At 71.4% G+C, this 461373-nt stretch carries 382 protein-coding genes, 1 tRNA gene and 13 pseudogenes (1 of these 396 only partly in view); 200 read left to right on the top strand and 196 right to left on the bottom strand.

Features of this window, described 5'->3' with window-relative positions; all coding sequences use genetic code 11:
- The 7 genes from mftD to IG84_RS0109815 all read left to right on the top strand — a co-directional run.
- On the top strand, positions 1-928 hold the 3' portion of the coding sequence (gene mftD / locus IG84_RS0109845) for a pre-mycofactocin synthase MftD (protein ID WP_031053954.1). Its footprint begins 242 nt before the window's first position; the window shows 928 of its 1170 coding nt (coding positions 243-1170); the start codon falls outside the window, past its left edge; it ends in the stop codon at positions 926-928.
- A gap of 30 nt (positions 929-958) precedes the next feature.
- Positions 959-1693: a mycofactocin biosynthesis peptidyl-dipeptidase MftE gene (gene mftE / locus IG84_RS0109840; protein ID WP_037799669.1), complete on the top strand. Its 735-nt coding sequence runs from the start codon at positions 959-961 to the stop codon at positions 1691-1693.
- Positions 1690-2487 (top strand): mycofactocin-coupled SDR family oxidoreductase, encoded by a 798-nt coding sequence (locus tag IG84_RS0109835; protein ID WP_031053950.1) that lies wholly within the window; start codon positions 1690-1692, stop codon positions 2485-2487. The genes mftE and IG84_RS0109835 overlap by 4 nt, the downstream gene beginning before the upstream one ends.
- A complete protein-coding gene (gene mftF / locus IG84_RS0109830; RefSeq protein ID WP_078648720.1) occupies positions 2484-4001 on the top strand; it encodes a mycofactocin biosynthesis glycosyltransferase MftF in 1518 nt (505 codons plus the stop codon). The genes IG84_RS0109835 and mftF overlap by 4 nt, the downstream gene beginning before the upstream one ends.
- Positions 4002-4123: 122 nt before the next feature.
- On the top strand, positions 4124-6055 hold the full coding sequence (acs, locus tag IG84_RS0109825; protein WP_031053946.1) for an acetate--CoA ligase: 1932 nt from the start codon (positions 4124-4126) through the stop codon (positions 6053-6055).
- A 53-nt stretch (positions 6056-6108) separates the two neighbouring features.
- Positions 6109-6699 carry an adenylate kinase gene (locus IG84_RS0109820; RefSeq protein WP_031053945.1) on the top strand — a complete coding sequence of 197 codons (591 nt, stop codon included), beginning with the start codon at positions 6109-6111 and terminating at the stop codon, positions 6697-6699.
- Between the two features lie 183 nt (positions 6700-6882).
- Positions 6883-7410: an ATP-binding protein gene (locus IG84_RS0109815; RefSeq protein ID WP_078648719.1), complete on the top strand. Its 528-nt coding sequence runs from the start codon at positions 6883-6885 to the stop codon at positions 7408-7410.
- A 12-nt stretch (positions 7411-7422) separates the two neighbouring features.
- On the opposite strand, the gene IG84_RS0109810 is transcribed toward IG84_RS0109815, so the two are convergent.
- Both IG84_RS0109810 and IG84_RS0109805 read right to left on the bottom strand, forming a co-directional pair.
- Positions 7423-8121: a UdgX family uracil-DNA binding protein gene (locus IG84_RS0109810; RefSeq protein ID WP_078648718.1), complete on the bottom strand. Its 699-nt coding sequence runs from the start codon at positions 8119-8121 to the stop codon at positions 7423-7425.
- A 159-nt stretch (positions 8122-8280) separates the two neighbouring features.
- Positions 8281-9489 carry a cytochrome P450 gene (locus tag IG84_RS0109805; RefSeq protein ID WP_031053940.1) on the bottom strand — a complete coding sequence of 403 codons (1209 nt, stop codon included), beginning with the start codon at positions 9487-9489 and terminating at the stop codon, positions 8281-8283.
- A gap of 193 nt (positions 9490-9682) precedes the next feature.
- Here IG84_RS0109805 and IG84_RS0109800 point away from each other — a divergent pair, with 193 nt between their 5' ends.
- Positions 9683-10357, top strand: a complete 675-nt coding sequence (locus IG84_RS0109800; protein WP_031053939.1) for a GbsR/MarR family transcriptional regulator — start codon at positions 9683-9685, stop codon at positions 10355-10357.
- 273 nt (positions 10358-10630) lie between these two features.
- A pseudogene (locus tag IG84_RS37820) lies at positions 10631-11482 on the top strand (IS5 family transposase).
- 201 nt (positions 11483-11683) lie between these two features.
- Here IG84_RS37820 and IG84_RS0109790 read toward each other — a convergent pair.
- Positions 11684-12520: a helix-turn-helix domain-containing protein gene (locus IG84_RS0109790; RefSeq protein ID WP_031053938.1), complete on the bottom strand. Its 837-nt coding sequence runs from the start codon at positions 12518-12520 to the stop codon at positions 11684-11686.
- Positions 12521-12643: 123 nt separating this feature from the next.
- On the opposite strand from IG84_RS0109790, the gene IG84_RS0109785 reads away from it, so the two are divergent.
- The gene (locus IG84_RS0109785; RefSeq protein ID WP_031053935.1) at positions 12644-13498 is read left to right on the top strand and encodes an oxidoreductase; all 855 of its coding nucleotides are present in this window, start codon (positions 12644-12646) and stop codon (positions 13496-13498) included.
- A gap of 808 nt (positions 13499-14306) precedes the next feature.
- Positions 14307-14636, top strand: a complete 330-nt coding sequence (locus tag IG84_RS0109775) for a helix-turn-helix transcriptional regulator (RefSeq protein WP_051861562.1) — start codon at positions 14307-14309, stop codon at positions 14634-14636.
- Between the two features lie 12 nt (positions 14637-14648).
- On the opposite strand, the gene IG84_RS0109770 is transcribed toward IG84_RS0109775, so the two are convergent.
- Entirely contained in the window at positions 14649-15392 is a 744-nt protein-coding gene (locus tag IG84_RS0109770) for a GAF and ANTAR domain-containing protein (RefSeq protein ID WP_063761770.1), read from the bottom strand.
- 417 nt (positions 15393-15809) lie between these two features.
- Here IG84_RS0109770 and IG84_RS0109765 point away from each other — a divergent pair, with 417 nt between their 5' ends.
- Entirely contained in the window at positions 15810-17975 is a 2166-nt protein-coding gene (locus tag IG84_RS0109765) for an ATP-binding protein (protein ID WP_051861561.1), read from the top strand.
- 517 nt (positions 17976-18492) lie between these two features.
- A complete protein-coding gene (locus tag IG84_RS0109755) occupies positions 18493-19941 on the top strand; it encodes an MFS transporter (protein ID WP_169749868.1) in 1449 nt (482 codons plus the stop codon).
- 404 nt (positions 19942-20345) lie between these two features.
- Here IG84_RS0109755 and IG84_RS0109750 read toward each other — a convergent pair whose 3' ends face one another.
- From IG84_RS0109750 to IG84_RS0109730, 5 genes are all read right to left on the bottom strand, one after another.
- Complete coding sequence (locus IG84_RS0109750) at positions 20346-20813, bottom strand: hypothetical protein (protein WP_031053922.1); 468 nt, start codon at positions 20811-20813, stop codon at positions 20346-20348.
- Between the two features lie 59 nt (positions 20814-20872).
- Positions 20873-22660, bottom strand: coding sequence for a beta-glucuronidase (gene uidA / locus IG84_RS0109745; protein WP_031053920.1), 1788 nt, complete (start codon positions 22658-22660; stop codon positions 20873-20875).
- Positions 22661-23020: 360 nt separating this feature from the next.
- Positions 23021-23887, bottom strand: a complete 867-nt coding sequence (locus IG84_RS0109740; RefSeq protein WP_051861577.1) for a carbohydrate ABC transporter permease — start codon at positions 23885-23887, stop codon at positions 23021-23023.
- Between the two features lie 10 nt (positions 23888-23897).
- Positions 23898-24749 (bottom strand): carbohydrate ABC transporter permease, encoded by an 852-nt coding sequence (locus tag IG84_RS0109735; RefSeq protein ID WP_342668416.1) that lies wholly within the window; start codon positions 24747-24749, stop codon positions 23898-23900.
- A 95-nt stretch (positions 24750-24844) separates the two neighbouring features.
- The gene (locus IG84_RS0109730) at positions 24845-26137 is read right to left on the bottom strand and encodes a sugar ABC transporter substrate-binding protein (protein WP_031053914.1); all 1293 of its coding nucleotides are present in this window, start codon (positions 26135-26137) and stop codon (positions 24845-24847) included.
- Positions 26138-26373: 236 nt separating this feature from the next.
- Here IG84_RS0109730 and IG84_RS0109725 point away from each other — a divergent pair, with 236 nt between their 5' ends.
- Together IG84_RS0109725 and IG84_RS42775 are read left to right on the top strand one after the other, a co-directional pair.
- A complete protein-coding gene (locus IG84_RS0109725) occupies positions 26374-27030 on the top strand; it encodes a TetR/AcrR family transcriptional regulator (protein ID WP_051861559.1) in 657 nt (218 codons plus the stop codon).
- 157 nt (positions 27031-27187) lie between these two features.
- Positions 27188-27283: pseudogene (locus IG84_RS42775) on the top strand (alcohol dehydrogenase); the annotation flags it as partial.
- Positions 27284-27689: 406 nt separating this feature from the next.
- Here IG84_RS42775 and IG84_RS0109720 read toward each other — a convergent pair.
- The 3 genes from IG84_RS0109720 to IG84_RS0109710 are packed head-to-tail and all read right to left on the bottom strand — an operon-like array spanning position 27690 to position 30727.
- Positions 27690-28505 carry an IclR family transcriptional regulator gene (locus IG84_RS0109720; protein WP_031053910.1) on the bottom strand — a complete coding sequence of 272 codons (816 nt, stop codon included), beginning with the start codon at positions 28503-28505 and terminating at the stop codon, positions 27690-27692.
- A gap of 50 nt (positions 28506-28555) precedes the next feature.
- Positions 28556-29497 carry a hydroxymethylglutaryl-CoA lyase gene (locus tag IG84_RS0109715; protein WP_031053907.1) on the bottom strand — a complete coding sequence of 314 codons (942 nt, stop codon included), beginning with the start codon at positions 29495-29497 and terminating at the stop codon, positions 28556-28558.
- Entirely contained in the window at positions 29498-30727 is a 1230-nt protein-coding gene (locus tag IG84_RS0109710) for a CaiB/BaiF CoA transferase family protein (RefSeq protein WP_031053904.1), read from the bottom strand. It lies immediately after the preceding gene.
- Between the two features lie 142 nt (positions 30728-30869).
- On the opposite strand from IG84_RS0109710, the gene IG84_RS0109705 reads away from it, so the two are divergent.
- From IG84_RS0109705 to IG84_RS42120, 3 genes are all read left to right on the top strand, one after another.
- Positions 30870-32474: a GntP family permease gene (locus IG84_RS0109705; RefSeq protein WP_245659284.1), complete on the top strand. Its 1605-nt coding sequence runs from the start codon at positions 30870-30872 to the stop codon at positions 32472-32474.
- 420 nt (positions 32475-32894) lie between these two features.
- On the top strand, positions 32895-33104 hold the full coding sequence (locus IG84_RS40525; RefSeq protein ID WP_107053842.1) for a hypothetical protein: 210 nt from the start codon (positions 32895-32897) through the stop codon (positions 33102-33104).
- On the top strand, positions 33080-33649 hold the full coding sequence (locus IG84_RS42120; RefSeq protein WP_245659283.1) for a hypothetical protein: 570 nt from the start codon (positions 33080-33082) through the stop codon (positions 33647-33649). The genes IG84_RS40525 and IG84_RS42120 overlap by 25 nt, the downstream gene beginning before the upstream one ends.
- 45 nt (positions 33650-33694) lie before the next feature.
- Here IG84_RS42120 and IG84_RS38795 read toward each other — a convergent pair whose 3' ends face one another.
- Positions 33695-33931, bottom strand: coding sequence for a hypothetical protein (locus IG84_RS38795; protein ID WP_051861558.1), 237 nt, complete (start codon positions 33929-33931; stop codon positions 33695-33697).
- Positions 33932-35471: 1540 nt separating this feature from the next.
- Between IG84_RS38795 and IG84_RS0109685 the strand changes: the two genes are divergently transcribed.
- Entirely contained in the window at positions 35472-36173 is a 702-nt protein-coding gene (locus IG84_RS0109685) for a TetR/AcrR family transcriptional regulator (RefSeq protein WP_031053899.1), read from the top strand.
- Between the two features lie 10 nt (positions 36174-36183).
- Here the strand turns inward: IG84_RS0109685 and IG84_RS0109680 are convergent, their stop codons facing one another.
- Positions 36184-37617: an LVIVD repeat-containing protein gene (locus IG84_RS0109680; protein ID WP_037799665.1), complete on the bottom strand. Its 1434-nt coding sequence runs from the start codon at positions 37615-37617 to the stop codon at positions 36184-36186.
- 235 nt (positions 37618-37852) lie between these two features.
- Between IG84_RS0109680 and IG84_RS0109675 the strand changes: the two genes are divergently transcribed.
- Together IG84_RS0109675 and IG84_RS0109670 are read left to right on the top strand one after the other, a co-directional pair.
- Complete coding sequence (locus IG84_RS0109675) at positions 37853-38587, top strand: DUF305 domain-containing protein (protein WP_078648716.1); 735 nt, start codon at positions 37853-37855, stop codon at positions 38585-38587.
- Positions 38588-38795: 208 nt separating this feature from the next.
- Positions 38796-40160: an FAD-dependent oxidoreductase gene (locus IG84_RS0109670; protein ID WP_031053891.1), complete on the top strand. Its 1365-nt coding sequence runs from the start codon at positions 38796-38798 to the stop codon at positions 40158-40160.
- A 78-nt stretch (positions 40161-40238) separates the two neighbouring features.
- Here IG84_RS0109670 and IG84_RS0109665 read toward each other — a convergent pair whose 3' ends face one another.
- Together IG84_RS0109665 and IG84_RS0109660 are read right to left on the bottom strand one after the other, a co-directional pair.
- Positions 40239-40910 (bottom strand): response regulator, encoded by a 672-nt coding sequence (locus IG84_RS0109665; protein WP_037799663.1) that lies wholly within the window; start codon positions 40908-40910, stop codon positions 40239-40241.
- 179 nt (positions 40911-41089) lie between these two features.
- Complete coding sequence (locus IG84_RS0109660) at positions 41090-41494, bottom strand: ArsR/SmtB family transcription factor (RefSeq protein ID WP_031053886.1); 405 nt, start codon at positions 41492-41494, stop codon at positions 41090-41092.
- Positions 41495-41918: 424 nt separating this feature from the next.
- Between IG84_RS0109660 and IG84_RS0109655 the strand changes: the two genes are divergently transcribed.
- From IG84_RS0109655 to IG84_RS0109610, 11 genes and pseudogenes are all read left to right on the top strand, one after another.
- Positions 41919-42953 carry a 2,5-dihydroxypyridine 5,6-dioxygenase NicX family protein gene (locus tag IG84_RS0109655; RefSeq protein ID WP_031053885.1) on the top strand — a complete coding sequence of 345 codons (1035 nt, stop codon included), beginning with the start codon at positions 41919-41921 and terminating at the stop codon, positions 42951-42953.
- A gap of 51 nt (positions 42954-43004) precedes the next feature.
- Complete coding sequence (locus IG84_RS0109650; RefSeq protein WP_031053882.1) at positions 43005-44273, top strand: FAD-dependent monooxygenase; 1269 nt, start codon at positions 43005-43007, stop codon at positions 44271-44273.
- Between the two features lie 28 nt (positions 44274-44301).
- A complete protein-coding gene (locus IG84_RS0109645) occupies positions 44302-45678 on the top strand; it encodes an MFS transporter (protein WP_031053880.1) in 1377 nt (458 codons plus the stop codon).
- A gap of 27 nt (positions 45679-45705) precedes the next feature.
- Positions 45706-46554 carry an FAD binding domain-containing protein gene (locus IG84_RS0109640; RefSeq protein WP_031053877.1) on the top strand — a complete coding sequence of 283 codons (849 nt, stop codon included), beginning with the start codon at positions 45706-45708 and terminating at the stop codon, positions 46552-46554.
- The gene (locus IG84_RS0109635) at positions 46551-48929 is read left to right on the top strand and encodes a xanthine dehydrogenase family protein molybdopterin-binding subunit (RefSeq protein WP_031053875.1); all 2379 of its coding nucleotides are present in this window, start codon (positions 46551-46553) and stop codon (positions 48927-48929) included. Before IG84_RS0109640 ends, IG84_RS0109635 begins: the two co-directional genes overlap by 4 nt.
- Complete coding sequence (locus IG84_RS0109630) at positions 48926-49426, top strand: (2Fe-2S)-binding protein (RefSeq protein ID WP_031053873.1); 501 nt, start codon at positions 48926-48928, stop codon at positions 49424-49426. The genes IG84_RS0109635 and IG84_RS0109630 overlap by 4 nt, the downstream gene beginning before the upstream one ends.
- Positions 49426-50088 carry an SRPBCC family protein gene (locus tag IG84_RS0109625; protein WP_031053871.1) on the top strand — a complete coding sequence of 221 codons (663 nt, stop codon included), beginning with the start codon at positions 49426-49428 and terminating at the stop codon, positions 50086-50088. The genes IG84_RS0109630 and IG84_RS0109625 overlap by 1 nt, the downstream gene beginning before the upstream one ends.
- Positions 50085-50732: pseudogene (locus IG84_RS41795) on the top strand (isochorismatase family protein); the annotation flags it as partial. The gene IG84_RS0109625 and the pseudogene IG84_RS41795, both read left to right, overlap by 4 nt.
- On the top strand, positions 50733-51590 hold the full coding sequence (locus tag IG84_RS41790) for an alpha/beta fold hydrolase (protein WP_031053870.1): 858 nt from the start codon (positions 50733-50735) through the stop codon (positions 51588-51590). It begins immediately after the preceding pseudogene.
- Between the two features lie 49 nt (positions 51591-51639).
- The gene (locus IG84_RS0109615; protein ID WP_031053867.1) at positions 51640-52128 is read left to right on the top strand and encodes a MarR family winged helix-turn-helix transcriptional regulator; all 489 of its coding nucleotides are present in this window, start codon (positions 51640-51642) and stop codon (positions 52126-52128) included.
- A 17-nt stretch (positions 52129-52145) separates the two neighbouring features.
- Complete coding sequence (locus tag IG84_RS0109610; RefSeq protein WP_031053865.1) at positions 52146-52895, top strand: maleate cis-trans isomerase family protein; 750 nt, start codon at positions 52146-52148, stop codon at positions 52893-52895.
- 27 nt (positions 52896-52922) lie between these two features.
- Here the strand turns inward: IG84_RS0109610 and IG84_RS0109605 are convergent, their stop codons facing one another.
- From IG84_RS0109605 to IG84_RS0109585, 5 genes are all read right to left on the bottom strand, one after another.
- Positions 52923-53459 carry a VanZ family protein gene (locus tag IG84_RS0109605; RefSeq protein WP_245659281.1) on the bottom strand — a complete coding sequence of 179 codons (537 nt, stop codon included), beginning with the start codon at positions 53457-53459 and terminating at the stop codon, positions 52923-52925.
- Positions 53460-53513: 54 nt separating this feature from the next.
- A complete protein-coding gene (locus IG84_RS0109600) occupies positions 53514-54788 on the bottom strand; it encodes a cation:proton antiporter (RefSeq protein WP_078648714.1) in 1275 nt (424 codons plus the stop codon).
- Between the two features lie 2 nt (positions 54789-54790).
- Positions 54791-55261: a cation:proton antiporter regulatory subunit gene (locus tag IG84_RS0109595; RefSeq protein ID WP_030261727.1), complete on the bottom strand. Its 471-nt coding sequence runs from the start codon at positions 55259-55261 to the stop codon at positions 54791-54793.
- A 183-nt stretch (positions 55262-55444) separates the two neighbouring features.
- Entirely contained in the window at positions 55445-55903 is a 459-nt protein-coding gene (locus IG84_RS0109590; protein WP_037799660.1) for an SRPBCC domain-containing protein, read from the bottom strand.
- Between the two features lie 156 nt (positions 55904-56059).
- Positions 56060-56371, bottom strand: coding sequence for a hypothetical protein (locus IG84_RS0109585; protein ID WP_031053852.1), 312 nt, complete (start codon positions 56369-56371; stop codon positions 56060-56062).
- Between the two features lie 457 nt (positions 56372-56828).
- On the opposite strand from IG84_RS0109585, the gene IG84_RS0109580 reads away from it, so the two are divergent.
- The 16 genes from IG84_RS0109580 to IG84_RS0109505 all read left to right on the top strand — a co-directional run bounded on the left by IG84_RS0109580 (position 56829) and on the right by IG84_RS0109505 (position 78286).
- The gene (locus tag IG84_RS0109580) at positions 56829-58130 is read left to right on the top strand and encodes a GNAT family N-acetyltransferase (RefSeq protein WP_078648713.1); all 1302 of its coding nucleotides are present in this window, start codon (positions 56829-56831) and stop codon (positions 58128-58130) included.
- A gap of 52 nt (positions 58131-58182) precedes the next feature.
- Positions 58183-59418 carry a DegT/DnrJ/EryC1/StrS family aminotransferase gene (locus IG84_RS0109575; RefSeq protein WP_031053848.1) on the top strand — a complete coding sequence of 412 codons (1236 nt, stop codon included), beginning with the start codon at positions 58183-58185 and terminating at the stop codon, positions 59416-59418.
- An 80-nt stretch (positions 59419-59498) separates the two neighbouring features.
- Positions 59499-60491, top strand: a complete 993-nt coding sequence (locus IG84_RS0109570; protein WP_051861555.1) for a glycosyltransferase family 2 protein — start codon at positions 59499-59501, stop codon at positions 60489-60491.
- Positions 60488-61891: an NAD(P)/FAD-dependent oxidoreductase gene (locus IG84_RS0109565; protein WP_051861554.1), complete on the top strand. Its 1404-nt coding sequence runs from the start codon at positions 60488-60490 to the stop codon at positions 61889-61891. Before IG84_RS0109570 ends, IG84_RS0109565 begins: the two co-directional genes overlap by 4 nt.
- Positions 61888-63309, top strand: coding sequence for an aspartate aminotransferase family protein (locus tag IG84_RS0109560; protein ID WP_031053831.1), 1422 nt, complete (start codon positions 61888-61890; stop codon positions 63307-63309). The genes IG84_RS0109565 and IG84_RS0109560 overlap by 4 nt, the downstream gene beginning before the upstream one ends.
- On the top strand, positions 63306-63746 hold the full coding sequence (locus IG84_RS40520; RefSeq protein ID WP_031053830.1) for a hypothetical protein: 441 nt from the start codon (positions 63306-63308) through the stop codon (positions 63744-63746). The genes IG84_RS0109560 and IG84_RS40520 overlap by 4 nt, the downstream gene beginning before the upstream one ends.
- Positions 63743-65236 (top strand): GMC family oxidoreductase N-terminal domain-containing protein, encoded by a 1494-nt coding sequence (locus tag IG84_RS0109550; protein ID WP_031053828.1) that lies wholly within the window; start codon positions 63743-63745, stop codon positions 65234-65236. Before IG84_RS40520 ends, IG84_RS0109550 begins: the two co-directional genes overlap by 4 nt.
- Positions 65233-66783 carry an FAD-dependent oxidoreductase gene (locus IG84_RS0109545; protein ID WP_051861553.1) on the top strand — a complete coding sequence of 517 codons (1551 nt, stop codon included), beginning with the start codon at positions 65233-65235 and terminating at the stop codon, positions 66781-66783. Before IG84_RS0109550 ends, IG84_RS0109545 begins: the two co-directional genes overlap by 4 nt.
- Positions 66780-67790 carry an iron-containing redox enzyme family protein gene (locus IG84_RS0109540; RefSeq protein ID WP_078648711.1) on the top strand — a complete coding sequence of 337 codons (1011 nt, stop codon included), beginning with the start codon at positions 66780-66782 and terminating at the stop codon, positions 67788-67790. The genes IG84_RS0109545 and IG84_RS0109540 overlap by 4 nt, the downstream gene beginning before the upstream one ends.
- Before the next feature lie 199 nt (positions 67791-67989).
- A complete protein-coding gene (locus IG84_RS0109535; protein ID WP_051861551.1) occupies positions 67990-69036 on the top strand; it encodes a LacI family DNA-binding transcriptional regulator in 1047 nt (348 codons plus the stop codon).
- A gap of 80 nt (positions 69037-69116) precedes the next feature.
- Positions 69117-72080, top strand: a complete 2964-nt coding sequence (locus IG84_RS0109530) for a glycoside hydrolase family 3 protein (protein WP_031053816.1) — start codon at positions 69117-69119, stop codon at positions 72078-72080.
- Between the two features lie 126 nt (positions 72081-72206).
- Entirely contained in the window at positions 72207-73433 is a 1227-nt protein-coding gene (locus IG84_RS0109525; protein WP_031053813.1) for an ABC transporter substrate-binding protein, read from the top strand.
- Positions 73434-73443: 10 nt separating this feature from the next.
- On the top strand, positions 73444-74343 hold the full coding sequence (locus IG84_RS0109520) for a carbohydrate ABC transporter permease (protein WP_037799653.1): 900 nt from the start codon (positions 73444-73446) through the stop codon (positions 74341-74343).
- A gap of 98 nt (positions 74344-74441) precedes the next feature.
- Positions 74442-75170: a carbohydrate ABC transporter permease gene (locus tag IG84_RS0109515; protein WP_078648725.1), complete on the top strand. Its 729-nt coding sequence runs from the start codon at positions 74442-74444 to the stop codon at positions 75168-75170.
- 35 nt (positions 75171-75205) lie between these two features.
- Positions 75206-77500 carry an alpha-xylosidase gene (gene yicI, locus IG84_RS0109510; RefSeq protein ID WP_031053806.1) on the top strand — a complete coding sequence of 765 codons (2295 nt, stop codon included), beginning with the start codon at positions 75206-75208 and terminating at the stop codon, positions 77498-77500.
- 72 nt (positions 77501-77572) lie between these two features.
- Positions 77573-78286: a GH12 family glycosyl hydrolase domain-containing protein gene (locus IG84_RS0109505; RefSeq protein ID WP_031053805.1), complete on the top strand. Its 714-nt coding sequence runs from the start codon at positions 77573-77575 to the stop codon at positions 78284-78286.
- Positions 78287-78307: 21 nt separating this feature from the next.
- Here the strand turns inward: IG84_RS0109505 and IG84_RS0109500 are convergent, their stop codons facing one another.
- Together IG84_RS0109500 and IG84_RS0109495 are read right to left on the bottom strand one after the other, a co-directional pair.
- Positions 78308-79636 carry a sensor histidine kinase gene (locus IG84_RS0109500; protein ID WP_031053804.1) on the bottom strand — a complete coding sequence of 443 codons (1329 nt, stop codon included), beginning with the start codon at positions 79634-79636 and terminating at the stop codon, positions 78308-78310.
- 24 nt (positions 79637-79660) lie between these two features.
- Positions 79661-80032, bottom strand: coding sequence for a MerR family transcriptional regulator (locus IG84_RS0109495; RefSeq protein WP_031053802.1), 372 nt, complete (start codon positions 80030-80032; stop codon positions 79661-79663).
- A 68-nt stretch (positions 80033-80100) separates the two neighbouring features.
- On the opposite strand from IG84_RS0109495, the gene IG84_RS0109490 reads away from it, so the two are divergent.
- The gene (locus IG84_RS0109490; protein ID WP_031053801.1) at positions 80101-81210 is read left to right on the top strand and encodes an alkene reductase; all 1110 of its coding nucleotides are present in this window, start codon (positions 80101-80103) and stop codon (positions 81208-81210) included.
- A gap of 98 nt (positions 81211-81308) precedes the next feature.
- Here the strand turns inward: IG84_RS0109490 and IG84_RS0109485 are convergent, their stop codons facing one another.
- The gene (locus IG84_RS0109485; RefSeq protein ID WP_031053800.1) at positions 81309-82409 is read right to left on the bottom strand and encodes an NADH:flavin oxidoreductase/NADH oxidase; all 1101 of its coding nucleotides are present in this window, start codon (positions 82407-82409) and stop codon (positions 81309-81311) included.
- A 591-nt stretch (positions 82410-83000) separates the two neighbouring features.
- Between IG84_RS0109485 and IG84_RS38780 the strand changes: the two genes are divergently transcribed.
- The 7 genes and pseudogenes from IG84_RS38780 to IG84_RS39695 all read left to right on the top strand — a co-directional run.
- Positions 83001-83762 (top strand): hypothetical protein, encoded by a 762-nt coding sequence (locus IG84_RS38780; RefSeq protein ID WP_157848850.1) that lies wholly within the window; start codon positions 83001-83003, stop codon positions 83760-83762.
- A gap of 2 nt (positions 83763-83764) precedes the next feature.
- Positions 83765-84325, top strand: a complete 561-nt coding sequence (locus IG84_RS0109475; RefSeq protein ID WP_078648710.1) for a phage holin family protein — start codon at positions 83765-83767, stop codon at positions 84323-84325.
- Entirely contained in the window at positions 84301-84969 is a 669-nt protein-coding gene (locus IG84_RS0109470; RefSeq protein WP_031053797.1) for a DUF3618 domain-containing protein, read from the top strand. Before IG84_RS0109475 ends, IG84_RS0109470 begins: the two co-directional genes overlap by 25 nt.
- 773 nt (positions 84970-85742) lie before the next feature.
- Positions 85743-86186, top strand: a pseudogene (locus tag IG84_RS42770) (ArsR/SmtB family transcription factor); the annotation flags it as partial.
- A 141-nt stretch (positions 86187-86327) separates the two neighbouring features.
- Positions 86328-86783, top strand: a complete 456-nt coding sequence (locus IG84_RS41530; RefSeq protein ID WP_031053796.1) for a tellurite resistance TerB family protein — start codon at positions 86328-86330, stop codon at positions 86781-86783.
- A gap of 140 nt (positions 86784-86923) precedes the next feature.
- Positions 86924-89140: an RNA polymerase recycling motor ATPase HelR gene (gene helR, locus IG84_RS0109460; protein WP_031053795.1), complete on the top strand. Its 2217-nt coding sequence runs from the start codon at positions 86924-86926 to the stop codon at positions 89138-89140.
- A 118-nt stretch (positions 89141-89258) separates the two neighbouring features.
- Positions 89259-89476, top strand: a pseudogene (locus tag IG84_RS39695) (RNA polymerase sigma factor); the annotation flags it as partial.
- A gap of 60 nt (positions 89477-89536) precedes the next feature.
- On the opposite strand, the pseudogene IG84_RS42110 reads toward IG84_RS39695, so the two are convergent.
- A pseudogene (locus IG84_RS42110) lies at positions 89537-89593 on the bottom strand (hypothetical protein); the annotation flags it as partial.
- A gap of 151 nt (positions 89594-89744) precedes the next feature.
- On the opposite strand from IG84_RS42110, the gene IG84_RS0109440 reads away from it, so the two are divergent.
- On the top strand, positions 89745-90869 hold the full coding sequence (locus IG84_RS0109440; protein ID WP_031053791.1) for an aminotransferase: 1125 nt from the start codon (positions 89745-89747) through the stop codon (positions 90867-90869).
- 98 nt (positions 90870-90967) lie between these two features.
- The gene (locus IG84_RS0109435) at positions 90968-91321 is read left to right on the top strand and encodes a beta/alpha barrel domain-containing protein (protein WP_031053788.1); all 354 of its coding nucleotides are present in this window, start codon (positions 90968-90970) and stop codon (positions 91319-91321) included.
- Here the strand turns inward: IG84_RS0109435 and IG84_RS0109430 are convergent.
- Positions 91290-91931: a TetR/AcrR family transcriptional regulator gene (locus tag IG84_RS0109430; RefSeq protein ID WP_037799649.1), complete on the bottom strand. Its 642-nt coding sequence runs from the start codon at positions 91929-91931 to the stop codon at positions 91290-91292. The genes IG84_RS0109435 and IG84_RS0109430 overlap by 32 nt on opposite strands.
- A 124-nt stretch (positions 91932-92055) precedes the next feature.
- On the opposite strand from IG84_RS0109430, the gene IG84_RS0109425 reads away from it, so the two are divergent.
- Positions 92056-92970 (top strand): alpha/beta fold hydrolase, encoded by a 915-nt coding sequence (locus tag IG84_RS0109425; protein WP_078648708.1) that lies wholly within the window; start codon positions 92056-92058, stop codon positions 92968-92970.
- 61 nt (positions 92971-93031) lie between these two features.
- A tRNA-Met gene (locus IG84_RS0109420) sits at positions 93032-93105 on the top strand.
- 24 nt (positions 93106-93129) lie between these two features.
- Here the strand turns inward: IG84_RS0109420 and IG84_RS0109415 are convergent.
- A complete protein-coding gene (locus tag IG84_RS0109415; protein WP_031053782.1) occupies positions 93130-94359 on the bottom strand; it encodes an ROK family transcriptional regulator in 1230 nt (409 codons plus the stop codon).
- A gap of 141 nt (positions 94360-94500) precedes the next feature.
- Here IG84_RS0109415 and IG84_RS0109410 point away from each other — a divergent pair, with 141 nt between their 5' ends.
- From IG84_RS0109410 to IG84_RS0109395, 4 genes and pseudogenes are all read left to right on the top strand, one after another.
- Positions 94501-95817 (top strand): ABC transporter substrate-binding protein, encoded by a 1317-nt coding sequence (locus IG84_RS0109410; protein WP_031053780.1) that lies wholly within the window; start codon positions 94501-94503, stop codon positions 95815-95817.
- Between the two features lie 16 nt (positions 95818-95833).
- Positions 95834-96742: pseudogene (locus IG84_RS0109405) on the top strand (carbohydrate ABC transporter permease); the annotation flags it as partial.
- The gene (locus IG84_RS0109400; protein WP_031053775.1) at positions 96735-97598 is read left to right on the top strand and encodes a carbohydrate ABC transporter permease; all 864 of its coding nucleotides are present in this window, start codon (positions 96735-96737) and stop codon (positions 97596-97598) included. The pseudogene IG84_RS0109405 and the gene IG84_RS0109400, both read left to right, overlap by 8 nt.
- A 20-nt stretch (positions 97599-97618) precedes the next feature.
- Positions 97619-98971: a GH1 family beta-glucosidase gene (locus IG84_RS0109395; protein WP_031053773.1), complete on the top strand. Its 1353-nt coding sequence runs from the start codon at positions 97619-97621 to the stop codon at positions 98969-98971.
- A gap of 55 nt (positions 98972-99026) precedes the next feature.
- Here the strand turns inward: IG84_RS0109395 and IG84_RS0109390 are convergent, their stop codons facing one another.
- Both IG84_RS0109390 and IG84_RS0109385 read right to left on the bottom strand, forming a co-directional pair.
- Complete coding sequence (locus IG84_RS0109390; protein WP_031053772.1) at positions 99027-100358, bottom strand: formimidoylglutamate deiminase; 1332 nt, start codon at positions 100356-100358, stop codon at positions 99027-99029.
- A gap of 200 nt (positions 100359-100558) precedes the next feature.
- Positions 100559-101611: a LacI family DNA-binding transcriptional regulator gene (locus IG84_RS0109385; RefSeq protein WP_031053769.1), complete on the bottom strand. Its 1053-nt coding sequence runs from the start codon at positions 101609-101611 to the stop codon at positions 100559-100561.
- 219 nt (positions 101612-101830) lie between these two features.
- Here IG84_RS0109385 and IG84_RS0109380 point away from each other — a divergent pair, with 219 nt between their 5' ends.
- The 6 genes from IG84_RS0109380 to IG84_RS0109355 are packed head-to-tail and all read left to right on the top strand — an operon-like array spanning position 101831 to position 111288.
- Entirely contained in the window at positions 101831-103141 is a 1311-nt protein-coding gene (locus IG84_RS0109380; protein WP_031053766.1) for an ABC transporter substrate-binding protein, read from the top strand.
- A 3-nt stretch (positions 103142-103144) separates the two neighbouring features.
- Entirely contained in the window at positions 103145-104023 is an 879-nt protein-coding gene (locus tag IG84_RS0109375; RefSeq protein WP_031053765.1) for a carbohydrate ABC transporter permease, read from the top strand.
- Positions 104020-104850 (top strand): carbohydrate ABC transporter permease, encoded by an 831-nt coding sequence (locus tag IG84_RS0109370; RefSeq protein WP_031053762.1) that lies wholly within the window; start codon positions 104020-104022, stop codon positions 104848-104850. Before IG84_RS0109375 ends, IG84_RS0109370 begins: the two co-directional genes overlap by 4 nt.
- A 41-nt stretch (positions 104851-104891) precedes the next feature.
- Positions 104892-106112, top strand: coding sequence for a glycoside hydrolase 5 family protein (locus tag IG84_RS0109365; protein WP_031053760.1), 1221 nt, complete (start codon positions 104892-104894; stop codon positions 106110-106112).
- A 14-nt stretch (positions 106113-106126) separates the two neighbouring features.
- Entirely contained in the window at positions 106127-109171 is a 3045-nt protein-coding gene (locus IG84_RS0109360; protein WP_031053757.1) for an alpha-mannosidase, read from the top strand.
- 2 nt (positions 109172-109173) lie between these two features.
- Positions 109174-111288, top strand: coding sequence for an endo-beta-N-acetylglucosaminidase (locus IG84_RS0109355; RefSeq protein WP_157848849.1), 2115 nt, complete (start codon positions 109174-109176; stop codon positions 111286-111288).
- A gap of 3 nt (positions 111289-111291) precedes the next feature.
- Here the strand turns inward: IG84_RS0109355 and IG84_RS0109350 are convergent, their stop codons facing one another.
- On the bottom strand, positions 111292-112089 hold the full coding sequence (locus IG84_RS0109350; protein ID WP_031053753.1) for a GNAT family N-acetyltransferase: 798 nt from the start codon (positions 112087-112089) through the stop codon (positions 111292-111294).
- Between the two features lie 225 nt (positions 112090-112314).
- On the opposite strand from IG84_RS0109350, the gene IG84_RS0109345 reads away from it, so the two are divergent.
- From IG84_RS0109345 to IG84_RS0109295, 11 genes are all read left to right on the top strand, one after another.
- A complete protein-coding gene (locus IG84_RS0109345; RefSeq protein WP_037799646.1) occupies positions 112315-113322 on the top strand; it encodes a FecCD family ABC transporter permease in 1008 nt (335 codons plus the stop codon).
- Positions 113323-113402: 80 nt separating this feature from the next.
- On the top strand, positions 113403-114383 hold the full coding sequence (locus IG84_RS0109340) for a FecCD family ABC transporter permease (protein WP_245659292.1): 981 nt from the start codon (positions 113403-113405) through the stop codon (positions 114381-114383).
- Positions 114380-115222, top strand: a complete 843-nt coding sequence (locus IG84_RS0109335) for an ABC transporter ATP-binding protein (RefSeq protein ID WP_051861547.1) — start codon at positions 114380-114382, stop codon at positions 115220-115222. The genes IG84_RS0109340 and IG84_RS0109335 overlap by 4 nt, the downstream gene beginning before the upstream one ends.
- A gap of 67 nt (positions 115223-115289) precedes the next feature.
- Positions 115290-116300, top strand: a complete 1011-nt coding sequence (locus IG84_RS0109330; RefSeq protein ID WP_031053742.1) for an ABC transporter substrate-binding protein — start codon at positions 115290-115292, stop codon at positions 116298-116300.
- A gap of 87 nt (positions 116301-116387) precedes the next feature.
- A complete protein-coding gene (locus tag IG84_RS0109325; protein WP_031053740.1) occupies positions 116388-117578 on the top strand; it encodes an ATP-grasp domain-containing protein in 1191 nt (396 codons plus the stop codon).
- Positions 117575-119401 carry an IucA/IucC family protein gene (locus tag IG84_RS0109320; RefSeq protein WP_031053738.1) on the top strand — a complete coding sequence of 609 codons (1827 nt, stop codon included), beginning with the start codon at positions 117575-117577 and terminating at the stop codon, positions 119399-119401. Before IG84_RS0109325 ends, IG84_RS0109320 begins: the two co-directional genes overlap by 4 nt.
- Entirely contained in the window at positions 119398-120651 is a 1254-nt protein-coding gene (locus IG84_RS0109315) for an MFS transporter (RefSeq protein WP_031053736.1), read from the top strand. The genes IG84_RS0109320 and IG84_RS0109315 overlap by 4 nt, the downstream gene beginning before the upstream one ends.
- Entirely contained in the window at positions 120651-122429 is a 1779-nt protein-coding gene (locus tag IG84_RS0109310) for an IucA/IucC family protein (protein ID WP_031053733.1), read from the top strand. The genes IG84_RS0109315 and IG84_RS0109310 overlap by 1 nt, the downstream gene beginning before the upstream one ends.
- Positions 122426-123649 carry a type III PLP-dependent enzyme gene (locus IG84_RS0109305; RefSeq protein WP_031053732.1) on the top strand — a complete coding sequence of 408 codons (1224 nt, stop codon included), beginning with the start codon at positions 122426-122428 and terminating at the stop codon, positions 123647-123649. Before IG84_RS0109310 ends, IG84_RS0109305 begins: the two co-directional genes overlap by 4 nt.
- Before the next feature lies 1 nt (position 123650).
- Positions 123651-124409, top strand: coding sequence for an HpcH/HpaI aldolase family protein (locus tag IG84_RS0109300; RefSeq protein ID WP_031053730.1), 759 nt, complete (start codon positions 123651-123653; stop codon positions 124407-124409).
- A gap of 147 nt (positions 124410-124556) precedes the next feature.
- A complete protein-coding gene (locus IG84_RS0109295; RefSeq protein WP_031053727.1) occupies positions 124557-125009 on the top strand; it encodes a DUF7144 family membrane protein in 453 nt (150 codons plus the stop codon).
- Positions 125010-125064: 55 nt separating this feature from the next.
- Here the strand turns inward: IG84_RS0109295 and IG84_RS0109290 are convergent, their stop codons facing one another.
- The 17 genes from IG84_RS0109290 to IG84_RS0109210 form a co-directional block, all read right to left on the bottom strand.
- A complete protein-coding gene (locus tag IG84_RS0109290; RefSeq protein ID WP_051861546.1) occupies positions 125065-126303 on the bottom strand; it encodes an MFS transporter in 1239 nt (412 codons plus the stop codon).
- 81 nt (positions 126304-126384) lie between these two features.
- Positions 126385-128100, bottom strand: coding sequence for a 3-hydroxyacyl-CoA dehydrogenase NAD-binding domain-containing protein (locus IG84_RS0109285; protein WP_031053722.1), 1716 nt, complete (start codon positions 128098-128100; stop codon positions 126385-126387).
- A 56-nt stretch (positions 128101-128156) separates the two neighbouring features.
- A complete protein-coding gene (locus IG84_RS0109280) occupies positions 128157-129383 on the bottom strand; it encodes a beta-ketoacyl-[acyl-carrier-protein] synthase family protein (protein WP_031053719.1) in 1227 nt (408 codons plus the stop codon).
- Positions 129380-129634, bottom strand: a complete 255-nt coding sequence (locus tag IG84_RS0109275; protein WP_031053717.1) for an acyl carrier protein — start codon at positions 129632-129634, stop codon at positions 129380-129382. Before IG84_RS0109275 ends, IG84_RS0109280 begins: the two co-directional genes overlap by 4 nt.
- Before the next feature lie 66 nt (positions 129635-129700).
- The gene (locus IG84_RS0109270; protein WP_031053714.1) at positions 129701-130777 is read right to left on the bottom strand and encodes a beta-ketoacyl-ACP synthase III; all 1077 of its coding nucleotides are present in this window, start codon (positions 130775-130777) and stop codon (positions 129701-129703) included.
- The gene (locus tag IG84_RS0109265; protein WP_281179330.1) at positions 130774-131856 is read right to left on the bottom strand and encodes an AfsA-related hotdog domain-containing protein; all 1083 of its coding nucleotides are present in this window, start codon (positions 131854-131856) and stop codon (positions 130774-130776) included. Before IG84_RS0109265 ends, IG84_RS0109270 begins: the two co-directional genes overlap by 4 nt.
- Before the next feature lie 152 nt (positions 131857-132008).
- Positions 132009-132797 carry a thioesterase II family protein gene (locus IG84_RS0109260; protein WP_051861545.1) on the bottom strand — a complete coding sequence of 263 codons (789 nt, stop codon included), beginning with the start codon at positions 132795-132797 and terminating at the stop codon, positions 132009-132011.
- Positions 132794-133657 carry an ACP S-malonyltransferase gene (gene fabD / locus IG84_RS0109255; protein ID WP_031053706.1) on the bottom strand — a complete coding sequence of 288 codons (864 nt, stop codon included), beginning with the start codon at positions 133655-133657 and terminating at the stop codon, positions 132794-132796. The genes IG84_RS0109260 and fabD overlap by 4 nt, the downstream gene beginning before the upstream one ends.
- Positions 133654-134235, bottom strand: a complete 582-nt coding sequence (locus IG84_RS0109250; RefSeq protein ID WP_078648704.1) for a flavin reductase family protein — start codon at positions 134233-134235, stop codon at positions 133654-133656. The genes fabD and IG84_RS0109250 overlap by 4 nt, the downstream gene beginning before the upstream one ends.
- Positions 134232-135281 (bottom strand): MupA/Atu3671 family FMN-dependent luciferase-like monooxygenase, encoded by a 1050-nt coding sequence (locus tag IG84_RS0109245; protein WP_031053701.1) that lies wholly within the window; start codon positions 135279-135281, stop codon positions 134232-134234. The genes IG84_RS0109250 and IG84_RS0109245 overlap by 4 nt, the downstream gene beginning before the upstream one ends.
- Positions 135282-135317: 36 nt before the next feature.
- Entirely contained in the window at positions 135318-136586 is a 1269-nt protein-coding gene (locus IG84_RS0109240) for an MFS transporter (RefSeq protein WP_037799644.1), read from the bottom strand.
- Position 136587: 1 nt separating this feature from the next.
- On the bottom strand, positions 136588-138156 hold the full coding sequence (locus IG84_RS0109235; RefSeq protein ID WP_031053698.1) for an amino acid adenylation domain-containing protein: 1569 nt from the start codon (positions 138154-138156) through the stop codon (positions 136588-136590).
- On the bottom strand, positions 138153-141569 hold the full coding sequence (locus IG84_RS0109230; RefSeq protein ID WP_031053696.1) for a beta-ketoacyl synthase N-terminal-like domain-containing protein: 3417 nt from the start codon (positions 141567-141569) through the stop codon (positions 138153-138155). Before IG84_RS0109230 ends, IG84_RS0109235 begins: the two co-directional genes overlap by 4 nt.
- On the bottom strand, positions 141566-145087 hold the full coding sequence (locus tag IG84_RS38775; protein WP_051861543.1) for a non-ribosomal peptide synthetase: 3522 nt from the start codon (positions 145085-145087) through the stop codon (positions 141566-141568). Before IG84_RS38775 ends, IG84_RS0109230 begins: the two co-directional genes overlap by 4 nt.
- A complete protein-coding gene (locus tag IG84_RS0109220) occupies positions 145084-146550 on the bottom strand; it encodes a condensation domain-containing protein (RefSeq protein ID WP_051861542.1) in 1467 nt (488 codons plus the stop codon). Before IG84_RS0109220 ends, IG84_RS38775 begins: the two co-directional genes overlap by 4 nt.
- Positions 146550-148412 (bottom strand): non-ribosomal peptide synthetase, encoded by a 1863-nt coding sequence (locus tag IG84_RS0109215; protein ID WP_078648703.1) that lies wholly within the window; start codon positions 148410-148412, stop codon positions 146550-146552. Before IG84_RS0109215 ends, IG84_RS0109220 begins: the two co-directional genes overlap by 1 nt.
- A gap of 345 nt (positions 148413-148757) precedes the next feature.
- On the bottom strand, positions 148758-149498 hold the full coding sequence (locus tag IG84_RS0109210) for an SDR family NAD(P)-dependent oxidoreductase (protein ID WP_031053688.1): 741 nt from the start codon (positions 149496-149498) through the stop codon (positions 148758-148760).
- A gap of 326 nt (positions 149499-149824) precedes the next feature.
- On the opposite strand from IG84_RS0109210, the gene IG84_RS0109205 reads away from it, so the two are divergent.
- The 3 genes from IG84_RS0109205 to IG84_RS0109195 are packed head-to-tail and all read left to right on the top strand — an operon-like array spanning position 149825 to position 152272.
- Complete coding sequence (locus tag IG84_RS0109205) at positions 149825-151309, top strand: sodium:solute symporter family protein (protein WP_157848848.1); 1485 nt, start codon at positions 149825-149827, stop codon at positions 151307-151309.
- 25 nt (positions 151310-151334) lie between these two features.
- Complete coding sequence (locus IG84_RS0109200; RefSeq protein ID WP_078648700.1) at positions 151335-151970, top strand: RNA polymerase sigma factor; 636 nt, start codon at positions 151335-151337, stop codon at positions 151968-151970.
- Positions 151967-152272, top strand: a complete 306-nt coding sequence (locus tag IG84_RS0109195; RefSeq protein WP_030263283.1) for a hypothetical protein — start codon at positions 151967-151969, stop codon at positions 152270-152272. The genes IG84_RS0109200 and IG84_RS0109195 overlap by 4 nt, the downstream gene beginning before the upstream one ends.
- A gap of 34 nt (positions 152273-152306) precedes the next feature.
- Here IG84_RS0109195 and IG84_RS0109190 read toward each other — a convergent pair whose 3' ends face one another.
- From IG84_RS0109190 to IG84_RS0109180, 3 genes are all read right to left on the bottom strand, one after another.
- Entirely contained in the window at positions 152307-154082 is a 1776-nt protein-coding gene (locus tag IG84_RS0109190; RefSeq protein ID WP_031053681.1) for an FAD-dependent oxidoreductase, read from the bottom strand.
- 4 nt (positions 154083-154086) lie between these two features.
- Positions 154087-156033, bottom strand: coding sequence for a maleylacetate reductase and hydroxyquinol 1,2-dioxygenase domain-containing protein (locus tag IG84_RS0109185; RefSeq protein WP_031053678.1), 1947 nt, complete (start codon positions 156031-156033; stop codon positions 154087-154089).
- 100 nt (positions 156034-156133) lie between these two features.
- On the bottom strand, positions 156134-157060 hold the full coding sequence (locus IG84_RS0109180) for a helix-turn-helix transcriptional regulator (protein WP_245659280.1): 927 nt from the start codon (positions 157058-157060) through the stop codon (positions 156134-156136).
- 332 nt (positions 157061-157392) lie between these two features.
- On the opposite strand from IG84_RS0109180, the gene IG84_RS0109175 reads away from it, so the two are divergent.
- Complete coding sequence (locus tag IG84_RS0109175) at positions 157393-157854, top strand: GNAT family N-acetyltransferase (RefSeq protein WP_157848847.1); 462 nt, start codon at positions 157393-157395, stop codon at positions 157852-157854.
- Here IG84_RS0109175 and IG84_RS0109170 read toward each other — a convergent pair.
- From IG84_RS0109170 to IG84_RS0109155, 4 genes are all read right to left on the bottom strand, one after another.
- Positions 157787-160573 (bottom strand): molybdopterin-dependent oxidoreductase, encoded by a 2787-nt coding sequence (locus tag IG84_RS0109170; RefSeq protein WP_037799641.1) that lies wholly within the window; start codon positions 160571-160573, stop codon positions 157787-157789. The two genes, IG84_RS0109175 and IG84_RS0109170, sit on opposite strands and share 68 nt — an antisense overlap.
- Entirely contained in the window at positions 160570-161397 is an 828-nt protein-coding gene (locus tag IG84_RS0109165; protein WP_031053667.1) for an FAD binding domain-containing protein, read from the bottom strand. Before IG84_RS0109165 ends, IG84_RS0109170 begins: the two co-directional genes overlap by 4 nt.
- Positions 161398-161491: 94 nt before the next feature.
- Positions 161492-162409 (bottom strand): bifunctional helix-turn-helix transcriptional regulator/GNAT family N-acetyltransferase, encoded by a 918-nt coding sequence (locus tag IG84_RS0109160; protein ID WP_031053664.1) that lies wholly within the window; start codon positions 162407-162409, stop codon positions 161492-161494.
- Positions 162410-162482: 73 nt separating this feature from the next.
- Positions 162483-163070 (bottom strand): Rv1733c family protein, encoded by a 588-nt coding sequence (locus IG84_RS0109155; RefSeq protein WP_031053661.1) that lies wholly within the window; start codon positions 163068-163070, stop codon positions 162483-162485.
- A gap of 254 nt (positions 163071-163324) precedes the next feature.
- Here IG84_RS0109155 and IG84_RS0109150 point away from each other — a divergent pair, with 254 nt between their 5' ends.
- From IG84_RS0109150 to hypE, 14 genes are all read left to right on the top strand, one after another.
- Positions 163325-164152 carry a GvpL/GvpF family gas vesicle protein gene (locus tag IG84_RS0109150; protein ID WP_063761775.1) on the top strand — a complete coding sequence of 276 codons (828 nt, stop codon included), beginning with the start codon at positions 163325-163327 and terminating at the stop codon, positions 164150-164152.
- A gap of 303 nt (positions 164153-164455) precedes the next feature.
- Positions 164456-166621: a PP2C family protein-serine/threonine phosphatase gene (locus IG84_RS0109145; protein WP_051861539.1), complete on the top strand. Its 2166-nt coding sequence runs from the start codon at positions 164456-164458 to the stop codon at positions 166619-166621.
- A 1-nt stretch (position 166622) separates the two neighbouring features.
- Entirely contained in the window at positions 166623-167441 is an 819-nt protein-coding gene (locus tag IG84_RS0109140; RefSeq protein ID WP_063761767.1) for a D-sedoheptulose-7-phosphate isomerase, read from the top strand.
- Positions 167434-168129, top strand: coding sequence for a D-sedoheptulose-7-phosphate isomerase (locus IG84_RS0109135; protein WP_031053652.1), 696 nt, complete (start codon positions 167434-167436; stop codon positions 168127-168129). The genes IG84_RS0109140 and IG84_RS0109135 overlap by 8 nt, the downstream gene beginning before the upstream one ends.
- Positions 168126-169235 carry an NADH-quinone oxidoreductase subunit B family protein gene (locus tag IG84_RS0109130; RefSeq protein WP_051861538.1) on the top strand — a complete coding sequence of 370 codons (1110 nt, stop codon included), beginning with the start codon at positions 168126-168128 and terminating at the stop codon, positions 169233-169235. The genes IG84_RS0109135 and IG84_RS0109130 overlap by 4 nt, the downstream gene beginning before the upstream one ends.
- Positions 169225-170994 carry a nickel-dependent hydrogenase large subunit gene (locus IG84_RS0109125; protein ID WP_031053647.1) on the top strand — a complete coding sequence of 590 codons (1770 nt, stop codon included), beginning with the start codon at positions 169225-169227 and terminating at the stop codon, positions 170992-170994. Before IG84_RS0109130 ends, IG84_RS0109125 begins: the two co-directional genes overlap by 11 nt.
- A 15-nt stretch (positions 170995-171009) precedes the next feature.
- On the top strand, positions 171010-171543 hold the full coding sequence (locus IG84_RS0109120; protein WP_051861537.1) for a NifU family protein: 534 nt from the start codon (positions 171010-171012) through the stop codon (positions 171541-171543).
- The gene (locus IG84_RS0109115) at positions 171540-172187 is read left to right on the top strand and encodes a DUF5947 family protein (protein WP_037799639.1); all 648 of its coding nucleotides are present in this window, start codon (positions 171540-171542) and stop codon (positions 172185-172187) included. Before IG84_RS0109120 ends, IG84_RS0109115 begins: the two co-directional genes overlap by 4 nt.
- On the top strand, positions 172180-172809 hold the full coding sequence (locus IG84_RS40515; RefSeq protein ID WP_031053639.1) for a DUF6084 family protein: 630 nt from the start codon (positions 172180-172182) through the stop codon (positions 172807-172809). Before IG84_RS0109115 ends, IG84_RS40515 begins: the two co-directional genes overlap by 8 nt.
- Positions 172803-173996 carry a hypothetical protein gene (locus tag IG84_RS0109105; RefSeq protein WP_107053839.1) on the top strand — a complete coding sequence of 398 codons (1194 nt, stop codon included), beginning with the start codon at positions 172803-172805 and terminating at the stop codon, positions 173994-173996. Before IG84_RS40515 ends, IG84_RS0109105 begins: the two co-directional genes overlap by 7 nt.
- Complete coding sequence (locus IG84_RS39250; RefSeq protein WP_063761766.1) at positions 173996-174778, top strand: hydrogenase maturation protease; 783 nt, start codon at positions 173996-173998, stop codon at positions 174776-174778. Before IG84_RS0109105 ends, IG84_RS39250 begins: the two co-directional genes overlap by 1 nt.
- Positions 174756-175028 (top strand): HypC/HybG/HupF family hydrogenase formation chaperone, encoded by a 273-nt coding sequence (locus IG84_RS0109095; protein WP_031053632.1) that lies wholly within the window; start codon positions 174756-174758, stop codon positions 175026-175028. Before IG84_RS39250 ends, IG84_RS0109095 begins: the two co-directional genes overlap by 23 nt.
- Positions 175028-176155, top strand: coding sequence for a hydrogenase formation protein HypD (hypD, locus tag IG84_RS0109090; protein ID WP_031053629.1), 1128 nt, complete (start codon positions 175028-175030; stop codon positions 176153-176155). The genes IG84_RS0109095 and hypD overlap by 1 nt, the downstream gene beginning before the upstream one ends.
- Positions 176152-177231, top strand: coding sequence for a hydrogenase expression/formation protein HypE (hypE, locus tag IG84_RS0109085; RefSeq protein ID WP_031053627.1), 1080 nt, complete (start codon positions 176152-176154; stop codon positions 177229-177231). Before hypD ends, hypE begins: the two co-directional genes overlap by 4 nt.
- Before the next feature lie 11 nt (positions 177232-177242).
- Here hypE and hypF read toward each other — a convergent pair whose 3' ends face one another.
- Both hypF and IG84_RS0109075 read right to left on the bottom strand, forming a co-directional pair.
- Positions 177243-179573 carry a carbamoyltransferase HypF gene (gene hypF, locus IG84_RS0109080; protein WP_031053625.1) on the bottom strand — a complete coding sequence of 777 codons (2331 nt, stop codon included), beginning with the start codon at positions 179571-179573 and terminating at the stop codon, positions 177243-177245.
- 81 nt (positions 179574-179654) lie between these two features.
- Positions 179655-180488 carry a DeoR/GlpR family DNA-binding transcription regulator gene (locus tag IG84_RS0109075; protein ID WP_031053623.1) on the bottom strand — a complete coding sequence of 278 codons (834 nt, stop codon included), beginning with the start codon at positions 180486-180488 and terminating at the stop codon, positions 179655-179657.
- Between the two features lie 284 nt (positions 180489-180772).
- Between IG84_RS0109075 and IG84_RS0109070 the strand changes: the two genes are divergently transcribed.
- From IG84_RS0109070 to IG84_RS0109050, 5 genes are read left to right on the top strand one after another with little or no spacing between them, the layout of a single operon-like run.
- A complete protein-coding gene (locus tag IG84_RS0109070; protein WP_051861536.1) occupies positions 180773-182128 on the top strand; it encodes an MFS transporter in 1356 nt (451 codons plus the stop codon).
- On the top strand, positions 182128-183630 hold the full coding sequence (locus tag IG84_RS0109065; RefSeq protein ID WP_031053618.1) for an FGGY-family carbohydrate kinase: 1503 nt from the start codon (positions 182128-182130) through the stop codon (positions 183628-183630). Before IG84_RS0109070 ends, IG84_RS0109065 begins: the two co-directional genes overlap by 1 nt.
- Before the next feature lies 1 nt (position 183631).
- Positions 183632-185140, top strand: a complete 1509-nt coding sequence (locus IG84_RS0109060) for an FGGY-family carbohydrate kinase (protein WP_031053615.1) — start codon at positions 183632-183634, stop codon at positions 185138-185140.
- The gene (locus IG84_RS0109055) at positions 185137-185763 is read left to right on the top strand and encodes a histidine phosphatase family protein (protein WP_031053613.1); all 627 of its coding nucleotides are present in this window, start codon (positions 185137-185139) and stop codon (positions 185761-185763) included. Before IG84_RS0109060 ends, IG84_RS0109055 begins: the two co-directional genes overlap by 4 nt.
- A gap of 31 nt (positions 185764-185794) precedes the next feature.
- A complete protein-coding gene (locus IG84_RS0109050) occupies positions 185795-186829 on the top strand; it encodes a 2-hydroxyacid dehydrogenase (protein WP_031053611.1) in 1035 nt (344 codons plus the stop codon).
- Positions 186830-186940: 111 nt separating this feature from the next.
- On the opposite strand, the gene IG84_RS0109045 is transcribed toward IG84_RS0109050, so the two are convergent.
- A complete protein-coding gene (locus IG84_RS0109045; RefSeq protein WP_031053610.1) occupies positions 186941-187255 on the bottom strand; it encodes a chaplin in 315 nt (104 codons plus the stop codon).
- Positions 187256-187653: 398 nt separating this feature from the next.
- Between IG84_RS0109045 and IG84_RS0109040 the strand changes: the two are divergent.
- Together IG84_RS0109040 and glxA are read left to right on the top strand one after the other, a co-directional pair.
- Positions 187654-189429 (top strand): annotated as a pseudogene (locus IG84_RS0109040) (glycosyltransferase family 2 protein); the annotation flags it as partial.
- Positions 189430-189990: 561 nt separating this feature from the next.
- Complete coding sequence (glxA, locus tag IG84_RS0109035) at positions 189991-191916, top strand: radical copper oxidase GlxA (protein ID WP_031053606.1); 1926 nt, start codon at positions 189991-189993, stop codon at positions 191914-191916.
- Here the strand turns inward: glxA and IG84_RS0109030 are convergent.
- The 6 genes from IG84_RS0109030 to glyA form a co-directional block, all read right to left on the bottom strand.
- Positions 191864-193072: a glycoside hydrolase family 6 protein gene (locus IG84_RS0109030; RefSeq protein WP_063761765.1), complete on the bottom strand. Its 1209-nt coding sequence runs from the start codon at positions 193070-193072 to the stop codon at positions 191864-191866. The genes glxA and IG84_RS0109030 overlap by 53 nt on opposite strands.
- Positions 193073-193239: 167 nt before the next feature.
- Positions 193240-193869 (bottom strand): sarcosine oxidase subunit gamma, encoded by a 630-nt coding sequence (locus IG84_RS0109025; protein ID WP_031053601.1) that lies wholly within the window; start codon positions 193867-193869, stop codon positions 193240-193242.
- Positions 193862-196744, bottom strand: a complete 2883-nt coding sequence (locus IG84_RS0109020) for a sarcosine oxidase subunit alpha family protein (protein ID WP_031053598.1) — start codon at positions 196742-196744, stop codon at positions 193862-193864. The genes IG84_RS0109025 and IG84_RS0109020 overlap by 8 nt, the downstream gene beginning before the upstream one ends.
- Positions 196741-197037, bottom strand: a complete 297-nt coding sequence (locus IG84_RS0109015; protein WP_031053595.1) for a sarcosine oxidase subunit delta — start codon at positions 197035-197037, stop codon at positions 196741-196743. Before IG84_RS0109015 ends, IG84_RS0109020 begins: the two co-directional genes overlap by 4 nt.
- A 12-nt stretch (positions 197038-197049) precedes the next feature.
- A complete protein-coding gene (locus IG84_RS0109010) occupies positions 197050-198270 on the bottom strand; it encodes a sarcosine oxidase subunit beta family protein (protein WP_031053593.1) in 1221 nt (406 codons plus the stop codon).
- Entirely contained in the window at positions 198267-199577 is a 1311-nt protein-coding gene (glyA, locus tag IG84_RS0109005; RefSeq protein WP_031053592.1) for a serine hydroxymethyltransferase, read from the bottom strand. Before glyA ends, IG84_RS0109010 begins: the two co-directional genes overlap by 4 nt.
- 94 nt (positions 199578-199671) lie before the next feature.
- On the opposite strand from glyA, the gene IG84_RS0109000 reads away from it, so the two are divergent.
- The 4 genes from IG84_RS0109000 (at position 199672) to IG84_RS0108985 (ending at position 203295) form a co-directional block, all read left to right on the top strand.
- On the top strand, positions 199672-200343 hold the full coding sequence (locus IG84_RS0109000) for a GntR family transcriptional regulator (protein ID WP_051861535.1): 672 nt from the start codon (positions 199672-199674) through the stop codon (positions 200341-200343).
- Between the two features lie 188 nt (positions 200344-200531).
- The gene (locus IG84_RS0108995; RefSeq protein ID WP_031053590.1) at positions 200532-201761 is read left to right on the top strand and encodes an aminopeptidase P family protein; all 1230 of its coding nucleotides are present in this window, start codon (positions 200532-200534) and stop codon (positions 201759-201761) included.
- 34 nt (positions 201762-201795) lie between these two features.
- Positions 201796-202617, top strand: coding sequence for an IclR family transcriptional regulator (locus IG84_RS0108990; RefSeq protein ID WP_031053588.1), 822 nt, complete (start codon positions 201796-201798; stop codon positions 202615-202617).
- 195 nt (positions 202618-202812) lie between these two features.
- Entirely contained in the window at positions 202813-203295 is a 483-nt protein-coding gene (locus IG84_RS0108985; RefSeq protein ID WP_245659278.1) for a flavin reductase family protein, read from the top strand.
- Between the two features lie 19 nt (positions 203296-203314).
- Here the strand turns inward: IG84_RS0108985 and IG84_RS0108980 are convergent, their stop codons facing one another.
- Positions 203315-205468 (bottom strand): SpoIIE family protein phosphatase, encoded by a 2154-nt coding sequence (locus IG84_RS0108980; protein WP_078648724.1) that lies wholly within the window; start codon positions 205466-205468, stop codon positions 203315-203317.
- A gap of 191 nt (positions 205469-205659) precedes the next feature.
- Between IG84_RS0108980 and IG84_RS0108975 the strand changes: the two genes are divergently transcribed.
- Positions 205660-206523: a serine/threonine protein kinase gene (locus IG84_RS0108975; RefSeq protein ID WP_051861533.1), complete on the top strand. Its 864-nt coding sequence runs from the start codon at positions 205660-205662 to the stop codon at positions 206521-206523.
- Positions 206524-206620: 97 nt separating this feature from the next.
- Here the strand turns inward: IG84_RS0108975 and IG84_RS0108970 are convergent, their stop codons facing one another.
- Positions 206621-206965 carry an STAS domain-containing protein gene (locus IG84_RS0108970; protein WP_245659277.1) on the bottom strand — a complete coding sequence of 115 codons (345 nt, stop codon included), beginning with the start codon at positions 206963-206965 and terminating at the stop codon, positions 206621-206623.
- A gap of 734 nt (positions 206966-207699) precedes the next feature.
- Between IG84_RS0108970 and IG84_RS0108965 the strand changes: the two genes are divergently transcribed.
- Positions 207700-209058, top strand: coding sequence for an NAD(P)/FAD-dependent oxidoreductase (locus IG84_RS0108965; protein ID WP_031053580.1), 1359 nt, complete (start codon positions 207700-207702; stop codon positions 209056-209058).
- A gap of 28 nt (positions 209059-209086) precedes the next feature.
- Here IG84_RS0108965 and IG84_RS0108960 read toward each other — a convergent pair whose 3' ends face one another.
- Complete coding sequence (locus IG84_RS0108960; RefSeq protein ID WP_031053578.1) at positions 209087-209464, bottom strand: ArsR/SmtB family transcription factor; 378 nt, start codon at positions 209462-209464, stop codon at positions 209087-209089.
- 172 nt (positions 209465-209636) lie between these two features.
- Here IG84_RS0108960 and IG84_RS0108955 point away from each other — a divergent pair, with 172 nt between their 5' ends.
- The 4 genes from IG84_RS0108955 to lnt all read left to right on the top strand — a co-directional run bounded on the left by IG84_RS0108955 (position 209637) and on the right by lnt (position 215951).
- A complete protein-coding gene (locus IG84_RS0108955) occupies positions 209637-211607 on the top strand; it encodes a heavy metal translocating P-type ATPase (RefSeq protein ID WP_031053576.1) in 1971 nt (656 codons plus the stop codon).
- Positions 211608-211734: 127 nt separating this feature from the next.
- Complete coding sequence (locus IG84_RS0108950) at positions 211735-213651, top strand: ABC transporter ATP-binding protein (protein ID WP_031053574.1); 1917 nt, start codon at positions 211735-211737, stop codon at positions 213649-213651.
- A gap of 83 nt (positions 213652-213734) precedes the next feature.
- On the top strand, positions 213735-214226 hold the full coding sequence (locus IG84_RS0108945; RefSeq protein ID WP_031053570.1) for a nuclear transport factor 2 family protein: 492 nt from the start codon (positions 213735-213737) through the stop codon (positions 214224-214226).
- Positions 214227-214334: 108 nt separating this feature from the next.
- Positions 214335-215951, top strand: coding sequence for an apolipoprotein N-acyltransferase (gene lnt / locus IG84_RS0108940; protein WP_051861532.1), 1617 nt, complete (start codon positions 214335-214337; stop codon positions 215949-215951).
- Here lnt and IG84_RS0108935 read toward each other — a convergent pair.
- Together IG84_RS0108935 and IG84_RS0108930 are read right to left on the bottom strand one after the other, a co-directional pair.
- A complete protein-coding gene (locus tag IG84_RS0108935) occupies positions 215923-216828 on the bottom strand; it encodes a Gfo/Idh/MocA family protein (protein WP_031053566.1) in 906 nt (301 codons plus the stop codon). The genes lnt and IG84_RS0108935 overlap by 29 nt on opposite strands.
- 131 nt (positions 216829-216959) lie before the next feature.
- Complete coding sequence (locus tag IG84_RS0108930) at positions 216960-218207, bottom strand: FAD-dependent monooxygenase (protein WP_031053563.1); 1248 nt, start codon at positions 218205-218207, stop codon at positions 216960-216962.
- A 98-nt stretch (positions 218208-218305) separates the two neighbouring features.
- On the opposite strand from IG84_RS0108930, the gene IG84_RS0108925 reads away from it, so the two are divergent.
- Together IG84_RS0108925 and IG84_RS0108920 are read left to right on the top strand one after the other, a co-directional pair.
- The gene (locus tag IG84_RS0108925) at positions 218306-218944 is read left to right on the top strand and encodes a TetR/AcrR family transcriptional regulator (protein ID WP_031053560.1); all 639 of its coding nucleotides are present in this window, start codon (positions 218306-218308) and stop codon (positions 218942-218944) included.
- A gap of 117 nt (positions 218945-219061) precedes the next feature.
- On the top strand, positions 219062-219577 hold the full coding sequence (locus IG84_RS0108920) for a DinB family protein (RefSeq protein ID WP_031053556.1): 516 nt from the start codon (positions 219062-219064) through the stop codon (positions 219575-219577).
- Between the two features lie 252 nt (positions 219578-219829).
- On the opposite strand, the gene IG84_RS0108915 is transcribed toward IG84_RS0108920, so the two are convergent.
- From IG84_RS0108915 to IG84_RS37800, 10 genes and pseudogenes are all read right to left on the bottom strand, one after another.
- Positions 219830-220315, bottom strand: coding sequence for a hypothetical protein (locus IG84_RS0108915; protein WP_031053554.1), 486 nt, complete (start codon positions 220313-220315; stop codon positions 219830-219832).
- A gap of 355 nt (positions 220316-220670) precedes the next feature.
- Positions 220671-221348: a uracil-DNA glycosylase gene (locus IG84_RS0108910; protein WP_031053552.1), complete on the bottom strand. Its 678-nt coding sequence runs from the start codon at positions 221346-221348 to the stop codon at positions 220671-220673.
- A gap of 248 nt (positions 221349-221596) precedes the next feature.
- Positions 221597-222349 carry an SDR family oxidoreductase gene (locus IG84_RS0108905; RefSeq protein WP_031053549.1) on the bottom strand — a complete coding sequence of 251 codons (753 nt, stop codon included), beginning with the start codon at positions 222347-222349 and terminating at the stop codon, positions 221597-221599.
- Between the two features lie 45 nt (positions 222350-222394).
- Positions 222395-223156 (bottom strand): 3-oxoacyl-ACP reductase FabG, encoded by a 762-nt coding sequence (gene fabG / locus IG84_RS0108900; protein ID WP_031053545.1) that lies wholly within the window; start codon positions 223154-223156, stop codon positions 222395-222397.
- Between the two features lie 305 nt (positions 223157-223461).
- Positions 223462-223857, bottom strand: a complete 396-nt coding sequence (locus IG84_RS0108895; RefSeq protein WP_031053543.1) for a DUF3037 domain-containing protein — start codon at positions 223855-223857, stop codon at positions 223462-223464.
- Positions 223854-224678 (bottom strand): HipA family kinase, encoded by an 825-nt coding sequence (locus IG84_RS0108890; protein WP_031053540.1) that lies wholly within the window; start codon positions 224676-224678, stop codon positions 223854-223856. Before IG84_RS0108890 ends, IG84_RS0108895 begins: the two co-directional genes overlap by 4 nt.
- Positions 224679-225257: 579 nt before the next feature.
- Positions 225258-225416: pseudogene (locus tag IG84_RS42900) on the bottom strand (IS30 family transposase); the annotation flags it as partial.
- Positions 225417-225704: 288 nt separating this feature from the next.
- On the bottom strand, positions 225705-226607 hold the full coding sequence (locus IG84_RS0108880) for a dioxygenase family protein (RefSeq protein ID WP_031053535.1): 903 nt from the start codon (positions 226605-226607) through the stop codon (positions 225705-225707).
- Positions 226604-226954: a dehydroquinate synthase/iron-containing alcohol dehydrogenase family protein gene (locus tag IG84_RS0108875; RefSeq protein WP_031053533.1), complete on the bottom strand. Its 351-nt coding sequence runs from the start codon at positions 226952-226954 to the stop codon at positions 226604-226606. The genes IG84_RS0108880 and IG84_RS0108875 overlap by 4 nt, the downstream gene beginning before the upstream one ends.
- Positions 226955-227092: 138 nt before the next feature.
- The gene (locus IG84_RS37800; RefSeq protein WP_051861531.1) at positions 227093-227950 is read right to left on the bottom strand and encodes an IclR family transcriptional regulator; all 858 of its coding nucleotides are present in this window, start codon (positions 227948-227950) and stop codon (positions 227093-227095) included.
- A 172-nt stretch (positions 227951-228122) separates the two neighbouring features.
- Here IG84_RS37800 and IG84_RS0108865 point away from each other — a divergent pair, with 172 nt between their 5' ends.
- On the top strand, positions 228123-228719 hold the full coding sequence (locus IG84_RS0108865) for a nuclear transport factor 2 family protein (RefSeq protein WP_051861530.1): 597 nt from the start codon (positions 228123-228125) through the stop codon (positions 228717-228719).
- Between the two features lie 16 nt (positions 228720-228735).
- Here the strand turns inward: IG84_RS0108865 and IG84_RS0108860 are convergent, their stop codons facing one another.
- Complete coding sequence (locus IG84_RS0108860) at positions 228736-229986, bottom strand: amidase (RefSeq protein WP_037799636.1); 1251 nt, start codon at positions 229984-229986, stop codon at positions 228736-228738.
- On the bottom strand, positions 229983-230351 hold the full coding sequence (locus tag IG84_RS0108855; RefSeq protein ID WP_245659276.1) for a hypothetical protein: 369 nt from the start codon (positions 230349-230351) through the stop codon (positions 229983-229985). The genes IG84_RS0108860 and IG84_RS0108855 overlap by 4 nt, the downstream gene beginning before the upstream one ends.
- A 111-nt stretch (positions 230352-230462) precedes the next feature.
- On the opposite strand from IG84_RS0108855, the gene IG84_RS0108850 reads away from it, so the two are divergent.
- From IG84_RS0108850 to IG84_RS0108825, 6 genes are read left to right on the top strand one after another with little or no spacing between them, the layout of a single operon-like run.
- On the top strand, positions 230463-231665 hold the full coding sequence (locus tag IG84_RS0108850; RefSeq protein WP_063761763.1) for an acyl-CoA dehydrogenase family protein: 1203 nt from the start codon (positions 230463-230465) through the stop codon (positions 231663-231665).
- Positions 231662-232960, top strand: coding sequence for an aromatic ring-hydroxylating oxygenase subunit alpha (locus tag IG84_RS0108845; RefSeq protein ID WP_031053517.1), 1299 nt, complete (start codon positions 231662-231664; stop codon positions 232958-232960). Before IG84_RS0108850 ends, IG84_RS0108845 begins: the two co-directional genes overlap by 4 nt.
- On the top strand, positions 232953-233483 hold the full coding sequence (locus IG84_RS0108840) for an aromatic-ring-hydroxylating dioxygenase subunit beta (protein WP_051861529.1): 531 nt from the start codon (positions 232953-232955) through the stop codon (positions 233481-233483). Before IG84_RS0108845 ends, IG84_RS0108840 begins: the two co-directional genes overlap by 8 nt.
- Positions 233480-234433 carry a PDR/VanB family oxidoreductase gene (locus IG84_RS0108835; RefSeq protein ID WP_031053513.1) on the top strand — a complete coding sequence of 318 codons (954 nt, stop codon included), beginning with the start codon at positions 233480-233482 and terminating at the stop codon, positions 234431-234433. Before IG84_RS0108840 ends, IG84_RS0108835 begins: the two co-directional genes overlap by 4 nt.
- Positions 234434-234486: 53 nt before the next feature.
- The gene (locus tag IG84_RS38770) at positions 234487-235728 is read left to right on the top strand and encodes a flavin reductase family protein (RefSeq protein ID WP_051861528.1); all 1242 of its coding nucleotides are present in this window, start codon (positions 234487-234489) and stop codon (positions 235726-235728) included.
- Between the two features lie 19 nt (positions 235729-235747).
- Entirely contained in the window at positions 235748-237145 is a 1398-nt protein-coding gene (locus IG84_RS0108825; RefSeq protein ID WP_063761762.1) for an MFS transporter, read from the top strand.
- A gap of 77 nt (positions 237146-237222) precedes the next feature.
- Here the strand turns inward: IG84_RS0108825 and IG84_RS0108820 are convergent, their stop codons facing one another.
- Positions 237223-237636 (bottom strand): winged helix-turn-helix transcriptional regulator, encoded by a 414-nt coding sequence (locus IG84_RS0108820; protein WP_037799634.1) that lies wholly within the window; start codon positions 237634-237636, stop codon positions 237223-237225.
- Positions 237637-237783: 147 nt separating this feature from the next.
- Between IG84_RS0108820 and IG84_RS0108815 the strand changes: the two genes are divergently transcribed.
- Both IG84_RS0108815 and IG84_RS0108810 read left to right on the top strand, forming a co-directional pair.
- The gene (locus tag IG84_RS0108815) at positions 237784-238680 is read left to right on the top strand and encodes an NADP-dependent oxidoreductase (protein ID WP_031053503.1); all 897 of its coding nucleotides are present in this window, start codon (positions 237784-237786) and stop codon (positions 238678-238680) included.
- A 154-nt stretch (positions 238681-238834) separates the two neighbouring features.
- The gene (locus IG84_RS0108810; RefSeq protein ID WP_031053501.1) at positions 238835-239803 is read left to right on the top strand and encodes a quinone oxidoreductase family protein; all 969 of its coding nucleotides are present in this window, start codon (positions 238835-238837) and stop codon (positions 239801-239803) included.
- A 332-nt stretch (positions 239804-240135) separates the two neighbouring features.
- Here the strand turns inward: IG84_RS0108810 and IG84_RS0108800 are convergent, their stop codons facing one another.
- Positions 240136-241089, bottom strand: a complete 954-nt coding sequence (locus IG84_RS0108800; RefSeq protein WP_031053497.1) for a LysR family transcriptional regulator — start codon at positions 241087-241089, stop codon at positions 240136-240138.
- Between the two features lie 167 nt (positions 241090-241256).
- On the opposite strand from IG84_RS0108800, the gene IG84_RS0108795 reads away from it, so the two are divergent.
- From IG84_RS0108795 to IG84_RS0108785, 3 genes are all read left to right on the top strand, one after another.
- Positions 241257-242378, top strand: coding sequence for a PrpF domain-containing protein (locus IG84_RS0108795; protein WP_031053495.1), 1122 nt, complete (start codon positions 241257-241259; stop codon positions 242376-242378).
- Between the two features lie 123 nt (positions 242379-242501).
- On the top strand, positions 242502-243755 hold the full coding sequence (locus tag IG84_RS0108790) for an SLC13 family permease (protein WP_245659275.1): 1254 nt from the start codon (positions 242502-242504) through the stop codon (positions 243753-243755).
- Between the two features lie 302 nt (positions 243756-244057).
- Positions 244058-244837 carry an aminotransferase class IV family protein gene (locus IG84_RS0108785; protein WP_031053488.1) on the top strand — a complete coding sequence of 260 codons (780 nt, stop codon included), beginning with the start codon at positions 244058-244060 and terminating at the stop codon, positions 244835-244837.
- A 36-nt stretch (positions 244838-244873) separates the two neighbouring features.
- Here IG84_RS0108785 and IG84_RS0108780 read toward each other — a convergent pair whose 3' ends face one another.
- From IG84_RS0108780 to IG84_RS0108770, 3 genes are all read right to left on the bottom strand, one after another.
- On the bottom strand, positions 244874-246118 hold the full coding sequence (locus IG84_RS0108780; protein WP_051861527.1) for an FAD-dependent monooxygenase: 1245 nt from the start codon (positions 246116-246118) through the stop codon (positions 244874-244876).
- Positions 246115-247770 (bottom strand): (2,3-dihydroxybenzoyl)adenylate synthase, encoded by a 1656-nt coding sequence (locus IG84_RS0108775; protein WP_031053482.1) that lies wholly within the window; start codon positions 247768-247770, stop codon positions 246115-246117. Before IG84_RS0108775 ends, IG84_RS0108780 begins: the two co-directional genes overlap by 4 nt.
- A 71-nt stretch (positions 247771-247841) precedes the next feature.
- Positions 247842-248486 carry a pyridoxamine 5'-phosphate oxidase family protein gene (locus IG84_RS0108770; RefSeq protein ID WP_078648696.1) on the bottom strand — a complete coding sequence of 215 codons (645 nt, stop codon included), beginning with the start codon at positions 248484-248486 and terminating at the stop codon, positions 247842-247844.
- Positions 248487-248657: 171 nt separating this feature from the next.
- On the opposite strand from IG84_RS0108770, the gene IG84_RS0108765 reads away from it, so the two are divergent.
- From IG84_RS0108765 to IG84_RS0108755, 3 genes are all read left to right on the top strand, one after another.
- A complete protein-coding gene (locus tag IG84_RS0108765) occupies positions 248658-249362 on the top strand; it encodes a methyltransferase domain-containing protein (RefSeq protein WP_031053478.1) in 705 nt (234 codons plus the stop codon).
- A gap of 36 nt (positions 249363-249398) precedes the next feature.
- Positions 249399-250871 carry an AMP-binding protein gene (locus tag IG84_RS0108760; RefSeq protein WP_031053475.1) on the top strand — a complete coding sequence of 491 codons (1473 nt, stop codon included), beginning with the start codon at positions 249399-249401 and terminating at the stop codon, positions 250869-250871.
- 99 nt (positions 250872-250970) lie between these two features.
- Positions 250971-251585 carry a TetR/AcrR family transcriptional regulator gene (locus IG84_RS0108755; protein WP_051861525.1) on the top strand — a complete coding sequence of 205 codons (615 nt, stop codon included), beginning with the start codon at positions 250971-250973 and terminating at the stop codon, positions 251583-251585.
- A gap of 56 nt (positions 251586-251641) precedes the next feature.
- On the opposite strand, the gene pabB is transcribed toward IG84_RS0108755, so the two are convergent.
- Genes pabB through IG84_RS0108725 form a run of 6 tightly spaced genes read right to left on the bottom strand, consistent with a single transcriptional unit; the run spans position 251642 to position 263586 of the window.
- Positions 251642-253765: an aminodeoxychorismate synthase component I gene (gene pabB / locus IG84_RS0108750; protein WP_031053470.1), complete on the bottom strand. Its 2124-nt coding sequence runs from the start codon at positions 253763-253765 to the stop codon at positions 251642-251644.
- A gap of 40 nt (positions 253766-253805) precedes the next feature.
- Positions 253806-254984: a 3-deoxy-7-phosphoheptulonate synthase gene (locus IG84_RS0108745; protein ID WP_031053468.1), complete on the bottom strand. Its 1179-nt coding sequence runs from the start codon at positions 254982-254984 to the stop codon at positions 253806-253808.
- A 6-nt stretch (positions 254985-254990) separates the two neighbouring features.
- Entirely contained in the window at positions 254991-256079 is a 1089-nt protein-coding gene (locus tag IG84_RS0108740; protein ID WP_031053464.1) for a class I SAM-dependent methyltransferase, read from the bottom strand.
- Entirely contained in the window at positions 256076-256885 is an 810-nt protein-coding gene (locus tag IG84_RS0108735; RefSeq protein ID WP_211266439.1) for a thioesterase II family protein, read from the bottom strand. Before IG84_RS0108735 ends, IG84_RS0108740 begins: the two co-directional genes overlap by 4 nt.
- Positions 256878-258032, bottom strand: a complete 1155-nt coding sequence (locus IG84_RS0108730) for a Gfo/Idh/MocA family oxidoreductase (RefSeq protein WP_031053458.1) — start codon at positions 258030-258032, stop codon at positions 256878-256880. The genes IG84_RS0108735 and IG84_RS0108730 overlap by 8 nt, the downstream gene beginning before the upstream one ends.
- A 52-nt stretch (positions 258033-258084) precedes the next feature.
- The gene (locus tag IG84_RS0108725) at positions 258085-263586 is read right to left on the bottom strand and encodes a non-ribosomal peptide synthetase (RefSeq protein ID WP_031053456.1); all 5502 of its coding nucleotides are present in this window, start codon (positions 263584-263586) and stop codon (positions 258085-258087) included.
- 258 nt (positions 263587-263844) lie between these two features.
- Here IG84_RS0108725 and IG84_RS0108720 point away from each other — a divergent pair, with 258 nt between their 5' ends.
- Positions 263845-265407 (top strand): MFS transporter, encoded by a 1563-nt coding sequence (locus IG84_RS0108720; protein ID WP_157848845.1) that lies wholly within the window; start codon positions 263845-263847, stop codon positions 265405-265407.
- A gap of 69 nt (positions 265408-265476) precedes the next feature.
- On the opposite strand, the gene IG84_RS0108715 is transcribed toward IG84_RS0108720, so the two are convergent.
- Genes IG84_RS0108715 through IG84_RS42095 form a run of 4 tightly spaced genes read right to left on the bottom strand, consistent with a single transcriptional unit; the run spans position 265477 to position 272321 of the window.
- Positions 265477-265908 carry an ester cyclase gene (locus IG84_RS0108715; protein WP_031053451.1) on the bottom strand — a complete coding sequence of 144 codons (432 nt, stop codon included), beginning with the start codon at positions 265906-265908 and terminating at the stop codon, positions 265477-265479.
- 59 nt (positions 265909-265967) lie between these two features.
- A complete protein-coding gene (locus tag IG84_RS42105) occupies positions 265968-266354 on the bottom strand; it encodes a phosphopantetheine-binding protein (RefSeq protein WP_037799630.1) in 387 nt (128 codons plus the stop codon).
- Positions 266351-269194: an AMP-binding protein gene (locus IG84_RS42100; RefSeq protein WP_245659289.1), complete on the bottom strand. Its 2844-nt coding sequence runs from the start codon at positions 269192-269194 to the stop codon at positions 266351-266353. The genes IG84_RS42105 and IG84_RS42100 overlap by 4 nt, the downstream gene beginning before the upstream one ends.
- Positions 269076-272321: an AMP-binding protein gene (locus tag IG84_RS42095; RefSeq protein ID WP_245659274.1), complete on the bottom strand. Its 3246-nt coding sequence runs from the start codon at positions 272319-272321 to the stop codon at positions 269076-269078. Before IG84_RS42095 ends, IG84_RS42100 begins: the two co-directional genes overlap by 119 nt.
- A gap of 445 nt (positions 272322-272766) precedes the next feature.
- Between IG84_RS42095 and IG84_RS0108705 the strand changes: the two genes are divergently transcribed.
- Entirely contained in the window at positions 272767-274407 is a 1641-nt protein-coding gene (locus IG84_RS0108705) for a carboxylesterase/lipase family protein (RefSeq protein WP_157848844.1), read from the top strand.
- Here IG84_RS0108705 and IG84_RS37785 read toward each other — a convergent pair.
- From IG84_RS37785 to IG84_RS0108695, 3 genes and pseudogenes are all read right to left on the bottom strand, one after another.
- Positions 274404-275108, bottom strand: a complete 705-nt coding sequence (locus tag IG84_RS37785) for an AbgT family transporter (RefSeq protein WP_051861522.1) — start codon at positions 275106-275108, stop codon at positions 274404-274406. The two genes, IG84_RS0108705 and IG84_RS37785, sit on opposite strands and share 4 nt — an antisense overlap.
- Positions 275109-275173: 65 nt before the next feature.
- Positions 275174-275407: pseudogene (locus IG84_RS42090) on the bottom strand (AbgT family transporter); the annotation flags it as partial.
- On the bottom strand, positions 275404-276687 hold the full coding sequence (locus IG84_RS0108695) for a metal-dependent hydrolase family protein (protein ID WP_051861521.1): 1284 nt from the start codon (positions 276685-276687) through the stop codon (positions 275404-275406). The gene IG84_RS0108695 and the pseudogene IG84_RS42090, both read right to left, overlap by 4 nt.
- Before the next feature lie 183 nt (positions 276688-276870).
- Between IG84_RS0108695 and IG84_RS0108690 the strand changes: the two genes are divergently transcribed.
- Positions 276871-277860 carry an Lrp/AsnC family transcriptional regulator gene (locus IG84_RS0108690; RefSeq protein ID WP_245659273.1) on the top strand — a complete coding sequence of 330 codons (990 nt, stop codon included), beginning with the start codon at positions 276871-276873 and terminating at the stop codon, positions 277858-277860.
- A 59-nt stretch (positions 277861-277919) separates the two neighbouring features.
- Here the strand turns inward: IG84_RS0108690 and IG84_RS0108685 are convergent, their stop codons facing one another.
- From IG84_RS0108685 to IG84_RS0108650, 8 genes are all read right to left on the bottom strand, one after another.
- Positions 277920-278732 (bottom strand): alpha/beta fold hydrolase, encoded by an 813-nt coding sequence (locus IG84_RS0108685; protein WP_031053441.1) that lies wholly within the window; start codon positions 278730-278732, stop codon positions 277920-277922.
- The gene (gene fdxA / locus IG84_RS0108680; protein WP_031053439.1) at positions 278729-279058 is read right to left on the bottom strand and encodes a ferredoxin; all 330 of its coding nucleotides are present in this window, start codon (positions 279056-279058) and stop codon (positions 278729-278731) included. Before fdxA ends, IG84_RS0108685 begins: the two co-directional genes overlap by 4 nt.
- 3 nt (positions 279059-279061) lie before the next feature.
- Entirely contained in the window at positions 279062-280087 is a 1026-nt protein-coding gene (locus tag IG84_RS0108675; protein WP_051861520.1) for an NAD(P)/FAD-dependent oxidoreductase, read from the bottom strand.
- 156 nt (positions 280088-280243) lie between these two features.
- On the bottom strand, positions 280244-280969 hold the full coding sequence (locus IG84_RS0108670) for an IclR family transcriptional regulator (protein ID WP_245659272.1): 726 nt from the start codon (positions 280967-280969) through the stop codon (positions 280244-280246).
- Between the two features lie 135 nt (positions 280970-281104).
- Entirely contained in the window at positions 281105-282055 is a 951-nt protein-coding gene (locus tag IG84_RS0108665; protein ID WP_031053434.1) for a DODA-type extradiol aromatic ring-opening family dioxygenase, read from the bottom strand.
- On the bottom strand, positions 282052-283398 hold the full coding sequence (locus IG84_RS0108660) for a M20 family metallopeptidase (RefSeq protein WP_031053432.1): 1347 nt from the start codon (positions 283396-283398) through the stop codon (positions 282052-282054). The genes IG84_RS0108665 and IG84_RS0108660 overlap by 4 nt, the downstream gene beginning before the upstream one ends.
- Complete coding sequence (locus IG84_RS42585; RefSeq protein ID WP_258052565.1) at positions 283395-283517, bottom strand: hypothetical protein; 123 nt, start codon at positions 283515-283517, stop codon at positions 283395-283397. The genes IG84_RS0108660 and IG84_RS42585 overlap by 4 nt, the downstream gene beginning before the upstream one ends.
- Positions 283514-284758: an aromatic ring-hydroxylating oxygenase subunit alpha gene (locus tag IG84_RS0108650; protein WP_031053430.1), complete on the bottom strand. Its 1245-nt coding sequence runs from the start codon at positions 284756-284758 to the stop codon at positions 283514-283516. Before IG84_RS0108650 ends, IG84_RS42585 begins: the two co-directional genes overlap by 4 nt.
- A gap of 259 nt (positions 284759-285017) precedes the next feature.
- Here IG84_RS0108650 and IG84_RS0108645 point away from each other — a divergent pair, with 259 nt between their 5' ends.
- Positions 285018-286523 (top strand): crotonobetainyl-CoA--carnitine CoA-transferase, encoded by a 1506-nt coding sequence (locus tag IG84_RS0108645; RefSeq protein ID WP_031053428.1) that lies wholly within the window; start codon positions 285018-285020, stop codon positions 286521-286523.
- A gap of 86 nt (positions 286524-286609) precedes the next feature.
- On the opposite strand, the gene IG84_RS0108640 is transcribed toward IG84_RS0108645, so the two are convergent.
- The 7 genes from IG84_RS0108640 to IG84_RS0108610 form a co-directional block, all read right to left on the bottom strand.
- Positions 286610-287557 carry a quinone oxidoreductase family protein gene (locus IG84_RS0108640; RefSeq protein ID WP_031053426.1) on the bottom strand — a complete coding sequence of 316 codons (948 nt, stop codon included), beginning with the start codon at positions 287555-287557 and terminating at the stop codon, positions 286610-286612.
- Positions 287557-288411, bottom strand: coding sequence for an alpha/beta fold hydrolase (locus IG84_RS0108635; protein WP_031053424.1), 855 nt, complete (start codon positions 288409-288411; stop codon positions 287557-287559). The genes IG84_RS0108640 and IG84_RS0108635 overlap by 1 nt, the downstream gene beginning before the upstream one ends.
- Before the next feature lie 75 nt (positions 288412-288486).
- Positions 288487-289344 carry an alpha/beta fold hydrolase gene (locus IG84_RS0108630; protein WP_031053420.1) on the bottom strand — a complete coding sequence of 286 codons (858 nt, stop codon included), beginning with the start codon at positions 289342-289344 and terminating at the stop codon, positions 288487-288489.
- 124 nt (positions 289345-289468) lie between these two features.
- A complete protein-coding gene (locus IG84_RS0108625; RefSeq protein WP_031053417.1) occupies positions 289469-290221 on the bottom strand; it encodes an SDR family NAD(P)-dependent oxidoreductase in 753 nt (250 codons plus the stop codon).
- Positions 290218-291516 carry an MFS transporter gene (locus IG84_RS0108620; RefSeq protein ID WP_031053415.1) on the bottom strand — a complete coding sequence of 433 codons (1299 nt, stop codon included), beginning with the start codon at positions 291514-291516 and terminating at the stop codon, positions 290218-290220. Before IG84_RS0108620 ends, IG84_RS0108625 begins: the two co-directional genes overlap by 4 nt.
- Positions 291517-291655: 139 nt before the next feature.
- Positions 291656-292429, bottom strand: coding sequence for an enoyl-CoA hydratase/isomerase family protein (locus IG84_RS0108615; RefSeq protein WP_031053413.1), 774 nt, complete (start codon positions 292427-292429; stop codon positions 291656-291658).
- Positions 292430-292581: 152 nt separating this feature from the next.
- Positions 292582-294909, bottom strand: a complete 2328-nt coding sequence (locus IG84_RS0108610) for a CaiB/BaiF CoA-transferase family protein (RefSeq protein ID WP_157848843.1) — start codon at positions 294907-294909, stop codon at positions 292582-292584.
- A 316-nt stretch (positions 294910-295225) separates the two neighbouring features.
- Here IG84_RS0108610 and IG84_RS0108605 point away from each other — a divergent pair, with 316 nt between their 5' ends.
- Positions 295226-296026, top strand: a complete 801-nt coding sequence (locus tag IG84_RS0108605) for an IclR family transcriptional regulator (protein ID WP_051861519.1) — start codon at positions 295226-295228, stop codon at positions 296024-296026.
- A 165-nt stretch (positions 296027-296191) separates the two neighbouring features.
- Here IG84_RS0108605 and IG84_RS0108600 read toward each other — a convergent pair whose 3' ends face one another.
- The 6 genes from IG84_RS0108600 to IG84_RS0108575 all read right to left on the bottom strand — a co-directional run bounded on the left by IG84_RS0108600 (position 296192) and on the right by IG84_RS0108575 (position 303070).
- A complete protein-coding gene (locus IG84_RS0108600) occupies positions 296192-297223 on the bottom strand; it encodes an endo-1,4-beta-xylanase (protein ID WP_031053404.1) in 1032 nt (343 codons plus the stop codon).
- A 65-nt stretch (positions 297224-297288) separates the two neighbouring features.
- Positions 297289-298197 (bottom strand): alpha/beta hydrolase family protein, encoded by a 909-nt coding sequence (locus tag IG84_RS0108595; protein WP_031053402.1) that lies wholly within the window; start codon positions 298195-298197, stop codon positions 297289-297291.
- A 33-nt stretch (positions 298198-298230) separates the two neighbouring features.
- Positions 298231-299325, bottom strand: coding sequence for a glycoside hydrolase family 62 protein (locus IG84_RS0108590; protein WP_245659271.1), 1095 nt, complete (start codon positions 299323-299325; stop codon positions 298231-298233).
- 640 nt (positions 299326-299965) lie between these two features.
- On the bottom strand, positions 299966-300571 hold the full coding sequence (locus IG84_RS0108585) for an MBL fold metallo-hydrolase (protein WP_031053398.1): 606 nt from the start codon (positions 300569-300571) through the stop codon (positions 299966-299968).
- 185 nt (positions 300572-300756) lie between these two features.
- Positions 300757-302055 (bottom strand): MFS transporter, encoded by a 1299-nt coding sequence (locus tag IG84_RS0108580; protein WP_031053395.1) that lies wholly within the window; start codon positions 302053-302055, stop codon positions 300757-300759.
- Between the two features lie 235 nt (positions 302056-302290).
- Positions 302291-303070 carry an MBL fold metallo-hydrolase gene (locus IG84_RS0108575; protein WP_031053393.1) on the bottom strand — a complete coding sequence of 260 codons (780 nt, stop codon included), beginning with the start codon at positions 303068-303070 and terminating at the stop codon, positions 302291-302293.
- Between the two features lie 89 nt (positions 303071-303159).
- Between IG84_RS0108575 and IG84_RS0108570 the strand changes: the two genes are divergently transcribed.
- Complete coding sequence (locus IG84_RS0108570; RefSeq protein ID WP_031053391.1) at positions 303160-303759, top strand: CGNR zinc finger domain-containing protein; 600 nt, start codon at positions 303160-303162, stop codon at positions 303757-303759.
- A gap of 235 nt (positions 303760-303994) precedes the next feature.
- Here IG84_RS0108570 and IG84_RS0108565 read toward each other — a convergent pair whose 3' ends face one another.
- Entirely contained in the window at positions 303995-304894 is a 900-nt protein-coding gene (locus IG84_RS0108565; protein WP_031053388.1) for an arginase family protein, read from the bottom strand.
- A gap of 318 nt (positions 304895-305212) precedes the next feature.
- Here IG84_RS0108565 and IG84_RS0108560 point away from each other — a divergent pair, with 318 nt between their 5' ends.
- From IG84_RS0108560 to IG84_RS0108540, 5 genes are all read left to right on the top strand, one after another.
- Entirely contained in the window at positions 305213-307309 is a 2097-nt protein-coding gene (locus IG84_RS0108560) for a bifunctional polysaccharide deacetylase/glycosyltransferase family 2 protein (RefSeq protein ID WP_031053386.1), read from the top strand.
- A gap of 139 nt (positions 307310-307448) precedes the next feature.
- Complete coding sequence (locus IG84_RS0108555; RefSeq protein ID WP_031053383.1) at positions 307449-308675, top strand: LCP family protein; 1227 nt, start codon at positions 307449-307451, stop codon at positions 308673-308675.
- 342 nt (positions 308676-309017) lie between these two features.
- Positions 309018-310253, top strand: a complete 1236-nt coding sequence (locus IG84_RS0108550) for a trans-sulfuration enzyme family protein (RefSeq protein ID WP_031053380.1) — start codon at positions 309018-309020, stop codon at positions 310251-310253.
- A 54-nt stretch (positions 310254-310307) separates the two neighbouring features.
- The gene (locus IG84_RS0108545; RefSeq protein WP_051861518.1) at positions 310308-310793 is read left to right on the top strand and encodes an HAD hydrolase-like protein; all 486 of its coding nucleotides are present in this window, start codon (positions 310308-310310) and stop codon (positions 310791-310793) included.
- 77 nt (positions 310794-310870) lie between these two features.
- A complete protein-coding gene (locus IG84_RS0108540) occupies positions 310871-311335 on the top strand; it encodes an Lrp/AsnC family transcriptional regulator (protein ID WP_031053375.1) in 465 nt (154 codons plus the stop codon).
- Between the two features lie 202 nt (positions 311336-311537).
- Here the strand turns inward: IG84_RS0108540 and IG84_RS0108535 are convergent, their stop codons facing one another.
- The 7 genes from IG84_RS0108535 to IG84_RS0108505 all read right to left on the bottom strand — a co-directional run bounded on the left by IG84_RS0108535 (position 311538) and on the right by IG84_RS0108505 (position 317545).
- The gene (locus IG84_RS0108535) at positions 311538-312968 is read right to left on the bottom strand and encodes an aldehyde dehydrogenase family protein (protein WP_031053373.1); all 1431 of its coding nucleotides are present in this window, start codon (positions 312966-312968) and stop codon (positions 311538-311540) included.
- Positions 312961-314052, bottom strand: a complete 1092-nt coding sequence (locus IG84_RS0108530; RefSeq protein WP_031053369.1) for a homoserine dehydrogenase — start codon at positions 314050-314052, stop codon at positions 312961-312963. The genes IG84_RS0108535 and IG84_RS0108530 overlap by 8 nt, the downstream gene beginning before the upstream one ends.
- 265 nt (positions 314053-314317) lie before the next feature.
- The gene (locus tag IG84_RS0108525) at positions 314318-314635 is read right to left on the bottom strand and encodes a DMT family transporter (protein ID WP_031053366.1); all 318 of its coding nucleotides are present in this window, start codon (positions 314633-314635) and stop codon (positions 314318-314320) included.
- Between the two features lie 36 nt (positions 314636-314671).
- On the bottom strand, positions 314672-315082 hold the full coding sequence (locus IG84_RS0108520; protein WP_051861517.1) for a DMT family transporter: 411 nt from the start codon (positions 315080-315082) through the stop codon (positions 314672-314674).
- Positions 315083-315219: 137 nt separating this feature from the next.
- Positions 315220-315927, bottom strand: coding sequence for a B3/B4 domain-containing protein (locus tag IG84_RS0108515; protein WP_031053358.1), 708 nt, complete (start codon positions 315925-315927; stop codon positions 315220-315222).
- A 74-nt stretch (positions 315928-316001) separates the two neighbouring features.
- Positions 316002-316649: an FMN-binding negative transcriptional regulator gene (locus tag IG84_RS0108510; RefSeq protein ID WP_031053356.1), complete on the bottom strand. Its 648-nt coding sequence runs from the start codon at positions 316647-316649 to the stop codon at positions 316002-316004.
- 59 nt (positions 316650-316708) lie between these two features.
- Complete coding sequence (locus IG84_RS0108505) at positions 316709-317545, bottom strand: EamA family transporter (protein ID WP_031053353.1); 837 nt, start codon at positions 317543-317545, stop codon at positions 316709-316711.
- Positions 317546-317658: 113 nt separating this feature from the next.
- Between IG84_RS0108505 and IG84_RS0108500 the strand changes: the two genes are divergently transcribed.
- Positions 317659-318243, top strand: coding sequence for a helix-turn-helix domain-containing protein (locus IG84_RS0108500; RefSeq protein WP_031053350.1), 585 nt, complete (start codon positions 317659-317661; stop codon positions 318241-318243).
- A gap of 226 nt (positions 318244-318469) precedes the next feature.
- Here IG84_RS0108500 and IG84_RS0108495 read toward each other — a convergent pair whose 3' ends face one another.
- The 3 genes from IG84_RS0108495 to IG84_RS0108485 all read right to left on the bottom strand — a co-directional run bounded on the left by IG84_RS0108495 (position 318470) and on the right by IG84_RS0108485 (position 321639).
- On the bottom strand, positions 318470-319390 hold the full coding sequence (locus IG84_RS0108495; protein ID WP_031053348.1) for an HpcH/HpaI aldolase/citrate lyase family protein: 921 nt from the start codon (positions 319388-319390) through the stop codon (positions 318470-318472).
- Positions 319380-320597: a CaiB/BaiF CoA transferase family protein gene (locus tag IG84_RS0108490; RefSeq protein WP_031053346.1), complete on the bottom strand. Its 1218-nt coding sequence runs from the start codon at positions 320595-320597 to the stop codon at positions 319380-319382. Before IG84_RS0108490 ends, IG84_RS0108495 begins: the two co-directional genes overlap by 11 nt.
- Positions 320598-320718: 121 nt before the next feature.
- Positions 320719-321639 carry a LysR family transcriptional regulator gene (locus tag IG84_RS0108485; protein ID WP_031053344.1) on the bottom strand — a complete coding sequence of 307 codons (921 nt, stop codon included), beginning with the start codon at positions 321637-321639 and terminating at the stop codon, positions 320719-320721.
- 166 nt (positions 321640-321805) lie between these two features.
- Here IG84_RS0108485 and IG84_RS0108480 point away from each other — a divergent pair, with 166 nt between their 5' ends.
- The 3 genes from IG84_RS0108480 (at position 321806) to IG84_RS0108470 (ending at position 325907) form a co-directional block, all read left to right on the top strand.
- Positions 321806-323164: a CitMHS family transporter gene (locus IG84_RS0108480; RefSeq protein WP_031053341.1), complete on the top strand. Its 1359-nt coding sequence runs from the start codon at positions 321806-321808 to the stop codon at positions 323162-323164.
- Between the two features lie 29 nt (positions 323165-323193).
- Positions 323194-324783 carry a CocE/NonD family hydrolase gene (locus IG84_RS0108475; RefSeq protein ID WP_078648687.1) on the top strand — a complete coding sequence of 530 codons (1590 nt, stop codon included), beginning with the start codon at positions 323194-323196 and terminating at the stop codon, positions 324781-324783.
- A 116-nt stretch (positions 324784-324899) separates the two neighbouring features.
- Positions 324900-325907 (top strand): hypothetical protein, encoded by a 1008-nt coding sequence (locus tag IG84_RS0108470; RefSeq protein ID WP_051861516.1) that lies wholly within the window; start codon positions 324900-324902, stop codon positions 325905-325907.
- A gap of 22 nt (positions 325908-325929) precedes the next feature.
- Here the strand turns inward: IG84_RS0108470 and IG84_RS0108465 are convergent, their stop codons facing one another.
- Positions 325930-326475, bottom strand: a complete 546-nt coding sequence (locus IG84_RS0108465) for a GrpB family protein (RefSeq protein ID WP_382467388.1) — start codon at positions 326473-326475, stop codon at positions 325930-325932.
- Positions 326476-326714: 239 nt separating this feature from the next.
- Here IG84_RS0108465 and IG84_RS0108460 point away from each other — a divergent pair, with 239 nt between their 5' ends.
- On the top strand, positions 326715-327263 hold the full coding sequence (locus IG84_RS0108460) for a DUF1062 domain-containing protein (RefSeq protein WP_031053330.1): 549 nt from the start codon (positions 326715-326717) through the stop codon (positions 327261-327263).
- 147 nt (positions 327264-327410) lie between these two features.
- Here the strand turns inward: IG84_RS0108460 and IG84_RS0108455 are convergent, their stop codons facing one another.
- The gene (locus IG84_RS0108455; RefSeq protein WP_031053328.1) at positions 327411-328016 is read right to left on the bottom strand and encodes a class I SAM-dependent methyltransferase; all 606 of its coding nucleotides are present in this window, start codon (positions 328014-328016) and stop codon (positions 327411-327413) included.
- Positions 328017-328175: 159 nt separating this feature from the next.
- On the opposite strand from IG84_RS0108455, the gene IG84_RS0108450 reads away from it, so the two are divergent.
- Positions 328176-328394: an EF-hand domain-containing protein gene (locus tag IG84_RS0108450; protein ID WP_031053325.1), complete on the top strand. Its 219-nt coding sequence runs from the start codon at positions 328176-328178 to the stop codon at positions 328392-328394.
- 289 nt (positions 328395-328683) lie between these two features.
- On the opposite strand, the gene IG84_RS0108445 is transcribed toward IG84_RS0108450, so the two are convergent.
- Positions 328684-328935 (bottom strand): hypothetical protein, encoded by a 252-nt coding sequence (locus tag IG84_RS0108445; protein WP_031053322.1) that lies wholly within the window; start codon positions 328933-328935, stop codon positions 328684-328686.
- A 280-nt stretch (positions 328936-329215) separates the two neighbouring features.
- On the opposite strand from IG84_RS0108445, the gene IG84_RS0108440 reads away from it, so the two are divergent.
- The 6 genes from IG84_RS0108440 to IG84_RS0108415 are packed head-to-tail and all read left to right on the top strand — an operon-like array spanning position 329216 to position 336171.
- Positions 329216-329998, top strand: coding sequence for a GntR family transcriptional regulator (locus IG84_RS0108440; RefSeq protein WP_031053319.1), 783 nt, complete (start codon positions 329216-329218; stop codon positions 329996-329998).
- Positions 329999-330055: 57 nt separating this feature from the next.
- Positions 330056-330283 carry a 4Fe-4S dicluster domain-containing protein gene (locus IG84_RS0108435; RefSeq protein WP_031053317.1) on the top strand — a complete coding sequence of 76 codons (228 nt, stop codon included), beginning with the start codon at positions 330056-330058 and terminating at the stop codon, positions 330281-330283.
- 14 nt (positions 330284-330297) lie between these two features.
- Complete coding sequence (locus IG84_RS0108430) at positions 330298-331713, top strand: ABC transporter substrate-binding protein (RefSeq protein ID WP_037799620.1); 1416 nt, start codon at positions 330298-330300, stop codon at positions 331711-331713.
- Entirely contained in the window at positions 331710-332555 is an 846-nt protein-coding gene (locus IG84_RS0108425) for an ABC transporter permease (RefSeq protein WP_051861515.1), read from the top strand. Before IG84_RS0108430 ends, IG84_RS0108425 begins: the two co-directional genes overlap by 4 nt.
- Positions 332552-333370, top strand: a complete 819-nt coding sequence (locus IG84_RS0108420; protein ID WP_031053308.1) for an ABC transporter ATP-binding protein — start codon at positions 332552-332554, stop codon at positions 333368-333370. The genes IG84_RS0108425 and IG84_RS0108420 overlap by 4 nt, the downstream gene beginning before the upstream one ends.
- Before the next feature lie 35 nt (positions 333371-333405).
- The gene (locus IG84_RS0108415) at positions 333406-336171 is read left to right on the top strand and encodes a fumarate reductase/succinate dehydrogenase flavoprotein subunit (RefSeq protein ID WP_031053305.1); all 2766 of its coding nucleotides are present in this window, start codon (positions 333406-333408) and stop codon (positions 336169-336171) included.
- Positions 336172-336257: 86 nt separating this feature from the next.
- On the opposite strand, the gene IG84_RS0108410 is transcribed toward IG84_RS0108415, so the two are convergent.
- Positions 336258-337154, bottom strand: coding sequence for a geranyl diphosphate 2-C-methyltransferase (locus IG84_RS0108410; RefSeq protein WP_051861514.1), 897 nt, complete (start codon positions 337152-337154; stop codon positions 336258-336260).
- A 5-nt stretch (positions 337155-337159) separates the two neighbouring features.
- Positions 337160-338436: pseudogene (locus IG84_RS0108405) on the bottom strand (family 2 encapsulin nanocompartment cargo protein terpene cyclase).
- 923 nt (positions 338437-339359) lie between these two features.
- On the opposite strand from IG84_RS0108405, the gene IG84_RS42580 reads away from it, so the two are divergent.
- A complete protein-coding gene (locus IG84_RS42580) occupies positions 339360-339482 on the top strand; it encodes a hypothetical protein (RefSeq protein ID WP_281179328.1) in 123 nt (40 codons plus the stop codon).
- A gap of 101 nt (positions 339483-339583) precedes the next feature.
- Here IG84_RS42580 and IG84_RS0108400 read toward each other — a convergent pair whose 3' ends face one another.
- Positions 339584-340510, bottom strand: coding sequence for a beta/alpha barrel domain-containing protein (locus tag IG84_RS0108400; protein ID WP_051861513.1), 927 nt, complete (start codon positions 340508-340510; stop codon positions 339584-339586).
- Positions 340511-340512: 2 nt separating this feature from the next.
- Entirely contained in the window at positions 340513-341790 is a 1278-nt protein-coding gene (locus IG84_RS0108395; protein ID WP_078648686.1) for a CaiB/BaiF CoA transferase family protein, read from the bottom strand.
- A 69-nt stretch (positions 341791-341859) separates the two neighbouring features.
- Here IG84_RS0108395 and IG84_RS0108390 point away from each other — a divergent pair, with 69 nt between their 5' ends.
- Together IG84_RS0108390 and IG84_RS0108385 are read left to right on the top strand one after the other, a co-directional pair.
- Positions 341860-342498, top strand: a complete 639-nt coding sequence (locus tag IG84_RS0108390) for an IclR family transcriptional regulator (protein WP_037799617.1) — start codon at positions 341860-341862, stop codon at positions 342496-342498.
- Between the two features lie 319 nt (positions 342499-342817).
- The gene (locus tag IG84_RS0108385) at positions 342818-344200 is read left to right on the top strand and encodes an SLC13 family permease (protein ID WP_031053286.1); all 1383 of its coding nucleotides are present in this window, start codon (positions 342818-342820) and stop codon (positions 344198-344200) included.
- 132 nt (positions 344201-344332) lie between these two features.
- Here IG84_RS0108385 and IG84_RS0108380 read toward each other — a convergent pair whose 3' ends face one another.
- Positions 344333-345181, bottom strand: a complete 849-nt coding sequence (locus IG84_RS0108380) for an endonuclease/exonuclease/phosphatase family protein (RefSeq protein ID WP_078648685.1) — start codon at positions 345179-345181, stop codon at positions 344333-344335.
- A 229-nt stretch (positions 345182-345410) separates the two neighbouring features.
- Here IG84_RS0108380 and IG84_RS0108375 point away from each other — a divergent pair, with 229 nt between their 5' ends.
- Positions 345411-346217, top strand: a complete 807-nt coding sequence (locus IG84_RS0108375) for an IclR family transcriptional regulator (protein ID WP_078648684.1) — start codon at positions 345411-345413, stop codon at positions 346215-346217.
- 109 nt (positions 346218-346326) lie between these two features.
- Here IG84_RS0108375 and IG84_RS0108370 read toward each other — a convergent pair whose 3' ends face one another.
- Positions 346327-346689: a bifunctional 3-phenylpropionate/cinnamic acid dioxygenase ferredoxin subunit gene (locus tag IG84_RS0108370; RefSeq protein ID WP_031053280.1), complete on the bottom strand. Its 363-nt coding sequence runs from the start codon at positions 346687-346689 to the stop codon at positions 346327-346329.
- Positions 346690-347193: 504 nt separating this feature from the next.
- On the opposite strand from IG84_RS0108370, the gene IG84_RS0108365 reads away from it, so the two are divergent.
- The 3 genes from IG84_RS0108365 (at position 347194) to IG84_RS0108355 (ending at position 353217) form a co-directional block, all read left to right on the top strand.
- Positions 347194-348606 carry an MFS transporter gene (locus IG84_RS0108365; protein WP_051861512.1) on the top strand — a complete coding sequence of 471 codons (1413 nt, stop codon included), beginning with the start codon at positions 347194-347196 and terminating at the stop codon, positions 348604-348606.
- A 236-nt stretch (positions 348607-348842) separates the two neighbouring features.
- Positions 348843-351638: a SpoIIE family protein phosphatase gene (locus IG84_RS0108360; protein WP_382467387.1), complete on the top strand. Its 2796-nt coding sequence runs from the start codon at positions 348843-348845 to the stop codon at positions 351636-351638.
- Positions 351639-351834: 196 nt separating this feature from the next.
- Complete coding sequence (locus IG84_RS0108355; RefSeq protein WP_031053275.1) at positions 351835-353217, top strand: L-serine ammonia-lyase; 1383 nt, start codon at positions 351835-351837, stop codon at positions 353215-353217.
- A 113-nt stretch (positions 353218-353330) separates the two neighbouring features.
- On the opposite strand, the gene IG84_RS0108350 is transcribed toward IG84_RS0108355, so the two are convergent.
- Positions 353331-354098 carry a MerR family transcriptional regulator gene (locus IG84_RS0108350; RefSeq protein WP_031053272.1) on the bottom strand — a complete coding sequence of 256 codons (768 nt, stop codon included), beginning with the start codon at positions 354096-354098 and terminating at the stop codon, positions 353331-353333.
- 132 nt (positions 354099-354230) lie between these two features.
- On the opposite strand from IG84_RS0108350, the gene IG84_RS0108345 reads away from it, so the two are divergent.
- Positions 354231-354923, top strand: coding sequence for an alpha/beta fold hydrolase (locus IG84_RS0108345; RefSeq protein WP_342668412.1), 693 nt, complete (start codon positions 354231-354233; stop codon positions 354921-354923).
- Between the two features lie 96 nt (positions 354924-355019).
- On the opposite strand, the gene IG84_RS0108340 is transcribed toward IG84_RS0108345, so the two are convergent.
- From IG84_RS0108340 to IG84_RS0108320, 5 genes are all read right to left on the bottom strand, one after another.
- A complete protein-coding gene (locus tag IG84_RS0108340; protein WP_051861510.1) occupies positions 355020-355505 on the bottom strand; it encodes a YflT domain-containing protein in 486 nt (161 codons plus the stop codon).
- 216 nt (positions 355506-355721) lie between these two features.
- Positions 355722-356192, bottom strand: coding sequence for an Hsp20/alpha crystallin family protein (locus IG84_RS0108335; RefSeq protein ID WP_031053264.1), 471 nt, complete (start codon positions 356190-356192; stop codon positions 355722-355724).
- Between the two features lie 317 nt (positions 356193-356509).
- Positions 356510-357631, bottom strand: a complete 1122-nt coding sequence (locus IG84_RS0108330) for an aromatic ring-hydroxylating oxygenase subunit alpha (protein WP_031053262.1) — start codon at positions 357629-357631, stop codon at positions 356510-356512.
- 50 nt (positions 357632-357681) lie between these two features.
- Positions 357682-358548: a bifunctional methylenetetrahydrofolate dehydrogenase/methenyltetrahydrofolate cyclohydrolase gene (locus tag IG84_RS0108325; RefSeq protein WP_031053259.1), complete on the bottom strand. Its 867-nt coding sequence runs from the start codon at positions 358546-358548 to the stop codon at positions 357682-357684.
- A gap of 49 nt (positions 358549-358597) precedes the next feature.
- On the bottom strand, positions 358598-361051 hold the full coding sequence (locus IG84_RS0108320) for a GcvT family protein (protein ID WP_031053256.1): 2454 nt from the start codon (positions 361049-361051) through the stop codon (positions 358598-358600).
- A gap of 275 nt (positions 361052-361326) precedes the next feature.
- On the opposite strand from IG84_RS0108320, the gene purU reads away from it, so the two are divergent.
- Positions 361327-362199, top strand: a complete 873-nt coding sequence (gene purU / locus IG84_RS0108315) for a formyltetrahydrofolate deformylase (protein ID WP_031053253.1) — start codon at positions 361327-361329, stop codon at positions 362197-362199.
- A 96-nt stretch (positions 362200-362295) separates the two neighbouring features.
- Positions 362296-363087 (top strand): IclR family transcriptional regulator, encoded by a 792-nt coding sequence (locus IG84_RS0108310; RefSeq protein ID WP_051861509.1) that lies wholly within the window; start codon positions 362296-362298, stop codon positions 363085-363087.
- A 93-nt stretch (positions 363088-363180) separates the two neighbouring features.
- Here IG84_RS0108310 and folP read toward each other — a convergent pair whose 3' ends face one another.
- The 4 genes from folP to IG84_RS0108290 all read right to left on the bottom strand — a co-directional run bounded on the left by folP (position 363181) and on the right by IG84_RS0108290 (position 367372).
- Positions 363181-364110, bottom strand: a complete 930-nt coding sequence (folP, locus tag IG84_RS0108305; RefSeq protein ID WP_051861508.1) for a dihydropteroate synthase — start codon at positions 364108-364110, stop codon at positions 363181-363183.
- A complete protein-coding gene (locus IG84_RS0108300; RefSeq protein WP_031053247.1) occupies positions 364107-365354 on the bottom strand; it encodes an NAD(P)/FAD-dependent oxidoreductase in 1248 nt (415 codons plus the stop codon). The genes folP and IG84_RS0108300 overlap by 4 nt, the downstream gene beginning before the upstream one ends.
- Entirely contained in the window at positions 365351-365716 is a 366-nt protein-coding gene (locus IG84_RS0108295) for a bifunctional 3-phenylpropionate/cinnamic acid dioxygenase ferredoxin subunit (protein ID WP_031053244.1), read from the bottom strand. The genes IG84_RS0108300 and IG84_RS0108295 overlap by 4 nt, the downstream gene beginning before the upstream one ends.
- 291 nt (positions 365717-366007) lie before the next feature.
- Entirely contained in the window at positions 366008-367372 is a 1365-nt protein-coding gene (locus tag IG84_RS0108290) for an FAD-dependent oxidoreductase (protein ID WP_031053241.1), read from the bottom strand.
- Positions 367373-367466: 94 nt separating this feature from the next.
- On the opposite strand from IG84_RS0108290, the gene IG84_RS0108285 reads away from it, so the two are divergent.
- The gene (locus IG84_RS0108285; protein ID WP_031053238.1) at positions 367467-367829 is read left to right on the top strand and encodes an ArsR/SmtB family transcription factor; all 363 of its coding nucleotides are present in this window, start codon (positions 367467-367469) and stop codon (positions 367827-367829) included.
- 9 nt (positions 367830-367838) lie between these two features.
- Here the strand turns inward: IG84_RS0108285 and arsB are convergent, their stop codons facing one another.
- Together arsB and IG84_RS0108275 are read right to left on the bottom strand one after the other, a co-directional pair.
- Positions 367839-368933 (bottom strand): ACR3 family arsenite efflux transporter, encoded by a 1095-nt coding sequence (arsB, locus tag IG84_RS0108280; protein WP_031053237.1) that lies wholly within the window; start codon positions 368931-368933, stop codon positions 367839-367841.
- Positions 368933-369244: an ArsR/SmtB family transcription factor gene (locus IG84_RS0108275; RefSeq protein WP_031053235.1), complete on the bottom strand. Its 312-nt coding sequence runs from the start codon at positions 369242-369244 to the stop codon at positions 368933-368935. Before IG84_RS0108275 ends, arsB begins: the two co-directional genes overlap by 1 nt.
- 61 nt (positions 369245-369305) lie before the next feature.
- Between IG84_RS0108275 and IG84_RS0108270 the strand changes: the two genes are divergently transcribed.
- Positions 369306-369719 carry an arsenate reductase ArsC gene (locus IG84_RS0108270; RefSeq protein WP_031053233.1) on the top strand — a complete coding sequence of 138 codons (414 nt, stop codon included), beginning with the start codon at positions 369306-369308 and terminating at the stop codon, positions 369717-369719.
- 24 nt (positions 369720-369743) lie between these two features.
- On the opposite strand, the gene IG84_RS0108265 is transcribed toward IG84_RS0108270, so the two are convergent.
- The 6 genes from IG84_RS0108265 to IG84_RS0108240 form a co-directional block, all read right to left on the bottom strand.
- Positions 369744-371264: a SulP family inorganic anion transporter gene (locus IG84_RS0108265; RefSeq protein ID WP_031053224.1), complete on the bottom strand. Its 1521-nt coding sequence runs from the start codon at positions 371262-371264 to the stop codon at positions 369744-369746.
- Positions 371265-371414: 150 nt separating this feature from the next.
- The gene (locus IG84_RS0108260) at positions 371415-373460 is read right to left on the bottom strand and encodes an RICIN domain-containing protein (RefSeq protein WP_031053222.1); all 2046 of its coding nucleotides are present in this window, start codon (positions 373458-373460) and stop codon (positions 371415-371417) included.
- Positions 373461-373501: 41 nt separating this feature from the next.
- On the bottom strand, positions 373502-375559 hold the full coding sequence (locus tag IG84_RS0108255) for a beta-galactosidase (protein WP_031053220.1): 2058 nt from the start codon (positions 375557-375559) through the stop codon (positions 373502-373504).
- Positions 375560-375616: 57 nt separating this feature from the next.
- Positions 375617-376957 (bottom strand): ABC transporter substrate-binding protein, encoded by a 1341-nt coding sequence (locus IG84_RS0108250; protein WP_031053217.1) that lies wholly within the window; start codon positions 376955-376957, stop codon positions 375617-375619.
- A gap of 60 nt (positions 376958-377017) precedes the next feature.
- The gene (locus IG84_RS0108245; protein WP_031053214.1) at positions 377018-377950 is read right to left on the bottom strand and encodes a carbohydrate ABC transporter permease; all 933 of its coding nucleotides are present in this window, start codon (positions 377948-377950) and stop codon (positions 377018-377020) included.
- Between the two features lie 6 nt (positions 377951-377956).
- The gene (locus tag IG84_RS0108240; RefSeq protein ID WP_031053213.1) at positions 377957-378892 is read right to left on the bottom strand and encodes a carbohydrate ABC transporter permease; all 936 of its coding nucleotides are present in this window, start codon (positions 378890-378892) and stop codon (positions 377957-377959) included.
- Positions 378893-379176: 284 nt separating this feature from the next.
- Between IG84_RS0108240 and IG84_RS0108235 the strand changes: the two genes are divergently transcribed.
- From IG84_RS0108235 to fdhD, 5 genes and pseudogenes are all read left to right on the top strand, one after another.
- Entirely contained in the window at positions 379177-380169 is a 993-nt protein-coding gene (locus tag IG84_RS0108235) for a LacI family DNA-binding transcriptional regulator (protein ID WP_031053210.1), read from the top strand.
- A 37-nt stretch (positions 380170-380206) separates the two neighbouring features.
- Positions 380207-381289, top strand: a pseudogene (locus tag IG84_RS0108230) (family 43 glycosylhydrolase); the annotation flags it as partial.
- Between the two features lie 123 nt (positions 381290-381412).
- Positions 381413-382342, top strand: a complete 930-nt coding sequence (locus IG84_RS0108225) for a LysR family transcriptional regulator (RefSeq protein ID WP_031053205.1) — start codon at positions 381413-381415, stop codon at positions 382340-382342.
- A 68-nt stretch (positions 382343-382410) separates the two neighbouring features.
- A complete protein-coding gene (locus IG84_RS0108220) occupies positions 382411-384720 on the top strand; it encodes an FdhF/YdeP family oxidoreductase (RefSeq protein WP_031053203.1) in 2310 nt (769 codons plus the stop codon).
- The gene (gene fdhD / locus IG84_RS0108215) at positions 384708-385544 is read left to right on the top strand and encodes a formate dehydrogenase accessory sulfurtransferase FdhD (RefSeq protein WP_031053201.1); all 837 of its coding nucleotides are present in this window, start codon (positions 384708-384710) and stop codon (positions 385542-385544) included. The genes IG84_RS0108220 and fdhD overlap by 13 nt, the downstream gene beginning before the upstream one ends.
- Positions 385545-385642: 98 nt before the next feature.
- Here fdhD and IG84_RS0108210 read toward each other — a convergent pair whose 3' ends face one another.
- Positions 385643-386440: an NAD(P)-binding domain-containing protein gene (locus IG84_RS0108210; protein WP_051861507.1), complete on the bottom strand. Its 798-nt coding sequence runs from the start codon at positions 386438-386440 to the stop codon at positions 385643-385645.
- A 134-nt stretch (positions 386441-386574) separates the two neighbouring features.
- On the bottom strand, positions 386575-387396 hold the full coding sequence (locus tag IG84_RS0108205; protein WP_037799611.1) for a DMT family transporter: 822 nt from the start codon (positions 387394-387396) through the stop codon (positions 386575-386577).
- Between the two features lie 148 nt (positions 387397-387544).
- On the opposite strand from IG84_RS0108205, the gene IG84_RS0108200 reads away from it, so the two are divergent.
- Entirely contained in the window at positions 387545-388993 is a 1449-nt protein-coding gene (locus tag IG84_RS0108200) for an aminotransferase-like domain-containing protein (RefSeq protein WP_031053195.1), read from the top strand.
- A gap of 22 nt (positions 388994-389015) precedes the next feature.
- Here IG84_RS0108200 and IG84_RS0108195 read toward each other — a convergent pair whose 3' ends face one another.
- Complete coding sequence (locus tag IG84_RS0108195) at positions 389016-389468, bottom strand: MarR family winged helix-turn-helix transcriptional regulator (protein ID WP_031053192.1); 453 nt, start codon at positions 389466-389468, stop codon at positions 389016-389018.
- A gap of 108 nt (positions 389469-389576) precedes the next feature.
- Between IG84_RS0108195 and IG84_RS0108190 the strand changes: the two genes are divergently transcribed.
- Complete coding sequence (locus IG84_RS0108190; RefSeq protein WP_031053190.1) at positions 389577-391064, top strand: UbiD family decarboxylase; 1488 nt, start codon at positions 389577-389579, stop codon at positions 391062-391064.
- Here IG84_RS0108190 and IG84_RS0108185 read toward each other — a convergent pair.
- The gene (locus IG84_RS0108185; protein WP_037799608.1) at positions 391052-392278 is read right to left on the bottom strand and encodes an amidohydrolase; all 1227 of its coding nucleotides are present in this window, start codon (positions 392276-392278) and stop codon (positions 391052-391054) included. The genes IG84_RS0108190 and IG84_RS0108185 overlap by 13 nt on opposite strands.
- 229 nt (positions 392279-392507) lie before the next feature.
- Between IG84_RS0108185 and IG84_RS38760 the strand changes: the two genes are divergently transcribed.
- Both IG84_RS38760 and IG84_RS0108175 read left to right on the top strand, forming a co-directional pair.
- Positions 392508-393116: a TetR/AcrR family transcriptional regulator gene (locus IG84_RS38760; RefSeq protein WP_051861506.1), complete on the top strand. Its 609-nt coding sequence runs from the start codon at positions 392508-392510 to the stop codon at positions 393114-393116.
- A gap of 78 nt (positions 393117-393194) precedes the next feature.
- Positions 393195-394637, top strand: a complete 1443-nt coding sequence (locus IG84_RS0108175) for an MFS transporter (protein ID WP_051861505.1) — start codon at positions 393195-393197, stop codon at positions 394635-394637.
- A gap of 2 nt (positions 394638-394639) precedes the next feature.
- On the opposite strand, the gene IG84_RS0108170 is transcribed toward IG84_RS0108175, so the two are convergent.
- Positions 394640-396091, bottom strand: a complete 1452-nt coding sequence (locus IG84_RS0108170) for a purine-cytosine permease family protein (protein WP_031053180.1) — start codon at positions 396089-396091, stop codon at positions 394640-394642.
- Positions 396092-396161: 70 nt separating this feature from the next.
- Here IG84_RS0108170 and IG84_RS0108165 point away from each other — a divergent pair, with 70 nt between their 5' ends.
- Both IG84_RS0108165 and IG84_RS0108160 read left to right on the top strand, forming a co-directional pair.
- Positions 396162-396815, top strand: coding sequence for a TetR/AcrR family transcriptional regulator (locus IG84_RS0108165; RefSeq protein WP_031053178.1), 654 nt, complete (start codon positions 396162-396164; stop codon positions 396813-396815).
- 21 nt (positions 396816-396836) lie between these two features.
- Positions 396837-398462: an amidohydrolase gene (locus tag IG84_RS0108160; RefSeq protein ID WP_031053175.1), complete on the top strand. Its 1626-nt coding sequence runs from the start codon at positions 396837-396839 to the stop codon at positions 398460-398462.
- A gap of 83 nt (positions 398463-398545) precedes the next feature.
- Here the strand turns inward: IG84_RS0108160 and IG84_RS0108155 are convergent, their stop codons facing one another.
- A complete protein-coding gene (locus tag IG84_RS0108155; protein WP_030263737.1) occupies positions 398546-399259 on the bottom strand; it encodes a GntR family transcriptional regulator in 714 nt (237 codons plus the stop codon).
- Between the two features lie 199 nt (positions 399260-399458).
- Between IG84_RS0108155 and manD the strand changes: the two genes are divergently transcribed.
- The 5 genes from manD (at position 399459) to IG84_RS0108130 (ending at position 405248) form a co-directional block, all read left to right on the top strand.
- Entirely contained in the window at positions 399459-400667 is a 1209-nt protein-coding gene (gene manD / locus IG84_RS0108150; RefSeq protein WP_031053173.1) for a D-mannonate dehydratase ManD, read from the top strand.
- Positions 400668-400672: 5 nt separating this feature from the next.
- Entirely contained in the window at positions 400673-402163 is a 1491-nt protein-coding gene (locus tag IG84_RS0108145; protein ID WP_051861565.1) for a mannitol dehydrogenase family protein, read from the top strand.
- Positions 402164-402238: 75 nt separating this feature from the next.
- A complete protein-coding gene (locus tag IG84_RS0108140) occupies positions 402239-403636 on the top strand; it encodes an MFS transporter (protein ID WP_031053170.1) in 1398 nt (465 codons plus the stop codon).
- Positions 403633-404679, top strand: a complete 1047-nt coding sequence (locus IG84_RS0108135; protein WP_031053168.1) for an L-idonate 5-dehydrogenase — start codon at positions 403633-403635, stop codon at positions 404677-404679. Before IG84_RS0108140 ends, IG84_RS0108135 begins: the two co-directional genes overlap by 4 nt.
- 71 nt (positions 404680-404750) lie before the next feature.
- Positions 404751-405248, top strand: a complete 498-nt coding sequence (locus IG84_RS0108130) for an ATP-binding protein (protein ID WP_031053166.1) — start codon at positions 404751-404753, stop codon at positions 405246-405248.
- Between the two features lie 33 nt (positions 405249-405281).
- Here IG84_RS0108130 and IG84_RS0108125 read toward each other — a convergent pair whose 3' ends face one another.
- Both IG84_RS0108125 and IG84_RS0108120 read right to left on the bottom strand, forming a co-directional pair.
- Positions 405282-406169 (bottom strand): alpha/beta hydrolase, encoded by an 888-nt coding sequence (locus tag IG84_RS0108125; RefSeq protein WP_037799687.1) that lies wholly within the window; start codon positions 406167-406169, stop codon positions 405282-405284.
- The gene (locus IG84_RS0108120) at positions 406166-406723 is read right to left on the bottom strand and encodes a quercetin 2,3-dioxygenase (RefSeq protein ID WP_031053163.1); all 558 of its coding nucleotides are present in this window, start codon (positions 406721-406723) and stop codon (positions 406166-406168) included. Before IG84_RS0108120 ends, IG84_RS0108125 begins: the two co-directional genes overlap by 4 nt.
- Positions 406724-406795: 72 nt before the next feature.
- Between IG84_RS0108120 and IG84_RS0108115 the strand changes: the two genes are divergently transcribed.
- The gene (locus IG84_RS0108115) at positions 406796-407230 is read left to right on the top strand and encodes a MarR family winged helix-turn-helix transcriptional regulator (protein WP_031053161.1); all 435 of its coding nucleotides are present in this window, start codon (positions 406796-406798) and stop codon (positions 407228-407230) included.
- A gap of 263 nt (positions 407231-407493) precedes the next feature.
- Here the strand turns inward: IG84_RS0108115 and IG84_RS0108110 are convergent, their stop codons facing one another.
- The 17 genes from IG84_RS0108110 to IG84_RS0108030 form a co-directional block, all read right to left on the bottom strand.
- Complete coding sequence (locus tag IG84_RS0108110; RefSeq protein ID WP_342668411.1) at positions 407494-409701, bottom strand: helix-turn-helix transcriptional regulator; 2208 nt, start codon at positions 409699-409701, stop codon at positions 407494-407496.
- Positions 409702-409769: 68 nt separating this feature from the next.
- Entirely contained in the window at positions 409770-410702 is a 933-nt protein-coding gene (gene bdeA, locus IG84_RS0108105; protein WP_037799604.1) for a bis(hydroxyethyl) terephthalate hydrolase, read from the bottom strand.
- 110 nt (positions 410703-410812) lie between these two features.
- Positions 410813-412105, bottom strand: coding sequence for a pectate lyase family protein (locus tag IG84_RS0108100; protein ID WP_031053154.1), 1293 nt, complete (start codon positions 412103-412105; stop codon positions 410813-410815).
- Positions 412102-412908 (bottom strand): rhamnogalacturonan acetylesterase, encoded by an 807-nt coding sequence (locus tag IG84_RS0108095; RefSeq protein ID WP_031053152.1) that lies wholly within the window; start codon positions 412906-412908, stop codon positions 412102-412104. The genes IG84_RS0108100 and IG84_RS0108095 overlap by 4 nt, the downstream gene beginning before the upstream one ends.
- Positions 412905-414257 (bottom strand): ABC transporter substrate-binding protein, encoded by a 1353-nt coding sequence (locus IG84_RS0108090; protein ID WP_031053149.1) that lies wholly within the window; start codon positions 414255-414257, stop codon positions 412905-412907. The genes IG84_RS0108095 and IG84_RS0108090 overlap by 4 nt, the downstream gene beginning before the upstream one ends.
- Before the next feature lie 33 nt (positions 414258-414290).
- Entirely contained in the window at positions 414291-416273 is a 1983-nt protein-coding gene (locus tag IG84_RS0108085) for a pectinesterase family protein (RefSeq protein WP_031053148.1), read from the bottom strand.
- Between the two features lie 37 nt (positions 416274-416310).
- On the bottom strand, positions 416311-417966 hold the full coding sequence (locus tag IG84_RS0108080) for a glycoside hydrolase family 43 protein (RefSeq protein ID WP_051861503.1): 1656 nt from the start codon (positions 417964-417966) through the stop codon (positions 416311-416313).
- Positions 417963-418817, bottom strand: a complete 855-nt coding sequence (locus tag IG84_RS0108075) for a DUF6807 domain-containing protein (RefSeq protein WP_031053142.1) — start codon at positions 418815-418817, stop codon at positions 417963-417965. The genes IG84_RS0108080 and IG84_RS0108075 overlap by 4 nt, the downstream gene beginning before the upstream one ends.
- Positions 418814-419989, bottom strand: a complete 1176-nt coding sequence (locus IG84_RS0108070; protein WP_031053139.1) for a Gfo/Idh/MocA family protein — start codon at positions 419987-419989, stop codon at positions 418814-418816. The genes IG84_RS0108075 and IG84_RS0108070 overlap by 4 nt, the downstream gene beginning before the upstream one ends.
- A complete protein-coding gene (locus IG84_RS0108065) occupies positions 419986-420834 on the bottom strand; it encodes a carbohydrate ABC transporter permease (RefSeq protein WP_245659270.1) in 849 nt (282 codons plus the stop codon). The genes IG84_RS0108070 and IG84_RS0108065 overlap by 4 nt, the downstream gene beginning before the upstream one ends.
- Positions 420831-421769: a carbohydrate ABC transporter permease gene (locus IG84_RS0108060; RefSeq protein WP_031053134.1), complete on the bottom strand. Its 939-nt coding sequence runs from the start codon at positions 421767-421769 to the stop codon at positions 420831-420833. Before IG84_RS0108060 ends, IG84_RS0108065 begins: the two co-directional genes overlap by 4 nt.
- A gap of 97 nt (positions 421770-421866) precedes the next feature.
- On the bottom strand, positions 421867-423585 hold the full coding sequence (gene araD / locus IG84_RS0108055; RefSeq protein ID WP_031053132.1) for an L-arabinonate dehydratase: 1719 nt from the start codon (positions 423583-423585) through the stop codon (positions 421867-421869).
- Complete coding sequence (locus tag IG84_RS0108050; RefSeq protein WP_031053129.1) at positions 423582-424493, bottom strand: dihydrodipicolinate synthase family protein; 912 nt, start codon at positions 424491-424493, stop codon at positions 423582-423584. The genes araD and IG84_RS0108050 overlap by 4 nt, the downstream gene beginning before the upstream one ends.
- The gene (locus IG84_RS0108045) at positions 424490-425173 is read right to left on the bottom strand and encodes a GntR family transcriptional regulator (protein WP_031053127.1); all 684 of its coding nucleotides are present in this window, start codon (positions 425171-425173) and stop codon (positions 424490-424492) included. Before IG84_RS0108045 ends, IG84_RS0108050 begins: the two co-directional genes overlap by 4 nt.
- Positions 425174-425346: 173 nt before the next feature.
- A complete protein-coding gene (locus tag IG84_RS0108040; RefSeq protein WP_031053125.1) occupies positions 425347-426180 on the bottom strand; it encodes a pectate lyase in 834 nt (277 codons plus the stop codon).
- Between the two features lie 72 nt (positions 426181-426252).
- Positions 426253-426954 carry a hypothetical protein gene (locus tag IG84_RS0108035; RefSeq protein WP_031053123.1) on the bottom strand — a complete coding sequence of 234 codons (702 nt, stop codon included), beginning with the start codon at positions 426952-426954 and terminating at the stop codon, positions 426253-426255.
- The gene (locus IG84_RS0108030) at positions 426951-427502 is read right to left on the bottom strand and encodes a SigE family RNA polymerase sigma factor (RefSeq protein WP_245659269.1); all 552 of its coding nucleotides are present in this window, start codon (positions 427500-427502) and stop codon (positions 426951-426953) included. The genes IG84_RS0108035 and IG84_RS0108030 overlap by 4 nt, the downstream gene beginning before the upstream one ends.
- A gap of 153 nt (positions 427503-427655) precedes the next feature.
- On the opposite strand from IG84_RS0108030, the gene IG84_RS0108025 reads away from it, so the two are divergent.
- Positions 427656-429542 carry a rhamnogalacturonan lyase gene (locus IG84_RS0108025; RefSeq protein ID WP_031053118.1) on the top strand — a complete coding sequence of 629 codons (1887 nt, stop codon included), beginning with the start codon at positions 427656-427658 and terminating at the stop codon, positions 429540-429542.
- Positions 429543-429559: 17 nt separating this feature from the next.
- Here the strand turns inward: IG84_RS0108025 and arfA are convergent, their stop codons facing one another.
- The 7 genes from arfA to IG84_RS0107990 are packed head-to-tail and all read right to left on the bottom strand — an operon-like array spanning position 429560 to position 438628.
- The gene (arfA, locus tag IG84_RS0108020; protein WP_031053115.1) at positions 429560-431089 is read right to left on the bottom strand and encodes an arabinosylfuranosidase ArfA; all 1530 of its coding nucleotides are present in this window, start codon (positions 431087-431089) and stop codon (positions 429560-429562) included.
- 32 nt (positions 431090-431121) lie between these two features.
- A complete protein-coding gene (locus tag IG84_RS0108015) occupies positions 431122-432162 on the bottom strand; it encodes a rhamnogalacturonan acetylesterase (RefSeq protein ID WP_031053112.1) in 1041 nt (346 codons plus the stop codon).
- Positions 432159-434903, bottom strand: coding sequence for an exo-rhamnogalacturonan lyase family protein (locus IG84_RS0108010; protein WP_031053111.1), 2745 nt, complete (start codon positions 434901-434903; stop codon positions 432159-432161). Before IG84_RS0108010 ends, IG84_RS0108015 begins: the two co-directional genes overlap by 4 nt.
- 19 nt (positions 434904-434922) lie before the next feature.
- Positions 434923-435525 (bottom strand): hypothetical protein, encoded by a 603-nt coding sequence (locus IG84_RS0108005; protein ID WP_051861502.1) that lies wholly within the window; start codon positions 435523-435525, stop codon positions 434923-434925.
- Positions 435526-435527: 2 nt separating this feature from the next.
- A complete protein-coding gene (locus IG84_RS0108000; RefSeq protein ID WP_245659268.1) occupies positions 435528-436379 on the bottom strand; it encodes a carbohydrate ABC transporter permease in 852 nt (283 codons plus the stop codon).
- The gene (locus tag IG84_RS0107995) at positions 436376-437332 is read right to left on the bottom strand and encodes a carbohydrate ABC transporter permease (protein WP_031053102.1); all 957 of its coding nucleotides are present in this window, start codon (positions 437330-437332) and stop codon (positions 436376-436378) included. The genes IG84_RS0108000 and IG84_RS0107995 overlap by 4 nt, the downstream gene beginning before the upstream one ends.
- 12 nt (positions 437333-437344) lie before the next feature.
- Positions 437345-438628, bottom strand: a complete 1284-nt coding sequence (locus IG84_RS0107990) for an extracellular solute-binding protein (RefSeq protein WP_031053101.1) — start codon at positions 438626-438628, stop codon at positions 437345-437347.
- Between the two features lie 197 nt (positions 438629-438825).
- On the opposite strand from IG84_RS0107990, the gene IG84_RS0107985 reads away from it, so the two are divergent.
- From IG84_RS0107985 to IG84_RS0107970, 4 genes are all read left to right on the top strand, one after another.
- Positions 438826-441009, top strand: coding sequence for a S9 family peptidase (locus tag IG84_RS0107985; RefSeq protein ID WP_051861501.1), 2184 nt, complete (start codon positions 438826-438828; stop codon positions 441007-441009).
- Between the two features lie 33 nt (positions 441010-441042).
- A complete protein-coding gene (locus IG84_RS0107980) occupies positions 441043-441945 on the top strand; it encodes a LysR family transcriptional regulator (protein ID WP_031053098.1) in 903 nt (300 codons plus the stop codon).
- Positions 441946-442114: 169 nt separating this feature from the next.
- Positions 442115-443806, top strand: a complete 1692-nt coding sequence (locus IG84_RS0107975; RefSeq protein ID WP_031053095.1) for an acyl-CoA dehydrogenase family protein — start codon at positions 442115-442117, stop codon at positions 443804-443806.
- A 126-nt stretch (positions 443807-443932) separates the two neighbouring features.
- Entirely contained in the window at positions 443933-444457 is a 525-nt protein-coding gene (locus IG84_RS0107970) for a Rieske (2Fe-2S) protein (RefSeq protein ID WP_031053093.1), read from the top strand.
- Positions 444458-444470: 13 nt separating this feature from the next.
- Here IG84_RS0107970 and IG84_RS0107965 read toward each other — a convergent pair whose 3' ends face one another.
- Positions 444471-445133, bottom strand: coding sequence for a cysteine hydrolase family protein (locus tag IG84_RS0107965; RefSeq protein WP_031053090.1), 663 nt, complete (start codon positions 445131-445133; stop codon positions 444471-444473).
- Positions 445134-445277: 144 nt separating this feature from the next.
- On the opposite strand from IG84_RS0107965, the gene IG84_RS0107960 reads away from it, so the two are divergent.
- The gene (locus IG84_RS0107960) at positions 445278-445748 is read left to right on the top strand and encodes a pyridoxamine 5'-phosphate oxidase family protein (RefSeq protein ID WP_031053087.1); all 471 of its coding nucleotides are present in this window, start codon (positions 445278-445280) and stop codon (positions 445746-445748) included.
- A 46-nt stretch (positions 445749-445794) separates the two neighbouring features.
- On the opposite strand, the gene IG84_RS0107955 is transcribed toward IG84_RS0107960, so the two are convergent.
- The gene (locus IG84_RS0107955; protein ID WP_051861500.1) at positions 445795-446550 is read right to left on the bottom strand and encodes a FadR/GntR family transcriptional regulator; all 756 of its coding nucleotides are present in this window, start codon (positions 446548-446550) and stop codon (positions 445795-445797) included.
- Between the two features lie 209 nt (positions 446551-446759).
- Between IG84_RS0107955 and IG84_RS0107950 the strand changes: the two genes are divergently transcribed.
- The 3 genes from IG84_RS0107950 to IG84_RS0107940 all read left to right on the top strand — a co-directional run bounded on the left by IG84_RS0107950 (position 446760) and on the right by IG84_RS0107940 (position 451504).
- Positions 446760-448067: an SLC13 family permease gene (locus IG84_RS0107950; protein WP_031053083.1), complete on the top strand. Its 1308-nt coding sequence runs from the start codon at positions 446760-446762 to the stop codon at positions 448065-448067.
- A gap of 127 nt (positions 448068-448194) precedes the next feature.
- Positions 448195-449697 (top strand): acyl-CoA synthetase, encoded by a 1503-nt coding sequence (locus IG84_RS0107945; protein ID WP_031053081.1) that lies wholly within the window; start codon positions 448195-448197, stop codon positions 449695-449697.
- Positions 449698-450208: 511 nt separating this feature from the next.
- Positions 450209-451504, top strand: a complete 1296-nt coding sequence (locus IG84_RS0107940) for a carboxyl transferase domain-containing protein (RefSeq protein ID WP_037799598.1) — start codon at positions 450209-450211, stop codon at positions 451502-451504.
- A 290-nt stretch (positions 451505-451794) separates the two neighbouring features.
- Here the strand turns inward: IG84_RS0107940 and IG84_RS0107935 are convergent, their stop codons facing one another.
- Positions 451795-452700, bottom strand: coding sequence for a LysR family transcriptional regulator (locus IG84_RS0107935; protein ID WP_031053076.1), 906 nt, complete (start codon positions 452698-452700; stop codon positions 451795-451797).
- A 75-nt stretch (positions 452701-452775) separates the two neighbouring features.
- Between IG84_RS0107935 and IG84_RS0107930 the strand changes: the two genes are divergently transcribed.
- Both IG84_RS0107930 and IG84_RS37780 read left to right on the top strand, forming a co-directional pair.
- Positions 452776-453813: a DMT family transporter gene (locus tag IG84_RS0107930; RefSeq protein WP_031053074.1), complete on the top strand. Its 1038-nt coding sequence runs from the start codon at positions 452776-452778 to the stop codon at positions 453811-453813.
- 54 nt (positions 453814-453867) lie between these two features.
- On the top strand, positions 453868-454287 hold the full coding sequence (locus IG84_RS37780) for a DUF4180 domain-containing protein (protein ID WP_031053071.1): 420 nt from the start codon (positions 453868-453870) through the stop codon (positions 454285-454287).
- A gap of 194 nt (positions 454288-454481) precedes the next feature.
- On the opposite strand, the gene IG84_RS0107920 is transcribed toward IG84_RS37780, so the two are convergent.
- Positions 454482-455813: an aminotransferase class I/II-fold pyridoxal phosphate-dependent enzyme gene (locus IG84_RS0107920; RefSeq protein WP_031053068.1), complete on the bottom strand. Its 1332-nt coding sequence runs from the start codon at positions 455811-455813 to the stop codon at positions 454482-454484.
- Between the two features lie 37 nt (positions 455814-455850).
- Here IG84_RS0107920 and IG84_RS0107915 point away from each other — a divergent pair, with 37 nt between their 5' ends.
- Both IG84_RS0107915 and IG84_RS0107910 read left to right on the top strand, forming a co-directional pair.
- The gene (locus tag IG84_RS0107915; protein ID WP_051861499.1) at positions 455851-456588 is read left to right on the top strand and encodes a pyridoxamine 5'-phosphate oxidase family protein; all 738 of its coding nucleotides are present in this window, start codon (positions 455851-455853) and stop codon (positions 456586-456588) included.
- Positions 456582-457040 (top strand): annotated as a pseudogene (locus tag IG84_RS0107910) (FMN-binding negative transcriptional regulator); the annotation flags it as partial. The gene IG84_RS0107915 and the pseudogene IG84_RS0107910, both read left to right, overlap by 7 nt.
- A gap of 46 nt (positions 457041-457086) precedes the next feature.
- Here IG84_RS0107910 and IG84_RS0107905 read toward each other — a convergent pair.
- Complete coding sequence (locus IG84_RS0107905; RefSeq protein WP_078648679.1) at positions 457087-458109, bottom strand: EamA family transporter; 1023 nt, start codon at positions 458107-458109, stop codon at positions 457087-457089.
- A gap of 129 nt (positions 458110-458238) precedes the next feature.
- Positions 458239-458787 (bottom strand): Clp protease N-terminal domain-containing protein, encoded by a 549-nt coding sequence (locus IG84_RS0107900; RefSeq protein ID WP_037799595.1) that lies wholly within the window; start codon positions 458785-458787, stop codon positions 458239-458241.
- 335 nt (positions 458788-459122) lie between these two features.
- Between IG84_RS0107900 and IG84_RS0107895 the strand changes: the two genes are divergently transcribed.
- Positions 459123-459551 (top strand): type II toxin-antitoxin system Rv0910 family toxin, encoded by a 429-nt coding sequence (locus IG84_RS0107895; protein ID WP_031053057.1) that lies wholly within the window; start codon positions 459123-459125, stop codon positions 459549-459551.
- Positions 459552-459635: 84 nt separating this feature from the next.
- Here the strand turns inward: IG84_RS0107895 and IG84_RS37775 are convergent, their stop codons facing one another.
- The gene (locus IG84_RS37775; RefSeq protein ID WP_031053055.1) at positions 459636-460229 is read right to left on the bottom strand and encodes a PadR family transcriptional regulator; all 594 of its coding nucleotides are present in this window, start codon (positions 460227-460229) and stop codon (positions 459636-459638) included.
- Between the two features lie 257 nt (positions 460230-460486).
- Here IG84_RS37775 and IG84_RS0107885 point away from each other — a divergent pair, with 257 nt between their 5' ends.
- Complete coding sequence (locus IG84_RS0107885) at positions 460487-461320, top strand: PhzF family phenazine biosynthesis protein (RefSeq protein WP_031053052.1); 834 nt, start codon at positions 460487-460489, stop codon at positions 461318-461320.
- The last annotated feature ends 53 nt before the right edge of the window (positions 461321-461373 follow it).

The raw sequence follows: 461373 nt of genomic DNA, 5'->3' as shown, positions 1-461373 counted from the left end.
CGTACAGGCCGTACACCCCGACGGGGAGGTGGCCGTGGCCCGCGCGGCGGCGGCCCGCGGCACGGCGATGGGCCTGAGCTCCTTCGCCAGCAAGCCGCTGGCGGACGTCGTCGAGGCCAATCCGCAGACGTTCTTCCAGGTGTACTGGATGGGCACCCGGGACGTCATGCTGCAGCGGATGGAGCGGGCCCGCGCGGCCGGGGCCAAGGGGCTGATCGTCACCCTCGACTGGTCCTTCTCACACGGCCGGGACTGGGGCAGCCCCAAGATCCCCGAGCGGCTGGACCTCAAGGCGATGCTCCGCTTCGCCCCCGAGACGCTGTCCCGCCCGCGCTGGCTGCTCGACTTCCTCAAGAGCGGCAGCATCCCGGACCTGACCGCGCCGAACATCGCCGAGCCCGGCAGCCCGGCACCGACCTTCTTCGGGGCCTACGGCGAGTGGATGCAGACGCCGCCCCCGTCGTGGGAGGACGTCGCCTGGCTGCGCGAGCAGTGGGGCGGCCCGTTCCTGCTCAAGGGGATCTGCCGGGTGGACGACGCCAAGCGGGCCGTGGACGCGGGCGTGACCGCGATCTCCGTGTCCAACCACGGTGGCAACAACCTGGACGCCACCCCGGCACCGATCCGCGTCCTGCCGTCCATCGCCGAGGCCGTGGGCCACCAGGTCGAGGTGCTGCTCGACGGCGGAATCCGCCGCGGCAGCGACGTGGTCAAGGCGGTCGCGCTCGGCGCCAGGGCGGTGATGATCGGGCGCGCCTACCTGTGGGGCCTGGCCGCGGGCGGCCAGACCGGGGTGGAGAACGTGCTCGACGTCCTGCGCGGCGGCATCGACTCGGCGCTGCTCGGGCTGGGGCGCTCCAGCATCCATGAACTGAGCGCCGACGATGTGGTGATCCCGCGGGGCTTCACCCGCTCGCTGGGCGTCTGAGATGCGACCGCGGTACCGGGAGAACACGCCATGAGTACCCCTCTCGCGGACCTGGCCTGGCCGGAGCTCACCGAGCGCCGCCCCCTGGTCCTGCTGCCCCTCGGCTCCTGCGAGCAGCACGGTCCGCACCTCCCGCTGGACACCGATGCCGCGGTGGCCTCGGCGGTCGCCGAGCGGGCCGCCGCCCGGCTGCTCGGCGAGCTGGACCTCGTGATCGCACCGGTACAGTCCTACGGGGCCAGCGGCGAGCACGAGGGCTTCGCCGGCACGGTGTCCATCGGGCACGTCGCGCTGCGGATGCTGGTCACTGAGATCGGCCGCTCGATGCTGCGCTGGGCGGGCCGCCTGCTGGTGGTCAACGGGCACGGTGGCAATCTGACGAGCCTGGCCGACGCGGTGACCGGGCTGCGCGGCGAGAGCCGGGACGTGGCCTGGTGGCCGTGCGTCCCGCGCGGCTCCGACGCGCACGCGGGCCGCACCGAGACGTCGATGATGCTGCGGCTGCGGCCCGAGGCCGTACGCGGGGAGCGGGCCGTCGCCGGGCCGACCGAGCCGATCCATCTGCTGATGGAGCGGCTGGTACGCGACTCCGTGCGCGGCGTCAGCCCCTCCGGCGTCCTCGGCGACCCCGAAGGGGCCAGTGCGAGCGAGGGGGAACGGCTGCTGGAGCGGATGGCGGCCGGCCTCGCCGACGCCATCCGCGGCTGGCAGGTGTCCGACCGGGGCCGGCTCGGCGCGGGCCTCGCGCACGGAGTCCCGCGATGACGGGCCCGGTGACCGGCCGGCGGGTCGCCGTCGTGACCGGCGCCGCCCGGGGCATCGGGGCCGCGACCGTGACGCGGCTGGCGGAGGACGGCTGGGCGGTGGTCGCGGTGGACCGCTGCGCGGACGATCCCGACGTGCCGTACCCACTGGCCCGGCCCGGCCAACTGGAGGCGCTGGAGCGGGAGTTCCCGTTGGTGCGGGCCGTGCACGCGGACGTGCGGGACGCGGCCGCGCTGCGGGCCGCCGTGGAGCTCGCCGAGACGGAGTTCGGCGGGCTGGACGCGGCCGTGGCCGGTGCGGCCGTGCTGCTCGGCGGGGGCCCGGTGTGGGAGCACTCCGACGCGCACTGGCGCACCCTGCTGGACGTGGACGTGCTGGGCGTCGCGCATCTCACCCGCGCGGCCGTCCCGGCCCTGCTCCGCCGGCCGCGGCCGCGCACCGGCCGGTTCGTCGCGCTCGCCTCGGCCGCCGCACACCGCGGACTGTGGGGCCTGGGCTCGTACTGCGCGGCCAAGCACGCCGTGCTCGGGCTGGTCCGCTCCCTCGCCTGCGACCTGCAGGGCACCGGCGTCAACGCGGTCGCCGTATCGCCGGGGTCCACCCGCACGGACATGCTGCGGGCCACCGCCGACCTGTACGGCCTGGCGGATACGGAGGAGCTGGCCGAACACCAGCTTCTGCAAAGGCTGTTGGAACCCGAGGAGGTCGCCTCCGTCGTCGCCTTCGCGTGCTCGGAAGCGGCCGCCTCGGTCACCGGAACCGTGCTGCACGCCGATGGGGGGTTCGCCGGATGACGACCGCACCGGATCTTCCGCCGCCACCTGGTACCGGACTGCCGTACGGCTTCGGTGTCGAGCTCGACGGGCAGGTGCACCGGTCGCGCGACGGCCGGCTGCTGCTCGGCGGCTCGCCGCCGCGGCTGCTGCGGATGACCGCCAAGGCGGCCCTTCTGCTGGACGGCGGCCGGTTCACCGTCACCGACCGGACCACCGCGGCGCTCGCCCGGCGGCTGCTGGACGCCGGAGCGGCGCATCCGCGCCCGCCCGCGCACCCGCCGGGCCGGGCCACGGTCGTCATCCCCGTGCGGGACCGGGCCGACCTGCTGGACCGGCTGCTGGCCGCCCTGCGCGCCGACCCGCAGACCGAGGACCTGCCGTTGCTGGTGGTGGACGACGGCTCGCGGAACCCGGCCCCCGTGGCCGAGGCGGCCCGCAAGCATGGCGCCCGGCTGCTCGTCCACCCGCACAACCGCGGCCCGGCGGCCGCCCGCAACACCGGACTGCGGCATGCCCATACCCCCTACGTGGCGTTCTGCGACTCCGATGTGCGGCCCGAGGCGGGCTGGCTGGCACCGCTGCTGGCGCAGTTCGCCGACCCGGCGGTGGCGCTCGCCGCGCCCCGGATCGTCGCGGTTCCCGTGCCCGGCCCCGGCCGCCTGGACCGGTACGAGGAGGTCCGCTCCCCCCTGGACATGGGCGCGCGCGAGGGCCCCGTCGTCCCGCTGTCCGCGCTCGCGTACGTGCCCAGCGCCACCATCGTCGTCCGCAGGTCCGCCGTCGGCAGCGGCTTCGCCCCCACGATGCGGGTCGCCGAGGACGTGGACCTGTGCCACCGGCTGCACGCCGCCGGGTGGCGGCTGCGCTACGTACCGCAGTCCCGGGTCGGCCACCGGCACCGCACCGACCTGCGGAGCTGGCTCGCCCAGCGCGCCGGGTACGGCACCGGCGCGGCGGACCTGGCGCTGCGCCACCCCGGCCAGGTGCCGCCGCTGTACAGCGCCCCCTGGTCGCTGGCCGCCTGCGCACTGCTGCTGCGCGGCGGCCCCGCCCCGACCGCCGCGGCAGCGGCACTGACCGCGGCATCCGCCGTACGCCTCACGCGGCGGATGCCCGATGCCGACGCCCCCGTCCGCGCGGGGACGCTCCTCTCGCTCGCCGCGCTGCGCGGCACCGCGGAACAACTGCTGCGCTGCGCGACCCGGCATCACTGGCCGCTCGCCGTGGCCGCCGCGGCATGCAGCAGCCGTGCCCGGTACGTGCTGCTCGCGGCCGCCGTCGCCGAAGGGCTCGCCGACCACCGGCGGTCCGGCGCGGCGCTGGACCCGCTCACGTACACGGCGATCCGGCGGCTGGACGATCTCGCGTACGGGTGGGGGGTGTGGCAGGGCGCCTGGCGCCGCCGCACCACCGCACCGCTGGTACCGCGCATCGCCCGGTCGCGGCCGGCGAAGGGCCGCCGCGGCGCCGCCCGGACACCCTTCGCCGAATCCGCGCACCAACCTCACACCAACCTTGCCCGGCAACAGTGACGACGTCGCGGGCGGGCGCAGCCGCACAGCAGCACCGCTCGCACCGCACTTGTGGCGTCATACCTGTTGCCTCACCCCTCACCCCTCACCCATCACCACGCTCATCCACCGGAGGCCCCCGCATGACCCGGCGAACGGACCGACACACTGCTGCCGAGGACCAGATCCCGGCCCCCGCCCCGGCAGACGACCGGGGCGGGTTCTGGGCGGAACAGGCCGCCCGGCTGCACTGGGACACTCCGTGGACGCGGGTGCTGGACTGGTCGGACGCACCGTTCGCGAAGTGGTTCGCCGACGGCCGGCTCAACGTGGCGTACAACTGCGTGGACCGGCACGTCGAGGCGGGCCACGGCGACCAGGTCGCCTTCCACTGGGAGGGCGAGCCGGGCGACACCCGGAACATCACCTACGCCGACCTGCAGCGCGAGGTGAGCAGGACCGCCAACGCGCTGCTCTCCCTCGGCCTGGCCACCGGCGACCGGGTCGCGATCCAGCTGCCGATGATCCCCGAAGCGGTGTTCGCGATGCTGGCCTGCGCCCGGCTCGGCCTGCCGCACAGCGTCGTCTTCGGCGGCTTCTCCCCCGCCGCGCTGCAGTCCCGCATCGAGGACGCCGAGGCGAAGCTGCTGATCACCGCGGACGGCCAGTACCGCAGGGGCCAGGCGGTGGCCATGAAGGACGGCACCGACGAGGCGGTCGCGCACACGCCGAGCATCGAGCACGTCCTGGTCGTCCGCCGTACGGGCTCGGCGGTGGCCTGGACCGAGGGCCGGGACCTGTGGTGGCACGACCTGGTGGATGCCCAGGCCGATACGCACACCCCCGAGGCATTCGACGCCGAGCACCCGCTCTTCATCCTCTACACCTCGGGCACCACCGGAAAGCCCAAGGGCATCCTGCACACCTCCGGCGGCTATCTCACCCAGGCCGCGTACTCCCACCGCGCGGCCTTCGACCACCGGGCCGGGCAGGACGTGTACTGGTGCACCGCCGACATCGGCTGGATCACCGGGCACTCGTACATCGTGTACGGGCCGCTGGCCAACCGCGCCACCTCGGTCATGTACGAGGGCACGCCCAACACCCCGCACGAGGGACGCCACTTCGAGATCATCCAGAAGTACGGCGTCTCGATCTACTACACCGCGCCCACCCTCATCCGCACCTTCATGAAGTGGGGCGAGGACATCCCGGCGCGCTACGACCTCTCCTCGCTGCGGGTGCTGGGCAGCGTCGGTGAGCCGATCAACCCGCAGGCGTGGCTGTGGTACCGGGAGCACCTCGGCGGCAACCGTACGCCGGTCGTCGACACGTGGTGGCAGACCGAGACCGGCGCGATCATGATCGCCCCGCTGCCCGGCACCGGCCTGGCCCCCAAGCCCGGTTCGGCCCAGACCCCACTCCCCGGCATCTCCGCCAAGGTCGTCGACGACCAGGGCGTCGAGGTCGGCAAGGGCGAGTCCGGCTACCTGGTGCTGGACCGCCCCTGGCCGGCGATGCTGCGCGGTGTCTGGGGGGACACGGAGCGTTACCGCGAGACGTACTGGTCCCGGTTCGCTCAGCAGGGTTACTACTTCGCCGGGGACGGCGCGCGGTACGACGAGGACGGCGACATCTGGCTGCTGGGCCGGGTCGACGACGTCATGAACGTCTCCGGGCACCGGATCTCCACCGCCGAGGTGGAATCGGCGCTGGTCTCCCACCCGAGCGTGGCGGAGGCCGCGGTGGTCGGCGCGACGGACGCCACCACCGGGCAGGCCATCGTCGCGTTCGTCATCCTGCGCGGGAGCGCCGCGGACGGCTCGGCCGAGGCCGCGGACACGATCACCGCGCTGCGGAACCACGTGGCGCAGGAGATCGGCCCGATCGCCAAGCCCCGGCAGGTCATGGTCGTGCCGGAACTTCCCAAGACCCGTTCGGGCAAGATCATGCGCCGGCTGCTGCGGGACGTGGCGGAGCAGCGGGAGATCGGGGACGTCACCACGCTCGCCGACGCGTCCGTCATGAGCCTGATCAACAACGGCCTCGGCGGCCCCGCCGCGAAGAGCGACTGACTCCCCTCCAGCCCCCACTCCCTCACGCAACAACCAGAAAGGCACCCTCCCCGATGCGACTCGTCCTCATCGGCCCGCCGGGCGCGGGCAAGGGCACCCAGGCAGCCATCCTCGGCACCGCCCTGGGCGTCCCCCACATCTCGACCGGCGACCTGTTCCGGGAACACGTCGGCGGCCGGACCCCGCTCGGCCGCCGGGCCGCGGAGTATCTGGACGCGGGCGCCCTGGTCCCCGACGACGTGACCAACGCGATGGTCCGGGACCGGCTGACCGCCCCCGACACCGCCAAGGGGTTCCTGCTGGACGGCTTCCCGCGGACGACGGCACAGGCCGATGTCCTGGCGGAGGTGCTCGCGGCCGAGGGGCAGCAGCTCGACGCGGTGGTGGAGTTCGACGTACCGGAGGACGTGCTGCTCGAGCGGCTGCTGGCCCGTGGCCGTACGGACGACACCGAGCACGTCATCCGCCGCCGCCAGGAGGTCTACCGCAGCCAGACCGCACCCCTGCTCGCCTACTACGAGGACCTTCTCCTGACCATCCGCGCCACCGGCCCCGTCGAGGACATCGCCGAGCAGGTCCTCGACGCCCTCGACGCCGTACGGGAACGCCGAGAGGCGTGGTCCGGCGAGCGGCGGGCCTCCTGACGGCCACCGGCGACCACCTGCCCCCTCCGAAAGGAGGGGGCGCTTTCATCCCCTTGCCCAGCTACGGCGCGCGAAGCGGATGCGTAGCGTCATTAGTGAAGCAGTGAAGCAGTGAAGTACTGAAGCAGTCACCAGGCGGTTCGCACACGCCACCCCCCCCTCCTGCACACTCCGGGGTCGATCATGAGCACCACAACCCTCCGCGAGACGAAGCAACCGCCCGCCGCGCCCCGCACGGCACAGCGGCCGGTTCCCCGGCCGGTCATCTCCCCCGCCCGGACGGCGCCGCCCGTAGCTCCCCACGGCTACCGGACCGGCCCCGATCACCAGGCCGTCCTGTCGCTGCCGGCAGAGGTGCGCTGGGTTCCGGCGGCACGTCACTGCGTCGCGGCCATCCTGGCCCAGTGGCGGTTCCCGTCCGCCGACCGCGAGTCCGCCGAGCTCGTCGTCGACGAACTCACCGCGAACGCCGCTCAGTACGGCCGTCGCGACATGACCGTCCACCTGTCCCTGTCCTCCGGGGTCCTGCGGATCTCGGTGACGGACTCCGGTGTCCCGGTCGGGCCGCGGCCGCCCCGGGACGCCGCCCCCGACGAACACGGCCGGGGCCTCGCCATCGTCGAACTCCTCGCCAGTGAGGTGCGGATGATCCAGGGCCCTCTCGGCCGACAGGTCAGCGTCGTCCTCCGCGCGGCCACCACGGGAACGTGAGCGACAAAGGCGCTAAGACTTACCGGACAGCGCGCCGGCCACGACACGCAGGTCCGACACCAGGCCGGCAAACGCCGCCTCGCGGTCATCGGACCGCAGAATCGCCGACGGGTGGAGTGTGGCGACGACGAACCCACCACCCCTCTCCCCCTTCTCAGCGTTCTCTTCCTTCTGAGGGAAGGGAATGAGCGTGCCCCGGTCCTTCGTCACCCGGAACGACGGCCCCAGCAGCGCCTTGCCGGCGGTCGCCCCGAGCGCCACCACCACCTCCGGGTCGACCAGGCGCAGCTCGGCATGGAGCCAGGGACGACAAGCCGTCATCTCCCGCAGGCTCGGTGCCTTGTGGATCCGGCGCTTGCCCCGCGACGCAGGGGTGAACTTGAAGTGCTTCACCGCGTTGGTGACGTACGCCTGATCAACGTCGATGGCGGCGTCCTGCAACGCCTTCCGCAAGAGGCCGCCGGCCGGCCCGACGAACGGCTCCCCCTGGCGGTCCTCCTGATCACCCGGCTGCTCGCCGACGAGCATGACGCGTGCCGAAGGGCTGCCCGCTCCGAAGACGGTCTGGGTGGCGTCCTGGAAGAGCGGGCAGCCCCGGCAATCCGCCGCGGAACGCCGATGCGCCGCAAGCCCACCGCGCTGCGGCAGAAACGGTGTGGCGTCGTACTGCTCCCCGGCGGAGTCCTTACCGCTTCCGGTCATCGGCGTCATCTCCTGAGTCGCTCTGCCACTTGCTCTGCCACTTGTCCTGCCGCGCTACCTCACTACTCCGGAACTCCCACCCATCTTCGCCGCCTTCCGCCGCCATCGCAGCCGGACACGCCCGCATCCAATGGACGGCTCGCGGCCACACTCCTCACGGTCTCGCGGTCACACGTCCCAGGTGACCGGAAGGCTCTTCACCCCGTAGATGTCCGCGGTCTCCGGGCGCAGGCCGACCTCTTCGGCCGGTACGGCCAGGCGCAGCGTGGGGAAGCGCGTGACCAGGGCGGAGAACGCGACCCGCATTTCGACGCGGGCCAGTTGCTGGCCCAGGCACTGGTGGATGCCGTGGCCGAAGGCCAGATGCCCGCCGTCCTGCCGCTTCAGGTCGAGCACGTGCGGGTCGGTGAAGCGCTCGGGATCGCGGTTGGCGGTGTGGTACGAGAGGATGACGGGCGCGCCGGCCTTGATGGTCTGGCCGCCCAGCTCGACGTCCTCCAGCGCGGTCCTCATGAACGTCTTGGCGACGCTCAGATACCGCAGCAGCTCCTCCACGGCCTGGTCGGTGAGCCCGGGATCGGCGCGCAGCGCGGCCAGTTGCGCCGGGTTCTGCAGCAGCGCGAAGGTGCCCAGCGCGAGCATGTTGGCGGTGGTGTCGAGCCCGGCCGCCAGCAGGATCAGACTGATCCCTCTGAGTTCCTCATCGGTCAGGTCGCTGTCGGTGAGGTCGCTCAGTACGTCGTCGGTGGGGTGCGCGCGCTTGGCGGCCACCAGCTCCGCGAGGTAGTTCTGGGTCGCGGTGTAGGCCGCTATCAGGTCCTCGTCGCTGGTCTCCCCGTTCATGAAGGACTCGACGTTCGCCTGGAAGGAGCCCCGGTCCTGGTACGGCACCCCCAGCAGCTCGCAAATGACGATGGCGGGGATGGGCTTGGCGAACGCCGTCACCAGGTCGGCCGGCGGTCCGGTCTTCTCCATGGCGTCCAGGCAGTCGGCGGTGATCTGCTCGACGCGCTCGGTGAGCAGTCGCATCCGCCGTACGGTGAACTTGCCCATCAGCGGCTTGCGATAGCGCCGGTGCTCCGGGTCGTCCATGAGGAGGAACTCGCCGGGCGACGCCGGAGGGACCTCGATGTCGCCGTAGTCGATGGTCGGGTGGTAGCGCATGAGCTCCTTGCGCGAGCTGAACCGCGAGTCGGCCAGCACCGATCTGACCAGGTCGTATCCGGTGATCAGCCAGCCGGCCTTGCCGCCGGGGAAGGTGTAGTGGCTGATGGGGCCGTGCCGGCGGGCGTCCGTCAGCTCTGCCGGCGGGTCGAAGGGGCAGCCGGACTGACGCGCCGTCGGCAGCGTTGTGACGGTGTGGACGGATTCACCCATGACCATTCCTCATCTCGCGACAGTACGCGTTTAACACACCCCGAAAGCTACGTTGCATTCACCGCTCCGTCAATAAATCAATAACCAACTCCCCAAGTTTTCCCAGGTACATGGCGGCAAATCGATGCAATGACCCTGACCTCGAATGCAACACCGCGTTGCAATGAATGACGGCAAAGGCAATACTGACGGCATGCCAGGAGGACGATTGACCCAGCAGGACCGCCAGCGCATCGCGGCCGGACTCGCCGACGGCCTCTCCTACGCCGAGATCGCCAGACGGCTCGACCGGACGACCTCGACGATCAGCCGGGAGGTCGCACGCAACGGCGGCCCCAGCAGCTACCGGCCCCAGCAGGCGCACCACGCGACGGTCCAACGGGCGCGGCGAGGCACACCGGCACCCCCGCGCGAGGCCGGTGCGCCGAGCAGCGCGGCGGAAGAGGAGATCATCGAGCTGGCGGTCAGGTCGGGGATGCCGAGGATGACGGCGCGCGTACACGTCGACCTATTGCTCTCCGAGGACGGCAGACGCACCGCAGCCGAGCTGACCCGCAGGCTGAATGTCAGCCCGGCCTCCGTCTCCCTGGCCGTGAACTTCCTGGTCCAGCACGGCTATGTCCGGCGCGAGCGCGACCCGCAACGGCGCCGCGACATCTACGTGATCGACGACGACGCCTGGTACCACTCGATCGTGGTCAGCTCACAGCAGACCCTCGCGTCGGCGCGCGCCGCGATGGCAGCAGCGGAAACCTTCGGGCCCGACACCCCCGTCGGACAACGGCTGACCAGAGCAGGCACATTCCTGGAACGAGTCATCCTGGACATGAGAGACTCCGCCGACCGCTGGCGCTCCCTGCTGGCCTGACGAGTCCCAAACATGCAAAAACCTGCTTCGGGCGATCCCCCGCAACGCCCTACAATGACGCGTATATGCAGGTCAGAACAGCTTCTCCAGTCCGCAGGTCAGCAAAGTGTCAGCATTGGACGGAGAAGTTTCATCTTGGCCGGCAAGACGCTCGCCCACGGCATGGGCACGTTCCGCAAGAAGTGCAAGTGCGCTAAGAGAGCATCTGATCTAGGTAGTTGGTGTTCTGGGATGGTTTTGTGACTTGTGGCGTTGACGGTCGTTGCGCGGTGTGTGAGTGCTCGTCGTTCGTACCGCAGTGATGTGTCCGATGCCCGCTGGGCTTTGATCGAGCCGGTCTTCACGGCCTGGCGGGCGAGACGGACCGGGCCGGGGGCGGCAGCCCGGGTGCACGATCTGCGGGAGATCGTCAATGCGATCCTGTAGGTCAACCGCACCGGCATCCCATGGGAGTACCTGCCGCACGACTTCCCGCCGTACAAGACGGTCTACGACTACTACGCGAAGTGGGAAGCTGACGGGACCACCCGGCAGGTCCACGACCTGTTACGCGACAGGACCCGGCGGGCTCACGGCCGCAAAACGGAGCCGACCGCGGGCGTGGTGAACGCCCAAAGCGTCAAGACCTCGGCAAACGTCGCCGAGGCCAGTCAGGGCATCGACGCCGGCAAGAAGATCAAAGGACGCAAGCGACACCTGATCACTGACGCGCTCGGTCTGGTGCTGGCTGTCCTTGTCACCGCCACGAATGTGCACGACACCAGCGGTGGCAAGCTCCTGCTCGACCAGCTGGCCGCGGCCCATCCCAGCGTGACGAAGGTCTGGGCCGACGGCGGTTACCAGAGCAGCATTCTCCACCACGGCGCCCGGCTGGGCATCGATGTCGAGGTCGCGCGGCGGCCACGTGCGAAGGGGTTTGAACCGCTTCCGAAGCGGTGGGTGATCGAGCGAACCTTTGGCTGGCTGATGCAGCACCGGCGCCTGGCACGGAACTACGAAGCCCTACCGCAGCGATCCCAGGCGATGGTCCACTGGGCGATGGCTAACAAAATGTCTCGCGAACTGACCGGAGAATCCACACCAACGTGGCGAACCGAAACGGACATCCCACTCACATCCGCGTGAACATTGATCAGATGCCCTCTAACAGCGTCGCGCTGATGCCCAGCACGGCGCCGATGAGAGTGCTGATCTGTGTCCCCCCAATTCACGGGGCGCACCATAGGTCCGTCATAGCCTCTGCGACACCCCGCCTATCGCGCCAGGGGCCATGGTCGTTGGGTGTGGTGCCTCGTCCGAGCCACGAGACGTGCTGCCGAACCCAGATCACCGTGGCGAGTCCGGTGACTGCATGCTCCGGGCAAGCTCGTCCAGCTTCCGTTCATCAGGGCTGGTCGGCGCGCCGAAATACACGTACAGAACGTGCCCCTCGGAGCCCGCCAGCGCGAACGTCTCGAAGTCGAGCCGGAGCACTCCGGCTCCGTCGACCGCGATCCGTTTCTGTCCCATGACCCGGTCGTACACGTCGTGGGAGTCCCAGAGCGCCCGGAAGGTTCCGCTCTGAGCACGCATGTCGGCTACAAGCGCGTCGACTTCCGGGCGACGTGCTGCCGCGGTGGCCCTCAGGCCGGCGACAGCCTGAAGGGTGATGTCTTTCCAGTCGGGGTAGACCTGGCGTGCCCGGGGGTCAAGAAAGGTGAATTCGATCAGATTGCGGCCCGCGTTCCAGGCTGGATTGACCCGCGCGGCCAGGTCCGTGCCCGCCAGGACGTCACGGCGGGGACTCACGACGAATGCCGGCAGGTCACGCCAGCGGTGCAGGAGATACTCCACCCCTGACCGTACGGTCCGGCTGGTTGCCATATCGGGTTGAGCGGGAGTCAGAGAAGGGGCGGCAAGAGACCACAGGTAGGCGCGTTCCGTGTCGTCGAGGCCCAGGGTGCGGGCCAGGGCTTCCAGGATCTCCCGGGAAGGGTTGCGGTCACGCCCCTGCTCAAGCCGTGTGTAGTACGACGGACTGATGCCCGCCAGAAGCGCCAGCTCCTCTCGGCGCAGTCCCCTGACCCGACGCCGGGTGTGGTCGACGATACCGGCGGAAGCGGCGTCGACCTTTTCCCGGCGACTGCGCAGGAAGGAACCGAGCGGAGTGTCATCACGAGCCATGAAATGCGACTTTACCGCTGGGAACGGCTCATCGTGCGTCCGGCATGAACGGGAAGCTGTCCCTGCGAGAGCCACCCTTGAGGGGGTGTGGCACCGGGCCGCATCTGTCGGTTGCATGGAGACATGTTCAACAGCACCGACGAAACTTCCGTATGGCTGATCACTGGCTGCTCCAGCGGCCTGGGCCGCGCCCTCGCCGAGCACGTTCTCGGCCGCGGTGACCGAGTCGCGGTCACCGCCCGTGACCGAGCCGCCGTCACCGACCTCGCCGACCGGTACCGCAACCGAGCGCTGGCCCTGAGCCTGGACGTCACCGACCCGGACTCGGTCGCTGCCGCGGTCACCTCCTGCGAGGAGCACTTCGGGCGCATCGATGTGCTGGTCAACAACGCCGGCTACGGGTACCTCGCGGCCGTCGAGGAAGGCGAAGACGCAGCCGTGCGGGCCATCTTCGACACCAACGTGCACGGCGTGGTGACCGTTCTCAAGGCCGTTCTGCCCGGCATGCGAGCCCGCCGCTCGGGACGCATCGTCAACGTTTCCTCATTCGGCGGGCTCGCCGCGTTCGCGGCCACGGGCTACTACCACGCCACCAAGTTCGCTCTGGAGGGACTTTCCGAGTCACTGGCAGCCGAGCTCGCCCCGCTGGGAATCGGGGTGACGATCGTGGAGCCGGGTGGTCTGCGCACCGAGTGGGCGGGACGGTCCATGCAACTGTCCCCCTTGCGGCTGGAGGACTACGAAGAAACCGCAGGCAAGCGCCGCGCCTCCACACTCGCAGCCTCCGGCCGCCAGCCCGGCGACCCGGCAAAGGCCGCCGCGGCAATCGCAGAAACGGTGTATGCCGACCGGCCGCCCCTGCGCCTGCTTCTCGGTTCGGACGCCCTGGCAGGTGCACGGGCTCGCCTTGAGCGCCTGCACCAGGAGATCGATGCCAATGAATCTCTCACCAGGAGCGCAGACCTGGAGGGACAGTGAACCCCGCAGGTGCCTTCGTCGTGGTCGGCGCCGGGCCGGGACTCGGTGCCACTACCGCCCGGCGCTTCGGTCGTGAAGGGCATCCGGTCGGTCTGGTCGCCGCAACCACACGGCACTGGAGACGATCGCCGCCGACCTGACCACAGCACAGTGAGGCGCTGATCACCTGGGTGGCGATCACGTTGATGACCCACCGTCGGACCCGCCCGGCCCGCCAGGCTCTTTCCCGTGCTCCGCGGCTCGGCGCCGGGCGTCCAGCCATGCGAAGCCTGCCCGGATCTGCGCAGACCGCAGGCACCGGGCCGAGCAGACCATGACCAGTCTCTTGCCGTCGCGCCCAGGGTGGCGCGCACAGATCGCTGAGGAGTCCGGCAGGACGGACAGCAACGGATCGCCGCCCTCCCACAGCCCTGGCTCCCTCACGCGGCCGCACTCGTCGCACGCCTCCAGCAGCGGCCCCTCATCGTCCTCGCCGTCCACTGCGCCGTTTTCCGGTCCATCCCAGCCCATGTCAGCGCTCCCGCGGTGATCCGGGACAATGACCCTCGCCCCGCTCCATCCCGCAGACCTACCCCGTCCGGCGATCCCTACGGAGGTTCCCAAACGGCTCACACAACCCGCGCGCCACGAGCACCGGTTTTGTCTCGCGTTCACCGGGCATGCGCGAGCCGTACGGGAGTCCGCAGCCCCTCCATGCGGGGCGCTGGATGGTGAGAAGGCAGCTGCCCGGCGCCGGCCGAGGAGCAGGTGCCAGGACACACCGTCCCAGCCGGCGTCCCCGGTGGGCGGTATCGAAGGGGCAGGGGTCATGGTGGAGTGGCACGTCGGAGGGTGGAGTTTCCTCACCAAACATGCCCACGTACTCCTGGCCATCGCGCGCGACCCCGCCGCGCGCCTCTGTGATATCGCGGCGGCGTGTCAGATCGCCGAGCGCACTGCCCAGACCGTGGTCTGCGACCTCGAAGCGGCCGGTTACCTCCGCCGGGAGCGGATCGGTCGACGCACCCACTACGCCCTCCGCCCGGAGGGCACCTTCCGCCATCCGGCAGAGGCCGGCCTGCCCATCCAGGCGCTGCTGGAAGCCTTCATCCCCTCACCACAGCGGACAGTGAAGCCACCTCGCCTGTCGACGAGGTGAGAAACAGACGAGTCAGAGAGTTTTCCCGTCGTGCGGCCGGCCCTCCTCCGTACTGGGCGGGAAAGGGAGGGCGACGGTGCCCTCGACGACTTCACGGGCCAGATCCGCGATGCGCATCTGATGATGACGAGCGTGGCAGCGCAGGCGCTGGAAAGCGGTGTCGGGGTCGATGGCGTGGTGGGAGGTGAGATAGCCCTTGGCCTGCTCGATGACGGTGCGGGTGTCCAGGGCTCCTTGGAGCTGTGCGCTCAGGGTGCGGTGGTGGTCCAGGGTGGTCTGCTGAAGCAAGGAGATGGCGGTGGCATCCGCCAGGGCCCGGGCCAGATGGCGGTCGGCCTCGGACAGGGCGCCGGGGACGCGGCGGAAGAGGTTCAGTACCCCGATGGTCTCCTTCCGCAGCAGGATCGGGCTGGCATGCACGGACAGGTAGCCGGCACCGCGGGCGCGGACGCTGAACTCCGGCCAGCGGCGGGAGGTGGTCAGGTCCGTGTGGTCGACGGGAACGGCGTCGTGGTACGCGGTGAAGCAGGGGCCTTCGCGGGCGTCGAGCTCGAAGAGCTCCACCAGACGGACCTGTTCGGAGGTGGTGGCCACCAGGCGCAGCGGTCCGGTGCCCGGCAGCGCCAGCATCACCCCGGCGTCGCCGATGTCGAGCAGGTCCATGCAGTGTTCGGCGACGCGGTAGAGGAAGTCAGCGGGGTCGAAGTCGGCGACCAGGGTGTCGGCCAGATCGATCAGCGCGGCGGCCACCCGCATCTCACGCGGGGGCGGAGACTCGCCGGGGGGGCGGGTCTGCGGCGGGCAGGGGCGGGAGGGGCATCACGGCCTCCGATCGGCGGTGTCAGCGACCGGACCGGAAGCATCATGCACGGGGACTGGGTGGAGACCACCCGGAAACAACCAGCACTGACCTGCCACCAGACTACGCCCGAAAACATGGTCCTTTCAGCACCGGCCCAACGCCCGCGCCAATCCGCCCACAGGGCGCGTTGCGGAAGATCGCAACCAGGTACTGAGTTACCTGGACATCTGACCTGCTGTGTCCCTGAATGGCTGCTCCAGGACCCGCGGCCGAACCTGCCGACCACAACTGCGGCTGCAGTACCAGTACTGTTTTTCTGACCGATAAGTGCCTTGCAGGAGTGGGTGATTGAGGTGGGGATGCAGCAGGGAATGGGGAACCTGCCCGCGCAGGCCACCCGGACAGTGGGGCGCGAACCGGAACTGGCGCAGCTGCGGAGGCTGGTGGCAAGAGCCCGGCTGGTGACCGTGACCGGGGTGGGCGGGGTCGGCAAGACTCGGCTGGCCCTGCAGGCCGCGGCCGATCTGCAGCCATGGTTCCGGGACGGGGCATGGCTGGTGGAGCTGTCTCCGCTGCGGAAGGGCAGCGTACTGCCGTTCGCCATCGCGGAGGCGCTGTCGGTGGCCGACCAGGCCCTGTGCCCCATGATCGATGTGGTGGCGGATCACCTGGCCGGCCGGGAGGTGCTGCTGATCTTGGACACCTGTGAACACCTCCCTGAAGCCTGCGCGTTGGTGGCCGAGACGCTGCTACGGGCCGCCCCGGGTCTGCGGATCGTGGCCACCAGCCGCCGCCCGCTCGACATGATGGTGGAGGAGGTGTTCACCCTGGAGCCGCTGCCGGTCCCCAAGGCGGGCGCCCCCGCCCCGGGCGAGGACGCGGGGGACGCGGGGGATGCGGTGGCGCTGTTGGCGGACCGGGCCGCGGCGGCCGTGCCCGGCTTCGCGGTCACCGAGGCCAACTGGCCACAGGCAGCGGCCTTGTGCCGGCGGCTGGAAGGGCTTCCGCTGGCGATCGAGCTGGCCGCCGCCCGGCTCGGCGAGCTGCCGCTGACCGAGCTGACCCGGCGGCTGGAGGACCGGTTCACGGTGCTCAAGACCACCGAGGAGCCGACGCACGAGGCAGACGCTCCCGCGAGCTCTCGGCTTCCCTCCATCAGGGAAGTACCCCCTTGGCATCGGGCGCTGCGCACCGCGATCGGCTGGAGCCATCAACTGTGCACCCCCGCCGAGCGGTTGCTGTGGGCTCGCCTGTCGGTATTCGCCGGGTCTTTCGACCCCGCGGTGGCGATGCAGGTGTGCGCCGATGAGCATCTGCCCGCCGAGCAGATCCCGAAGCTGCTCGGCAAGCTGGTGCACGAGTCCCTCCTCATCTGGCAGCCGACCGCGGCCGGGGAGCGGTACCGGATGCTCGATACCATCCGCGAATACGGCGCCCACTGGCTGCGCCTCCTGGGCGAGCGGCGCCGGCTGCACCGCCGCCACCGAGACTTCTACCTGGCGCTGGCCCGCGCGGGCGACACGGCCTGGTTCGGTCCTGACGAGTTCGCCTGGTTCGACCGGGTCTGCAGCGAGCACGACAACCTGCGCGCCGCCCTGGAGTTCTGTCTGACCGAGCCTGAGGGACATACAGCGCTGGATCTGGCCGGGGCGCTGTGGTTCCTGTGGTATCCCTGCGGGTTTCTCAAAGAGGGCCAGCACTATCTGGAGCGAGCCCTGGCGCTGGACACCGCGCCCAGCCGGGCCCGCAACAAGGCCCTGTGGGCCTGCGCCCTCACCGCCCTGCTGCAAGGCGACACCTGCACCGGCACGGCCCTGGCCCAGGAGTGCACCGCAGTGGCCGAACAGCTCGGTGACAGCGACGCGTTGACCCTCGCCCTGGTCACCACTCATAGCGCGGCGTGGATACGCGGCGACCTGGACGAGGTGGTGTCCACCATGGAGTCCCTGCGTCCCCATCGGCGCCCCGGCGAACTCACCCTCGCCACGCAGTGTGTGCACGTCGGCCTCGCCAAGGTGCAGGCCGCCCGGGGGCGGTTCGAGGACGCCGTCGCCGAACTGGAGGAGCTGCGCGCCCTGTGCGCCCGGCGCGGCGAGCGGTGGGCGCGGGCCACCGCCGACTGGCATCAGGCACGCATCGAGCTGGCCCGCGGCAACCCGCAGGCCGCCCACGCCTGCGCCCGGACCTCCCTGGAGGTCAACCACCGGCTGCACGACCGTCCGGGCGTGGCGATCTGTCTCGACCTGCTCGCCCGGGCCGCGGCTGCCCGCGGGCACGCCGAGCGCGCCGCCCACCTGCTCGGTCTGGCCCAGCAGGTCTGGGACATCCTCGGCCGGATACAGTTCGGCGTTCCGGAGCACATCGCCGTGCGCCATGCCTGCGAACAGCAACTCCGCCACGCCCTCGGGAACCACGCCTTCGAGACAGCGTTCCGCACCGGGTACGAGACCGACCCGGACACCGGCATCGCCCACATTCTGAGCACGCCGAGCGCCTCTCGCCCGGGCACCTCACAGGACCTACCCGGCTGGGACTGACCCCTTTGCGACGACAGGTTCCGTCGATTGCCGCTGAAACAGGCGAGGTGGCGAGAGAACCGGTCGTATGTGGGATGCGCCGCGGTTGTTTCCACTCGGTTGCCGCCAGTCGGTGAGGCGAGCGCTGGGCGGCTGCTATGTGTGAACGGTTCTGCCATGCCTCCGGAATGGAGAGAGGAGAGGCGGATGGGTTTTGTCTCCTCCGCCAGATGGCTCTGGCTGATCGGCGCTGTCGGCCCGGGCGTCGTTGCCGCCGCTGTCGCCACGGGCAGCCGTACCAACCTGATCGGTGTGCTGATGACGTGACCACTGCTGGCATCCACTCAGCTGGACAGTCGCCTGACCGCCGCCTCGGTGCATGCGACCTGGGCGGCACACCGACTTCGCTACCGACGACGATGTCACCCTCGTCCTGACCGAACCCGAACCCTGCGTACTGCTCCAGGAAGAGGGGGCGGGCCGCCGTACGAACCGGCCGCGCACCACCCGGGTCACGACCACGCCCCAGGGGCGGACCGTGCGTACCGTTGACGGCCCTGACAGCAGGAAAGGCAGGATGATGGCTTCCGTCAATCCTGACGAGCATCGATTGCAGCCGTTCCCGCTGGTGCTCACCGCGCTCATCGCCGCCGAAGCGACCAGTGCCTTCGAGGCGGCGATGCTCACTTCAGCAGTGCCGAAGCTGATCGCCGATTTCCACCTCAAGACGACCGATGCCGGCTGGGCCCTCACCGGATTCACGCTGATGGTCGCCGCATCTGCCGTGATCGGCGGCAAACTCGGCGACCTCTTCGGCCGTAAGAAGGTCCTCAGCATCATCCTGTTGCTGTCCATTCTCGGCTCGGTGGTCAGCGTCGGATTCGGAACCTTTCCGGCGATCATCGCTGGACGCACCATTCAGGGCGCTTCCGGTGCCGTACTGCCGCTTGTGATGGGCATCTCACGCGAGGCGGTGGAGCCCCGGCGGGTTCCGATGACGGTAGCGGTCGTGGCGGGGACGGCGACCCTGGCCGGAGGGGTCGGATACTTCGTTTCGGGCGTGCTGATCCAATTCGCCACGTGGCAGGCGATCTTCGTTGCAGCGGCGGCCCTGGCCGCGTTCGCGGCCGTGCTGTGCCACTTCTGCCTGAGCCCGTCGCCCGTGTCCCACGTCAAGGGCGGGAAGATCGACGTGGTCGGTGCTGCCCTGTTCATTCCTGCCCTGACGCTGCTCCTCTACGGCGTAACTGCCTCGCAGACCGGTGAATGGACCAGTCCCGTGGTGCTCGGGACCACCGTCGCGGGGGCTCTCTTCTGTCTGTTCTGGGTGTGGTGGGAGCTGCGCGTGCCGGAACCGATGCTGAACCTCCGCCTGCTCACCGTCCCTAAGTACGCGCTGACGATGGGCATCGTCGCCTTCTTCGGGTTCGGCGCAATCGGCGGAATGCAACTGGTGCAACCGCTGCTGTTCCAGTCGCCCGATGGTGCGCCCGTGGGGCTGGGTATGAGACCGTCGCTGTTCGGGACGATGGCACTCGGCCTGTCCATCCTCGGTTTTCTTTTCGCGCCGGTCTCCGGTGTGGTAGCCCGGCGGGTCGGCGCGAAGCGCTCCATGCTCCTCGGCATGGCGCTCCTGACGGTCGCCATACCCAGCCATTTCCTCCTTCGGGAAAGCCTTCCGCTCATGGTCGTCGTGCTCGCGCTGACCGCCGTCGGCGTCACCTTCGCGTTGACCGCGATTCCCAATCTGCTCGCCGAGGTCCTGCCTAAAGAAAACATGAGCGCAGGCATGGGATTCTCCACGGTGATTCGGAGTCTTTTCCAGGCCGTGAGCCTCTCGATATTCGCGTTGGTCCTGTCGAGTTCCGTGGTTCCTGGCACACAGCATCCGCAGACCGGGGCGTACGGTCTCGTGATCGGGACGGCCACGGTCGGGGTCCTCATCGGGCTCGTGCTGGCCTTCCTGGTACGTGGCGGCCGGCCCTGACCTACCAGGCCAGGATCGCTTCTCGGGGTCGAAACGTCAGAACTGGGGACCACGAAGAACAGCGATACATCGCCTTGCGAGGGCCGCTCGAGGAAATGACGCAAGCCGAGGCCGGCTCGGCGGGGATGAATCCGCCAGACCTGTACGCCGCAGCGATCAGCTGGTGGTCTACGGCCGTCGCCCCCTGCGGTCTCGATCAGCTCATGGCCGGACTCCCCACTGACGGTGTGGACTTCTCTCGTGCGTTCCGACGGGCCTGTCGCTTCGGTGAAGAAGTCCCGCAGGACCGCGCGCAGCTGCCGCTGCTCATCGGTTTCGGACAACAGCTGAAGGTAGGTCCACCTCAGGGTTACGGCGGAACATGGGACCTCCATAGGTCAGCCAGCCTTGCCCGGCTACTGGGCCTACTTCTGCTGGGCCTGCTTCTGCTGGGCGTACTTCGCGGAAGCGGCGTTGATCTCCGCCATGGTGCTGGTCTTCCACTCGTTGTCACGGGCCCACGCGTTGTGCTCGCGGACGGGCTGCAACTGGCCCCGGAACTCCGGGATGACGTACTCGGCCCAGAGCTCGACAGCACGCTTCTGCCGGTCGAAGGTGGTGAAGTCGGTCAGCGTCATCACGGAACTGCCGAAACCACCGGTCTGGTCCGCCAGCTTCCGGATGAGCTCGATGGCCGTGTCCGGCGTCCCGATCAGGACCGCCCCGGACGCGATGGCGTCGTCGATCATTCCCTCGACGTCCGGCTTCTCCGAAGCGGGCAGCGGCGAGACGTGGGCGAGGTAGTTCCAGATCTCCTCGAAACCGTGGGCGCAGTCCCTGCGCGCCTGCTCCTCGGTCTCGGCGATGTGTGTGATGGCGGAGAGGCGCCTCATCCTTAGTGAACTGCGCGTAGTAGCGGGCCCGGCCACTGAGAGTGTGATCGGCCTCGCTCTCAGTCAGCCTTACGCCAGCGGGTGCGCAGGCTGAAGGCGGCGCTCTTCGGGCGGCGCTCACGCGTGAAGACCCCCTTCTTGTTCCCGTCGACGCGGAAGACGCCGGGCGCGGTGGCGAAGTCGGCGAAGTGCCATACCTGTTCTCCCACTACTGCGTCGATTCGGTCGAACACCCGGTGATACACCTCGAGCAGCTCCGTCTGGTACTCCTCGGTCCACGGGCTGGGCACAGCGCTGCGCAGACCGGGGTAGGTGTCGGCGCCGTACTCGGTGATGACGATGGGTTTGTCGTACTGCTCCACCCACTGCCGCAGTTCGGCTTCCAGCTCAGTCTCGGCCGCCGCCAGGTCATCGGGGCCGAAGTACCAGCCGTAGTAACGGTTGAGCAGTACGACGTCGAACAGGTCGGTGACCGCACACTGGTCCGGTGATCCCATCAGCGCGTTGACATAGGCAACGGGCCGGGTGGAGTCCAGGCGGCGGGCTTCGGCCGCCAGGGGGGCGAAATAGTCGCGCGCCTCCGGTTGGACGTTGTCGGGCTCGTTGGCGATGGACCAGAGGACGACGCTGGGGTGGTTCTTGTCCCGCGCGACGAGTTCCCGGATCGCCTGCAGGTGGGTGCGCTGAGCTGTTTCCCCGATGGTGTGCTGAGAGAACGTGGACACCTGCTTGCCGGACTTGAAGACACCTCCGGCGATGTTGAGATTCAGGCCGACCGCCGCAGTCTCGTCGATCACGACCACACCGTGCCGGTCGGCGTAGTCGAGGACCTCTTCCGCGTAGGGGTAGTGCGAGGTCCTGAACGAGTTCGCACCGGTCCACTCCATCAGCGCGAAGTCATGCACCATCAGCACGTCGTCATGGCCTCTGCCGCGCACCGCGGCGTCCTCGTGCTTGCCGAATCCTTTGAAATAGAAGGGGGTTCCGTTGATCAGGAACTGCTTGCCCCGCACCTCCACCGTGCGCACGCCGACGGGCTGGCGATAGCCGTCGATGACATAGCCCGAGGTGTCCGACAGCGTGGCCTCGAGTTCGTAGAGGTAGCCGTCGCCCGGTGCCCAGGGGTGCACGTCGGGCACCCGTAGTGTGCCGACCGCACCGATGGCGGCGGCCACCTCGGTGCCCGAGGCGTCGCGCAGCGACACATGGACCGAGTTCGCCTCCCCGGAGCAGTCCACTCGGTAGCCCACCACGCCGGTCATGCCCTCGAAGCTCGTGACCACGGTGATGTCGCTGATATGCGTGCGGGGCGTGGTGTAGAGCCAGACCGGCCGGTGCAGGCCCGCGTAGTTGAAGAAGTCATGGAAGTACCGCTGCGCTCGGCGGCCGTCGGGGCGTTCCTCGACACGGCCCGGCGGTATCGAACCCCACGTCAGTTCGTTGTTGACCACGGCGGTGACACGGTTCTCGGCTCCGGGCCGCAGGTGTGCGGTGACGTCGGCCTCGAACGGGGTGTAGCCGCCTTCGTGTGCCGCGACCTCGGTGTCGTTGACCCAGACGGTGGCGCGGTGTGTGGCTGCGTCGAACCGCAGGACGATCCGTTCGCCTGCCCATCGGGCCGGCACCCACATGCTCGTCTGGTACCACGCGTCGCCGACGTGGTCGCGGACTGTCACATCAGGGAAGATGTCGTTATAGCTGGCCGGTACCGGGATGTCCACGGCAGCAGCGAGCGGTGAACGCCACCAGCCTTCGGTGCGGCCGACTCCCTCCGGGTCGAGTCGGAGCCTCCACAGGCCGCCCAGTGAGCGGCGTTCACGGGTGGGGCCGTCCTGCGGGCGAAGCATCGTCGGTTCTCCTGTTCCTCGCGTGATGGTCACGCGGTGGTCGATGAGTAGAGAGCAAGCCTCGGAGTGCGCCATGCCAGTCCCGGATGGCAACGGGTCGTTGCGCGGGCCGTCGCCCGCGTTGGTCAGGCTCAGGCGACCGCGGGTGCCGTCGACTCGCGGGATCGGCGGAGCGTGATCGCGGCAGTCCGCTTTCGATCAGCTGGAAGCCGTCCACGTTGGCTTCGCGCAGCTCATCAGGTTCGGCTCGTCCGGGGTCCTCGTGCGGGTGGAAGGGACCGCGCTTGACTCCAACCGTCAGGCCGTGGCCGGATCGACGTGTGAACCGGCAGCAGCCAGTCGATGCTGATGGCACCCCGGCTATTTGATGCCGGTGTTGGCGATTCCCTGGATGAAGTGTTTCTGGAGGACCAGGAAGAGCAGGATGATCGGCGTGACGACGGTTACCGCGCCGGCCAGCAGCAGGCCGTAGTTGGTGCCGTTGGCTCCCACTGAGAACAACGCGAGCGCAACCGGCAGCGTGTAATGCTCCTCGGTCTGCGCGACCACGAGTGGCCACAGGAAGTTGTTCCACTGCGCGAGGAACGTCAAGATCGCCAGTGTCGCCAGAGCAGGTCGGCAGAGCGGAAGGATCACGCTGAGAAAGGTCCGGACTTCACCCGCGCCGTCGAGCCGGGCCGCCTCGACGAGGGAATCCGGGATGTCGTGGACGAACTGGCGCATGAGGAATACGCCGAGCGGCGTCACGAGGAACGGCAGGATAAGCCCCAGGTAGGAGTTGCTCAGGCCCATGTTGCTGACCAGGACGAAGAGCGGTACGAACGTGGTGACGCCCGGGATGATCAACATCGTGAGGACGAGGCTGAACAGGACGCGTTTCCCAGCGAACTCGATCTTCGCCAACGCATACCCTGCCATGGAGCAGAAAAGCAGATTCCCCATGACGCAGGCCATGGCAACCAGCGAACTGTTGAAGAAGTACAGTCCGAAGTTCTGCTTCGAAAGCAACCGGTCGAAGTTGACAAGGGTCGGAGAGTCGGGGAGCCACGTACTAGGATGAGCGACTATTTCACCAGTCGGCTTGACCGACCCGAGGAACATCCACGCGAACGGAGCCAGCGTCGCGAGGAGGCCAAGGATCAAGGTGCCGTAAAGCAAAGTACGGGCGGTCCGGGTGCTTCGGGGTGCGCCGGCGGCTCGGTCGGCCGGAACCGTCCTTGCGGTCATGGTAGCCATGTCAGACTTTCGCTCGGAAGATTCGGAATTGAACGAAGCTGAGCAGCGCGATCGCGGTCACCAGCACGTAGGAGGCGGCGGAGGCCAAACCGTAATTGCCGAATCCGAATTGCCGGTACGCGTAATAGCTGATCGATACCGTGCTGTCCAGGGGGCCACCACTCGTCATCACGAACGGTTCTTCGAAGAACTGAAGGTAACTGATGCTCAGAAGTATCGCGACGATCAGGGTGGTCGGCCTGAGAAGTGGCAGAGTGATACTCCGGAAAGCGCGCCATCGTGTAGCGCCGTCCATGCGTGCCGCCTCGTGCAGTTCGGCAGGCACCGATTGCAGTCCCGCCAGGAAGATCACCATGGGAATGCCGAAGTGGCGCCACACTGCCATCAGGATGAGCGCGGGCATCGACCAGTGCGGATCGTTCAGCCAGTCGGGGCCGTGGATTCCTATGGCGGCAAGGGCGGAATTGATCATCCCGTCCGGCTTGTAGAGGTACCTCCACACCACCGCGACTGCCACAATGCTCGTCACCACGGGGGCGAAGTACCCGACCCGGAAGAGTGCTTTCGCGCGCCGTATCCCTGAGTTGAGTGCGACGGCGAGGGCGAGGGCGATCACCATCGTCAGAGGAATTCCCACGGCGACGAAATAGAGTGTGTTGAGGACCGCGCGGACGAACGTCGGATCCGCGAACAGGGCGCTGTAGTTGTCGAGACCCACGAAGTTGACGCTGAATGGTGTCCGCACGTCCCGGCTGGTGATGTCGGTTACGCTCATCGACAGCGAGGAGAAGACCGGCCAGACACCGAAGGTGGCGAACAGCGCGACGAACGGTGAGCAGAAGCCCCAAGCCATCAGTGTGCGTCGAAGGCTTGACATGGCCCTTGGCGGTGCCGTTCGCCGCGGGCCGACGGCGCGGTCCGGCGATGCTTTCACAGAGGCGGGCGAAGTCATCGCTGGTCTCCGGTTCCGATCGTCGACGCCTTGGCCTGGATCCGGTGCAGAGCCTCTTCTGGTGAAGAGACGCCCTTGGCGACCTTCTCGATCTCGGCATCGAATACCGCGGTGACTTGCTTCCACCTCGCGGCAGTCGGGCCCGGCTGCGCGGTCTTGAGCTGAGACCGGAAAACGGCCAGGGCAGGATCGGTCGCGATCTTTCCTGCGTTCCAGGCCGACTGCACGGCGGGAAGGTCGCCGGACAGTTCATACCACGCCGTCTGGCTGTCGGGCCGGGCCATCCACCGGATGAACTTCCAGGCCCCCTCACGGTTCTCGGCGTTCTGGAACACTGCCCATTGCCCGCTGCCGACGTAGCTGGCATTGGAAGCCGGCCCCGCCGGGAGCGGTGCGATCCCCACCTTGTCATCGACGAAGGACGCGCCACCGGCGGACTTCAGCAGCCCTTGCTCCCACGGGCCCGAGATGAGTGCGGCAGTGGAGCCGGCAACAAACTCCGGCTCGATCTCGCCGAGGCTCACCGGGCCATTCGGGCTCACGGTCTTCGAAGCGAAGAACGACTGGTAAAACCTCAGCCCCGTGAGCGCCTCAGGGGTATCGAAGGTGAACTCGCTCTTGTTCTCGTTCATGAGCCGGGCTCCGGCCTGCCACATGAAGGGCAGGACGCTCTGCCAGCTCTGGGCGGCCCCGGTGGGCAACGAGAGGCCCCACTTGGCGCCTTCCTTCTGGAGAGCCTTGAGGAACGGGCGGTAGTCGTCCCAGGTCTTGGGCGGAGACATTCCGGCGGCCCGTGCCATGTCCTTCCGGTAGAAGAGGCAGCGGGTCTCCACGTACCAGGGGACGCCGTACCGAGCCCCCTCGAACGCACTGCTTTGGACGGCGCCTGGATAGAAGGCCGAGTCGTCGACCAGCTTCGGCGGGACTTGCTCCAGCCCTCCCGTGGTCGCGAACGTCGCAAGATCGGCGGAACCCACCAAAGTCGCGTCCGGGGTGTCACCGGACGCGATCGCCGTTTCGACCTTCTTGCCGTAGTCCTGCCACGGAACCGCCGTGACCTTCACCCTCGCGTCAGGGTTCGCCTTCTCGAACCGGGCAGCCAGCTTGGGCAGGAGCTCACCCTCCGTGCCCATCGCCCACACAGCGATGTCGCCGGTGGCAGGTGAGCTGTCGATGGGGGCACCTGCCGACCCCTGACCCTGCTTGCTGTCGGTTCGGCCGCAACCCGTCAGAAGCAGCGCGGCGGCCAAACCGACAACGAGTGTCCTCACGGCCTGTGGTCTGAACATCCTTGTCCGATCCTCTCCACCCGATGAATGCGTGAGCGGCTCTTCCGCACGTCTGGTAGGTGAGCGAGAAGGTACAGCGAAAACCGAACAGGTGCCACAGTTTCGACAGATTGAAGTTGGGCCCGCCGCCGCTGCTGTCGCCGGCTCCGCGCACAGCCGATCGGCGCGACGGGAGCGCCCTGGGGAGGCGGCGAAGGGCGGCGTGACCGGCACCTTGCCGCCATAGGGTTGATGCCATGACCGAAGAGATTCGCCCAGTCGCCCGGCGGGGGCCCTACGCCAAGAGCGCGCGGCGACGAGCCGAGATCATCAGCTCCGCCACATCCGTCTTCTCAGCGTGCGGCTACCGAGGCGGGTCCCTGCGAGAGATCGCGAAACAACTCGATCTCAGCCTGACCAGCGTGGTGCACCACTTCCCCAGCAAAAGCGCGCTCCTGGTGGCCGTCCTTGAGAACGCCGACTCCGCAAGCATCGACTCCTTCGAATCGGACAGCCGGGGAGAGGGCGTCGCGTACGCCGTCCTGCAGTACGTTCGCCGCAACCTGGAGCGGCAAGAGATGCTGCGGCTGCTCGCCCTCATGGCTGCGGAATCCTCAGCTCCGGACCACCCCGCGCATCAGTGGTTCCGTGACAGGTACGAGAGGGTCATCGCCACCGCCGCGATGGTCATTCGGCGGGACCAGGAGAAGGGCCGCATCTCCAACAGCAGGGATCCCCAAGAGATCGCGGGGTCCCTTATCGCACTGTGGGACGGACTCCAACTCCAGTGGCTCATAGACCCGCGACGCGACCTCGTCGCCGGGATGACAGCCGCGATGGAAGACCTCCTGGGTACCGAAGTTCCCGCAACGCGTTGTCCGCGGCCGGAGCGGCCGTCCTCCCCTCCTGGCTGAGCGGTCTGGACGGTGGGCCGTGCCCGGACGACACCCCTGTAACGCTCGCCGTCACGAGCCGGTGGGCACCCCTCCGGCCGAACCGCAGGTGTCAGTGTTTCCGCCGGCAGAAGCCGATCACCGGTGGGCTGATGATGATCGGGTTTCCGAAGAAGTCCTCCCCACGCCCGACCGCGTGCTGGAAGTTCCCGCGCGGGCCTTCGCGGGCGAGGGCAAGTCACTCCTCGGCTCCTACATGGGCAACGCGGTTCCGGGGTTGTCCTAGTCACGCGGCCAGCGCGAGGTTATGCATGGGGGCGACCGCTCGGATGGCATGCCGGAGGCCGATGCCGCGCTGGCGGCAGTCGCGGCGGATCTTGTAGTGCAGGGCCGTTCTTCTTGCAGTCCCCAGCCCTGCCTTCGCCCCGGCGTACAACGGCGCGGTCGGGGCGAAGGCATCCCAGTACTCGGCGGGTGTCAGCAGCCGTGGAAGTCCAGAGCCGGGCGGGGGTTGCCCGCCCGTAGCGCTGCGGCGGCGGACTCCAGGCCGGTGCGGGCGTCCTGCGTTGCGAACAGCGGTACTGACAGGTCGAAGAGATCCCGGTCCGCCGACGCGATCCCGCCGAGGGCCCAGCTGTGCAGCAGGGCCTTGTGCGCGGCGTGGGCCTGAGTGGGACCGGTCAGCGCTCGGTGGCTGAGTCGGTGGCCAGGGGAGCCCGACGGATGCCGGGGCGGTAGCCGAGGCGGCGGGAGGCTTCTTCGGCTGCCTCGATGACCTGAGGCGCGAGGCGGCTCACGTCGGCGGGGGTCAGGCGCTGCGTCGGCGCTCCGATGCCCAGGGCCGCCACCAGTTCGCCGGTGCTTCCGAAGACCGGAGCGCTGATCGAGGCCGCGCCGACGTCGCGTTCTTCGAACGACGCCGAATAGCCGACCCTGCGGACCTCCTCCAGCTGCTGGTCCAGCAGGTCGATGTCGACCACGGTGCGGGACGTGTGCGGGGTGAGCCCGTGGCCGACCGCAGCCCGGCGTGCCGTGGGGTCGAACGCCATGAAGACCTTGCCGGCCGAGCCCGCGTGCAGGGACATCACCATGCCCACCATAAACAGCCGCATGACCGCATGGTGGGTCTCGGCGAGCCCCACCACTGTACGGAAGGGACCATCTCGTACATAGAGGCAGGCCGACTCGCCCGTCCGGTCGCGCAGTTGCTGGAGCGCCGGTCGGGTGAGCTGCACCATGTCCAGGCCGAAGGTGCCCGGGGCCGCCCACCGCACCAGGCCGAGACCGATGCGGTACGTGTCGCCGTTGCGGTCCAGGAAGCCCTCGCGCAGCAGATTGTTCACCAGCCGCTGGCAGGTGCTGGCGGGGAGACCGGTGGCCCGGGTGATCTGCTGGAGGCTCAGCTCGGGCTGTTCGATGGTGAAGCACTCCAGGATCTGGCGGATCTTCTGCAACACCAGAAGTTGCGGCGTCCCCGCCTTGTCGCTCGTGCTCATCACCCGTGTCTCCCCGCCGGACTCAGCTGCCTACGCGGACATACCGTACGTCAGCCGGTGGTGACCGCTGTACGCAGGGCCACCGGCGTCGCCGGCACGGCGGACAGCGCGGAGTCGAGCTTACGTCCCAGCAACGCGTGGAGTTCCTCCCGGAGAGCGACGAGTTTCTCTGCATCGATCCCGGTGCTGATCCCCGCGTGGTGACAGAGGTTGACGAGATCGTCGGTGGCGATGTTCCCCGCCGCGCCGGGGGCGAACGGGCAGCCGCCGATCCCGCCCAACGAGGCGTCGAAGCGGCGGACGCCCAGCTGAAGTGCTTCCCAGGCGTTCGCCGAGGCCATGCCGTAGGTGTTGTGCAGATGCAGCCCCAGTGGCAAATCCGGCAACGCCGTGCGCACGGCGGAGACCGTTCGCCGGATGTGCCAAGGGCTGGCCGCGCCGATCGTGTCGGCGAGATGGAGCACCCGGATGCCCAACGCGCTCAACTGCCGGGCCAGACCCACCACCGTGTCGGGACTGGTCTCGCCATCGAACGGACAGACGAAAGCCGTGGCGATGCATGCCTCAATCCGCACCTGAGCCTCGGTCAGCAGCGCCGCGGCAGGACGCAGCCGGGCCAGGGCCGCCTGACTGGGCACTCCGGCGTTGGCCTGGCTGTGGCCGTCGCTCGCCGAGACGATAAGGCGGACGTTGCGGGCGCCGGCCGCCAGCGCCCGGCGCGCTCCCCGCTCGTTGAAGACCAAGGTGTGCAGCGCCGCCGACTCTCCGGGCCGCAGTTCGGAGACCAGTTGATCGGTGTCCGCCATCTGCGGGACCTTCCCCGGGTGAACGAACGAGCCGATCTCCAGCGAGGTCAGCCCGGCGTCCAGCAGCCCATAGGCCAGCCGGATCTTATCGGCGGTCGGAATGACCACCGGCTCAATCTGAAACCCATCACGGAGCAGAACATCCGTGATCAGAACATGATCGACCGTGCCCGCTGTGTCACTCACTTACACCACTCCCAGGTCCCGCAGTTCCCCACGGCGTATGTCGTCGATCCCCAGCTCGGCCAGTACGGCATCGGTGTGCTCGCCCAGCTCCGGGCCGAGCCACCGGGTGCGCCCGGGGGCCTCGGTGAACTTGGGCACGATGCCGGGGAAGGCCACCTCCCGCTCCTGACCCGGCGTGATGGTTACCCGGTGCCGCTCCAGCATGCCGCGGGCCGCATAGTGCGGATCCTTGGTGATCTCGGCTGCCGTAAAGATCGGACCGGAAGGAATCTGGCCCTCTTCCAGCCGCTGCAGCACTTCCTCGTGCGGCAGCTCCTCGGTCCAGGCCGAAAGGGCGGCGTCCAGCTTCCCGGCGTGCCGCACCCGGCCCGCGTTGTCGGCCAGCTCCGGGTCCTCGGCCAGCTCCGGGCGACCGATCACCCGCATCAGCCGCTTGAAGATCGAGTCCCCGTTGCCGCTGATGACGACGTAACGGCCGTCGCCGCACAGATAGGTGTTGGACGGCGCGATCCCCGGCAGTGAGCTGCCAGTGCGCTCCCGCTCGACCTGGAAGGCGTCGTAGTCGGGGGTCAGGGACTCCATCAGGGAGTAGACCGCCTCATACAGCGCGACATCCACCACCTCTCCCTGACCGGTGACGCCACGGCGGTGTAGCGCGGTCAGAGCGCCGATGACCGCATACAGGCCAGCAACGGAGTCGGCGAGGCTGATGCCGACCCGGGTGGGCGGCCGGTCGGGATAGCCGGTGAGATGCCTCAGCCCGCCGGTGGCCTCCGCCACGCCGCCGAAGCCGGGGCGGTCTCGGTAGGGACCGCTCTGCCCGTAGCCCGAGATGCGGGCCAGGATCACGCCCCGGTTCACCTCGCGCATCTGCTCGATTCCGAGTCCCCAGCGTTCCAAGGTCCCGGGCCGGAAATTCTCCAGCACCACATCGGAGCGCCGGATCAGGTCGAGGGCGACCGCACGGCCCTCGGATTGTTTCAGATCCAGCGTGATGGACCGCTTGTTCCGGTTCATCACGCGGAACAGCAGCGAGGTATCGCCCTCGTGGAGCCGCCACCGGCGCAGCTCATCGCCGCCCAGGGGGCGCTCCACCTTGATGACATCGGCCCCGAAGTCCGCCATCAGGCGGCCGGCCGAGGGTGCTGCGATGAAGTTGCCCAGCTCCAGCACCCGCAGACCGGCCAGCGGCCCGGGTGCCTCGCTTCTGCTCTGACTCAGTTCAGACATCAGCAAGCCTCTCGCTCGATATCCACATCGTGAGTTGCGAACTCAAGATGCGGGATTCCGCTGCGCGGGTCAACCCCCGTCCGTACTACGGTCACCAGCAAAGTCGCTAAGTAAGACTGTCAGATTCGCCAGGCCTGGAGTATTGACCCGCCTGACGGCCGCCTTCATCATGAGTGGCCATCCCACTAAATGGTTGCAGGCTGATTTCAGGCACAGCTGGCGACGCGTGTCCGAGCCGTCGCCTTCACCGCCGTCGCATCGAAGGAACGAGTGGATGTCAGACATCACAGTCCTGATCAACACAGCGGTAGCGATCGTCGCCATCGTGGTGCTGATCGTTCGCTTCCGCGTGAACCCAGTGATCTCCCTGACACTGGGTTCGCTCTACCTGGGGCTAGTGACCCAGCTCGGCTTCGGCAAGACGGTCAAAACGATCACAGGCGGCTTCGGCGACATCATGGCCGAGGTCGGCCTGCTCATCGCCTTCGGCGTGCTGATGGGCTCGATACTCCAAGAGATGGGCGCCATCGAGCAGTTGGTCAAACATCTGCTCCGGCTGTTCGGCCCCAAGCGCCTGCCCTATTCGATGTCGCTGACCATCGGCACCCTGCTGCAGTCGATTTACCTGGACGTGCTGCTGGTGATCTCCGCTCCGCTGGCACGCTCCGCCTCCCGCCGGATCGGCCCGCTGGGCACGCCCCGCATGGCCGCCGCCATGGCCATCGGACTCGAGTGCGGCATCGTCCTCATGGTGCCGGGCGTCGGCGCGCTCGCCCTGGCGGCTCTGCTGCACGTCCCGCTCGGCACGATGCTGCTCTGGGGCCTGGCGCTGACCATCCCGACGATCCTCATCTCGGTGACGATCATGACCTTCCTGTTCCGGCGGGGCTTCTGGAACAGCGCCACCGACGAGAGCGACGACGCGCAGAGCGTCGAGACGGCGGAGACCACGGAGCCCGTGAAGGCCGCCGCAGCTGTGGGGGCCGCGCAGGCGGCCGGGACGGTGCCGAAGACGCCGGCATGGCGGGACGCCGCACCGGCGAGCGGGCCGACGGCTACCAATTCCGGCGGATCCCAGGATGGAGCGGGCGGTGAGGCAGGCGGTCCTCGCCTGCTCGTGCGCTTCGCCCCGCTCATCGTCGCCCTGCTGATGATCGCCACCGGCGCGATCGCCGAGGCTGCGGGCTGGAAGAATGAGGTGCTGACGTTTGCCTCGGACCCGGTAGTCGCCCTGCTCACCGGGCTCATCGGCACCGTCTTCATCGGCCGTGTCGTCGTGGGCCAAAAGCGGGTGGAGAAGGCGATCGCCAGTGGCTTCAAGGAGAGCGGTCAGATCCTCATCCTGACCGCGGTCGGCGGCTCGCTGGCGGCGGTAGTAGCGGCCGGCGGCCTGGGCGACATCCTGCGCGGATACTTCACCGCCCACACCTTCTCGCCGCTGCTGATGGTCTGGGCGATCGCCGCGGTCCTGCACATCGCCGTCGGCTCGGTCACCATCTCGGCCATCACGGCGGCCGGCATTCTCGGGCCGATCGCGCCCGGGCTCGGCATCGACCCGGTGCTGATCGCGCTGGCCGCAGGGGCGGGCTCACTGTTCGCCGTGCACGTAACCAGCAACACTTTCTGGCTGCTGCAGTCGCTGATGGGGCAGACCACCCGTGGCACTCTCAAGACCTGCACCGTCAGCGTCTCGGTGGCCTCAGTCGTGGCCATCCTCCTGCTCCTGCCCATGAGCATGCTGTTCTGAAGTACCGGCCTCCGAACTCACGCGAGAAACCGACAGGAAGGCACCACAGCCCCTCGCTCCGCATGGCCGAAGGCAGAATCCCCGAACTCGGCAACGACATCGCTTCCCCGCCGCCGGCGTGAGGAAGGGCCCTGCACCCGTCGGTTGCAGGGCCCTTCCTCAGCACCCCTGCCAGTCGAATACGGGGCGAAGTTCATACGAGCAATTGCGGATCATTGAGGCCCATGCGACGTGAAGTTCGCAGGTCACGGGTCTGGTGTGAGGAGCGGGCAGGGTACTCATGTTGGTCGTTGGCCGGTGTCCATGGTGAAGATCGTCTGGCCTGTCGGCCGGAGGCGTTGTCGGTTTCGGCTGCGCCGCCCGCCGTGCCGCTCTTACGAACCGTCATCGGGCCGGTTCGCCTGGAGATCGTGAGAGGGCGTGGGAATGCAGGAACTGGAGCGGATCACGGCTCGCCGGAGTGAACTGGACACGCTCACCGAGGGGTTGGCCAAGCAGCTGCATGAGGTCCAGGCCGAGCGGGAGGAACCGATAGTCGCCGAGCGGGTCCTGAGCCGGCTGGCCGAGCAGGACCGGCCGAGGCCGTTGCACCGATTCCCGCCCGGGTGGCGGGCCGGGCAGTACTTCTGATCCCGCACCGCAGCGAGACTGGCGACGAGGCCGCCCTGCCCGGCAACTACCGTAAGATCCTGGCGATCGTGCGGGACTTCGACGGCCCGGTGCAGGTCAGGGCGGTCGGCGAACGGCTGGGCCTGGACACTTCGGTGCGCGGCAAACTGGAGCCGCTGCGGGCGAAGATGACCAAGCTCGCCGACCGAAAGATCATCCAGGTGCGGCTCGACCTCCCAGTATTCCGTGAACGCGACGCGGCCGCCATGAGCATCCGCGCGCTCAACGCCCTCTTGGACTCTCATGGCCTGTCCATGAAGCCGGGGGAACAGCAGCGTTTTTCCGAAGCGTACTTCCGTCACCTGCAGGACAGGCTGAAAACGCCACGGGCTATCAAGCGATACTTCGGGCAAGCCGACGCCACCCTCGGTTCTCTCGTCCACAACGTGGACCTCGTCGACTTCCTGCTTGTCACCTTCCTGCGCACCAGCGAACCCGGCGTCTACCGGATGCTGGCACGCCACCGCGCCGAGCTGACGGGCACCAGCTTCCATCCGACCGCATGACGCGACACCCAGCCCGACCAGCGGGTCGAGCAGTGGCGGGCCCGCCTACGCGATGCCGGCGTAGCCGAGGAACACATCGAAGGCATGCTCAGCCTCCTGTCCCTGATGTTCGTTCCCATCCGCCAGGCACTTGGCCATGGTGGAGACGTGAAAGCTGTCGCGGAGCGGCGGGGCATCGGCAGCGACGACTACTTCGACCGGTACATCGTCTTCGGTGTTCCGAACGATGACCTCTCCGAAGCCGTCTTCGACCGAGCACTGGCCCAGCTGGGAGGCCGGCACACCGCACGAGGAAGCGGCCGAGTTGCTGCTCCGGCTTCGGGCAGATACTCACCGGATCACGCGCAGGATCCAGCACCGTCGCACAGGCGGCATTCCGGTTCCCGCCGCCGCGCTCCTCCAGGCCATGGCTGACTGCTGCGGACACCTGACCGCCGATCCGCAGGTCATGGGGCTGGTGTCAGCCGAGTGGAGCCTACGGTTTCTGGCCCAGGATCTCCTCGCATCCCGGCCCACGAGCGGCCCCAAATGCTGGCCTCGATGGCCGCTACCCCCGACGGCGCGATCCTGGCGCCCGGGTTTTCCACCGCGTTACCAACTCGGACGACGCCGACTCCGAGGGAGCGCAGGCCGCCGAAAGCTGGGTCGGGCAGGCCCTCGATGGCCTCGTAAGCCGATTTACCCAACACCTGGCGCCGGCGGTAGCACGGCCCGCCGATGACCTCACCGAATTGGAGAGCACCCTGATCTGGGTATGGCACCACACCGCTCCCGACAGCGTCTCTGCCTGGCTGCGTCAACGGCTGGAGGACAAGTGGGCCCTCCTCCCCCTCCTGGCCGCTCTCATCAGCCCGGCGGATCTTCCTTCCTCCTCACTTATCGACGACGACACCCTGGCTAGGCTCACCGCGATGTTCGGGTCCGACGGTCTCTGCGCCTGTCTCCACTCCCCTATACCTACCGATCAGCACCAGGCCAACATCCTCCAAGCACTCCGGAGCCGCCTGACCAGCCATGAAAATCCAGAGAACGACGCCCCTTCCTGATCACTGCCTGATCACTGCGGAGATCCGCTACCAGCAGTGCCTGAATGAGTCTTCTCGCCTGCTAGCAGACCAGGCAATTTGCTCACCGCCCCCCGGAAACTCCCCGATCGGCCAGACGAGCTCTCAACGACATGATCACGAGCCAGGCGCTACTAATGATCACGGCCAGCCAAGGCGCCAAGTCAGCTGCCAGCCATCAGCTCCCAGCCAGCCACAGCAGGTTCCTCGGCCGATCTCGGATGAACGCGAAGCGGTAGAGCGCGAACCGTCGGGTGCAGCGCGATTCGGCGCCAGGCAGTGGACCCCGCACGGCCGGAGGAAATACCCGGCAGTACTGGGGCCCGCCCGGCACCAAACCCGCTGGCCGGTCGGACGCCGGACCCCCGCCTCACCAACCCACCCACCCGCACGGACAACGCAGCGGCAGTGCAGCCGCCCCCTCGACCGGTGCTCGGGCTGGGCCCTGGCAGGGGCGGCTCACGGCTTCACCAAACCTGACAGGTAGTCAGCAGAGGCAGCTTGGGTCAGCATTGGTCCGCCCAGAGACGGTCAGAGATGGCCACACCTGCAACTTGAGTTCTACACGGCACAGTGGACCTGACCAGCAAAAACGCTGGTCAGAGACCTCCGGACCGGAGATGCTTGGACCTGCTTCGGGCGATCCCCCGCGTCGCCCGAAGCAGGCGGCTTGACCGGATACTGGCCCGGGGTGGGGCCGGCGTCCGGCGGCTCGCTGAGTATATTGGCCAAGAGCCAGTCAACGCAGGAGTTACAGCATGTCCCCCCGCAGCGCATCGGTCAACGAAGAATTGCGGCGGCGTTCCCGGGAACGGCTGCTGCAGGCGACGGTCGAGCTGGTGGACGAGCGGGGGTATGAAGCGACGACGCTGGGGGACATCGCGGAGCGGGCCGGGTCGGCGCGTGGCCTGATCTCGTACTACTTCCCCGGTAAGCGGCAGTTGCTGCAATCCGCTGTGCACCGGCTGATGCATCTGTCCCTGGAGGCCGGGCTGAGCCGGGAGCCGTATCCGGACGGGCCGGACGCCGGGCGGGAGTTGCTGGCCCGGGCGATCGACGCCGTCCTCGGGCTGGCCCGGGACCGGCCGAAGCTGATGCGGACGCACATGGCGGGCATCCTGACCGCCGAGGGGTTCATCCAGTGCCCCGAGCAGCAGCGGCTCGCGCAACTGCTGCGGGACACGGTCGTGGCGTACGGCTCGGCCGACCCCGACACCGACTATCCGCTGCTGCGCGCGCTCCTCATGGGCGCTGTGGTCGCCGTACTGCTGCCGGGCGCGCCGATGCCGGTCACCCGGCTGCGGGGTGAGCTGTTCCAGCGGTACGGGCTGGACTGGGAGCTCGGCGCCCCGCCGGACGGTGATGATGAGGATGAGCGAGAACCGTCCGGTGGGATGCTGTCGGCAGGGCAGGAACAGGCCGGGCAGCGGCCCGCCCTGGTGACGCCCGGCCAGCAGTAGGCGGAAGCCGTCAGCGGTAGTCGGGCTGGGTCTGGACGTTCAGTTCCGACAGGTGGACCGAGCGCGCGCTGTCCGTGCGGGGGTCGCTGATCTTCAGGACGTCGAAGCCCTTGGCGATGTCGTTGGAGTAGATGTGGCCGTTGTAGTAGTACGCGGACCAGGAGCCGCCGGTGTCGAGGGTGTCGGCGGAGAGCGGGCCGCGCTCGAAGTAGCCGATCTCCTTGGGCGCGGTGGAGTCGGTGAAGTCCCAGATGGAGACGCCGCCCTGGTACCACGCCTGCACCATGATGTCGCGGCCCTTGACCGGGATGAGCGAGCCGTTGTGCGCGACGCAGTTCTCGGTGTCGGCCTGGTGGCGCGGGATCTTGTAGTAGCCGCGGAAGACCAGCTTGCGGTGGTCGCCCTTGCCGGTGATGTCGTAGATGCCGTCCGCGCCGCGCGTCGGGCCGGTCTTCTCGTTGCAGGTCGGGGCCACGCCGCCGCCCAGTTCGTCGGTGAAGACGACCTTCTTGCCGCTCTCGTTGAACGTGGCGGAGTGCCAGAAGGCGAAGTTCACGTTGTCCTGGACCCGGTCGATGACCTTCGGTGCGGCGGGGTCCTTGATGTCGAGCAGGATGCCGTCACCCATGCACGCGCCGGCCGCCAGCTTCAGCTTCGGGAAGGTGGTGAGGTCGTGGCAGCCCGTGGTCTTGGAGACGCCGGGGTTGGCGGGGCCGCCCGGGTTGCCGCCGTCGGGGAAGAGCACGGGGAAGTCGACGACCGCGGCCTTCTCGGGCGCCGAGCGCGGCACCTTGATCACGGAGATGCCGTCGTGCGGCGGTTGGCAGTCGGGGAACGTCTCGCTGGGTGAGTAGGAGGAGACGTAGACGTAGACGTTCTTGCGGTCCGGGGCCAGGGTGTGGGTGTGCGAGCCGCAGGCGGTCTCGACGGCGGCGACGTACTGGGGATTCTTCTTGTCGCTGATGTCGAAGACCTTCATGCCCTCCCAGGAGGACTTCTCGGTCGCGGGCTGCGTGGTGCTGCTGCAGGAGTCGTCGCTGCGCGAGGAGTCGGTGGAGAGGAACAGCAGGTCCCCGGAGACCGAGACGTCGTTCTGGGAGCCGGGGCAGAGGACCTGGCTCACGGTGCGGGGTGCGCTGGGCCGGGAGATGTCGTAGATCGCGAAGCCGTCGTAGTTGCCCGCGAACGCGTACTTCCCCTGGAAGGCGAGGTCCGAATTGGTGCTCTTCAGCGCCGTCTTGGGGAGGTTGGCGAGGTGCTGGACGTTGTCGCTGTGGACGATCTCGTCCACGCCGGGGATCTCGCCGTTCTCCATGGCCGCCTTGGTGTCGGCGCGCTGACCGCTGCTCACTTCCCGGTGTACGGACGGGGTGTCGCCCGGGTCCGGGGTGGCGGCGGCCGGTCCGGCCGCGAAAAGCGAGGCGATCAGGCCGCATGCGGCCACGGCCGCGCGGAGGTGCCCGCGGCGCGTGAGGGACCGGCGTGCGAGTGACCGGCCTGCGAGTGGTCTTCGTACCGTTGGTGCCGTGGGTCTGTGCGTCGACGACGTCACAGCGTCCTCCCTTGAGTCCGTCCGGGGTGGTGAACGGTTGTCCTGAGCCCGGGTCTGGGCCTGGGCCTGGGTTTGACCCTGGGTAGTATCGCGCCGCTCATGTACATCTCAATAGGGGGCAATGAAGATGTCATGCGTGGGCAACGAACGGGCTGGTCTAGGACGGGAGTTCGCGGTGAAGCGTGTCGGGCGTGCCAGGAGAACCGCCGCCGGGGTCGTCGCGGCCGTCGCCGTCGCGGTCCTCGGACTGAGCGGTTGCGAGGCGGGCGGCGGGCGGGACGACGCGGCCGCCGGTGACGCCGGGCAGCAGGTCATCGCGCCCGGGAAGCCCGGCGAACCGGCCCGTACGCTCTCCCCCGACGAGGCACGCAAGGAAATCGGCGACGACTCGCCGAACTCCGCCGACTTCTCGTACGTCCAGATGATGATCGAGCACCACGGGCAGGCCCTGGTGATGACCGAACTCGCGGACAAACACGCCGAGTCGGCGACGGTACGGCGGATCGCCGACCGGATCGACGCCGCCCAGCGGCCCGAGATCGACGCGATGAAGGGCTGGCTGACGAAGCACGGCGGGCCGCGCGCACAGCATGGGCACGAGGGCCATGGTGATCAAGGGGCGGAGTACGCCGCCATGCCCGGTATGGCGACCGACGCCCAGCTCGGCCGGCTGCGCGCGGCCCGTGGCGAGCGCTTCGACGCGCTCTTCCTGAAGCTGATGATCACCCACCACCAGGGCGCGGTGACCATGGCGACGGAGGTGCTCTCCGACGGCAACAACGTCCGTGTGGAGGAGATGGCCACCGACGTCATCGCCCAGCAGACGGCCGAGATCGACCGGATGCGGAAGGCGGCGCCGTAGGAAGTGCCGGAGAGTGCGTCGCAGGGAATGCCGTAGGGCGTGCCGTACGACGTGTCGTCCTGTGCGGCGGGCGGGGCGGCGCAGGGCGCGTGTTTCGGATCGTTCCCGTGGCGTTTTGCGCCACCCCAGGGGGCACATCCGCGCGGCACACTCCCCTCTACCGCACAGTGGTGCGATCCTGGAGACATCCCGCGGAAGGGGCCTCCCAGTGCTTCGTGTCGCAGTGATCGGATCGGGACCGAGCGGGGTCTACACCGCTCAGGCCCTCGTCCAGCAACAGGCCGTCCCGGACGTCGAGGTATACGTCCTGGACCGGCTGCCATGCCCGTACGGACTCGTGCGGTACGGCGTGGCGCCCGACCACGAGAAGATCAAGAGCCTGCAGCACACGCTGCGCACCGTGCTGGAACATCCACGGGTCCATTTCCTGGGCCACGTGGACGTCGGCACGGGCGGGCTCGACCACGCCGGGCTGCGCCGCATCTTCCACGCGGTGGTGTACTGCGTGGGCGCCGCCACCGACCGGCGGCTCGGCATCCCGGGCGAGGAGCTGCCGGGCAGCCGCTCCGCCACGGAGTTCGTGTCCTGGTACAGCGCGCATCCGGACGCGGCGGCGGCCGGCGGCTTCGCGCTCGGCAGGTCGTCCGCCGTGGTCATCGGCGTGGGCAATGTCGCCGTCGACGTGGCGCGGATCCTCGCCCGCGCGGCCGGTGACCTGGTGCCGACGGACGTGCCGCAGCCCGCCCTCGAAGCGCTCGCCGGCAGCGGTGTGCGCGATGTCTGGATGGTGGGGCGGCGCGGCCCCACGCAGGCGAAGTTCACCACGAAGGAGCTGCGGGAGCTGGGCGCGCTGCCCGGCGCCGATGTGGTGGTACGCCCCGATGAGCTGGCGATGGACCCGGCGTGCGGCGCGGACCCCGGCGCGCTGCCGGCCGTGGTGCGCCGCAATGTCGATGTGCTGCGGGAGTGGTCCCAGCGGCCCGTGTCGCCGCCCGACGGCCCGCGGCGCCGCATCCACCTGCGGTTCTACCTGCGCCCCGCCGAGCTGATCGGCGACGCGCGGGACGGTGTGCGGGCCGTGCGGTTCGAGCGGACGGCGCCGGACGGGCAGGGCGGGGTGCGCGGCACCGGGCAGTACGAGGACATCGAGGCGGGGCTGGTGCTGCGCTCGGTGGGGTACCGGGGTGTGGCGCAGCCGGGGCTGCCGTTCGACGCGGAGACGGGGACGGTGCCGAACGCGGAGGGGCGGGTGCTGCGGGACGGCACGACGTGCCCGGGCGAGTACGTCGCCGGGTGGATCAAGCGCGGGCCGACCGGGGTGATCGGTACGAACCGGCCGTGCGCGAAGCAGACCGTCGGCTCGCTGCTCGAGGACGCGCCGGGGCTGGCCGGGCGCGAGCTGCCGGAGGACCCGGTGGCGGCGCTGCGGCGGGCCGGGCAGCGGCCGGTGCCGTGGCCGGGCTGGCTGGGGATCGAGGCGGCGGAGGCGGCGCTGGGCCAGGAGCTGGGGCGTACGACGGTCAAGATCCCGGACTGGGAAGGGCTGCTGGAGGCGGCGCAGTCGGGGCAGTGACCGGGCGATGGGACGGAGGCCGGGCCGGTCGGTGACCGGCCGGCGCCGGGCCCACGAGGAGCACCGGCGCAAGGGCGCTCACCGCCGCTCGGCGCCGTGCAAGTGGGCCGGCGTGACCAGTCCGGCCCGGTCGGCGATCACCGCTGCCTGTACGCGGTTGAGTCCGCCCAGCTTCGCGAGCAGCGCGCTGACGTGGTCCTTGACCGTGCCGTGCGCCAGGTGCAGGCGCAGCGCTATCTCGCCGTTCGAGTGGCCCTCGCCGACCAACGCGAGCACCTGGCGTTCGCGGTCGGTGAGGCCGCTGACGCTGCGCGCCGCGGCCGCGTCCGGCTTGCCGCCGAGGTAGCCGCCGATGACTGCCGGGGTGACGCCGGGCGCGAGCACCCGTCCGCCGTCGACCAGTACCCGTACGGCGTGCACCAGTTGCTCGGGGGCCGTGTCCTTCAGGAGGAACCCCGCCGCCCCCTCGTGGAGTGCCGCGCCGAGGTACTCCTCGCCGTCGAAGGTGGTCAGCATGGCGGTCTTCGGGGGCTGCGGCAGGTCGCGCAGCCCGCGCAGGATGGTCAGCCCGTCCACGTCCGGCATCCGGATGTCCAGCAGCAGCACGTCCGGGCGGTGGGCCAGCAGCGTGGCCCGCGCCGCGGCGCCGCCGCAGTCCGCGACCACCTCGATGTCGGGCGCCGAGCCGAGGATCAGCCGCAGCCCGGAACGCACCAGCTCCTCGTCGTCCACGACCACGACCCGAATCACCCGAGCACCTCGTCCCCGCTGCCGGCCGCCGGCCCCAAGGCCCACGCGGCGCTTCCCGCGATCGAGGTTACGGCAGGTAAGGGGCGCCCGGACGGGACCTGAAGACGAGATCGCGGGCTGCCCGCCCCCGCCGGTCGGCGGGGGCCCGGGAGGAGTTCCGGGCCCCCAGGAACGACTGGTCAGGACCGGCTGGTCGCACCTGTCGCGGCCGCGCCGGCGCCGGCGCCGAGACCGGCCGCCGCCTGCCGCCGGGCCGCGGTGAGGACGGTGTCCAGCAGGCCCGGGAAGAGGTCCTCCAGGTCATCCCTGCGCAGCGCGTTCATCTTGGCCGTGCCGCGGTACGCCTGTGTGATCACGCCGTGCTCGCGCAGCACCCGGAAGTGGTGGGTGAGCGTCGACTTGCTGACGGGCGCGTCGAAGACCGAGCAGGAGCATTCCCCTTCGGCCTCGTCCAGCACCAGCACGATCCCGAGGCGGACGGGGTCGGCGAGCGCGTGCAGCACGTCCTCCAGCCGGATGGCGTCGCGGCTCGGGTGCCCCAGCACGCGCGGGGCGCCCCCGGACGGCGTCGAGGTGGCGGGCATGACGGCTCCTGTCGGTCGGCGCACGAGGGCCGGGCGGAACGAATGTACGAGACCTATCGTACTTCGCGGCCGCCCGCCCCGCCAGGGCATACGCCACCCATGCCGTCAAGGGAAGCCACCCGGACGCCGCACCCTCCTCCGGATGCGGCGTGTTTCCGTCGTCGTTCCGGCACGGAAGAACCGGGTGAACTCGCGCCGCACCCCTTGCCAAGGCGAGATCGTACGTGTTCGGATTATCTCCATCGGGACGCGCCGACCGGCGCGTCACCGCAGATCAGAGCATGATCAGAGCATGTTCGGCGGGCTCATCACGCATGCCTGCGCACGCCTTGCGCAGGCATCTGCCCGCCCCGCACGACGCACTCCACGGGCTCCCGAGCGAGCCCACGTCCCGTACGTTCCCCCGTACGTCCTTGGAGGACCCGTGTTCGATCTTTCCTCCGTCGACCTGCTCGACGCCTTCACCCGCGAACTGCGCCTGTGCAAGCTCCGCAGCGACGAGCACGTCGTCGTCCTCGCCGAGCCGGGCAGCCGCGGCGACTACGTGGCGGCCGCCTTCGGCGCCGCCAAGGCGTGCGGCGCCCACGTCATCGCCGCCACCGTGCCCGGCGGCACCCCGGCCCCCATGCCCAGCACGCACACCGGCGCGGGCCCGGGCCTCACCTCCGTACTGAACGACACCACCGCCCAGGACCTGCTGAAATCCGCCGATCTGGTCGTCGACCTGACCCGCGAGGGGTTCATCCACGCGCCCGTGCAGCAGGAGATCCTCAAGGCCGGCACGCGCATCATCTTCGTCTGCGACGCCCCCGACGTCCTCGTACGGAACCTCCCCGAGGAGGCGGACAAGGACGCCGTACTGGAAGGCGTCGAGCTGCTGAAGCGGTCGTCCGTCATGCGGGTCGGCTCCGCCGCGGGCACCGACCTGACCGTGCAGCTCAGCGGCTCGAAGCCGGAGTTCCAGTGCGGCTTCGCTGACGATCCGGGGCGCTGGGACCACTGGCCCAGCACGATGGTGCTGTGCTGGCCGGAGATCTCCGACGGGCGGATCGTGCTCGGCGAGGGAGACATCCTGCTGCCGTTCAAGGAGTACGTACGGGAGCCGGTCACGCTGGAGATCGCCGCGGGACACATCGAGAAGGTGAGCGGGGGCGCCGAGGCGAAGCTGCTGGACACCTTCTTCGAGGACGCGGACGACAAGTGGGGGCGCAGCCTCTCCCACATGGGGTGGGGTCTGATGCGTACGGCGGACTGGTTCGCCACCGCGATGTACGGCAAGGACGAGCTGATGGGCATGGACGCCCGCGCCTTCGCCGGCAATTTCCTGTGGTCCACCGGACCGCACCCGGTGCTGGGCCGCGAGTCCTATGCCCACCTCGACATCGCCATGCGCGGCTGCACCGTGTCCGTCGACGGTACCGATGTCGTGGTCGACGGCAGGCTCACCGACGACGGCTGACGGGCCCGAGTCCGCGTACCCCCGACTCGCCTTGATCGCCTTGGAGGAGAAGTGGTGCCCAGTCAGTCCTACGAAGTCACCGTCGTCGGCGGCGGTCTGGGCGGCATGACCGCCGCCCTGGCCCTGCGCCATCAGGGCCTGCGGGTCACCGTCCTTGAGCAGGCGCCGCAGCTCGGCGAGGTCGGCGCGGGCATCCAGACCGCGCCCAACGCCAGCCGGATCCTCCTCGGGCTCGGCCTGCGCCGGCAGTTGGAGGCCATCCACACCGAGCCGCTGGACCAGGTCAGGCGGCGCTGGCAGGACGGCAGCGTCATCGGCCTCACCTCGCTCGGGCAGCACTGCAAGGACCGGTACAACGCCCCGTACTGGCACTACCACCGGGCCGACCTGCACCGCGTGCTTATGGAAGCCTGCCTCGACCCGGCGGGCCCCGGTCCGGCCGTGGAGGTCCACACCTCCAGCCGGGTCGCGGAGCTGGACCGGTCCGACCCCGCGCGCCCGGTGGCCGTCACCGACGACGGCCGCCGGTACGCCGGGGACGTGCTGATCGGCGCCGATGGCATCCGCAGCCGGGTGCGCGATCTGATGGGCGCGGCGGACACGCTGGAGTTCTCCGGCGAGATGGCGTTCCGGGCGCTGATCCCCGGCGACCTGATCGCGGCCGACCCCGCCACCCGCTGGCTGGTCGACCGGTACCAGAGCACCATCTGGTACGGCCCGGACCGGCATCTGGTCCATTACATGATCCGGCGCGGGGAGTTCCTCAACATCGTCGCGTGCGTGCCCTGCACGGACGAGGTCGCGGAGAAGTGGACCGTCGCCGCGACCACGCAGGATCTCGTGGACGCGTTCCCCGGCTGGGACGACCGGGTGCCCGCGATGCTCTCCAAGGCCAAGGAGGACGTGAGCTGCTTCGCGCTGTACCACCGGCGGCGGGACCCGGTCTGGATGGACGGCCGTGTCGCGCTGCTGGGCGACGCCTGCCACGCCATGCTTCCGTACCAGGCGCAGGGCGCCTCGCAGGCGATGGAGGACGCGGCGGTGCTGGCGGAGGAGCTGGGCGGGGTGAACACCGGCGACATCGAGGCGGCGCTGCGCCGCTACGTCGGCCGGCGGGCCAAGCACGCCGGGATGGTGCAGGACGCCTCGCTGCAGAACAAGACCTTCTACCACTTCCCCGACGGGCCGGAGCAGCGCGCCCGGGACGAGAAGCTCCGGCGCTTCGAGGGCGAGTCCGACCTGTCCTACGAGTGGCTGTGGGGCGGCACCCCGCTCCACGACCCCGACGCCGTCGCCTTCTCCTACCAGTTCGCCCGCTGACCCGACCCGGCTGTCCCTTGGAGCGACCATGAAGACAGGCGATCAGATCGTCCAGGACCTCCCCTGGAGATGGGGGGTACAGGGCCGGATCTTCCTCATCGGCGGCCTCGGCTACCTCTTCGACGCGTACGACATCGCGCTCAACGGCTTCCTGATGCCGCTGGTCGGCGCGCACTTCGACCTCTCGCTCGGCGCCCGCGGCCTGGTGGCCACCGCCAACCTCGTCGGCATGGCCGTCGGCGCGGTGGCCTGGGGCGCGGTCGCCGACCGCATCGGCCGCAAGAAGGCGTTCAGCGTCACCCTGCTGATCTTCGCGGTGTTCTCGGTGCTCGGCGCGCTCGCCCCGGCCTACCCGGTCTTCCTGGCGCTGCGCTTCCTGGCCGGCGTCGGGCTCGGCGGCTGCATCCCCGTGGACTACGCGCTGGTGGGTGAGTTCTCACCGCGGAAGTACCGCGGGCGGGTGCTGACCGCGCTGGACGCGTGGTGGCCGGTGGGCGTGACGCTGTGCGGCCTGGTGTCGACCGCGATGCTGCCGCTGGACGGCAACTGGCGGTGGATGCTCGCCACGATGAGCCTGCCGGCGCTGCTGCTCTTCTGGGTGCGCCGCGGCGTACCCGAGTCGCCGGTCTACCTCTCGCGGAAGGGCCGCGAGGCGGAGGCGCGGGCCGTCATCGACGACCTGGTGGCCCGCACCGGCGCGCCCGCCGAGCCGTACGTCATCCCCGCGCCGGTGGCCGAGGAGCGGACGCGGGGCCCGCGGGCCGCGGTCGAACAGCTCGTCGGACTCTGGCGGTTCAGCCCGCGGATCACCTCCGCCGCCTGGCTGCTCTTCGCGACCGTCATGCTCGTGTACTACGCGGCGCTGAGCTGGCTGCCGTCGATCCTCAAGGAGGAAGGGCTCGGCGACACCGCGGCGTTCATGAACACCACGCTGATGAGCGGCGTCGGCATCGTGGGCGTGCTGGTCTCCACCGCGCTGGTGGACCTGGTCGGCCGCAAGTGGCTGATCGGCGTCTCGGCGCCGGTCGCGTCCCTGGCGCTGGTGGTCTTCGCGCTGGTGCTGAAGATGCCGACCGGCTCCGTCGTGGCCATCGGCGCCTTCGGCTTCCTGATGCAGCTCACCATCCCCGCGATGTACGCGTACGTCGCCGAGCTGTACCCGACGCGGCTGCGGGCGAGCGGCTTCGGCTGGGCCTCGTCCGTCAGCCGGGTGCTCACGGGATTCGCGCCGATGCTGTTCGGTTCGGTGCTGTGGCCGGTGCTCGGACTGCCGCTGACCTTTGCCGTACTCGCCCTGGCGGTACTGCTCGCGGTCGGCTGGATGGCGGTCGCGGCGCCCGAGACGAAGGGGCAGGCGCTGGACGCCCCGTTCGAGGAACAACCCGTACCGGAGCCGACGAACTAGCCCGTCCGTCTCGCTGAGAGGAGGACCATGAAACCCGCCCCCTTCCGCTACCACCGGGCACGCAGTACCGAGGACGCCACCCGGCTGCTGGCCGAGCTGGGAGCCGACGCCAAGGTCATCGCCGGTGGCCAGAGCCTGGTCGCGATGATGAACTACCGGCTGGCCCGCCCGGCCCACCTGGTCGACATCGGCGGCCTGCGCGCCCTCGACCACCTGCACAGGGACGCCGACGGCGGTCTGCACATCGGGGCGCTGACCACGCACCACACGGTGGAGACCGCCCCGCCGGGCGTCCTGGAGCCGGGGTTCGGCGTGCTGCGCCGGGCCATGCGCTGGATCGGCCATCTGCCGATCCGGACCCGCGGCACGGTCGGCGGCAGCCTCGCGCACGCCGACGCCACCGCCGAGTGGTGCCTGCTGGCCGTCGCGCTCGGTGCCGAGCTGGTGGCCGAGGGGCCGCACGGCCGCCGCCGGATCCGCGCCGAGGACTTCTTCTTCGGCTACTACACGACCGCGCTGGACCCCGGCGAACTCCTCGTCGAGGCCGTCTTCCCGCGGCCCGCCCCGCACGCCGCGCTCACCGAATTCGCCGAGCGCCACGGGGACTTCGCGATCGTGGCGGCCGCCATCGACCTCGATGCCGAGGACGGCTCGGTACGCGGCGGGCGGGTGGCGCTGGGCGGCGTGGCACCGGCGACGGTACGGGTTCCCGAGGCGGAGGCCGTGCTGGCGGGCGGGGGCACCTTCGCCGAGTGCGCGGCCGCCGCGGCCGACGCGAGCGATCCGCCGGGCGACGCCAACGGCAGCCCGGAGTACCGCCGCCACCTCATCCGCACCCTTGTCCGGCGCGCCTGCGAGGAGGCGATGTCACCGTGACACCCCGTAGTACGGAGGACCGGCTGGTCGGCCGGTCGGTCGCCCGCCGCGAGGACCCGCGGCTGCTCACCGGCCGCGGCCGGTTCGTCGACGACATCGCGCTGCCGGGCATGCTGCACGCGCAGTTCGTCCGCAGCACCGTCGCACACGCCGAGGTCACCGCCGTCGACCTGAGCGCTGTGCGTCAAGTGCCGGGCGTGGTCGCGGCGTTCACCGCCGCGGACCTGGGCCTCGGTGACATCACGGCCCGGCTGGACCGCCCGCTCACAGAATTCGTGCCCACGGCCATGCCGGTCCTGGCCCGAGACCGGGTGCGGTACGTCGGCGAGCCGCTCGCCATCGTCGTCGCGCGGGACGCGTACGCCGCCGAGGACGGTCTGGAGGCGGCCAAGGTGAGCTATGCGCCCCTCGCCCCCGTGACCTGCGAGGACGAGGCGCTCGCTGAAGGCGCCCCGCTCCTGCACGACGCGGCGCCGCGCAACACCCTCGTGGACGTCTCCCTCTTCGCCTCCGAGGGCATCGACGCGGTCTTCGCGGCCGCGCCGTGCGTGGTGCACGTCGACTCCCGCACGGGGCGGCAGAACGCGCTGCCGCTGGAGACCCGCGGCACGGTGGCGCACTGGGACGACCGCGAGGAGCAGCTCGTACTGGAGACCTGTACGCAGGTCCCGCACCAGGTGCGCACGGTCGCCGCGCGCTGCCTCGGCCTGGACGAACGGGCCGTACGGGTGCGGGTGCCGGACATGGGCGGTGGCTTCGGCCTGAAGTGCGTCGTCGGCCGGGAAGAGATCGCTGCCGCTGCCGCAGCACTCCGGCTGCGCCGCCCGGTCAAGTGGATCGAGGACCGCAAGGACGCGCTGACCGCCTCCTTCCTCGCCCGCGAGCAGCACTACGACGTACGGGCCGCGTTCGACGCCGAGGGCCGCATCCTCGGGCTGGACGCCGACGTGGTGTGCGACATGGGCGCGTACTCCTGCTACCCCTTCACCGCGGGCATCGAGCCGCTGATGGCGTCGGCCGAGATGCCGGGCGTGTACAAGGTGCCCGCCTACCGGGTGCGCGGCCGGGCCATCACCACCAACAAGGCGCCCACCGCCCCGTACCGGGGCGTCAGCCGCCCGCAGTACGTCATGGTCGTCGAGCGGCTCTTCGAGCGGGCCGCACGCGAACTGGGCCTGGACCCCGTCGAGATCCGCCGCCGCAACGTCATCACCGACTTCCCGTACACGGGCGTCAATGGCATCACCTACGACCCGGGCTCCTACCGCGAGGCGCTGGACCTGTGCGAGCGGACCGTGCGGGAGGAGGGCTGGTACGAGAAGCAGGCGGCGGCCGCGGCGGAGGGGCGCCACCTCGGCATCGGCTACTCCTGCTTCAGCGAACGCACCGGCTACGGCTCCACCGCCTTCGCGCAGCGCAAGATGGAGGTGGTCCCCGGCTTCGACCTCTCCGAGGTCCGGATGGACACCAGCGGCGCGGTCACGGTCACCACCGGCACGATGAGCCACGGCCAGAGCCACGAGACGACCATGGCGCAGATCGTCGCCGACGAACTGGGCCTGCCGCTCGCGAAGGTGAAGCTGCACCAGGGCGACACCGACCGGATCACCTACGGCTGGGGCACCTTCGCCAGCCGGTCGATCACGGTCGGCGGCAGCGCCGTGCGGCTGGCCGCCGCCGAGCTGGGGAAGAAGCTCCGCCGGATCGCCGCGGCCCGCTGGGGCGTGGCACCGGAGGAGACGGAGTGCGGCGAGGGGTGCGTACGCCGCCGCGACGAGCCTGCCGTCTCCCTCTCGTACGAGCAACTGGCCGAGATCGCGTACCTCAAGGCGCATCTGCTGCCGAAGGACATCGCGCCGGGGCTGACCGGCACCGCCGCGTTCGACGTCTTCAACGACGGCACGTTCTCCAACGCCACCCACGCCTGCGTGGTGGAGCTGCACGAAGGCACCGGACAGGTGGAGATCCTGCGGTACCTCTGCGTCGAGGACTGCGGCGTGGCCATCAATCCGCAGGTGGTGGAGGGGCAGTGCCGGGGCGGCATCGCGCAGGGCATCGCGGGCGCACTGTTCGAGCAGGTGACGTACGACGCGCAGGGCGAGCCGTCCGCGACCGGCTTCATGGACTACAAGGTGCCCACCGCGCACGAGATCCCGGATGTTGCGATCCACCATCTGGAGACGCCGTGCGCGTTCACCGAGACCGGCGCGAAGGGCGCCGGCGAGGGCGGCACGATCGGCGCCCCGGCAGCCGTACTGAACGCCGTCAACGACGCCCTGCGCACCACCGGCGTCGAGCTGGACCACACCCCGATCACGCCGGAGGCAGTACACAACGCACTGCGGCGGCAGCGGACCCTGGAGCACACCCGATGACAGATCTGCAGTTGATGACTCTTGATGTCAACGGTGAGGAGCACGAGGTAGTCGCCGAGTCCCGCCGCACCCTCGTCGACGTGCTCCGCCACGACCTGCGGCTGACCGGCACACACGTCGGCTGCGAGCACGGCATCTGCGGGGCCTGCACGGTGCTGGTCGACGACCGTCCCGTACGGGCCTGCCTGATGTTCGCGGCACAGGCGGAGGGGACACGGATCCGTACTGTCGAGTCCCTTTCACAGGGCACTGGCGAGTGCGAACTCAGTGATCTGCAACGGGCGTTCAGTGAACACCACGGGCTGCAGTGCGGCTTCTGCACACCCGGGTTCCTGATGCTCGCCGAGGGGTTCCTCGCCGAGCGGCCGGACGCGAGCAAGGAGGAGATCCGCGAGGTGGTCGCCGCCAACCTGTGCCGGTGCACCGGCTACCAGACCATCGTCGAGGCCATCGACGACTGTGCGGCGGCCCGCCGGCGCGCCGGGAAGGAGAACTGATGCAGCTCACCCACACGGTTCCCGTGAAGGCCCCACCGGACAAGGTGTTCGCGCTGCTCAACGACGTCGAGCGGGTCGCTTCCTGTATGCCGGGCGGAAGGCTCACCGGGCAGGACGGGGACGCCTGGCAGGGCCGGGTGACGGTCCGGGTCGGCCCGGTCACGGCGGCGTACGCGGGGACCGTACGGTTCCTGGAGGCCGATGCCGGGGAGCGGCGGCTGCGGGTGCAGGCGCGCGGCGCCGACACGCACGGCAGCGGCGACGCCGAGGCCGAGGTGACGCTGGTGGTCGCGGAGGCGCCGGAGGGCGCGCTGCTGCGGCTGGACACGGACCTGGTCATCCGCGGGAAGATCGCGCAGTTCGGGAAGGGCGCGATCGGGGCGGTCTCGGACCGGATCCTGCAGCAGTTCGCGCAGAATCTGGGGAGCCTGCTGGATCAGGAGCGGGTGCCGACTGTCGCGGGTGTGCAGGCTGCACCGGCGCAGGCGGCGCCAGCGGCACCGGCGGCCCCCGAGCTCGACGGCCTCTCGATGATCGGCGGACCGGCCCTGGCCAAGTACGGCCCCGTGGCCGCCGCCTTCGCCTTCGGATTGTTCGAGGGCTGGCTGCTCGGCCGGATGGCCGGGCTGCGGCGCGAGCTGAAGGCGGTGCGGCGGGCATGAGCACGAGCCAGTACGGAACGGCCACCGACGCCACGTACGACCGGGCCGGCTTCGGCGCGCCCGTGCGCCGCGGCAGCCGCCCCGCGATCGTGGTCGTCGACCTCACCCGCGGCTTCACCGAGGACGCCTTCCCCTCCGGGACCGATCTGAGCGAAGTGGTCGCCTCCACACGGGAGTTGATCGAGGCCGGCCGGGCCGCCGGGGTCCCGGTCGTCTTCACCGCCATCGCGTACTCCCCCGCCGAGGCGGCCGGCGACGGCATCACCTGGCTGCAGAAGGCACAGGGCATGCGTGCCCTCCTCGAAGGCAGCGAGGCGGTCGCCCTCGACCCCCGGCTGCCGCGCCGCACCGAGGACCATCTGATCGTGAAGAAGGGCGCTTCGGCGTTCTTCGGCACCTCGCTCGCCGCGACGCTGGCCGGCCTGGGCTGTGACACGGTCCTGGTGTGCGGCGCGACGACCAGCGGCTGTGTGCGGGCGACCGCGGTGGACGCGGTGCAGTCCGGTTTCCCGGTGCTCGTGCCGCGGGAGTGCGTGGGTGACCGCGCGCCCGGGCCGCACGAGGCGAACCTCTTCGACATCCAGGCGAAGTACGGCGACGTCATCGCGCTCGCCGAAGCGGTCGACTATCTCAAGGAACTCCCCATGCCGCAGCACGAACAGGACCGGCGGTCGATCAGCCAGGCCGCGTCGGCGGACCTCGCCGGCATTCCCGCCACCAGCCGCTGGGTACGCTCCGGCGCCGCCCGGCTGCACGTACTCGACTACGGCGGCCCCGGCGTCCCCGTGGTGATCCTGCCCGGTATCACCAGCCCGGCCGTCACCATGGACTTCGTCGCCCGTGAACTCACCGACCTGGTACGGCCGTTGGTGGTTGATGTCCGCGGGCGCGGGCTGTCGGACGGCGGCGGGCGGTACACGCTGGAGGAGTACGCCGAGGACACCGAGGCCGTGGTCACCGGGCTCGGGCTGGAGCGCCCGGTGCTCTTCGGGCACTCGATGGGCGCGCGGATCGCGGCGGCCACCACGGTACGAGGCAAGGTGCCGCTCGGCGGTACGGTGCTCGCCGACCCGCCGCTGAGCGGGCCCGGCCGGGGCCCGTATCCGACGACCCTGGACGCGTTCCTCGGGCAGCTCGACCAGGCCGTGCGCGGCACCGACGCCGACGAGGTGGCCGCCTCGTGGCCGCGCTGGCCGCGCCGGGAGCAGGAGTTGCGGGCCCGCTGGCTGAGCAGTTGCGAGCGGGAGGCGATCGTGGCCACGCACCGCGGCTTCGAGACGGAGGACTTCTTCGACTGGTGGCCTTCCGTGCCGGGGCCGACGGCGCTGCTGTACGGGGCCGACAGCCCGGTGGTCACGGCCGAGGGGGCGGCCGAGGCCGCTGCCGCGCTGCCCTCCGCCGCCTTCGCCGAGATCCCGGACGCCGGCCACATGATCTTCTGGGACAACCCGCCGGCGGCGCTGGCCGCGCTGCGCACGGCACTCACCGCCATGCTGCCGTGACCTGCTGGTCCGCCGTCATCCCGGCTATCCGCCGTGGTTGAGTTGGCCCATGGCTGACAACACCGAATCCGTAGCACTTTCGTCCGAGCCCCCGAAGGTGCCCACGGCCCTCACCGCCGCACCCGGCTACCAGGTACGCCGCCTCTATCAGGCGTATCTCGCGGTCTGGGTACGGGCCGTGGACCCCACGCTCACCGGACCGCAGTTCGCGGTGCTGACCGCCGTGGGCGCAGCACCGGGCCGCGACCAGAGATCGATGGCCTCGGCCGTGGCCCTGGACACCTCCACGATGGCGGACGTGGCCCGGCGGCTGGAGAACCGCGGGCTGCTCGTCCGCCGCACCGCCGCCGCCGACGGCCGCCGCAAGCTGCTGTACCTGACCGAGGAGGGCGAGCGGACCCTCCGCGACGCCAACGACCGGGCGCGCGCCCTGGACGAACGGCTCCTCGGTCCGTACGACGCCGAGCAGCGCGCGGACCTCATGCACCTGCTGACATCCCTGGCCGACCACTGGGAGGGCCTGGCCAAGGAGTCCTGACCCCACCGGAGAGACCCGTGACGGACCACCACATCGGCATGATCGTGCCGAGCTCCAACCTGACGATGGAGACCGAGCTGCCGCGCATGCTGCGGGACCGGGAGCGGGCGCGGCCCGGCGACCGCTTCGTCTTCCACAGCAGCCGGATGCGCATGCAGCACGTCACGCCCGAGCAGCTCCGCGGCATGAACGCGCAGACCGAGCGGGCCGCGCTCGAACTCGCCGACGCCCGTCCCGACGTCGTGGCCACCGCCTGCCTGGTGGCGATCATGGCGCAGGGCCCGGGCCACCACTGCACGGCCGAGGCGGAGATCACGAAGGCGCTGCGCGGCCAGGGCGCACAGGCGCCGGTGGTCTCCAGCGCCGGTGCGCTGCTCGACGGCATCGCGGCGCTGGGCGCCCGCCGGGTCGCGATCCTCACTCCGTACATGAAGGACCTGACCCGGCTGGTCGTCGACTACATCGAGGACGCGGGCGTGGAGGTGGTCGACGCGCTCAGCCTGGAGGTACCCGACAATCTCGCGGTCGCCCGGCTCGACCCGGAGGATCTGCGCGACCACTGGCGGAAGCTGGACCTCGGCCGGGCCGACGCGCTGGTCCTCTCCGCGTGCGTGCAGATGCCGTCGCTGCCGGCGATCCAGCCGGTCGAGGACGAGGCGGGGCTGCCGGTACTTTCCGCGGCCACCGCCACCACGTACCGCATCCTCACCGAACTGGGCCTGGATCCCGTCGTACCGGGTGCGGGGCGGCTGCTCGCCGGGGGCTGAGGGCTATACCGCACTGGCGCGCCGCTGTCACCAGTGGCGGCGCCTGGGATGAACGGCGCGGCCGAGGCGGCGGCCGAGCAGGACGTAGCCGAGGAGCGCGCCCGTGGTGTTGAGGATGACGTCGTCGATGTCGAAGGCGCGCCCGGTGACCAGGGCCCCTTGCACCAGCTCGACCAGCAGCATGACCAGCGCGGTCACCACGACCACCCGCAGCAGCCCGCGCGCCCTGGGCGCCACGACCGGCAGCAGCAGCCCGAAGGGCAGACCCAGCAGGATGTTCCCGCCGAGCTGCTTGACAGTGTCGATGAACGCGGGCTGCCCGAGGTAGTCGCGCAGAGTGTCGCCGGGCCGCAGATTGGTGTGCGTGAGCGCCTCGGAGGCGGCCGACGGCTGGAGGGTCAACTGCGCCAGTACGGCTCCGAAGGCCACCATGACGGCGAACGCCAGCAGCATCACCAACGCCTGCACGGGCGGCGGGAGTGGTGCCCCGCCGCCCGTCGCCGGCCGGCCGCGCTTCTTCTTCCTGGCATTGCTGCGCCGGAGTGACAGCGGTGACCGCGCCATGGAGCCCCCTCGCTTCAGGTGGACCTGCTGCAGTTGGTCTGTACGACGCTTCGGTTACCCGTGTGGCGGCAGAGCATGTGCGTCCTCACGGGGCGCGGGGGTCTCTTCGGGTGCTTCGGACGGGGTTTCCGGGGCGGGCGTGGCGGGTCTGCGGGAGGTGATGCCGAAGAGCGGCAGCAGGGCGGTCCGGGCGCGGTTGACGGCCGGTGCCGCCCAGCGCGCGGTCAGCGGGCCGAGGATGACCATGATCAGGACGTATGCGGTGGCGATCGGGCCGATCCGCGGTTCGACGGCCGTGGTGAGCCCGGCGATGACGATGGAGAACTCGCCGCGTGCGACGAGCGCGCCGCCCGCGCGCAGCCGCCCGTTCGGCCCGATGCCGGCGCGCCGGGCCGCGTACCAGCCCGTGAGAATCTTGGTCACGGTGGTGACGGCCGCGAGCAGCAGCGCCGGGAGCAGTACCGGCGGGATGGCGGTCGGGTCGGTGGACAGGCCGAAGAAGACGAAGAAGATCGCGGCGAAGAGGTCGCGCAGCGGCGTGAGGAGCTTGCGCGCGCCCTCGGCGACCTCGCCGGACAGCGCGATGCCGACGAGGAACGCGCCGACCGCCGCGGAGACCTGGAGCTGCTGGGCGATGCCCGCGACGAGCACGGTCAGCCCGAGGACGACCAGGAGCAGCATCTCGGGGTTGTCCGAGGAGACCCAGCGGCTGATCAGCCGGCCGTGCCGGAGCGCGAGGTAGAGCACGAGGCCGACGGCGCCGAGCGCGATGAGCAGCGTGACGCTGCCGCCCGCGAGTCCGACGCCGGCCAGCAGCGCGGTCAGCAGCGGCAGATAGACCGCCATGGAGAGGTCTTCGAGGACGAGGACGCCGAGGATGACGGGGGTCTCGCGGTTGCCGAGCCGGCCGAGGTCGGTGAGGACCTTGGCGATGACGCCGGAGGAGGAGATCCAGGTGACGCCGGCCAGCGCGACGGCGGCGACCGGGCCCCAGCCCAGCAGCAGCGCGGCGGCCGCTCCCGGTACGGCGTTCAGCAGGAAGTCGACGGCACCGGAGGGGTATTGGGTCCTGAGGCTGGTCACCAGCTCGGAGGCGCTGTATTCGAGGCCGAGCAGGAGCAGCAGCAGGATGACGCCGATCTCGGCGCCGACGCCGACGAACTCCTCGCTGGCGTTGAGCGGCAGCAGTCCGCCGTGTCCGAAGGCGAGCCCGGCGAGGAGGTAGAGGGGTATGGGCGAGAGGCCGACCCGGCCGGCCAGCCGCCCGAGGAGGCCGAGGGCGAGGATGACGGCGCCGAACTCCACGAGCAGTGCGGTGGTCTCATGCATAGTCAGCCTCCGGCGATGATCGCGGCGAGGGCGTCGACGCCCTCACGGGTGCCGACCGCGACGAGGGTGTCGCCGATGGCGAAACGGAAGTCGGGGCCCGGGGACGGGTGCGCGCTCGTGCGGCGCAGCACCGCGACGATGGACGCGCCGGTACGGGTGCGGGCCCCGGTGTCGCCGAGCAGCCGGCCGCCGTACGGGGAGCGGCTGCCTATCTGGATGTGCTCGGTGACCAGGTCGATGCCGTCGGTGCGGACGGCGTCCAGCGGCGCCGGATCGATGAGGTGCGCGAGGGCGGTTGCCTCCTCCCGTTCCAAGGGGACCGAGGACTGGCAGGTATCGGGGTCATCGGCGGCGTAGAAGCCGATGAAGCGGCGTCCGTCGTGGTGCACCACCACGGAGAGGTGCTGTCCGGCGTGCGTGGTGAAGTCGTACCGCGTGCCGACGCCCGGCAGCGAAGTGCGTCGCGTCCCCATCGTGTCCTCCCCGGATGCCGCGCCGGGCAGCGCCGTGGCGCGGACCGGACGCGATCTCCTTTACCTGATCATTACCCTTTACCCCATCATTACAGATGCTTGGTGGGTACACCGGGGGTGCCGCGCCAGGGGCGGGAACTCAGAGGGCAGGCTTCAAGAGGACGGCATCCAGGAGTCAGGCGTTCAGGAGGACGGCATGTGCCAGGGCTCTTCGGGGAGCGGGCTGCCGGTCTCCAGGAGGGTCTTGAGGTTGGAGAGGACCGCCGCCCAGCCGCCGGCCGCGGCCGCGCGCTCGGCCTCGTCGGCCAGGTTCTCGTGGGTCACGGTGAGCCGGACGATGCCGCCGTACGCCTCGATGCCGAAGGTGACCGTGGACGGGCCGCCGGGTGGCTCCTCGCCCGGCTCGGCCCACGTGGTGACCAGCCGCCGCGGCGGGGCGCTCTCGACGACCAGCCCGACGACGTCGGCGAGGCCCGAGCCGTCCGTGCGCCGGTGCTCCCAGGGGGAGCCGGTCCGCCAGTCCGAGACGTTGCTGTGGCCCCAGTACGCGGCCGTCAGGTCGGGGTCGGTCAGCGCGTACCAGACCTTCTCCGGGGTGCTCTCGATGTAGGTGACGTAGGCAAAGGCCGGTCTCTCGGTCATGGCGTCCTCGGCTCGTCGTTGCGCGGCGCGCCGAGCGTATCCGCTGGACTTGCCGTACGCGCGGAACGAGCAGCCGTCGGAGAGCTGCGCGGCCCCACCCCACCCGGCCGGACTACCCCGCGACCGACGGCCGCTCTTCGGATGTGTCTCGCGCGATCAGACCTCGGCCGCGATCCAGGCGATGTGCCAGCCGTTCTTGGCGGCGTACTCGGGGTCGATCGCCTGCCGGTCCACACGCCGCACATAAATGCGGAAACCGGTCGGGGTGGCGGCATAGACGGTGTTGCCGCCGGTGGTCATCCACATGCGGTCGTCACCGGTGAGGGCCGCGATATACGCGGGCGTCGTGGTGAATTTCCCCTCCGAGGTGTCGACGTCGAGGTACACGCCGTCACCGTTGCGGTCGGGGTAGGCGACCCACCCCTCGCCGGGCACCGTCCTGCCGGAAACGAGCTTGCCGTTGGTCATATCGGCTCCCGTCACGTCATGTCCAGATCAGCCGATCCGTCTCGGCCGCTGCACAGAGTCTGCGGGGATTTCCCGGCCGGTCGCGGCGGTTCCGGAGAGAATGGCCGGATGCGAAACGCGTGGTACCGGGCTTTCGCCGGATGGCCGGAAAGGGCGTTGACCGGCAACGACGGGCGGCCGCCCCGCCGAATCCCGGGCGGCTGCGGGGGTTGACAGTTCATGGCCTTCTCCACAGTGTGGAGGACAGCCTCTGGCGGCCCCGACTCGATTCATCGGCGCGTGTAGGAGATCGCGATCCGGGCCTCGCGACGGTCCTTTCCGCAAGGCGGCATCCGCCCCCCTCTGGAAATGACCTCGACTGCGGGCAGTACGGCCTGCCCGTCATACGCGCCGACTGAATCCCTTTTCTGTTGTGCTGCCCACTCGGGCCTCAGCCGGAATCGGTCGGAGGTGTCCTATGCATTCTCCCTCACCCTTCTCTTCGAAATCGCGGTCACCGGAACCACTTTCCTCGAAACCGCCGTCACCGGATTACGACTTCCGCGCTCCTGACGACTGGTCCGATTTCACCGAGGTGGTGGGACTCGCCTACGGCGGATACGACCATTCACCGGAACATCGCGCGACCGTCGCCGAGTTGCTGGAGCCCAAGCGCTCGCTGCTCGCGTGCGCCGCGGGCCGGCCCTGCGCCACGCTGGCCGGCTACTCCCTGGACATGACGCTGCCCGGCACCGGCCCGCGCCCCGTCTTCGGCATCGGCTACGTGGCCGTCTCCCCCGCGCACCGCCGCCGCGGCCTGATGCGCGACATGATCCTGCGGGTCCTCTCCGACCTGCACACCACGCGGGCCGAGCCGGTCGCGGTCCTCAACGCCACCGAGCCGGCCCTCTACGGCCGCTTCGGCTTCGGCGCTGCCAGCCAGGCCGTCAGCCTCACCATCCCGGTGGAGGCCCGCGCGCTGGCCGAGGGTCCGGCGGACGACGGTCCGCCGCTCACCCTGGAGGTCACCTCGCCCGCCGAGGCCGAGGCGGCCATCGCCAGGGTCTGCCGCGCCTGCCTGGCCGAGCGCCCCGGAATGCTGCGCCGCGAGGGCGCCTGGCTGCGCCAAGCCCTCGCCGACCCGCCCGCCGACCGGCACGGCGCCGGACGCCTGCTGTGCATGCTCGCGACGGACGGCGCGGGCGTACGCGGCTACGCCCTCTACCGGCTCACCGCCGGCTGGACCCACTCCTACCCCCGGTACACCGTCTCCGTACAGGAGTTGAGCGCCTGCGACCCGGCCGCCTACGCCTTCCTGTGGCGGGCGCTGCTGGACGTGGACCTCGGCGGCACGGTCACCGCCGACGCGCGCCCGGTCGACGATCCGGTACTGGCCCTGCTCGCGGACCCGCGCAGCGCGGCGCCGACCGTGCGCGACCAGCTCTACGCCAGGGCCGTCGACGTCGACCGCGCGCTGTCCGGCCGCGGCTACGCCACCGAGGCCGAGGTCGTCCTGGAGGTGACGGACCCGCTCTGTCCGTGGAACGAGGGCCGGTGGCGGCTCATCACGGGCACCACGGGAGCCGACTGCGTCCGGACCCGCGCGAACGCTGATCTGGCGCTCACCGCGCGGGAGTTGGGAGCCATCCTGCTCGGCGGCGGCTCCCTCGTACAGCTCGCACGGGCCGGGCGGGTGGCGGAGCTGCGCCCCGGCGCGGTGCAGGCCGCCGCTGCCGCCTTCCGGCACGACCCGGCACCGTACTGCCCCGTCGTGTTCTGACCACCCGCCCGCGACCAGCGGTCCGCCATCCGCGATCTTGAGGAGTCCGCCCATGCCCGGTCCCGGCTACGCCTTCTTCGGGGACGAGGAACGCGCCAACGTCCAACAGGTGCTGAACACGTGGTCCCGCACCACCGCGGCGCACTCCTACCCCCTCGGAGACCTCACCCAGACCCGGCTGTTCGAGGAGGAGGCCGCGCGCCGCCTGGCGAGCCCGTACTGCCTGTCCGTCAACAGCGGCACGTCGGCGCTGCTCACGGCGCTGGCGGCGCTGGACATCGGCCCGGGCGACGAGGTCATCGTCCCCGGGTACCTCTACGTCGCCTCTGTCGCCGCCATCGTCCACTGCGGGGCCACGCCCGTCGTGGCGGAGATCGACGAGACGCTGACCCTGGATCCGGCCGACGTCCGGGCCCGCATCACGCCGCGCACGAAGGCGTTGATGCCCCTCCACATGCTGGGCGCGCCCTGTGACATGGCCGCGCTGCTGGGGATCGCGGAAGAGCACGGACTGCTGGTGCTGGAGGACGCGGCGCAGGCGTGCGGCGGGACGTACCGCGGCCGGCCGCTGGGCAGCTTCGGGCGGGCCGGTGCTTTCTCGCTCAATATGTTCAAGGTGGTCACGGCCTGCGACGGCGGGTTCCTGCTGGCCGCCGACGAGCGCACCTTCCAGCGTGCGTACGGCTTCCACGACCACGGCTGGTTCCCGTACCGCGCGGAGGAGGGGCCCGGCGACCGGATGCTGGGGCTGAACCTGCGGATGACCGAGCTGACGGCGGCGGTCGCCCGCGCCCAGCTGGACCGGCTGGACACCGTCCTCGCCCGCACTCGGGCGCAGCGGGACGCGCTGGCCGCCCTCATCCCGCCGCGGGACGGCGTCGTCCGCCGTCCGTCGCACGACCCCGCCGGGGACTGCGCGACCGTTCTGGTCCACCTCTTCGAGGAGCGGGCCGCGGCCGAGGCCGTGGCGAAGCGGCTGGGCACGAAGACGCTGCTGCACTCGCCCAAGCACTACTACGGCGGACTGCCGGAGCTGCGTGCCCTGGCCGCCGGCGACACCGGGCCCTGCCCGTCCCGGCGCCCGGAAGCGGCCTGGCGGCGCCAGGACTTCCGCCCCGGCGCCCTCCCCCGTACCGACGACGTCCTGGGCCGCGCGGTGGCCCTCACAGTGGGCACCTCGGACACCTATCTGGGCGCCGATGCCGGAATCACCGTGTTCAGCGGGCCGGACGAGATCGCCGCGGCCGCCGAGCGCTTCCGGGCCACGGCCGACGAGGTACTGGGCTGAACGAGGTACTGGGCTGACGCAGTACGGGTCCCGGCCGGCCCTCGAACCGGCCGGGGCCGCGCCCGACGTGAGGAGACGACATGCCCTCGACCCCGCTGATCAGCGTGGTGGTGCCGTGCTACGACGAGGAGGCGGTGCTGGAGCGGACGCACCGGCGGCTCACCGCCGTGCTGCGCCGCCTCCCGGACTGCGCGCACGAGGTGGTCTACGTCGATGACGGCAGCCGGGACGGCACCTGGCGCACGCTGGCCTCCGTCACCGGCGGCGACCCGGCGGTCCGGCTCCTCCGACTGACCCGGAACTTCGGCCACCAGCAGGCGATTCTGGCCGGGCTGCGGGCCGCGGCCGGGGATGCGGTGGTCACCATGGACGCCGACCTGCAGGACCCGCCCGAGCTGATCCCGGAGCTGGTCGAGCGGTGGCGGGCCGGCTGGTCGGTGGTGTCGGCGCGGCGCACCTCGCGCGCCGGGGAGAGCCGTTTCAAGGTGGTCACCGCGCATGTCTACTACCGGCTGCTGGCCGCGCTCGCCGACCAGCCGGTGGCCCTGGACACCGGCGACTTCCGGCTGCTGGACCGGTCCGTCGTCCGCCTGCTCGCCGAACTCCCCGAAGGAGAACCGTACTTGCGCGGGTCGGTGTGCTGGGCGGGGTTCCCGGAGACGAGCGTGGCGTACGAGCGGCTGCCGCGCCCGGCGGGACGGTCGAAGTACTCGCTGCGGAAGATGGCCGACCTCTCGCGGCGCGGCCTGGTGTCCTGCTCGCCCGCGCCCGCCCGGGCGCCGGCCGTCATCGGCCTCACCTGGCTGGGCGGCGCGGCGATGACCGTCGCCGTGCGCCGCCACCGACTGCCGCTGGCCGCCTGGACGTTCGGCTGCGAGGCGGTGCTGCTGGGCCTGCTCGGCGAGTATCTGCGGCTGGTCCACCGCGAGCTGCGCGGCCGGCCGCCGTACGTCCTGCTGGAACGGCACCCGCCGCAGCCCGGAGGGCAGCCTGCCGGTCCCGTACCGGCCCCGGACGGCACCGTACGACCGCTGGCCGTGGCCCGCGGCGCGCAGGACCGGGCGGCGCAATGAGCACGGCGTCAGCCTGGCCCGCGGATGGCGGCGACTGGGACGTCATCGTCGTGGGCGCCGGCTTCACCGGGCTCGCGGCGGCACACGAGCTGGGCCGGGCGGGGCTGCGCTGTCTGGTCCTGGAGGCGGACGACCGGGTGGGCGGCCTCGCGGGCACGTTTCCGGTCGGCGGGCGGCAGTTGGAGCGCTTCTACCACCACTGGTTCGCCTCCGACACGGACATCTTCCGGCTCTGTGCGGAGCTGGGCTGCGGCCATCTCGTAGAGCGGCACGCGGGCCGTACCGGCTTCTATCACGCGGGCGGCATCCACCGGCTGTCCACGCCGCTGGACGTGGCGCGGTTCGCGCCGCTGCCACTCGCCGACCGGCTCCGGCTCGGCCGGTCGGTGCTGCGGGCCGGGCGGGTCCGACACTGGCGAGAGCTGGAGGCGCTGACGGCCGAGGAGTGGCTGGTGGGGCTGGGCGGCCGCCGGGTGTACGACCGGGTCTGGCGGCCGCTGCTGGAGGGGAAGTTCGGGGAGTACGCGCCGGAGGTCGGCGCGACCTGGATGTGGACCAAGCTGCATCTGCGCGGCGGCAGCCGCAGCCGCGCGGGCCACGAGGTGCTGTACTACCTGCGCGGCGGCTGCGGCGCGCTGCTGGCGGCCTGGCTGCCGGAGCTGGCCCGGCTGGGGGTCCGCATCCGCACATCCTGCCCGGTCACGGACGTACTGGCCGGACCGCACGGGGTGACCGGCGTACGGGCGGGCGGCACACGGTACACAGCGCGGCGGGTGCTGGTGACCACCGCGCCGGGGCCCGCCGCTGCGCTCCTCGCGGACGCGGACCATCCCGCCGTACCCGGCCTGCGGCGGCAGCTCACCGCGATCCCGTACCTGGCCAACATCTGCCTGGTGCTGGAGAACGACCGGCCGCTGTCGGACACCTACTGGCTCAACGTCACCGACCCCGGCTTCCCCTACGTCGGCGTCATCGAGCACACCAACCTCGACCCGGCATGGCACTACGGGGGACGGCACGTGGTCTACCTGTCGACGTACCTGCCGGTGGACGCCGGGCTGTACCGGATGCCGGACGACCAGGTCTACCGCTACAGCCTGCTCCATCTGCGCCGGATGTTCCCCGCCTTCCGGGAGGAGTGGGTGCGCGGGTGTCACGTGTGGCGCGCCGAGCACGCCCAGCCGGTGATCACCCGGTACTACTCGCGGACCGTCCCCGCCACCGAGAGCCCCCTGCCGGGCCTCTACCTGGCCGGCATGGCCCAGGTCTTCCCCGAGGACCGGGGCACCAACTACGCCCTCCGGGGCGGGCAGCGGGCCGGCCGGCTGATCGCCGACCGCATCCGGGCCGCGGCCCGGCCCGCGCACCCCGCCCCGCTCACCACGGGAGCGGCCACATGACCGACCTCTTCACCGCCGAGGACTGCCTGCACATGACGCCACGTCAGGTGCACGGCCTGTACCGCCGTTACATCAGCCGCAGCCAGGTGTCGCTGATCGGCTCGTTCGGCTTCGGGCACGACCTGGCCGAACGCGCCGAGGGCTGCTGGATCACCCTGCGCGACGGACGCCGGATCCTGGACTTCACCGGCGGCATCGGCGTGCTGAACCACGGGCACAACCACCCGCGCATCCTCGCCGCGCGCCGCCGCTTCGCCGAACGCCAGGCGATGGAGGTGCACAAGAACTTCCTCTCCCCCTACGTCGCCGCGCTCGGCCACAACCTCGCGCAACTGCTCCCCGGCGACCTCAACATCAGCTACTTCCCGAACTCCGGCGCCGAGGCGGTCGAGGGCGCGGTGAAGCTGGCGTACAAGTACCACCGCGGCCGCCGCGGCACCGTGCTCCACTCCGACATCGCCTTCCACGGCAAGCTGCTCGGCGCGGGCAGCCTCACCGCGTCCCCGGAGGTGGACTTCCCGTTCCCCGGCCTGCCCGGCACCGACTCCTTCGCCTACGACGACCTGCCCTCCTTCGTCCTCGCCCTGGAACGGCACACCACAGGAGAGGGCGGCAGCGATGTGTACGCGGTGGTGCTGGAGCCGTTCAGCGCCTCGGGGCTGCGCGAGTGCTCCGAGGAGTTCCTGCGCGAGGTGCGGCGGCTGTGCACCGAGCGGGACATCGTGCTCGTCTTCGACGAGGTCTACACCGGCTGGGGCCGGACCGGGACGCTCTTCCACTTCATGCGGTATCCGGGGCTGGTCCCGGACGTGCTGACCACCTCCAAGTCCTTCGGCGGCGGCAAGGCGTCGATCTCCGGTTACATCGCCCGCGAGGCGCTGTTCCGCGCCGCGTACGACAACCTCGCCGACGCGACGCTGCACAGCACCACGTACTACGGCTTCGGTGAGGAGACCGTCACGGCGCTGGAGGCGGTGGCCATCGCGGTCGAGGACGACTATCCGGGCCGGGCCGCGCGGATCGGCGAGCAGCTCGCCGCCGGCCTGGCCCCGATCGCCGCCCGGCACCCGGGTCTGGTCGCGGGCACGGCCGGGCGGGGCGCGCTGCACGGCGTGTTCCTGCGGGCCGGCCATCCGGCGCTGGACCGGGTGCTGCGGCTGCTGCCCGGCTCCTTCGCGCGGGACCCGCGGCTGCGGCTCAAGCTGATCACCGCTGCCGTGATCGCGGCCCTGTACCGGGACCACGACGTGCTGGCGTTCTACGGCTCCAACCACGGCCTGCCGCTGATCGTCGCGCCACCGCTGGTGGCCGGGGACAAGGAGGTCGAGGTGTTCCTGGAGGCGCTGGACGCCGTACTGGACCAGGGCGCGCCCCGGTTGCTGGCGGCCTTCGCCAAGGACAAGGCGGTACGGCGATGAGGGCCGCGGGCGCGCTGGAGCGGGCGCTGTCGGCGAGCGGGCTGCCCGCGGTGTGGGCCGCGCGCCATCCGGTACTGCGGGATCGTGCGGTGAGGGAGCGCGCCCTCGCCCATGTGACCGGCAGTCTGCGGGTCCAGCCACGCCCGTACCGGATCGCGGCCGGGCTCGCCCTCCGTCTGCTGCCGCTCGCGTTCCTACTGGTCACCGGCCGGTGGGCGACCCTGGCCGGGCCGGCGGCGCTGGCGAACGGGAGCGCGCGGCTGGCGCGGCTGCCGGGGGTCGCGCTGCTGCTGCGGTCGGCCGAGGCGCTGGCGCTGTACGGCGGGCTGGACGGCGGCCCGGACCGTCTGGTGGCGGGCGCGGGGGCGCCGCCTCCCGACTCGCCGCCCAAGTCGCCACCTGTACCGCCCTCCGTACCGACGGGAGCGCCGTCATGAGCGGCCGCCGCGCGCCACGCGCCGTCGACTGCGAGACGCTGGTGATCGGCTCCGGAGCGGGCGGGGCCGTCGCCGCGCTGGAGCTGGCCAGGGCGGGCCGCCACCCCCGCGTACTGGAGGAGGGGCCGCGGGTCTCCCCCGCCGAACTCGCCGCCACCGCACCGGCCGACAGCCTGCGCCGCCTGTACCGCAACGCGGGGCTCACCCCGGTCTACGGCAGCCCCGTCATCCCGTACGGCGAGGGCCGCTGCGTGGGCGGCACCACCGTGGTCAACGGCGGACTGCTGTGGGAGCCGCCGGCCGGGCTGCTGGACCGCTGGGCGGACGGCCTCGGCACCGACGGCTACCGCGCCCGCCACCTGGCCGGGCACCTGAGCGAGATCTCCCGGCGGCTGGAGGTGGAGGCGCAGCGGCACGGCGCGGGCAACGAGGACTCCCGGCTGCTGGCCACCGCGGCCGACGGACTGGGCTGGGGCTGGACGCTCGCCCGGCGCGCCGCACCGGGGTGTGCGCACCGCAACCGCTGCCCCACCGGCTGCCCCTCCGGCGCCAAGCGGACGATGGCGACGACGTATCTGCCGGAGGCCGAGCGGTACGGCGCGCGGATCGAACCGGGCGTACGGGCCGTACGGCTGGAACACGACGGCAGTACGGTGCGCGCCGTACGGGCCGTGGGGCCGGACGGTGCGCCGGTGCGGTACCGGCCCCGTACGGTCTTCCTCGCCGCCGGAGCCGTCGGCAGCGCCGCGCTCCTCCAGCGCAGCGGCATCCACCGCAGGACGGCGGGGCGCGCCATGGCCTTCCACGTCAATCTGCGGCTGCCGGTCCGCTTCGGCTCCGCGCTGCACGCCGAGCGGGGCACCATCTTCACCGCCCAGCTCAGCGAGTTCGGCGGGCTGGGCGTCCACGTCATGGCCGCCAACCTCACGCCCGGGTCGCTGGCGGCGGCGCTCGCGCGCCAGGGGCCCGCGGTGATCGACGCGGCGCTGGCCGGCCTGGAGCGGATGGCGGTCTTCACCGTGCAGGTCCGGATGACGGGCCGGATACGCGTCGGCCGGTTCCCCGGCGCGGGCACCGTGCTGCGCCACCGCCTCACCCCGTACGACGTGGACCTGCTGCGCTTCGCGCTGGTGCGCGCCGCGCGGCTGCTGTTCCGGGCCGGTGCCGTCGAGCTGTATCCGCCGGCGCCCGGGGTGCTGGGCTCGCCGCGCGCCGCCGAGGAGTTCGCCCGCCGGTCCGACCCGCGCGGCTGGGACCTGGTCTCCGTGCACGCCATGGCGTCCTGCCCGATGGGGCCGCCCGAGCGGGGCGGGGTGTGCGACACGGACGGCCGCCCGTACGGCTTCCGCAATCTGTACGTCTGCGACGCCGCGGTGCTGCCGGGTCCGACCGGCATCAGCCCACAGGGAACGATCATGGCGTTCGCGCACGAGATCGCCGCCCGGCACCTCACGGCCCCGGCAGCGGGCCCGGTAAGGAGGCACCGATGACGACCGGCCCACATCCGGACGTCCAGGGATTGTTGCGGCCCTCCGGCCCCGAGGTGGACTGCGACGTCGCGGTCATCGGCGCCGGCATGGGCGGCGCCACCCTGGCGTACGCGCTGCGCGACTCCGGCGCCCGCGTCCTCGTCGTCGAGCGCGGCGACTTCCTGCCCCGGGAAGCGGCGAACTGGTCGCCGCACGCGGTCTTCACCCAGCGGCGGTACCGCAACGCCGAGCACTGGTACGACGCCGGCACCGGGCGGCGCTTCCAGCCCGGCGTGCACTACTACGTCGGCGGCAACACCAAGGTCTTCGGGGCGACCCTGCCGCGGTTCCGGGAGGCGGACTTCGGGCCGGTGCGGCACGCCGAGGGCCTCTCGCGGGCCTGGCCCTTCTCGTACGCGGAGCTGGAGCCGTACTACGCCGAGGCCGAGCGGATCTACCGGGTGCACGGCACGGCCGGCCAGGACCCCACCGAACCCTGGCGCTCGGGCGGCTTCCCGTACCCGGCCGTGCCGCACGAACCGGCGATCGCCGCGCTGGCCGACGCGCTGCGGGCACAGGGCCTGGCCCCCTTCGACCTGCCCACCGGGATCGACCTGCGCCCGGACGGGTCGTGCGTGCGCTGCGCCACCTGCGACGGCTTCCCGTGTCTGCTGGGCGCCAAGAGCGACGCGGAGGTGTGCGCGCTGCGGCCCGCGCTGGCCTCGGGGAACGTGTCCCTGCTGACCCGCACCACCGTGACCGGACTGCGGACCGATCCGCCGGGGCGGCGGGTGACCGTCGCCGCCGCCCGGCACGACGGCACGGAGCTGCGCATCCGCGCCGACCGGTACGTGCTGGCCTGCGGCGCGGTCAACACGGCGGCGCTGCTGCTGCGTTCGCGCACCGGGCGGCCCGAGGGCCTGGCGAACTCCTCCGGGCAGGTCGGCCGCAACTACATGGTGCACAACAGCACCTTCCTCGTCGCCGTCGACCCCCGCCGCCCGAGCCGGACCGTCTTCCAGAAAACGCTCGGCCTGAACGACTGGTACCTGGCGAACGGCGCGCACGGCCCGCTGGGCAACGTCCAGACCCTCGGCAAGCTCGTGCCCGCCACCGCGCGCGGCCTCCGGCCCCATCTCCCCACCCCGGTACTGGAGTTCCTCACCGGACACAGCGTCGACCTCTACCTCACGAGCGAGGACCTGCCGGCCCCGGACAACCGCGTCACGGTCGGCCCGCGCGGCGCGATCCGGGTGGGATGGCGGCCGGTCAACCTCGCGCCGCACCGCGAACTGGTGCGCAGGACCGCCCGGATGATGCGCCGCGCCGGCTACCCCCTCGTCTCCGCACGGCGCATGGGCATCGACGTCACCTCGCACCAGTGCGGTACGGCGGTCGCCGGCACCGACCCGGCCACCAGCGTCGTCGACCCGACGTGCAAGGCACACGACCTGACCAACCTCTGGATCGCCGACAGCTCGTGGTTCCCGTCGTCGGCGGCCGTCAACCCCGGCCTGACCATCGCCGCCAACGCGCTCCGCATCGCGGAGAAGGGAGGCTTCCGATGAGCGCCCCGCCCCTGCAGGACCTGTACTGGCCGCCGGTGCGGCCCTTCGAAGGGCTGGCCCCCGAGCTGGCCCGCTTCCTGAGCGCTCCGGCCGACGCCCAGGCGGAGAGGCTGGCCCGGCTCCGTACCGACCCCGAGGCGCACGGCCGATTCCTGCACGAACACCTGGCCACCCTCACCTCCCGGTCTCTCGGTTACCGCGACGGACCGGCCACCCTCACCCGCGACGACGACCTGGAGATCGCGCTGTTCGCCGCGCGGACCCGGCTGGAACGCGAACTCTTCGACGCCTGGGCCACACCCGCGCCGGTACCCGAACTCCACACGCAGGAGGCGGCGGCCGACCACCTGGACGCGCTGGCCGCCGACAACTCCGGCGTCAGCCACCCGCTCTTCCACTACCTGGCGCGGGACGCGACCCGCGACCGCATCGAGTACTTCGTGCGCTGCGAGCTGATCCGCAACGAGGTCGTGGACGACGAGGTCGCGCTCCTCGTGGTCGGGCTCCAGGGCAAGCAGAAGGCGGTCGCCGCCGCCAACCTCTGGGACGAGTGCGGCCGCGGCCGGCTGGAGAACTTCCACACGTACTGGCTCCGCCGCCAGCTCGGCTCGGCCGACGGCTGGGAGGAGCTGGCCCGTTACCGCCGCGAGCACCCCTGGTACGCCAAGATCACCTCCAACCTGTTCACGGCGCTGCTCACCCGCCCGTCCCGCACCCAGGCCGCGTACGGCTGCTTCTTCGTCTTCGAGAGCTGGGTCGAACCGCACTTCCGGCTGCTCCTGGAGGGCATGGACCGGGTGGGTCTGCACGACGAGGACATGCGCCTCTACTTCACCGCGCACACCCGCATCGACCCGCGGCACAGCCAGGAACTCTCCGACGGACTGCGCGCCCAGCGCCCCCGTCTGTCACCCGCCGAGCTCTGCCAGGTGCTGCGCGGCGCCCACCTGGCCGTCGACGCGGGAACCCGCCAGTACGACCGCCTGCTGCGCCACCTGGAGAGGTGACGGGGCCCGGAAGCGGGGTGAGAGCCTGCTGATATCCGGCCGGGCCCCGCAAGCCCACGAAACTTTCCGTTCACACCATTGACTCTCCCCACCCCCCTCCCTACTGTTCCGCCGAATCGCTTCGACGGCAGTTGTCGAAACGGTTCGACGCAGCGGGCCGGCGCATCGGCCCGGCGGGCGCGGTATCGAGGAGAGCGCGATGGTCAAGATCACTGATGTGGCGCGGAGCGCCGGCGTCTCGCCGAGCACGGTGTCCTACGTCCTCAGTGGCAAGCGCTCCATCTCCGCCGCGACCCGGCAGCGCGTCGAGGCGAGCATCCGCGAGCTCGGCTACCGCCCGCACGCCGGGGCGCGGGCCCTGGCGAGCAGCCGGTCCAATGTGGTGGCGCTCGTGATGCCGTTGCGCAGCGGCGTCCACGTGCCCGTGCAGATGCAGTTCGCGGCGTCCGTGGTCACCACGGCCCGCGCGCACGACCACGACGTGCTGCTGCTCACCCAGGAGGAGGGCGAGGACGGGCTGCGGAGGGTGGCGGACAGCGCGCTGGTGGACGCGCTCGTCGTGATGGACGTACAACTGCACGACGCGCGCATTCCGCTGCTTCGCTCCCTCGGCCTGCCCTCCGTGCTCATCGGTTTCCCCGCCGAGGCCGCGGGACTGACCTGCATCGACCTGGACTTCACGGCGACCGGCGCGGAGTGCGTCAGCCACCTGGCGCGGCTCGGCCACCGCTGTGTGGCGCTGCTGGGGTCGCCGCCGGAGGTGTACGCGCGCGACACCGGCTACGCCCGGCGGACGGCGGCGGGCTTCACGGCCGCGGCGCGCCGGTACGGCATGACCTCGACCGTGCTCCCGTGCGCACCCGGCGCACCGGCCGCGCGCGAGACGGTCGACCGGCTGTTGCGCGAGCATCCGGACCTGACCGGCGTGGTCGTACACAACGAGCCGGCGCTCGGGCCGCTGCTGGAGGCGTTCCAACGGGCCGGGCTGCGGGTGCCGGAGGACCTGTCGGTCGTCGCCCTGTGCCCGGACGAGCTGGCCGAGGGGGCCGACGTGCCCCTCACCTCCGTTGCCCTGCCCGCCGCCGAGGTGGGCGAGCGGTCGGTGGATCTGCTCATGGCGAAGCTGGCCGGCCGGGAGGTCCCGGACGCCACGCTGCTGCCCCCGCAGCTCACCGAGCGGGCCAGCACGGCACCACGCGCACACGTGAACCGACTGCCCACATCGACTGATTGCGGGGCCCGGTAACCGGCCCCCGCATCACTGACACCACGTACCACCGGCACCACGCACCCCGTTATCGAAGCGCTTCGACTCGAAGGAGTCCCGTGACGCCACAGGGCCCATCCCGACGTGCCGTGCTCGCCCTCGGATTGGCGGCCGCTCCGCTGGCCGTCGGCCTGGAGCTGACAGGAGCCGCTCCCGCCGCCGCGCGTCCGCGCACCGCACACCCCTTCCGCGACCCCGCTCTCCCCCTGAAGGACCGCATCGACGACCTGCTGCGCCGGCTGACCCGGGCCGAGAAGATCACCCTGCTGCACCAGCATCAGCCGGCCGTCCCACGGCTCGGCATACGCCCGTTCCGCACCGGCACCGAGGCCCTGCACGGTGTCGCCTGGCTCGGCCCGGCCACCGTCTTCCCGCAGGCCGTCGGCCTGGCCAGTACCTGGCACCCCGCCCTGATCAGACGCGTGGGCGCGGCCGTCGGAGACGAGGCGCGCGGCTTCCAGCACGAGCGGCCCGAGGGCTGGGGCCTGAACCTGTGGGCGCCGGTGGTGAACCTGCTGCGGGACCCGCGCTGGGGCCGCAACGAGGAGGGGTACTCCGAGGACCCCCACCTGACCGGCGTCATCTCCACCGCCTACGGCGCGGGCCTGCAGGGCGACGATCCGGTGCACCTGAAGACGGCGCCCACCATCAAGCACTACCTGGCGAACAACAACGAGACCCGCCGTACCACCTCCGACTCGGTCCTCCGCCCCCGCGTCCTGAAGGAGTACGACGAGGCGGCCTTCCGGCCGGCGCTGAGTGCCGACGCGGTCACCGGCGTGATGTCCTCGTACAACCTGGTCAACGGCCGTCCCGCCACCGTCCATCCGGGTCTGAACGACACCGTGCGCAGGTGGGCGAAGAAGGACCTCTTCAACGTCACGGACGCGGACGCCCCCAACAACCTGCTCCCCGGCGCCCAGGACTACTACCCCACCCGCGCCGAAGGGGACGCCGCCGCCCTCAAGGCAGGCATCGACAGCTTCACCGCCGACAGCGCCGAGCCCGGCAAGACCGTCAAGGCGCTCACCACGGCCCTGGAGAAGGGGCTGATCGACGAGGCCGACATCGACACAGCGGTGCGGCACCTGCTCGGCATTCGTTTCCGGCTCGGCGAGTTCGACCCCGACGGCGGCCCGTACGCGCAGATCAGCAGGTCGGTCATCGACAGTCCCGCACACCGCGCGCTGGCCCGCGAGACCGCCGACGAGGCGATCGTCCTGCTCAAGAACGACGACGCGGCCCTGCCACTGGACGCGAAGACGCTCAAGAAGGTCGCCGTCGTCGGCCCGCTGGCCGACACCCTCTACACCGACTGGTACTCAGGCACCTTGCCGTACGCCATCACTCCACTGAAGGGCGTCACGGAGCGGCTGGGCTCCGCCGGAACCGTCACCACCAGCGAAGGTGTGGACCGTGTTGCGTTCCGCAACAAGGCCACCGGCGCGTACCTCACGGCGGGCAGCGGTGCGAACGGCGCGGTCCTCACCGAGAAGGGCGGAAGTGCGGACGCCACCGGGCAGTTCGACGTCTTCGAGTGGGGCCAGGGCGTCGTGACACTGCGCAGCGTGGCCAACGGCAAGTACGTGGGCTACGACGGGAAGGCATTCCGCAACGACCAGGAACAGCCGAACGGCTGGTACGTCCAGCAGCAGTTCGTCCTGGAGGAGCGGGACGACGGCAGCCGGCTGATCCGCTACGCCGGGTACGAGACCGCCGCCGACTGGTTCGGCGACAAGACGTACCTCACGGCGGACGCCGCCGGGACGCTGCGGCTGACCACCGAGGACGATGCCGCGCGGTACGAGGCGGAGGTGGTGCGCGGCGGCGTCGAGCACGCCGTCGAGGCGGTACGGGGCGCGGACGCGGCGGTCGTCGTGGTCGGCAGCATGCCGTGCATCAACGGCCGCGAGGACCACGACCGTACGGACATGGCCCTGGCCGCGGGACAGGACGCGCTGGTCAAGGCCGTCCGCACGGCCAACCCGCGCACGATCGTCGTCCTGGAGACCAGCTATCCCGTCACCACCACCTGGGAGCGCGTGCCGGCGGTCCTGTGGACCACGCACGCGGGCCAGGAGACCGGGCACGCCGTCGCCGACGTCCTGTTCGGCGACCACAACCCGGCCGGGCGGCTCACCCAGACCTGGTACCGCTCGGCGGACGACCTGCCGGACCTGCTCGACTACGACATCATCGCCTCGGACCGCACCTACCTCTACTTCCGCGGCGATCCGCTGTACCCCTTCGGGCACGGCCTGTCCTACACCTCGTTCCGCTACGGCCGGCCCGAGCTGTCCGCGCACACGGTGGACGCGGACGGTACCGTCACCGTTTCCGTACGGGTGACCAACACCGGCGACCGGGCCGGCGACGAGGTCGTGCAGCTCTACACCCACCAGCGCACCTCGCGCGACAAGCAGCCGCTCAGGCAACTCCGCGGCTTCGCCCGCGTCCACCTCGAGGCGGGCCGGAGCACGACCGTACGGCTGCCGCTGCGCGCCGCCGATCTCGCGCACTGGGACGTCACCCGCGGCCGGTGGGCCGTGGAGAGCAGCGTCCACGACGTGCTGGTGGGCGCGTCGTCACGGGACATCCGGGGGCGCGCGGCGCTGCGCGTGGACGGCGAGCGGATTCCGGCCCGGGACCTGAGCGGGACCACGCGCGCAGCCGACTTCGACGACTACCGGGGCGTGCGGATCGTCGACGAGAGCAGGGTGCGCGGGGAGGCGGTCGGTGCCACGGAACGCGGCGACTGGATCGTCTTCCGGGACGCCGAACTCGGCTCCGGGGCACGGGAGTTCACCGCACGCGTCGCGAAGGAGGGCGGCGGCAGCGGGACCGTACAGGTGCGGCTCGGCTCGCCGGACGGGCCGCTCGCCGGGACGGCCGAGGTGCGCGGCACCGGCGACCGGTACACCTACGCCACCGTGACCGCCCCGCTGCGCGGCGCCCGCGGCCGGCACGACGTCCATCTCGTCTTCTCGGACGCGATGCGGCTGAGCACCTTCTCCCTGCGCTGACGCAGCCCCTTCCGGCGCCCGGCACCTTACCGCACCGCCCCGGCGCCCGGCGCCGTACCGCACTTCCCCCGGCGCCCGGCGCCGTACCGCACCTCCCCTGAGCCGCCTCCGAACGGAGAACCGCCCATGCACTCCCGTGCAGCCAGACCGGTGCTCGCCGCGATCACCGCGGGGGCGACGGCCGCGCTCGGCCTCACCGGCTGCGCCGCCGCCCCCGACCCCGGCACGGTCACCGTCCTCAACTCGGCCACCGACACCGCCGAACACACCAAGAACCAGCGGTTCTTCGACCGCTGCGCCCGGCCGCTGGGCCTGCGCGTGGAGCAGATCAGTGTGCCCGCCGACCAGGTGTCCTCCAAGGCGTTGCGAATGGCCTCGTCCCACTCGCTCACCGACATCCTGGAGCTCGACGGGTCCGAGCTGCCGCAGTTCGCCCGGACCGGCGGGCTGCGGCGGTTGAGCGACCTCGGCGTCGACGCCTCCGGGTTCTCCCGCAGCGCCGTCTCCCTGGGGTCGTACCGGGGCGCCCGCTACGGCGTGGCCCGGGCCGCCAACTCCCTTGCCCTGTATTACGACCGCGACCTGCTGGCGAAGGCCGACGTGACCCCGCCGCGCACCTGGGACGAGCTGCGCGCCGCGGCGAAGAGGCTGACCGGCGGCGGTACGTACGGCCTGGCCTTCAGCGCCAGTCCGGACGCCGACGGGGTCTACCAGTTCCTGCCCTTCTTCTGGTCGGCGGGCGGTGACGAGTCCCGCCTCGACGACGGTGCGGGCGAGGCGGCACTGGAGCTGTGGAAGGAACTGGTCGCGGACCGTTCCGTCTCCAAGGCCGTCGTCAACTGGAACCAGCAGGACGTCAACGACCAGTTCGTCGCGGGGCGGGCCGCCATGATGGTCAACGGGCCGTGGCAGGTACCGGTGCTCGCCGCGCAGAAGAAGGTGGACTGGGCGGTCGCCAAGATCCCCGTCCCCGAGGCGGGCGGCAGGGCCGTCTCCCCCATCGGCGGCACCGTCATGACGGTACCGAAGAGCGACGACCCCGGCCGCGAGCGGAACGCCGCGAAGATCCTCGACTGCCTCAACACGCCGAAGAACCAATTGGATTGGGGGCAGGCGACCAACAATGTGCCGACGCGCACCGCCGCGGCCCGCTCGTACGCGGAGCGCAATCCCGAGCTCGCTCCGTTCGCCGAGCTGGTCTCCACGGCCCGCTCCCGCACCGCCCGGGTCGGCACCCGCTGGCCCGCCGTGGGCGACGCGCTCTCGGGCGCCTTCCAGTCCGTACTGACCGGCCGGAGCAGCCCCGGGCAGGCGCTGCAACGGGCCCAGCAGCAGGCCACGGCGGGGAAGTGAGGAACCGGTCATGAGCACACTCGCACGGCGTCCCCAGCTCCTCCGCTGGCTCTTCGTCGCCCCCGCCCTCCTCTACATGGCCGCGTTCTTCGGCTATCCGCTCCTCCGCAACGTGCTGATGAGCTTTCAGCACTACACGCCCACCACGTACTTCACCGGCGAGGCTCCCTTCAACGGGCTCGCCAACTGGCGGGCCGTGTTCGCCGATCCGCTCTTCACCGAAGCCCTGTGGCACACGGCGCTGTTCACGGCCGGCTCGCTGCTCGGACAGTTCACCATCGGGCTGGCCCTGGCCGTCTTCTTCTCCCGGCGTTTCCGCCTCTCCGGGGTCGTCCGGGCCGTCCTGCTGCTGCCCTGGCTGGTGCCCATGGTGGTGTCCGCCGTCGTCTGGCGGCGCATCCTCGACCAGGAGCACGGGGTACTGAACACGGCGCTGCAGGCCCTCGGGCTGAGCGACGGCGGGGTGCCCTGGCTGAGCAGCCCGAGCGTGGCGCTGCTCTCGGCCGTGCTGGTCAACATCTGGATCGGCATCCCGTTCAACATGGTCATCCTCTACGGCGGCCTGCAGGAGATACCCCGCGAGCTGCACGAGGCGGCGGCGCTGGACGGTGCGAGCCCCTGGCGGGCCTTCCGCAGCGTCACCCTGCCGATGCTGCGGCCGGTGATCACCGTGGTACTCGTCCTCGGCTTCATGTCCACGGTCAAGATTCTCGACCTGATCCTGGCCCTCACCGCGGGCGGCCCGGCCGACGCCACCCAGACCCTGGGCACCGTCACCTACCAACTGTCCTTCCTCCGCCTCGACTTCGGCCAGGGCGCCGTCGTCGGCAACGCCCTCGTCCTCATCAGCGCGGTCTTCGCCGTGCTGTATCTCCGCGCCAACCGCGCCGACTTCGGCCAGGGGAAGTGATCGTCGTGGACCCTTCGCGTCTCCGCAGACTACGCAGCGCCTGGAACACCGCGGCGGCACTGCTGATCCTCACCGTGCTGCTCTTCCCGGTCTACTGGATGCTGAACACCGCGCTCCAGCCCGCTTCGGGCATCGCGGTGTCCTGGTTCCCGACGGCTCCCAGCCTGGACAGCTTCCGGCTGGCGCTGGCGAGCCAGGGCCGTGCGATGCTCACCAGCCTCGCCGTCGCGCTCGGTGCCGTCGCCGTCTGCCTCGCGCTGGCCGCGCCCGCCGCGTACGGCCTGGCGCAGTCCGCGCTGCGTGGTGGCCGCAGCGTCGTCTTCACCACGCTCATCACCCAGATGGTGCCGGGCATCGTCATCGCCAACGCCCTGTACAGCGCGTATGCAGAGCTGGGCCTGGTCAACTCCTACCTCGGACTGATCCTGGCCGATGCCTCGCTCGGGCTGCCGTTCTCCATCGTGCTGCTGCGTGCCTTCATGGTGTCCATCCCCGGCGAGGTCGTCGAGGCGGCGCTGGTCGACGGCGCGAACCGGTTCACCGCCTTCGTCCGCATCGTGCTCCCGATGAGCCGCAACGCCCTCATCACGGCCGGGCTGTTCACCTTCCTCTTCGCCTGGTCGGACTTCATGTTCGCGCTGACCCTCAACACCACCGACGACGTCAAGCCCGTCACGCTCGGCATCTACCAGTTCGTCGGCGCCCACGTCAGCGACTGGGGCGCGGTCATGGCGACGGCCGTGCTGTCCGCCGTTCCCGCGGCGGTCCTGCTGGTCGTCGCCCAGAAGTACATCGCCGCCGGGATCGCCGGCGGTTCCGTCAAGTAGCCACCGTGCGCCCATAGTTCGAAAGGCAGGCTCCGATGAAGTTCACTGACGGCTACTGGCTGATGCGGGACGGCGTCGACGCGTCGTACGCCACCGAGATCGTCGACACCCGCGTCGAGGAGGACCGCTTCACCCTCTACGCCGCCGCGCGCCGGCTCCGGCACCGGGGCGACACCCTCAACAGCCCCCTGCTGACCGTCACCTGCTTCTCCCCCGCCGAGGGTGTGATCGGCGTCCGCGCCACCCACCACGCCGGGGCGGCCGACCACGGACCCCACTTCGCCCTGCGCACCGGCCCGGAGGGCGCGCCCTCCAAGGTCCACCGCGACGGCTCCCTCCTGGAACTGTCCAGCGGCGCGCTGTCGTTGCGGGTCGACACGGCCGCTCCGTACCGGCTGGACTTCACCGCCGACGGCCGTACGCTCACCTCCGCCGAGTCACGCGGCACCGGCTTCGCCACCACCCCCGACGGCGCCCACCACTCCCTCGCACAGCTCTCCCTCGGCGTCGGCGAGCTGGTGTACGGGCTCGGCGAACGCTTCACCCCCTTCACCCGCAACGGCCAGAGCGTCGACATCTGGCAGGCCGATGGCGGCACCGCCAGCGAGCAGGCTTACAAGAACGTCCCGTTCCACCTCACCAACCGCGGCTACGGCGTCTTCGTCAACCATCCGGGACAGGTCTCCTACGAGGTGGGCTCCGAGGCGGTCGGCCAGGTCCAGTTCAGCGTCGAGGACCAGACGCTGGAGTACTACCTCGTGTACGGCCCCTCGCCCAAGGAGATCCTGGACCGTTACACCGCGCTGACCGGCCGCCCGGCGCTGCCGCCCGCCTGGTCGTTCGGGCTGTGGCTGTCCACCTCCTTCACCACCTCCTACGACGAGGACACCGTTACCCGCTTCGTACGCGGCATGGCGGACCGCGAAATCCCCCTCGGCGTCTTTCACTTCGACTGCTTCTGGATGCGTGCTTACCAGTGGTGCGACTTCACCTGGGACCCGGAGGTCTTCCCCGACCCGGAAGGCATGCTGCGGCGCCTCAAGGAGGAGCACGGGCTGAAGATCTGCGTGTGGATCAACCCGTACATCGCCCAGAAGTCCCCTCTCTTCGACGAGGCCGCCCGGCTCGGATACCTGGTGCGCAGGCCGGACGGCAGCGTGTGGCAGTGGGACATGTGGCAGGCGGGCATGGGCCTGGTCGACTTCACGCACCCGGAGGCGCGGCAGTGGTACGCGGACAAGCTGCGCGGCCTGCTCGGGCAGGGCGTCGACTGCTTCAAGACCGACTTCGGCGAGCGCATCCCCACCGACGTCGTCTGGCACGACGGCTCGGACCCCGCGCGCATGCACAACTACTACACCGACCTCTACAACCGCACGGTCTTCGAGACGCTCACCGCCGAGCGCGGCGCGGACGAGGCGGTCCTCTTCGCCCGCTCGGCGACCGCCGGCGGCCAGCAGTTCCCCGTCCACTGGGGCGGCGACTGCGAGTCCACCTTCGGCGCGATGGCCGAGTCACTGCGCGGCGGCCTCTCGCTCGGACTGTCCGGCTTCGGCTTCTGGAGCCATGACATCGGCGGCTTCGAAGGCACGCCGAGCCCCGAAGTCTTCAAGCGCTGGGTGCAGTTCGGGCTGCTGTCCTCGCACAGCCGGCTGCACGGCAGTACCTCCTACCGCGTGCCGTGGGACTACGACGAGGAGGCCGTCGCCGTCACCCGCGACTTCACCCGGCTCAAGCACCGCCTGATGCCGTACCTCTTCCACGCCGCCCGGCAGGCCGCCGCGCACGGCACACCGGTCATGCGCGCGATGCTGCTGGAGTTCCCCGGCGACCCGGCCTGCCACGCCCTGGACCGTCAGTACATGCTCGGCGACGACCTGCTGGTGGCGCCCGTCTTCACCGCCGACGGCACCATCGAGTACTACGTACCGGACGGGGAATGGACCCACCTGCTCTCCGGCGAGCGGGTGCGCGGACCGGGCTGGCGGCGGGAGCGGTACGGCTTCGACAGCCTGCCGCTGCTGGCCCGGCCCGGCTCGGTGATCCCCTTCGGCAGCACGGCCGACCGCGCCGTGTACGACTGGCGGGACGACGTGACCCTGCGGGTGCACCGGCTCCGCGACGGCGACTCGGTGACCACCCGGGTCCCGGCGCCGGACGGCGCACCCGACGCGGTCTTCCGCACCCGCCGGGAGGGCCCGCGCGTCACCGTCGAGGCCACCGGGGCGCCCGGCCGCTGGCACGTGCTCCTCCCTGACACGGACACGCTGCTGACGGCCGCCCCCGGCACCCCGGAGCTGTCGGCTCTCCTCGACGGGCAAGAGGGCTGACCGGGGCGGCAACCTTCCCCCACTTCCCGGCGACCATCAGACGCCGTTCCCCCCACACTGAAGGGAATTCCCATGACACGACGCACCCGGCGGCCCGGCATACGGCTCCCGCTGACCGTCACGGCGGCCTTCGCCGCCCTGCTCGGCTTCGCCGCCGCACCGGCCCAGGCCGCCACGTGGTCCTCGTCCGAGCCCTTCGGCTCGTACACCACCCCCGACGGCTACACGCTCTACAACAACATCTGGGGCTCGGGCGCCGGCTCGCAGACGATCCGGGCCGAGTCCGCGTCGGACTGGGACGTGACGGCCGACCATCCCAACACCCCGGGCATCAAGTCCTATCCCAACGCGAAAAAGGTCATCGGCAAGCCCATCAGCGGCATCACCTCGCTGACCAGCACGTACGACGTGACCGTGCCGGCGTCCGGCGCGTACAACACCTCGTACGACATCTGGGACAGCGACTACGACCACGAGGTCATGCTCTGGGTCAACCAGACCGGCGCCGTCGGCCCGATCGGCACCGAACAGGCCACCGTCACCCTCGGCGGCAGCACCTGGAAGGTCTACAAGGGCGACAACGGGGCGAATGAGGTGTACTCGTTCCTGCGCACCTCCGACTCCTCCGCCGGCACCGTCGACATCCTGCCGGTCCTGAAGTGGGTCCAGGAAAAGGGCTGGTGGGGCGATGAAACCATCGGCGACGTCCAGTTCGGTTACGAGATCACCTCGGCACCGGGCGGACTGCGCTTCGCCACCAACCGCTTCAGCGTCTCCGGGAGCTAGCGGTTCGGCCTGACCCCGGCCTCACCGGCGAGGCGGTGCGGGGAGCGTGGCCAGGACCCGGAAACCGCCGTCGGCCAGCGGGCCCGTCTCGATGTCACCACCGGCCAGGCGTACCCGTTCGCCCAGGCCGATGAGCCCATGGCCGCCGCTGGGGAGCAGGGGGCCGCTGCCGTCGGGGGCCCCCTCCGCCGGGCCGTTGGTGACACTCACCCGCAGCGTCCGCGGCTCGTACCCGACACGGATGTCCGTCGTCGCACCGGGCGCGTGCTTGTGCACGTTGGTCAGTGCTTCCTGTACGACACGGTAGGCGGCCCGCTCGACCGGCTCGGCGAGCGGCCGGGGCTCGCCTTCGGTGTGCAGGGTGACGGGCAGCCCGGCGGCCCGGGAGCTGTCGGCGAGCGCGGCGATGCGCTCGCCGGCGGCGCCGTCGGCCGCGGTCACCTCGGCCTGCTCAGCGTGCTCCGCCTGCTCGGCCTGCTTCGTTGTGTTCCCGCCCTCCGGGCTACCCCTGAGCAGGCCCAGCATCTCGCGCAGCTCCGTGAGCGCCTGCCGCCCGGCCGTCTGGATGATCGCCGCGGCCTCGGCCGTCACCTTCGGGTCGTGCGCCACGGTGGCCAGCGCGTTCGCGTGCACCACGATCAGACTCACCTGGTGCGAGACGACATCGTGCATCTCCCCGGCGATCCGCTGCCGCTCCTCGGCGCGCGCCGCCTCGGCCAGGAGCCGCTGCTCCCGCTCCGCCCGCTCGGCCCGTTCCACCAGCCCCGCGAGCACGGCCCGCCGTTCGCCCATGTACAGGCCGAGGAGCAGCGGTACGAGCATGGCGAGGACGAAGTTCACCAGGAACCCGCCGAGCAGGCTCCGCGGATGCGACCAGATGTCGGCGTCGCCCCAGGGGATGACGTACAGCAGGCCCGCTCCCGCCGCCGCCCACACCGTCCTGCGGCTGTGCGGCCCCCGGTAGGCGCCCTCGGCGTAGTACGCGCACGGCAGGGCGAAGATCGAGATGTGCAGCGCCTCCACGACGAACGCCACCGCGAGCACCACCTCGGGCACCCGGCGCCGCAGCAGCAGCGGCACCGCGCTCGCACCGGCGAGCAGCAGATTCGCCCATGGCGCCGCCGGGCCGAGATACGGATTCTTGGTGCTGTTCCACACCGACAGCGCCAGCACGGCCACCGTCACCACCACGTCCGCGACAACCGGCGCCCGCAACGGCTGCCGCCCGGAACCCCCCGTCGCCGCCGCCGAGTGGCCCTCCGGCACCACCACCCAGGACCGAACGGACCGTCCGGACCGGATGGACCGAACAAGGTAACGGACGCGCTGGCTGCGACTGCTGATACTCACCCGGCGAGGATAGGCGCCACCCGGTCAACGACCGCCCTCGTCCACCGCCGCCGCCTCGATCACCTCGTCCAACACCTCACGCGAGCGGACCAGGTCGGCGATCATCCGGTCGATGCGCCCCCGCTCCGTCGTGAGGTCGGCGACCAGCCGCGGCGTGGCGATCTCGGACGGCCCCCCGTCGGTGTCCCTCATGCAGGGCAGCAACTGTCCGATCTTCGCGCTGCACAGCCCGGCGGCGAAGAGCTCCTGGATGCGGATGACACGGTCGACGGCGCTGCCGGGAAACTCGCGGTGCCCGCCGGCGGTACGTTCGGCCGTCAGCAGACCCTGCTTCTCGTAGTACCGCAGCGAGCGCTCGCTCACTCCCGTGCGCCGGGCCAGCTCACCGATCCGCATCGCACACCTCACACCCCGGACCACGAGGACTTGAACCTGACACTGATGTCAACTTCTACCTTACCGTCATGACGGACACAACAACGCGCACAACAGCCGCCTCCCGCCTCTTCACCCCCGCCCGGCTCGGCCCCCTCCACCTGCCGAATCGCCTGGTCATGGCGCCGCTGACCCGTAACCGCGCCACCGCAGACGGTGTCCCCACCCCGATGATGGCCACGTACTACGCGCAGCGCGCCTCCGCCGGGCTGATCATCGCCGAGGCGTCCACGCCGAATGCCGTCGGGCAGACGTACCCGAACATCACCGCGATCCACAACGCGGCCCACGTGGCCGGCTGGCGGCAGGTCACCGACGCCGTGCACGCCGCGGGCGGCCGGATGTTCCTGCAGCTCCAGCACGGTGGCCGGGTCGGCCATCCCGACAACAGCGGCCTTGTGCCCCTCGCGCCCTCTCCGATCCCCCTCCCCGAGACGATCCACACGCCCAGCGGCCGCCGGCCCGCGGTCGTTCCCCGCGAGATGACCAGCGACGACATCCGTACCACCGTCGCCGACTTCGCCGCCGCCGCACGCAACGCCCTCGCCGCGGGCTTCGCCGGGGTCGAGGTGCACAGCGCCAACGGCCATCTCCTCCACCAGTTCCTGGCCAAGAACACCAACCACCGCACCGACGCGTACGGCGGCACTGTGGCCGGCCGTATCCGCTTCGTGGCCGAGGTGGTACGGGCCGTCGCCGACGCGATCGGCCCCGACCGGGTGGGCCTGCGCATCTCTCCCGGCAACACGGTCAACGGCATCCAGGAGGACGACACCGACGACATCTACCCGGCACTCATCGCCGCACTGGCCGACAGCGGCCTGGCGTATCTGCACGTTGCCTTCGCCGACCCCGACCAGCCGGTCTACCAGGAGATCCGCAAGCACTGGCCGGGCACGCTGATCGCCAATCCGGTACTGCCCGACCCCCTCCCCGCCGACGGCGGCAGGCACGAGTCGGAACGCCTTCTCTCAGCAGGCGCCGACCTCATCGCGCTGGGCCGTCCCTTCCTGGCCAACCCCGACCTGGTCGCCCGCCTCCGCACCCACGCCCCGCTCAACCCCGTACGCAGCAAGTACCTGATGTACGTAGGCGGCGAAACGGGCTACACGGATTACCCGTCCCTGCCTGCCCGTTGACCGACCGCGGCCACAACAAAACGGGGGCCGGCACCATCGGGTGCCGGCCCCCGCCCACACGGTTCGCTCGGTTCGCTCAGCTCACCGACGGCATTCGCTCACGCGCGGTGGTACTGCTGGGCCACGTGCGGGGTGGCGCCCAGCTCGCGGGCCGCCTGCTGGGCGAAGTACGGGTTCCGCAGCAGCTCCCGGCCGATCAGGACGGCATCGGCCTCGCCGTCCACGATGACCTTCTCGGCCTGCTGCGCCTCGGTGATCAGACCGACGGCCCCCACCGGCAGCCCGGTCTCCTTCTTGACCTGCGTGGCGAAGGGCACCTGGTACCCCGGCACCGCCGTGATCTTCGCATCGGGCGCGTTGCCGCCCGTGGAGGTGTCCAGCAGGTCCACGCCGTGCGCCTTGAGCTCGGCCGCGAACCGCACGGTCTCCTCGGCGGTCCACCCCTCCCGCTCGTCCTCCGCGTTCTCCGACAGCCAGTCGGTCGCCGAGATGCGGAAGAAGAGCGGCAGCTCCTCCGGCCACACCGCACGCACCGCGTCCACGACCTCCAGCGCGAAGCGGATCCGGTTCTCGTACGAGCCGCCGTACTCGTCGGTGCGCCGGTTCGTGAACGGCGACAGGAACTCATTGATCAGGTAGCCGTGCGCGCCGTGAATCTCGGCGACCTGGAAGCCCGCGTCCACCGCGCGCCGCGCGGTCTCGGCGAACTGCTCCACGATCTCCTTGATCTGCGCCACGGACAGCTCCTCGGGAGCCGTCGACTTCTCGTCGAACGCCACCGGGCTCGGCCCGACCGGCTGCCAGCCGTGCCCCTCACCAGGAGCGATCGGCGCACCACGGTCCACCCACGTCCGCTCCGTCGACGCCTTGCGACCGGCGTGCGCTATCTGAATACCGACGGTGGCGCCCTGCGACTTGATGAAGTCGGTGATGCGGCGGAAGGCGGCGGTCTGGGTGTCGTTCCACAGCCCCAGGTCGTACGGGCTGATCCGGCCCTCGGGGCTGACGGCGGTGGCCTCGGTGATGATCAGGCCCGTGCCGCCCACGGCGCGCGCCGCCAGGTGCTGGAAGTGCCAGTCGTTGGGCACACCCTGCTCGGGGCCCTCCGGAGCCGCCGAGTACTGGCACATCGCGGCCATCCAAAGACGGTTCGGAATGGTCAGCTGCCGGAGGGTGATCGGCTCGAAGAGTGCGCTCACAACGGGCTCCCTGTGCGTGAACGAGGGCGGGACTCCGGACACAGCCCGAAGCCTTGTACGAAGAACATCGTAGTACGGAAACCATCGAACTAACAGACAGCCCGACGACTCGATGCCGTACTACGACGCCTCTCGTACAACAGGGGCAGGTCGGGGACCATTCCTCGCCCGGTACATCGAGATCCCCGTCACACGCGACTCCAGGTCGGCGGCTACAACCGGTCGTACCCGGAGACGACCGGTGGCGGCTACGCTGCTCCGGTTTCGGGCGGACCCATGGCGTAGCCGGAGTGGAGCAGTTCAACGAGCCCGTACACATGCACTTCTCGGTCTGGGGACCTGACGCCCGCATCCACGACGGGGCCCGCGCCGGGCTCCTGACTGGCAGCAGGACCGGTGGGGCCCGGGCGGGCCGCCCGGTCCGCCGCCGCGCCCGGTACTCGCGGCGCACGCCCTCTCGCGCCCTGTTCCCGCCGTCGCCTTCCGGCCGTAGCTCCGCGGCGCCGCGCGGTGTTCCGATCAGGGGCAGGGGTACCCGCCGACCGATTCGAACGCCAGCTTCGAACATCAGCAAATCCTGAGGGAGGAGCAATGGCTCGAACCGAAGGGCCCCACCGCCCGGCACCTGAGCAGGCGTCAGCCGCCGGCGGTACGGCCCGGCAGGATGTCCAGCATGGTGCGCGAGTAGCACAGGAGAAAGGGCAGGAGGTAGCGGGCACGGCCCGCGAAAGCGCGGCGGAGGTCGCCAAGGAGACCGCCGCGCAGGGCCGGTACCTGTACGAGAAGGCCAGGGACCAGGCGGCCGGTGAGACCGGAGCCCAGGTCAGGCGGATGGCGGCCGGACTGCGCCGCATCGCCGACGACCTGCGGCACATGAGCGATGAGGCCAAGCCCGACTCGCCCGCCGCGTCCCTGGTGCGGCAGGCGGCGGACCGCGGGCAGCTGCTCGCCGACCGCCTCGATCGCGGGGGCCCCGACGAGTTGCTGAACGAGGTGAAGGACTTCGCGCGGCGTCGCCCCGGCCTGTTCATGGCCGGCGCGGCACTGGCCGGCTTCGCGGTGTCGCGCGTCGGCCGGGGCATCGGCAGCGCCGCGAGCACGCCGTCCGGGGCCGCCGGTGAAGAGCGCCCGTCAGTGCCTGCGTCCAGTCCGTCGGTGGGGACGGTCCCGCCGACCGCGCACCAGGCGGAGGCGCCCCAGTCCGTTCAGGAGGAGCCATCGCAGCAGCCGCCGGACCGCCCGCTCACGACTCCGGGTCTGCCACCGCGGACGTCTGAGGACGTGCCGCCCGTCCAGCCGCCGCCCGGCCCGGCATCGCCGCGGGGCACCCGGCGGCCCGGTGGGGAGTGGTGACCGTGGCCGATCGACGCCGCGGACAGCCGGGGACGCCTCGGTCCGGTGACGCCGAGCAGCGCGACTCGCGGCTCGGTCCTGCGGCAGACCGCGCCGCCCGGCCGGTTCCCCGGCCCGGCACCCCGGCCGAGCCCAGGCCCGAGTCGGAGACCGGCGGCACCGGGCCGCCCACCACGGAGCGCGATGCGTCGTCCTCGGTGGGCGAACTGATCAGCGATGTCACCAGCGATCTGGCGCGGCTGGTCGGCAACGAGTTCGCGCTCGCCAAGGCGGAACTCAAAGAAGAGGGCAGGGAGGCGGGCCGGGCCGCGGGCATGTACGGCGGTGCGGGTTACGCCGCCGGCCTCGCACTGCTCCTGGCCAGCCTGGCGGCCGTCTACGGTCTCGCGCACGTCATCGGCCTTGCCTGGGCCGCCTTGGTGATGGCCGCCGTGTGGGCGGTGGCCGGCGCGGCCCTCTACGCGGTCGGCCGCAAGCGGATGCGTTCCGTCCAGCCGACGCCCGAACGGGCGAAGGATTCCCTCAGGGAGGACGTGAAATGGGCACGACACCCGACGAGCTGAAGCAGGAAGCTGACGCCACACGCACGCACCTCACGCACACCGTGGACCAGCTGGCCGATCGGGTGAGCCCGCCGCGGGTGGCCCGACGGAAGGCCGGGGCCGCGCGCGACCGGCTCAGCACGATCAAAGACAAGGTGATGGGCTCGTCCGGGCCCGGCGGCCCGAAGGCGGGCGAAAAGATGGGCGAGAAGGTGCGCGGCGCTACGGAACAGCTGACCGAGCAGGCCAAGGAGATGCCCGAGCGCCTCGGGGACCAAGCACAGCAGGCACCCGCGCGGATCCGTGAGCAGACCCAGGGCAGTCCGCTGGCCGCCGGACTGATCGCGTTCGGGACCGGCATGCTCGCCGGCGCACTGTTCCCGGCGACGCCGGTGGAGGAGCGCATGGGGCGGGAGGTCCGCGACCGCTCCGAGGACCTGGTGCAGCCGCTGAAGGAGACGGCCCAGGAGGCCGCCGGGAACGTACGCGAGGAGTTGCGCCAGCCTGCCCGTCAGGCCGCCTCGGCCGTGCAGGAAACCGCGCAGGAGGCCGGCCGGTCCACCAAGGAGCAGGCCAGGGAGTCGGGCCGGGAGGCCGGCGAGGAGATCCGCCGGACCGGCCGCCGCACCACTGGTGAAACCCGCCACGAGCCCGAAGGCCCGTAAGGACACTCCCCACCGAACGTACCGCTCGACAACGGAGGCCACGACCCTTGGGGGTCGGGGCCTCCGGCCCGAGCCATGGCTGACGGAGCACCACACCGGTCGGCCCCGGCTTTTCCGCTCGGCCGTCCTGGTACATCTCGGCGGCAGTCCCGGGAGCCCCGACGCGCAGCGCGGCGGCTCACAGCCAGGGCGCCGCGCCGTCCGGCGCCGAAGGCACATCACTGCCCGGCGTACGGAGATCACGGCCCCGTGTGCGGAGATCGCGGCGCTGCGAAAATCCGGCTCCAACAACTCCCAAAGGGGAGCGCCGTCACCCGCGGCAGCCGCGCGGCTGATCCCGGGCCGAGGAGGCCGGCGATGCTGACCGTTATCGGCATCGTCCGCCCACGCAGCGAGGTCGTGGTCGGTGTGCGCCCGTCCAAGCCGCTCCCCCACCCGCGTGCCTGCACGACCGGCACTTCAGCGGACAGCCCAGGCTGGGCGGCAACCGGCTGAGCGCGCGAACCTGCGCACTACTGAAGCAGCCCGGGCATGAATCCTGTACTGGCCGCACTGGTAACCGGAGCGGCCACAGACCAGCCGCCGCACGCTGCATCGGCGCCTGCGGCAGGCAGCGGTCCGGGCCCGAGCTGATCGCTGCGACCGTCCGGCACGGGAGGAGCGGTCGCCGCGTTCGTCAAGCGACTGCGCCTGCTACCGCACATCCACTCCAACTGGACGCTTCCCAGCCGCTGGCGCACCACCCCGTCCCGGGCGCGAGCCAGCAGCTCACCGTGCTGGGAGTGTTGGAGGTTCATGACCCGCATGAGCACCTGGCACCGGACGAGCCGCGAAAGCGGAGAGCTCAAGCAAGGTCCTGTACGAGGAAACCGGGAAGGCTGCACAGCACCGCCGAGCGGCGCTATGAGAGGGTGAATGCTTCTACGCGGCTGTCGATCGAGGCGTCAGCGCAGTGGCCGGAGGTGGTCGTGAGCAGGGTGCAGGAGACACCGGTGGACGAGGAAACGGTGGTCTTCCTCAAAGCACTGGCGAGCGAGACCCGTCGGCGGATGCTGACGCACTTCTCGGGCGCCGGCGAACTCAGTGCCGGGGAGATAGCGGAGCGGAACGGCCTGAGTCCCTCCACCGCCTCAGAGCATCTGCGTCTTCTCCATCGGGGCGGTCTGGTCGACGCCCGCAAGGAAGGGAAGCAGATCTACTACCGGGTCGCCGGCGCCACGCTCGACCAGCGCCTCGCCGCGCTGCAGGAGTACCTCGCTCACTGCCGCCTGCCGGCCGCCCTGCCGGTCGGTGCCGACGGCGGCGCCGGCGCCGAGGCTCACGAGGAGACCGACTCGCGCGAGCGCAGCCATCCGCGTATGGCTGTCTGGGGCCGCCTCAAGGCATCCGCTTCGGCGATGCAGGCTCAACTCGTGTCGCGCAAGCACGAATTGCGGAGCGGTGCTTTCCGCGACGCGAGCATGGCCATGTGCGCGCTGGTCGCTGCCGCCGACGGCATCATCGATCCTGCTGAGCAGGTCCGGGTCGCTCAACTCATCGCCACGAACGAGGTGTTGCAGAACTTCGCCGCGGACGACCTGCAGCGCCGCTTCGAGGCCAACCTCGACCGTCTGGCCCTCAATTTCGACCACGGGAAGACCACGGTCCTGCACGAGGTCGGCAAGGCGAAGAAGAAACCCACCGAAGCCCGCGCCGTCATCCAGATCGGCATCATCATCGGCGGCGCCGACGGCGCCTTCATCGCAAGCGAACAGGCCGTGGTCCGCGAAGCGTGCCATGCACTCGGATTGCCCCCGCAGGAATTCGGCCTCTGAGCAGGAATTCGGCCGCCAAGAGAGAAAGGCAGCGCTAAGAAAGAAAGGCAAGGAGGTGTACTCACTCCTTGCCACTCTTAACTTATAGCGCACTGGGGGGCTTGCGGCAAGGCCCCGGTGGTACCGCAGAATCACTGGTCATGCACCCCCTGACCACCAGTGCGTTCGACCTTCCCGACCACCTCTCCCCCAAGGCCGACCCGGCGCTGATCCACGGCGACGAGCAGCACTTCGCGGCCATTGCGGAGTGTCTTGAGCAGACGATCGCCGAACTGTCCGACCGCCTCGACGCCGAACGCAAGGCCCCCGGTGGTATCGGCCGGGCGGCGATGGACCGGGATGCGGAGATCCACCGGCTGACCGGTCGCCTGCGCGCGCTGCGTCGCTTCGGACTGGACCTGTGCCTGGGACACATCGTCCGTGCGGACAGCCCCGAGCCCGTGTACATCGGGCGGCTCGGCCTCACCGACAGCACGGGGCGCCGGCTGCTTCTCGACTGGCGCTCCCCCGCGGCCGAGCCGTTCTTCGCGGCGACCCACGCCCACCCGATGGGGCTGACCAGCCGCCGCAGGTACCGCTGGACCCGCGGCCGGATCAGCGACTACTGGGACGAGGTGTTCACCGCCGACGGGCTCGAGGGGCACGCCGCGCTCGACGACCAGTCCGCGTTCATCGCCAGCCTGGGCAGCAACCGCTCGGACCGGATGCGCGACGTGCTCGGCACCATCCAGGCCGACCAGGACGCCGTCATCCGGGCGGGATCCCGCGGCGCTCTCGTCGTCGACGGCGGTCCGGGTACGGGCAAGACCGTCGTCGCCCTGCACCGCGCCGCCCACCTCCTCTACTCCGACCCCCGCCTCGGGCACCGTCGGGGCGGCGTACTGTTCGTCGGTCCGAGCCGGCCCTACCTGGCGTACGTCGCCGATGTGCTGCCCAGCCTCGGTGAGGAGGGCGTGCAGACCTGTACCCTGCGCGACCTCGTCACCGAGGGGGCCGGAGCGGCGGTCGAGAGCGACCCGAGCGTGGCCCTGCTGAAGTCGTCCGCCGACCTGGTGAAGGCCATCGAGCCGGCCGTCGGCATCTACGAGGAGCCGCCCACCGAGGGGATGACGGTCTCGACCCACTGGTCCGACATCTGGCTGAGCGCCGACGACTGGGCGGCGGCGTTCGACGCGGTGGAGCCAGGCACGCCGCACAACGAGGCCCGTGACCAGATCCGCGAGGAGCTGCTCACGATCCTGATGGACAAGCACGACAGTGACGACAGTGTCGACAACAACGATGACAGCGGCGACAGCGAAGGCGGCGGCGTACCGCCCGAGCTGCTTCGGAGGTCGCTGCTGCAGAACCGGGAGCTGATCAGCACCCTCAACCGTGCGTGGCCGATGCTCGAAGCGAGTGACCTCGTCGGAGATCTGTGGTCGGTGCCCGCATACCTGCGCAAGTGCGCTCCCTGGCTCAGCCGCGATGAGGTGCGCACGCTGCAGCGCGCGGACGCCCAGGCGTGGACGGTGTCCGACCTGCCGCTCCTGGACGCGGCACGGCAGCGGCTCGGCGACCCGGAGGCGTCCGTACGCAAGCGTCGGCAGGAAGCCGCCGTCGCCGCCGAACGTGCGCGCAGGGCCGACGTCATGGACAGCCTGCTGCAGAACGTTGTGATCGACGAGAGCGAAGGCGCGGTGGGGATGCTGCGCGGGCAGGACCTGCAGGACACCCTGATCGACGAGAGCGCGCTGCCCGCCGCCGAACCGGACCTCCTCGCCGGCCCGTTCGCGCACATCATCGTGGACGAGGCGCAGGAACTGACCGATGCCGAGTGGCAGATGCTGCTGCGGCGCTGCCCGTCCCGGAGCTTCACCATTGTCGGGGACCGCGCCCAGGCCAGGCACGGCTTCACGGAGTCGTGGCAGGAGCGGCTCGAGCGGGTCGGGCTCGACCGGATCACCGTGGCCTCCCTGAGCATCAACTACCGCACGCCGGAAGAGGTCATGGCGGAGGCCGAGCCAGCCATCCGCGCTGTGCTCCCGGACGCCAATGTGCCGACTTCCATCCGCAGTAGTGGCATCCCCGTCGTCCATGGGGCTGTTGCGGATCTGGACTCGATCGTCGATACGTGGCTCGACGCGCATGCCGAGGGAATCGCCTGCGTCATCGGCACTGGTGACATCCACGAGGGCGCATTCCGTACGACGTCCCGTGTCCGGTCGCTGACTCCGGAGCTGTCGAAGGGGCTCGAGTTCGACCTGGTCGTTCTCGTCGACCCGGAAACGTTCGGCGTGGGCATCGAAGGAGCCGTCGACCGCTATGTCGCGATGACCCGCGCGACCCAGCAACTCGTCATCCTCACGAGTGCTTGACGCCGACCACGCCCGCGGAACGCCCGCAGAAAGTCCGCGGGCGTGATCCAGATCACTGGAACCCCACGCGGCCGACGTACAGGTAACAGGTGTGAAGCACTCAGAACACGCGGGCGACCTGCGTCGACGGATCCGGGCCGGCGACCGTCAGGCGTTCGCCGACCTGTACGAGGAGCACGCGCGGGCGGTCTACAACCATGCCCTCCGGCTGACCGGTGACTGGTCGAACGCCGAGGAGATCATGTCCGAGACCTTCCTCGCCGCATGGTCCACCCGCGAACGGCTGACCCCGGACGGCGGGTCGCTCAGACCCTGGCGCTGCTGGGCATCGCCACGCGACTCGGCGACGAAGAGCTTGCACATGAATGCCTCGGTGCGTACGTCCTCGCCGCGGTCGAGCGCGGCGAGGGCCGCGTAGGTCGTGGAGCGGGCGGCGTAGGACTCGGTGGCCATGTCGGCGACCTTGTACTGGATGGCCTGGAGCGTCAGGAGCGGCCGGCCACCGGCAACGTATGCTGCTCGACCTCGGCCTGCACGGCCGCTACTGGGCCAGCGGCCTCAACTACGACGAGACGATGGACGAGACGACGAAGGGGCAGTGACGGTGAAGATCCGTGAGTTCGCGGTCGAGCAGTGGATGAACGAGTACGAGGAGACCTGCCGGTACAACCTGGCCGAGACCTGCGTCCGCTCGCTCACCACCGGTGAACTGCTGGACCTGTCCGGCCGGCGCGAGGAGGTACTGGCCGAGCTGGCAGCCACCCCGCTCACCTACGGACCGATCCCCGGCAGCCCCCGCCTGCGCGCCCTGGTCGCGGGCCTGTACACAACTCAAGGCCCGGACAACGTCCTGATCACCCACGGCGCGATCGGCGCCAACGCGCTCGTGCACACCACCCTCGTCGAGCCGGGCGACCACGTCGTGGCCGTGGTCCCCACCTACCAGCAGCACTACTCCATCCCGGACAGCTACGGCGCCCGCGTCGACCACCTGACGTTGCGTGAGGAGAACGGCTGGCTGCCCGACCTGGACGAACTCGACCACCTGGTCACCCCGGACACCAAGCTCATCGCGGTGAACAATCCCAACAACCCCACCGGCGCACTCATCGATTCCGCCGGACTGACCCGCATCGCCAAGATCGCCGAGCGGGTCGGGGCGTGGGTGCTGTGCGACGAGGTCTACCGGGGCGTGGACCAGCACGGTGACGGCTTCACCGCCTCGATCGCCGACCTGTACGAGCGCGGCATCTCCACCGGCAGCATGTCCAAGCCGTACTCCCTGGCCGGGTTGCGCCTGGGGTGGATCGCCGGCCCGACCGGCCTGCTGCGGGCCGTCGCCGCCCACCGCGACTACACCACCATCAGCGTCGGCCGCATCGACGACCTCCTGGCCTGCGTGGCACTGGAGAACAAGGACGCCATCCTGGCCCGCTCCCACCGGATCACGCGCACCAACCTGACCATCCTGGACGAGTGGATCACCACCCGGGACGACATCAGCTACGTCAAACCGGCCTCGGGAACCACCGCTCTCCTCCGCTACAACATCCCCCTTGGCTCGTACGAGTTCTGCACCCGCCTGCTGAAGGAGACCGGCGTCATGTTCACCCCCGGCGCCGCCTTCGACATCGAGCACACCGTCCGCATCGGCTTCGCCGACGACACCGAGACCCTGCGCACCGGTCTGCAACTGCTCGGCCAGTTCCTCGACGGGCTCCGCGCGTGAGTGTGAAACGGCGCATCGGAATCGCGGTATCGCCGGCGGCTCTTACGCTGCTCACCGCGTGCGGAGGCGCCGCGGGAAACACCCATCCCTGCACCCTGATGGACGCGCCCGCCGGCATCCGCGTCAAGGTCCACCCGGAACTGGCGCACCGGACGGCCGACGCGACCCTCACGGCCTGCTGGGACGACATCTGCCGAAAGCGCCCATTGCAGCTCCGGGAAACCCGGTCGGAGAAACCGGCCACCTGGCCCGGCTTCGCGGTCGTACGCGACCTGCCAGGAAAGCCGGTACACATCACGTTGGTATTCAAGGACCAACGCGGCACCACCGTGCTCGACCGACAGGTCAGTGTCACCCCGAAGCCCACCTATCCCAACGGCCGTAACTGCTCACCGGCCGGCCACCAGGCCCGCCTGACGGTCACGGAAGAGGGCTCGCTGATCCCGCGCTGATGCCCGGTCCCGGGCCGAAGATTCGGTTCAGGTGGTACTCGAAGATCGCGGTGGCGGAGTCGGGGGTGCGCTGGCCGACGAGGATGCTGGTGCCGAGGCCGGCGGACATGGCCAGCAGGCCGACCGCCTCCGTCCGGGAGTCCACACCGGGCCGTAGCAGATCCGACTCCTGTGCCTGCTGGAGGAGCCCGTGCAGGGCGGCCTCGGCGGCGTCGGGGTCCTTGATGAACGGCTGGGCCGCGAGCGTCGGGTCGTTCACGGCGAGGACCGCGTACGAGGTGTAGAGATGGTGGAAGGTGCGGCTTTCCTCGTCGGTCGGCAGCGCCGCCATCAGCAGCGCCTCGATCATCGCGCGCGGTCCCGGGTGGTCCCCGGCGGCCCGGAGCCTGGCGGCGACCCGCTCGCCGAATCGCTCGGCGAGGTGCCGGAGCCCGAAGAGCAGCAGCTTCTCCTTGGTCTCGAAGTAGTACTGCACCAGCCGGAGCGAAACGCCCGCCTCCGCCGCCACGTCGCGCATTCCCACGGCATGCAGCCCGCGCCGGCCCGCGACCCGGACGAGCGCCTCGGCGATCTCGGTCCGCCGCTCTGCGTGATCCACGCGCTTGGGCATCGTCCGGCTCTCCGCTTCTCGTTGACGACATGGGTGCGGGCGGGTACCCCACCTCTTTGATGGTACAGCCGTACCACCATCGTGGTACGTTCGTATCACAACGTTCGACTACCCGGAGGTGGCCGTGCCCGAGACCGCTGCAGTCCGCACCCAGGCCGATGTCGGCCGCTATGTGAGCGACGTCCTGCGCGACCGCTACTTCGCGGCCTGCGACGCGGTGTACGCGTTGGGGGCCGCCGCGCTGGGGGAAGAGGACGTCGAGACGTCCTTCGGTACCACGCACGTCTACCGTTACGGCCCAACGGACCCGGCAGCGCGCCGCCGCACCCCCATCGTCCTGGTGCACGGAGCGGGCTCCTGCTCCGCCATGTGGTACCCCAACACTCCCGCGCTCAGCGCCGAGCGGCCGGTGTACGCGATCGACACCCCGGGCGATCCCGGCCGCAGCGTGCAGCGCGCACCCCTTCACCAGCCCGAACACGCCGCCCAGTGGCTGGACGAAACGCTCGCCGGGCTCGGGCTCGACCGCGTGCACCTCGTCGGTTCGTCCTACGGCGGCTGGCTGGCGCTGAACCAGGCGCACCGCAGGCCCGGCCGCCTGGCCTCGGTCACACTGCTCGACCCCGGCGGCCTGGAGAAGGTGGGGCTGCGCTTCTTCGTCTGGATCTTCGCCAGCCTGTTCGCGACCTTCGCGCCGAAGGCGCTGCGGCCACGGCTGGCGGCCTGGCTGGAGCAGCCGGTGCTCGTCGTGCCGGAACTGCGCACGATGATCAGGCTCGGTGTACGCGCCTACCGCATCCGCCGCCCCGCACCGCTGCCCCTCTCCGAGACCGAACTGTCCGGCATCCGCACCCCGCTCTCTCTCGTACTCGGCAAGCGCAGCCTGCTTGTGCACCCGCAGCGGCAAGTGGAACGCGTCCCGCGCCTGATACCGGGCGCCCGGGCCGAGATCATCGCCCACACCGGCCATGGACCGCAGATCGACCACGCCGAGGAGGTCAACCGCCGGATGCTGAGCTTCATGGACTCCGCCGACTGACCTGCCGGTCCCTCGCCGATTAGGTGTGAGGGCCCGGGCCGCGTAGGGTTGTGTTCACCGACGCGGGGTGGAGCAGCTCGGTAGCTCGCTGGGCTCATAACCCAGAGGTCGCAGGTTCAAATCCTGTCCCCGCTACTGATCCCGGGGCCCGGCGGAACATCATCCGCCGGGCCCTTGCGGTGCTCCGCCCGTTGTCAGGAAGCGGTTCAGGGGCAGTGTCGCGGCGCCGACCGTTACCGCGTCCGTGCCGAGGCGGCCGAGTTCGATCGTGGCGCGGGCTGCCGGGTACCGGAGGGCGTATGCCGCGGTGGCTTCGCGTACGGCGGGCAGCAGGCGGGCACCGAGTTGGAGTCCGGCCCAGCCGGCCAGCACGATGCGCTCGGGGTTGAAGAGGTTGACCAGGTCGGCGATGCCCGCGCCGAGGTATTCGGCGGTCTCCGCCAGGACTTCGGCGGCGGCCGGGTCCTCGGACGCGAGGAGTGCGGCGAGCGCGGACTCCTCGTCAGCGCCGGGCGCGCGTCCGCCGCCCGCCTCCCGCCACCGTTCCAGTACCGCTTCGGCGCCCACATACGCCTCGAGGCAGCCGCGGGCGCCGCAGCGGCAGCGGCGGCCGCGGAGTTGCATGGTCGTGTGGCCCCACTCCCCCGCACCCTGCGCGGCGCCGCCGTACGCACTGCCATCGGTGATCACACTGGCGCCGACGCCGGAGCCGATGAGGGCGATGACGGCGTCGCGCGCGCCCCGGCCCGCACCGAACCACATCTCGGCCTGGCCGAGCGTCTTGGCTCCGTTGGAGACGAACAGCGGGGTGGACGAGCTGAGTTGAGCAGTGGATCGGAGGAGGGATTCGAGCGGGACGGCGTCCCAGCCGACCGTTTGGGCGTGCACGACGGCGCCATCCCCGGCAGGGTCCTCCGCGACGATGCCCGGTACGCCAACGCCGATGCCGAGCAGCGGGCCGCGCTGGACGTCCGCGCCGCACACCGCCGCCAGACCGTCGGCGATGAGCCGTACGACGTGGGTGACGTCGCCATGGCCGCCGTCCTTCAACGGGTGTACTGAGCGGGCGAGTTCGGTCATGGAGATGTCGAAGAGTTCGACGCGTATCCGGGTCTCGCCGACGTCCACGCCGATGAGGGAGCCGGCCCCCGGCGGGATGCGCAGCAGGGTGCGCGGGCGGCCGCCGTCGGAGCCGACGGAACCGGCCTCCTCCAGCAGGCCGTCCGCGAGGAGTTCGGCGGTGACGTTGCTGATGGACGCCGAGCTCAGGCCGGTGTGCGCGGCCAACTCCTGGCGGCTGAGCGGCCCTTCGAAGTACAGCCGGCGCAGCAGTGTCGCACGGTTGCCGCGACGGAGATCGCGGACCGTCCTGCGGTGGCGTTCGGGCATCTGACTCCTTCCCTCTGCGCCAACTTACCGTCGCCCGGCGTCTTGACGGCCACTTCTCTCACTACTTAACTCACGCCTTGAGATAAGACCGAGCCGCGTTCAGAGCTTTGACGCTCACCTCCCGGAGGGGCCTCAACGACCATGCGCAGATTCCGTATGGCGGCAGCCGCCGCGCTCACCACCGCACTGACCGCCGCCCTGGCCACCGGCTGCGGCGGTGGCAACGCGCCCGGCGACACGGCCGGCAACGGCAACCCGAAGGAGCTGACGTACTGGGCGACCAACCAGGGCTCCAGCGTGGAGGCCGACAAGAAGGTGCTCGCGCCCGAGCTGAAGAAGTTCGAGCGGCGGACCGGCATCAAGGTCCATCTGGAGGTCGTGCCCTGGGCCACGCTGCTGGACCGCATCCTCGCCGCGGCCTCCTCCGGCCAGGGGCCCGACGTCCTCAACATCGGCAACACCTGGTCCGCCTCACTGCAGAAGAGCGGCGCGCTGCTGCCCTTCGACGGGAAGACGTTCGCCGAGGTCGGCGGCAAGGAGCGGTTCGCGAGCGCGCCACTGGCCGCGACCGGCGCCCGCGGCAAGGACCCGGCGGCGGTGCCGCTGTACTCCCTGACGTACGCGCTCTACTACAACAAGGCGATGTTCCGGGAAGCCGGGATCGAGCAACCACCCACGACGTGGGCCGAGTTGGTGGCCGATGGGAAGAAGCTGACCCGGGGTGGGAAGTACGGGCTGGCCGTCGAGGGCGGCAACCCGGTGGAGAACGCCCACCACGCGTTCGTCTTCGGCAAGCAGCACGGCGCCGACTTCTTCGACGCCGCGGGCAAACCCACCTTCGACCGGCCCGCGAACGTCGCGGCCGTCAAGCAGTACGTCGACCTGCTCGCCAACGACCGCATCGCCGCGCCGGGCAACGCCGAGTACGCCCAGAACCAGTCCGTGCGGGACTTCGCCACCGGCAAGGCCGGGATGCTGCTGTGGCAGGCCGCGCGGACCTCGCTGCTCGCGCACGGCATGAAGCCTGATGAGTACGGTGTCGCGCCCGTCCCCTTCCGGTCCGCCGACGCGTCCGGCCGCCGCAACGTCAACTCGATGGTCGCCGGCATCAACATCGGCGTCTTCAAGAACACCGACAACCTCGACGGCGCCCTGAAGTTCGTGAAGTTCATGACCTCGACGGACGAACAGAACGTCCTGACCACGAAGTACGGGTCGCTCTCGCCCGTGCTCGCGGCACAGAAGCACGCGCCCCGCACGCCGGACGAGGCCGTGCTGCGCGAGGTACTGGCCAAGAGCGCGGAGCCGTTGCCGCAGGTCCCGGACGAGGCGCAGTTCGAGACGCTGGTCGGCGGGGCGATGAAGGAGCTGTTCGCCGACGCCGCCGCGGGCAAGAAGATCACCACGGCGGACGTACGGGCCCGGCTGACCGCGGCCCAGCAGCAGATGCAGAAATGAGGCGGCGATGATCGCCCGTATCAGGCGCGGCGGCCTGCCCTACCTCCTGCTGCTCCCGGCCCTCGCCCTCGAGCTGCTCATCCATCTCGTCCCGATGGTCATCGGCATCGCGATGAGCTTCAAGCGGCTCACCCAGGAGTACATCGGCAACTGGGGCGCGGCGCCCTGGGCCGGTCTCGACAACTTCCGGCTCGCGGTCGACTTCGACGCGCCGGCCGGCCGGGCGCTGCTGCACTCCTTCGCGGTCACCTGCGCCTTCACCGTGCTGGCCGTGGGGCTGGCCTGGCTGCTCGGTGTGACGGCCGCGATCCTGATGCAGGACACGTTCCGCGGCCGCGGCCTGCTGCGGGCTCTGTTCCTCACTCCATACGCGCTGCCGGTCTACACCGCCGTCATCACCTGGTCCTTCCTCCTCCAGCGGGACAACGGGCTGGTGAACCACGTACTGCACGATCAGCTCGGGATCACCGATTCGCCCACGTTCTGGCTGGTCGGCGACAACAGTTTCACCGCGCTCGTGATCACCTCTGTCTGGCGGACCTGGCCGTTCGCCTTCCTGATGCTGACGGCGGCGCTGCAGAACATCCCCCGGGAGTCCTACGAAGCGGCGCAACTGGACGGTGCCGGAATCCGGCGGCAGATCCGGCACATCACACTGCCGGCCCTCCGCCCGGTCAATCAGGTCCTCGTCCTGGTGCTCTTCCTGTGGACCTTCAACGACTTCAACGTGCCGTACGTGCTCTTCGGGAAGGCCGCGCCGGAGGCCGCCGACCTGATCTCGATCCACATTTACCAGGCGTCCTTCGAGACCTGGAACTTCGGCTCGGGGTCCGCCATGTCCGTCCTGCTGCTGCTGTTCCTGCTCGTGGTGACGGCCGTATACCTGCTGGTCACCGGCCGTGGAAGGAGGGGCGGGCATGGCTGAGGCCGGCACGTCGCCCACCGCACCGCCCCGGTCCTTCATCTGGACCCGGCGCGTGCTGCTCACCCTGCTCGCTCTCTTCACGGCCACGCCGCTCTACGTGATGCTGAGCAGCTCGCTCAAGCCGCTGCGGGATGTGACCGGCGCCTTCCGGTGGTTCCCCAGCCACCTGACGGTCCAGCCCTACCTCGACATCTGGCGGACCGTGCCGCTGGGCCGGTACTTCGTGAACTCCCTCATCGTGGCGAGCGCGGCGACGGCCTGCTCGGTGGTGATCGCGGTGTTCGCGGCGTACGCGGTGAGCCGGTACCGGTTCCGGGGGAAGCGGCTGTTCACGGTGACGGTGCTGTCCACGCAGATGTTTCCCGGCATCCTCTTCCTCCTCCCGCTGTTCCTGCTCTTCGTGAACATCGGGAACGCCACCGGCGTCGCGCTCTACGGCTCGCGCGGCGGCCTGATCCTCACGTACATGACCTTCACCCTGCCGCTGTCCATCTGGATGCTGGTGGGTTACTTCGACTCCATCCCGCGCGACCTGGACGAGGCGGCGCAGGTCGACGGCTGCGGGCCGCTCGGCGCGCTGCTGCGGGTGGTCGTGCCGGCCGCCGTCCCCGGCATCGTGGCCGTGGCCATCTACTCCTTCATGACCGCCTGGGGCGAGGTGCTCTTCGCCTCGGTCATGACCAACGACGTCACCCGCACGCTCGCGATCGGCCTGCAGGGCTACGCCACCCAGACCGAGGTGTACTGGAACCAGATCATGGCCGCCTCGCTCGTGGTCAGCGTCCCCGTCGTCGCGGGCTTCCTGCTGCTCCAGCGTTATCTCGTCGCCGGGCTCACCGCCGGTGCCGTCAAGTGACCCCCGCGGAAAGGAACTCCGTGTCCGACTCGTACCTCGACTCGCTCCCCGCCGGATTCGTGTGGGGGACGGCCACTGCCGCGTACCAGATCGAAGGTGCGGTGGCCGAGGACGGCCGGGCGCCGTCCATCTGGGACACCTTCAGCCACACCCCAGGCAAGGTCGACAACGGTGACACCGGGGACGTGGCCTGCGACCACTACCACCGCTGGCGCGAGGACATCGCGCTGATGCGGCGCCTCGGGGTGGACGCGTACCGCTTCTCGATCGCCTGGCCGCGGGTCGTGCCGGGCGGCGACGGGCCGGTCAACAAGGCGGGCCTGGACTTCTACGACCGCCTCACCGACGCGCTCCTGGAAGCCGGGATCACGCCGTACCCGACCCTGTACCACTGGGATCTGCCGCAGGCGTTGCAGGACCGGGGCGGCTGGCCGGCGCGGGAAACGGCCGAGCATTTCGCGGCGTACGCGGCGGTCGTCGCCGAGCGTCTCGGCGACCGTATCCAGCACTGGACCACCCTCAACGAACCGCTGTGCTCCGCCTGGATCGGCCATCTGGAAGGCCGGATGGCGCCCGGCCTGACGGACGTCACCGCGGCCGTCCGCGCCTCCTTCCACCTGCACCTCGGGCACGGCCTCGCGGTGCAGGCCATCCGGGCTGCGGTGCCCGATGCTCGGGTCGGCATCGTCAACAACCTGACGCACTGTGAGCCGGCGAGCGAGCGCGAGGCCGACCGCGCGGCCGCGCGCCGCTCCGACGGCCACACCAACCGCTGGTGGCTGGACCCACTGCACGGCCGCGGCTACCCGCAGGACATGGTCGACCTGTACGGCACCGAACCCCCGTCTCGGACAGGCGACTTGGAGACCATCGCCGCGCCGCTGGACTGGCTCGGCCTGAACTACTACTTCCGCAATGTCGTCGCCGACGACCCGGCGGGCCCGGTGCCGTACGCCCAGCAGGCCTCCGTCCCCGGCGCGCGCCGCACCGCCATGGGCTGGGAGGTGCACGCGGAGGGCCTCGTGAAGACGCTGCGGCGGATGACCGAGGACTACGGGGCGCGCTGCCTGTACGTCACCGAGAACGGCTCCGCCTACCCGGACACCGTCGGCCCCGACGGGCAGGTCCACGATCCGGAGCGGGTCCGCTACCTGGAGGAGCACCTGGCCGCGTGCGCCCGCGCGGTGTCCGAAGGGGTCCCGCTGGCGGGTTACTTCGCCTGGTCGCTGCTGGACAACTTCGAGTGGGCGTACGGCTACGACAAGCGGTTCGGCCTGGTCCACGTCGACTACGCAACGCAGCGGCGCACCGTCAAGACCAGCGGCCGGCGCTATGCGAGTCTCGTCCGCGCGCACCGCGCCCGGAGCCTGTGAACCGCCACCGCCGGACGGCGTGGGGATCACGTCGTCCGGCGGTGGCGGTCCCCGGTCAGCTCGCCAGCAAGGTCGTGATGGCCTTGTCCAGCGCGCCGCCGACGTCCTCGATGTGCCGGTGCCGGCCGTCCTCGACGACGAGTTCGCCGCCGGTGACGACATGGCTGACGTCGGCGGCGGTGCCGGCGAACACGGCGTGGGCCAGTGGATCGCCGGCCCGCGCCCCGGCCGTGCGCGGCGAGTCCAGCCGTACGGTGGCGAGGTCGGCGAGCCGGCCCGCCGCGATCGTGCCGGCGTTCCAGCCGAGCGCCGTCATGCCGGCCGAGGTCGCGGCGGTGAGCAGTTCGGCGGCGGTCCAGTGGCCGCGGCGGCCGCTGATCAGCCGCTCGTCCAGTTCGATGGCACGGGCCTCCTCCCAGAGGTCGATCATCATGTGCGCGTCGCTGCCGAGGCTCAGCGGCGTGCCGGCCGCCGCCAGCCGGCCGGCGGGGCCGATGCCGTCGGCCAGGTCGCGTTCGGTCGTCGGGCACAGGCAGACGCCGGTGCGGGAGCCGCCGAGCAGCGCGATGTCGGCGGAGTCCAGATGGGTCGCGTGGACAGCCGTCGCGCCCTCGCCCAGTACCCCTTTCTCGTGCAGCAGGCGGGTGGGGGTGCGGCCGTACCGCTGGCGGCAGGCGGCGTTCTCGGCGGGCTGTTCGGAAAGGTGGACGTGGAGCGGGACGCCGCGGCGGCGGGCGTCGGCGGCGACGAACGTCATCGCCTCGCGCGGCACGGCGCGCACGCTGTGCACGGCGGCGCCGATGCGGAGCCGGTCGCTGTCCCGCAGGGCGCCCGTGCGCCGCGCCCAGTCCTCGGCGCTGCCGTCGCTGAAGCGCCGCTGCACGCCCTCCAGCCGTCTGCCGTCGATGTCGGCCATGAGGTAGCAGGTGTCGAGGAGGGTGAGGCGGATGCCCGCGTCGGCGGCGGCGCGGGCGAGCGCGCCGCCCATGGCGTTGGGGTCGTCGTACGGTGTGCCGTCCGGGTTGTGATGGACGTAGTGGAACTCGCCGACGGCGGTGATGCCGGACAGCGCCATCTCGGCGTACGTGGCGCGGGCGAGGGCGTACATGCGGTCGGGGTCGAGGTGTCCCGCGGCGTCGTACATGACGTCGCGCCAGCGCCAGAAGTCGGTCACGCCGCTCTGGCTGCGGCCGCGGATGGCGCGGTGGAAGACGTGGGAGTGAGTGTTGGCCAGGCCCGGTACGGTCAGTCCTGGCAGTCGGTGGGCACCGGGCGGTGCCGGGGTGTTGTCGGTGACACGGGTGATCCGTCCGTCGGCCACTTCGATGAGGACCTGCTCGGCGACGCCGGTCCCGCCGAGCCAGGCGTACTCGCAATGAAACGTCATCCGGCCTCCCTGACGACGGTTCGCCGCGGCCGGTCACGCACCGCGGCGACCACACAGCTCTCCGTCAACGGTAGTTGATCTCCGAACGACTGGGAACGCCTCGTGCGGACGTGGCGTCAAGATGGCTGCGCCATGGGCGAGTTCAGGATGACTGTGAGGGGCCGGAAGGGCCCTCTTGCGGCACCGGCGTCGGTTCCGCGCTAGCGGCCCGGCGCCGGGCCCGTGCTGCCCCGCGGATCGATCCGGGGCAGCGGCTCCTGGGTGTGGCCGGCCGGCGCGCCGTCCAGGAGGGCGGTGAGGGCCTGCGCGGCGTGCCGGCCGAAGGCGGCAGTGTCGCGCACCGGTGCGGTCAGCGCCGGGTGGACGCTGCGGCACAGCACCGAGTCGTCCCAGGCCACGAGGGAGAGCTGGTCGGGGACGCGGATGCCGCGCTCGGTGGCGACGGCGAGCCCGGCGACGGCCAGTACGTCGTTGTCGTAGATCAGCGCTGTGGGCGGCTGGGGGTGGTCCAGCACCCGGCGGGTGGCGGCGGCACCCTCGCTGTCGGAGTAGTCGGTGGTCACCGAGGCGGCCTCGGTCAGGCCGAGGCGGGCGGCCTCGGCGCGCAGGGAGGCGATCCGGCGCTGGGTGTGGGCGAATTCGGGGAGTCCGGCGATGTGCGTGATACGGCGGTGGCCGAGCGCGTGGAGATGGCCGACGAGGGCGGCCATGATGCCCGCGTCGTCGGCGCCGAGGGTGGAGACGGCTGAACTCTCGCCGTCGGCCACCTCCGGCGCGGGGGCACCGATCATCACCGCGGGCAGCCCGAGGCCGCCCAGCAGGTCCGGGCGCGGGTCGTCCTGGCGCGGGTCGACGACGAGGACGCCGTCCACGCGGTGCTCGGCCCACCAGCGGCGGTAGGTCGCGCACTCCGCGTCCAGCCCCTCGACGACCTGGAAGAGCAGCCCCAGCTTCCGTGCGGACAGCTCTTCCTGGATGCCGGAGACCAGTTGGAGGAAGAAGGACTCCACGCCGAGGGTGCGGGCCGGGCGGGCCAGTACCAGCCCGACTGTGGCCGAGCCCTCCCCCGACAGCGCGCGGGCGGCCGCCCTGGGCTGCCAGCCGAGCTGCTCGGCGACCCGGCGGATGCGGTCGCGGGTCACCGGCGAGACGCCGGGGCGGTCGTTGAGCGCGAAGGAGACCGCGCTCTCGGACACCCCGGCACGCAGGGCGATGTCCTTCATGGTCGGCCGCCGGGCCGGCGTACGGCGCATGCTCCCTCTTCCGCTTCCCTACTAATGCGCTTGAGTACGGAGAGACTAAAGCGCATTAGCACTTCGCGCAACAGTTCCGAACTCACCTCGCTGGCCTGCACTTTCGAGGCGAAGAAAAGAAATACGCGTAAAGAGTGTTGACGTAACTCGGCGGCTGCGGGCACCTTTTGGGGCGCCACCCCAGCCCACCTCCGGCCCGACTGAAGGAGCCCTGCGGCCATGCCCACTTTCCGGGGTACCCGTGTGTCCAGACCCGCCCGTACCGCCGTACCGCTGCTGGCGGGCGCGCTGCTCCTCAGCGCCTGCGGGGGTGGTGCCGACGACGGCGGCAGCGCCGCCGACGGCAAGGTGAGCGGCCACATCACCTTCCAGACCTGGAACCTCCGGGCCCAGTACAAGGACTACTTCAACGGCCTCATCGACACGTTCGAGAAGGCGCACCCGGGCACGAAAGTGAAGTGGATCGACCAGCCGGCCGAGAACTACCCCGAGAAGCTCAGCGCGGACGCCGGCGGCGGCACCCTGCCCGACGTCGTGAACGTCTCGCCCGACCTGTCGTATCCGCTGGCCAAGGCCGGGCTGCTGATGAACCTGGACAAGGAGCCGGTCACCGCGAAGGCGAAGAAGGTCTACACGCCGGAAGCCTGGGCAGGCAACGAACTGCCGGGCCTGGACGGCGCGTACGCCTTCCCCTGGTACCTCAACACGGGCCCGCTCTTCTACAACAAGGCGCTGTTCAAGAAGGCCGGGCTGGACCCGGAGAAGCCGCCGACGACGTACGACGAGCTGTTCGCCGACGCGCGGAAGATGGCGAAGACCTCCGGCGGCAAGGTCGCCACGCTGGCCGGGGTGCCCGCGATCGAGGACTTCGGGCGGTACGGCGTGAAGCTGATGAACGCCGACGCCACCAAGTTCACGTACAACGAGCCGCGCGGCGTGGAGCTGCTCACCGAGTACAAGAAGCTGTTCAAGAGCGGCGGGCTGGACTCGCAGGCGCTGAGCGCCACTCCGGAGAGCGCGGGGCGGAAGTTCCTCCAGGGCCGCGTCGCCATGAACCCGGGCAGCGCGCCCGACCTCGTGGACTTCAAGGAGAACGCGCCCGAGCTCTACAAGAACCTCGGCATCACCGACGCGCCGGCCAACACCGGCAAGCCCAACATGTACGTGATGGGCCTCGGCGTCAACGACCGCAGCGAGCACAAGGCCGCCGCCATCGCCTTCGCGCGCTTCGTCACCAACCAGCGCAACCAGGAGTCCTTCGCGCACGAGGTCGCGGTGTTCCCGAGCACCCGCGGCTCCCTGGAGAAGCCGTACTGGACCAAGGACGACGGCACCGACGAGGGCCGGGTGCGGGTGGCCGCGGCCAGGATGCTGGACGGTGCGGTCAACTACACGCCCGTGGTGATGACGGACGAGATGAAGACCGTGCTGCAGAACGAGGTCGCCAAGGCGCTGCAGGGCGACAAGTCGCCGAAGCAGGCGCTGGACGACGCGGTCGCGCAGAGCAACCGGCTGCTGCAGCAGGGCTGAGCCATGAGCGTACGGACCCATCGCGCGGCCAGTCCCTGGCTGTTCCTGCTGCCGGGCCTGGCGGTGGTCGCGGCCTTCATCCTGTACCCCTTCCTCAGCACGGTCCAGCACGCCTTCACCGACGCGCGCACGCTCACGCCGGGCGTGTGGGTGGGGCTGCGCAACTTCCAGGAGATGCTGCACGACCCGCAGTTCTGGACGGCGCTGCGCAACAGCCTGCTGTACGTGGTGGTCGTCGTGCCGTGCACGGTCCTGCTGCCGCTGCTGCTCGCGCTGCTCGTGGAGAAGCCGCTCAAGGGCGTCGTCTTCTTCCGCGCGGCCTTCTACACGCCGGTGGTCGCGTCCGTGGTCGTGGTCGCGCTGATCTGGGTGTGGATGCTGGACGACCGCGGGCTGCTCAACAGCATGCTGGAGATGCTGGGCGCGGGACCGGTGTCCTTCCTGGGTGACGCCTGGCTGGTGCTGCTGTGCGCGATGGCCCTGACGGTCTGGAAGGGCCTCGGCTACTACATGATCATTTACCTGGCGGCGCTGGCACAGGTACCCAAGGAGTTGCACGAGGCCGCCGCCGTGGACGGCGCGGGGCCGATCCGCCGCTTCGTCACCGTCACCGTGCCGGCCGTGCGCTCCACGATGGTGCTGGTCGGCGCGCTCTCCTCGGTCGCCGCCTTCAAGGTGTTCTCCGAGGTGTACCTGCTGGCCGGGCCGACCGGCGGCCCGGCCGGGGAGGACAGCACGCTCGTGATGCTCGTCCAGCGCTCCGGCACCGGGCTGTCGGGGCGGGTCGGCTATGCCTCCGCGCTCTCGCTCGTCATCTTCTGCATCGCGCTGGTGCTGATGCTGCTCGTGCTGCGCGCCGACCGTAAGGAGAAGTCCGCATGACCCGCGTCGGCCGCACGGAGCGGGTCGTGCGCTACGTCCTGATGCTCGCCGTGCTGGCGATCACCGTCGGTCCCTTCCTGTGGCAGCTCTCCACCTCGCTCAAGGGCCCGGGCGAGAACATCTATCCCTCGCCGCCCTCCTTCGTCCCGCGCGACCCGACCCTCGCCAACTACGCCGAGGTCGCCCGAATCATCCCGGTGTGGGACTACGCGCTGAACTCCCTCAAGGTCGCCGCCGCCAACGTCCTCACCAACTGCGTGGGCGCCTCGCTCGCCGGATACGCGCTGGCCAGGCTGCGCTTCCGCGGCCGTACGGCGGCCGGCCTGGTCTTCGTCGCGGCGCTGCTGGTCCCGCTGGAGTCGATCATCATCGCGCAGTTCACCACCATGCGTGATCTCGGCCTGAACAACACACTGGTCGCCGTCGTCCTCCCGGGCAGTGTCGGCGCGCTCAACGTGCTGCTGATGCGCAACGCCTTCCGCGCGCTCCCGTACGAGATCGAGGAGGCGGCCGTCGTGGACGGCGCCAACGTCTGGCAGCGTTTCCTGCGCATCGCCCTGCCGTCGGTGAAGGGCACCCTCGCGGTCGTCGCGATCTTCGCCTTCATGGGCGCCTGGGACGACTTCCTCTGGCCGCTGATCGTGCTCTCCGACCCGGACCACTTCACCCTCACCGTCGGCCTGAACTTCCTGCACGGCACCTTCGCGGACAAGCCGCGGGTGGTCGCCGCCGGAACCATCATCGCGGTGGCCCCGCTGATCGTGATGTTCGCCTGTCTGCAGCGCTACTTCTTCCGCGGCGTGGGCGAGGGCGCGGTCAAAGGCTGAGCGCCGATCCGCCCGTCCCACCCCTGTCGAACAGGAGCCGTATGCCCCCGATTCGCTTCGGTGTGAACTACACGCCCACCCGCGGCTGGTTCCACCACTGGCTCGACTTCGACCTGGACGAGGTCCGGTCCGATCTGGACTCCGTCGCGGCCCTCGGCCTGGACCACGTCCGCGTCTTCCCGCTCTGGCCGCTCTTCCAGCCCAATCGCACGCTGATCCGCCCGCGCGCCGTTGACCAGTTGGTCTCCCTCGCCGACGCGGCCGCCGAGCGCGGTCTGGACGTCGCCGTCGACGGCCTCCAGGGCCACCTGTCCAGCTTCGACTTCGTACCGGCCTGGACCACGACCTGGCACCGCCGCAATCTCTTCAGCGACCCCGATGTACTGGACGGCCAGGCGGCATACCTGGAGACGCTGGCCGCGGCCCTCGCCGACCGGCCGAACTTCCTCGGCATGACCCTCGGCAACGAGACCAACCAGTTCTCCGGCGACCCGCATCCGGACCCCGACCGGATCACGCCCGACCAGGCGAGCGCGTGGCTGGAGCGGATGCTGGCCGCGTGCGAGCGGGGTGCGCCAGGGCGGCTCCACCTGCACGCCTCGTACGACGCGGCGTGGTACCTGGACGGCCACCCCTTCACGCCGGAACACTCCGCGACGCTGGGCGCGCTGACCGCCGTGCACGCGTGGGTGTTCAACGGGACGGCGCAGCGGTACGGGCGGGAGTCCACCGCCACCGCGCAGCACGCCGCGTATCTCATCGAGCTGTCCAAGGCATGGGCCGAGGACCCGGCCCGGCCGGTATGGCTCCAGGAGGTCGGCGCGCCCGCGCCGCACATCCCCGCCGAGCACGGCCCCGCGTTCGTACGGGACACCGTGCGTGCGGCCCTGGACTGCACGGAGCTGTGGGGCATCACGTGGTGGTGCTCGCACGACGTGGACCGGGCACTGGCCGACTTCCCCGAGCTGGAGTACAGCCTCGGGCTGCTGACAAACGGCCGGCAGGCCAAGCCGCAGGGGCTCGCCTTCGCCGACGCCGTACGGGAAGAGCGGGCCGCGCCGCATGTCCCGGCGCCGCGCACCCTCGCGCTGGCCGTCGAGAGCGGCACCCCGTGCGCGCCCGGCGGCCCGGTCTTCGAGGCATGGATGCGGCTCGCGGAACGTGGCCTGCGACCGGCCTGCGTACGCAGTGAACGGGTCGCGGACAGCGCGCACTTGAAGGACCGCGGCATCGCGGAAGTGATCCAGCCCCACGAGGTCTGAAGGAGCCGTACGTCATGCACGACCACCGCACCACCACCGAAGCCCGACTGAAGCGGGTGCTGGAAGAGCGTCTGTGGCCCGCCGTGTACCCGGAGTCGGTGCCGCTGACCGTCGGCGTGTGGCACGCACCCGGGGAGCCGGTGCCGGTCGCCGAGGGCATCGCCGCGCCGCGTACGCCCATCGAGGCCGGTGCGCCGTGGGGCCCGCCGTGGGGCACGAGCTGGTTCACCGTGCGCGGCACCGTGCCCGAGGCGTGGGCGGGCCGTACCGTCGAGGCGCTGATGGACCTGGGCTTCGACGAGAACATGCCGGGCTTCCAGTGCGAGGGCCTGGTGTACCGGCCCGACGGCTCGCCGGTGAAGGGGCTCAACCCGCGCAACCAGTGGGTGCGGATCGCCGCCCCGGCCCGCGGCGGCGAGGAGGTACATCTGCACGTCGAGGCGTCCGCCAACCCCGTCATCCTGGACTACCACCCCTTCCTGCCCACCGAGCTGGGCGACCGGGAGACCGCCGGTGACGTGCCGCAGTACAAGCTGGCACGGATGGACCTCGCGGTGTTCGATACCACCGTCTGGGAGCTGGCGCACGACCTGGAGGTGCTGGGCCAGCTCATGGCCGAGCTGGGCGAGGACTCGGCGCGCCGCTGGGAGATCCTGCGGGCGGTGGAGCGGGCACTGGACGCGGTGGATCTTCAGGACATCGGCGGGACGGCGGCCCGCGCCCGTGAGCTGCTGACCGACGTCCTGGCCGCGCCCGCGCACGCCTCAGCGCACCGGATCAGCGCCGTCGGCCACGCGCACATCGACTCGGCGTGGCTGTGGCCGCTGCGCGAGACGGTGCGGAAGGTCGCCCGTACGGCGTCCAACATGACCGCGCTGCTGGAGGACGAGCCGGACTTCGTGTACGCGATGTCGCAGGCGCAGCAGTACGCGTGGCTGAAGGAGCACCGGCCCGAGGTGTACGCGCGGGTGAAGAAGGCGGTGGCGGACGGCCGGTTCGTGCCGGTGGGCGGGATGTGGGTGGAGTCGGACACCAACATGCCGGGGTCGGAGGCGCTGGCCCGGCAGTTCGTGCACGGCAAGCGGTTCTTCCTGGAGGAGTTCGGGGTCGAGACGGAGGAGGTGTGGCTGCCGGACACCTTCGGGTACTCGGCGGCGCTCCCCCAGCTCGTCCGGCAGGCGGGCGCCAAGTGGTTCCTGACCCAGAAGATCTCCTGGAGCCGGGACAACAAGTTCCCGCACCACACCTTCTGGTGGGAGGGGCTGGACGGCACGCGGGTGTTCACGCACTTCCCGCCGATGGACACCTACAACGCTCAGCTCTCGGGCCATGAGGTCGCGCACGCGGCGCGCAACTTCCGTGAGAAGGGCGCGGCGAGGCGGTCGCTGGCGCCGACCGGCTGGGGCGACGGGGGCGGCGGCACGACCCGCGACATGCTCGCACGGGCGCGGCGGCTTGCCGACCTGGAGGGCTCGGCGCGGGTCACCTTCGAGAAGCCGGCGGACTTCTTCGAGAAGGCGCACGCGGAGTACCCGGACGCGCCGGTGTGGACGGGTGAGCTGTATCTGGAGCTGCACCGCGCGACGCTGACCAGCCAGGTCCGCACGAAGCAGGGCAACCGGCGCAGCGAGCATCTGCTGTACGAGGCGGAGCTGTGGTCGGCGACGGCGGCCGTGCGTGCCGACTTCACTTACCCCTACGAGCAGTTGGACCGACTGTGGAAGGAGGTGCTGCTGCACCAGTTCCACGACATCCTGCCGGGCACGTCGATCGCCTGGGTGCACCGGGAAGCCGCCGAGCGGTACGCACGCATCGCGGCCGAGCTGGAGGGACTGATCGGGGCGGCCCAGCGGGCGCTGGCGGGCGCCCCGGCGGCGGGCTCCACCCTGGTGTTCAACGCGGCGCCGCACGGTCGGGAGGGCGTACCGGCGCGCGGTGCGCAGCCCGAGCGGGCGGCACCGAACGGCACGGGCTGCGTGCCGCGCGCGGGCTGCGGCTACGTCCTGGACAACGGGCTGCTGCGGGCGGAGATCGACGGCCGCGGGCTGCTGGTCTCGCTGTACGACCTGCGGGCCGGCCGGGAGACCCTGGCGCCCGGCAAGGCGGCCAACCTCCTCCAGTTGCATCAGGACTTCCCGACGATGTGGGACGCCTGGGACGTGGACGAGTTCTACCGCAACACGGTGACCGACCTCGTCGATGCCGACTCCGTGGAGGCCGTGGACGGCGGGACGGCCGGTGCCGTACGGGTCCGGCGAACGTTCGGCTCCTCGGCCGTCGAGCAGGTGCTGACGCTGCCGCCGGGCGCGGCGCGGCTGGAGATCGCGACCGAGGTGGACTGGCACGAGACGGAGAAGTTCCTCAAGGCGGCCTTCCCACTGGACGTGCACGCGGACCGGGTCGCGGCGGAGACCCAGTTCGGGCACCTGTACCGGCCCACGCACACCAACACCAGTTGGGACGCGGCCAAGTTCGAGGCGTGCGCGCACCGGTTCGTGCACGTCGAGGAGCCGGGCTGGGGCGTGGCGGTGGTGACGGACTCGACGTACGGGTACGACGCCTCGCGCGCGGCCCGGGAGACGGGCCGCGGCACCACCACAACCGTACGGCTCTCCCTGTTGCGCGCGCCGCGCTTCCCCGACCCGCGCACGGACCAGGGCACCCACCGCTTCCGCTGCGCACTCGTGCCGGGCGCCGGGATCGGCGACGCGGTGCGCGAGGGCTGGGCGCTGAACCTGCCGGAGCGGCGGGTGCCGGGCGCCGCGGCGGTCGAGCCGCTGGTGTCGGTGGCCGACGAGGCCGTCACCGTCACGGCCGTGAAGCTCGCGGACGACGGCAGCGGGGATGTGGTGGTGCGCCTCCACGAGGCCCGCGGCGGGCGCGTCCGCACGGAACTGGCCTGCGGCTTCCCGGTGGCCTCCGCGGTCCGGTGCGACCTGCTGGAGCGGCCGGCCGGTGCCGGTGAAGAGCGGTGCGAGGACGGCGTACTGCCCCTGGAGCTCCACCCGTTCGAGATCGTCACGCTGCGGCTGGGCCGCGGCGCCACACAGGAGGCGTGACCGTGAGCAGTGGACCGGTGGATCGCAGGACCTTCGTACGGATGCTGGGCGCGGCGGGGGTGGCCGTGGGGCTGGCCGGGCCGTTGGGTTACTGGGGTGCGGCGCCCGCCGCCGCTGCCTCCGCGCGCGGCGCGCACCAGCCCTTCATGCACGGTTACGACGCGGCCGCGCTGAAGTCCTGGAGCCCGGAGACGGACCGCTGGGCACGGTACTTCCGCTCCCGTGTGCCGCTCGCCGCGCGCATCCCGGCCTTCGCCGCCACCCAGGCGGATCCGGGCCTCGCCACCGGCCCGAAGCTGATGAACCTCAGCTTCGACTACGACAACTCCTTCTTCAGCGCGTACAAGTACGGCGATGTCTTCGCGCGCAGGCTGCTGCGCTTCTGGCAGTACACCGATCTGTACGGCTCCTGGCACGGGATGCCCGTCGACGGCTCGCCCGAGGACGAGCCGGTGCACGGCGTGGTGAATCTGCCGAACCCCGCCTGGACGGATGCCGCGCACCGCAACGGCGCACGCAGCCTGGGCTGCTGGTTCTGGCCGCGGACCGGCGAGTTCGGGGACTATCTGGAGCGGCGCGCCGACGGCTCGTACCCAGTGGCCGACGGCATGCTCGCGATGGCGGAGTACTTCGGCTTCGACGGGTACTTCATCAACCAGGAGGCCGAGATCCCGCCGGCCGAAGCCCGCGAGCTGATGCGGATGCTGGAGTACCTGCGCGCGAAGGCGCCCGACGGCTTCCATCTCCAGTGGTACGACACGATCATGACGGACGGGAAGCTGGACTATCAGAACGCGTTCAACGACAAGAACGCCGACTGGGTGCAGCACGGTGACACGCCCGTGAACCACAGCCTCTTCGCCAACTACTGGCTCACCGAGGAGGGTGTCGCGACCTCGCGCCGTACGGCACTGGAGCGGGGCCTGGACCCGTACGAGGCGGTCTTCCACGGCACCGAGACCGAGAAGTACGGCTTCAACCCACCGTTCGACGCCCGGATCGTCTGTCCCGACGGGGAGCCGGCCCGCACGAGCTGGGCGCTGTTCGGCTCGCACTTCCCGTGGGACCGCTACCCGGACCGCGAGGATCCGGACGCACAGGGCGAGGTCTTCGTCCGCGAGCGGCACTACTGGTCGGGACCGAACGAGGATCCGACCCGGACCGGGCGCACGGAGTACGTGCCCTGGCCGGACGAGGACGACGGGAAGCCGCGCGACGAGCACAACTTCCGCAAGTGGGACGGCGTGGCCCGGTACATCACCGAGCGGTCGGTGATCGGCGGCTTCCCCTTCGTCACCCGCTTCAACACGGGGCACGGCCGCGCCTTCTTCCTGGCGGGCCGTCAGGTGTCCGACCGGGAGTGGAACAACATCAGCATCCAGGATGTGCTGCCCACCTGGCAGTTCTGGACGCGGGGCGCGGGCGGCGCCGAGCCGCTGCGTGCGGAGTACGACTACGGACTGGCCTACGACGGCGGCTGCTCGCTGCGCTTCTCGGGCCGGCTCACCCCGGAAGGGCCCACGACCGCCCGGCTGTTCAAGACCCGGCTGCGGGTCACGGGCGGGGAGCGGGCGCGGCTGGTGTACGCGGCGGAGGGGCGGGTCGAACTGGGGCTGATCACCGAGGAGGACCCCGGGACCACGGTCTGGCTGCCCGCAGACCGGCCGCGCGCGGGCGGCTGGACCACCGCGGAGCTGCCGCTGGCCGCGCTCGCCGGGCGCACGGTCGCGGCGGTGGCCGTCCGGTTCTCCACCACGGGCGGCCCCGCCGACCACACCTTCCGCCTCGGCGAACTCGCCTTCCTCGACGGCCGCCCGGCGCCCCACCCGGCGGCCCCCGCCGGCTTCACGGTCGACGCCGTGCATCCCGCCGGGGACACCGCCGAGGTCTTCCTCTCCTGGCGGCTGGCGCGGCAGGGCGTCTGGTACTACGACCTCACCCGGGAGCTGCCGGACGGCCGTACCGAGTTGCTGGGGCGGATCCTCGACGACGTGTACTACGTCCAGGCGCTGGCCCGGGCGGGGTCGGAGCGCGGGACGGAGCTGCGGCTGACGGCGGTGGCGCCGGACGGCACCCGGGGCGGGACGGCCGTGGCCACGGTGCGCCGGCCGGACTGACCGTCAGCCGACGGCCGCGGCCCCGGGCGTGAACACGTACGGGGTCGTGGTCGTCAGCTCCGCGAAGCCGAGCCGCTGGAGGATGGGGCGGCTCTGGTCGGAGGCGTCGACCTGGAGGTACGGGTAGCCGCGCGCCGCGGCGATGCGGGCTCGGTGGGCGATCAGGGCGCGGTAGAGGCCGCGGCCGCGCCAGTCCGGGTCGGTGCCGCCGCCCCAGAGGGTGGCGAAGGGCGCGTGCGGCGACAGTTCCATGCGGGCCGCGCTCACCGGTGTGTCCCCAGCCATCGCGACCACCGCAACCACCGTCTCCGGTGCCGCGGCGAGCCGGTCGAGAAGCTGTCCGCGGAAGCGGGCGCGGCCAGGGCCAAAGGCACGCGCGTGGACGGCTGTCATGAGGTCGACGCCGGCGGCGTCGGTCACCGGCTCCAGGCGGACACCGGAGGGGAGGTCCGCCTCGGTGGGGAGGTCCCCGGTCTCGGCGACCATCAGGGTCTCTTCCTCCTCGGGGACGAAGCCGGCGGCCACCAGGCGGTCCGCGAGGCCGGCCGGGCGGTCGTGGGCGTGCAGCTTCCATTCGAAGGCCCGGCCGAGCCCGGTGAAGTACCGGATCTGTGCGGCGATCGCGGCATCCGCCGTGGCGGGCGTGAGGTCCGCCCAGAGGACACCGTGCCAGCCGTCGGCCGCTTCGGCGGTCTGGCGGACCACGCCGTCCACGCGCTCGATCCGGGCGCCGGGGCCGTCGGGCCGCGCGTCCTGTCGCATACGCCGGTCGTACCTCGCGAGCACCGCTGCGTGATTCATCCGGCCACCTCAGCAGGTGACGTGCTTCCGGACAACCGGATTTGCGCCCCGGCGGAGGTGAGGAGCCGGGCCCGTGCGGGTAGGGAGACTGGGCCCGCGCCGACTCGCCGGGGCGCCAAACTGGACAGTTCGCCGATTCCCGTCACCGCGCTTGCAGCTTTAGGTTTGCCTAACCTAACGTTACGACGCGTGTTGACGACCAAACCACCAGCTACCGCGGCCCCCGTGGCCGGCGCGCGGCCCCCTTCGGCGTTGCTGCGGGGTGTCCCCCTGCTGCTCGCCGGGCTCTGCGCACTGGCCGTGTGCGCCGCCCTGAGCCTCGCCGTGGGCACGCGCTCGGTGCCGCTGTCCACCGTGCTCGACGCCCTGACCGGGCAGGCACACGGGCGCGACGCCATCGTGGTCACCGGCCTGCGGCTGCCGCGCACCCTCGTCGGGCTCGCGGTCGGCGCCGCACTGGGCGTGGCCGGCGCGGTCGTCCAGGGCATCACCCGCAATCCGCTCGCCTCGCCCACGACGCTGGGCATCAACAACGGCGCGGGCTTCGCGGTCGTGGTCGCCATCTTCGCCCTCCACCTGACGCGGCCCGTGGAGTACGTCTGGTTCGCGTTCGCCGGTGCGGCCGCCGCCGCGCTGTTCGCACAGGCGCTGGCCCGGCGGGCCGGCGACCTCGATCCCGTACGGCTCGCGCTCGGCGGCACCGTGCTCCAACTGGTGCTGCTCTCCTGGACCTCGACGGTGATGCTGGCGAGCAAGCGGTCGCTGGACGAGGCCCGCTTCTGGCTGGCCGGGTCGCTGGCGGAACGTCCCCTCTCCGTGCTGTACCCGATGCTGCCCACCCTCGTGATCGGCCTCGTGCTCGCCCTGGCGATCACCCCGGCGCTCAACACCCTCGCGCTGGGCGACGACTCCGCGCAGGCGCTCGGCGTGCCGGTCGCCCGCATCCGTATGGCCGGCGGCCTGGCCGTGGTGCTGCTCGCGGGCTCGGCGGTCGCCGTGGCCGGACCCATCGCCTTCATCGGCCTGGCCGCACCGCACCTCGTACGGCAGCTCCTCGGCTCCGACCACCGGATGCTGGTGCCCGGCTGCATCATCGCGGGGCCGCTGCTGCTGCTCACCGCCGACATCCTCGGCCGGGTCGTCATCCGCCCCTCCGAGCTCCAGGTCGGCATCATCAGCGCCTTCCTGGGCGCGCCGCTGCTGGCCGTACTGGCACGGAAGGTGGCCCGGTGAGCGACGTCCTGCGTACTGAGAAGGCGCGCGTCGCCGCGCCGCACGCGGCCGGGCCCACCCATGCCGGCCGCCGCACCCTCCTGCTGACCTGTGCCGCCCTCGTCGTGCTGCTCGCGCTCGTCACCTGCTCGGTGGCGATCGGCGAGGTGCCGCTGGCGCCCGACGCGGCGCTCAAGGGGCTGCTCGGCCTCGGCGACGCCGCCGACGTGCTGATCGTCCAGCAGTTCCGGGCGCCGCGGATGGTCGCGGCGGTCATCGCGGGCGCGGGCCTGGCGGTGGCCGGCGCGCTGCTCCAGCGGATGTTCCGCAATCCGCTCGCCTCGCCGGACGTGATGGGCGTGACCGGCGGCGCCTCGTTCGGCGCGGTGGCGATGCTCGCCGCCGGTGCCTCCCAGGCGCTGATCCCGCTGGCCGCGCTGGGCGGCGGGCTGCTGGCCGCCGTGCTGCTCGGGGTGTTCGGCTGGCGCTCCGGCGTGAGCGCCACCCGGCTGGTGCTGGTCGGCCTCGCCGTCCAGGCCGGGCTGACCGCCGCGGTGAACTTCATGGTCGTACGGTTCCCGACCGAGCTGGCCGGCTCGGCGCTCCAGTGGACCACCGGCTCGGTGTACGGGCGGACCTGGACGGAGGTGTGGGCAGCGGGCGCCGCCGTGGTGGTCGCGCTGGCCGCCGCCTTCCTCCTGCACCGCAAGCTGGCCGTGCTGGACCTCGGTGACGACTCGGCCGGCGCGCTGGGCGTCAACACCGACGCGGCCCGCCTCCAGGTGCTGGTCACCGCCGTCGCGCTGGCCTCGCTGGCCGCCGCGCTCACCGGCCCGGTCGCGTTCGTCGCGCTGGCCGTCCCGCACATGGTGCGGTTCCTCGCCGGGCCGCCGACCGCGGGGACCCTGGCCCTCACGGGCCTCGCCGGTGCCGTCCTGCTGCTCGCCTCCGATCTGGTGGCGCAGTATCTGCTGCCGGTCAGCGGGCTGCCGGTCGGGGTGGTCACCGCCACCCTCGGCGCGCCCTGGCTGCTGGTGCTGATGATCCGTCAGAGCAGTTCCGTCAACAGGAGTGTCCGATGACCGCCAACAAGCCGAAGGCCACCGAAGAGCAGGCCAACCAGCTCGCCACGCACGGCCTCGACCTGCGCTACGGCGACCGGCTGATCGTCGGCGGCCTCGACCTGGAGCTGCCCGGCGGCGCCGTGACCGCCGTCGTCGGCCCCAACGCCTGCGGCAAGTCCACCCTGCTGCGCGGCCTGACCCGGCTGCTCGCGCCGGCCGCCGGCACCGTCACCCTGGACGGCTCCGACATCCACCGGATGTCCGCCAAGTCGCTCGCGCTGCGGATGGGCCTGCTGCCGCAGCAGCCGGTCACGCCCGACGCGATCACCGTCGAGGCGCTGGTACGGCTGGGCCGCTACCCGCACCAGAAGCTGCTCAGCCCCTGGTCCGAGAAGGACCAGGCGGCGGTGGAGGAGGCGCTGGAGCGCACCGGTACCGCGGCGCTGCGCCACCAGCCCGTCGACCAGCTCTCCGGCGGCCAGCGGCAGCGTGCTTGGATCGCCCTGGCGCTCGCCCAGGACACCGATCTGCTGCTGCTCGACGAGCCCACCACCTTCCTGGACCTGCGGCACCAGCTCGACGTCCTCGACCTGGTCGCCGAACTGCACTCCGAGGCGGGCCGCACCGTGGTGATGGTGCTGCACGACCTCGGGCAGGCCGCCCGTTACGCGGACCACCTCGTGGTCCTCAAGGACGGGCAGTTGGCCGCGGCCGGCGCTCCGGCGGACGTCCTCGACGCCGAGCTGGTCAAGTCCGTGTTCGACGTCGACTGCCGGGTGATCCCCGACCCGGAGACCGGCACCCCGCTGGTCGTCCCCAAGGGCCGCGCGGTACGGCGTACCGCCGTGTCCGTCTGACGGCCCTCCCCAAGCCCCACCCCCCACTTCCGTCCCGTCCCCGCTCACAGCAAGGAAGTACACCCTCATGTCCAACAGACCCACCCTGCGTGGCCTCGGCCGGCTCCTCGCCGCGCTGCTCGCCGTCGTCCTGGGCACCGCGGCGCTGGCCGCCTGCGGCGGCGCGAAGTCCGAAGGCGGCGACGCGAAGGGCGGTGCCTCCGGCGCCTTCCCGCGCACCGTGAACACCGCCATGGGCAAGGTGAAGATCCCGTCCGAGCCGAAGCGCGTCGTGGTCCTGGACACCGGCGAGCTGGACGACGTCACCATGCTCGGCGTCAAGCCGGTCGGCGCGGTCTCGCCGCACATGAAGACCGAAGGCGGCTTCCCGCAGTACCTCAAGGACGAGGTCAAGGGCGTCACCGACGTCGGCCCGCTGCTGGAGCCCAACCTGGAGAAGATCGCGAGCCTCAAGCCCGACCTGATCCTGTCCTCCAAGGTCCGCCACGAGAAGGTCTACGACAAGCTCAAGGCGATTGCCCCGACCGTCTTCACCGAGACCACCGGCGGCCCCTGGAAGGCCAACCTCAAGGTCCACGCGCAGGCGCTGGGCAAGGAGAAGCAGGCCGCCGCGGCCATGAAGAGCTACGAGGAGCGTGCCAAGCACCTCGGTGAGGCCATCAAGAAGAAGGACGGCGGCAAGATGCCCTCCGCTTCGGTGGTCCGCTTCATCGCCGGCCCGACCCGGCTGTACCAGAAGTCCTCCTTCAGCGGCGTCGTCCTGGACGACATCGGCCTGGAGCGCCCGAAGTCGCAGAGCTCGACCGACCCCGAGAAGCCGATGCTCGACGTCAGCCCGGAGGAGATCGACAAGGCCGACGCCGACCTGGTCTTCGTGACCGTCGCCGACACCCCGTCCAAGACCCAGAAGAAGGACGTCACGTCCAACCCGGTCTGGAAGGACCTGCCGGCCGTCAAGGACAAGAAGGTCTTCGAGGTGCCGGACGAGACCTGGATGTCCGGCATCGGCATCCAGGCCGCCGAGCACATGCTCGCCGACATCGCCGACGCCACCGGCGTCGAGCTGCCGAAGAAGTGACACCGGCGGGGGCGGGCCGTGTCCCCCGGCCCGCCCCCGCACCCCGACGTCCCCGCACCACCCCCGAACCAGAAGGGGTCCCCGCTCATGCGGATGCACCTGCTCGCACTCAACCCCACCGACTCGGTCACCGACGGTTTCCTGCCCGCGGCCGCCCACCTCGGCATCGATGTCACCGTGCTGACGGACCAGCCCGCGGCCCACCGGGAGAAATACCCGCAGATCGAGATCCTCGAGTGCGACGTCCATGACGTCCGCGCCGTCATCAGCCGGATCGCCGCGCACGGCCCCGCCGACGCGGTCTTCACCAACAGCGACCACCTGCAGACCCAGGCCGCGCTGGCCGCCGAGTACTTCGGGCTGCCCGGCAAGGACTGGCGCGCCACGCTGCGCGCCAAGAACAAGGCCGAGATGCGCCGCCACCTCGCCGCCGCCGGTGCCGACACCGTACGGTCGGTCCAGCTCGCGCCCGACGAGGAGCCGGACGCACTGGCCGCAGCCGACCTGCCGTTCCCCTGCGTCGTCAAGCCCCGCGAGGGCGTGGCCAGCGAGGACGTCGTCCTGGCCGACGGGCCCGCCGAACTGGTCGAGCGGGCCAAGGAGATACGGTCCCGGCGCCCGGGAGCGGCGCTGGTCGCCGAGGAGTACCTCGCCGGTGAGCTGTACACCCTGGAGACGCTGGGTGACGGCCGTACCCGGCACGTGCTCGGCGGCTTCCACAGCGCGCTCTCCGCTCCCCCGGCCTTCATCGAGGAGCGGCACGAGTTCGTCGCCGCCCACCCGGAGCCGGTCGTGGCGCAGGTACTGGCCCAACTGGACGCGCTGGGCGTCGGGTTCGGCGCCTGCCACACCGAGTTCGTGGTCCACGAGGGCCGCGCCCGGCTCATCGAGGTCAACTACCGCGCCATCGGCGACCAGTGCGACCTGATGCTGGCCGAGGCGCTGGACATCCCGCTCTTCGCGCACATCCTCCGTACGCACCTGGGCGAGCCGCTGCCGGCCGACCTCGGTGCGCGGACCGACGCCGCCGCGCGGGTGGAGTACGCCCTCGCCGACCGGGCGGGCACACTCACCGCGGCGCCCGGCCCGCTGGACCGCACGGTCGACGGCGTCCATCTGACATACCGTCCGCTGCGCGCGGTCGGCGCCGAGCACCCGCACTACCGCACCAACCGCGACTACCTCGGCGTGCTGCGCGCCACCGGCAGCGACCAGCAGGCCGTGGACCGGGCCGCCGAGGCGTTCTTCGCCGCCGAGCGCTGGGAGATCACCCCATGACCGCCGCGACGGAGACCCTGACCGCGCCCGCGACGGACAGCGGGCCCGAAGAGCACGAGCTGCTGGTACGCGTACTCAGCGCGCTGCTGCGCGAGGACGTCGTGGGGCTGCGGTCCCGCGGCACCGTACTGGAGCGCCCGGACGGGCCCTGGCTGCGGCTGCCCGCCGGCAGCGACGGCACCGACGAGATCAGCGAGGCCGGCGAGGCGCTGCTGCTGCCGCTGGCCCCCGACGGGTACCAGGCCGAGTACGCCGCCCGGCTGCCGCTGCTCGTCCGCGAGTCCGACGGCGCCCGGCTGAGCACCCTCGACGATGTCCTCGGCGCGGTGCGGGCGCTCGCCGACCCGCTCGATCACGAGGGGTTCGACGCCTTCACCGAGGAGTGCCGGCAGACCCTGGCGACGCTGCGGTTGCACGCCGCCACCCAGGACGAGCTGACCGCCGCGCTGGCCGACCGGCACGGCCCGGACCCGGCCCGCTGGGCGGGCCTGACCGCCGGCCTCGCGCACGACGCGCTCGCGGCCCGTGTCGACCACCCGGTGTACCCGGCCTCGCGCGGCCGCTCCGGGCTGAACGAGGATCAACTCCGCGCGTATGCACCGGAGTTCGCGCCGCGCTTCGCGCTGCGCTGGCTGCTGCTGCCGCGTGCCGCCGTCACCGTGACCGGCGGCCCGGACGCGCTGCCCGCCTGCTGGCCGCACCCCGTCGACCTGGGCCACCCGGACCTGGACGACAGCCACATCGCGCTGCCCGTCCACCCGCTGTCGCTCGGCGCCCCCCTGGACGCCGCCCTGCGCGAGACCGGGCTGGCAGAGGACGCGGTGCTCTCCGAGCACTCCTGGCTGGGAGCCGTGCCGACGCTGTCGATGCGTACCGTCGCACTGGACGCCGATCCGCAGGTGCACCTGAAGCTGCCGCTGGCCACCGCGACGCTCGGGCTGCGCAACCGGCGCACCATCAAGCCGCGCACGCTCATCGACGGCGCGGCGGGCCAGCGCCTGCTGGAGACGGTGATCGCCCGCGAACCGCGGTTCCGGGAAACGATCCTCCAGGCCGACGAGACGGTGTACGCGCACGCGGACCACGAGCTGCTGGCCGTACTGTGCCGCCGCTATCCCGCAGGGCTGGACGGCAGCGCCGTCGTCCCGCTGGCCGCGCTGCTCGCCCCGGCGCCCGGCGGACGGCTGGTCATCGACCACCTCGCGGAGCGCTTCTACGGCGGCGACCCGCTCGCGCTGCTCGACGCCTGCCTGACCCTGCTGTTCGACTGGCAGACCACGCTCTTCGGCTACGGCATCGGCCTGGAGTCCCACCAGCAGAACATCTCGCTGGTGCTGGACCGCACCGACGCGGGCGGCACCCGGGTGCGGCTGCTGTTCAAGGACAACGACGCGCCGCGGATCAACACCGTACGGCTGCGGGAGCGGCTGGGCGCGGACGCGCCGGACCCGGCGGACTTCGCCGACCCGCGGATCTTCAGTGAGAGCGACGGCCCGGTGGCCGACATGCTCGCCACGATCACCGTCCACCTGTGCGCCGGTTCCTACGCCTTCGGGCTGGCCCGGCACGGCCGGGCGCCGCTGGACCGGCTGCTGGAGCTGGTCCGGGACCGGCTCGCCGAGGCCGTCGAGAGGCTGGGCACCGGCCCCGGGGAGCCCGGCGCGGTCCTCCGCGAGAAGCTGCTGGACGCCCCGCACCTGCCGGTCAAGGCCATGGTCAGCGCCGGGACGCTGCTGTCGAAGGAGCGCTCCGGCGCGGCCGACATCAACAAGCACTACACCACGGGCCCCAACTACCTGCTGCCGACGGGGAACGTCCGATGAGCACCACCGCACCCGAGGCGGTCCAGGCGCCCGCCGCCGCACCGGAAGCACCCGCGACACCGGCCCTGGGCCGCCGCCAGGTGCACGCCGTGGCCGGCTGCTACTTCGTGGCCTCCTTCGCCGCCCTCGGCCTGCCGCCGTACCTGACCGAGATCCTGCCCGACCTGGGCGACCACGCCGCCCGCTGGGCCGGCCTGCTCTACATCGTGCCCACCATCTTCGGCGGGCTCGGCGCCCCGCTGTGGGGGCGGCTGGCCGACCGCTTCGGCCGCAAACGGCTGCTGCTGCGCGCACAGTTGGGGCTGGCGGCGGCGTTCCTGCTCGCGGGCTGGGCCGACTCGCTCGCCACCTTCACCGCCGCGCTGGTGCTGCAGGGCATCCTGGGCGGCACGTTCGCCGCGTCCAACGGCTATCTGGGCGCCGCACTGGAGGGGCCCGCGCTCTCCAAGGCGCTGACGCTGATGCAGGGCAGCGCGCGGGCCGCGCTGGTCTTCGCGCCGATCGTGGTCGGCTCGCTGTCGCCGTGGCTGTCGCCGCACCGGCAGTACGCGCTGCTGGCCGTGCTGCCGCTGGCCGCCGCCGCGATGCTCGCGGCGCTGCCGGAGCCGCCCCGGACGCGTACTGTCCCGGCGGCGAAGCCCGAGGCGGCCACCGCCGCGGCACCCGAGCGGGGCAGCGCCGGAGCCCTGCGGGCCCTGCTCGCCCTGGAGTTCGCGTTCGTCTTCTCGACGGTGATCTCCTTCCCGTACCTGATCGAGCTCATCAAGGAGCGCATACCCGGGACCGGGTCCATGGTCTCCGGCGTGCTCTTCGCGCTCCCGCACATGTGCTACCTGGCCGGCGCGATGGCGGTGCACGCCGCCTTCCGCACCCGGCCCCGGCTCGGCATCGCGCTCGGCTTCGCCTGCATCGCGCTGGGCTCGGCCGGGCACGGCGTCGCCGGGTCGCTGCCCGCGTTCATCGCCGTGCGCCTGCTGCTGGGTGCCGGCCTCACCCTGGGCCTGGTCTGCATGTCCGTGCTGGCCGCCGACTGCGCCAAGGGCCGTGCGCCCGGCGGGCTGTTCGGCTCCATCGAATTCTTCTCGAAGGCCGGCGCGGTCGCCGCCGGCCTGGCAGCCGCGCTCGGCAACGGCCTGTTCGGGCCGTCCGCGCCGCTGCTCATCGGCACCGCCATCGCCGTGGCCACCGTGCTGGCGACCACCCTTCCCGCTCTCTTCCGTCGTCTTTCCCATACTCGCAGGAGCCCTTGATGCCTCCGCTGACGCATTCCACCGGCCCCGCGCGGGCCGCTTCCCCGGCCGGCGCGTCCCCCGCCGGCCTGCCCACCGCCGACGACGCCGTGGCGCACACCCTCCTCAACTGCTTGCTCCGCGAGGTCTCGGGCCCGGAGCACCAGACCGCCGTGGACCACGGCCATCTGCTCCTCCGGCTGCCACGCCGCGGCGTGCTGCTGCGCGTCGCGCTGCGCCGCACGTCGCTGATCGGCGCGCACCGCTTCACCGGCCCGGTGACCGAGCAGGACGGTGACGGCTGGGCCGAGGTCGGCTGGCGCCGGCTGGCCGAGTACGTGCGTGCCGAGCTGTCGCTGCGGACCGGCGTGGACAACGACGAGTTCCTGACCCAGATCGCCGCCAGCCACCAGGCCACCGCCGCGGCGCTGGCCGGCCGGACTGCGGCCCCGGCCCGTACGGACGGCCCGACGGCCACCGCCGGGAACTGGCACGACACCTATGTGGCCTCCGAGCAGTCCCTCGTCCTCGGCCACCGCTTCCACCCCACCCCCAAGGCCCGCACCGGCGACCCCAGTGCCTGGCAGGAGTACGCGCCCGAGACCGGCGGATCCTTCCCGCTGCTGCTGCTCGCCGTCCGCGAGGAGCTGCTCGCCGAGGAGAGCGTGGCCGCCGACGCCACCGCTCCGCTGGACGACTTCGAGGCCGAGGTTCCGGAGGGGTACCGGCTGCTGCCCGCCCACCCCTGGCAGTACGAGCTGCTGCGCGACCAGCCGGCGCTCCAGGAGGCCCTGGACCGCGGTGACATCCGGGTCCTGGGCACCGCCGAGTTCCCGCACGCCGCGACCGCTTCGGTCCGCACGCTCTACGCGGCCGACTCCTTCCTGAAGTTCAGCCTCAACGTCCGGATCACCAACTGCCTTCGTAAGAACTCCAGTTACGAGCTGACCGGGGCCGTCGCGCTCACCCGGCTGCTGGCTCCCGTGCTCGACGACCTGGCGGCCCGCTTCCCCGGCTGCGCGGTGCTCCGCGAGCCCGCGTACCGCAGCGTCGCGCTGCCGGGCCCCGACGGGCAGCCGGACACCGCGCTCCTCGAAGGCTTCGGAGTGATCGTCCGCGAGGGGCTGTCCCGGCGGCTGCTGCCCGGCACCACCCCGCTGCTGGCCGGTGCCGTCGCCGACGAGTACCCGTCGAGCGACGCGCACATCTCCCGGCTGCTGGCCGGCGCCGACGCCGAGACCGCGCTGAAGTGGTGGGCCGCCTACCTCGACCTGCTGGTCCCGCCGGTGCTGTCCGCCTACTTCGACCACGGGCTGGTCTTCGAGCCGCATCTGCAGAACGTACTGATCTGCGTCGACGGCGACGGCATGCCCGCCCAGGTGCTGCTGCGCGACCTGGAGGGCACCAAGCTCGTCCCCGAGCAGCACGCCGACACGCTCGCCGCGCTGCCGCCCGAGGTCGCCGCGCCCCTGACGTACGACGCGCAGCGCGGCTGGGACCGCGTCGTGTACTGCCTGCTGGTCAACCACGTCTCCGAGCTGCTCGCCGCCCTCGCCGACCTGCACCCGGACAGCGAGACCGAGCTGTGGGCCGAGGTGCGCCGCACCCTCCAGCGCCACGCCGACCGGTACGGCTGCCCGCCGCGGCTGGCCGCGCTGCTCGCCGGCGTACCGCTGCCCGCCAAGTCCAATCTGCTGACCCGCTGGGAGCGCAAGGCCGACCGCGAGGCCGGCTACGTCCGGCTGCCCTCGCCGCTCGCCGAGGACGTGCTCTCCGCCACCGCCTGGAGCGCCCGATGACCCACCCCACTCCCGCGGTCAGCGACCGCATCCACTCCCTCAGTCCCGAGGAACTCCCCGCGTACGTATATGACCTGACGGCGCTTCAGGAGCATGTCGCCGGGGTCCGGGCCGCCCTTCCCGATCGGGTCGAGCTGTACTACGCGGCCAAGGCCAACCCGGAGCCGGAGATCCTCGCCGCGCTGCTGCCGTACGTGGACGGTTACGAGGTCTCCTCGGGCGGCGAGCTGGCGCACGTCGGCAAGGCCGTGCCCGGCCGCCCGCTGGCCTTCGGCGGCCCCGGCAAGACGCCCGCCGAGGTGATCCGGGCGCTGGAGCTGGGCGTCGAGCGGTTCCACGTGGAGAGCGTGTACGAGCTCCACATGCTCGCCGACCTGGCGGCCCGGCACGCCGATGACCGTCGGATCGCCGTCCTGCCGCGCTTCAACCTCCCCGTCGGCGACGGCTCGCTGGACAGTGTGTCGCTCGCCATGGGCGGCCGGCCCACCCCCTTCGGGCTGGACCCGGACCAGGCCGACGAGGTCGTCCGGCTGCTGACCGACGGCACGTACCCGCAGCTCGAACTGCGCGGCGTGCACGCCCACTTGGCGAGCGGCCTGGAGGCCGCCGAACAGCTCGCGGTGGCGACCTCGATCGTCACCTGGTCGGTGGAGCTGGCGGCCCGGCACGGCGTGACGCTGCACGAGATCGTGGTCGGCGGCGGCATGGCCGTCGACTACGCCGAGCCGGAGCGCCGCTTCGACTGGGCGGCGTACGGCGCGGGGCTCGGCCGGCTCGCCGACGCGCACCCCGGCCTGACGCTGCGCATCGAGCCCGGCCGTGCGCTCACCGCGTACTGCGGCTGGTACGCCACCGAGGTACTGGACGTGAAGCACAGCCACGGCGAGGAGTTCGCCGTGGTCCGCGGCGGCACCCACCACCTCCGTACTCCGGCGACCAAGGGCCACGACCAGCCCTGCACCGTCCTGCCCACCGACGCGCCGTGGCCGCACCCGTGGCCGCGCTCGGCCGCGCAGGGCGACAAGGCCACTCTCACCGGCCAGCTCTGCACCCCGAAGGACCTGCTCGCCCGCGACGTCCCGGCCCCGGGCCTCCGCGCCGGCGACCGGGTGGCCTTCAGCCTGTGCGGTGCCTACGCCTGGAACATCTCGCACCACGATTTCCTGATGCACCCGCGGCCGGGGTTCCACTTCCTGGGCGGGGCCGGGGAGGACTCCTGACGTGCTGCGCACCAACGAGGTGAAGCGGAAGCTCGCGGCGGGCGAGGAGGTGCACGGCCTGTTCAGCGTGCTCCCCGAGCCCGCGGTGGTCGAGATGATCGGCTGCGCGGGCTACGACTTCGTCATCCTGGACACCGAGCACACGCTCGTCGACCCGCGGCAGCTCGAGCACCTGATCAGGGCCGCGGAGACCAGCGGCGTCACGCCGTTCGTGCGGGTGCCCGAGGCGGACCCGGGGGCCGTACTGCGCGCGCTGGACGCCGGGGCCATGGGCATCGTGGTACCGCATGTGCGCGGCCGGGCCGATGTGGACGCCGCGGTGCGCGCAGCCCGCTACGCACCCGAGGGGATGCGCTCACTCAACGGCGGGCGCATGCCCGGGTACGGCGGTACCGACCCGCGGGCGTACATCGAGCGGGCCAACGCCGAGATCATGGTCGTGCCGCTCGTCGAGGACGCCGAGGGCGTCGACGCGATCGACGGCATCCTCGCGGGTGGCGGCGTCGACCTGGTCCTGCCGGGCCCCGGCGACCTCTCGCAGTCGTACGGCGTGCCGTGGCAGGTGCGGCATCCGCGCGTCCAGGAGGCGGTGCGCACGCTGCGTGCCGCCTGCGGCCGGCACGGCGTGCCCTTCTGTGCCATGGCCACCACCCCGGAGCGGCGCGCCGAGTGGCGTGCGGACGGTGTCACGGCCTTCGTCCTCGGCGAGGACCGGGATCTGGCCGCCCGGGCGCTGCGCGCCCATCGCGAACGGACGTAAGGTCTCCCGGTCCCGGCGTCCAGCAGGACGTACCCGTCCGGGACCGGGTTCGTTCGATCGGCAACGTATCCGGTGGACACCGGGGCGCGGCGGGACGACGCTGGGCGCACGGCATTCGCCGACGCATGTCTCGGAAGGGGAGCCACCATGTCACAGGCAGCACCCCACGCAGCGGGACCCAAGTCGTCCCGGGCGCATGGCCCGGACAACGTCTGGGCGTCCAGCGGCACGCTCTTCGCCGGAGTCCTGATGCTGGTCTCCGGGGTCCTCGGCGTCCTGGAGGGAATTGCCGGTATCGCCAACGACCAGGCGTACGTCCTGACGGGCAACCTGGCGGGCGACACCTATGTGTACAAGTTCGACACCACCGCGTGGGGCTGGATCCATCTGGTGCTCGGCATCGTCGTGGCCGCCACCGGCTTCGGCCTGCTGAAGGGCGCGCGCTGGGCCCGCATGGCGGGCATCGTGCTGGTGAGCCTGTACGTGATCGCGCACTTCATGTGGCTGCCGTACCAGCCCATCTGGGCCCTGGTCGGCATCGCGCTCGGCGTCTTCGTCATCTGGTCGCTGTGCACGGACCGTGAGCGCTACATCCCCTGACCGGCCCTGGACCCGAGGCCGCCCCGCACCGCCGAGCGGGGCGGCCTCCGACTTCTCATCCCCGCGCCGCCGGCCTCGTACGTGCCGTGACCGCGATGCTGGTCAGGGCCAGCAGGACGACCACGGCGGCGAACACGGTGGCGGCGGTCTGCAGGGTGGTCGCCGTGACCAGCAGGCCGACGCCGATCGCCGGTACGGCCAGGCCCAGGTAGGCGGCGACGAAGTAACTGGAGACCAGTTCGCTCGCACGGCCCGCCGGGGCCTGGGCCGCCACCAGCGCGAGCCCCGACCGGAACGCCACGCCGCCGCCCGCGCCCGCCACGGCCGCGCCCACCAGGAACAGCGGCAGTGAGGCGGCGGGCAGCGCGAGCACGATGGCGGCCAGTCCGAGCGGTACCACGACCATGCCCCACACCGCCGCCGTGCGCGGCGCGATGCGGGCCGCGGCGAGCTGGGCGAGGCCCGCACTGCCGAACGCGCAGAAGACGACCGTTCCCGCGAGGACCGGGCTGGTGTGGTGCAGGCCCTCGGCCAGGAACTTGCCCGCCAGCGCGGAGAGCAGCCCGAGGACCGCGAACGAGCCGAAGACGGCGACGGCCGCCGCGGTGAACACCGGGCGCGCGGGCGTCGGTATCGACAGCCGCTGCGGCCGGATGCGGGCCTTCGCCCCGCCCTTGCGCACGGTCTCGGGGAGCGCGAGGACCAGCAGGCCGGGCAGGAGCAGGGCGGCGAGCACCACGTACGGGATGACCAGCGGGGCCGGGGCGTACGCCACGAGCAGGCCGGAGAGCAGCGGACCGACGCCCAGACCCGCCATGTTGGTGACCGCGGCGATGAGCGCGGCGCGGGGCGGGCGGGCGTGCAGCTCGCCGAGGTAGGCGGTGGCCGCGCCGGTGGTCAGGCCGACCGAGACGCCGGACAGGACGCGGCCCGCGAGCAGGCCGGGGAGGGTGGGGAACACGGCGAAGACCGCGCAGCTCAGCAGCCCGACGCCGACGGCCGGGACGAGGACGGCGCGCCGGCCGATCCGGTCGGACAGGCCGCCGGCCAGCAGCAGCGGGCCGAGGATGCCGAGCGCGTACGCCGCGAACACCAGGGCCACCATCAGGGGGGACAGGCCCAGGCGCGCGGCGTACAGGGGGTAGAGCGGGGTGGGCAGGGTGCCGCCGAGCATCACCGTGAAGAGCAGGGCGGTGACCGTGCACACGGCGAGGCCGCGGCGGCGGGGCGGGGCGGGGGCGTCCGTCGGCCGTGCGCGCGCAACGGTGCCGGAGGTGGTGCTGTCCATCGTCATGAGCCGTGTCTTCCCGGCCGGGTGCGCCCGGCCTTGCGTCGTTCTGCGATTGCTCGCCCGTCCCCCCGTTCGTTCGCCGCGTCAGGCCGCCACCGTGGCCGCCGCCTCCGTGAGGTAGGCGCGTAGGCCCCGGCCCGCGCTCTTGCGGCCCAGGAAGCCGCCGTCGACCAGCCGCTCCAGCAGGGGCGCGGGCGCGAACTCCGGCCGTCTGCCGTACTGCTCGTACAGCCGCCGGGCCACGGTGAGCGCGACGTCCGCGCCGACCGTGTCCAGCAGCCGGGTGGGGCCGATCGGTTGGCCGCCGACCGACTTCACCGCGGCGTCGAGCAGGGCCGGCCCGACCGCGCCGTCCTCCAGCAGCCCCAACGCGTCGTTGAGGTAGGGGAAGAGGAGCGCGTTGACGAGGAAGCCGGTGCGGTCGGCGCACTCGACGGGCGTCTTGCCGAGCCCCGTGACGATGCGCCGGGCGGTGGCGAGCGCGGGCTCGCCGGTGCCCGCGGCGCGGACCAGTTCCACCAGGGGCATCGCCGGGGCCGGGTTGAAGAAGTGCAGGCCGACGACATCGGCGGGGCGGCCGCTCGCCGTGCCGCACTCCCCCACCGGCAGGCTGGAGGTGGTGGTGGCGAGCAGTGTGCCGGGCGCGCAGACCGCGCCCAGCTCGGCGAAGAGGTCGCGCTTGACGGCCGGGTCCTCGACGACGGCCTCGATCACGAGCCCCGCGCGGCCGAGCGCGCTCCGGTCGGCGGTGGCCGTCCAGCGGGTCATCGCCTCGGCCGGGTCGGGCCCGCTCGCCGCGGTGCGCTCCAGGCCGAACCGGACGGCCTCGTCCGCCGCTGCCGCCTTCTCCGGCGTACGGGCCAGCAGCACGGTGCGGTACCCGCCGCGCAGGAAGACCTCGCCGATGCCGGTGGCCATCGTGCCGGAGCCGATGACGACGACCGGGCCGATGCCGGGGATGGGGGCGGAGGTGATGGTGGGCGCGGGTGTGGCGGTGATATTCCCGCACGCATACCCCCGCCCCGTCTTCGCCCCCAGCGCGCCCTGAGCGACCAACTTCCGCATACCGGGCGGCGGTTCGAAGCGGGGCCCCAGGCGTCCGTGCAGGCCGTCGAGGACGTCCAGTGCCGTGTCCAGGCCGATCGCGTCGAGTGTGCGCAGTGGGCCGTCGGGCCAGCCGCAGCCCAGCCGTACGGCGGTGTCCAGCGCGGCCGCGCTCGCGTGGCCCTCCTCGTGCATCCACGCGGCCTGGTTGAGCAGCGCGAAGAGCAGCACGGGGGCGATCGAACCCGGCAGGTCCGGTACCTGATGCGCCCTCAGCCCGAGGCGGTGCAGCAGTGCGAGGACGACTGCCGTGTGCCGCTCGGGGGTGCCGGGCGCGCGGGCCAGCTCGACCGCGGTGAGCCGGTCGGCCCGTACGAAGCGGAGGGCCTGCAGACCGGGGCCGCCGCTCGCCGCGGCCAGTTCGGCGGCGGTCAGGGTCAGGGCCGTGGTGAGCACCGGCGTGCCGGGGGCGCGGTGGGCAGCGACGGCCGCCAGCACCGCGCGCTTGGCCGCGGCCCGTTCCGGTACCGCCTCGATGACCACGTCGGCCGCGGCGACGGTGTCGAGGGCGCAGGTCACCTCCGTGCCGGTGCCGGCCAGTTCCCGCCGGGCGCGGTCGGCGTCCGCCGCGTCTTCCGTCACGCCGATCGTCCGCAGGCCCGCGTCGGCGCAGCGCCGGGCCAGGGCCGCGCCCGCCGTGCCGAGACCGACCACGGCGACGGTGCGCACACCGGCCTGTTCCGCTTCGTCGTCCATCGTTGCTGTTCCCCCTGTTGTGTGGCGTTTCCTCGCGTGCGGCGGTGTGCCGCGGGTCATGCGGCGGTCAGTACGAGTGCCGCGTTGTGGCCGCCGAAGCCGAGCGAGGTGCTGACGGCCACGTCGAGCGGTGTGGTGCGGGCCGCGCCGGTCACCACGTCGATCTCGATTTCCGGGTCCAGCGTGGTGACGTTGACGGTGGGCGGTACGATGCCGTCGCGCAGCGCGAGAGCCGTGTAGGCGGCCTCGACGGCGCCCGCGGCGGCGAGCGTGTGCCCGGTGACGCCCTTGGTGGAGGTCACGGCGGGGCGGGTGCCGAGGACGCGGTGCAGCGCACGGGCCTCGGTGAGGTCGTTCATGGGCGTGGAGGTGCCGTGCGCGTTGACGTGGCCGACGTCGTCGGGCGCCACGCCCGCGTCCCGCAGTGCCGTACGCAGCGCGCGGGTCACGCCCCTGCCCTCCGGGTCGGGTGCCGTGGCGTGGTGGGCGTCCGAGGAGGCGCCGTATCCGGCGAGCCGGGCGTAGCCGCGCGCACCGCGGGCCCGCAGGTCAGCGGCGCGTTCCAGGACGAGGACCGCGGCGCCCTCGGCGGCGACGAAGCCGTCCCGGTCGGCGGCGAACGGGCGGGAAGCGGCGGCCGGTTCGTCGCGCCGGGTGGAGAGGGCGCCCATGCGGGAGAGGCCGGTGAGCGTCGCCGGGGTGATCGCCGACTCCGTGCCGCCCGCGAGGACGATGTCGCACACGTCGGCGGCGAGCCAGGCGCGGGCGGTGCCGAGGGCCGCGGCGCCGGAGGCGCAGGCGGTCGCGGTGACCAGACTGGGCCCGTGGACGCGCTGATCGATGGCGACGTACCCGGCGACCATGTTGACCATCCCCATGGGGATCATCAGCGCGGACACCTCGTCGGGCGCGCCGTCGTAGTACGTGCGGTGCTGGGACTCGAAGGTGGCGGTCCCGCCGAGGGAGTTGCCCAGCACAACGCCGACGCGTGTCCCGTCCCAGGTCGCCGGGTCGTGTCCGGCGTCCGCGACGGCCTGCCGGGCGGCGACCAGCGCGAGCTGGACGAAGCGGTCCAAGCGCCAGGCGGTGCGCCGGCCGAGCAGCGCGTTCGCGTCGAAGTCCGGTACGCGGCAGGAGAAGTCGACGGTCAGACCGGCGAGTTCGGGGTCGCGGGCCGCGGCTGAGCTGCCCGCGCGGACGCGCTCCCAGTTGGTCTCGACGCCGATGCCCGCCGGGGTGACGAGGCCGATGCCGCTGATCGCGACCTCCCGGCCTGCGCTCATGCCAGGCCGCCCTTCTCGGCGACGACCGCGACGGCGTCGTCGATGCGGAAGGAGGACTTCAGGTCGCCTTCGGCCAGGACGATGCCCAGCTCCTTGCGGACGAGCAGGCCGAGTTCGACGAGGATGAGCGAGTCGATGTCCAGCTCGTCGAAGGTCGCGCCGGCGAGGATCTCGTCCTCGGGCAGCCCGAACTTCTCGCTCAGCAGCGTGACGAGGCGGGTCTTGATGTCGGCAGGGGCGAGGGTGGGCATGGGAGTTCCTTGTCGTGTCGAGAGAGAGCGTTCAGAGATCGTTCGGGGCTCGCGTCAGGAGGCGCGTCAGGCGACCGGTTCGACGTACGGAGACGGCCAGCGCAGGGCCGCCGAGCCCCAGGTCAGGCCGCCGCCGAAGCCGGTGAGCAGCACCTTGTCGCCGGGGCGCAGGGTGCCGTCGGCGGCGGCGTCGGCGAGGGCGAGCGGGATCGAGCCGGCGACGGTGTTGCCGACGCGGACCAGGTTGATGACGAGGCGGTCCTCGGGGAGGCCGAGCTGGTCGGCGACGGCCCGCAGGATGCGGACGTTGGCCTGGTGGGCGACGACCCGGTCCAGGTCAGCGCCGCGCCAGCCGATCCGGGCGAGCAGGGTCTCGGCGGACTTGCTCATGCTGAGGACGGCCTCGTTGAAGACGGCCCGGCCCTGCATGGTGAAGTACCGGTCCCGCTCGGGCGGGGGCGTGGCCGTCGAGCGCTGCCGGGAGCCGCCCGCCGGTACGGTGATCAGCTCCTCGCCCGCGCCGTCGCTGCCCAGGTCGAAGCCGAGCAGCGCGCCCGGCTCGGCCTGGTCGCCCGCGCGCAGCACCACCGCTCCGGCGCCGTCGCCGAAGATGGCGCGGGTGGTGCGGTCGGCGGGGTCGAGGATGGTGGAGAAGGTGTCGGCGCCGATGACGAGCGCGCGGCGCGCGGCGCCCGCGGTGATCATTGAGGCGGCGGTGGCCAGCGCGTAGACGAAGCCCGTGCAGACCGCGCCGATGTCGAAGGCCGCGACGCCGGTCAGGCCGAGCCGCCGGGCGACCGCGGGTGCGGTGGCCGGGCAGGGGTGGTCGGGGGTGCTGGTGGCGAGGACGACGAGGTCCACGTCGGGCGCTGCGTCCTTGCCGGGTCCGCCGCCTCGGGTTTCCCGGTCTCCGTGCGCGGTCCTGCGCGCGGACTCCAGGGCCCGGCGCCCGGCCGCCACGGCCAGGTCGGAGGTGGCCTCGCCGGGCGCGATGACGAAGCGCTGCCGGATGCCGGTACGCGTACGGATCCACTCGTCGGTGGTGTCCAGCTCCGCGGCCAGCGCGCTGTTCGGTACGGCGGTGGCGGGCAGGGCGCCGCCCAGGCCGCAGAGGACCGCGGCGCGGTGCGTGGCGGCCGTCATGACGGCTGCCCTGCGGCGCCGGTGGCGGGGACGACCGCCAGGGCGACCGGCCGGCGGCTCTCCGCGCGGCGGGTCCGTGCCTCCGGTCCCGCGGTGGTGAGGTGGAGCCGCCCCTCGGCCACGGTCGCACCGCTCTGCTCGAACGCCGCCCGGAACGAGCGGAGTTGGGGCAGCGCGGTGCCGAGCCCGGCGGGCCGCTCGGCCGTGTCGTACGCGCTCAGCCGTACGGTGACCGGGAGGTGCGGCTCGACGAACCGGTGGCAGCGCAGGTCGAGCCCGGCGACCGTCGTCAGGGCGGGCAGCGCGCCGTACGTCTCGCCGGCGGTGCACAGCGCGAGCTGCCGGGCCGCCTCCAGCAGGGCCATGGCCGGCACGTGGTCGTAACCGGCGTCGAACAGCGCGGGGTTGTCGGCGGGCAGCCGCAGCAGCGCCCTGGCCCTGCCGCCTTCCACGGCGACCCGTGCGAGGACCACGTTCTCCGGCCGGGTGCGGCCGACGAGGTGCGGGGCGACGGGCGTGCAGGGCAGCACCGGTGCTCCCGGGCGTGCCACCGCCTTCCGGGCGCGGGCCGGGCGCAGGCCGTCGTAGAGCTCGCGGGAGACGTGCCGGACGCGCAGCGCCGCCGTGCCGAGGCGGCCCGCCGGCAGGGTCATGTCGAAGGCGTAGGACATCCGTCGCGCCGCGGCCGTGCCGGGGCGGCCTTCGGCGGACACCGCCAGGGCCAGGTCCGCCGCGCCCTGCGTCCGGCCCGCCATGCGGATTCCGGGCAGCGCGAGCTCCAGCGATTCGATCAGGAAGCGCCCGCCGGGCTCGATTCCCGAGAATTCCCTTCCGCCGTACGGCCCGGCCTGCCGGCAGCATTCCAGGAGCAGCAGCGGATCGATCCCCGCGGCCCGCTCCGGGCCCGGCACGCGATCGGCGTAGTAGGGGTGCTCTCCCGGAATGCATGCCGTCGCGAGGTATTCCGTGGCGGTCAATTTCCGTACGGCGCTCAGAAACAATTCGGGGAGTGCCCAGCGGTCGAGGACAGGCAGCGCCCGCTCACCTTCCGCTGGTCGCCCCGAGGTTGCTAACTGCATGATTCCCCCGGTCTTCATCAATTCCATCGCGGACTGATTCCGTGCTGCGGAATTCGCCTTTCGCTTTCTGAATCATGGCATCGCATTCGATGACCCGTCAAGCCACCTTTCCGTAATCCCGCAAGACACCGGTCCGGCATTTTGAAAAGTATTTACCCGGCGGCTGTAACCGCTGTCCGGATATCCCTGACCAGTCGTTCGACAACGGCCGCCACGCGTCCTTCGAAGTAGAAATGGCCGCCCGGGAAAAGATGCTGACCGAGGAAATCCTCGGCGCCGTCCGCCCAGTCGAGCAGGCTCTCCACGGGCACCACGCGGTCGTCCTCGCCGCCGAAGAGCGACAGCGGGACCCGCACGTCGGCCGAGACGGTCCGCGGCTCCCAGGTCTCCACCACCGCGAAGTCGGCGCGCACCCGGTCCTCGAACAGCGCCCAGACATCGTCCTCGTCCAGCACCGCCGGCGGGATGCCGCCCATCGCCCGCAGCGCCGCCCTGAGCCGGTCCCCCGGCATCCGGTGCAACGGCTCCCCGGCCAAACCGTCGCCGGGCAGCTCCTCGTACGGCGCGCCGCAGGCCGAGACCCCGAGCCAGCACGGCTCCGGCAGCCCGCGCGCGGCGAGCCGCGCGGCCGCCTCGTACGCCACGAGGGCGCCCATGCTGTGCCCGAAGAGCGCGAACGGGCGGTCCATCAGGTCCAGCGTCCGGCCGATGAAGTACTCCGCGAGGTCACGGGCGTTGCGCAGGGCGGGGCGGTCGCTCGTCCGCCCGCGGCCCGGCGCCTCGAAGAGGCACACCTCCCAGTCGTCGGGGACGTGCCGGGCCCAGTCGGTGAAGGCGAGATGCGAGCCCGCCGCGTGGTGCAGCAGAAAGACCCGCAGCGCGGGGTCGTCCACCGGGCGGGGCCTGATCACCGCCTCGCTCACCTCGGTCGTGCCGTTCACGCCGCCGCCCTTTCCCGCCGGACGGCGCGCAGCATGCGGGTGAGCACGCTGCCGTCGCCGGCCTCCCGGAACGCGGTGCGGCCCTCGGCCAGCAGCCCTTCGAGGGTCTGCCGCCACAGCACGGGGTGCGCGATCTGTTCGAGCAGTACCTGGGCGATCTCGGCCCCGTCGTCGCCGTACGGCGCGGCGTGCCGGTTCGAAAGCACCGGCATGGTGGGTGCCGCGAGCGTCGCGGCCTTCAGTACCGGCGCGAACGCGTCCGCTGCCGGGGCCATGTGCGAGGTGTGGAAGGGCCCGCTGACGTCCAGCCGGCGGACCATCCGGGCACCCGCCGCGCGCGCCACGTCGGCGGCCGGCTCCAGGTCCGCCGCCGGGCCCGCGATCACCGTCTGGTCCGCGGTGTTGAAGTTGGCGGCCTCGATGCGCGTGAGCCCGGCCCGGCGCAGGACGAGGCGGAGGACCGCGTCGTCCAGGCCGACCACCGCCGCCATGCCGCCGCCGGTGACCGCGGACATCGCGCGCGCCCGGGCCGCGACCAGCCGCAGCCCCTCGGCGAAGCCGAACACCCCGGCCGCTTCCAGGGCGTTGTACTCGCCGAGGCTGTGCCCGATCGCGGCATCGGGGACGCCGTGCTCCTCGCGCAGGACGCGGTAGCCGAGCGCGTTGACGGTGTAGACGGCGGGCTGGGTGTATTCCGTACGGCCGAGCAGCCCGTCGGGGTCCTCGGTGCACAGGCGGCGGACGGAGTACCCGAGTACGGCGTCGGCCGCCTCGGTGAGTTCGGGGAAGCGGTCGAACCAGTCGGCGCCCATGCCGGGGCGCTGCGCCCCCTGGCCGGGAAACATCAGGACGTAGCTCATGGGGTGGTGATCCTCGGTTGGGTGTCGGATGCCGGCCGGGGGCCGGGGTGGAAGCGGCTGTCGGTGAAGAGCAGCGGCGGGGCCGCCGAGAGCACCTCGAACTCCTCGGCGCGGCCCACCAGTACGGTGTGGTCGCCTGCCGGGAAGGCGCCGGCCAGCGCGCAGTCGAAGGCGGCGACGCCCTCGGTGAGCACGGGCGAACCGGCGTACGCGGCGGGCCGGTACGGGCGCCCGGCGAAGCCCGCCGCGCCGGCCGGGCGGCCCGGGTCGGCGAACCACCGGGCGTCGGCCTCCTGGTGCGCGGCCAGTACCGTGACGGCGAACCGTCTGCTGTGCAGGGCCTGGCCGAGGAGCCGGGAGCCGTTGCCGAGCGTCACGAGGATCATCAGCGGGTCCACCGAGGCCGTGGCGAAGGCGTTGACGGTCGTGCCGTGCGGCACTCCCCCGGCCAGCGCCGTGACCACGGTGACCCCGGTGGGGAACCGGCCGGCGGCCCGCCGGAAGCGGCGCCGCTCGGCCTCGCTGCCGCTCCGGGACGCGGCCGGCTCCGTCACGGTGTTGCTCGCGCCGCTCCTCATGCGCACCGCTTCCGGAGCGCGTCGAGGTGGCCAAGACCGTCCAGTACGGTCTTGACCGGCAGCCCGAAGTCGATGAGGCAGGCCACCTCGTCCACGCCGAGCCCGGCCAGCCGCTCGACGACGCGGGCGGCCTTGGGGACCGTGCCGAGCAGCCCGCCGTCGTCGTAGTAGCGGTCGAAGGCGCGAGCCACGAGGAAGTCCACGTCCTTCTCCTTGAGCTTCGCCGGGTCCACCCGCCGCGCGCCCGCCGTGCCCGAGCCCAGCAGCAGCCCCAGCGAACTGCGCAGATACGCCTTCAGCGGGTCCCTGACGAGCTGCCGGACCTCGTCCTCGTCGGCGCCGAGGAAGGTGTGCACCATCAGGACGACATGGCCGTCACCACCGTCCGGGCCCGCGCTCGCGGCGTACGCCCTGCGGTACTCGCGGATCTTCCCCGCCAGCTCGTCCAGGTCCTGGCCGAGCAGATGGGTGAGGACGCCGGCGCGCCGGTCACCCGCGGCGCGGAAGGTCTCCACGCCGCCTGCGCTGGTGATCCAGACGGGCAGCTCCCGCTGGACGGGCGGCGGATAGGCCCGTACGCGCTGCTCGGCACCGGCCCCGTCGGCCACCGTCAGCTCCTCGCCGCGCCACAGCCGGCGGACGTCCTCGACGGTATCCGTCATGACCTTCCTGCGGTCGGCGTACGACTCCGGGCGGAGCGCGAAGTCGACCGCGTGCCAGCCGGAGGCGAAGGCGAGCCCCACCCGGCCGCCGGAGAGGTTGTCGACGACGGACCACTCCTCCGCGATCCGCAGCGGGTGGTGCAGCGGCGCGACGACACTGCCGGCGCGGATGGCGACCCGGCTCGTCACGGCGGCGACGGCGGCTCCGGTGACGGCGGGGTTGGGATAGAGCCCGCCGAAGGGATGGAAATGGCGCTCGGGGGTCCATACGGCGGTGAAGCCGCGCTCATCGGCGAACCGCGCGCCTTGGAGCACCAGGTCGTAGCGGCCGCGCGCGGCCGGGTCGCGGCCGTCGTCCCCGAAGTAGAACAGGCTGAAGTCCATGTGCTTCTCTCTGGCTCGGTTGAGTGATGCCGCCGGTCAGGCCGCGGTGGCCGCCGGCTCGGCGGCGGTCCGCTCGGTGGCGAACGGCCGGTTGCGCTCGGCCCAGCGCGCGACCGCGGGCGTCGCGAGGCCCCCGGCGAGCAGGACGGCCGCGAAGACCAGCCAGCCGGCGCTGCCCCAGCCGATGAGCAGGGCCGTGGTGAGGGCCGGTGTGACGGCGGCCCCCGCGCGCTGGGTGAGCCCGAAGAGGCCCTGGTACTGGCCATGGGCCTGGGAGGGCGCGAGGTCGTAGGACAGCGCCCAGGAGCCGGCGGAGTGCAGCATCTCGCCGATGACCTGCACGAAGGCGCCCGCGAGCAGGCACGCGGCGGCGACCCACGCGGGCTGCCCCGCCGAGAGAGCGAAGATGCCGCAGGCGAGCGCGAGCACCAGACCGGAGCGGCGCATCGCGCGGGCGCCGCCGCGCACGTCCTCCGCGCCCCGGCTCAGGCGTACCTGGAACAGCACGCACATCGCGGTGTTGAGGAACATGATCGCCGCGTAGACGGACACCGGCGCGTCCGTGCGGTCCGCGATCCAGATCGGCAGCGCGGCGGTGAGCAGCGCGTCCGTGCCCAGCACGAGGACGGCGTTGAGCGCCGAGACCGCCAGGTACGGCACATCCCGCAGGACGTGCCGCGCCCGCTCCCCCTCGGCCGCGGCGGCCTGCGTGGGCGCAGGCAGCGCGAGGCAGCTCAGACCGCCGAGCACGAAGAGCGCGCCCGCGCCGAGCAGCATGGCGGTGTAGACGGTGTGGGAGTCCGCGGTCAGCGCGACGCCGCCGAGCAAGGTGCCGCCCGACAGGCCGACGTTGATGACGGACTGGAGGTACGCCCTGGCCCGTACCCGCTCCCCCGGCGGGAGCGCGTCCGCGATCAGGGCGCCACGGGCCGCGGTACTGGCCGAGTCGGCCATCGCGGCCAGGCTGACCACGACCAGGAACCCGGCGAACCCGCCGGCGAGCGCGTACCCGCAGACCAGCAGCCCCTGGAGCACGCCGAAGGCGATGGACGCGGTGCGCGAGCCGAGCCGGTCGGAGAGCTGGCCCGCCGGGATGCTGACGGCCATCCCGAGCACCGCCGAGACGGTCAGGCCGAGGCCCACCTGCGCGGCGGGGACGTGGACGGCCCGGATGAAGTACAGGACGCTGACGGACAGCAGGAAGCCGTTGCCCACCGTCCGGGCGAGATTGCTGACGGTCAGGACGCGCACGACTCCGGGCGGCGGCACGAGGGCGCGCAACAACCGCACTGGTTTCCCCGCCATGTCAGGCCGCCGGGACGGGGTCGGTGAACCGCTGCCGCAGCGCGGGGCGGTCGATCTTCCCGTTGGGGTTGAGCGGCAGCTCGTCGAGGTGAACGAGGCGGCGCGGCACCATGTGGACGGGGATGTGCTTGCGCAGCCAGAGGAGCGCGGCGGACGGTGTCAGCTCCTCCCCCGTGTAGCAGCCCACGAGTTCCGTCCCGTCGGCACCGGGCACCGCCACGACGACCGCCTCGCGCATCGCCGGGTGGTGCCGCATCGCGGCCTCCACCTCGCCGAGTTCGATGCGGTAGCCGCGCACCTTGACCTGGTTGTCGAGCCGGCCCAGGTGGACCAGCACGCCGTTCTCGTACCGGACCCGGTCGCCGGTGCGGTAGTAGTGCTCCGTGGTGAGCCCGCCCTTGCCGTCGTAGGGTTCCGCGGTGGTGCCGTCGAAGGAGACGAAGCGTCTCTGGTCGTCGGCCGGGTCGAGATAGCCGTCGAAGCGCTGCGAGCCGCGGACGCACAGCTCGCCCTCGGCCGCCGGGCGGCCCTCCTCGTCCAGGACGAGCTGGTCGAGGAAGGGGTACACGGGCCCGATCGGCACGGTGGCGTTGGATGTCACCGGCCACTGCGCGGGATCGGCGGGGAGGCGGAACTCCGTGCAGGCGACGGTGAGTTCGGTTGGTCCGTAGACGTTCTCGATCACGGCGTCCGGGGCCACCGCACGCCACACCTCCGCCTGCCGGTACGTGAGCTGCTCGCCGATGAAGATGCCGTACCGCAGGCCGGTGACCAGCCCCGACGGCAGATTGCCGAGCCCGGCCGCCACCGAGACGAGCGAGGGAACGGAGAACCAGTGCGTGATGCCCCGCTCGACGAGGTGGTCGACCGGCTTGAGCAGCTCGGAGCGCTGCGCCGCCACGAGCGTGGCCCCCGCGCCCCAGGTCACGAAGAGGTCGAAGACGGAGGGGTCGAAGGTGAGGTCGAAGGTGTGGGACACCCGGCAGCCCGGCCCGACCTCGTAGCGCTCGATGTTGTGCGCGAGGTACGGGGAGAGGTTGCGGTGCCGGATCGGCACGCCCTTGGGCCGGCCGGTGGAGCCGGAGGTGAACAGGACGTACGCGAGGTCGTCGGGGGTGGTGCCCGGACGCTCTTGGGACGGCGGCTCCGCCCCGTCGGCCAAGGTGGCGGCCTCGGCGTCGGTCAGGGTGAGCCGGGTGTGCCCCGGCCGCTCGGGGAAGTGCGGCAGTTGGGCAGCGCCCGCCTCGTCGGTGAGCAGCACCTCGGCCCCGGCCAGCTCGTACACGCCCTGATTGCGGCGCGCCGGGTAGCCCGGGTTGAGCGGGGTGACGACCGCGCCGAGGCGCAGCGCCGCCAGGTACCCGGCGAAGGCGGTCAGGCTGCGCGAGGCGAGCAGTGCGACGCGCTCGGGGGCCCGCCCGTGCTCCCGCAGGATGCGGGCGGCGAGCGCGGCGGCGCAGGCGTGCAGTTCGCGGTAGGTGAGGCGGTGGTCGCGCACCTCCAGCGCGGGCGCGTCGGGGTATCGCTCGACGGAGCGGGCGAACCAGTCGTACAACGTGTGGTCGGTCATCGTGCTCCTCGGGGCAGGGCGTGGGTGGCGAGGGAGGCGTCATGGGTGGCGGTGAACTCCAGGCAGCGGCGCAGCAGTTCACCGGTGGGCGGGGGCCGCAGGTCCTGCCGCTCCAGCCAGGGCCGCCAGGCCGCCGCCTCCAGCCGGGCCGCGGCGCCGGGCGCGCTCGCGTGCAGGGCCCGGAGCGCGAGCGGGTCCAGGGCGGGGGTGTCGTGCTCCAGCGCGCGCAGGGCCACGGCACGCTGCCACTGCCGTACGGGGACGCCCTCGGTCGGCAGCCCGGCGTCGGCGAGCAATCCGAAGAGCTCGCGTACGGTCACGGCCCGCTCGTCCGCCAGGTGGTAGACGCGGCCCACCGAGCCCGGCGCGTCCATGAGGCCGGCGATGGCGCGGGCCGCGAGATCGACCGGGGCGAGCGGCAGCGGCCGGTCGTCCAGCGGGTGGCGGCCGGTCGCGGCGCTGCCGACGAGCAGTTGGACCAGCGGGTCGTGCGGATCGCAGGCGCCGTCGGCGAGCGCGCCGAGCAGCAGCCCGGTACGGAACACCCGGACCCGCATGCCGTCCCGCTCGGCGCGCTCCACGAGCCGCTCGCCGACCCAGGCGGCCACGGCCGCTCCGTCGCGTCCGGGGTCCAGCGGCTGTTCGCGCTGCTCGGCGAGGAGGGGCTCGCCGCCGAGCGCGGGCGCGCACGCGGCGAGCGTGGAGAGCAGTGTGAGGTCCGCGATGCCGTGCTCGCGCTGCCAGCGCAGGAGTTCGGCGAGCGGCAGGACACCGTGCGCGCGGACCTCCTGATACGTGCCATGGTCGCCGGGCGCGGGCGTGGCGTGCGCCACGCGCCCCACGCGGCGGGCGAGTTGGCCGTCGCGGTGGTGGGCAAGGGCCTTGCCGAGCGCGGTCGGGTCGGCGGGGACGACGGACACCCGGGCGGGGTCCGGTACGGGCAGTCCGAAACGCGCGGCGGCCGCGGCGAGCAGGGCCCGGCCCGCGTCCTCGTCGGGCACGGGCAGCAGACGGTGCACCCGGGCGTCGGGCCGTCGCAGCAGCAGCTCGTGGAGGACGAAGGTCTCCAGCGCGCCGGTGCCGCCGCCGGTGAACAGGGTGTCGGGGCCGGGCGTACGGGAAGGTGCGGCGGGCTCGCCGAGCGGGAGCGCCAGGTCGGCGTCGATCGCGTCGGCGGGGCGGTCACTCGGACGTGCCTCGTGGTCCTCGGAACTCCCGCCGCTGGTGGCCCCGGCATCCGTCCGCCGCAGGCCGCGGACGATCTCGGCCATCCGGCGTACGGTGGCCTGTCCGCCGCCCGCGCGGTGGACGTTGACCGGTACACCGTGGCGACGCTGTACCGCGGCCTCGATCCGCATCGCGGCGAGCGAGTCGCCGCCCAACTCCGCGAACTCCTGGTCGAGGCCGAGGGCCGGCACGCCGAAGATCTCCCGCCAGAGGGCGAGCAGCCCGGCGGTCACGTCGTCGGCGTGCGTCTCGTCCGCGGGGCCGCCGGGCTGCGCCTCCTCCGCGGTGGCCGGTGGCGCGCCGGTCGGGGCGGCGAGCGGCGGCAGGCGGTCCAGCGCCCAGTACCGCCGCCGCGTGAAGGGGTACGTGGGCAGCGGCACCCGCCGCCCGCGTCCGGCGGCGAGCGCCGCCCAGTCCACGTCGGCCCCGTGCAGCCAGGCGTCGGCCACGGCCTCGTCGATACGGTCGTCGATCGCGCCACTCGAGGCGTCAATGGCCACCACGTGAGCGTCACCCTGGGCATCCGTACCGCCCGTTACCACCTCGGCGCGCCCCCGGAACGCCGCGAGCAGTCGTTCGCGTACGGCCTCGGGCAGCGAGCCGTCCGCCGGGAGGACCAGCCGCACGGACCGTGCGACGGGGGGCGTGGCGGTGGCCGGGGTGCGCAGCACCGCGGGCAGGTCGCCCGGTGCCGCGCACACCACTCGCCGCCGCGCGAACACGGTCCGCCCGACGCGCAGCGTGTGGGCGGCATCCGCAGCACTGACGTCGCCCCGCTCCAGCACGTCCGCCAACTCCTCGGACAGCGCGCGAAGTTCGGCATCGTCGCGAGCCGAGAGCACCAGGCGCACCCGGTCGCGGTCCGGCGCCGCGGGGCTTGCGGGGCTCGGCGGCGGGCCGAGTACGACGCTCGCGTTGGTACCGCCCAGGCCCATCGAGTTGACCAGGACGTACGGCTCGCCCTCGGTGATACGGCCGGGCTCGGTGGCGATGCGGAAGGGGCTGTCGGCCAGCTCGCCGGGGCTGCGGGGGCGGTCGAAGCCGGGGTGCGGCGGCACCTCGCCGGTGCGCGCCACCTCGACGGCCTTGATCAGCCCGGCGATGCCCGCCGCCGGCCCGCAGTGGCCGATGTTGGCCTTGACCGAGCCCAGGGCGCAGAAGCCGGTACGGCCGGCGGGTGCGGCCAGGCCCTCGGTCAGGCCGCGCAGTTCGATGCGGTCGCCGAGCGGGGTGCCGGAGCCGTGTGCCTCGACGTACCGCAGCTGGTCCCCGCGCACGCCCGCGACGTCGAGCGCGGCGGCCACTACGTCGGCGAGCCCGGCGGGGCTGGGCGCGGTGAAGCCGGAGCGGGCCGACCCGTCGTTGCCGACGGCCGAGCCACGGACGACCGCGAGCACCGGATCGCCGTCCGCGAGCGCGTCGGCGAGCCGGCGCAGCACCACGACACCGACGCCGGAGCTGAAGGACGTACCGGTGGAGCGCGCGTCGAACGGCCGGCAGTGACCGTCGTGGGAGGCCAGCGCGCCCGGCTGATGCCGGTATCCGAGTACCGGCTCGTTGACCGCCGCCCCGCCGGCCAGCGCCAGGTCGCACTCGCCCGCCAGCAGGCTGAGCACGGCGTAGTGCACCGCGGTCAGCGAGGAGGAGCAGGCGGTCTGCACGCCGATGGACGGGCCGCGCAGGCCCAGCTTGTACGCCACCCGGGAGGGCAGGAAGTCGCCGAGCCCGCCCAGGTGCAGCATGACGTCGTCCACCGCGCCCAGCACGCCGTCGGCGCGCGCCCTGGCCACCTGGAGCGCCGCCATGTACGTGCTGGGGCTGCCGCCCGCGAAGACGCCGGTGACCAGTGGGTCGCCGGTGGGCGGGTGCCCGGCCGACTCCAGCGCCTCCCAGCACACTTCGAGGAAGAGCCGCTGCTGCGGGTCGGTGGCCTCGGCCTCGGTGGGCGAGTAGCCGAAGAACTCGGCGGCGAAGTCCTCGGCGCCGTCCAGCGTCGCCGCGGTCGTCACGTACGAGGGGTCGTCGAGGGTCTCGTCGGTCAGCCCGGCCGCGCGCAGGGACGCGCGGTCCAGCTCGCGGAACGCCACCCGCCCCTCGGCGAGGTTGCGCAGGAACTCCCCGGGGTTGCGGGCGCCGGGGAAACGGCAGCCGGTGCCGATGACCGCTATGGCCGCGTCGTCGTTCACGCCGCCGGCTCCGCGGATCCGGCGCTGCCCGCGCCGCGGCGGCCGAGGAGGCGGGCGCGGCCCGCAGCAGCCCCGCCGGACCGGGCGCCCGTGGTCTCCCGCGCCGAGCCCTCCGTGCCGTCCGCGCCGTCCGCGCCGGCGAGCAGCGCGGCCTGGGCGTGCACGGTGCTGTGCTGGAAGAGGTCGGCCGCGTCCAGTTCCCGGTCGGTCAGCGCGGAGAGCTGGTCGAGGAGGACGATCAGCAGCAGCGAATCGCCGCCCGCGTCGAAGAAGTTGACGTCGTACGAGACGGTGGGCACGTCCAGGACGTCCCGCCAGGCGGCGGCGATCGCCTCGGTGAGCGCGGCGGGGTCGGCGGGTGCGGTGACGTCGGCGGTGCCGGGAGTGGCGTCGGTGAGCACGGGGGTCTCCAGGTCGGTGGTGAGGTCGGCCGCGGCGGCGGCGAGATCGCCGAGCAGCGCGTCAGCGGTGGTGGCGTCGAACAGGGCGGTGGCGTAAGTGAGATGGAGCCCGAGGCGGTCGGCGCCGCCGGTGACGGTCAGCTCCAGCTCGTACTTGAGCTTGAGCGCCGGGGGCATGCGGTAACGGGTCGTGATGCCGGGCCCGAGGGCCGGCGGGGTGGCGGGCGTATCGGTCGCGGAGAGATAGACCGGGGTCACCGGCGGGCGGCCGAGGTCGCGTTCGGGGTGCAGCGCGGCGGCGAGCGCGTCGAAGGGCGCGTCGGCGTGCCGGTAGGCGGTCAGCGCGGAGCCCTTGACGCGGGTCACGAGAGTGCGCCAGCTCGGGCGGCCGGTGAGGTCGGCCCGGAGCAGGAGGGTGTTAACGAACATGCCGACGGTGCCGGCGGCCCCGGCGCTGTCCCGGCCGGCCCAGGGGAACGCGAACAGGAAGTCCCGCTGCGCGCTGCGCCGGGCCAGCACGGCGGCCAGCAGCGCCGCCGCGGTCATGAACGTCGTACAGCCCAGCTCGGCGGCGATCTCCCGCAGCCGCGCGCTGTCCCCGGCGGGCAGCCGGAGCTCCCGAGTGGTGGCGGCCTCGATGCTCTGGGTCCGCTGCCGCGGCCGGTCGTACGGCAGCGCGATATCGGTCGGCGCGCCCCGCAGCTCGGCCAGCAGCGCGTCGAGCGTGCCGTCGGGCACCGCGGGCGCCGGCAGGCTCGCGGGGTGGGTAGCGGGCGGTGGATCGAACGGCCGCCCCGCACTCAACTCCCGGTATCCGTCCGCAAGTTCCTCCATGACCAGGTCGAGCGACCAGCCGTCGGAGACGATGTGGTGGACGGCGTACAGCAGGACCGTGCGGTCCCCGGCGAGCGCGATCACCTCGCCGCGCGCGGGCGCCTGCCGGGCCAGGTCCACCGGCGCCCAGCACTCCCGTGCCAGGTGGGCGTCCAGCTCCTCGCGGGTCCAGGCCGCCGCGTCGAGGAGGGTGACCTCCGGCGGGCTGCCGTCGGTGCGGTACTGGACCCGGCGCGCCTTGGTGTCCAGGGTGAAGCGGGAGCGCAGGGCCGGGTGGCGGGCGAGCACCGCGGCGAAGGCGTCCCGCAGCAGCGCGCGGTCCACCGGCCCGTCGATCTCGACGACGCCGGGCGCGAGATAGGCCGCGCGCACGGCGGGCAGCCGGTCCATGAGCCACAGCCGCTGCTGTACGGGGGTGGCAGGGTGCGGGCCGCCGTCGGGCCGGGGTCCGTCGCCGTCCGCCGTGCGTGCGGCCTCGGCGGTACCGGCGTCGGCCGCAGCAGCCAGCGCGCGGGCCAGGCCCGCGACCGTGGGATCCGCGAGGAAGGCCCGCAGCGGTACGGCGGTACCCCACTCGCGTTCGGCGGCGGCCAGCATGCGCACGGCGAGCAGCGAGTGACCGCCGAGGGTGAAGAAGTCGCTGTCGGGGGCGAGGTCGCCGCCGTCACCTCGGCCGGGGCCCGCCTCGGCCAGGACCGTGGCCATCAGGCGGGCCACCTTGCGCTGGCCGTCCGTGAGCGGGACCGGCCGGTCCTCACCGTGGGGCAGCGGGCGGTCGCGCAGCTCCGCCAGCGCCGCGAAGTCGACCTTGTCGTTGGCCGTGCGCGGCAGCGCGGGCACGGCGTGGACCTCGGCCGGAAGTACGGCGGCGGGCAGCCAGTTCAGCAGTGGGCGGACGATGTCCTCGTGCGTCGGCGCCGCGTCCGGGGCGAGCTCCACGTAGGCGACGAGCCGCTTCGGGGAGCCGGTCGCGTGCACGGCGGCGGCCGCGACGGCCGGGTTCTCCTCGATCAGCGCGCGGACCTCGTCGGGTTCGATCCGGTTGCCGAGGATCTTCACCTGGTCGTCGATCCGGCCGAGGTACTCCAACTCCCCGTCGGCACGCACCAGTACGCGGTCACCCGTGCGGTACATCAGCGCGCCCGGCACGTCCGCGTACGGGTCGGGCAGGAACGCGGCGGCGGTGCGGTCCGGCATCCCGAGATAGCCCAGCGCCACGCCGGCACCGGCGACGTACAGTTCGCCCGGCACGGAAGCGGGCAGCTCCTCACCGTGCGGGCCGAGCACGTAGGCGCGGGTGTTGGGCAGCGGTCGGCCGATGGCCGGTGCGCGGGCGTCCCCGGGGTCGACCACATGGCACGTGCTGTTGCAGGACGCCTCCGCCGGGCCGTACACATTGCGGACCTCTGCGCCCCAGCGGCGGGCGCAGTCGGCGGCGAGCGCGCGGGGCAGTGCCTCGCCGCCGGAGTAGACGACGCGCAGCGCGCAGCCGCCCGGTCCGGCGTCCGGCTCCGCGCTCAGCATGGCGTGCAGGAGGCTGGGGGTGACTGAGCCCGCGACGGTCGCGCCGTCCGGGCCGTGGACGAGCCGCAGCAGGGCGGCCGGGTCGCGGCGTTCGACGTCGTCGGCGAGGATCAGCCGGGCCCCGGCCAGCAGGCCCTCGACGACGTTGAAGGCGGCCGGGTCGAAGGCGGTGCCCGCGGTCACCAGCAGCCGGTCGGCGGTGCCGAGACCGCAGTCGGCCGCCCACCACAGGGCCGTGTTGAGCAGGCCGCGGTGCGGGACGAGCACGCCCTTGGGGCGGCCCGTCGTCCCGGAGGTGAAGATGACCACGGCCGGATCCTCGGGGCCGGGCCGGAGCGCGGTGGGCGGCCCGGCCGCCTCCCCCAGCTCCCGGAGCTCCGCGAGGTCGACCGGCTTGGCGTCCATGTCCAGGCCGCGGAGCAGGTCCGCCCCGGCCTCGTCGACGAGGACCGTGGCGGCCCCGGTCTCGCGCAGCACGAAGGCGATACGGGCGGCCGGGGTGTCCATCGCGAGGGGCACGAAGGCGGCGCCCGCGCGGAGGGCGCCCAGCCAGCCGGCGATCAGCGCCCCGCCGCGCGCGGTGAGTACCGGTACGAGCGTGCCGGGTCCCGCTCCGTGTGCCGTCAGGTGCCGGGCCACGGCCCGCGACCAGTCGTCCAGCGCGTGCCAGGAGAGCTCCTCCCCGGCGCAGATCACCGCGGTGTCATCGCCGTTCATGGCGGCGAACCGCAGGTCGAGCAGGTCGGTCACGGTGGTCATGCGTCTCCTCCTCCGTGCGGCGCGGCGGCGCCGGATGCCGTACCGGCGAGCCGGTTCCGGTACTCCGCCGCCAGATCGCGCCGGGGTCCGGCCAGCACGGTGCGCGGCGGGCGGCCCGCCGACGGGTCGGTCAGGGGCAGGGCACGCAGCGCGGTGCCCGGTGCGGCGACGGCCGCGGCGAGCAGCGCGGTGAAGTGCGCGGCGAGCTGCCGTGCGGTGTCCGCGGAGTACCGGTCGGTGTCGTACTCGACCGTGCCGCGCAGCCCGTCGGGGACGTACTCCAGGGTGAGCGTCACGTCGAGCTTGGTGGTGCCGGTCGGGAGCAGCCGCGGCGGGCCCCAGCGCGGCCGGTCGCCGAGCCGGGGCGCCGGCGCGTTCTGCAGGACGAAGCCGATGGTGGCCAGCGGCGCCGGCGCGCGGGTCCGGTCAGCGCCCGCACCGGCCGTGAGCTGCTCGAACGGCAGGCGCTGATGGGACAGCGCCCGGAACGCCTCGCCGCGTACCTCCGTGCACAGCCGCTCGAAGGTCCAGTCGGCCCGGGGCTCGCAGTGCAGCGGGACGGTGTTGACGAAGAAGCCGATGAGTTCCTCGACGGCGGGGTGCGGGCGGTTGGCGGCGACGGTACCGAGCAGGAACTCCTCCCGGCCGGTCCAGCGCTGCACCACGGCCTGGAACGCCGCGAGCAGCACGACGAAGGGAGTGGCCCGGACAGCCGACGCCAACTCACCTACTCGGGCGGCGAGTTCAACGGTTACATGGAAGGCGTGCTGAGCGCCGCGGCGGTCGCCCTCGGGGAGCGCGGGGCGCGGCGGGCAGTTGCCGAGCGCGAGATCGCCGGACACGGCACGCAGTTGCGCGAGGCGCGCCGCCACCCGTTCGGCCATGGCGGGGTGCGCGGCCACCTCGCGGTCCCACTCGGCGAAGTCAGCGTATTGAACAGCAAGTTGGGGGAGCTTCGGCGTGACGCCGTCGACCGCCTGTTCGTACGCGGCGGCCAGATCCTCGTACAGCGCGCCCAACGACCAGCCGTCCACCGCGATGTGGTGGACGACCAGCAGCATCGCGTCGCCGTCCGGGCCGCCCCGCCACACGGTGCAGCGCAGCGGCGGCCCGGCCGAGAGGTCGAAGGGAGCACGGGCGTGGCGGGTGAGCTCGGCCTCCCCCGGCGGGCCCGTGAGCACCTCGACGGGAACGGGTGCCGCCTCGCCGATGTACTGGACCGGGCGGCCTTCGTGCAGCCCGTAGGTGGTACGCAGGATCTCGTGGCGGGCGACGAGCGCGGTCAGGGCTTGGGCGAGCGCGGCGGTGTCGACGGGCTCGTGCCAGTGGGTGAGCAGCGGGACGTTGTAGGCGGCGGAGCCGGGGGCCGCCGCGTCGATGAACCACAGCCGCTCCTGCGCGCAGGAGAGTGGCGCGGAGGTGGCTGCCCGGCGGGTCAGGGGCGGCGAGGGAAGCTGCGCCATCAGACCGCCTCCGCCGACTCGCGTACCCGTCCGGCCAGTTCGCCGATGCCGGCGGCCAGCAGGATGTCGTACGGCTCGACATCGGCCGCGAGCACCTCGCGGATGCGCGCCGCGGCCTGCGTCGCGAGCAGTGAATTGCCGCCGAGGGAGAGGAAGTCCTGGTCGGGGGCGGTCGCGGGGGTGCCGAGGACCTCGCCCCAGATGCGGGTGAGCGCGTCGGTGACGGGGTCGCCGGAGGACGGTCCGGCGGGCTGCTGCGAGTGCGCCGCCTCCCCCGCGCCGTCCGTCGCGCTGTCTTCGACGATCGCTGTGGCTGCCTCGATCATCGCGTCGATGCGTCCGCGGTCGGCCTTGCCGGTGGAGTGCAGCGGCAGGCTCGCCAGCGGCGCCCAGCTACCGGGCAGCATGTACGCGGGGAGGGCACGGGCGAGCGCGGCGGCCAGCTCCTCGGCACCGCCTCGCTCTCTCCCGCCGGAAGGCAGGAACGCGCCCGCCAGCCGTGCCGCCGGCCCCTCGCCCACCTTGCTCACGAACGCGGCTTCGGCGAGGCCCGTGGCGAGCGCCGCACGCTCGATCTCCTCCAGCTCGATCCGGTAGCCGCGCAGCTTCACCTGCCGGTCGGCGCGGCCCACCAGCTCCAGTTCGCCGTCGGGCAGCTCCCGCACCAGGTCACCGGTGCGGTACATCGGCGTGCCGGTGCCCGGTTCGGGAACGAAGGCGCGGGCGGTGCGCTCGGGCCGGCCGAGGTATCCCTTGGCGACACCGGGGCCGCCGATGCACAGCTCGCCCGGCTGCCCGGGAGCGACCGGTCGCAGTTCCGCGTCGAGGACGTGCAGCGTGGTCTGCTGGATGGCGCGGCCGATGGGAATGCGGTCGCGGCCCGCGAGCGAGGCGTCGGTGCAGTCGAAGGACGTGGCGAAGACGGTGGCTTCGGTCGGGCCGTAGCCGTTGACGAGGCGCTGGGGCGGGCCCGCTGCGAGTACCGCGCGGACCGCGGCCAGGTCGAGCTGCTCGCCGCCGACGACGAGGTTCCGCAGCGTGTGCAGTGCGCCGGGCCGGGTGCGGGCGACCAGGTGGAAGAGCGAGGTGGTCAGGAAGAGGGTCGTGATGTCCTCGTCCTGGAGGAGGGCCGCCCAGCGGTCCATGGCGAGGTCGACGACGGTGGGCAGGACGACGAGCGTGGCGCCCGCGGTGAGCGCGCCCCACACCTCGAAGGTGGTGGCGTCGAAGGCGGGGTTGGCGGCCTGGCCGACCCGGTCACCGGGGGCGATGGTGCAGAAGGTCGCGTCGGTGACGAGACGGCGGACGGCCCGGTGCGGTACGACGACGCCCTTGGGCGTGCCAGTGGAGCCGGAGGTGTAGCCGATGTAGAGGGGGCTGTCGCCGTCTACGGGTACATCGGGCACCTCGAACTGCTGGTCCGGCGCCGGGCGCTCCACGGCCACCTGCCGGACCCCCGGCACCCCGGCCGTGCGCCCGGCCCGTCCGCCGTCCGCCGGGTCGACGAGCACTGTGCGGACCCCCGCGTCCGCCAGGACCGTGGCCACCCGCTCGGCGGGGGCCTGGGCGTCGAGCGGCAGGTAGGCGGCGCCGGCCCGGGCGACGCCGAGGAGGGCGACGATCAGTGCGGTGCCGCGCTCCAGGTCGACGGCGACGGGCTCGCCGGGCGCAACACCGTGCGTGGCGAGCGTGTGCGCCAGCCGGCCCGCCTGCTCCCAGAGCTGACGGTAGGTCAGGGAGGGGCCGCCGCGTGCGTCGCGTACGGCGCAGGCGTCGGGGCGTTCCCCGACGTGCGCGGCGACGAGGTGGTGCACCCCGAGCGTGCCGGCCCGTGGGACGGCGGCGTGCGCGTACTTACCCATGGCTCAAGTCCTTTGGTCGTCATCCGTGGAGCGCCGGCCGCGGCTGCGCGCGGCACGGCACGGCACGCCGGACCGCGGCGTGCGGTACGGCGGGCCGGTGAACGGCATGGAGTACGAAAGAAGACGTAGACGCCCCAGAGGACGGCGGCGGGCGCCCCATCGCGCCCCCGCGGCCCTCTCACCGTGCGATCGCCGGTGGCTTCCGATCACTAGTTGCGCGGGGAGGGCGAACGGTTTACGGGACTTACGGATACGCCGACGTGACCTGCGCCACTCGGCCGGGTACGCGAACGGGCCGGCCTCCCGGGGAGGCCGGCCCGCTGCGTGGTGCGGTGGCGCGGTGGTTCAGACGAGGTGGCGGCCGCCGTCCACCATCAGCACCTCGCCGGTGGTGTAGGCGGCGGTGGCCAGGGCGTGCACCGCCTCGGCGACATCTTCCGGCGTGCCGACCCTGCGCTGTGGGGTGTTGGCGGTGATCCAGTCCCGCGAGCCCTCCCACACCTGCGGAGCCTCGTCGTACCAGGGGGTCTCGACGAGGCCGGGGGCCACGGCGTTGACCCGGACGTCGGGGCCGAGGGTCGCACCGAGCAGGCGGGTCATGTGGTCGACGGCCGCCTTGCTGACCGCGTACGGCACTGAGCTGCCCATGGCCCGGCTGCCGGAGACGGACGAGATGTTGACGATCGATCCGGCGCCGGTGGCCTTCAGGTGCGGCACGGCTGCGGTGATGACCTGCCAGGTACCGATGACGTTGACGTCGAGGATGTCGTGCCAGACCTTGGCGTCGACCGCGTCCAGGTCATCGAGCGGGATGAAGTGGGTGCGTCCGGCGTTGTTGACGAGCACGTCGAGCCGGCCGTATGTCTCGACCGCGGTGTCGACTAGCCGCCGGGCGTCCGCGGGATCGGCGATGTCGCCCTGGACGTAGACGGCGTCGGGCAGCTCGGCGGCCAGCTCCTCGCCGGCCCGCACGGACGAGGCCGAGTTCACGACGATGCGCATCCCCGCGGCCGCCAGGCGGCGGGCGACGGCGGCGCCGATACCCGAGGACGAGCCGGTGATGAGGGCGACGCGTTCTTCACTCACACATACCTCCGCATAACGCGATTCGGACGGAACTCGCCTCTTCGGCCCGGGATTTCGGCTCCCGGCCGGTGCGCCGGAAAGACCTTGACGCTCTCGGAGGCGACCCCTAGAGTACCAAGAAATGGAATCAGGCTTCCACATTGTGGAATATGCGCATGGGATGCCTGTCACGTGAGAGTGGGGGTCTCTCACGGTCTCCACGCGCGCTCCGCTGACCACGGACACCGCCGGAGGGCCCCCGCCCGCACACCGAGGGGGTCGCCATCAACGCCGCACAGTTCGCTCCGTTCGCACTCGTCGTCTGCGCGGCGGTGCTCACCGGGGCCGTGGGGCGGTCCGCCGGGCCGCCGGCGCCGCTGCCGCACCCGGCGGAGTGGGCGCTCGGCGGCCGGCGCCTCACCGCGCTCCCGACGAACCTGCTGCTCGGCGGCACGGTCATCACCGCGTACACCTATGTGGCGATCCCCGGGCTGATGTTCGGCGCCGGCGGCCTCGCGCTCTACGCGCTCACCTACCTGCTCCTGCTCACCCCGCTCCTCATGCTGGTGCTCCCCCGGCTGCACCGGGTCGCGGCCCGGCACGGCCTGGTCACCGCGGCCGACTACGTCCGCGCCCGGCACGGCTCCCACACGCTCGCCCTGGCCGTCGCGCTGACCAGCATCCTCGCGACGATGCCGTACCTCGCCCTGCAGGTCATCGGCGTGACCACGCTGCTGGACGCGATGGGCCTGCCCGTCGGCGGCGCGGCCTGCGCCGTCGCCCTCGTCGTGGTCCTGCTGTGCTCCGCCGCGCTGATCCACCCGGGCGGCCTGCGGGCCTGCGCCCGGATCGCTCCGGTGAAGGCCGCGCTGTGCGCCGGAGTACTGATCCTCGTCGCGGTCCTGGCCGTGGCGGAATTCGGCGGCCCCGGCGCGGTGTTCGCCGCCGCCGACCGCCGCCTCGCCGCCCAGGGCCTGTCCCTGGTCGTACCGCCGGAGTCCGTCACCGCGTACGCCACTCTGGCGCTCGGCTCAGCGCTCGCCCAGCCGATGTATCCGCAGATCGTGACGGCCGCGCTGGCGAGCCGGGGCCGCCGCCCGCTGCGCGCCGCGATCGCGGCCCTGCCGCTGTGGGCACTCTCCCTTGCCCTCTCCGCGTTCCTCGGCGTCGCCGCGCTGGCCGCGGGCGTACAGACCCACCCGGGCCACGCCGAACTGGCCGTACCGCTGCTGATCCGCAACCTGGTACCCGAGCAGTTGGCCGGCTTCCTGTACGGCGCGCTCGCGGTCGGCGCGCTGCTGCCCGCCGCCGTGATGGCCATCGGCATGGCGGCGCTGCTCGTCCGCAACGTCTACAGCGAGTACCTCAACCCCACGGCCACGCCCAAGCACGAGGTACGGGTCGCCCGCACCGCCTCGCTCGGCATCACAGCGGGCGCGCTGCTGTTCGCGCTGGTCCTGCGGCCGCAGGACGCCGTCAATCTGCATCTGCTGGGCGGTGTCTGGGTGCTGCAGACACTGCCCGCCGTCGCCCTGTCGCTGTTCACCCGGTGGTTCCACCACCGCGCGCTGCTCGCGGGCTGGGCGGCCGGCATGGCCGCCGGCACCGCCCTCATCTGCCTGCACGGCTTCTCCTCCGTGGTGGACCTCGGCATCGGCCCGCTGCACGCCCCGATCTACGTCGCGCTCCCCGCACTCGTACTGAACCTGGCGACCGCCGCCGTCCTCACGCCCGTGCTGGACCGGCTCGGCTCGCCCCGCTGGAAGGACGCCACCACCTGCGGCACGCCCCATGAACGCCGCGGTTCCAGATACACCGTCGTCGTCGACTGACCTGACCGTCCAAGGACGCATCGCCATGCAGCCATCGCCGCTCTCACCGCCCTCACCGCCCTGCCCACCGGGCGGCACCCTGACCGGCCCGCCCCCGCCGGGCGGCCCGGGGCCCGGGTGCGCCCCGCCGGACCGTGCCGCTCCCCTGACGCTCGACCTGCGGGACGCCGACCGGCAGGCGGCCATCGCCCACCTCTTCGACACCCACTACACCCAACTGCTGCGGCTGGCCGTGCTGTTGGGCGCGGACGGGGACGCCGAGGACGTGGTCTCCGAAGCGTTCTACCAACTGCACCGCCGCTGGCCGAAGCTCAAGACGCCGGACGCGGCGGCCGGCTATCTGCGGTCCATCGTCTGCAACCTGACGCGGATGCGCATCCGCCATCTGCGCGTCGCCCGCCGGCACGCCTACCGCGAGGTCGACGAGCACGTGCTCTCCGCCGAGCATCAGGTGCTGCTGCAGGACGACCACCGCGCGCTGCTGGCGGCCCTGCAGACGCTGAGCGCCCGGCAGCGCCAGGCCCTCGTCCTGAAATACTGGCTGGACCTGAAGGAGTCGGAGATCAGCGAAACGATGGGGATCTCCACCGGCGCCGTGAAGTCGCACACGGCCCGCGCCATGACGAAGCTGAAGTACGCGCTGAGGAAGGTCGCCCGGTGACGGACGAGGTGGGTACCGAAGCGGTGCCGGACGGGTCCGAGGAATGGCTGCGCCGGGCCCTGGACGACGTCGCCTCCTCGGTGTCCGCGCCGCCGCAGGCGTACCGCAAGGGCCAGGCGGACTGGCGGCGCCGCGCGGTGCGCCGCAAGGCGCTGCTCGGCATTCTGGTGCTGACGGTGGTGGCCGTGGCCTGCGCCATCGGCCTGCTGGTGCTGAGCTGCGGCTCGGCGAGCACGCACGTCATCTACGACGACGCCGGGACGGGAACGGTCGTGGTGCCGTTCCCGCCGGCGTCCTCCTGACTCTGCGGCCCCTCAGCGCTCCGTCAGCGCTTCCTCAGCGCTGCAGCACCGCCTCCAGAGCCTTGCGCAGCTCGGCGGCGGCCGCCTCCGCGGTGTCCGGTGCCGTGCCGCGCCGCCAGGCGACATAGCCGTCCGGGCGGACCAGCAGACAGCCCGCCTCCTCGGTTTCACTGCGGCACCGCCAGTCGCCGTACGCGTCCCGGGCGGCGTCCGAGCCGATGCGTACGGTGGCCAGCGGCACGCCGAGATCCGCGGCGCAGGCTTCGCCCGCCGCCTCCCACGCCACCCCTGACACGCCGGTGACCAGGATGAACCTGCCCTTCCCGACGAGGTCGAGGGTGGAGAGGCGGCGGCCGTACGCATCCGTCAGCCAAGCGTGCGGCAGCTTCGCACCGGGGCGGGTGCTCGGCTGGTGGTACAACTCCCGGTCGCGCGGCCACTCCTCGGCCGGGCTGCCGTCGTCCAGCACAGCGGCGGAGGCGTACCGCTGGTTCAGCTCCACACCGTGCGCGTTGAATTCGTAGTTCTTCAGCTCGATCGCCGCGTCCAGCTCGCGCCGCCGCCGCGCGCCCTCCGCGTCCGGTGCCCGGCAGGCGGCCAGCGCGCCCGCGATGCCCTCCTGGTCGAGGCCGCCGCCGATGCCCAGCGCCCGGAAGATCGGGCCGAACTGGTCGCGGCTGAGGTTGGCACGGTCGACGATCTGCTTGCCGACCGGGGCGCGTTCGGCGGTGTAGGTGTCGAGCAGGCCCTCGCCCGCCTCGCCGCGCACCACCATCGCCAGCTTCCAGGCGAGGTTGTGGGCGTCCTGGACGGAGGTGTTGGAGCCGAGGCCGTTGGACGGCGGGTGGCGGTGCACGGCGTCCCCGGCACAGAACACCCGGCCGGTGGAGTAGCGGGTGGCGTAGGTGTGGTTGACGGTCCACAGGGACGTGGAGGTGATCTCGACCTCGATCGAGTCGTCACCGACGAGGTCGTGGACGATTCGGCGGGCCTCCGCCTCATCGATCTCCGGGGGCGCCTGGTCGATGTCGTAACCCCAGGTCAGCAGCCACTCGTTCCAGGGGCGGACCATCCGGACCAGACCCATGCCGATGCCGCCGGTCTCGGCGCCGGGGCGCATGACCCAGTACAGGACGCTGGGGCGGTGGGCGACGTGCGCGCTCAGGTCGGCCCGGAAGACGATGTTCATGCTGCCCGCCTTGCCCTCCTGCCCGGCGATCGGCAGCCCGGCCTGCTCGGCGACGCGGCTGCGGGCGCCGTCCGCGCCGATCAGGTAGCGGGCGCGCATCGTGAAGTCGTCGCCGCGCAGCCGGTCGTGGAGATAGGCCGTGACGCCGTCCTCGTCCTGTTCCAGACGGACGAACTCGGTGTCGAAGCGGACCTTGGCGCCGCGCGCGGCGGCGTTGCTCACCAGGATCGGTTCGAGGTACGTCTGCGGCAGGTCGGTCATCGGGCAGGGGCTGGCCGCGGTGTACTCGGTGAGCCGGTCGTCCCCCGTGCCCCAGGTACGGATGCGGCCGATCTCCTCGCCGGTGAGCGCGGTGCACAGCACGGTGTCGCCCATCAGGTGCTGCGGGGTGCCGGCGGCCAGCGCCTGGTCCTCGATGCCGAGATCGCGCAGGACTTCCAGGGTGCGCTGGTTGGTGATGTGGGCGCGGGGCGTGTTGGCGGTCCAGCCGTACTTGCTGACCAGCGTGGTGCGTATGCCGTACGTGGCGAGCAGCAGCGCGGCGCTGCCGCCGGCGGGGCCGCTGCCGACCACGAGGACGTCGGTGTCGTAGGCATCGTCGTGGGTGGTGGGGTCGGTCATGTGCTTACTTGTCTCCGGAGGGGGCTTCGGTGGCGGGGGCGAGGCGGAAGGTGTAGTCGAGCGACCGCCACGGGCCGTCCGTGGGCCGACCGTCGGGGGCCGGACCGTGGTGCTCGGGGAAGTCGATGACCAGCGCGTCCTTGACGCCGAAGACGCAGTCGGCGTCGATGTAGGCGCCGCCCGCGACGAAGAGCTGGGTGACGAGCGTGCGCCGCCCGGGTGCGCTGATCATGAAGTGGACGTGCGGGGCGCGGTAGGGGTGGCGGCCGACCGCGGCGAGCATCTGCCCCACCGGTCCGTCGTCGGGGATCGGGTACTCCGACGGCAGGATGGAGCGGAAGCGGATGCGTCCCTCGTCGTCGGCGCGGAAGCGGGCGCGCAGTTGGGGCCCGTCGAGGTCGGGAAGCTGGACGTCGTAGTAGCCGTCCTCGTTGGACTGCCAGATGTCGGCCGCGGCCCCGGCCAGCGGCTTCCCCTCCAGGTCGGTGATCCGCACGGAGGCGTACATCGGGGTGCCCGGCAGCCCCTCGGCGAGGTCGGCGCCGTCGGGCAGCGGCGGCGGGCCCTCGACGTAGAACGGGCCGAGGACGGCGGACGGAGTGCTCTCGGCGGTACGGGAGTTGGTGAGCAGGTCGACCGCGCTGGAGATGCCGAGGGTGTCGGAGAGCAGGATGAATTCCTGCCGGGTCGCGGAGCACTGCTGCCCGGTGCGGGTCAGGAAGTCGATCGCGTACCGCCATTCGGCGTCGGTGAGGTCGTTGTCGGCGACGAAGCCGTGCAGACGGCGGGTGAGATCGGTCAGCAGTTGCCGTACGCGGGCGTCGGGCGCGCCCTCGAAACCGGCGGTGACCTGGGCGAGGAGGGTGTGCAGGGAGTCGGCGAGGGGCGCGGCGGGGGCCGGGCGGCGGCCCGAGAAGGCGGCCTGCAGGAGGGCGGCGATGCCGTCCGTGGTGACTTCGCGGGGGTTGGGGTAAGGCGTGGCGGTGGCGAGTTCCACCGCGTGCGGCAGATCGGTTTCCGCCAGACCGAGTTCGGCCAGGCTCGTCGGTGCGCCGAGGCGCCGGATCAGGTCGTGTACGGCGGTGGGCGCGTCGGCGGCGCCGAGGGCGCGGGCGATGCGGCGCATGGCGTCGGGCGCGGCGGGCGCGTTGTAGGCCATGGCGTACGGGAGCACGACGGTGTGCGTGGGGGCGTGCGGCAGGCCGAAGGAGCCGCCGAGGGTGTGGCACAGCTTGTGGTGCAGGCCCATGCCGACGCTGCCGAGGCAGGTGCCGGCCAGCCAGGCGGCCTCCAGCGCGTCGGCGCGGGCCTCCCGGTCGGCGGGGTCGGCGACGATCCGGGGCAGCGCACCGGCCAGCAACTCGATGGACTGGAGCGCCAGTTGGTCCGTCACCGGGTCGGTCTCCGGCGCGTACAGTGCCTCGACCGCGTGCGCCATCGCGTTGATGCCGCTCGTGACGGAGACCGGTACCGGCAGGCCGAGCGTCAGGTCGACGTCGTACAGGACGGTGCCGGGCCGGATCTCCGGCGCCGAGCGAGTGGTCTTGGTGCCGCTCTCGGTCTCCCCCAGTACGGGCGTGGCCTCGGACCCGGCGTAGGTGGTGGGGACGACGAGCTGCGGCAGTCCGGTCCGTACGGACACCGCCTTGGCCAGGCCGGTCGTCGAGCCGCCGCCGACGGCGACCAGGCAGTCGGCGGCCAGTTCGCGGGCGACGGCGACGGCCCGCTCGGTGACGTCGACGGGGGTGTGCATCGCCGCGCCGGCGAACTCCCCGGCCGCCGCGGCGCCCAGGATCTCCCGGGTCCGGCGGGCCAGGTCCGTGCGGCCCGGCGTGGTGAGGATCAGGGCGCGGGTGGCGCCCAGGCGGGCCACTTCCTCGGGCAGGCGGCTCAGCGTCCCGGCACCGAAGACCACCCGGGCGGGTTGGCTGGAGTAGGTGAATGCGCGCATGAGAGATGAGTATCGCGCCGACGTACGCGCACGCTCCTGCACGATCCCGCTGTCGCGCCTGCACGAAAGACGCATTCATACGGACAGCGGCGGGACGGCCTCACTCACCGCGCCGCAGCGCCCCCGGCGTCGTCCCGAGCTGCGCGCGCAGCACCCGCGTCAGATGCTCCTGGTGCGAGAAGCCGCAGCGCGCGGCGACCTCGCTGATCGGCACGGTGGTGGTCCGCAGCAGCCGCGCCGCCTGTTCCACGCGCAGCCGCATGAGGTACCTGTGCGGCGGCAGCCCGGTGCGCGCCTTAAAGCTGCGCGCGAACTGACTGACGCTCAAGTTGGCGGCCGCCGCGAGGTCGGCGAGCGGCAGCGGCTCCGCGAGCCGGGTGTCCAGCAGCTCGCGCACGGCGTCGAACTGGCGCTCCGTCAGGCCGCTGCGGGAGCGGGTGGCGGGCAGGGCCGGAGCCGGGCGGCGGGTGCTGTGGTGCCGGGCGAGCTGCCCGGCGATCATCGTGGCGAGCTGATCCGCATACGTCACGGCGCCCGGCTCCCAGTCGCGTACGACCCCTTCCAGCGCGCGGACGAGCTGTTCCAGCAGCGGATCGGTGACGCCGAACTCCTCGACGAGCCGCACCCGGCGCCCTCCGGCCTCCCCAGCCGCCGCCTGCAGCGCCTCGTCCGCCAGGTAGACGTGCACGGTGTCCAGCCGGCCACCCAGCTCGACATCCAGCTCCGTGTCGGCCGGGTGCAGGAAGAGCCCGCCGGGCAGGATGCGCCGGGCCGAGGCGAGCCCGCGCCGGCCGCGGCGCACGGTCACCGGGCCGTCCAGATGCAGGATCAGCAGATGGCTGCGCGCCCCGTCGAAGGCGTCCCGGTACGGCAGTTCCCGCTGGCTGGAGAGGTAGAGGTGCTCCCAGCCCAGACCCGCGCTGGTCCGCTCCGGCCGGACCCACGGCCGGTCCAGGATCCCGTGGGTGTCCTGCAGCCCGAGCTCGGCCATCGACTCCCGTCCTCCCGCCTGCGCGCCGGTTCGCATGCGGCGTACCGTTTCCGCCCGGTTCGCATGCGGCGTACCGTTTCCGCCCCCCCACTTCCCCCAGCAGGCGGCGTACCGTTTCCGCCCCCGCTTCCCCCATGGGGGTGCACGAGGTCCCCTTCTCAACACAGTACCGGGGGGTACTGACAACGCCGGTGCGCCAACGGCCCACTGACAACCAACGGCCCACTGACAACGCCGACACCCCGGCGCCCCAGCGACAAGGACACCGCCCCAACGGCCCGTGGACGCGCGTACTCTACAAGCCTGTAGAAGGCGGCGCCGGTGACCGGGACCGACCCCGGCCGCCGCGCCCCGGGCGGGAGGTACGCATGGCGGCACCGCGAGTGCCCGGGCGACGGGCGCGGTTACGGGTGCTTCCCAGGCCGCGCGGCGGTCCCGTTCCGGATGCCCTCGCCGTCGTCTTCCGCCCGGCCGGGCCCGTGGTGCCGGCCGGGCGCCGGGCGATCGTGGTGTGCGATGCGGCGGGGCGGGTCGTGGGGCGGCTGGAGTACCAGCTCTGCCACGCGTGCCGGCGCGGCTACCTCCGCAACATCGCCGTGGCCGAGCGCTGGCGGGGCCGGGGGCTGGCCCGCGAGGCGCTGCACCGGGCGCTCGCCCCGGCCCTGGACTACCGCTGGTACACCTCCCGGCAGACCGCCGACGGCCGCCGGTTCTTCGCGGCGATGGCCGAGGAGACCGCCCTCGCCTTCCCCGCCCCCTTTCTCAGGCGCGGCGCCCGCTGTCCGCACATGACGACCCGTCGAGCACGCGCCACACCCGGTCCCGCGTGAACGGGAGTTCCGTGAAGCGCACGCCGGTCGCGTCCCGCACCGCGTTGGCCAGGGCCGGCGCGACCGGGTTGAACGGGCCCTCGCTCATCGACTTCGCGCCCAGCGGCCCGATGGTGTCGGCCGCCGCCGCGAAGTGCACTTCCGTACGGGGTACGTCGGCGAAGGCGGGCACCCGGTAGCGGCGGAAGGTGTCGGTGGTGACGGCGCCGCGCGCGTCGATGCGTACCTGCTCCAGGAGCGTGGCGCCCAGGGCCTGCGCCACGCCGCCCTCGACCTGGCCTCGGCACTGCATCGGGTTCACCACCGTGCCGGCGTCGGCGGCGTGGACGCTGCGCAGGACGCGGATCTCGCCGGTGCCGGGGTCGACGGCGACCCGGAACCACTGGACGTTGAAGGCGACCGAGCGCGGGGTGCCGCCGGCCCGGCCGTCGGCGGCCGGTTCCTGCCCGGCGGCGCGGGCCGCCGCGTACAGCGCGGCGAGGGACACCCGGCGGTCCCCGGCCACCACCGCGTCGTCCGTGAGGCGGCAGTCGGCCGGCGCGGCGCCCAGGTGCCGGGCGGCGCGGGCGCGGAGCGCCGTGGCCAGCGCCCGGGCGGCGTGCAGCACGGCCCGGCCGCCGACGACCGTACCGGTGGAGCCGAAGGTGCCGGTGTCGTGCGGGACGAGGCCGGTGTCGGCCTGGCGTACGGTGACGCGCGCTGCGGTGGTGGCCAGCTCAGCGGCGGCGAGCTGGCGCAGGACGGTGGTGGTGCCGTTGCCGCACTCCGCGGTGCCGACGGAGAGCGTGTACGTGCCGTCGGCGGTCAGGGCTGCCCGCGCGGTGGCGCGGTGGCCGCCGGGCGGTGCGGTGGCCAGCATCGACAGGGCGAACCCCTCGCCGACCGGCCAGTCGTCCGGGGCCGGTGCGGTGGGTTCGGCCCGGGCCCGGCGCACGATGTCCAGGCACTGGTCCAGACCGTAGCCGGCGAGGTGCAGGTCCGCCTCCGCGCCGAGCGGGCCGACGAGGGGCTCGCCGGGGCCGACGACGTTCTTCTCGCGCAGCGCGAGCGGGTCGAGGCCGAGCCGGCGGGCCAGTTCGTCCAGGGCCGACTCGACGGCGAAGACGACCTGGCCGAGGCCGTAGCCGCGGTACGCGCCCGCGGGGACGGTGTGGGTGTAGACCGCGAAGCCGTCGGCCCGCTTGGCCGGGCAGCGGTAGAGCGCCAGTGACTCGCCGCAGGCGCGGCGGAGCACGCTCGGGCCGTGGTTGCCGTACGCGCCGGTGTCGGCGACGACGTGCACCTGGAGGGCGGTGAGCGTGCCGTCGCGGCGGGCGCCGGCCCGCACGCGCACGGTGAACGGGTGCCGGGTCGTCGTACCGTGGAACTGCTCGGCCCGGGTGAACTCCAGCTTCACCGGGCGGCGCAGCCGCAGCGCGGCGAGCGCGACGATGTCCTCGGCCAGCATCTCCTGCTTTCCGCCGAAGCCGCCGCCGACCCGGCCCGCGACGACCCGGACGGCGTCGGGCGCCATGCCGAACAGGGTGCACAGGGCGCGGCGGGTGAGGAACGGTGTCTGGGTACTGGAGCGGACGACCAGCCGCTGCCCGCCCACCGCGCCCGCGCCGTCCTCGGTGTTCTCCGTGTTCTCGGTGTTCTCGAACCAAGCGAGCGCGCCGTGCGTTTCCAGACTGGCGTGCTGGACGCGCTGGGTGCGGAAGGTCTCCTCGTACACCGCGTCGGCGGCGGCGAAACCCGCCGCGATGTCGCCGGTCCCGCCGTGCACCTCCCCCGCGATGTTCTGCGCGGGCCGGGAGATCCGCGCCTCGCGCGCGTCCTTGTCGTGCACGACGGGCGCGCCGGGCCGCATGGCCTCCTCCGGGTCGAGGACGGCGGGCAGTACCTCGTACGTCACCTCGATGCGGCGGCAGCCCTCCTCGGCCGCGGCCTCGGTGTCGGCGACGACGGCCGCGATCCGCTGGCCGACGTGGCGCACCGTGTCGTCCAGGAGGCGGGTGTCGGCCGGGTCCTCCTCGGGGTGTTCGTGGCGGGCGCTGGAGTAGTGGTGGGCGGGCGCGTCGTGGTGGGTGAGGACGGCGTGCACGCCCGGGACGCGCAGGGCTGCGGCGGTGTCGAGGGCGGTGATCCGGGCGTGCGCGTGCGGCGAGCGCAGCAGTTTCATGTGCAGCAGTCCCGGCACGTCGAGGTCGAAGGTGTAGCGGGCGGTGCCGGTGACGATCGCGGGCCCTGCCGGGTCCGGGAGGCTGTGGCCCACCGTCTGCCCGGCGCCCGGCTCCTCGGTGTGCCGTACACCGCGCAGCGCGTCCTCGACGGCGCGGTAGCCGGTGCAGCGGCAGAGGTTGCCCTTCAGGGCGCGCGGCAGGTCGGCGAGCTGTTCGTCGTCCAGCGCCGCCGCGGTCATCAGGAAGCCGGCCGTACAGAAGCCGCACTGGAAGCCCTGCGCGTCCAGGAATTGCCGCTGTACGGGGTGGAGTCCGCCGTCCGGCGCGGCGAGTCCCTCGACGGTGGTGACGGTGCGTCCGGCGGCGCGGAAGGCGGGGTAGAGGCAGCTGTGCACGGGCTCGCCGTCGACGTGGACGGTGCAGGCGCCGCAGTCTCCCGCGTCGCAGCCCTTCTTCACGCCGAACCAGCCGCGTTCGCGCAGGTAGGTGCGGAGGCACTGGCCGGGGTGCGGCGCGATGTCGTACGGTCGGCCGTTGACGCGGATGCCGAAGGTCACGAGTGGCCGGTCCTCTCGTCCAGTTCCCGCCGGGCCTCCTCGGCCAGCCGGAACGTCATGTGCCGCCGCCAGGCGGGCAGTCCGTGCGGGTCGTCGCACCAGTCGCCGTCGCGCACCGCGCCGCCGAGCGTGTCCCGCAGCGCCGCCGCGTCCGGGAGCGCCGGGAACCACAGTCGTACCGGCCGTACGGTCGAGGCGGTGACCGTCAGGGTGAAGGAGGCGTCGGCCGGGTCGAGGGTGGCGACGACCAGCGCTCCGGAGCGGCCCAGTCCGGACAGGGAGGCTCGCCGGAACGCGGTACGGCGGTGCAGCGCGCGGGCGGGGAGCGTCACCGAGCGCAGCAGTTCGCCCTCGCCGAGCTTCTGCTCTCCGGCTCCGGTGATGAACTCGGTGACCGGGAGCCGGCGGAGGACCCCGGCCTGCGACCGGAGGAGGCAGCGGCCGTCGAGTGCGGCGGTGAGGGCGGTCATCGGTGCGGCGGGCAGTGCGGTGCAGAGGTTGCCGCCGATGGTGGCCAGGTGCCAGATCTTGAACGAGGCGAGGAAGGCGCGGCAGCACTGCTCGACGAGCGGGGCCGCCGGCGCGTCCAGCGACCGGCCGTACCGGGAGAGCTCGGCGATGGTGCAGGTCGCCGCGATCTCCAGCGCGCCGTCCGGCAGCCGGCCGACCGGCCGCCAGCCCATCCGGCCGAGGTCCACCAGCCGTCGCACGTGCGGCTGGGGTTCGGAGAACAGGAACGTGCCGCCGGCCAGCCAGGCGTCGCCCGGCTGCCAGGGGACGCGCTCGCGGGCGTCCCGCACCTCGGTCACCGTGTTCAGGTCCATGTCACCACCGGACTGGAGCGTCAGCGCGCCGTTTCCAGGATAGCGAGGGGGCGTGCGGTGGGCCGTGCCCGCCGGGCCGGTGTCACCCCCGGCGTCACTCCTGCAGCGGCCCGGTGATCCTTTTCTCGAACCAGTGGTGTGCGTACGGCTCGTCGTTGAAAGCGGCGACCTCCTGGAAGCCGAAGGAGCGGTACAGTCCGAGCGCCGCGTCGAGCGCCTTGTTGGTGTCCAGGCGCAGTACGTCTCGCCCGTGCCGGGCGGCCCGCTCCTCCAGTTCGGCGAGGAACCGGCGGCCGAGGCCGAGGCGCCGGGCGTGCGGCGCGACCCACATGCGTTTGATCTCGGCCGGGGCGCCGGGCGGCAGCTTCAGGCCTGCGCAGCCGACCGGTTCGCCGTGCAGCCGGGCGACCAGGAACAGGCCGTGCGGCGGGCGGAGTTCGCCCGGGTCGGGCAGCAGGCTCAGTGCGGCGTCGAAGCCGGTCTCGAAGCGCTTCTGCAGCTCGGCGGAGTAGGACCGCAGGCAGTGCCGGGCGTCGGGGTGGTCCGGGTCGACGGCGTCCAGCGTGACCGTCGCGGCGGTCAGCAGCCGGTCGACCTCGGCCATGGCGGCGACCAGCCGGTCACGCTGCGCGGCGTTGAGCGGCGCCAGCAGGGAGCCGGCCAGCTCGTTGCTGCGGCCGTCGAGGACGGCGCGCTCCGCGCGGCCCGCCGCGGTCAGCCGGGCGGTGCGCACGCGCCTGTCCCGGGGCTGCGGCTCCACGCTCACCAGGCCCTCGGCCTCCAGGGAGCGCAGCAGCCGGCTGACGTATCCGGAGTCGAGCCCGAGGCGCTCGCGCAGCCGGCGGACGTCCTGGCCCCGCTCGCCGATCTCCCAGAGCAGCCGGGCCTCGCCGATGGGCCGGTCGCGGCCCAGGTAGTGGTCGTGAAGCACGCCCACGCGTTCGGTGACGGTGCGGTTGAACCGGCGCACCTGGTCGATCTGTGCCGCGTCCGCAGCCCTGCCGTGAACCATTCTCTGACTTTAGTCAGAGAATGGGGGCGCAGGCCAGAGCCGGGCGCTAGTGCGTCCAGAGCCGGGCCGCCGCTCAGATGTGGTGCCGCCCCCACCGCGGCCCTATCTGGGCCCATTCGCGCTCCCAGCCCGCGAGGCGTACGTGGTCCAGGTAGCGGCGGCCGGTCCAGCGGACGAGCAGGACCAGCAGGCCGAGGGCCATGCCGGTACCGAGGCCGGCGGCGACGCCGTCGTCGGCCGCCTGCGCGGTGGTCATGGGCGGCTGTGCGGGCCGCCCTTCGGGGTCGGCCCAGACCGTGACCGCGGCGCCTTTGCGCGTACCGGGGTCGACCTGCACCGTCGTGGTGTGCCGCCGGCCGTCGGGCCCGGTCCAGCGGGCCTGGGCGGGCACCTGGCCGGCCCCGGCGGTGAAACCGGTGGCGGACGGGTCGGAGGGCACGGACTCCGTCAGGCGGCCGGTCAACGCCTGGCGCTCCGCGAGCTGTTCGGCGCGTTCCACGCGCTGCGAGCCGTAGGTGGCGAGGCCGACGGAGAAGCCGACGACCGGTACTCCCAGGAGCAGTGCCAGGGCCGTCACCAGTCCGAGCCAGGCGTCCACCACGTCCCAGCGGCGGCGCAGCGGACCCCGCCGCCACCGCCAACGTCCGCCGATGTGCTGCATGCCTGCCGCCTCCCTCGGCTCGCTCGGCTCCCGCCGCTCCCCCGTCCCCCTGATCCCTGTTGTCCGGCTACCCCCTTTTGCGCGGAAGGTTCCTCTTTGCAGGCTAGTCCGTCCTCGGTCGGACCGCGCCCTCGCGCCATGGGCCGGGTTTGCCGGGCCGGGACCCCGGTACCCGTTCAGCCAGGAAATCGAACGCAGGAGCGCACGAACTCAGGCCGGAGAAGGAGAGGACAGTGGCGGTGACCACGCGTCCGATGGCAGGTCCCCCAGACGACTCCCCGCACGGACCCCTGTATGTCTATGGCATCGTCCGCAGAGGTTTCCGGCCGCGCCCGGGACTCACCGGCGTCGGCGGCGCCGCCGTCCTCACGGTGGTGGAGGGGTCGCTGGCCGCGCTGGCCTCCGCCCCGGGCAGCGCCTCCGAGCCGCCCGGCGCCTGCGGCCCGCCCGGGGAGCCGGCCGTCGACGCCGCGTCCCTGCAGGCCACCGCCGACGCCCACCGCAGAGTCGTCGACGAGGCCGCCGCCACTGTCTGTGTGCTCCCGACACGTCTCGGCACGGTCCACCGCGACGTACAGGAGGTGCGCCGCGCGCTCGCCGCCCGCGCCGACCTGTACCGACGGCTGCTCGCGCGGCTGGACGGGCGGCTGGAGTGGGGCGTGAAGGCATACGCCCGGGACGAGGAGGCCGGCGCCGCGCCCGCCGGCACCGGACCCGTGGCGGACTGCGCCGGCGAGCCCACGGACGGGCTGGCCCGCGCGGCCCACCACGCGCTGGCGGACGTCGCCGAGTGCTCCTGCGTGCACTCCCCGCAGGACGCCTGCCCGGCCGGTGCCGCCGCTTCCTGCGCCACCTCCGCCTACTGGACCTCCCCCATCGCCCGGGCCCCGTATCCGCACGGCCGGAACCTCCTCGACAGCGCCTACCTCGTACCGCGGGAGGCGGCCGGCGCCTTCGCCGAGACGGTCGGCGGACTGGCCGCCCGCACCCCCGCGCTGCGCATCGAGCTCACCGGCCCCTGGGCCCCGTACTCCTTCACCGAGCCGGGCCGGCTGCCCGGCTTCCCGGGCATCCCCGGCTGAGTACCCCTGCCTCAGAGCAGGGACGGGCGTCAACGACCGCCTCCACACCGCTCTTTTGCTGTCAGCCGCCGTTCGCATCCCGCTGCCGCTGGCACAGCGGTGCGAAAGCCACGGACATCCTCGATCACTTCGCACGGTGACCATCGGACCGTTGATAGATATCCGGTTGTGAGATGTGCCCCCCGACCGGCCGTTCCGACGCATGGCTTCCGAGCTGTGGGGATGCAGGTGTGCAGGGACGACGGGGTGTCGTGGGGCGTTCCAACAGGGATGCTCCTGGTTCCCGGACGGGGTGGGTATGCGGTGCAGTTCGCGCGGGTCGAGGAACTCCTGGCGAAACGCCTGGGGTGCGACGAAGGGCAGGCCCATGCCTACGCCCGCGGTCTCCTCGGCCCCTCCGGCGACGTGCCGCGCCCGGACCGGCCGGGCAGCAGTGATGCCCCCAGCAGAGAGGGAACGGTACGCCTCGGTGGCGTACCGCCCCGGGACACCGCCGAGTTGGCCGCGGCGCGCGGCCCGGCCGAGCTGGCGCGCAGGCTCTACGGCCACGCCCGCCCCCTGGGCGCCACGGCGGTGCTGCTGGCGGTGCTGGACATGGACGGTGTGCTCCGGATGAGCGGGGTCGCCGGCGCTTCGGCCGCGACGGTCACCGACTGGTCGCAGGTCCCGCTGCGCTGCGTGCTGCCGCTCGCCCGGATGGCCGTGGAGGACCAGCTCCTGTGGCTCGACGACGAGTCCGGGGAGCACACGCTCACCTGGGTGTCCGCCCGGAGCGACGCACCGGAGGCGCCGTCCCCGGTCCGGCCCAGGTGCGAGCCGGCGGCGGAGCACGCCGTGGTGTGCGTGGTCAGCGTCATCTGGCCCGGGCCCGTGCCAGTGCCGGCGCCCGGCCGGGCACGGCTGGAGGCGCTGACCGCAGCCGCCGGGCAGCGGCTGGGCGGGCTCGCGGCGCTCGGGCTGCCGGACGACGACGTACGCGCCGCCTGGCTGGGCGCCGTCATCGACGCCATTCCCGCGCCGGCCGCGTTGCTCTTCCCGGTACGCGGCCCTCTCGGCCGGGTCATGGAGTTCACCATCGACCGCTGCAACGCGCACGCCACCGCGCTGCTGGGGCGGACGCCCGAACAGGTCACCGGCAGCCGGCTGCTCGACGCCTTCCCCGGAATGGGCCTCTCCGGCATCTTCGACGCCTATGTGCGGGTGCTGGAGACCGGTGTCCCGCTGCACCGCGAGCCCTTCGCGTACGAGGAGCCGTTCCGCGGGGCGCTGCGGCCCGCCGTGCTGAGCGTGCGCGCGCAACGGGTGGGCGGCGGCCTGCTGGTGAGCTGGTGCTTCCACGACGAGCAGGCCCGTATGCGGGCGCAGATCGACGACGCGGAGCGGCTGGTCCACCTGGGCTGGGCGGAGTGGAACCTCGTCACCGGCGATGTCACATGGTCCCGCAGGATGTACGACGTCCTGGGGCTGAACCCGGCGCACGGCCCGCTGCCCCTGGACACGCTGCCGGAGTACGTCGCCGAGGACGATCTCCCGGCCGTCGTCGCGGCCGTGCGGTCGCTGTCCGAGGACGGCGGTCCGGTGCGGTTCGAGGTACGCACGCGGGGGTCCGATCCGCCGCGGCACGTGAGCGTCAACGCCGAGCTGGTGCGGGACAGCCGCGGCCGGCTCGTCGCGATCCAGGGCGTCGTCCAGGACGTCTCCGCCGTGCGCCGGATGGAGGCCGAGCTGGCGGCATCCCGGCGCGAGGCGGAGGACCGGCAACTGCGGATGGCCGAGGAGCTGCAGTTGGCGCTGTTGCCCACGGTGCATCCCACACTGCCCGGGCTGCGGGTGGCCGTCCGGTACCAGCCCGCCGAGAACTGCGCGCGGGTGGGCGGGGACTGGTTCGAGACGGTCCCGCTCCCGGACGGCCGGGTGCTGATCGCCATCGGGGACGTGAGCGGGCACGGCCTGCACGCGGCGGCGCAGATGGCACAGTTGCGCAACGCGCTGCTCGGCATCGCGCACACCGGCGCCGACGCGGCCGAGATCCTGGGCTGCCTGAACCTCCTGGCCTTCCACGGTCACGAGGACTCCATGACCGCCACCGCGGTCGTCGGCCACTTCGATCCGGACGGCCGCACGCTCACCTGGGCCCGCGCCGGACACCCGCAGCCCGTCCTGGTCCGGGGCGGCGAGGCGGCGGAGCTGGACAACGAGGACGGGACCACGCTGGGCGCCACCCTGGAGCCCGGTTACGGCCTGACGACCACCGTCCTGCACACCGGCGACCGGGTGGTCCTCTACACCGATGGGCTCGTCGAGCGGCGCGCCGACCGTGCGGGGGACCGCGAGGACCTGCTGCTGGCCGCCGCCCGGCAGGGCTCGGACGGCACCCCCGAGCAGCACCTCGAAACCTTGTTGTCCGTCCTGCATACCGATCCGGAGGACGACACCTGCGTGATCGTCCTCCATGTGGGAGTTGAGTGATGTGTCCGCCAACGGGACCGGCGTGCCGGTACTCGACGGGGCGGCGGTGCGGCGGGCCTTCGCGCGCCGCGCGCCCGCCGCACACGGCCTGACCCGGGCGGCACCGCACGTGGCCGCCGTCTGCCGGGAGATGGCCGCGCGGTTCGCGCGCGGCGGGAAGCTGATCGTGTTCGGCAACGGTGAATCGGGCGCTGATGCGAGCCATGTCGCGGTCGAGTTCATGCATCCGGTCGTGGTGGGCAAGCGGGCGCTGCCGGCGCTGGCGCTCGGCAACGACTCGGCGACGCTCAGCGGCGTCGGGTCCGACGAGGGGTTCGCCGAGGTCTTCGCCCACCCGTTGCGGGCGTTCGCGGACGCCGGGGACATCGCGCTGGCGCTCACGCCGGACGGCCGCTGCGCGAACGTGCGCCGGGGGCTGGCGGCGGCCCGGGAGCGGGGCCTGCTCACCGTCGTTCTCAGCGGCGGCGACCCGGCGGACGCGCCCCCGGCGGACCACACGCTGGTCGTCGGCAGCGCCGATCCGCTGATCGTCAAGGAGGTACAGGTGACCGTCTACCACGTGCTGTGGGAGATGACGCATGTCTTCCTCGAAGCGCCGGGGGACGACGGCACGTGCGACACGTGCGCGGACCGGGCCCGGCCGATGCGGGTACGGCAACTGCTGCCGAACGGGCTGGCGCTGGCCGTCCCCGAGGCGGACGACGACGGTCCGCCGCAGGAGATCAGCGTGGCCCTCGTCGACGCGGCGGCGGGCTGCACCGTACTGGTACACGGCGGCGAGGCCATCGCCATGGTGACGACCGGAGCATCCGATGAGTGAAGTGCCGGGTGAGGTACGGGACTTGTACCCCTTCCTCTACGAGCGGCGGGCCGCGGAGCAGGACGCGGGCGCGCTGACCGAGGAGGTGGTCCGGTCGGCGCGGGAGAAGGCGGCCGGGATCGCCGCGCTCCGGCGGGAGATCGCCACGGCGGACGCCGACCGGATCGCCGCATGCGCCGCGGCGATGGCGAAGCGGTTCGCGGCCGGGGGGCGGCTGTTCACCTTCGGCAACGGCGGTTCCAGTACGGACGCGCAGGGCCTGGCCACCACCTTCCTGCATCCCCCCGGGGGCCCGGCGGCGGGCGCCGTGGTACTGCCCGCACTGTCCTTGACCAGCGACGCCGCCGTGGTCACGGCGCTCTCCAACGACGTGGGGTTCGATGTGGTGTTCGCGCGCCAGCTCGCGGCGTTCGGGCGGCCGGGCGACATCGCCGTCGGACTGTCGACCAGCGGCGGTTCCGCCAATGTGGTCCAGGCGTTGGAGGAGGCGGCCCGGCGCGGCCTGCTCACCGTGGCGCTGGCGGGCCATCACGGCGGTCGACTGGCCCAACTCGCCTGCCTGGAGCACTTGTTCGTCATTCCCTCCGACTCGGTCCACCGGATCCAGGAGGCGCAGACGACCGTGTACCACGTGCTGTGGGAGCTGATCCAGCAGGCGCTGCGGGCCGGGCGCGGGGGTGGCCGGTGACCGCCGACCCGCGTGCCGAGGAGCCCCTGGTCCATCTGCTGTGGCTCAGCGCCGGGCTGGGCTGCGACGGCGAGTCGGTCGCGCTGACGGCCGCGACGCAGCCGAGCATCGAGGAGATCGTCATGGGCGCGCTGCCGGGCCTGCCGCGGCTGGCGATGCACTGGCCGATGCTCGACTTCGAGTGCGGTCCGGAGCGCGGGGCCGATGACTTCCTCGAGTGGTTCCACCGGGCGGCGCGGGGCGAGCTGGACCCGTTCCTCCTGGTGGTCGAGGGGTCGGTACCGAACGAGGCGATCAAGGAGGAGGGGTACTGGAGCGGGTTCGGCAACGACCCCGCGACCGGTCAGCCGATCACCACGACCGAGTGGCTGGACCGGCTCACGCCCCGCGCCACGGCCGTGGTCGCGGCGGGCACCTGCGCCGCGTACGGCGGCATCCACGCGATGGCGGGCAATCCGACCGGCGCCATGGGCCTGCCCGACTACCTGGGCCGGGACTGGACGTCGAAGGACGGCGTGCCGATCGTGTGCGTGCCCGGCTGCCCGACCCAGCCCGACAACCTCTCCGAGACCTTCGTCTACCTGCTCTATCAGATCACCGGCCAGGCGCCGATGATCCCGCTCGACGAGAACCTCCGCCCGCGCTGGCTCTTCGGCCAGACCGTGCACGAGAGCTGCCACCGGGCCGGCTACTACGAACAGGCCGATTTCGCCGCCGGATTCGACTCCGACCGGTGCCTGGTCAAGATCGGCTGCTGGGGCCCGGTGGTGAAGTGCAATGTGCCCAGGCGCGGCTGGATCAACGGCATCGGCGGCTGCCCGAACGTCGGCGGCATCTGCATCGCCTGCACGATGCCGGGCTTCCCCGACAAGTTCATGCCCTTCATGGACGAGCCGGCCGGGGTGCAGGTGAACCGCCCGGCCGGCGGCCTGTACGCGAGCCTGGTGCGCACGCTGCGCGGGATCACCCTGCACAACGTCGAGAAGGAGCCGGCGTGGCGCCGCAAGGGCGATCAACTGACCACCGGATACGAACCGTCCTGGACCGCGTCACGAGGAACGTCACGAGGAACGTCACGAGGAAAGGGGCCGCGGCATGACCGATGAACTGGTCGAGATGGCGTGGGACCCCATCACCCGCATCGTGGGCAGCCTGGGCATCCACACGAAGATCGACTTCGGCCGGGGCCGGGTCTCCGAGTGCTACAGCACATCCTCGATCTTCCGCGGCTACAGCATCTTCCTGCAGGGCAAGGACCCCCGGGACGCGCACTTCATCACCAGCCGGATCTGCGGCATCTGCGGCGACAACCACGCCACGTGCTCGGTGTACGCGCAGAACATGGCGTACGGGGCCCGGCCTCCGGCGCTCGGCGAGTGGATCCTGAACCTCGGCGAGGCCGCTGAGTACATGTTCGACCACAACCTCTTCCAGGAGAACCTGGTCGGGGTGGACTACTGCGAGCGCATGGTCCGCGCGACCAACCCGGGTGTGTGGGAGCTGGCCGAGCGGACCGAGGCACCCCACGCGGACCTGCACGGCTACCGCACCATCGGCGGGATCATGCGGTCGCTGAACCCGATGGAGGGCGAGTTCTACCGCGAAGCGCTGCAGGTCAGCCGCTCGACACGGGAGATGTTCTGTCTGATGGAGGGGCGGCATGTGCACCCCTCCACGCTCTACCCCGGCGGCGTCGGCACGGTCGCCACGGTCCAGCTCTTCACCGACTACCTGACCCGGCTCATGCGGTACGTGGAGTTCATGAAGAAGGTCGTGCCCCTGCACGACGACCTCTTCGACTTCATCTACCAGGCACTGCCCGGGTACGAGGAGGTCGGCCGGCGGCGGGTGCTGCTCGGCTGCTGGGGCGGGCTGCAGGACCCCGCGCACTGCGACTTCGGCTACCGCACGATGGCCGACTGGGGGCGCAAGGCGTTCATCACGCCGGGCGTGGTCGTCGACGGCCAGCTGGTCACCAACGACCTGGTCGACATCAACCTCCGCATCCGCATCCTGCTGGGCAGCTCCTTCTACGACGACTGGGAGGACCGCGAGCCCTTCGTCACCAAGGACCCGGCGGGGAACCCCGTCGACCGGCGGCACCCGTGGAACCAGCACACCCTCCCGCGCCCCCAGAAGCGCGACTTCGACGACAAGTACAGCTGGGTGATGTCCCCGCGCTGGTTCGACGGGAGCGACCACCTGGCGCTGGACACCGGGGGCGGTCCGCTGGCCCGGCTGTGGTCCACGGCGCTGTCCGGGCTGGTGGACACCGCGCACCTCAAGGCCACCGGGCACAGCGTGCTGATCCATCTGCCGCGTACGGCCACCAAACCGGAGACGACCTTCGAGTGGCGCATCCCCCGCCACAACGGCGAGCCGCTCAGCAACGCCATCGAACGCAATCGCGCCCGTACGTACTTCCAGGCGTACGCGGCCGCCGCGGCACTGCACTTCGCCGACCGGGCGCTCGCCGAGGTCCGGGCGGGGCACACCGACACCTGGTCGCCGTTCACCGTGCCCGACGAGGCCGTGAGCTGCGGATTCAGCGAGGCGGTGCGCGGCGGGCTCTCGCACCACATGGTGATCAGAGGCGGCAAGATCGCCAACTACCACCCGTACCCACCGACGCCGTGGAACAGCAGCGTCCGCGACATCCACGGCACGCCCGGCCCCTTCGAGGACGCCGTACAGAACACCCCGATCTTCGAGGAGAACCCCCCGGAGAAGTTCAAGGGCATCGACATCATGCGCGCGGTGCGCAGCTTCGACCCGTGCATGCCCTGCGGAGTGCACATGTTCCTCGGCAACGGCCGCGTGCTGAAGAAGTCCCTCTCCCCCACCGCCTACGACCACGGAAGCTGACGAGGAAGCGGCGTCATGGACGAGCTACGACAGGCCGAAGCCCGCGTGGAAGAGCTCATCGCCCAGCTCTCCACCGCGCCGCGGGTGGGCGAACAGGCCGAGGAACTGGTGCGGTTGCTGATGCGGCTGTACGGCGAAGGGCTGGCCCGCGTCGTCGCCCTGCTGCCCGCCGAAGCGGTGCGGACGCTGGCCGCCGACGACCTCGTGGGCAGCCTGCTGATCCTGCACGACCTGCATCCGCGCGGCACGGCGGAGCGGGTGGCCGACGCACTGGTACAGCTTAGGCCCTTCCTCGGGACACACACCGACAGCATCGAACTGGCCGGCATCGACGCTTCCGGGCGGGCCACGGTGCGGCTGCGCGGCGGGTGCGGGAGCTGCGCGTCCGGGACCGTCGAGCAGGCCGTCGAGCGCGCCGTCCGGGCCGCCGCGCCCGAGGTCACCGGCGTACGGCTGGAGCAACTGCCGCCGCAGCGGCCACTGTTGCAGATCGGCTCGCGGCCGCCGGCCGACGCACCTGCCGCGCCGGCCCCCGGAGCGCGCCCGTGACGGCCGGTGCCGGCCTGCGCCGGTTCCGCGAGCCCGCGCCCGCCGCGCACGGGCAGCGCGCCGGGCCCCGCTGCGAGTTGTGCGCCGCCGGCCTGGAAAGCGGCCACGGGCACGTCGTGGACCTCGACGGCCGCGGCCTGCTGTGCGTCTGCCGGGCCTGCCGTACGGTGCTGACCCGCCCCGGCGCGGCCGGCGGCCGCTACCGCGGCGTGCCCGACCGCCACCGGTACCTCCGCGGCTTCGCCCTCGGCCCGGCACAGTGGGAGGCGCTGCAACTGCCGGTCGGCATGGCTTTCGCCTTCCGCAACTCCCAGCTGGACCGCTATGTGGTCTTCTATCCGAGCCCCGGCGGCGCGACCGAGTCCCTGCTGCCGGACGGGGCCTGGCGGCAGATCATGGCCGCCCATCCGGACGTCGCCGATCTGGCCGACGACGTGGAAGCGCTGCTGCTGCGCCGCCGTCCGGACGGGGCCGAATGCCACCTCGTCCCCATCGACACCTGTTACGACCTGGTCGGACGGGTGCGGCTGCACTGGCGGGGCTTTGACGGCGGCGCCGACGTCCATCGCGAGCTGGACGCCTTCTTCGCCGGGTTGCGCGCCCGTGCGGGCGGACCGGCGCCCCGGGGGAGCACCGATGGCTGACCTCACCTTCGACTGCCTCGGGCTCCGACCGGAGCCGTACGCCGCCGCACCGTCCCTGGTCCTGCGGCTGCGGATCACGGAGCGCGCGGGCGGGGCGGTCCGCGCGGTGGCACTCCGCTGCCAGTTGCGCATCCAGCCGGCCCTGCGGTCGTACAGCGACCGGGAGGCGCGCCGCCTGACCGGGCTGTTCGGCGACCGGCACCGCTGGGCCACGACGCAGCAGCCGCTGCAACTGGCCACGGTGACCGCGATGGTGCCGGCGTTCACCGGGACCACGGAGATCGACGTACCGGTACCCCTCTCGTACGACCTGGAGGTGACGTGCGGGCAGTACTTCCACGCGCTGGAGGACGGCGAGGTACCGCTGTTGCTGCTGTTCAGCGGCACGGTCTTCACGGCCGGCGGGATCGGGATGGTGCCGTGGGAGCGGGAGTGCGCGGCGGCGCTGCCGGCCGCGGTGTGGCGTGAGCTGATGGATCTGTACTTTCCGGGCTGCGGGTGGCTGCGGCTGCGCCGGGAGACCCTGGACGCGCTGCTGGCCTTCAAGCACGACCGGCAGCTCACGACGTGGGAGGAGACGGTCGGGGCGCTGCTCGGCCGGGCCGGGGAGGGACCGTGCTGAGCGGCGGGGCTGCCGGGCCGGAGCCCGCCGGCTTCGCGCGGGCCCGCGCGGTGGCCGACGCCGTGCTCTTCGAGGGGTACGTCCTCTACCCGTACCGGGCGTCAGCGCCCAAGAACCGGCTGCGCTGGCAGTTCGGCGTGCTGGCTCCGCAGGGCTCCGACCCGTCGGAGACGTCGTACTCGCAGAGCGATTCTCTGGTCGAGGTGCGGCCGGGCGCCGCGGTGTCCCTCACCGTACGGCTGCGGTTCCTCCAGGTGCGGCGGCGGTACGCCCGCGCGCCCGGCGATCTGCCGTGGGACGAGGGGGTGGTGCAGGAGGTGCAGGTCAGCGCGGACCTGGTTCCCGGTGCGCGGGTCACGCATCCCTTCGATGTGCCCGGCGGGGAGGGCGACGGGCGGCGCCGGTGGCCGCTCTTCGGAGAGCTGCGGATCACGGCGGAGTCCGAGCCCGGGCCGTACGGCCTGCTCCGCGTGCGGGTGCGGACCGAGAACCGCACGGCGGGCGGCTCCCCGGACCGTACGGAGATGCTGTGCGGCGCGCTCATCGGCACGCACACGCTGCTCGCCGTCACCGGGGGCCGGTTCCTGTCGCCGGTCGATCCGCCCGAGTGGGCCGCCGGAGCCGTCGCCCGGTGCGAGAACGCGTACACCTGGCCGTCCCTCATCGACGACAGCACGCTGCTCTGCGCCCCGGTCATCCTGGGCGACCGGCCGCGGATCGCGCCGGAGAGCCCCGCCGACTTCCACGACGGCACGGAGATCGACGAGTTGCTGACACTGCGCACGATGACGCTCACCGAGGACGAGAAGCGCGAGGCCCGGGCCACCGATCCGCGCGCGGCGGCGATCGTGGACCACGCCGAGCGCGTCACGCCGGACGTACTGGAACGGCTGCATGGCACGGTGCGGCCCGGCCCACCGGCCGAGGCCGATGACCGCGTACCGGTTCCCGGCGGATACGCCGAGCGCGGCTCGCGCGTACGGCTGCGCCCCGGTGACCGCCGGGCCGACGCGCAGGACATGTTCCTGGCGGGGCGCACCGCGCGGGTGGCGGTCGTCCTCCGGGACGTGGACGGCAGTACGCATCTGGCCGTGACACTCGACGACGACCCCGGGGCCGATCTGCGGGCAGAGGTCGGCCGGTACCACTACTTCGCGCCGGACGAGGTGGAACTGCTGTGCAGGTAATGGTCGCGGGCGTGGGCAATGTCTTCCTCGGCGACGACGGATTCGGTGTCGCGGTGGCCGGGCGCCTGGCCGGGGTTGAACTGCCCGGCTCCGCGCGGGCCTGCGATTACGGCATCCGCGGGGTGCACCTCGCGCACGAGCTGATGAACGGTTACGACGGGCTGGTCCTGATCGACGCGGTACGGCGCGGCGGGCCGCCGGGGACGGTGTACGTCCTGGAGCCCGTGGAGCCGGAGGACGACTCGGCGGCGCCCGCGCTGGACGCGCACGACATGGCGCCCGGGACCGTGCTGGCGCTGCTCCGGCGGTTCGGTGTGCGGCTCCCGTGGGTGACCGTGGTCGGCTGCGAACCGGCCGTGGTGCGCGAGGGGATGGGGCTGAGCCCGCCGGTGCTGGACGCGGTCGACGAGGCCGCGCGGCTGGTGCGCGAGCTGCTGGCGGAACGCCTGGGCGGCAACACCGCCGCCACGGGAACGGAGAAGGAACGGAGGACGGGCGCCATGCACGAGTTCGGACTGTGCGAAGGAATCCTGGACGCCGTGGAGCGCCGGGCGCAGGGGCGCCGGGTCACCGGCGTGACCGTACGGATCGGTGAGCAGCACGCAGTGGTCGGACCCGCGTTGGCGCAGTCCTTCGCGCTGGTCGCGGCGGGCACGGTCGCCGACGGCGCGACTGTGGAGCTGGTCAGCGTGCCCGGGGACGAGTTCACCCTGCTCTCCATCCGGGTGGCGGGCGACGCGGGGGCCGGAGGTGGTGACCGTGTGCCTGGGGATTCCCGGTGAGGTCGTGGAGCTGGTCGCGGACCAGCCCGATCTGGCGCGGGTGAGCGTCGGCGGGGTGCGGCGGGCGGTCAACATCGCGCTGCTGGAGGGGGAAGAGGTGGCGCCCGGCGACTGGATCCTGATCCACGTCGGCTTCGCGCTGTCCCGGATCGACGAGGCGGAGGCACGGGCCGCCATGGAATTCCTCGAAGGCATCGGTCAGGCGTACGAGGACGAGATGGACGCACTACGGGAATCGGGTATCGGCTGATGCGTTACGTCGACGAGTACCGCGACGCGGACAAGGCCCGGGCGCTCGCCGCCCGGATCGCCGGGCTCTGCGCGCCGGGCCGCTCGTACGCCTTCATGGAGGTGTGCGGCGGTCATACGCACACCATCTACAAGCACGGCATCGAGGACCATCTGCCGGAGAACGTCACGCTGGTGCACGGCCCCGGCTGTCCGGTCTGCGTGATTCCGATGGGGCGGGTGGACGACGCGCTGCACCTCGCCCGGCAGCCGGACACGATCATGACCTCGTTCGGCGACATGATGCGGGTGCCCGGTGGCCGCCAGTCGTTCCTGGACGCCAAGGCCGAGGGCGCGGACATCCGCATGGTGTACTCGCCGCTCGACGCGCTGCGGATCGCCCGGCAGAACCGGGACAAGCGGGTGGTCTTCATGGCCATCGGCTTCGAGACGACAGCGCCGTCGACCGCGGTGACGGTGCAGCGCGCGGCGGCCGAGAAGCTGGACAACTTCTCGGTGTTCTGCAACCACGTCACGATCATCCCCGCGGTGAAGGCCATCCTGGACTCCCCCGACCTGCGGCTGGACGGCTTCCTCGGCCCGGGCCATGTCTCCACGGTCATCGGCTGCCGCCCGTACCGCTTCATCGCGGCGGAGTACGGCAAGCCGCTGGTCGTCGCCGGGTTCGAGCCGCTGGACATCCTCCAGTCGATCCATCTGCTGCTCCGTCAGCTCGCGGAGGGGCGGTGCACGGTGGAGAACCAGTACGCCCGGGTCGTCCCCTGGGACGGCAACCCCAAGGCGCTGCGGGCCCTGGCCGACGTCATGGAGCTACGCCCGTCCTTCGAGTGGCGCGGCCTCGGCACCATCCCGTACTCGGCGCTGCGCATCCGGGAGGCGTACGCGGCGCATGACGCGGAGCGGGTCTTCGGCGTGCCCGGGGTGCGGGTCGCGGACCCCACGTCCTGCCAGTGCGGCGAGGTGCTCAAGGGCGTGCTCAAGCCGTGGCAGTGCAAGGTCTTCGGCACGGCCTGCACGCCGGAGACGCCGATCGGCACCTGCATGGTCTCCTCGGAAGGGGCGTGCGCCGCGTACTACAACTTCGGCCGGTTCACCCGGACCGCGGTACGGGAGGCGACCCGGACATGACCACCGAGCGGGAGGAACAGGTACTCCGGCGGATCGACCGGGCGCGCCGCCGCAAGGCCCGGGTCAGGGACGAGCGCATCACGCTCGCGCACGGCGCCGGCGGCAAGGCGACCCATACGCTCATCGAGGCGGTGTTCCTGGAGGCGTTCGACAATCCGCTGCTGGCGCCGCTGGAGGATCAGGCGGTGTGCCCGGCGGGCGGTGCGCGGCTGGCCTTCACCACGGACTCCTATGTGGTCTCGCCGCTCTTCTTCCCCGGCGGTGACATCGGCGACCTCGCGGTGAACGGGACCGTCAACGACCTGGCGATGTGCGGGGCCCGGCCGCTGTACCTCTCGGCCGGCTTCATCCTGGAGGAGGGCTTCCCGGTCGCCGACCTGACCCGCGTCGCCGGGTCCATGGCGCGGGCGGCCGGCGCGGCGGGCGTGCGGATCGTCACCGGCGACACCAAGGTCGTGGAGCGCGGCAAGGCCGACGGGGTGTATGTGAACACCGCGGGGGTGGGCGTGGTGGAGCACGGCTTCACCCTCGGTGCCGGAAGGGCGGAGCCCGGTGACGCGGTCCTGGTGTCCGGGCCGGTCGGCGACCACGGTACGACGGTCATGCTGGCCCGCGGTGAGCTGGGCATCGAGAGCGATCTCGCCTCGGACACCGCCCCGCTCGCCGAGCCGGTGGCGGCGCTGCTGGCGGCGTGCGGGGAGGGCGTGCGGTGCCTGCGCGACGCCACGCGGGGCGGCGTGGCGACCGTACTGAACGAGATCGCGCGGGCCTCGGATGTCGCGGTGGTGCTCGACGAGTCCGCCGTGCCGGTCCGGGACGAAGTACGGGGCGCGGCGGAGCTGTTGGGCATTGATCCGCTCTACATCGCCTGTGAGGGGCGGATGGTCGTGGTGGTGGACGGGGCGCGTGCCGAGTCGGCGCTGGCGGCACTGCGGTCCCAGCCGTCGGGCGAGCGCGCGGCGGTCGTCGGCCGGGTGGTGGCCGAGCCGGCGTCGCTGGTCCTGGTGAAGACGGAGTTCGGCGGCACTCGCATCCTGGACGTACTGATCGGGGACCCGCTGCCGCGGATCTGCTGAGCGCTGCCGGCTCACTCCAGGTCCCCGGCGTCGTCCCTGGCCGCCGCGACGGCCGCCTGGCCGAGGCTGATGCCGCCGTCGTTGCACGGCACTTGGCGGTGGGTGAGGACGCGGAAGCCGGCGCGCTCCAGGGCCGGAACGGTCCGGTCCAGCAAGAAGCCGTTCTGGAAGACGCCGCCGGAGAGCGCAACGGTGGTGAGCCCGGTGGTCTCGCGCAGCCGCCCGCAGACGTCCGCGATCAGGCGCGCGACGCCGTTGTGGAACCGGGCCGCGACGGTCCCGGGCGGCGTACCCGCGCGCACGTCGTCGGCCGCCGCGCGCACCAGGTCAGCGCCGTGCACCCGGCAGGCGTCCTCACCCCCTGCAGGACAGTCGATGCGTACGGGATAGCCGTCGCGGACCGCTGGGTCGGCGCACCGCTCCAGTTCGATCGCCGCCTGCCCTTCGTAGCGCACGGTGTCGCGGAGGGAGAGGACCGCGGCGACGGCGTCGAAGAGCCGGCCGGCGCTGGAGGTGAGCGGGGAGTTGACGCCGGCGGCGGCCAGCGCCCGTACGTGGTCCCAGCGTGCGCCGTGCCGTCGGCGGACGGCGAGACCGTCGCTGCCGGTCGCGTCCAGGTGTACGGCGGCCATCCGCCACGGCTCCCTGACCGCCGCCGCGCCACCGGGGAGCGGCACCGGCACGAGATGCCCCGCGCGGCGGAAGCCGCACAGGTCGGCGAGGAGGAACTCGCCGCCCCACAGCGTGCCGTCGATGCCCCAGCCCAGGCCGTCGAAGGCCACTCCGATGACCGGGCCGCGCGCCTGATGTTCCGTCAGGCAGGCGGCGAGGTGTGCGTGGTGATGCTGGACGCCGACGAGGCGCGCGTCCGTGGCGTCGGCGCGGTCGTGCGCGTACTTGGTGGAGAGGTATTCGGGGTGCAGGTCGTGCGCGATCAGCGCGGGGTCGAGGGCGTACAGCCGCGCGAAATCGGCGATCCCGTCCGTGTACGCGGCCAGCGTCTCGTAGTTCTCCAGGTCGCCGAGGTGCGGGGAGAGGACCGCGTGCCGTCCGCGGGCCAGGCAGAAGGTGCTCTTCAGCTCCGCGCCGCAGGCCAGTACCGGGCGGGCGGCGGGCACGGGCAGTGTGAGCGGTGCCGGGGCGCAGCCGCGTGCCCGCCGCACCGGGACGGTGCGGCCCGAGTGGACGCGGATCACGGAGTCGTCGGCGCGCCGGTGGATGGGCCGGTCGTGGGTGAGGAAGGCGTCGGCGAGGGTGCCGAGCCGTGCGAAGGCGTCGTCGTCACGGAAGGCGAGCGGCTCGTCCGCGAGGTTGCCGCTGGTGAGGACGGCGGGGCCGGCGAGTTCCGCGGCGAGGAGGTGGTGCAGCGGGGTGTAGGGCAGCAGCAGACCGAGTTCGCGGCAGCCGGGGGCGACGGATGCCGCGATCGTCGGCGCTTCATGTGGGGGTGGCCGGCGGGCGGCCAGCACGATGGGGCACTGCGGCCCGGTGAGCAACTCCCTTGCCTCATCGTCCAGTTCACACAGCCGCTCGGCCGTCTCCAGGTCGGGGACGAACACCGCGAACGGCTTGTCCGCGCGGTGCTTGCGTGCCCGCAGCGCCGCGGCGGCCGACTCGCACCCGGCGTCCACGGCGAGGTGGTAGCCGCCCAGCCCCTTGACCGCGAGGATCCGCCCGGCACGCAGCAGCCCGGCCGCCGCCGCGACCGGCTCGCCCGGCACCGGCGTACCGGACGCGTCGACCAGCCGGAGCGTCGGGCCGCAGGCGGGGCAACAGAGCGGCTGGGCGTGGAAGCGCCGGTCGGTGGGGTCCTCGTACTCGGCCGAGCAGTCGGCACACATCGGGAAGCCGGCCATCGTCGTGCGGGCCCGGTCGTAGGGCAGGTCGCGCGTGATGGTGTACCGCGGGCCGCAGTTGGTGCAGTTGATGAAGGGATAGCGGTGCCGCCGGTCGGCGGGGTCGCGGAGTTCGCGCAGGCAGTCGGCGCAGGTGGCGATGTCCGGGGCGATCGGGGTGCGTTGCGTGTGATCCGCCGCGCCGGCCGCGCGGTGGCTGGCCGCGATGACGAAGCGGGGGTCCGCTTCGCCGGCCGGCGGCAGCGGCCGCGTGGTGATCCGCTCGATGACGGCCAGCGGCGGCGCCTGGCTCTCCAGCAACTCCCGGAAGCGCGCAACGGCGTCCGCCGGGCCCTCGACCTCGATGAGTACTCCGGCGGGGTCGTTGGCGACCAGCCCGCTCAGCGCGAGCCGGGAGGCCGTCGCGTGCACGAAGGGCCGGAACCCGACCCCCTGCACGGTCCCTTCGACGCGGAGCCCGACGCGTACGGTGTCCACCCTGGGCATGGTGGCGGGCGGTGCCCGCGCGCCGGACGCGATTGCGCGAAGTGCGGCGCCGTCGCCGCCCCGCGTGTTAAAGCGTGCGTCTCAGGCGCCGCCGCCGACCGTGATCACGGACACCCCCAGGTCGCGGAGGCGGCGCAGCTCGGCGACGGGCAGCGCGTCGTCGACGAGGACGGTGTCGAAGTCGGTGAGCGGGGCGAGCGCGTACACGCCCCTGCGGGCGAACTTGGTGTGGTCCACCAGCAGCACGCGGCGCGCGGCCCGGTCCATCAGCGCCCGTTTGACCTGCACCGTCTCCTGCGACTGGTGATAGCAGACGTCGCCGGTGACGGCCGTGGTGGACATGAACAGCACATCCGCGCGGAAGGAGCGGACGGCGTCGGCGGTGTGCGGGCCGAGGAACGCGTCGTACGCCGGGTAGTAGGCGCCGCCCAGTGCGAGGAGGGTGATGCCGGGCTCCCCCGCCAGCAGCTTGATGACCGGCAGGAAGTTGCTGATGACGGTGAGCGGGCCGCGTTCGGTGAGGTGCTGGGCCAGCGCGAGGCAGGTGGTGGACTCGTCGATCATGACGGTCTGGCCGGGGGTGAGCAGCCGGAGCGCGGCGCGGGCGAGCCGGCGTTTCGTCGCGTTCATGGCGGCCATGCGCTCGCTGATGTCGCCGTGGAAGAGCAGCGAGGGCAGCGAGGAGGCGCCGCCCCGAACCTTGCGCAGCCAGCCCTGCGCCTGGAGGACGTCCAGGTCGCGGTGGATGGTCATGATGCTGACCGCGTACTCCTCGGCGAGCGCGGCGGTGCGGACGAAGCCCTCGGCGGCGACCTGCTCGCGGATGCGCTGCCGCCGTGCGTGCTGGATGTCCTCCCGTCGCGCGCCGGCGCCCGGCGTGCCACCGCCCGATGCGGCGCCGTCGTCCTCGGTCACTGCGGGAACCTCTCGTTAACTTCACGCGGATCTCACACGGCGGGACTGCTTCGGCGCCCCAGGTCAGCGTGGAAATGCCGAGCTCACGCCGCGTTGCCGCCATGTTAAGCCCGGGGTACCGGGGTCCGCCGCCGGCGGTTTTCACGCGGCGGCCCGGCCGGCCCGCGAGAGGTGGTCCGGCGGGCGTTGACCGGCTCGGCGCGGCCCGCGTTGCATCGGTTCCAGAAGGGCCCGGCCGCGCCGGTCAGGGGCGCGGCCGCCCGTATCACTGGAAGAGGTGCCTCGTGGCCAGTACTTCTCCCGGGCCGACCGGGCCGCCGCGCACACAGCGGCCGGCCTGGACCGACCGGCTCGGCATTCCCCGCGGGCTCGCCTGGGGATTCCTCGGCGTCCTCGTGTTCATGATCGGTGACGGTGTCGAGTCCGGGTATCTCTCGCCGTACCTGGTGCAGGAGGGCCTGTCCGCGCAGCGGGTGGCGATGCTGTTCACCGTCTACGGCGTCACCGCGTCCGTCGCCGCGTGGCTCTCCGGCGCGCTGTCGGACCTGTGGGGTCCGCGCCGGGTGATGATGGCGGGGTTCGGTGCCTGGGTGGGCTTCCAGGTGCTCATGCTGGCGATCGCGGTGCCCTCGATGAACTATCCGCTGCTGCTCCTCAGCTACGGCCTGCGCGGCATCGGCTATCCGCTCTTCGCGTTCGGCTTCCTGGTGTGGATCGCGGCGACGGCGCCCGAGAAGCGGCTCGGTACGGCCGTCGGGTGGTTCTGGTTCGCCTTCACCGGCGGGCTGCCGACGCTGGGGTCGCTCGTCGCGAGCTTCCTCATTCCGCAGATCGGCGCCTACCGCACGCTGTGGTTCTCGCTCGGCCTGGTCGTCCTCGGCGGGCTGATCGCGCTGCTGCTCGTCCGCGAGCGGACCGGCTTCCGGCGGCTGGCGCCGGCCGGTGAGCGGCCCCTCGCCACGCTCTTCGGCAGTCTCGCACTGCTCGGGCGCAACCCGCGGATCGGCATGGGTGCCGTCGTCCGCATGATCAATACGGTGCCGGAGTTCGGCTTCCTGGTGTGCCTGCCGGCGTTCTTCACCCAGACCGTCGGGCTGAGCCTGTCGCAGTGGCTGCGCCTGCTGTCCGTGATGTTCGCGGTCAACATCGTCTTCAACCTGGTCTTCGGTGTGCTCGGCGACCGGATCGGCTGGCGGCGCACGGTCGCCTGGTGCGGCGGCGCCGGCTGTACGGTCACCTCGCTGCTGCTGTACTACGTGCCGACGCTGCTCGGCGGGCAGTACGCGCTGTGCCTGCTGGTGGCGGGCCTGTTCGGCGCGACGCTGGCCGGGTACGTGCCGCTCTCCGCGCTGATGCCCTCGCTCGCCCCCGCGCACAAGGGCCAGGCCATGGCGGCGCTGAACCTCGGCGCCGGGGCCAGCACGTTCGTCGGCCCCGCGCTCGTCGCGCTCTTCCTCGGGCCGCTCGGCGTGCAGGGCGTCATCTGGATCTTCGCCGGGCTGTACGCGCTGAGCGGCGTACTGGCCCTGTTCCTGCGGACGCCCGCCGAGGACCGGGCCCGCCGCGCGGACGGCGAGCCCGCGCCCGGCCCCGTACCGGCCACCACGACCGCGGCGCCCGCCGCCTCCGAAGGACTGTGATGTCTGTACTCTCCATCGATGTCGGGACCTCGCTGATCAAGTCCGTCGTCTACGACGACCAGGGCCACGAGGTCGCCGTCTCCCGGCGCGCCACCGCCGTCGACCGCCCCCACCCGGGCTGGGCCGAGCAGGACATGGACGCCGTGTGGGACGCGGTCGTGCACACCGTGCGGGAAGCGCTCGCCGAGGTACGCGACCGGGGTGCCGACCCGGTGTGGCTGGTCACCTTCACCGCACAGGGCGACGGCTGCTGGCTGGTCGACGAGCGCGGCCGGCCCACCGGCCCGGCCGTCCTGTGGTCCGACGGGCGGGCCGCCGACACGGTCACCGAGTGGGGCCGCTCCGGCGTCCTGGAGGAGGCGTTCCGGCGCAACGGCTCGCTGACCTTCGCGGGCCTGCCGAACGCGATCCTCACCTGGTTCGCGCGCCACGACCCGCAGCGCCTCGCCCGCTCCGACGCCGCCCTCACCGCCGCCGGCTGGCTCTTCCTCCGGCTCACCGGCGAGCGGGTGATCGACGAGTCGGATGCCTCGGCGCCGTTCCTCGACCATGCCACCGGCGCGTACGACCAGCAGGTCATCGACCTCTTCGGGCTGCGCGGGGCCGAGCGGCTGCTGCCCGATGTCGTCGGCGACGACCGGCGCATCGCGGAGATCACCGGCGCTGCCGCCGCCGAACTGGGCGTCCCCGCCGGGCTGCCCGTCGTCATGGCGCCCTACGACATCGCTGCCACCGCGCGCGGCATCGGCGTGGTCAACCCCGGCCAGGCGTGCGCGATCCTCGGCACCACACTGTGCGCCGAGGTCGTCCGCACCGCCGTCGACACCACCGGCGAACCGAGCGGCATCCACATCGCCTACCGCGGCCGCGAGCGCGTCCTGCGCGCCTTCCCCACGCTCTCCGGCACCGAGGTACTGAACTGGACCGCCGGGGTGCTGGGTCTGTCCGGAGCCGAGGAGCTGTGTACCGAGGCGTTCCGTTCCGTGCCCGGCGCGCACGGCCTCGCCTTCCTCCCGTACCTGTCCCCCGCCGGCGAACGCGCCCCCTTCCTCGACCCGCGCGCCCGCGGCACCTTCTGGGGACTGAGCCTGGAGCACACCCGGGCCGACATCGCCCGCGGCGTGCTCGAAGGGCTCTCACTCACTCTGCGCGACGCGCTCACCGCCTCCCGTACGGAGGTCAGCGAGCTGCGGCTGTGCGGCGGCGGGGCGCGGAGCGACGCGTGGTGCGGCCTGCTCGCGGACGTCACGGGCGTGCCCACCACCCGCTCCACCGACACCGAACTCGGCGCGAAGGGCGCCTTCCTCACCGGCCTCGTGCTCACGGGGGCCGAGTCGAGCATGCACCGCGCCGCCGACACGTACGTCCACATGGGACCCGCCTGGGAGCCCGACCCGGAGCGCGCCGCGCTCTACACCGACCGGTACGCCGCCTTCCTCTCCTGGCGCGCGCTGGCCCGCGAGGCCGGCTGGCAGCCGGGCACCCCGAAGGAGGAGATCTGAGATGGCCCGCCACCCCGACCCCGTACGGCTCGGCCTCGACCTGGGCACCCAGAGCGCCCGCGCCGTCGCCGTGGACGCCGGCGGCCGGGTGCTCGCCGCCGCTTCCCGGCCGCTGCACAGCAGCCGTACGGGTGAGCGCCACGAGCAGGACCCCGAGGAGTGGTGGCACGCGCTCGCCGCGGCCTGCCGCGACACCCTCGCGCGGATCGATCCGCAGCGCGTGACCGCCCTCGCCCTCGACGGCACGTCCGGCACGATCCTGCTCGCCGACGCCCAGGGCACTCCGCTCACGCCGGGCCTGATGTACGACGACGGGCGGGCCGCCGCGCAGGCCGTCCGGGTCAACGAGGCCGGCGCCGCAGTCTGGGAGGAGCTGGGCTACCGCACCATGCAGCCCTCGTGGGCGCTGCCGAAGCTGGTGTGGCTGCTGGAGCACTCGGCGGCCGCCACCGCGCCCGGCACCCGGCTGCTGCACCAGGTGGACCTCATCACCTGGCGGCTGGCGGGCCATCAGGTCGCGAGCGACGCCAGTCACGCCCTCAAGACGGGCTACCACCTCCTCGCGGAGGGCTGGCCCGAGAAGGAGCTGGCCGCGCTCGGCGTGCCCGGCGCGCTGCTACCGGAGGTGGTACGCCCCGGTACCGTGCTCGGGACGGTGTGCGCCGACGCGGCGCGCGCCACCGGCATCCCCGAGGGCGTGGAGATCGTCGCGGGCATGACGGACGGCTGCGCCGCTCAGATCGGGGCCGGTGCGCTCGCCCCCGGCGCGTGGAACTCCGTACTCGGCACGACGCTCGTCCTCAAGGGCGTCAGCACGCGCCTGGTCCGCGACCCCGGCGGCCTCGTCTACTGCCACCGCGGCCCCGGCGACACCTGGCTGCCCGGCGCCGCGTCCAGCAGCGGCGCGGGCGTCCTGACCCGCGAGTTCCCCGGCGCCGACCTGGCGGAGTTCACCGAGCGGGCCACCCGCACCGGACGGCCCGCGGCGAGCCGGGGGCACGACCCCGTCGCGTACCCCCTCGCCGGCTCCGGCGGCGAGCGCTTCCCCTTCCGCGCGCCGGAAGCCCGCCCGTTCGTGCTGGGCGAGCCGGCGGACGAGGCGGAGCGCTTCCACGCCCATCTGCTCGGCGTCGCCTGCCTCGAACGGCTCTGCTTCGACTACCTCGGCCACCTCGGCGCCCCCGTCGACGGCCCGCTCACCCTCACCGGCGGCGGCACCCGCAACACGTACTGGAACCAGCTGCGCGCCGACGTCCTCGGCCGGACCGTGACCCTGCCCGAACAGGCCGAGGGCGCCCTCGGCATGGCCGTGCTCGCGGCCACCGCCGACGGCACCCCGCTCACCGAGGCCGCCACCGCGATGGTCCGCGTACGCACCGCACACCACCCCGACCCCGAGCGCACCGCCCGCTTCCTCCCCGCCTACGCGGCATTCGTGGACGGGCTGAACGACCGCGGCTGGCTGGCCCCCGAAGTGGCCGAGCACGCCGTCAGAAAGGCCCAGCAGTGACCGACTTCCTCCTGGTACGCCACGGCGAGACCGTCTGGCACGCGGAGAACCGCTACGCCGGACGCACCGACGTCGCCCTCACCGAACGGGGCCACGCGCAGGCCGCCGAGCTCGCGGCGTGGGCCGCCGGGGCCGACATCGATGCGGTGGTCTGCTCCCCGCTCTCCCGGGCCCGGCTCACCGCCGAGCCGGCCGCGCGCGCCCTCGGCCTCGCACCGCGCGTCGACGCACGTCTCCTGGAGGTCGACTTCGGCCGCGGTGACGGGCTCACCCGCACCGAGATGCGCGAGGAGTTCCCCGAACGGCTCGACGCGTTCCTCCGCGACCCCGTCCGCCACCACCTGCCCGGCGGCGAGGACCCCGAGGAGGCCGCGGCGCGGGCCGCGGCCTGCCTCGCCGACCTGGCCCGGGAGCTGCCCGGCGGCCGCGTCCTGGTCGTCGCCCACTCCACCCTCGTCCGGCTGTTGCTCTGCCGCACGCTCGGCATCCCCCTCGGTACGTACCGCACGGTCTTCCCCGCGCTGGACAACGGGGCCCTCACCGAGCTGCGCCTCAAGGGCGGACAGGCGTCCCTGCTCCGGCTGAACGCGCCCTGTGCCCTGCCCTCTTCCGGCACCCACTGACCCGCACCGCACACACGGAGAAACGAGCGACATGCCCACCACCGTCCTGGCCGCAGGCGACCACTTCGTCCTGCCCCGCCTGCTCACCGACGAGGTCGGCGCCGCGACCGGCGGCGCCGCCGAGGTCCGCGAACTGCTGCTGCCCTGGCCGCACACCCCGTTCGGCCCGGTCGCCGAGGTGCGGGAGGCGTCCGGCACCGAGGACGAGATGATCGAGGCGCTGCAGGGCGCCCGCGTCTGCGTCACCCAACTGGCCCCGCTCACCGAGCGCATCCTCGCCAACTGCCCGGACCTGGAGCTCTTCTGCGCCAGCCGCGGCGGCCCGGTCAACGCCAACCTCGAAGCGGCCACCCGGCACGGCGTCGCCGTCTGCTACGCGCCCGGCCGCAACGCCGTCGCCACCGCCGAGCACACCCTGGCGCTGATCCTCGCCGCGGCACGCGGCCTCGGCGACGTCCACACCGACCTGCGGCGCGGCGTCTGGCGCGGGGACTACTTCGACTACGACAACTGCGGCATCGAGATCGACGGTGCCACCGTCGGCCTGGTCGGCTTCGGCGCCGTCGGCAGCCGGGTCGCCAAGGTACTGCTCGCGCTGGGCGCGACGGTGCTGGTACACGACCCGTACGCCGATCCCGAGCGGCTGGCGGGGATCGCCGAGCAGGTGTCCCTGGAGGAGCTGCTCACCCGTTCCCGGATCGTCTCGCTGCACGCGCGGGTCACCGAGGAGACCACCGGCATGATCGGCCGGAAGCAGCTCGACCTCCTGCCGGAGGGGGCGGTACTGGTCAACTGCGCCCGCGGCGCGCTGCTCGACTACGACGCGGCGTGCGACGCGCTCGCCGCCGGCCGGCTCTCCGCCGCCGGCTTCGACGTCTTCCCCGAGGAGCCGATCCCCGCCGGCTCGCCCCTGCTCACGGCCCCCGGCGTCGTGCTCACCCCGCACATCGCGGGCGGCAGCCAGGGCGTCGCCCACAAGGCGGCACGGATCGTGGCGGGCGAGGTGGGCCGCTTCCTGCGCGGCGAGCCGCCGGCCCACTGCGCCAACCCGGAGGTCCTGCGGTAACGCCGAGACCCTCCTCCGCGGTACCCGGGCCGGCTGCTGTGTGCAGCCGGCCCGTCCCGTCCGGTGCCGGGCTGGGAACACCGGACGGGAGCGGGCGCGGGCGGGCCGGTCTCAGTGCCCGTTGTTGTGGTGGTTGTTGTGGTGGTGGTCGTTCTGCTGGCCGGGGTGGCCGCTGACGCAGGTGTTGCCGAAGGCCGGGTTCAGCAAGCCGATGATGTCGACAGTGTTGCCGCAGGCGTTGATCGGGATGCTGATCGGCACCTGGACCACGTTGCCCGACAGCACGCCGGGGGAATTCGACGCGGCGGCAGCCGCACCGGCGCCACCGCCGCTTCCGCCGTTGGTAGCGGAAGCGGTCGTCGCCCCACCGAGGACGGCAGTGGCCGCGAGCGCCGTGAGAGCGGTGAGCTTCGCCATTCGTGACATGACAACTGGCCTTTCGTAAAGCGCGTGGGAGGCGGCCGTACTGCCGTCTCCCTTCCCCCTCTTGATCGGGCCGGAAGGGCCCAAAGTTGCGGACAAAGAAGTTTTTCACCTGTTCGGGTGCACGGAAATTCAGGAAGTCGCGCCCGCGCGGCCGACAACCCTGCCGCCATTCGGACGCCCTCGGGAGACGGCCAACTCTCGGGCATACAGAAGGTTTGTTAGCTTAGCGTTTTAGTGGCCCGTTAGACCTATTAACTCCATACGTAACGAGGGGTAGCGTGGCGTTCTCGCGGAAAACTGCCATGGATCAGCACGGTGGCCACCCGTCGGTAGCGGTCACCAGTCGTTCAGTAGAAGGGGAGGATGCGGAAACAAAGATTTGCTCCCCCGTCGGCGCCATGCCGTCCGTCCCTCGTTACGACTACGAGAAATTCAGCCGGCTGGCCGGTCCGCTCACTCCACCGCACCCCGATCCCGCGCATTACCGGGTGCAGTACCGGAGCCTGCTGAGCGGGGGCTCGCACCGCGTGTGGACGGCCCTGCTGCTGATCCTGGCGCCGCTTGCCTCGCTGGCGCTGCTCATCTGGCTCCTGCAGCCGCCGCACTGGGTGCACCGCGAGTACGCGGCGGGCTGGGAGACGGTCGCCGACATGATCATGCTCGTCTCCATCGGCCTGCTGGAGACCTTCCGCGTCCTCAACGTCGTCTCCATCGCGCACGCCACGCTCGTCGCCCGGGACCCGGTGCCGGTCACTCCGGCGCCCGGCACCCGGGTGGCGTTCCTGACCACCTTCGTCCCCGGCAAGGAGCCCGTGGAGATGGTCCGGGCCACGCTGGAGGGCGCCATCGCGCTCCGGCACGACGGCCCGCTCGACGTCTGGCTGCTGGACGAGGGAAACACCCCCGAGATGCGGCGGATGTGCGAGGAACTAGGCGTGCGGCACTTCTCCCGCAAAGGCGAGGAGAAATGGAACCAGCCGTCCGGGCCGTTCCGCGCCAGGACCAAGCACGGCAACTACAACTCCTGGCTGGACGCGCACGGCGACGCCTATGAATTCCTGGCCGGCGTCGACACCGACCATGTGCCGCTGCCCGCGTACCTCGAACGCATGATGGGCTTCTTCCAGGACCCCGATGTGGCCTTCGTCGTCGGGCCGCAGGTCTACGGGAATGACGAGAGCACGGTCGCCAGGGCGTCCGAGAGCCAGCAATTCCTCTTCCACGCGCTGATCCAGCGCGCCGGGAACGCCTATGGCTCGCCCATGTTCGTCGGCACCAACAACTGCGTCCGGATCAGCGCGCTGCGGCAGGCCGGCGGTTTCTACGACTCCATCACCGAGGACATGGCCACCGGGCTGGAGATCCACCGCCGGCGCAATCCCGCCACCGGCCGGCCCTGGCGTTCGGTCTACACCCCCGACGTCCTGGCCGTGGGCGAGGGGCCGGCCACCTGGAGCGACTTCTTCAACCAGCAGCTCCGCTGGAGCCGCGGCACCTACGAAACGCTCTTCCGCCAGTTCGGCCGGGCGGTCTTCCGCCTCACGCCCGGTCAGGCGCTCAATTACGCGCTGATGGTGACGTACTACCCGATCTCCGCGGTCAACTGGATGATCGGCGGCCTCTCCTGCGCGCTGTTCCTCTGTCTCGGCTCCTCCGGCGTCCAGGTCGAGTCGCAGATGTGGATGATGCTGTACAGCGATGCCGCGGCCCTGCAGATCGGGCTGTACATGTGGAACCGGCGGCACAACGTCAGTCCGCACGAGCCGGAGGGCTCCTCGGGCGTCGTGGGCATGGCGATGTCCGCGATGGCCGCGCCGCTGTACGCCCGCTCCCTGACGGGCGCGGTCCTGCGCCGGAAGGCCGGCTTCATCGTCACGTCGAAGGGCCACACGGCCAATCCGGACCGCCTGCGCACCTTCGCCACCCATCTGCTGTGGGCCGGGGTGTTCGCCGCGACGCTGACCGCCTCGGTGTTCCTGAACCACACCCACGCGGCCATGCGGACCTGGGCCTCGATCGCACTGGTCGTCTCCCTCGCCCCGCTGGTCGTCTGGCGCTTGTCGGCGGCCCACGAACGACGCCGCGCGACATACCCGGCACAGCGGGAGCAGCCGGCGCAGCCCGAGCAGCCGGAAGTGCCGGAGCAGCCCACCGACCCCACGGCGCCCTCCGCCGAGCGCTTCCGGCGGCTGCTGCAGCACGCCCTCGACACGAAAGCCCCGTTCTCCTGGGTCACCGCCGACGCCGGGTACGGGCGGGACCGGCCGCTGCGTGACTGGATGGAGGAGTCCCGCATCCCGTACGTGCTGCCGCTGCGGGCCCACGACACGGTGCACGCGGCCGACGGGGCCGACGCACGCGTGGACGCGCTGGTCACCACCCTGCCCGTGCAGGCATGGAAGAGCGTGCCGGACGGGGCCGACAAGCACCACGACCGGGACTGTGCCTGGGCGCGCGTCACGCTCCGCCCGCCCCGGCAGGACGGGTTCGGGCGCTGGGTGCTGGCCCGGCGGGCCGGCGGCGACCCGCACGGGATCGCGTACTACGTCTGCTGCGGGCCCTCGGCCGCACGGCTGAAGGACCTGGTCAAGGTGGCTTCGAGCCGGTGGGCGGTGGAGGAGTACCTGCAGAGCCCGGACACCGGCAGCGGGCCACCGTGCGCGGCCGAAGCCGACCGGCCGAACCCACCGGCCTGACCGCCCCGGCCCTCGTCCCACCGTCAGGAGGCTCGCACCGTGCGATACCGACCCAGTCCCCGTACCCGCAAGGTGGCGATCGGGGCCGTCGCCCTGAGTGCGGTCGGAGCGATGAACGCACCGGCCGTCATCGGCTACGCCGAGCACAAGTACCACGACTACAAGATCAACCAGCCGTCCTACAAAGCGCGGTACGGGCACTGGGACCTGGTGAACGTGCCGGAGCGGTACCGGATCAACTCCATCCACGCCGCGCTGCTGCACACCGGAAAAGTGCTGATGATCGCCGGGTCGGGCAACGACGAGAAGAACTTCGACGCGGGCACGTTCCAGAGCGTGCTGTGGGACCCGGTCAAGAACACGTTCAAGGAGATCGACACACCGAAGGACATGTTCTGCGCCGGCCACGCCCAGCTCCCGGACGGCAAGCTGCTGGTGGCGGGCGGCACCCGCCGGTACGAGAAGCTCAAGGGCGACGTCAGCCGGGCCGGCGGCCTGATGGTCGTGAAGAACGAGGACCCCGACAAGCCGAAGACCCTGCCCAAGGGCACCGTCTTCCGCAACCCGGACGGCCTGGAGTACCGCTCGCAGTTCCCCGTGGTGGTGCCACGCGCGAAGAAGGCCGCCCGCGACGGAAGCGGCAAAATGCGGGTCATCGCGCGGGAGGCCCGGGTATTCGTCGAGGCCGTGCGGCGCGGCAGGGCCGGAGTGACGAACACGGCCGCGCAGTACAGCATCGAGGGGCTCAAGGGGGCGGACGCCCGTAACCACTACGGTCTGGCGACCAAGCTCGGCCTGGACAAGAAGGACTTCCAGGGCCTGAAGGACACGTTCGAGTTCGACCCGGTCGCCGAGCGGTACCTCCGCGTCGACCCGATGAACGAGGCGCGCTGGTACCCGACGCTGGTGACCCTGAAGAGCGGCAAGGTCCTCTCGGTGTCCGGGCTCGACGACATGGGCGAGATCATCCCGGGCAAGAACGAGATCTACGACCCGAAGACCCGCAAGTGGTCCAAGGGGCCGCACCGCTACTTCCCGACCTACCCGGCGCTCTTCCTCACCGGCGACGGCAAGCTCTTCTACTCCGGCTCCAACGCCGGCTACGGCCCGGCCGACAAGGGCCGCACGCCCGGCATCTGGAACGTCGGGAAGAACACCTTCAAGCCGGTGCCCGGACTCACGGAGCCCGACCGGACCGAGACCTCCGCGTCCGTGCTGCTGCCGCCCGCCCAGAAGCAGCAGGTGATGCTCCTCGGCGGGGGCGGCGTCGGCGAGTCACCGCGGTCCACGGCCCGCACCGCGCTGGTGGACCTCACCAGGAAGCACCCGGAGTACCGCCCCGGGCCCAGCCTGACCGAGGGCACCCGCTATCTGAACGCGGTGCTCACGCCGGACGACAAGGTGTTCACCAGCGGCGGGTCCGGCGACTACCGCGGCAAGGGCGCCAGCGACAATCACAAGGCCCAGATCTTCGACCCGCGTACGCGCGCGTTCACCAAGGCGGCGGACCCGTCCGTGGGCCGCAACTACCACTCCGAGGCGCTGCTGCTGCCGGACGGGCGGATCGCGGTCTTCGGCTCCGATCCGCTGTTCTCGGACCGCGCGAACACTCAGGGCGGGGAGTTCGAGAAGCGCATCGAGGTCTACACGCCGCCGTACCGCTACGACCGCGTGCGGCCCGCTGCGGCGCACGGCCCGACCGAGGTGAAGCGGGGGAAGGCCACCCGCTTCACCGTGGCCGGTGCCGGAAAGGTGAAGACCGCCCGGCTGATGCGGCCCAGCGCCGTCACCCATGTCACCGACGTGGAGCAGCGGTCGATTGCGCTGGACTTCGAGCGCCGCGGCAGCACGCTGTCGGTGCGCGTGCCCAAGAGCCATTCGCTGGTGCCGCGGGGCTGGTACATGCTCTTCCTCACGGACTCGCGGGGGACTCCGTCGCAGGCGAAGTGGGTGCATGTGAAGTGAGCGGCGAGGCGGTCGGCGCGGGGGGCGGCGATGTGGCGGCGGGGGACGCCGCGCCGGCCTCCTCCGCTGCCGGCTCCGGTGCGGGCTTCTGCGGGGGCTCCTGTGCCTGCTCCTGTGCGGGCTTCTCCGGGGCTGCGGGCGGCTGTGGCGGCTCCGGCGTCTGCATCCCCTCCCCTGCGGCGCGGGCGAGGCTCAGCGCGTAGTCCGTCCACCACTGGCCTGCCGGGGGGCCGCCTCGGCAGGTGCCGTCCGACTCGCCGGGCCGCTTGATCCACAGGTAGGCGTCCACGAGCGGGTGACCTGTGCGGGTGGTCGGGGGCACGCCGAGCGCGCGGTCGGGCGGGTTGCACCAGGCTTCCGCGCCGGTCGCGGGGGCCTGGGTGTCCGGGGGCGGGCCGTTGCCGTTGCGGCTGGTGTCGATGACGTAGTGCACACCGCCGAGCGCCCTGGAGACCTTGTCGCCGTACTCCTCGCTCGCCGCCGTGGTCTGGAAGTTGGCGACGTTGAGCGCGAAGCCGTCGGCCCGCTTGACGCCCGCGGCCGTCAGGTAGCGGGCGAGCGCGTCGGTGTCCTTGATCCAGGAGGCGTTGCCCGCGTCCACGTAGACCGAGGCGCCGGGGCGCGCCTTGAGCGTGCGGACCGCCTCGTTCAGCAGCGCCAGGCGGTCATCGCGCGCGCGGTCGCGGCAGCCGGCGACGGTGTGCGGCACCGCGTCCGGTTCCAGCACGACGACCGCCTTGCGGCTGCCCAGTCCCTTGGCCAGCCGGGCGACCCAGTCGCGGTAGGCGCTGTCGCTGCCGGCGCCGCCCGCCGAGTAGTGGCCGCAGTCCCGCTGCGGGATGTTGTAGGCCACGAAGATCGGGACGCGGTTGTCGCCGGCCGCCTGCTCGGCGATGCGCGCCACACGCGGTGCGGGGTTCTCCTCGGTGAGCCAGACGGCCACGGGCTGGTCGGCGATCCGGCGCAGCAGGGTCGCCTCCGGCTCCCGTCCGCGCTCCGCCAGTACACGTGCCTTCCGGGCGCCCGGGGTGTCCGGGTCGATCCAGAAACCGGTCGGCTTCCCCTCGGGCGCCGCGGCCCAGCACGCGGCGGTCAGCAACCCGAGCAGCGGCAGTACGCCCAGGGCCACGCCCGCCCGGTTATTCAGCCGGCTCATAAGCCGTCCGCCCAGTCATGAGTTCCCTTTCCTTCGCGGCACAACGGTCATGTCATGTCATACCTCTTCAGGATGACATGACATGACCGCTTTTCAGGGGATTTCGTGGTATTTACTGCCCGGCCGACTGTTCGACTGTGGCAGCACCGCGAAGGAGTGGTGTGCCGTCAGGTCACCTCCGGCCGGGCGTACTCGCCCATCGCGTCGATCAGCCAGCGCGCCAGGTAGTCGGCGAAGGAGGAGCGCGGGAGGAGGCGGTAGGTGTCCTCGGCGGTCCGCCAGAGGAGCACCGGGACCGGGCCGAGCTGGGTGCTGACGGCCTCTCCGGGGGTGAAGACACGCGGGTGCAGGTCGAGCGGGCAGCCCTTGTCCAGGACCTCGCGGGCCGCGGGTCCGCGCAGTTCCAGGACCGTGCGGTTGGCCGACACGTCGACGACCGAGCCGGGTTCGCCGGCCAGCGCCTCGTGGAGCTCGGCGGTGAGCGGGGCCGTGCCGGGCGGCGCGACCACCAGCCATTCGTCCGGGCCGAGCCACAGCGTCGTGCGCGGCCCGGCCGGCGCGGTCTCCCCGCAGCGCGCGGGCAGCGCCGCGCCGAGGCACTTCTCGACCCGCGCGGCGGCGGCCGAGCCCGGTTCGACGCGCAGGCTCAGCATCGTGGTGTACGGCCACTCGCTCACGGAGACGCCGCGCGGGCCGGTGACCGTGGCGTCGCGGAGCCGGTCGGCGAGGTGGGCGAGCGGGCTGCGGCGGAGCGCCGCGGGGCCCGTGGCGGTGTCGGTGACGGTCGGCTCAGCCATCGCGCTTGGTCCCTTCGGGGTCGTAGAGGACGGGTCCGGAGACCTCGACGGGTACGAGGTCGTCGCCGACGACGGCGAGCAGGGTGTCGCCGATGCGGTCGCGCCCCGCCTTGACCATCGCCAGGCCGAACGGGCGGCCGAGCGCCGGGCTGTAGTAGGCGGAGGTGACGTGGCCGAGCATCGGCACGGGCCCGGCCTCGGGGGTGACGGGCACACCCCGGTCGATGAGTTGGGTGCCTTCGGGAAGGCGCGTGGTGCGGTCGGTGGGGAGCACGCCCACCAGGTGCTTGCGGTCGGCGCGTGTGGTGTCGGCCCGGGCGAAGGAGCGCTTGCCGACGAAGTCCTTCAGCTTGGAGACCACCCAGGCCATCCCGGCGTCCTGCGGGGTGACCGTGCCGTCGGTGTCCTGGCCGACGATGATGAAGCCCTTCTCGGCCCGCAGCACGTGCATGGTCTCGGTGCCGTACGGAGTGATGCCGTACGGGCGGCCCGCCTCGTACACCTCGTCCCAGACGGCCCGGCCGTACCAGGACGAGACGTTGATCTCGAAGGCCAGCTCGCCGGAGAAGGAGATCCGGCAGACCCGCGCGGGGACGCCCGAGGCGAGGGTGGTCTCGCGGAACGTCATGAAGGGGAACGCGTCGTTGGAGACGTCCAGGTCCGGGGCGACCCGGGCGATCACCTCGCGCGACTTCGGGCCGACGACGGCGACGGTGGTCCACTGCTCGGTGACCGAGGTGCACTTGACGTCCAGCTCGGGCCACTCGGTCTGCAGCCACTCCTCCAGCCAGTCCAGCACGGTCGCGGCGTTGCCGGTCGTGGTGGTCATGAAGTAGCGGTCGTCGGCGACGCGCAGGGTCACACCGTCGTCGAAGATCATGCCGTCGGGCTTGCACATCACGCCGTAGCGCGCGAAGCCGGGCTTCAGCTTCTTGAAGCCGTTGGTGTAGATGCGGTTGAGGAATTCGCCGGCGTCCGCGCCCCAGATCTCGATCTTCCCGAGGGTGGAGGCGTCCATGAAGGCGACGCCCTCGCGGGCCGCCCGGCACTCGCGCGCCACCGCGGTCTCCATGTCCTCGCCGGACAGCGGGTAGTACCACGGCCGCTTCCACTGCCCGACGTCCTCGAACTCCGCGCCGTGCTCCACGTGCCAGTCGTGGACGGCCGTGCGGCGCTCGGGGTCGAAGAGCTCGCCGCGCTCGCGCCCGGCGAGGGCGGCGAAGGAGACGGGGGTGTACGGGGCGCGGTAGGTCGTCGTCCCGATGTCACCGGGCGAGGCGCCTTCCTTGAGCAGTTCGCCGATGACGCCGATGGCGTTGACGCCGGAGGTCTTGCCCTGGTCGTTGGCGGTGCCGAGCGAGGTGTACCGCTTGACGTGCTCGGCGCCGCGCATCCCGGCGCCGGTGGAGCGCCGCACGTCGGCGACGGTCACATCGCGCTGGAGGTCGACGAAGTGGCTGTCCCAGGCCCCGGGGTCGTCGCCCTCGCCGGGGACGAGCCACAGCGGGCGGACGGGCGCCGGGAGTTCCGGCGTGCGCGCGGCCGGGACGTCGGCCGCGCACCCAGCGTCCGTGGCGGCCTGCGCCCCGGCCCTGGCCCCGTCCGCGACGCAGCCGGCCAGGTCGTACGTGCCGCACACCGCACCGGCGTGCCACTGGCCCTGCACCGGCTCCGTCGGTATGAAGCCCGCCAGACCGTCGTCCCAGCGCAGCTTCCCCTGCCGCTGGCTGTGCAGGTGCACGACCGGGCTCCAGCCGCCGGAGACCGCGAGCAGGTCGCAGTCGAAGGACCGGGCGGGACCGGTCAGTTGGCCGTCCTCGTCCAACGCGCGGACGGTGACGCCGGTGAGCCGCGGGTCCCCCGCGGTGCCGGTCACCGTGCTGCCGGTCAGCACTTCCACCCCGGTGGAGGTAGCGAACTCCCCCGCACGATCGGAGAGTTCGGTACGGGAGTCGACCACCGCCGCGACCTCGATGCCGGCCGCGCAGAGGTCGGCCGCCGTCTCGTACGCACTGTCGTTGGTGGTGGTGACCACAACGCGCGCGCCGGGCGCCACGGCGTACCGGTTGAGGTACGTCCGGACGGCGGAGGCGAGCATGACGCCGGGGCGGTCGTTGTCCGCGAAGACCAGCGGCCGTTCGTGGGCGCCGGTGGCCAGCACGACCTGGGCCGCCCTGATGTGCCACAGCCGCTGCCGCGAGACGCCTTCGGGTGCGTCGGCGCCGAGGTGGTCGGTGCGGCGCTGCACGGCGAGGACATAGTTGTCGTCGTAGGAGCCGAAGGCGGTCGTCCGGGAGAGGACGACGGTCTCGGGCGCCGTGTCGAGCGCGGCCCGGGTCTCCTGTACCCAGGTGAGCGCGTCCCGGCCGCCGACCGTCTCGCCGCGCCCGGAGAGCAACGAGCCGCCGCATTCGGGCTGTTCGTCGAGGAGGATCACCCGGGCGCCGGTGGCCGAGGCGGTGGCGGCGGCCGCGAGCCCGGCCGGGCCCGCGCCGATGACCAGTACATCGGTGTGCACGTACTTCTTGTCGTACACGGCGGGGTCGGGGGTGGGGTCCAGCCGGCCCTGGCCGGAGAGGGTGGTGGCGGACAGCCCGTCGTACAGCTCCACGGTGGTGGCGGGGAGCATGCCCTCCGAGCAGGGGCCCGCGAGCTGGAGCAGTGCGTTGGGCTCCTCGACGCCGGCGGCGGTGATGCCGCGCGGGCGGCCGCGGTAGATCGACGGCGCGACCTCTATGGCGCCCGCCGCGAGCAGTGCGGAGGCGACGGTGTCGCCCGGGTGCCCGGTCAGTTCGCGGCCGTCGACGGTGAAGCGGAGCGGGGTGGTGCGGTCGATGCGGCCCCCGAACGGGAGCCTGCGGTGCTGGTCGGTCATCGGTTCCCTCCCTCGGAGAGGACGTCGGGGCGCGGCTCGTTGAGCCGGTAGGTGGCCAGCACCTGGTAGGTGGCGGTGTCGCGTACGGCGTTGAACCAGCGGCGGCAGCCGGTGGCGTGCATCCACCGCTCGGCGAACGGGCCCTTGGGGTTGTCGCGGTAGAAGACGTACTCGGCCCACTGCCGGTCGTCGAGCGCGTGCGGGTCGGCGGGGAAGGGGACGTGGGCCTGGCCCCCGTAGTGGAATTCGGTCTCGTCGCGGGGACCGCACCATGGGCAGTCGATTCGGAGCACCGTGCCGTCCTCTCAGTGGGCCACGGCTGCGGCGCCGTGTTCGTCGATCAGGGCGCCCGTGACGAAGCGGTCCAGGGCGAAGGGGGCATTAAGGGGGTGCGGGGCGCCGGTGGCGATGGTGTGCGCGAAGGTCCAGCCGGCCGCCGGGGTGGCCTTGAACCCGCCGGTTCCCCAGCCGCAGTTGACGTACATGTTCTCCACGGGCGTGGTGCCGATGATCGGCGAGGCGTCCGGGGTGACGTCGACGATGCCGCCCCAGGTGCGCAGGACATGGGCGCGTGCGAAGACGGGGAACAGCTCCACCGCCGCGGCCATCTGCTGCTCGATGACATGGAACGCGCCGCGCTGCCCGTAACCGTTGTACGAGTCGACGCCCGCGCCCATCACCAGCTCGCCCTTGTGCGCCTGCGAGACGTAGACGTGCACGTGGTTGGACATCACGACGGTCGGGTGGACCGGCTCGTGCAGCTCGGAGACGAGCGCCTGGAGCGGATGCGACTGTACGGGCAGCCGGAAGCCGGCCTTCTCGGCGAGGACGCTGCTGTGGCCCGAGCTCGCGAGGCCGACCCGGCCTGCGTTGATGCGCCCGCGGGTCGTCTCCACGCCGACGACCCGGTCGCCGTCCTTCACGAAGCCGGTGACCTCGCAGTGCTGGATGATGTCGACGCCCATCTCGTCGGCGCGGCGGGCCAGCGCCCAGGCGACGTGGTCGTGCTTGGCGATGCCGGCCCGGGGCTGGTAGGTGCCGCCGAGGACGGGATAGCGGGTGTCGGAGGAGACGTTGAGGATCGGGCAGACCTCGGCGACCTGCTGCGGGTCCAGCCACTCCGCGTCCACGCCGTTGAGCTTGTTGGCGCCGACGCGGCGAACGCCTTCGCGTACGTCCTGGAGGGTGTGCGCCAGGTTGAGGACGCCGCGCTGGCTGAACAGGAAGTCGTAGTCCAGCTCTTCGGGCAGCCCCTCCCACAGCTTCAGGGCGTGCTCGTAGATCCCCGCGCTCTCGTCCCAGAGATAGTTGGAGCGGATGATCGTGGTGTTGCGGGCCATGTTGCCGCCCGCGAGCCAGCCCTTCTCCAGGACGGCGACGTTGGTAATGCCGTGGATCTTGGCGAGGTAGTAGGCGGTGGCCAGGCCGTGTCCGCCACCGCCGACGATCACGACGTCGTAGGAGGAGCGGGGCTCGGGGTTGCGCCAGAGGTGATCGGGGTGCTCGGGCAACGGCTTGGTGCTCATACGGTGGCTCCGTTCGCGCCCGCGGTGAGGGCCGGGTACAGGGGGAACTTGTCGGTGAGCGCGGTGACTCGGGCGCGCAGCGCGGTGGCGCGCTCCTCGTCGGGCTCGTCCTTCAGCGTCTGCGCGATGATGTCGGCGACCTCGCGGAACTCCTCGGTGCCGAAGCCGCGGGTGGCGAGCGCCGGGGTGCCGATGCGCAGGCCCGAGGAGACCATCGGGGGCCGGGGGTCGAAGGGGACGGCGTTGCGGTTGACGGTGATGCCGATGCGGTGCAGCCGGTCCTCGCCCTGCTGGCCGTCCAGGGTGGAGGCGCGCAGGTCGACGAGGACAAGGTGGACCTCCGTACCGCCGGTGAGGACGGAGACGCCCGTCTCGGCGACATCGTCGGCGAGCAGCCGCCCGGCGAGGATGCGCGCGCCCTCCAGGGTGCGCCGCTGCCGCTCCTTGAACTCCTCGGAAGCGGCGACCTTGAAGGCCACGGCCTTGGCGGCGATGACGTGCTCCAGCGGGCCGCCCTGCTGACCGGGGAAGACCGCCGAGTTGATCTTCTTGGCGAGCTCCGCCTTGGAGAGGATCACACCGCCACGCGGCCCGCCGAGCGTCTTGTGGGTGGTCGTGGTGACGACATCGGCGTACGGCACGGGGCTGGGGTGCAGCCCGGCGGCGACCAGCCCCGCGAAGTGCGCCATGTCAACCATCAGATACGCGCCGACCTCGTCCGCGATCCGGCGGAAGGCCGCGAAGTCGAGCTGCCGCGGGTACGCCGACCAGCCCGCCACGATCATCTTGGGCCGGTGCTCACGGGCGAGGCGGGCGACCTCGTCCATGTCGATCCGCATGTCGTCCTTGCTGACGTGATACGGAACAACGTTGTAGAGCTTGCCGGAGAAGTTGATGCGCATGCCGTGGGTGAGGTGCCCACCGTGCGCCAGGTCCAGGCCGAGGATGGTGTCGCCCGGCTTGAGCAGCGCGAACATCGCGGCGGCGTTGGCCTGCGCGCCGGAGTGCGGCTGCACGTTGGCGGCCTCGGCGCCGAACAGCTCCTTGATCCGGTCGATCGCTATCTGCTCGACCACGTCGACGTGCTCGCAGCCCCCGTAGTAACGGCGGCCGGGGTACCCCTCGGCGTACTTGTTGGTCAGGACCGAGCCCTGTGCCTCCATGACGGCGGCCGGCGCGAAGTTCTCCGACGCGATCATTTCCAGGGTGGACTGCTGACGGTGGAGCTCGGCACCGACGGCGGCCGCGACCTCGGGGTCGAGCGCGCCGAGCGGTGACGTGAGGGCGATCGAAGCATTCGCTGCCATCTGCGCACTCCTAGAATCCAGCTGAAGAGCAACTGATATATCAGGCTGTGCGGTAAGGTATGTGAGTCCGAAGAACAGGTCAAGAGGTGGCTTGATGAACGGTCCGAAGTCCAGGTCAGAGGAGCGGCAGGGAGAGCTGTCGCTCGCCGAGCAGGCGTACCGCGCCATCCGGGACCGCTTGATCATGCTGGACATCCGCCCCGGCGCGCCGATCAACGAGGACCAGCTCTCCCAGTCCCTCGGCTTCGGCCGCACCCCGGTGCGCGAGGCACTCAAGCGCCTGCAGTACGAGCGGCTGATCGCCACCTTCCCCCGCCGCGGCACCTTCGCCACCGAGGTCAACATCACCGACCTCGCACACATCTCCGAGGTCCGCCGGCAGCTCGAGCCGATGGCCGCGGCGCAGGCGGCGCGCCGCGCCACCGCCGCGGACCGCGCCCGGCTGACCGAGCTGCTGCGGGAGCTGGAGAGCGCGGGCGAGCAGGGCCGCAGCCCGGACGACCTGATGCGGCTCGACCTCGCGGTGCACCGCGCGATCTACGCCGCCACGCACAACCCGTACCTGGAAGACACCCTCGTCGCCTACGACAACCTCGCCACCCGCGTGTGGTGCCTGTTCGTCGACCGGCTGCCCGGCATGGCGGGCCACATCGGCGAACACGGCCCGCTGCTGCGCACCATCACGGCCGCCGACCCGGACAAGGCCGCCGAGCTGGCCCGCAGCCACGTCGAGGGCTTCGAACGAGCAATCCGCGAGGCGATCTGACCGTACGGGCCGCCTGTACCGGTGGTTGCGCCACCAGCAACTACTGCTCTTCCTCGCGCAACTCAGCGCGCCCGGCAACCCACTTCTCCCCTAACGGTTGCCTTGACAGTCGGCGTCAGCGTTCCCATATTGGCAACGCGGTTGCTGCACACGCAACGCAACTCTGACGCTTGAACCGAGGAGGACGCATGTCCGCACCCGCTCTCGAACGTCTCAAGCTGATCCGCAACGGTGAGAAGGCACAACTCACCTTCTCCGAAGGGGAGATGGACCGTCGGCTGGCGCTGCTGCGCAAGGTCATGGCCGAACTGGACGTCGAGGTAGCGCTGTTCACCTCGTACCACAACGTCAAGTACTACTCGGACTTCCTCTACACCTCCTTCGGGCGCCCCTACGCCCTGCTGGTCGCCCAGGACGATCAGATCACCGTCTCGGCCAACATCGACGCCGGGATGCCCTGGCGGCGCGGGTACGGGGACAACGTCGTCTACACCGACTGGCGGCGCGACAACTACGTGCACGCGATCCAGGAGGCGCTCCGCACGCGCGGCCTCACGCCCCGCCGGATCGGCGTCGAGCACGACAGTCTGCCGCTGGACACCCTGCGCATGTTCGAAGCGGCCTTCCCCGACGCCGAGTTCAGCGATCTCGCGCAGGCCGCGATGCGGCAGCGGATGGTCAAGTCCGGCGAGGAGATCGCCCTGATCAAGGAGGGCACCCGGATCGCCGACCTGGGCGGCGCCGCCGTCCGCGAGGCCATCGCCGAGGGCGTACCCGAGTACGAGGTCGCGCTCGCCGGTACCGAGGCGATGGTCCGCGAGATCGCCAGGGCCTTCCCGCACACCGAGATCCGCGACACCTGGGTGTGGTTCCAGTCGGGCGTCAACACCGACGGGGCGCACAACTGGCCCACCACACGGAGGATCGCGCGCGGTGACATCCTCAGCCTGAACTGCTTCCCGATGATTTCGGGTTACTACACGGCGCTGGAGCGGACGCTGTTCTGGGGCGAGCCGGACGCCCGCTCGCTGGAACTGTGGGAGATCAACGTCGCGGTGCACCGCCGCGGCCAGGAGCTGATCAGGCCGGGCGTGAGCTGTGCGGAGATCGCCCACGAGCTGAACGAGATCTACCGTGGGCACGGGCTGCTCCCCCATCGCACCTTCGGATACGGGCACTCCTTCGGCGTCCTGTCGCACTACTACGGGCGCGAGGCGGGGCTGGAGCTGCGCGAGGACGTCGACACGGTGCTGGAGCCGGGCATGGTGGTGTCCATGGAGCCGATGATCATGGTGTCGGAGGGCGAGCCGGGTGCCGGCGGCTACCGCGAGCACGACATCCTCGTCGTCGGCGAGGACGGCGCCGAGAACATCACCGGCTTCCCGTACGGGCCCGAGCACCACATCCTGGGCGTCTGACCGGGAATGCGTATGGGGCAGGATGGGATTCACCATGGCTGACAACCGGACAGACAAGAACGCCGAAGCCTCCGGCGAGAGCCGCGGCATCTCCGTCCTGCACAACGGCATTTCGGTCCTACGCACGTTCAGCGCCGCGGAACCCCTGCTGGGCGTCACCGACATCGCCGCCCGCGTCGGCCTCCACAAGAGCACGGTCTCCCGGCTCCTGGCCACGCTGGAGCAGGAAGGGCTGGTCGAACGGGACCCGGAGACCCGGCGGTTCCGGCTGGGCCTGGGTGTCATCGCCATGGCGGGCCCACTGCTGGCCGACCTCGACGTGCGCCGGGTCGCCCATCCCGTCCTGCGGGAGCTGGCCCGGCGCACCGGCGAGACCTCGGCACTGATGCTCTGGAACGGTTCCGAGTCGCTCTCCGTCGAGCAGGTGCCCAGCCGGCACGAGGTCAAGCACACCACCCCGCTGGGCACTCGGTACCGCACCGCTCACAGCGCCTCGGTCCAGGTCTTCCTCGGCGGGCTGGCCGAGGAGCGGGCCCGCACGCTGCTCACCGACGGCACGCTCGTCCCGCCGGGCCCGGACGACGACACGGCCCTGGACACCTACCTCCGACGCCTCCACGAAGCCCGCAAGCGCGGCTACGCGACCAACTACGGCGAGACCAGCCTGCAGGAAGTGGGCGTCGCCGCACCGGTCTTCGACCACCGGGGCGACATCGCGGCCGCCGTGCTGGCCTCGGCGCCGCGCTTCCGCGTCTCGCCCGACGAACTGCCGGTGCTCGGTGACGCCGTGCGCGCCGCCGCCGACCAGGTCACCGAGCGGCTCGGCGGCCACCGCCCGGCGAGCGACGGCGGCTGACCGGCCGGCCCCCGGCCGGCCGCGCGTCGATCCAATCCGTGAGGCTCTGCCCCGGGTTTCCCTGACACGGGGCGGATGCGGGACCGTGTACGGGAGGGACCGGGGGAACTGATGACGACAACAGCACGGCCCAGAGCGGCAGTACCACCGGCCACTGCAGGGCAGCCTCCCTCTCCGGAGGAGATGCGACGGACCATGGGGACGTTCGCGACCGGGGTGACGGTGGTGACCGGAGTGGACGGGGGCGAACCGGTCGGATTCACTTGCCAGTCCTTCGCCTCGGTGTCCCTGACTCCCCCGCTGGTGCTGTTCTGCGCCGACCACCGGGGCCGTAGCTGGCCGCGCATCCGAGCCGCCGGCCGCTTCACGGCCAACGTGCTCGCCGAGGACCAGACGGAGCTGTGCGCGCGCTTCGGCTCGCGCGCCGGCCGGAAGTACGAAGGGCTCGGCTGGGACCTGTCCCGCTGGGGCACGCCGTCGCTGCCCGGGGTCCTCGCGCGGGTGCACGCCGAGATCACCGCCGTGCACGGCGCGGGCGACCACGATGTGGTGATCGGGCGGGTCCTCGCGGTGGAGACCGGACGCGAGACCCGCCCCCTGCTCTTCTTCCGGGCCCGGTTCGTCAAAACCGCAGCCGCTGCTCCGTCTTCAGGCCGGCCTCGCCCGCTGCCCTCATAGAAGGCCGGGCCAGGCCCTTTCACATCACGGTCGCCGAGCCCTCCGGCTCCTGTCCTTCCGGTCCCGGCATCCGGGCGGCGATCACGGCGATGTCGTCGTTGCTGGTGGCGGACGGGCCCTCGACCAGGGCGCGGCAGAATTCGTCCAGCGGCTCGGTGGCGAGCCGCGCTGCGTGCCGGCGCAGCCGTTCCAGTCCCTGGTCGATGTCCTCGTCGGCGCGTTCCACGAGGCCGTCGGTGTAGAGCAGGACGATGCTGCGCGGCGGCAGCGGTTCGGTGGTGCTGGCCCGCTCCTTGTCCGGGGCCAGCCCGCCGAGCATGATGTCCTGCGCCGCGTCCAGGAACCGCGCCTCGCCGTCGGCGGTGATCAGCAGCGGCGGCGGATGCCCCGCGACGCTGAAGTGGAGCTGCCGCGGCCCCCCGGACTCTCCCTCGATGCGCGCGTACACGCAGGTCGCGGTGCCCTCCTCCATGTCGAGGATCTGGGTGCCCACGTCCAGCCTGCGCAGGATGTCCCCGGGCGGCTCCTGCCGGTCGACGACCAGGCCGCGCAGCATGTTGCGCATCTTGCTCATCGTCACGGCGGCGGTCAGGTCGTGGCCCGCGACATCGCCGATGATCAGTGTGGTGGCGCCGTCGGGCAGCACGAAGGAGTCGTACCAGTCGCCGCCGACCTCGTCCGCCATGGAACTGGGCGTGTACCGGGCGACGATCTCCAGGCCGTCGACCGTGGGCGGATCGGTGAGCAGGCTCCGCTGCAGTGCGAGGGCGATGCGCTGGGTGTGCCGCAGCTCGAGGGCGTGGCTGAAGACCGGCAGGGACTGGTCCAGTACGGCCCGGATGAGGCCGAGTTCGTCGCGGCTGAACGGTTCCCGGCCGCGGCAGGCGTAGACGGTGAACACCGCGTGCACGCTGCCCGCGACGGTGACGGGGAACATCACGACGTCGTGCACGCCCGCCTCCTCCGCCCAGACGTTCACGCCGGGCGGCACCTTCCCGGCCGGTACGGGGCCGGGATCGAGGGTGCGGTGGACCGGGCGGTGTTCGCGGATCGCCTGGTCGAAGGCCGATCCGGGCTTCACCCGTTCGGGGCGCAGCGGAGCCATCGCCCCCGGCAGCCCGTCCCGGATGGTGGCGGAGATGCGGTGGATGACCCGCCCTTCCCGCTCGGTGCCCGGCTCGCCCTCGGGGAAGAGGTACACCCCGCAGGCGTCGGCCAGCTCCGGCACGATCACCCGCCCCACCGCCGCGAAGGCGTGGTCGGCGCGGGCCGACTCGGTCACCGCGGCGGAGGCCCGCACCAGCAGTTCCTTGCGGCGCTCCGCCAGCCACTGGTCCTCGATGTCGGCGCAGGCTCCGATCCACTCCACGACCCGGCCCGCCTCTCGGATGGGCACCGCGCGCAGCTCGCAGTGGCGGTGGCAGCCATCCTTGTGGCGCAGCCGGAAGCGGTGCTGGAACAGCTCCGGCACCTCCTGGACCGCGCGCCGCCATGCCTCGGCGAGCGCGGCGCGGTCGTCGGGGTGCGCGGAGTCCAGCCAGCCGTCGCCGCGCAGCTCGTCCCACGACATGCCCGTGACCTGCTCCCAGCCCGGGCTGCGCTCGATGAGCCGGCCGTCGGGGTCGGTGACCCACACCTTCTGCGCCCCGGCCGTGACCAGGCTCTGGTACCGGTGGAGCACGCGCAGCCGCTTCTCCGAGAGCAGCCGGGCCCGCTCCTTCGCGGTGACCTCGCCGGTGACCTCCATGGCCACCAGCAGCACGCCCACCTGCTCCGGGGCGCTCGCCCGCCCCTCGGACGCGGCCCGGGACAGGCTGAGGCTGAACCAGCGGTCGCGCACCTCGCCCCGCGCGTCCTCCAGGCGTACCGGCCGGTCCGGGCCGATCTGTGCCGGCTCGCCCGTCCGGTACACCCGGTCCAGGATCGAGAATGCCTCCTGCTGCTGAAGATCGGACAATGCCTCCCGGGCGGGCACGCCGAGCGGCCGGTCCCCGAAGAGCCGCCGGTAGACGGCGTTGGTGTACGCCAGGACGTGGTCGGGCCCGTGGAAGACGGCCACGGCCACCGGCGCCGGGTCGAACACGTCCAGCGCCGGGATGCCCGGCGTCTCCCCGGCGGAACCGCCCGTACCGGCACCTCCGGGCCCGTCTCCGTGTGGCTGCTCAGTCACCATCACGCCCACTTCCACGTCGTGTATGCATCATTTCTACTCAATATCGGGCGTTTCCGTCGGGCGGAACGCGTGATCGGGTGGGACCGCGGTGCAGGGCTCTCGTTCGGGACCGGGATGCAGGCCGGCCGGAAATCGCCGGCCGCGCCCGCGACGGCCCCGGCCCTCCCGGACCCGCTGGCAGGATGCTGGGCATGACCGACCATCCGCTGCTCGGAACGTATGAGGTGGCCGCCGTCGAGCCGTATCTCGCCCGGGTGGGCGAGGTGTTCTCGGCCGGGCCCGTGCATGACTCGGGGTGCCGTACGTACGGCGTGCGGCTCCCCGACGGGGAACGCTGGTGCGTGAAGGAGGCGCTGACGGACGCGGCGCAGCGGTCGCTGGACCGTGGCTGGCTGTTCCACCGCGCGGTACGGCATCCGGTGATCGTCCCGCAGGTGCACCGCTGGCAGGTGGGCGAGCGGACCGCCGCCGTACTGCCCTGGCGGGACGGCGAGCCGCTGTACCACCGTGCGCCGGCCCGCGTCCCCGGGGAGCCCCGGGGCGCCGCGCTGGCCCGCTTCCGGGCGCTGCCCGTGGAGCGGGTGCTGGCGGCGCTGGACCTGATCCTGGACGCGCACCTGGCGGTCGAGCAGGCCGGGCACGTCGCGGTGGACTTCTACGACGGCGCTGTGCTGTACGACTTCGCGACGCACACCCCGCATCTGATCGATCTCGACGAGTACCGCCGCGGCCCGTTCGTCCTGCAGGCCGACCGGCTGCCGGGGTCGCGGCGGTTCATGGCACCGGAGGAGTGGGTGCGCGGGGCGGTCATCGATGTCCGTACGACGGTGTACACGCTCGGGCGGACGGCGCGGCTGCTGATGGACGCGGGCGACGAGGAGCGGGCGTGGCGGGGCACGCCGCGGCAGCGCGCGGTGATAGCGCGGGCCACCTGCGCCGATCCGCCGCACCGCTTTCCGAGCGTGCGGCAGCTCGTCGGGGAGTGGCGGGCGGCCGGCCGCGAAGTACCGGCCGATCCCCACGAACCCCTTGGCCGCGGCGAGTTGATGCATTAATCTACCGGGCAGAAATGGTGCATTAATGCATCGAGGAGGGTGCGCGCACCACCAGGCAGACAGCCACGAAAGGCAGCGAGCCGTGGAGAGCGACCGGTCAGGCGATGGCATCGTCCGATGTCGTGCCCAACGGGTCGAGCGCGGAGAGCAGATCGGGGTGGACCTCGAAGGAATCGAGGAGTCCGGTCAGGCGCAGCAGCCGGACGACACTGGGACTGCTGTCGTCCGAGATGAGCCGCAGCCGGCCGTCGCGCGACAGGATCCGCAGCCGCGCCCGGCACAGCAGCGACAGGCCGCCGCAGTCCATGAAGGTCACCCGGCGCAGGTCCACGACCAGGTCGGGGCGTCCAGTACTGGTGAGCACGTCTATGCGGTCGGCCAGATTGATCCTGGCAAGGATGTCCAGCTCCCCGCTCAGTTCCATGACCGTGGTGGCACCCACGGCCCTTTCCCGGCCCCCGAAGGACCGCCTCTCTTCGGCCATCCCCGTCCCCACTTCACTGTTCGGCCGAGACGCGCGATAGCACCGCACACCGGCGATGGAGTCTTGCGGAGGTGGGGGGCACCCGCGGAGTAAGGTCGCGCAACGACCACCGTCGGCGTTCGGGAATCCGCGCCGTGCCGGCCGTCGGCAGGGTCCGGGTCATCGGCCGGTCCGTTACGTGTGAATACGGTGTACCCGGCCTGGCTGGCCCGAGTCAACAACTTGGTTGTACCAGAAAGTTGTTGACTCCCTTCCGCCACTCTTCGCCACCCCTCGCGCTCCGCTCCCTCGGCCGCGTGCACAGGAGGAAGACCCGCTGTTCCGCGCGTTGCCCGGATATGCGGGGAGCGTCCGCGCACACGGATATGCGCCGACGCCCCCGCCATCCCCCGTACGGCGCTCCCCGGCGCCGCGGGCACCATCCTGCCGCCGCGGCGGGTCCGGGGAAAGACGCTCCCGATAGGTCTTCCGTGCACATTGATGCGCCAGTGCTTATCAATGTGCCCATCGGCGTAAAAGAAACGGTGCATGGGACCGCCGCGGGCGGGGCACCCGGCGCACCTGGAACGCCGGCACTCACCCGGTCGCACGACCCCGGCCGCGGCCCGATGGCGGGCCGCAGGGGTGCGTGCCAGCGTGTCCAGGGGTGGCGCCGCCACCGGGCCCCTGCTGCCGATATTGCGAGGACCGTGATGGAACGACCCAGAGTGCTGATCGTGGGCGGCGGCTTCGCCGGCGTCGAGTGCGCCCGCGTCCTGGAGCACGGCCTGGAGGCCCGCGAGGCCGAGCTGACGCTGGTCTCCCCCACCAACTACCAGCTTTATCTGCCACTTCTGCCGCACCTGGCGGCCGGCGTGGTCACCCCCCAGTCCATCGCCCCCTCCTTGCGCCGCGTCCTGCACCGGACCCGGCTCGTACCGGGCGGCGTGATCGGCGTGGACACCGCCGCCAAGGTCTGCGTGGTCCGCCAGATCACCGGCGAGACCGTCAACCTCCCGTACGACCACCTCGTCCTGACCCCCGGTTCCGTCACCCGGACCTTCGACATCCCGGGCCTGACCGAGCACGCGCGGGGCATGAAGACGCTCGCGGAGGCCGCGTACATCCGTGACCACGTCATCGCCCAGCTCGACATCGCCGCGTGCTGCGCCGATCCGGCCGAGAAGGCCGCGCGGCTGCAGTTCGTGGTGGTCGGCGGCGGTTACGCGGGCACCGAGACGGCCGCGTACCTGCAGCGGCTGACCAGCGCGGCGGCGGCGCGCTACGCGGGGCGCATCGAGCCCGACGAGATCAAGTGGCATCTGATCGACATCGCGCCGAAGCTGATGCCGGAGCTGGGCGAGCGGCTCGGCACCAAGGCGATGGAACTGGTCCGCCACCGCGGCATCGAGGTGTCGCTCGGAGTGTCCGTCAAGTCGGTCACCGAGGACACCGTGACCTTCACCGACGGCCGGGTACTGCCCTGCCACACGCTCATCTGGACCGCCGGCGTCGCCGCGAGCCCGCTGATCGGCACGCTCGGCGCGGAGACCGTGAAGGGCCGGCTGGCGGTGCACGCGGACCTGTCGGTGCCGCGGATGCAGGGCGTATGGGCCTGCGGCGACGCCGCCGCCGTGCCGGACATCACCAAGGAGGGCGGCGCGGTCTGCCCGCCCACCGCACAGCACGCGCAGCGCCAGGGCAAGCACGCCGCGAAGAACATCATGGCCTCGCTGCGCGGCCGGCTGAGCACCCCGTACAAGCACAAGGACCTGGGGCTGGTCGTCGACCTCGGCGGCGCCGACGCGGTGTCCCGGCCGCTGGGCAAGGAGCTGGTCGGCCTGCCCGCGCAGGTGGTGGCACGCGGCTATCACCTGATGGCGCTGCGGACCGGCACCGCGCGGTTCCGTACCGTCGCGAACTGGCTGCTCAACGCCACGGCGGGCGACGATTTCGTACGGACCGGGTTCCAGTCGGGCCGGGAGGCGACGCTGCGCGACTTCGAGCGTACGGACGCCTATCTCTCGGCGGAGGCCGTACAGGCGCAGACCGGCGGGCGCCCGAACAACTGACGGCCGGGGCGGCGCGGCCGGGCGGTCCTCAGACCTGCTCGGCCGCGTCGTCGTCCACCGGCAGGTCGCGGGCGCCCAGGCGGAGGTGCTCGATGTGGTAGACGGCCTCGTCCAGGAGCTGCGCGACGTGGTTGTCGTAGAGGCTGTAGACGATGCGGCGGCCCCGGCGGGCGCCGGTGACCAGGCCCAGGGCGCGCAGCAGCCGCAGTTGGTGGGAGACGGCCGACTGCTCCATGCCCACCGCTTCGGCCAGCTCCCCCACCGGGCAGGCCCCTTGGCGGAGCCGGGTGAGGATCATCAGGCGTGACGGCGTGGCCAGCGCCTGCAGCGTGGCGGCGATGGTCGCGGCGGACTCCGCGTCCAGATGCTCGGCCGGCGTGACCCGGGCGTCGACTCCATGTCCCATGGGCCCATCGTAACGACCGGCACACTTGAAGACCTCTTCATGTATTCGGCTATGGTGGCAGTGACGCGTACACATGAAGACGTCTTCATGCGTACGTAGTACTCGTCCCCGCCCGTATGTCGTCCGCCGGCCCTGCCGCGCGGACGTCTCCGCTCTCCGAGGTGTCTTCCCCATGGCTTCCACGCTGGCCGACGAGCCCACGGCCGCCGCCACCGCGCCGGCGCCACCGGCCCCCGCGGCACTCCCCCGCCGTACCAGGCTCTTCGCGCTGCCCGAGGTCCGCTGGGCCGCGCTCGCCCTGCTCGCCTTCCTGATCGCCTTCCCGCTCGACCTCATGGGCGCGCCCGCCTGGGCATGGGGCCCGTTGTACGCGGTCTGTTACGCGGCGGGCGGCTGGGAGCCGGGCTGGGCGGGCCTGACGGCACTGCGCGAACGCACCCTGGATGTCGACTTGTTGATGGTGGTGGCAGCGATCGGCGCCGCCGCCATCGGCCAGTACCTCGACGGCGGCCTGCTCATCGTGATCTTCGCGGTCTCCGGTGCGCTGGAGGCCCTGGCCACCCGGCGCACCGAGGACTCCGTACGCGGCCTGCTCGACCTCGCGCCGTCCACCGCCGTCCGGCTGACGGCCGACGGCGAGGAGACGGTCGCCGCCACCGCGCTGGCGGTCGGCGACACCGTCCTGGTACGCCCCGGCGAGCGGCTGCCGGCCGACGGCACCGTGCACGACGGCGCGAGCGAGGTGGACCAGGCGTCCATCACCGGCGAGCCGCTGCCCGCCGAGAAGCGCACCGGCGACACGGTCTTCGCGGGCACCCTCAACGGCACCGGCGCACTGCGCGTACGGGTGGACAAGGACGCGTCCGAGTCGGTCATCGCACGCATCGTGACGATGGTCGAGGAGGCCAGCGGCACCAAGGCGCCGACGCAGCTCTTCATCGAGAAGATCGAGCAGCGGTACTCGGTCGGCGTGGTGGTGGCCACCCTCGCGCTCTTCGCGGTCCCGCTGGCCTTCGGCGCGGACCTCACCGCGACGCTGCTGCGCGCCATGACCTTCATGATCGTGGCCTCCCCGTGCGCCGTCGTACTGGCCACCATGCCGCCGCTGCTCTCCGCCATCGCCAACGCCGGGCGGCACGGCGTCCTGGTGAAGTCGGCGGTGGCGATGGAGCGGCTGGGCTCGGTCACCCGGGTCGCGATGGACAAGACCGGCACCCTCACCGAGGGCACTCCGCGGGTCGCCGCCGTCCAGGCGCTGCCCGGCTTCGGCGAGGACGAGGCGCTGGCGGCGGCCGCGGCGGCCGAGCTGCCCAGCGAGCACCCGCTCGCCCGCGCCGTGGTCACCGCCGCCCGCGAGCGCGGCCTGCGCCTGACGGACGCCGCGGACTTCTCCTCCGTACCGGGCCGGGGCGTGCGCGCCGAGGTCGGCGGGCGCACGGTCCGAGTGGGCAGCCCGACGGCCCTGCTGGACTCGTCGGACGGCGCGGACGATGCCCGTAAGGCCGTCGCCGCGTACGAGGACGAGGGCCGCACCGCCGTCGTCGTCCTGATCGATGACGCGCCCGCCGCCGTGCTCGCGCTCGCCGACCGGCTGCGGGCCGGCGCGCCCGGGGCTGTCGCCCGGCTGCGCGCGCTGGCCGGCGCCGAGCCCGCCCTGCTGACCGGCGACAACGCCCGTACCGCGGCACGCACGGCCGACGAGTCGGGGATGACGGACGTACGGGCCGGGCTGCTGCCCGAGGACAAGGTGGCGGCCGTACACGCCTGGCAGCGGGAGGGCGAGCGCGTACTGGTCGTGGGCGACGGCGTGAACGACGCGCCCGCGCTGGCCGCCGCCGACAGTGGCGTGGCGATGGGCCGGGCCGGCTCGGACCTGGCGCTGGAGACGGCCGACGCGGTGGTCGTGCGGGACGAGATCGGCGCCGTGCCCACCGTTGTGGCGCTCTCCCGGCGCGCCCGGAAGCTGGTGACCCAGAACCTCGTCATCGCGTCGGTGTGCATCGGCGGCCTGGTGGTCTGGGACCTGGCGGGCCATCTGCCGCTGCCGCTGGGCGTACTGGGGCACGAGGGCTCGACCGTACTGGTGGGGCTGAACGGGCTGCGGCTGCTGCGGGCCGCGGCGTGGCGCCGGGCGGCAGTCTGAGGCCGGGCACATCCCCTCCGGAAGAGGAAGCAATTGACCTCAACATTGGTTGAGGTCATAGCTTCTTCATGTGTCGCCGGTCGGTCCCGGCCCGCGACGAACCACCGTTGCTTCCCGGAGGACCGCGATGGACATGGAAGTCACCGCCTGGCATTCGCTGCACAGTACGATCACCGCGCAACAGGACAAGCGCCCCTTCTCGCGCGGGACCGTGCGCCGCATCGCGGCCTTCGCCCGCCCGCACCGCCGCCTCATCGCGGCGTTCCTGCTGCTCAGCACCGTCACGGCGATGCTCGCCGTGGCCACTCCGCTGCTCGCGGGCCGCGTCGTCGACGCGATCGTGCACCGCTCCTCCACGGACCTGGTGCTCGGCCTGTCCGGGCTGATCGCGGCCATCGCGCTCGCCGAGGCGGGCCTCGGGCTGCTCACCCGCTGGCTGTCCGCGAACATCGGCGAGGGCCTGATCCTGGACCTGCGCGCGACCGTGTACGACCACGTCCAGCGGATGCCCGTCGCGTTCTTCACCCGTACCCGCACCGGCGCCCTGGTCAGCCGGCTCAACAACGACGTCATCGGCGCGCAGCGGGCGTTCAGCGACACGCTCTCGCAGGTCGTCGGCAACATCGTCACGCTGATCCTGACGCTGGTCGTGATGCTGGGCCTGTCCTGGCAGATCACCTTGATCGCCCTCGTACTGCTGCCGGTGTTCGTCCTGCCGGCGCGGCGCGTCGGGCGGCGCCTGGCGGACTTGCGCCGGGAGGCCGCCACGCACAACGCCACGATGGGCACGCAGATGACCGAGCGGTTCTCCGCGCCCGGCGCGACGCTGGTCAAGCTCTTCGGGCGGCCCGAGCAGGAGTCCGCCGAATTCGCCGCGCGGGCGCGCCGGGTGCGCGACATCGGTGTCCGTACCGCCATGGTGCAGACGTTCTTCGTCACCGCGCTCACGCTCGTCTCCGCGCTCGCGCTGGCCGTCGTCTACGGGCTCGGCGGCTACTTCGCCCTGCGCGGCAGCCTGGAGCCCGGCGCGATCGTCTCCCTCGCCCTGCTGCTGACCCGGCTGTACGCGCCGCTGACCGCGCTGTCCGGTGCCCACGTCGAGGTCATGAGCGCCCTGGTGAGCTTCGAGCGGGTCTTCGAGGTGCTGGATCTGAAGCCGCTCATCAGCGAGAAGCCGGACGCCCGCAAGGTGCCCGACGGCCCGCTGGCCGTGGAGTTCGACGGCGTGCGCTTCGGCTACCCGGCCGCCGACAAGGTCTCCCTCGCCTCCCTCGAAGAGGTCGCGACGCTGGACACGAGGGGCGGCGACGAGGTCCTGCACGACGTGTCCTTCCGCGCCGAGCCGGGCCAGATGATCGCCCTGGTCGGCTCCTCCGGCGCCGGCAAGTCCACCATCGCGCAACTGCTGCCGCGGCTGTACGACGCGGACGAGGGCGCCGTACGCATCGGGGGCGTGGACGTGCGCGACCTGTCCGCCGCCTCGCTGCGCGAGACCCTCGGCATGGTCACCCAGGACGGCCACCTCTTCCACGACTCGCTCCGCGCGAACCTGCTGCTCGCCCGGCCCGAGGCCACCGAGGAGGAGCTGTGGGACGTACTGCGACGGGCCCGCCTGGACGGCCTGATCGCCTCGCTGGCGGACGGTCTGGACACGGTCGTCGGCGAGCGCGGGTACCGGCTCTCCGGCGGTGAGCGGCAGCGGCTGACCATCGCCCGGCTGCTGCTGGCCCGCCCCCGGGTGGTCATCCTCGACGAGGCCACCGCGCACCTGGACAACACCTCCGAGGCGGCGGTGCAGGAGGCGCTGACCGAGGCACTGGCGGGCCGCACCTCCCTGGTGATCGCCCACCGGCTGTCCACCGTGCGGGCCGCCGACGTCATCCTCGTGGTCGAGGACGGCCGGATCGTGGAGCGCGGCAGCCACGAGGCGCTGCTCGCGGCGGGCGGCCGCTACGAGGAGCTGTACCGCACGCAGTTCGCCGAGTCGCCGGCCGATTCGGCTGTCACGCAGAAGGCCGCGCAGAAGGCGGCGGCCGTGAACTGATCCGGCCTCAGCCGTACGGCTCGCGACATCACCGGCCGGTCCCGCCCCTTGGCGGCGACCGGCCGATGCCGAACACTCGGAGGGTGACTCAGCGCGCCGAACACTCGACCGTCATGGACCGCCTCGCGATCGACGACCTCATCACCGGTTACGCCCACGCCGTCGACGACGGCGACTGGGACGCGTACCGGGAACTGTTCACCAAGGACGGCCGGGCGGACTACCGCTCGGCCGGCGGCATCGAAGGCGGCTGCGAGGAGATCGCCGGCTGGCTCTCGGAGACGATGCGCCACTTCCCCGTCCGCCAGCACCTGATCGTCAACCGCCGGATCGCACTGGCCACCCGGGACGGCGCCCCCGGCGACACCGCCACCGTACGCGCCGACTACCTCAACCCGATGCGGCTCGCGGACCCGGCCGGCGCCACCCCCGCCGACCACGGCGCGATGGCACCGAACTACACCTGCGGCGGCCGCTACGCCTTCACCGTCCACCGCACCCCGGAGGGCTGGCGGCTGGCGGAGGTCGTCGTCCACGAGAAGTGGCGCCAGGTGGTGCCGAACGGGAAAGTGTGAAGCGGCCTCCCCCGCACGGCTCTCTCCTGAACGTGAGCCGCCGCGCCCCCTGGGCATGATCGCCCTCCTGGCGCACACTGGGCGTCCGACCCGAGAGGGGGACACGGCATGCGCCGCCCGGCAGGCGAGAAGGACCCGAGCCCCGGCTCCCCCCGGTGGCGCGCCGTCGCCGCCGTGGTGGCCGGCGCGCTGCCGGCCCTGTGCTTCCCGGCGCCCGGGCTGTGGTGGCTCGCGTACGTCGTCCTGGTCCCCTGGCTGGCGCTGCCGGCCACCGCCCGCACGCCCCGGCGCGCCGCGCTGGAGGGCTGGCTGGGCGGCACCGGCTTCATGCTGGCGGTGCACCACTGGCTGCTGCCGAGCCTGCACGTCTTCCTGCTCGTACTGGCCGCACTGCTCGGCGCGCTGTGGGCGCCGTGGGGCGTGCTCGTCCGCGATCTGCTGCGGGGCCGGCCGGGGCCCGCGCGCTGCGCGGCGGCGCTGCTGCTCGTGCCGTGCGGCTGGCTGCTGATCGAGCTCGTACGGTCCTGGGAGTACCTGGGCGGGCCGTGGGGCGTGCTCGGCGCGAGCCAGTGGCAGGTGGCGCCCGCGCTGCGGCTCGCTTCGCTCGGCGGCGTCTGGCTGCTGACGCTGCTGCTCGTCGCGGTGAACACCGCGCTGACCGTAGTGCTGCTGTCCCCCACTGCCCGCCGGACCGCGCTCGGCGGACTGCTCGCGGTCGCCGTCGCGGCGGGCGCCGCGTGGGCCTGGGCGCCGCGCCCCGAGTCCGCCGGCACGGCCCGGATCGCGGTGGTGCAGGCGGGCGTGGTGGCCGGTCCCGACGCCCGGTTCGCGCGGGGCGAGCGGCTGACCCGTGCCCTGGCGGGCCGCGGCGTGGACCTGGTGGTCTGGGGCGAGAGCAGCGTCGGCGCCGACCTGAACCAGCGCGCCGACCTGCGCGCCCGGCTGGCCGCGCTCTCCCGCGAGGTGGACGCCGACCTGCTGGTGAACGTCGACGCCCGGCGCGCCGGCCTCCCCGGTATCTACAAGTCGTCCGTACTGATCGGCCCCGACGGCCCGACCGGCGACCGCTACGACAAGATGCGGCTGGTGCCGTTCGGCGAGTACGTACCGGCCCGCGCGCTGCTCGGCTGGGCGACCAGCGTCGGCAAGGCCGCCACCGAGGACCGCCGGCGCGGCACCCGCCAGGTCGTCATGGCGGCGGGCCCGGACGCGTCACCGGACCTGCGGTTCGGCCCGCTCGTCTGCTTCGAGACGGCCTTCCCCGACATGAGCCGCCGCCTGGTCCGCGACGGCGCGGGGTTGCTGGTCGCGCAGTCCTCCACCTCGTCCTTCCAGGAAAGCTGGGCGCCCGAACAGCACGCGTCGCTGGCGGCACTGCGCGCGGCGGAGACCGGGCGCCCGATGGTCCACGCGACACTGACCGGGGTCAGCGCGGTGTACGGACCGGACGGCGCACCGGTCGGTGCCCGACTGGGCACCGACCGCGCCACCGCCGCGGTCTACACGCTCCCGCTGGCGCACGGCACCAGCCCGTACGTCCGCTTCGGCGACTGGCCGCTGTACGCGGCCCTGCTCGCGCTCGCCGCATACTGCCTGCGCACGGGCGTACGGGCACTGCGGCCACCGTCGGCACGGACGCCGGGCGACCGGAGCACCGAACTGCCCACCCAGCCCGTCACGCGCACCCTCCGCTTTCTCAGGCGCCCCCGCCCAGCACCTCGGTGAGCACTCGCTCGCACAGCTCGTGCGTGCGCAGCGCGTCCTCGGCGGTCAGCAGCGTCCCGGCCCGTACCGCGTCCAGGAAGGCCAGCGCCGCCTGCTCGATGCCGCGCTGCCGGGCGACCGGCACCCAGTCGCCGCGCCGCCGCACGCTCGGCTGCCCCTTGTGGTCGATCACCTCGGAGAGGTTGACCACCTGGCGCTTGGTGTCCTGCCCCGAGACGTCGAGGATCTCCTCGGCGGAGCCGCTGAGCCGGTTCATGGTGCCGATCGCGGAGAATCCGTCGCCGGACAGGTGCAGGACGACGTGGTGCAGCAGCCCGTCCCGCATCCGCGCCCGTACGTGCACGTCCTCGATGGTCCCCGGCGCCAGGAAGCGCAGCGTGTCGACGACGTGGATGAAGTCGTCCAGCACGAGGGTGCGCGGGTCCTCGGGCAGCCCGACGCGGTTCTTCTGCAGCAGGATCAGGTCGCGCGGGTGCTCCAGGCACTGCGCGTACCCGGGCGCGTAACGGCGGTTGAAGCCGACGGCCAGGCTGACGCCGCGGTCCGCCGCCCGCCGCACGAGCCGCTCGCTCTCGCCGTAGTGGTAAGAAATCGGCTTATCGACATAGGTCGGCACGCCGGCTTCTATGAGGCGACCGACGATCTCGGGGTGCGCGACGGTCGGCGCGTGCACGAACGCCGCGTCCAGCCCCGCCGCGAGCAGCGAATCCAGGTCGGCGTGGCGCTGCGGCGCGGGCAGGTGGAGGGTGTCGGCGACCCGGTCGAGGGTGGCCGGAGTGCGGGTCTGCACGTGCAGTTCGACTCCGGGCTGCACCCCGAGCACGGGGAGATACGCCTTCCGCGCGATGTCGCCGAGGCCGATGCAGCCTACCTTCACGGGTGTTCACCTCTGGTGTGTCGATCTGATGTGTCGATGCGATGCGTCGAGCTGATGTGGCGGTCGGACGCCCCGGTCCGGTGAGCGGGAGCGCGCGAGTGTGTACGGGGAGCGTACGTGGCCGCGCGGAGTCACGGCCTGCCGGGCGGGGACCAGTCGGCGATGCCGTCCAGGGCGCGCAGCGCCAGGTCGGGGGCGAGGCGGGCGGTGCCGGCGAGGAGCGCGGCCCGCAGCGCGCGGGCGGGGGCCGAACGCCAGGTGGTGAGGCGGGCGACGCGGGCGGAGCGGCGTACGACCTCCGCCGTACGGGGCAGCCGTACCCGGCTGTACTCGGCGAGCGCCGCCACCAGGTCGGCATCCGCCCCCGCGAGCAGCCCGAGCACGATGGCGTCCTCGATGGCCTGGCCACCGCCCTGGCCCAGATTGGGTGCCATCGGATGCACGGCATCACCGAGCAGCGCGACCCGGCCGCGGTGGTGAGCGGGCAGCGGGCGATCCATCGCGTACACGTCGTTGCGCAGCACGTCGGCGGGGTCCACAGCGGCGAGCAGGTCGGGCACGGGCCGGTGCCAGCCGCCGAAGCGGCGCACCAGCTCCGCGCGCTCGCCGTCGGGCGCGCGGCCGCCGGCAGGCACGACGGCGCTCGCGTACGCGTACACCCGCCCATCGTGCAGCGGCTGGCTCCCCCACAGCGTCCCCGGCCCCCACGTCTCGTGCGGGTCGACGCCGCACGCGGGCGCGGGCACGACGAAACGCCAGGTGGTGAGGCCGGTGTAGCGGGGTCCCGGGTGGTTGGGGAAGAGGGCGCGGCGGGTGGCGGAGTGGATGCCGTCGGCGGCGATGATCAGGTCGGCGGTGAGGTCGGTGGGGTGGCCCGCAGGGTCGTCGGTGGGGTGGCCCGGGGCTTCGGGGGCCGTGGCGGTCAGGCGTACGTGGGCCGGGTGGTGCGGGTCGGCCGGGTCGCCGGGGTCGGTCACGGTGGCGGCCATCCCGGTACGAACCGCACCGGCCGGCAGTCGGTCGGCGAGCAGTCCGATCAGGTCGGCGCGGTGGGCGACCACGACGGGGCCGCCGAAGCGCCGTACGGCCGCTCGCGTGTCCGTACGGGCCAGGACCCGGCCACCGGGGAGCCGCAGCGCCCCCTCGGACTGCCAGGCGGCCATGGCCCGTACCGCGTCGCCGGCGCCGATCGCGTCGAGGGCCCGCTGTGCGTTGGGGGCCAGGCCGATGCCCGCGCCAACGGGTTCGAGCGCGGGGGCACGCTCCAGGACGGTGACCCGGCGGCCGGCCTGATGCAACGCGACGGCGGCAGTGAGCCCGCCGATGCCGCCACCGATGACGAGGGCGGTGGGTTGGTTACTCGTATCGCCGCTGGCCATACCCGCGCTTCTCCCCGCTCCTACCTCTGACTACACCTGTAGTTGGCGCATCCCTCAAGCTACTACATCCGTAGTCCCGACCTGTAGGCTCGCCTCCCATGAACGACCGCACCCCGGCCCCCTCCTCCCGCTCCTCCCGGTCCGGCGCCGCTCGCCGGCGGGAGCTGATCGCCGATACCGCGCTCGCGCTGCTCGCCGAGCGCGGTATGCGCGGGCTGACGCACCGTGCCGTCGACGAGACGGCCGGGCTGCCGCAGGGCTCCACGTCGAACCTGGCCCGTACGCGCGCGGCGCTGCTGGAGACGGCGGTCGGCCGGCTGGCGGAGCGGGAGGCCGCGCTGCTCACTCCGGCCGAGTCGGCCCCCGGCACGCCGTCCCCGGACGCGCTCGCCGACCTGCTCGCGCTCGCCCTGCACCGCTCGCTGACCCGCCACCGCGAGCTGCTGATCGCCCGGTACGAGCTGGCGCTGGAGGCCACCCGGCGGCCGGAGCTGCGGGCCGTCTACGACCGGGCGGGCAGCGCCTTCCGCGAGGCGCTGGCCGGGCTGCTCGCGGCGGCCGGGTCGGCCGATCCGCAGCGGCACGCCCGCTCGCTGGTGGCGTGGTGCGACGGGGTGCTGTTCTCGGGTACGGCAGGCCAGTTGCAGGCCGCGGTCCCTGCCCGCGCCGAGCTCCGGGCCGGCTGCTCCGAGCTGCTGAACGGCATGCTGGGCTCCGCTCCCGGCCGGCACTCCTGAACCGCTTCGGCCGCCCATCGCGCACCCCCACCGCAGGCTGGCGCAAAATTGCGGGCCGCGCGGACCGAACCGGGAAAAACCGGGTCGCCGCGCGGGCGAACGGCCATGCTGGGCGGCATGACAACATCCGATCCAGCACGCACCATCCCCATCGGCACCGGCGACGAACTCACGCAAATGGTGCGCTGGCTGGACTACCACCGCGCGACGCTGGCCACCAAGTGCGCGGGACTCACCGAAGAAGAGCTGCGCACGCCCTCCGTACCGCCCTCCGAGCTGACCCTGCTCGGCCTGCTGCGCCACATGGCGGAGATGGAGCGGCACTGGTTCCGGCGGATCATGACCGGCGAGGACCTCCCGTGGATCTACTGCGACGAGGAGGACTGGGACCGCGACTGGCACTTCGGCGAGCAGGACACCGCGGCGGAGGCCCTGGCCACGTGGCAGGCGGAGACGGAGCTGGCCGTCAAGGCCGCCGAGGGCCGCACGCTGGACGAGCCGGCGCCGGGACGGCTGCCGGGCAAGGAACTGACGCTGCGCTGGATCTACCTCCACATGATCGAGGAGTACGCCCGCCACAACGGCCACGCGGACTTCCTCCGCGAACGCCTGGACGGCGACACGGGCGCCTGACGCGCCGCCGGCTCGCCTGACGCGCCGTCGGCTCGCCTGACGCGCTGCCCGGTCGACTGACGCACCGACCGGGGCCTGACCCGCCGACGGGCGCCTTGACGCACCGACCGGGCGGCAGCCCGCCGGCAACGGCCGCGGCCGCCCCCGGGCACCCACCGCCAAGAACGGTGGCGGGCCGCCCGTCAGCCGCCCGCCAGGAACGGTGGTGGGCCAGCCCGTCGGACCGCCCGCAAAGGGAACGGCGACCGCCCGCTAGGAGCGGTGGCCGCCCGCGCGGTCCAGTCGTCGCTGGAGGCGTTCGATGTCGGCCCGGATGCCCTGGCGGTGCGGGTCGTCCTGCAGGGCGTCCAGCGCCGTACGGGCGCGGCCCAGCTCCCAGCGGGCCTCGGAGTGCCGGGCGAGCCGGGCGTAGTCGGCGGCGAGGTCGAGATGGAGCGCGGGCAGCAGCGCCCGCAGCTCGGTCCGGCCGGCATCCGCGTGGCCCCGGCTGCCCTGAGCCGCACTCAGCGCCCGCAGGTCCCAGCGCAGTTCCTCCAAAGGGCTGTCCTGGGTGTCGGCCAGATAGTGCGCGAGCGTGCAGCGGTGGTAGGCGTCCGCGCGCGGGCCGAGCTCCTGCCACAGGACGGACATCCGCCGGCGGGCCTCCTCCCGGTCGCCGCCGCGGTGCAGCATGACGGCCTGCCCGATCCTGGTCAGGACGCCGTACCCGGCCGTCGCCCCGTGCCGTCTCTGTCCCACTGCGCTCTCCCGCGTCCGTACGCCGCCTCACCACCTACTCCCCCGACGCTAACCGCGCCCCGCACCCCCGGCACGACGAGCCCCCCAGACGGCCCCGACCCCCACAGCCCACCGAGACGCGCCCGCGCCCGACGCCGCCCGCGGCCCCCGGTACCGCCTCCGCGCCCGACGAGACCCCGCAGGGCGAACACCCCGGCCCGGCGAGCACCACAAACATTCGCCAGCCGCCGGTGGTCCGCCGGGACGCCACCGCACCCGACGCCGCCCGCGCCCCCGTACCACCCCCGCGCCCGACGAGGTCCCGCTCAGCCGAGGCCGCTCGCCCCCCGTACCGCCGCCCCCGCCAAAGGCTCGCTCAGCCCAGGTTCGGAATGCGCCAGTCGATCGGTGTGTGGCCCTGGGCCGCGACCGCGTCGTTTATCTGCGTGAAGGGGCGCGAGCCGAAGAACTTCTTCGCGGAGAGCGGCGAGGGATGCGCGCCCTGCACGACCACATGCCGCTGTCCGTCGATCAGCGGCAGCTTCTTCTTCGCGTAGTTCCCCCACAGCACGAACACCGCCGGGTCGGGCCGGCTCGCCACCGCCCTGATCACCGCGTCGGTGAACTTCTCCCAGCCCTTGCCCTTGTGGGAGTTGGCCTCGCCGGCCCGCACGGTCAGCACCGCGTTCAGCAGGAGCACCCCCTGCTCGGCCCAGGGCATCAGATAGCCGTTGTCGGGGATCGGGGTGCCGAGCTCGTCGTGCATCTCCTTGAAGATGTTGCGCAGGGACGGCGGGGTCCTGACGCCGGGGCGCACCGAGAAGCACAGGCCGTGCCCCTGGCCCGCGCCGTGGTACGGATCCTGGCCGAGGACGAGCACCTTCACCCGGTCGTACGGCGTGGCGTCCAGCGCGGCGAAGACCTCCTCGCGCGGCGGGTAGACCGGCCCCCGGGCGCGCTCCTCCTCGACGAAGGCCGTCAGCTCCTGGAAATAGGGCTTGGTCAGCTCCTCGCCGAGTACGCCGCGCCAGGACTCGGGCAGCATGTCGGGCATCACGTCAACGACCTCCGGTTGGTTCCGCATCTCTCACTGGAGAACCTACCGGCGACCACTGACAACGCGTCCCGCCGGGCCTCAGCCTGTGGACAACTCGCCACGGGACAACTCACCACGGACACCTCGCCACGACGCGGAAATGCCGGTGGCGGCGGCCCCTCGGGACCGCCGCCACCGGCAGCAGAACTCCGCATCCAGCGGAGAGTACGGGAGGGGCCATCAGCCCCTCAGTCGCTCGGACTCGCTCAGACCCCCGCGTTCAGGAAGCGCCCGCCGTCGATGAGGAGGTTCTGACCGGTGATCCAGCCGGCGTCGTCGGACAGCAGGAACGCCGCGGCGCCGCCGATGTCCTGCGGTACGCCGAGCCGCGCCATCGGGTACTGCGCCGCCGCCTCCGCCTCGCGGTCCTCGTACAGCGCCGCCGCGAACTTCGTCTTGACCACGGCGGGCGAGATCGAGTTCACCCGCACGCCGGGCGCGAACTCGTGCGCGAGCTGCTGCGTGAGGTTGATCATCGCGGCCTTGCTCATGCCGTACGCGCCAATGAACGGCGACGCCGAGACGCCCGCGATGGACGCGATGTTGACGATCGCCCCGCCGTTGTCCTTCTGCCACGCCTTCCACGTCTGCTGGGCGAAGCCGAGCGCGGAGACCACGTTGGTCTCGTAGACCTTGCGGGCGACCGCGAGGTCCAGCTCGGCCATCGGCCCGAACACCGGGTTCGTACCGGCGTTGTTGACGAGGTAGTCGACCCGGCCGAAGGCTTCCATGGCCTGCTCGACGACGGCCGCCTGGTGGGCCTCGTCGTGCGCCTTTCCTGCCACACCGATCACCCGGTCGGCGCCGAGCTTCTCGACGGCCTCCTTGAGGGCGTCCTCGTTGCGGCCGGTGATCACGGCGCGGTGGCCGCGCGCGAGCACGGCCTCGGCGATGCCGTACCCGATGCCGCGGCTGGCGCCCGTGATGAGGGCGACCTTGGCGTTGTCCTGCTCAGTCATGTGGGTTCCGATCCCTTACGGCTACGTCGGCGGCTGCGTGGCGGGTCAGTTGAGCGGACCGCCGGCCACGTACATGACCTGGCCGGAGACGAAGCCGGCCTGCTCGCCGGTGAAGAAGGCGATGGCGTTGGCGATGTCCTCGGGCCTGCCGACGCGCTGAACGGGGATCTGGGTGGCGGCCGCGGCCTGGAACTCCTCGAAGCCCATGCCGACCCGCTCGGCGGTGGCCGCGGTCATGTCGGTGACGATGAAGCCGGGGGCGACGGAGTTGGCGGTGATGCCGAACTTGCCGAGCTCCTTGGCGAGCGTCTTGGTGAAGCCCTGCAGGCCGGCCTTGGCCGCCGAGTAGTTGACCTGGCCGCGGTTGCCGAGCGCGGAGCTGGAGGAGAGGTTGACGATCCGGCCGAACTTGGCGTCCACCATGTGCTTCTGGCAGGCGCGCGACATCAGGAACGCGCCGCGCAGGTGCACGTTCATGACCGTGTCCCAGTCACTGTCGCTCATCTTGAACAGCAGGTTGTCGCGGAGCACGCCCGCGTTGTTGACGAGTACGGTCGGCGCGCCCAGCTCGTCGGCGACGCGCGCGACGGCGGCCTCCACCTGCGCCGAGTCCGACACGTCGCAGCCCACGGCGATGGCCTTGCCGCCGGCCGCGGTGATCTTCTCGACGGTGTCCTTGCAGGCGGCCTCGTCCAGGTCGAGTACGGCGACGGCGCGGCCCTCGGCGGCCAGGCGCACGGCGGTGGCGGCGCCGATGCCGCGGGCGGCGCCGGTCACGATGGCTACGCGCTGCTCGGTGGTGGACATGCGGGGTTCTCCTCACCTCGAAAGCGGCTCACCGCTCCCGGAAGGCGGGTGAGCAACCGCTTAGTCGCTTCAGCAGAGCTGACGCTAGAAGCCGGGGCACTCCGTGTCAACGCCCCACGGGCCCCCGTTACACACCTCACCTGCGACGTCGAGCCTCCCCTGCGGCATCGAACGACCGCGGGCGGCCACGGAAAACCCCGCACCCGCCCGCACTCTCCCCCCGTATGCACCTAGACATCGCCACCCCGCCAATAGGCCACCAGGTGCTGCTGGATACCGGTACCGCCAAGTACCAATAGGTACCGTCACCGCACCAACAGGTCCAGCAGCCGCTCCGCCTCCTTGGCGGGGTCGGCCGTCAGCCCCGTGTGCACGGGCCCCGGCTGCACAATCGTGCTGCGCGGCGCGATCAGCCAGCGGAACCGCCGGCCCACGTCGTCCCCGGCCGCCTGTCCGGCCCGCTCACCGCCGTGGCAGATCCCCTCGACGGCACCGAGCGCAGCCCGTACGCCCTCCACGTCCACCGAAGGGTCCAGGGCCCGCAGCCGCGCCTCGTCCAGATGCGTACGCGCCTCCACGAAGCGCCGCGCGTGGCAGTAGACGACCACGCCCGCGTTGATCATCTCGCCGCGCTCGACCCGGGGCACGACCCGCAGCAGCGCGTACTCGAAGACGTCCCGTCCGTTGTGCAGTCCGCTCACTTCACTGCCCTCCGCGGAAGCTTGCCGGCCAGCCAGCCCGGCGCCTGCGAAGGCTTGTCCTCCGTGCGCTCACCGATCCTGATGTTGTCGCTGATCACTCCGGCCCGCGCCAGCAGCGTCTTCACGTAGGCCCGCCGCACTTCCTCGGCCGAATCGAACCCCGGCTCGTCCACCAGCCACTCGTCCGGCACATCCGCGACGACCTCGGTCAGCAGCTCCTCGGTCACCTTGGGCGCGAGCTCCTCGGCCGCCCCCGCCACGTCCGGCCCGAACGTCGCCAGTACATGATCGGAGGCGTCGTACGGCTTCAGCGCCGCCTTCTCCGCGCCCGCCCAGTTGTGGTGCCAGATCATCGTCGCACCGTGGTCGATCAGCCACAGCTCCCCATGCCACACCAGCAGATTCGGATTCCGCCAGGACCGGTCGACGTTGTTGATCAGCGCGTCGAACCACACCACGCGCCCCGCCTCCCGGGCACCGACCTCGAAGGCCAGCGGATCAAAACCCAGCGAACCGGGCAGGTAATCCATGCCCAGGTTCAGCCCCCCACTCGCCTTCAGCAATTCCTGCACCTCCTGATCGGGCTCGCTCAGCCCGATCACCGGATCAAGCTGCATCCGCACCAGATCCGGCACCCGCAGCCCCAGCCGCCGCCCCAACTGCCCGCAGACCACCTCGGCAACAAGCGTCTTCCGCCCCTGCCCGGCCCCTGTGAACTTCATGACGTACGTACCGAGGTCGTCCCCCTCGACGATCCCAGGCAGCGACCCACCTTCCCGCAGCGGTGTCACATACCGAGTCGCAATGACTTCTGTCAGCATTTCCCCAGGCTATACGCCCGTCTGACCTCAGGAATCACGACGGACCGACAAGCCCCTCCGACCTGGCGATCCGCCCTGAACCCCCTGGGGAGTTTCTGGGCACCCCGTCCCCTATTACCGGCCTCCGGCATGAAGTGCGCGTAGTGGTCCAACGTGATGGTCGACGACGAGTGCCACAGCCACCGCGCGAGCGCAACCACCGACTCCCCCGCCTCCAGCATCACGGAGGCGTAGGTGTGCCGCAGTACATAGAAGCCGTCCTTGGGCGCAGCAGCCCACTGCCAGGGCTTCGCACCTTCGACCTGGGGCGGGATGACGCCAGCCTTCGCGAGGGCGGGCTCCCACACGTAGGAGTTTCACGTATTGACCGCGACAGCGTTGCCGTAACGAGAGGTCAGCAGAAGAGGAACGCAGCAACAGGTGCGGAGGCGTCAGGCATGTCAGCCCTTTCATCTGCAAGGTCGTTACGCAGATGAAAGTGCACGCAAGAAGACTGTTTGGTCGTGCCGCGCTTTCCTGGTAAAGGAATCCATCAGCTTCGGAGCCCCGCGTCAGGCCCCGCCATCAGTAGTACCCGCTGTTACGCCACCACTTGCCGGTACGCCGGTTGATGCCGACGATTCGGCACGCCTCCCGGCTACTTACCCCATGCTCCATGAGCCGGAAGTATTCCTCCCGCTCATGAGCCAGCTCCGCCTTCCGCTGTGGTGCCCGGACCTTTGGAAGCTCGAAGGCCATCGCGTCCCCGGAGGACAGGTGTTGCGATGGTCGCTAGAACCCAAGAAGCTCCGGTGGGGGTGTTGCCGTCCGCGGCCTCGCTACGGCCGGACGTGCGCCTCCCGGCCCCAGCGGGCAGCTCGAGGCCGTGGAAGACCGCCAGGATGCCGCGCCCACCGCGAGGAACGGCACCACGAAGATGGCCAAGGGGGGCATCAACGTGTCCAGACTCGCCTCTGTTTGAGGGCCGACCGCGCGCAATGCGCCCTCGCGTCGCTCGGCCGGGTCCTCCGGGGCCGGCGCCCGCCGTCAGGCCTGTGCGGGGGCGAGGACGATGTCGAAGCGCACCCGGGACCAGGGGGCTTGGACGATCCGGCCGTCCGGCGTGGGTATGTCCGCGGGCTGCCGCTCGAAGTCCTTCACCAGTGATTCCTTGACGCCGAACACCGCATCGGAGCCCAGAAGTTCCTCGCCCCGGACGAAGATGTGGGTCACCAGCGTGCGGCAGCCCTCGTGGGCCACCTTGAAGTGCAGGTGCGAGGCCCTCATCGGGGAGCGGCCCACCGACTCCAACAACTCCCCCACCGGACCGTCGTGCGGAATCGGATACGGCGTCGGTGTGACCGCCCAGAATCGGAACCGTCCCTGGGAGTCACTGAACAGGTGGCCGCGGGCGGCGGTCCGGTGGTCGTCGTACTGGACGTCGTAGTGGCCGGTCTCGTCCGCCTCCCACACCTCGATGCGGGCCCCCGCGAGCGGGGTGCCGGCCGTGTCGGTGACCGTTCCCTCGACCCAGCAGGGCTCGCCGGGTGCACCGGCGGAGATGTCGCCGCCGAGGGGCACGGCGGGTGAGTCCGCCACGAAGAACGGGCCGAAGACGGTGGCCTCGGTGGCGTCGCCGTACGCCTCGTTGTTGACGGTGACGGTCTGCATGGACGCGCCGAGCACGTCGGAGAGGAGGATGAACTCCTGGCGGCGGTCGTCGGTGAGGTGACCGCAGCGGGTGAGGAAGTCGATGGCCCGGTTCCATTCTTCCTCGGTGAGCCGGACCTCTCGGATGTAGGCGTGCAGGTGCCGCACCAGGCTGCTCATCAGCTGCCGCAGCCGGGGGTCCGGGCAGCTGTCGAAGGAATCCGCGACGCGGCCGACCAGCTCGGCCTCGCGGATCCGCTGCTCGGGGCCGGGCGCTGTCCGGGGTGCGTGGGTGGTCATCGGGAGAAATCTCCTTCCCAGGCCGCCCGCAGCAGTGCGCTGAGACGGTCTCGGGTCACAGGGGCGGGGTTGCCTTCCGGCACTGCGGCGAGAACGGGCTCCACGGCTTCGGCTGTGCCGCTCTCCGGCATGCCCAGCTCCTTGAGCGCCGTCGGCGCGTCCAGCCGGGCGTAGAGGGCGGCCGGCCCCTCGACCGCGGTGGGTGCGCCGAGCGCGGCCGCGATCCTGCGCTCGGCTTCCGGGGCGTGGGGCGCGTTGAGCGCCAGGACGTGCGGCAGGACGGCGGCGTGTTCCCGTGCGCCCGTACGGGCCCGCTCGGCGGCCTCAACCGGGACGTGCTCGATCACCTCGTCGTGGACCCGCGATCCGGCGAGGCGGTCCGGGAGTCTCGTGTGCGAACTTCATTCCGCACATGCTGCACGGGCCGAGGGGCGGAACAGCAGGTCAGTCCGCTGACCGGACCGATGGGCGATGCCGCCCGGCGCTCAGCCGGCCATGCCGACGCGCGGCTCCGTGCGGGAGCCCTGCCGGTGCAGGCCGCGGCCGATGTCGGCCGCCGTCGCCCACAGTGCGTGGATCAGCTGCTGGTCGTCGCGGCGGTCGGCCGGGACCGTCGCGGAGATCGTGGCGATGACCCGGTCGTCTCCGTAGTACATGATCGGCACGGCGAAGCTCTTGTACCCGAACATGCACGACTCCCGCTCCTGGGCCCACCGGCGGGCGCGGATCTGGGCCAGCTCGGCGCGCAACGCCGTAGGGTCGAGCCGGTCGGTCGGCGGGAGGCCGTCGGCGCGCTGCGCCTCGATCTCCGCGATCACGTCCTCTTGGTCGTCGCTGTAGGCCAGCAGCACCCGTCCGGAGACGGTGAGCAGCCGCGATACGTTCGAACCGACGGCCGCGACGACGGCGGCCTCCCGGCGGCCGCCGAGCCGCTCCAGGTAGCAGCAGTCGGTGCCGTGCGGCACGGCCAGGTGGACCACTGCCTGGGTCGCGGCCCGGAGGTCCAGCATCACGGGGCGCGCGACGGTCCGCAGGTGGGCCGGGCCGGGCACCAGACGGCCCAGCTCGAAGATGCGCCAGCCGAGCTGGTACCCCCTCGCGGTGCGGCTGAGATAGCCGAGCTGGACGAGTTCGGTGCCGAGCCGGTGCACGGTCGCCTTGGGCACACCGGAACGGCGGCTGAGCTCGCTCAGACCGAGGCAGGTCGAGCCGGAGGCGAAGGCTCCGAGCACGAGGTGGGCCTTGCCGAGCACAGAGCTCGCAGGCGCTTCGGGGACCTCGGGCTCGGTCCCCGGGGCGGCCTGCTCCGAGGTTTCACGTTCTGCCTGGGCGCTCGCGCGCATACCGCTTCCCCTCGCCGATCCCAATGAACAATGGTGATTTTTCAGCCATGGTCAACCGATTGGCAACCCCCCTCGACCACCACATGCCCGGCACGTGGCCCTGTGCACGGAGCTGTTCCGGTCAGTGGACCAGGCGATTCCTTCCGGGACGCGTGGTGGAGATGCTGCCGACATGAGCAGCAAAGACACCATCGACACCCTGGTCGAGCGCATCGAGGTCCTCGAAGCCGAGGCCGAGATCCGCCGCCTCCAGGCCCGGTACATGTTCCTGTGCGACACACCGTGCCCGGAGTACGGGGTGGAGAACGACGAGCAGCGCATCGAGCTGATCCTCGACCTCTACTCCGACGACGCCATCTGGGAGGGGGTCGGGGACTACTACGACGACCAGTTCGGCCGGGCCGAGGGGAAGGAGGCGATACGCGCGCACTTCCACCGCTTCTGGCCGCAGGACCAGGACCCGAAGCTGCTTATGAACGCCCACTGGCTCACCTCGGAGCAGATCCATGTGCACGGGGACGAGGCCGACGGCCAGTGGATCCACTTCCAGCCCTGGCTCTTCGAGGACGGCACGTCCCTGATCCGCGGCAGCCGGCTGAACAACGCCTTCCGCAAGATCGACGGCACATGGAAGATCACCCGGACCCGGACCGAGAACGTCGCCATCGCCGACCTGCCCGACTTCTTCGCCAGCAGTTACCCGAAGCGTTCCGTCCTGCTGAAGGCGCCGGGGACGAACCACACCAACGAGCACGCCGCCGGCGCCTGACCCGATCCCCTCCCCCTCAGCGGGTGAGGCTTCGCTCCACCCGGACCGCAGCACGCAGGGCTGCCGCCTCGGATTCCGCGATCACCTGGAGTCCGAGCGGCAGCCCCGCCTCGTTCCGTAGCCCCGGCACGGCTACCGCGGGGAGGCCGAGGGCCTGCCACGGACGGCTGAGGACGGGGTCGCCGGTGGCGTCGAGCCCCTGCGGAGCCGCCCCGGGCGCGGCCGGGCCGAGCACCGCGTCGTACCGGGACAGGAGCGTGCCGAGTTCGTCGCGTGCGGCCGAGACGAGGCGGCGCGCGGCGAGGTAGTCGGATTCCGGGGTGTCCGCACCGGTTCGGAGCAGCCCGGCCAGTGGCGCGCTGAGACGATCGGCGCGCTCCAGTTCGGCGGAGCGTTCGCGCGCTGCCTCGTAGGCCATCACCACCGGATGTGCCGCGGTCACCTCGGCGATCAGCGCCTCCAGCGGGAAGGCGTCGATCTTTGCGCCGCGGTCGGTGAGCCTGGCCACGGCCGAGGTGAGCGCTGAACCCATCTCGTCGGATACGGCCTCCAAGGGGGCGGCGTTCCAGAGCGCGATCCGCGGGGCGCTCTGCGCGTCGCGGGACGGATCCGGTTCTCCGGTGAGTGCCGCCCAGGCGAGGGCCACATCGGCGGTGGTGGCTGCGTAGACTCCGTGCGCGTCGAGGCTCGGGCTGAGGCCGGCGACGCCGTCGGTGGGGATGTGCCCGTGGCGCAGCACCAGCGAGGCGACCCCGCAGTAGGCGGCCGGCCGGGTGACCGATCCGGCGGTCTGGGACCCGATGGCCAGCGGGACCTGCCCGGCGGCGACCGCCGCGGCCGAGCCGCTGGAGGAGCCTCCGGGCGTGTGCCGCAGGTTCGCGGGGTTGCGGGTCGGGCCGGGCGCGAAGAAGGCGAACTCCGTGGTCACGGTCTTGCCGAGGGGGATCGCCCCGGCCGCCCGCCAGGCGCCGACGACAGGGGCGTCCCGCTCGGCGGGGCCGGCGTCGGCGCGCAGCACCGAGCCGCACCTGGTGGGCAGCCCGGCCAGGTCGATGATGTCCTTGACGCCCATCGGGACGCCGCCCAGGGGGCCGGTGCGGTCGGTCGCGGGACTCTCGTCGAAGGCCACCCAGGCACGTACCTGCTCCTCGGTCTGTGCGATGCGGTCGCGGCTGCGCCGGAGGGCCGCCTCGGCCGCGGACCGCCCCGACCTCAGATCGGCCACCAACTCGCTCAGGGACCAGGGCTGTCGGACGGTGTCGCTCATTCGGTCCCCCACTGCGCGTCGGCCTCCCAGTAATCCACACCGCCGGCGCTCACACCGTGGCGCCAGGCGGAGGTGCGCCGCAGGGCGGGTTCGACCCGGGCGGTCTCCTCGTCCGCCGCGGCCGGGCCGTCCTGGGGCACACCCCAGTGCACCCAGCCGAGCTCGCGGCCCGCCGCGTCGTGGACGAAGAGGTCGACATGCTTCCAGCCGTAGCCGTGGGTGTCGTTGTAGCAGGTCAGGGTCATCCGCGGGGCGCGGTCGACCGGCTCTTCCTTTTCCATGGTCCGCTGCTCCTCGAGGTTCTCGGTACGGGCGGGGTCCGCGCCTGTGGGCAGCGCGTCCGCCCCGCCACTGGATCCGACCACATTGCCTCGACGGTTCCGCCGCAGCGGTCCACTGACCGGTCCGACCCGTCGCATCGGCGCCCTCGATGGCTGAGCATCCGTTTGGGCCTCAACCGGCCAGAAGGAGGGAACATGGGTGACGTCCCCGAGCCAACAGCCGGCCCGAAGTGGCAAGCGGTGCTTGCGGAGCTCACGGAACGGCGTGCGGAATTCCACGCCCAGGGGTACGTGCCCCGTGACTTCGTCGAGAAGCTCATGCCGTTCGGTGTCTACCGGCACGCCACTCCGATCCGGTTCGGGGGGTGTGTGCTGCCGCCCCACGAGTTCCTCAGGCTCGTCGAGGAGGTCGGTCGCGTGGACGGGTCCACCGCATGGGTGGTGGGCTTCGCCTCCGCCAACACCTACCTCGGCGCGCTCCCCGTCGGAACTCAGAAAGAGATTTACCGGAACGGTCCGGATGTCGTCGTGGCCGGCGGCCTCTTCCCGATGCAGAAGGCATTGCGGACCGCGGACGGCTTCCGGGTGAGCGGCCGGTGGAAGTTCGCCAGCGGCTGCATGGCCGCCGACTACATCAACGTGGGCCTCCTGGACGAGTCCGCCGGCTGCCGGCCCCGTGCGGCCCTCCTCCCCGCCGATCAGGTGACCATCGTCCAGGACTGGGACGTGAGCGGGATGCGCGCCTCGGGCTCCTTCGACACGGTGCTCGAAGACGTCGAGATCCCGCTGGAGTGGACCTACGTCCGGGGCGGCGCCTCGCAGATCGACGAACCCCTCTTCCGCTATCCCTTGCTGGCCTACCAGGCGCAGTGCCATGCGGCCATTGGGCTCGGCGTGGCCCTGGGCGCCCTCGACCACGCGCAGCACTCGGGCTCCTACCGAGGCATCACGGGAGCACCACCGGTCGGCCAACGCGCCTATTACCGCACGGAGTTCGCGCGGGCGTACGTGGCCCTGCAGTCGGCACGCCGCTACTTCCTGGACGTCGCCGAGGAGGTGTGGGAGACCGTCAGCGCGGGGGAAGCGGCAAGCTCGGATCAGATCGCGCGCATCCGGCTCAGCGCCGTCCACATCTCCGACACCGCCGCGCAGGTCGTCCACGACCTCGCCAAGGTGTCCGGGGCGGCGATCATCCAGAACTCGCACCCGCTGAACCAGATTCGGCTGGACGCCCAGGTGCCCCAGTTGCACGCCTCGCTCAGCCAGCACATCTACGACGACGCCGGGGCCGTCCTGCTGGGACTGGACCCGACCACCCCCGGCTTCCTGGGCCCCGCGAGCCCCCGTAGCGACCGGGACCGCCCCAGGAGCAGCAACACCGAGGAGAAGACAGCATGACCATCGAGTTCACCACGGCGAACATCCATCAGCTGGAGCCGTCCGAGCTGGTACAGGAGGACCGCGTCGCCGCGCGGGTCTACACCGACCCGGAGATCTTCGAACGCGAGATGACCCAGATATTCGAGAAGACCTGGATCTGGGTGGCGCACGAGAGCGAGCTGCCCAAACCGGGCAGCTTCAAGTCCACGTCCGTCGGCCGCAATGCGGTGATCGTCACCCGGGACCGCAAGGGCGTCCTCCACACCCTGGTCAACCGCTGCCGGCACCGCGGCGCCAGCCTGTGCGAGAAGCGGCGCGGCGAGGCCAACGGCTTCACCTGCCCCTACCACGCCTGGTCCTACGGCCTGGACGGGCGGCTGCGTGGCATCCCCTACCCCGACGGCTACGAGGGGGTGATGAGCAAGGACGAGATGGGCCTGCGCACGCTGCGCACCGAGAGCTACCGCGGCCTCGTCTTCGCCACCTTCGATCAGGACGCGGAGCCCCTGGAGGAGTTCCTCGGCGATGTGCGGCAGTGGGCCGACCGGTTCATGAAGCAGGGTGGCGGCTATCCGCTCAAGGTGATCGGCACCCACCGCTTCAGGTTCCGGGGCAACTGGAAGATCCAGCTGGAGAACACCACCGACGGCTACCACTTTCCGATCGTGCACCGCTCCTGGATGAGCTCGGTGGACGAGGAGACGGCCGGGATGCTGAGCTTCATGACCGACCCTGCCTCCACCTGCCACGACCTCGGCAACGGGCACAGCGTGATGCACATGGTGCCGGCGCACATCGACCTCGACGCCGACGACGGCAGCGAGCCCCTGCAGCCCCGATTCGACGGCCTGGTGGCCGAGTTGAAGCAGGGTGGGGCCGATGACGCGCAGGTCCGCAAGCTGGTGCGCGCGATGCACGGCACCGGGTCGAATCTGAACCTGTTCCCCAACGTCGGCCTGTCCTCGGCGTTCTTCCGGGTGCTGCACCCGGTCAGTGTCGACGAGACGATCATCGAGCACGTGGCGCTCGGCGTGGACGCCCCGGAGGGGATCGCCGGCCCGGTCCGCCGCGAACGGCTGCGCATCCACGAACACTTCCAGGGGCCGTTCGGCTTCGGCTCCCCCGACGACTCCGAGGGCTGGGACCGCGTCCAGCGCGGTGCCCGCGCCTGCCCGGAGATGCCGATCATGGTGAACCGCGGCCTGAAGCGCGAGGTCGACGCCCCCGAGGGCTGGGCCACCTCACACAGCACCGACGAGACCGGTATGCGGGCCGCGTACCGGATGTGGAAGAAGATGATGAGCAATGGCTGACACCGCCACCGCCACCCTCCCCGACGCCCCCGCTGCCCCGCTCGGCGACCCGCGTGTCGTGCGGGCGATCGAACTGCTCTGGCGCGAGGCCGAGCTCCTCGACCGCAAGGAGTACCGGGCCTGGAACGAGCTCTACGCCGAGGACGGCATCTACGTCATCCCGCTCGATGACACCACCGACGATTTCGACGACCAGCTGAACATGGTCTACGACGACGCCCGGATGCGGGCCATGCGCGTGGCCCGTCTCACCGAGGGATACGCCATCTCAGCGGTCGACTCGGCCAGGACCGCGCGCACCGTGTCCCGCTTCGTCCCCGTCGAGACCACCGACGGATCGGTGTCACTCCGCGCCGCCCAGATCCTCGTCGCCTACAAGCGTGACCGCCACCAACTGTGGGCCTCCGATGTCGAGTACACGGTCCGCCTGGGCGCGGACCGGTCGGAGGACCGGATCGTCCGCAAGGTGATCCGGCTGGTGGACGCCGAGGACGCCGTGCCCGCCGCGGGGTTCCTGCTGTGAGCGTCGCCGTCCGGGTGTCCGAGATCGTCGAGGAGAGCGCGGCGGTCCGTTCCCTGCGGCTGCGCAGGGCAGACGGCGCCGCGTTCGGGCCCTTCGCCGCCGGAGCGCATATCGATGTGACCGGCCCGACCGGGGTCCTGCGCCAGTACTCGCTGGCGGGGGACCCGGCCGACCGGTCGTCCCTCCTCATCGCCGTGAAGCGGGAGGCGGAGTCCCGGGGTGGGTCGGCCGCGCTCCACCGGACGGCGGTCGGCGACCGGTTGACGATCGGCCCGCCGCGGAACCTGCTGGGCATCGCCGACGGGGCCGACCGCCACCTGCTGGTGGCCGGCGGCATCGGTGTCACCCCGCTGCTCAGCATGGCCTACGAACTCCACCGTCGCGGCGCCGACTTCGCGCTGCACTACTTCGTACGCTCTCGCGCCGAGCTCGCCTTCGGCGACCTGCTGGAGCACCGTGCCGACTTCCGCGACCGGGTCACCCTGCACATCGGCCGACCGCGGACCGAGCATCCGGGCATCCTTCGGCCGTCGGCAGCCACGCTGAGTCCCGACAGCCATGTCTACACCTGCGGCCCGGTCGGCTTCATGGACCAGGTCACCGCCGTCTTCGCCCCTGTCGTGGGCGAGGAGCAGGTCCATGTCGAGCACTTCTCCGCACAGCCGGTCGACGCCTCGGACAACAGGCCCTTCACGGTGGAGCTCGACACCGGCGAGGAGTTCGAGATCCCCGCGGACCGGTCGATCCTCTCCGTACTGGAGGAAGCGGGCATCCCGGTGGCCAAGTCCTGTGAGGAGGGCATCTGCGGCTCGTGCGTCTCCGGCCTCCTGGAGGGCACCGCCGACCACCGCGACCACTGCCTGTCCGCCTCCGAACACGCGGCCGGCACGGAGATCGCGCTCTGCGTCTCGCGGGCACGCTCCGACCGGCTCCGCATCGAGCTGTACTGACCGCCGGTCGGCGCAGTCCCCACACGGTCGACACCGACCCGACAAGGAAGACGATGGCCAGCCAGACGAATCAGCAGACCAGGCCCCGTGGCGACCACGTGGCCCAGCCGCCACCGCCCCCGCCCAAGTCGCGATGGCGCACGGTCCTGGGGCGGTATCCGACCGGCATCACCATCATCACGTCGGTCGACGAGTCGGGCGGCCCGATCGGGATGGTCGTCGGCACCTTCACCTCCGTGTCCGAGGACCCACCCCTGGTCGGGTTCCTGCCCCGGACGACCTCCAGGACCTATGCCGGCATCCGGCGTGCCGGCCGGTTCCGCGCCTCCGTCCTGGGCGCCGAGCACGAGGGCCTGTGCCGGGACTTCTTCGCGGCCGCCCCCGAGGACCGGTTCTCCGGCGATGCCTGGGAGTTCGACGAAAACGGTGTGCCGCGGCTCCGGGGCGCCGTGGCCTGGTTCGACGCCACGGTGCACGACGTGCTTCCCGCGGGGGACCACGTGATGGTGCTGGGCGCGGTGGAGGACCTGGGCCTCGGCCCCCGCGCCGACGAGGCCCCGCTCGTCTTCCTGAACGGCGGCTACGGGTCGTTCGCACCCCCGGTCACCGGTGTCGACCTCGCCGAGCTGGGCTCCCGGCTCCGTATCGCCGCGGGCGTCGGTGACATCGTCCAGGGGCTCGCCCGGGACCTGGACGTCGAGTGCGCCCTCTCCACCGTGGTGCGCGACCAGGTGGTCGTCCTCACCGCGGCCGACAACCGGCTGCCGTACGTCGGGACCTGTTTCCCGTTCGCGGCACCGATGGACCCCGGCTTCGCCGCCTGGTGCGGCCCGGACCTCCACCGCGCCTGGGTGGAGAACGCCCGGCGTCTCGTGGGCCCGGTCGACACCCGCCTCCTGGAGGACACCATCGCCCTCGTACGCGAGCAGGGATACGCCATCTCCTTCGGACACACGATGTCCGAGCACTTCGGCGGGCCGGCCGCCGAGGCGCGCAGCGGACGCGAGGCCGGGGACGGGCGGAGCGCCCTCGCCCGGCTCTGGGAACGGATGACGACCGGATACGCCGACTACTGCCGCGACCCCCGCCCGCAGGCCCACGCCCAGACCATCCAGGTTCCGGTCTTCGGCCCCGACCAGCGCGTCGCCTTCGAGCTCATGGTGGGTGGCTTAGGGCCCGGCATCGCCGTCGAACGCTTCCGGGCGATCCTCTCAGCCGCACTCGACCGTGCCGCGCGGATCACCGAACTGACCGGCGGCACACCACCCGCCGGCTACGTGCCGAAACTCCCCTGACAGGCCCTGAGGAAGACATATGACCGAGCAGACATCGGCGGCGGACAAACCGACTGAGCCGCCGACCCGCAGCGGCATCGTCCGCGTTGCCATCGCCAGTGGAGTGGGCACCTCCCTGGAGTTCTACGACTTCGCCATCTACGGGACGGCGACCACGCTGGTCCTCACCGACACCTTCTTCAGGACCGACGACGCCTGGTTCGGCACCTTCCTCGGGTTGGCGACCTTCGCCATCGGCTTCCTGATGGCCCCGCTCGGCGCCGCCGGTTTCGGCTGGCTCGGCGACCGGTACGGCCGGCGCTTCGCGCTGCTGCTCACCTTCATCGGCATGGGCGCGGCAACCGTCCTGATGGGGGTGCTGCCGACCTATGCCCAGATCGGTGTCGCGGCGCCGTTGCTCCTGGTCATCCTGCGGATGGCGCACGGCCTGTTCCGCGGCGGCGAGACCGGCGGCGCGGCCGCCCTGGCCATCGAGCACGCCCCTGATGAGAAACGGGCCCGGTACGGCGTGTTCGTCGCCCTCGGCTCGCCGTTCGGGACGATCCTCGCCAATCTGGCGTTCGCCGCCGTGCTCTTCCTGCCGGACTCCAGCGTCGAGTCCTGGGGCTGGCGGCTGCCCTTCCTCGCCGGTGGCATAGCCATCGTCCTCGGCATCTGGATCCGCCGGGGCGTGGCGGAGAGCCCGGTCTTTCAGCAGATGGTGCACGAGGAGGGTCAGACGCTCAAGAACCGGCGCCCGGTAGCGGATGTCTTCCGCTCCAACTGGCGGCGGGTGCTGCTGGCCGCAGGGGTGAACATCGGCCTGAATTCCTGCACGTTCGCGCTGGTGACCTTCATGGTGTCCTACGCGACGTCCGCCGCACCGAACGGTCTCGGGCTTCCCCGGCAGGAAGTGGTCAACGCCAGCACCCTCGGCCTGCTGGTCCACGCGGCCAGCAACGTCCTCGGGGCCTGGGCCTCGGACAGGTTCGGCCGGCGACCGGTCATGCTCGCCGGTGTGCTCGGGTCGCTGGTCGCGGTGCTGGTCATCTTCCCCCTCGCCGGAGTGGGCACCATTGGCGCCCTCACCGCCGCGCTGATGCTCGGCTTCGCGACCACCGGGATGCTCTTCGGCCCGATGTACACCTTCTTCACCGAGCTCTTCCCCCGTGACCAGCGCCAGTCCGGCATGGGCATCGCCTTCCACCTCGGCGCCGTCCTCGGCGGCGGCATCTCCCCGCTGATCGCGAATCGCATCGTCGCCGCCACCGGGAACGCGGTCAACGTGGGCTACTACCTCGCCGCAGCCTGCGTCCTCTCCGCGCTGTGTCTGATGGCCCTGCCGGAGACGGCACCCAGGGCGCTGCGCCGCCTGCACCTGAAGCACCCCGCCGCCGGGCCCCGGACCACGGCCCCCGACGCGGCCGACCTCCGGTAGCCGGGCTGCCCCGAGCGGTCCCCGCCCCGCGATCCGCCTCCTCGCGCACGGAGGCGGCGGGACGCGCCACCTGCCTCTCAGCGGCCGGCGGCGTCGCTGTCGAAGCGGGCGCGGTTGCGGGTGATCTCGTCGTGGTGGGTGCCCGCCCAGTCGATGAGGGCGGTGACCGCGTCGAGCAGCGTGGCACCCAGGCCGGTCAGCGCGTACTCGACCCGTGGCGGCACCTCGGGGTAGGCGGTGCGGGTGACCAGGCCGTCGCGGCGCAGCTGGCGCAGGGTGTGGGTGAGCATGCGCTGGGAGATGCCGGGGATGGCGCGTTGCAGGTCGGTGTAGCGCACGGGACCGTTCTCCAGTGTGCCGATCACGAGCACGCCCCACTTGTCGCCGGCCCGCTCGACGATCTGCCGGATCGTCTCGCCCTGCTCCGCAGGCCAGCGGGCGCACGGCCCCGTCCGGTCCGGCGGCTGTTCTGCCCGGGAGTCGTGTGCCATCGTGCGCCTGCCCTCCGCCTTTCTTACACGCGTGTGCCTTTTGTACAGGCTTTCATGCTGACGCAGGATGGGGTTGCGCACCAAAGGTAAGAAACGGCTGCGTGGCGCCTCATCCGTGCACCCACCCCCAGGAGGATCAGCATGCTCATGCGTGCCGCAACCGTGTCCCGATTCGGCGGGCCCGAGGCAGTCGAGATCACGGAGGTTCCGGTGCCCGACCCCGGCCCGGGACAGGTGCGGATCAAGGTGGCGGCGGCAGCGCTGAACCCGGTGGACGCGGCCATGCGGGCCGGCGTCTTCGGCGGCGCGTGCGAGCGGATCGGCCTGGGCTGGGACGTCGCCGGCACCGTCGAGAGCGTCGGCACCGGTGCGAACTGGTCCCCCGGCGACCGCGTCATCGGCCTGGCCACCGGCCACCGCACCCCGCTGGGCACCCACGCCGAGTACGCCGTCCTCGACGCGGACGCGATCGCGCCGGCCCCGGTGACACTGGACGACGCCCACGCCTCGGTCCTCCCCCTCAACGCGCTCTCCGCGGCGCAGGCACTGGACATGGCCTCCCTCCACCCCGGGCAGAGCCTGCTGGTCACCGGCGCGGCGGGCGGCGTCGGTGCGCACACGGTGGAACTCGGGCAGCACCGCGGCCTGGAGGTCACGGCCCTCGGCTCCGCACAGGACGAGCAGTTCCTGCTTGCCCGGGGAGCCAGCCGCTTTGTGTCCCGCGACGAAATACTTCCTCCGGCTGCGTTCGACGGCGTCATCGACGCCGCGGTGCTGGGTGAGGCGGCCCTCGCCCCGGTCCGCGACGGTGGCACGTACATCGGCGTGTGGCCCGGACAGGAGCCCGCTGCCGAGCGCGGCATCCGCATCGACGCCCTGGACGTACGCGCCGACGGCGCCAAGCTCGCCGAGCTGTCCCGACTCGCCGACCGCGGCACACTGCTGGCCCGTGTCGCCGAGATCTTCCCCCTCTCGGATGCCGCCGCGGCGCATGCACGTCTGGCCGAGGGCGGCCTGCGCGGGCGACTCGTCATCGCACCCTGAGCCGATCCGCCCATCCCGGCGAATCCCTCCCGAAGAGGCGACGGAAGCAGCCGTGAATCAACGGTCGCAGTCGCATCGTTCCCGCCGCGGGCAAGGTCCGTTCGAAAGCGGGCCCCGGGCACGACAGTCAAGGTGAAGAAGGAGAACACCGCACGTGAGCAGTTCCGCAACCACATCGCGCACCCTGGTGCTGGAGGAGTTCGGCACTCTGCCGCGGCTCGGTCAGCGGGCCGTGCCCGCGCCGCGCCCCGGGCACACCCTCGTCCGGGTGGCGGCGGCCACCGTCGCCCACCTCGACCTGAACATCCTCGACGGACAGTTCGGCATCCTGCCCCAGCTGCCGTTCATCCCCGGCACCCAGGGCAGCGGCTACGTCCTCGCCTCGGACACCCACCCCGAAGGCGCCCTGGTCCGACTGCGCGGCGAAGGGCTCGGCCTCAGCCGCGACGGCGCCTGGGCCGAACACATCCTCGTGCCGGACGCCGCCGTGGAGATCATGCCCGAGGGCACCGACCCCGCCCTCGCCTGCATCTACTTCTCCCCCGTCGGCACCGCCTGGGCCACCGTCCACTCGATCGCCCAGGTGCAGCCGGGAGAGCGGGTGCTGGTCACCGGCGCATCCGGCGCGGTCGGCGCCATGGCCGTGCAGCTCGCGGCGCGCGCCGGCGCGGAGGTGATCGGCGCGGTCGGCCGCCCCGCGAAGCTGCCGCACGTACCCGACGTCGCCAAGGCGCTGCTCGCCTCGGACCTCTCCGAGGAAACGATCGGCGGCAAGGTCGACGTACTGATCGACACGGTCGGCGGCACCATCCTGCGCAACGCCCTCACCCTGGTCCGCCCGCGCGGCCGGGCCGCACTCCTCGGCTACACCGCCGGCCGCGAACTCACCCTGGACCTCGCGGACTTCTTCCTCGCCGACGTCTCCCTCCTGCCGGTCAACATGATCTCCCGCGGCCAGGAAGTCGCCCCCGAGGTCCTGCGCCTGCTGCCGGACCTGTCCTCGGGCGCCCTGTCGCTGCCCTACGAGCGCTACGGAATGGACGCCCTCGGCAAAGCGGTAGAGCGACTGCGCACGGGCACGGCAGTGGGCAAAATCGTCCTTGACATGAGCGACGCGGAGTAGCGACCCCGGACCCTCGCAAGGACAGAGCCGGACCGGACCGCGTGCCGGTCCGGTCCGTACCGCTCGTCCGTCTTCCGCGCCGCCCCCCTGCTTAGGTCCGCGGTTGCCACGCCGCGAACTGAGCCGTGAGGTTCTGGTACTGGCAGCCTCCGAGCCCGTAGAAGACGCTGCTGTCGCCCCACAGCGTGCTCATGGCGTACGTCGCGGCGTACGGCAACGCTCGGCGCGAGGGACAGCTGGTCGGCCGGCGGGCCGGAACAGCCGGCGGCGAGGCGCCGTGTGTGGCCGGCCGGTCTGCGGTCGAGGGAGGCCATGGCGCTGCGCCGGACCGGTCAGCTACGGCGGACCGCTCCGAGCTGGGCACGGTGCAGGCCCGAGGAGGCGAAGCGCTGCGCCACCACGCGCAGGACACGCTCCATCGCCTGGGCGGGCGGGGTGGTGGGCCGGGCCTGGGCGTGAGCGAGCAGGATGCGGCGGGTGGGGGCAGGTACGTCGGAGGCGAAGGGAAGCAGGCGGACGTCGCTGCGGCGGCTGGTGAGGGCGAGCCGGGGCGCGAGCGCAATGCCCAGGCCGGCGGCCACCATGGCCTGAGCCTCCTGGTAGTCGTGCGAGGCGTAGGCGATGCGCGGCTCGAACCCGGCCTGACGGCAGCTGCGGCGCAGTACGTCGGCGACGGGGTGGTTGTCGGCCCGGATGATCCATTCCTGGTCGGCGAGGTCGCTCAGGCGCACGGAAGGATGGGCGCGCAAGGGTGAGTCCGCCGGGACGACCAGCACCGTGGGGTCGTCGAGCAGGTGGGTGAGGGCGAGGGCCGGGTCTTCGATGCGGTTCCAGCCGTAGTCCCACAGCAGGGCCTGTTCCACCTCGCCGGTGTGCAGCATCTCGCGCAGCTCGGCGAGAACGCCTGCGTGGACCTCGATGCGGACCCCTTCATGGCGGCGGCGGAAGCGGGTGAGGGCGAGCGGCAGGAGCGAAGCGCTCGCGGTGGGGAACGAACCGAGCCGCAGTGTGCCCTGGTCGAGGTCGGCGAAGGATTCCAGGTCGGCCTGGGCGGCGCGCAGCTCGCGACGGATGGCCTGCCCGCGTTCGGCCAGTGCGGCGCCGGCCGGGGTGGGGCGGATGCCGCGGGGCAGCCGCTCCATCAGCGGCTGCCCGGCCTCGCGCTCCAGCAGCGACATCTGCTGGGAGGCCGCGGAGGTGGTCATGCCCATCGCCTCCGCCGCGGCGGTGAGCGAGCCGCGTTCGGCGGCCTCGGTGAGCAGCAGGAGATGGCGCACGTTCAGCATGACGCCGAGTTTAGCTCAGCTAAACCCGAGTGAAGTTGACTGCCATTGTGCCCAAGTCACACCTCTGCGAAGGTCTTCGCATTCGCCGGGGCGGTTCACCGGTTGGCCATACGCCCGTAACCGTTCTCCGGCCCTTTCCCCGCGTTGATCGAGAAAGAGCCTCAGACGTGCACACTCCCGCGACCCTGGTCCGCGGTGGCACCAGCAAGTGCTGGCTGTTCCACCAGGTCCATGTCCCCACCGAGCTCGGCGCACTGGAGAAACTGCTGGTCGCCGCCTACGGTGCCACCGACCCGGTGGAACTCGACGGCGTCGGCGGGGCCACTCCCACCACCTCCAAGGCCGCGATCGTCAGCGCCTCGCCCGAGCCCGGCACGGACATCGACTACCTCTTCGCCCAGGTCGGCATCGGCACCGGCTCGGTGGAGTGGACGAGCAACTGCGGCAACTGCGCCACCGGCGTCGCCCTGTACGCCGTCGCAAAGGGTCTGGTGCCGATCACCGGGGACCGGACGCGCGTGGTGATGCGCAACATGAACACCGGCGCAGTGCTCGAAGGGCTCGTGGACACCACCGGCGGCGTGGCACACGACTTCGGCGACCAGACCGTACCGGGCACCCGGGCCGGCGGCGTCGCGGTCGGGCTCACCTTCCGCGACCCGGCGGGCCGCACCACCGGTTCCCTTCTGCCCACCGGGATCGCCGCACAGAAGCTGCGGGTCGGTGCCGCGGATCCGATTCTGGTGAGCATGGTGGACGCCGGGGCACCGGTCGTCCTCGTCGATGCCACCAGCGCCCAACGCACCGGTTCCGAGACCCTGGAGCAGATGCGTACGGACGCACCGTGGCTGCGCACCGTCCGCCACGCGGCCGCACCGCTGATGGGCCTGCTCAAGCCGGGTGAGGAGCCTGGCGACGCGGTCCCCAAGGTGGGACTGGTCGGCCGGCCGGTCCCGTACACCACCACGCTCGGCGAACGCGTCGCAGCCCAGGACTACGACATCTCGGTGCGCATGCTCACCATGAACGCACCGCACCCCGCGATCGGCCTGACCTCCGCCGTCGCGGTCGCCGCCGCGGGTCTGCTGGAAGGCTCCGTGGTCTCCCGGGCCGCGGGCGGCCCGACCGAGGAGTGGCTTCGCCTGGGCACCCCCGCCGGCGTGGTCGCGGTCCGCTGCTCCGACCTGTCGGACGGCCTGCCCGGCCGGGTCACCGTACAGCGGGCGGCACGACTGCTCGCCGATGCGCGCATCTACGTACCGGAACCGGGACGGCCACGAGCAGCCTGAACCGGAACGCTTCCGCCCCCGCACCCACACCCGCTCCCGGGGCCTGTTCACACTCCTCCGCCCCGGGGTACCCTCGCGCCCTCGGGGGCGCGCCGCCCTGTCCCCACCGCACCAAGGACAATGATGTCTACTGAAGTGATCTCCATAGGCGCGCTGCTGGTCATGTTCGTGGTCGGCACCATTCTGCCGATCAACCTGGGCATCCTCGCCTTCGTCGCCACCTTCGCCGTCGGCACCGTCTCGCTCGGCCTCACCGAGGACGAGATCTTCGAGGGCTTCCCGGTGGACCTTTTCGTGACCATCGTCGGAGTCACCTACCTCTTCTCCGTCGCCCGCCGCAACGGCACCATCGACTGGCTCGTCGCGGCCGGAGTACGACTGGTACGCGGCAAAGTAGCGCTCATCCCCTGGGTGCTGTTCCTGGTCGCCGCGACGCTCACGGCATTCGGCACCTTCACCCCGGCCGCCGTCGCGATCCTCGTCCCCATCGCCATGAACTTCGCTCACCGCTACAAGATCAACCCTCTGGTGGCCGGCATGATGGTGATCAGCGGCGGGCACGCGGGCGCCTTCTCCCCCCTCGCCGTCTCCGGTGCCCTCGTACTGGGCCTCGTCGACGACACAACGCTCCACATCTCGCCCGTGACACTCTTCACCGCCAGCTTCGTGATCAACCTGCTGCTGTCCGCCCTCACGTTCGTGCTCCTCGCCAAGCGCCCCGCCCCGCTGGCGGACACGGCACACGAGACGGCTGACGAGGAGAACCCCGCCACGTCCGGCAGACCCGACTGGCGTCAGTGGCTCACCCTCGCCAGTCTGCTCGCGCTGGTGGTCGGCGCGCTCGGCTTCCAGCTGGAGATCGGCTTCCTGGCCCTGGTGGCCGGCGCCCTGCTGGCCCTGGTGGACATGAAACGGCAGGAGAAGGCCGTGGAGGGCATCAGCTGGTCCACCCTGCTGCTGGTGGCGGGCATGATGACCTACATCGCCATGCTGGAGAAGGCCGGCGTCATCGAGGACATCTCCCACCACGCCGCCGGCCTCGGTGCCCCACTCGTCGTGGCCCTGGTGCTCTGCTTCACCGTAGCCATCACCTCGGCCTTCGCCTCCTCCACCGCGATCCTCACCGCGATCATCCCCCTCGCCGTACCGCTGCTGCTCTCCAGCCACCTCAATGCCGCCGGCCTCATCGCAGCGCTCGCGGTTTCCACCACGATCGTCGACACCTCTCCGTTCTCCACCAACGGCGCCCTGGTCCTCAGCAACGCCCGCGGTATCGACACCCGGCGCTTCTACCGCCAGATCATCAGCTACACCGGCGGCATCGTCGCGCTCGGCCCCGTCGTCGCCTGGGGCGCCCTGGTTCTCCCCTGGTCATAACCACACCAGGACGAGCACCACGTGCTGACCCACGGCGGCGAGCTTCCGCCGTGGGTGTCCTGTTGGATGTCGGAGGGGCCACGGGCCGCCAAACCCCTCCCCCGGTACCCGGCCACCGCGCGAGAGCGATCGTCTCCGCCGGCAGCCCCGCAGCCGCAGGTGCGTTGAGCGGTGCATCGCCGGAGGCAGGGCCCGCAAGAAAGGCGGGCCAGTTGTTGCAGTGTTTCCCCGGCCTCTGGTCCTGTGCACGGACCGAGCGCGAATCGGCCGGTGGAGAGCGCGGTCGATGTCAGACTGCCGTGATGGACCTCCTCGATGGCAACCCGGCCGACGCCGACAGTCTGAAGGCGCTCGCACTCACCAACCTCGGTCACTTCACCTCGCTGCGCGTCGACGAGGGGCGGGTCAGGGGCCTGTCCCTCCACCTCGACCGCCTCGTCCGTGACTGCCGGGCGGTGTTCGACGTGGAGCTGGACCGTGCCCGCGTCCTTTCGTATGTGAGACACGCCGCGGCGCAACAGGAGGGGACGTTCGTCGTCCGCGTGACGGTCTTCGACCCGGCGTTGGGAATGGCGCACCCCGGTGCCGACGCTCGGCCACAGATCCTGGTCACCTGCCGGCCGGCCGGGCACGCCCAGCCGCCTTTGCGCGTCACGACGAGGGCGTACCAGCGGGACATGCCAGAGGTGAAACACACCGGTCTCTTCGGGCAGTTGGCCATCCGGCGTGCGGCGCAGCGGGCGGGCTTCGACGACGTACTGTTCACCGATCCGGACACCGGGGTCATCTCCGAGGGCGGCACATGGAACGTCGGCTTCGTCGACGACCAGGAACGTGTGGTGTGGCCCGAAGCCCGTGTGCTGCCGGGCGTGACCATGCACTTGCTGCAGGAGGTGCACACGTCGGTGAGCCGTCCTGTCACTCCCGACGACGTGCCGCAGATGCGCGCAGCGTTCGCCACCAACACGTCGGTCGGGGTCCGCCCCCTCTCCGCCATCGGTGACGTCCCGCTGGACGCGCAGCATCCCGTACTCGCCGACCTGAGGCAGCGGTACGAGAAGATCCCGGGAGACCGCGTCTGACACCGGAGGGGATGAGGCCGGACGCGGACCGGGTGATCAGTAGCCAGGGCCGGAGCGTCTCCGGTGGGTCGTGCGCGGCCCGTACGGGGCACGCTCCAGCCACTCACCCAGGCGCGGGACCCAGGGCGCAAGGCGTCCGGCGGTTTCGATCTTCGCCTGGGCGAGTTTCCCGGCAGGCCGCAGGTGTGAGAGGGCCGCACCGACCGCCGCGCTGTTGTCGACAGCGGCAGCGCGACGGTCGCGCGCGTACGCTTCCACAGCGGCGCGCCCCCGTTCCGCGGAAACCGCCGACAGAGCGAGCGCGATCGCCGTGGCCGCGGCGTCGGCGTCGGCGATGCCGCTGTTCATCCCCCGCGCTCCGAACGGAGGGAAGAGGTGCGCCGCCTCGCCGGCCAGGAGAACACGGCCGGTGCCGTCGGTGAACCGGTCGGCCAGTACCTGTAAGAAGCGGTACCGGGAGACCCACATCAGGTCGCCGATCGCCTCCCGGCAGCCGATCATCCTGGGCAGCCACCGCTGGAGCACGTCCCGGTCGGTGAACTTCTCGACCGGGTCGTCCTCCTTGCACTGCAGGTCGATCTGGAATCCGCCCGTGAACGGCACCGTCAGCACATGGCGACCGCCCGCTCGCGGGTGTGCGTAGTGCAACTCGCGGATTGCCGGCCGCACTTGTGGGCCGTTGGCCACATCGATGACCACGTGGAAACCTTCGGCCCGGCTGCCGCCGAGCTCGATGCCGGCACAACGCCGGACCGCGGACCGCGCACCGTCGGCGGCGACGACGTACTGTGCGGTCCACTGCCGTCCGTCGGCGGCAGTGACCTGCACGGCCTTCGAGGAGGCAGCGACAGCACGGACTTCGGCGTCCCACTCGATGCGGGCACCCGCAGATTCCGCGGCATCGCGGAGGAAGCGCTCGGTGTCGATCTGCCGCAGGCTGGTGAACGGCGGCAGGCCGGTCCCCGAAGCCGGTGGGTAGGTGCGTGCGTAGACCTCGCGCCCCCGGTAGAGGGTGCGGCGGGCGTGCCAGACCGTTCCGAAGTCTGCCATTTCGCGCCCGAGGCCGGGGTGGGCCTGCTCCAGCAACCGCAGTGACGAGCGGTGCACGTACAGGGCACGGCTCCCCGGGCGCTGGGCATCGCGAGGCCGGGCCTCCAGCACCGTCACCGGAATGCCCAGCGCTCGGAGCGCCAGTGCGGCGGCGAGGCCGACCGGGCCGGCCCCGACCACGAGGACGGGGGTGTCATGGGTGGCAGGGGGCAACTGCTCGTCCGGGCTCATCGGGTGCCTCCTCGGCCGCCGCGGGAAAGCCGGGTGGGCCGGCGGGCCGCTGCACGCGCGGCGCGAGCGCGCAGCTGTACCTTGTCGGCCTTGCCCACGCCGGTCCTCGGCAGTTCCTCCAGTGCTTCCCAGCGGTCGGGGATCTTGTAGTCGGCGACGCCGCGCTCGTGCAGGAAGCCGGTCAGTTCTCCGAAGGCGCCCTCCCGTTGCCGTCCGCGGAACACCACGAAGGCGCAGGTGCGTTCGCCGAGCAGCGCATCCGGGGCGGCGACCACGCCGACATCACGCACATCGGGATGTGCCAGCAGGTGGCCCTCCACCTCATCGGCCGACACCTTCTCGCCGCCGCGGTTGATGACGTCCTTCACCCTGCCCCGGACGATGAGGTGACCGGTCGGCGTGCGGCTGGCGAGGTCGCCGGTGATGAAGAAGCCGTCCTGGGTGAAGTCGCGTGCGTGGTGTTCGTCGGCACGGTAGTACCCACGGAGGGTGTAAGGACCGCGTACCAGGAGCAGCCCGGTCTCGCCCTCCGCTACGTCTCGGCCCGCGCTGTCGACCAGCCGCACCTCGTCATCGGGGGACAGCGGACGGCCCTGGGTACGGGTGACGATGTCTTCGGAGTCGCTGGGGGCCGTCTGGGCGAGGAGTCCCTCCGCCATGCCGAAGGACTGCTGGAGAACACAGCCGAACCGGTCCAGCATGCGGCGTGCCGCGGCTTCTTCGAAGCGCGCTCCGCCGACCTGGAGCAGTTCCAGGCTGGACAGGTCGTACCGGGTGGTCGCCGCGGCATCCGTCCACACCAGCGCCAGTGGCGGCACCAGAGCGGAGACGGTCACTTTTTCCCGCTCGATGAGGGGGAAGGCGAGGTCGGGGTTGCCGCTGTCGGCGAGGACCACCTTGCCGCCGGCGCGCAGTGCGCCAAGGACCCCGGGGCATCCAAAGGCGTAGTTGTGTGCCGCCGGCAGCACGGTCAGGTATGTCGTGTCCTGGGTGAAGCCGGCATTGTCGGCGCTCAGCCGGACGTTGTAAGCGTAGTCGCGGTGGGTGCGCGGGATCAGCTTCGGGAGGCCGGTGGTGCCACCGGAGAGGAGGAAGAAGGCGACGTCGCCGGGGTCGGGTTCGGGCAGTCGGCACGGTTCGGTGTACAGCTCGTCGAGCCCCGTGAAGCGGCCCGGCTCTCCTGCCACCACCACCTCACGCAGGGAAGGCACCTCGGCCAGCACCCGCTCGGCGATCTTCCGGAAATCCGTTCCCTGGTGCTCGTCGGGGATGACGTACGCGGTGGCCTGGGCGTATGCGCACAGATAACTGATCTCGGAGTGGCGGTGTGCGGGGAGCGCGAAGACCGGCAGGGCGCCGAGCCGGAAGAGCGCGAAGACCACCGCGACGAACTCGGCCGTGTTGGGAAGGTGGACGACGACGCGGTCACCCGGCCCCAGACCGAGGTTGCGGAAGCCCGCGGCCAAGCGGTCGGCCCGCTCGTCCAACTCCCGGTACGTCCACCGCTGCTCCCCGTCCACCAGGGCGGTCCGCCCGTCGTGCTCCCGCGCCCAGTCGCGCAGCAGTCCGCCCAGACTCCGGGCTTCCCAATACCCCTTGGCAATGTATCGAGAAACGAATTCTTCCGGCCATTCCACACAACCCGCAAGCACTGACTCTCCTCTTCTCAGGGACGCCTCGGTGCGCTTTTACCGATACCGGGAAAGGGCCTGTTCCGGTGCTTTCATGGAGCGCTGCGCACGACGCTCCACGCCTTCTCTCCGGGAGCTTTCCCGTATCGGAAGCAGTCCGTCACGCCGTCGTCACTGTCCTGCTGGAACAGCATTTCATCGATGGTGATCCGATAGCCTCCCCAAAAGCGCGGGCGGGGTATCAACTGGCCGCTGAACCGGTCCGCGAAGTCCGCTGCGGCCGCGGCGGCCGCCGCCCGGGAATGCCCTTCCTCCTGCGTTCCCCCCGCCCAAACGGCCAACTGCTCCCGCTCCGTGAGCCGCCCGAAGAACGCATCCGAGTCGACCGCGGGCAGGCGGGCACAGCGGCCGGTGGCCAGCACGCTGCGTCCGCGCTCCGACCAGTCGAAGGCCAGCGCCACCTCGGGATCGGAGGCGAGCGCGGCCCCGATCCTGCCACGGTGGTGCAGGAAGCAGGCGAACCCGCCGGGCAGTGGCACCACACGGGTGCACCACATCGACGGACGGGCGCCGACCCCCGCGGTGGCCAACACGGCACGCACGCCCTGCGTTCCCCGGTCACGACGGATTTCCGCGCACCAGGAAGAATAGAGCTCGAAGGGGTCCCCGGGCAGCTCTTCATCGATTATCGGCACGCCCCTGGAACGGTTTCCCGCAAGACCACTCGGCGCGCTCATCACATCACCTCGTCAACCCGTGAAACAGCGAAAAGCGGCATGACACACACTAGGACTCCTGAAATCTCCGAGGTTCGGGGTGTTGCCCTACGGCGACCGTACGGTACATTCTCTGGCCAGCGCCCCAGCAGTTCTCCAGAACTTCCAGTACGGGGAAGGGAATTCTTGTCCATGGATTCGACAGCGTCCCAGGTGGCCCTGCAATTGCTGAACCAGCACGAAGGGATATCCAGCAGCACCACGTTCCGGCTGCTCGGCCGGGACTGGGACCTGCTGCCCGGCGTCTACGCACCCCATCTGACCCGCTCCGCCGCGCTGTACGCCGAGTGGATCCCCTACCCCGTCGGCGGCTCCTTCTGCGAGATCGGGTCCGGCACCGGCTACCTGGCGGTGACCGCCGCACTGCGTGGCTGCCGCCTGGTGCACGCCACCGACATCACCTCTGCCGCGGCCGAGAACATCGCCCTCAACGCGCGGCGCCACGGTGTTGCCGACCGGCTCTCGGTCCACCGGGGCGACCTGTTCGCGGCGCTGCCGGCGGGCGAGCGCTACGACGTCGTCTTCTGGAACTCCAACTTCGTGGAGGACCCGGGCCAGGGACCGGGCGCCCCCGCCGGCGGCGATCTGCGACTCGCCTTCTATGATCCCGACTACCGTGCGCACGACGCCTATCTGCGCGACGCCCGCGACAGGCTCGCACCCGGTGGCCGGCTGCTGCTGGGATTCACCAGTCTCGGCAACACGGCCAAGCTGACGGAGTTGGCCCAGCGATACGGCTGGCGCCCGCGACTGCTGCGCGCCGTTGGTTACGACTCGCCGTTCGGCGAGCGGATCCACTACCAGCTCATCGAGTTCCTTCCGGCCCAGGGTCGCTGATCCGCTCCACTCCCCCACGCGCAGGAAGGAACCGCCATGAACCTCGCCGCCGAACTCGCGGTCCGCGCCGCACGTCATGGCTGGCGTGACAGGACGGCGTACCTCACCAAATCCGCCCGCGTCAGCCATGGCCAGGTGCACGACCTCGCCGCCCGTGCCGCCCAGGTCCTCGCCGGGCTCGGAGTGGGACCTGGCCGGCGCGTGCTGCTGGCCCTGCCCGACGGGCCCGAATGGATCATCACTTTCCTCGCGGCCGCCCGCCTGGGGGCGGTTCCGGTCCTCACCAACCCCGCTCTGCCCGCCGCGGACCACGCCCACCTGGTCCAGGAGTGCGAGGTGGCGCTGATCGTGGCGGAGGAGCCCCTGCTGTCGCGTTTCGCCGACCGGACGACGATCGAGGTCGGACATCTCATGGCGCGAGCGGCGACGGCCTCCGTGGCACGCGCGCACCCCGTCCGCCCGGACGCGCCGTTGTACATCCAGTACACCTCCGGCACGACCGGCAGGCCCGCCGGCGTGGTGCACCGCCACGGTGATCTCGCACACCACCACCGTGCGGTGGCCGCGCACATGCTTCGCATCCGTGCGACCGACGTCAGCCTGTCCGTCTCCAAACTCTTCTTCGCCTACGGCTTCGGCAACTCCCTCGTGTACCCGCTGTACACCGGCTCGGCAGCGGTGCTGCTCGCGGATCGTCCCTCGCCCGCCCGCATCGAGGAGCTGGCCGACCGGTTCGCGGTCACCGTGCTGCATGCCGTGCCCTCCGCCCTGGCGCATCTGACGGCCGAGGCGTCCCCCGCGGCGTTCGACCGGGTCCGGGTCGCTGTCTCGGCCGGGGAACCGCTGCGTCCCTCTCTGGCCGACAGGGCCTGTCGGCTGCTCGGCGCGCCTGTACTGGACGAGCTGGGGTCCACGGAGGCCGGCGGCGCGTTCTGCGCCCAGACGCTCGCACACGCCGTGCCCGGCACCGTCGGAAAGGCGCTCCCCGGCTTCCGGGTGGAGGTAAGGGACGCCCGGAACCGGCAAGTCACCACCCCCGGTGTCGAGGGTGACCTGTGGGCGTCCGGACCGACGCTCATGGCGGGCTATCTCCAGCAGCCCGCACGCACGGCCGATGTGCTGCGGGACGGCTGGCTGCGGACGGGGGACCGGGCAGCGCTGGACGAGCACGGGAACGTCGTGCACGCCGGGCGGGCCGACGACCTGGAGATGGTCGGCGGCATCACCGTGTCCCCGCTGGAGATCGAGCGGGTGCTGGACGACCACGCTGCCGTACGCGAGTCCGCCGTGGCCGCGGTACCGGACGAACGCGGTGCGACCAAGCTGCGGGCGTTCGTCGTCGCACTGGACCGGAGCGACCACGACGTGGTGGCCCGGGAGCTGCTCGCCGAGGCGCGGCAGCGGCTGGCGCCCTTCAAAGTACCTCGGTCGGTGGAGTTCGTTCCGGCCCTGCCCCGTACCGCCACCGGCAAGCTGCAGCGGTTCGTGCTGCGCACCGGCCGGCCGTAGGACCACCGTGGTCACACACCAGTCGAGGGATGCGAGACTTCTGCCATGAGCCCGCAGGAAGTGCAACGCAATCGCGGGGGCCGGCCACCGCGTCTGGCCTTGAACGACATCGTCACCGTCAGCGAGAACATCGTGACGCACGAGGGTGTCCAGGCACTGACCATGCGGCGCCTGGCCAAGGAGCTCGACACCTCTCCGATGGCCATGTACCGGCATGTGGCCGACAAGGACCAGCTGTTGGTGCTCGTCCTCGACCGGATCGTGGCCCGGATCGAACGGCCGGAGCTGCCCGAGGACCCCCGGCAGCGGCTCACCGTGCTGTGGTGCCTGCTGCACGGCGAGCTCAGCCGCCACCCCTGGGCCGTGGACGTCCTGGCCGCCGGTGACCTGATGGCGCCCTCGGTCCTGTGGCTGGTCGAGAGCATCCTCGGAGCGTTCGTCGACGCGGGACTCGACCACCAACGGGCCGCCACCGCCTACCGCGCCGTCTGGCACTACACCGTCGGTGAAATCATCGTGCGGACCTCGACGGACCGTCGTACCGCGGAGCTCGACCGTTCGCCGCTCTCCATCGTCATGGTGTCCGAGGTGGAGCAGGAGGCCATGCCGCACCTCGCCCAACTGGCGAACGAGTGGACGGCCGCCCGCAAGACCGATGCCTACGCGGTCGGCCTGGGCGCGCTGGTCGACGGTTTCATCGGCGCCTCCGACTGAGTGCGCGCGGTACCGCCGCTGCCGGTCCTGTGCGACCTGCCGGCCCGGGTACGCGTTCATCGGCTCACGGCGTCGCCGCCGGGGAACGGTTGACCGAACAGCCGTAGGAACGCCGCTGCCTTGACCTCTGTCTCCGTCAGCTCTTCCTGGGCGTCGGAGAGTGAAGTGATGGCTCCGCCCACTCCGATCTGCACCCTTCCGTGCTGTGCGACCAGCGTGCGGATCACAATGCTGTGGTCCGCAGCGCCGTTCAGCGAGAAGTAACCGATGGCACCGGAGTAGATGCCGCGCGGCCCGCTCTCCAGCTCGTCGATGATGCGCATCGTCCGGATCTTGGGGGCGCCGGTCATGGAGCCGCCGGGGAAGGCCGCGCGGAAGCAGGACAGGGCCGTGGCCCCTTCGTCCAACCTGGCCCGGACGGTGCTGACCAGCTGATGGACGGTGGCGAAGCTCTCCACGTCGAACAGCTTGTGCACCCAGACCGCCCCGGGAGCCGCGCACGACCCGAGGTCGTTGCGTACCAGGTCCACGATCATCAGGTTCTCGGCGCGCTCCTTCTCGCTGGTCAACAGTTCATCGTGGAGCCGCTGGTCCTCGCGGGGATCGGCAGACCTCGGCCGCGTTCCCTTGATCGGCTTGGACTCCGCCACACCGTCGGCACCCACTTTCAGAAAGCGCTCGGGCGAGGTGCTGAGCACCGACAGATCCCCGAAGCGCAACAGCGCGGAGAACGGAGCGGGGCTGGTCTCCCTCAGAAAGCGATAGCTCTCCCACGGATCGAGGTGCGCCGTACCGGTGAGCATGTTGGTCAGGCAGACTTCATAGGTCTCGCCCGCCCTGATCTGGCGCTGCGCGGCGTCGATGAGATCGAGGTAACGCTTGGGGTGGTGACGTAGTGTCAGCCCGTCGGCGGTACCGGCGCCGTGCGGAATCCCGACGGGCCGGAGCGGAGTGGCCGGCAGCGCACGCAACCGCTGCTCCGTCTCGTTCATCCAGCTCTGAGCGGCTTCGGTACCGGCCGCGGCACTGGCGGCCGCGCCGACTTCCGCCAGTGCGAGCAGATGCACCTCACCGGAATGGTGATCGAAAGCCAGGGCCCGGTCGGCGAAGAGCATGGCGGCATCGGGCTGTTCGGAACGGTGGCTGCGCGCGCCTCCGCACTCGGCTTTGAGCTCATAGCCGAGGTATCCCACCCAGCCCAGGGCGAAGTCGAAGGGTAGTTCCGGTGTCTCGACAGACAGCCCGCGCAGGTCCGTGTCCAGCCACTGGAGGAAGGGCCCGGAGACCGTTGAGGTGGACGGGCCGGTTCGTGCCGTGGTGACGCCCCGCCACACATCGTGTTCGACCACGCGCGCCAGCGGTCCGGAGGCGTCACCCATGAAGGAGAAGCGTCCGAGTGCGGAGTCGGCGCGGCTGCTGTCCAGCCAGAAGGCGTTCCGGCTCGCGCCGTAAAGGTGCGCGAAGACCTGTTCGGCCGTCGCCGCGGTACGGATCCGCCGTGCCAGTACCCGGTGGCTGGGACCGTCAGGTGTCTCCGCGCGCGAGGACAGGGGCGCGCCGGTCCCGCGAGAGGTGTTTCGGGGAGAGAGGGTTCTGCGACACTTCCCCTGCTGCGTGAGTGCGGCGAAGTTCCCCAGCAGCCGGCGGCCGTACTCGGTGCATATCGACTCCGGGTGGAACTGCACACCCCACTGTGGACGGTGGCGGTGCCGGACGCCCATCAGGGTGCCGTCGCCGGCCCATGCCGTCGCTTCGAGTTCGTCGGGCAGGGACGTCACGGCCAGGGAGTGGTACCGCACCACGTCGAACGGCGTGGGAATCCCGGCGAACAGGTCCCGGCCGTCGTGCGTGACGGCCGACAGCCGGCCGTGCCGCACTTCGGGGGCCGGGCCGACCGTTCCGCCGTACGCCTGGCACAGCCCCTGGTGCCCCAGGCACACGCCCAGGAGGGGAAGGTCGCTGTCCCTGATCACCTCGGCGCAGACACCGAAATCCGCCGGCCGCTCCGGGCTCCCCGGGCCCGGGGAGATGACCACGTTGTCAAAATCTGACAGGTCCGCCATGCGGAAGCCGGAGTCGTCGTTGCGTACGACCTCACACGGTTCGCCGTTCACCTCGCCGATGTACTGCGCGAGGTTGTGAGTGAAGGAGTCGTAGTTGTCGATGATCAACGTACGCATGCCGAGCCTTTCACCGATCCTGGTGCCGGGAGACGACCCGTCACAGGTGCTTGCTGAAGGTGTGGACGATATGCCGGGCCTGCTCAGGGTTGAGTCGCGGATCGCACGCTGACCGGTAGCTGCGAGGCCACCGGCCACCGGCCGGCTCTCGCTCGTCGTCAACGCATTCGTCGACGTCTTCGGGCGTCATCTCCAGATGCAGGCCCCCGGGGTGCTGCCCCGACCGCCGCAGGATGCGGACGAAGGCAGTGACCTCCTGAGCGATGTCGCGGATGAGCCGCGTCTTGCGGCCACCGGGCCCGGGCACGGTATTACCGTGCATGGGGTCGCACAGCCACAGCACAGGGGCGCCTCGCCGGGTCACCTCGGAGACCAGCCCCGGCAGCAGGTCATCCACGTGGGCCGCACCGAGCCGGACGATGAACGTCAGCCGGCCCGCCACCCCATGAGGGTTCAAGCGCCGGGAGAGGTCCGCGGCCTCCGACGGCGCAACGTCCGGACCGAGCTTCACGCCGATGGGGTTCGTCAGAGTGGCCGCGAGGCGGACGTGAGCGCCGTACGGCGAGCGGGTACGGTCCCCGATCCACAGGAAGTGGCCGCTCGACCCGTACGGCCCTCGTCGCCCCGCCCTGATCAGCGGTTCCTCGTAGTCGAGCAGCAGGGCCTCGTGCGAGCACCGCACACGAGGCTGCGACGGGTCGTCGGTCCAGGAGCGCCGGACGGTGTCGAGCACCGCTGCGGCGGCGTCATGAGCCAGCAGCAGTCGTGCCGGGTCCGCCGTACGGGCGGCTTCGCGGCACGCCGCCGAGTTGACCGCGTCGCCGCGGTAGACGGGAATGCTGCGGCCGTCGGCGAGACGCTCCCTTTCGCTGGAGCGCGGTTTGGCGTACTGGCCCGCCAGGCGTCCGACGGGGTGGGTGGGCAGGCCGCCGGTGTACCGGATGGCTGCCGCCAGGGCCAGCAGTTGGTCGGTCTTGGCCGATACGACGGACGGAGCGGCGTCGGCGAACCGTTCCGCGCAGTCGCCTCCCTGGAGGATCACTGCCTCTCCCCTGCCGGCCTGTCCGAGCGAGGCTGTCAGGTCCTGGCATTCCTCCTCGGTGACCAGCCCGGCTCTGGCAGCGAGAACGCTCCGGACGACGGCCACCGCCTCGGGCAACAGCCATTGAGGCTGCTGCGGTGCGCGCCGTATCCCGGACGCTGTCGGAATCGTCGGCATGGCTGCTCAACCGGCCAGTCGGTAGAAGCGGTGGTACATGTCCTCCACGGGCAGCACCTGAGTACCGGAGAAGCCTGCTTCCCTCGCATAGGCGGCCACCGTCGCCGGGCGCATGGCCGTTCCGGTGGCTGCCGACGGCTCTTGGGACCGGCCCACGGGCAGACAGTGCAGCACACTGGCGGCGTACAGGAAGCGTTCCACCTCACCGGCAGGAGCGGTGAAGCGCTCGGCGACTTTCGCGTCCATGACGAGCAGTGGCGCGCCCGGAGCGAGCAGGGAACGGCAGGAGCGCAGGACGTCGACCGGCCGGGCCATGTCATGCAATGCGTCGAAGACGCAGACCAGTTGGTAACGGCCGGTCCGCGGGGAGTCCGCGCAGTCGCGTACCTGGAAGTCGACCCGGTCGGCCACACCGTGTTCCTTGGCGTTGCGGCGGGCGTCGGCCACCGACTGCTCGTCCAGGTCGTAGCCGTCGACCTGGATGTCGGGGTACGCGGTGGCCAGAGCGATGCTCGACCAGCCCGCACCGCAGCCGACGTCCGCCACCCGGCCGCCGACCAGCAGGCGGTTGTGCACGTCCGGCAGCGCGGTGCGGACCCAGTCGGCCAGGTGCCGGGTGAACAGCGCGCGGTTGGAGCCCGCGTGCCCGTCCCGGGAGTCCTCGCCGTACGTGGTGTAGGGGATGCCGGCTCCGGTGCGGAAGGCGGTGAGCAGGTCGGGCAGGACGGGGCCGGTGGCGCCCACCGGGAGGACCGCGATGGGCGCCACCATGTAGGGGCTGTCCGGTGCGAGCAGCACCTCGGCGTGGCCAGGGGGGAGAGAATAGAGGCGTTCCGCCGCGGGGCGGCCGGCGTCGTCGACGGTGAGGATTCCGGCGGCCGTCTGCTGCTCCAGCCACTCACGGGTGTAACGCTCGTCGGTGTCGGCGCGTTCGGCGAGCTCCGCCGAGGTCGCGGGCGCGTCCGTCAGGGCGTCGTACAGGCCGAGCTTCAGGCCGAGGTAGCAGGTGAACAGCTCCTGGGCGGCGACCGCCGAGGTGAAGAGGCGGATGGCGAACCCCCGCGCCGCGTTCTCCCGTTCCTGTTCCGGGTTCATCGCGCGAGCCTCCTTCCCCCGTGCAGTGGAGCAGGGTCCCGGCCGGTCACGTCGTCGAGCGCCCCGGTCACCGCGTCCACCACCCGCGCCTCTTGGTCGGCGAGGTAGAAATGGCCGCCGGGAAAAGTCCGCACGGCGAACGCGCCACTGGTGGTACGGGACCAGGCGAGCGCTTCGGCGTGGGTCATCTCCGGGTCGTCCGCACCGCACAGGGCGGTGACCGGGATACGCAGTGGCGTACCAGGTGTCGGTGCGTACCGCTCGATCAGCCGGTAGTCGGCGCGCAGTGTGGGCAGGAAGAGTTCGCGCAGTGTGGGGTTGTCCAGGGCCTCGGGTGCGATGCCGCCGAGGCGGCGCACGTCCTCGATGAGGCCGGTGTCGCTGCTCTCGTGCAGAGTGCCGGGACGCTGCATGTCCGGTGCGGGATGGCCGGAGACGAACAGGTGGGCGCAAGTGGCGAACGGCTCGTCGGCCAGCCGCTGTGCCACCTCATACGCGATGGCCGCCCCCATGCTGTGCCCGAGCAGGGCCAGCGGCCGGTCCAGAAGGGGACGCAGCGCAGCCGCCACGGCATCCGCCATGACCTCCATGTCGTCGATGTGCGGTTCTCCCGAGCGGTCCTGACGCCCCGGGTACTGGACCGCATACAGCTCGATGCCGTCGCCCAGCCGGCGGGGCCAGGTGCGGAACGCGCTGGCAGCGCCGCCCGCGTGGGGGAAGCACACCAGTCCGGTCTTGCTGCCCGGAGCGGGCCGGAAACACCGGAGCCAGTCGCCACCGGGGGTGCGGTTCACCGTGTCAGTCACGCCAACCGTCCTTCGGCCCCACGGCGAGAGCGGCCTTCTCCAGGTCGTCCGCCGGGAGTACGTCGGGGGCGTCCGACCGCGTGAGCTGCGTCGGGTACCCGAGCCGGGTCGTGAGGTCCTGCCACAGCCGGCAGAGCGTGAGGTAGTACTGCCCTTCCTTGAGCGGGTCTTCCCCGGCCACCGCCGCCCGGCGCAGGGCCCCCAGGGCGGTGCGTACGCCCCCTGGCCAGACCGAGCCGACGATCTCCCGGTAGTCGGGGCCCGTGACCGGGCCGAGCACCGAAGCACTGGGGTAGGTGAGGTGCACGGCGTCCGTGTCGAAGAGGCGGACCGTGTGCCATGCCTCTTCCGGCCCGTGCGGCCGGGGGCTCCAGAGCACGGGGCCCTGAGTGTTGACGAGTGTGAGGTGTCCCCCGTCGGTGCCCACCGTGATGCGGTGGAAGAGGTGGGTGTAGTTGTCCGGATCGCTCGACTTCATCTGGTTCTGCATGCGCAGTGTCATCGGCACACCGGCGAAGACGCCGTTCGCGGAGCGGTAGGGGAATTCCAGCTCCGTGAGCGAGCGCAGCTCGTCCGGGATCGCCGGGATGTCGGCGAATCCCCACGGGCGCGCCCCGCCCAGGGCCCGGCCGAGGATGTCGAAGAGGGTGTAGGCGACCTGAATGGCGCAGGTGGCATCGATGAACTGGGGGCGCTGTCGGGTGAACAGCTCACGGGCCGCTGCGATGAATCTGCGGACCGGCTCGATGTGCGGGTAGTGGGTGTTCAGCCGGTACTGCACGCCGTTCCTGCGGGCGGCCCGCAGGCAGGCGGCGAGCTCGTCGTGGTGGAGCGCGTGTTCCTGGAGCACGTGCATGCCACGGTCCATGAACGCCTGGGCGATCTCGGCTCCCCTGCCCCCCTGCACTCCCGCGCTGATGACCACGCAGGCGATGTCCACGTCGTCGGGGACCTGCTGCACCTCGGTGTACAGCGGTACGTCGTAATAGCGTGCGCACGCCTTGCTGCGGTCGCTGCCCTGTCCCACGATGCCGACGAGTTCGAAGGGGAAGTCCGGCTCCAGGAACGCCTGGAGGTAGACCCGTCCCCACCGTGTACCGCACACCACGACCTTCGGCCGGCGTCCGGTGTCCAGCGGCCTCACCATGAAAAATCCCTTCCCCGTTCTCTGTCCGCGGCTGTCAGCGGTACGTACGCGGTCACCTGGCCGCTCCGCCGCGCTGTGCGGCGGCGAGGATCTCCTTCGCCGTGGTTCCGACGTGCGGGGCTTCCAGGCAGCTGAAGTGGTCGCCGGGCACCTCCGTCACCGTGAGGTCACCGAGGCAGGTGTCGCGCCAGTAGGCGGTCATGTCCGACTGCAGCCCGGGCAGGAACTGGAGCGTGCCCCGCGGGTTCAGGAACGTCATGTCGCCGGCGTACAGGTCGGGCCGGTGCGAGGTCGCGGCCGCGAAGCTCTGCCGGAAGACGCCGTAGAGCTCGGTCACCTGCTGGGCCGAACCGACGGGAGAGCCCCGGTCGAGGAGGTGTGCGCTCAGGGTGTCCAGCCGTTCCTGGGGGTCGCGTGCGCGCAACGCCGTGAAGCGCTCGGCGACCTCGGCCAGACCCGGATCGCCGTCGAGGGCGTCGAAGGCCCCTTCGCCGACCGTGCCGGGGGTCGCGGCGAGCACGGTGCGCAGTGCCCGGCCCATCAGTTCCTCGTCCTTGTGGTAGCCCATCGCCCCCAGGTCGGCCGAGAGAACGCGGCCGAAGGCGTACTCGTAGAGCAGCTCGTCCTCGATCCGGTACGGGACGCGGTAGCTGCTCACCACGGTGAGGGAGGCGACGTCCGCGCCCGCTTCGGTGAGCCGGCCGGCCATCTCGGTCGCCAGCAGGCCGCCGAGGCAGTACCCGACGACGTGGAACCGCCGGTGGCCCTGGGCGAGCAGTTCTTCGGCATAGTCGCCGGCGAGCCGGGTGATGAGCTGCTCGGCGTCCAGGGCCAGATAGCCGCGCATGTCGTTGACGGCGAGACCGGCGAGCGGGCCATGTTCGGCCAGTTCCCTGGCCAGCTTCCGGTACGGCGCCATCGTCCCGATGCCTTCGTGCACCAGAACTCGCAAGGGTCCCTCGGACTCGTCGTTGAGCGGGACGAGGGGCGAGAGCGCGGGAGCGCGGCCGGCGGCCTGTTCGGCGGGCCGGTACTGACGGATGTAGTCGGCGAGTTCGGCGACGGTCGGCTGGTTGAGCAGCCGCCGCAGCAGGCCGTCGAAGTAGAGCTCGGCACATTCGGGGACCTGTTCCCGAATGCGGCCGACGAACTGGGCGACCAGCAGCGAGTCACCGCCGAGGTCGAAGAAGTTCTGCCGCCGGCCCACGGACGGGACACCGAGGACGTCGGCAGCGAGGGCCGCCAGTGTCTCTTCGAGGGCGTCGGTGACTTCTTCGTGCACCACGCTGTCCTCGGACCGTGTGGTGCACCGCAGCCGCTCCCGGAGCGCCTTGCGGTCGATCTTTCCGTTGTCGGTGAGCGGCAGCGCGTCGAGGACCTCGATCTCCGCGGGGATCATGTGCTCGGGCAGACGTCGCCGAAGGTGCTCGGTCAGCGCCGGGCCGTGGACGCGAGCGTGCTCGGGACGCAGCCGTACCGCGAAGACGTGCTGTCCCATCCCGGAGAGCGCGTCGTCCTCCGCCGGCAGGCAGACGACCGCGTCGGCGCCCAGTCCGGCTGTGAGGTCCAGCCACTGCCGCCGGGTGACGAACGTGGTGTCCTGCTCCGCACGGAAGTCCTCGAATTCCTCCATCATGAACGCCTGCGAGACGCTGATCTCCAGGTGCTCGCGGGTCGCCTCGATGAGGACCAGCCAGCCGCCCGGTACGAGGAGTTCCTTGAGTCGGCGCAGCGTGCGTTCGGTGTGCCGGGCGTTGTTCAGCACGCCGCCGCACAGCACCACGTCGTAGGAGTTCGCGGCGAGGCCCTGGGGCCGGTAGTCCGCATTGAGGTCGTAGAGCTGGTACTCCATGTCCGTGCGGTCGGCGAAGCGGGCGCGGGCTCCCTGCAGGAAGTACTGCGAGACGTCGGTGAAGGTGTAGTGGAAGTCGTGGGGCGCCAGGGCCTCCACGGCATGCCGGGTGGTGCTGGCGATGCCGCCGCCGACCTCCAGCACGCGCAACGGCCCGTCGGCGGCCGTACGGGCCTCGGCGATGCAGCGCAGGGCCTGTGCCGCGACGCGGTTGTTGTGTTCGGCCGCCACGTTGTGGCTGTAGGTCGCCTCGGCGACGTCCTGGCGCCCTTCGGGGAAGAACATCCGGGAGGGGTTGGCCTCGCCGCGCAGCAGTGCCCGGAGGCTCTCCGCGCTGCCCCGGAAGTACGCCATGAGGGCCGCGGGGCAGATCCGTTCGGTCCGGACCGCCTCGGCGCGTTCCCAGGCCCGGGTGCGGTCCGCGGCATCGGCCGGCTGCAGGCCGTAGTGGCGTCCGTCGTCGTCGCGGCGCACCATTCCGGCGGCCGCCAGTTCGCGGAGCCAGCGCCGTACGAGGGAGTGGTGTTCGGGCAGCGCGCCGAGCGCGGTGGCGAGATCTGCTGCCGTCACCGCACCGCCGTCCGCGAACAGACCGGTCTCGCCGAGCGTCTGGGCCATGGAGGTCAGCAGGGCGGCGTCCAGCTCACGGACGAAGTCGCCGATGGCCTCGCCGTCGATGTCGCCTTCGAGGTCGGCGCGGACCGCCGCCGCGGCGGCGGTCAGGGCGCGTACCACGTCGTCGGCGGGCTCGGGGTCCGTGTCGAGTGTCTTGCCTGTGACGAACGCGCACAGCTTGCGGTCGGCAGCGCTCTCTCCCGTGACGACGGCGGCGGCCGCTCCGACAGACGGGGCGGAGCGCAGTCCTTCCTCGACCTCGGCCAGCTCGATCCGGTGCCCTCTGATCTTGACCTGGGCGTCCTCGCGGCCCAGGAATTCGATCGTGCCGTCCGGCAGGTAGCGCCCGAGGTCACCGGTGCGGTACAGCCGCTCACCGGTGGCGGGGTGCCGGATGAACTTGGCGGCGGTGAGCGCGTCGTCGCCGAGGTATCCCTGGGCCACGCCCGCGCCGCCGATGTACAGCTCGCCCGCGACCAGTTCGGGGCGGTCGCGCAGGTCCTGGTCGAGGACTGCGAAAGTCTGGTTGGCCAGCGGCGTACCGTACGGAATGCTGCGCAGGTCCGCCGCCACATCGTCCAGGGGGTGGTGGATCGACCAGATCGCGGCTTCGGTCGCTCCGCCGAGGCTCACGGCCCGCAGTCCGGGGAGCAGTTGGGCCAGCTCTCCCGGGAGCGTCACGGGTATCCAGTCCCCGGACAGCAGCGCCAGCCGCAGTGCGGAGAGCTCCCCGGCGGGTATGCGGTCGCGTTCCGCGTTGAGGTAGTGCGCGAGCATCTGCATCTGGGCCGGTACGGAGTTCCAGAGGGTCACGCCGTGGTCGGCGGCGGTGCGAGCCCAGTGGGAGGGGTCGGACCGGCCTTCGTGTCCGGGCAGCACAAGGGCGCCGCCGACGGACAGCGGTCCGAAGACGTCGTAGACGGACAGGTCGAACCCGAGGTTGGCGAGTCCCAGGACGCGGTCGTCGGCGGTGACGGCGAACCGCCGGTTGATGTCCTCGATGGTGTTGAGGGCACTGCGGTGGCTGATCATCACCCCCTTGGGCCGCCCTGTGGAGCCCGAGGTGTAGATGACGTACGCGAGGTCGTCGGGGGCGGCCGGCGGTTCGTCGGGGGCGCGGGCCGTGGTGACGGGGGCCAGGGTGTCGACGGGAACGCGGGGGATGCCAGTGCCGTGAGCGGCGTCGGCCAGCCAGGACTGGGTGAGGACGCAGCGGACGGCTGCGTCCTGGAGTATCCGGTCGCGCCGCAGCTCCGGCTGGAGAGAATCGACCGGCAGGTACGCGCGGCCGGCGAGGAGGGTGCCGAGCACGGCCGCGGACTGTTCCCAGCCCTTGTCCATCACCACGGCGACGAGTTCGCCGGGGTCGGTGCGGTCCCGCACCGCCTCGGCCACGGCCCGGGCGTGGTCCAGCAGTTCCCGGTAGGTCAGGGTGCGGCGGTCACTGATGACGGCGGGCCGGTCGGGGGTGCGCCCGGCCTGGCGGACGAACTCCTCGTGCAACAGCCCCTCGGGGAGCGGGGCGGCCGTGTCGTTCACCACGCGGCGGCGGTCACGCTGGTCGGCCGGCAGGGGTACGGGGGCGAGTTCGCGCCACGCTTCGTCGCCTTCGGCGAGGCACAGCAGCAGGGTGCAGTAGGCGTCGAACATGGCGTCCAGGACGCGCTCCGGTACCACGCCTTCCCGCACGTCCCAGTTCGTGGCGAGGCCACCGCGCCGCTCGATGTTCTGGCAGTCGATCCACACCTGCGGTGTCTGGCTGATGCCGTGGCCGAGCTGTCCCCAGGCCTCCTCGCCGAGGCCGTCGTCGGTACCGCCGACACCGATGGCGCTGGTGAAGACGACGGGCATGAGGGCGGCCTCCTGGCCGCGCCGCCGGGACAGCTCACGCATGACCTCGACGCCTGAGCACAGGCGGTGGTCCAGGTCCTCCCAGAGCCGGTCCTGGAGAGAGCTCGCCCGTTCGGCCAGCGGGACCCCGTGGTCCTGGGTGACCTCGAGCAGGTCGACGGAGGTGAAGTCGCCGATGAGGCGGGGGACGTCGGGGTGCAGGGGCAGTCGGTTCAGCAGGGTGAGGTTCAAGGTGAACCGCGGGTGTCTGCTCCACGCGCCGATCACCTCGGTGTACGCGGCGAGCACGGCGGTCGACGCGGTGACGCCGTGCCGGCCCGCACGTTCCCGCAGTGCGGACCATTGCGGCGGGGTGAGGCCGAACGCGTACCGGCGGAAGTGCGGCCGCCCCTCGGCCCCGGCGTCCCGCTCCATCGGGAGCTCGGGGGCAGGCGGCAGTTCGTCGATCCGCTGCCACCAGTAGGCCCGGTCCTCCTCGTAGCGGGGACCTGTCCGCAGTTCGCGCTCGGCGCGGAGGTAGTCGCGGAACTGGATGGCCGGCTCCGGCAGTTCGGCGTCGGGACACTCGTACAGCCGGCGGAGTTCGTCCAGCAGGAGCTGGATGCTGAGGAAGTCGGCGATGAGGAAGTCGACGGAGAAGTGCAGGACGTCCTTGCCGGGGCCGCGGGTCACACGGAGGTCGAAGAGGGGCCACACCGTGCTGTCGTAGACCCGGTGGCCCATCTCCTCCCGTATCTCCGCCGTCCGGGCCGCGCGTTCTTCCGGGCTGTGCGAGGCCAGGTCCTCGACGGCGACGCGGTAGGCGGGCCGGGTCGGCGCCACCTGCTGGGTGCCGTCGTCGGCGACGGTGGCACGCAGCATGTCGTGCCGCTCGATCATCTTCTGCCAGGCGGCTTCCAGGCGTGCCGGGTCGAGCGCGTCGAACTCCAGCTCGCCGTAGCCGTGGCAGGAGACACCGCCGTAGGCGAAGACGTCCCGGCGGCCGAGCAGGTACGCGGACTGCATGTCCGTGAGGGGGAAGGGATCGTGACGGCTCTCCGGGTCCGGCTCGGCCGTCCGCCCGTCGGCGGCCCGGCGGAGCCGTTCCAGGACCTCGGGTTTGCGACGCCGGAGCTCCTCGCGCAGCTCTTGGGTCAGGGCTCCGGACGGCGACCGGTAATGCAATCCGCCGTCCTCTTCCCAAAGCTGAATGCCCCGTCGTTCGAGTTCAGCGATGAGCAGTTCAGCAGCATTCATCCGAAGTCCTCCTGAAAGAGGGGCCGGCACGCAAAAAACGCGCTCCCCCGTCGACAACCAACTGCGGACACCGGTCATGCGCCTGGTCAAAGGCGCCGGCACGCAGCAGAAACGTCGTACGCCACCTACTGATCAATCCGGACGGCCTAGAAGCTAACACCCGGTCAACTTCGGCCACAACCCTCTTCCGTGGTAGAGCGGCACCTGGTTTGATTACGCGTATACATGATCCGCTTCGAGGAGACGAGGAACGCGCCGATGACGGAAAGCCCGACGACTGACCATCGCGAGGCGGCAGCGCAACCAGAACGCTGGACACAGGCTCAGAAACGGCTGTTGATCGTCGTCGCGGCCGCAGCGGGAATCTCCGGAATCGACACCACCATCGTCAATGTGGCGCTGCCGCACATCGGGACCGACCTGACGATCTCCCTGGCCGGACTCCAGTGGGTCGTGGACGCCTACAGCCTGCTGTACGGGGCCTTCCTGCTGACCGCCGGCGTACTGGCCGACCGCTGGGGGCACCGCAGGATGTTCGTCCTCGGCGTGCTCGCCTTCGCCCTGACCTCCACTGTGATCGCCGTTTCGCAGGGGTCGGAGGTACTGATCGTCGCGCGCGCCGCGCAGGGGATCTCGGCGGCCGTCCTGACCTCCGCGGGGCTGGCCCAGCTCACCGCCGGCTTCCCCGGCCGGGCCCGGGCCCGCGCGCTGGGCCTCTACACCACCGTGGCGTCCTTGTCGTTCGTCGTCGGCCCGCTCCTCGGCGGAGTGCTCGTCGACTCGGCCGGATGGCGCTGGGCGTTCCTGATCAACCTGCCGCTGTGTCTGGCGGTCGTGGCCGGCTCCCGCGGCCTGCCCGGCGGCCACCGGTCCGCCGACCGGCCGCTGGACCCCGCGGGCCTGCTCCTCTCCGCCGCCGGTCTGATCGCGGTGACGTACGCGGTGATCGCGGCACCGGAACACGGCTGGACCGGCACGACGACCCTCGGCTGCCTCGTCGTCGGCATCCTTCTGCTCGCGCTGTTCGTCGTGGCAGAGCGGCGCGGCCGCCACCCCCTCCTCGACCTGAGCCTCCTGCGCGCCCCCGCCTACAGCGGCGCGCTGCTCACCCTCTTCACCGTCGTGGCGTCGTTCTTCGGCCTCATGATGTTCCTGGCCATCTGGTTCCAGCAGGTGCGCGGCTACTCCGCGTTGCAGGCGGGGGCCGCCCTCCTGCCCATCATCCTGCCGTTCATGGTGACGGCCCCCATGGGCGCCAAGCTGCTGAAGAAGTTCAGTACGGCGACCGTGACGGCGGTCGGCAGCGCCGTCACGGCCGTCGGCCTGCTCCCCCTGACCATGCTGGACACGGACAGCGGCTGGCTGCTCCTCGCACCGGCCCTGGTGGTCCTGGGCGCGGGTGGCGGAGTCGTCCAGGCCCCCGTCATGGCGGCGGCCCTCGGCGCGGTCCCCGTCGAGCGCGCGGGGCTGGCCAGCGGCCTCGCCAACAGCGTGCGTCCGCTGGGGATCGTGGTGGGCGTCGCGGCGCTCGGCACCGTCCTGGCCACGCAGGTCCGGAGCGCCCTGGAGGGGCCGCTGTCGGCGGCACACGTCGGTACCGACCGTGCCGAAGGAATCATCCACGCCGTCTCGGCGGGGCGCCTGGAGACCGTGCCCGGCGTCTCGTTCCGCGCTCTGCAGGACGCCTTCACCCATGGGCTGACCGCAGTGGCCTGGGGAAGCGTGGCACTCGCGGTGTGCTCGGCCGTGATCGCAGCGTGCACCCTCCGTACCGGGCCCGCCGCCCGCCCCGCGGGTGCCGCGGCGCCCCAGAAGGGCTGACTCGCCCCCATGACGAGAGGGGCCTCGGTTCGCGAACCCGAGGCCCCTCTCGTACGTGCCGCCGAACCGTCAGGGTTTCGGCGTGAATCCGAGCTGCTCCATGAACTGGAGCCCGTCGGAACTCACCCAATACTCGGTGAACTTTCCATCACGGCAGCGGAAGATATCCATGCCCGCGAAGGAAACCTCGGTTCCCACGGCGGCCGGCGAGCCAGGAAGTTCACCGTTGTACTTTCCCCGGAAAATCCACCTGCCGGACACCAGGTCATTTTCCACGAGCGGGCCGACGACGACGTCGACGCGGACGTCGGAAAAGAGCGAGACCCCACGGCGGACCATTTCGGCCAGCTGGGCAGGGCCGGACACGTCCTCGCCCGGCCAGTGGGCGACGAAATCCGGGGCCGCGAGCTGCTCCGCGAGATCGTCCATCTTCTCCGGATCGGCGTGCCAGAGCTCGTCGATCCATTTCCTGTAGAGCGACCTGTTCTGCTCCGCACTCATGCGCGTCTCCTCATACACCCGACGTTCGTGTACACGTACACATACTCTACCCCGCCGCGTCAGATGCTGCCCTCGTCCATCGGCTCCGATGCCGACGGGCGTCGCGATTCGATCAGCTCGGCGAGCTGCCGCACGGTCGGCGCCGCGAGGAACTCGCGCAACGTCACCACCACGCCGGAGGACTTGCGGACGGACTCGACGAGCCGGGTCGCGAGCAGGCTGTCCCCGCCGAGGACGAAGAAGCTCTGATCCCGGCCCAGCCGGTCGACGCCCAGCAGCTCCCGCCACTCCGCCGCGAGGGCCGGCTCCGTCTCTCCCCGCGGGGCTTCGAGGGTCTGCTCCTGCGGGCGCGCACCGCGCAGCTGCCGGACGACCTCGGCACGGTCGACCTTGCCGTTCGCAGTCAGGGGGAGCGCCGCCGCCTCGACCAGCAGCTCGGGGATCATGTAGCCCGGCAGCCGGTCCGCGAGCCAGGTACGCCATGCGTCCGGGGCCGGCCCGCCGGCAGGTGCCGCGCATCACCGCAATACCCCAGCGCGACCCCCGCACCACCGATCCACAACTCACCCGGCACCCAGTCAGGACAATCCCGCCCCAGCTCATCCACCACACGAAAGCGCTGGTTGGTGAGGGGCCTGCCGTACGGAACGGCGGACCAGCCGGGGTCGACCCGGCCGACCTCGAAGAAGTTCGACCACACCGCGGCTTCCGTGGCTCCGCCGAGCGCGACGAGGCGGCAGCCGGGAGCCTCCCGCGCGAGCCGGCCGCGCAGGTCGAGGCCGACCCAGTCACCGGAGACCAGCGCCACGTCCAGGGAGGTCAGCGGCGGGCCGTCGTCCGCCGCGACGAGCAGCATGTCCAGCAGCGCGGGCACGGTGTTCCAGACCGTGACGTCCCAGCGTCGTACCAGTTCCGCCCAGCGCCGGGCCTCCCTGCGTTCGCCCTCCTCGATGAGGACGAGGGAGCCGCCGGCGGACAGCAGCCCGAAGATGTCGTACACCGACAGGTCGAAGTCCAGTGCCGACACCGCCAGCACCCGGTCCTCCGGGCCCACCGCGAACCGCGCGTTCACATCGTCCAGCGTGTTCACCGCCGCCGCATGACTGACCATCACCCCCTTCGGCTCCCCCGTCGAACCCGACGTGAAGATGATGTACGCCAGCCCCTCCGCGTCCACCGCCACCGGCTCCGCCAACGGCTCCGCACCCCACGCCTCGTCCAGCGACGCCTCGGTGAGCACGACCGAGACGTCCGCCCGGGCGAGGATGCGCTCCGCGCGGCGCTCCGGCTGGTCGACTCCGATCGGGACGTACACGGCACCGGCCGCGAGAACCCCTATGACAGCCGCGATCTGGCCGGGGCCCTTCGGCAGGCGGATCGCCACCGCGTCGCCCGGCCGGACACCGGTCGCGGTCAGATGGCCTGCCACCCGCAGCGCCCGCTCCGCGAGCCGACCGTAGGACCAGGTCGTGCCGTCACCGCAGATCACCGCCGGTGCCTCGGGAGCGGACTCGGCGCGTGCGAAGAAAGCCTGGTGCAGCGGCGCCCGCCGCACCTCGGCGGCGGTCGCGTTGGCCTGCGCCCGGACGCTGCGCTGGGCGGCGGGCAGCGCGTCCGGCAGCGGCCGGGTCCAGTCCGCATCGGCGAGAGAGAGCACCAGCTCACGGTGGGCGTCGAACATCGCGTCCAGCACGCCCTCCGCGAACAGTTCCTCCACGGCGTCCCAGTTGAACCGGATACCGCCCGCGAAGTCCATGACCTGGTAGTCCAACCACACCTGCGGCGTCTGGGAAAGGCCCCAGACCTGCTCCGCGAACGGCGGCGCCGCCGGCTCCGCGCCCACGCCGAGCGCACTGGTGAACACCACCGGCATCGCCCCCGTGGCACGGTCGTCCGACCGCGCCATGTCCCGCAGCACCTCGATCGCCGAGACCGTACCGTGGTCGAGGTCCTGCCACAGGCCGTCCTGGAACCTGCGGGCGCGCTCCAGGAGCGACTCGCCGGGGCGCGGCCGGTACCCGGCCAACAGCAGTGAGGTGAAGTCGCCGACGACGGACCGGATCTCCGGGTGCACCTCCTGCCGGTCGAAGAGGGTGAGGTTCAAGGTCACGTCCGCCCGGCTGGACCACCGGCCCAGCACCTCGGCGTAGCAGGTGGCCAACAGGGCCGCCGGCGTCAGGCCGTGGGCGCGCGCCTTGCCGCGGATCTTCTCCCACTGCTCCGGGGGGACGACGGCCTCGCGCCGTGTGAAGCGCGGCGCTTTGACCAGCTCGGGGTCGGTCCGCAACGGAAGCTCGGGCGCGGGCGGCAGTTGGGCGGCGCGCTCGCGCCAGTAGAGCCGGTCGGCCTCGCGGCGCTCCGGGTCCGGCCGGACGTTCAGCAGGTAGTCCCGGAACGACAGGGTCAGCGGCGCCGGCTCGGCGCCCGGGTCTCGGTAGAGGGTGCCCAGCTCGGAGAAGACGATCATGATGCTCAGCGCGTCCAGCACGAGCAGGTCGAGACTGAACGCGATGCGGGTCGGCCCGCCTGCCATCCGGACCGCCCGGATGTCGAAGAGCGGCCAGCGCGTCGAGTCGAGCACCTGGTGGGAGAGGCTGTCGCGCATCCTCGTGAGGGCGGCCTCCCGCTCCTCCGCGGACACGTCGGTGACATCGATGCGGTACTCGGGCACGGCGGGCAGGATGCGCTGTGTTCCGTCCTCGCCGAACACCGCCCGCAGCATCTCGTGCCGTGCCACCACGCGGTTCCAGGCATCCTCCAGCCGGCGCACGTCGAGGTCGTCGTCCTCGAACTCCCAGTACCAGTGGGACGCCACTCCGCCGAGGGCGAAGTCCTCCGTCCTGCCGAACCAGTACGCCCGCTGCACGTCGGTCAGCGGGAACGGCTCGTAACGGCCCTCGAGGTCCTCGACTATCGTGGCGGCCGGGGCTTCCGCTGCCGTGTTCGTGCTCAGGGAGGCTGCGAAGTCCTTCAGCACCGGACGGGAGAGCAGGGTCCGGAGCTCCACCCCGGACAGGCCCGCGGCGCGCAGCCGCCCCGCTGCCCTGGTGGCGAGCAGGCTGTCACCGCCCAGGGCGAAGAAGCCGTCGTCACGCGTGACCCGGTCGACGCCCAGCAACTCCTTCCAGACCTCGGCCACCTGCTGCTCGGCTCCGGCCCGCGGTGCTTCACCCGGCGTGCCGCCGGTGCGCGAGGCGTCCAGCAGGGCCGATATCCGCCTGCGGTCGATCTTCGCGTTGGCGTTCAGCGGCAGCTCTTCGAGTACCAGGATCCGCTCCGGGATCATGTACGAGGGGAGGTGCCCGGCGAGCCGGTCGCGCAGCTCGTCCGGGTCCGGTGCGCGCCGTGCGGGCTGCACGGCCGCGGCCAGTTGCCGCATCACCGCAATACCCCAGCGCGACCCCCGCACCACCGATCCACAACTCACCCGGCACCCAGTCAGGACAATCCCGCCCCAGCTCATCCACCACACGGCAGACGACGTTGGCGAGCGGGGTCCCGTACGGCACGGAGCGCCAGTGCTCTGGGATGCCGGTCACCTCGCACACCGTGGAGTGGATGGCGGCTTCGGTGGTGCCGCCGAGGCCGGCGAGCCGACTGCCGGGCGCCCACGTCCGCAAGCGGCCCCAGAGGTCCACCGTGACCCAGTCACCGCCGAGCAGGGCGACGCGTAGCGGCAAGCGCTGTCCGCTCTCCTCCGCCGTGATGAGGAGCATGTCCAGCAGCGCCGGTACGGACTGCCACACCGTCACCCCCTTGTGCCGCACGAGACCTACCCAGCTCAGGGCATCGCGTCGCTCGTCCTCCGAGACGAGCACGAGGGCGCCGCCGGCCGACAGCAGCCCGAAGATGTCGTACACCGACAGGTCGAAGTCCAGCGCCGACACCGCCAGCACCCGGTCCTTGGGACCGACCTCGAACCGAGCGTTGAGATCCTCCAAGGTGTTGACCGCCGCCGCGTGACTGACCATCACCCCCTTGGGCTCGCCCGTCGAACCGGACGTGAAGATGATGTAGGCCACCGCGTCCGTGTCGACCGTCACCGGCTCCGCGAGCGGACCGGCCCGCAGTGCCTCGTCGAGCAGGAGTGGCGCAAGGCCCTCGGGCCACGTCGGGGCCCCGCGCTCGTCCTTGTCGGTCAGGACGGTCCGGACGCCGGCCCGTCGGTAGATTTTCGCTCTGCGGGACGACGGCTGGTCGGTCCCGATCGGCACGTACGCGGCACCGGCGGCCAGTACGCCCAGGACGGCGGCGACCTGTCCTGGCCCCTTGGGCAGGGTGACGGCCACGGTGTCTCCTGGTACGACACCGCGCGCCCGCAGTGCTCCCGCGACCCGCAGCGCCCGCTCGGCCAGTTCGTCGTAGGTCTGCTGCTCGTCGTCTCCCCACAGCAGCGCCGGGCGGCCGGGCGCCACGGCGGCCTGGTGGAAGAACTCCTCGTGCAGGAGCGAGCCACTGCCCGGGGCGCGCGTGTCGTTGCAGACGGCGCGCACGGCACGCTGATCGTCCGGCAGCAGGTCGGGCAGCTGCCGGTCCCAGTCGTCACCGGGGCCGCCGAGCCACTCGATGATCCGGCGGTAGGCGCCGAACATGGCGTCCAGGACACCTTCGCCGAACAACTCCTGTTCGGCGTCCCAGTTGAGCAGCAGACCACCGTCATGCTCGGTGACCTGGTGATCCAGCCATACTTGCGGTCCTTGCGAGATCATCCAGGAAGGTGCACCGAAACATCGGCGCACCTCCTCGCTGAACAGCTCCCCCAAGCTGAGCCCACTGGTGAACACCACTGGCGCATACACCGGATCGCCGTTGTTGGCCCGGGACAGGTCGCGCAGTACGTCGACGCCGGAATATTCGGTGTGCGCCATGTCGGCCTGCAGCCGACCCTGCAGCTGCCGCGCCCGGTCCAGGAAGGTGCCCGCCTCGCTGAGGTCGACTTCGAGCAGCAGGAGGTTGGTGAAGTCCCCACTGAGCCGGAAGACATCCGGGTGCACCGCTTCCCTGTCGAACAGCGGCAGGTTGAGTACGAAGTGCTTGCGGGAGCTCCACGCCGCCAGCACTTCGGCGAAGGCGGTGGCGAACACCGTGGAAAGCGTCACGCCGTGCGACCTGGCGCGGCCCGCGAGCCGATCCCGCTCGGGGCCGCTGAGCCAGTGGTGACGACGGCTCGGTGACCGCCGTGTGAGGCGCTCCGGGTCCACTGCCAGCGGGAGTTCCGGGCCGCCGGGCAGCTCCGGCAGGCGCTCCTGCCAGTACGCCCTGTCGGCCTGGCGGCCGCGCTCGCGGCGGCGCGTGCGGTGGGCCAGGTATTGCGGGTAGCTGTAGTCGATGGGCGGCAGCGATGCGTGCGGTGCGTCGTAGAGCGAGGCAAGATCGGCCAGGACGATGCGGAAGCTCAGCGCGTCCGCCACGAGCATGTCGACATTGACGTGCACCCGGGTACCGCCGTCCGGGAGCAGTGAGAGCTGGACGTCGAAGACCTCGCCGCGTTCCACCGCCAGGCGTCGGCCCGAAAGCTCAGCGCGCAACCGCGCCAATCGTTCCTCGGCCTCGTCCATGCCATGTTCCCGCAGGTCATGGACTGTCAGGCCGGGCCAAGCACTCTGCTCGGCGATCCACTGCCGGCCGTCGTCGGTGAAGTGCGCCCGCAGCATCGCATGGCGCTGTGTGAGGGCACGGACAGCCTGTTCCAGCCGGTCGGGCCGCACGTCGCGTCCGGTGAACTCGTTGTAGAAGTGTGCGGCGACGCCACCCAGTACCTGCTCGTCGCCGCGGCCGATCCAGTACGCATGCTGCATCAGGGCCAGATCGAACGGCTCCGTCCCACTCGGGGCGGATACCTCCTCCGCCGTCAGGCCCTGCTCCGCGCCGGCCTGCCCAGCTTCTCGCGCTGAGGCCACCGCGGCCCACCAGTCCTTCAGAACCGGACGCGCGAACAGTTCGCCGAACGTGACACCCGCACCGTCCGCCTGCCACCGGTTGACCAATGTCATGATCATGATGGAGTCGAGCCCGAGTGCGGTGAGGTCGGCGTTATCAGGGATCCTGTCGAGTGGCTCGTCCAGGAGCTCCGCGATGTCCTGACGCATCAGCTCCATGGAAAGCGGCTCGCCGTCCCCTCCGTTGCCGAGTCCGACAGCCTGCTCCGCCTGTCCTCCCTCTTCGAAGAGAACGGCGGACTCGAACAACGTGGAGGAGCCGAAGAGGCCCCCCGCCGGCTCGTCCTCCGGGGCCACCACATCTTCCGTGCGGCGTTCCACGTGCAGGACGTCCAACGCTCCGCGTCGGTACAGCTGGAGAGCGTCGTGAGCCACCGGCTCGCCCTCCGGCGAGCGCGGCAAGCTCGACAGCCGCACACAGACGATCTCTTCAGGGGGTGTCCGGAACTCTTCGGTCAGTGCGGTGCGCAGCATGCCGGCCACAGAGACAGGGGGGACATCCGCCGCCCCCTGGGCGCACTCGACGAACACCGTCGGCCCCTCGCCGAGAGACTGCTGAACCAAGCAGATCCCGCCGCATCGCGCCTCGGCCAACCGCCGCCCCAGAGCCTCCGCGAGCTCCCGTTCCGTTACGGGTCCTGTCCCTGACGCCATGCCCCGCTGCGCTTCCACCAGCCTGACCTCATTCAAGTCGGGAGTTTGTTTACTTGTACCCCAACCCTTCAACGCCTGTACAGGGAACGCGAGTTTCGCTGCATGCCGACGTTTTCTGCGCCGAAGCCCGACGCACCGCAGAGGCCGGAAGAACCGCCGTCTCGCTTACGTCGCAGGTCCGTTGAGCGGAACGGCGGCATTGCCCACCTGATCCTCACAACCCGAGCATGGCCTGCCCCATCGTCCCTGCCTCTCGGGAGATTCCGTGCGATCCATTGTCCGACGAGGACTTGCTGTCCTCGCGAGCCTGCTCACCCTGCTGACCGTCGTATCGGCCGTACCCGCGTCCGCCGCTCCTCGCCCCTTGACGGTCTCCACCGACAAGGGCCTGGTCAAGGGAGCCGCGACGGAGGGGGTCAATCAGTTCCTCGGCATCCCGTACGCCGCGCCGCCGGTCGGCTCCAGACGCTGGCAGCCTCCCGCACCCGTCTCCCCCTGGACGGGCGTACGGCCGGCGACCGCCCACGGCTCGCGCTGCCTGCAGTCGGCCACCGGCAATGGCACCGGCCCTGGGATGAGCGAGGACTGCCTGTACCTGAACGTCTACACCCCCGCACACCGCACGAACCGTCCGCTGCCGGTGCTGTTCTGGATCCACGGCGGCGGCTTCTCCAGCGGTTCGGGCGACCGCTACGACGGCTCACAGATCGCCGAGGCCAACGACGTCGTGGTCGTCACGATCAACTACCGGCTGGGCGTGTTCGGCTATCTCGACCTGCCCGGGCTGAGCAAGCGGGGTGCCGGCAACTACGGCCTGCTCGACCAGGAGGCGGCGCTCCGCTGGACACAGCGCAACATAGGCGCCTTCGGCGGGGACGCGGGCCGCGTGACCATGGCCGGCCAATCGGCCGGCGGCCATTCCGTCTGCGCGCTCCTGGCCTCGCCCCCGGCCCGCGGCCTGTTCGCCGGCGCGATCATTGAAAGCGGCGGGTGCCCCAGCCACACGGCCGCGCAAGCCGTCACCAGGGGGAAGAAGTACGCAGCAGCCGCCGGCTGTTCCGATCCGTCGGCCGGCGCGTCCTGCCTGCGGGCCAAGCCTGCCGATGAACTGCTCTCTGCCGGACGGGACTTCGTCGGCGGCGTCCTGACCGGCCCGCTGCCCGTGGCCGGGGGTCCCGAGCTGCCCCTCCCGCCGAGCGAGGCCGTACGCACCGGCCGGTCCGCGAACGTCCCCCTCCTCATCGGCAGCACGCGTGACGAAGTACGGCGCTGGGCACTGCCGTTCGCGCACGCGACGAAGGAGCAGTACGAGCGGGCGGTCCGGCAGGAGTTCGGGGCACAGGCCGACGCCGTGCTCGCGCACTATCCCTACAGCGCTTACAGCAGCCCGTACGCCGGGACGTACGCGATCAGCGCCCTGTGGGGCGACAGCAGCGTCTTCTACGGGCTCGGAGGCTGCCAGTACCAGAAGCTCACGGACCGGTTCGCCGCTCGGCAACCGCACACGTACTTCTACGAGTTCGACGACCCGCACCCGCCCGTCCTCGGCGAGACTCCGGCCGGCTTCGACTCGGGGGCCCCGCATTCGAGCCAGGTCGGATATCTGTGGCCCATGGCGACCTCGAAGCTGCTTTCTCCCGGACAACAGCAGCTGTCCAGGGAGATGGTGCGCTACTGGGGCTCGTTCGTGAAGCACGGGAACCCCGCGACCCCGGGGCTTGCCGCCTGGCCGTCGTATCGGGGCGCGAAGTACATGTCCCTGCTGCCGGGTGGTGAGAGCCGGGCCCTCAAGTCCGAGGTGTACGCGGCCCGACACCAGTGTTCCTTCTGGAACTCCTTCACCTACGACTGGCTCACCACCAATCCGGACCGCCTCGCTGAACAGGCAGGCGTTCCCACGTCCTAGAGGGCGAGGACGGCCAGCCACACCGCCAGGAACGGTACGACGAAGACCGCCAGCCGGGCGATGAGGGTGCCCAGACGTGCCTCCGGCTCGTATTGCTGGAGTAGCGCGAGGACCAGGAAGAGGTACGGGTTCATCGGGGTGAGGGCGCCGGTGGTGGAGTCGCCGATGCCGAATGCGGCCTGACTGAGGGCCGGGCTCATGCCCAGCAGCATGAAGGCGGGTATGAAGACCGGGGCGATCAGCGACCACAAGGCGGATCCGGAGATGATGAAGAAGTTGAGGCAGCAGGTCAGCAGGACGAACACAACGATCGCGCCGAAGCCGGTCATGCCGAGTGCGTCGAACAGCGCCGCTGCCTTCACCGCGATGAGCACGCCGACGTTCGACCAGGTGAACAGCGCGATGACCTGCGCGGCGACGAACATCATCACGATGTATCCGGCCATGCTCCGCACCGACTCCGTGACGGCGGCGGTGACGTCCTCGGTGCCGCTGAGCTTCCGCGCCGCGAACCCGTAGGTGAGACCGGCGAGGAGGAAGGCGCCGAACAGGACCGGGACGATGCCGGTGAGGAACGGCGAGGGGACGAGGGCACCGCCCGCTCCGCGCAGCGGTGCCCCGGGCGGCAGCCACAGCCCCAGCACCGCCGCCGCGTACCCTGCGAGGACGGCTGCTGTGGCCAGCAGGGCCTTGCGCTGCACCGGAGCATGAAGTTGGGGACCAGGTGCTCAACGAACCAGCGCACTCCCTCCCCGGTGAGGAGCCCGTTGACCGCCTTGGTGTCCTCCGTGCCGGGAATGGCGACGACGACTCCGGCGAGTGCGAGGCCGGTGGAAACCAGGCCCAACGCGAGGAAGAGGGCGGCGAACAGGGCCACTGGGTGGGGCACGGCATTGCCGGCCCGTTCGATCCACGACAGGAGGCGGTCGAGTCGGCCGCCCCGGTCGGGGAGGCGGGGGCCCTCGCCCTGAGCGGAGATGCCTGGCACGTCCGTCGTCATGACCACGCTCCCCTGTACGCCTTCTCGGGCAGCAAGTCCTTGCGGACGGCACCGTGCTGAACGACCAGTACGACGTTGGCCGGATCGCCGAGCACACCGATGTCCGTCAGCGGGTCGCCCTCGCACACGATGAGGTCGGCGTTGCGTCCCGCGGTCAGCGTGCCCAGCCGGTCGGCCACGCCCAGGAGTTCGGCCGAGGTGCGGGTCCCGGCCACGATGGCGTCCATGGGGGCCATGCCGAGGTCGACGAGGTAGGACAGCTCCATCAGGTTCACACCGTGCGGGCCGACGGCGGCGTCCGTGCCCAGCGCGATCCGGGCCCCCTGTTCGATGGCGCGGGCGATGTTCTCCTTGGTGATGCCCGACCAGCGGACCTTCTTCTGGTAGTGGTAGTCCGCCATGGTGTCCTTGTTGATGCCGGCGTACACGGTGGAGAGGGTGGGAACGAGGAACATGCCGCGCTCACCGGACATGTCGATGGCCTGGTCGTTGATGCCGTAGCCGTGCTCGATGCTGGTGACCCCGCCCCGGACGGCGTTGAAGATGCCGGCGGTCCCCTGGGCGTGTGCGGCGACGGGCTTGTCCCCGTGACGACGCGCCTCGTCAACGACGGCCCGGATCTCCTCCTCCAGCAGGCCCTCGTCGTCGGGCTGGTCGTAGGGACTGCCCATGCCGCCGGTGGCGCAGATCTTGACCACGTCGGCGCCCTCGCGCAGTACCCGGCGCACTGCCAGGCGGCACTCGTCGACGCTGTCGGCGAGTTCGGACATGCCCGCGCTCAGGTCAGTGCCGTCGGGCAGCCGCACATCGGCGTGGCCTCCCGTGTGGCTGATGACGCGTACGGCCGTGTGCAGCCGGGGCCCCACGATCCGGCCGGTGTCGACGGCGGTGCGGTAGCCCGCGGAGAGCCCGGCCAGGTCCCGGGCGCTGGTGATGCCCGCATCCAGGGTCTGTCGCAGGCGCGTGGCCGTGTCCAGGGTGACCAGCACGGGGTCGAGCTCGCCCCGGCGGCCGGGGTGGGCCCCATGGGCGTACGAGAGGTGGACGTGGCAGTCGAAGAATCCGGGCAGTACGGTGCGGCCGCCGGCGTCGATGCACCGCGTCGCAGGGGCTGCGGCGGGGGCCGTGGCGGCGGGGCCGGCGTAGGTGATGATGCCGTCGGTGTCGGCGGCGATGACGGCATCGGCCACCGGTGCCGCCCCGGTGCCGTCGATGAGCCGGGCGTTGCGCACCTGTAGGGCGGTCCCAGTGGTGGATTCCTGCATGGTGACATCGGACATGGTGTGCGGGTTCACTCCTTGGGTGGTCAGGAACGGGTGAGTGGGAGTGTGGAATGCGGGAATCACGCCGGAGTCCTAGTGCAGCTTTCGGCCCCACATCACCTGGGCCGCGCAGGAATGCGCCTGTCCGGGGTGCGCAGGGTCTCGCCGTGTCCGGTCTGGACGAACTCGACCGGGGGGGTGGTGCAGGCGCTGCAGATCCACCCCCGGGCTCCGTGGACGCTCGTCGGTGAGGTCCTCGGCATCAACCCGGTCACGGCGGCCCGGCGTTGGCAGCGGTTGCGGGACGCGGGTCTGGCGTGGGTGACCTCCTACCCGCGGCTGACCGATACCCGTCTCGTGGTGAGCGGCGTCGTCGAGGTCGACACCGAACCCGGCGCCGCGCAGCATGTCGCCGACGCCGTTGCCCGGGAACCCGCCGTCGTCAACATCAAGATCACTGCCAGGGGACGCGATCTGGTGCTGTCCGTACAGGCCCGGGGCCTCGACCAGCTCGAAGACCTCACCGCCCGGCTCTTCCGGGGCGCGGCCGGAGTACGGGCCACCCGCACCCACGTCTTCACCGGGGTGCCCACCGAGGGAAGCCGCTGGCGGCTGCGGAGCCTGGACGACGAGCAGTGTGCGCGGCTGGAGGCCGCCGCGCCGCCCGTTGCTGTCACGGGCGGCGCGGCGGACGAGGGCGACGCGCTGGACGCGCGGCTCGTCGAACTCCTCAGCGTCGACGGCCGCATGTCCGTGCGCGCTCTGGCGGCAGCCGCCGGTGCCGCGCAGACCACGGTGCGCCGGCGGCTCCAAGCGCTTGTCCCCGACCGCGTCAGCCTGCGCTGTGATGTGGCGCGGCCGCTGTCCGGGTGGCCGCTGTCCGCCGTGTACTTCGCCTCGGTGCCCAGCCGTCACCTCAACGTGGTGAGCCGTGCCCTGGTCGGCGTGCGTGAGGTCCGCTCGTGCGCCATCACCGCCGGACCGCACAACCTCGTGGTCGACGTCTGGCTGCGCGCGCTCACCGATGTCCACGCCTTCGAGTCCCACCTCACGCGGCAGCTCCCGCGCCTGGCCATCGACGACCGCTCGGTCGTGCTGCGGACGGTCAAGCACATGGGGCACCTGCTGGACCGCGGTGGGTGCTGCGTGGGCATCGTTCCGGTGGGCGGTACGCCGGAGCCGGTTCGGTGAAGGGCCGCGCCGGCCCGGCCGGGCTGCGGCCGGGTGTACGGCCACCCACCGTGGCCGCGTCAGCCGCGGTCGGCCGTCGCCCACTCCACGACGGTCCGCGCGAACTCCTCGGGAAGCTGCTCCGGGACCGGGGCGTGACCACCGGGGAGCAGGCGGGCCTCGCAGGCGAGGGCCGCGGCGAGTTTCTTCAGTGACGGGAGCGCGAAGTGGTCGTCCGGGGCGCAGACGGCCAGGGTGCGGGCGGTGACGAGGGGCAGCCGCTCCTCCATCGCGTAACGGCGGACCGCGGCGTGGCCTTCGGTCGCGTGGTCGAGGACGGTCAGCGCGTCGATGACATAACGGTTGAGGGCGGACTCCTCGCCCGGCCGGTAGAAGGCGCGGCGGTGGTTCCACAGGTCGAGGAGGTGCGAACCGTCGGGGTGCGGGACGACGTGGTCCACCGCGTGGCCGCCGCCCCGGCGTTTCTCCTCGTCGACGTAGGGCGTCGCGGAGAGGAGGAGGCTGGCTGTCCGGCCGGGGTGGCGGGCGGCGAGTTCCAGTGCGATGAGACCGCCCGTGTGGTGGCCCACGAGGTGGTACCGGTCCAGTCCCAGCGTCTGCGCCAGGGCCTCGGCGGCGTCCGCGTACCGCTCGATCGAGTGCGGCCCCTCGGGTTTCGCGGAGGCGCCGAAGCCGAGGGTGTCCATGGCGATCGCGCGGAACCCGGCGCCCACGAGCGGGAGGACACGGAGGTACTCCGTCCAGGAGCGCGGGGTCTGGTGGAAGAGGAGCACAGGCTCGCCGGCCCCGCACTCCGCGTAGTGGAGCTGGCCGAAGGGGCTGTCGGCGTAGCCCTTGCGGAGGGCGGGGGCGGCGGGCGCCGTGCCCGTCACGCGCCGCTCCAGCCCGCGACGAACGGGGTGTCCACGCCCAGCGGTCCGATGGCACCGGCCCCGCCCGGGGTGCCCAGCGGCTCGCTGCGGCCGGGCAGTACCTCGTCGAAGAAGCTCCGGCTGTCGTCGCGGAAGACGGCGTCGGCCTTGCGGTCGACGGTGATGGCCTCGACGGGGCAGGCGACTTCGCACGCGCCGCAGTCGATGCACTCGGTCGGGTTGATGTAGAGCTTGCGGTCGCCCTCGTAGATGCAGTCGACCGGGCACTCCTCGACGCAGGAGCGGTCCTGGGTGTCGACGCAGGCCGCGCCGATGACGTACGCCATGGGTCAGTTCTCCTTGTCGGTGGAGTGGCCGGGGAACAGGGCGGCCTCGGGGTCGATGACGGTGGCCGCGTTGTTGACGGCCGTCGCGGCTTCGCCGAAGCCGACGGCGATGAGGCGGACCTTGCCCGGGTAGTCGGTGATGTCGCCGGCGGCGAACACCCGCGGCAGGCTGGTCGCCATGCGCGTGTCGACGGCGATCTTGCGGGCGTTGAGGGTGAGGCCCCAGTCCTTGATCGGCCCGAGGTCGGCGAGGAAGCCGAGGGCGGCGACGACGGTGTCGGCGGGCAGCGTCCGCGTGTCACCGGTGGTGCGGTGACGGACCTCCACGCGCTCCAGGTGCTCCTTGCCGTGCAGGGCGCTCACCTCGGAGTCGGTGATGATCTCGACGCCGAGGTTGCGGACCTTCTCCACGGTCGCCGCGTGCGCGCGGAAGCGTGCGGTGCGATGGATGATCCGTACGGAACGGGCCAGCGGGGCGAGGGTGTCGGCCCAGTCGAAGGCGCTGTCGCCGCCGCCGACGATGACCACGTCCTGGTCGGCGTGGTCGCTGGGATCGGGGACGAAGTAGACCTGGCCGCGGCCCAGGAAGTCCTCGCCGGCGGGGAGGGTGCGCGGGGTGAAGGTGCCGACTCCGCCGGTGATGACGACGGCGCCCGCGCGCACCACCGCCCCTCGGTCGCTGCGTATCAGGGGCAGGCCGTCGGGGCCGTGGGTGAGTTCGGTGGCACGGTGGCCGAGGAGGTAGCGGGGTCCGTACGGCTCGGCCTGGGCGACCAGGCTGTCGACCAGGTCGCGGCCGCGCACGGCCTGGTAGCCGGCGATGTCGAAGATGGGCTTCTCGGGGTACATCGCGCTGATCTGGCCGCCGCACTGCGGCAGGACGTCCATGACCGTGACGCTGAGGCCGCGGAAGCCCGCGTAGTAGGCGCCGTACAGGCCGGCCGGGCCCGCGCCGATGATCAGGATGTCGGTGTCGAGGGTGGATGTGGCGGCATCCGCGCTCATCGGCGCGTCGGTGGGAACGCTCATGGTCGGGAGCGTAGGGACGGTATTCGTCCTCCCCTACGGTTTCGTTCCGCCCAGCAGGACGCCGCACGGGCGAGTCTTCTGGGGCAACACGTATGAGGGAGCCCTCCGGGTGGAGGGCTCCCTCATACGTGTGTGGGCACGGTCAGCGGCGGTGGGTCACCGCAGCGACCGGCCGATGCCGAGCGCTGCCGTGCGCAGTGCCGTGGCGTGTTTGACGGCGTCCATGCGGTACGTCGGCGCGGTGATGGACAGCGCGCCCACGAGTGAGCTGTCGCGCCCGAAGACGGGTACGGCGAGACTCGCGTAACCGAGACGGATCTCCTCGCTCTCCAGCACGATGCCGTCGGCTCTGATCCGGTCCAGCTGAGCGCGCAGCCTGCCGGGCGAGACGACGGTGTGGCGGGTGACCGGTTTCAGGCCGTGCCGGACGACCTGGAGGAACAGCGAGTCGGGTGAGAAGGCGAGGATCGCCTTGCCGGTGGCGGTGCAATGCAGTGGAAGGCGGCCCGCGACCCGGGACTCCTCGTTCAGCCCGCGGTGCGGGAAGATCTTGTCCAGGTACACGACGTCCAAAGCGTCGTGGATCGCGAAGTGGATCGTCTCGTGGGTGACGAGCAGCAGGTCCTCCATGTACGGCTGGGCGACCTCGCGCAGGATGCGCTGGCGGTGCACCCGCTGGCCCATCTCGAACAGGCGGAGGCCGAGCCGGTAGTCGCAGCCGTCCCGCTCCAGCAGCCCCCAGTCGACGAGTTCCTGGGCGAGCCGGTGCACCGTCGCCTTGGCGATGCCGGTACGGCGGACGAGTTCGGCGAGCGGAAGGCTGCTGTCCTGCTCCGTGAACGCCTCCAGGATGGGCCGGACCTTGCCGAGTACCGAATTCATCGCTTCAGGCGCGCCCCGGCCCCCGGGAGGCTCCAGGTCGTGGGGCGTGCCCTGACCGGGTTCCCGGGTTGTGCTGACAGCGGTCGTAGTGACGGTCATGGTGACAACCTCCCGGTCGGTACGGCGGTCCGGACCTCACGCCCGTGCGGTGTCTGCCGGATCGAGGACGGCCACGCCCATGCCGGTGAGCCACTCGGGCATCGGCTCGTAGGCGAGGCGCCGGCCGGGTACGTGGTCGAGCACGGACGCCATGAGCAGCCAGGTGCGCAGCTCCTGGGCGCCGTTGCCCGCGGCCTCCTCCAGTTGCTCGGAGGTGTACGCCGTGAGGCGGTGGGCCTCGCCCCGCTCCAGGAGGGCGAGGAACTCCTCGTCGAAGGCGGGGGTGATGGCGGCCTCGGCGGCGCGGATGATCTCGCGGCGGCGCTGGTCGTAGTCCTGCCAGTTGTTCCGTCCGTTGAGCCAGGCGCCGACCATGAACTCCTCGTCCTCGCCGTCCGGTGCGCGCCAGTCCGGCCACGGCAGCCGGTGCGACAGTCCGCCGGAGCCGACGACCGCCACGCGCCGGTCGCCGGGGAAGGCGAGGACCGCCTCGCGGATGGCCCGGCCGAGCTGCTCGCAGCGGTCGAGGGTGGGCAGCGGTGGCGCGAAGACGTTGACGACGAGCGGCACGATCTCGGCGCCGAGCCCGTCGAGCAGGTACTGGATGGCGTGCGACTGCCCATGGTCGATCTGCAGGCGTGCCGAGAAGGCGACGTCGAAGCGCCCGCCGTCGACGAGCGTGTCGGCGAGGTGCCGGGCCAGTGGCACGTCCACCGGCTGGGGCCCCTTGGGCGTCCCTGACTCGCCGCTGGCGAGGCATTCGCCGACGCCGAGGGTGAAGCTCGGTATCAGGTCGAGCCAGAAGCCCCGGAAGTGGTTGGAACCGACCAGGACCACGGTGTCGGGCCGGGCCTCCGCGAGTGCGTCGCGCGCCTGGTGCAATGCGTCGCGGAAGCGCTCGGCGCGGTCCTTGTGGAGAGTCTGGTCCCAGTGCGTGTTCATGAGGGTGCTGTGCGAGGCACCCACCCCGAGGACGATCTCTGTCATGCTGCGGGACCCTCCAATTCCGCGCGGGTGCGCGTAACGGTGTCGATGGCGGTGCGGACCAGGTGACGGGTCAGCTTCTCCATGGCCGGGACGGAGACGGTGTTCATCCCCCGGGCGAAGTCGATGGGGAAGGGTGCCTCCGCCTCGCCGACCTTGGGCATGCCGACCCGGACGGTGGGGATGCCGCGTCCGCGGAGGATGTTGGCGTCGGTGGCGCCGCTGTTGCCGCGTACGACCTCGTGCGCGCGTCCCTCCAGTGCCTCCCATGCGGCGGTGGCACTGCGGTGGACCCAGCTGCCGGGGTCGGTACGTGTGCCGGGAATGGCCAGGATCATCTCCGCGGTGGCGTCCAACCCTGGCAGCTTCTCGCCCAGTGCGCCGAGGGCCGCGGTGAACTCCCGCTTGGCCTGCATCGGCGTCGTTTCGGGGGCGATGCGCAGGTCGACGCGTAGGGTGCACGCGGCCGGGGTGACGGCCGCCATCCGCGGCCAGCCGCCGCGGATGGAGGAGACGATGCCCTGCGGGGCGACCGTGCCGTGCGTGTGGTGCTCGGCGTACTCGGCGAACCACTCCTCCAAGTGGCGGGCCACGTCCCCGGCGCGGGCGATGGCGTTGTCGTAGGGAAGGCGGTGGCGTGAGCCGACGTAGGTGTGCGTGCCGCGCACCGTCACCTCGAACCAGACCAGGCCGACCTCGTCCCAGGAGACCGTCCAGCCGGGTTTGGCGATGACCGCGTAGTCCGTCCACACGCCCTGCTCCAGCAGGAAGGAACACCCCACGCCCTGGCCGGTGTTGAGGCGGGTTCCGGTCGGCCGGGCGTTGGTGGGCATGCCGCCCGCGCCGAACGCCGCGACCAGGTCGCCGGTGAGCGGGATGCCGGCGCGTGCGACCGCCTCGGCGGCCATCATCACGCACGCGGCGTGCCCCTTCGGGTTGGAGGCGCCGAGGCCGGTCACCAGGTCCCCGACGCTCCGGGCCGCGGGGCGCATGTCCTCGCGCAGCTCGGGCCCGATCCACGGGACGTCCTCGCTCTCCTCCCCCACCGTCAGCGTGTCGATGGGCGCGTACAGCATGAGGTCGGGGCCGGTGCCGTCGCCGCGCAGCCGGCCGTACGCGTTGGCCTGGCGGTCGTCGAGCGGCTGGACGGTGGCGCCTGTGACACCGGCGTCCGCGAGGGTGGTGGCGATGTGCCGGGCCAGCGGCGCCTCGTCGCCGGTCGGGCTGGGGATGTCCACGAGGCCGGTGATCAGTTCGCGCAGGCGGTCACCGGTGATGTGCCGCCAAGCGGCCTCGGTCCATCCGCGTCGTTGCTCGTCGAGCCCCGCGAGTCCGGTGGCGCTCACTGGTTGATCCGGTGGACCTGGGTCATGGTGGTGCGCTCGAAGCGCTTCTTCGCGAGCGGGAGCCCGACCGCGAGCGCGGCGCCGGCGAGCAGGGTGAGCAGGGTGCGGCCCATCGTCATGCCTTCTTTCCGTCGGTGGTGGTCGGCTCCGTGGTGCCGGTGGCGGCCGTGCCCAGGTCGGCGAGTTTCTTGCCGTACTCCTCCTCGCTGAGGTTCCGCCAGGCGGTCAGCGAGATGTCGGGGCGGTAGAGCTTCTCCGGCGGAGCGTCGGTGACGTCGACCATCCAGGCGTCCTGGCCGGAGAACTGGCCGTGGAACAGCCAGCGGATCGCCCCCAGGTACTTGGCGTAGAAGCCGAGTGTCTGCCAGCCCTCGGTGAAGTTGACCATCACGCCGACGTAACGGTGGTTGTCCTCGTCGACGGGGACGTAGAACTCGTAGTGGATGAACTTGGGGTAGGCGATGCGCAGCACGCCGGGCATGGAGAGGGAGGCGAAACCGGGGAAATCCTGGTCCTCGATGACCGGATTGAGCTGCTTGGGGGCACCGGTGTTGCCGATGTTGAAGGTTTCCTTCGGCGGCTGCATCTTCCACCACCGCTTGTTCGTCCAACGGCCGACGCCGGGGAAGTCCGCCTCCCAGTGGACCTCCTGCTGGACGCGGTAGATCCAGCGACCGCGCGGCACGACCTTGGTGATGTTCCACGTCGGCATCGGCTTGAACAGCCGCCACAGCGCAGTGCGGTGCAGGTATTTGGCATGGCCCTCGTCGAAGCCGTTCTCGCAGGCGAACCGCCAGTTGCCGCCGCGCGGCTCGATGCGGCCGCCCATGACGAAGGCGTTGCCGACCAGTTCCTCGGGGAGCTGCTCGTCGATCGGGTGCGGCTCCTCGTCGGCCACCGGAATGTAGACCCACACCATGCCGAGGCGCTCCTCGACCGGGTACGTGCGCACACCGAGCTTGCCGGTGAGGCGGCAGCCGGGGCCGTCGGTGATGACGGCGCTGAGCTTGCCCGTGGGCAGGTCGAAGGTCCAGCCGTGGTAGGGGCAGCTGACCGTGCCCGGGAACTGCTGGTTGCCCTCGGACAGCGGCACCCCGCGGTGCGGGCAGCGGTTGTGCAGTGCGTAGGCGGTGCCGCTGTCGCGGATCAGTGTGATCTTCTCGCCGGCGATGGTGAACGGCTGCGGATCGCCGGTGATGTGGCTCGACCAGGTCACCGGGTACCAGTAGCCGCGGAACCCCGCACCGGCCGCGTCGTAGTGGGGCCAGGACGTCCAGTCCTGGCGGCCCTGCGCCGCGCTCTTGCCGCGCCCGCGGCGGCCGGCGTCCTGCGTGGTGGCAGTGTTGTCACCCGTGGTCATCGTCCCGGGCCCTCCTGTCGCTCTCGGTCCATGGCGCTAGAGCATCCGGCGCGACGCGGTTGCCGCCAACGGTCCTGTTCCGCTGAACAGAACGTGGCCGTCCGGACCGCTGAGCGGGACGCCGGACCGGGCCGGCTCCGGGACCGCTGAGCGGAACATCCGCCTGGACCGGCGCCCGGACGGGAGCGAGCATGCGCGCGTGACGACCGACGACGAGGCCGGGCCGGTGCGTGCGGCTCACGGCCTCCGGGAGGCTGCGATGGACCGCTTGACCGTGCCAGGACTGCTGGAGACCGCTGCCGGGAGATTCGGTGGCCGGGTCTTCCTGCGCATGGGCGGTACGGTGCGCACGTACGCGGAGACCCGGGAGGCCGCGGCGGCGATGGCCGGCTCCCTGGCCGCGCACGGCTGCCGGCACGGGGACCGGGTGGCGGCCCTGCTGTCCAACCGGATCGAGCTGGTGGACCTGGTGCTCGGGTGCGCGTGGCTGGGGGCGGTCGTCGTGCCGCTGAACACCGCACTGCGCGGCCGGTCGCTGCGGCACATCCTCGATGAGGCCGCCCCGCACTTCCTGTACGCCGAGCCGGAGCTCGCGGCGCGTGCCGTCACGGAGGGGTTCCGGGGGCGGGTGTGGGTGGCCGGCAGTGATGACGTCCCCGCACCCGACCGTGGCGAGGCCATCGCCCCGGCACCGGTGCGCCCGGAGGACACCGCGGCCGTGCTCTTCACCTCGGGCACCACCGGCACGGCGCGTGGCGTGCGCTGCCCGCAGGCGCAGTTCGTGTGGTGGGGCAGGAACGTGTCCGATGCGCTCGGCCTGACCGCCGACGACTCGCTCTACACCTGCCTGCCGCTGTTCCACACCAACGCCCTGAACACCCTGGCGCAGGCCATGACGGTCGGCGCGAGCTGCACGGTCGACGGGCGCTTCTCGGCCTCGCGGTACTGGTCCCGGGCGGCCGGCTGCGAGGCCACCGTGGTCCATCTCCTCGGCGCGATGGTGCCCATGCTGCTCGCCCAGCCACCCGGCCCGCAGGACCGCGCGCACCAGGTGCGACGCGGCCTCTCCCCGGCAACGCCGGCACCACTGTGGGAGCCGTTCCGCGAGCGGTTCGATGTGACGCTCGTCGACGGCTTCGGCTCGACCGAGACCAACCTCGTCATCGGCTCCACGCCCGGCGAGTACCGCCCGGGCATGATCGGCACCGTGCGCCCCGGGTTCCGCGCCGAGGTGGTCGACGAGACACTGGCCCCTGTTCCGGACGGCATTCCGGGCGAACTCCTCGTGGCGACCGACCAGTTGTACGCCTTCTCCACCGGCTACACGGGAGATCCGCCACTGGCCCCGCACTCCTGGCGGCGGACCGGTGACCGCGTCGTCCGCGACCCGTACGGCTGGTTCCGTTTCGTCGACCGCATCAAGGACGTGATCCGGCGGCGCGGTGAGAACGTCGCCTCCGGCGAGGTGGAGTGGGTGGTGTGCAGCCACCCGGCGGTGGCCGCGGCCGCCGCGTTCCCCGTCGCCTCCGAACTCGCCGAGGACGAGGTGATGGTGGCGGTCGTGGCCCGCTCCGGCAGCGTCGTCGAGCCTGCCGAGCTGGCCCGCCACTGCGCAGGCGAGCTGCCCGCGTTCGCCGTGCCCCGCTACATCGAGGCGATGCCGGCACTGCCGCTCACCGAGACCGGCAAGGTCCGCAAGGCGGCACTGCGCGAGCGCGGGGTCACGGCCGCCACCTGGGACCGGGAGGCCGCCGGCAGCGCGTGACCCTCCGCTCCCCCGCGGGCGCATCTCACGGAGGCGCGCGAAGGGCCGGAAGCGTATACCGCTCCCGGCCCTTCTCCGCGCGCACATCACTTCGGGAGGACGACCGCCCGCCCGCGCACGCGGCCCGCCCGGAGGGCGTCGAGCGCCTTCGCGGTGTCCTCCAACGCGAACGTCTCGACGGGGACATTGAGTGTGCCGTCGGTGAGCCGGTGAACGAGATCACCGCACACCTCGCGCGCCCGCCGCTCCTGCCGGATCATGTTGACCGGCAGCAGCGCCACGTCGTCCAGGAGCCAGGAGGGCAGGTCGATCTCGACCGCGGTCCCCGTGACGTACCCGATGACGGCGGCGCGTCCCCCCTGGCGCACCCAGCGGCTGCGGCCGATGAGGCCGACGCCGCCGAGGGTGTCCACGAGGAGGTCGGCCGAGCGCTGCTCCGCGAGGTGCTCCGCCTCGTCCAGTACCAGTGCCTCGATCCCGTCGGGTACGTCGGCGAGCTGCTCCTTCCGGCCGACGACGCCGACGACTTCAGCACCGGCGGCACGGGCCTGCTGGGCGACCATGGAGCCCACCGCTCCGGCCGCACCCACCACCACGACCCGCTCCCCCTCGCGCAGCCGGGCCACGTCGTGCAGGACGACGTACGCCGTGGTGGCAGGCACGAAGAAGCTCGCCGCTGTCTCGGGCGGCAGCGCGGTCTCCAGCGGCATGCACGCCTTGGGCGACACACTCGTCCGCTCCGTCCAGATGCCGTCCCGCAGCAGGCCGAGGCCGCCACCGCGCAGCACTACCTGGGTGCCGGGCGTGAGGCCGCTGTCCGGGTCCGCTTCCAGGACGACGCCCGCGCCTTCCACCCCGCCGATGTACGGGAGTTCCGGCTTGAGGCGGAAGTCCCCGCCGGCGACGGAAGCGTCGAGGTGGGCGACGGCGCCCGCCTGCACCTCGACCAGCACCCGGCCCTCCTCGCGGACGGGCTCGGGTACCTCGTCCACGACGGGTGCGGCGCCCCAGGCGTGGATCCGGGCGGCCCGCATCAGGCGGCCGCCTTGGCGATGAAGGCGAGGCTGATCGGGTTGTACTGCTCGGCCTGCTCGTGCTGCGGCCAGTGGCCGCAGTCGTCGAAGAGCACCAGCTCGGAGCCGGGGATGTGCTCGTGCATGCGGTTGGCCTCGGGGACCTCACCGAACGGGTTCTTGCGGCCCCACACGATGAGCGTGGGCCGCGTGATACGGGCCAGGTCCTCGGGGCGGAGTATGTTGCGCTGCCGCCGCTCCATGTCCTGCAGCGACAGGAGGTTGTCGACGTTCGCGACGAATTCCGGCGTGTGGTAGATCGCGTGCCGTATCTCGACCAGTTCCTCGGTGGCGTCGGCGTCGTCCGCCATGAGCAGGCGCAGCCGCTGGCGGGTGAGGTCGATGTCGTCGCTCTCCACGGCCTTCTTGGTGCTGGTGCGGATGCGGTCCATCACCTCCGGGTTGGCCACCGTGCCGCCGGCGCACAGGAGTTGGAGGCTGGCGATGCGCTCGGGGTGGTCGATGGCGGCGCGTGCGCCGACCCAGCCGCCGAGGGACTCGCCCACGATGTGGGCACGCTGGACGCCGGCGGCGTCCAGGTAGGCGAGGAGGTGGTCGACGTAGTCGGCGATCTCGTACCGGCGGTCGGGCTTGCCGGTGTAGCCGTGGCCGAGCATGTCGATGGCGTGCAGGTCGTACGCGGCGTGGGCGGCGATGTTGCGCGAGAAGGCTTCGAGGTGGCCGCTGGTGCCGTGCAGGAAGACGACGGCCTCCGCGGCCGGGTCGCCGGCGCGCAGGGCGCGGGTCGGCACGCCCTTGGCGTCCACGTACTCGATACGGAAGGGAAGCGGGCTCAGATCGGTCCAGAGGGTCACGGGAGGTACTCCGATGCGTTCGTTGCGAGTGTCGGGTGAGGAGGGGACGGTGATCAGTACTTGGTCAGTACTTGGTCAGGACTTCCCGAGGGAGTCGAGGAAGCCGGTGACCACCGAGTGGTACGCCTCGGGGCGCTCCTCCTGGAGGTGGTGCGAGACGTGGTCCATCACGTGCAGGTTTCCGTTCGGCACCATGCGGGCGAGCATGAGCGGGTAGTCCGGGGTGAGGAAGGCGTCGTGCATGCCCCAGATGAAGAGGGTCGGCGCCTGGATCCGGCCGAGCTCTTCGGTGAGGTCCTGCCAGTCGCCGCGCGGTGAGTCGGACATGGCGGCGAGGGAGCGCTCGCCTTCGTCCAGGCTCTGCTCGTAGCGCATGTCGAGGGTTTCCTCGGGCAGCTTCGCGCCGTCGTACCACTCCAGGCTGGTGATCAGCCGGCGCATCTTCTCGCGGGTGGGGCCCTCGCCGCCGTAGTAGACGTCGCGGGCGGTGCGACCGCGGTGGCCGTTCTCGGGGAGCGGGGCGAGCGGCCCGTAGAAGACGGGCATGCTGCCGGTGACGACGAGGGAGCGGACCCGGTCGGGATACTTGGCGGCGAGGTTGAGCGCGATGGTGCCGCCCCAGGAGTTGCAGAGGAAGTCGGCGCGCTCGACGCCCAGGGTGTCGAGCAGGGCGACGGTCTTCGCGGCGTGGTGGTCCCACATGGGCCCGGTGATGCGGGACTTCTCGGACTTGCCGTACTGGTGAATGTCGACCAGCAGGCAGCGCCGGTCGGCGGCGAAGAGCGGGGCGACGGGGCCGAAGTCGCTCCACGCCGTACAGCCGGGACCGCCTCCGTGCAGGAAGACGGTGTCGGAGCCCGAGCCCAGGTCGTGGTAGTGATAGCGCACTCCGCCGCCATCGGCGTAGCGGCTGTCGGGGGGTGACTGGATCATCGCGTTCCTTCCGTGATCGCTGTGCGGTGCCGAGTCCACCAGCGCGGTCCGGTGCGCCCAAGGGAATGGTTCCGCTGAGTGAACCGCGGCCGTGCGACGGTGTTCAGTGGCGAGGTCACCGCGTTCAGTGGGCGAGGTAGCCGCCGTCGACCGGCAGGGCGGTGCCGGTGAGGAAGCCGCTGTGGTCGCCGGCGAGCAATAGCAGGGCGGCGGCGAGGTCCTGCGGCTCGCCCCAGCGGCCGAGAGCGACTTCGCGGCCGATCATGTCGAGGGCGACGGGATCGTTGCGCGAAGCCTCGTTCATCTCGGTCAGTACGGGGCCGGGCAGAAGGCAGTTGGCCGTGACACCGGTGCCGGCGAGTTCCAGGGCGAGGGACTTGGTGAACTGGACGACCGCTCCCTTGGACGCCGCGTATCCGGCACGCTCGCGCGCGCCCACGGCGCCGAGGACGGAGCCGATGGTGACGATGCGTCCGTGTCCCGCGGCCGTCATGTGGCGGCTCGCCTCGCGGGCGGCGTACCACGTGCCGTAGAAGTTGGTGTCCATGCAGGCCCGCAGCGTGTCGGTGGGCAGCTCTGTGACGCTGCCGCGGGCGAGGGTCCCGGCGCTGGTCACCAGGATGTCGGGGCCGCCGAGTTCTTCGTGCACGCGCCCTACGGCCACGCGTACCTGGTCCTCGTCGGTGACATCGCAGGCCAGTCCGAGCGCGTCCGGACCGATGCCGGCGGCGGCCTCGCGGGCACGGTCCGGGTCGCGCGAAGTGAGCGCGACGCGGGCCCCGACCCCGTGGAGCGCCCGCGCGGCGGCGAGCCCGATCCCGGAAGTACCACCGGTGACCAGGGCGGTCCGGCCGCGCAGTGCGAACAGCCCGGTCATGTGGGCCTCGTCTCCCGGGCCACCACGACGGTGACAACGGTGACCAGGGCGAGCCCGATCGTCAGGGCAGCGACGGGCCAGAAGCTGCCGTAGGAGTCGAGCAGGATGGCCGCGATCACCGGGGAGAGCCCGCCCGCGACCGCCGAGGCCAGCTCGTGTCCGATGGCCATGCCGGAGTAGCGGGTCTCGGTGCTGAACAGCTCGGAGAAGTAGGACGGCTGGACGCCGGTCATGGCGGCGATGGTGATGTGGCCGCCGATCAGCGCCAGCCACACGGCGGGCGCGGAGGCCGTGTTCATGAGGAGGAAGAACGGAACGGTCCACAACACCATCGCGACGGCGCCACCGAGGTAGACCGGGCGGCGGCCGAGCCGGTCGGAGAGGTGCCCGAAGAACACCATCAGCCCCGAGTCGACGGCCATGGCGACGACCACGCCCCACAGCAGCACGTCGGTGGAGACGCCGACATGACGGCCGTAGACCAGGGAGAAGGAGAGGAAGATGTAGCCGGCGCCGTTCTCCGCGAAACGCAGGCCCACGGCGGTGAGAACGCCACGCGGGTTGGTGCGCAACACCTCGATGAGCGGCGCGCGCACCACGCCGTCCTCCTGGCTGGCCTCCTGGAAACTCTCCGTCTCGCCCACGTGGCGGCGGATGTAGAGGCCCACCACGAAGATGACCGCGCTGGCCAGGAAGGGCAGCCGCCATCCCCAGGTGACGAAGGCGTCACCGGCGAACCGCTCGGCGCCGATCAGCGCCAGGCAGGCCAGGATGTAGCCGATGCCGAGGCCGGAGGAGCTGAACGAGGAGTAGAAACCACGCCGGTGGGGCGGCGCGTTCTCACTCAGTATCAGCGTTCCACCGCCCCACTCGCCGCCCGCTGCCACGCCTTGCAGGACGCGCAGCAGGACGAGGAGGACGGGCGAAGCGATGCCTGCCGTGTCGTAGGAGGGCAGCAGGCCCATGCAGAAAGTGGCCACGCCCATGAGCGACAGCGTCGCCATGAGTGCGGTGCGCCGGCCTCTGCGGTCGCCGATGTGTCCGAAGAGGATGCCGCCGAGCGGCCGCGCGGCGAACCCGACGGCGTGCGTGGCCAGGGCGGCGATGGTGCCGAGAAGCGGACTGCCGTGGGCGGGGAAGAAGACATCGCCCAGCACCATCGCGGCGGCTGTCGTGTAGAGGAAGAAGTCGTACCACTCCAGCGTGTTGCCCGCGAGCGACGCGGCCACGATGCGGCGCAGGGATGTCCGGGATGCGGGCGGAGTGGGGGTTTGTGCGGCGACCTGTTGGGTCACGGTCCCTCCTTGAAGGGGGAGAGGGGCTCGCGCACGGCGACCGTGCGCACGAGAGGGGGGAGGAGGTGCGGGCGGCTCGCACCTCACCGGCTTGCGGGACGGTGCCGTCAGCGCCTCACCGGCCTGCGGGACGGTGCCGTCAGCGGCCCGTGAAGACCGGCGTGCGCTTGTCCAGGAATGCCTGCAGGCCCTCGGCGGCGTCAGCGGTGCGCGTCAGTTCGCGGACCCCCTTCTCCTCCTGGCGCAGCGCCTCCTCGATGGGCAGGGCGCACCCGTCGTCCACGACCCGCTTGAGCAGGCCGATGGCGGCAGTGGGCTGCGCGGCGAGGCGTCGGGCCCGCTCGGCGACGACCGCGGGGAAGTCCGTCGCGTCGGCGACCAGGTCGACCAGGCCCAGCTCCCGTGCGCGTGCGGCGTCGAGGCGCGCGCCCTCGATCATGAGCCGCTTCGCCAGATGCGGCCCGACCAGGCGGGGCAGCCGCTGACTGCCGCCGGCCCCGGGGAACAGGCCCAGCGCGATCTCGGGGAAGCCGAAGGAGGCGTCGGCGGAGAGGATGCGCAGGTCACACGCGAGCGAGAGCTCCGCTCCCCCACCGAGCGCATGCCCGTTCATGGCCGCGATGACGGGCTTCGGGGCGCGTTCGAGAAGGCGCTGGACGTCGATCCAGCGGCGCATCTTCGCCTGGTTGCCGTCCGACAGGTCGCGCATCACGGCGATGTCGGCACCGGCGACGAAGAAGCGGCCGGTGCCGGTGATCACCAGACAGCGTACGGACGGGTCGTCCACCAGCGGCGGCAGGACGCCGAGGAACTCCTCGATCATGGCCGGGTCGACGGCGTTGGCCTTGGGGCGGTCGATCCGGATCGTGGCGACGGCTCCGTCGCGGGTGACGTCGAGCACGGAAGCGGTCATACCGGCTCCTTCTCCTTCGTCCTGAGCGCTCCGAGGGGCGCTTCGGAGGGCGGTGTAGGTGGGTATAGGTGGGTATGCGTGGTCGTGCCTTCGGGTTGCGGGTGCGGTCTGCGGTCTGCGGTCTGCGGTCTGCGGTCTGCGGTCTGCGAGTGTCATTCGAGGACGCCCGCGGCCCGCAGTGCCGCGAAGTCCTCGTCGGAGAGCCCGAGCAGTCCGCCCAGTACGTCCCGGGTGTGCTGGCCGAGCAGGGGCGCCGGGGCGGTGAGCGCGCCAGGCGTCACCGAGCAGCGCGCGACGATGCCCTCGTGACGGACGCGCCCCGTACGGGGGTGGTCCAACTGCGGGTAGAAGCCGCGGGCCGCGAGCTGCTCGTCCTCCTCCACCAGGTCCCGGCCGGTGGCCACGACTGCGGCGGGGACGCCCTCGGCCTGCAGCAGTGCGGCGAGTTCGGCCGCGTCCTGGCCGCGGGTCCAGGCGGCGAGGGCGGCGTCGATGGCGTCCTCGTGGGCACGGCGGGTGTCCACGCCACCGCCATCGCCGCCGGGCAGGTCGACGAGCTTGGTGAGCGACCGCCACTGGGCATCGTCGTCGACGGTGATCGCGATCCAGCGGTCCTCGCCGGCGGCCGGGTAGACGCCGTGCGGTACGGAGTGCGGCGAGCGGTTGGGTTGCTCAGCGGTACGCGGGTCTTCGAGGTCCGGTGTCAGGACGGGTTCCAGCACGGCGGGGCCCATCGTCGCGGCCATCGCTTCGAGCTGGGAGAGGTCGATGTGTCCGCCGCGCCCTTGGGCGAGCAGGTCGAGTGCGGCGAGGGCCGCGGCGTTGGCGGCGACCATGTCGCCGAGCCCGAAGGTCATGCCTTGGGGGGCACCGCCCGGGCTCGCGGTCTCGCTGGACAGGCCCGACATGGCGGCGAGCGTGTCGGCGAAGGTCACCGCCTTGCGCCAGGGGCCCGTGTGCCCCACCCCGGCCATGGACACGAGGATGACGTCCGGGTTGAGCGCGCGCAGGGACTCATAGTCCATGCCCCAGCGGGCGAGCACGCCCGGACTGAAGTTCTCCACGACGACGTCACAGTGCGGGACCAGTTCGCGCAGCAGCCGCTGTCCGTCCTCGGTGCGCAGATTGAGGGCGACACTGCGCTTGTTGCGGTTGAAGTTGAGGAAGTAGCCGCTGTCGTCGGGGTCGGACCCGGGCCGCAGGTGCATGGAGGGCGCGAAGCGGGTCGGGTCCTGCCGGTGCTTGGATTCGATCTTGATGATGTCGGCGCCGTGTTCGCCGAGCAGCTTGGTGACGTACGGGCCGGCCAGCACCCAGGACAGGTCGAGGACGCGGACGCCACTGAGCGCCATGCCACGCCCGTCACCCGCCGCCAGGCTGCGCGGCCGCTTCTCGTGCAGGCCGCGCGGCCGCTCGTGCTGCCATGGCGCGCCGCTCGGCACCTCGCGGATCGTCTCGAGTGAGAGCGGCCGCGGGCGGGCGGCCCAGGGGAAGCCGACGTCCTCGACACCCTCCGCGGGCAGGCCCTCGCCGGTGATGCGTACGAAGAAGTCCCGGTCCCGCAGCTGCGGATTGGCGGGCAGCCGGGCGGGCGGGACGACCTCGGCCCACGGCAGGGCCCGGGCCCTCCCCTGCTCGGCAAGTTCCGCTGCGGTGCGGCGAGCGGCGAAGCGCTCCACCATCGCGTCGACGTGGGGTCGTGCGCGCCAGCGGAAGGCGGCATCGGCGTAGCGCTCGTCGGTGAGGTCCGCCGCCTCGTCGCTCTCCGCCATCCAGGCGAGCAGGTCCGTCCACATGCGCTCGCTGCCCGAGTAGCCGCCCGCGACGTAGCCGTCGGCCGCGCGGAAGATCCGGTGCGTGACGTGCTCGTACACCCCTCCGCTGCGGACCGGGAACCGTCCGGCGTGTATCCAGCCGATGGCACCGGTTTCCAGGGTGGCGGCGACCGCCTCCTGCGCGGAGACGTCGACGAGCTGGGGCTTGCCCGACACCGCACCGAGCAGCGCACCCAGCGCCGCGTGGGCACCCGCCAACTGGAGGGCCTGCTGCCTCGGCGGCGGTTCGGGCCGCCCGCCGGGCTGTCCGCCGAGCCAGGTCATCCCGCCGGCCGACGCGAGGACGAGGTCGCCGCCCCGCCAGTCGCGGCGCGGGCCGGTGAGCCCGAACGGGGTCACGACGACGTGCACGGCGTGCGGCCAGCGTGAGGTGCCGTCCGCGCGGACGCCTCGGAGCCCTGCGGCCGGCCCGCTCTCCAGCACGATGTCGGCGGCCCCGGCCAGCTCGTCGAGGTGCGCCTGGTCGCGTACCGGCGTCCAGCGCTTCCCCGCGTGCCAGTGGGCCCGGGACGCCGGGTCGAGATCTCCTCCCGGATCGGTCCTCAGGACGTCGGCGCCCAAGCCGACCAGCAGTCGGGCCCCTTGGAACGCCAGCTCGTCGGTGAGATCCAGTACGCGAAGCGGCATCGGCTGTCGTGCCCCCACGTGCCCTCCTTCGGTGTGGGACGGAGGACTCACCTTCACGGGGCGGGGTGGCCGCGGCCAGCGGGTTGTTCCGGTGAACAGAACGATCGTGTCGCCTCGGATTCCGGTGCCGGACACCGTCACGTCACCGAGGGGGCACCACCGGTCGCGATGCCCAGCAGCGCGCCGCGGCAACGCATTCACACGCTTGTTACACAGGGCTGTTCATGCCCAACACCATGGTGTTGAACTATCGGTGCCGTACGCACATCGCTGAAGCGTTCCGTGGCCTTCCGTGACCGTGTGCTGCGGTGTGACTCGATCGAGGAGCGAACCGGTGCCAGCACACGTCGACGGGGACATCACACGTCCGAACTCGGTCCTGGGCAAAGCGCAGCTACTGCTCGAAGCCTTCGGGTCCGGCACCCACCGGCTCAGGCTGACAGAGCTGAGCAAGCGCTCCGGCATACCGAAGGCATCCACGCACCGGCTCGTGCAGGAGCTGGTGCAGTGGGGCCTGCTGGAGCGGCAGGGCGACAGCTACCAGCTCGGCATGCAGCTCTTCTCACTCGGCCAGCGGGTGCCGGCATCGGCGATGCTGCGCGCGGTGGCACGCCCGCTCTTGACCGACCTGTTCGCGCGTACCCGAGCCACCCTCCACCTCGCCGTGCTCGACGGCTCCCACGTGCTCTTCCTGGAAAAGATCGCCGGTGCGGCGAACATCCACACCCACTCACAGGTCGGCGGCCGGCTGCCCGCATCGTGCACGGCCACGGGCAAGGTCCTCCTCGCCCTGCACCGCGGCGGGCCAGGCGCTGTGCAGCGTCTGACCCGCACCGGACTGCCGTCGCTGACCACACGCAGCGTCGCCACGACGGAGAAGCTGAGGCAGCAGCTTGCAACCGTCGCCGACCGCGGTTACGCCCTCGAACACGGCGAGGTCCTGTCCGGCCACAGCAGCCTCGCCGTCCCCGTGACGGGCGCGGACGGCACCGTCCACGCCGCGGTGTCGGCCACCGCCACCACGGCACGCATGCAGACGGGAAACCTGCTGCCGGCATTGTGGTCGGCAGCCGCAGGCATTGCCCGAAGGCTTGATCACGCGACATTGCCGCCGCACAACGACACCGAGCAGTAGCCCGGACTGCTCAGCCCGTCCCCAGCCCGGACTCCTCAGCCTGCCCCAGCTCACCGGTCTGAACGCCGCACGTACCGCTGCCACTCGCTCGACCTGCTCACGAAGTGCCGCACGTTGCGTGCGGACTCGGGGCCCGGCGAAACGGCCGCCGGGCCCCGGCCGGATTCAGCTCGCCGCGCTGTTCAGCGCCGCGAGGACCGCGCCGTACGCCTCCTTCTTCTGATAGTTGCCGTTGAAGAGCAGCGGGGTTTCCTGGGCGCGCCAGGAGTACTTGTCGGTGACGCCCCACACGGTGATGCCGTTGCACCGCGCGACGGCCATGCACGCCTGGGTGACCTGCCGGTACACATTGGCCTGTGCCGCACCGGAGCCGCCGACGTCGAGCTCGGTGATCTGCACGTGCACGCCGAGGTCGGCGAAGCGCTGGAGGTTCTGCCGGTAGGTGCTGAGGTCGGAGTTCGAGGCCAGGTGGCTCTGGAAGCCGACGCAGTCGATCGGTACGCCCCGGGCGCGGAAGTCCTGGACCATCCGGTATATGGCATCGCTCTTGGCGTTGATGCCGTCGGTGCCGTAGTCGTTGTAGCAGAGCTTGGCCTTGGGGTCGGCTGCTCTCGCGGTGCGGAAGGCGTCCTCGATCCAGCCGTTACCGAGCTGCTTCTGGAGGTTGGACTGGCGTCGGCTGCCGTCCCCTTCGAACGCCTCGTTGACCACGTCCCAGGAGTCGATCTTGCCCGCGTAGTGGCCGGCGACCTTGGTGATGTGGTTGCGCATCGCCTGGCGCAGTGTGTCGCCGGTCAGCCCCTGGACCCAGCCGGGCTGCTGGGCGTGCCAGACCAGGGTGTGGCCGCGTACGAACTTGCCGCGCTGCTTGGCGTAGGCGACGAGTTCGTCGCCACCGCTGAAGTTGAACTGCCCCGGGCTCGGCTCGGTGGCGTCCCACTTCATCGCGTTCTCGGCGACGACGCTGGAGAACTCCCGGTTGAGCGTGGACTCGTAGTCCGTCTCGCCGAGGTGGGGGGCGACCGCGGCGCCGAAGTACCGGCCGCTCTGGGCGGCCGCGGTGCCGAGAGTTTCGGCGGCCTGAGCGGTGGGGGCGAACGCCAGGGCGGCCGCTGCCGCCAGGGCGCCGGTCGCCGCGGCGGTGATCGCCGACCGGGTGCGTCGCGGGGCGCGCCTTCTGGAGGATCTGTCGGTCATTGCGTGTCCCTCTCTGGTGGGGGTGGGTGGCGGTGCAGCGCCTGGACTCGTACGGCCGTCGGCCGTCAGGCCAGGGCGGCTTCCCAGCGGGTACCGTCGCCGGTGGCGTCGGCGGCAAGGCGGTCGCGGGCGGCGGTGTCGTCGTACAGACGCCAGCGGAACCAGTCCACGAGGGTGTTCTGGGTCCGGCCGAAGGTGGGGAACCCCGGATTCAGGTACGCGGCGTGGTCCGCGCCGACGTGGGTGAGGAACGCCTTGGGTGCGGGCAGTTCCGCGTACGCCCGCCGGGCCAGGGCGTAGTCGCAGGTCGGGTCCTTGTCACCGTGGATGAACAGCACGCCCGCACCGACCGAGGCGGCGGGGTCGCCCATGTCCACGCAGGCGACCGGGACTGCGGCGGCGATACGGTCGTCGGGCCAGGCGGTCACCAGGCCGTGGGTGGTCATGCCGCCCATCGAGTGCCCGGATACGCCGACGCCGGCCGCGGTGTCGATGTGCCCGGCGAAGGGGCCGCCCGTGGCGTCGTTGAGCGCCAGCGTCCGGGTGATGACCTCGGAGACGTCCTTCGACCATTCGCCTCCGTAGACGGAGGCGAGGTTGGTGTTGTCGGAGAACGAGGGGGCGGGACAGATGAAACCGACGGAGGCTATCGCGTGGGTCTGCGAGGCGTAGGAGTCGGAGTTGCCGCCCATGCCGTGGCTCCACTCGGCGACGGGGAACACACCGTCGGCGAGAGGGGCGTCGGGAACGGGGGCGCCGCCGGGGGTGCCGGGGGTGGGGTAGAAGACCTTGGTGAACAGCGAGCGGGAACCGCGGCTCCAGTTGAACTGGCGGACTCCCACGGCGAACTCACCGCGACGCGCCGGCAGTTCGGCACCGTAGGCAGGGTGCCGTGCGGAGCCGAGCAGAGGGGTGCTCAGACCCGCTGTCGCGGCCGCGGTCAGGCCGAGAAAGGTACGTCGACTCAACGACATGCGTGACTCCTTGTGTGGGGGAACAGGGAGGTCTCAGCAGGTGGAGCCGGCCTGGGTGGCCAGGCCGAGCCGGTAGGGCAACTGCGAGTACTCGCCGCTGGAGTTGGGGTCCCGGCCCTGATAGAGGAGCCGGAGGTGGCAGGGGTCGATCGTCATGGTCTGGTCGTTGGTGGCGCGGATCAGCTCGCCGTGGCTGATGTCCTTCGTCCAGGCGCCGCCGGGGAAGGTGACGTTGGTGGAGCGGGCGAAGGAGTTGGCTTCGGTGGCGGCGAGCGGCTGCCAGGTGCCGGTCAGACCCTTGGAGGTGAAGGAGCGGTAGTACCGGTTTCCGTCGCTGCCGATGGCCTCCCAGATCAGCAGGTAGGTGTCGGTGCCCTTGACGCGGTAGACCGCGCCTCCTTCGAACAGCGCGGCGCGGGAGTCCTGGAGCACGATCTTGGTGTTGCCGAAGCCGTTCGGGAAGTTGGCGACGGTGGTCTCGGACCGGTACACGTGGCCGTTGTCGTCCGCGGAGAACAGGTAGCACTTCGCGTCGTCGCAGATCACGTAGAAGTCGAGCCAGTTGCCGTTGCCGATGTTGTCCCGGACGACGTCGGGCATGCTGCTCATGAGGTTCTTCGGCGCGGACCAGCTGGTCGGGTCGTTGATGTCCTTGGTGGTGGAGTACGACGGCAGGCCGGTCTGGTAGACGAGGTACCACTCGTCCTTGGGGGCGAAGTAGAAGGCGTGCGGGGCGGCACGGTAGCCGGGGCCGATGCGGGAGGCGGTCTCCAGGTGGGTCTGCTTCGCACCGGCGGCCTGGGACCAGTCGGAGAAGCTGGTCTGGGCCAGGCTCCAGTCGCCGGAGGTTCTCGCGGCAGTGGTCATGAAGACATGCCATTTGCCGTTCTTGTCCTGGACCACCGACGGGTCCTTGACGGCGACGGAGTTACTGCCGTCCTGCTGCGGTGAGATCACCGGCCCTGTGGACGACCAGCGGAAACTGCCCGGCAGATCCTGCCGGGGACTGGCCGTCGGCGTCGCCCCGTTGGCGGGCGCGGCGAAGAACGCCGTCAGCAGGGCGATGAGCAGGGCCCCGTAGGCGTGGCGGCGAAAGGGGCGGGTGCGGTGACGATGCGTTAAGGGCATGGGCAACTCCATTGCGGCTCGACTGGTGCGCATGCGGTGAAGCGGGGTTGGCCGGCTGTACGGCCCAGGCCGGTCCAGCCCGAAGCTTGGCCGATATACCGAACGGCGACCGGGCCTTCGGGCGTAGGAATAATGGAGCGTTTGACGGAGTCCGGTCAACGCTTTGCGCGCAATATTTTCGGTTCAGTGCTCGAAAGTCTTTCGACATATCCCAACGCCTGCGGCGAGCAAGCGCCTTGACCTGCAGCGGGGCCTACCTGAGTCGCGCCGGCTGCCACGCTCGGTTCGACGGAGGGGCCACGCGCAGCTCTTCGGCGGGGCCGCGTTCTGGCGAACCACGAGTTTCGCGGCGCCCTCCAGGCCGAGCGGCGACACCCTCTCCCCGCGGCCCGAAACGGGGCAGGCGGCCCCTGCCAGTCCGCGGCAACGGGCAGAGCGGAAGGCCCGTGGCCGCGCCCACCGCCGGGGCGCCAGGTTGCTGTACCGGCGGCGGGCGACCGCAGCCCGCATGCGCGTGTGACCTCTGGGAGAGCCGCCCGGCCGGGGCGTGTCTCATCAACGACCCGGCAGGGAACGTGAACGCACTCGGTTCACTTGGGGCCCGGGAGGAGGCCCGTCGCGTGAGCTGGTGCGGTGTGCCTTACACGGGGGTGTTCTTGCTGGGCACGAAGGGTGCTCCGTGGCCGGGGACGATCAGGGCGGGCTTGAGGTCGAGGATCTTGCGGCGTGAGGCGCGCAGGCCCTCGCGGTCGTTGGAGGTGGGGTCGTCGGCGGGGCCGTTGACGGTCCACCAGACGTGGGTGAGGACGATGGTTCCTTCGTCGGTTTCTGCGACGGTGCTGATGTCCTGGGGCGTGTGGCCGGGGGTTTCCATCAGACGGATCGAGGGCGAGAGCTGGAAGCCGTCGGCGGGCCGGTCGTGCCAGAGGTCGTTTTCGTAGAAGGCCCAGACGTCGTGGGCGCGTGCGTGAGGGAAGAGGGCGGCGTTGAGGGTGTGGTCGGGGTGGTGGTGGCTGAAGACCACGTCGGTCACCTGCTCGGGGCTGAGTCCGGCGTCGGCGAGCGGGGCGAGAATGTCCTTGCGGTCGGCGACCATGCCGGGGTCGACGACGACGTTGGTGTCGCCGTCGCGCAGGAGGGCGACGGTGGAGGCGACGTGCCATGGCTTTTCGCGGCCGTCGCGGCCGGCGTTGCGTTCGTCGAAGCTGTCGTAGCCGGCGGTCAGCAGGGTGAATGTCGCTGTCATGGGTGGAGTACTCCTTGTGTGCGGTGGGGGAAACACCCGGCAGGGGCGCAGGTTGCGCATCCGCGCCGGGGGGGCTTTTGGTGGCGCCGGACGGCACGATCGGCTGGCGCCCGGTCGAGCGCCGGCGAGCCGATTGCCGGTGGCGTTGTGCCCGGCGCCAAAGGGCCGGTCGTCCGGTTGCGTGGTCAGCGTTTCCGGGCGGTGGCGAGGATGGCGGGCAGGACGGCGAGGGCGAGGGCGCCGCCGGCGATGGCCAGGAGGGAGTAGCCGGCTGCGGCGACCACGAGGCCGGAGGCCAGCCCGCCGGTGGCGCCGGCGATGGCGACGGCCACGTCGACCAGACCCTGGGTCTTGGCGCGGGTGGCCAGGGGCACGGCGTCGGTGATCAGGGTGGTGCCGCTGACCAGGCCGAAGTTCCAGCCCACGCCGAGCAGGATGAGGGCGAGAGCGAGCAGGGGTACGGAATCGCCGGGCGCGGTGGCGGCGAGGACGCCGGAGGCCAGGAGGGTGAGCCCGGCGGCTGTGGCGATGGCACTGCGCCCGTAGCGGTCGACCAGCCAGCCGGTCAGCGGCGAGGGCAGGTACATGGCGCCGACGTGCAGGCCGATGACGAGGCCGGAGGCGGCGGTGCCCTGGCCGTGGGCATGCATGTGGACGGGGGTCATCGTCATCACCGCGACCATGACGAGCTGGGTGAGGACCATAACCAGCACGCCCAGCGCCAGACCGGGGCGGCGACCCGTTGCCGCTGATGAGGGCTCGACCGCGGCCGCGGCGGCGCTGCCTGCCTCTGCCGCCTGCTGCTCGGAGTGCAGCGTGCGGGCGAGCAGGAGGGGGTCGGGGCGCAGCCACAGAAGCAGGACGAGGGCGGCGAGGGCGTAGGCGGTGCCGGAGACGAGGAAGAGGCCGGACAGGCGAGGGAGGCCGAGGACCGCGGCGAACTGGCCCGCGGGAGCGGCGAGGTTGGGGCCGGCGACGCCGCCGAGGGTGGTGGCGACCAGGACGGTGGAGACCGCGCGGGCGCGGCGGGAGGGGGCGGCGAGGTCAGCTCCGGCGTAGCGGGCCTGGAGGTTGGCGGCGGTGCCGGCACCGTAGAGGAACAGGGAGGGGAAGAGCAGGAGGGGGTTGTCGATGAGGGTGGCGGCGATGACTCCGGCGCTGCCGATGGCCCCGACGAGGTAGCCGGTGGCCAGCCCCGGGCGGCGGCCGCGTGCCTGGGATATGCGGCCGACGGCGACGGCGGCGAGCGCCGAGCCCGCGGTGAGCAGGGCGCTGGGCAGGCCGGCCAGGGCCGTACCGCCGAGCATGTCCTGCGACAGCAGAGCTCCGACGGTGACTCCTGCTGCCAGCCCGGCGCCGCTGAGGACCTGAGAGATCAGCAGGGCGGTCAGGATGCGCTTCTGCGGGGCGAGGGGCGGAGGCCCGGCGTCCGGTGCGGTGGTGGCTGGGGGTGTGATGGTGAAGCGTGCCGAGTGGCGGGACATGGTTTCTCCGGCGGGCAGGCCCGGGCAGGGGCGAAAGGCCAGGTGGTGGGGCCGCGCCGAGGTTGCGACGTGTCGCGGTGGACGGGCGGGGCGGCTGTCGGGGAAGCGGGGAGAGACAGGGTTTTCTCCGGCGCGCGGACCTGCTGGGTGTGGAGGCCCGCGCGAGCCGGGGCGACCGGGAACGGAGCTGCCGACCGGGCTGGAGCCGTGGGACCGGGTGCGGATCGGTGCGCGTTCAGCCGATCTGCAGGCGGTCGATCAGCCCGGCCTCGGTGAAGGCGGCTTCCAGCTCGTCGCGGCCCTCGGTGAAGTGGGCCCAGCTGTCGTAGTGGACGGGCACCACACGGCGGGCGCCGAGGAGCTGGGCGGCTTCGGCGGCCTGGGCGCTGTCCAGGACGATCAGCTCGCCGTCGAAGACGTCGGCGAAGCGCGGTGCGCCGGCGAAGAGGATGGCGGTGTCCACCGGGGCGAAGCGCTCGGCGATCTCCTTGACCGCGTCGAGGGAGGCGTTGTCGCCGCTGACGTACACGGTGGGCAGCCCCTCCCCGGTCAGGATGAAACCGACGACCTGGCCGGCGATCGGCTCGACCTCCTCGCGCGGGCCGGGGCCGTGGATGGCGGGAACGCCGGTGACGGTGATGGTGCCGCCGTCGGGGCGGTCGAGCTCGATGGACTCCCAGTCGGCCAGGCCCGTGGCCCTCTCCCCCAGGCGCTGTCCGCCGCCGGGGGTGGTGAGGGTGAGGGGGACATCTGCGAGCAGGGCCCGGCCGGAGGTGTCGAGGTTGTCGGCGTGCTCATCGTGCGAGAGGAGCACCACGTCGACGGTGCCGAGGCCGGCTGGGTCGCCGACGGAAGGGGCGGTCTTGGTCAGGACCACGCCGGGCGCCTGGTAGTCGCCGGGGGCGTCGAAGGTGGGGTCGGTCAGGAAGCGCAGTCCGCCGTACTCGAAGAGGGCGGTCGGGCCGCCGAAGACGCGGACCGGGAACTGGTCGGTCGCTGCAGAAGGAGAAGGCACAGGAATACACCTCACGGATGGACGAAAATTAACCGTGAGATGACAGTAGCCATTTCTCACGGACGAGCGCAAGCCGTACCATGAGAAGCATGAAGGAGTCCGTGACCGAAGAGCCCGCCCTGCCGCCCGCACAGGGGGAGGAAGAGCACCTCTCCCTCGCCCTGGCCAACAGTGCGATTGCCATGCCCGGCGGACACACCGTCGATCGACTGGGGACGCCTGCGCAGACCAACCACTGGCTGACACAGCGCGGCCTCGCACCGGTCGACGCCGGCATGCTGGACATGTGCGCGGCGCAGCTTCGCTCGCTGCGCGAACAGATCAGATCGCTGTTCGCCGCCCGCGCCGCCGGACTTCCCGCCCTCCCCGCCGCCGTCGCGGCCATCAACGACGCGATGACCCGCGTCCCCACCGCCCCGCTGCTGCAGTGGGACGACAAAAACGGCCCCTACCGCGCCACTCCCCACCCCACCACCGCGATCGTCGACCACGCCCTGGCAACCCTCGCCGCCGACGCCGCAGACCTGCTCACCGGCCCCGATGCCGAACGCCTCACCGCCTGCGGCTCCCCGCCCTGCAATCGCTACCTGCTCCGCCACGGCCGCCGCCACTGGTGCTCCACCCGCTGCGGCGACCGCGCCCGCGCCGCCCGCGCCTACGCCCGCCGCACCCGGACTGGGACGACATGACGAGACCTTCCGAGGCCGTTCCGTACAGGTGTATTGATCACGAGCGTTGTTGACAGTCACGGTTGTTGATCACGGAGAAGACCTCCGGACCTTCACGCTGCCGACAGGGTGAGCGGCGAAGCCGAAGCTATGGCCAGGGTCCAGCGCTGCCCATTGCCCGCCTGAACGCACACGCGATGACAATTGCCCACACCTGTGGACCAGTCGGACTCAGTCTCGCTCAGTGAGCTGATCGTCAGCGCGCTCGGCCGAGCTCCCCCAGACCATCGGCGAGGATCTCCACAAGCAGCCGGGCACAGCGCCCGTCCGGGTCAAGGTCGGGGTCGAACACGGTGACCTGTGCCCCGACGGCGCGTGGGGCGAGCACGGCGAGCAGGTCGGCAAGGTGCGCTGCGTCGATTCCGCCCGGAGAGGGGCTGTCGACCGCGGGCATGACCGCGGAGTCGAGGATGTCCACGTCCAGGTGCAGCCAGTAGCCGTCGAGTTCGGCTCGATCGACTTGCTCGCGAATGCGCTGCCCGGCATCGACGGCGCCGTCACGGATGATCTCGGAGGCGCGGATCGTCAAGCCCACCGTTTGGCTCACTTCGACCAGTTGCTCGTCCTCGTCGCGACACCCGGCGTGCGACACGTCCGCGGCGCGGAAGTACGGGCCGAGACCGTCGATGTCGGCAATCACGGGCCAGTGCCGGCCGATAGCGGCGGCAAGGTCTTCGCCGGCCAGAGAGGCGCACGTGGGGGAATTGCCCGGGTGGCGGAAGTCGGTGTGCCCGTCGAGGTGTACCAGGCCGAACCGGCCCGCCGCCCGCAGCGCCAGGCCGGCTCCGATCAGCAAGCTGCAATCTCCGCCGATGACCAGTGGAACGTCGCCGACTGTCCGTATCTCGGTGATACGCCCGGCCAACCGCCGCGCATGCTCGATGATCAAGCTTTGGTTTCGAAGCCGACCTGGCGAGGAGTCATCGGCATACCGGCCTGGCAGTACCACTCCGGCGTCGCGCGCGCCGAGCTCGGCGAAGCGCGCGAAAAGCCCCGCGTCGCGCAGCGCCTCCGGCGCCTTGGCGCAGCCGGGAACGGTCGTCGGCAGCGGCGGACGGAGGCCGAGATTGCTGGGTGCGGACACCAACGCGATCACTGCCCAACTATCCCACGGCGACGGTGGCATGGGCAGCGTGATGCGCGATATCCGCATCCTGCTCCTGTGAGGCGGACCGCCCCGATCGCCCGCATCAACCGGTGGGATGGCCAGGGGGCGCAGTGGTGCGTAAACCACGCTTTTGGCGCCTACCCCGATTTCTCCATGAGTACACTCGCGCACCATGCGTAAGGCCAGTCGGTACCCAAGACGGCAGAAAATACATGCTCATCAGCCATGCGCCGACGCTTCTGCGTGCGGCCCAGAGGCTCGAAGACACCCCGAGCGGGTCGCGGTGGTCGGCAGTTCGGCCTGGTCGTGAGGCGCCGCTCGAACCGGGGCCGGCATGCGCAGTCCCGTGACCCGCGCGGGCACTGGCTGCTGTTGATCCTCGTGCTGCCTGTGATGTTCGGTGCCCTGCTCTTCGAGGGCTGGACCACCCACGAGGTCGATGCCGCGAAGACCCGGCGCGACTGCACCACGCCCGTGCCGCGGGCCGTGGCCCAGGGCGGCCCGGTGGTGCGCATCAGCGGCGGGTCGGTGAAGTCCGCCGCGATGCCCGCCCGTACAGTGGCGCTCACCTACGACGGCGGGCCCGATCCCGTATGGACTCCGCGCCTGCTCGACCTGTTGCGCCGCCACCACGCACACGCCACCTTCTTCCTGCGCGGCGCCGAGGCGGCCGAACGCCCGGACCTGGTACGGCGGATACGCGCCGAGGGCCATGAGATCGGCTCGAACACCTACACCGGCGCCGCCATGGGCGAGGCATCGCCGCTGCGCGCCCATCTGGAGCTGTCGCTCACGCAGAAGGCGCTGGCCGGCTCCGCCGGCATCGACACCCGACTGCTGCGCATGCCGCTGACCACCGCGGTGGACACGATGTGCGGCCCCGAATGGCGGGCGGCACGTGACGCCGCCGCGCAGGGGTACACGCTGGTCGCCGCCGACCGGTGGTTCCGCAAGTCGGCACAGGGCGTGATCCGGCAGTACGCGCAGACCGGTACCGCGTACGAGGAGACGGAGAAGCTGCTGGGCAACCGGAATGTGAAGGAGTTCACCACTGTGACGGCCGGGGCCGGGCTGGCGCAGGCCGATCGGCCGGTCTCCGTCCTGGAACGGTGGCAGGGCACGGGCCTGATCTGGGCCAAGGCCCTCGGCCACACGTTTGTGAGCATCATGACCTGGGTCCTGGGGATCGCCGGCGCGCTGGGCGTGCTGCGGCTGGCGCTGCTCATCCTCTTCGCCCGTGCCCACGTCCGGCGTCTGACCCGGTTTCGCCCGGGCTCGCCCCGACTGCGGGAGATCACGGACCCGGTGACCGTTCTCGTGCCTGCCTACAACGAAGAGGCGGGCATCGAGTCGACCGTCCGGTCGCTGCTCGCCTCCTCTCACCGGCAGTTGCAGGTCATCGTCATCGATGACGGGTCGACGGACCGGACGGCGGACCTCGCCACGTGGATCGACGATCCCCGCGTGCAAGTGATCCGCCAGGCCAACGCGGGGAAGGCTGCCGCCCTCAACACGGGTCTGTCCCATGCGAGATGCGACATCGTGGTCATGGTCGATGCCGACACCGTCTTCGAGCCGGATGCCGTTCACCGGCTCATCCAGCCGCTCGCGCACGCGGCCGTGGGTGCGGTCAGTGGTAACACCAAGGTCGGCAACCGGCGCGGCCTGCTGGGCAGATGGCAGCACCTGGAGTATGTCTTCGGGTTCAACCTGGACCGCCGGATGTTCGAGGTGCTGGAGTGCATGCCGACGGTGCCCGGCGCCATCGGCGCCTTTCGCCGGGACGCGCTGATGGGCGTCGGCGGGGTCAGCGCGGACACCCTCGCCGAGGACACCGACCTCACCATGGCGCTGTGGGAGGCCGGTTGGCGGGTGGTCTACGAGGAGAGCGCCATCGCCTGGACCGAGGTGCCCACCTCGCTGCGCCAACTGTGGCGGCAGCGGTACCGCTGGTGTTTCGGCACGCTGCAGGCCATGTGGAAGCACCGCCGTGCGACGGTCGAGGTGGGCCCTGCCGGGCGGTTCGGCCGCCGCGGGCTGACTTATCTCACGCTCTTCCAGGTCGCCCTGCCACTGCTCGCGCCGGTGGTCGATGTGTTCGCGCTGTACGGGGCGCTCTTCCGCAGCCCCGTGCAGTCGGCCGGGGTGTGGCTGGCCTTCCTCGCCCTTCAGCTGGCCGTGGCGGGGTACGCGCTGCGGCTGGATGGGGAGCGGGTGCGGGCGCTCTGGTCGATGCCGTTCCAGCTCTTTGTCTACCGGCAGTTGATGTACCTGGTGGTCATTCAGTCCGTAGCGGCGTTCCTTCTCGGAACGCGGCTGAAGTGGCAGCGCATGCACCGCTCGGGCACCGCCGCTGAGCAGATCGGGCAGCCGGTCGCGTACGGAAGCCTTCCGTCGCGGTGACCGGGGACGTCCGGGGCCGAGCGTCCACTTGGCGCTCGGCCCCGGCGGCGGGCGTTCGCTATAGCACAACGGCGGCGCCATTCCGGGAAGATCTCCGGAAGATCGGGTGCGGAGCCTCTGGAGGTACACACTGCCCTCCATGAACGATCAGTTGTACGGGTGGCCCGACGGGAACCAGTACGTTGGCACTGCGGAGACGTACGTTGGCACTGCGGAGACGGCGCACGTCAGCACCGGGCAGGTGTGGCTTCAGGCCGAGTACGCGCCTGAGCCGTCCGCAAACCCGCAGCCCGTGCCGGTACTGAGCAGCCCTCAGTACGGGTCCGATCGCACTCCCAGGGCTCCCAGGGGAAGGTCCACCCCGGCCCGCCCCCGTCGGCGGCGCCGACTCGCGCGCACGGCGGTCCTCCTGGCCGGCGTGCTATTCCTGACGTCCTGCGGTACGTACATCTGGGCCGACACCAGTCTCCATCGCGACGTCGACCTCAGTAAGATCACCGATCGCCCACCGCAGGGCCGGGGAACCAACTACCTGATCGTGGGCTCCGACAGCCGTGCGGGCCTGACCGACCGGGCCAAGAAAGACCTGCACACCGGCGGTTCGGCCGACGCGGGCCGCCGCACCGACTCGATGATCCTCCTGCACACCGGCGCGCACGGCACCACGATGACGAGCCTGCCACGCGACTCGTGGGTGACCATCCCGCCCTACATCCGCCCCGATACGGGCAAGCACTACCGCGCGTCGAAGAACAAGCTCAACGCGGCGTTCTCGTTCGGCGGCCCCGACCTCCTCGTGCGGACCATCGAGCACAACACGGGTCTGCGCATCGACCACTACACGGAGATCGGCTTCGCGGGCTTCGTGGGCATCGTGGACGCGGTCGGCGGCGTACGGATGTGCGTGGACAGGGACATCAAGGACGAGAAGTCGGGGCTGGACCTGACGAAGGGGTGCCATACGCTCGACGGCCGCAGGGCCCTCGCGTTCGTCCGCCAGCGCCACCAGGAGGCCCAGGGCGATCTGGGGCGCAGCCAGAACCAGCAGAAGTTCCTGTCCGCGTTGGCCGACAAGACCGCCACGCCGGACACTCTCCTCAACCCGTCGAAGGTCTACCCGACCATGAGAGCGGGACTGCACACGCTCATCGTGGACAAGAACACGGACCTGCGGACCCTCACCGCACTGTTCGAGGCGATGCAGGGCGTGACGGCCGGCAACGGCAAGCGCCTCAATGTCCCCGTGTCCCCTCTCGGCTTCCGGACCTCCAAGGGCAGCGCCGTGAAGTGGAACCTGCCGCGGGCGAAGAAACTCTTCGGCGAGCTGCGGGACGACCGGCCGGTGTCCGTCGGCGGAGAGAGCTGAGACGACCGGCCGGCGGGCGTACCCGTCAGCAATCGACGTGGAACCGGCGCAGGACCCTCCGGCGGCTGGGCTCTCGTGGGCGCCCGGGGTCGGCCGCGACGCCCGGGATCCAAGGGGACGGCGCGACGAGCGCACCGGCAGAGCCGCGGTTGCCCATGTCACCCCCTCAGTAGAGTGACTAGGTGGTACATTGAAATGACCGACCCGGAGAGACAGGACCCGTCACGGCCTGCCGCGCGCCGGGGCGTCCTGCATGGGCGAGGTTCTGACCGCCCTACCCACTCCGCTTTCCGGTCCATGACATCCGGCCGCGATGCCGACGGCGAAAGGAACATCGATCACATGAGCACAGCAACCCACATACCGGGCACTCCCCGGCCCGACAAGCACGACCCGTCCACTCTCGCGTTCGCCACTCAGTCGGTGCACGTCGGCAACACCATTGACGAGGGCACCGGTGCGGTGCGGACACCGCTGGTGATGGCCAACTCCTACCTGCTGCCGGAGGACCCGTCCACCATGGACTGGTCCTCGGCCGAGGGACTGGTCTACACCCGCAACTCCGGTGCCAACCAGGTCTGTCTCCAGACCAAGCTCGCAGCTCTGGAGGGCGGCGAGGACGCGGTGGCGTTCGCCACCGGTGTGGCCGCGCTGCACAGTGTGTTCTTCACCCACCTGAAGTCCGGGGACCACGTGGTGGTCTCCAATGTGACCTACGACGCTGTCTATCGGCTCTTCGCCGAGCTGCTTCCGGAAAAGTACGGCATCGAGGCGACGCTCGTCGACATCAGCGACCTCGACGCGGTCCGCCGCGCCGTGCGCCCGAACACCAAGCTCGTCCACGCGGAGGCGATCGCCAACCCGACGACGACCGTGGCCGACATCGCCGCGCTCGCCGACATCGCGCATGATGCCGGTGCCCTGCTGTCGGTCGACTCCACCTGGACTCCCCCACCGTTCTACCGCCCGCTGCGCGATGGTGCCGATCTCGTCGTGCACTCGCTGACGAAGTACATCAACGGCCACGGTGACGCGATGGGCGGCGTCGTCATCGGCGCCCGTGACCTGGTGGACCCGATCCGCCACGAGGCCATGGTCGAGGTCGGCGGGGTGATCTCGCCGTTCAACGCCTGGATGATCATGCGGGGGTCCGTCACCCTGCCGCTGCGACTGCGGCAGCACTTCGCCTCTGCCGAGAAGATCGCGGCGTTGCTCGAAGCCGACCCCCGGATCGCTTACGTGGCCTACCCGGGCCTCCCCTCGCACCCGCAGCACGAGACCGCGCGCCGCCAGTTCGCCGGCGCCGGTTACGGCGCCATGATGGCCTTCGCCGTCGACGGGGACTCCGACGCGCAGAACCGCTTCGTCAGCAACCTGCGCGTCATCACCTCGGCCGTGTCACTCGGCCACGACGAATCCCTGATCGTGCATGTCGGCGGCAGCGGACGCGGTGGCATGGAGAACTACCCGGAGGACTTCAGGAAGTACGGGCACCTGCGGCTGTCCGTCGGCCTGGAGGACACGGACGATCTCCTCGCCGACATCCGCGCCGCCCTCGATGCGACCTTCCCGTCCTGACCGACCCACCTGTCGTCGCCCCGCCACTGCGGCAGCACTTCACGAAGGTGACCCGTGACGCCCACATGCCTCCTGCTCGACCTCGACGGCACCCTGGTGGACTCCGCCTCCGGCATCACCGCCGGCGTCGCCACCGCGCTCGCTGCGCTCGGTGTTCCCGTACCCGACGCGGACACGCTGCGCAGTTTCGTCGGCCCGCCCATGTACCAGACGTTCCGCGAGGTCATCGGCCTTGACGAGCCGACCGCCCAGCAGGCCCTGCGGCTCTACCGGGCGGACTATGCCGAGTACGGTGCCCTGGCCAGCACGGTGTACGACGGAGTTCTGGCCCTGCTGGAGGTTCTTGCCACGGCCGGTCTGCCCATGGCGGTGGCGACCTCGAAGATCGAGGACCAGGCTGTGCGGATCACCGAACACCACGGCCTCGCCCCCTACTTGGTGGCCGTGTGCGGGACCTCCGATGCGGAAGGCCGCCACACCAAACAGGACGTGATTCAGCACTGCCTGCAGGAGTGCCTCGTCTCCCCTCCCCGCTCCTGACGGGCTCCGGCCTGCAGTACCGGCCCCTGGCAGCGCCCGGCTGCCAGGGGCCTTCCTCACGAAGGGAACCCTCCACCGTGGACGCCATCGACGAGAAAATCATTGCCGAGCTGACCCGCAACGCCCGTATCCCGCACGCCGAGTTGGCTGCCCGGGTCCTGCTGTCACGCAACGCGGTGCGCCAGCGCATCGAGCGGCTGGAACGCCAGGGACACATCGCCGGATACACCATCGTCCGCCCCGGAGAGACCGCCGGGGCGGACGTCGTCTCCGCCCTGGTACTCGTCTACCGCCAGGACCGCATGCGCGGCGGCGACGTCCTGGCCGCGCTCAAACGCATCCCCGAGGTCGTCACCTGCGAAATCCTCAGCGGTGATTTCGACATCATGGTGCGGCTGGAAGCGGCGTCGCTGGAACGCGTACGGGGCATCTGGGAGGAGATCGCCCAGATGCCCGGCGTACGTGACACGGTCACGGCACTCACGCTGTCGCGGGTCGTCAACCGCCCGCGTGGATCAGCGAGTTCTGCGGAAGAGGAGTGAGCAACCGGGTTGCCCGCTCCCTGTCGAGCAGCCCGGCCCGGACCACGAGGTCAACGACGACTGCCCCACTGGCGAGAGCCTGCTCGGCGATCCCGCCGTGTCCGGCTCCAGTACTCCGATCTCCCTGTTGGCGCGGGCCGCGGCGCGCTTGACGGTGGCCGGCGCCCGTACCAGTGCCGGATGCGCGGACAGCGAAAGGCCGTCACCACGCGGTGTCCAGGTGATTCACGCAGACGACCTTGGGCTGGGTCATCTCCTCGAAGGCGAAACGCACGCCCTCGCGGCCCATGCTGCCGTACTTGAACCCGCCGAACGGCATCGCATCGAACCGGTAATCGGACGAGTCGTTGATCATCACTCCCCCGGCCTCCAGCAGCCGGGCCGCGGACAGCGCACGGTCCAGTCGCGAGGTGAAGATGCCCGCGTGCAGGCTGTAGTCGATGGCGTTGGCCTGCTCGATGGCGTCTTCGAAGGACTGGAACGGCTGCAGCACGACAACGGGGGCGAACGCTTCTTCCTGCCGGATCGAGCAGGTGGGCGGTACGTCTTCCAGGACCGTCGGGGTGTACAGCGAACCGTTCAGCTCATTGCCGCACAGCAGTACCGCTCCCTCGGCCACCGCGGCCTCGACCTTGCGCTGAGTGGCACGCCCGGCCGCCGCCGTGATCATGGGGCCGACATCGGTGTGCTCGCTGAGCGGGTCGCCGACGCGCAGCCCCTTCGTACGCGCGACGAACGCATCGCGGAAGGACTCGTACACCTCGCGGGCGATCAGGATGCGCTGCGTGCCGATGCAGTTCTGGCCCGCGGCCCAGAACGCCCCGGAGACGCACGACTCCACCGCCGGGTCCAGGTCCGCGTCGTCCATGACGATGACCGGGGCGTTGCCGCCGAGGTCCATGGCCAGCTTCTTCAGGCCGGCCGTGCGGGAGATGGCCTCCCCGGTGGCGAATCCGCCGGTGAGCGACACCATGCGTACATCGGGGGCCGAGACGATCGCGGCACCGAGGTCGGCACCGCCGTTGACGACCGTGACGATCTCCTCGGGCAGGCCGGCCTCGATGAGGGTGTCGACCAGTCGCAGCGCGGACAACGGCGTGTGGGCGGAGGGTTTGAGGATCACCGCGTTGCCGCCGGCGATGGCCGGGCCGAGTTTGTGGGCGACCAGGTTGAGCGGGTCGTTGAACGGGGTGATGGCGGCGATGATGCCCAGGGGTTCGCGGGTGAACCAGCCCTGCCGCTGCTCGGAGCCCTCGTACGCGTCGAAGGGGACGACCTCGCCGGCGTTGCGCCGGACCTCGGCCGCGGACAGCGTGAGGGTGTTGACCGCCCGGGCGACCTCCTTGCGGGCCTGGGTGATGGTCTTGCCGGCCTCGCTGACGATGAGCTGAGCGAAGGATTCGGCGCGCCGCTCGACCAGCCGGGCGGTGCGCTCCAGGACGGAGGTCCGGGTGGCACGGGACAGCGCGGCGGCGATGCGGCGGCCGCACCTGGCCCGCTGCAGGACGGTGCCGGTGGCGGTGGCATCGACGGTGCGGACGGAGGCGATGGCCTCGCCGGTGTAGGGGTTGTGCACGGGGGCCATGTCGGCGCCGAGCTGCTGGATGTGCGGGGCCGCGACGGTGTCAGCCACGGTGGGTCTCCTGAAGGACGGGGTACAGCGGGGCGGTGTCGTCGTCCGCGTGCCGGCCCTGGTGGATGGCGATGATGTCGGACAGCAGGGCGTACGCGGTCTCCATGCGGCCGGCGCCGGGTCCGGAGACCGTGACACTGCCGAGGAGGTCGGTGTGGAAGGTGACCGCGTTGAGCGGTCCGGAGATTCCCGCGAGCGGGTGGTGGGCGGGCAGCGCGAGGAGGGCCACACGGGCGTCGACGGTGCCGTCCGCCCGGAGGGTGGCCGAGCCGACCAGCTTCCAGTGCAGCCCCTTCGTTACGGCGTCCTGCACCTCCTGCGGCGTGACCGAGGAGATGCCTTCGCAGCAGACGTCCGCACGGCGCAGGTCGGCGCCGAGGATCTCGTTGGCCAGGATCAAGACCTTCAACTGGACGTCGTGGCCCTCGATGTCGGCGGTGGGGTCGGCTTCGGCGTAGCCCAGTTCCTGGGCTTCCGCGATGGCCGCCGGCAGCTCGATGCCTTCCTCGAGCCGGCCGAGGATGTAGTTCGAGGTGCCGTTCATGATGCCCTGGACGCCGGTGATCTCCAGCCCCGCGAGCAGGCGCTGGGCGGTGCGCAGGACGGGGGTGCCGCTGAGCACCGCGCCCTCGAACTCGAAGCCGATACCGCGCTGTTCGGCCAGCACTCTCAGTGCTCGGCCGGCGAGGGCGACCGGTCCCTTGTTGGTGGTGCACACGTGCTTCCCGGCCTCCAGGGCCCAGCGCACGTGGGAGAGAGCGGGCTCACCGTCGGTGGGGTTGGTGAACGTCGCCTCCACGACGATGTCGGCCGGGACTTCGCGAATCACCCACTCGCTGCGGGGGTCGGCATTCCCGCCGGTCAGGCCGGAGAAGTCGAGCTCGCCCGGTTCGGCCGCCAGCAGCGGGGCCAGGTCGATGCCGTCGGTGTCGACCAGCGAACCGGCCCGCAGGTCGGTGATCGCCACGACGCGCAGGGTGAAGCCCAGCTCCTCGGCGAGGCGGTCCCCGCGTTGGGATATGAGCTCGGCGAGCGCGCGGTTGACACCGCCGAACCCGATAAGGGCCAGGTCGTACCGGACCATGTAAACACTCCTTCGCAGTGCGCCACGCTCTTCGCGGCGCGACTGCTCAGAGCCTCGCTCTCCGCCCTGTCACCTGCGCCATGTCGCAACGACCACACGGCATGCCGATGTGCACGAGCCTGATGACGATTCGCACGCCGGTCCGGGTCACACCGATCCCACGATCGGCCGCCGAACACGCCTCGGGCCGGCTTGCCCGCCTCGGTCGGAGCCGAGGCGGGCAAGCCGGCACGTATGACGAAAGGAGGAGCTCGGTCCGTGCGGATCAGACCGAGGTCAGGCGCAGGATGATGACGCCGCCGATGATCGAGGCGAAGGACAGCAGCCGGGCGAGGGTGAGCTTCTCCTTGAAGAGAATGGCCCCCATGATGACGGTGCCGACGCCACCGATGCCGGTCCAGATGGTGTAGCCGACGGAGACATCGAGCCCGAGCAGGGCCAGGGAGAGGGTGTAGAGACCGCCGCCGGCCGCGAGCAGGGTCAGTACAGACGGCCACAGGCGGGTGAAGCCTCTGGTGGCGTTGGTGCCCAGCGCGAAGCAGATCTCGAAGACGATGGCGATGCCGAGGTAGACCCAGGTCATGGTGGCGGGTTCCTTCTGTCCGGGGCGGGCGGGGCGTCAGGCGACAGGCTGAGCGGTATCGGTGTGCGCTTCCGCGGCCTTCTTCTCGGCAACGCTGTCGCTGATCCGCAGGCTGGTGGCACCGCCGATGATCAGGACGAAGGCGATGACCTTCCACACGGTCATGGGCTCGTCGTAGATGAGCGTGCCGAAGACGACGGTGCCCACGCCGCCTATGCCGGACCAGACGGTGTAACCGACGCCGACGTCGATCGACTTGAGGGCCTGGGAGAGCATGAAGATGCCGCAGGCGGCGGCAGCCACGGTGAGCAGGGAAGGCCCCAGGCGGGTGAAGCCGACGGTGGCTTCGGTGGACAGCGCGAAGGTGATCTCGAAGAGCGAGGAGAACAGCAACCAGACCCAGCCGACGTTCGAGCTCTGGGAACGGTCCGTCCGTGTCGTCGACACAAAGCCTCCAAAGGCAGTGGTTCGTGCATGAGAGAACGCGCCCCGCTTCTCCGTACAGAGGCGTGCACCGAACAGGGTGCGACGGATGGACGGTCATCAGGGGGAAGCCGGCATGCCAACGGCTGTACACGGTGGTATCAGGCGGTGGCCTGGGGTTGCGCCGGGCTGAGGTACTGCACGGCGCTCGTTTCGGCGTGCGGGGTGAGCAGGCCCTGCAGCTCCTCCGCCGCGGTCTTCAGCAGGTGGCCGTCGCGGGTGGCCCGAAGGGTTTCGAGAACGAAGGTGACGCGGGTGGAGTCTTCGGTGACGCGGGTGCGATGGGCGTCGCGGTGGTTCCAGTGGCGGGTCAGGACGCCGGTGGTGTCGGCGTAGATGATCTCGCCGGGCTTCGGATTCTCCACGTTCTCGGGTTCGCCGAGCGGGGTGAACTCCTCGCTGCCGTCCGCGTACCGGATCTCGACGTCACCGGTGACCTGGTCCAGGTCGAAGGCACCGGCGGGCAGCCCGTGGCGGACCGAGACGGCGTTGTAGGAGTCGACGGCCGGGTTGATACGCGGCAGTGTCCCCTTCTTGGCCATCCGACGGCCGAGCGCGTCGACGCTGGGGCGGATGCGGCGCGGGTTGGTGCCGAAGGAGCGGTAGGCGGTGTGCCACGCCTCGATGCGCGGGTCGGTCTCGTCGGCAGGCTGCCAGGCGCCGTCGGCGAGCTGCCGCTCCAGGTCTGCCAGGGCGGCGGCGGTGTCCGGCCAGGATTCGTGGCCGCGCAGGCCGGTGGCGGTGACCAGGGCGATCAGGGTGTCGGGAAAGGCGTCTGCGACGGCGAAGGAAAGGATGAAGGCGGACATGCGGTTCCGTCTCCTCGGTGCGTGAGTGCGGGCGGGTGGTCGTGTCAGGGGTCCGCTCGTGTGCGGAGGCGGGGTCAGGGCTTCCAGGGGCCGATGCGGTCCAGGCGGCGGCGCTGCTGGCGCGCGGTCGGTACGTCGAGCCCCTGGCCTCGGTCAGTGAGCCGGTCGGCGACGGTGGCGCGATACTCGACGGGCTTGTGGTCGTCGTACTTGAACTTGGCCACCACGTCGGTGACTTCGAGACGCAGCCCGCGGATGCCGGGCAGCATCCGGCCGTACGGCGGCTGGTCAACGGCGACCGGGCCGTGGTCGCCGTCGGGCTGGAAGTGGGCGAGCTGGCGGCGCAGCAGTTCGGCCTTGGCCTCGGGGTCGTCGACGATGTGAGCACGGCAGGTGAACTGAACGGCCGCGTAGTAGCTGGTGGGCACGCCGTCGGTGGGCGGGACGTCGGGCTTGGCGCGCCAGGGGCCGGGGATGAAGGCGTAGTCGCCGATGACGGTGAAGGTGACGTTCGGGTCGTGCTCGATCGCCTGCCAGACCGGGTTGGGCCGGGCGAGGTGGACCAGGAGGTCGTTACCGTCGCTGGTGAAGTGCGTGGGGACGGTGCGGGGTGCCTGGCCGGGCAGGCCGTTGACACTGAGCTGGCCGAAGTCGTGGCCTTCGGCGATCCACGCCTGCCATTCGGCGTCGTCCAGGGCGGCGTCCCAGGGCTGGAGGAACATGCAAGTCTCCCTACGTGGTGGCTACGGGGCCGTTCAAGGCGGGGTGGGCTGCGAGCTGTTCAGGTCAGAGCGAGGAGGCTGACGGCGACGGCGGCGGTGCCCAGGCCGACGAGCTGTCCGCGGCGGACGCGTTCGGCGAGCACGCCGCGGGCGAGCAGCACCGTGCCGGCCGGGTAGAGAGCCGTGATCACGGCGACGACGGCGAGGTCACCGCTGCGGGAGGCGAGCAGGAACAGCAGGTTCGCCACCGAGTCCAGCACACCCGCGGCGGCCGAGATCCCGTACGCGGGCCGCTCGGAGCCCAGCCTGCGGTACATGAGCCCGGCCGCGGCCAGGGTCACCGCCGAGGAGACCGCCCTCCCGACGATCAGCGGGGCCACACCACTGTCGGACGGCGCCTGGTGCAGGAAGACCAACTGCAGGGCGATGGCGGCGCCCGCGCCGAAGGCCAGCAGCAGCGCCGTACGGGATGGGCGTTCCGAGCCCGCGCCGTGTCCGGCGCTGACCAGCACCACCGCGATCAGCGCCAGCGGCAGACCGACTACTCCCGCGACCGCCAGATGCTCGCCCTGCAGCAGGCCCACCGTCACCGGCAGCGCGGCGGAGACCAGCGCGGTCACGGGCGAGAGCACGTTCATCGGGCCGATCGCCAGCGTCTTGTACAGCAGCGCGAAGGCGGCCGCCGAGGCGATACCGGAGGCGGCACCCCAGCCGAGGGCGCCGGCGCTGAAGGAGGCGCCGAGCACCGGCCACAGCAGCAGTTCAACCGCCAGGCTGGCCGGTGCGGCGATCAGGACGGTACGCAGCACATGGGCCTTACGGGCGCCGAGGCCGCCGAGGAAGTCGGCGCAGCCATAGGCGAGGGAGCTGCCCAGGGCCAGCAGCAGAGCGATCACGGTACATGCCTTACTATCTATCGGGTCGACCAAATCGTACAACGAAACGACCACCCGAAGTCAAGTAAACGACCGCACGGTCATTACAGTGGTCCACTGAGGATGGTGATCCCATGGCCGAGACGACCGCAGCTCTGCGGACGGTCGCGCACAACGTCCGAGCGGCCCGCACTCGCGCAGGTCTGACCCTGGACGAGCTCAGCCGACGCGCCCAGGTCAGCAAGGGCGCCCTGGTGGCGCTGGAAAAGGCCCAGGGCAACCCCAACCTGGCCACGCTCGTACGCCTCGCCGACACCCTGGGTATCTCGGTGTCCGCCCTGATGCAGGGGCCGTCCGAAGGCCGGGTCCGGATCACGGACGCGGACGCCGTGGCGCCCCTGTGGACCGGCGAGCAGGGCAGCCAGGCCCGGCTGATGCTGACCACCTCCGGGGCCGCCCCCGTCGAGGTGTGGCGCTGGCAGCTGGAACCGGGCGAGGAGTACCCCAGCCACCCCCACCAGGCCGGAGTCATCGAAACACTCAGTGTTACCGCCGGCCGCATGATCCTGGACGTCGACGGCACCGAGCACACCGTCGAAGCCGGCCAGACCGCCACCTTTGACGGTGACGTCCCGCACACCTACCGCGGTGCCGGCGACGAGACCTGCCACCTGATCATGACGGTTCACCTCCCGCCCGGCCCCGCCCCCACCTCCTGACCGACACGGCACACGCACGCGGCCGCGAACGGCGTCAGCGCGGTGGGCCCCGGCGCCAGCCCAGGCCGTCGGCCCCGACGGTCACGGCAGACTCATCCAGCAGAGCGTCGGTGACGGGCTGGGGACGGCCGTCGGGGCCGAGCACCCCTGCTGTTGACACAGTCAGCCGCCCGGAAGTCCTCAGCACCACCCCAACGGTGCTGAGACCAAGGGCGGCCGACGTATCTCACGGACGCCGCTCGAGCAGCGCGCGAGCTGTTGCTGCCATGGCCTCGTCGACCATTTCCCCCTCGAATGTGACGGCGCCGGTACCTGTTGCCTGCGCTTCCTCAATGGTGGCGATCAGCCTTGCCGCGCGGTCGAGTTCGGCGTCGCCGGGTGTGAACACCTCGTTGAGGACGGGAACATGCGAGGGATGGATGGCCATCATGCCGGAGTATCCCAGCGCCCGGTTCTGCTCGGCGAAGGCACGCAGGCCGTCGAGATCGCCGATGCGGGTCCACAGTCCGGTCACCGGATGGGGGGTCCGTGCTGCCCGTACGTCGAGCAGGACACGGGCGCGCAGGGCGTGTGTCTCGCTGCCTTCAGGGCTCCAGCGGTAGCCGACGGCGCGTTCGACGTCGCCGCCCGCCCCGGTGACAGCGCCGAGATACGCCACGCGGTCGGCGGCTGCCGCGCAGCCGTGGGCATCGTGCAGGGCCTGGGCGCTTTCCAGTAGTGGCACGAGGGCGAAATGGCCCCGGTACAGCCCCTGTTCGCGCTCGCACCAGGCGAGGAGGCGGTCGGCGAAGCGTACGTCGTCGGGACCGGTCACTTTGGGGAGGACGATTCCGCTGAGTCCCGGGACGCAGATGTTGTGCAGTGTGTCGGCTGCCGTCCAGTTGTCGAGGGGGTTGATGCGCACGAACAGAGCCGGCCCTTCCTGGGTGTCGGCCTGCCGAGCGAGGGCCTGGTGCACCTGCTTGACGGCGGATGCCCGAGCCGACTCGGGCACGGCATCCTCCAGGTCGAGGATGACCGCGTCAGTGCCCACTGCGACGGCTTTGGGGAGCCAGTCTGCTGTCCTGTTGCCGGGCATGAAGAGGAGGGAGCGCAGGAGCGGACGCGGTGCCTGCGCAGGGGGTTGGGTGTGGGACTCAGATGGCACCGTTCTTCTCCAGGTCGGTGAGCTCGTCTTCGCCGAGGCCGAGCCACTGCCGGTAGACGAGGTCGTTGTCCTGGCCCAGGGCGGGGCCGGTGCGCCAGACAGCGCCGGGCTGTTGGCGGAAGTGGGGGATGACGGACTGCATGCGTACAGGGCCGAGGTCCGGGTCGTCGACCGTGACGATGTCCTCCCGCTCGGCGTAGACGGGGTCTTCGGCGATGTCGGCGGCGCTGAAGACCCGGGAGGCCACCACCTCGGCACGGGTGAATGCCTCGAGGCAGGCGGCGGCGGTGCGCTGGGCCACCCAGGCGCGCAGGCCGTCGTCCAGCCGGGCGCGCCCGGCGTGCTGTTGTGGGGCGGTGGCGAACTCGGCCTCGTCGAATCCGAGCAGTTTCGCGACGTTGCGTACGGACCGCAGCGTCGCCGATGTCACCGTGATCCACTCACCGTCCTTGGACTGGTAGGTGTTGATGACGGCTGCGGGGGCGACCGCGAGCTGGTTGCCGGAGCGCTCCGGTACCGTGCCGAGCTGGTCGTGGACGATGACCTGCCATTCGACGAGCCTGAACAGGGGCTCGAAGAGGGCGAGGTCGATCCATTCGCCGTCGAAGTCGGGATCGTGGTCACGGCGGTGCAGCGCGGCGAGGATCGCGTAGGCGCCCATGAGGCCGGTCACGGCGTCGCCGTGGGAGAAGCCGGTGTGGACCGGTGGGGTGTCGGGGAAGCCGGTCAGGTGCACCACGCCGCTGCGGGCCTCGCCGACCTTGCCGAATCCCGGCTCGTCGGCTCGGGAGGACGTTGCGCCGAAGCCGGAGATCTGCAGCAGTACGGCCTTGGGGTTGATGTCGTGCACGGACTCCCAGTCGAGCCCCCACGTGCGCAGTCGGCCATCGCGCAGGGTGACGATCACCACGTCCGCCCAGGCGACGAGACGCTGGGCGACCTGCCGTCCGGATTCCTGGTGCAGATCGAGGGTGACGGATCGTTTGTTGCGGCCGGCGACCTTGAACCAGAGCGGGTGACCGTCCTTGCGGGGGCCCATGGCCCGTGCCGCGTCCCCCGCGCCCGGCGGCTCGACATGGACCACGTCCGCACCTTGGTCGGCGAGCATGGAGCCCGCCAGCGGACCGGCCACCACGTGCGCGAACTCGACCACCTTGAGGCCCTGCAGCTGCCCTCGGCCGCCGGGTTCCTGATGCTTGAACGTCACTGTGCTCCCCAAACTCGCTTCGTTGCGGCGCCTGTCAGCCTGCCGATGCGCAGGCATGCTCGTCCAGCAAAGGAATGCGATGAATACTTGCGGTATTCGCATAAGTGGGGAGCAGTGGGGGTCAGACCCAGCGCACTCCGTGCGGCAGCCGGTGCCGGCGCGTGCGCGATTCCTGGAGCGTTTCCAGGAACCGGTCGGCCGCCAGGGGCAGCGGGCGACGCGCCCGCACGGCGATGTCCAGGCGCCGGTCGACCGTCGGCTCGGCAAGCGGGCGATGGACGACGGGCCCGGTGCCCAGAAGCGGCAGGACCAGCGCGGGCAGAGCGGTCACGCCGAGCCCGGCCGCCACGAGCCCGCCGACCGTTGCCACATTGCCCGCCTCTGCGGAGGGCGCCGACCGCGCGTCGATCTGGGCGAATGCCGCGTCGGTCAGGCGCCGCACGCTGGAGTCGCGTCCGACGGCGAGGAAGGGCTCACGAGCCAAGTCGTCCCAGGTGACGCCGGGCCGGTCGGCCAGCGGGTGTTCTTGTGGCAGGACCGCGACGAACCGGTCCCGCACCAGCGGCCGGTGCTCCAGCTGCCCGGAGGGCTCACCGGTGGTGATGGCGAAGTCCGCGTCGCCCGAGAGCACACGGCTGAGAACCGACTGCTCGAGGCCGTCCATGATCTGGACGGCCACCTGCGGCCGTTGCCGGCGGAAGTCCTTGATCACCTGGGGAAGCAGGACCGCGGCGACGGAGGGAAGGGTGGCCACGGTGACCGTTCCCGACTCGCCGAGGAGAAACCGCTTGAGCTCCTTCATCCCGGAGGAGTGGGCGTTGACGATCTGCTCGGCGATGCGCAGCGCCTCCACGCCCGCGGCGGTCAGCTCGACGTTGCGGGTGTCGCGTTCCATGAGCCGGGCGCCCAGCTGTCGCTCCAGATCCGCCACCGCGCGGCTGAGTGAGGACTGGGACACGTTCAGCCGGGTCGCGGCCGCAGTGAAGCTGCCCGCTCGGGCCACGGCCGCATAGGCCGACAGTTGGCGCAGGGTGCTTTCCATGCCGAGCGACCCTAATTGATGCGGAGAAGGCATGGATAGATCTCGGTTTGATGCTGGACTCCGTTCCACTGTCGCTCCGAGACTCATCCGCAGCGCGGAACCACCAGGAGTGCTTTTGCGCCAGGAGCCGATGCCGAGAAGGCGGACGAGAAGGTGAGCGACAACCATGCTGGCAGCCCTGGGGTTCTCCACTATTGGCCTGTTCCTGCTGCTGACCATGACGAAGCGGGTCTCCGTCCTGGTGGCGTTGGTCCTGCTGCCGGTGCTGGCGGCTTTGGCCGGCGGCTTCGCCGGCGACATGGGCGACATGATCCTCGAAGGGCTCGGCACGGTGGCCCCGACCGGCATCATGATCGCCTTCGCGGTCCTGTACTTCTCCTTGATGGTGGATGCCGGGCTCTTCGACCCGTTGATCAACCGGATCCTCAGAGCCGCCCGCAATGATCCGGCCCGCATCGCCGTCGGGACCGCCGTCCTGACGATGTGCGTGGCGCTCGACGGAGACGGCGCCTCGACCTTCCTCATCACCGTCTCGGCACTCCTGCCCGTCTACAAACGACTGGGCATGAGCCCCTTGGTGCTGTCCGGCGTCGTGTGTCTGGGCGCGGGCGTCATGAACATGGTTCCGTGGGGCGGCCCGACGGTGCGCGCCATGACAGCGCTGAAGCTGGACAGCTCACAGGTTTTCACCCCGGTCCTGCCGGCGATGGGCTGCGGGATCGTCTGGGTGCTGCTCGCCTCGTACTGGATCGGTCGCCGCGAGCGTCGCCGCCTGGCTGCAACGGTGGCAGCCCAAGCCCCGCAGCAGGCACAGAACGACACGGCCACGGACACGCAGCGCACCGCGGCGCGTGCGGCGGGAGACGGCCCCGGCACACCGCTGGTGACCCGGGCAGCGCGCCCTTCCCTCTTGCTGACCGCGTTCAACGCGACGCTCACCGTCGTACTGATCGTGGCACTCGTGGCGGAGGTCATGCCACTGCCGGTGCTCTTCGCGCTGGCCTTTACCCTCGCCCTGTTCGTCAACCACCCCACCTGGGAGGGGCAGCAGGAGCTCTTGGAGAAGCACGCGAAGAGCGTGGTGCTGGTCACCACGATGATCTTCGCCGCGGGCGTGTTCACCGGCGTTCTCACCGGCACCAAGATGATCTCCGAGATGGCCGAGGCACTGGTCTCCGTCGTGCCCGACTCCCTGGGCGCGCATCTGGCACCCATCGTGGCCGTCACCGGCATGCCCCTGAGTCTGGCCTTCACCCCGGACGCCTACTACTTCGGCGTCCTGCCGGTCCTCTCCCACACAGCGACCGGATTCGGTGCCGACCAGGCAGAGGTCGCCCGAGCCGCCATCCTCGGCCAGATGACCACCGGGTTCCCGCTCAGCCCCCTCACTGCCTCCACCTTCATTCTCGTCAGCATGAGCGGCGTGCAACTCGGCGAGCATCAGCGCTTCATCTTCCGCTGGGCCCTCGGCACGACCGTGGTCATGACCGCCGCCGCACTGCTGACCGGCGCCATCTCGTTGTGAACCACCACCACCGCAAGGAGATTCGGAACATGCAGGTTCCCCCGGACGGCACACAGCGCCCCCGCCCCATGACGCGCCGCACACTGTGCACACTCGGTGCGGCCACCGCGATCACCGCGGCGCTCGCCCCCGCCCTGCCCGCTGCCGCAGCAGCCGGCAAGGAGGCCCCGCTCACGCTCGCCGACCCGTTCTTCTCCTACAGCCGGCCCGCCCTGTACGGCGTGGCGCGTGAAGACGTACGCGTACCACTGCGGGACGGCAGCTACCTGGCCGCCCAGCTGTACCGGCCTGCGCGCTCCGACGGCAAGCCGGCCACCGGCCGCTTCCCCGGCATCATCTACGAGTACACGGCCTACGCGGGCAACCTGGAGGTCTTCGGCAGCGCTACCGCCTTCTATGTCAGCCGGGGATACAACGCGCTGGTGTGCCAGGTCCGCGGATCCGGGGCGTCCCCCGGCACCGTGGACCCCTTCAGCCCACAAGAACAGCGCGACAACTACGACGCCATTGAATGGCTGGCCGGGCATCCCGCCTCCACCGGCCGGATCGGCCAGATGGGCCAGAGCTACGGCGGACACACGAGCCTGCTCGCCGCCGTGAACCAGCCGCCGCACCTGAAGGCGATCATCCCTACCAACGGCCTCAGCGACTGGTACGAGAACACCATCTACCGGGGCGGCATCTACTCGGCCCGCATCCGGGACTGGCAGAAGTCCACGGCCCCGGACACGCTTCGGACCTATGCGGAGCACCCGCTCTACGACGACTTCTGGCGCGGGCGCAGCGTCATGAACCGCTGGGACCGGCTGACCATCCCCACCCTGGAGATCAACGGCTGGTACGACCGCTATCGCGACGGCATGGTCAAGAACTATCTAACCCGGCCTCGCAACGTGTGGATGGTGTCCGGCCCCTGGGACCACGGCAACCCCCAGGGCCTGTACGCCGGCATCGGCCTGGGCGCGTATCTGGCCTGGTGGGACAGGTGGCTGGCCGGGGACCGGCACGCTCCCCTGCCGACCGCGCGCATCACCTCCTATGAGATCCCCGGTCCTGGGGCGGGCACCGGCTGGCACCAGTTCGACCAGTGGCCGCCCCGCGGCGCCCACGCCCTGACGCTGTCCCTGCGCAAGGACTCCACACTGCGCACCGCCGCCGGCCCCGGCTCGACGGCGGCGTTCGACGTCAACACGGGAACCGAGGCACCTGCGAGCCACCAACAACTCGGCTTCTCCACCGGGACGTTGCGTCGCGATCTGGTCCTGGCCGGAAGCGCCACCCTTTCCCTTCGTGCCGCGTTCACCGCCACCGACGGCAACATCGCCGCAGTCCTCTACGACCGGGCACCCGACGGCACGACTTCCCGCATCACCGCGGGCTGGCTCAAGGCCGCCCACCGCCGCGGTCACACGGCGTTGGCCCCTGTGACGCCGGGCGCCTACCACGACATGGACGTACACATCTGGCCCACGCACTATCGCGTCGCGGCCGGCCATCAACTCGTCCTGCGTGTGTCGAGCGACGACTACCCGGAGATCGACTCCGACGTACCGGCGGGCCGCGTCACACTGCGCGTCGGCAGCAGCGGAGCGGCCCTGCGACTGACCGTGCGGCCGTAGCCCTCTGCCCTTCGGCATCACGACGGGGCCGCGATGCCGCGCGCCCGGAGAACCGTGCCCGGCCCGTCCCGCGTCCTCACCGGGAACGGACCCGGAACGTACAGAAGGCTCGCCCCATGACGCGCACCACACCACACGACCGCACGGCGCCACCGACGAACGGGGGCCCGCAACGCGGCGTCACCGCCACGACGTTCGCCGTCCTGCGGCGGCATCGGGGGGCTCTGGCGGGTGCGACGGTACGCATCGTCGGCCTGTCCGGACTGACCGGGCTGCTGATGACAGCCGCGATATTCGCGCTCGCCTGGCCCGTCTTCACCCGTATGCGGAACCAACGCATCTGGTACCACCACGTCGAGGATCCCTACCTGCACGACCACACCGACCTGGCACTGGTCGCCCTCTGCACGCTGCCGCTCTTCCTGCTCCTCCTCGGCGCCGGCAGCGCGGCGCTGCAGAGCGTGTGCTCCCGGGCCGTCACAACGGGAACTCAAGCGTCCTCGGAGAGGGACTGGCCGCGGGCCGCGGGCCGCGGGCGCCTGCGACCGGTACTCACCGTGTACACACTGCGCGGCCTGGTCGTCTGGCCCCTGCCGCTGCTCGTCAGTGCCGTGGCGAACAGCCTCACCGGCTCCCATCTCGACACCGACGAGCAGATTCTGGCGCCCGGATCGTGGCCCCACACACTCATCGCGGCCTCCCCGGCAGCGGCCATCTTCGCCGCCGTACTGCTGCGCCTCGCGCTCGCCCTCGCCCCGGCCGCCGCGGCCGACGGTCTCGGCCCCCGGGCGGCCCTGCGCCGATCCTGGTCGCTGATGTGGACACGCGCCGGAGGAGCCCGCGTCCTCGCCCTCGCGCTGCCGCTGGCCGCGCTCACCGCCGGGGTGCTCCGGCTGGCGGTGCAACTCGCCCTGCCACTGCGGCCTCTCGTGCGAACCCTCCTCGAACAGGCCACGGGAAACTTCTTCGCCGCCTACTACGCCGGCATCCTCGCCCCCGTCATCGTCGGCATCCTGGTCACCGCGGCCCTGACCCTCCCCCTCACGTACACGGCCTTCGCGGCCCTCCACGACCACCTGCGGTCGCCCCACACCTCTCCCCGACGTACCGGGGACGAGGCCTGAACACACCCAGCTTGGCGAAGACTCACTGCTTTTCCCACACGGGTACCGACGGCAGACCCAGTTGCGCGCGAGCGCGGTCGGTGAGTTCCTGCACCAGCGCCGTCTTGGCTCGCGCATACTCACCCGGCCCTGTGCCGGCGGCGACGAGCGCCCGCTTGAGCTGCGCGTATCGGGTCGCGTCCTCCGGGTGGGCGCGCAGGTGGTCCCGGAAGATCCGCTGGTTCCGGGTAGGCCAGCTCTCCAGGGTCACCACGTGCAAGATATGACTGCGGACCCCCTTGTCTGCGCGGACGTACAGCAGCCGGTCGGTCATCCCGTTGTCGTGCGGGTGGAAGCCGAGGCCGGCGAGCGCCGCCTGGTGGGGTGCGGCGTGCGTGAGGTCCTGGACGGCGGCCATCAGGTCGATGACGGGCTTGGCCGCCAGTCCCGGGACAGCGGTCGAGCCGATGTGCTCGATCTTCACGAACAGTCCAGGTACCGCTGCCCGGAGAGCATCGATGGCGGCAGCGGCCTGCCGGGGCCAGCTCGGGTCGTAGTCTGCTACGTGGATGCCACTGGGCTCTGACACGGCCGTCATCCTGGTCAACGCACGCTGCGATGTCCACCGGACTTCGGGGACCAGGGCGTCTTAAATCAGTGGAGCGGCGGCACCGTGCGCCATTACTGTGCTGCCGAACCGAGTCGCCCAGTCAAGGACGTGCCGTTGTACACCCTGTGAGTTTCTCCGAGCGCTGATTCGTCGCGCGTCGCGCCTGCGCGCCGCGCTGCTTTTTGCTGCGGACTTCTCACTGAAACCGGTGTACTTCTGTGCTCAATCGCTGGGTGGTCATGCCCACCTGCCTGCCGACCGTTCTCCGCCGTTGCCACGCCTGCGCGTCCGAGCGCTTCCGGGCGAACGGCAAATTTCGCGTCAACGCACACCACAAGCTCCTCGACGCCTGGCTCCTCGTGCTCTGTACCGCTTGCGGGGAAACGGCCAAGCTCACGGTCTTCGAGCGGATGAATGTGCGCTCCGTACGACCTGAGCTGCTGGACCGGATGCACGACAACGACCCCGGCCTGGCAGCCGAGTTGCTCCAGGACCCGGTCGTGCGGCGCCGTAATCGCATCGCGCTCGACTGGGACAACGTCTGGCGCCTCGACACCGGCGGATCGGATCACCTGGACCGTGAGGTCATCGATGTCTCGGTCCGCTTTGCGGCGCGGATCCCGGTCCGGCCGGTGCGGCTGATCGCTGACGGCTGCGGTCTTTCGCGGGCCGAGGTCGAGAGGCTGATCACGGAGGGGAAGCTCGTTTCGGCAGTCCGGCTGAGCGGCAAGCTCTCCGGCGACTTCACCTTCACGCTCAAGCGCTGAGCCCTCCCCCGGGCCCAGGGGCCTGTCCGGCAAGATCCGCCGGACAGGCCCTGATCGGGCGCCCGCGACGCAGGTGGGCGCTCGAATGCCCCTACTCCCGGCTCCCCGCCCTTATCGGCGCTCAGGGCTGCGGATGCCGAGCGGTTCTCACCGGCGGTGGACGCTGACGGCGTAGCCGCCGCCGTCGTAAGGATCAGCGTTCCAGGTGGCGAAGCGGTCAACGAGGGTGAGGCCGGCCGCGGCGCAGTAGTCGTCGTACTCCGACAGCGTGATACTGGGCGGCACAGGCAGGTGGGCTGCGTCCAGGCCGAAGCCGGCGACCATCAGACCGCCCGGTCGCAAGGCCGCGGCCAAGCGCCTGACCACCGTGGCCTCGGTGCCGGCAGCGAGCAACGGAAAGATGTTGCCCGCAGCGACCACGAGGTCGAAGTCCGCCGCGATGCCGAGCCGGCCCGGCTCGAACTCGGCCAAGTCAACCTGGAACCAAGGCAGGTCCGGCGCCTGCTCCCGCGCGACTGCCAACATCGACGCATCGAGGTCCACGCCGACACAGTCGTACCCGAGCTCCGTCAGCCGGATCATGACCCGGCCCGTACCGCACCCGGCGTCCAGCACCCGCGCTCCGGCGGGCACGAGAGCGGCGCAGAACCGCGCCTCGCCGTGCACGTCCTTCCCGCTACGGGCCAGCGCCGCGAACCGTGCGGCGTAGTCATTGCCGAACGTCTCGCCGGTCAGCTCCTTCCAACGGCTCATGAGGCCAACTATAGATCGCTGCGACCAGCTCTGCCCTATCTCACCAGGCATCCTGCCCCTCTCCTCCGCCCGCTTCGGGCAGGTGGGGCGGCCCCCGCCGTGTTCCGGGCGGATGGATAGCCTGGGCACGTCAGCGAAGATCACAGAAGGGTGGAGCACATGGCAGACATCGTGGAGACGGCGGCGCGGAAGGTCTTCGAGCGCTACGACGTCGACGGGGACGGCCTGGTCACCGTGGACGAATACCGCAAGGTCGTGGCGGAGTTGGAGGGTTCGGAGATCACCGAGTCGGAGGCTCAGGGGCTGATCGACTCGCTCGACACCAACGGCGATCGCCAGATGTCCTTCGAGGAGTTCTGGGCAGCCATGAGTGGCTGACACCGTCGGGTCCGGCACGTGAGCGTGCCGGACCCGACCAGTCATCGCACCGGTTGCAGCGTGTGACCGTCACCGCACGTCTGCCCTTCGCCACAGTTCGGGCGCCTTCTCCTGCCACGAGCAGCTGACGAGCACGGTCAGCTACTTCTTGCACCCTACGGTGGGCCGCTGCGCAGCATGAGAACGGCGCTGCACGCGGAGTGCAGCGCCGTTGAGTGATCCGTGAGGCATGCCGAGGCTGAGCGCCCCGAGGCGGTCAGGCCGTCAGTGCGTGGTTACGATGCGTCGTTCACCCAGAGCTGGTACTTCCCGTTGACGGCTTGCAGTCCCACTGGGAGTAGGCGGAATTCTTCCCGTCGGCGTAGCACTCGGCGTGCGTGCGATAGGTGCCGACGTAGATCCACGAGTAGGCGCCCGACGCCACGGCCGTCGTCGTGCTGGTGTCGGAAGACACCGGAGCGGCCTGCGCGGTGGCGGCCGAAGTACCGGTCAGCAGGGCGGCCCCCAGCGCGGCACCGGCAAGCGCGAGACGAGTACGCATGTTGTTCCCTCCATGAGGCCGAGGTGGCTGTCGGGACGATCCTTGGGCAAGGCGAGCGCGGTGGGAACGGAGAACGGGTGTCCCGGACACCCACCTCGTGTCCATGCTGGTCAGCCGCCTGTCCCGGACAGTGTCCGACGGTCGGCGCACCCGGCCGCGCCGGTGGCGGATCCGCTGCCGCCAGGCTCAAAACCGCTGGTCAGTGGCCAGGAACGAGGCGGCGGAGTGGCGCAATGTTGCGGCAATACCGCTGTACGGAAGCCGGGCTAGCGTCCCTGGCATGTCACTCGACCGTGTCCGCGAACATCCGGCTCCCCTCGCCGCCGCACGCCGGCGGAGGCTCCGCGCCGACCAAGCGCTGCAGCTTGCGGACCTGCTGCGCCGCCAGGTGCTCGCCGGCGGCTTCGACCGCGACGGAGGCGTGCTCCCGCACGAGGACACCTTGCGTGCCGCCTACCGGGTCTCGCGCAACACCGTTCGGCAGGCCCTGGACCTGCTGCGCGCGGAGCAGCTCGTGGAGCGTCAGCCGGGGCTCGGCACGATCGTGGTCGCGCGGAAGTACTCACACGGTCTCGACCGGCTCCAGGGCCTCGCCGAAACGCTGCGCGAGCACGGCCGGGTGACGAACGAGGTACGGACCGTGGGCCCCGTGCCCGCCCCCGCCTGCGTGGCGGACCGGCTGCGGCTGGCGGGTGGGGACGGCGCCCAGGTGCTGTACGTGGAGCGGCTGCGGCGGTTGAACGGGCTGCCGCTGTCCTTGGACCTCACCTACATCCCGATGGACATCGGCATCGAACTCCTCGGTGCCGACCTGGAGAACAACGACGTCTTCCGGCTTCTGGAAGAGATCACCGGCTGCCGCCTCGGGACGGCCCAGATCACACTGGAGGCCGTCAATGCGGACGCGCACTCCGCGGCGGTGCTGCAGGCCCCGCGCTCGGCCGCCGTACTCATGGTGGAGCGGTTGACGCACCTGTCCGACGGGCGTCCCGTCGACCTCGAGTTCATCCACTTCCGTGGCGACCGCATCAGCATGAGCGGGGTGTTGCACCGCGCTGCGTAGACCGCCTGCCCATACCCCCCGTACTTCGCCGTAGAACCACACCTCGCAGGAGATTCCGTGGCCCTGGTGCCTCAGCGGGCCGACGTGCCCGTGACCATCGACGAGTCCCAATGCATCGACGGCTGCACGTTGTGCGTCGACATGTGTCCTCTCGACTCGCTCGCCATCCACCCCGACAGCGGCAAGGCGTACATGCACGTGGACGAGTGCTGGTACTGCGGCCCCTGTGCCGCCCGCTGCCCCACGGGGGCCGTCACCGTCAACATGCCCTACCTGCTCCGGTGAGAGGAGCACCAGTGATGCCCAGATTCCTTTCGAGTCCGTATGCCCGTACCACCGCGACCGCCGCACTGCTCTTGCCGCTCGCGGCGTGCGGGAGCGGCAACAGCACTGGATCCGACGGCGGTCCTGTGACCGTGACCGTCGGCTACCAGTCCAAAACCATCAACACCGTCACCGCGGGCACCCTGCTCCGAGCGCGCGGCTACTTCGAACGCGAACTGCGTGCGCTCGGCAAGCGCGAAGGCCGTACGTACGAAGTGAAGTGGCAGGACTACGCCACTGGCGCCCCCATTACGGCACAGATGACGGCGGGCAAGGTCGACATCGGTTCGATGGGCGACTTTCCGCTGCTCATCAACGCCGCCCGCGGCGAACAGCTCGGCAGCCCCAACCGGCTGGTGTCGGTCACCGGGTACAACACCAAGGGCGCCCTCAACACGATCGTCACCCGCCCGGGTTCGGGGCTGAAGAACGTCGAGGACCTGCGCGGTAAGAAGGTGTCCACCAGCGAGGGATCCGCCGCGGACGGAACACTGGTACGTGCCCTCGGTCGTGCCGGGATCGCCCCCGAGAGCGGCATACGCAAACTCAACCAGCAGCCCGCGGTCGGCGCGTCGGCACTGGAATCGGGCAGCGCGGACGCACTGTCGCAGTTCGTCGCCTGGCCCGGGCTACTGGTCCACCGAGGAGAGGCCAGAGCACTGTACGACGGGGCCGAGCTGGGCCTTCCGACGTTCCACGGTGTGACTGCCCGCGGGGAGTTCGCCGAGGACAGCCCGCGGGTGGTGCGCGCGTTCCTGCGGGCACAACGCGCGGCGACCGACTATCTGCACGACGAGCCCCTCGCCGCGGCTCGCCAGGTGGCGAAGGCGACGGGACTGCCCCCCGAGGTCGTCCACCTCTACAACGGCGCCAACGGCATCGCCACCTTCGACCCCACCATCAAGCCGGCATTCGTCGACGCACTGAAGAAGGACGCGTCGCTGCTCCGCAAGCAGGGCGTCATCGAGAAGGTCGACGTGGACGCCTTTGTCGATGACAGCCATCTGAAGTCGACGTACGGGAAGGCGAGCGGCTACCGCAGCGCACTGCGTAACACCTCCAACCCGGCCGCGCTGCCCGGTGACCCGGCCCTCGCGGGCGAGGTGTGGCTCAAGGGTGCCGACAGCACACGCGCCTTCAAGGACCCGACCGCGGTACTGCGCTATGTCGCCGCGCACCGTGCGGAGGTACGTGCCGCCTACGTGCCGGACGCGAAGACCGGTACGCGGTGGTTCGCCGAGGCGGCCGTGTGGGTGCAGGACGCCAATGGCGCACTGCACCCGTTCGTCACCTCGTCCGCGGCGCGCTTCTGGAGGGCGGAGCACAAGGGCGCGCGTACCGTCAGTTATGCCACCGCGCTGAAGGCCGCGGCCGAGGGGCGGGCGGAATGAACAGCGTTCCGAAGCTCCTGAGCAGACGGGCCCTTCCCAGCAAGATCACCTCTGTGCGGGCCCGGTCGCTCGCGCTGCGCACCGTCTCGCTCCTCGCCGGGCTGGGGCTGTGGCAGCTACTGACCACCCTGGACGTCGAACTGTGGCTGCGCTTCGGGCGGTTGCCGTCCGCCACGGACGTCGTCTCCGCGTTCGGCGCGCGCGTCACCGCGGACGCGTACTGGCGGGATCTGGGCAGCAGCCTGACCCGGGTGCTGGCCGGGTTCGCCCTGGCCGCCGTCGCGGGCATTGCCACCGGTGTCGCTCTCGCCCGCTCCCGTACGGTGTCCGACCTGCTGCGCCCGTTGCTCGAAGCGGCCAGGCCCGTGCCGGCGATCGCCCTGGTCCCGGTCGCCATTCTGCTGTTCCCCAGCAATGAGCAGGGCATCACGGCGATCACCTTCGCCGCGGCCTACTTCCCCGTCGTCGTCAGCACCCGGCACGCCGTCCGCGCGCTGTCACCCAACTGGGAGGAGGCGGTGCGCACCATGGGCGGCGGCCGCTTCCGGGTCCTGGCCGGTGTTGTCCTGCCGGGCGCGCTGCCCGGCGTCTTCGGCGGGCTGTCCGTCGGCATCGGGGTCGCCTGGATCTGCGTGATCGCCGCCGAGATGATTTCCGGTGAGTACGGCGTCGGTTACCGCACCTGGCAGGACTACACGCTCGTCGACTATCCGGGGGTGTTCGTCGGCATGGTGACCATCGGCGCACTGGGATGGCTCACCTCCTCGGCCGTAGAACTTCTCGGCCGCCGCGTCACCCGGTGGCTGCCGCAGGACGATGCCGAGAAGGGAGCCCGCGCATGACCGACACGACCACGACCACGGACGTGGCCACGGCCGCCACCGAGCCCGCAGCACGGCAGACCGTCGACGGCGTCCGCCTGACGGTCTCCGGCGGCACTCTGGGACACCGCGGAGCCGGCGCGGACCCCGTTCTGCGCGGACTGGAGCTGACCGTCGCGCCCGGGGAACTCCTCACCGTCGTCGGTCCCTCCGGCTGCGGTAAGTCGACGCTGCTGCGCACCCTCGCAGGGCTGCTGCCCCCGCTGCGCGGCACCCTCAGCCAGGACGAGCGTTCCCTCACCGGTCCCTCCGCCGACCGGGCCCTGATGTTCCAGGACGACGCGCTGCTGCCCTGGCGCAGCCTCCTCCGCAACGTCGAACTCCCCCTCGCCATCCGCGGCGTGCCGCGTACGAAGCGCCGTACACAGGCTCAGGACTGGCTGGCCAGGGTCGGACTGCGGGGTTACGAGAAACGCTGGCCGCACCAGGTGTCCGGCGGTCAGCGCCAGCGCGCTCAGCTCGCCCGGGCACTGGCGGGAGCGCCGCGCGCCCTGCTGATGGACGAGCCGTTCGGCGCCCTCGACGCCCAGACCCGCGCCGCGATGCAACAACTGCTGGTGGACGTCGTCGCGGACAGCGGCACCACCGTCGTCTTCGTCACCCACGACGTCGACGAGGCCCTGTTCCTCGGCGACCGCGTCGCGCTCCTGCGGAGTGCACCGGGCGACGGTGAGCAGCCCGTGCGGCTGTACGACGTCCCCCGGCCCCGCGACCGTACGGCGCACGAGCACCCCGACACCCGCGCTCTGCGCCGCGCCGTTCTTGACGCCCTCTGATCCCCGCCCGCGCACTCCCGGAAGGCCGCTTCCCCATGTCTGCTCCTCCCGATTCACCGCCCCACGCTCCGTTCCGGATCCCGGACATCGCCGACGCCGACGAGCTGACCTGCGACGTCCTCGTCATCGGCGGCGGCACCGCGGGTACGATGGCCGCCCTCACCGCGGCCGAGCACGGCGCCGACGTCCTCCTGCTGGAGAAGGCACATGTGCGGCACTCCGGAGCCCTCGCCATGGGCATGGACGGCGTCAACAACGCGGTCATCCCCGGCCGTGCCGAACCCGACGACTACGTTGCCGAGATCACCCGCGCCAACGACGGCATCGTCGACCAGACCACGGTCCGCCAGACCGCGACCCGCGGCTACGCCATGGTCAAGCGGCTGGAGAGCTATGGCGTCAAGTTCGAGAAGGACGAGTACGGCGAGTACGCCGTACGCCGGGTCCACCGCTCCGGCTCGTACGTGCTGCCCATGCCCGAGGGCAAGGACATCAAGAAGGTCCTCTACCGGCAGTTGCGCCGACGCGAGATGCGGGAACGCATCCGCATCGAGAACCGGCTGATGCCCGTCCGCGTCCTCACCGCGAACGGGCGGGCGGTCGGCGCCGCCGCCTTCCACACCCGTACCGGCCGCTTCACCACCGTCCGCGCGGGCGGTGTCATCCTCGCCACCGGAGCCTGCGGCCGGCTCGGCCTTCCCGCCAGCGGTTACCTCTACGGCACGTACGAGAACCCCACCAATGCCGGCGACGGCTACGCCATGGCCTACCACGCGGGTGCCGACCTGACCGGCATCGAATGCTTCCAGATCAACCCGCTCATCAAGGACTACAACGGCCCCGCCTGCGCGTACGTCGCCAACCCCTTCGGCGGCTACCAGGTCAACCGGCACGGTGAACGCTTCGTCGACTCCGACTACTGGTCCGGCCAGATGATGTCCGAGTTCGCCGCGGAGACCGCCTCCGACCGCGGTCCGGTCTACCTCAAACTGAGCCACCTCCCACAGGAGTCCGTCACCGCCCTGGAGAACATCCTCCACACCACGGAACGCCCCACTCGCGGTACCTTCCACGCCGGACGCGGCCACGACTACCGCACCCATGACATCGAGATGCACATCTCCGAAATCGGGCTGTGCGGCGGCCATTCGGCGTCGGGCGTCCGGGTCGACGACCACGGCCGCACCACCGTCCCCGGGCTGTACGCGGCCGGAGACCTCGCCTGCGTCCCGCACAATTACATGATCGGAGCCTTCGTCTACGGCGAACTGGCCGGCGCGGACGCGGCAGCGTTGCGGCCGTACGAGGGTGAACTGGACCGGCAGCAGCTCGCCGAGGCGCACGAACTCATCTACCGGCCGCTGCGCAACCCGCACGGCCCGCCCCAGCCCCAGGTCGAGTACAAACTCCGCCGCTTCGTCAACGACTACGTCGCACCGCCCAAGAGCGGTGCCCGGCTCTCCCTCGCGATCGAGGCATTCGACCGCATGCGAGCCGACATCGCCGAGATGGGCGCCACCACCCCGCACGAACTCATGCGCTGCGCCGAAGTCTCCTTCATCCGCGACTGCGCGGAGATGGCGGCCCGCTCGTCACTGGCGCGTACCGAGAGCCGCTGGGGCCTGTACCACGAGCGCACCGACCACCCGCGGCGCGACGACGAGGAGTGGCTGTACCACCTCGACCTGCGCAAGGGGAACGGCGGGCGGATGGAGTTCACAGCCCGTCCCGTGTCGCCGTACGTCGTTCCCCTGCCGGACTTCACACCGACCGGCGGGCCGTCGCGCCACATCGGCCAGGTCCACCCCGAACAGGTCGCCACGGCAGGCCCGCGCGAGCGCGCGCCGGAAGCCCGGATCACCACACCCGCGCACGCGCACCCCCACCCCGGTCCGGCAGCGGACCTCGCGGACTCCCCACGTATCCTGGAGCTCCTGGCCCTGGCCGATACGGCGACGGAACTCGCCGAGCTGCGGCCGTACTTGAACGACCCCGACCCGGCCGTCCGGCGAGCGGCCGTCGCCACGCTCACCGAGACAGCCCCCGACGGTACGGGCCTGGCGCTAGCCCATGCCCTCCGCGACGAGGTCGCGGACGTACGGCGGGCGGCAGCGGAATCACTGCGCGAAATGGTCGAGGTCCTTGACCCCGGCCCCGCGCTGCGGGACGCCCTGACCACCGCACTGTCGTCCTCGGACGCAACCGTCCGAGCGGCCTCGCTCGACATCCTGCGTGCCCTGCGCCTGGGGGAACCGGGACACTACGCGAAGGCCCTGCGGGACACGTCGGTGGAGGTACGCCTGGAGGCGGTCCGGGCTCTGGTCTCGGTCGACGCGGGCGGGGAACTGGCGTTGGCGGCCCAGGACGAGCGGCGCGAGGTACGCGTGGCGGCCGCCAGGGCCCTCGGCACGGTCGGCGGCGATCCGGACGTCCTGCGGGACCTGTTGGTCCCGTTCCTGGACGACGCGGACGTGCTCGTTCGTGCGGCGGCCTTGGCTGCCCTCTCCCGATGCGGTTGCGTCCCGCCGTACGACACGGTGGCCGCCGAATTCCTGCGCACGGAAGTCTCCTGGCAAATCCGTCAGGGCGCGGCGACGGCCCTGTCGTCGGCAGCCGTTTCCGTGGCCTTGCCGGCGCTGCGTTCGGCGTTGGGTGACCCGCACGCCGATGTCCGCAAGGCGGCCGTCCTCGCGCTGCTGGATCATGCCGAAGGCTCGTCCGCGGCGCGCGAGGCGCTGCGTTCCGCGACGGCGGACGCGGATGCCGATGTGCGGGCCTACGCCAGGAGCGCGGGTAGTTGAGCGAACCGGGGAAGCCGTCCTGGTGACGTTGCGAAAGGGCCGGAGCGTCGGGGAGGGGGCCGGCCCTTTCAGTCGTCGGCGAGCGGTCAGACGCGGTCGGCTGCGATCAGGACGTACTGGAAGGAGCCGTCCTTGTAGGAGTTGATGAACGCCTCTTCGATGCCGGTGACCAGGGAAGACGTCGCTCGCAGCTCCCAGTAGGGCAGGGTCGCGGCAGTCAGGTCGATGACGGCCTGCGGTACGAGACGGTTGTCGGCCATGGCGCGCAGGTACTCCCGGCGGGAGTGGATGTTGCACTCGAAGTGCGCGTTGATCTGGGAGACCCACTTCGAGGGCTGGCCGTGACGCGGGTTCCAGCAGCCGGTGATGGTCACGTAGCGGCCGCCCACCCCGAGGATGCGGGAGTGCTCGGCGAAGAGGTCGTGCAGGTCGACGTACATGGTCGACTCGTTGTTCCACGAGGCCGCGGCCTGCCCCGTCCTGAACGGCGTGTCGAGCATGTTGCACACACGCGCCCGGACGTGGTCCTCGATGCCGAGTTCGTGGGCGCGCTGGTTGGCGAAGTCGGCCTGCTTGGCCGACAGGGTGACGCCCTCGACCTTGCATCCGAACCGTTGGTGGGCCATGACCATCGAACCGCCCCGGCCGCAGCCGGCGTCCACGAGCGTGTCGTCACGCCCGATGGAGCCGAGATGGTCCAGGAGGTATTCGGCCTGCGCCGACTCCAGGCGGTGGAGCTCGGCGATCAGCTTCTTCTCGTAGTCGCCGGCGTCGGCGTCCCCGAGGGCGGCGTGGTCGACGTCGCCGATGCCGTAGTGGTGGTGGTAGAGCCCGTCGACGTCGCCGAGACGCAGGTTGACGGGCCTGGCCTCCTGATCCCAGTAACGGGCGATCTCACCCTGGTAGGGCGATGCCGGGGCGGGGACGAAGGCGGAGGTGCCGTTCATGGTGCTGAACTCGGTGCTGGTCACAGATAAGTCCATTCCTCTTACCAGAAGTCGGGCAGGCTGTAGCGGTAGGTGTTGGTCTGGTGCCAGTAGTGGTTGCCGTCGACCCATACGGCCACTCCGCGCAGGAAGCGCAGCACGGTCGGGACGGGGCAGTCGCTGGCCAAGGCTGCGGCCTCGGCTTCGAAGCGGTGCATGAGGTCGTTGTGGACCTCGACCGCCTTCAGGTAGGCGTCCTTTTCGGAGAGGCCCTCGCGTTCGGCGATCACCACGGGCAGGTTCAGGTGCGTGCCGGGGCTCTTGAGTTCCTTGGTGTACGAGTACAGGTCGTTGACGATGGTGGTGGCGTTGCCGGCGAGCGCGATGACGCGCTGCATGGCGGGCTGCGCGTGCAGGTCCGCCGGCAGTTCGTAGCCGCCGATGGTGTCGGTGATGGTCGGGCAGGGGCGGAAGTTGTTGAACTGACGCATCGCCAGGTACTCCCACACCTCGGGCACGTGGTCCGTCTGGGCCCAGGCGGCCTCCGCGAGGTACCCCAGGTGCAGACGGCCCATGTCGTGCCGGTACCGGTCGGCCTGGGAGGGGGTGGCCGTCTCGAGGAAGTACGCCATGGCGGAGCGGTACGCGCGCCTAGGGGCGTCCGACTGGAGCGACTCCAGCCACGCGGGCTCGTACTCCTCCGTCGTGTGCAGCGGGTCGAGAGCCGTGTGCGCCAGCAGGAGGCGGCTGCCGAGACCGATGGGCGAGCCGCCGTGGTCCTCGCAGTAGCAGTCGTCGACCGCGTTCTCGGCGACCATCAGCCGCGTGGCGATCATGACGTGCTCGACGGTGGGCGCGTCCGGATGACAGGCGACCATGTACCGGCCGACGGAGAAGCCGTCGAACTGGTCCTCCCACTCCGGGGGATAGACCTGGGCCTCGTCCACCGCCCATGCCTTGATCCTGCGGCTGACCTCCTCGACCCGCGCCGGGTCGGGCTCCGGGATCGGGTGGTAATAGAGGCCCGGGATCGGGTTGCCCTCCGCCGCCGGCTCGGGCTCCGGTGTATCGGGCTCCGGCGGCGCCGGAGGCGTCTCGAACTCCGGTGTCTCGGGCGCCGGAGGCTCCGGCAGCTCCTCGCGCCGGGCCAAGTGCAGGCTCGCCGTCCCCAGACCACTGGGGCCACGCAGGATCCGTTCGAGAGCGGGGTTCGGTCCGGGCAGGCTCGACGGCAGGGGAGGACTCCCGGAATCGGGCATCCGTAACTCCTTGGTGAGGTGGGTGTGCTGACCCCGATCCCGGGCCTGCTGCCCGGCTCGGGAAGGGTTCGGGCGGTGATGGCCGCCGGACGGGGCCTTTAGTCGCGTCTGCGCGCGCTCTGCGCCGGCCACGCTGCGCCGGCCACGCCGTAACGGTTCTGCGGCTGGAGGCGAAGGCAGTCAACGGCCATCGGGCTGGCTCTCCTTCGTGAGGTCGGTGATCGGCGTAGCTGGCGTCAGGCGGCGAAAGAGGAGAAGAGCTGTGAATATCTGGTAATCGAGAACGAATATCCGAGAATCCGGCTGTCCGGACACCAGGAAACAATAACGATCGGCACGGCCGGCTCGCCCGTGAGGCCGTTGGAGTTACCTCGATGCAGTGACCTTGCTCCGCATGGGGTTTATCCGGATGACCGATGGCATTCGGACTACGTGGCCGAGAACACGTTTCACGCACGGCAGGGTTACCCCATCCGGCACTCACCTTTGCCACCTGCGGCCTGATTTGGCAGCCCACGGAATCACGAATCAGGTACCGGCTTTCTTGACGGTCAGGAACACGGCAATAGCCGACCGCCCGCCGCGGAGGTGACACGGCGAAATCAGGTCATGTTCCGTCGCCGGACTGTTCGCGGAGCGCGCCTACCGGCAGCGCGCCGATCCCCTGAGCCGCCTGACCGTGGTGGCGCCGGACGGCAGCGCGGAGATCCTCGCCCGAGGACGCGCGCGGCGGTCCGTCGGCACCTGGCCCGCCCTACCCCGTACCCGCTCCGGCTCTCCGCCCCTCCCACGCCCGGTTCCTGCCCGGCGGGCGGAAGGTGGCCGAGGTGCACGCCTCCCGGGACGGTCCACTGCGGGGCACCGAGGTACCGACATCGCTGCGCTGCGGAGAGTGAGGCGCGGCGGAGGATCACCGCGGCGCTCGCGCTGACGGTGACGCTCGCGGTAGCGGGCTGCGGGCCGGATTCCGGCGGCCGCGCGGGCGACGGCAGCGGGCACAGCGATGGCAGCGGGCGCGGCCGTGATGGAGGGCGAGTTCGACATCCCGCTGCGAGCCATCGCCACGGGGCCGGACGGTGCGGTGTGGTTCTCCCCGCAGCTTCAGTGCGGGGAGCGAAGAATCTGACCAGCATCGTGTCCGCCCGGGGCGGCGGCTTCTGGCCGGTGGACCGCGACACCGGCCAGAAGCCGCCGCTGCACACCGCCCCGTTGGACCACCTCTTTCTCTCAGGCGGGCACCGCGGTGGCACGGGCCAGAACGGTGCTGAGGAGGCTTCCCGCCTCGGCCAGGGCCGTCTCGTCGATCCCCGTCGTCAGTCCACGCGCGTGGAGATGGGCGACCAGCTCTTCGGTGGCCAGGTTGCCGTGGGCACCTGGTGCGAAGGGACACCCCCCGAGGCCGCCGAGCGCACTGTCGAAGCGGACAACGCCCAGGCCGAGCGCGGCATCCACCGTGCGCAGCGCCTGCCCATGGGCATTGTGCAGATGGAGGCCGACGGTCAGGTCGGGGAAGGTTTCCAGCACAGTGGAGAGGCAGTGCACGACGTGCTCGGTGGGGGCGGTGCCGAGCGTGTCGGCGAGTCCGATCCGGCGGGCGCCCAGGTCGTGGAGGCGACGGACGACGTACAGCAGGCGCTCGGTGGGCAGCAGGCCCCCGTCGAGGCCGACGAACGCGGTGGACACTCCCGCCTCGACGGTGAGGGACGGCGGCAGGACGGCGAGGGTCTCGCCGATCTCGTCGAGTGCCTGGTCGACACCGCGCCCGGAGTTGGCGACGCTGTGGCCGGGGTCGGCGGAGACGACCAGGCGCAGCACGTCGAGCTGCCCGGCCGCGTACGCCGCCGCGCCGCGCCGGGCGCCGGTGGGGCTGAGGGCGAGACCGGCGACTTTGGCTTCCGGAGAGCGCGGGAGAGCTGCGAGGAGTTCTTCGGCACCGGCCATCTGCGGTACACGGCGGGCCGAGACGAAGGAAGCGGCCTCGAATTCCGGGATGCCCGCGGTGGCGAGGGCCCCGGCAAGGGCGACGCGATCGGGGACGGGTACGAAGACAGGCTCGTCCTGAAGTCCGTCTCGCAGCACAACGTCGGTGACGACCACATCGGGAGCCGAGCTGCCCGCAGATTTGCCGGCCGAAGTGCTGTCGAAGGTGGCCATCGTCAGATCACCTTCCGGTCGCGCAGTTCTTTGATGCGCGTTTCACTGAGGCCGAGGGTGCCGGTCAGTACTTGCTCCGTGTGGCTGCCCACTTCGGGGCCGAGCCACTTGACTCCACCCGGGCTGCCGGGCAGTACGGGGACGACGCCCGGAAAGCGGACCTTCCTGGTCTCGTCCGCGATGTCCACCTCGAACTCCTGGAGCATGCCCCGGGCCCGGTATTGCGGGTCGTTCACAATGGTGGCGGCGTTGTGGACCGGCCCGGACGGCACACCGGCCTCGGCAAGGGCGTCGAGGACGTCGGCCATCGTGTGACGCCCGGTCCATGCGGAGAGGGCCGCATCGAGTTCTTCGGCGCGCGCCGCACGGCCGGGGGCGTCGGCCAGGGCCGTGTCGTCGGCGAGGTCGGGACGCCCGGCGGTGCGCATGAGCCGTACGAAGATGCCGTTGCCGTTGCCATTGATGACGACTGACTGACCGTCACGGCAGGGATAGATGCCGGACGGGACGACACCGGGCAGAGAACCCTCGGTGCGCTCGCGGACGATCCCGTACGCGTCGTACTCGGGAACCATCGCCTCCAGCATCGAGAACACCGCTTCGTACAGGGCGATGTCAACGACCTGCGGCCGGTCGGGCTGGTGCCCCCGCGCCCGGCGCAGCAGCAGCATGAGCGCACCGATCACGGCGTACAGCCCGGCCGCGGTGTCCGCGATGGCGGTGGCGGACCGCACGGGAGGCCGGTCGGGGCTGCCGGTGATGTGGCGCAGGCCGGCGAATGCCTCGGCGACGCCGCCGAAGCCGGGGCGTTCCCGGTACGGTCCGGTCTGGCCGTAGCCGGAGATGCGGACCAGGACGAGGTCGGGGTTGGCCTCGGTGAGGCGTTCGGGGCCCAGGCCCCAGCGCTCCAGGGTGCCGGGGCGGAAGTTCTCGACCACGATGTCGCAGTTGCCGGCGAGCTGGAGGGCGATGTCGCGGCCTTCCTCGCCCGAGAGGTCGAGGGTGATGCAGCGCTTGTTGCGGCCCAGGGTGCGGAAGAGCATCGAGGTGTCGCCCGGAGTGCCGCGCCAGCGGCGCAGCTCATCCCCCGTGCCCGGGCGTTCGACCTTGATGACCTCGGCTCCGAAGTCGGCAAGGATGCGGGTCGCGAAGGGGGCGGCTATGTAGTTGCCGAGCTCCAGGACACGGATGCCTTCCAGTGGCGCAGGTGCTTTCGTGGTCTCGGTCTCCGTCTCGGTCTCGGTCTCCGGAATGCGGGTGGGCGTCTGGTCTTGCGTCATGGGAAGTGTCCTCCATGGCGGGAAAGCCGCCTCTTGAGTTCCCAATATGTGGGAATTACCATGCGCCGTATGGATCATGTGGAGATGCGGGTCACCGGTGTCGGCGTCCTCGACAAGGCGATCGCGCTGCTCGACGCGGCGGAGCAACAGCCGCAGACCGCAGCCGAGTTGGCCCGGCTCTTCGGCATGTCCGTATCGACCACGCACCGGCTGGCCGCCGCCCTGGAGGCGCACGGCCTGCTGGTGCGGGACGAGGAGGGCCGTTTCCGGCTCGGAGCCCGGTTCGCGACCTCCGCACTGAGCGAGGTCGGCACGCCGTACCTCACCGAACTGCGCGACGCCACCGGGGAGTCGGCCCAGCTCTGGGTGCGCCGCGGCGAGAGCCGGTTGTGCCTCGCTTCCGTCGACTCGCCGCACGAGCTGCGGATGACGGTGCCGGCGGGCGGGACGATCCCGCTGCCGCTCGGCTCCGCCGGACAGGTCCTCGCGCATCCGGCCGATGAGCCGCGGCCCGACTGGCGCGAAAGCGTCGGCATCCGCACCCCGGGCGCCGCATCGGTCAGCGCGCCCGTCCTCCTCCAGGGGCGCCCGGCCGCTGCCGTCTGCCTGTCCGGGCCGATCCAACGCATCGGCGACCGCCCGGGCGAACGGTACGGAACCCTGGTCGCGGACGTCGCACGCCGGATCGCCGAGGCACTCACCACCTGACGAGCCACCTCCTTGTGTTTTCCCATTATTTGGGAAGCACCATTCAATATCTGAGCCAGACCGTAACCACCCGCTCCCCCTCTCGACAAGGGGCCGGGCGCACAAACTCGTCCGCGGACATACGGGCTCCGATCGTTCCGCTGCCAAAAACCGACGTACAACGTCTTGTGAGGCACACGACGCCCCTCTACGGTCTCCCCCGAAGCGCACCGCCCATTGACCACTCAGTTCCCGTTATTTGGGAACAGTCAAGGTGACGTGCCGCCGTTGCGCCGTCGCGGGCGCCCGGGCAGGCCCGTGACCGGAAAGGGCTCTGCCCATGGTCCAGGTACTGTCGCTCATCGCCCTCGTCGGGCTGTTCCTCGTGGCCACCCTCACGCCGATCAACATGGGGCTGCTCGCATTTGTCGCGGCCTTCGTGATCGGTGCTGCCTCCGGCATCCCACTCGACGAGGTCTTCGCCGGTTTCCCCGGCGACACCTTCGTCCTCATCGTCGGCATCACGCTGCTCTTCGGCATCGCCCGGGCCAACGGCACGATCGACCTCGTGGTCACCGGTGCGCTCCGGCTGGTGCGCGGGCGGCGCTGGGCCGTGGTCTGGCTGATGTTCGCCCTGGCCGGCGTACTGATGGCCCTCGGTTCCGTGCTGGCCGTCGGCATGCTCGCACCGATCGCCATGCCCATCGCCCACCGGTACCGGATCAATCCGCTGCTCATGGGCATGATGCTCAGCCATGGCGCGTTGGGCGCCGCGTTCTCACCGATCACCGTGTACGGGGCGTTCACCAACGACATGGCGGCACGGGCCGGGCTCCACATCAACGCGCTGCTGCTCTTCGCGGTGGTGTTCGCGCTCAACTTCCTGTTCGCGCTCGCGCTGTTCCTGGTACTGGGCCGGGGCCTGCTGCGCCGCGAGGCGGACGGTGACACCAGTACCGACCGTGTCACCTTCCCGGACGTCATCGGCGGCACGGGCCCGCAGCCATCGGGCGGCCGCACGACCGGTACGAGTACAGGAAGGGGTACGGCGACCACCGTGCCCCCCGCCACCGCACTCGAGGTCCCCACCGCCCGCCAGGAGGCCGAAGTCGCCCCGGTCCGGCTACTCACCCCGATCCGCCTGCTCACCCTGGTCGGCCTGGTCGGCCTGGTTGTCGGGGCCGGCGTCCTCAGGATCGACGTCGGTGTCGCCGCCCTCGTCATCGCAGCGGTCCTGCTGCTGGTCGCCCCGCAGCGACACAAGGAGGGCATGACCGACATCAGCTGGTCGGCGGTGCTGCTGGTCAGCGGAATGATGACGTACATGACCGTGCTGACACAGAATCACACCCTCGCCACGCTGGGGGACGCGGCCGGCGCACTCGGCTCTCCCCTGTCGGCGGCGCTGCTGCTCTGCGTGGTGGTGGGCATCGTGTCGGCGTTCGGCTCGTCCCTCGGCACGCTCGGAATCGCCCTGCCGATCGCCTTTCCGCTGATCGAGCAGGGCGGAATCAGCGCTGTTGCGTTGGTTCTGGCGCTGGCATTCTGCTCGACGGTTGTCGACGTCAGTCCGTACTCGACGAACGGCGTCATCGTCCTCGCTCAGGCCCAGGTCCCGGACAAACAACGCTTCCAGCGGAAGATGCTGGCGTACACGGGGCTGGTCGTCGTGGGGGCACCACTGCTGGTCTGGCCGGCGATGCTGGTGCCGATGTCGCTGTGACGCCGTGTCCGGGTACGCGGAACGCGTCCGGATACACAGAACGGACAGCGGGCGGGGCGGATCACCAGCTCGCTACGGCGTGCTGAACGGGTCCTGGCTCAACTCACGCCACTGGGCGGCGCTTTGTGGCGTTCAGCTCTGTTCTTTCCAGCGGCCCGGGAGATGGTCGGGAAGTGTCAGGTCGGCGACCAGGCCGTAGTGGTCGCTCGCCTGGACGCCGTTCGCTGGTTGCACCAGGACCCGTTGGCAGGAGGAGATACGCAGGGTGGGACCGTAGGAGCCGCAGCGGAGCATGATGTAGTCGATGCGGCGATCCGACGCCTCGGGCATGTCACCCTGCCGTAGCAGTGGGTTCTCGGAGCTGAAAGTGGGACCTGGCTCGTCGGGGTGCACGGTCGACCAGGCGTCTTGAAAGCAGGTACTCAGCCCATCCGCCGGCTGCAGACCCTGCAGGAAGCGCAGGCTCGCCGCTTGAGGTGTTGCGTCGAGGTCGCCGAGCAGGACGGTGTGGCGCACGGGGCGTTCGGCGGCGACCCGGTCGGCCAGGCGGGCGGCGACGAGGGCCTGCAGTTCCCGTTCATGCTCATAGTCATAGGGCCAACTCGGCTTGTGATGGATCACGAGAATCGTGCCGAGCGGTTCGGGGAGCGGAAGCTCGGCGGCAACGACTCCGCACCAGTCGGTGTGCGCGGTCCGCTCGGTCACCTCGAGCGTGTCCGTCACGACGCGCCCGAAAGGGCGGCGAGCAGCCAGTACGGCTCCCACTCCGTCGGAGGACCACCGCGGATGCGGAACCACATGCCAGTCCTCTTCGACGAGGGCTGCCACGTCCCGGCGAGTCACTTCTTGGAGTGCGAGCACATCCGGGCCCAGGCGCTGAAGCTCCTGCGCCAGGACCGCCCGCCGACTCGAGCCGTCGGCGTACTGCGGTGCCAACACATTCATGGTCATGAGCCGCATGCCGCGAACCGCTTCACTCATCACTTCAGCGTGGCACACGGCACGGCCGGACAGTGTTATCGCCCCACCCGAAGGAAAAGGTGAGGCACCACGTCTGGACACGGAAAAACCTTGCGTCTAGCCTCTCGCCCCAGGGTGAACGCATATCGCTGTGCGCGCGCCAGGTTGCAGTGCACGCAACGTGTCGTGCCGTGTCAACGCTGCAGCACGGCCCTAGGGCGGCGTTGATTACTGTGCGTATAGTTTCACCATGAGCAACTACCGTCCGGATAAGGAAACGACAGGTACAACAGGTTCACAGGCCAGCGGCGTGCAGTCCGTCGACCGTGCCATCACCGTGCTGGAGGTTCTGGCACAGCGCGACGAGGCCGGGGTCAGCGAGGTGGCCGCCGAGCTCGATGTGCACAAGTCCACCGCGTTCCGGCTGCTCGGCGCCCTGGAGGCGCGCGGCATGGTGGAGCAGGCGGGCGAGCGCGGCAAGTACCGCCTCGGCTTCGGCATCGTGCGCCTGGCCGGCGCCGTCACCGGACGCATCGACATCACCCAGCAGGGCCGTCCGGTCTGCCAGCGGCTCGCCGAGGAAATCGGTGAGACCGTCAACATCGCCGTGATGCAGGAGCACTACGCGATCAACCTGTACCAGGTGCGCGGCCCGGGAGCCATCACTGCGCACAACTGGGTCGGCCAGCTCACCCCCTTGCACGCCACCTCCAGCGGCAAGATCCTGCTCGCCCACATGGCCGCCGAGGAGCGCTCCGCGCTCCTGTCCGAGGCCGGCCTGCGGAAGGTGACACCGCACACTCTGACCTCGAAGACCAAGCTCGAGAAGGATCTCACCGAGGCGCGCAAGCGTGGCTACTCGATGACCCTGGAAGAGTTCGAGATAGGGCTCCACGCCATGGCCGCGCCGGTCTGGGACCGTGACGGGGACGTCATCGCGGCACTCAGCGCCTCCGGACCCGCGTACCGGTTCACCGAAGAGCGCATGCAGGAACTCGCCCCGATGCTGCTCAAGGGCGCCGAAGAGATCAGCTACCGGATGGGCTACCTGGGCTGAGCGGCTCCGCGCCGCTCTCCGCCGATCGCCCCCCGGCCGCGGCGCGCCCGCCCCGGCCGCAGCCCCTCAGCCGGATCACCCGGATCACCCCGATCACCGGATCACCGGATCACGCTGAGCGTGCGGTGAGCCGGGCCGCGACGCAGGGCGGCAGGTTGGGAGCTTCCGTGGACGGCTGGACGTAGATCATGCCGTCCGCGACGAGGACCTCGTGCGTGCGGACCGGGCGCCTGGCCGGCGGAGCGTCGACGGCTCCCGTCCGGAGGTCGAACTTCGAGGAATGCAGCGGGCATTCCACCTCGCAGCCCTCCAGCCAGCCGTCGGCGAGCGAGGCGTCCTGGTGCGTGCAGGTGTCGTCGATGGCGAAGATCTCGCCGTCATCGGTGTGGAACACAGAGATGGGCGGATCGACGTCGAGCCGGTGGGCCTCGCCTCGCGGCAGATCCGCGAGACTGCATGCGGGAATCATCATGGCACTCCGGTGCGTATAGCGAAACGGACTGCGTTACGCGCAACAGCGCAACGCCAGTTTGCGGGTGCCCCAAATCGCTGTCAAGACACTCAGATCTTGGACTTTCCGCTCCCTTATACGTTGCGCAGTACGCAACACGTTTCGGTCTGATCAACGCTTGTTGCGAACGAGAGCGGGTCGCCCATCGGGGCGGCAGAGGGCGGGGAGATCTTCGTCGGCTGGTCTTGACGTGAACGCTCTATCAAGGTTCCGTTGCGTATGCAGAAACGCGCGTTCCTATGCGCAACACCTCCCCAGCGTGAACCACCGAGTGCACCGCCAGCGACGTCGCGTTCAGGACAGCCTCCGCAGAGGCTTCCTGACCTCCTTGTACCGCCGTACGACCTTGCTCTGCTGTGCCGTCCGGGGCGCCCCCGGCAGCAGCACTGGGGCGAGGCCGTCGGCCGGAGGCGCGGCCCGCTGCGCGGCGCGCACGGTCCCCCGTCCCCGAACCCAGGAGGTCACATGTCCATCCGTGTCATCGACGAGGCGCCCCTGAACGGATTCCATCGAAAACTCACCTGGGCCTGCGCCGGCGGCCCGTTCCTGGACGGCTACCTGCTCAGCATCATCGGCGTCTCGCTGATCGGTATGAGCAACGAACTGCACCTGACCACGGCGGACGAGAGCCTCATCGGCGCCGCCGCGCTGGTCGGCATCTTCATCGGGGGGCTGTGCTTCGGCGCCGTCACCGACCGGCTCGGCCGTGAGGCGATGTACACCATCGATCTGGCGGTACTGGTCGGCGGATCGGTGCTGTCGGTGTTCGCCGACGAGACCTGGCAGGTCGTCATCCTGCGTTTCATAGTCGGCGTTGCCATCGGAGCCGACTACCCCATCGCCACGTCCCTGCTGGCCGAATGGGTGCCGAACAAGCACCGCGGCCGGCTGCTCGGCATCCTCATCCTCGCCTGGTACATCGGCGCGGCGGCCGCGTACGTGGTCGGGTATGTGATGGCCGAGATCGGCGGCAACGGCACCTGGCGCTGGATGATCGCCTCCTCCGCCGTACTGAGCGCTCTGGTCCTGCTGATGCGTATCGGCACGCCCGAATCACCACTGTGGCTGGTGAACAAGGGCCGTACCGAGGACGCCCAGAAGGCGATCAAACACGCGCTCGGCCGTACCGTTTCGACCAATGACCTGCTCGCCGCCGCGGCAACCGAGCAGTCGCTGCAGCAGCACCGGTTCCGCGATCTGTTCCAAGGTACGTATCTGCGGCGGACGCTGTTCTGCGGTCTGTTCTACATGTGTCAGATCACGCCGATGTTCGCCCTGCTCACCTTCGGACCCACCATCCTGGGCTCGTTCGGCCTCGGCAAGGGCAACGCCGGCAACCTCGGATCGGCCCTGATCAGTGTCGTGTTCGTACTGGGTTGTATCCCCGCGCTGCGCATGGTGGACCGGATCGGCCGCCGCCCGGTCATCGTCTGGTCGTTCGCTCTGATGGCGATTCCGCTGGTGGTCCTCGGCGGCGGCTCCTCGGTGCCCTTCGCGGTGGTCATCGCCTGCTTCTGCGCCTACGCCCTCTTCTCCGGCGGGCCCACTGTCCTTGAGTGGACCTATCCCAACGAGCTGTTCCCCACGAGCATCCGGGCAACGGCGGGCGGCGTGGCCACCTCCATCAGCCGCGTCGGGGCCGCTGCGGGCACCTATCTGCTACCGATCTCCCTCAGCCGGCTGGGCATCGGCGCGACCATGCTGATCGGCGCCGGCATCACCCTGGTGGGCTGGCTGGTCTCCGTGCTCTGGGCCGAGGAGACGCGCGGCCGGACCCTGGCGGAGACCAGCGCCCTTCCCGCCAAGACCAAGCAGCGCTCGCCGGCCGGTGAAGAGCAGCGCGAGCCCGTCCGGGAAGGGGAATTCGGAGGATCCTGACGCCCTGAGTCCGAAGGATCCTGACACCGTGAGTTCGGAGGATCCTGACACCGTGAGTTCGAAGGATCCTGACGCCGTAAGGGTGACGCCGTAAGGGCAGCACCACACGCGGCAGACAGCCGGCCGGCCTGCGCAGAGGCCGGCCGGCTGCCTGCCGCGAACCCCCTCGCCTCGTGACCGCACCGCCGACCTCGTGGCACACCGGCCCCCTCGCCCTCGCCGAGCATACTGGATGTATGGATATGTCCAAGTTCCGACTGTCCTTCGCGGCGCCGTCCCGCCCGCCCGAGGGCGGACGGGACGCCCGGCGCCGGTCGGCGCCGGGAGGGCCTCTGCGCTCCCTGGTGAGTGCGCGGACCGTCGCCGGCCAGGTGTTTCTCCTGCACCTGGTGGTCGTGATCCTGCTCGTCTGCGCGGCCGTGACGGCCCTCGTACTGCAGGCCCAGGGCTCGAGCCTGCAGGAGGCCCGGGACCGCTCGCGCGTCGGCGCCGAGACCTTCGCGCACGCCCCGGGGACGCTGAGCGCCATGAAATCCGCCGATCCCAGTGCGCTGCTACAGCCGCGTGCCGAGGAAGCCCGGAAGCTGTCCAAGGTCAACTACATCATCGCGTTCAATACGGCCGGCATCCGCTGGACCCACCCCGACCCGGACCGGATCGGAAAACACATCGTCGGCTCCTACGCCGAAGCGCTCCACGGCAGGGTGTACCAGACCACCTCCTACACGCCCGGGGTCGGCCGCGCCGTGGACACGATGGTTCCCGTCGTCGACACCGACGGGAAGGTGGTCGGGCTGGTGTCCGTCGGCATCACGGTCGAGAGCGTGAACGCGAAGGTGATGGACCAGCTTCCGCTGCTGTTCGGTTCGGCGGCAGGCGCGCTGGTGCTGCTCACGGCCGGGTCGGCGTGGGTGAGCCAGCGGCTGCGACGGCAGACGCACGGCCTGGATCCGGCCGAGATGACGCGGATGTACGAGCACCACGACGCGGTTCTGCACTCGGTCCGGGAAGGTGTGCTCGTCATCAGCGGGGAGGGCCGGCTGCTGCTGGCCAACGACGAGGCGCAGCGACTGCTGGATCTGCCGGCGGACGCGGAGCGCCGGCAGATCTCCGAGCTGGGCATGGAAGCGGGCACCGCCGAACTGCTGGCGTCGGGCCGGACCGCCACCGACGAGGTGCATCTGGCCCGGGACCGGCTGCTGGCGGTCAACCTGCGGCCGGTCGACGGTCACGGCGACCGGGCCGGCAGCGTGGCCACACTGCGCGACACCACCGAACTGCGGGCGCTGGCGGGGCGTGCGGAGGTGGCCAGGGAACGACTGCAGCTGCTCTACGACGCCGGGGCGCGGATCGGCACCACGCTGGATGTCGTGCGCACCGCGGAGGAGCTGGCGGAGGTCGCCGTCCCCCGGTTCGCCGACTTCGCCACCGTCGAGCTGCTGGAGGCCGTACCGCGCGGGGAGGAGCCGGACGGCACGGACACCGAGATGCGGCGCACGGTGATCCGCGGCATCCGTGACGACCAGCCCCTCATTCCGGTCGGCGAGCTGATCCGTTTTGTACCCACCCACCCGATCGACACCGCCGTGGCGAGTGGGCACGCCGTACTCGAGCCGGACCTGGCCGCCTCCGACGGCTGGCGCGCCCAGCACCCGGAGCGCGCCCGGCAGGTCCTGGAGTACGGCATTCATTCGCTGATCTCGGTACCGCTGCAGGCGCGCGGGGTGCTGTTGGGCACGGCCAATTTCTGGCGTTCTGAGCACGGTCCCTTCGAGCCCGAAGAGCTGTCCTTCGCCGAGGAGCTGGCCGCCCGCGCTGCGGTGTCCATCGACAACGCCCGCCGTTACACCCGCGAGCACACCATGGCGGTCACTCTGCAGCGCAGCCTGCTGCCTCATGGGCTGCCCGAGCATTCCGGCATCGAGGTGGCCCATCGTTATCTGCCGGCACACGCCGGGGTGGGCGGCGACTGGTTCGACGTCATCCCGCTGCCCGGTGCCCGGGTGGCGCTGGTGGTGGGGGACGTGGTCGGGCACGGTCTGCACGCCGCGGCCACGATGGGCCGGCTGCGTACCGCGGTGCACAACTTCTCCACGCTGGACCTGCCGCCCGACGAGCTGCTGAGTCACCTGGACGAGCTGGTCACCCGGATCGATCAGGACGAGGACCCCGAGGGCGCCGACGCCGGGGTGACGGGGGCGACCTGCCTGTACGCGATCTACGACCCGGTCTCCGGCACCTGCTCGCTGGCCAGGGCCGGCCATCCGGGGCCGGCCCTGGTGCACCCCGACGGCACCGTGGAGTACCCGGACGTACCGGTTTCCCCGCCGCTGGGCCTGGGCGGCAGCCTGCCGTTCGAGGCCGCCGAACTGCGCCTTCCCGAAGGCTCCCAACTGGCGCTGTACACCGACGGACTCATCGAGGACCGCGACCGCGACATCGATACCGGCCTGAGTCTCCTGCGTACCGCCCTGGCGCACCCGGAACGGGACCCCGAGCGGACCTGCCAGGCCGTCTTCGACGCGATGCTGCCCGCCCGCCCCCGGGACGACGTCGCACTGCTCATCGCCCGCACCCGGCTGCTGGACCCGGATCGTGTTGCCGACTGGGACGTACCGAGCGATCCTGCCGAGGTCCCCCGGGTCCGCGCCGAGGCCACCCGCCGGCTGGAAGCCTGGGGACTGGGCCAAGTTGCCTTCACCACCGAGCTGTTGATCAGCGAGCTGGTCACCAACGCCGTCCGCTACGGCGCCGAACCCATCCGCCTCCGCCTGCTGTACGACGACGACAGCCTGATCTGCGAAGTCGCCGACGGCAGTAGCACCTCCCCGCATCTGCGCCGCGCGAAGACCGTCGACGAGGGCGGGCGCGGCCTCTTCCTGGTCGCGCAGTTCGCCCAGCGCTGGGGCACCCGCTACACCGCCCGCGGCAAGGTCATCTGGACGGAACAGTCCCTGAGCGGCCCAGCGGCCGAACCCGAGGGAGACACGGAGGAAGCGCTGCTGGATCAGTGGGACGACTCGGCGTTCTGACGACTCGTCGTTCTGGCGGCGACGCGGCGGTCGCAGCGCAGCGGCCGGTAGTGCGCCCTCCCCTTGACAACCCCTGGGCCGCAAGAAAAGCTGTTGCGCATAAAGATATTAGTTGCGTAGTCCGAAACAGTGTGGCCGACGCGGTGACCTCATATCCCCGGCACACCCACCCACGCACAGACAAGGGAGCCCGCCCGTGGCCATCTCTGTGTTCGACCTCTTCTCCATCGGCATCGGCCCGTCCAGTTCACACACCGTCGGCCCGATGCGGGCCGCCCACATGTTCGTCGGCCGCCTGAAGGAAGAGGGGCTGCTGTCCCGGACGGCATCGGTACGGGCCGAGCTCTTCGGCTCCCTCGGTGCCACCGGCCACGGCCACGGCACCCCCAAGGCCGTCCTGCTCGGCCTGGAGGGCAACGAGCCGCACACGGTCGACGTCACCGAGGCCGAGCAGGACGTCGAGCGGATCAAGTCGACCGGAAGGCTGCGGCTGCTGGGCCGCGATCTCGGCGATGCCCACGAGATCGGCTTCGGTACGGACAGCCACTTGGTCCTGCACCGCCGCCGTTCCCTGCCGTACCACGCCAACGGCATGACACTGGCCGCGTACGACGCCGAGGCAGTGCCGCTGCTGGAGAAGACGTACTACTCGGTGGGCGGCGGCTTCGTCGTGGACGAGGACGCGGCCGGCGCCGACCGCATCGTGCTCGACGACACCGTGCTGAAGTACCCCTTCAGCAGCGGTGACGAACTGCTCCGCCTGACGCGCGAGACGGGGCTGTCGATCTCGGCCCTGATGATGGAGAACGAGACGGCCTGGCGCACCGAGGCCGAGGTCCGCGCCGGCCTGCTGGAGATCTGGCGTGTGATGCGGGAGTGTGTGGCCCGCGGCCTGTCCAGCGAGGGCATCCTGCCGGGCGGACTGAAGGTCCGCCGCCGGGCCACCGCGGCGGCCAAGGCGCTACGGGCCGAGGGCGACCCGGCGTCCCGGGCAATGGAGTGGGTGACCCTCTACGCGATGGCCGTCAACGAGGAGAACGCGGCCGGCGGCCGGGTCGTGACAGCCCCCACCAACGGCGCGGCCGGCATCATCCCCGCCGTCCTGCACTACTACCTCAACTTCGTGCCCGGCGCCGATGACGACGGGATCGTCCGGTTCCTGCTGGCGGCCGGCGCCATCGGCATGCTCTTCAAGGAGAACGCCTCCATCTCCGGCGCCGAGGTCGGCTGCCAGGGCGAGGTCGGCTCCGCCTGCTCCATGGCCTCCGGCGGCCTCGCCGAGGTGCTGGGCGGCTCCGCCGAGCAGGTGGAGAACGCCGCCGAGATCGGCATGGAACACAACTTGGGCCTGACCTGCGACCCGGTCGGCGGCCTGGTCCAGATCCCGTGCATCGAACGCAACGGCATGGCGGCGGTCAAGGCCGTCACCGCGGCCCGGATGGCACTGCGCGGCGACGGCCGGCACCACGTCTCCCTGGACAAGGTCATCAAGACCATGAAGGAGACGGGTGCCGACATGAGCGTGAAGTACAAGGAGACCGCGCGCGGCGGCCTCGCGGTCAACATCATCGAGTGCTGAAAGACCGCCGCTGCCCAGTCAGTTTGCGGGACTCGCTCAAGGCCGGCGAGGCCAAGCCCAGCCGTGCTGGCTTGCCGCCGGGGTCTGCAGCCCCCGGCAGGCGGATCCGCCCGTCAGCTCAGGCGGGCATCGGCGTAGCAGACCATCGCATCGCGCTGGTAGTCGGCCAGCCCGTCGGCGATCTTGTCGAAGTTCGCGCGGAACTGCGGGTCATCGACGAAGCGCTGGCCCATCCCCTTGTAAGCGGCCGCGTTCGGGGTCCAGTACCGGCACACGAACTGGTACTGGGCGTCCACCTCGGCCTGCACCGCAGGATCGGCAACCGGTGTGCCGGCCGCCATGAACTCCGCCATGCGGATCATCTGCGCCGTCACCTCGCGCTGGTACTGCTCCGTGTCCTCGGCGGTCATCGCCTCGACGGCCGGCCGGGCCTGCTCCCACGCCTGCGGCCACCGATCCCGGACCTCGGCATCGATCTGGGGGCTGGAGGGCTCGAAGCCCTCGAACAGGTTCTCCGGCCTGTTGATCTTCACCATGTCGTTGTTGTCCTTGCCTTCCTCCAGTTCGGCGATGGTGCGGCCGACCGTGCGGGCGAGCGTCTCCAGCCGGTCCCGTTCCGCGAGCAGTTGTTGGTGGTGCTCGCGGAGCACGGCCACCTGATCGACCTGGCTCTCCAGAACCGCCCGGATCTCGCGCAGCCCTACGTCCAGCTCACGCATCAGCAGGATCTGCTGCAACCGCAGCAGATCGGCCTCCTCGTAGTAGCGGTGCCCGTTGCTCCCGATCCACGCCGGCGGCAGCAAGCCGATCTCGTCGTAGTGCCGCAGTGTCCGGGACGTCACCCCGGACATCCGGGCCACGTCCGCGATCGACCACGCCATCGCCCTGCCTCCCATCGCCGGGCCGGTCTCTCCGGCCCCACAGAAAACCGTAGAAGTTGACGCAGCGGAAAGCGCAAGCCGGAAACTGGCGCCGGGCACCTTTTGGCGGCACTAGGTGTGCCACCGTTCAGCATGTTGAGAGCGATGTTCAAAGCGCTGAGGGGACGTCTTCAACGCCTCGGCGATCTCCTTGGGACCAAGCGCCCGGAGGACTTCGCCGATCACCGGACGCATGTGGTGGGGCATTCACTGGGCGGTCTGATCGCGCTGCGGCTCCGAAAGGCGGGCCTGGTGCGCAGCGTGACCGCGCTGGCACCGGCCGGGTTCTGGAGCGAGGCCGAACGCCGCTACGCCTTCGCCGTGCTGAACGCCGTCCGACGTGGCACCCGGATCCTGCCGGATGCCGTGTGGGATTTCTCTGTCACCTCCACAGCGGAGGCGGCAGCCGGCGGCCGGCGCGCGCAGGCGCTCCGGTCCCGGTACCTCTCGCCCGAGCTGGTCGCGGACATCCGGACAATGCGCGACGCGGTCGGGTTCGAGTCGGTGCTGCAGGCCGGGCGGCTCCGCGGTCTGTTCACCGGTGACATCCCCGATGTCCTGGTGACCATTGCTTGGGGCAGCCGGGACGGACTGCTACCGCAGTGGCAGAGCAATCGCGTGCAGGCGTTGATCCCCACCGCCCGGCAGGTCGTTCTCCCCAGCTGCGGACACGTGCCCTTCCGGCAGGCGCCCGAACTGGTCGCCCGGGTCATCCTCGACGGCAGCTGCCCGGCCGCCTCCCGATCCGCTCGCGCCACGCCAGGCCCCCTGCCCCGGCGTGCATGACCAAGCAAACCGACGGGCCCGCCGGCCGAGGTCGCGCCTCGACCGGGACGCTCGAGGGACGGCCTCGAGGGGTGGCCTCGGCGCGCCGGCTCAGGCCTATCGGTCCTCCCGCCAGGCAAGCTTGATGAGTTGGTTCTTGGCGTCTTCGGCGACTTCGTGGTCGGCGACGACGTCATAGCGGGCCGCGACGATCTGGCTCCGGGAAGCGAAGTCACGGCGTCCACCGGTCATGGCGTGGCTCGCGAGCCCGAACACCGCGCCGAAGACCGCTCCGTACGCCACAGCGCTGAGCACCAGCGTCAGAAGGCCGTGGCGGCCGGCGGCGAACACCGACAGCAACAGCCCGATCAGCAGGCCGAACCAGGCACCGGTGCCTGCCCCGGCCAGAGTGGCTCGGCCCAGGGTGAGCCGGCCCAGCACGGTTTCGACCATGCGCAGGTCCGAACCGATGATCGCGGTGTGTTCCACCGGGAACTTGTTGTCGGAGAGGAAATCCACCGCGCGTTGGGCACCTTCGTATGTCGGGTACGAGCCAACAACCGGCCTGTCCACACCGGCAAGGGAGGAACGTTGCTCAGTCATCTGGATCTTCCTTCTGGCAGGCGAGCGTCTCCGCGGTCCGTCCTGACGGACCGGACTTGACCGTGGCCAGAGCCTCAGTACCGGCACCGGCACCCGCCCCTGGCCGGTCCCGCGACGGCTGTGTCCAGGCGTGCGTGCCCTGTGGGGCGTTACCGGCCGGCGGTCGGCCGGCCGGCAGATCTCGTCTCCGTTCATGTGCCTCGATCGAGCCGGTTGCTAGTCCTTGCCGCCGAGTGCGATACGGCGCCGCTGGGACGTACCCGACTTGGGCAGGCGAACCCGCAGGATGCCATCGGTCAAATCGGCCTCGGTCCGCTCGCTGTCGATGCCACCGGGCAGGCTGGTGCGGTAGAAGAACCTGCCAGTGCGGCGCGACAGTACGTTCCCCTGCTGCTCTTCGGAGATCTCTCCCGTGATCTGCAGCTCGTTGTCATCCACCTCCACGTTCACGTTCTGCTGAGGAACGCCCGGCAGTTCGGCTCGCACCAGATAGGCGTCGTCGAGCTCTTCCTCCTCGACTGTCGGCATCCAGGTGCCCTCGCGGCCAACGGGGCTCACGGTTCGCCCGAAAAGCTGGCCCATCTGATTCCACAAGTTCTCGAACTCGGTGAAAGGATCCCAGGCGGAAAGCCCTCCTCCTTGCCGCTGCTCCAGACCACCACCGGCACGCCGCATCGGAAGATTCATCGCTTCTCCTCATGCCTTTTGGCCAGGCCGCGAATGTCTCCGCCGGGACAGCGAACGCGGCCAGAAGACTGTTGCAGTGCGGGTGTCCCTGCGGGGCATACCCACTCCCCACAGATCCGGCCATCTCTTCCCCGGACAAGCCCGCCGGCACCCAAGGGGATGCGATCACCGGGGGCCCAGCCGTTCCGACGAGTCGTCCACTGCCGCACCAATGCGCAGTCAGGTCGTGCTGACTGCGCAGTACTCGCAGACACAACGTCGGATGCCGGGTGGTGAGCAGAGTCTGCTCACCACCCGGCATCCGTGCTCGTGTTGTGTCAGGTGCCGAGGCGGCCCTGGACCCAGTCGTGGAACTCGCCGATGTGGTGCTCGCTCGGGACCAGGACGCCGCCCTTGGCGTACAGGCGGGAGCTCATCGCCGGCTGGCAGCGCTCGCAGGCGTCGAAGTCCTGGCGGTTGACCCGGTCGAAGAGCTCCACCGACCGGCTGACGTCCTTGCCGCTCTCGACGACGTGCGGAAGGTACAGCCAGTCGCACTCCACGATCGTGCGGTCGGCCGCCACCGGGTACATCCGGTGGAAGATGACATGGTCGGGGACCAGGTTGATGAACACCTGCGGCCGCACCGTGATCGCGTAGTACCGGCGGTCCTGGTCCTCCGAGACACCCGGAATGCGGTCCAGGCCCTCCGAGCCGTCAACGGTGAAGCCCTTCACGTCCTCGCCGAACTCCGCGCCGTGCCCCACGTAGTACTGGGCCGCGAAGCCGTCGGCGAACTCCGGCAGTACTTCGGTCAGTTCCGGGTGGATCGTCGCGCAGTGGTAGCACTCCATGAAGTTCTCGATGATGAGCTTCCAGTTCGCCTGCACGTCGTAGACGATCCGCTTGCCGAGCTCCAGGTTCTCGATGTCGTACCCGACGATCGACTCGGCGTCGCCCAGGCGCGCCACCACATCCTGGATCACCGACTCCTCGAACGAGGGCGGGTTCTCGGCCAGGCACACCCACACATAGCCCAGCCACTCGCGCACCGCCACGTTCGCCAGGCCGTACTCGGTCCGGCCGATGTCCGGCATCTTCGTCAGGTTCGGGGCCGCGACGAGCTTGCCCGTGAGGTCGTAGGTCCAGGCGTGGTACGGACATTGGAACGCCCGCTTCACCTCGCCGGACTCCTCCGTGCACAGCTTGGCGCCCCGGTGCCGGCACACGTTGAAGAAGGCCCGGACGGAGTTGTCCCGCGACCGGGTCAGCAGGACGCTCTCGCGCCCGACGTCCACGGTCTTGAACGCACCCGGCTTGTCCAGATCCGCGGAGCGCGCCGCGCAGAACCACATCGATTCGAAGATGCGCTCCTGCTCGAGGCGGAAGATCTCCGGGTCCGTGTAGTGGTCACCGGGGAGAGTCGCGATCAGGCTCTCCGGCAGTCCGGTCATGGTCATGGTTCACCTCGAAGAGAAGTGCCTTGGATAGGGAGAAAGTGGAGGTGCCGTCACGCAGCAGCGTGTCGGCCGGCGGCGCGTTCGGCCGCCTCGACGACATTGGCGAGCAGCATCGCCCGTGTCATGGGACCGACGCCGCCGGGCATCGGTGCCAGCCACCCGGCGACCCCGGCGACGTCCGGATGCACGTCACCGAGCAGGCCCTCTTCCGTACGGGTGATGCCGACGTCCAGCACGGCGGCGCCCGGCCGGACCATGTCCGGAGTGATCAGGCCCGGGGAACCGGCTGCCGCGACGACGACATCCGCCTCGCGGACGTGCCAGGGCAGGCCCTTGGTACCGGTGTGACACAACGTCACCGTTGCGTTCTCCGACCTGCGGGTGAGCAGCAGGCCGATGGGCCGGCCGACCGTGACACCGCGGCCGATCACGCAGACCCGGGCTCCGGCGAGCGGTACGTCGTGGCGCCGCAGCAGCTCGACGATGCCGCGCGGGGTGCAGGGCAGCGGGCTCTCGACGCCGAGGACCAGCCGCCCCAGGCTGACCGGGTGCAGGCCGTCGGCGTCCTTCGCCGGGTCCATCCGCTCCAGTACCGCGTTGGCGTCGAGCCCGCGCGGGAGGGGGAGCTGGACGATGTAGCCGGTGCACGCGGGGTCGGCGTTGAGCTCGTCGATGACGTGTTCCACCTGCTCCTGCGTGGCGTCGGCCGGCAGCTCACGGCGGATCGAGGCGATCCCGACCTGCGCGCAGTCGCGGTGCTTGCCGCCCACGTACGCGTGGCTGCCGGGGTCGTCACCGACCAGCACCGTGCCGAGACCGGGTACGACGCCGCGTTCTGCCAACGCATTGACGCGTACGGTGAGTTCGGCCCGGATGTCGGCCGCGGTGCGACGGCCGTCAAGAACGTTCGCGCTCATTTTTCTCCCCTTTTTCAGCCGCGAGAGCCGCTTCTTGGATGGACGCGCCCTAGCCGCGAAGGCGCTGCATTTTCGGGTCGAACAGCGGTTCCTCGGTGACGACCGCCGGGATGGCCTGGTCGAAGTAGCCGATGTGCAGGGTGCGACCGGGAGTGGCCAGCTCCGCGGGCAGCCAGGCGTAGGCGATGCCCTTGCCGATCGTGTATCCGTACGCGGCGCTGGTGACATAACCGACGGCGCAGTCCCCGTCGTGGACCGGTTCCTTGCCCATCACCACGGCAGTGGGGTCGTCGATGGTCAGGCAGGCCAGGCGGCGCCGCACCCGCTCGGCGCGCTGCTGCAGCGCTTCGCGGCCGAGGAAGTCGCCCTTGTCCATCTTGACCGCGAAGCCGACGCCGGCTTCGTACGGGTCGTGCTCGAAGGTCATGTCGGTGCCGAAGGACCGGTAACCCTTCTCCAGCCGCAGGCTGTTGAACGCGCCCCGGCCGGCCGCGATGCCGCCGTACGGCCGGGCCGCCTCCCAGAGCGTGTCCCAGAGCTTCAGGCCCATGTCGGCGGTGGTGTACAGCTCCCAGCCGAGCTCGCCGACGTAGGACAGCCGCATCGCGGTGACGGGGACGGAGCCGATGTACGCCTCCTTCGCGCGGAAGAAGCGCAGGCCGGCATTGGAGAAGTCCGCGTCGGTCAGCGGCTGGAGCACCTCGCGCGCCTTCGGCCCCCACAGGCCGATACAGCAGGTGCCGGCGGTGATGTCGCGCACCGCCACGGATCCGTCCGCCGGGAGATGCCGGTTGAACCAGTCCAGGTCGAGCGCGCCGTTCGCGCCGACCTGGAAGCGGTTCCGTCCCAGCCGGGCGATCGTCACATCGCTGCGAATCCCGCCGTCCACGTCCAGCATCAGTGTGTACGTGACGGAGCCCACCGACTTGTCGATGTTCCCCGTCGTCAGGTGCTGCAGGAAGGCCGCGGCGCCGCGGCCGGTGACCTCCAGCCGCTTCAGTGCGGTCATGTCGTACAACGCAACGCCCTCGCGGGTCGCCTGGGCCTCGGCGCCCACGATCGGCGACCAGTAGCGGGCCGCCCAGTCGTTCGGCGTGGGGATTTCCCGCCCCGCCAGCAGGTGCTCATTGGCCGCGTACCACTGGGGCCGCTCATAGCCCGATGCTTCCAGGAAGTACGCGCCGAGCTCCTGCTGGCGGGGCAGGAAGGGGCTGGTGCGCAGGGGGCGCGGCGCACCAGCCGGCTGGAGGGGGTGGAGGATGTCGTAGACCTCGTCGAAGTTCTGGCAGTCGCGCGCCAGGACGTACTCGGGGGCCAGTTGGTGCGGTTCAAACCGGTTGACGTCGCATTCGTGCAGGTCGAACGAGGTGCAGTACCCGTCCACCAGCCACTCGGCGACGGCCCGGCCCACGCCCGCGGAGTGGGTCACCCACACTGCTTCCGCCACCCAGAACCCCTTCACCTGCGGCGACTCGCCGAGCAGTGGCATGCCGTCGGTGGTGAAGGAGAACAGTCCGTTGATGCCTTCCTCGACCTTGGCCTCCTGCGTCGCCGGGAGCAGTGACTGGGTCTCGGTCCAGGCGTCGGCGAAATCCTCGGGGGTGAAGCGCAGGACGGACGGCATCTCCTCCGCTTCGTTCACCGAGAGGATGTCGTCGGCCGACACCGGCATCGCGCGGTGCCCGTAGTAGCCGATGCCCAGTCGGTCGAAGCGGTCGCGGTAGTAGAGGTCGGCGTCCTGGTGGCGCAGGATCGGGCGGACGGCCTCCTCGTCCTGCCCCGCCAGCGCCGGCACCGGTCCCGTCCAGGCCAGTTGGTGGGCGAGCGGGGTCAGCGGAAGATCCATGCCCACCATCCGGGCGACCTTCGGCCCCCAGATGCCGGCACAGCACACCACGATGTCCGCCGCGATCTCACCCTGGTCGGTGACCACGGAGGTCACCCGGTCGCCGCCGGTGCCGTCGTCCTCGGTGCGGATGTCCAGGACCTCGTGGTCGCCCAGGAGGCGCACTCCGCGGTCCTCGGCCGCCTTGAGCTGTGCCTCGACCGCCAGTACCGCTTTCGCCAGTCCGTCGGTCGGGATCAGCATGCCGCCCAGTACCCGCTCGGCGTTCACCAGCGGATGCAGCCGGACGCACTCCTCCGGGCCCAACAGCCGCGCCTCGACGCCCCACGACGTCACCCAGCCGTGCCGGCGTTGCAACTCCGCCAGCCGTTCCGGTGTCGTGGCGATCTCCAGTCCTCCCACCGGCAGGAAGCACGGCTCCCCGGCCACCTGTAGCGAAGAGAACTTCTCCACCGTGTAACGGGCCATCTCCGTCAGGGCTTTCGAGGCGTTGGTCTGGAACACCAGGCCCGGAGCGTGTGACGACGATCCGCCGGTGGCCGGCAGGGGCCCCTGGTCTACCACCGTCACCTCGGTCCAGCCCCGGACGGACAGCTCATCGGCCAGCGCCGCTCCCACGACACCCGCACCGATGATGACCACGCGCGGTCCCGCCATCGTCACACCCTCCCATCAGAAGTTGCTTCATGCGCAACGCGCATCGGGTTGCGCAACACACAGTGCAGTCCGCTCAGACCCGTGTCAAGAGGTGATCTCAGGGTGTGGAGAGCGCACCGCTCGGCGGCCCGGAGAGCGGGCGACTGGCGGGCCCGCCGTCACAACTCCCCGCCGAACAAGGTCGATGAGAGCCCTTGACCGCAGGCCGTCCCGCCCGGACCATGTTGCGTATCAGACATGCTGTTGCGTAATGCGCACCCTCTTGGGAGGTCTCAGTGTCCGCTCGACCGCAGCCCGACCGCGAGTTCATCCTCACCGTCTCGTGCCCCGACCGTTCCGGCCTGGTCCACGCCGTCACCGGCTTCGTCGTCCAGTACTCCGGGAACATCCAGGAGAGCCAGCAGTTCGACGACCGGCTGCAGGGCCACTTCTTCCTGCGCATGCGCTTCGACGTCCCGGACCCGGACATCTCGCTGGAAGACCTGCGCTCCGGCTTCGCACCCGTGGCGGAGGCGTACCGGATCTCCTGGAACCTGTACGACGCGTCGACTCCGACCCGGACGCTGATCATGGTGTCGAAGTTCGGCCACTGCCTGAACGACCTGCTCTTCCGGCGCAGCACCGGCGCACTCAACATCGAGGTGCCGGCGATCGTCTCCAACCACCGGGACTTCGAACCGCTCGCGGAGAGCCACGGGATCCCGTTCCACCACATCCCCGTGACACGGGAGACGAAGCCCGAGGCGGAGGCGCGGCTGCTGGAACTGGTCGACGAACTCAACGTCGACCTGGTGGTCCTCGCCCGCTACATGCAGATCCTGTCGAACGATCTGTGCAAGCAGCTCGAAGGCCGGGCGATCAACATTCACCACTCGTTCCTGCCGAGCTTCAAGGGCGCACGGCCGTACAACCAGGCGCACGAGCGCGGCGTCAAGCTCGTCGGCGCCACGGCGCACTACGTCACCCCGGACCTCGACGAGGGCCCCATCATCGAGCAGGGCGTCGTCCGCGTGGACCATTCTCAGAGCCCCGACACCCTGGTCACCCTCGGCCGTGATGTCGAGGCACAGGTTCTCGCCCGGGCCGTGGAGTGGCACAGCGAGAGCCGGATCATGATCAACGGCAACCGCACGGTCGTCCTTCGCTGACCCCTTGGCCTCACTTCCGTGGGCGTCCTCGCAGGACGCCCGCCGACGACTTTCCTGGTCACCGGCCTCGCTGACCAATGCCCCTATAGTTCCGCCATGAGCAACGACAGCACTGAGCCCGCGGGCGCTTCCGGCGGCGGAGTGCAGTCCGTCGACCGGGCTGTCTCCGTGCTGGAGCTACTGGCCCAGCACGGCGAGGCAGGCGTGAGTGACGTGGCCGCGGCGCTCGGTGTGCACAAGTCCACCGCGTTCCGCCTGCTCGGCGCCCTGGAAGCGCGTGGGCTGGTCGAGCAGGAGAGCGAGCGCGGGAAGTACCGGCTCGGCTTCGGCATCGTGCGCCTCGCCGGCGCGGTGACGGCGCGCATCGACATCACCAAGCACGGCCGGAAGATCTGCGAACGCCTCGCCGGAAAACTGGGCGAGACGATGAATATCGCCGTGCTTGAGTCCCACTACGTGATCAACCTCGATCAGGTACGCGGCCCGTCAGCCATCACCGCGCAGAACTGGGTCGGCCGGCTGACGCCGCTCCACTCCACAGCGAGCGGCAAGGTCCTCCTGGCCCACCTCTCCCCCGAGCGCCGGTCCGAACTCCTCGCCGGGGCCCGGCTCGCGCGCATGACGCCCCGCACGCTGACGTCCAGGAAGAAGCTGGAAGCAGCGCTGGCCGAGACGCGGGAGCGGGGCTATGCCCTCACCGTGGAGGAGTACGAGGAGGGCCTGAACGCCATTGCCGCTCCGGTCCGCTCGCGCGACGGCGAAACCGTCGCGGCACTGACCGCCTCGGGGCCGGCCTTCCGCCTCACCGAGGAACGCATGCACGAGCTCGCACCGGCACTGGTCGAAGGAGCGGAGGAGCTGAGCCGGCGTTTGGGCTATCGGGGCTGACGTCCGCCGGGCCCCACGAGCGGCCGACCCCACGAGCAGCCGGCCCCACGAGCGGCCGGAGCACCATGCTCGACGGTCCTCGTGGGGCGGCTCTCAGAGCAGCGACGTCTGCAGCGTCGCGGCAGTCGGCAGCGTCGCGGCAGTCGCTTCGTGGCCCCAGCGGGCGGTCACACGTACCGCGTCGGCCGTCGAGGCGACGTCGTGCACACGCACGCACCAGGCCCCCTGCGTGGCGGCCAGGACGGACACCGCGGAGGTGGCCGCGTCCCGCTGGTCCGCCGGACGGGGCATGCCTGTCAGCGGGTCCGCGAGCAACTGCCCCAGGAAGGACTTACGGGCCGCGCCCACGAGGACCGGATGGCCGAGCGCGGTGACCTCCCGCAGCCGGCCCAGCAACTGCCAGTTGTGTTCAGGGGACTTGGCGAATCCCAGCCCCGGATCCAGGATGAGGCGGTCCGGCGAGATGCCGGCGTGCAGAGCGGCCTCGACCCGCAACCGCAACTCATCGACCACATCGATGACCACATCGTCGTACACGGCGTTGGCCTGCATGCCGGCGGAGTGCCCGCGCCAGTGCATGGCCACGTACGGCATCCCGGTCCGAGCCATCAGCGGCAGCATCGCGGGGTCGGCGAGACCGCCCGAGACATCGTTGACCAGCGTTGCGCCGGCCTCGATGGCGCGAGCGGCCACCTCGGCCCGCATGGTGTCGACACTGATGGGCGCACCTGTGGCGGCGAGCTCGCGGACGACGGGCAGTACGCGCCGCAGCTCCTCCTCGGGCGACGGACGCAACGCACCGGGGCGGGTCGACTCACCGCCCACGTCCAGGATGTCCGCGCCCTCGTCGAGCAGCGCGAGGCCGTGCGCGACGGCCTGCTCGGATCCGTACCACCGCCCGCCGTCGGAGAACGAGTCGGGCGTGACGTTCACAATGCCCATGACCAGGGTCCGGGTGGGCCGGGGAAGCCCTTGCGGATACAACGCGGGGGCTCCCTGGCTCTGCCGGGTCGCGGTGCTCATACGGCTCCGCCCTGCGCCGCCGCGGTGGCGAGCTGCCGGCGCCAGCGTGTGAAGAGCTTGGTCCGGTCCACGCCCAGTACGGCAACCGGGTCTCCGGCGCGACGGTAGACCGCGAGGAAACCGCGGTCGGCCGGGCTGCCGTCCTCGACGGTCACACTGTCGGCACGCGCCGCGTGCCCGGCGAACTGGATCTTCACTCCGTACTGATCGGACCAGAAGTAGGGCGGACGGGCCGGACCGGAGGGGGCGGTGCCACCGGACAGCAGGGCGGCCACGGCCGCCGCCGGGCGCTCCTTGGCGCCGGTCCAGTGCTCGACCCGGCGATGGGTGCCGAACACCGGGTCGTACCAGGCTGCGCAGTCACCGACCGCGACGACACCCGGGACGCTCGTGATGCCGTCGGCCCCGCAGCGCACACCGTTGTCGAGCGCGACGCCCGAGCCCTCCAGCCAGTCGGTGCAGGGATTGGCGCCGATGCCCACCACGACGATGTCGGCAGGCAGGCTGCGGCCGTCGTCGAGCAGTACCGCTTCCACCCTCCCCCGCGCACCGTCGCCTGCGGACACCGCCGCCCCCCTCAGGCCCAGGGGGACCACGGCCGGGGCCGCCCCCTTCCCTGCCACCCCTCGCACGCCGGTACCGCACACCAGCCGAACGCCGTGATCGGCGTGCAACTCCGCGACGCCCGCCGCCATTTCCGCCCCCAGCGGACCGGCAAGCGGCGCGGTACCGCCCACAACAAACGTCACATCCAACCCCATAACAGCGGCGGTCGAGGCCACTTCCGCACCGACGAAGCCGCCGCCGATGACGACCAGTCGGCCGCCGCGTGTCAGGTCGTCCCGCAGTGCACGGGCATCGTCGAGCGTGCGCAGTACGTGCACGCCGCTCAGGCCGTCGCTACCGGGCAGCCTTCGCGCGGCGGCTCCCGTGGCGATCACCACACCGTCCGCGCGTACCACTCTCTCGTCGGCGAGCCGTACCGAGCGCTCCCGGGTGTCCAGCCCGACGGCTCGCGCTCCGAGAACCCACTCGGCATCAAGCTCCTCACCGTCCGCCTCAAGGGCGAGTGCGTCTTCCTCCACCTTGCCGGTGAGGAACTCCTTCGACAGCGGCGGTCTGTCGTAGGGCCGGTGGACCTCCTCACCGATGAGGACGAGGCGTCCGTCATAGCCCTGCTTGCGCAGTGCGCGGGCGGCGAAGAGTCCGGCGAGCGAGGCACCGACGACGGCCACCGTCTTCATGCCATACCTCCGACCAGGCGAGCGGCGACGCAGGAGGGCGGCAGGTTCGGCGGGGCGTCGGACAGCGCGACGTAGACCATGCCGTCCTCGATGAGGACCTGGTGCGTACGCACGGGGAGCCTGGCCGGCGGGGCGTCCACGGCGCCGGTGCGCAGGTTGAACTTCGAGGCGTGCAGGGGGCATTCGACCTCGCACCCCTCCAGCCAGCCGTCGGCCAACGAGGCGTCCTGATGGGTGCAGGTGTCGTCGATCGCATAGACCTCGCCGTCCTCGGTGTGGAACACCGCGACGGGCGGGTCGGTCTCGAGCCGGTAGGACTCGCCTCGCGGAATGTCGGCGAGACGACACGCGGGAATCATCATGGCACCTCGTTGCGTACGTTGCGTATGAAGAAACAGGCTGCGCCTTGCGCAACGAGTCTGCGGGCCCCCTGAACCCCTGTCAAGGCGCTCAAACAAACAACGGGCAACGCGCGACGGATCTCTCACGAGTTGCGCATCACGCAACCAAAATCGCTGTGCGGAATCGCCGAATCCCCAGATCCCCTACGGGTCTGATCAACGCGGCACGGAGAGCGGGAACGGGGCGAAACCGGGTGGCGACCCTCCTCCCCCTCCCACGCAGGGGAGTGCGGCGAGAGGGTGTTACTGCGGTCAGCAGCCTCCGGAGGGGGTGGGCGTGCCGGCGCCGATCTGGAGGGTGGGCGGGGCGGAGCAGCAGCCACCGCCCGGCTGGTCCGCCTCGGTCGTCTCCGGCTCGTCGAAGAGGCCCGCTCCGCCGCAGACGCCGGTCTCGGGCAGGGTCAGCTCGACGCGCTCGGCGGACTCCCGGTCACCGGCCAGGGCGGCGGCGATGGAGCGGACCTGCTCGTAACCGGTCATCGCGAGGAACGTCGGGGCGCGCCCGTAGCTCTTCATACCCACCAGGTAGATGCCCTGCTCGGGGTGGGAGAGCTCCTTGACGCCGTGCGGATAGACCGTGCCGCAGGAGTGGACGTTGGGGTCGATGAGCGGAGCGAGTTCGGCCGGGGCCTGAAGGCGCTCGTCGAGGCCGAGGCGGAGTTCGTTCAGGAAGCTCAAATCGGGGCGGAAGCCGGTGACGGTGATGACCTCGTCCACCGGGTCGAGGCGGCGGCCGCCCTCGGCGACGAGGACGAGCTGTTCGCCGTCCCGCTCCACGGCGGTGGTACGGAAGCCGGTGACGGCATCGGCGTACCCGTCGTCCACGGCCGCCTTGGCGCGCAGGCCGAGAGCGCCACGGGCCGGGAGCTGGTCGGCCTCTCCTCCACCGAAAGTGGAACCGCTGATGCCGCGCCGCAGGACCCAGGTGGTGTGCGTACCGGGGGCCTCCTTGGCCAGGTCGGCCAGGTACGCGAGGGCGGTGAACGCGGAGGCACCGGAGCCGATGACGGCGGTGCGCTTGCCCGCGTAACGGGCGCGGACGGCCGGATCCTTGAGGTCGGGGACGCGGTAGGAGACGTGGTCGGCGGCCGCACGCTCACCGAGGGCGGGGAGGCCGTCGCCGCCCAGCGGGCCGGGTGTGGACCAGGTACCGGAGGCGTCGATCACCGCGCGGGCCGTCAGCCGCTCCTCGGTGCCGTCGGCGTTACGGAGGTGGACCGCGAAGGGCTGTTCCTCCCGGCCGGCATCGACCACGCGGTCGCGGCCGGCGCGGGAGACGCCGGCGACTCGGGCCCCGAAGCGGACCCTGTCACCGAGGACGTCGGCCAGCGGCTGGAGGTACCGCTCGGCCCAGTCGGCGCCCGAGGGGTAGGTGTCGCCGTCCGGCCGGACCCAGCCCGTCGGGGCCAGCAGCTTTTCGGCGGCGGGGTCGACGACCTCGGCCCAGGGCGAGAAGAGCCGTACGTGCGCCCACTCCCGTACGGCGGTGCCCGCGAACGGCCCGGCCTCCAGAACCAGCGGGGTCAGGCCGCGCTCGATGAGGTGCGCGGCGGCAGCCAGACCGATCGGACCGGCCCCGACGACCACGACAGGCAGTTCAGCGGTGGGTGCGTTCATGACGACTCCTTCTACCCACCCTCTGATTCGACGTCTGTCGATGGGTGACACTGCCAGCATGGCCACCTGCTTCGACATGTGTCAACATAGACACATGTCGAATTCCAAGGTGCTGCCGGTACTGGCCCCGGAGACCGCGACGCCGTGCTGCCCGCCGCTGACCGAGCGCCCGCTGACCGCGGAGGAGGCGGAGCGGACCGCCAAGATGTTCAAGGCCCTCGGCGACCCGGTACGGCTCCGGCTCTTCTCGCTGGTCGCCTCGCACGAGGGCGGCGAGGCGTGCGTGTGCGACATCTCCGATGTCGGCGTCTCCCAGCCCACCGTCTCCCACCACCTCAAGAAGCTGAGGGAAGCCGGGCTGCTCACTTCGGAGCGGCGGGGGACGTGGGTGTACTACCGCGTCGAGCCCTCCGTGCTGGCCGCGATGGGGCAGACCCTGGGGCGGTACAGCGCCTGAGCGCGGGGCTCAGCGCGTGGTGAACTTCTTGCGCCAGGCCAGCGAGACGTACACCAGCGCCACCAGTACCGGTACCTCGATGAGCGGGCCGACGACGCCGGAGAGGGCCTGGCCGGAGATGACGCCGAAGGTGGCGATGGCGACGGCGATGGCCAGCTCGAAGTTGTTGCCGGCGGCCGTGAAGGCGAGGGTGGCGGTGCGGTCGTACGGCAGGCCGATACCCTTGCCGAGCAGGAAGGCACCGGCCCACATCACGGCGAAGTAGACCAGCAGCGGCAGCGCGATCCGGGCCACGTCCAGCGGCTGTGTGGTGATCGTCTTACCCTGCAGCGCGAAGAGGATGACGATCGTGAAGAGCAGGCCGTACAGCGCCCAGGGGCCGATCTTCGGCAGGAAGCGGGACTCGTAGCGCTCACGGCCGAGCTTGCGCTCGCCGATGCGGCGGGTGAGGACGCCGGCGAGCAGCGGCACGCCGAGGAAGACGATCACGTTCAGGGCGATGTGCCAGACCGGGACGTCGAGGCCCTGGCCGTTCCCGAGGCCGAGCCACTGGGGCAGCAGGTCCAGGTAGAACCAGCCGAGCAGGCCGAAGGCGATGACCTGGAAGACCGAGTTCAGTGCGACGAGGACGGCGGCGGCCTCTCGGTCGCCGCAGGCCAGGTCGTTCCAGATGATGACCATGGCGATGCAGCGGGCGAGGCCGACGATGATCAGGCCGGTGCGGTACTCGGGGAGGTCGGGCAGGAAGATCCAGGCCAGCGCGAACATCACGGCAGGTCCGACGAGCCAGTTGATGACGAGGGACGAGACCATCAGCTTGCGGTCACCGGTGACGGCGTCCAGCTTGTCGTAACGGACCTTGGCGAGGACCGGGTACATCATGACCAGCAGGCCGAGGGCGATCGGGAGCGAGATGCCGCCGACCTCGACCTTGCTGAGCGCGCTGTTCAGGCCGGGGATCAGGCGCCCCAGGCCGAGGCCGACGGCCATCGCGAGCAGGATCCACAGCGCCAGGAAGCGGTCGAGCGTGGAGAGCTTGGCGACGATCGAGGCATCCCCGCCACCCTTCGGTGGTGCGGTGGTACCGGGTTCGGTCGCGGTCATCAGCAGGCTCGCTTTCGGTCGGTCGTGATCGTCGTACGCGCGGTGGCGGCCAGCTCACCGAACATCGCGGCCAGGGACTCCAGCACCGCGGGGTGGAGCTTGTAGTAGGTGAAGCGGCCGCACGGCTCGGTCTCCACCACCCCCGCCTCGCGCAGGACACGGAGGTGGTTGGAGAGATTCGTCTGCCGGGCGCCCGTCTCCGCCACCAGGTGCGTCGTGCACAGGGTCTCGTGGGCGAGGAGGGACACGATCTGAAGCCTGAGCGGGTCGGCGAGGACCCGGATCAGTTCAGTATTGGCTGACGTCATCATGGACTGATACTTTCACATCAGTTTCCGCTGACACCACTGGCCGCTGATGAGAAGGTTCCCGATGTCCGAGAAGCCCGCTGTCCTGTTCGTGTGTGTCCACAACGCCGGGCGCTCTCAGATGGCCGCCGCGTGGCTGTCCCACCTGGCCGGGGACCGTATCGAGGTACGCTCCGCCGGCTCCTCCCCCGCCGACCGGATCAACCCCGCCGCCGTCGAGGCCATGCGCGAGGTCGGTATCGACATGTCGGCACAGCGGCCGAAGGTCCTGACCGCTGACGCCGTCCAGGCGTCCGACGTCTGCATCACGATGGGCTGCGGCGACGCCTGCCCCGTCTTTCCCGGCAAGCGCTACCTGGACTGGAAGCTGGACGATCCGGCAGGTCAGGGCGTCGAAGCCGTACGGCCGATCCGCGATGAGATCAAGAGCCTGGTGGAGGGCCTGATCACGGAGATCGCCCCGGAGGGGACGAAGTGAGCGACGTGCGTACCCGGGGACGGGTCAGTGGCTGTCGGCGAGTTCGCCGCTGAGTGTCTTGTGCAGGCGGGCGCTCGGCTCGTTCAGGCCGATGATCTCGACGGTCTTGCCGCGCTGGGTGTACTTGGTCTCGATCGCGTCCAGTGCGGCGACGGAAGAGGCGTCCCAGACGTGGGCTGCGGTCAGGTCGATCACGACGTGGTCCGGGTCGCCGGCGTAGTCGAACTGGGTGACCAGGTCGTTGGAGGAGGCGAAGAAGAGTTCGCCGGTGACGGAGTAGACGACCTGGGTGCCGTCGGGGTCGGTGACCGCCGTGACGTTGGCGAGGTGGGCGACGCGGCGGGCGAAGATCACCATGGCGGTGACGGTGCCGACGACGACGCCGATGGAGAGGTTGTCGGTGGCGACCACGACGATGACCGTGATGACCATGACGGCGGTCTCGCCGATCGGCATGCGCTTGAGGGTGGCGGGCTTGACCGAGTGCCAGTCGAAGGTGCCGACCGAGACCAGGACCATCACCGCGACCAGCGCGGCCATCGGGATCTTCGACACGACCGGGCCGAGGACGATGCACAGGATCAGCAGGAAGAACCCGGCCAGGAACGTCGACAGGCGAGTACGCGCGCCGTTCTTCACGTTGATCATCGTCTGGCCGATCATCGCGCAGCCGCCCATGCCGCCGAAGAAGCCGGCGGTGATGTTGGCGATGCCCTGGCCGATGGATTCGCGGGTCTTGTGGGAGCGGGTGTCGGTGATCTCGTCCACCAGCTTCGCCGTCATCAGCGACTCCATGAGCCCCACCAGGGCCATCGCCAGCGCGTAGGGGGCGATGACGGTCAGGGTGTGCACGCTGAAGGGCACATCGGGCAGGCCGGGCACGGGCAGCGAGGAGGGCAGCTTGCCCTTGTCGCCGACGGTGGGGACCGCGATGCCGGCCGCCACGGTGATGACGGTGAGGATGACGATCGAGACGAGCGGCGCGGGCACGGCCTTGGTGACCTTCGGGAAGAGGATCATCAGGGCCAGACCGGCGACGACCAGCGGGTAGACCGCCCACGGTACGTCGAGGAGGTTCGGGATCTGGGCGGTGAACAGCAGGATGCCCAGGGCGTTGACGAAGCCGACCATCACCGAGCGCGGGACGAACCGCATCAGCTTGGCCACGCCGAGGGCGCCGAGGGCGATCTGGAAGACACCGGCGAGGATGGCGGTGGCGAGCAGGTACCCCAGTCCGTGCTGGCGGGCGACGGGAGCGACGACCAGGGCGACGGCACCGGTGGACGCGGAGATCATGGCCGGGCGGCCGCCGACGAAGGCGATCACCATCGCCATGACGCAGGCGGCGAACAGTCCCACCTTGGGATCGACCCCCGCGATCACCGAGAAGGAGATCGCCTCGGGGATCAGGGCCAGACCGACGACCAGACCGGCCAGGACTTCGGTGCGGAAGACCTTGGGCGAGGACAGCCAGGCGGGGCGGCCGGCCGCCTGCAGCCGCTCACGGGCGGACGGGAAAGAAGACAACAACGCGGAACCTGTCATGCTCGGGCACAAGATCTTCGCCGGGGGCGGCGTCGGCCCCGACACGGCAGGAGGAGGGCAGCGGTGTACCGCACCCTCCATCCGCCAGAAACTCTACCCGTACCATCCGGCGCTACGAGGAGACCGGACTGGTCATTCCCTGACGGCGCGCTACGAAGCGGCTCGCCCGGTCACGTCCGTTACTTTCCAGAGCTGGTTGGTGCCGGAGTTCGGCTGCCAGGTGGTGACGGCGGCACCTTCGTGGGTGGCCTGGCCGCCCACTTCGAGGAGCCTGCCGGTGGCCGCGTTGACGAGGGTCCAGTGGCCGTCACCGGTTGTCGACACGATCCACTGGGTGGCTGTGTCGCGCCGCCCGGTGTCGGGTTCCAGGACCGGGGTGTCGTCGCGCACCGCCAATCGATTGCCGTCGGCCGCGTTGATGAACACGTACCGCGCCTGGTTCGACGTACGGTCGCCGTTGACCTGCCGCAGTTGCCAGCGCTGCCCGGCATCAGACGTACCGCTCTTGACGACAAGCCCGGTGCCGTCGTCGGCGACAGTGAGTGCCTTGCCGCTCTGCACACCGGTCAGCTCGTACGTGTGTCCCTTGCGCAGCAGCGCCGCATCCGCCGCGACACCGGACACTCCGTCGACGACGAACGACGTCACCGACTGCGCGGGCACCGTGAAAGTGGCCTTCCTGCCGTCGACCGGGATGGCCGCGTGCCGCTTCAGCTTGCCGTCTGCGCTGGTCACGACCGGTGTGACGGTGGCGCCCGCGGCGATGTGCCGGAACTTCGACAGGTCGACGGTCACCGTGCGGGTGTCCGTCGTCCCATTGACGTGGACCACGGTGGCGGCATCGCCGGACCGCGAGACGGCGGCGGTGCTGGACGTGTCGTCCGTCTTGATCAGCCGGTCCCCCGGCTTGATGAAGTGCGTGAAGTTGCGGGCCGTGTCGAACTTCGTGTTCGTACGGATGGGGCAGCTCTCGAGGGTGTCCTTCGAGGTGCAACTGAACGGGATCTGGACGCTGCCCCAGTTGCCGCCCTTGCCGGACTCGCCACCGGGCTTCATGTTGTCGTAGTCCTCGACGGGCTGCCAGAACACCCACGCACTCGGTTCGAGTTCCCGCAGGTCATCGACCATGTGCTGGGCGAGGCCCAGGCCCGGCCGCATGTCCGTGAAGGACTGCCCGTCGCCCCAGTCGCCTTCGACCTCGCTCATCCACAGCGGCTTGCCGGCGGCCTTGGCGAGGTCGCGGACGGTGGTGCGGCCACCGGTGCCGTACGTGTGGACGTTCATCTGCCCGACGAGGTCGCGCACGTCGGCCGGGTAGCTGTTCCAGTTGGTCGCGAAGATCCCCGGATTGGTTTCGTCCATCGCGGAGATCTTGGCGCCGGTGCGTGCCTTCGCCAGGGCGGGGGCGAGGGCGCGTATCACCTTCTTGTGGAGCTCGGGGCCCATGTGGGCGCCTTCCTGGCGGCCGCCGGTCGGCTCGCCGTCGGGGCCGAGCTTGGTGCTCCAGTAGCCGGTGTTGGGTTCGTTGAACGGGTCGACGGTGTCGACCTTGATGCCCTCGGCCCTTTCCAGCCGCTTGGTGGCGCCCGCCACGTAGGCGGCGAAGTCGTCGACGGAATCGGACTTGAGCTGGTCCTTGTTCGCGTCGAAGCCACCGGAGACGTAGCCGCTCCCGGTCATGAACCAGGGCGGTGAGTTGCTGAACGTCTCCCAGTGGTCGACGTCGTCCTTGATCCGGTCGACCCACCAGCGCTGTGTGGCGTCGGCGTCCGCGTTCCAGTCGGCGGGATCGTCGGCGTTCCACCAGTCGGTGTCGTCGCGGGTGGTGCCCTTCGGGGCCTTCCACCAGCCCTCGACGGCGCCTCCCGGTCGCAGGTAGTCCTTGACGTCGGGGGCGTTGCCGCCGCCGATGTTGTAACGGGCGATGTTCAGGGCGAGACCCTTGTCGCCGAAGAGGAGGTCGGCGAGCTTCTCGCGGATCGGCTCGGGGTAGCCGCCGGTGACGTTGGCGAACCAGGCAAGGCTGGTGCCCCAGCCCTGGAAAGGCTGTTGCTGGTAGGAGGGGTCGGGCCGGACGGTGACGGATGCGGTCGCCGCGCGGGCCGGCGACGCGGTGCCGAGCAGTGCGGTACCGGTGGCGAGTGCGGTGGTGGTGACAACGCCGAGCAGTCGTCTGGTGCGGGTGTGGCGGGCCAACGTGTGCTCCTCACTCAATGGGTGCGTTGTTGGTGGAGCGGTCAGGAGGCGGGCAGCCGCAGTACGGCGACCTCGCGGGGCGGCAGTACGAGACCGTCACCGCCGGGTTCGGGGCCCGCGAGAACGTCACGGGTGACGCCCGGCAGCGGCACCGGTGCATCGGTCCGGTTGACCAGGAACAGGTAGCGGTAGCCATCGCCGCGACGCACCGTCAACTCCACCGAGCCGCAGGCGACTTCGGGCAGTTCGCTCGTGACGCCCGCCGGGGCGAGCAGCTCGGGCAGGAGGGTCGACAGGCCGTCGACGCCCAGACGGGTGGAGATGTACGTGGCCGAGCCCCGGCCCGTCGTATGGCGTGTGACCGCCGGGCGGCTGGCGTACGCGCCGGTGCGGTAGCGGGCGAGTACCTCGACGTCGGGGCCGGAGACGGTGATCCGGTCGGTCCACAGGCTGCCCGTGGTGGCGTTGTCGAGATCGACGGTGTCACCGTCGAGCAGCGGCCCGAACTCCTCGATCCGGACCCCCAGCAGCTCGCGCAGCGCCCCGGGGTAGCCGCCGAGCCAGATGTGGTCGTTCTCGTCGACGACGCCGGAGAAATACGTGGTGACGAGGTGGCCGCCGCCCTCGACGTAACGCGTGAGCTCCTTGGCCAGCGGCTGGGGCACCACATGCAGGACCGGTGCGATCACCACGTCATACGTGGTGAGGTCGGTGTCCTGGGCCGGCACGACGTCGGCACGGATGCCGAGCCGCAGCAGTGCGGAATACCAGTCCAGTGCCTCGCGGTGGTAGTCGAGGCGCGAGGTCGGGTGGGAGTCGTGTTCGCTGGTCCACCACGAGTCCCAGTCGAACAGGACGGCCACGCGGGCGGGTTCGCGCTCGGCACCGGCGACCGGCCCGAGCGCCTCGATCGTCCGTCCCAACGCGACAACGGAGCGGAAGAGGTCACTGTCGGCGCCGGCGTGCGGCACCATCGCCGAGTGGTACTTCTCGGCGCCCGCGGCGGACTGGCGCCACTGGAAGAAGCACACGGCGTCCGCACCGTGCGCCACGTGCAGCAGCGAGTCCCGGGCCAGTTCGCCGGGTGCCTTGGCCCGGTTGACGGGCTGCCAGTTCACGGCGCTGGTGGAGTGCTCCATCAGGAACCACGGACGGTGGCCCGCGATGCCGCTGGTCAGGTTGGCCGAGAAGGACAGCTCGTCACGGTCCTGCGGCCCGGGCACGACGTAGTGGTCGTTGGAGACGAAGTCGACCTCGCTCGCCCAATCCGCGTAGTCCATGCCCTTGATGCCGGGCATCACCATGAAGTTGCTGGTGACGGGCGTGTCCGGGGTGAGTTCCCGGAGCACCTCGCGCTCGGCGCGCAGATGGTCCTTGAGCGCGTCGGACGAGAAGCGTTTGAAGTCGAGCTGCTGTGTGGGGTTCGGGTGCGAGGCGGCCAGGCGCGGCGGCAGGATCTGGTCCCAGTCGCTGTAGTGCTGGGACCAGAACGCCGTACCCCAGGCGCCGTTGAGCGCGTCGAGCGTGCTGTAGCGGCGGCGCAGCCACGCACGGAAGGCGCGGGCCGCGTCGTCCGAGTAGTCGTAGACGTTGTGACAGCCCAGCTCGTTGTTGATGTGCCAGGCCACGAGGGCGGGATGCCGGGCGTACCGGGTCGCCAACTGCCGTACGAGACGCAACGCGTGCTCGCGGAAGACGGGCGAAGTGGGCCGCCAGTGCTGCCGTGCCCCCGGCCACACCGTCTCCCCTGTGACGGTCACCGGCAGGATCTCCGGGTGCGCGGCGGTGAGCCAGGGCGGCGGGGAGGCGGTCGCGGTGGCCAGATCGACGCCGATGCCGCCCTCGTGCAGCAGTGCCATGATCTCGTCGAGCCAGGCGAAGTCCCAGGTCTCGGCGGTGGGTTGGAGTCGCGCCCAGGAGAAGATCGCCAGGGAGACGATGTTCACCCCGGCCTCGCGCATCAGCCGGATGTCCTCCTCCCATACCTCCCGTGGCCACTGCTCGGGGTTGTAGTCGGCTCCGTAGACGAGCCGTGGGGAGCCGTCGCCGCCCGTCGCGTACGGGAAGCGGGGCGGGCGCGGAGAGGCGGGCGGGATCATGCAGGTCCTTCCGGGGAACGAGACGGCTGACGGGGAGCTGCTGCTCGGTGCTCCTGGTTACTTCTCGACGGTGAAGCCCTGCTCGGAGCCGTACTTGACGGAGGCGTCGCGCCATGCGTCCAGGCCCTGCGACAGCTTGGTGCCGGAGATGTATGCCTTGCCGACGGTGTCGTTGAAGATCGAGTTGGCATACACCTGGTACGGCAGGTACTGCCAGTCCGCCGGGACGTTCTTCGCGGACTCGGCGAAGACCTTGTTGGCCTTCTGGCCGCCGAAGTACGGGAACCCGGTGTTCTGGAACGCCTTGGATTCCAGGTCCTTCGTGGTGGCCGGGAACGCACCGTTCTTGATGCGGGTCTGCACGCCGGCACCGGAGTTGGCGTAGGCGACGAAGGCGTAGGCGAGCTCCTTGTTCGTGCTGAGCTCGGGCAGGGCGAGCGAGCTCCCACCGTTCTCGGCACTGGCGTCCGCGCCCTTGGACCACTGCGGCAGCGGAGCCACGCGCCAGTCACCCGCGGCGCCCTTCACACCGGAGGCGAGATTGGCCGGCAGCCAGGCCCCGGCCGGCAGGGTGGCGATGGTGCCGTCGCCGAGGCCCTTGTACCAGTCGTCGCTCCACGCGGTGACAGGCGCGAGGAGGTTCTCGTCGATGAGCTGCTGCCAGGTGCCGGTGTACTTCTTGGCTCCGGCGTCGGTGAAGTCGATGCCGACCTTCGTGCCGTCGACCTTGTACGGGTGCGAACCGGCCTGCCACAGCAGGCTGGTGGCCAGACCCGCGTCACCGTCGTCGCTGGTGATGTAGGTCTTCGGGTCGGCCTTGTGCAGCTTGCGGGCGGCGTCGACGTACTCGTCCCACGTGGTGGGCACCGGGATCTTGTACTTGTCGAAGACCTTCTTGTTGTAGAAGAGGGCCATCGGGCCGGAGTCCATGGGCAGGCCGTAGATGCCGTCGCCGGACTTCACCGCGTTCCAGGGGCCGGTGGAGTAGGAGCCGGCGAGCCGGTCGGCCCCGTACGGCGCGAGGTCGGTGACGGACTTCGTCAGGGCGTACTGGCTCAGCGCGTAGTACTCGATCTGCGCGACGTCGGGGACGCCCTTCTCCGCCGAGATGGCGTTCTGCAGGGCCTTGTACTGGTCCTTGTTGGTGCCCGCGTTGACCAGCTTGATGTCGACCTTCGGGTACTTCTGCTCGAAGTCGGCGACGACCTGCTTCAGCGTGGGCTCCCATGCCCACACGGTCACCGTGCCGCCCTTCTTCAGGGCGGCCTGCAGATCTGCCGAACTGACCTTCTTCTGAGGGGCATTGTCGTCGCCGGAGCCGCCGCACGCGGTCGCGCCGAGGGCCAGGACGCAGACGACACCGGTACCGCGCAGCAGGCGGCGGGTGTACTTGGGCATGGTGATGCTTCCGCTTCTTCGAGGTGGTGCACGGAGGGGGTGAGTGCCGGGCGGCGGTGGTTACTCCTTGACGCTTCCGGCGGCGAGGCCGGACTGCCAGTACTTCTGGAGCAGCAGGAAGGCGGCGATCAGCGGTGCGATGGTGAGCAGCGAGCCGGTGATGACGAGGTTGAAGACGGCTTCGCCGCCGGCCGTCGCCGCCTGCTTGTTCCAGCTGTCGAGGCCGAGGGTCAGTGGGTACCAGTCGGGGTTCTTCAGCATGATCAGCGGCAGGAAGTAGTTGTTCCAGGTCGCGACGGTGGTGAAGAGCAGCACGGTGACGGTGCCGGGCGCGAGCAGCGGCAGTGCGACCTGGAAGAAGGTCCGCACCTCGCTCGCGCCGTCGATGCGGGCCGCCTCCATCAGTTCGCCGGGAATCGCCTCGGTGGCGAACACCCACATCAGATACAGGCCGAAGGGCGAGATCAGGGACGGGATGATGACGGCCCATGGGGTGTCGGTCAGGCCCATCTTGCTGAACATCAGGAACGTCGGGACCGCGAGGGCGGTGCCGGGCACGGCAACCGCGCCGATGACGACGGCGAACACGGCACGCTTGCCGGGAAAGTCGAACTTGGCGAGCGCGTACCCGCCGAGGACGGCCAGGAACGTCGCGCCACCGGCGCCCACGACCACGTACAACGCGGTGTTGAGGAGCCAGCGGCCGAAGACGCCGTCGTTGTAGGTGAACGTCTCTACGATGTTGTCCCACAGGGCGAAGTCCCCGTCGAACCACAGGCCGAACGAACGGGCCAGGCCCTGCTGGGACTTGGTGGCACTGATCAGCAGCCACAGCAGCGGCAGCAGGCTGTAGAGCAGGACGACCCCGGTGAGCGCGGTCAGCAGGATGCTGCGTGGGGAGCGCCGGGGCGCGTTGCGGCGCGGCGGTCGCAGCCGAGGGGTGGCGGGCGGCTTGCCGGTGGGCCGGGCGACTGTGGTGGCGGTGCTGCTCATCGGGGGTCACGCTCCCTTGCGCATGCCGCGAAGCTGGACCACGTACGCGACGATCATCGTGAGCAGGCCCATGACGATGGCGACCGTCGCGGAGTAGTTGTGCTGCTGACCGGAGAAGGACAGCGAGTACGTGTAGTAGTTCGGGGTGTAGTCGGTGGTGATCACGTTCGGCGCCAGCTTCTGCAGGATGCTCGGCTCGTTGAAGAGCTGGAAGCTGCCGATGATCGAGAAGATCGTGGCGATGACGAGGGCGCCGCGGATGGCCGGGAGTTTGATCGCCGATATGACGCGCCACTGGCCGGCGCCGTCGATCTCGGCGGCCTCGTAGAGCGAGTGCGGGATGACGCGCAGCGCGGAGTAGAAGATCAGCATGTTGTAGCCGATGAACTCCCAGGTGACGATGTTGCCGATCGAGGCCAGGAGCAGATCGGGAGACAGCGGGTCGGGGAGTTTCGCACCGAACGCGTCATTGATGTCACCGACCAGTCCGAAGCGGGTGCCGTACATGAAGCCCCACATCAGCGTGGCGACGACGGCGGGCACGGCGTACGGCAGGAAGACGGCTATCCGGAAGAAGTCCTTGCCGTACAGCCGGCCGCTGTCGAGGGCGAGCGCGACGAGCAGGGCGAGGCCCAGCATGATCGGCACCTGGACGGCCAGGAAGAGTCCGACGCGGGCGACGCCCTCCCAGAACCGTCCGTCCTGCAGGGCCTGTTGGTAGTTGTCCAGACCCACGAAGGTGGTGCCGCCGATCAGTTGGGTCCGGAAGAGACTGAGGTAGCCGGAGTACGCGAGCGGCGCCAGGAAGACCAGGGCGAAGACGAGAACGAAGGGGCCGATGAAGCCCCATCCCGTCCATGAGCGGCGGGTGCCACGGATGGGGCGCACCGGTGGGCCGGTCGGGCGGGGCCGGGCGGCCGCCGGCGGTTGCATCGTTGTCATGTCGCGCCCCTCGCTCGTACTCGGTCGCACTCGGTCGTACATCCCGGGCCGGTGGTGCTCGCTCACTCACGATGTTTGCGTAAACATCGTGGCGCGCACGGCGCCACTGGGGGTATGTTTGCGTAAACATCGCGGCGGCGACATATCTACACTGCCTCGTTGACGACGGTCAACAGTTACTGCAGGAACGGACGGCGCGACGGGTGAGGGAGACGGTGGGAGCAACGGACAGCGCCCGGGCGCGCGACGGAGCCGGAACCCGGCGGCGTACGCAGAGCGCTTCGATGGCGGACGTCGCCCGGGTCGCGGGCGTCTCCTCGCAGACCGTCTCGCGCGTCTCGAACGGCTTCCCCGGTGTGCACGAGGAGACCCGTCAGCGGGTGCTCGCCGCGATGAAGGAGCTGGGTTACCGCCCCAACAGTGCGGCCCGTGCGCTCAAGCGCGGCGACTTCCGCACCATCGGCGTCATCACGTTCACGCTCTCCACGACCGGCAACGTCCGCACGCTGGAGGCCATCGCCACCTCCGCCGCCGCGGAGGGGTACGCGGTCACACTGCTGCCCGTGGCGGTGCCGACGCAGGACGAAGTGCGCGGCGCCTTCTCGCGGTTGGGAGAGCTCGCCGTCGACGCGGTCATCGTCATCATGGAGGTCCACCTTCTCGACTCGGCCCGCCTCTCGCTGCCGCCGCATGTGAAGGTCGTGGTGGCGGACTCGGACGCCGGGGACCGCTACGCGGTGGTCGACACAGACCAGGCCGGTGGCGCTCGCGACGCCGTTCGGCATCTGCTCGACCTGGGGCACGAGACCGTGTGGCATCTGGCCGGCCCCGAGGGGTCGTACGCCGCTCAGCGTCGAACCGCCGCCTGGCGGGAGGAACTTGAGAGGGCCGGACGGGTGCCGCCGCCGCTGGTGCACGGCGACTGGTCGGCGGAGTCCGGCTACCGAGCGGGGCTTCAACTGGCCGAACAGGACGACTGCACCGCGGTGTTCGCCGCCAATGACCAGATGGCGCTCGGCCTGCTGCGCGCGCTGCACGAGCGCGGACGCAGGGTTCCGCAGGACGTCTCCGTCATCGGTTTCGACGACATCCCGGAGGCCGGCTCCTTCCTGCCCCCGCTCACCACGGTCCACCAGGACTTCGCCGAGGTCGGCCGCCGCTGCGTCGACGGAGTACTGCGACAGGTCCGCGAGAACGCAACGGACCATGGCACCACCCTGGTGCCGACCCGACTCGTACTGCGCGACAGCACGGCCCCGCCACCGGGGCTTCGGTAGGCCCCGACCGACGTTGGACTTCGAAAGGACGCACCTGATGAGAAGACGACGCTGTCCCCGTCCCCTCGTGCCCCTCCTCACCGTCCTCGCCGCACTCTGTGCCACTCTCCTGACCGCACCGTCCAGCACGGCACTGAACGCAACGTCCCAGGACACGACCCGGCGCGAGGACGCGTACGCCGGCTACCTCTTCACCTACTTCACCGGCGAGAACACCGCGGACGGCGAGCAGATCCGGATGGCCCTCAGCCGCGGCAACGACCCACTGCACTGGCGCGAGCTGAACAGCGGCAAGCCGGTGCTCACCTCCAACCTCGGCACCAAGGGCCTGCGCGACCCGTTCGTGATCCGTTCGCCGCGGGGCGACAAGTTCTTCCTGATCGCCACTGACCTGCGGATGTACGGAGGCGAGGGCGGAAGCTGGGACCAGGTGCAGCGCACCGGCAGCACGTCCATCATGGTCTGGGAATCCACGGACCTGACCCACTGGACCGACCGCCGTCTGGTGCAGGTCGCCCCGGACACCGCGGGCAACGCCTGGGCCCCGGAGGCATACTGGGACGACAGCCTCGACGCGTACGTCGTCTTCTGGGCATCCAAGGTCTACGCCGAGAACGACCCGGACCACACCGGCACGACGTACAACAAGATGCTGTACGCGACGACGAAGGACTTCCGCACCTTCAGTGCGCCCAAGGTGTGGAACGACCCCGGCTACTCGGTGATCGACTCCACCGTCATCAAGGACGGCGACACCTACCACCGCTTCACCAAGGACGAGCGCGACCCGTCGTCCGGCACGCCCTGCTCGAAGTTCATCACCGCGGAGCGTTCCACCGAACTCACCGACACCAAGTACGACTTCGTGGCCGACTGCATCGGCAAGGGCGCCGTCGACCGGGGCGAGGGCCCGACGGTCTTCAAGTCCAACACGGAGAACAAGTGGTACCTCTTCATCGACGAGTTCGGCGGCCGGGGTTACGTACCCTTCGAGACCACCGACCTCGCGTCCGGGAAGTGGACACCGTCCACGGATTACCGACTTCCCGCGAGCCCCCGCCACGGCACCGTGCTCCCGGTGACCCGCACCGAGTACGCCCGGCTCCTCAGCGCTCTGCCCCCGCGCTCGTCCTAGCACGCTCCGGCCGTGCCCCCACACCTGGGAGCCGATCGGCCGACAGGCTCACCCGGACGCACGAGGCTCCGACTGGCGTTCCGGCGGGCGGTCGGGTAGACCCTTGACGTGCTGTTTCGCCAACTCGAATATCTGGTGGCGCTCTCCCGGGAGCGCCATTTCGCCCGTGCCGCCCAGGCGTGCTACGTCTCCCAGCCCGCTCTCTCGGAGGCGATCCGGAAGCTGGAGGAGGAGCTGGACGTGCCGCTGGTCCGGCGCGGCCGTACCTATGAGGGGCTCACGCCGGAGGGCGAGCGCATCGTGGTGTGGGCGCAGCGGATCCTCGCCGACCGTGACGCCCTCAAGGACGAGGTCGGCGCCCTGCGCACCGGACTGAGCGGGCGGATACGGATCGGTGCCGTCCCGACCGCGACCGGCGCCGTCTCCCTGCTCATCGACCCGTTCTGTGCGGCGCACCCGCTGGTCACCGTGGACGTCCAGGCGGACCTCCGGTCGGAGGACATTCTCCGGCGGCTGCAGAATTTCGAGATCGACGCCGCGGTCAGTTATCTGCGCGAGGACGTTGCCGAGAATTTCCGGACCGTTCCGCTGTACCAGGAACGGTATGTACTGCTGACCTCGGCGGCCGACAATCTGGGCCGGCGGACGACGGCGACCTGGGCGGAGGCGTCGCGGCTGCCGCTGTGCCTGCTGACGGGGACCATGCAGGGGCGCAGGGTGCTGGACGAGCTGTTCGCCGAGGCCGGGGTGCGGCCTACGCCGCGCGTGGAGACCGACTCGGTGGCCGCGCTCTTCGCACACGTCAGGACGGGCCGGTGGGCCAGTATCGTGCCGCACGCCTGGCTGCACGTCTTCGGCATCCCGCCCGGCATGCGCGCCGTACCGCTCATCGAACCCGCACGGACGGTCACCATCGGGCTGGTGATGACCGCTCGGGAGCCGGGGTCCGTCATGGCGCGCGCCCTGACGGAGATCGCCCGGCGCACCGACCTCGCCGCCGCCCTGGAGCGACTGCCCGACAATTCCGTATCGCAATAAGCGGCGCCTATCAAGCCATCGGAAACCCCTCTTTGACTTGTCTCCGGGCACTACCGGAAGGTCAGAGCATGAGCAGCGCAGAGATCGAGGACCCCGCCGACGACCTGTCGGTCACTCCGCCCAAGACCTGGGCGACCGGTCTGCCCGCCGTGACGCACGCGCTGGAGTACTCGCTGGGCCAGACGTCCCTGCGACGCACCGCGCTGACCCTGCTGAACATCAATCAGCCCAAGGGCATCGACTGCCCGGGCTGCGCCTGGCCCGAGCCCGCGCCGGGCAAGCGCCACATGAACGAGTACTGCGAGAACGGCGCCAAGCACATCAACGACGAGGCCACCTCGCGGCGCGTCACCCGGGACTTCTTCCGCGAGCACTCGATCGCCGAGCTGGACACCAAGTCCGACTACTGGCTCAACCAGCAGGGCCGGCTGACCGAGCCGATGGTCAAGCGGCCCGGCGCTACCCACTACGAGCCGATCGGCTGGGACGATGCGTTCGGCCTGCTCGCCGAGGAACTCAAGGCGCTGGCCTCCCCCGATGAGGCGCTCTTCTACGTATCGGGCCGGCTGAACAACGAGGCCGCCTTCCTCCTCCAGCTCTTCGCCCGCGCGTACGGCACCAACAATCTGCCGGACTGCTCCAACATGTGCCACGAGTCCAGTGGCTTCGCGATGACGGAGACGCTGGGCATCGGCAAGGGCAGCGTCTCGCTGGACGACATTCACCACTCCGACCTGGTCTTCGTGGTGGGGCAGAACCCGGGCACCAACCACCCGCGGATGCTCTCGGCGCTGGAGGAGACCAAGCGCAACGGCGGTCGGGTCATCGCGGTCAACACACTGCCCGAGGCCGGGCTGATGCGCTTCAAGCACCCGCAGCGGCCGCGCGGTGTGATCGGCCGCGGCACGCCGATCGCCGACCAGTTCCTGCACATCCGCGCCGGCGGCGACCTCGCCCTGTTCCAGGCCCTGAACCGGCTGCTGCTGGAGGCCGAGGACGCCGCGCCGGGCACCGTGCTCGACCACGACTTCATCGAGGCCCACACCATCGGCAGCGCCGACTTCGCCGAGCACGTGCGGACGGTCTCCTGGGAGCACGTACTCGAGGCGACCGGGCTCACGCGTGAGGAGATCAAGCGCGTACACGCCCAGGTACTGAAGAGCAAGAAGATCATCGTGTGCTGGGCTATGGGGCTGACCCAGCACAAGCACGGCGTGCCCACCATCCGCGAAATCATCAACTTCCTGCTGCTGCGCGGCAACATCGGCAGGCCCGGCGCGGGCGTGTGCCCGGTCCGCGGCCACAGCAACGTCCAGGGCGACCGCACCATGGGCGTGTGGGAGAAGATGCCGCAGAAGTTCCTGGACGCCCTGGAGAAGGAGTTCGGTTTCACTCCGCCCGCCCATCACGGCCTGGACGCGGTGAACGGCATCCACGCGATGTACGAAGGCCGCGCGAAGTTCTTCCTCGGTGTCGCGGGCAACTTCGTACGGGCCACCCCCGACAGCGCGGTCACCGAGGAGGCGATGCGCAAGTGCCGGCTCACCGCGCACATCTCCACCAAGCTCAACCGCTCCCACACGGTCTGCGGTGACACTGCCCTGATCCTGCCCACGCTGGGCCGCAGCGACAGGGACTTCCAGAACGGCGTCGAGCAGTTCATCACCGTCGAGGACTCGATGAGCGACGTCCACGCCTCGCGGGGGAAGCTGCCGCCGGCCTCCCCGCATCTGCTCAGTGAGGTGGCGATCATCAGCCGGCTGGCGCACCGGACCCTGGGGGACGAACCGTTCATCCCCTGGGAGCAGTTCGAGGGCGACTACGGCACGATCCGCGACCGGATATCCCGTGTCGTACCGGGCTTCGAGGACTTCAACGCCCGGGTGGCGAAGCCCGGCGGCTTCCATCTGCCCAACCCGGTCAACGAGCGGGTCTTCCGCACCCCGAGCGGCAAGGCCGTGTTCACGTCCAACGAGTTCACGATGCCGCACGTGCCCGAGGGGCATCTGCTGCTGCAGACGCTGCGCTCGCACGACCAGTGGAACACCGTCTGGTACGCGCCGAACGACCGCTACCGCGGCATTCACCACGCCCGCCGGGTCGTCCTCGTCAACCCCGCCGACCTCGCGGACCTCGGCATCGCCGACCGCTCCGTGGTGGACCTGGTGAGCGTCTGGCACGACGGGACGGAACGCCGCGCTGAGCACTTCGAGGTCGTCGGCTATCCCGCCAGCCGCGGCTCCGCCGCCGCCTACTACCCCGAGACCAACGTCCTGGTCCCGCTGGACAGCGTCGCCGACTTCAGCAACTGTCCCACCTCCAAGGGTGTGGTGATCCGCCTGGAGCCCAGGGAGCGGAGCGCGGCATGGGACGCGTGACCGTACGGCGGCGGGTGCTGCGCATCCGGGACGGGGTGCCCTCGTACCGCCCGGACACCCTGGCCGCCGAGGAGCCGATGGAGATCCGGGTCGGCGGGCGGCCGCTCACCGTGACCATGCGCACCCCGGGCGACGACTTCGGCCTCGCGGCCGGCTTCCTGGTGAGCGAGGGGGTAGTGCACACTGCCGACGACGTGGCCGGGATCCGCTACTGCGCGGGCGCCACGGCCGACAACGGCAATACATACAACGTGGTCGACGTCGTCCTGGCCCAGGGCGTGGCCGCCCCGGACGCCTCACTGGAGCGCAACTTCTACACCACGTCCTCGTGCGGGCTGTGCGGCAAGGCCAGCCTGGACGCGGTACGCACCTCGGCGGCATGGTCCGTGGCCGAGGACCCACTGAGTATCGGGTCGGAGGTACTGACCACCCTCCCCGACCAACTACGGGCGGCCCAGCGGGTGTTCGACAGCACCGGCGGCCTGCACGCCGCAGGCCTCTTCACGGCCGACGGCGAGCTGCTGTGCCTGCGGGAGGACGTCGGCCGGCACAACGCCGTGGACAAGGTCATCGGCCATGCCTTGCGGTCGGGACTGTTGCCCCTGCGTGGGACGGTGCTGATGGTCAGCGGCCGGGCCTCCTTCGAACTGGTGCAGAAGGCGGTGATGGCCGGCATCCCCATGCTGGCGGCCGTCTCAGCGCCGTCCTCGCTCGCCGTGGACCTGGCAGCGGAGAGCGGGCTGACGCTCGTCGGTTTTCTGCGCGGTACGTCGATGAACGTGTACTCCGGGTCCGAGCGTCTGGAGCCGCAGCCGGTGGGCTGACCACGGGCGGGACCGTGGCAACGTACCTGCACCACCTGCCACAGCAGCGCCGTGAGGGCGAAGCCGATGAGGCCCGTCGGCGGCCGGTACGCCGGCGGCTACATGAGGTCCGCGAGCAGTGCGTCGAGCGCCTCATTGAGTGCGCCCGCGTTCGCCGCGTCGAACCAGGTGGTGCGGATCCGCTCGTTGATCCCGTTCGGCGTCTCATGGTCAGCCGCGAGCTGCGGCAGGGACCGGGACTCATCGCTCAGCGCGCGCCCGACGCCCTGGAAGAGGCTGCGCACGTACCGACCCGCGTCACCGGAGGGGATGCCCTGTCGCGCGGCCCATTCCGTGAGCGTGGCCAAGTACCAGTAGTGGCTGGTGATCGTCGCCGTCAGCGCGGAGAAGACATTGAGTGCGGCTTCGTCCGCCACGGGGAGGGACCCGCCGAGTCGGTCGAACAGTGCGGTCACGACCGGGTGGGAGGGGCACGTGACGGTGACGGAAGTGCGCTGACGCACGGCGGGCAGGGGGATCGCGCGCACGATCGGCGCGTCGGTGTCCCCGAGGGTACGGCGCAGTTCCTCGCTTCCCACGCCGGCCATGACGCTGATCACGACCCGGTCCCCGCCGACCTCGAGTCCGTCGAGAGCCTCGGCCCGGTCCCCGGGGCGGACCGCGATGACGACCACCGCGGCACGGTCGACCACGGCCTGATTGTCGGCGCACACGTGCACCCCCGCATAGCGCCGGGACAGCTCAGCGGCCGCGCCCGCTCCCCGGGGAGAGAGGAAGATCTCCGGCGGGTCGTCCACTCCCTCGCACAAGCCCTCCACCAGGGCGCGGGCGATCTCCCCCACGCCAATAATCCCGATCGGGCCCACCGCGTGTGTCTTCAGAGAATCCATCGTCATCCGCGCATCCTCACAGACAGGTCACTCCCCGTCATATGGCTCTGCTCACGAGGCTGTTGGGAATCGTGAGGCGACCTCCTGCGCCGTTTCGCGGAGCCGGACGTGTGAAGGCCGGCCTCGGGCCCACCACCGGGTCAGCTACGGGCGCGTTGGGTGACCGCGATGCAGCCGAGCACGACCAGCGCGGTGACGGCGGCGAGGGGAGCGAACTGCTCCCCCATGAGCAGGACCGACCAGACCAGGGTGAGGAGGGGCTGGGCGAGCTGAATCTGGCTCGCCCTGAGCACCCCGATGACGGCCATCCCGCGATACCACGCGACGAATCCGCCGAACTGGGAAATGGCGGCGATGTAGGCCATGCCGACGATCGCCTTACTGGTCAGATGCACCGGCTCGGCGGGCAGCGCAAAGGCCGTGACCAGCGCTGATACGGGAAGAGCGGCCACGACGCCCCAGGCGATGACCTGCCAGCCGGGCATGTGGGAGGCGAGCCGCCCGCCCTGCGCGTACCCGGCGGCGCACACCAGGAGGGCGCCGAAGAGGTAGAGGTCGCCGACGGTCGGCAGCCCCTGGTTCTGCTGGAGGGTGAAGGCGGCCACGGTGCCGGCGCCGAGAACGGCGGCCGCCCAGAACACACGCGACGGGCGCCGGCCGGTCAGGGCGGCGGAGACGGCGGCGGTGGCCAGCGGCAGCATGCCGATCACGACGGCCGAGTGCGCGGTGGTGGAGGTCTGCAGGGCCAGCGTGGAGAGCAACGGGAAGCCGATGGCACAGCCGCCGGCCACCGTGAGCAGGGCCGGCCAGTGCTGCCGCGCGGGCACCGGCACCCGGGCGCCGTACAGGCAGACCGCGGCGAGCAGCCCCGCCAGCAGACCCCGTACGCCGGTCGCCGTCCACGGACCAAAACCGTCCAGGGCCCACACGGTGGCCGGAAGACTGAAGGAGAACGACACCACACCGAGGGCGGCCAGGCGAGTCCCGCTGGCGGGAGTACCACGACGAGGAGTGCCGCTACGAGGACTACCACTGCGGGAAGTGCCACCGCGGGGAGTAGCACTGCCGACCGCTATCGCCGAAGACTGAGTAGCGCTATCTTGTACTGTCATGAACGAGAGTAGCAGTGTCGCTCAATTGGCCGCGACCTTGCGGAATGAGCTGAACCGCTATCCGGAAGGGGAGAAGCTGCCCTCGAGCCGGGCATTGGTCACGCAGTACCAGGTCAGTCCGGTGACCGTCTCCCGGGCGATCGCGACCCTCGCCGCCGAAGGGCTCGTCACCTCCCGGCCCGGCGCCGGCGTCTTCAAGGCCACCGCACGCCGCGCCACGGGCGTGCTCGGCGACGTCTCCTGGCAGGAGGTGGCACTGAGCGCGGACCCCCCGCACACCACCGTCGACGCGGGTCCCCGCGGCATGGACGCCGCCGGTGTGCTGGCCACCCTCACCACCCCGCCGCCCGAGGTCATCGACCTCAACGGCGGCTACCTGCACGCCGCGCTCCAGCCGGAACGGGCGCTGGCCGCCGCCCTGGCCCGGGCCGGCCGCAGGCCCGGCACGTGGTCCCGTCCCCCGGTGGAGGGCCTGACCGAGCTGCGGGAGTGGTTCGCGCGCGACATCAGCGGACCGGGCGGCTCGCTCAACGCCTCGGACGTCCTGATCACCGCCGGCGGCCAGAGCGCCCTCACCACTGCCCTGCGGGCCCTGGCCGCGCCCGGCTCCGCCGTCCTGGTCGAGTCCCCCACCTATCCCGGCATGCTCGCCGTCGCCCGCGCCGCGGGGCTGCGGCCCGTACCGGTACCGGTCGACGCCGACGGTGTACGCACCGACCTGCTCGCCGAGGCGTTCGAGGCCACCCGCGCCCGTGCGTTCGTCTGCCAGCCCCTCTTCCACAACCCCACCGGCACCGTCCTGTCCCCCCAACGGCGCGCCGAGGTACTCGGCATCGCCCGAGCAGCCGGCGCCTTCCTCATCGAGGACGACTTCGCCCGCCGCCTGGTGCACGCCGACTCCCCGCCGCTGCCGCTCCCGCTGGCCGCCGACGACCCGGACGGCGTCGTCGTCCACGTCCGCTCGCTCACCAAGGCGGCCTCCCCCAGCCTCCGCATCGGAGCCCTCTCCGCCCGCGGCCCGGCGCTGGAGCGGCTGCGCGCCATCCAGGTCGTCGACAGCTTCTTCGTCCCCCGCCCGCTGCAGGAGACCGCCCTGGAACTGGTCGGCTCCCCCGCCTGGGCCGGCCACCTCCGGGCGCTCGCCGGCGCCCTCCGCGAGCGCCGGACCACCCTCCTCACCGCGCTGAACAGCGCCCTGCCCGCCCTCCTTCCTCGCCGGACACCGCTCGGCGGCTACCACCTCTGGCTGCGCCTCCCCGACGGCACCGACGAACACGCCGTCGCCGCGACCGCCCTCCGCCACGGCGTAGCGGTAACCCCCGGCACCCCCTACTTCACCGCCGAGCCCCCCGCCCCCCACCTCCGCCTGAGCTACGTCAGCACCCCCGGCCCCGCCCAACTCAAGGAAGGCATCCAACGCCTCGGCGAGGCCCTCCCCGGGGCGTGATGTCGGTGCAGTTGAACGGGGCCTACCGCTCCGGCCCCTGGACCGCACGCCGCAGCAGGGTGAGGAACTGGTCGCGTTCCTCCGGGGTGAACGGGGCGAGGAGCTGGTCGCTCACCGAGACGACCGCCGGTGCGAGGCGGGTGGCCAGTTCGCGGCCGGTGTCGGTGATGCGTACCAGCTTGCGCCGTCGGTCGCTGTCGTCCTTGGCGAGGTCCACCAGGCCGCGCTTGCGCAGGCGGTCCAGCAGCGGCGCCGCGGTCGACTTGTCGAGATTGGCCAGGGCGCCGAGCGTGCCCTGGTCCATGGCGCCGCGGGTGTGCAGCAGGCACAGGACCGTGAACTGCGGCCCGGTCAGGTCCTGGTGCACCTGCTCGTACCAGAGCCGGTTGTGCGCCTGGCCGAGCTGACGGGCCAGGGGGCCGATCCCGCCGATCGCGGCGAGCATGAGCCCGGCGTCCGCGTTGTCCTGTGCCATTGCCCGCCGCCGTTCCTCCGCATTGATTAGGACGTGTACGTACTATACCGTCGGCCCAGTTAGGACGTACACGTACTTACCGTGCGTGACGAGGAGGGAAGGTCGGGTATGACGCAGCGCGGCAGTGCGCTCAACTTCCGGGATTTCGTGGAGAGTTCGCTCGCCGTCGGGGATGCGGTCGACATCCGGCGGCCGGTCAGCCCGACGTTGGAGGTCGGCGCCATTACCCGGCGCGTCTATGAGACGCGGAGTCCGGCGCCACTGTTCAGCAATCTGGCCGGGGCCGAGCCGGGCTTCCGGATTCTCGGCGCGCCTGCCGGGCTGAGCGGCCTCGACGAGGGGGCCTACGGCCGGCTCGCCGCGCACTTCGGGCTCGCGCGCGACACCACGCCGCGCGCGCTGCTGGAGAAGCTGATCTCCGCCATGCACGCGGACCCGGTCGCCCCGCGCGTGGTGGAGACCGGCCCCTGCAAGGAGAACGTGCTGACGGGCGACGACGTCGATCTGGAGCGGTTCCCGGTCCCGTTGCTGCACCAGCAGGACGGCGGCCGGTACTTCGGTACGTACGGGTTCCATGTCGTGCGCTCCCCCGACGGGCGGTGGACGAGCTGGTCGGTCAGCCGGACCATGCTGCACGGGCGCACCACCCTCGTCGGGCCCGCCATGCCGCAGCAGCACATCGGCATGATCCACGCCATGTGGCGCGAGAAGGGCCTGCCGACGCCGTGGGCCATGGTGCTCGGCGCCCCGCCGGCGGCGCTGGCCGCGGCGGGCATGCCGCTGCCGGCCGAGGTGAACGAGGACGGCTACGTCGGCGCCCTCGCCGGCAGCCCCGTCGAGGTGGTCCGCACGGAGCTGCACGACCTGTACGTCCCGGCCAACGCCGAGATCGTGCTGGAGGGTTACCTCAGCCCCGACGAGACGGCGCCCGAGGGGCCGATGGGCGAGTACCACGGGTACTCCTTCGCCGAGAGCAAACAGCAGCCCGTCTTCCACGTCGAGGCGATCACCCACCGCGACGACCCCATCCTGCCGGTCTGCGTGGCGGGCCTGCCCCCGGAGGAGAACCACACCATCTGGGGCACGATGATCTCCGCCGTCAGCCTGGACCTGCTGCGCTCCAGCGGGCTGCCGGTCGACCTGGCCTGGTGCTCGTACGAGGCCGCGACCTGCTGGATCGTCGTGTCCGTCGACATCGGGCGGCTGGCGGAGAGCGGGCTCGGCGAGCGGGAGCTGGCCGACGCGGTGGCCGACGTCCTCTTCACCTCGCACACCGGGTGGCTGGTGCCCAAGGTCCTGCTGGTGGCCAATGACATCGACATCACCGACATCAACCAGGTGGTGTGGGCGATGGCGACCCGCTACCACCCCGGCACCGGCGAGTACGTCCACCCGGAGGCGCCGGGCATTCCGATGGTTCCCTACCTCACTCCGGAGGAGGTGCGCACGGGCCGGGGCGGCAAGTCCGTCATGAGCTGTCTGCTGCCCGAGCACTTCGAGGGCGTCAGCAAGGGCGTCACCGCGTCCTTCCGGTACTCGTACCCGGAGGAGATGCGGCAGCGGGTCGTCGAGAACTGGGCCGACTACGGGTTCTGAGCGGCGGGGGTTCCGCCGGACCGCTGACCGGAGGCGGCGCGTGCCGCCACGCACTCGGCCCGCCACTCCGCGTCGGCGGCCAGGTCCAGGCCGGTCCAGGCCATCGCGAGCGCGCCGTCGAGCACCGCCTCGTCGGCGGCCGGCCCGGCGGTCTCCTCGGTGAACTGCCGGGTGTGCGGCATCCCCTGGGCCCCGAGCACGCCGATACCGGGATGGATGGCGGGCATGGCGTGGGTGATGTTGCCCATGTCCGTGGAGCCGCCCGTGCCCTGCGGCACCGGTCCCGGCTCGGGCACCTCGCGGCCGGCCGCGCCCAGGTTGCGGGCGTAGGCGGCCATCAGCGCCGGGTCGTGGCGCAGGTCCAGGTAGTCGGGCTGGATCGGGCGTACCTCCATGGTCGTGCCGGTGGCCAGCGCGGCGCCGCGGAAGCAGTTCAGGACGCGCTCGCGGAGCTCGGTCAGCTCCTCGCCGGTGGGCGTGCGCACCTCGTACTCCAGCGCCGTCCGCTCCGGGATGATGTTCGTCCGCTCGCCGCCGTGCCGGACGATGCCGGCGACCCGGTAGCCGTCCCGGAGCTGCTGGCGGAGCTGGCCTATCGCGACCTGGGCGACGACCGCGGCGTCTGCCGCGTTCAGTCCGCCCTCGGGGGCCGCGGCGGCGTGCGAGGCGCGGCCGGAGAAGGTGACCTCGAAGCGGACGACCGCGTTGCTGGAGCCGCGCGCATCGACGGCGTCGGTCCGGGAGGGGTGCACCATCATCGCCACCGTCACGTCGTCGAAGGCGCCGCGCTCCAGCATCAGCACCTTGCCGCCGCCCTCCTCCTCGGCCGGGGTGCCGAGCAGTTTCACGCGGAAGCCGAGCTCGTCGGCGGCCGCGGACAGGGCGATGGCCGCGCCCGCGCCGGCGGCGCAGATGATGTGGTGCCCGCAGGCATGGCCGATCTCCGGCAGTGCGTCGTACTCCGCGCACACCCCGACCGTGAGGTCGCCGCTGCCGTACGTCGCGGTCAGCGCCGTCGGCAGGTCGCACACGCCGCGCTCCACCGCGAAGCCCGCGTCCTCGAGCAGCGCCGCGAGCCGGGCGGCGGCGCGGGTCTCGGCGAAGGACGTCTCCGGGTCGGCGTGCAGCTCGTGGCTGAGCTCCAGCAGGCGGTCCTTGTACGCGTCGAGCCGGGCGGCGACGCGGTCGCGGAGGGCTGAGGCGGCTGCGGGCATGGGAATCCTCCACCGTCGGGGTGAGCGCGCGAGTAAGGGAACGAGTAAGGAAACGATCCGTTTCCTTTTCGGGGATCCCCTGGTTGTACACGCTTCTCTCGCCGGTGAACAGGTCTGACGAGAAGATTGCTGGAGTGGCCACCGGGCGGGGTTACGACCAGGTGACGTCTTTCGGGAACTTGCCGTTTCCTATTGACGGGGCGGCCGTCGTCCCCCGAAATGGGACGCCATGGCGAGCACGCAGCGGCCGGCCGGCCGACCCCGCAGCAAGGACGTCCACGACCGGGTCGCGGCGGCGGCCTCCGAGCTGTTCGCCGAGAACGGCTACCTCGGCGTGACCATGGACGAGATCGCCGTACGTGCCAATGTGTCCAAGAAGACCCTCTACCGGTGGTGGCCGCACAAAGCCGCGGTGATCGCCGAGGTGCTCGTCGCCCGTGCCGACGTCCGCACCGTCCCCGACCTCGGCGACACCCGCGCCGAACTCCTCGTCGTCTGCGACTACATCGACGACTTCACCCGCTCCCACGACGCCTTCACGCGGCTGTGCCTGACCGAGGCCGCCGCCGACGAGTCGGCCGTCCTGCAGTCCTTCCTGGACATCGTGGCGCACCGCCGCGACCAGGCACGGGCCGCCGTGCAGCGCGGGATCGCCCGCGGCGACCTGCCGCCGGACGTGGACGCCGACGCCCTGCTCGACCTCTGGAACGGATTCTTCGTCTACCGGCGTTCCTTCCGTCCCGCTCCCGTCCACGGCAACACCGTCGAACAGCTCGTCGACCTCGCCCTGGCCGGACAGGTGCCGCGGCTGCCCGCCGCGGGCCCGGCGACCGGCTGACCCCACCCCTCTCCCCTCATCACGGGCCGCGCCCCAGTGGCGCCCGCCCGTACCCCAGCACGCCTTGGAGACCCCGCCATGCCCAGAAGCGCCTCCCCAGGCAGTACGTCCCCGTCCACCGCCGCCGTCGTCGGCTTCCTCGTCTTCATCGAGCTGTGCAGCGGCATCCTGCAGGGCTCCGTGCCCGTCGTACTGCCGCTCATCGGCAGCGACCTCCACGTCAGCGCGGGCGACCTGAACTGGGTCAACAGCGTCTTCCTGCTCGTCGCCGGCATCTCCGTGCCGCTGCTCTCCCGGCTCGGCGACATCTACGGCCACCGCCGCATGATCCGCATCACCATGGTCGCTGTCGCCGTCGGCTCGCTGATCGTCGCCACCGCCGACAGCTTCGCCGTCCTCCTCGTCGGCCGCGCCCTGCAGGGCGTCTTCGCCTGCTGGCTCCCGCTCGACTTCGCGATCGTGCGCGACCGGGTCCAGCCCGAGCGGGCCGGCGCCGCCATCGGAATGCTCGTCGGCGCGCTCACCCTCGGCGCGACCCTCGGCACCCTCGGCACGGGGCTGCTCTCCCGCGCGATCCACGACGTGCACGGGCTGCTGATGGTCCCGGCCGTCGCCATCCTGCTCTGTCTGCCCGTGGCCTTCCGGCTGATCCCGGAGTCCACGACCCGCGCCCTGTGCCGCATCGACTGGGCCGGTGCCGCGCTCCTCAGCAGCGGCCTCGCCGCCCTCATGGTCGGCATGGCGCTGGCGAAGAGCGCGGGCCTCGCCCCGACCGCCGCCGCCGTCGGCCTGGGCCTCGTCCTCATCGCGCTGTTCGTCCGCACCGAGCTGCGGGCGCCGCAGCCCCTGGTGGACGTCCGGCTGATGGCCCGCCGCAGCATGGCGCTGCTGTACGTACTGAGCTTCCTCACCGGCTGTGTGCTGTACGGGGCGCAGACCGCCAACCCGTCGTTCTTCGCCACCCCGCCCGACCTGGGCTTCGGCTTTGGGATGGACGCCTTCGGCATCTCCCTGCTCGGTGCCGCGCACGTCATCGCCATGGCGGTCGCCGGTACCTGCGCCGACCGTGCCGTCCGCCGCTTCGGCCCGCAGCACACCCTCGTCGGCGGCTTCGCGCTGGTGACCCTCGGCTACCTCGGCATGGTCCTCGCGCACGGTGCGCCCTGGCAGATGACCGCGTCCGGGATCATCACGGGCGCGGGCATCGGCACCGCCATCGCCACCCTGCCCGCACTGCTCCTGCGGCATCTGCCCGCCGACCAGACCGGTATCGGCACGGGCATGTACAACACCCTGAAGACGCTGGCCGGTTCGGTGGCGGGCGCGGCCTTCGCCGCGGTCATGAACCACCTCCTGCTCGACGTCCCCGGGGCCCGCGTCGCCTCCGAGAGCGCCTATGTCACCGTCTGGGCCTGCTGCGGGGCGCTGGCGCTGCTCGGCACCTGCATCGCCTGGCGGGTGGGTACCGGGGGCGCAGCGCAGGCCCCGGTCCCGGAGCCCGTCGTGGCCGCGGCGGACTGAGCTCAGGCCGGTACTCCCGTATCCAGACCGGCACGCGAGCGGCGCATCATGAGCGCGTAGGCCGCCGCCGCGACGACCATGCCGACGGGCAGGGCGAGGTCGAGCCCGCCCAGGGCGGCGGCGACCGGGCCGGTGTACAGGGTGTTCACGCAGAGAGCGGACGCGGTGACACCTGCCGCGAGCGCGAGGGCGCCCGACCAGTTGACGCCGCCGGTGTACCAGAAGCGGCTGTTCGGGCTCTCGTCCGTAAGGGCGGGACCGTCGTACCTGTTGCGGCACAGCACGATGTCCGTGGCGTAGATGGCCATGCTGGGGCCGAGCAGGACGACGGTCAGCTGGAGGACATTGCTGACGGTGTCCAGGAAGTTGGAGACGAGCAGCGCGTACAGGGTCAGCGCCACCGAGGCGGTGCCGTCGGCGAGGACGCTGACGGAGCGGCGGATGCGGATGCCGACCGCCTGGATGGCCAGACCGGCGCTGTAGGCGGTCAGCGCGTTGATGGCGATCGTGCCGAGGACCAGCGCCAGCAGGAATACCGGGGTGAACCAGCCGGGCAGGATCTTCTCCAGCGCGGCCTGCGGGTCGGTCATGTCGACCACCGTCGCGGCGAAGACCCCCAGGGAGCAGACGATCATGCTGGGCACGAAGGCGCCGAGCGCCGTCCATCCCACGATCGCCTTCTTGGACGTCGTACGGGGCAGGTAGCGGGAGAAGTCCGCGCTGGTGGTGTACGACAGCGGGCCCGAGGCGACGAGAGTGACGCCGGCCAGGGCGGTCGCCCACACATCGATGCCGGTCAGCGGCTCCTCGGGCACGTACGAGAAGTCCGCGTGCCCGACCACGCCGACGGCAACGACGGCGAAGACGGCGGCGAGGACCAGGGTGATCGGAAGGTACAGCTTCATGATCATCGCGTGCCCGTAGACGCTGATGGTCAGCGTGAGCGCGGCGATGACCACGATGACGACGACCTTGACGCCGGTGGTCGTCGTGATGCCGGCCTTCTCGACCAGGGAGAAGGCGGCGACCGCCGCGGCGGACAGGTTCAGGGCGAAGTAAGCGACGGAGATCATCCAGCCGACGACCGCGTTGTTCACGCGGTTGCCGAGTATGCCGTACATCGCCCGGGTGACCACCTCGCTCGGCGCGCCCGCGGACGGCCCCGAGACGGCGAGGAATCCGGTGAGCGCCCAGAAGAGGTTGCCCACCACGAGTACCGCGATGGCCTGCCACACCGTCAGGCCCATGAGGATCAGGGCGCCGCCGACCACCAGGCTGAGGTAGTTGACGTTCGCCGCGGCCCAGACGGAGAAGAGTTCGCGCGCCTTGCCGTGGCGTTCCGCATCGGGAATGTGGTCGATGCCGTGGGCCTCGACACGGGCCGCCCGCTCCGGCAGCGGGCCGTCGGGCGTGCCCTGTGTGCCTGGCTGCGGGTCGGGAATCGTGGACGCCATGGAGCCCTCCGGGGTGCCGGTCATGCCCACCTGCTTGCTTATTGGTCGCACACTCAATAGCATCCGGGGTATGCCGTCAAGCGTTCAGCGGAAGCGAATTCGGAAATCCCCGGCCGACCGGCGTGCGGAAATCGTCGAAGCGGCCGCCGCCGTCGCCCTGACCGAGGGACTGGAGTGCCTCACCCTGCGACGGATCGCCGAACAGCTCGCGGTCCGGCCGGGGTTGATCAGCCACTACTTCCCCGCCGTGGAGGACCTCGTGGCCGAGGCGTTCGGCAGCGCGGCCGGCAGCGAACTCGACCGGCTCATCCCTGCGGAGCGGCCCGACGGTACGCCCACCGAGCACCTCGCCCGGTTCTTCGCACACGCGACGGGCGAGGCGTACGACAACATCAGCCGGCTCTGGATCAACGCCCGGCATCTCCGCCGTTACCGGCCCGTCCTGCGCGACCGGGTCGGCGTGCAGGAGACCGCGTGGCGCGAGCGCCTCGCCGACCTGCTGCGCGCGGGCGTCGAACGGGGGGAATTCCGCACGGACGACCCGGATGTGACGGCCATGCAGATCCTGGTGGTGATCGACGGACTGGGGGCCTACACCGGTGCCGACATCGGCAACTGTCCGCCCGAGGTGACCCTGATGGCCGTCACCACGGCAGAACGCGAACTCGGCCTCGCGAGCGGGACGTTGACGCGCGCCGCCGGCCGGCCGACCACCCCGAACTGACCAGCCCTGCAAGGAGCCGCTGTGCGTCCCCGTCTTGTCCTGCTCTCCGCCCGTCTGCTCGACCCGGTGACCGGCGCGTTCCTGCCGGACACCGCCCTCGCCGCGTCCGAGGACGGGCGGATCGCCGCCTTGGGCGACGACCGTGCGATACGCGCGCTCGCCGGGCCCTCGACGACGGTGCTCGACCTGAAGGGCGCCGTGGTGACCCCCGGCCTGGTCGACGGTCACCTCCACCCGGTGTCGGGCGCCGAACTCACCCAGGGGCTGGACCTGTCGGGCTGCGCCGATCTGGAAGCGGTACGCGAGGCGCTGGCCCGTGAGGTCCGCACGCTGGCGCCCGGCGCGTGGCTGCACGGCTGGGGCCTGGACCCGAACGTCTTCGGTGACCGCCCCGTCGAGACCGCCGCACTCGCCCCCGTACTGGACGGCGTCCCGGCCCTCCTCCTGCTCTTCGACGCCCACTCCATGCTGGCCAGCCCCCGCGCGCTCGAAATCGCCGGCGTCGACGGGCCGCGCACCTTCGCGCAGGCCGCCGAGGTCGTCTGCGATGCCGCGGGGCGGCCCACCGGACTGCTCCTGGAGGACGCCGCCTGCGAGCTCGTCGAGCGCGCGGCGCCCCGGCCGACCCGCGCGGAGCGCCGCGACCGCCTCGTCACCGCCCTGCAGGAGATGGCCGCCACCGGACTCACCGGCGGGCACGCGATGGACGCCAATGGCGACAGCCTCGCCCTGTACGCGGAACTGGACGCGGCCGCTGAACTGCCGCTGCGGCTGCGGGTCGCGCCCTGGTGCCAGCCCGGCGCCGACGACGACGCGCTGCGGGCGCTGATCGAGCAGCAGGGCACCGGCGGCCGGCTCTGGCGGACCGCGGGCGTCAAGCTCTTCATGGACGGCACCATCGACAACGGCACCGCCTGGCTGGAGCGCCCCGACTGCCACGGCGAGTCCACGCACGCCTTCTGGCCGGACCCGGCCGCGTACACCCACGCCATTGGCGAGCTGCACCGGGCCGGGGTGGCCACCGCCACCCACGCGATCGGTGACGCGGCCGTGCGGCACGTCCTCGACTCCGTCGAGAAGGCCCGCACCACGGGTGCCGGCCCGGTCCGGCACCGGGTCGAGCACATCGAGACCGTGCCCGACGACACCGTGCGCCGCTTCGCCGAGCTCGACGTCATCGCGTCCATGCAGCCCACCCACTGCTGCGACTTCACCCGCGCCGACCACACCGACAACTGGTCCCGCCGGCTCGGCGAGGAGCGTGCCGCGCGCGCCTGGCGCTGCCGCGACCTGTGGGACTTTGGCGCCACGGTCGTCCTCGGCTCGGACTGGCCGATCGCGCCGTACCCGCCGCTCACCGTCATGGCCGGGGCCCGCCACCGTCGCCCCACCCGCGACCTCACCCAGCCCGCGCACGGCCCCGGCCAGGCGCTGACCGCCCTGGAAGCCCTCCAGGCCATGACCGTCAACGCGGCCTACGCGGCGGGCGAGGAGCACGAGTCCGGCCGCCTCGCCGTCGGCCACCGCGCCGACCTCACGGCCTTCGCGGACAACCCCCTCACCACCCCGGCCGCCGACCTCGCCGACCTCCCGGTCCTCCTCACGGTCCTCGACGGCCGCCCGACCCACCGCGACGCGAGCCTCTGACACGCCCCCGCACAGCGGCCCCCGTCCCTCCTACCTCGGAGGAACGGGGGCCGTACTGCCGGCCACAGGCGAGTGGTCGACCGTTACTCCCACACCACAACATTGCGGCGGACCGGGACCGAGCCCGTGTCCTTGGCGAAGAGTTCGGGTGAGCGGGCGCGGACGCGCTCGACGTCGTCGAAGACCGCGCGGAGGTGGGTGCGCATGGCCGAGCGGGCGAGGGCGGCGTCACCGCCGAGCACCGCTTCGAAGATCTCGACATGCTGGGCGGCGAAGCCCGTCGGGGTGGCGGTGTCGTAGAGCCCGAGCCGGCGCGCCCGGTCCAGGTGCCCCTTGGCCGAGACCACGGTCGCCCAGGCGCTGCCGTGTCCGCTCAGCCGCAGCAGGGCGTGATGGAACGCCTCATCCAGCTCGAAGAAGTCCTCCAGGTCCAGGCCCGGGCGCTCCTGCTCGGCGAGATTGCGCCGCAGCTCCTCGACGAGGTCCGCGTCGAGCTCGGCCGGGAGGTCGTCCAGGGCCGCCAGCTCCACGGCCTCGCGCAGGAACTGCGCGTCGGCGACCTTGGCCGGGTCGACGCGCGAGACGAACGAGCCGACCTGCGGGAAGATCTGCACCAGGCCCTCCTGCGACAGCAGGATGAGGCTCTCCCGTACCGGCGTACGGCTCACCCCCAGAGCGGCCGCGAGCTCGTTCTCGGACAGCGCGGCGCCCGGGGGGAGTTCGAGGGTCAGAACCTTGCGGCGCAGCGTCTCGTAGACGGCGCGGCGGCTGGTTCGCTGCCGGTTCGATCGGGCCATGCGCTCATCGTATCGGGGCCCGCGGCCTTCCCCTCCACGCTGGTCGATCAGTGTTTCAAGAGACGTTTCCAAAGTATTGCGCACCTGCTCGACCAGTGCTTGTATACCAGTGCCGGTCGGCCAGTGGTCGGGCCAGGCGAGCGCCGCACCCGTCGACGCGGCGCCCCCATCCTCGAGGTCTCCGAAGGAGCAGGAACCTGTGAGCAAGATCGAGCGTGTCGAGGTGTTCGTCGCCTCGCCGGGGCGGACCTTCGTCACCCTGCGCATCACGACCTCGGACGGCGTGACCGGCCTGGGCGACGCCACGCTGAACGGCCGCGAGCTCGCCGTGGCGAGCTACCTGCGCGACCACCTCGTACCGCTGCTGATCGGCAAGGATCCGGCGCGCATCGAGGACATGTGGCAGTACCTCTACCGGGGCGCGTACTGGCGCGGCGGGCCGGTCACGATGACCGCGATCTCCGCCGTCGACACGGCGCTGTGGGACATCAAGGGCAAGGTCGCGGGCCTGCCCGTCTACCAGCTTCTCGGCGGCCGCTCGCGCGACGGCGTCATGGTCTACGCCCACGCCAGCGGCACGGACACCGCCTCCCTGATCGACGACGTCGAGCGGTTCCTCGGCCTCGGCTACAAGGCCGTGCGCGCCCAGGCCGCCGTCCCCGACGTCGGCGGTACGTACGGCGTACGCAAGGGCAAGGTCTACGAGCCGGCCGCCACCTCGCTCCCCGACGAGCAGCCCTGGGACACCGAGGCGTACCTCCGCTTCGCGCCCACCTACCTGGAGGCGGTCCGCGAGCGCTGCGGCTTCGGCTTCCACCTCCTGCACGACGTGCACCACCGGCTCACCCCGATCGAGGCGGCCCGCTTCGGCAAGCAGGTCGAGGACTGCCGGCTGTTCTGGATGGAGGACCCGACGCCGGCCGAGAACCAGGAGGCGTTCCGGCTCATCCGGCAGCACACGACGACGCCGGTCGCGGTGGGGGAGGTACTGACATCCATCTGGGATGTGCAGCGCCTGATCACCGAGCAGCTCATCGACTACGTGCGCACCAGCGTCGTGCACGCGGGCGGCATCACGCATCTGCGGCGGATCTTCGACCTGGCGGCGCTCTACCAGGTCAGGACCGGTTCGCACGGGGCAACGGACCTCTCCCCCGTCACCCTCGCCGCCGCCGTGCACCTCGACACCGCGGTCCCGAACTTCGGAATCCAGGAGTACATGGCGCACGCGGACGAGACGGCGGAGGTCTTCCGCAGCGGCGTGACCTTCGCCGACGGCATGCTCCACGCGTCGGAGGAGCCGGGGCTGGGCGTCGAGTACGACGAGAAGGCCGCCGAGCGCTTCCCCTACCAGGCCCGCTACCTCCCCGTGGCGCGGCGCCTGGACGGCTCGGTGCACGACTGGTGAGCGCCGTGACCACGCCTTCGTCGTCATCTTCGTCTTCGTCTTCGTCTTCGCTGAGCCTGGCCGCGCTCGATCGGATCGCGCCCGAGCTGCGCCCGGCCGTCGACCCCCGCGAGCTGCGCCCCCGCATCGTCCACTTCGGCCTCGGCGCCTTCCACCGCGCCCACCAGGCCGTCTACACCGAGAACGCCGCCGCACGCTCCGGTGAGCCGTGGGGCATCGCCGTCGTGGCCCCGCGCTCGGCCCGGACCGCGGCAGCACTGCGGGCCCAGGAATGCCTGTACTCGCTGACCGAGCTGCGCGCGGCGGACACCGTGACCCGGGCCGTCGGGTCGGTCGTCGAGGCGCTGGGGATGGGTCCGGACGCCGCCCGGGTCGACGCGCTGCTCGCCGACCCCGAGGTGTCCGTGGTGACCCTGACGATCACCGAGAAGGGCTACTACCGCCGACCCGACACGGGTGCGCTGGACATCGCGGCGCCGGAGATCGCCGCCGACCTCGCGGCGGCGGCCACGGGCCCGCTCAGCACCGTCGTAGGGCGGCTCGCCGCCGGGCTCGCCGCGCGGATGCGCGCGGGCGGCGCCCCGGTCACCGTCGTCTCCTGCGACAACATGGCCGCCAACGGCGCCGCGCTCGGCCGTGTCGTACGGGACTTCGTCGAGGCCGCGCCGTGGCCGGACCGGCAGGCCGTACTGGACTGGATGGCGGCCTCGGTCGCCTTCCCCTCGACCATCGTGGACCGCATCGTGCCCGCGACCACCGAAGCGGACCTGCGCGCGGCCCACTCGGCGCTCGGCGTGCACGACGCGCTGCCGGTCGTCGGCGAGCCGTACCGCCAGTGGGTACTGGAGGACTCCTTCACCGGGCTACGGCCGCCGTGGGAGCTGGACGGCGCGCTGTTCGTCCCGGACGTCGTGCCGTACCAGCTCACCAAGTTGCGGCTGCTGAACGGCGCCCACTCGGCGCTGGCCTACCTCGGCGCCGCGGCGGGATGCACGACGATCGCGGACGCGCTGGCGACCGGCTGGGGCGAGCGCCTCGTCCGTGCCCTGTGCGCCGAGGTCGCCCCGACGCTGCCCGCGGGCGGTCCCGACCCGGCGGCCTACGCGGAGGACCTGGTCGAGCGGTTCCGCAACCCCGGTGTGCGGCACCTGCTCCGGCAGATCGGCTCCGACGGGTCCCTGAAGATCCCGGAGCGGTGGCTCGACGCGCTGCGCACGCTGCGCGCCGCCGCCACCGCCACCCCGGTGCTCGAACTGGCCCTCGCGGCCTGGGCGAACGCCACCCGCCCCGCCGACGACGGCGGGCAGCTCTTCGGTACGACCGATCCCGCGGCAGCCGCCCTGGGCCGCTGCTGGCACGAGGCACCGGACGACGCGGACGCGGTCCGCCGGCTGCTGCGTGTCCTCGGCGCGGCAACCCTGGCCGGGGACAGCACGCTCGTCGCCGCCGTCGCCGCACGGCTCCCCGCGCTGCGGGCCGGCCGGATCGAGGTCTGAACGCCCGCCCCGGAACCCCGCGCCACTTCACTCCCGCACCCCCTCAGAGCAGTCGGAGAACAACGGAGTTCACCCATGACGGACACCACACAGGCGGAGCCGGACGGCACCGTCGCAAGAACGACGCGCGACCTCACCAGAGCGGCCGTCTCCGGCTGGCTCGGCACGGCCATGGAGTTCATGGACTTCCAGCTCTACTCGCTGGCGGCCGCCATCGTCTTCAACAAGATCTTCTTCCCCGATGTCAGTCCCGCGATCGGGCTGATCGCCGCCATGGCGACCTACGGGGTCGGCTACGTCGCCCGGCTCGCCGGCGCCCTGTACTTCGGGCGGATGGGCGACCGCATCGGCCGCAAGAAGGTCCTCTTCCTCACCATTTTGCTGATGGGCGCGTCGACCACGCTGATCGGCGTACTGCCGCCGTACAGCATGATCGGCATCCTCGCCCCGATCCTGCTGGTCGTCCTGCGGCTCGTCCAGGGCTTCGGCGCGGGCGCCGAGATCGCCGGGGCCACGGTCATGCTCGCCGAGTACGCGCCCGCAAAGCGCCGCGGACTGATCTCCTCCCTGGTCTCCCTCGGCACCAACTCCGGCACCCTGGCGGCCTCCGGTCTGTGGGCGGTGCTGCTCGCCGTGCTCAGCGAGGACCAACTGATCACCTGGGGCTGGCGACTGCCCTTCCTGCTGAGCTTCGCGCTCATGATCTTCGCAGTCTGGCTGCGCCGGAACCTCAAGGAGAGCCCGGTCTTCGAGGAGCGGCCCGACGTCGTGGACGGGGTGGCCATGTCCCGCACCGAGGCCGCCGCGGCGGTGGCGGACAAGGCCGTCGAGCCGGAGCGCGAGAGCGTCATCGAGGCCGGTCTGCGGCAGCGCAAGGGCAAGGCGTTCTTCCTCGCGCTCGGGCTGCGGTTCGGGCAGGCCGGCAACTCCGGCCTGGTGCAGACGTTCCTCGTCGGCTATATCGCCACCACGCTGGGCGCCGACCGGTCCGTCCCGACCGACGCCATCGTGTACGGCTCGCTGCTGGGCTTCCTCACCGTGCCGCTGGTCGGCCTGCTCGGCGACCGCTTCGGCCGCCGCCCGGTCTACCTGGCTCTCACCGTGCTGACCGTGCTCCTCGCCTTCCCGGTGATGTTCCTCATCGCCTCGGGCACCACGGCCGGGGTGACGGTCGGCATGATCGTCGGGCTCAACGTCGGCGTCCTCGGCCTCTTCTCGCTGGAGAGCGTCACGATGGCCGAACTGTTCGGCGCGCGGACCCGGTTCACCCAGCTCGCGCTGGCCAAGGAGATCGGCGGCATCCTCGCCACCGCTATCGGCCCGGTCGTCGCGGCCACCCTCACCGCCGTCACCGGAAGCTGGTGGCCGATCGCGGCGATGCTGGTCGGCTACTCGCTCATCACCCTGGTGTCCGTCGTCCTCGCCCCCGAATCGCGCGGGCGTGACCTGGTGCGTCTGGAGGACGCGATATGAAGTCGGTTGTCGTGCACGGTACCGGTGACCTCCGGGTCGACGAACGCCCGGACCCGGTACCGGGCGCGGGAGAGGTACTGCTCGCCATGGAGTGGGGCGGCATCTGCGGCTCCGACGTGGGCTACTGGAAGCACGGCGGGACCGGTACGGCCGTACTCAAGGACCCGCTGGTCCTCGGGCACGAGGTGGCCGGCCGGATCGCCGCCCTCGGCAAGGGCGTCACCGGCCTGACGGAGGGTCAGCCGGTCACCGTCCACCCGGCGACACCGGTCGGTGACGAGCCGCTGCCCGACCGGCTCGCCGGCCGCACCAACCTCCACCCCTGCGTCCGCTACTTCGGTTCGGCCGCCCTCCACCCGCACACCGACGGCGGGTTCAGCGAGTACCGCGTGGTCCGCGCCGGGCAGATCCGGCCGCTCCCGGAGAACGTGACCACCGAACACGGCGCCCTCGCCGAGCCGCTCGCGGTGGCGATGCACGCCGTGCACCGCGCCGGGGACGTACGCGGGAAGACGGTACTGGTCAACGGCGCGGGGCCGATCGGGGCCCTGGTGGTGGCCGCCGCGAAGCACCGCGGGGCCGCCACTGTGCTCGCCGCCGACCTCTCCGCCGCGTCGCTCTCCGTCGCGCGGGCCATGGGCGCGGACGAGACGGTCGACCTCAGCAGCGGCGCGGCCCTCCCGGAGGACGTCGAGCTGGTCTTCGAGGCTTCGGGCGCGGCGGCCGCACTCGGGCCGGTCCTGCACGCGACCGCGCGCGGCGGCACCGTCGTCCAGGTCGGCAACCTCCCCGGCGCGGCCGTCCCCGCGGCGCTCGGGGACCTCGTCACGCGGGAGATCACCTGGATCGGCTCGTACCGCTTCGTCGAGGAGATCGACGACGCGCTCCTCGCCATGCACCAGGGCCTGGACGTGTCGCCGGTCATCAGTCACCGCTTCGGCATCGACCGGGCGGCCGAGGCGCTGGCCGTCGCCGCCGACCGGACGAGCGGCAGCAGCAAGGTCATGCTGCGGCTGGCCGCCACACCGCCCGGCGCGGTGTGACGCGCCCGGACCGTCCTGCACCATGAAGGTGCCGGACGGTCCGGATCGAAGCGTCAGGAGGTGTGCAGCGGATGCCACCGGAAAGTACGGGACCGGGGCCGGTCCTGTCCGTGCTCGTCGGGCTCCAGGGGTCCGGGAAGACCACCTTCTACGAGCAGCACCTTGCCGCCCGGCACGCCCTGGTGAGCAAGGACCGCTTTCCCCGCTCGGCGCGGAACAAGCAGGCACGGCAGATGCGCCTGGTGGCGGAGGCGCTGGCCGCCGGACGCCCGGTGGCGGTGGACAACACCAATCCGACGCCGGAGGAGTGGGATCCGCTGATCGCCATGGGCCACGCGTACGGTGCGCCGGTGACGGCGTACTGGTTCCCCCCTGACCTCGCGGGTTCCCTGCGCCGCAACGCCGCGCGGGAGGGCCGGGCCCGCGTCCCCGACGTCGGTGTCCGCGCCACCTGGCGGCGGCTGCGCAGGCCGTCGCCGGCGGACGGGTTCGACGCCGTACTGGAGGTGCGGTTCGACGGCCAGGGCGGATTCACGGTACGGCCGGCCCGCGACAGCCGGCACCCGTGAGGCCACGCGCCGGCTCAGCGGGCCCGGCAATACTCAGCTCACCAGCCGCTCCACGAAGGCCAGCGAGCGGGTGAAGATCTCCGTCACCTGCTCGTCGGACACTCCGTACCAGCCGTGGTCAGCGCCAGGCACCGTCCACAGGTCGACCGGTGCGCCGGCCGCCTCCAGACGGGCGGCGAGGGCGTGACTGTGACCGCCCGCCACCATGGTGTCCCGATCGCCGTGCACCAGCAGGAAGGGCGGGGCATCCGCGTGGGCGTGCGTGACGGGGCTGGCCGCGCGGGCGAGGTCGGGCACGGTGGCGGGCGCCGCACCCAGGAGCGCGGCTTCGGGCGTGGCCGCGTCGTGCGGGTCCCAGCCGCCGCGCGCGGTGGTCAGATCGCTCGGGCCGTACCAGATGACGGCGCCGGCCGGGGCGGGCTGCCCCGGGGACGGGCCGGTGAGGGCGAGGAGGGAGGCGAGGTGGCCGCCGGCGGACTCGCCCCACACCACCGTCCGCGCGGTGTCGATGCCCAGCTCGCCGGCGCGCAGCGCGAGCCAGCGCAGGGCGGCGCGCAGGTCGTCCAGGAGCGCGGGGAAGTGCGCCTCGCCGGAGAGGCGGTAGTCGGCGCAGGCGACCGCGATGCCGGCGGCGGCGATGCGGGCGAAGGGGCCGGGCTCCCAGTCCCTCAGCCGCATCCCCATGTCGTCCCGCCGGCCGATGCGCCAGGCTCCGCCGTGCACGTACAGCACCAGCGGCACCGGACCGCCGGCCGGCTCTTCGGGCAGCCACAGGTCCAGCTCCAGGGGGCGAGCGCCCGCCGGTACGGCATAGGGGACGCCGCGCAGCAGCCGGACGCCGGGGGCACAGTGCGCGGCGGGCGGCAGCGGGGCGGCCTCGGGCGCGGGCGCCGCGATCAGCGCGCGCAGCGCGGCGCTCACCGGGTGCGCCACTGGTGGTCGGGCAGGAACCGGACGTCGAACTCCTGCGGTACGGTGCCGAACTTCTCGGGCGCGGGGATCACGGGCTCGTGCGGCAGACCCATCTGCTCGGCGGGCGCGCCGAGGTTCTCGAAGAACCGCTCGAAGGTGCCGCCGGGGCCTGCCGCGACGCCGACGACCTGGCTGTGGTGGCGCTCCATGCGGTAGGCGTGCGTGCAGTTCTTCGGTACGAAGCCGAAGTCGCCGGTGGTCAGCAGCTTCTCCTGCTGCTCACCCTCGGTGTCCGCCACGAACAGCCGGACGGCGCCCGCGGTGATGTAGAAGACCTCGTGGGTGTCGGCGTGCACATGGGCCGGGATGATGTCGCCCTTGGGGCCCTCGACCGTGAAGAAGTTGAAGGTGTTCTCGGTCTGCTCGCCGCCCGTGTAGATGGTGATCAGGTCGCCGAACAGGTGCGCGCGGTCGCCCTCACCCTTCTCGATGAAGTAGGGCTTGCCCGGTTCGGCGGGGATGCGCGAGGCGCGCCGGTAGCGGGTGGCGTACTCAAAGGTCATCGACTCTCCCGGAGGCGTACGGCATTCATGTCAGGCAGCCTGACATCTACTACGTCAGGTAGCCTGACATCAATGAACCTCCACCGCAACCTCCCCCAGCTCCTCGGCGAGGCCCGCACCTGGTTCGACCAGGCCCTGCTGACGGCCATGGACGACGACGGCACGCCGCCCGTCTCCCCCACCCAGCTCCAGCTCTTCGCCGTGCTGGACGAGGAGGGCACGACCGTGTCCGAGCTGGCCCGCCGGATGGGCGTCACCCGGCAGACCGCCCACCAGGCGGTGCACAGCCTGGTCGCCGCCGGCCTGCTGGAGCAGGCACCCCACCCCGGCTCCGCCCGGCAGCGGCTGATCCGCCGTACGCCGGAGGGCGCCCGCGCGCACCGCCGGGCGCTGCTCGTACTGGAGCGGCTGGAGAAGGAGCTGGCCGAGCGGATCGGCCACAGGACGGTCGACGCGCTCCGGGCCGCACTGGAAATGCCGTGGGGGGACCCGCCCTCTGCCGGGTGAGCCGAATCTCCCCGCAAGGGAGGGAATACCGGGCGAGCCCGCATTGCTGTCATATATGCGGGTATTGATGGAACTGAGTCCCCGGGCCCACCATATTGCCCGTGGGGAAGATCGTTCGGCTGAAGCCCCACGGAGCCTTTCGCCGCGAGGCGACCGTCATCAGTACCCGCACCCGAGCCGCCCCGGCCGGCCTCCCCCGACCGGTCGGGGCACACCGCTCGAGCGCCCCGTTCGCGGCGTAGGAGCCTCTGCCCGGCCTGTGCCTACAGGGGTGCGGTGGGCTGATCGGCGCGGTCCACCAGGCGGGCCAGCTCGACCCGGGACCGTACGCCCAGGGCCGCGAAGATGTTGCGCAGGTGGTGGTCGACGGTGCGGGGGCTCACCGAGAGGCGCAGCGCGATCTCGCGGTTGGTGGCGCCCTCCGCCACGCAGCGCGCGATCCGGAGCTGCTGCGGGGTGAGGCCGGCGAGCGGGGCCGGGCGGCCGGCGGACGGTGCTTCCCCCGTGGCGCGCAGTTCGGCGCGGGCCTGCTCGGTCCAGGCGCGCGCCCCGCATCCCTCGAACGCGACCAGCGCGTCCCGCAGCAGGCCCCTGGCCGGGCCGGGCCGGCGTCTGCGCCGCAGCCATTTGCCGTGCAGGAGCAGGGTCCGGGCGCGCTCGAAGTCGTTGGTGGTGTCCTCGTGGTGTGCGCGGGCGGCCTCGAAGTACGCGTCGGCCGCGGCCGCGTCCCGACCCTCGGCCCCGACTCCGGGCCCCGCTCCGGCCACTGCTCCCGCTCCGGCTCCCGCGAGCAGGGCGCGGCAGCGGGCCAGTTGGGCAGGGGCCGCGGGGTCGGCGCCGAGAGCGGCCCAGACCGCGAACTCGTCGACGGCGGTACGCGCCGCGCCGGGCGTACCCGCCTGCACCACCGCCTCGATGTAGCAGGGCACGGCCAGCATGCGTACGGCGAAGTGGCCCTGCCGGGGCCCGGGCCGCACCAGCGGGCCGAGCCGGGCGGCGGCCTCGTCCACCCGGCCGGCGCCCAGGTCGGCGCGGGCCAGGGCCCAGCGGACGAGCGTGGACACCTGGACCAGCCCGTGCGGACCGGCGACGGCGCCGGCCGCCGCCGAGTGGGCGGTCAGCGCGTCGGCGTCACCCTCGACGGAGGCCACGAGGGCGAGGATCGCGTGCTGGTGGGCCGCGATGTTGCGCTGTCCGGTGAGGTGCGCGGTACGCAGCCCTTCCTCGGCGTGGACGCGGGCCCGTGGGTGCCGCCCTGCGCGCAACTCCCCGTATGCCAGGTGCTCCAGGGCCTGCGGTACGAGCGTGGTGCGGCCCAGCGCGCGGGCGGCCGCGAGGGCGCGCGCGTTGACCCGGCAGGCCGCCGCGAGGTCGCCGACGACCAGCGCGGCGACCCCGGCCCGCAGCAGCACCTCGGGTTCCTCGGCGCGCCCGGTGCGCGCGAGCAGCCGCCGCAGCGGCCCGACGCCCGCACCGAGCCGCCCGCTGAGGACGGCGGCCATCCCGGCCCGGTAGTCGTCGAGCGTGTCAGTAGCACCGGCCTCCGCCCCTCCCCGGGCGCCGACAGTCCCGCCTCCCGGGACGCCAAGGCCAACGCCGCCTCCCCCGCCCTCCTCGATCGCCTCCACATACGCCGCCGCGTCTCCCATCGCCCAGGCCGCCTCCGTCGCCGCGAGCCGGGCGGTCAGGGAGGCGGCCGCGTCGTGGGGGCCGAGCAGGCCGGCCGCGAGGAGCAGCTCTTCGCGGGCGTCGGCGACCGGGCCGTCGCGCAACGACAGAAGTCCGTGGACGAGTTGGGCCCGGCCGCGGACCGGTGCCGCGGCGGGCAGCGCGTGGACGGGGGCGAGCAGGGCGCGCGCCCGGTCGGGCCGGCCGGCGAGGCGGGCGTGGTCGGCCGCCGCGGTCAGCCGGGTGGCACGGTCGGTGCCGTGCCCGGTGAGGCGCGCCGCGACGGCGAGGGCCACCGCGCGCTCCTCGTGGGAGACGTGCGGTCCGGCGGTCCGCGCCGCGTCGGCCAGCCGCCCGGCGAGGCAGGGATCGGGCCCCTCGGCCGCCAGGGCGCGATGCAGCAGGCCCGGCAGCCGGTCCCGGTCGGGCGCGCTCGCCGATGCCAGCAGTGCGTGGGCCGCGCGCCGCCGGGCCAGAGGTACGGCCTCGTACAGGGTCCGGCGCAGCAGCGCGCTGTCGAAGTGGATCCGCTCCCCCGCGGTGCGGACCAGGCCCGCCGTCTCGGCCGGTTCCAGGGCTGCCGTGCCGAGCCCGGCGGCCGCGGCGGCCCGCAGGACGAGGGCCGCGTCGGCGCCGGGCCCGTCGGGATGCTGTTCCTGTGCGGCCGCGGCCAGCAGCAGGAACCGGCGGGTGTCTTCGGGCAGGTCGTCGGGCAGGCCGGCCACGGCGAGCCTGCCCAACGGGCCGAGTGTCACCCGCCGGTGCGGGGGCTTCGTTCCGGGCACGGTCTTCGGTCCGGTCACGACCGTCACGTTACTGGCGCGTAAACGGTCACGGAACCCCTCCGTCCCCGGTGTCCCACGGGGCGGGATCAGGACGTGTGCGGGCAGTTGCCCCGGTACTCCTCGATCGTCGTGCTCGGCCGCGGCAGCGGGCAGAGGAACTGCTCGTAGCGGGTGTCGTTGTCGATGAACCGCTTGAGCCACGAAATGCTGTACTTCGCGATCGTGGTGTTGGAGGTGTTCGGGGTGAAGTGCGTCGCGTTGTTCAGCTCCAGGTACGCCTTGTCGAGCGAGCCGGGCAGGCTCTCGTAGAACGGCTCGGAGTGCGTCGCGACCGGCGCGATGGTGTCGCCGTCGGCGCCGACGACGAGCGTCGGGGTGGTGATCTCCGGCCAGGTCTTGTCGAGGTTCCAGCCGGTCAGCGGGATCGCAGCTTGCAGGGACGGCCGGCTCTTGGCGGCCTCCAGCGTGCCGCCGCCGCCCATCGAGTGGCCCATGACGCCGAGCCGGCTGCTGTCGATCCGGTCACGTACGGAGCTGCGCCCGGTCAAGTAGTCCAGTGCGGCGAGGAGTTGGCGCCCGCGGCTGTCGGGCTGGTCGAGCGTGGTGTTGGTGTCGATGGTGAACACGACGAAGCCCTGGGAGGCCAGCCGCGGGCCGAGCCAGGCGATGGACGACTGGTAGGCGGTGTAGCCGGGCGAGATGGCGACGGCGCCGAAGGTCCCGTCGCTGGTCGAGGTCGGGTAGTAGATGGTGCCGCCGCCGAAGCCGGTGACGCTCAGGGAGGAGACGCTGGTCTGGGAGACGGCGTACGGGCCGCGGGACGCCTCGATGCTGGAGACGGTGGGCGCGGGGCCGCGCTCGTACGGGTTGTCCGCGGCCCCGGCCGGCCCGGCCTGCGAGGTGAGCAGGGTGCCCGCGGCCAGGAGGCCGGCCAGCCCCCACCGCGTCAGCCGGGTTCTGAGCCGGCTGCTCCCCTGCCGTTCCGGACTGCGCACGGACACACTGGTGTGCTGCTGCACGACGGTTCCTCTCGGTAACGGTCACTGACGACCGCCACTCTCGTGCCGTGCAGCCCCTTCGCACATCGGCAGAATCACCGGTCTCGGCAACCGGCGGTAACCCTGGCGCGTCAGCCCAGCCGCCCCGCCCCCGCCCGGTGGCCGACGAGGCCCGGGACGGCGCGCGGGTCGTCCACCCGGGTCCGCAGGACGGGCGTCCAGCCCGCGCCGGACCGCAGGTGTTCCTCGGGGACCTCCGCGTTGTGCACGGCGATCAGATCGACCGGGCGGCCGTTGACGCGGTTGCCGGCCGCGGTGACCGGCGCGTCCTTCCACTTCTTCAGCACGCGTCCCGCGCCGGTGCCGCTGGGCAGGGTGAACGCGTTCTTCTCGGCGACCAGTTGGGACTCGATGCCGATGCCGAAGCTGTAGACGTACCGCGTGTCCGGCCCGGCCACGTAGTGATTGTTGTAGGCGTCGACCTTGCCGAAGCGGACGCGCGGTGCGCGCTCGACGACGTCGCGGAAGAGGTTGTGGTGCAGGGTGACGCGGAGCCTGCCGCGGTCGGTGGCGGCCGCGCTGTCACTGTTGCCGATCATCAGGGTCTTGTCGTGGTCGGCGAAGACGTTCCAGGAAGCGGTGACCAGGTCCGCGCCGCGCACGATGTCCAGCTCGCCGTCGTGCCGCTGGTACAGCTCGCCGTAGTACTCCGGCAGTGAGCTGTCGGGGTGGGCGCCGTCGGTGAAGGTGTTGTGGTCGAGCCAGACGTGGGTGGAGCCGGTGACCACCATGCTGTCGTACTCGGAGTTCCAGGCGCCGGTCGCGCCGTCCGTCGGGTCCCACTGCGGGAAGCAGTCCAGCGGGGACTCGGTGGTGAGATTGCGGACGATGACGTTGTCGACGTTCTCGATCTGGAGGCTGCCGCCGACGATTCCGGCGTGCTTTCCGACGCCGATGAGCGTGGTGTTCGCCGGGACGTGCGCCTTGACGGCCGCGCCCTGGTTCCGCTGCGAGGCGGCGCGCAGGTCCTCCTGCTCGCCGCTGACCGGGCGGTCGCGGCCCCACACGGCGGGGTCGTAGTCGGCGAGGTAGCGGGCGAAGTCGTAGCCGTCGGCGGCGAAGGAGGCACAGCCGCCGCCGGTCGCGTCCAGGGTGCCCTCGACCTTGATGATCCTCGGGGCGCCAGGGTCGTCGGCGAGCGCGGCCCGCAGCTCCGCCCAGGTCGTGACCGTATAGGTGTGCGCGGCGTCGGCGCCCGCGCCGCCGGTGGTGCCACCGGCCGCTGACGCCCAGCCGTCGTGCGCGGGCAGCACGTCACGGGTCTGCGGCACATCGCGGGGCGGCGCCGCGTGGGCCGGGCCGGCCGCGGTGAGGGCGAGCGCCGCGCAGCCCGCCAGTGCGAGGAGGGTGGTGCGCGTGGTCATGCTCCGTCCCCTTCCGGCCAGGTGATCCAGGACGCCGGGATGTCGTCGTCGAGGCGGCGTGTGCCGGAGGCCGCCAGCAGCCGCGTCGCCCGCAGTCCGGCCGCGACCAGGCGGGCGACGGCGATCGCGCCGGGCGGGTTGAAGTGGGTGTTGTCCTGCTCGGCCGGGGTCCAGTTGAAGTAGGTCTTCGTCTCCTCGGGGCCGAGCTTCTGCCACAGGGCGAGGGAGTGTTCCTGGATGTCGAGCAGCGGGACGTCCGCCTCGGCGGCCAGGGCCCGCATCGCGGCCGGGTAGGCACCGTGCGTGGGCAGGGCGTTGCCCCCGGCGTCGAACTTCCGGCGCTCCACGGAGGTGAGCAGCACCGGCCGCGCGCCACGTGCCCGCGCCTCCGTCACGTACTGGCGCAGGTACTCCTGGTACGTCGTCCAGGGCTCGGTGTACCGGGCGGGGTCCTCGGCCTTCTCGTCGTTGTGGCCGAACTGGACGAGGAGGAGATCGCCGGGACGGAGCTCGGCGAGGACGGCGGTCAGCCGTCCCTCGTCGATGAAGCTCTTCGAACTGCGGCCGTTGACGGCGTGGTTGGCGACCGAGATGTCGCGGTGGAGGAAGAAGGGGAGGGCCATGCCCCAGCCGGTTTCGGGTGCGGCGTCGGCGTATTTCTGGGCGGCGGTGGAGTCGCCGGCGAGGTGGAGGGTGGGCATCGGGCGGTGGTCTCCTGTGCGGGCGAGGGCGGCCGGGGCCGCGGCGAGCGCGAGCGGGAGGCCCGCGAGCGCCGCGGCCACCCGACGACGCGTGAGGGTCACTTGTTCTGCTGCTTCCACTCCGCCTGCGCCGCGTCGAGCTGGTCGGCGAGGGAGGCCAGGAAGTCCTTCGGTGTCGTCTTGCCGAGCAGCACCTTCTGGAAGGCGGGCTCGTTGTCGGCCTTGGAGAGGGTGTTCCAGTCGGGCAGGTAGTACGGCAGGTCGACGATCTTTGTGTGGTCGCTGTTCAGCGCCTCGGCACCGAGCTTGGTGGTCTCGGACTTCTGCACCCAGCCGTCCTCGGCCGCTTCGAGGTTGGACGGGATGGTGCCGGCCGACTCGCTCCATTTGCTGTTGGCCGCGTGCGAGGCGGCGAATTCGATGAACTTCCAGGCCGCCGCCTTGTTCTTGCCCGACTTGAAGAGGCCGAGACCGTCGACCGGGTTGGACACCATCACCCGGGTGCCGTCGCCCAGCGCCGGGTTGGGTATGCCGCGGAACTTCTTCGTGCCGAGCGCCTTCACATGGTCCTGGTAGGAGCCCATGTTGTGGTTGAGCATGCCGATCTCGCCGCTGTCCCACTGGGCGACCATCTTGGTGAAGTCGTTGTTGATGTCGGCGGCGGGGGTGTTCTTCTTGTAGAGCGCGACGTACTTCTCCAGCGCCGCGACGTTCTTCGGGTCGTCGACGGTGGTGTGCAGGCCGTCCTTCTCCCAGAAGCTGGTGATGCCGGACTGGCCGTACATCGCGTCCAGCGCCTGCGCGAGGGAGCCGGCGCCGCCGCGGATGGTGTAGCCGAACTTGTTGGCCCGCTTGTCGGTGAGCTTCTCGGCCGCCTCGTAGAACGCGGACCAGGTGGTGGGCGCGGGCAGCCCCGCGGCCTTGAACAGGTCGGTGCGGTAGTAGAGCACGCCGTTGGTGGCGTGCATGGGGACGGTGTAGAGCTGCTTGCCGCCCGCCGCCGAGCGGACGCTCTTCACCATGCGCGCGTTGAGCTTGCCGTCGAGCGCGCTGTCCTTCAGGCGCCCGTCCAGCGGCTCCAGGGCGTTCTGGGCGCTGATGCCGGCGAGCATCGCGGCGCCGATGCCGCCGACGTCGGGCAGGCCGCCGCCCTGAATGGCCGTGTCGTACTTGGACTGCACCTCGGTCGCGGCGATCCCGACGTAGTCGACGTCGATGTCGGGGTTCGCCTTCTCGAAGTCCTTGATGATCTCCTTCCAGACGTCGGTGCGGACGCCGCCGTTGTTGTCCCAGAAGGTGATCGTGCCCTTGCCGGAGCCCTCGGCACCGGACTCGCCCGCGACGCCGCTGCCGTCGTCGCCGCAGGCGGTGGCGGTGAGCGCGAGCGCTGCGGTGAGGGCGAGGGCCGCGGTCATCCGGGAGCGTCTGCCCCCGCGGAGGATGCTGGTCATGGTCGGCTCTTCTCTGCTCGTACGAAAGGGGGGTCAGCGGCGGTACGGCGCCCAGTTGTCCGTGCCGTTCAGGTAGTCGGCCACCTCGTGGCGGGCGGCGTCCTCGGTGCTCATCTGCGGACGGTCGGCGGTGACGGCCGCGCCCGGGCCGTCATTCCGGTACTCACTGAACCGGGCGTCCCGCCAGGAGAAGCCGCCCATGTCGGTCCAGGGCGACGCCTTGATGGCGGCGGGCAGTTCGGTGTCCCGGATGAGGACTTGGGCGATGGCGTCGGGCTCGCCGCCCGGGTGCCACGGGCGGCCGAGGTGGAAGGTGCCGGCGGGCGCGTCGCTGACGACGCGGGAGCCGGTGATCAGGAAGCCGTACGGGTTGTCCTTCCAGGTCGAGGCGGCGGTGAGGTAACCGTTGTTGGTGTCCGAGCCGCGGCTGAGCGCCTTGATGACCGAGTTCTCGATGACGGTGGTGGCGCGTCCGTAGATGAAGTCCACATCGCCTTCGATGTAAGAGTCGCGGAGGTAGACCCGGCTGACCGTGTCGAGCTTCGGGCTGTCCGTCATCAGGGTGTCCTGGTTGCCTTTGAAGGCGGTGTCCTCGAAGACGATCCGGTCGCCCGTCGTCTTCATGGCGAGCGCCTGCTCGCTGTCCAGGTCGTGCGCGGCCTCGTCGAAGGCGTTGACGAAGGTGAGGTGACGGGACGTCACGTCGTGTGCGGCGATCAGTACGGTGGCGCTGCCCGACGAGCCGCCGTACTCGTTGGGCGTGTCGTACACGATCACGGTGTCCGCGCGGTCGTCACCGGTGCCGAGGAGGGTGAGGTACGGCTTGGTGGCCGGGATCCGCACCTGCTCGCGGTACGTCCCGGGCGCGAGCGCCAGCGTGACCGGGCCGTCGTTGCCGGCCGGCACGGCGTCGACCGCCGCCTGGACGGTGGGATAGTCGGCGGGGACGTGCAGGACGGTGTCGGTGCCGAGGGTGCGCTGGGGGCCGGAGAACTTCTTCACCAGGGCGGGCACGGCGGCGGCCGGGTCGAGCCGGTAGGAGTAGAAGGCGTGCGGGTCGAAGGCGGTGCCACGGGTGTCGTGCCGCCCCGTGGTGCCCTTCAGGATGGAGCCGCGCTGCACCAACTCGGCGGTGTCATCGGCCTGATAGGGGTGCTGGACGCCGTCGTAGTAGCTGTTCTCGATCACCATCTTCGTGCGGCCGCGGGCGTAGTTCCCGTAGGACCACACCGGATCGCCGTCGTCGACCTGTGCGGAGAGGTAGTTGTTGTAGAGGTGCGCGTACGCGCAGTTGTCGGCGGACGGGTTGCGCTGTTTGGTGCCGCGGAACCAGTTGTGGTCGATGGTGATCTGCGTCCGGACGTCGTCGGTCCAGCCGATGCCGAACGCCTTGTTGTGCGTGTCGAAGCGGTTGTAGGAGACGGTGATGTACTCACTGTTCTTGCGGACGTCGAGCAGTCCGTCGCCCATGTGCGTGAAGCGGTTGTGATCGATCCAGATGTGGTGCACGGAGTCCATCTGGATGGCGTCGAAGTCCGTAGTCTTGCCGTCCCAGTCGCCCTCCACATAGGAGTCGCGAATGGTCAGGTTGCGGATGATGACGTTGTGCGTGCCGGGGTTCAGATGTAGCTCGCCGTGGACGATCTCGCCGCTGGTGCCGACGCCGACGATCGTCTTGTCCGAGGCGACCTCGATGTCCGAACCGAACGGTGCGACGTCGATGGCAGCGGCGACGCGGATGATGTACGGCTCGTCGGCGGCAGCGTACTTGGCCAGGTCGGCCTGGGTGCGGACGGTGACCACCTTGCCGCCGGCCCCGCCGGTGGTGCCGCCCGCGAGGGAGGCGAAGCCGTGCGGGCGGTCGGCGGACGCGCCTTGGGCGGCGGCGGTTTCCGGTGGCCGGGGTGGTTCGGCGGCCCCGGCGGGGGTCTGCGCCCCCAGGCCCAGGGCCGCCGCGAGGGCGGTCGTGGCGGCCAGGGCTCTGGCCAGCAAGCGCTTTCTACGGAGGTACGGCATGGCGGCTCCCACAGGCGTACGGACGGAATCGGTGGCCTCAGTCGGTCGGATCGGCCGGATCGGTCGAATCGCAGGTGAGGCGGAAGTGCGTGAAGCGCGCGGCGCCGGGGTGGCCCGCGTCGGCGGGGGCGGTGGCGAACAGGCCGAGCAGGGCGCCGACCCAGCGCCAGGGCGTGGCCGCGAAGACCTGACCGTACGGTGTCCAGCCGTCCCCGGTGTCGGCGGCGAAGCGGCAGCGGGCGCCGGGGCCGACGGCGATCCGCAGCCGGGCCCGGCCGTCGGGCGCGAGCCTCGGATAGGCGGCGTCCCGTTCCCTCTCGGCCACGGCCTCCGCGAACCGGTGGACCAGCCGTACGGTGCCGTCCGCCGCGCGCTCCAGCCCGATCCAGCTGAAGGCATCGCCGAGCACGGTGAGCCCGGCCTTGGCGCCCGGTTCCGTGCTCTCCAGCCGCAGTTCGACCTCGGCGGTGGCGGGGCGTGCGGGCAGCCGCTGGGTGAGGACGTTCGGCAGCAGGCGCAGGTCGTGTGCGTCGGGGGTGCGGACGCAGCCGAGCCGCAGCCCGTCGCCGCTGTGCGGGGGCGCCCAGCCCTCGGCAGGATTGGCGGTCCACTGCCACTGACGGCCGAACCGCCCGCCGGGGAAGTCGTCGTCGGTGGCCGGCGCGGCGGGCGGCTGCGGCGGCAGGGATGGCTTGCGGTGCTCCCGTACCGGGGTGCCGTCCTCCCCCATGACCGGCCAGCTTCCCCCACTCTCGGCTGCGCTCGAGCGGGAGGTGCCCCCACCACCCCACCGCATCGGCTGCAGATGCACGAGGCGCCCGTAAGCGCCCTGCTCCTGGAAGTGCAGGAACCAGTCCTCGCCGGCCGGGGTGCGCACCCAGCCGCCCTGGTGCGGGCCGTTGATGTCGGTCTCCCCCTGCGCGAGGACGACGCGCTCCTCGTACGGACCGAAGAAGCTGCGCGAGCGGAAGACACCCTGCCAGCCCGTTGCCACTCCCCCGGCGGGCGCGAAGATCCAGTACCAGCCGTCGTGCCGGTACAGCTTGGGGCCTTCGAGGGTGAACCAGCCTGGGATGCCGTCCGCGTCGACGAGCGTGGTGCCGTCGTCGAGCAGGCCGGTGGCGTCGGTCCGCATTCGGTGCCCTGTGAGCCGGTTCTTGATGCCGGAGCGGGACTTGGCCCAGGCGTGCACGAGGTACGCCTCGCCGCTCTCCGTGTCCCACAGCGGGCAGGGGTCGATGAGGCCCTTGCCCGCCTTGATGAGGCGCGGACGACTCCAACTCCCGTGCGGGTCCTTGGCATTGACCTGGAAGATTCCGTGGTCGGGGTCGCCCCAGAAGATCCAGAAGCGGCCGTCGTGGTGCCGGATCGAGGGGGCCCACACGCCGCAGTCGTGGCGCGGTGCGGCGAAGGCCGCGGCCGGTTCGAGGCGGTCCAGGGCGTGGCCGATCAGGGTCCAGTTGACCAGGTCGCGGGAGTGCAGCAGCGGCAGCCCCGGGACGCGGCCGAAGCTGGAGGCGGTCAGGTAGTAGTCGTCGCCGACGCGGACGACGTCGGGGTCGGACCAGTCGGCGGCGAGGACGGGGTTGCGGTAGGTGCCGTCGCCGAGGTCGGCGGAGAAGCGGGCGGCGCCGAACCGGCCGGCGGTGGCAGGCCCGTCCGTGACGAGCGGCCTGCGGTCCTCGGCCGTCATGCCGTCACCGCCTTCCGGGCCAGCGCCGCGGCCTCGTCGCGGTGCAGACGCCCGTCGGCGACCACGGTGACGATCCGGCGGACGACTGTGTCGCCCGGGGCGATCGGTAACCGCTCCCCGCAGGCCAGCGAGGAGCCGACACCGGGGTAGTCGGCGGTGCGCACGAACCAGGGGTCGTGACGGGTCGGTTCGGTGGCGCCGGCGAGGACCAACGTCCAGTCGGCGCCGCTCAGCGCGAGCCAGTCGGCGCGGCTCTCGTGCACGGCGGCCTCCCCTTCGGCATCGGCGGTGTACACCTCGGCCGCGTCGGCCTCCTTGGGCGCGCGCCAGAAGAAGCCGCCGTAGGCGGCGCCGGGGCGGCCGTTGGTCGCGGGGCTGCCGAGGGAGAGCGGGCCGGGGGTGGTGTTGGTCAGCGAGAAGGTGAAGTCCAGCGCCCAGGCGGTGTCGGTCAGTTCGGTGGCCGCGACGGTGCGGCGCTCGCGCAGCAGCTCGTGTTCCCCCGCGCTCCAGCTCAGCTCCTGCACGAAGCCGTCCGGGTCGCACAGGTTGAAGCCCACGTGGCGCTGCACGCCGTGGTTGTCGAGCGCGGTCGGTCCACGGTCGCGTACGTATGTCCGGCCGCCCCAGAAGTTGTGCCCCGCCACGTCCGGGACCGCGACGCCCACGCCGAGGTGGTGCGGGTGGTCGGCGGGCATCAGCGCGGTGACGGGCGTGCCGCGCAGGGTCGTCACGGGGTGCAGATAGGGGCGCGGGGCGAGCCGGGCGGGGAGGCCGGGCCGGTAGGCGTACCGGGCGACGGGGCGGCCGGCGCAGCACAGGGCCAGTGTCGGGGTGTGGTCGGTGGCGGTCATCGGGCGCGCGCCTCCTCCGGGAGCGCCCACGCGGCGCCCAGTTCGGAATAGAGGGACAGGGTGTCGGCAGCGGCGGCGACGAGGCCGTCGATGCCGGGGACGACGCGGCGGAGGGCGCTCCCGTCGGCCGTCGTTGCGGTGTGCCAGGCGTCCGGCTCCAGCGCCACCGGGTCCGGGGCGCGGCGGATCGCGTCGAGTACCCGCATGAAGGCGCCGGTGGCGGCGGGCGGTACGCACAGCGGCGTGCCGCGGGTGAGGTGGTCGGCCAGGTTCTCCAGCAGGTCGGTGCGCCCGTGCACGGTCTCCTCGGGGTCGTGCCCCGTGCGCTGCACCAGGACGCGGTCCTGCTTGTACCAGAAGGTGAGCCGGCCGCGGGTGCCGTGCACCACGACGTACGGTTCGGCGGCCGTCTCCGCGCACAGGGTGGCGGCGACCGTGACGCGGCTGCCGTGTGCGGTGGTGACGCGGACGCAGGAGGTGTCGTCGGACTCGATGGCGTGGGCGCGGAAGAGCTCGGTCTGCACGTCCGCGACGTCCTCGGCGGCGGTGCTGCCGTCGAGCGCGAGGGCGGTGGCGACGGCGTGCGCGAGCGGGTTGGTGAGTACGCCGTCGAGCACGTCAGCGCCGTGCAGCCTGCGGCGCCCGGCCCAGGGCGCGCGGCGGAAGTACGCCTCGTCGCGCACCCAGGCCCCGGCCGCGCCGATGCCCGCCGGTTCGCCGATCACGCCTTCGCGCACCAAGTCGCGGACGGCGGTGAGGGCGTGCGAGCCGAGCGACTGGAAGCCGATGTTGCAGGCCACGCCGGCCGCCGCGATGCCGTCGGCCATGCGCCGGTACTCCGCATAGGAGGGCGCCGGCGGCTTCTCGACGAGCAGGTGGACGCCGCGCCGGGCGGCGGTCAGCGCGAGGTCGGCGTGGGTGGGGATGGGCGTACAGAGCACGGCGATGCGGGCGTCGGTGACGGCGAGCAGGGTCTCGAAGTCGTCCGACTGCGCGACGGGGCCGAGTCCGTCGAGTTCATCGGCGGTCAGCGGGGTCAGGTCGCAGACGCCGGCGAGGCGGACGCGCCCCTGCCCGGCCAGCCGGCGGATGTTGGCCAGGTGCCAGTGGCCGTGGCCGCGTGCGCCCACGAGGACGACCGGCAGCGGTTCTTCCGTACCGGCGCGGCTCATCCCTTCACCGCCCCCGCGCTGAAGCCGGTGATCAGCCACTTCTGGATGTACGCGAAGACGATCACCACGGGTACGGCCGCGATGACGCCGCCGGCGGCCAGCGCACCGAGGTCGACGCTGTCCGCGCCCATCAGGGTGTTCAGGCCGACGGGGATGGTCTGCTTCTCCTGGTTGCTGAGGAACATCAGCGCGAAGAGGAAGTGGTTCCAGGCGTGCACGAAGGCGAACGAGCCGACGGCGACCAGGCCGGGGCGCAGCAGTGGCAGTACGACCGTGCGGAAGGCCCGGAAGCGGTCGCAGCCGTCGACCCAGGCGGCCTCCTCCAGGGAGTACGGCACGTTCCTGATGAAGCCGCTGATCAGGATCATCGACAGCGGTAGCTGGAAGACGGTCTCCGCGATGATGACGCTGCCCAGCGAGTTGATCATCTGTAGCTGGGCGAAGATCTGGAACAGCGGCACCAGCAGCAGCGCCCCGGGCACGAACTGCGAGCACAGCAGACCCAGCATGAAGCCCTTCTTGGCGCGGAAGTCGAAGCGGGCGAGCGCGTAGCCGCCGGCCAGCGCGACGACCGTGGTGAGCACCAGGGTGGCCACGGCAATGAGCACACTGTTCTGGAAGTACGTCGCGAAGCTGCGCTCGGTCCACACCTTCGCGAAGTGCTCGAAGGTGATCGGCCAGGGCACCAGCGAGGTGGATCCGGCCGGTCGGAGCGCGAAGAGCAGGATCCAGTAGAAGGGGACGAGCGTGAAGAGGAGGTAGAGCGCGAGCGGGAGGTGGGTCTGCCAGCGCGGGGCCTGGTCCCAGGCACGGCGGCGCTTGACGATCGGCTGCGTGGTACTCACTTGTCGCCCCCTCCGAACTTGCTCAGCCGCAGATAGACCATCGAGCAGCAGAGCAGGATGACGAACGCGACGGTGGTCAGCGCGGACGCGTAGCCGAAGTTGTGCGCGTCCACGGAGGTGTTGGCGATGTAGAGCGGCAGGGTGGTGGTCTCGCCCGCGGGGCCGCCGCCGGTCAGGGTGTAGAGCAGGTCGACGTTGTTGAACTCCCACACCGCGCGCAGCAGTGTGGAGAGGACGATCGCGTCCTTCAGGTGCGGCAGGGTGATGTGGAAGAACTGCCGCAGCCGGCTCGCGCCGTCCACCTCGGCCGCCTCGTAGAGATCCTTGGAGACGGACTGCAGGTCGGCGAGGATGAGGATGGCGAAGAAGGGCACCCCGCGCCAGAGGTCGGCGACGATCGCGGCGGGGAAGACGGTGGCGGTGTCCGAGAGCCAGGACGTGCCGTACTCCCCGATGCCCGCGTCGGCGAGGTAACGGCTGAGGCCGGTCTGGGAGTTGTAGAGCAGTACCCAGATCGCGGAAGTGAGGACGCCGGAGACGGCCCAGGGCGAGAAGACCAGCGCGCGGGCGAGCGCCCGGCCCGCGAAGGTCTGGTTGACGATGAGCGCGAGGGCCAGCCCGAAGAGCAGTTGCAGTCCGACCTCGACGACGACCCACTTGAGGCTGAAGGTCAGCGTGCCCCAGAACTGCGGGTCGCTGGTGAAGATCTCGGTGAAGTTGTCGAGCCCGGCGAAGCCGTTCCGCCAGGGCTTGGTGGGGTTGTCGTGCTGCAGCGCGGTCCAGAAGACGCTGAGCACGGGGTAGGCGATGAAGCCCAGCATCAGCAGCCCGGCGGGCGCGATGAGCAGGTACGGCAGCCGGCGCGGGTGCGCTCCGGTGCCGCGGCGGGGTCTGGTTCTGGGCGGTGACTCGGCCACGGCTGCGGCTTGGGCCATGACTCTTCTCCGTTCTCGGGAACGTTCGATGGCCGGCGTACGGTCGTCCTGCCGTACGGGCGGTGCGCTGCGGATCCGGCGGGGGCGAGCGGGGGGCTCAGCCCGCGTAGGGGTCCGGTACCTTGCCGGGGCGCGCGAGGAAGGCGAAGTCGCAGCCGGTGTCGGCCTGGGTGATCTGCTCGGCGTAGAGCGCGCCGTAGCCGCGCTCGTACCGCTCGGGCGGCGGGGTCCAGGCGGCGCGGCGGCGCGCCAGCTCCGCTTCGGGTACGTCGAGCCGCAGCGTGCGCGCCGCGACGTCGAGGGTGATCGGGTCGCCGGTGCGTACCAGGGCGAGCGGTCCGCCGACGTAGGACTCGGGGGCGACGTGGAGCACGCACGTGCCGTAACTGGTACCGCTCATCCGGGCGTCGGAGATCCGCACCATGTCGCGGACCCCCTGCTTGAGCAGGTGGTCGGGGATCGGCAGCATGCCGTACTCGGGCATGCCCGGGCCGCCCTTGGGTCCGGCGTTGCGCAGCACGAGCACATGGTCTGCGGTGATGCCGAGCGCCGGGTCGTTGATGCTCCGCTGCATCGTCCGGTAGTCGTCGAAGACGACCGCGGGTCCGGTGTGCTTCAGGAGGTGCGGCTCGGCGGCGATGTGCTTGATGACTGCGCCGTCGGGGCAGAGGTTGCCGCGCAGGACGGCCACTCCGCCCTCCTTCGCGACCGGGTTGTCCCGGGTGCGGATCACATCGTCGTTGTGCACGGCGGCGTGCTCGATCTGATCGCCGAACCGCCCGTTGACGGTGGGCCGGTCCAGGTGGAGCAGGTCGGTGATCCGGGAGAGGAAGCCGGGCAGGCCGCCGGCGAAGTGGAAGTCCTCCATGAGGTACGGGCCACCGCCGGGGCGGACGTTGGCGAGCACCGGCACCGTGCGGGCGATCCGGTCGAAGTCCTCCAGGGTCAGCCGTACGCCGGCGCGCCCGGCCATCGCGATCAGATGGATCACCGCGTTGGTGGAGCCGCCGAGCCCGAGGACGGTGGTGACGGCGTCCTCGAACGCCTCGGCCGTCAGCAGGTGCGACAGCCGTACGTCCCGGCGTACGAGGTCGACGATCCGTAACCCGGAGGCCGCGGCCATCCGGTCGTGCCCGGAGTCGACGGCGGGGATGCTCGATGCGCCCGGCACCGTCACGCCCAGCGCCTCGGCGGCGGCCGTCAGCGTGGACGCCGTCCCCATGGTCATGCAGTGCCCCGGCGAACGGGCCAGCCCGCTCTCCAGCTCGGCCAGCTCGCAGTCGCCGATGAGGCCCGCGCGCTTGTCGTCCCAGTACTTCCACATGTCGGTGCCGGAACCGAGGATCTCGCCGCGCCAGTGGCCCGGCAGCATCGGCCCGGCGGGCACGAAGACGGCGGGCAGATCGGCGCTGGCGGCGCCCATCAGCAGCGCGGGCGTGGACTTGTCGCAGCCGCCGAGCAGTACCGCGCCGTCCACCGGGTACGAGCGCAGCAGCTCCTCGGTCTCCATCGCCAGCATGTTGCGGTAGAGCATCGGCGTCGGCTTCTGGAAGGTCTCGCTGAGCGTGGCGACGGGGAATTCGAGCGGGAAGCCGCCGGCCTGCCACACGCCGCGCTTGACGGCCTGGGCGCGGTCGCGCAGGTGGGAGTGGCAGGGGTTGATGTCGGACCAGGTGTTGAGGATCGCGATGACCGGCTTGCCGAGGTGTTCCTCGGGCAGATAGCCGAGCTGCCGGGTGCGGGCGCGGTGGCTGAAGGAGCGCAGTCCGTCCGTGCCGTACCACTGGTGGCTTCGGTACTCCTCCGGGCGTCTCATACCGGCCACCCGGCGGCTATGGCGGCGACTTCCGCGCGCGCCTCCCCGGTCAGCGGCCTGCTCGGTGGGCGGACGTCGCGGCGGCAGAGGCCGAGTGAGGCCAGCGCCTCCTTGACCACGGTGACGTTGTCGGCGGAGCCGTTCGCGCCGCGCAGCTCCTCGAAGCGGCGGATCTGCTCCCAGACCTTCATGGCGGCCGGGTAGTCGCCGGCCCTGAGCGCTTCGAGCATGTTCAGCGAGACGGCCGGGGCGACGTTGACGAGCCCGGAGGTGAAGCCGGTCGCGCCGGCCGAGAAGTACGAGGGTGCGTACGGCTCGGCGAGGCCGGCGATCCACACGAAGCGGTCCAGCCCGGCGTCCCGTGCGAAGGCAGCGAAGCGGGCCGCGTCCGGGACGGCGTACTTCACGCCGATGACGTTGGGGCAGGCGTCGGCGAGCTCGGCGAGCCGTTCGCCGCTCAGCGCCGCGTTGCGCAGGTACGGGACGACGCCCAGCTCGGGCACGGCCTCGGCGATCGCCCGGTGGTAGTCGACCCAGCCGCCCGCCGAGACGTAGGGGTGGACGGGCTGATGCACCATCACCATCCGGGCGCCGTGCTCGCGGGCGTGGCACGCGGAGGCGACGGCGGTCGGCACGTCGTGGCCCACGCCGACGAGGACCGCGGCCCGCTCCCCCGCCTCCTCGATCGTCAGCTCGGTGACGGCGCGCCGCTCGTCGGGCGTGAGGGCGTAGTACTCGCCGGTGTTGCCGTTCGGGGTCAGGGTCCGCACCCCGGCGTCGAGCAGCCGGCGCAGCAGGACGCGGTGCGCCGCGGTGTCGAGGGAGCCGTCCGCGGCGAACGGGGTCACCGGGATGGCCACGACGTCGGCGAGCGCCGCCCGCTGGGTCTCGTATGCGGCCGCTGTCATGCCTGCGCTCCTTCTCCGGTGCGGATCTCTCCGGCGGGGGCCTCGTCCGTCTCGGGGAAGGCCCGGGCGACGAACGAGGCGATGTGGTCGTGCACGGCGCGGGCCGCGCCGTCGGCGTCCCCGGCCGTGACCAGCCGGAGGATCTCCTCGTGCTCGGCGGCCTCGCGCTGCCAGGACGGCACGGCCGCCCAGGCGACGGTCGAGACGAGGGCTGCCTGGTCGCGGACTTCGTCGAGCATCCGGGACAGCAGCGGGTTGCCGCACGGCAGGTACAGCGCGCGGTGGAAGTCTCGGTTGGCGAGCGACCGGTCGGCCGGGTCGGCGGCCTCGGCGGCCCGGGTCAGCGCCGTCCGGGCGTCCTCGACGGAGGCGCCGCCGCGCACGGTGCGGCGGACCGCCTCCGGCTCCAGCAGCAGCCGCACGTCGTAGACCTCTCGCGCCATGGCCGCGTCGACCATCCGCACGGTGACGCCCTTGTACTGGCTCATGACCACGAGTCCGGTGCCGGCGAGGGTCTTCAGGGCCTCGCGCACGGGCGTCTTGGACACCCCGTACTGGGCGGCGAGCTCGGTCTCGACCAGCGACTGGCCGGGTCTCAACTGCCCGGTGAGGATGCGGTGTTTGACCGCTTCGAGCACGTACTGCGTGCGGGAAGGGATCGGGGCGGGGGCGAAAGTCATGGCGGCCGCTCTCAGTTCTCGTATCTCGCGCATCACGTCTCATATACGACGTATGAAGTACGACGCGATGAAGCTAGAGCCCCCCAAGGGGTTCGTCAACGCTTCTGACACGAGAACGGCGAAGAAAGCGGCCGCCACATGACCAACAGGCGTCAACCGGCGTTGTGAGCCGGTTAGTTGTACGAGATGTCGGACGCCGAGTAGCGGCAGTACGTGCCGTCCGGGCCACTGCCCGTCTCGACCGGCTCGTCACCGTTGTCATTGCCCGTGTAGCGCACGCACGGCTTGATCTTCTTGCTGCTGTCGCCGTGGATGCGGACGCTCTTCAGCGTCGCGGTGTCCCCGTAGTTGGTGTTGATGCCGACCAGGGACTTGCCGGGCGCGGTCACATCCACGTCGTTGACGCTGATGGTGCGCTTGTACTGGGTCGAGCAGTTGCCGCAACTGCGCACGAGCTTGCCGAAGTCGGAGACCTGGAAGCCGCTGATGTTGAGCTTGCCCGCGCCGTTGAACTGGAAGACCTTGTCGTCGGCCTTCCTCGCGCCGCCGCCGGTGACGGTGTACGTCGCGCCGGAGGAGGTGCCCTTGAAGGTGGCGGCGTCCTCGCCGACATCCTCCCACCACACGTTCTGCAGCGTGCAGGTGCCCGAGCAGTGCACGCCGTCGGCGGCCGGCGAGCCGATGACGACGTTCTTGAGCACGGCGCCGTCCTTCAGCTTGAAGATCGGGTCCTGCCCCTCCTCCTGGCCGTCGCCGCCCAGGTCGCCGCTGCCGTAGAAGCGCTTGAGGCCGCCGTCGTACGTACCGGAGACCTCAATGGTCTTGGAGACCGCCTGGCTGCCGCCGGGGGTCGGCCAGCCGGCGGCGGCGCTCGCCGTGCCCGTGAGCGAGGTCGCGAGGAGGGCGGCGCCGGTCAGCCCGGCCGCGGCGACACCGCCGAGAACCGCCCGGCGACGGTTGAGCGACCTGCGGTGGCGGCCGGCGGACCGCTGTTCTGCTGTTGTCATGTCCCGTCCTTCGGTGGGGGTGAGACTCTGCGCCGTCTGGTCGCCACCGGGTACGGGAGGGGTTGCCGGGACTCAGGAAGTTTTTTCTTCAGCCGCATTGTGCGGCGCGAAGTCACCGCGTACTGCAGCCCGTTGGCTGCCGAACCGCGCGGTTGCCGCGTAGGTGTCGGCCCCGGCGTCCCGGCCGCCGCGGGCGTGGTCGTACTGCCCCGCGAAGACATGCGTGCCCGCGGGCACCGTACGACCGGGCTTCAGCCGCCAGCGGTACACGAGGAAGCCGTCCTCGGTGTCCGCACGGAAGGTGAAGTCGCCCTCGGGGAGCGTGCGCCAGGCGCCGGTCGACGCCACTCCGCCGGTGCGCGCGATCCGCAGTTCCACGGTGAGCGAGGTCAGCGGCTCCGCGTTCTTGAGGGTCACGTTGCTCTGTGCCCAGAAGTCGTTGCTGTGCGGGTCGACCGAGCCGTCGCTCCAGAGCGGGCCGTCCTCAGTACGCGGGCCACTCGGCGGAGCGCTGTGTGCGGGCGGGGCGGCGCCGACCGGGCGGTCCCGGCCGTGCAGTACCGCCGACGCCCCGTACCCGCCGGCCGCCAGGACCGCAGCGACGGCCGCGGTGGCGCCCGCGACGCGCAGCCACGGCGCCGCCCGGCCGGGGCGCCGCGGGACCGGCTGCCCGGCCGCCGTCATGCCGCGCTCGACCCGGGCGATCATCCGCTCCCGGTCCGGCCGGTGCGCCGCGGCGGCCTCCCGCAGCCGCCGGCGCAGATCGTCGCTCACGTACGCCCGCCGATCAGTTCCGTAGTGGTACGAGGGCCCAGCAGCCGTTCCAGCTGGGCCATCCCCTTGGAGGTCTGGCTCTTCACCGTACCGACCGAGATGCCGAGGGCGAGCGCGGTCTCCCGCTCGGACAGGTCGAAGGCGTGCCGCAGCACCACACAGGCCCGCTTGCGGAACGGCAGGGTTCGCAGCGCCTGTTGGACGTCGACCACGGCGGGTACGTCCGGCGCTTCGGCGTGGTCGGAGCACTGGGCCCAGAACAGGGTGATGCGGCGGCGCTCGCGGATCGCGCTGCGGATGTGGCTGCGGGCCAGGTTGGCCACGACGCCCCGGGCGTACGCGGCGGGGTGGTCGGCCGCCCGGACCCGGTCCCAGCGGCGCCAGAGCGCGACCAGCGCGTCCGCCGCCAGGTCGTCCGCTCCCTCCGCTTCTCCGGTCAACAGCCTCGCCAATCGGGCCAGTTCGGCATGATGGCGTTCGAAGAACGCATGGAACTCGGCCGCGGCGTCGGCGCGCCCGGCCACCGTCGGTTGCACGGTCCCGTTCACTCACCCCTCCGTCGCGTTCGAGATTTCGGCCATCACCCGGCAGGGCGAACACAGGCTAAGGGGGCCGTCATTACCTGGCAAGCGGGCGGCAACCCTCCGGGGCCCGGCTCCCACTTCGGTGCAACGGACCACCCCCGCACCGCAGGAGGCATCGTGACGCACCCCGAGACACCCCGCACCACCGGCCACCGGCGCAGACGCCGCCGCACCCTGGTCACCGCCCTCGTCACCGGCGCGCTCGCCGCGACAGCGCTCGCCGTGCTGCCGGGCACCTCGTCCGCCGCCACCGCCCGCCAGGCGGAGAAGCTGGACCGCGGGGTGGTCAGCGTCCACACCAGCGGCGGCAACCTGATCACCTGGCGGTGGCTCGGCACCGACCCGGACAGCGTCTCCTTCAACGTCTACCGGTCCGGCACCAAGGTCAACTCCGCCCCGATCACCGACTCCACGAACTACTTCCACTCCGGCGCTCCCGAGCAGGCCGACTACACCGTCCGCGCGGTCGTCAACGGCACGGAACAGGGCGACTCCGTGCACGCCGTACAGTTCCGCGCCGGGTACAAGGACGTGCCGATCACTCCCCCGGCGGGCGGCACCACTCCGGACGGCGTGGCGTACACCTACGAGGCCAACGACGCCTCGGTGGGCGACCTCGACGGCGACGGCGCGCTGGACTTCGTCCTGAAGTGGCAGCCGACGAACGCCAAGGACAACTCCCAGTCGGGCTACACCGGCAACACGATCGTCGACGGCATCCGGCTCGACGGCACCCGGCTGTGGCGCATCGACCTCGGCCGCAACATCCGCTCGGGCGCCCACTACACCCAGTTCCAGGTGTACGACTACGACGGCGACGGCAAGGCCGAGGTCGCCATGAAGACCGCTGACGGCACGGTCGACGGACAGGGGAAGGTGATCGGCAGCGCGTCCGCCGACCATCGCAACGGCAGTGGTTACGTGCTGTCCGGGCCCGAGTACCTGACCATGTTCAACGGCCGCACGGGCGCCGCGATGGGCACCACCGACTACGTGCCCGCGCGCGGCAACGTCGCGTCCTGGGGCGACAGTTACGGCAACCGTGTGGACCGCTTCCTCGCCGGAACCGCGTATCTGGACGGCTCCCGGCCCTCGCTGATCATGGCACGCGGCTACTACACCCGCAGTGTGATAGCGGCGTGGGACTGGCGAAACGGCGCCTTCACCCGCCGCTGGACCTTCGACACCGACTCCTCCACCAACAAGGGCAAGGGCTACGACGGCCAGGGCTCGCACAGCCTCTCCGTGGGCGACGTGGACGGCGACGGCAAAGACGAGGTGCTGTATGGCTCGATGGCCGTGGACGACAACGGCTCCGGGCTGTGGACCACGAAGACCGGGCACGGCGACGCCCAGCACCTCGCCGACCTCGACCCGGGCACGCCGGGCCTGGAGTACTTCAAGGTCTCCGAGTCCAGCGGCCAGCCCGCCGAGCTGTTCATCGACCCGAAGAACGGCGCGGTCCGCTGGAAGCTCGCCGCCTGCTGCGACAACGGGCGCGGCGTGGCCGGTGACGTCTGGTCCGGCAACGCCGGCGCCGAGATGTGGTCGGCCTCCGATACCCAGGTGCGCGACGAGGCGGGTGCCGCCAAGGGCCGTGAGCCGTCCTCGGCCAACTTCCTGAGCTGGTGGGACGGTGACACCACTCGCGAACTCCTCGACGGCACACGCATCGACAAGTACGGCACGTCCGGCGACACCCGCCTGCTGACGGGCGCGTCGGTGGCCTCCAACAACGGCACCAAGGCGACCCCGGTGCTGTCCGGTGACATCCTCGGCGACTGGCGCGAGGAGGTCGTCTGGCGCACCTCCGACAACCGTAACCTGCGGATCTACTCCACACCCCACGAGACCGGCACGAAGATCACCACACTGCTGCACGACACCATGTACCGCACCGGTCTGGCCTGGCAGAACTCCGGCTACAACCAACCGCCGCACACCGGCTTCTACGTGGGCAGCGGGATGGGCACCCCGCCCCGGCCGCGGATCTCCACTCCGTAAGCACATGCGCCGGACCGTCAGGCCAGCCGGATGACGTTCCACGACAGCGGCTCCAGGGTGGCGCGGAGTGTGCCGCCCTGGAGCGTCGTCCCGCTCACCTCGTGCGGCACGACCCGCTCCGGCGCGGCGAGGGTGTTGCGGGCCTCCGGGTCCGCGTCGGCCAGCGCACTGTGCCCGGCGACCTGTGTCACCTCCAGCCCGTGCAGCGCCACCTCCAGGGGCAGCGCGGCGTCCTGGCTCCGGTTGACCGCGAAGACGGTGACCGCGCCGGACTCCGGGTCGCGCACGGCGGTGGCATGCAGCAGCGGCACCTCGCCGTACTTCGCCGTCGCGTACGTGGGCGAGTCCACCCGTACGTCCAGGACCTGGCCCCGGCCGTACCGCGAGGTCTGCGCGAACGGGTGGAACGTGGTCTGCCGCCAGGCCGGGCCGCCCGGCTCGGTCAGGATCGGCGCGATCACGTTGACCAGCTGGGCGAGGCAGGCGACGGCCACCCGGTCGGCGTGGCGCAGCAGGGCGATCAGCAGCGAGCCGAGGACGACGGCGTCGGTGACGCTGTAGTTGTCCTCCAGCAGCCGCGGCGCCTCGGGCCAGTCCGCCGGGTCCGCGGTGGCGGCCTCCCGCTGCGCCCGGGACATGTACCAGACGTTCCACTCGTCGAAGGAGAGGGTGATCCGCTTCTTGGATTTCAGGCGCGCGCCGATGTGGTCGCAGGTCGCCACGGTGTCCTCGATGAAGGACTCCATGTCGACGGCCGAGGCGAGGAACGAATCCCGGTCCCCGTCCAGTTCTTCGTAGTAGGCGTGCAACGAGATGTGATCCACCAGGTCGTAGGTCTCGGCGAGCACGGTCGCCTCCCACTCGGCGAAAGTGGGCATGGACCGGCTGGAGGAGCCGCAGGCGACCAGCTCCACGGAGGGGTCGGCCTGCCGCATGGCGCGGGCTGTCTCGGCGGCGAGCCGGGCGTACTCCCCGGCCGTCTTGTGGCCGGTCTGCCAGGGCCCGTCCAGCTCGTTGCCCAGGCACCACAGGCGGATGCCGTACGGGTCCTTGTCGCCGTGCGCGATGCGGCGCTCGGACAGCTCGGTGCCGGCCGGGTGGTTGGCGTACTCCTGGAGCTCCAGTGCCTCGGCCACGCCCCGGGTGCCGAGGTTGAGCGCCATCATGGGCTCGGCCTGCGGGCCCAGCTTCTTCAGGAAGGCGAGGTACTCGGAGAGGCCGAAGCGGTTGGTCTCCGTCGACCGCCAGGCGAGGTCCAGGCGGCGGGGCCGCCGCTCGACGGGGCCGACCGAGTCCTCCCATTTGTAGCCGGAGACGAAGTTGCCGCCGGGGTAGCGGATCGTGGTGACGCCGAGTTCGCGGATCAGGGCCAGTACGTCGGTACGGAGCCCGGCCTCGTCGGCGGCGGGGTGGTCCGGCTCGTGGATACCGGTGTAGACGCAGCGGCCGAGGTGCTCGACGAAGGCGCCGAAGAGCCGCGGGCCGGCCTCCCCGACGGTGAAGGCGGGGTCGAGGGTGAAGCGGGCCGGGCGTGCGCTGTGTGACATGGCGTCCTTCCGGGGTCCGGGGCGCGGCGCGGTCACCGCAGGTCCCGCTCGGGCAGCAGGTGTTGTGTGCGCAGCGCGTCGCGGACCAGTTCGGCGTAGACCCGCGCGCCGTGCTCGGAGGTGTGGGTGTTGTCGCGCGCCTCGTTGGTCAGGTACAGCGCCTTGGAGCCCTCCGTGCCCAGCGACTCGACGAGCTGTTTGGTCCGCGCGGTGAGATCGATCAGCGGTACGTCACGCGCGGCGGCGACCTCCCGGGTCACCGCGGGGTGGTCCACGCCGAGGCCGTTGACCAGCAGGGCGGTGGGGTTGTTCAGCGTGCCGTCGGCGTTGAACCAGCGGCGCACGATCGGGGTCACCAGGACGGGGCGGCCGCCGCGGGCGCGGATGCGGTCGACCATCGTGGTGAGGTTGGCCCGATAGGTGGCCTCGTCGGTTTGCTTGTCGTTGTGGGCGAGCTGCACGAGGACGAGGTCGCCGCGGTGGATGCGGGCCTCGACCGTGTCGAAGAGCCGGGGATCGGCCAGAAAGGAGACGGTGCTCTCGCCGGAGTCGGCGTGGTTGGCGACGGCGGCGCCCCGGCGCAGGTGCTGCGGCAGCTGCTGCCCCCACCCGGCGTACGGCGCGCCCGGCTGATCGCAGACGGTCGAGTCGCCGACCAGCAGGATCTTGCGTACGGAGCGGGCCGGGGCCGGGGTGACGCGGATGCCGGAGAGGGCCGGCGCCGCACCACCGAAGGTGAGGTCGAGGCCGGGAGTACCGGTGGCGCCGGTCGGCTCGCCCTCGGGCGTGCGGACGTCGACGGTGAAGGACCGGCGGACCGTACGGCCGGCCGTGGTGGCCGTCTCGGGCAGCATCGCGCGGCGGGTCTCGGCGGTGACGGAGGTACGCGCCGCCGTCGCTCCGCCGAGCACCACCGACACGTCGTACGTCCCCGGGGCCACGTCGAAGTGGCAGCCGATCCCGGTGGCCCCGGCCGTGCACGGGCCGTGGGGCGCGGCGGCCCGCGCCGGAGCGGCGGTCAGGCCGCCGACGGCGAGGGCCGCCACCAGGGCGCACAGCGCTGTGCGTCTCATCGGGGCTCCCCCAGCAGCGCCAGGTTCTCGATGGCCGCGAGCCCGTAGAGCGCGGTGTCGTTGGTGGACACCCAGGGTGCCTCGCTGCCGGGGACGAGCGCGGTCGGCCCGGACACCTTCTCCGTCTTCCAGGGCGCGCTCTCCGTGTAGCCGTCGGAGCGGAGGAACTTGTCCCACGCGCGCTGGGCGAGCTTCTTGTCCTCCGTGCGGTGAGCGGCGTACGCGTCGAGCCGGGAGTGGCCCTGGAAGAGGATCAGGCTGCCGAAGTCCGCGCCGTAGCGTGCCTTCTGCTCCGCCTTGGTGGCGTTGAAGTAGCGGCAGTAGTCGAGGTACGCCTCCTCGAACTTCTCGTTGTCGACCAGGTCGATCAGCTCGGCGCACAGCTCGTTGAGGCCGAAGACGGCGGAGAGGTGGGAGACGCTGACAGCCGGCTTCTCGGTGACGGCGAACTTCCCGGTGTCCAGGTCGTACAGGCCGCTGCCCTGCACGAAGCCGTTCGGCTGGGCCGCGATGGTCTCCATGGTGGACAGCACCCGCGCCTTGGCCTTCTCCCACTTGGGGCCGCGGCGCTCCCACTCGGTCAGCCACGCCGAGACCAGCCCGGACCAGTCGGTGCCGAAGCCGATGGAGAGGGCGTGCCGGTCGGGCTTGTAGTCGGGGTCGGGGCGGACCTTGCGCTGGGGGTCGAGGACGAGGAACGTCTCGTCGGAGTCGACGTTGGCGTGCATCAGGTCGCCGACCCGTTCGTCGGCGGTGAGGAAGTAGTAGAAGCGGCGGTAGGTGGTGTTGGCGATGCGCTGTTGTTTGGCGCTGTCGGCGTAGTGCTGGACGCCGTGCCGGGTGCCCAGGCCCGCCCATTTGCCGAGGTGGTAGACGTCGACCTCGCCGGTGTGCCGGGTCATGGCCTCGGCGAAGCGGAAGATGTCGGCGCGCCCGGAGCGCAGATAGGCGTACCAGAGCCAGAGGTCCGGCGAGAGCTCGGAGTTGTCCCAGGCGTAGCCGCCGACGTCGTAGCGCCACTGGTGGCGGGCCGTGTCGTAGGAGTGCATCACGTCGCCGTAGTCCCAGAAGCCGTACCAGCGCCGCTGCTCCACCTGGTCCTTGTAGTAGGTGAAGAGGAAGTCGAGGTGGTCCTCGATCTTCGCCTTGGCCGGGGTGGAGCGGTCGGGCTCGGAGTAGAGGCCGGGGCCGAAGACGCCGGCGGTGAGGAACTGACGCGGGGGCGCGGCGAGTTGGGGCAGAGTGCGGACGGCTTCGACCTGTCGCGCGAGCGCGTCGGCCGCCGGGGTGGTGTCGTGCGCCCAGAAGAGGAGTTCGCTGGTGCGGGCGATGCCGTACGGGGTACCGAACCCGGGCTCGTAGTCCTCGTAGGTGATGTTGAGCCCTTCGAGCTGCTCGGCGTAGGTGTCCTGGCCCATGCCGTCGTGGTAGAAGCGCAGGTCCATGGGCGGGGCCTCGGGAGACCAGAGCCAGAGGGTGACCTCGGCCTCCTCCGTCTGCGCCCCGCGGATGTCGAGTCCGGCCGGGTGCTTCTCCCAGAAGTCACGCAGCCCGAAGGCGAGTCCGCCGCTCGCGCCGCCCACATAGCCGAAGCCCGAGGCACGGTGTCCGCCGCCGGCCGCGATCCAGCCGTGGCCCTTCTTGGTGCGCTTGCGCAGGGTGAAGCCGTCGGCGGAGAGCTGGGCGAGGGTGTAGTCGCCCCACTCGGGGATGAGGTGCAGCCGGCTGGTCACCCGCTGGTCCCAGGTGGCCGGGTCGGGCAGCTTCTTCCCCTCGAACTGGGCGGCCTGCACGGCGGCGCCCGGGTCGCGGCGCAGCCCGGTGATGCCCTTGACCGCCTCGCGCAGCAGGCCGGTGCCGTCGCCGCCGATGCGGATGTGGCGGTCGTAGCTCTCGTCGCGCATCGGCACGGTGAAGCGCACGCCGAGCCCGCGGATGAAGTCCCCGCTCGCCTCGCCGGGCTCCTGCTTCCCGTCGTACGTGATCGTGTGGACCATGCGGAAGGACTCGGCGCCCGCGTAGAAGTAGAGGCGGACGGAGAACGGCAGCCAGGAGCGGCTGCCGCGGCGGTGCTTGCCGTCGATGCGGACGACCGCGCGGACCGGGCCGTCCTGCTCGACCTCCACCTCGCCGATGGCGCTCTCGAAGCGCTCGTACTTCTCGGTGCCCTGGTCGCCGTCCTCGATCTCGCCCTGGCGCAGCAGCACGAGGCGGCCGTCCTTCGCGATCTCGGTGGCGCCCCTGCGGACGGACTTCACGAGCGTGTCGCCGCTCGTGCCGATCCGGGCGGTGATGACGCCGGTATCGACGTCGACGGTGCCGCCCTTGCGGTCGACGGTGACCTTCTTGGCGGGCGATGCGGGGGTACCGGCCTTCAGCGTGTACTTCTTGGCGTCCGCCTGCGGCCCGATGGCGTGCGCGGTCCACTTCAGGGAGCCGTCCGGCCAGTACGCGAGCGGCCAGGTCTGGACGGGCAGGCTCTTGCCCCCGTCGTCCGTCAGCGCGAACGTCTGATCCTTGTCGTACGCGCCCTTCGGCCACGGCACGCCGAGCGTCGAGCCCGGCGCCGCGCCGAGCCCGCCGTCCTCCAGCCAGGTCAGCTCCACGGGGCCGCCGGCGGCCTGCTTGCGGGACGGACCGGCGGCGTGCGCCGTGGCACTGCCGAGCGCCCGGCTGAACTGGGCGGCGGCGCCGGCGACGGCGGCCGCCTTCAGGATTGCTCTGCGGGGGATCGGAGACATCGTTGTTCCTTTCCGTTCGCTAGTCGAGAGAAGTCGTGGGGTGGCCCGCCGCGGCCCTGCGCCGCCCGTACCGTTCCTCCACGGCGAGCGCCGCCGCGGCGAGGGCGCCGAGTACCGGGATGGCCAGCGGCGGGCTGAACCAGGCGGAGACGGCCACCACGGCCACCCCGCCCACCAGCAGGAACGAGCCGGCGGGGTCCAGGACTGTACGGCGCCCCGCGGCGGCCAGCAGCGCCCGCCAGGACGCGCCGGGCTCCCAGAGCGCGGCCGCCCGCAGCCCCGCCACGGCGGACCCGCACAGCGCGAGGGCACCGGCCGCGCCCGCCAGCGGCCCGCCGGGCAGTCCGCTGCGTACCGCCGACACGTCCAGCCAGATCAGCCAGCAGGCCACCCAGCCGCCGGCGCCGACGAGCCACCCCCTGCGGGCAGCCGCTCGCACATCGGCGGCGAACAGCCGGAAGCCGGACGGCTGATGGCTCAGGTGCCGCCGCAGATGGCGGGCGCCCGCCGCGAACGCCGCCGGGTAGGTGACCAGCGGCAGCGCGGCCATCGCGATCCACACCCCGGTCAACAGCGCCTCGGCGAAGAGCCCGAACCGCTCCCGGAGCCGGGACTCCGTCATGGTCAGCCCTTCAGTCCGGACGTGGCCATGCCGTCGATCAAGTACCGCTGGAAGGCGAGGAAGAAGGCCAGCACGGGCAGCAGCGCCACCAACGCCATCGCGATCATGCCGCCGTAGTTGGCGACGCCCTCCTGGTCCCGGAACATCATCATCCCGAGCGAGACGGTGTACTTGCCCGGCTCGTTGAGGTAGATCAGCGGGCCCATGAAGTCGTTCCAGGCGTTGATGAAGGTGAAGATCGCGCTGGTGATGAGGGCCGGGCGGCACAGCGGCAGCACGACGGACCAGTAGATCCGCAGATGCCCGCAGCCGTCGAGGCGGGCCGCCTCGTCCAGCTCGCGCGGCAGGTTGCGCATGAACTGCACCATCAGGAAGACGAAGAACGCCTCGGTGGCCAGGAACTTCCCGATGAGCAGCGGCACATAGGTGTTGATCAGTTCCAGCTTCTGGAACATCACGTACTGCGGGATCAGCAGCACGTGGTACGGCAGCAGCAGCGTGCCGATCATCAGCGTGAACATCAGCTTCCGCCCGGCGAACCTGATCTTGGCGAACGCGTACGCCGTCAGCGAGGCCGAGAAGAGCACACCGACCACGGAACCCAGCGCGTAGAAGAGCGAGTTGCCGAAGAACGTGGCGATCGGGATGTCGGCGATCCCGTCGGCCAGCCCGCGGAAGTTGTCCAGGACGGGGCGGACCGGGAACAGCTCCAGACTGCCGACGATCTCGCCGCTGGGCTTGAACGCGGCCCCGATGACCCACACCACCGGGTAGAGGACGACCGCGAGGACGGCCAGGGCACCGAGGTGCCAGGCGACGCCGGCGCGCCGGCGGGACGAACCGATGGCGCTCACCGGGCTGCCTCCTCGTAGTGGACCCACCGTTTCTGGGACCAGAACAGCACCGCCGTCACCAGTGCCACGGCGAGCAGCAGCATCCAGGCCATCGCGGAAGCGAATCCCATCTGCGCCTCCTTGAAGCCCTTCTGGTACAGGTAACAGGTGTAGACAAGGGTCGAATCGGCAGGGCCGCAGGTGGCGTTGGAGACCACGTACGCCGAGCCGAAGATCTGGAAGGCGTGGATGGTCTCCAGCAGGACGTTGAAGAACAGCACCGGGGAGATCATCGGCAGGGTGATGTTCCAGAACCGCCGCAGCGGGCCCGCGCCGTCCACCGCCGCCGCCTCGTACAGCTCGCGCGGCACCTGCTTGAGCCCGGCCAGGAAGATGACCATGGGCGCGCCGAACTGCCACACGGTGAGCGCCGCCAGACTGTAGAGCACCCACTCCGGGTCGCCGACCCAGCCGCCCACGTGAAGACCGAAGAACGACTGCGCGCGGTCGACGATCGCGTCGTCCGAGAAGAGCGCGCGCCAGACGAAGCCGACGGTGACGCTCGCGCCGATGAGCGAGGGGGCGTAGAAGGCGGCCCGGTAGAAGCCCTGGCCGCGCCCGTTCCGGGCGAGCAGCAGGGCCACGCCCAGCGCGAGCAGCAGCTTCAGCGGCGTGCCGATGACGACGTACTTGGCGGTGACCTCGACCGACTTTTGCCACCGCGGGTCGGCGAACATCTTGGTGAAGTTGTCCAGGCCGATCCACGTGGGGATGTTGAAGAGGTTGTAGTCGGTGAAGGCGAAGTAGAGGGAGGCGATCATCGGGCCCGCGGTGAGCAGCAGGAACCCGGCGATCCACGGGGACATGAAGAGATAGCCCGCGAGATTGTCGCGGCGGTCGCGTCGCCGTACGGCGACGGGGGTGACGGCGCGTCGCGTGCGGACGCGGCCGGGCGGGGCCTTGACGAGCGTCACTGCGCGTTCCCCTCAGCCGGCCAGGGCGGACTTCGCCTCGGAGAAGAACTGCCGCACCGCGTCGGCGGTCTTCGTCTTCCCCACGCCCAGGTCCGTGCCGATCCGCAGGAACGCCGCCTCGACGGTGTCGGCGCCCGCCGGGTGCGGAGTGACAGGGCCGAAGACCCCGGCCGCCGCGGTCTTCTCCTCGTACGCGGCGATGGCCTTGTTCACCGGGTCGCTCGGCCGGAACGCCTTGTACTGCGCCTCGGTCGCGAGGATGCCGCGGTCGTACCCCATGATCTTGCCGACCTCGGGGTCGTGCACCATGAAGTCGATGAACTGGGCCACCTGCTGCGGGTACTTGGTGCGGGCCGATGCGCTGAGCATCAGGGAGGAGAGGTACTGCCCGGTCTTCTCGCCGTCGGTGGTCGGCACCGGCGCGAGCCCGTACGTGCTGTCGCCCTCCGAGTCGTAGCGGACGGAGAAGTTGTCCCAGGTGAACTCCGACGCCGCCATGCCGTCGGAGACCGCCGACTTGGGCGCGATCTGCACGACCTTCTTGGGGTCGGCGACCAACCCCGACCGCACAGCGGCGTAGCCGTCCGCCCACCATTCCCGCAGGTCGGCCTCGTCGAAGCCGAGGCCCTTCTCGGTGAAGAACGCCTTGCCCTGCTGCCGGAGGTAGAGGTCGTAGAGGTACATGACGCCGAAGTAGCCGCTGTCACCGGCACGGTGCTGGGTGTCGCGGATCTTCTTCAGCGCGGCGAAGTACTGGTCCCACGTCCAGCCCTGCTTCGGGGTGACGCCGGCCTTCTCGAAGACCTTCTCGTCGATGACGAGGGACATCGTGTTGGAGCCGACCGGCACGCCGAGCAGCTTGCCGTCGACCTCGCCGACCTTCTCCAGGCCCGACCGGAAGCCCGTCATCTTCAGGTTGCCCGCGTCGACCTGCTGCTTGAGGTCCAGCAGCACGCCCCGCTTGTCGTACTTCCGCAGGAAGGCGATGGCGCACTGGAACACGTCCGGCGGATTGCCGCCCGCGGCCTGGGTCTGGAACTTCTCCCAGAAGGCCACGTAGTCCTGGAAGTCCGTCTTGACCTTGATCTTGGGGTGCTTCTTCTCGAAGAGCTCGATGCTCTTGTTGATCCGCTTGGCCCGGTCGTCGGCGCCCCACCACGCGTACCGGATCGTGACGGTACCGTCCGCCGATCCCCCGCCGGTGCCGCAGCCGGCCGCCGTCAGACCCAGGGCGGCCACCGAGCCACCCGTGATCTTGAGCAGGCCGCGCCGGTCAACTCTCCCACTGGCACGCACAGTCCGTCCTCCGCACAAGCGTTGAATCGTTCAAGGAAAGCGCTTGCTGCACAAGGTAGAGACGGGCAGGTACGGGGTCAACGGATCGGACAGAATTGAGGTGGAGCGCCACTCGACGGAATCCCGTGCACTATGAATCGATTCACAGCGGGAGTACTCACTGTCCCAGACCGCCGCGCAGCCGATAAGACTCCTCCATGGACTCCACACACACTTCCGGCAGCGCCGACTTCCCCCGCCAATTCGCCCGGACCCGCCGCTTTTCGCTGGGCGTGCCGCGGAACTTCACCCTCTCCCCCGATGGTCAGCGCGTGCTGTTCACCCGTACCGGGGGCGGCCGGGACCCGATCGGCCGGCTCTGGCTGCTGGCGGACGGCGCCGAGCGGCTGCTCGCCGACCCGACGGCGCTGGTGGGCGGCGGGGACGCGGTACCGGAGGAGGAACGGCTGCTGCGGGAGCGGGCCCGGGAGCGCTCCGCCGGTGTGGTGGCGTACGCGACCGACCGCGCGGCGCGCCTCGCGGTCTTCGCGCTGGGCGGCGCGCTCTGGGCGGTGCGGACGGACGGTGGGGAGCCCTTCCCCGTACCGGCAGCGGGACCCGTCGTCGACCCGCGTCCCTCCCCCGACGGCCGGCACATCGCCTACGTGACGGGGCGCTCGCTGCACGTCGTGGACGTACCGGACGCGGTGGCCGGTGCGGCCTGCCGGGACCGGCAACTGGCCGCCGCCGAGGGCCCGGAGATCAGTTACGGCCTCGCCGACTACACCGCGGCGGAGTCCATGGGCCGGCTGCGCGGCCACTGGTGGTCGCCGGACGGCGCGCGGCTGCTCGTCGCGCGGGTGGACACCACGCCGGTCCAGCGGCGCTGGATCAGCGACCCGGCACACCCGGACCGGCCGCCGCGCGCGATCCGGTACCCGCAGGCGGGCACGGCCAACGCGGACACGCGCCTGTGGGTGTACGGCCTGGACGGCAGCCGTACGGAGGTGGCGTGGGACCGCGCGGCGTACGAGTACCTGGCCACCGTCGGCTGGGACGCGCACGGCCCGCTCATCGGCGTGCAGTCCCGGGACCAGCGCACGCTGCGCACCCTCGCGGTGGACCCGGACACCGGTGCGACCTCGCTCCTCGACGAGCGGACCGACCCCGCCTGGGTGGAACTGGTGCCCGGCACGCCCACCAGGACCGCGTCCGGCGCGCTGGTACTCACCCATGACGTGGCCGGCACCCGGCAGCTCGCGGTCGGCGGCAAGGTGGTCACGCCGACCGGCCTGCAGGTGCGCGGGGTGCTGGGCACGGAGGGCGAGCGGGTGTACTTCACCGCCTCCGACGACCCCGTGGAGACGCATGTGTGGTGCCACGACCCGGAGGCGGGCGCGCCGGTGCGGCTGAGCGAGGGGCCCGGTACGCACGGGGCCGTGGTCCGGGGCGGCACGGCGGTGTTCCACGGGGTGACTCCGGAGGGGCCGTACGCGGAGGTCCGCGGGACGGGCGGGGCCGCGGCATCCTCCTCGCGCGCCGTGGCCGTCATCGCTTCCCTCGCCGAGGACCCGGTCGTCACCCCGCGCCCGCGCCATCTCGTGCTCGGCAAGCGGCAGTTGCGCGCCGCGCTGTATCTGCCCTCGTGGTACGAGCCGGGTACGGGGCCGCTGCCCGTCCTGCTCGACCCGTACGCCGGGCCCGGGATGCAACTCGCGGTCGCGGCGCGCGGCTGGGCCTCCTGTGTCTCGCAGTGGTTCGCCGAGCAGGGCTTCGCCGTGCTGGTCGCCGACGGGCGCGGCACGCCGGGGCGCGGCCCGGAGTGGGAGAAGGCGGTCCACGGCGACCAGTTGACGCCCGCACTGGAGGACCAGGTCGACGCGCTGCACGCGGTCGCCGATCAGGTCCCGGGCCTCGATCTCGACCGGGTGGCGATCCGCGGCTGGTCCTTCAGCGGGTTCCTGGCCGCCGCCGCGGTACTGCTCCGCCCGGAGGTCTTCCACGCGGCGGTGGCCGGCGCCGCGCCGACCGACCAGCGGCTGTACGACACGTACTGGAAGGAGCGTTTCCTCGGCCACCCCGCCGAGGAGCCGCAGAACTACGAGCGGTCCTCGCTGACCGGCCGGGGCCATCTGCTGCGCCGCCCGCTGCTGCTGATCCACGGTCTCGCGGACGACAACGTCACCGTCGCCAACATGCTGCGGTTCTCGGCCGAACTGCTCGCCGCCGGCCGCCCGCACACGGTCCTGCCGCTGCCCGGCGCCACCCACGCCCCGGCCGACGACCGGGTGAACGAGAACCTCCTCCTGTTCCAGCGCGACTTCCTCCGGGACGCCCTCGGCCTTGGCCGGAACCCCGCCGGAACCCGGCCGCCCGGTCCGGCCGCCGTGCGCGGCGCTTGAGCGGCGGTCGCGGGCCCTGAAAGGGTGCGGCGCGTGGAACTGCGCCATCTCACCGGATTCGTGGCCGTCGCCGAGGAACTGCACTTCGGCCGGGCCGCGGAACGCCTGCACATCGCCCAGTCTCCGCTCAGTCAGCAGATCCGGCTGCTGGAGCGGGACCTGGGCGCCGCCCTCTTCGACCGCACCACCCGCTCGGTACGGCTCACCGCGGCCGGCCAGGCCCTGCTGGAACCGGCCCGCAGCCTCCTCGCCGACGCGGCCGCCGTGCGCCGTACGGTGCAGTCGGTCAGCCTCGGCGAGGCGGGCCGGGTCACCGTGGGCTACGCGGGCGCCAGCAGCTATGCGGCGCTGCCTCCGCTGGCCCGCGCGGTCACCTCCGAATACCCCGGTATCGAGCTGTCGTTGCAGGGCCAGGTCTACTCGGGCGAGGCGCTCGGCCGGATCACCGACGGCACCCTGGACCTCGGCTTCGTCTCGCTCCCCGTGCGGCGCGGCATCGTCTCCCGGGTCGTCCGCGTCGAGCGGCTGGTCCTGGCGCTGCCGGACACCCATCCGCTGGCCGCGCGGGAGGCGGTCGACGTCGCCGCGCTGGCGCGGGAGCGCTTCGTGACCTTCCCCGCCGCGCGCGGCTCGGCGGTGCGGGACGCGCTGGTGCACGCCTGTCACGCCGCCGGCTTCTCGCCGCGCGTCGCCCAGGAGGCGCCGGACTCCTACAACCTGCTGGCGCTGGTCGGGGCCGGGGTGGGCGTGGCGCTGGTGGTGGAGTCGGCACGCAACATCCGCCTGGAGCACGTGGTCTTCCGCCCGCTGGCCGGCGAGGTGGCCCCGCTGCCGATCGCCCTCGCCTGGCGCGCGGGCAACGAGTCGGCGGCGCTGCACAACGTGCTGAAGGTCGCCGAACGGGTGCTGCCTACGCCGGGTGAGTACGAGCCGTAAGCGCGCATCCTGGAGCCGGTGTGCGAAGCCTGCTGGTGGCGGGCGATTGTCCTCGATCGCGTCTCAATGGGGTGGCGAATACATCTTGGACAGCGCTCACCGGCTGCTGCGAAGGTGATCGGCGTCTCGTCATGCCGCGCGGATCACTTCAAGGCACCAGGAGACCCGTATGCCGAACTTCGCCGACCAGGACCCCGCCCTGCGCCCCTTCCTGGACCGGGTGCTGTCCGCCGACGACCGCACTCGCATCGAACCGCTGCTCAGGGAGCTCGGGGCACTCGCCGCCGGTGAGATCGACCGGCAGGCGGCGCTCGCCGACGCCAATCCGCCCCGGCTGCGCTCCTACGCACCCGACGGCGAACGCATCGACGAGATCGAGTACCACCCCGCCCACGACCGGCTCGCGGAGATCGCGTACGAGCGCTTCGGCCTCGCCGCCATGTCCCACCGCCCCGGCGTGCACGGCCGCCCGGACCGCACCCCGCACACCGTCAAGTACGCGCTGTCCTACCTCTACGTGCAGTCCGAGTTCGGCATGGCCTGCCCGCTCTCCATGACCGACTCCGCAGCGCGCGTGCTGCGCCTCTTCGACCCCGAGCGGTACGCCGCCGAGATCGCCGCGCTCACCTCCACCGATCCCGCGACGCGCGCCACCGGCGCGATGTTCATGACCGAGAAGCAGGGCGGTACGGATGTCGGGCGCACCGAGACCGTCGCGGCTGCCGCCGACGGGGGCACGCACTGGATTCTCACCGGGAAGAAATGGTTCGCCTCCAACCCCGGCGCGGACGTGATCCTCACCCTCGCCCGGGTGCCCGGCCAGGGCGAGGGCACCCGTGGCCTCGGCATGTTCCTGGTGCCGCGGCTGCGCCCGGACGGCACCCGTAACGCGGTCCGCATCGACCGCCTCAAGGACAAGCTCGGTTCGCGCTCCATCGCCAGCGGCGAGGTCACGCTGGCCGGCGCGTACGCCACCCCGGTCGGCGACCTCACCCGCGGCTTCCGGCAGATGGCCGAGATGCTCAACGTCTCCCGGCTGTCCAACGCGATGCGCTCCGCCGCCCTGATGCGCCGCGCGGTCCGCGAATCCGTCGCCCACGCCCGGGAGCGGATGGTCTTCGGTACGCCGCTGTTCGAACAGCCCCTGATGCGCGTGACGCTGCTGCCGATGATCCTCGACACGGAGGCGGCACTCGCCCTGGTCCTGGAGGCCGCGACCCGGCTCGACGAGGCCGACGCGGGCGACGCGGCCGCCCTGGACCTCGTACGCGTCCTCACGCCGCTCGCCAAGTACACGGTCTGCAAGCGGGCCCGTACCGTCACGGGCGAGGCGATGGAGATCCGCGGCGGCAACGGCTACATCGAGGACTGGGTGAACCCCCGGCTGCTGCGCGACGCCCACCTCGGCTCCATCTGGGAGGGATCGTCCAACGTCATCGCCCTGGACGTACTCCGCTGCCTGCGCCGGTACGCCGCGCACCACACCCTCGCGCGGGCGTACGGGGACCGGGCACGCGCCCTGTCCCTGCCCGCCGGGAAGCGGCTGGCCGTCCGGTGGGAGGAGCTGGCGGCCCGCGGCGACCGGCTGCTGGCGGGCGCGGCGGCGGAGCAGGAGATGCGTGCCGGGCGGTACGCGGAGGAGCTGACGCGCACCGTGATGGGGACGCTGCTGCTGGAACAGGCGGCGTACGAGTGCGCGGCGCCCACGCCGAACGGGCGGGCCCTGCTGGCCGCGCACGCCTACCTCGCGCTGCTCGCCGCCCCGGACGCGCTGCCGCGCACCGCCCTCGCCCACCTGGACGCGCTGGCCGACGGCGGCGAGGTGCCGATCGCGGTCGCGGAGGCGGAAGGGGATGCCTGAGCCGACGCGGGCCAGGCGGGCACGACCACCCTTTCGGCCGACCCGTTGAACGCCGGAGGCCGCCGGTCCGTATGGAACCTTCACAAGGGCGAAGGACATACCGGGACCGGGACCTCTGGAGACACCATGAGCTCACCATCACAGGAACGTGCCGGCGCCGCCCGGCGCACGGTCGTCGCCGCCGCCGGCGCGGCGGGCCTGACCGCGGCCCTCGCCGCGTGCGGGGGCGGCGGGGGCGGGGGCGGATACGGTTCGTCGTCGTCCTCGGCCTCGTCGGGCTCGCCGTCGTCCGGCGGGTCCCCGTCGTCCGGTGGTTCTCCGTCGTCCGGCGGCTCGGCGAGCCCCTCCAAGAGCGGCGGCGCCGCCAAGGCGCTGGCCAAGACCTCGGAGATCCCCGCGGGCGGCGGGAAGATCTTCAAGGCGCAGAAGGTCGTGGTGACCCAGCCCGAGAAGGGCGACTTCAAGGCGTTCTCGGCGATCTGCCGGCACGCGGGCTGCATCGTGGGCGACGTCAGCGACGGCACGATCAACTGCCACTGCCACGGCAGCAAGTACGCCATCGCGGACGGCAGCGTGCGGCACGGCCCGGCGACCAAGGGCCTGCCGGCCGTACCGCTGAAGGTCCAGGGCGGCGAGATCGAACTGAGCTGAGCCCCCGGCTCCCTCACCGTGCCCGAGGCGCCTGTTGCGACCGCTTCCAGCAGGTCAGCACCGCGTCCGAGGAGGTGACGGTGGCGACCAGGGCGAGCGTGTTCCGCACCATCGCCGGGGTGTACTCGGCCGGCACCCCGGCGATGGCGTCGGCGGGCACCACCGCCGTGTAGCCGAGGTTGACCGCGTCGAAGACCGCGTTCGGTATCGCCACATTCGCCGAGACGCCGACGATCACGATGTTGCGGACGCCGAGGTTGCGCAGCAGCGCGTCCACCTCCGTACCGGCGATCGGTGACAGCCCGTGCAGCCGCCGGACCACCAGGTCGGCATCGGACACCGGTATCGGGTCGGCGATCCGTACCGCGGTCGTTCCCGTGAGCTGCTGTACGGGCAGCCGCCCGGCGGCGTGGAAGAGGCGGGCGTTGCGACCGGAGCCGCGGCCGTCGGGCCGGCGCTCGGCGACCGCGTGCAGGACCTGGACACCGGACTCGTGCGCGGCGGCGGTCAGCCGCGCCACCCTGGCGAGCGCACCGGACGTACGGGCGGCCTCGGCCAGTTCGGGCAGCGCGCTGTCGGAGCCGACGACACCGTTCTGGCACTCGACGGTGAGCAGCGCGGTGATCGCGGGATCGAGCTGCTCGATGAGCTGGGCGACTTGGGCGTCCGTGGGCATGGGGACCTCCTGGGGCGTGCGGTCGTGGGAGGACGGGCGTGGGGGTGGGGGTGGTCCGGTGTCCATTGCGTTCGTCGGGCGGAGGGCTCATGATTCCTGACACCTGGTCAGGTGGCCAGGGAGCGACCGGGGAGGTGGCCGCGGATGGCGGCAGCGGCAGGGCAGCGCAGGGGACGCCGGATCATGATGAGCCCGGAGGAGCTGGACGCCTTTCTGGCGCGGCAGCGGACCTGCCGGATCGCCACGGTCGGGCCGGACGGCGCACCGCACGTCGGCGCGCTGTGGTTCATCTGGGACGGCACCGCGCTGTGGCTGTACTCCCTGACCCGCAGCAGGCGCTGGGCCCACCTCGTGAAGGACCAGCGGGTGGCGGTCGTGGTCGACGACGGCCACGAGTACGGCGAACTGCGCGGCGCCGAACTGTCGGGCAGCGTGGCGTTCGTCGGCGAGGCACCGCGGCGCGGCGAGCCCTGCCCGGAGCTGGCGGCGCCCGAAAAGCTCTTCGCGGCGAAGTACTTCGGCCTTGAGACGATGCCGCACGACGGCCGGCACGCCTGGCTGCGGCTCACGCCGGACGCGGTGGCGTCGTGGGACTTCCGCAAGATCCCGGGTTGACGTGAACGGGGACGGGAGCGGCGGGCGGCCGGCGCCGCCGCCCCGGTTACTCTTCCGGCCCTCCGTCCGCCCCGTCGTCCCCTTCCGTCCCGCCTTCCTCGGCCTCCGGGGTCCAGGTCAGCAGCCGTACCTCGGCGACCGTACGGAGGTGCCGGCGCATGGCCGCCGCCGCGGCCTTCGGGTCGCCCGCCCGGACGGCGTCCAGGATCCGCCGGTGCTGCGCGAGTGACCGCTTGGGGCGGCCGGGCTGGCGCAGCGACTCGTTGCGGCTCTCGCCGATCTGCTCGGCGATGGAGCGCATGAACTCGGCGAGCAGCGCGCTGTGCGCGGCCGCGGTGACGGCGGCGTGGAAGCGGCGGTCGCCCTCGACGCCCGGGCCGCCGTCCTCGACGTCCTTCGCCATGTGCGCCAGGGCGTCGTCGAGCGCCGCGAGGTCGGCGTCCGTGCGGCGGCGGGCCGCCAGTTCGGCGAGCTTGGTCTCCATGGCCTCGCGCGCTTCCAGCACGTCCGGCAGCCGGCGGCGGCGCTCGACCAGGCGCTCGACCGGCTCCGCCGCGTCGAGGGTGTCGCGCACCAGATAGGTACCGCCGCCGTGCCGCACCTCGACCAGGCCCTGCACCTCCAGCACGACGATCGCCTGCTTCACGGACGCCCGGCTGACGCCGAGCCGCTGGGCCAGCTCGCGCTCCGCCGGCAGCCGGTCGCCCGCGCCCAGCCCGTCTTCGGCGGCGTACTGGCGCAGCCGCTCGACCACCTGCTCGTAGAGCCGTGGCCTGGCCATCGGCCGCAGTGCCTCGGACATTCCCTGGTCCCCCCTCGTTCGATCCGTCCCGCAAGAGTCGCAAGAGTCGCGAATCCTGCGACAAGACTCCGTGCCAAGAGTTAGTGCCAAGAGTATTGACGCACTTCGTGGATCACCAGCAAAGTGGCTCAGCCACTTGGCCAATGTGCCACCGACCCCATGCGCCACCGGTGTGCCACGGCCTTTTCCCTCCACGAACGGAGCCGCAGATGTCGCCCGAAGTGCTCTCGATACTCGTGCTCGCGGTGATCTTCGTACTGGCCACGACCCGCTCCATCAACATGGGCGCGCTGGCGTTCGCGGCCGCGTTCGGCGTGGGCACGCTGGCCGCGGGGATGAACGCGGAGGAGATCTTCGCGGGCTTCCCCGGCGATCTGTTCGTGGTCCTGGTCGGCGTGACGTACCTCTTCGCCATCGCGCGCGCCAACGGCACCACCGACTGGCTGGTGCACGCCTCCGTACGGCTCGTCGGCGGGCGGGTCGCGCTGATCCCCTGGGTGATGTTCGCGGTCACCGGCGCGCTCACCGCGATCGGCGCGGTCAGCCCGGCGGCGGTGGCGATCGTCGCGCCGCTCGCCCTCGGCTTCGCGGCGCAGTACGGCATCAAGCCGCTGCTCATGGGCGCGCTGGTGGTGCACGGCGCGCAGGCCGGCGGCTTCTCGCCGATCAGCATCTACGGGTCGACGGTCAACGGCATCGTCGCCCGCGAGCACCTCCCCGGCAGCCCGGTCGCCCTCTTCGCCGCCAGCCTGGTCGTCAACCTCCTCATCGCGGCGGTCCTGTTCGTTGCCCTGGGCGGCCTCCGGCTCCCTCGTACGGGTGGCGGTGGCCGCACGCAGAGCGACCCCGACGAGGGAAGAGACGAGGGAAGAAGCACCCCCGACGGTGGAAGAGCGGACTCCGCGGCCGGTGCCCTCGCCCTCACGCCCGCCCGGATCGCCACCCTCATCGCCCTCCTGGCCCTCGTCGTGGCGGTCCTCGTTCTCGACCTGGACGCCGGACTCACCGCGATCACCCTCGCCGTCGTCCTCAGCGCCGTCTGGCCGCAGGACAGCAAGGCCGCCGTCGCGGAGATCACCTGGCCCACCGTGCTGCTGATCTGCGGCGTCCTCACCTACGTCGGCGTCCTGGACGAGATGGGCACCATTACGTGGGCGGGCCACGCCGTCGGCGGCATCGGCATCCCGCTGCTGGCCGCGCTGCTGCTGTGCTACATCGGCGCGCTGGTCTCCGCCTTCGCCTCCTCCGTCGGCATCATCGGGGCGCTGATCCCGCTGGCCGTGCCGTTCCTGGCGCAGGGGTCGATCGGGGCCGTGGGCATGGTCGCGGCGCTCGCGGTCTCCGCCACCGTCGTCGATGTGAGCCCGTTCTCGACGAACGGCGCACTGGTGCTGGCGAACGCCAAGAATGTCGACCGGGACGGTTTCTTCAAGCAGTTGATGGTGTACGGAGCCCTCGTGGTCGCGGCCGTACCGGCGCTGGTCTGGCTGGCGCTGGTCGTCCCGGGCTTCGGCTGAGGCATACGGGCCACGGCCGTCGGCCCGTGGCCCAGGTACCCGGGGTTCCGAGAGACCCCGGGTATCCAGGAACGGGCGTGAACGGGTACCTCTGGTACCCGAACAGCAAGAGAACGAAGGAGTTTCGGTGAACGAGCTTTTCCCGGCGCTGCGTACGGCGTCCTCCCGTACCGCACTGCGTTTCCAGGACCGCGCGCTGACCTACGGGCAGCTCGCCGCGGCCGCCGGCGCGCTCGCGGAGCGGATCGGCGCCGAGCGGCGGGTGGCGGTGTGGGCCACGCCCACGCTGGAGACCTCGGTCGCGGTGGTCGCGGCGCTGCTCGCGGGGGTACCGGCGGTACCCGTCAACCCCAAGATCGGCGAGAGCGAGCTGGCACACATCGTGTCCGACAGCGCGCCCACCCTCGTCCTGGCCGAACCGGACGCCGAACTCCCCGGCGCGCTCGCGGCGCTCCCCCGCATCGACGTCGATCCGTACGAGGGGACCGAGGGCGGCGCGACGGCCGAGACGGCCACGACGGCTGAGGCGGGCGCGGCGCGTGCGACGGACCAGGCGGTCGAGCTGCCTCCGGAGCCGGGCGCCGAGGCACCCGCTGTCATCGTGTACACCTCCGGCACCACGGGCCGCCCCAAGGGCGTGGTCATCCCCCGGCGCGCCATCGCCGCCACGCTCGACGCCCTCGAAGACGCCTGGCAGTGGACCGCTGACGACGTACTCGTCCACGGGCTGCCCCTTTTCCACGTCCACGGGCTGATCCTGGGCATCCTCGGCCCGCTGCGGCGCGGCGGCACGGTGCACCACCTCGGCCGTTTCTCCACCGAGGGGGTGGCGCGCGAGCTGGGCGGCGCCGGCACGATGCTGTTCGGCGTGCCGACGATGTACCACCGGCTGGCCGCCGAGGCCGGGGAGAACCCCGCGCTCGCCAAGGCGCTGGGCGGCGCCCGGCTGCTGGTCTCCGGCTCCGCGGCGCTTCCGCTGACGGACCATCAGAAGATCAAGGCGGCGACCGGCGCGCGCGTCGTCGAGCGCTACGGCATGACCGAGACACTGATGAACACCGCGGTACGGGCCGACGACACCTCCGCTCCGGGCACGGTCGGTGTCCCGCTGCCGGGCGTACAGGCACGGCTGGTCGACGAGTCCGGCAACGTCCTCGAAGCGAGCGACGGCGAGACGGTCGGCGAGATCCAGGTCCGCGGCCCGAACCTCTTCGTCGAGTACCTGAACCGGCCGGACGCGACGGCCGAGGCGTTCGACGGCGGTTGGTTCCGTACGGGCGACATGGCCACCCGGGACGCGGCGGGCCGCTACCGCATCGTCGGCCGCAAGGCCACCGACCTCATCAAGAGCGGCGGTTACAAGATCGGCGCGGGCGAGATCGAGAACGCGCTGCTGGAGCACCCCGGCGTCGTCGAGGCCGCGGTGACGGGCGAGCCGGACGAGGACCTCGGCGAGCGCATCGTCGCGTGGATCGTCCCGGCCCCGGGCGACCGGCCCACCCCCACGGAACTCGCCGACCACGTCGCCGCCCAGCTCGCCCCGCACAAGCGCCCCCGCGTCGTCCACTTCCTCGACGCCCTCCCCCGCAATGACATGGGCAAGATCCTCAAGCGGGGCCTCCATGCGTGAGGACCCGACGGCGGGGCGGGGCACGCCTGCGGAAGCGCCTGGGGGCCGGGCCGCGGGTTCGCCCACGGGTTCGCCCGCCGCTCCGGCCGGGGCTTCCCCTTCGGATCAGGAAGCTGCTCGGCCCGCCGACGCTCTCTCCGCTCGGCTCTCTGCCCGAGAGGTACTCGCGCAGGTGACGGACGCGGGCACGTACGCCCCGCTCCCGGGCTCGGAGCCTGCCGGGGGCCGGGGAGCGGCGGAGTCGGGGCCCGGGGGGACGGGGGAGCCTGGGGCCCGGGGGTCGGCGGAGCCCCGGCCCGAAGGGGCAGTGGAGGAGTCGGCATCGGCCCCGGCCGAGGGGGCGGCATCGGCCCCGGCCGAGGGGTCGGCGGAGGTGCCGGAGGCGTCGGCCGAGGGGGCGGCGCAGCCCGGGGCCGAGAGGGCGGGGGAGCCCGGGGCCCCGGAGTCTGCGGAGCCCCGTCCCGAAGGGGCGGCGGAGGGGGCGGCATCGGCCCCGGCCGAGGGGTCGGCGGTGGTGCCGAAGGCGTCGGCCGAGGGGCCGGCAACGGCCCTGGGGCCGCTCGACGACGGCCCCCTCCGCTGGGACGGTTACGGCGCCGCCCGCGCACGCGCCACGGAGTCCACCGGCGAACGCGAGTCCGTCGTCTGCGGCACCGCCGCCATCGGCGGCACCCGCGCCGTCGTGATCTCCTTCGAGTTCCGCTACCTGGGCGGCTCGCTCGGCAGCCGCACCGGCGACCGCCTGGAGGCCGCATACACCCGGGCCCGCGAACTCCGCCTCCCCGTCGTCTCCTTGATCGCCACCGGCGGCAGCCGCATGCAGGAAGGCATGCTCGCCCTCACCCAACTGCAGCGCATCGCCGGCCAGTCCACGCTCAACCGCGCCGCCGGACTGCCACAGCTCGCGGTCCTGCGCGACCCGACGACCGGCGGCGGCTGGGCGACGCTCGGCGCCGGCGCGGACGTCGTGCTGGCGCTCCCCGGCGCCCAGGTCGGCTTCGCCGGCTCCCGCGTACGCCCCGCCGACGCCGATCCCTCCGCGTACACCGCCGAAGGCCAACTGGCCACCGGGCACATCGACGCCGTTGTACCGCCCGAGCGGCTGCGCGGCACGCTCGCCCGCTGGCTGCGGCTGCTGACCACCCCGGACGAGGAGCCGGCCCCGGTACCGGCCGCGCAGGGCGCGGGCGACCCACCGGACTCCGGCTGGAGCGCCGTCCAACGGACCCGCGCCCCCGAACGCCCGCGCGCCGACGCGTACTTGGACACGTACTTCGACTGGCGCGAGGACATCAGCGGCGACCGCTGCGGGGGCGTGGACGACGGCGTACGCTGCGGATTCGGCCACCGGGCCGGCCGTACGGTCGCGTACGCGGCCCAGTGCGGCACGGCCACCCGCCCGGCCGGCTTCCGCACCGCCGCCCGGCTCGTACGCCTCGCCGACCGCCTCGGCATCCCCGTCCTCACCCTCGTGGACACCCCGGGCGCGGCCAACGACGCGGCAGCCGAACGGTCCGGCGCGGGTGCCGCCATCGCGGACCTCTTCGCCGCCATGGCCGCAGCACGCACCCCGCTGACCTCGCTGCTCATCGGCGAGGGCGGCTCGGGCGGCGCCCTGGCACTGGCCGCACCGGGCCGCCTGTGGGCGACACCGGACAGCTACTTCTCCGTCATCGCCCCCGAACTGGCCACCGCCATCCTCAAACGCCCCCCGTCCGAAGTCCCCCACACCGCCGACCAGCTCCACCTCCGCCCCCAGGACCTGATGTCCCTGGGCCTGATCCGCGGCATCGTCCCAGCCAACTGACCCCACCGCACCCCTCCCCCTCCAACCCGGGCGCCGACCACCGCAAGGTGCGCGGCGCCCGGCTTCACAACGCCTTGCACCGCATAGCGCGCCCGCACCGCTCGACCTCACAACACCTGACACCGCAAGGTGCGCCCGCACCACCCGACCTCACAACACCTGACACCGCAAGGTGCGCCGACGTCCAGCCTCACAGCGCCTGCCACACCTCCAGCCCACTGTTACGCCGCCAGCTCTTCTCGCCTCTCCCTCTCTCCACCTGCCCCGTCACGTCTCCGTCCCTCCCCCTGTCACATCTCCATTCCTCCGCCCACCTCGCGCAACGCCGCGACCGCCGCGCGGATGGACGGGCGACGATCCGCGTCCGCGCGCCAGATCGCGTACACATGCCGCCGCATCGGATGCCGTACGGGCACCACGCTCACCCCCTCCGGCACCGGCCCCCTCCCGAGCCGCGGCGCCACCGCCACACCCAGCCCCCTGGCGATCAGCGCGAGCTGCGTGCCGTGCTCCTCGGCCATATGCGCGATCCGCGGCTCGATCCCCTTGCTGCGCAGCGTGAACATCAGCCAGTCGTGGCAGAACTCCCCCTGCGGCCAGGAGATCCACGCGTCCTCCGCGAAGTCCTCCAGCTCCACCGTGCGCCGCCCCGCCAGCCGGTGGTCCGACGGCATCGCGACATCCGCCGGATCGTCCAGCAGCGGGGCCTTCGCCAGCCCCTCCGGCAGCGACAACGGACGGTTGTACCAATCCAGTACGACCCCCAGGTCGATGTCGCCGCGCACCACCGCCCGCACCGAATCGCCCGGCTCCATCTCCCACAGCCGCGCACGCAACTGCGGGTGATCGACGGCCAGCGCGGCGAGGGCGTCGGGGAACAGCCCGCGCGCCGCCGTGGGGAACGCCCCCATCCGCAGCTCGCCCACCGCCTGCCCGCGGTGCGCCTCCAGCTCGGCCTCGGCGAGCTCGACCTGCGAGAGGATGCGCGCGGCATGCCCGGCGAGCAACCGGCCCGCATCGGTCAGCCGCACTCCCCGCCCGTTCTTGGCCAGCAGTTGCTGCCCCGTCTCCCGCTCCAGCTTCGCCAGTTGCTGCGAGACGGCGGAGGTGGTGACGTGCAGCCCCTCGGCCGCCGCCCGCACCGACCCGTGCCGCGCCACGGCACTGAGCGTCCGCAGCCGCTCCATGTTCAACATATAAGCAATGCTAAGCGATGCACCCCACGAATTCTCACTTGTGCTACGCGATACAGACGGACGATCGTGTATGCCATGAGCTCCACCGCCGCCACCTCCTCCTCCCGGTCCACCACGACCCCCACCCCCGCAACACCACCTGTCACCCACACCCCTCCCACTTCGCCCGCTCCCCCTTCGCCGGCACCCAGCTCGCCCGCTCCCGCCTCGCCCGCTCCCCCGGCCGCGCCGCGATCCGCCGTCGACTGGCGCATCCGATTCGCCGTCCTGGCGCTGATCTGGGGATTCAGCTTCCTGTTCATCAAGGTCGGCACGCAGGGCTACGCCCCGCTGCACGTCACGCTCGGCCGCATGGCCTTCGGAACTGCCGTACTGGCCGCCGTACTCGTCGCCAAGCGAGACCGGCTGCCCCGTACCCTCCGGACCTGGGTTCACCTGGCGGTGGCCGCCCTGTTCCTCAACGCCCTCCCCTTCTCACTCTTCGCGTACTCCGAGCTGACCATCCCCTCCACCCTGGCCGGCATCTGCAACGCCACCTCCCCGCTGTGGGGCATGGCCCTGTCCGTGGTGGCACTGTCCGAGGACCGCCCCACCCGCCGCCGTGTCGCGGGGCTCGGCCTCGGGTTCCTCGGCGTGCTGACCGTCCTCGGTGCCTGGCAGGGCTTCTCCGGCACGGACCCGCTGGGCACGTTCATGGCACTGGGCGCCTCGCTCTGCTACCCGATCGGCTGGATCTACGTCCGCCGCACCCTCGCGGGCAGTGACAACTCCAGCCTCTCCATGTCAAGCGCCCAACTGATGCTGGCCACGCTCCAACTGGCCGTGGTGACCCCCTTCTTCACCTCCCTCCCCACCTCGTTCCCCGTCGTCCCCCTGCTGGCGGTCATCGCCCTCGGCGCCCTCGGCACCGGCTTCGCCTTCCTCCTCCAGTACGGCCTGGTCGCCGAGGTCGGCCCCACTACCGCGCAGATGGTCACGTACTTCATCCCGGTCATCGCCACCGCCGCCGGCGTCGCCGTCCTGGACGAACACCTCGCCTGGAACACCCCCGTCGGCGCCCTGATCGTCCTCGTCGGCGCAGCCCTCACCCAAAGCCGCCCCCGCCGCTCTTGATCGCCCGAACAATTACGTCGACCGCACTCCCCTCCCCCGTTAGCCTCACCCTTCATGAGCACCCTGCAGACGATCCATGACGTGCCCGTCCTGATCTACTCCCCTGAGAACGGGGTATCCGAGAACAGCGCCTCCGAGAACGGTGCTTCCGAGGACGGGCAGGTCATCGCCGACGAACGCGACGTCCTCGATATCATCGGCAACGCCTCCTACCAGGGCGCCCAGTGGGTCGTCATCCCCGCCGAGCGGCTCGACGAGCGGTTCTTCCAACTGCGCACCCGCGTCGCAGGCGAGATCGTCCAGAAGTTCGTCAACTACCGCACGGGACTCGTCGTCCTCGGCGACATCTCCCGTCATACAGAGGCCAGTTCAGCCCTGCAGGACTTCGTCCGGGAATGCAACCGCGGACGGCAGACCTGGTTTCTCACCGACCTCGACGAACTCCACCAGCGCATGAAGAACGGGAAGAGCTAGCGGGGCGGCCAAAGAACCAGGCAACCAACCCCTGCGGCCCCACACCGCCCAGCCACCCCGGCCCCTCACACCGGCCGACCAGCCAGCCACCCCGGCCCCTCACACCGTCCGACCGGCCAGCCATCCCGACCCGTCGCACCGTCCACCGCACCAGCCCGCCGTACCGTCCGCCGGCACACCGATCAGCCCACCGCTCAGTCGTACCGGCGCGCCTCCCCCGGCAGGCAGGCGGCCGCTATGGCCTCGGCGAGCGGTTCGGTGTCGCCGTGCGAGAGGGAGGACACGGTGATGCGTATACCGGGCGGGGAGTCCATCCGGAACCGGGCTCCGGGCGCCACCGCCCAGCCGGCGTGCAGCAGCCGCGACACCGTGCCCGTCTCCTCGGGGACCGGCACCCAGACATTCATCCCGCTGCGGCCCTGCGCCACAACGCCCCGGTCGGCCAGGGCCCGTATGAGGTCGTCGCGGCGGCGCCCATAGGATCCGGCGACCTCACTCGGATCCACGGCGTCCGTCCGCCAGAGATGGATCAACGTGTCCTGCAGCAGATGGCTGACCCAGCCGGGACCCAGGCGCTGCCGCCCGCGCACCCGGTCCACCGTGACGTCGTCGCCCGTGAGCACCGCCAGCCGCAGATCCGGCCCGTACGCCTTGGCCGTCGACCGCACCATGACCCAGTAATCGGTCACCCCCGCCAGCGGATGCAGCGGGACGTCGACGATGTGATGGCCGTGGTCGTCCTCGATCAGCAGCACGGTCGGATACTCGGCCAGCAGCGACCGCAATTCCTCGGCGCGCGCGGCGCCCACCGCCGCTCCGGTCGGATTCTGCGCCCGGTCCGTGACGATCGCCGCCCGCACGCCGAGCGCCAGTGCCCGCTCCAGCTCCGTCGGCAGCGGCCCGTCCTCGTCCATCCCCACCGGAACAGGGCGCAGGCCCAGCGCCGGAATGAGATCCAGCAGGCTCCCCCAGCCGGGGTCCTCGACCGCCACCGCGTCGCCGGGCCGGAGATGCGCCGCGAGCACCCGCTCAATGGCGTCGAGCGAGCCGGAGGTCACGGCGACCGGTCCGGCCGGTACACCATCGGCATCCAGCGCGGCCCGCGCCCGGCCGGCCAGCTCCTCGTCGATCAAGGGCGCGCCGTACAGCGTCGGGCGGGCCGTGGCGCGGTCCGCGGCCGCGGCGAGCGCCGGCCCGAGCGCGGGGAGCAGCGCGGGGTCGGGATTGCCGTCGGACACGTTCCTCACACCCGGCGGCACGTCGACCCGCAGCGCCTCGCGCGGCGTACTCGTCGGCCGGGGACGCACCCGGGTGCCGCGCCGACCCGCGGTCTCGATCACTCCGCGGTCGCGCAGCGTCCGGTACGCGGACGCGACCGTATTGGGATTCACCTCTAGATAGACGGCCAACTCCCGCATGGGAGGCAGGACTTCGCCTGGTAGGAGCTCGCCCGCACCGATGGCTCGCTCGACGCTGGCGGCAATTTCCGATGCGCGCCGCCCTTCGATCCGATACTCTCCTAGCACAAACTTGATTATGCACTAGTGCAATGGAGTTGGCAAGATGCCCGAGCCCGTATCTCCCACAACGTCCGACGCCGGCCACGAGTTCGCCGCTGTCGCCGAGACCGGTGCCGGTGACGGCTCATCCACCGCCTACGCCCCGAGCGAGCGCACGGTCCCGACGCGGTCCGCCCACCGCGCCGCGTACGACCACGACACCGTCCATTCCATCCTCGACGCCGGATACGTCTGCCACCTCGGCTTCGTGCGCGACGGCGCCCCGGTCGTGCTGCCCACGCTCTACGGCCGCGTCGGCAGCCGCCTCTACCTCCACGGATCCACCGGCTCGCGGCCGCTGCGCATGGCCCGCCGGGCGGACCCCGGCCTGGAGGTGTGCGTGACCGTCACCCACGTCGACGGCCTGGTCCTCGCCCGCTCCGCCTTCCACCACTCGCTCAACTACCGCAGCGTCGTGGTGCACGGCACCGCCCACCAGGTCACCGACCCCGAGGAGAAGAACGCGGCACTGGACGCGCTGGTGGACCAGGTCGTGCCCGGCCGCGCCGCCGACTCCCGCCCCGGAAACACCAAGGAGCTGGCCGCCACGGCCGTCATCCGGCTCGACCTGACCGAGGTCTCCGCCAAGATCCGTACGGGCGGGCCGAACGACGAGCCCGAGGACCTCTCCCTCCCCCACTGGAGCGGCGTCGTCCCCGTGACGCCCACATACGGCGCCCCCATACCGTCCGACGACCTGGCCCCCGGCGTTCCCCTGCCCGCCTACCTCAAGAACCTCTGAGGTCCGCCCTGGAGGCCGACCCTTCCGTCGTGCTCAGCGTCGTCGACGACTACACCTACATACCCGGTTTCTGGCAGGCAGCCGAAGACGCCCCGCCCGAGCACGGCGTGCCCACGAGCTTCTATGCGGCGGTCCAGCTCCGTTGCACGGCGCACGTCGTGGACGATCCGGAGGAGAAGGCCGAGCTGCTGCGTCGCCAGATGGCGCACTTCCAGCCCGAGGGCGGGTCGGCCCAGGTCACGGCCGGCGACCCGCCGTACGGCCGCATGCTCTCGGGCATCCGCGCGCTGCGCCTCGAAGTGACGGAGGTGCGCGCCAAGTTCAAGTACGCCGGGAAGAAGAGCAGGGAGGTACAGGAACGCATCGCACAGCGGCTGGCAGACCGCGGCGGCCCCCGGGACGCCGCGGCCCGCTCCCACCAGCTGCGCCGCTTGGCGATGAACGACTGTTGACGGGGCGGACCCGCCAAGTCTGTGTCCGTAACCCTGGCAGAGGCCCTTACGTGCCGGGCGTGCCCGCTGTGCCGGCCGGCAAGGCGGCTTCCGGGTGCGCCTCATCATCGTGGTGTGATGCCACATCCCGGGGCGCCTTGGGCGTGGTGGACTGCGCGATGAACGCACCGATCAGTACCACCGCGCCGCCGATGATCTGCGGCGCGGACAGGTGCTCACCCAGCAGCACCCAGGCCAGTACGGTGGCGATCACCGCCTCCAGGCAGGCGACGACGCCTGCGACCTGCGGCGAGAGCCGACGGATGGAGATCACGCCGGTGAGGTAGGCGAGCACCGTCGCCATCAGTACGAGCCACGCGACGAGCAGCACGGCAGGGACGCTCGTGCCGTTCATGTCCGCGGCGCCGACGAGCACCGACCAGTCCATGGTCCAGGGGCGCGCGACCACGGTCAGGACGAGTGCGCCGAAGAGCAGGCCGTACGCGATCACGCCGAGCGGGTGGGTGGCGTCATCGCCGTCTCCGCCGTGGTCGGAGAGGACGAAGTACCCCACCTGGCAGCAGGCCGCGCCCAGCGCGAGCGCCAGCCCGAACACATCGAAGCTCAGTCCGGCCCACACCTCCACGACGCAGGCGAGACCGCCGACGGCGAGGCCGGCACCGGCCGCGGCGGCGCGGCTGACGGGCCGGCGCTGCACGAAGCGCACCCAGCCCAGGACCAGGGCGGGTGCCAGGTATTCGATGAGCAGCGCGACGCCGACCGGAATCCGCGACAGCGCGGCGAAATAACATGCCTGGACGCCCGCGACGGCGAGCAGCCCGAAGCCCGCCAGCAGCAGGGGGCGGCGGCGCAACAGGGCGCGGTGGCGCCAGGCGAGGGGCAGCATGACCAGCGCGGCGCCCGCGCTCCGCAACCAGGTGACGTGCAAGGGCTCCAGACCGGCTGCGATCAGGGGTTTGGCGGCCACGCCCGATCCGCCGAAGGCCAACGCCGACAGCAGGGCCAGACCGAGGCCAAAGCCTCTCCCCCTGCCCCTCTGGCTCGATTCCGTCTCCACAGTCGCGTGCATCGGGCCATGATGACAGGGGAGGTCAGCAGCGTCATCACCGATACCCCTGTCGCGAGGCGGGACAGGGGGTGCGAGGTGGCGTACGAGCCCCAAAGGGCAGTGCGATGGGAGTGCGGTTCGGTGAGGGAGTTACCGCTCGTCCTCCACCATCGCGCCCTGCGTCTGCCGGTCCAGGCGTGCCGCGAGCTGCACCATGTCGATCGAGGCACGGCGCAGTACCTCGACGGCACGGCATTCCGCGTCGTCCACGAGCGCCGCCAGCAGATCGAGGCACTCGGCATGTACGGCGTAGCGGGCGTGCGCGCGGTCCCGCGCGCCGTCCATGGCCGCCGCAGCAGCCGGTGACCAGCCCGGGACGCCGCCCTCGGTCACCACCGGCACCGCCCCGGAGTCCTCCACCGTGCCGTGCCACTGCAGTCCGTAACCGATGCTGCGCTGGACGAGGTACCCGAGGAGGCGCGCGGTCCTGACGCCTTCGGGGTCGACCATCTCTCGTACGGCGGGGTCGGATTCGAGGAGGCCGTGCAGGAGGTGGGCGGTGTCCACCTGCCGGTCCCCGTCGCGCGTGGCCCGCCTGCGGGCAGACGACAGCACCGACGCGAGCTCGGCGGTCAGGAAAGCGTCGAGGTGTTCCGGCGACGGACCCGCTCCGCTGTTGTACGCAGTACGGTTTTGCACAGAACCCACCCCACCAGCCTCTTGCTACCGGAACATCCCCGGGAGGGAGCATTTGCGCATCCCACCGTGGTTGGGTACGCGGGGGCGAAATCTCATCCCTACGGAGGATATGCCCGGCGCGGGAGCGGCGATTAAAGATGCGGTAGAGGCACGGACGCGCGCCCCGCACCACACCAGTGCGCCCCCTGAAGTGTCTGATGGTCCATCAGTATTGAACGTTGCGCCTCCGGCGGCTACCTTCCGCGGCACCACTCAGGACTCGCCCGACCCCAGGGCCAGTCACCGACCGGACGGCCCCTTGGGCCGCCGCAGAGCCGCCATCGAGGGGTGTCCGCATGGCCGATGTCACCGCCCAGGCCCGCATAGAAGCACCGGCGGAGAAGATATGGGGCCGCCTGACCGATTTCGACGGCTACGACCAGTGGAACGCCACCCACACCAGCTTCCCCGAAGGGGGCCCGACGACGCTGGAGCCCGGGGCCACTTACGCGGAGAACATGAAGCTCATGGGTTTTCCGGCCGAGGTGACCTGGACGGTACGGGCCGCGGAGCCCGCCCACCTGCTCGACCTCCGGGGCAAGGGCCCGATGGGCGTGACCCTCGGGATGCGGTATGCGCTCGTACGGGAGGGTGAGGCGACGACCGTGCGGATCGAGGGTTCGTTCACCGGCGCGGCCGTGTCGCTGATGGCCGGCAAGCTCAAGGACTCGGCGACATCCGCTCTCGAGGAGTCACTCGGCAGACTCGCGCGACTGGTCGCCTGATCACGAAAGCCGTGGCCGGTCTGTACGCCGGCCACGGCCTCGCCCGGTTCTTGTGCTCCGCACTCGATCACTCGCGGGCTTCACTCACTCGTCCTCGGCAAGGATCAAGTAGAGCTCCTTCCGTGCTCGGTTGACGACCGTGATCGCCTTCTCGCGCTGCTCGGGCGTCCCGGTCGCCCACACCTGCCGAAACGCTTCGACCAGGCCACCGCCCGCCTTGCGGACCTCGTTCATCGCCTCCCAGTCCACGCCGCGGCCGGCCTCTTCCCAAGGGGCGTCCGAGCCGCTCTCCGCAGCCGTACGCCCCTCGTCGGTGAGCTCGAACAGCTTCTTGCCGCCCTCGCTCCGGCTGGCGATCAGCCCCTCGTCCTCCAGTAGCTGAAGGGTCGGGTACACGGAGCCGGGACTCGGCTTCCACGTGCCGCCGCTGCGCTCGGCGATCTCCTGGATCATCTCGTAACCGTGCATCGGACGGTCCTTGAGAAGCGCCAGGATCGAGGCACGCACATCACCACGCCGCGCTCGGCCGCGCGGGCCTCCACGGCCCCGGCCCCCGCCGAACGGAGGCCCACCGAAGGGCGGCCCGAACGGCCCGAAGGCGGCGCGCCGCCCCTCGTACTCACCCCGGCCGCCGCCATGGCGCCCGGCTGCCCAGTGTTCGTGTCCATGTGCACGCATATTTACGCCACTCCCATCATTGATCTGTCACGATGCTTCAACGATATATCGGAAGCGTTCGGTCGGCAAGGACTCGCCGGCGAGTTTCTGCCGGCGTACCGCCCATGAGGCGCCTGAAGCCTGGGGAATTCGCGGCACGTCGGGCGTGCGGTCCGTTAACTGGCTCCAGGCAGACAGTCCACAGGACGTCTCATCGCAGGCCAATTTCTCTGGATTGGACCTCGTCGCTCGCGATCTCCGATGCCTAGGCTCGCGCCATGAGAATCCGAATCGTCAACGCCTTCACCGACCGCCCCTTCGCCGGCAACCCGGCGGGAGTCGTGCTGCTGGACGGCCCCTCCTTCCCCGATCAGCACTGGCTGCAGCAGGTCGCGGCCCAGGTCAACCTCTCGGAAACCGCGTTCGCGCTGCCGCTGCCGGACAGTGACGAGGCCGACTGGGCGCTGCGCTGGCTCACCCCCGCCACCGAGGTCGACATGTGCGGCCACGCCACGCTCGCCACCGCCCACGTACTGCACTCCACCGGCACGGCCACCGGAACGGTCCGCTTCGCGACCCGCAGCGGCGTGCTGATCACCACGGCGTCGGCCGACGGCTCCCTCACCATGGACTTCCCGACCGCGCCGCTCACCGCCGTACCCGTACCGCCGGGGCTGGCCGACGCACTCGGTACCGAGCCGGTCTCCACGTACGAGACGGGGTCGCAGGTGGGGGACCTGCTTGTGGAGGTGGCGGACGAGCGGACCGTACGCGAACTGTCACCCGACCTCACGGCGCTGACCCGGTTCGGCAGCCGGGGCGTGATCGCGACGGCGCGCGCCGAGGACCCGGACGGCGGTTATGACTTCGCCACGCGGTGCTTCTTCCCGGGCGTCGGCATCGACGAGGATCCCGTGACGGGGAGCGCGCACACCGCGCTCGCGCCCTTCTGGTCGGAGCGGCTGGGCCGCGACGAACTGACCGGCCTGCAGGGCTCCGCCCGTACCGGATTCGTGCGCACTGCGCTGCGCGGCGACCGCACGCTGCTGACCGGCAGCGCGGTGACGGTCATCGACGGCGAACTGACGGAGGCGGCGCGGGCTGGAGCGTAACGGGGCGGGTGGGGGCTAGGGCGGGGAGGGGCCGACTGGGATGGGGGCAGGGC

Source organism: Streptomyces ochraceiscleroticus, from assembly GCF_000720485.1.
GTDB classification, from domain to species: Bacteria; Actinomycetota; Actinomycetes; order Streptomycetales; family Streptomycetaceae; genus Streptomyces; species Streptomyces ochraceiscleroticus.
The sequence above is the reverse complement of the archived record's forward strand: the minus strand, read 5'-3'. Positions and strand labels throughout refer to the sequence as shown.

What these genes read in the sequence shown, in the direction of transcription:
- mftE (WP_037799669.1), top strand. Translation starts at nt 959, where the DNA reads ATGAGTACCCCTCTCGCGGACCTGGCCTGGCCGGAGCTCACCGAGCGC.
- IG84_RS0109835 (WP_031053950.1), top strand. Translation starts at nt 1,690, where the DNA reads ATGACGGGCCCGGTGACCGGCCGGCGGGTCGCCGTCGTGACCGGCGCC.
- mftF (WP_078648720.1), top strand. Translation starts at nt 2,484, where the DNA reads ATGACGACCGCACCGGATCTTCCGCCGCCACCTGGTACCGGACTGCCG.
- acs (WP_031053946.1), top strand. Translation starts at nt 4,124, where the DNA reads ATGACCCGGCGAACGGACCGACACACTGCTGCCGAGGACCAGATCCCG.
- IG84_RS0109820 (WP_031053945.1), top strand. Translation starts at nt 6,109, where the DNA reads ATGCGACTCGTCCTCATCGGCCCGCCGGGCGCGGGCAAGGGCACCCAG.
- IG84_RS0109815 (WP_078648719.1), top strand. Translation starts at nt 6,883, where the DNA reads ATGAGCACCACAACCCTCCGCGAGACGAAGCAACCGCCCGCCGCGCCC.
- IG84_RS0109810 (WP_078648718.1), bottom strand. Translation starts at nt 8,121, where the DNA reads ATGACGCCGATGACCGGAAGCGGTAAGGACTCCGCCGGGGAGCAGTAC.
- IG84_RS0109805 (WP_031053940.1), bottom strand. Translation starts at nt 9,489, where the DNA reads ATGGGTGAATCCGTCCACACCGTCACAACGCTGCCGACGGCGCGTCAG.
- IG84_RS0109800 (WP_031053939.1), top strand. Translation starts at nt 9,683, where the DNA reads ATGCCAGGAGGACGATTGACCCAGCAGGACCGCCAGCGCATCGCGGCC.
- IG84_RS0109790 (WP_031053938.1), bottom strand. Translation starts at nt 12,520, where the DNA reads ATGGCTCGTGATGACACTCCGCTCGGTTCCTTCCTGCGCAGTCGCCGG.
- IG84_RS0109785 (WP_031053935.1), top strand. Translation starts at nt 12,644, where the DNA reads ATGTTCAACAGCACCGACGAAACTTCCGTATGGCTGATCACTGGCTGC.
- IG84_RS0109775 (WP_051861562.1), top strand. Translation starts at nt 14,307, where the DNA reads ATGGTGGAGTGGCACGTCGGAGGGTGGAGTTTCCTCACCAAACATGCC.
- IG84_RS0109770 (WP_063761770.1), bottom strand. Translation starts at nt 15,392, where the DNA reads ATGCGGGTGGCCGCCGCGCTGATCGATCTGGCCGACACCCTGGTCGCC.
- IG84_RS0109765 (WP_051861561.1), top strand. Translation starts at nt 15,810, where the DNA reads ATGGGGAACCTGCCCGCGCAGGCCACCCGGACAGTGGGGCGCGAACCG.
- IG84_RS0109750 (WP_031053922.1), bottom strand. Translation starts at nt 20,813, where the DNA reads ATGAGGCGCCTCTCCGCCATCACACACATCGCCGAGACCGAGGAGCAG.
- uidA (WP_031053920.1), bottom strand. Translation starts at nt 22,660, where the DNA reads ATGCTTCGCCCGCAGGACGGCCCCACCCGTGAACGCCGCTCACTGGGC.
- IG84_RS0109740 (WP_051861577.1), bottom strand. Translation starts at nt 23,887, where the DNA reads ATGACCGCAAGGACGGTTCCGGCCGACCGAGCCGCCGGCGCACCCCGA.
- IG84_RS0109735 (WP_342668416.1), bottom strand. Translation starts at nt 24,749, where the DNA reads ATGGCTTGGGGCTTCTGCTCACCGTTCGTCGCGCTGTTCGCCACCTTC.
- IG84_RS0109730 (WP_031053914.1), bottom strand. Translation starts at nt 26,137, where the DNA reads ATGTTCAGACCACAGGCCGTGAGGACACTCGTTGTCGGTTTGGCCGCC.
- IG84_RS0109725 (WP_051861559.1), top strand. Translation starts at nt 26,374, where the DNA reads ATGACCGAAGAGATTCGCCCAGTCGCCCGGCGGGGGCCCTACGCCAAG.
- IG84_RS0109720 (WP_031053910.1), bottom strand. Translation starts at nt 28,505, where the DNA reads ATGAGCACGAGCGACAAGGCGGGGACGCCGCAACTTCTGGTGTTGCAG.
- IG84_RS0109710 (WP_031053904.1), bottom strand. Translation starts at nt 30,727, where the DNA reads ATGTCTGAACTGAGTCAGAGCAGAAGCGAGGCACCCGGGCCGCTGGCC.
- IG84_RS0109685 (WP_031053899.1), top strand. Translation starts at nt 35,472, where the DNA reads ATGTCCCCCCGCAGCGCATCGGTCAACGAAGAATTGCGGCGGCGTTCC.
- IG84_RS0109675 (WP_078648716.1), top strand. Translation starts at nt 37,853, where the DNA reads ATGTCATGCGTGGGCAACGAACGGGCTGGTCTAGGACGGGAGTTCGCG.
- IG84_RS0109660 (WP_031053886.1), bottom strand. Translation starts at nt 41,494, where the DNA reads ATGCCCGCCACCTCGACGCCGTCCGGGGGCGCCCCGCGCGTGCTGGGG.
- IG84_RS0109645 (WP_031053880.1), top strand. Translation starts at nt 44,302, where the DNA reads ATGAAGACAGGCGATCAGATCGTCCAGGACCTCCCCTGGAGATGGGGG.
- IG84_RS0109640 (WP_031053877.1), top strand. Translation starts at nt 45,706, where the DNA reads ATGAAACCCGCCCCCTTCCGCTACCACCGGGCACGCAGTACCGAGGAC.
- IG84_RS0109630 (WP_031053873.1), top strand. Translation starts at nt 48,926, where the DNA reads ATGACAGATCTGCAGTTGATGACTCTTGATGTCAACGGTGAGGAGCAC.
- IG84_RS0109625 (WP_031053871.1), top strand. Translation starts at nt 49,426, where the DNA reads ATGCAGCTCACCCACACGGTTCCCGTGAAGGCCCCACCGGACAAGGTG.
- IG84_RS41790 (WP_031053870.1), top strand. Translation starts at nt 50,733, where the DNA reads ATGCCGCAGCACGAACAGGACCGGCGGTCGATCAGCCAGGCCGCGTCG.
- IG84_RS0109615 (WP_031053867.1), top strand. Translation starts at nt 51,640, where the DNA reads ATGGCTGACAACACCGAATCCGTAGCACTTTCGTCCGAGCCCCCGAAG.
- IG84_RS0109605 (WP_245659281.1), bottom strand. Translation starts at nt 53,459, where the DNA reads ATGGCGCGGTCACCGCTGTCACTCCGGCGCAGCAATGCCAGGAAGAAG.
- IG84_RS0109600 (WP_078648714.1), bottom strand. Translation starts at nt 54,788, where the DNA reads ATGCATGAGACCACCGCACTGCTCGTGGAGTTCGGCGCCGTCATCCTC.
- IG84_RS0109595 (WP_030261727.1), bottom strand. Translation starts at nt 55,261, where the DNA reads ATGGGGACGCGACGCACTTCGCTGCCGGGCGTCGGCACGCGGTACGAC.
- IG84_RS0109590 (WP_037799660.1), bottom strand. Translation starts at nt 55,903, where the DNA reads ATGACCGAGAGACCGGCCTTTGCCTACGTCACCTACATCGAGAGCACC.
- IG84_RS0109585 (WP_031053852.1), bottom strand. Translation starts at nt 56,371, where the DNA reads ATGACCAACGGCAAGCTCGTTTCCGGCAGGACGGTGCCCGGCGAGGGG.
- IG84_RS0109580 (WP_078648713.1), top strand. Translation starts at nt 56,829, where the DNA reads ATGCATTCTCCCTCACCCTTCTCTTCGAAATCGCGGTCACCGGAACCA.
- IG84_RS0109575 (WP_031053848.1), top strand. Translation starts at nt 58,183, where the DNA reads ATGCCCGGTCCCGGCTACGCCTTCTTCGGGGACGAGGAACGCGCCAAC.
- IG84_RS0109570 (WP_051861555.1), top strand. Translation starts at nt 59,499, where the DNA reads ATGCCCTCGACCCCGCTGATCAGCGTGGTGGTGCCGTGCTACGACGAG.
- IG84_RS0109565 (WP_051861554.1), top strand. Translation starts at nt 60,488, where the DNA reads ATGAGCACGGCGTCAGCCTGGCCCGCGGATGGCGGCGACTGGGACGTC.
- IG84_RS0109560 (WP_031053831.1), top strand. Translation starts at nt 61,888, where the DNA reads ATGACCGACCTCTTCACCGCCGAGGACTGCCTGCACATGACGCCACGT.
- IG84_RS40520 (WP_031053830.1), top strand. Translation starts at nt 63,306, where the DNA reads ATGAGGGCCGCGGGCGCGCTGGAGCGGGCGCTGTCGGCGAGCGGGCTG.
- IG84_RS0109550 (WP_031053828.1), top strand. Translation starts at nt 63,743, where the DNA reads ATGAGCGGCCGCCGCGCGCCACGCGCCGTCGACTGCGAGACGCTGGTG.
- IG84_RS0109545 (WP_051861553.1), top strand. Translation starts at nt 65,233, where the DNA reads ATGACGACCGGCCCACATCCGGACGTCCAGGGATTGTTGCGGCCCTCC.
- IG84_RS0109540 (WP_078648711.1), top strand. Translation starts at nt 66,780, where the DNA reads ATGAGCGCCCCGCCCCTGCAGGACCTGTACTGGCCGCCGGTGCGGCCC.
- IG84_RS0109535 (WP_051861551.1), top strand. Translation starts at nt 67,990, where the DNA reads ATGGTCAAGATCACTGATGTGGCGCGGAGCGCCGGCGTCTCGCCGAGC.
- IG84_RS0109525 (WP_031053813.1), top strand. Translation starts at nt 72,207, where the DNA reads ATGCACTCCCGTGCAGCCAGACCGGTGCTCGCCGCGATCACCGCGGGG.
- IG84_RS0109520 (WP_037799653.1), top strand. Translation starts at nt 73,444, where the DNA reads ATGAGCACACTCGCACGGCGTCCCCAGCTCCTCCGCTGGCTCTTCGTC.
- IG84_RS0109515 (WP_078648725.1), top strand. Translation starts at nt 74,442, where the DNA reads ATGCTGAACACCGCGCTCCAGCCCGCTTCGGGCATCGCGGTGTCCTGG.
- yicI (WP_031053806.1), top strand. Translation starts at nt 75,206, where the DNA reads ATGAAGTTCACTGACGGCTACTGGCTGATGCGGGACGGCGTCGACGCG.
- IG84_RS0109505 (WP_031053805.1), top strand. Translation starts at nt 77,573, where the DNA reads ATGACACGACGCACCCGGCGGCCCGGCATACGGCTCCCGCTGACCGTC.
- IG84_RS0109495 (WP_031053802.1), bottom strand. Translation starts at nt 80,032, where the DNA reads ATGCGGATCGGTGAGCTGGCCCGGCGCACGGGAGTGAGCGAGCGCTCG.
- IG84_RS0109490 (WP_031053801.1), top strand. Translation starts at nt 80,101, where the DNA reads ATGACGGACACAACAACGCGCACAACAGCCGCCTCCCGCCTCTTCACC.
- IG84_RS38780 (WP_157848850.1), top strand. Translation starts at nt 83,001, where the DNA reads ATGGCTCGAACCGAAGGGCCCCACCGCCCGGCACCTGAGCAGGCGTCA.
- IG84_RS0109470 (WP_031053797.1), top strand. Translation starts at nt 84,301, where the DNA reads ATGGGCACGACACCCGACGAGCTGAAGCAGGAAGCTGACGCCACACGC.
- IG84_RS41530 (WP_031053796.1), top strand. Translation starts at nt 86,328, where the DNA reads ATGGCTGTCTGGGGCCGCCTCAAGGCATCCGCTTCGGCGATGCAGGCT.
- helR (WP_031053795.1), top strand. Translation starts at nt 86,924, where the DNA reads ATGCACCCCCTGACCACCAGTGCGTTCGACCTTCCCGACCACCTCTCC.
- IG84_RS0109435 (WP_031053788.1), top strand. Translation starts at nt 90,968, where the DNA reads ATGGACGCGCCCGCCGGCATCCGCGTCAAGGTCCACCCGGAACTGGCG.
- IG84_RS0109430 (WP_037799649.1), bottom strand. Translation starts at nt 91,931, where the DNA reads ATGCCCAAGCGCGTGGATCACGCAGAGCGGCGGACCGAGATCGCCGAG.
- IG84_RS0109415 (WP_031053782.1), bottom strand. Translation starts at nt 94,359, where the DNA reads ATGCCCGAACGCCACCGCAGGACGGTCCGCGATCTCCGTCGCGGCAAC.
- IG84_RS0109410 (WP_031053780.1), top strand. Translation starts at nt 94,501, where the DNA reads ATGCGCAGATTCCGTATGGCGGCAGCCGCCGCGCTCACCACCGCACTG.
- IG84_RS0109400 (WP_031053775.1), top strand. Translation starts at nt 96,735, where the DNA reads ATGGCTGAGGCCGGCACGTCGCCCACCGCACCGCCCCGGTCCTTCATC.
- IG84_RS0109390 (WP_031053772.1), bottom strand. Translation starts at nt 100,358, where the DNA reads ATGACGTTTCATTGCGAGTACGCCTGGCTCGGCGGGACCGGCGTCGCC.
- IG84_RS0109385 (WP_031053769.1), bottom strand. Translation starts at nt 101,611, where the DNA reads ATGCGCCGTACGCCGGCCCGGCGGCCGACCATGAAGGACATCGCCCTG.
- IG84_RS0109380 (WP_031053766.1), top strand. Translation starts at nt 101,831, where the DNA reads ATGCCCACTTTCCGGGGTACCCGTGTGTCCAGACCCGCCCGTACCGCC.
- IG84_RS0109375 (WP_031053765.1), top strand. Translation starts at nt 103,145, where the DNA reads ATGAGCGTACGGACCCATCGCGCGGCCAGTCCCTGGCTGTTCCTGCTG.
- IG84_RS0109370 (WP_031053762.1), top strand. Translation starts at nt 104,020, where the DNA reads ATGACCCGCGTCGGCCGCACGGAGCGGGTCGTGCGCTACGTCCTGATG.
- IG84_RS0109365 (WP_031053760.1), top strand. Translation starts at nt 104,892, where the DNA reads ATGCCCCCGATTCGCTTCGGTGTGAACTACACGCCCACCCGCGGCTGG.
- IG84_RS0109360 (WP_031053757.1), top strand. Translation starts at nt 106,127, where the DNA reads ATGCACGACCACCGCACCACCACCGAAGCCCGACTGAAGCGGGTGCTG.
- IG84_RS0109350 (WP_031053753.1), bottom strand. Translation starts at nt 112,089, where the DNA reads ATGAATCACGCAGCGGTGCTCGCGAGGTACGACCGGCGTATGCGACAG.
- IG84_RS0109335 (WP_051861547.1), top strand. Translation starts at nt 114,380, where the DNA reads ATGACCGCCAACAAGCCGAAGGCCACCGAAGAGCAGGCCAACCAGCTC.
- IG84_RS0109330 (WP_031053742.1), top strand. Translation starts at nt 115,290, where the DNA reads ATGTCCAACAGACCCACCCTGCGTGGCCTCGGCCGGCTCCTCGCCGCG.
- IG84_RS0109325 (WP_031053740.1), top strand. Translation starts at nt 116,388, where the DNA reads ATGCGGATGCACCTGCTCGCACTCAACCCCACCGACTCGGTCACCGAC.
- IG84_RS0109320 (WP_031053738.1), top strand. Translation starts at nt 117,575, where the DNA reads ATGACCGCCGCGACGGAGACCCTGACCGCGCCCGCGACGGACAGCGGG.
- IG84_RS0109315 (WP_031053736.1), top strand. Translation starts at nt 119,398, where the DNA reads ATGAGCACCACCGCACCCGAGGCGGTCCAGGCGCCCGCCGCCGCACCG.
- IG84_RS0109310 (WP_031053733.1), top strand. Translation starts at nt 120,651, where the DNA reads ATGCCTCCGCTGACGCATTCCACCGGCCCCGCGCGGGCCGCTTCCCCG.
- IG84_RS0109305 (WP_031053732.1), top strand. Translation starts at nt 122,426, where the DNA reads ATGACCCACCCCACTCCCGCGGTCAGCGACCGCATCCACTCCCTCAGT.
- IG84_RS0109295 (WP_031053727.1), top strand. Translation starts at nt 124,557, where the DNA reads ATGTCACAGGCAGCACCCCACGCAGCGGGACCCAAGTCGTCCCGGGCG.
- IG84_RS0109290 (WP_051861546.1), bottom strand. Translation starts at nt 126,303, where the DNA reads ATGACGATGGACAGCACCACCTCCGGCACCGTTGCGCGCGCACGGCCG.
- IG84_RS0109285 (WP_031053722.1), bottom strand. Translation starts at nt 128,100, where the DNA reads ATGGACGACGAAGCGGAACAGGCCGGTGTGCGCACCGTCGCCGTGGTC.
- IG84_RS0109280 (WP_031053719.1), bottom strand. Translation starts at nt 129,383, where the DNA reads ATGAGCGCAGGCCGGGAGGTCGCGATCAGCGGCATCGGCCTCGTCACC.
- IG84_RS0109275 (WP_031053717.1), bottom strand. Translation starts at nt 129,634, where the DNA reads ATGCCCACCCTCGCCCCTGCCGACATCAAGACCCGCCTCGTCACGCTG.
- IG84_RS0109270 (WP_031053714.1), bottom strand. Translation starts at nt 130,777, where the DNA reads ATGACGGCCGCCACGCACCGCGCCGCGGTCCTCTGCGGCCTGGGCGGC.
- IG84_RS0109265 (WP_281179330.1), bottom strand. Translation starts at nt 131,856, where the DNA reads ATGCAGTTAGCAACCTCGGGGCGACCAGCGGAAGGTGAGCGGGCGCTG.
- fabD (WP_031053706.1), bottom strand. Translation starts at nt 133,657, where the DNA reads ATGAGCTACGTCCTGATGTTTCCCGGCCAGGGGGCGCAGCGCCCCGGC.
- IG84_RS0109250 (WP_078648704.1), bottom strand. Translation starts at nt 134,235, where the DNA reads ATGAGGAGCGGCGCGAGCAACACCGTGACGGAGCCGGCCGCGTCCCGG.
- IG84_RS0109245 (WP_031053701.1), bottom strand. Translation starts at nt 135,281, where the DNA reads ATGGACTTCAGCCTGTTCTACTTCGGGGACGACGGCCGCGACCCGGCC.
- IG84_RS0109240 (WP_037799644.1), bottom strand. Translation starts at nt 136,586, where the DNA reads ATGGCGGGGAAACCAGTGCGGTTGTTGCGCGCCCTCGTGCCGCCGCCC.
- IG84_RS0109235 (WP_031053698.1), bottom strand. Translation starts at nt 138,156, where the DNA reads ATGACCGACCACACGTTGTACGACTGGTTCGCCCGCTCCGTCGAGCGA.
- IG84_RS38775 (WP_051861543.1), bottom strand. Translation starts at nt 145,087, where the DNA reads ATGACCACCGTGACCGACCTGCTCGACCTGCGGTTCGCCGCCATGAAC.
- IG84_RS0109220 (WP_051861542.1), bottom strand. Translation starts at nt 146,550, where the DNA reads ATGGCGCAGCTTCCCTCGCCGCCCCTGACCCGCCGGGCAGCCACCTCC.
- IG84_RS0109215 (WP_078648703.1), bottom strand. Translation starts at nt 148,412, where the DNA reads ATGGGTAAGTACGCGCACGCCGCCGTCCCACGGGCCGGCACGCTCGGG.
- IG84_RS0109200 (WP_078648700.1), top strand. Translation starts at nt 151,335, where the DNA reads ATGCAGCCATCGCCGCTCTCACCGCCCTCACCGCCCTGCCCACCGGGC.
- IG84_RS0109190 (WP_031053681.1), bottom strand. Translation starts at nt 154,082, where the DNA reads ATGACCGACCCCACCACCCACGACGATGCCTACGACACCGACGTCCTC.
- IG84_RS0109185 (WP_031053678.1), bottom strand. Translation starts at nt 156,033, where the DNA reads ATGCGCGCATTCACCTACTCCAGCCAACCCGCCCGGGTGGTCTTCGGT.
- IG84_RS0109180 (WP_245659280.1), bottom strand. Translation starts at nt 157,060, where the DNA reads ATGCGAACCGGCGCGCAGGCGGGAGGACGGGAGTCGATGGCCGAGCTC.
- IG84_RS0109175 (WP_157848847.1), top strand. Translation starts at nt 157,393, where the DNA reads ATGGCGGCACCGCGAGTGCCCGGGCGACGGGCGCGGTTACGGGTGCTT.
- IG84_RS0109165 (WP_031053667.1), bottom strand. Translation starts at nt 161,397, where the DNA reads ATGGACCTGAACACGGTGACCGAGGTGCGGGACGCCCGCGAGCGCGTC.
- IG84_RS0109160 (WP_031053664.1), bottom strand. Translation starts at nt 162,409, where the DNA reads ATGGTTCACGGCAGGGCTGCGGACGCGGCACAGATCGACCAGGTGCGC.
- IG84_RS0109155 (WP_031053661.1), bottom strand. Translation starts at nt 163,070, where the DNA reads ATGCAGCACATCGGCGGACGTTGGCGGTGGCGGCGGGGTCCGCTGCGC.
- IG84_RS0109150 (WP_063761775.1), top strand. Translation starts at nt 163,325, where the DNA reads ATGGCAGGTCCCCCAGACGACTCCCCGCACGGACCCCTGTATGTCTAT.
- IG84_RS0109135 (WP_031053652.1), top strand. Translation starts at nt 167,434, where the DNA reads ATGAGTGAAGTGCCGGGTGAGGTACGGGACTTGTACCCCTTCCTCTAC.
- IG84_RS0109125 (WP_031053647.1), top strand. Translation starts at nt 169,225, where the DNA reads ATGACCGATGAACTGGTCGAGATGGCGTGGGACCCCATCACCCGCATC.
- IG84_RS0109120 (WP_051861537.1), top strand. Translation starts at nt 171,010, where the DNA reads ATGGACGAGCTACGACAGGCCGAAGCCCGCGTGGAAGAGCTCATCGCC.
- IG84_RS40515 (WP_031053639.1), top strand. Translation starts at nt 172,180, where the DNA reads ATGGCTGACCTCACCTTCGACTGCCTCGGGCTCCGACCGGAGCCGTAC.
- IG84_RS39250 (WP_063761766.1), top strand. Translation starts at nt 173,996, where the DNA reads ATGGTCGCGGGCGTGGGCAATGTCTTCCTCGGCGACGACGGATTCGGT.
- hypD (WP_031053629.1), top strand. Translation starts at nt 175,028, where the DNA reads ATGCGTTACGTCGACGAGTACCGCGACGCGGACAAGGCCCGGGCGCTC.
- hypE (WP_031053627.1), top strand. Translation starts at nt 176,152, where the DNA reads ATGACCACCGAGCGGGAGGAACAGGTACTCCGGCGGATCGACCGGGCG.
- hypF (WP_031053625.1), bottom strand. Translation starts at nt 179,573, where the DNA reads ATGCCCAGGGTGGACACCGTACGCGTCGGGCTCCGCGTCGAAGGGACC.
- IG84_RS0109065 (WP_031053618.1), top strand. Translation starts at nt 182,128, where the DNA reads ATGTCTGTACTCTCCATCGATGTCGGGACCTCGCTGATCAAGTCCGTC.
- IG84_RS0109060 (WP_031053615.1), top strand. Translation starts at nt 183,632, where the DNA reads ATGGCCCGCCACCCCGACCCCGTACGGCTCGGCCTCGACCTGGGCACC.
- IG84_RS0109050 (WP_031053611.1), top strand. Translation starts at nt 185,795, where the DNA reads ATGCCCACCACCGTCCTGGCCGCAGGCGACCACTTCGTCCTGCCCCGC.
- IG84_RS0109045 (WP_031053610.1), bottom strand. Translation starts at nt 187,255, where the DNA reads ATGTCACGAATGGCGAAGCTCACCGCTCTCACGGCGCTCGCGGCCACT.
- IG84_RS0109030 (WP_063761765.1), bottom strand. Translation starts at nt 193,072, where the DNA reads ATGAGCCGGCTGAATAACCGGGCGGGCGTGGCCCTGGGCGTACTGCCG.
- IG84_RS0109025 (WP_031053601.1), bottom strand. Translation starts at nt 193,869, where the DNA reads ATGGCTGAGCCGACCGTCACCGACACCGCCACGGGCCCCGCGGCGCTC.
- IG84_RS0109020 (WP_031053598.1), bottom strand. Translation starts at nt 196,744, where the DNA reads ATGACCGACCAGCACCGCAGGCTCCCGTTCGGGGGCCGCATCGACCGC.
- IG84_RS0109010 (WP_031053593.1), bottom strand. Translation starts at nt 198,270, where the DNA reads ATGAGCACCAAGCCGTTGCCCGAGCACCCCGATCACCTCTGGCGCAAC.
- glyA (WP_031053592.1), bottom strand. Translation starts at nt 199,577, where the DNA reads ATGGCAGCGAATGCTTCGATCGCCCTCACGTCACCGCTCGGCGCGCTC.
- IG84_RS0109000 (WP_051861535.1), top strand. Translation starts at nt 199,672, where the DNA reads ATGAACGGTCCGAAGTCCAGGTCAGAGGAGCGGCAGGGAGAGCTGTCG.
- IG84_RS0108995 (WP_031053590.1), top strand. Translation starts at nt 200,532, where the DNA reads ATGTCCGCACCCGCTCTCGAACGTCTCAAGCTGATCCGCAACGGTGAG.
- IG84_RS0108990 (WP_031053588.1), top strand. Translation starts at nt 201,796, where the DNA reads ATGGCTGACAACCGGACAGACAAGAACGCCGAAGCCTCCGGCGAGAGC.
- IG84_RS0108985 (WP_245659278.1), top strand. Translation starts at nt 202,813, where the DNA reads ATGGGGACGTTCGCGACCGGGGTGACGGTGGTGACCGGAGTGGACGGG.
- IG84_RS0108980 (WP_078648724.1), bottom strand. Translation starts at nt 205,468, where the DNA reads ATGGTGACTGAGCAGCCACACGGAGACGGGCCCGGAGGTGCCGGTACG.
- IG84_RS0108975 (WP_051861533.1), top strand. Translation starts at nt 205,660, where the DNA reads ATGACCGACCATCCGCTGCTCGGAACGTATGAGGTGGCCGCCGTCGAG.
- IG84_RS0108965 (WP_031053580.1), top strand. Translation starts at nt 207,700, where the DNA reads ATGGAACGACCCAGAGTGCTGATCGTGGGCGGCGGCTTCGCCGGCGTC.
- IG84_RS0108960 (WP_031053578.1), bottom strand. Translation starts at nt 209,464, where the DNA reads ATGGGACATGGAGTCGACGCCCGGGTCACGCCGGCCGAGCATCTGGAC.
- IG84_RS0108955 (WP_031053576.1), top strand. Translation starts at nt 209,637, where the DNA reads ATGGCTTCCACGCTGGCCGACGAGCCCACGGCCGCCGCCACCGCGCCG.
- IG84_RS0108950 (WP_031053574.1), top strand. Translation starts at nt 211,735, where the DNA reads ATGGACATGGAAGTCACCGCCTGGCATTCGCTGCACAGTACGATCACC.
- lnt (WP_051861532.1), top strand. Translation starts at nt 214,335, where the DNA reads ATGCGCCGCCCGGCAGGCGAGAAGGACCCGAGCCCCGGCTCCCCCCGG.
- IG84_RS0108930 (WP_031053563.1), bottom strand. Translation starts at nt 218,207, where the DNA reads ATGGCCAGCGGCGATACGAGTAACCAACCCACCGCCCTCGTCATCGGT.
- IG84_RS0108925 (WP_031053560.1), top strand. Translation starts at nt 218,306, where the DNA reads ATGAACGACCGCACCCCGGCCCCCTCCTCCCGCTCCTCCCGGTCCGGC.
- IG84_RS0108920 (WP_031053556.1), top strand. Translation starts at nt 219,062, where the DNA reads ATGACAACATCCGATCCAGCACGCACCATCCCCATCGGCACCGGCGAC.
- IG84_RS0108910 (WP_031053552.1), bottom strand. Translation starts at nt 221,348, where the DNA reads ATGCCCGACATGCTGCCCGAGTCCTGGCGCGGCGTACTCGGCGAGGAG.
- IG84_RS0108905 (WP_031053549.1), bottom strand. Translation starts at nt 222,349, where the DNA reads ATGACTGAGCAGGACAACGCCAAGGTCGCCCTCATCACGGGCGCCAGC.
- fabG (WP_031053545.1), bottom strand. Translation starts at nt 223,156, where the DNA reads ATGTCCACCACCGAGCAGCGCGTAGCCATCGTGACCGGCGCCGCCCGC.
- IG84_RS0108890 (WP_031053540.1), bottom strand. Translation starts at nt 224,678, where the DNA reads ATGCTGACAGAAGTCATTGCGACTCGGTATGTGACACCGCTGCGGGAA.
- IG84_RS0108880 (WP_031053535.1), bottom strand. Translation starts at nt 226,607, where the DNA reads ATGACCACCCACGCACCCCGGACAGCGCCCGGCCCCGAGCAGCGGATC.
- IG84_RS37800 (WP_051861531.1), bottom strand. Translation starts at nt 227,950, where the DNA reads ATGCGCGCGAGCGCCCAGGCAGAACGTGAAACCTCGGAGCAGGCCGCC.
- IG84_RS0108865 (WP_051861530.1), top strand. Translation starts at nt 228,123, where the DNA reads ATGAGCAGCAAAGACACCATCGACACCCTGGTCGAGCGCATCGAGGTC.
- IG84_RS0108860 (WP_037799636.1), bottom strand. Translation starts at nt 229,986, where the DNA reads ATGAGCGACACCGTCCGACAGCCCTGGTCCCTGAGCGAGTTGGTGGCC.
- IG84_RS0108850 (WP_063761763.1), top strand. Translation starts at nt 230,463, where the DNA reads ATGGGTGACGTCCCCGAGCCAACAGCCGGCCCGAAGTGGCAAGCGGTG.
- IG84_RS0108845 (WP_031053517.1), top strand. Translation starts at nt 231,662, where the DNA reads ATGACCATCGAGTTCACCACGGCGAACATCCATCAGCTGGAGCCGTCC.
- IG84_RS0108840 (WP_051861529.1), top strand. Translation starts at nt 232,953, where the DNA reads ATGGCTGACACCGCCACCGCCACCCTCCCCGACGCCCCCGCTGCCCCG.
- IG84_RS38770 (WP_051861528.1), top strand. Translation starts at nt 234,487, where the DNA reads ATGGCCAGCCAGACGAATCAGCAGACCAGGCCCCGTGGCGACCACGTG.
- IG84_RS0108825 (WP_063761762.1), top strand. Translation starts at nt 235,748, where the DNA reads ATGACCGAGCAGACATCGGCGGCGGACAAACCGACTGAGCCGCCGACC.
- IG84_RS0108820 (WP_037799634.1), bottom strand. Translation starts at nt 237,636, where the DNA reads ATGGCACACGACTCCCGGGCAGAACAGCCGCCGGACCGGACGGGGCCG.
- IG84_RS0108815 (WP_031053503.1), top strand. Translation starts at nt 237,784, where the DNA reads ATGCGTGCCGCAACCGTGTCCCGATTCGGCGGGCCCGAGGCAGTCGAG.
- IG84_RS0108800 (WP_031053497.1), bottom strand. Translation starts at nt 241,089, where the DNA reads ATGCTGAACGTGCGCCATCTCCTGCTGCTCACCGAGGCCGCCGAACGC.
- IG84_RS0108790 (WP_245659275.1), top strand. Translation starts at nt 242,502, where the DNA reads ATGTCTACTGAAGTGATCTCCATAGGCGCGCTGCTGGTCATGTTCGTG.
- IG84_RS0108785 (WP_031053488.1), top strand. Translation starts at nt 244,058, where the DNA reads ATGGACCTCCTCGATGGCAACCCGGCCGACGCCGACAGTCTGAAGGCG.
- IG84_RS0108780 (WP_051861527.1), bottom strand. Translation starts at nt 246,118, where the DNA reads ATGAGCCCGGACGAGCAGTTGCCCCCTGCCACCCATGACACCCCCGTC.
- IG84_RS0108770 (WP_078648696.1), bottom strand. Translation starts at nt 248,486, where the DNA reads ATGAGCGCGCCGAGTGGTCTTGCGGGAAACCGTTCCAGGGGCGTGCCG.
- IG84_RS0108765 (WP_031053478.1), top strand. Translation starts at nt 248,658, where the DNA reads ATGGATTCGACAGCGTCCCAGGTGGCCCTGCAATTGCTGAACCAGCAC.
- IG84_RS0108760 (WP_031053475.1), top strand. Translation starts at nt 249,399, where the DNA reads ATGAACCTCGCCGCCGAACTCGCGGTCCGCGCCGCACGTCATGGCTGG.
- pabB (WP_031053470.1), bottom strand. Translation starts at nt 253,765, where the DNA reads ATGCGTACGTTGATCATCGACAACTACGACTCCTTCACTCACAACCTC.
- IG84_RS0108745 (WP_031053468.1), bottom strand. Translation starts at nt 254,984, where the DNA reads ATGCCGACGATTCCGACAGCGTCCGGGATACGGCGCGCACCGCAGCAG.
- IG84_RS0108740 (WP_031053464.1), bottom strand. Translation starts at nt 256,079, where the DNA reads ATGAACCCGGAACAGGAACGGGAGAACGCGGCGCGGGGGTTCGCCATC.
- IG84_RS0108730 (WP_031053458.1), bottom strand. Translation starts at nt 258,032, where the DNA reads ATGGTGAGGCCGCTGGACACCGGACGCCGGCCGAAGGTCGTGGTGTGC.
- IG84_RS0108725 (WP_031053456.1), bottom strand. Translation starts at nt 263,586, where the DNA reads ATGAATGCTGCTGAACTGCTCATCGCTGAACTCGAACGACGGGGCATT.
- IG84_RS0108720 (WP_157848845.1), top strand. Translation starts at nt 263,845, where the DNA reads ATGACGGAAAGCCCGACGACTGACCATCGCGAGGCGGCAGCGCAACCA.
- IG84_RS0108715 (WP_031053451.1), bottom strand. Translation starts at nt 265,908, where the DNA reads ATGAGTGCGGAGCAGAACAGGTCGCTCTACAGGAAATGGATCGACGAG.
- IG84_RS42105 (WP_037799630.1), bottom strand. Translation starts at nt 266,354, where the DNA reads ATGATCCCCGAGCTGCTGGTCGAGGCGGCGGCGCTCCCCCTGACTGCG.
- IG84_RS42100 (WP_245659289.1), bottom strand. Translation starts at nt 269,194, where the DNA reads ATGATCCCGGAGCGGATCCTGGTACTCGAAGAGCTGCCGCTGAACGCC.
- IG84_RS42095 (WP_245659274.1), bottom strand. Translation starts at nt 272,321, where the DNA reads ATGCTGCGCACCGCACTGACCGAAGAGTTCCGGACACCCCCTGAAGAG.
- IG84_RS0108695 (WP_051861521.1), bottom strand. Translation starts at nt 276,687, where the DNA reads ATGTCCGATGTCACCATGCAGGAATCCACCACTGGGACCGCCCTACAG.
- fdxA (WP_031053439.1), bottom strand. Translation starts at nt 279,058, where the DNA reads ATGGCGTACGTCATCGGCGCGGCCTGCGTCGACACCCAGGACCGCTCC.
- IG84_RS0108675 (WP_051861520.1), bottom strand. Translation starts at nt 280,087, where the DNA reads ATGAGCGTTCCCACCGACGCGCCGATGAGCGCGGATGCCGCCACATCC.
- IG84_RS0108670 (WP_245659272.1), bottom strand. Translation starts at nt 280,969, where the DNA reads ATGAATTCGGTACTCGGCAAGGTCCGGCCCATCCTGGAGGCGTTCACG.
- IG84_RS0108665 (WP_031053434.1), bottom strand. Translation starts at nt 282,055, where the DNA reads ATGACAGAGATCGTCCTCGGGGTGGGTGCCTCGCACAGCACCCTCATG.
- IG84_RS42585 (WP_258052565.1), bottom strand. Translation starts at nt 283,517, where the DNA reads ATGACGATGGGCCGCACCCTGCTCACCCTGCTCGCCGGCGCCGCGCTC.
- IG84_RS0108650 (WP_031053430.1), bottom strand. Translation starts at nt 284,758, where the DNA reads ATGACCACGGGTGACAACACTGCCACCACGCAGGACGCCGGCCGCCGC.
- IG84_RS0108645 (WP_031053428.1), top strand. Translation starts at nt 285,018, where the DNA reads ATGGACCGCTTGACCGTGCCAGGACTGCTGGAGACCGCTGCCGGGAGA.
- IG84_RS0108640 (WP_031053426.1), bottom strand. Translation starts at nt 287,557, where the DNA reads ATGCGGGCCGCCCGGATCCACGCCTGGGGCGCCGCACCCGTCGTGGAC.
- IG84_RS0108630 (WP_031053420.1), bottom strand. Translation starts at nt 289,344, where the DNA reads ATGATCCAGTCACCCCCCGACAGCCGCTACGCCGATGGCGGCGGAGTG.
- IG84_RS0108625 (WP_031053417.1), bottom strand. Translation starts at nt 290,221, where the DNA reads ATGACCGGGCTGTTCGCACTGCGCGGCCGGACCGCCCTGGTCACCGGT.
- IG84_RS0108615 (WP_031053413.1), bottom strand. Translation starts at nt 292,429, where the DNA reads ATGACCGCTTCCGTGCTCGACGTCACCCGCGACGGAGCCGTCGCCACG.
- IG84_RS0108600 (WP_031053404.1), bottom strand. Translation starts at nt 297,223, where the DNA reads ATGACCGACAGATCCTCCAGAAGGCGCGCCCCGCGACGCACCCGGTCG.
- IG84_RS0108595 (WP_031053402.1), bottom strand. Translation starts at nt 298,197, where the DNA reads ATGTCGTTGAGTCGACGTACCTTTCTCGGCCTGACCGCGGCCGCGACA.
- IG84_RS0108590 (WP_245659271.1), bottom strand. Translation starts at nt 299,325, where the DNA reads ATGCCCTTAACGCATCGTCACCGCACCCGCCCCTTTCGCCGCCACGCC.
- IG84_RS0108585 (WP_031053398.1), bottom strand. Translation starts at nt 300,571, where the DNA reads ATGACAGCGACATTCACCCTGCTGACCGCCGGCTACGACAGCTTCGAC.
- IG84_RS0108580 (WP_031053395.1), bottom strand. Translation starts at nt 302,055, where the DNA reads ATGTCCCGCCACTCGGCACGCTTCACCATCACACCCCCAGCCACCACC.
- IG84_RS0108570 (WP_031053391.1), top strand. Translation starts at nt 303,160, where the DNA reads ATGAAGGAGTCCGTGACCGAAGAGCCCGCCCTGCCGCCCGCACAGGGG.
- IG84_RS0108555 (WP_031053383.1), top strand. Translation starts at nt 307,449, where the DNA reads ATGAACGATCAGTTGTACGGGTGGCCCGACGGGAACCAGTACGTTGGC.
- IG84_RS0108550 (WP_031053380.1), top strand. Translation starts at nt 309,018, where the DNA reads ATGAGCACAGCAACCCACATACCGGGCACTCCCCGGCCCGACAAGCAC.
- IG84_RS0108530 (WP_031053369.1), bottom strand. Translation starts at nt 314,052, where the DNA reads ATGGTCCGGTACGACCTGGCCCTTATCGGGTTCGGCGGTGTCAACCGC.
- IG84_RS0108525 (WP_031053366.1), bottom strand. Translation starts at nt 314,635, where the DNA reads ATGACCTGGGTCTACCTCGGCATCGCCATCGTCTTCGAGATCTGCTTC.
- IG84_RS0108515 (WP_031053358.1), bottom strand. Translation starts at nt 315,927, where the DNA reads ATGTCCGCCTTCATCCTTTCCTTCGCCGTCGCAGACGCCTTTCCCGAC.
- IG84_RS0108510 (WP_031053356.1), bottom strand. Translation starts at nt 316,649, where the DNA reads ATGTTCCTCCAGCCCTGGGACGCCGCCCTGGACGACGCCGAATGGCAG.
- IG84_RS0108500 (WP_031053350.1), top strand. Translation starts at nt 317,659, where the DNA reads ATGGCCGAGACGACCGCAGCTCTGCGGACGGTCGCGCACAACGTCCGA.
- IG84_RS0108485 (WP_031053344.1), bottom strand. Translation starts at nt 321,639, where the DNA reads ATGGAAAGCACCCTGCGCCAACTGTCGGCCTATGCGGCCGTGGCCCGA.
- IG84_RS0108480 (WP_031053341.1), top strand. Translation starts at nt 321,806, where the DNA reads ATGCTGGCAGCCCTGGGGTTCTCCACTATTGGCCTGTTCCTGCTGCTG.
- IG84_RS0108475 (WP_078648687.1), top strand. Translation starts at nt 323,194, where the DNA reads ATGCAGGTTCCCCCGGACGGCACACAGCGCCCCCGCCCCATGACGCGC.
- IG84_RS0108470 (WP_051861516.1), top strand. Translation starts at nt 324,900, where the DNA reads ATGACGCGCACCACACCACACGACCGCACGGCGCCACCGACGAACGGG.
- IG84_RS0108455 (WP_031053328.1), bottom strand. Translation starts at nt 328,016, where the DNA reads ATGAGCCGTTGGAAGGAGCTGACCGGCGAGACGTTCGGCAATGACTAC.
- IG84_RS0108450 (WP_031053325.1), top strand. Translation starts at nt 328,176, where the DNA reads ATGGCAGACATCGTGGAGACGGCGGCGCGGAAGGTCTTCGAGCGCTAC.
- IG84_RS0108445 (WP_031053322.1), bottom strand. Translation starts at nt 328,935, where the DNA reads ATGCGTACTCGTCTCGCGCTTGCCGGTGCCGCGCTGGGGGCCGCCCTG.
- IG84_RS0108440 (WP_031053319.1), top strand. Translation starts at nt 329,216, where the DNA reads ATGTCACTCGACCGTGTCCGCGAACATCCGGCTCCCCTCGCCGCCGCA.
- IG84_RS0108430 (WP_037799620.1), top strand. Translation starts at nt 330,298, where the DNA reads ATGCCCAGATTCCTTTCGAGTCCGTATGCCCGTACCACCGCGACCGCC.
- IG84_RS0108425 (WP_051861515.1), top strand. Translation starts at nt 331,710, where the DNA reads ATGAACAGCGTTCCGAAGCTCCTGAGCAGACGGGCCCTTCCCAGCAAG.
- IG84_RS0108420 (WP_031053308.1), top strand. Translation starts at nt 332,552, where the DNA reads ATGACCGACACGACCACGACCACGGACGTGGCCACGGCCGCCACCGAG.
- IG84_RS0108415 (WP_031053305.1), top strand. Translation starts at nt 333,406, where the DNA reads ATGTCTGCTCCTCCCGATTCACCGCCCCACGCTCCGTTCCGGATCCCG.
- IG84_RS0108410 (WP_051861514.1), bottom strand. Translation starts at nt 337,154, where the DNA reads ATGGACTTATCTGTGACCAGCACCGAGTTCAGCACCATGAACGGCACC.
- IG84_RS42580 (WP_281179328.1), top strand. Translation starts at nt 339,360, where the DNA reads ATGGCAGCGGGCGCGGCCGTGATGGAGGGCGAGTTCGACATCCCGCTG.
- IG84_RS0108400 (WP_051861513.1), bottom strand. Translation starts at nt 340,510, where the DNA reads ATGGCCACCTTCGACAGCACTTCGGCCGGCAAATCTGCGGGCAGCTCG.
- IG84_RS0108395 (WP_078648686.1), bottom strand. Translation starts at nt 341,790, where the DNA reads ATGACGCAAGACCAGACGCCCACCCGCATTCCGGAGACCGAGACCGAG.
- IG84_RS0108390 (WP_037799617.1), top strand. Translation starts at nt 341,860, where the DNA reads ATGGATCATGTGGAGATGCGGGTCACCGGTGTCGGCGTCCTCGACAAG.
- IG84_RS0108385 (WP_031053286.1), top strand. Translation starts at nt 342,818, where the DNA reads ATGGTCCAGGTACTGTCGCTCATCGCCCTCGTCGGGCTGTTCCTCGTG.
- IG84_RS0108380 (WP_078648685.1), bottom strand. Translation starts at nt 345,181, where the DNA reads ATGAGTGAAGCGGTTCGCGGCATGCGGCTCATGACCATGAATGTGTTG.
- IG84_RS0108375 (WP_078648684.1), top strand. Translation starts at nt 345,411, where the DNA reads ATGAGCAACTACCGTCCGGATAAGGAAACGACAGGTACAACAGGTTCA.
- IG84_RS0108370 (WP_031053280.1), bottom strand. Translation starts at nt 346,689, where the DNA reads ATGATGATTCCCGCATGCAGTCTCGCGGATCTGCCGCGAGGCGAGGCC.
- IG84_RS0108365 (WP_051861512.1), top strand. Translation starts at nt 347,194, where the DNA reads ATGTCCATCCGTGTCATCGACGAGGCGCCCCTGAACGGATTCCATCGA.
- IG84_RS0108360 (WP_382467387.1), top strand. Translation starts at nt 348,843, where the DNA reads ATGGATATGTCCAAGTTCCGACTGTCCTTCGCGGCGCCGTCCCGCCCG.
- IG84_RS0108350 (WP_031053272.1), bottom strand. Translation starts at nt 354,098, where the DNA reads ATGGCGTGGTCGATCGCGGACGTGGCCCGGATGTCCGGGGTGACGTCC.
- IG84_RS0108345 (WP_342668412.1), top strand. Translation starts at nt 354,231, where the DNA reads ATGTTGAGAGCGATGTTCAAAGCGCTGAGGGGACGTCTTCAACGCCTC.
- IG84_RS0108340 (WP_051861510.1), bottom strand. Translation starts at nt 355,505, where the DNA reads ATGACTGAGCAACGTTCCTCCCTTGCCGGTGTGGACAGGCCGGTTGTT.
- IG84_RS0108335 (WP_031053264.1), bottom strand. Translation starts at nt 356,192, where the DNA reads ATGAATCTTCCGATGCGGCGTGCCGGTGGTGGTCTGGAGCAGCGGCAA.
- IG84_RS0108330 (WP_031053262.1), bottom strand. Translation starts at nt 357,631, where the DNA reads ATGACCATGACCGGACTGCCGGAGAGCCTGATCGCGACTCTCCCCGGT.
- IG84_RS0108325 (WP_031053259.1), bottom strand. Translation starts at nt 358,548, where the DNA reads ATGAGCGCGAACGTTCTTGACGGCCGTCGCACCGCGGCCGACATCCGG.
- IG84_RS0108320 (WP_031053256.1), bottom strand. Translation starts at nt 361,051, where the DNA reads ATGGCGGGACCGCGCGTGGTCATCATCGGTGCGGGTGTCGTGGGAGCG.
- IG84_RS0108310 (WP_051861509.1), top strand. Translation starts at nt 362,296, where the DNA reads ATGAGCAACGACAGCACTGAGCCCGCGGGCGCTTCCGGCGGCGGAGTG.
- folP (WP_051861508.1), bottom strand. Translation starts at nt 364,110, where the DNA reads ATGAGCACCGCGACCCGGCAGAGCCAGGGAGCCCCCGCGTTGTATCCG.
- IG84_RS0108300 (WP_031053247.1), bottom strand. Translation starts at nt 365,354, where the DNA reads ATGAAGACGGTGGCCGTCGTCGGTGCCTCGCTCGCCGGACTCTTCGCC.
- IG84_RS0108295 (WP_031053244.1), bottom strand. Translation starts at nt 365,716, where the DNA reads ATGATGATTCCCGCGTGTCGTCTCGCCGACATTCCGCGAGGCGAGTCC.
- IG84_RS0108290 (WP_031053241.1), bottom strand. Translation starts at nt 367,372, where the DNA reads ATGAACGCACCCACCGCTGAACTGCCTGTCGTGGTCGTCGGGGCCGGT.
- IG84_RS0108285 (WP_031053238.1), top strand. Translation starts at nt 367,467, where the DNA reads ATGTCGAATTCCAAGGTGCTGCCGGTACTGGCCCCGGAGACCGCGACG.
- arsB (WP_031053237.1), bottom strand. Translation starts at nt 368,933, where the DNA reads ATGACCGCGACCGAACCCGGTACCACCGCACCACCGAAGGGTGGCGGG.
- IG84_RS0108275 (WP_031053235.1), bottom strand. Translation starts at nt 369,244, where the DNA reads ATGATGACGTCAGCCAATACTGAACTGATCCGGGTCCTCGCCGACCCG.
- IG84_RS0108270 (WP_031053233.1), top strand. Translation starts at nt 369,306, where the DNA reads ATGTCCGAGAAGCCCGCTGTCCTGTTCGTGTGTGTCCACAACGCCGGG.
- IG84_RS0108265 (WP_031053224.1), bottom strand. Translation starts at nt 371,264, where the DNA reads ATGACAGGTTCCGCGTTGTTGTCTTCTTTCCCGTCCGCCCGTGAGCGG.
- IG84_RS0108255 (WP_031053220.1), bottom strand. Translation starts at nt 375,559, where the DNA reads ATGATCCCGCCCGCCTCTCCGCGCCCGCCCCGCTTCCCGTACGCGACG.
- IG84_RS0108250 (WP_031053217.1), bottom strand. Translation starts at nt 376,957, where the DNA reads ATGCCCAAGTACACCCGCCGCCTGCTGCGCGGTACCGGTGTCGTCTGC.
- IG84_RS0108245 (WP_031053214.1), bottom strand. Translation starts at nt 377,950, where the DNA reads ATGAGCAGCACCGCCACCACAGTCGCCCGGCCCACCGGCAAGCCGCCC.
- IG84_RS0108240 (WP_031053213.1), bottom strand. Translation starts at nt 378,892, where the DNA reads ATGACAACGATGCAACCGCCGGCGGCCGCCCGGCCCCGCCCGACCGGC.
- IG84_RS0108235 (WP_031053210.1), top strand. Translation starts at nt 379,177, where the DNA reads ATGGCGGACGTCGCCCGGGTCGCGGGCGTCTCCTCGCAGACCGTCTCG.
- IG84_RS0108220 (WP_031053203.1), top strand. Translation starts at nt 382,411, where the DNA reads ATGAGCAGCGCAGAGATCGAGGACCCCGCCGACGACCTGTCGGTCACT.
- fdhD (WP_031053201.1), top strand. Translation starts at nt 384,708, where the DNA reads ATGGGACGCGTGACCGTACGGCGGCGGGTGCTGCGCATCCGGGACGGG.
- IG84_RS0108210 (WP_051861507.1), bottom strand. Translation starts at nt 386,440, where the DNA reads ATGACGATGGATTCTCTGAAGACACACGCGGTGGGCCCGATCGGGATT.
- IG84_RS0108200 (WP_031053195.1), top strand. Translation starts at nt 387,545, where the DNA reads ATGAACGAGAGTAGCAGTGTCGCTCAATTGGCCGCGACCTTGCGGAAT.
- IG84_RS0108195 (WP_031053192.1), bottom strand. Translation starts at nt 389,468, where the DNA reads ATGGCACAGGACAACGCGGACGCCGGGCTCATGCTCGCCGCGATCGGC.
- IG84_RS0108190 (WP_031053190.1), top strand. Translation starts at nt 389,577, where the DNA reads ATGACGCAGCGCGGCAGTGCGCTCAACTTCCGGGATTTCGTGGAGAGT.
- IG84_RS0108185 (WP_037799608.1), bottom strand. Translation starts at nt 392,278, where the DNA reads ATGCCCGCAGCCGCCTCAGCCCTCCGCGACCGCGTCGCCGCCCGGCTC.
- IG84_RS38760 (WP_051861506.1), top strand. Translation starts at nt 392,508, where the DNA reads ATGGCGAGCACGCAGCGGCCGGCCGGCCGACCCCGCAGCAAGGACGTC.
- IG84_RS0108175 (WP_051861505.1), top strand. Translation starts at nt 393,195, where the DNA reads ATGCCCAGAAGCGCCTCCCCAGGCAGTACGTCCCCGTCCACCGCCGCC.
- IG84_RS0108170 (WP_031053180.1), bottom strand. Translation starts at nt 396,091, where the DNA reads ATGGCGTCCACGATTCCCGACCCGCAGCCAGGCACACAGGGCACGCCC.
- IG84_RS0108165 (WP_031053178.1), top strand. Translation starts at nt 396,162, where the DNA reads ATGCCGTCAAGCGTTCAGCGGAAGCGAATTCGGAAATCCCCGGCCGAC.
- IG84_RS0108155 (WP_030263737.1), bottom strand. Translation starts at nt 399,259, where the DNA reads ATGGCCCGATCGAACCGGCAGCGAACCAGCCGCCGCGCCGTCTACGAG.
- IG84_RS0108140 (WP_031053170.1), top strand. Translation starts at nt 402,239, where the DNA reads ATGACGGACACCACACAGGCGGAGCCGGACGGCACCGTCGCAAGAACG.
- IG84_RS0108135 (WP_031053168.1), top strand. Translation starts at nt 403,633, where the DNA reads ATGAAGTCGGTTGTCGTGCACGGTACCGGTGACCTCCGGGTCGACGAA.
- IG84_RS0108130 (WP_031053166.1), top strand. Translation starts at nt 404,751, where the DNA reads ATGCCACCGGAAAGTACGGGACCGGGGCCGGTCCTGTCCGTGCTCGTC.
- IG84_RS0108120 (WP_031053163.1), bottom strand. Translation starts at nt 406,723, where the DNA reads ATGACCTTTGAGTACGCCACCCGCTACCGGCGCGCCTCGCGCATCCCC.
- IG84_RS0108115 (WP_031053161.1), top strand. Translation starts at nt 406,796, where the DNA reads ATGAACCTCCACCGCAACCTCCCCCAGCTCCTCGGCGAGGCCCGCACC.
- IG84_RS0108100 (WP_031053154.1), bottom strand. Translation starts at nt 412,105, where the DNA reads ATGACCACGCGCACCACCCTCCTCGCACTGGCGGGCTGCGCGGCGCTC.
- IG84_RS0108090 (WP_031053149.1), bottom strand. Translation starts at nt 414,257, where the DNA reads ATGACCAGCATCCTCCGCGGGGGCAGACGCTCCCGGATGACCGCGGCC.
- IG84_RS0108085 (WP_031053148.1), bottom strand. Translation starts at nt 416,273, where the DNA reads ATGCCGTACCTCCGTAGAAAGCGCTTGCTGGCCAGAGCCCTGGCCGCC.
- IG84_RS0108080 (WP_051861503.1), bottom strand. Translation starts at nt 417,966, where the DNA reads ATGACGGCCGAGGACCGCAGGCCGCTCGTCACGGACGGGCCTGCCACC.
- IG84_RS0108075 (WP_031053142.1), bottom strand. Translation starts at nt 418,817, where the DNA reads ATGACCGCCACCGACCACACCCCGACACTGGCCCTGTGCTGCGCCGGC.
- IG84_RS0108070 (WP_031053139.1), bottom strand. Translation starts at nt 419,989, where the DNA reads ATGAGCCGCGCCGGTACGGAAGAACCGCTGCCGGTCGTCCTCGTGGGC.
- IG84_RS0108060 (WP_031053134.1), bottom strand. Translation starts at nt 421,769, where the DNA reads ATGGCCCAAGCCGCAGCCGTGGCCGAGTCACCGCCCAGAACCAGACCC.
- araD (WP_031053132.1), bottom strand. Translation starts at nt 423,585, where the DNA reads ATGAGACGCCCGGAGGAGTACCGAAGCCACCAGTGGTACGGCACGGAC.
- IG84_RS0108050 (WP_031053129.1), bottom strand. Translation starts at nt 424,493, where the DNA reads ATGACAGCGGCCGCATACGAGACCCAGCGGGCGGCGCTCGCCGACGTC.
- IG84_RS0108045 (WP_031053127.1), bottom strand. Translation starts at nt 425,173, where the DNA reads ATGACTTTCGCCCCCGCCCCGATCCCTTCCCGCACGCAGTACGTGCTC.
- IG84_RS0108040 (WP_031053125.1), bottom strand. Translation starts at nt 426,180, where the DNA reads ATGACAACAGCAGAACAGCGGTCCGCCGGCCGCCACCGCAGGTCGCTC.
- arfA (WP_031053115.1), bottom strand. Translation starts at nt 431,089, where the DNA reads ATGTCACACAGCGCACGCCCGGCCCGCTTCACCCTCGACCCCGCCTTC.
- IG84_RS0108015 (WP_031053112.1), bottom strand. Translation starts at nt 432,162, where the DNA reads ATGAGACGCACAGCGCTGTGCGCCCTGGTGGCGGCCCTCGCCGTCGGC.
- IG84_RS0108010 (WP_031053111.1), bottom strand. Translation starts at nt 434,903, where the DNA reads ATGTCTCCGATCCCCCGCAGAGCAATCCTGAAGGCGGCCGCCGTCGCC.
- IG84_RS0108005 (WP_051861502.1), bottom strand. Translation starts at nt 435,525, where the DNA reads ATGACGGAGTCCCGGCTCCGGGAGCGGTTCGGGCTCTTCGCCGAGGCG.
- IG84_RS0107985 (WP_051861501.1), top strand. Translation starts at nt 438,826, where the DNA reads ATGGACTCCACACACACTTCCGGCAGCGCCGACTTCCCCCGCCAATTC.
- IG84_RS0107975 (WP_031053095.1), top strand. Translation starts at nt 442,115, where the DNA reads ATGCCGAACTTCGCCGACCAGGACCCCGCCCTGCGCCCCTTCCTGGAC.
- IG84_RS0107970 (WP_031053093.1), top strand. Translation starts at nt 443,933, where the DNA reads ATGAGCTCACCATCACAGGAACGTGCCGGCGCCGCCCGGCGCACGGTC.
- IG84_RS0107965 (WP_031053090.1), bottom strand. Translation starts at nt 445,133, where the DNA reads ATGCCCACGGACGCCCAAGTCGCCCAGCTCATCGAGCAGCTCGATCCC.
- IG84_RS0107960 (WP_031053087.1), top strand. Translation starts at nt 445,278, where the DNA reads ATGGCGGCAGCGGCAGGGCAGCGCAGGGGACGCCGGATCATGATGAGC.
- IG84_RS0107955 (WP_051861500.1), bottom strand. Translation starts at nt 446,550, where the DNA reads ATGTCCGAGGCACTGCGGCCGATGGCCAGGCCACGGCTCTACGAGCAG.
- IG84_RS0107950 (WP_031053083.1), top strand. Translation starts at nt 446,760, where the DNA reads ATGTCGCCCGAAGTGCTCTCGATACTCGTGCTCGCGGTGATCTTCGTA.
- IG84_RS0107935 (WP_031053076.1), bottom strand. Translation starts at nt 452,700, where the DNA reads ATGTTGAACATGGAGCGGCTGCGGACGCTCAGTGCCGTGGCGCGGCAC.
- IG84_RS0107930 (WP_031053074.1), top strand. Translation starts at nt 452,776, where the DNA reads ATGAGCTCCACCGCCGCCACCTCCTCCTCCCGGTCCACCACGACCCCC.
- IG84_RS37780 (WP_031053071.1), top strand. Translation starts at nt 453,868, where the DNA reads ATGAGCACCCTGCAGACGATCCATGACGTGCCCGTCCTGATCTACTCC.
- IG84_RS0107915 (WP_051861499.1), top strand. Translation starts at nt 455,851, where the DNA reads ATGCCCGAGCCCGTATCTCCCACAACGTCCGACGCCGGCCACGAGTTC.
- IG84_RS0107905 (WP_078648679.1), bottom strand. Translation starts at nt 458,109, where the DNA reads ATGCACGCGACTGTGGAGACGGAATCGAGCCAGAGGGGCAGGGGGAGA.
- IG84_RS0107895 (WP_031053057.1), top strand. Translation starts at nt 459,123, where the DNA reads ATGGCCGATGTCACCGCCCAGGCCCGCATAGAAGCACCGGCGGAGAAG.
- IG84_RS37775 (WP_031053055.1), bottom strand. Translation starts at nt 460,229, where the DNA reads ATGCGTGCACATGGACACGAACACTGGGCAGCCGGGCGCCATGGCGGC.
- IG84_RS0107885 (WP_031053052.1), top strand. Translation starts at nt 460,487, where the DNA reads ATGAGAATCCGAATCGTCAACGCCTTCACCGACCGCCCCTTCGCCGGC.